At 67.0% G+C, this 458,179-nt stretch carries 417 protein-coding genes, 13 tRNA genes, 1 other RNA gene, 6 pseudogenes and 2 riboswitches (1 of these 439 cut by a window edge); of the genes and pseudogenes, 205 read left to right on the plus strand and 232 right to left on the minus strand.

Annotated elements, in window-relative coordinates:
* On the plus strand, positions 1–496 hold a 496-nt coding region (locus tag QZM15_RS05045), incomplete at its 5' end, for a hypothetical protein (RefSeq protein ID WP_302105998.1).
* A gap of 118 nt (positions 497–614) precedes the next feature.
* On the opposite strand, the gene QZM15_RS05050 is transcribed toward QZM15_RS05045, so the two are convergent.
* On the minus strand, positions 615–1,535 hold the full coding sequence (locus QZM15_RS05050) for a pyridoxal-phosphate dependent enzyme (RefSeq protein ID WP_302105999.1): 921 nt from the start codon (positions 1,533–1,535) through the stop codon (positions 615–617).
* A 166-nt stretch (positions 1,536–1,701) separates the two neighbouring features.
* Here QZM15_RS05050 and QZM15_RS05055 point away from each other — a divergent pair, with 166 nt between their 5' ends.
* The gene (locus QZM15_RS05055; protein ID WP_302106000.1) at positions 1,702–2,613 is read left to right on the plus strand and encodes a LysR family transcriptional regulator; all 912 of its coding nucleotides are present in this window, start codon (positions 1,702–1,704) and stop codon (positions 2,611–2,613) included.
* 555 nt (positions 2,614–3,168) lie between these two features.
* Complete coding sequence (locus tag QZM15_RS05060) at positions 3,169–4,374, plus strand: MFS transporter (RefSeq protein WP_104012326.1); 1,206 nt, start codon at positions 3,169–3,171, stop codon at positions 4,372–4,374.
* Positions 4,375–4,476: 102 nt separating this feature from the next.
* On the opposite strand, the gene QZM15_RS05065 is transcribed toward QZM15_RS05060, so the two are convergent.
* The 3 genes from QZM15_RS05065 to QZM15_RS05075 are packed head-to-tail and all read right to left on the minus strand — an operon-like array spanning position 4,477 to position 8,137.
* Positions 4,477–5,499, minus strand: coding sequence for a histone deacetylase family protein (locus QZM15_RS05065; protein WP_302106001.1), 1,023 nt, complete (start codon positions 5,497–5,499; stop codon positions 4,477–4,479).
* Positions 5,500–5,523: 24 nt separating this feature from the next.
* Complete coding sequence (locus tag QZM15_RS05070; protein ID WP_302106002.1) at positions 5,524–6,795, minus strand: Zn-dependent hydrolase; 1,272 nt, start codon at positions 6,793–6,795, stop codon at positions 5,524–5,526.
* A gap of 31 nt (positions 6,796–6,826) precedes the next feature.
* Entirely contained in the window at positions 6,827–8,137 is a 1,311-nt protein-coding gene (locus QZM15_RS05075) for an MFS transporter (protein ID WP_059573908.1), read from the minus strand.
* A gap of 190 nt (positions 8,138–8,327) precedes the next feature.
* Between QZM15_RS05075 and QZM15_RS05080 the strand changes: the two genes are divergently transcribed.
* Positions 8,328–9,284 (plus strand): LysR family transcriptional regulator, encoded by a 957-nt coding sequence (locus QZM15_RS05080; RefSeq protein WP_059644144.1) that lies wholly within the window; start codon positions 8,328–8,330, stop codon positions 9,282–9,284.
* Between the two features lie 70 nt (positions 9,285–9,354).
* On the opposite strand, the gene QZM15_RS05085 is transcribed toward QZM15_RS05080, so the two are convergent.
* From QZM15_RS05085 to QZM15_RS05115, 7 genes are all read right to left on the minus strand, one after another.
* A complete protein-coding gene (locus QZM15_RS05085) occupies positions 9,355–10,785 on the minus strand; it encodes a cytosine permease (protein WP_059573909.1) in 1,431 nt (476 codons plus the stop codon).
* Positions 10,786–11,178: 393 nt separating this feature from the next.
* Complete coding sequence (locus QZM15_RS05090; RefSeq protein WP_060313443.1) at positions 11,179–11,808, minus strand: NAD(P)H-binding protein; 630 nt, start codon at positions 11,806–11,808, stop codon at positions 11,179–11,181.
* Between the two features lie 328 nt (positions 11,809–12,136).
* Positions 12,137–13,528 carry a dihydrolipoyl dehydrogenase gene (lpdA, locus tag QZM15_RS05095; protein ID WP_302106003.1) on the minus strand — a complete coding sequence of 464 codons (1,392 nt, stop codon included), beginning with the start codon at positions 13,526–13,528 and terminating at the stop codon, positions 12,137–12,139.
* A gap of 4 nt (positions 13,529–13,532) precedes the next feature.
* The gene (locus QZM15_RS05100; protein WP_302106004.1) at positions 13,533–14,846 is read right to left on the minus strand and encodes a dihydrolipoamide acetyltransferase family protein; all 1,314 of its coding nucleotides are present in this window, start codon (positions 14,844–14,846) and stop codon (positions 13,533–13,535) included.
* Position 14,847: 1 nt separating this feature from the next.
* A complete protein-coding gene (locus tag QZM15_RS05105) occupies positions 14,848–15,888 on the minus strand; it encodes an alpha-ketoacid dehydrogenase subunit beta (RefSeq protein WP_089464644.1) in 1,041 nt (346 codons plus the stop codon).
* A gap of 2 nt (positions 15,889–15,890) precedes the next feature.
* Complete coding sequence (locus QZM15_RS05110) at positions 15,891–17,123, minus strand: 3-methyl-2-oxobutanoate dehydrogenase (2-methylpropanoyl-transferring) subunit alpha (RefSeq protein WP_059573914.1); 1,233 nt, start codon at positions 17,121–17,123, stop codon at positions 15,891–15,893.
* A gap of 417 nt (positions 17,124–17,540) precedes the next feature.
* On the minus strand, positions 17,541–18,167 hold the full coding sequence (locus QZM15_RS05115; protein WP_124657584.1) for a flavin reductase family protein: 627 nt from the start codon (positions 18,165–18,167) through the stop codon (positions 17,541–17,543).
* Positions 18,168–19,064: 897 nt separating this feature from the next.
* Here QZM15_RS05115 and QZM15_RS05120 point away from each other — a divergent pair.
* From QZM15_RS05120 to QZM15_RS05150, 7 genes are all read left to right on the plus strand, one after another.
* The gene (locus QZM15_RS05120) at positions 19,065–20,090 is read left to right on the plus strand and encodes a substrate-binding domain-containing protein (RefSeq protein WP_059573916.1); all 1,026 of its coding nucleotides are present in this window, start codon (positions 19,065–19,067) and stop codon (positions 20,088–20,090) included.
* A 58-nt stretch (positions 20,091–20,148) separates the two neighbouring features.
* Complete coding sequence (locus QZM15_RS05125) at positions 20,149–21,177, plus strand: ABC transporter substrate-binding protein (protein WP_059644129.1); 1,029 nt, start codon at positions 20,149–20,151, stop codon at positions 21,175–21,177.
* A 17-nt stretch (positions 21,178–21,194) separates the two neighbouring features.
* Positions 21,195–22,019, plus strand: coding sequence for an ABC transporter permease (locus tag QZM15_RS05130; RefSeq protein ID WP_302106005.1), 825 nt, complete (start codon positions 21,195–21,197; stop codon positions 22,017–22,019).
* A gap of 10 nt (positions 22,020–22,029) precedes the next feature.
* Complete coding sequence (locus QZM15_RS05135) at positions 22,030–22,926, plus strand: ABC transporter permease (protein ID WP_302106006.1); 897 nt, start codon at positions 22,030–22,032, stop codon at positions 22,924–22,926.
* Between the two features lie 24 nt (positions 22,927–22,950).
* Positions 22,951–23,982, plus strand: coding sequence for an ABC transporter ATP-binding protein (locus QZM15_RS05140; protein ID WP_302106007.1), 1,032 nt, complete (start codon positions 22,951–22,953; stop codon positions 23,980–23,982).
* Between the two features lie 84 nt (positions 23,983–24,066).
* On the plus strand, positions 24,067–24,891 hold the full coding sequence (locus QZM15_RS05145; protein ID WP_302106008.1) for a phosphodiesterase: 825 nt from the start codon (positions 24,067–24,069) through the stop codon (positions 24,889–24,891).
* 167 nt (positions 24,892–25,058) lie between these two features.
* Positions 25,059–26,258 carry an MFS transporter gene (locus QZM15_RS05150; RefSeq protein ID WP_104012331.1) on the plus strand — a complete coding sequence of 400 codons (1,200 nt, stop codon included), beginning with the start codon at positions 25,059–25,061 and terminating at the stop codon, positions 26,256–26,258.
* 36 nt (positions 26,259–26,294) lie between these two features.
* On the opposite strand, the gene QZM15_RS05155 is transcribed toward QZM15_RS05150, so the two are convergent.
* The 5 genes from QZM15_RS05155 to QZM15_RS05175 all read right to left on the minus strand — a co-directional run bounded on the left by QZM15_RS05155 (position 26,295) and on the right by QZM15_RS05175 (position 31,763).
* Positions 26,295–27,503 carry an EamA family transporter gene (locus QZM15_RS05155; RefSeq protein ID WP_302106009.1) on the minus strand — a complete coding sequence of 403 codons (1,209 nt, stop codon included), beginning with the start codon at positions 27,501–27,503 and terminating at the stop codon, positions 26,295–26,297.
* Positions 27,504–27,803: 300 nt separating this feature from the next.
* A complete protein-coding gene (locus QZM15_RS05160; protein ID WP_302106010.1) occupies positions 27,804–29,183 on the minus strand; it encodes an RICIN domain-containing protein in 1,380 nt (459 codons plus the stop codon).
* A 780-nt stretch (positions 29,184–29,963) separates the two neighbouring features.
* A complete protein-coding gene (locus QZM15_RS05165; protein ID WP_302106011.1) occupies positions 29,964–30,752 on the minus strand; it encodes a molybdopterin-dependent oxidoreductase in 789 nt (262 codons plus the stop codon).
* 29 nt (positions 30,753–30,781) lie between these two features.
* Positions 30,782–31,414, minus strand: a complete 633-nt coding sequence (locus QZM15_RS05170; RefSeq protein WP_059644109.1) for a cytochrome b/b6 domain-containing protein — start codon at positions 31,412–31,414, stop codon at positions 30,782–30,784.
* A 76-nt stretch (positions 31,415–31,490) separates the two neighbouring features.
* On the minus strand, positions 31,491–31,763 hold the full coding sequence (locus tag QZM15_RS05175) for a pentapeptide MXKDX repeat protein (RefSeq protein ID WP_059644106.1): 273 nt from the start codon (positions 31,761–31,763) through the stop codon (positions 31,491–31,493).
* A 268-nt stretch (positions 31,764–32,031) separates the two neighbouring features.
* Positions 32,032–32,148: riboswitch (TPP riboswitch) on the plus strand.
* Positions 32,149–32,272: 124 nt separating this feature from the next.
* Here QZM15_RS05175 and thiC point away from each other — a divergent pair.
* The 5 genes from thiC (at position 32,273) to QZM15_RS05200 (ending at position 37,963) form a co-directional block, all read left to right on the plus strand.
* On the plus strand, positions 32,273–34,204 hold the full coding sequence (gene thiC / locus QZM15_RS05180) for a phosphomethylpyrimidine synthase ThiC (RefSeq protein ID WP_059573925.1): 1,932 nt from the start codon (positions 32,273–32,275) through the stop codon (positions 34,202–34,204).
* 232 nt (positions 34,205–34,436) lie between these two features.
* Complete coding sequence (locus tag QZM15_RS05185) at positions 34,437–34,649, plus strand: glycine zipper 2TM domain-containing protein (protein WP_059573926.1); 213 nt, start codon at positions 34,437–34,439, stop codon at positions 34,647–34,649.
* A 211-nt stretch (positions 34,650–34,860) separates the two neighbouring features.
* On the plus strand, positions 34,861–35,115 hold the full coding sequence (locus tag QZM15_RS05190; protein WP_059573927.1) for a hypothetical protein: 255 nt from the start codon (positions 34,861–34,863) through the stop codon (positions 35,113–35,115).
* 140 nt (positions 35,116–35,255) lie between these two features.
* Positions 35,256–36,182 carry a DMT family transporter gene (locus QZM15_RS05195; RefSeq protein ID WP_059644097.1) on the plus strand — a complete coding sequence of 309 codons (927 nt, stop codon included), beginning with the start codon at positions 35,256–35,258 and terminating at the stop codon, positions 36,180–36,182.
* 500 nt (positions 36,183–36,682) lie between these two features.
* On the plus strand, positions 36,683–37,963 hold the full coding sequence (locus QZM15_RS05200) for an EAL domain-containing protein (RefSeq protein WP_059573929.1): 1,281 nt from the start codon (positions 36,683–36,685) through the stop codon (positions 37,961–37,963).
* A 52-nt stretch (positions 37,964–38,015) separates the two neighbouring features.
* On the opposite strand, the gene arfB is transcribed toward QZM15_RS05200, so the two are convergent.
* The 4 genes from arfB to recC are packed head-to-tail and all read right to left on the minus strand — an operon-like array spanning position 38,016 to position 47,762.
* Positions 38,016–38,420 carry an alternative ribosome rescue aminoacyl-tRNA hydrolase ArfB gene (gene arfB / locus QZM15_RS05205; RefSeq protein WP_059573930.1) on the minus strand — a complete coding sequence of 135 codons (405 nt, stop codon included), beginning with the start codon at positions 38,418–38,420 and terminating at the stop codon, positions 38,016–38,018.
* On the minus strand, positions 38,417–40,723 hold the full coding sequence (locus tag QZM15_RS05210) for an AAA family ATPase (protein WP_302106012.1): 2,307 nt from the start codon (positions 40,721–40,723) through the stop codon (positions 38,417–38,419). The genes arfB and QZM15_RS05210 overlap by 4 nt, the downstream gene beginning before the upstream one ends.
* Positions 40,720–44,427, minus strand: a complete 3,708-nt coding sequence (recB, locus tag QZM15_RS05215) for an exodeoxyribonuclease V subunit beta (protein WP_302106013.1) — start codon at positions 44,425–44,427, stop codon at positions 40,720–40,722. The genes QZM15_RS05210 and recB overlap by 4 nt, the downstream gene beginning before the upstream one ends.
* Complete coding sequence (gene recC / locus QZM15_RS05220) at positions 44,424–47,762, minus strand: exodeoxyribonuclease V subunit gamma (protein ID WP_302106014.1); 3,339 nt, start codon at positions 47,760–47,762, stop codon at positions 44,424–44,426. Before recC ends, recB begins: the two co-directional genes overlap by 4 nt.
* Before the next feature lie 182 nt (positions 47,763–47,944).
* On the opposite strand from recC, the gene QZM15_RS05225 reads away from it, so the two are divergent.
* Entirely contained in the window at positions 47,945–50,236 is a 2,292-nt protein-coding gene (locus tag QZM15_RS05225) for an FUSC family membrane protein (protein WP_060965792.1), read from the plus strand.
* A 219-nt stretch (positions 50,237–50,455) separates the two neighbouring features.
* On the opposite strand, the gene QZM15_RS05230 is transcribed toward QZM15_RS05225, so the two are convergent.
* Positions 50,456–50,617 (minus strand): hypothetical protein, encoded by a 162-nt coding sequence (locus QZM15_RS05230; protein WP_006476417.1) that lies wholly within the window; start codon positions 50,615–50,617, stop codon positions 50,456–50,458.
* Positions 50,618–50,860: 243 nt separating this feature from the next.
* Between QZM15_RS05230 and QZM15_RS05235 the strand changes: the two genes are divergently transcribed.
* From QZM15_RS05235 to QZM15_RS05245, 3 genes are read left to right on the plus strand one after another with little or no spacing between them, the layout of a single operon-like run.
* Positions 50,861–51,904, plus strand: a complete 1,044-nt coding sequence (locus QZM15_RS05235) for a Fe(3+) ABC transporter substrate-binding protein (RefSeq protein ID WP_060011463.1) — start codon at positions 50,861–50,863, stop codon at positions 51,902–51,904.
* A 49-nt stretch (positions 51,905–51,953) separates the two neighbouring features.
* Positions 51,954–53,588, plus strand: coding sequence for an iron ABC transporter permease (locus QZM15_RS05240; protein ID WP_302106176.1), 1,635 nt, complete (start codon positions 51,954–51,956; stop codon positions 53,586–53,588).
* A 4-nt stretch (positions 53,589–53,592) separates the two neighbouring features.
* Positions 53,593–54,366, plus strand: coding sequence for an ABC transporter ATP-binding protein (locus QZM15_RS05245; protein WP_104012334.1), 774 nt, complete (start codon positions 53,593–53,595; stop codon positions 54,364–54,366).
* Positions 54,367–54,396: 30 nt separating this feature from the next.
* On the opposite strand, the gene QZM15_RS05250 is transcribed toward QZM15_RS05245, so the two are convergent.
* From QZM15_RS05250 to QZM15_RS05265, 4 genes are all read right to left on the minus strand, one after another.
* Entirely contained in the window at positions 54,397–54,867 is a 471-nt protein-coding gene (locus tag QZM15_RS05250; RefSeq protein ID WP_059573939.1) for an Lrp/AsnC family transcriptional regulator, read from the minus strand.
* Between the two features lie 238 nt (positions 54,868–55,105).
* Complete coding sequence (locus tag QZM15_RS05255; RefSeq protein WP_059644071.1) at positions 55,106–55,747, minus strand: NAD(P)-dependent oxidoreductase; 642 nt, start codon at positions 55,745–55,747, stop codon at positions 55,106–55,108.
* A gap of 132 nt (positions 55,748–55,879) precedes the next feature.
* Positions 55,880–56,335, minus strand: coding sequence for an Rrf2 family transcriptional regulator (locus QZM15_RS05260; RefSeq protein ID WP_059644068.1), 456 nt, complete (start codon positions 56,333–56,335; stop codon positions 55,880–55,882).
* Between the two features lie 90 nt (positions 56,336–56,425).
* The gene (locus tag QZM15_RS05265) at positions 56,426–56,854 is read right to left on the minus strand and encodes a hypothetical protein (RefSeq protein ID WP_059573942.1); all 429 of its coding nucleotides are present in this window, start codon (positions 56,852–56,854) and stop codon (positions 56,426–56,428) included.
* A gap of 197 nt (positions 56,855–57,051) precedes the next feature.
* On the opposite strand from QZM15_RS05265, the gene QZM15_RS05270 reads away from it, so the two are divergent.
* The 8 genes from QZM15_RS05270 (at position 57,052) to QZM15_RS05305 (ending at position 71,075) form a co-directional block, all read left to right on the plus strand.
* Entirely contained in the window at positions 57,052–57,387 is a 336-nt protein-coding gene (locus QZM15_RS05270) for a hypothetical protein (protein WP_060313383.1), read from the plus strand.
* Between the two features lie 254 nt (positions 57,388–57,641).
* Positions 57,642–58,835, plus strand: coding sequence for an ammonium transporter (locus tag QZM15_RS05275; protein ID WP_060313379.1), 1,194 nt, complete (start codon positions 57,642–57,644; stop codon positions 58,833–58,835).
* Between the two features lie 190 nt (positions 58,836–59,025).
* Complete coding sequence (locus QZM15_RS05280) at positions 59,026–60,984, plus strand: PhoX family phosphatase (protein ID WP_060313376.1); 1,959 nt, start codon at positions 59,026–59,028, stop codon at positions 60,982–60,984.
* A 661-nt stretch (positions 60,985–61,645) separates the two neighbouring features.
* Positions 61,646–62,470, plus strand: a complete 825-nt coding sequence (locus QZM15_RS05285; RefSeq protein WP_059573946.1) for an IclR family transcriptional regulator — start codon at positions 61,646–61,648, stop codon at positions 62,468–62,470.
* A 254-nt stretch (positions 62,471–62,724) separates the two neighbouring features.
* Entirely contained in the window at positions 62,725–64,095 is a 1,371-nt protein-coding gene (locus QZM15_RS05290) for an MdtA/MuxA family multidrug efflux RND transporter periplasmic adaptor subunit (protein ID WP_302106015.1), read from the plus strand.
* Positions 64,096–64,110: 15 nt separating this feature from the next.
* A complete protein-coding gene (locus QZM15_RS05295) occupies positions 64,111–67,224 on the plus strand; it encodes an MdtB/MuxB family multidrug efflux RND transporter permease subunit (RefSeq protein WP_302106016.1) in 3,114 nt (1,037 codons plus the stop codon).
* Positions 67,225–67,227: 3 nt separating this feature from the next.
* On the plus strand, positions 67,228–70,536 hold the full coding sequence (locus tag QZM15_RS05300; RefSeq protein WP_059644051.1) for an efflux RND transporter permease subunit: 3,309 nt from the start codon (positions 67,228–67,230) through the stop codon (positions 70,534–70,536).
* A 155-nt stretch (positions 70,537–70,691) separates the two neighbouring features.
* Positions 70,692–71,075 (plus strand): VOC family protein, encoded by a 384-nt coding sequence (locus QZM15_RS05305; protein ID WP_124859438.1) that lies wholly within the window; start codon positions 70,692–70,694, stop codon positions 71,073–71,075.
* 145 nt (positions 71,076–71,220) lie between these two features.
* Here QZM15_RS05305 and QZM15_RS05310 read toward each other — a convergent pair whose 3' ends face one another.
* Positions 71,221–72,711 (minus strand): NYN domain-containing protein, encoded by a 1,491-nt coding sequence (locus tag QZM15_RS05310; RefSeq protein WP_302106017.1) that lies wholly within the window; start codon positions 72,709–72,711, stop codon positions 71,221–71,223.
* A gap of 299 nt (positions 72,712–73,010) precedes the next feature.
* On the opposite strand from QZM15_RS05310, the gene QZM15_RS05315 reads away from it, so the two are divergent.
* A complete protein-coding gene (locus QZM15_RS05315) occupies positions 73,011–73,640 on the plus strand; it encodes an SDR family oxidoreductase (protein ID WP_099316228.1) in 630 nt (209 codons plus the stop codon).
* A gap of 85 nt (positions 73,641–73,725) precedes the next feature.
* On the opposite strand, the gene QZM15_RS05320 is transcribed toward QZM15_RS05315, so the two are convergent.
* Positions 73,726–74,274, minus strand: a complete 549-nt coding sequence (locus QZM15_RS05320) for a peroxiredoxin (protein WP_059573953.1) — start codon at positions 74,272–74,274, stop codon at positions 73,726–73,728.
* Between the two features lie 278 nt (positions 74,275–74,552).
* Between QZM15_RS05320 and cdpA the strand changes: the two genes are divergently transcribed.
* Positions 74,553–76,295, plus strand: a complete 1,743-nt coding sequence (cdpA, locus tag QZM15_RS05325; RefSeq protein ID WP_196485201.1) for a cyclic di-GMP phosphodiesterase CdpA — start codon at positions 74,553–74,555, stop codon at positions 76,293–76,295.
* A gap of 27 nt (positions 76,296–76,322) precedes the next feature.
* A complete protein-coding gene (locus QZM15_RS05330) occupies positions 76,323–77,834 on the plus strand; it encodes an HDOD domain-containing protein (RefSeq protein ID WP_059573955.1) in 1,512 nt (503 codons plus the stop codon).
* An 89-nt stretch (positions 77,835–77,923) separates the two neighbouring features.
* On the opposite strand, the gene QZM15_RS05335 is transcribed toward QZM15_RS05330, so the two are convergent.
* The 16 genes from QZM15_RS05335 to hpnI form a co-directional block, all read right to left on the minus strand.
* On the minus strand, positions 77,924–78,718 hold the full coding sequence (locus QZM15_RS05335; protein WP_059644035.1) for an ABC transporter substrate-binding protein: 795 nt from the start codon (positions 78,716–78,718) through the stop codon (positions 77,924–77,926).
* Positions 78,719–79,073: 355 nt separating this feature from the next.
* On the minus strand, positions 79,074–80,117 hold the full coding sequence (gene astE / locus QZM15_RS05340) for a succinylglutamate desuccinylase (protein ID WP_302106177.1): 1,044 nt from the start codon (positions 80,115–80,117) through the stop codon (positions 79,074–79,076).
* 7 nt (positions 80,118–80,124) lie between these two features.
* A complete protein-coding gene (astB, locus tag QZM15_RS05345; RefSeq protein ID WP_060965782.1) occupies positions 80,125–81,465 on the minus strand; it encodes an N-succinylarginine dihydrolase in 1,341 nt (446 codons plus the stop codon).
* A 14-nt stretch (positions 81,466–81,479) separates the two neighbouring features.
* On the minus strand, positions 81,480–82,943 hold the full coding sequence (astD, locus tag QZM15_RS05350) for a succinylglutamate-semialdehyde dehydrogenase (protein WP_059573959.1): 1,464 nt from the start codon (positions 82,941–82,943) through the stop codon (positions 81,480–81,482).
* 7 nt (positions 82,944–82,950) lie between these two features.
* On the minus strand, positions 82,951–83,982 hold the full coding sequence (astA, locus tag QZM15_RS05355; RefSeq protein WP_059573960.1) for an arginine N-succinyltransferase: 1,032 nt from the start codon (positions 83,980–83,982) through the stop codon (positions 82,951–82,953).
* Positions 83,979–85,046, minus strand: a complete 1,068-nt coding sequence (aruF, locus tag QZM15_RS05360; protein WP_099316221.1) for an arginine/ornithine succinyltransferase subunit alpha — start codon at positions 85,044–85,046, stop codon at positions 83,979–83,981. The genes astA and aruF overlap by 4 nt, the downstream gene beginning before the upstream one ends.
* 30 nt (positions 85,047–85,076) lie before the next feature.
* Positions 85,077–86,309 carry an aspartate aminotransferase family protein gene (locus QZM15_RS05365; protein ID WP_059573962.1) on the minus strand — a complete coding sequence of 411 codons (1,233 nt, stop codon included), beginning with the start codon at positions 86,307–86,309 and terminating at the stop codon, positions 85,077–85,079.
* Positions 86,310–87,300: 991 nt separating this feature from the next.
* Positions 87,301–88,341 carry a GlxA family transcriptional regulator gene (locus QZM15_RS05370; protein WP_059573963.1) on the minus strand — a complete coding sequence of 347 codons (1,041 nt, stop codon included), beginning with the start codon at positions 88,339–88,341 and terminating at the stop codon, positions 87,301–87,303.
* A gap of 21 nt (positions 88,342–88,362) precedes the next feature.
* Complete coding sequence (locus tag QZM15_RS05375) at positions 88,363–89,163, minus strand: ABC transporter ATP-binding protein (protein ID WP_006488736.1); 801 nt, start codon at positions 89,161–89,163, stop codon at positions 88,363–88,365.
* Between the two features lie 20 nt (positions 89,164–89,183).
* Complete coding sequence (locus QZM15_RS05380) at positions 89,184–89,897, minus strand: ABC transporter permease (RefSeq protein WP_059573964.1); 714 nt, start codon at positions 89,895–89,897, stop codon at positions 89,184–89,186.
* Positions 89,894–90,583, minus strand: a complete 690-nt coding sequence (locus QZM15_RS05385) for an ABC transporter permease (protein WP_011544981.1) — start codon at positions 90,581–90,583, stop codon at positions 89,894–89,896. The genes QZM15_RS05380 and QZM15_RS05385 overlap by 4 nt, the downstream gene beginning before the upstream one ends.
* Before the next feature lie 363 nt (positions 90,584–90,946).
* Complete coding sequence (locus QZM15_RS05390) at positions 90,947–91,501, minus strand: hypothetical protein (RefSeq protein ID WP_006488732.1); 555 nt, start codon at positions 91,499–91,501, stop codon at positions 90,947–90,949.
* Positions 91,502–91,589: 88 nt separating this feature from the next.
* Positions 91,590–92,639 carry a lysylphosphatidylglycerol synthase domain-containing protein gene (locus tag QZM15_RS05395; RefSeq protein ID WP_104012342.1) on the minus strand — a complete coding sequence of 350 codons (1,050 nt, stop codon included), beginning with the start codon at positions 92,637–92,639 and terminating at the stop codon, positions 91,590–91,592.
* Positions 92,636–93,520, minus strand: a complete 885-nt coding sequence (gene hpnK / locus QZM15_RS05400) for a hopanoid biosynthesis-associated protein HpnK (RefSeq protein ID WP_060965776.1) — start codon at positions 93,518–93,520, stop codon at positions 92,636–92,638. Before hpnK ends, QZM15_RS05395 begins: the two co-directional genes overlap by 4 nt.
* Positions 93,521–93,523: 3 nt before the next feature.
* Entirely contained in the window at positions 93,524–94,966 is a 1,443-nt protein-coding gene (gene hpnJ / locus QZM15_RS05405; RefSeq protein ID WP_306532324.1) for a hopanoid biosynthesis associated radical SAM protein HpnJ, read from the minus strand.
* Positions 94,967–95,100: 134 nt separating this feature from the next.
* Positions 95,101–96,276 carry a bacteriohopanetetrol glucosamine biosynthesis glycosyltransferase HpnI gene (gene hpnI, locus QZM15_RS05410; protein ID WP_104012343.1) on the minus strand — a complete coding sequence of 392 codons (1,176 nt, stop codon included), beginning with the start codon at positions 96,274–96,276 and terminating at the stop codon, positions 95,101–95,103.
* Between the two features lie 638 nt (positions 96,277–96,914).
* On the opposite strand from hpnI, the gene QZM15_RS05415 reads away from it, so the two are divergent.
* Positions 96,915–97,913, plus strand: coding sequence for an LLM class flavin-dependent oxidoreductase (locus QZM15_RS05415; RefSeq protein ID WP_302106018.1), 999 nt, complete (start codon positions 96,915–96,917; stop codon positions 97,911–97,913).
* Between the two features lie 36 nt (positions 97,914–97,949).
* Here the strand turns inward: QZM15_RS05415 and QZM15_RS05420 are convergent, their stop codons facing one another.
* Complete coding sequence (locus QZM15_RS05420; protein WP_059638318.1) at positions 97,950–99,011, minus strand: alpha/beta fold hydrolase; 1,062 nt, start codon at positions 99,009–99,011, stop codon at positions 97,950–97,952.
* 184 nt (positions 99,012–99,195) lie between these two features.
* Between QZM15_RS05420 and pdxY the strand changes: the two genes are divergently transcribed.
* The 3 genes from pdxY to QZM15_RS05435 all read left to right on the plus strand — a co-directional run bounded on the left by pdxY (position 99,196) and on the right by QZM15_RS05435 (position 103,957).
* Positions 99,196–100,056 carry a pyridoxal kinase PdxY gene (pdxY, locus tag QZM15_RS05425; RefSeq protein WP_060313304.1) on the plus strand — a complete coding sequence of 287 codons (861 nt, stop codon included), beginning with the start codon at positions 99,196–99,198 and terminating at the stop codon, positions 100,054–100,056.
* A 253-nt stretch (positions 100,057–100,309) separates the two neighbouring features.
* Positions 100,310–102,454 carry a phosphocholine-specific phospholipase C gene (locus QZM15_RS05430; protein ID WP_099316215.1) on the plus strand — a complete coding sequence of 715 codons (2,145 nt, stop codon included), beginning with the start codon at positions 100,310–100,312 and terminating at the stop codon, positions 102,452–102,454.
* Between the two features lie 354 nt (positions 102,455–102,808).
* Complete coding sequence (locus tag QZM15_RS05435; RefSeq protein ID WP_302106019.1) at positions 102,809–103,957, plus strand: branched-chain amino acid ABC transporter substrate-binding protein; 1,149 nt, start codon at positions 102,809–102,811, stop codon at positions 103,955–103,957.
* Between the two features lie 142 nt (positions 103,958–104,099).
* Here the strand turns inward: QZM15_RS05435 and QZM15_RS05440 are convergent, their stop codons facing one another.
* The gene (locus QZM15_RS05440; RefSeq protein ID WP_011544971.1) at positions 104,100–104,849 is read right to left on the minus strand and encodes a FadR/GntR family transcriptional regulator; all 750 of its coding nucleotides are present in this window, start codon (positions 104,847–104,849) and stop codon (positions 104,100–104,102) included.
* Between the two features lie 359 nt (positions 104,850–105,208).
* Here QZM15_RS05440 and gudD point away from each other — a divergent pair, with 359 nt between their 5' ends.
* Positions 105,209–106,561, plus strand: coding sequence for a glucarate dehydratase (gudD, locus tag QZM15_RS05445; protein WP_099316213.1), 1,353 nt, complete (start codon positions 105,209–105,211; stop codon positions 106,559–106,561).
* A gap of 122 nt (positions 106,562–106,683) precedes the next feature.
* On the opposite strand, the gene QZM15_RS05450 is transcribed toward gudD, so the two are convergent.
* From QZM15_RS05450 to QZM15_RS05460, 3 genes are all read right to left on the minus strand, one after another.
* On the minus strand, positions 106,684–107,148 hold the full coding sequence (locus QZM15_RS05450; protein ID WP_059638311.1) for a DUF2214 family protein: 465 nt from the start codon (positions 107,146–107,148) through the stop codon (positions 106,684–106,686).
* A 38-nt stretch (positions 107,149–107,186) separates the two neighbouring features.
* A complete protein-coding gene (locus QZM15_RS05455) occupies positions 107,187–107,996 on the minus strand; it encodes a hypothetical protein (protein ID WP_060965771.1) in 810 nt (269 codons plus the stop codon).
* 235 nt (positions 107,997–108,231) lie between these two features.
* Complete coding sequence (locus tag QZM15_RS05460; RefSeq protein WP_034186533.1) at positions 108,232–109,296, minus strand: glycosyltransferase family 4 protein; 1,065 nt, start codon at positions 109,294–109,296, stop codon at positions 108,232–108,234.
* A 557-nt stretch (positions 109,297–109,853) separates the two neighbouring features.
* Between QZM15_RS05460 and QZM15_RS05465 the strand changes: the two genes are divergently transcribed.
* A complete protein-coding gene (locus tag QZM15_RS05465) occupies positions 109,854–111,689 on the plus strand; it encodes an ABC transporter ATP-binding protein (protein ID WP_302106020.1) in 1,836 nt (611 codons plus the stop codon).
* A 78-nt stretch (positions 111,690–111,767) separates the two neighbouring features.
* Here QZM15_RS05465 and otsA read toward each other — a convergent pair whose 3' ends face one another.
* On the minus strand, positions 111,768–113,153 hold the full coding sequence (gene otsA / locus QZM15_RS05470) for an alpha,alpha-trehalose-phosphate synthase (UDP-forming) (RefSeq protein ID WP_059573978.1): 1,386 nt from the start codon (positions 113,151–113,153) through the stop codon (positions 111,768–111,770).
* Complete coding sequence (gene otsB / locus QZM15_RS05475; protein WP_302106021.1) at positions 113,150–113,902, minus strand: trehalose-phosphatase; 753 nt, start codon at positions 113,900–113,902, stop codon at positions 113,150–113,152. Before otsB ends, otsA begins: the two co-directional genes overlap by 4 nt.
* Positions 113,903–114,183: 281 nt before the next feature.
* On the opposite strand from otsB, the gene QZM15_RS05480 reads away from it, so the two are divergent.
* From QZM15_RS05480 to QZM15_RS05490, 3 genes are read left to right on the plus strand one after another with little or no spacing between them, the layout of a single operon-like run.
* Positions 114,184–114,798 carry an SCO family protein gene (locus QZM15_RS05480; RefSeq protein ID WP_059573980.1) on the plus strand — a complete coding sequence of 205 codons (615 nt, stop codon included), beginning with the start codon at positions 114,184–114,186 and terminating at the stop codon, positions 114,796–114,798.
* 8 nt (positions 114,799–114,806) lie between these two features.
* Entirely contained in the window at positions 114,807–115,253 is a 447-nt protein-coding gene (locus QZM15_RS05485; RefSeq protein WP_104012347.1) for a copper chaperone PCu(A)C, read from the plus strand.
* A 10-nt stretch (positions 115,254–115,263) separates the two neighbouring features.
* Positions 115,264–116,133, plus strand: a complete 870-nt coding sequence (locus QZM15_RS05490; RefSeq protein ID WP_124657612.1) for a cytochrome c oxidase assembly protein — start codon at positions 115,264–115,266, stop codon at positions 116,131–116,133.
* A 15-nt stretch (positions 116,134–116,148) separates the two neighbouring features.
* Here the strand turns inward: QZM15_RS05490 and QZM15_RS05495 are convergent, their stop codons facing one another.
* Both QZM15_RS05495 and QZM15_RS05500 read right to left on the minus strand, forming a co-directional pair.
* Complete coding sequence (locus tag QZM15_RS05495; RefSeq protein ID WP_059638303.1) at positions 116,149–116,640, minus strand: GNAT family N-acetyltransferase; 492 nt, start codon at positions 116,638–116,640, stop codon at positions 116,149–116,151.
* 134 nt (positions 116,641–116,774) lie between these two features.
* Positions 116,775–117,641 carry a pirin family protein gene (locus QZM15_RS05500; protein ID WP_059638301.1) on the minus strand — a complete coding sequence of 289 codons (867 nt, stop codon included), beginning with the start codon at positions 117,639–117,641 and terminating at the stop codon, positions 116,775–116,777.
* 110 nt (positions 117,642–117,751) lie between these two features.
* Between QZM15_RS05500 and QZM15_RS05505 the strand changes: the two genes are divergently transcribed.
* On the plus strand, positions 117,752–118,669 hold the full coding sequence (locus QZM15_RS05505; protein ID WP_226232609.1) for a LysR family transcriptional regulator: 918 nt from the start codon (positions 117,752–117,754) through the stop codon (positions 118,667–118,669).
* Positions 118,670–118,783: 114 nt separating this feature from the next.
* A complete protein-coding gene (locus QZM15_RS05510; RefSeq protein ID WP_059573986.1) occupies positions 118,784–119,287 on the plus strand; it encodes a GAF domain-containing protein in 504 nt (167 codons plus the stop codon).
* Between the two features lie 113 nt (positions 119,288–119,400).
* On the opposite strand, the gene map is transcribed toward QZM15_RS05510, so the two are convergent.
* Together map and QZM15_RS05520 are read right to left on the minus strand one after the other, a co-directional pair.
* A complete protein-coding gene (map, locus tag QZM15_RS05515; protein WP_059573987.1) occupies positions 119,401–120,207 on the minus strand; it encodes a type I methionyl aminopeptidase in 807 nt (268 codons plus the stop codon).
* Complete coding sequence (locus tag QZM15_RS05520; RefSeq protein ID WP_059573988.1) at positions 120,207–120,443, minus strand: ParD-like family protein; 237 nt, start codon at positions 120,441–120,443, stop codon at positions 120,207–120,209. Before QZM15_RS05520 ends, map begins: the two co-directional genes overlap by 1 nt.
* A gap of 146 nt (positions 120,444–120,589) precedes the next feature.
* Between QZM15_RS05520 and QZM15_RS05525 the strand changes: the two genes are divergently transcribed.
* Together QZM15_RS05525 and QZM15_RS05530 are read left to right on the plus strand one after the other, a co-directional pair.
* Positions 120,590–121,207 (plus strand): helix-turn-helix domain-containing protein, encoded by a 618-nt coding sequence (locus QZM15_RS05525; RefSeq protein WP_099316209.1) that lies wholly within the window; start codon positions 120,590–120,592, stop codon positions 121,205–121,207.
* Between the two features lie 50 nt (positions 121,208–121,257).
* Positions 121,258–121,806 carry a GNAT family N-acetyltransferase gene (locus QZM15_RS05530; RefSeq protein ID WP_059638291.1) on the plus strand — a complete coding sequence of 183 codons (549 nt, stop codon included), beginning with the start codon at positions 121,258–121,260 and terminating at the stop codon, positions 121,804–121,806.
* Positions 121,807–121,959: 153 nt separating this feature from the next.
* Here the strand turns inward: QZM15_RS05530 and QZM15_RS05535 are convergent, their stop codons facing one another.
* Positions 121,960–123,438, minus strand: a complete 1,479-nt coding sequence (locus QZM15_RS05535; protein WP_059638290.1) for a sensor domain-containing diguanylate cyclase — start codon at positions 123,436–123,438, stop codon at positions 121,960–121,962.
* 194 nt (positions 123,439–123,632) lie between these two features.
* On the opposite strand from QZM15_RS05535, the gene QZM15_RS05540 reads away from it, so the two are divergent.
* Positions 123,633–123,887, plus strand: coding sequence for a hypothetical protein (locus QZM15_RS05540; RefSeq protein ID WP_302106022.1), 255 nt, complete (start codon positions 123,633–123,635; stop codon positions 123,885–123,887).
* A gap of 180 nt (positions 123,888–124,067) precedes the next feature.
* Here the strand turns inward: QZM15_RS05540 and QZM15_RS05545 are convergent, their stop codons facing one another.
* Positions 124,068–124,859, minus strand: coding sequence for a hypothetical protein (locus QZM15_RS05545; RefSeq protein ID WP_302106023.1), 792 nt, complete (start codon positions 124,857–124,859; stop codon positions 124,068–124,070).
* A 630-nt stretch (positions 124,860–125,489) separates the two neighbouring features.
* Here QZM15_RS05545 and QZM15_RS05550 point away from each other — a divergent pair.
* Genes QZM15_RS05550 through QZM15_RS05570 form a run of 5 tightly spaced genes read left to right on the plus strand, consistent with a single transcriptional unit; the run spans position 125,490 to position 128,092 of the window.
* A complete protein-coding gene (locus tag QZM15_RS05550; protein ID WP_099316207.1) occupies positions 125,490–125,903 on the plus strand; it encodes a PAAR domain-containing protein in 414 nt (137 codons plus the stop codon).
* Positions 125,904–125,906: 3 nt separating this feature from the next.
* Complete coding sequence (locus tag QZM15_RS05555; protein ID WP_099316206.1) at positions 125,907–126,410, plus strand: DUF4123 domain-containing protein; 504 nt, start codon at positions 125,907–125,909, stop codon at positions 126,408–126,410.
* On the plus strand, positions 126,403–126,882 hold the full coding sequence (locus QZM15_RS05560; RefSeq protein WP_302106024.1) for a hypothetical protein: 480 nt from the start codon (positions 126,403–126,405) through the stop codon (positions 126,880–126,882). The genes QZM15_RS05555 and QZM15_RS05560 overlap by 8 nt, the downstream gene beginning before the upstream one ends.
* Positions 126,797–127,360 carry a restriction endonuclease fold toxin 5 domain-containing protein gene (locus QZM15_RS05565; protein ID WP_302106178.1) on the plus strand — a complete coding sequence of 188 codons (564 nt, stop codon included), beginning with the start codon at positions 126,797–126,799 and terminating at the stop codon, positions 127,358–127,360. Before QZM15_RS05560 ends, QZM15_RS05565 begins: the two co-directional genes overlap by 86 nt.
* A gap of 6 nt (positions 127,361–127,366) precedes the next feature.
* Entirely contained in the window at positions 127,367–128,092 is a 726-nt protein-coding gene (locus tag QZM15_RS05570; protein ID WP_099316205.1) for an immunity 52 family protein, read from the plus strand.
* Between the two features lie 39 nt (positions 128,093–128,131).
* Here the strand turns inward: QZM15_RS05570 and QZM15_RS05575 are convergent.
* The 7 genes and pseudogenes from QZM15_RS05575 to uvrC form a co-directional block, all read right to left on the minus strand.
* A pseudogene (locus QZM15_RS05575) lies at positions 128,132–128,410 on the minus strand (DNA adenine methylase); the annotation flags it as partial.
* A 288-nt stretch (positions 128,411–128,698) separates the two neighbouring features.
* Positions 128,699–128,772, minus strand: a tRNA-Cys gene (locus QZM15_RS05580).
* A gap of 98 nt (positions 128,773–128,870) precedes the next feature.
* Positions 128,871–128,946, minus strand: a tRNA-Gly gene (locus QZM15_RS05585).
* A 51-nt stretch (positions 128,947–128,997) separates the two neighbouring features.
* Positions 128,998–129,073 (minus strand) — tRNA-Gly (locus QZM15_RS05590).
* A 53-nt stretch (positions 129,074–129,126) separates the two neighbouring features.
* Positions 129,127–129,202, minus strand: a tRNA-Gly gene (locus QZM15_RS05595).
* Positions 129,203–129,368: 166 nt separating this feature from the next.
* Entirely contained in the window at positions 129,369–129,956 is a 588-nt protein-coding gene (gene pgsA / locus QZM15_RS05600) for a CDP-diacylglycerol--glycerol-3-phosphate 3-phosphatidyltransferase (RefSeq protein ID WP_011544951.1), read from the minus strand.
* Positions 129,957–130,046: 90 nt separating this feature from the next.
* Positions 130,047–132,080 carry an excinuclease ABC subunit UvrC gene (gene uvrC / locus QZM15_RS05605; protein WP_059638288.1) on the minus strand — a complete coding sequence of 678 codons (2,034 nt, stop codon included), beginning with the start codon at positions 132,078–132,080 and terminating at the stop codon, positions 130,047–130,049.
* Positions 132,081–132,156: 76 nt separating this feature from the next.
* On the opposite strand from uvrC, the gene earP reads away from it, so the two are divergent.
* From earP to QZM15_RS05620, 3 genes are all read left to right on the plus strand, one after another.
* Positions 132,157–133,350 (plus strand): elongation factor P maturation arginine rhamnosyltransferase EarP, encoded by a 1,194-nt coding sequence (gene earP / locus QZM15_RS05610; protein WP_104012354.1) that lies wholly within the window; start codon positions 132,157–132,159, stop codon positions 133,348–133,350.
* A gap of 137 nt (positions 133,351–133,487) precedes the next feature.
* The gene (efp, locus tag QZM15_RS05615) at positions 133,488–134,045 is read left to right on the plus strand and encodes an elongation factor P (protein ID WP_059573996.1); all 558 of its coding nucleotides are present in this window, start codon (positions 133,488–133,490) and stop codon (positions 134,043–134,045) included.
* A 267-nt stretch (positions 134,046–134,312) separates the two neighbouring features.
* Entirely contained in the window at positions 134,313–135,698 is a 1,386-nt protein-coding gene (locus tag QZM15_RS05620) for a sigma-54 dependent transcriptional regulator (RefSeq protein ID WP_059573997.1), read from the plus strand.
* A 173-nt stretch (positions 135,699–135,871) separates the two neighbouring features.
* Here the strand turns inward: QZM15_RS05620 and nagZ are convergent, their stop codons facing one another.
* Positions 135,872–136,900: a beta-N-acetylhexosaminidase gene (gene nagZ, locus QZM15_RS05625; protein WP_059573998.1), complete on the minus strand. Its 1,029-nt coding sequence runs from the start codon at positions 136,898–136,900 to the stop codon at positions 135,872–135,874.
* Between the two features lie 137 nt (positions 136,901–137,037).
* Between nagZ and QZM15_RS05630 the strand changes: the two are divergent.
* A pseudogene (locus tag QZM15_RS05630) lies at positions 137,038–137,256 on the plus strand (zinc ribbon domain-containing protein); the annotation flags it as partial.
* 33 nt (positions 137,257–137,289) lie between these two features.
* Here QZM15_RS05630 and acpS read toward each other — a convergent pair.
* The 21 genes from acpS to QZM15_RS05735 all read right to left on the minus strand — a co-directional run bounded on the left by acpS (position 137,290) and on the right by QZM15_RS05735 (position 156,050).
* Complete coding sequence (gene acpS / locus QZM15_RS05635; RefSeq protein ID WP_302106025.1) at positions 137,290–137,736, minus strand: holo-ACP synthase; 447 nt, start codon at positions 137,734–137,736, stop codon at positions 137,290–137,292.
* Between the two features lie 81 nt (positions 137,737–137,817).
* On the minus strand, positions 137,818–138,594 hold the full coding sequence (gene pdxJ / locus QZM15_RS05640; RefSeq protein ID WP_302106026.1) for a pyridoxine 5'-phosphate synthase: 777 nt from the start codon (positions 138,592–138,594) through the stop codon (positions 137,818–137,820).
* On the minus strand, positions 138,591–139,427 hold the full coding sequence (recO, locus tag QZM15_RS05645) for a DNA repair protein RecO (RefSeq protein WP_059574001.1): 837 nt from the start codon (positions 139,425–139,427) through the stop codon (positions 138,591–138,593). Before recO ends, pdxJ begins: the two co-directional genes overlap by 4 nt.
* Positions 139,414–140,313, minus strand: coding sequence for a GTPase Era (era, locus tag QZM15_RS05650; RefSeq protein WP_006476493.1), 900 nt, complete (start codon positions 140,311–140,313; stop codon positions 139,414–139,416). The genes recO and era overlap by 14 nt, the downstream gene beginning before the upstream one ends.
* A 60-nt stretch (positions 140,314–140,373) precedes the next feature.
* Entirely contained in the window at positions 140,374–141,597 is a 1,224-nt protein-coding gene (gene rnc / locus QZM15_RS05655) for a ribonuclease III (protein ID WP_124859485.1), read from the minus strand.
* 152 nt (positions 141,598–141,749) lie between these two features.
* Positions 141,750–142,643 carry a signal peptidase I gene (gene lepB, locus QZM15_RS05660; protein ID WP_059574003.1) on the minus strand — a complete coding sequence of 298 codons (894 nt, stop codon included), beginning with the start codon at positions 142,641–142,643 and terminating at the stop codon, positions 141,750–141,752.
* A gap of 16 nt (positions 142,644–142,659) precedes the next feature.
* The gene (gene lepA / locus QZM15_RS05665) at positions 142,660–144,453 is read right to left on the minus strand and encodes a translation elongation factor 4 (protein WP_021159691.1); all 1,794 of its coding nucleotides are present in this window, start codon (positions 144,451–144,453) and stop codon (positions 142,660–142,662) included.
* Positions 144,454–144,609: 156 nt separating this feature from the next.
* Positions 144,610–144,888, minus strand: coding sequence for a glutaredoxin family protein (locus QZM15_RS05670; protein WP_104012357.1), 279 nt, complete (start codon positions 144,886–144,888; stop codon positions 144,610–144,612).
* A 7-nt stretch (positions 144,889–144,895) separates the two neighbouring features.
* Positions 144,896–146,380 carry a DegQ family serine endoprotease gene (locus QZM15_RS05675; protein ID WP_059574005.1) on the minus strand — a complete coding sequence of 495 codons (1,485 nt, stop codon included), beginning with the start codon at positions 146,378–146,380 and terminating at the stop codon, positions 144,896–144,898.
* Between the two features lie 16 nt (positions 146,381–146,396).
* A complete protein-coding gene (locus tag QZM15_RS05680) occupies positions 146,397–147,449 on the minus strand; it encodes a MucB/RseB C-terminal domain-containing protein (protein WP_059638278.1) in 1,053 nt (350 codons plus the stop codon).
* A gap of 5 nt (positions 147,450–147,454) precedes the next feature.
* On the minus strand, positions 147,455–148,072 hold the full coding sequence (locus tag QZM15_RS05685) for a sigma-E factor negative regulatory protein (protein WP_059574007.1): 618 nt from the start codon (positions 148,070–148,072) through the stop codon (positions 147,455–147,457).
* Between the two features lie 86 nt (positions 148,073–148,158).
* Positions 148,159–148,758 carry an RNA polymerase sigma factor RpoE gene (rpoE, locus tag QZM15_RS05690; RefSeq protein ID WP_006490873.1) on the minus strand — a complete coding sequence of 200 codons (600 nt, stop codon included), beginning with the start codon at positions 148,756–148,758 and terminating at the stop codon, positions 148,159–148,161.
* A 91-nt stretch (positions 148,759–148,849) separates the two neighbouring features.
* Entirely contained in the window at positions 148,850–149,314 is a 465-nt protein-coding gene (locus QZM15_RS05695; protein ID WP_059574008.1) for a hypothetical protein, read from the minus strand.
* A gap of 11 nt (positions 149,315–149,325) precedes the next feature.
* On the minus strand, positions 149,326–150,558 hold the full coding sequence (gene fabF, locus QZM15_RS05700; RefSeq protein ID WP_059574009.1) for a beta-ketoacyl-ACP synthase II: 1,233 nt from the start codon (positions 150,556–150,558) through the stop codon (positions 149,326–149,328).
* A gap of 164 nt (positions 150,559–150,722) precedes the next feature.
* Complete coding sequence (gene acpP, locus QZM15_RS05705; protein WP_004197638.1) at positions 150,723–150,962, minus strand: acyl carrier protein; 240 nt, start codon at positions 150,960–150,962, stop codon at positions 150,723–150,725.
* A gap of 144 nt (positions 150,963–151,106) precedes the next feature.
* The gene (gene fabG / locus QZM15_RS05710) at positions 151,107–151,856 is read right to left on the minus strand and encodes a 3-oxoacyl-ACP reductase FabG (protein ID WP_059574010.1); all 750 of its coding nucleotides are present in this window, start codon (positions 151,854–151,856) and stop codon (positions 151,107–151,109) included.
* A 36-nt stretch (positions 151,857–151,892) separates the two neighbouring features.
* Positions 151,893–152,825: an ACP S-malonyltransferase gene (gene fabD / locus QZM15_RS05715; RefSeq protein ID WP_059574321.1), complete on the minus strand. Its 933-nt coding sequence runs from the start codon at positions 152,823–152,825 to the stop codon at positions 151,893–151,895.
* A gap of 85 nt (positions 152,826–152,910) precedes the next feature.
* The gene (locus tag QZM15_RS05720) at positions 152,911–153,900 is read right to left on the minus strand and encodes a beta-ketoacyl-ACP synthase III (protein ID WP_006476506.1); all 990 of its coding nucleotides are present in this window, start codon (positions 153,898–153,900) and stop codon (positions 152,911–152,913) included.
* Positions 153,901–155,007: a phosphate acyltransferase PlsX gene (gene plsX / locus QZM15_RS05725; RefSeq protein ID WP_060313235.1), complete on the minus strand. Its 1,107-nt coding sequence runs from the start codon at positions 155,005–155,007 to the stop codon at positions 153,901–153,903. It lies immediately after the preceding gene.
* Positions 155,008–155,136: 129 nt separating this feature from the next.
* A complete protein-coding gene (rpmF, locus tag QZM15_RS05730; RefSeq protein WP_006051932.1) occupies positions 155,137–155,316 on the minus strand; it encodes a 50S ribosomal protein L32 in 180 nt (59 codons plus the stop codon).
* A 98-nt stretch (positions 155,317–155,414) separates the two neighbouring features.
* Positions 155,415–156,050, minus strand: a complete 636-nt coding sequence (locus QZM15_RS05735; RefSeq protein WP_059638276.1) for a DUF177 domain-containing protein — start codon at positions 156,048–156,050, stop codon at positions 155,415–155,417.
* Positions 156,051–156,271: 221 nt separating this feature from the next.
* Here QZM15_RS05735 and QZM15_RS05740 point away from each other — a divergent pair, with 221 nt between their 5' ends.
* Both QZM15_RS05740 and QZM15_RS05745 read left to right on the plus strand, forming a co-directional pair.
* Positions 156,272–156,904 carry a Maf-like protein gene (locus QZM15_RS05740; RefSeq protein WP_302106027.1) on the plus strand — a complete coding sequence of 211 codons (633 nt, stop codon included), beginning with the start codon at positions 156,272–156,274 and terminating at the stop codon, positions 156,902–156,904.
* Complete coding sequence (locus QZM15_RS05745; RefSeq protein WP_059574014.1) at positions 156,901–157,623, plus strand: SAM-dependent methyltransferase; 723 nt, start codon at positions 156,901–156,903, stop codon at positions 157,621–157,623. The genes QZM15_RS05740 and QZM15_RS05745 overlap by 4 nt, the downstream gene beginning before the upstream one ends.
* Positions 157,624–157,692: 69 nt before the next feature.
* Here QZM15_RS05745 and QZM15_RS05750 read toward each other — a convergent pair whose 3' ends face one another.
* From QZM15_RS05750 to QZM15_RS05765, 4 genes are read right to left on the minus strand one after another with little or no spacing between them, the layout of a single operon-like run.
* Positions 157,693–158,685, minus strand: coding sequence for a S49 family peptidase (locus tag QZM15_RS05750; RefSeq protein WP_059574015.1), 993 nt, complete (start codon positions 158,683–158,685; stop codon positions 157,693–157,695).
* A gap of 12 nt (positions 158,686–158,697) precedes the next feature.
* Positions 158,698–159,099: a Rieske 2Fe-2S domain-containing protein gene (locus QZM15_RS05755; protein ID WP_302106028.1), complete on the minus strand. Its 402-nt coding sequence runs from the start codon at positions 159,097–159,099 to the stop codon at positions 158,698–158,700.
* Complete coding sequence (locus tag QZM15_RS05760; RefSeq protein ID WP_059638269.1) at positions 159,096–159,755, minus strand: HAD-IA family hydrolase; 660 nt, start codon at positions 159,753–159,755, stop codon at positions 159,096–159,098. Before QZM15_RS05760 ends, QZM15_RS05755 begins: the two co-directional genes overlap by 4 nt.
* A gap of 5 nt (positions 159,756–159,760) precedes the next feature.
* The gene (locus QZM15_RS05765; protein WP_060313221.1) at positions 159,761–160,765 is read right to left on the minus strand and encodes an RluA family pseudouridine synthase; all 1,005 of its coding nucleotides are present in this window, start codon (positions 160,763–160,765) and stop codon (positions 159,761–159,763) included.
* A 721-nt stretch (positions 160,766–161,486) separates the two neighbouring features.
* On the opposite strand from QZM15_RS05765, the gene QZM15_RS05770 reads away from it, so the two are divergent.
* The 6 genes from QZM15_RS05770 to QZM15_RS05795 all read left to right on the plus strand — a co-directional run bounded on the left by QZM15_RS05770 (position 161,487) and on the right by QZM15_RS05795 (position 168,744).
* Entirely contained in the window at positions 161,487–164,645 is a 3,159-nt protein-coding gene (locus QZM15_RS05770; protein WP_302106029.1) for an Rne/Rng family ribonuclease, read from the plus strand.
* Positions 164,646–164,777: 132 nt separating this feature from the next.
* Positions 164,778–165,890: a GTP 3',8-cyclase MoaA gene (gene moaA, locus QZM15_RS05775; protein WP_302106030.1), complete on the plus strand. Its 1,113-nt coding sequence runs from the start codon at positions 164,778–164,780 to the stop codon at positions 165,888–165,890.
* A gap of 29 nt (positions 165,891–165,919) precedes the next feature.
* The gene (gene mobA, locus QZM15_RS05780; RefSeq protein WP_302106031.1) at positions 165,920–166,537 is read left to right on the plus strand and encodes a molybdenum cofactor guanylyltransferase MobA; all 618 of its coding nucleotides are present in this window, start codon (positions 165,920–165,922) and stop codon (positions 166,535–166,537) included.
* A gap of 111 nt (positions 166,538–166,648) precedes the next feature.
* Positions 166,649–167,947 (plus strand): gephyrin-like molybdotransferase Glp, encoded by a 1,299-nt coding sequence (gene glp, locus QZM15_RS05785; protein WP_099316196.1) that lies wholly within the window; start codon positions 166,649–166,651, stop codon positions 167,945–167,947.
* Between the two features lie 39 nt (positions 167,948–167,986).
* Entirely contained in the window at positions 167,987–168,262 is a 276-nt protein-coding gene (locus QZM15_RS05790; RefSeq protein WP_006476519.1) for a hypothetical protein, read from the plus strand.
* A complete protein-coding gene (locus QZM15_RS05795) occupies positions 168,259–168,744 on the plus strand; it encodes a GNAT family N-acetyltransferase (RefSeq protein WP_089464629.1) in 486 nt (161 codons plus the stop codon). Before QZM15_RS05790 ends, QZM15_RS05795 begins: the two co-directional genes overlap by 4 nt.
* A 90-nt stretch (positions 168,745–168,834) precedes the next feature.
* Here the strand turns inward: QZM15_RS05795 and rmuC are convergent, their stop codons facing one another.
* The 5 genes from rmuC to pncB all read right to left on the minus strand — a co-directional run bounded on the left by rmuC (position 168,835) and on the right by pncB (position 174,801).
* Positions 168,835–170,310: a DNA recombination protein RmuC gene (gene rmuC / locus QZM15_RS05800; protein ID WP_302106032.1), complete on the minus strand. Its 1,476-nt coding sequence runs from the start codon at positions 170,308–170,310 to the stop codon at positions 168,835–168,837.
* Positions 170,307–171,296: a D-glycerate dehydrogenase gene (locus QZM15_RS05805; protein ID WP_302106033.1), complete on the minus strand. Its 990-nt coding sequence runs from the start codon at positions 171,294–171,296 to the stop codon at positions 170,307–170,309. Before QZM15_RS05805 ends, rmuC begins: the two co-directional genes overlap by 4 nt.
* 81 nt (positions 171,297–171,377) lie before the next feature.
* Positions 171,378–172,808 carry a sodium:proton antiporter gene (locus QZM15_RS05810; RefSeq protein ID WP_124859499.1) on the minus strand — a complete coding sequence of 477 codons (1,431 nt, stop codon included), beginning with the start codon at positions 172,806–172,808 and terminating at the stop codon, positions 171,378–171,380.
* Between the two features lie 43 nt (positions 172,809–172,851).
* Entirely contained in the window at positions 172,852–173,514 is a 663-nt protein-coding gene (locus tag QZM15_RS05815; RefSeq protein WP_059574025.1) for a lactate utilization protein C, read from the minus strand.
* Between the two features lie 87 nt (positions 173,515–173,601).
* The gene (pncB, locus tag QZM15_RS05820; protein ID WP_050011492.1) at positions 173,602–174,801 is read right to left on the minus strand and encodes a nicotinate phosphoribosyltransferase; all 1,200 of its coding nucleotides are present in this window, start codon (positions 174,799–174,801) and stop codon (positions 173,602–173,604) included.
* A gap of 285 nt (positions 174,802–175,086) precedes the next feature.
* On the opposite strand from pncB, the gene fdxA reads away from it, so the two are divergent.
* The 8 genes from fdxA to QZM15_RS05860 all read left to right on the plus strand — a co-directional run bounded on the left by fdxA (position 175,087) and on the right by QZM15_RS05860 (position 179,486).
* Positions 175,087–175,410, plus strand: a complete 324-nt coding sequence (gene fdxA / locus QZM15_RS05825) for a ferredoxin FdxA (RefSeq protein ID WP_011544919.1) — start codon at positions 175,087–175,089, stop codon at positions 175,408–175,410.
* A 102-nt stretch (positions 175,411–175,512) separates the two neighbouring features.
* A tRNA-Asn gene (locus tag QZM15_RS05830) sits at positions 175,513–175,588 on the plus strand.
* A gap of 72 nt (positions 175,589–175,660) precedes the next feature.
* Positions 175,661–175,736: transfer RNA gene (locus QZM15_RS05835), tRNA-Asn, on the plus strand.
* A 130-nt stretch (positions 175,737–175,866) separates the two neighbouring features.
* Positions 175,867–176,352, plus strand: a complete 486-nt coding sequence (locus QZM15_RS05840) for a CreA family protein (protein WP_059574027.1) — start codon at positions 175,867–175,869, stop codon at positions 176,350–176,352.
* A 61-nt stretch (positions 176,353–176,413) separates the two neighbouring features.
* A complete protein-coding gene (locus QZM15_RS05845; protein ID WP_059574028.1) occupies positions 176,414–177,319 on the plus strand; it encodes an AraC family transcriptional regulator in 906 nt (301 codons plus the stop codon).
* 127 nt (positions 177,320–177,446) lie between these two features.
* Positions 177,447–178,214: an AzlC family ABC transporter permease gene (locus QZM15_RS05850; protein WP_059574029.1), complete on the plus strand. Its 768-nt coding sequence runs from the start codon at positions 177,447–177,449 to the stop codon at positions 178,212–178,214.
* On the plus strand, positions 178,211–178,549 hold the full coding sequence (locus tag QZM15_RS05855; protein WP_059574030.1) for an AzlD domain-containing protein: 339 nt from the start codon (positions 178,211–178,213) through the stop codon (positions 178,547–178,549). The genes QZM15_RS05850 and QZM15_RS05855 overlap by 4 nt, the downstream gene beginning before the upstream one ends.
* A gap of 160 nt (positions 178,550–178,709) precedes the next feature.
* Positions 178,710–179,486, plus strand: coding sequence for a DUF4088 family protein (locus tag QZM15_RS05860; protein WP_302106034.1), 777 nt, complete (start codon positions 178,710–178,712; stop codon positions 179,484–179,486).
* Positions 179,487–179,618: 132 nt separating this feature from the next.
* Here QZM15_RS05860 and QZM15_RS05865 read toward each other — a convergent pair whose 3' ends face one another.
* A complete protein-coding gene (locus QZM15_RS05865; protein WP_124657626.1) occupies positions 179,619–180,026 on the minus strand; it encodes a hypothetical protein in 408 nt (135 codons plus the stop codon).
* Between the two features lie 268 nt (positions 180,027–180,294).
* On the opposite strand from QZM15_RS05865, the gene QZM15_RS05870 reads away from it, so the two are divergent.
* From QZM15_RS05870 to fumC, 3 genes are all read left to right on the plus strand, one after another.
* Positions 180,295–180,513, plus strand: coding sequence for an RNA-binding S4 domain-containing protein (locus QZM15_RS05870; RefSeq protein ID WP_006486208.1), 219 nt, complete (start codon positions 180,295–180,297; stop codon positions 180,511–180,513).
* Positions 180,514–180,650: 137 nt separating this feature from the next.
* Complete coding sequence (gene norM / locus QZM15_RS05875; RefSeq protein ID WP_059574033.1) at positions 180,651–182,039, plus strand: multidrug efflux MATE transporter NorM; 1,389 nt, start codon at positions 180,651–180,653, stop codon at positions 182,037–182,039.
* 184 nt (positions 182,040–182,223) lie between these two features.
* Complete coding sequence (gene fumC / locus QZM15_RS05880; RefSeq protein WP_059574034.1) at positions 182,224–183,618, plus strand: class II fumarate hydratase; 1,395 nt, start codon at positions 182,224–182,226, stop codon at positions 183,616–183,618.
* A gap of 46 nt (positions 183,619–183,664) precedes the next feature.
* Here fumC and QZM15_RS05885 read toward each other — a convergent pair whose 3' ends face one another.
* Positions 183,665–184,177, minus strand: a complete 513-nt coding sequence (locus QZM15_RS05885) for an acyl-CoA thioesterase (protein WP_023475851.1) — start codon at positions 184,175–184,177, stop codon at positions 183,665–183,667.
* Between the two features lie 164 nt (positions 184,178–184,341).
* Positions 184,342–184,482 (minus strand): hypothetical protein, encoded by a 141-nt coding sequence (locus tag QZM15_RS05890; RefSeq protein ID WP_167351605.1) that lies wholly within the window; start codon positions 184,480–184,482, stop codon positions 184,342–184,344.
* A 187-nt stretch (positions 184,483–184,669) separates the two neighbouring features.
* Here QZM15_RS05890 and QZM15_RS05895 point away from each other — a divergent pair, with 187 nt between their 5' ends.
* Both QZM15_RS05895 and QZM15_RS05900 read left to right on the plus strand, forming a co-directional pair.
* A complete protein-coding gene (locus QZM15_RS05895; RefSeq protein WP_059638245.1) occupies positions 184,670–185,377 on the plus strand; it encodes a helix-turn-helix transcriptional regulator in 708 nt (235 codons plus the stop codon).
* A gap of 150 nt (positions 185,378–185,527) precedes the next feature.
* Positions 185,528–188,089 (plus strand): DUF6600 domain-containing protein, encoded by a 2,562-nt coding sequence (locus QZM15_RS05900; protein WP_302106035.1) that lies wholly within the window; start codon positions 185,528–185,530, stop codon positions 188,087–188,089.
* A gap of 97 nt (positions 188,090–188,186) precedes the next feature.
* On the opposite strand, the gene QZM15_RS05905 is transcribed toward QZM15_RS05900, so the two are convergent.
* Genes QZM15_RS05905 through QZM15_RS05915 form a run of 3 tightly spaced genes read right to left on the minus strand, consistent with a single transcriptional unit; the run spans position 188,187 to position 190,894 of the window.
* Complete coding sequence (locus QZM15_RS05905; protein WP_302106036.1) at positions 188,187–189,158, minus strand: thymidylate synthase; 972 nt, start codon at positions 189,156–189,158, stop codon at positions 188,187–188,189.
* A 42-nt stretch (positions 189,159–189,200) separates the two neighbouring features.
* Positions 189,201–190,598, minus strand: a complete 1,398-nt coding sequence (locus tag QZM15_RS05910; protein WP_060313194.1) for a sigma-54 dependent transcriptional regulator — start codon at positions 190,596–190,598, stop codon at positions 189,201–189,203.
* Entirely contained in the window at positions 190,574–190,894 is a 321-nt protein-coding gene (locus QZM15_RS05915) for a hypothetical protein (protein ID WP_155634601.1), read from the minus strand. The genes QZM15_RS05910 and QZM15_RS05915 overlap by 25 nt, the downstream gene beginning before the upstream one ends.
* 202 nt (positions 190,895–191,096) lie before the next feature.
* On the opposite strand from QZM15_RS05915, the gene QZM15_RS05920 reads away from it, so the two are divergent.
* Together QZM15_RS05920 and QZM15_RS05925 are read left to right on the plus strand one after the other, a co-directional pair.
* Positions 191,097–191,417, plus strand: coding sequence for a hypothetical protein (locus QZM15_RS05920; RefSeq protein WP_367033179.1), 321 nt, complete (start codon positions 191,097–191,099; stop codon positions 191,415–191,417).
* Positions 191,418–191,704: 287 nt separating this feature from the next.
* Positions 191,705–192,205, plus strand: a complete 501-nt coding sequence (locus QZM15_RS05925; RefSeq protein WP_302106038.1) for a dihydrofolate reductase — start codon at positions 191,705–191,707, stop codon at positions 192,203–192,205.
* An 84-nt stretch (positions 192,206–192,289) separates the two neighbouring features.
* Here QZM15_RS05925 and pmbA read toward each other — a convergent pair whose 3' ends face one another.
* Positions 192,290–193,660: a metalloprotease PmbA gene (pmbA, locus tag QZM15_RS05930; RefSeq protein ID WP_059574040.1), complete on the minus strand. Its 1,371-nt coding sequence runs from the start codon at positions 193,658–193,660 to the stop codon at positions 192,290–192,292.
* A gap of 127 nt (positions 193,661–193,787) precedes the next feature.
* Here pmbA and yjgA point away from each other — a divergent pair, with 127 nt between their 5' ends.
* Entirely contained in the window at positions 193,788–194,390 is a 603-nt protein-coding gene (yjgA, locus tag QZM15_RS05935) for a ribosome biogenesis factor YjgA (RefSeq protein WP_275906232.1), read from the plus strand.
* Positions 194,374–194,982 carry a molybdopterin adenylyltransferase gene (mog, locus tag QZM15_RS05940; RefSeq protein ID WP_226289770.1) on the plus strand — a complete coding sequence of 203 codons (609 nt, stop codon included), beginning with the start codon at positions 194,374–194,376 and terminating at the stop codon, positions 194,980–194,982. Before yjgA ends, mog begins: the two co-directional genes overlap by 17 nt.
* Before the next feature lie 34 nt (positions 194,983–195,016).
* Here mog and orn read toward each other — a convergent pair whose 3' ends face one another.
* Positions 195,017–195,637: an oligoribonuclease gene (gene orn / locus QZM15_RS05945; RefSeq protein WP_050011510.1), complete on the minus strand. Its 621-nt coding sequence runs from the start codon at positions 195,635–195,637 to the stop codon at positions 195,017–195,019.
* Between the two features lie 125 nt (positions 195,638–195,762).
* Between orn and QZM15_RS05950 the strand changes: the two genes are divergently transcribed.
* The 3 genes from QZM15_RS05950 to QZM15_RS05960 are packed head-to-tail and all read left to right on the plus strand — an operon-like array spanning position 195,763 to position 198,338.
* On the plus strand, positions 195,763–197,022 hold the full coding sequence (locus tag QZM15_RS05950) for a M48 family metallopeptidase (RefSeq protein ID WP_302106039.1): 1,260 nt from the start codon (positions 195,763–195,765) through the stop codon (positions 197,020–197,022).
* Positions 197,019–197,960: a ribosome small subunit-dependent GTPase A gene (rsgA, locus tag QZM15_RS05955; RefSeq protein WP_059574044.1), complete on the plus strand. Its 942-nt coding sequence runs from the start codon at positions 197,019–197,021 to the stop codon at positions 197,958–197,960. The genes QZM15_RS05950 and rsgA overlap by 4 nt, the downstream gene beginning before the upstream one ends.
* Positions 197,961–198,020: 60 nt before the next feature.
* The gene (locus tag QZM15_RS05960) at positions 198,021–198,338 is read left to right on the plus strand and encodes a hypothetical protein (RefSeq protein ID WP_011351362.1); all 318 of its coding nucleotides are present in this window, start codon (positions 198,021–198,023) and stop codon (positions 198,336–198,338) included.
* Between the two features lie 77 nt (positions 198,339–198,415).
* Here the strand turns inward: QZM15_RS05960 and QZM15_RS05965 are convergent, their stop codons facing one another.
* From QZM15_RS05965 to rpsP, 6 genes are all read right to left on the minus strand, one after another.
* Positions 198,416–199,354 (minus strand): CobD/CbiB family protein, encoded by a 939-nt coding sequence (locus QZM15_RS05965; RefSeq protein ID WP_059574045.1) that lies wholly within the window; start codon positions 199,352–199,354, stop codon positions 198,416–198,418.
* A 120-nt stretch (positions 199,355–199,474) separates the two neighbouring features.
* Positions 199,475–200,161 carry a CoA pyrophosphatase gene (locus QZM15_RS05970; protein ID WP_302106040.1) on the minus strand — a complete coding sequence of 229 codons (687 nt, stop codon included), beginning with the start codon at positions 200,159–200,161 and terminating at the stop codon, positions 199,475–199,477.
* Positions 200,162–200,248: 87 nt separating this feature from the next.
* A complete protein-coding gene (gene rplS, locus QZM15_RS05975) occupies positions 200,249–200,641 on the minus strand; it encodes a 50S ribosomal protein L19 (RefSeq protein ID WP_059574047.1) in 393 nt (130 codons plus the stop codon).
* A 133-nt stretch (positions 200,642–200,774) separates the two neighbouring features.
* Positions 200,775–201,569, minus strand: a complete 795-nt coding sequence (trmD, locus tag QZM15_RS05980) for a tRNA (guanosine(37)-N1)-methyltransferase TrmD (RefSeq protein ID WP_059638231.1) — start codon at positions 201,567–201,569, stop codon at positions 200,775–200,777.
* A gap of 1 nt (position 201,570) precedes the next feature.
* Complete coding sequence (rimM, locus tag QZM15_RS05985; RefSeq protein ID WP_060313183.1) at positions 201,571–202,248, minus strand: ribosome maturation factor RimM; 678 nt, start codon at positions 202,246–202,248, stop codon at positions 201,571–201,573.
* A 42-nt stretch (positions 202,249–202,290) separates the two neighbouring features.
* Complete coding sequence (gene rpsP / locus QZM15_RS05990; protein ID WP_006476550.1) at positions 202,291–202,545, minus strand: 30S ribosomal protein S16; 255 nt, start codon at positions 202,543–202,545, stop codon at positions 202,291–202,293.
* 152 nt (positions 202,546–202,697) lie between these two features.
* Between rpsP and QZM15_RS05995 the strand changes: the two genes are divergently transcribed.
* Together QZM15_RS05995 and QZM15_RS06000 are read left to right on the plus strand one after the other, a co-directional pair.
* On the plus strand, positions 202,698–203,837 hold the full coding sequence (locus tag QZM15_RS05995) for a sorbosone dehydrogenase family protein (RefSeq protein WP_302106179.1): 1,140 nt from the start codon (positions 202,698–202,700) through the stop codon (positions 203,835–203,837).
* A gap of 109 nt (positions 203,838–203,946) precedes the next feature.
* On the plus strand, positions 203,947–204,414 hold the full coding sequence (locus QZM15_RS06000; protein ID WP_059638331.1) for an NINE protein: 468 nt from the start codon (positions 203,947–203,949) through the stop codon (positions 204,412–204,414).
* 51 nt (positions 204,415–204,465) lie between these two features.
* Here the strand turns inward: QZM15_RS06000 and QZM15_RS06005 are convergent, their stop codons facing one another.
* Together QZM15_RS06005 and QZM15_RS06010 are read right to left on the minus strand one after the other, a co-directional pair.
* A complete protein-coding gene (locus QZM15_RS06005) occupies positions 204,466–205,644 on the minus strand; it encodes a PA0069 family radical SAM protein (protein ID WP_302106041.1) in 1,179 nt (392 codons plus the stop codon).
* Between the two features lie 90 nt (positions 205,645–205,734).
* Positions 205,735–206,223 (minus strand): Lrp/AsnC ligand binding domain-containing protein, encoded by a 489-nt coding sequence (locus tag QZM15_RS06010; protein ID WP_012492860.1) that lies wholly within the window; start codon positions 206,221–206,223, stop codon positions 205,735–205,737.
* A gap of 145 nt (positions 206,224–206,368) precedes the next feature.
* Here QZM15_RS06010 and QZM15_RS06015 point away from each other — a divergent pair, with 145 nt between their 5' ends.
* Positions 206,369–207,655, plus strand: a complete 1,287-nt coding sequence (locus tag QZM15_RS06015; RefSeq protein WP_302106042.1) for a D-amino acid dehydrogenase — start codon at positions 206,369–206,371, stop codon at positions 207,653–207,655.
* Positions 207,656–207,987: 332 nt separating this feature from the next.
* On the opposite strand, the gene QZM15_RS06020 is transcribed toward QZM15_RS06015, so the two are convergent.
* The 5 genes from QZM15_RS06020 to QZM15_RS06040 all read right to left on the minus strand — a co-directional run bounded on the left by QZM15_RS06020 (position 207,988) and on the right by QZM15_RS06040 (position 212,418).
* A complete protein-coding gene (locus tag QZM15_RS06020; RefSeq protein WP_059638223.1) occupies positions 207,988–208,923 on the minus strand; it encodes an electron transfer flavoprotein subunit alpha/FixB family protein in 936 nt (311 codons plus the stop codon).
* Between the two features lie 16 nt (positions 208,924–208,939).
* Positions 208,940–209,689, minus strand: coding sequence for an electron transfer flavoprotein subunit beta/FixA family protein (locus QZM15_RS06025; RefSeq protein WP_060965727.1), 750 nt, complete (start codon positions 209,687–209,689; stop codon positions 208,940–208,942).
* Between the two features lie 227 nt (positions 209,690–209,916).
* Positions 209,917–210,711 (minus strand): MetQ/NlpA family ABC transporter substrate-binding protein, encoded by a 795-nt coding sequence (locus tag QZM15_RS06030; RefSeq protein ID WP_124859515.1) that lies wholly within the window; start codon positions 210,709–210,711, stop codon positions 209,917–209,919.
* A 29-nt stretch (positions 210,712–210,740) separates the two neighbouring features.
* Positions 210,741–211,394 carry a methionine ABC transporter permease gene (locus tag QZM15_RS06035; RefSeq protein ID WP_059574055.1) on the minus strand — a complete coding sequence of 218 codons (654 nt, stop codon included), beginning with the start codon at positions 211,392–211,394 and terminating at the stop codon, positions 210,741–210,743.
* Positions 211,384–212,418 carry a methionine ABC transporter ATP-binding protein gene (locus QZM15_RS06040; protein ID WP_302106043.1) on the minus strand — a complete coding sequence of 345 codons (1,035 nt, stop codon included), beginning with the start codon at positions 212,416–212,418 and terminating at the stop codon, positions 211,384–211,386. The genes QZM15_RS06035 and QZM15_RS06040 overlap by 11 nt, the downstream gene beginning before the upstream one ends.
* A gap of 216 nt (positions 212,419–212,634) precedes the next feature.
* On the opposite strand from QZM15_RS06040, the gene QZM15_RS06045 reads away from it, so the two are divergent.
* Positions 212,635–213,543, plus strand: a complete 909-nt coding sequence (locus tag QZM15_RS06045) for an alpha/beta hydrolase (protein ID WP_302106044.1) — start codon at positions 212,635–212,637, stop codon at positions 213,541–213,543.
* Positions 213,544–213,574: 31 nt separating this feature from the next.
* On the opposite strand, the gene QZM15_RS06050 is transcribed toward QZM15_RS06045, so the two are convergent.
* Positions 213,575–214,498 (minus strand): histone deacetylase family protein, encoded by a 924-nt coding sequence (locus QZM15_RS06050; protein WP_059574058.1) that lies wholly within the window; start codon positions 214,496–214,498, stop codon positions 213,575–213,577.
* Positions 214,499–214,541: 43 nt separating this feature from the next.
* On the opposite strand from QZM15_RS06050, the gene mltB reads away from it, so the two are divergent.
* Positions 214,542–215,885: a lytic murein transglycosylase B gene (mltB, locus tag QZM15_RS06055; RefSeq protein ID WP_302106045.1), complete on the plus strand. Its 1,344-nt coding sequence runs from the start codon at positions 214,542–214,544 to the stop codon at positions 215,883–215,885.
* An 84-nt stretch (positions 215,886–215,969) separates the two neighbouring features.
* Here the strand turns inward: mltB and cysM are convergent, their stop codons facing one another.
* The 16 genes from cysM to gyrA all read right to left on the minus strand — a co-directional run bounded on the left by cysM (position 215,970) and on the right by gyrA (position 233,716).
* Complete coding sequence (cysM, locus tag QZM15_RS06060; RefSeq protein ID WP_059574060.1) at positions 215,970–216,872, minus strand: cysteine synthase CysM; 903 nt, start codon at positions 216,870–216,872, stop codon at positions 215,970–215,972.
* Between the two features lie 213 nt (positions 216,873–217,085).
* Positions 217,086–217,433: a helix-hairpin-helix domain-containing protein gene (locus QZM15_RS06065; protein WP_060965723.1), complete on the minus strand. Its 348-nt coding sequence runs from the start codon at positions 217,431–217,433 to the stop codon at positions 217,086–217,088.
* A 74-nt stretch (positions 217,434–217,507) separates the two neighbouring features.
* The gene (gene rfaD / locus QZM15_RS06070; RefSeq protein WP_006496538.1) at positions 217,508–218,500 is read right to left on the minus strand and encodes an ADP-glyceromanno-heptose 6-epimerase; all 993 of its coding nucleotides are present in this window, start codon (positions 218,498–218,500) and stop codon (positions 217,508–217,510) included.
* A gap of 63 nt (positions 218,501–218,563) precedes the next feature.
* Positions 218,564–219,514 (minus strand): D-glycero-beta-D-manno-heptose-7-phosphate kinase, encoded by a 951-nt coding sequence (gene rfaE1, locus QZM15_RS06075; protein WP_059574062.1) that lies wholly within the window; start codon positions 219,512–219,514, stop codon positions 218,564–218,566.
* A 7-nt stretch (positions 219,515–219,521) separates the two neighbouring features.
* Positions 219,522–220,922, minus strand: coding sequence for a UDP-glucose/GDP-mannose dehydrogenase family protein (locus QZM15_RS06080; protein ID WP_059574063.1), 1,401 nt, complete (start codon positions 220,920–220,922; stop codon positions 219,522–219,524).
* A gap of 90 nt (positions 220,923–221,012) precedes the next feature.
* Complete coding sequence (gene lapB, locus QZM15_RS06085; RefSeq protein ID WP_059574064.1) at positions 221,013–222,185, minus strand: lipopolysaccharide assembly protein LapB; 1,173 nt, start codon at positions 222,183–222,185, stop codon at positions 221,013–221,015.
* A gap of 54 nt (positions 222,186–222,239) precedes the next feature.
* The gene (locus tag QZM15_RS06090) at positions 222,240–222,533 is read right to left on the minus strand and encodes a lipopolysaccharide assembly protein LapA domain-containing protein (protein WP_034183038.1); all 294 of its coding nucleotides are present in this window, start codon (positions 222,531–222,533) and stop codon (positions 222,240–222,242) included.
* A gap of 210 nt (positions 222,534–222,743) precedes the next feature.
* Positions 222,744–223,067, minus strand: coding sequence for an integration host factor subunit beta (locus QZM15_RS06095; protein ID WP_006486894.1), 324 nt, complete (start codon positions 223,065–223,067; stop codon positions 222,744–222,746).
* Between the two features lie 22 nt (positions 223,068–223,089).
* Positions 223,090–224,820, minus strand: coding sequence for a 30S ribosomal protein S1 (gene rpsA / locus QZM15_RS06100; protein WP_306532322.1), 1,731 nt, complete (start codon positions 224,818–224,820; stop codon positions 223,090–223,092).
* A gap of 124 nt (positions 224,821–224,944) precedes the next feature.
* Positions 224,945–225,631 (minus strand): (d)CMP kinase, encoded by a 687-nt coding sequence (gene cmk / locus QZM15_RS06105; protein ID WP_059574065.1) that lies wholly within the window; start codon positions 225,629–225,631, stop codon positions 224,945–224,947.
* A gap of 13 nt (positions 225,632–225,644) precedes the next feature.
* Positions 225,645–226,949, minus strand: a complete 1,305-nt coding sequence (gene aroA, locus QZM15_RS06110; RefSeq protein ID WP_059638209.1) for a 3-phosphoshikimate 1-carboxyvinyltransferase — start codon at positions 226,947–226,949, stop codon at positions 225,645–225,647.
* A 13-nt stretch (positions 226,950–226,962) separates the two neighbouring features.
* Positions 226,963–227,889, minus strand: a complete 927-nt coding sequence (locus tag QZM15_RS06115; RefSeq protein ID WP_124657635.1) for a prephenate dehydrogenase/arogenate dehydrogenase family protein — start codon at positions 227,887–227,889, stop codon at positions 226,963–226,965.
* A 186-nt stretch (positions 227,890–228,075) separates the two neighbouring features.
* On the minus strand, positions 228,076–229,158 hold the full coding sequence (gene pheA / locus QZM15_RS06120) for a prephenate dehydratase (protein WP_034206715.1): 1,083 nt from the start codon (positions 229,156–229,158) through the stop codon (positions 228,076–228,078).
* Positions 229,159–229,191: 33 nt separating this feature from the next.
* Entirely contained in the window at positions 229,192–230,274 is a 1,083-nt protein-coding gene (gene serC / locus QZM15_RS06125) for a 3-phosphoserine/phosphohydroxythreonine transaminase (protein ID WP_059574068.1), read from the minus strand.
* Positions 230,275–230,429: 155 nt separating this feature from the next.
* Positions 230,430–231,029, minus strand: a complete 600-nt coding sequence (locus tag QZM15_RS06130) for a DUF2059 domain-containing protein (RefSeq protein ID WP_006486966.1) — start codon at positions 231,027–231,029, stop codon at positions 230,430–230,432.
* Positions 231,030–231,112: 83 nt separating this feature from the next.
* Positions 231,113–233,716: a DNA gyrase subunit A gene (gene gyrA / locus QZM15_RS06135; RefSeq protein WP_302106046.1), complete on the minus strand. Its 2,604-nt coding sequence runs from the start codon at positions 233,714–233,716 to the stop codon at positions 231,113–231,115.
* Between the two features lie 536 nt (positions 233,717–234,252).
* On the opposite strand from gyrA, the gene ompA reads away from it, so the two are divergent.
* The 4 genes from ompA to ssrA all read left to right on the plus strand — a co-directional run bounded on the left by ompA (position 234,253) and on the right by ssrA (position 236,886).
* Positions 234,253–234,921 carry an outer membrane protein OmpA gene (gene ompA / locus QZM15_RS06140; protein ID WP_059574070.1) on the plus strand — a complete coding sequence of 223 codons (669 nt, stop codon included), beginning with the start codon at positions 234,253–234,255 and terminating at the stop codon, positions 234,919–234,921.
* Between the two features lie 152 nt (positions 234,922–235,073).
* Entirely contained in the window at positions 235,074–235,772 is a 699-nt protein-coding gene (ubiG, locus tag QZM15_RS06145) for a bifunctional 2-polyprenyl-6-hydroxyphenol methylase/3-demethylubiquinol 3-O-methyltransferase UbiG (protein ID WP_023475819.1), read from the plus strand.
* Positions 235,773–235,785: 13 nt separating this feature from the next.
* Positions 235,786–236,499, plus strand: a complete 714-nt coding sequence (gene gph / locus QZM15_RS06150) for a phosphoglycolate phosphatase (RefSeq protein ID WP_060313148.1) — start codon at positions 235,786–235,788, stop codon at positions 236,497–236,499.
* 17 nt (positions 236,500–236,516) lie between these two features.
* Positions 236,517–236,886, plus strand: a transfer-messenger RNA (tmRNA) gene (gene ssrA / locus QZM15_RS06155).
* A 259-nt stretch (positions 236,887–237,145) separates the two neighbouring features.
* On the opposite strand, the gene QZM15_RS06160 is transcribed toward ssrA, so the two are convergent.
* The 3 genes from QZM15_RS06160 to QZM15_RS06170 form a co-directional block, all read right to left on the minus strand.
* The gene (locus QZM15_RS06160) at positions 237,146–237,499 is read right to left on the minus strand and encodes a DUF4148 domain-containing protein (protein WP_099316180.1); all 354 of its coding nucleotides are present in this window, start codon (positions 237,497–237,499) and stop codon (positions 237,146–237,148) included.
* A 354-nt stretch (positions 237,500–237,853) separates the two neighbouring features.
* Complete coding sequence (locus QZM15_RS06165) at positions 237,854–238,123, minus strand: hypothetical protein (RefSeq protein WP_059574073.1); 270 nt, start codon at positions 238,121–238,123, stop codon at positions 237,854–237,856.
* 101 nt (positions 238,124–238,224) lie between these two features.
* Complete coding sequence (locus QZM15_RS06170; RefSeq protein ID WP_302106047.1) at positions 238,225–239,331, minus strand: substrate-binding domain-containing protein; 1,107 nt, start codon at positions 239,329–239,331, stop codon at positions 238,225–238,227.
* A 131-nt stretch (positions 239,332–239,462) separates the two neighbouring features.
* Between QZM15_RS06170 and QZM15_RS06175 the strand changes: the two genes are divergently transcribed.
* Genes QZM15_RS06175 through QZM15_RS06190 form a run of 4 tightly spaced genes read left to right on the plus strand, consistent with a single transcriptional unit; the run spans position 239,463 to position 244,765 of the window.
* A complete protein-coding gene (locus QZM15_RS06175; RefSeq protein WP_059574075.1) occupies positions 239,463–239,963 on the plus strand; it encodes an NAD(P)H-dependent oxidoreductase subunit E in 501 nt (166 codons plus the stop codon).
* On the plus strand, positions 239,960–241,537 hold the full coding sequence (locus QZM15_RS06180) for an NADH-quinone oxidoreductase subunit NuoF (protein ID WP_059574076.1): 1,578 nt from the start codon (positions 239,960–239,962) through the stop codon (positions 241,535–241,537). The genes QZM15_RS06175 and QZM15_RS06180 overlap by 4 nt, the downstream gene beginning before the upstream one ends.
* Positions 241,538–241,554: 17 nt before the next feature.
* Entirely contained in the window at positions 241,555–244,506 is a 2,952-nt protein-coding gene (gene fdhF / locus QZM15_RS06185) for a formate dehydrogenase subunit alpha (RefSeq protein ID WP_060313134.1), read from the plus strand.
* A gap of 7 nt (positions 244,507–244,513) precedes the next feature.
* Positions 244,514–244,765, plus strand: coding sequence for a formate dehydrogenase subunit delta (locus QZM15_RS06190; RefSeq protein ID WP_059574078.1), 252 nt, complete (start codon positions 244,514–244,516; stop codon positions 244,763–244,765).
* Positions 244,766–244,773: 8 nt separating this feature from the next.
* On the opposite strand, the gene QZM15_RS06195 is transcribed toward QZM15_RS06190, so the two are convergent.
* Entirely contained in the window at positions 244,774–246,420 is a 1,647-nt protein-coding gene (locus QZM15_RS06195) for an FAD-dependent monooxygenase (RefSeq protein ID WP_124859535.1), read from the minus strand.
* A 58-nt stretch (positions 246,421–246,478) separates the two neighbouring features.
* On the opposite strand from QZM15_RS06195, the gene QZM15_RS06200 reads away from it, so the two are divergent.
* Positions 246,479–248,386: a tetratricopeptide repeat protein gene (locus QZM15_RS06200; RefSeq protein WP_302106048.1), complete on the plus strand. Its 1,908-nt coding sequence runs from the start codon at positions 246,479–246,481 to the stop codon at positions 248,384–248,386.
* Positions 248,387–248,474: 88 nt separating this feature from the next.
* Here the strand turns inward: QZM15_RS06200 and QZM15_RS06205 are convergent, their stop codons facing one another.
* Positions 248,475–249,770, minus strand: coding sequence for an MFS transporter (locus QZM15_RS06205; RefSeq protein WP_060965712.1), 1,296 nt, complete (start codon positions 249,768–249,770; stop codon positions 248,475–248,477).
* Between the two features lie 291 nt (positions 249,771–250,061).
* On the opposite strand from QZM15_RS06205, the gene QZM15_RS06210 reads away from it, so the two are divergent.
* Positions 250,062–251,078: a hypothetical protein gene (locus QZM15_RS06210; protein ID WP_367033161.1), complete on the plus strand. Its 1,017-nt coding sequence runs from the start codon at positions 250,062–250,064 to the stop codon at positions 251,076–251,078.
* 78 nt (positions 251,079–251,156) lie between these two features.
* On the opposite strand, the gene QZM15_RS06215 is transcribed toward QZM15_RS06210, so the two are convergent.
* Both QZM15_RS06215 and QZM15_RS06220 read right to left on the minus strand, forming a co-directional pair.
* Entirely contained in the window at positions 251,157–251,855 is a 699-nt protein-coding gene (locus QZM15_RS06215; RefSeq protein WP_302106049.1) for a DUF2968 domain-containing protein, read from the minus strand.
* 115 nt (positions 251,856–251,970) lie between these two features.
* Positions 251,971–253,152, minus strand: a complete 1,182-nt coding sequence (locus tag QZM15_RS06220) for a gamma-glutamyl-gamma-aminobutyrate hydrolase family protein (protein ID WP_302106050.1) — start codon at positions 253,150–253,152, stop codon at positions 251,971–251,973.
* A gap of 287 nt (positions 253,153–253,439) precedes the next feature.
* Here QZM15_RS06220 and QZM15_RS06225 point away from each other — a divergent pair, with 287 nt between their 5' ends.
* The 8 genes from QZM15_RS06225 to QZM15_RS06260 all read left to right on the plus strand — a co-directional run bounded on the left by QZM15_RS06225 (position 253,440) and on the right by QZM15_RS06260 (position 261,430).
* On the plus strand, positions 253,440–254,120 hold the full coding sequence (locus tag QZM15_RS06225) for a GntR family transcriptional regulator (RefSeq protein ID WP_059574086.1): 681 nt from the start codon (positions 253,440–253,442) through the stop codon (positions 254,118–254,120).
* Positions 254,121–254,126: 6 nt separating this feature from the next.
* Complete coding sequence (locus QZM15_RS06230) at positions 254,127–255,503, plus strand: amidase (RefSeq protein WP_302106051.1); 1,377 nt, start codon at positions 254,127–254,129, stop codon at positions 255,501–255,503.
* A 136-nt stretch (positions 255,504–255,639) separates the two neighbouring features.
* Complete coding sequence (locus QZM15_RS06235) at positions 255,640–256,152, plus strand: disulfide bond formation protein B (RefSeq protein ID WP_059574088.1); 513 nt, start codon at positions 255,640–255,642, stop codon at positions 256,150–256,152.
* Positions 256,153–256,770: 618 nt separating this feature from the next.
* The gene (gene xdhC / locus QZM15_RS06240; protein ID WP_059574089.1) at positions 256,771–257,775 is read left to right on the plus strand and encodes a xanthine dehydrogenase accessory protein XdhC; all 1,005 of its coding nucleotides are present in this window, start codon (positions 256,771–256,773) and stop codon (positions 257,773–257,775) included.
* A gap of 18 nt (positions 257,776–257,793) precedes the next feature.
* Entirely contained in the window at positions 257,794–258,819 is a 1,026-nt protein-coding gene (locus QZM15_RS06245; protein WP_059574090.1) for an adenosine deaminase, read from the plus strand.
* Between the two features lie 27 nt (positions 258,820–258,846).
* Positions 258,847–259,191, plus strand: coding sequence for a hypothetical protein (locus QZM15_RS06250; RefSeq protein ID WP_081066589.1), 345 nt, complete (start codon positions 258,847–258,849; stop codon positions 259,189–259,191).
* Positions 259,188–260,507 (plus strand): guanine deaminase, encoded by a 1,320-nt coding sequence (gene guaD / locus QZM15_RS06255; RefSeq protein WP_059574091.1) that lies wholly within the window; start codon positions 259,188–259,190, stop codon positions 260,505–260,507. Before QZM15_RS06250 ends, guaD begins: the two co-directional genes overlap by 4 nt.
* 134 nt (positions 260,508–260,641) lie before the next feature.
* Positions 260,642–260,779: riboswitch (yybP-ykoY riboswitch) on the plus strand.
* 78 nt (positions 260,780–260,857) lie between these two features.
* Positions 260,858–261,430: a TMEM165/GDT1 family protein gene (locus QZM15_RS06260; protein WP_059574092.1), complete on the plus strand. Its 573-nt coding sequence runs from the start codon at positions 260,858–260,860 to the stop codon at positions 261,428–261,430.
* A 50-nt stretch (positions 261,431–261,480) separates the two neighbouring features.
* Here the strand turns inward: QZM15_RS06260 and QZM15_RS06265 are convergent, their stop codons facing one another.
* On the minus strand, positions 261,481–262,191 hold the full coding sequence (locus QZM15_RS06265) for a DUF4136 domain-containing protein (protein ID WP_059574093.1): 711 nt from the start codon (positions 262,189–262,191) through the stop codon (positions 261,481–261,483).
* A gap of 187 nt (positions 262,192–262,378) precedes the next feature.
* On the opposite strand from QZM15_RS06265, the gene pepN reads away from it, so the two are divergent.
* From pepN to QZM15_RS06285, 4 genes are all read left to right on the plus strand, one after another.
* Positions 262,379–265,072, plus strand: a complete 2,694-nt coding sequence (gene pepN / locus QZM15_RS06270) for an aminopeptidase N (RefSeq protein ID WP_302106052.1) — start codon at positions 262,379–262,381, stop codon at positions 265,070–265,072.
* 285 nt (positions 265,073–265,357) lie between these two features.
* Positions 265,358–266,371 carry a class 1 fructose-bisphosphatase gene (locus QZM15_RS06275; RefSeq protein ID WP_059574095.1) on the plus strand — a complete coding sequence of 338 codons (1,014 nt, stop codon included), beginning with the start codon at positions 265,358–265,360 and terminating at the stop codon, positions 266,369–266,371.
* 206 nt (positions 266,372–266,577) lie between these two features.
* Positions 266,578–266,653 (plus strand) — tRNA-Thr (locus QZM15_RS06280).
* Between the two features lie 867 nt (positions 266,654–267,520).
* The gene (locus tag QZM15_RS06285; protein WP_006476609.1) at positions 267,521–267,775 is read left to right on the plus strand and encodes a GlsB/YeaQ/YmgE family stress response membrane protein; all 255 of its coding nucleotides are present in this window, start codon (positions 267,521–267,523) and stop codon (positions 267,773–267,775) included.
* A gap of 80 nt (positions 267,776–267,855) precedes the next feature.
* Here the strand turns inward: QZM15_RS06285 and QZM15_RS06290 are convergent.
* The 3 genes and pseudogenes from QZM15_RS06290 to QZM15_RS06300 form a co-directional block, all read right to left on the minus strand.
* Positions 267,856–268,029, minus strand: a pseudogene (locus tag QZM15_RS06290) (TlpA family protein disulfide reductase); the annotation flags it as partial.
* Positions 268,030–268,130: 101 nt separating this feature from the next.
* The gene (locus QZM15_RS06295; protein WP_302106053.1) at positions 268,131–270,494 is read right to left on the minus strand and encodes a TonB-dependent receptor; all 2,364 of its coding nucleotides are present in this window, start codon (positions 270,492–270,494) and stop codon (positions 268,131–268,133) included.
* A 128-nt stretch (positions 270,495–270,622) separates the two neighbouring features.
* A complete protein-coding gene (locus QZM15_RS06300) occupies positions 270,623–271,012 on the minus strand; it encodes a DUF2946 domain-containing protein (protein WP_226289795.1) in 390 nt (129 codons plus the stop codon).
* Between the two features lie 239 nt (positions 271,013–271,251).
* On the opposite strand from QZM15_RS06300, the gene QZM15_RS06305 reads away from it, so the two are divergent.
* Both QZM15_RS06305 and QZM15_RS06310 read left to right on the plus strand, forming a co-directional pair.
* Positions 271,252–271,356 (plus strand): chorismate mutase, encoded by a 105-nt coding sequence (locus QZM15_RS06305; RefSeq protein WP_162484450.1) that lies wholly within the window; start codon positions 271,252–271,254, stop codon positions 271,354–271,356.
* A 223-nt stretch (positions 271,357–271,579) separates the two neighbouring features.
* Entirely contained in the window at positions 271,580–272,170 is a 591-nt protein-coding gene (locus QZM15_RS06310; RefSeq protein ID WP_059574099.1) for a chorismate mutase, read from the plus strand.
* Between the two features lie 33 nt (positions 272,171–272,203).
* On the opposite strand, the gene QZM15_RS06315 is transcribed toward QZM15_RS06310, so the two are convergent.
* Positions 272,204–273,331, minus strand: coding sequence for an exonuclease domain-containing protein (locus QZM15_RS06315; RefSeq protein WP_302106054.1), 1,128 nt, complete (start codon positions 273,329–273,331; stop codon positions 272,204–272,206).
* 141 nt (positions 273,332–273,472) lie between these two features.
* Positions 273,473–273,676, minus strand: coding sequence for a cold-shock protein (locus QZM15_RS06320; protein ID WP_006476615.1), 204 nt, complete (start codon positions 273,674–273,676; stop codon positions 273,473–273,475).
* 394 nt (positions 273,677–274,070) lie between these two features.
* Between QZM15_RS06320 and QZM15_RS06325 the strand changes: the two genes are divergently transcribed.
* Positions 274,071–274,337: a hypothetical protein gene (locus tag QZM15_RS06325; protein WP_059638904.1), complete on the plus strand. Its 267-nt coding sequence runs from the start codon at positions 274,071–274,073 to the stop codon at positions 274,335–274,337.
* A 497-nt stretch (positions 274,338–274,834) separates the two neighbouring features.
* Complete coding sequence (locus QZM15_RS06330) at positions 274,835–275,980, plus strand: porin (RefSeq protein WP_059898421.1); 1,146 nt, start codon at positions 274,835–274,837, stop codon at positions 275,978–275,980.
* A gap of 83 nt (positions 275,981–276,063) precedes the next feature.
* On the opposite strand, the gene greB is transcribed toward QZM15_RS06330, so the two are convergent.
* Positions 276,064–276,627 carry a transcription elongation factor GreB gene (gene greB, locus QZM15_RS06335; RefSeq protein WP_006486618.1) on the minus strand — a complete coding sequence of 188 codons (564 nt, stop codon included), beginning with the start codon at positions 276,625–276,627 and terminating at the stop codon, positions 276,064–276,066.
* A 129-nt stretch (positions 276,628–276,756) separates the two neighbouring features.
* Here greB and QZM15_RS06340 point away from each other — a divergent pair.
* From QZM15_RS06340 to QZM15_RS06350, 3 genes are all read left to right on the plus strand, one after another.
* A tRNA-Arg gene (locus tag QZM15_RS06340) sits at positions 276,757–276,833 on the plus strand.
* A 66-nt stretch (positions 276,834–276,899) separates the two neighbouring features.
* A tRNA-Arg gene (locus QZM15_RS06345) sits at positions 276,900–276,976 on the plus strand.
* Positions 276,977–277,037: 61 nt separating this feature from the next.
* A tRNA-Arg gene (locus QZM15_RS06350) sits at positions 277,038–277,114 on the plus strand.
* 191 nt (positions 277,115–277,305) lie between these two features.
* Here QZM15_RS06350 and QZM15_RS06355 read toward each other — a convergent pair.
* The 4 genes from QZM15_RS06355 to QZM15_RS06370 all read right to left on the minus strand — a co-directional run bounded on the left by QZM15_RS06355 (position 277,306) and on the right by QZM15_RS06370 (position 281,675).
* Complete coding sequence (locus tag QZM15_RS06355; RefSeq protein WP_027783823.1) at positions 277,306–279,672, minus strand: bifunctional (p)ppGpp synthetase/guanosine-3',5'-bis(diphosphate) 3'-pyrophosphohydrolase; 2,367 nt, start codon at positions 279,670–279,672, stop codon at positions 277,306–277,308.
* Positions 279,673–279,735: 63 nt separating this feature from the next.
* A complete protein-coding gene (gene rpoZ, locus QZM15_RS06360; RefSeq protein WP_006025620.1) occupies positions 279,736–279,939 on the minus strand; it encodes a DNA-directed RNA polymerase subunit omega in 204 nt (67 codons plus the stop codon).
* Positions 279,940–279,997: 58 nt separating this feature from the next.
* On the minus strand, positions 279,998–280,681 hold the full coding sequence (gmk, locus tag QZM15_RS06365; RefSeq protein ID WP_059574102.1) for a guanylate kinase: 684 nt from the start codon (positions 280,679–280,681) through the stop codon (positions 279,998–280,000).
* Positions 280,682–280,751: 70 nt separating this feature from the next.
* Positions 280,752–281,675 carry a YicC/YloC family endoribonuclease gene (locus QZM15_RS06370; RefSeq protein WP_089464611.1) on the minus strand — a complete coding sequence of 308 codons (924 nt, stop codon included), beginning with the start codon at positions 281,673–281,675 and terminating at the stop codon, positions 280,752–280,754.
* Between the two features lie 174 nt (positions 281,676–281,849).
* On the opposite strand from QZM15_RS06370, the gene rph reads away from it, so the two are divergent.
* From rph to QZM15_RS06415, 9 genes are all read left to right on the plus strand, one after another.
* A complete protein-coding gene (gene rph, locus QZM15_RS06375; RefSeq protein ID WP_302106055.1) occupies positions 281,850–282,590 on the plus strand; it encodes a ribonuclease PH in 741 nt (246 codons plus the stop codon).
* Positions 282,583–283,212, plus strand: a complete 630-nt coding sequence (gene rdgB / locus QZM15_RS06380; protein ID WP_302106056.1) for an RdgB/HAM1 family non-canonical purine NTP pyrophosphatase — start codon at positions 282,583–282,585, stop codon at positions 283,210–283,212. Before rph ends, rdgB begins: the two co-directional genes overlap by 8 nt.
* 34 nt (positions 283,213–283,246) lie before the next feature.
* Positions 283,247–284,461, plus strand: coding sequence for a radical SAM family heme chaperone HemW (hemW, locus tag QZM15_RS06385; protein ID WP_060313069.1), 1,215 nt, complete (start codon positions 283,247–283,249; stop codon positions 284,459–284,461).
* 44 nt (positions 284,462–284,505) lie between these two features.
* Positions 284,506–284,593 (plus strand) — tRNA-Ser (locus tag QZM15_RS06390).
* A gap of 141 nt (positions 284,594–284,734) precedes the next feature.
* A complete protein-coding gene (locus QZM15_RS06395) occupies positions 284,735–285,124 on the plus strand; it encodes a hypothetical protein (protein ID WP_059638897.1) in 390 nt (129 codons plus the stop codon).
* Positions 285,125–285,418: 294 nt separating this feature from the next.
* Positions 285,419–285,712 (plus strand): hypothetical protein, encoded by a 294-nt coding sequence (locus QZM15_RS06400; protein ID WP_302106057.1) that lies wholly within the window; start codon positions 285,419–285,421, stop codon positions 285,710–285,712.
* Between the two features lie 310 nt (positions 285,713–286,022).
* Positions 286,023–286,514 carry an energy transducer TonB gene (locus QZM15_RS06405; RefSeq protein ID WP_059574109.1) on the plus strand — a complete coding sequence of 164 codons (492 nt, stop codon included), beginning with the start codon at positions 286,023–286,025 and terminating at the stop codon, positions 286,512–286,514.
* Between the two features lie 305 nt (positions 286,515–286,819).
* On the plus strand, positions 286,820–288,130 hold the full coding sequence (locus QZM15_RS06410; RefSeq protein WP_059574110.1) for an MFS transporter: 1,311 nt from the start codon (positions 286,820–286,822) through the stop codon (positions 288,128–288,130).
* Between the two features lie 104 nt (positions 288,131–288,234).
* Positions 288,235–288,414, plus strand: coding sequence for a hypothetical protein (locus tag QZM15_RS06415; RefSeq protein ID WP_059574111.1), 180 nt, complete (start codon positions 288,235–288,237; stop codon positions 288,412–288,414).
* A 19-nt stretch (positions 288,415–288,433) separates the two neighbouring features.
* Here QZM15_RS06415 and waaC (QZM15_RS06420) read toward each other — a convergent pair whose 3' ends face one another.
* Entirely contained in the window at positions 288,434–289,432 is a 999-nt protein-coding gene (gene waaC / locus QZM15_RS06420; RefSeq protein ID WP_060965696.1) for a lipopolysaccharide heptosyltransferase I, read from the minus strand.
* A gap of 192 nt (positions 289,433–289,624) precedes the next feature.
* Between waaC (QZM15_RS06420) and QZM15_RS06425 the strand changes: the two genes are divergently transcribed.
* A complete protein-coding gene (locus QZM15_RS06425) occupies positions 289,625–291,163 on the plus strand; it encodes a chloride channel protein (protein WP_302106058.1) in 1,539 nt (512 codons plus the stop codon).
* 116 nt (positions 291,164–291,279) lie between these two features.
* On the opposite strand, the gene QZM15_RS06430 is transcribed toward QZM15_RS06425, so the two are convergent.
* From QZM15_RS06430 to QZM15_RS06450, 5 genes are all read right to left on the minus strand, one after another.
* Positions 291,280–291,681, minus strand: a complete 402-nt coding sequence (locus tag QZM15_RS06430; RefSeq protein WP_059574114.1) for a YXWGXW repeat-containing protein — start codon at positions 291,679–291,681, stop codon at positions 291,280–291,282.
* A gap of 160 nt (positions 291,682–291,841) precedes the next feature.
* Positions 291,842–292,096: a cell division topological specificity factor MinE gene (minE, locus tag QZM15_RS06435; RefSeq protein WP_006476634.1), complete on the minus strand. Its 255-nt coding sequence runs from the start codon at positions 292,094–292,096 to the stop codon at positions 291,842–291,844.
* A gap of 12 nt (positions 292,097–292,108) precedes the next feature.
* Positions 292,109–292,924, minus strand: a complete 816-nt coding sequence (gene minD, locus QZM15_RS06440) for a septum site-determining protein MinD (protein WP_006476635.1) — start codon at positions 292,922–292,924, stop codon at positions 292,109–292,111.
* A gap of 59 nt (positions 292,925–292,983) precedes the next feature.
* A complete protein-coding gene (gene minC, locus QZM15_RS06445; protein WP_275934192.1) occupies positions 292,984–293,769 on the minus strand; it encodes a septum site-determining protein MinC in 786 nt (261 codons plus the stop codon).
* Between the two features lie 169 nt (positions 293,770–293,938).
* Positions 293,939–294,562, minus strand: a complete 624-nt coding sequence (locus tag QZM15_RS06450) for a GNAT family N-acetyltransferase (protein WP_226093718.1) — start codon at positions 294,560–294,562, stop codon at positions 293,939–293,941.
* A 554-nt stretch (positions 294,563–295,116) separates the two neighbouring features.
* Between QZM15_RS06450 and QZM15_RS06455 the strand changes: the two genes are divergently transcribed.
* Positions 295,117–296,277, plus strand: a complete 1,161-nt coding sequence (locus QZM15_RS06455; RefSeq protein ID WP_124859561.1) for an alkane 1-monooxygenase — start codon at positions 295,117–295,119, stop codon at positions 296,275–296,277.
* A gap of 159 nt (positions 296,278–296,436) precedes the next feature.
* On the opposite strand, the gene QZM15_RS06460 is transcribed toward QZM15_RS06455, so the two are convergent.
* Positions 296,437–296,527, minus strand: a tRNA-Ser gene (locus QZM15_RS06460).
* Between the two features lie 115 nt (positions 296,528–296,642).
* Positions 296,643–297,944 carry a serine--tRNA ligase gene (gene serS, locus QZM15_RS06465; protein WP_099316164.1) on the minus strand — a complete coding sequence of 434 codons (1,302 nt, stop codon included), beginning with the start codon at positions 297,942–297,944 and terminating at the stop codon, positions 296,643–296,645.
* Positions 297,945–298,192: 248 nt separating this feature from the next.
* On the opposite strand from serS, the gene QZM15_RS06470 reads away from it, so the two are divergent.
* Positions 298,193–298,462, plus strand: coding sequence for a DUF2164 domain-containing protein (locus QZM15_RS06470; RefSeq protein WP_059574118.1), 270 nt, complete (start codon positions 298,193–298,195; stop codon positions 298,460–298,462).
* Positions 298,463–298,514: 52 nt separating this feature from the next.
* Here QZM15_RS06470 and QZM15_RS06475 read toward each other — a convergent pair whose 3' ends face one another.
* The 3 genes and pseudogenes from QZM15_RS06475 to QZM15_RS06485 form a co-directional block, all read right to left on the minus strand.
* On the minus strand, positions 298,515–299,825 hold the full coding sequence (locus QZM15_RS06475) for a replication-associated recombination protein A (RefSeq protein WP_059574119.1): 1,311 nt from the start codon (positions 299,823–299,825) through the stop codon (positions 298,515–298,517).
* Between the two features lie 278 nt (positions 299,826–300,103).
* Positions 300,104–300,775 (minus strand): annotated as a pseudogene (gene lolA, locus QZM15_RS06480) (outer membrane lipoprotein chaperone LolA); the annotation flags it as partial.
* Positions 300,776–300,821: 46 nt separating this feature from the next.
* On the minus strand, positions 300,822–303,131 hold the full coding sequence (locus tag QZM15_RS06485; RefSeq protein WP_059574121.1) for a DNA translocase FtsK: 2,310 nt from the start codon (positions 303,129–303,131) through the stop codon (positions 300,822–300,824).
* A gap of 387 nt (positions 303,132–303,518) precedes the next feature.
* Between QZM15_RS06485 and trxB the strand changes: the two genes are divergently transcribed.
* From trxB to QZM15_RS06515, 6 genes and pseudogenes are all read left to right on the plus strand, one after another.
* Positions 303,519–304,481, plus strand: coding sequence for a thioredoxin-disulfide reductase (gene trxB / locus QZM15_RS06490; RefSeq protein ID WP_059574122.1), 963 nt, complete (start codon positions 303,519–303,521; stop codon positions 304,479–304,481).
* A 136-nt stretch (positions 304,482–304,617) separates the two neighbouring features.
* Entirely contained in the window at positions 304,618–305,397 is a 780-nt protein-coding gene (locus tag QZM15_RS06495) for a Smr/MutS family protein (protein WP_059574123.1), read from the plus strand.
* Complete coding sequence (locus QZM15_RS06500) at positions 305,357–306,007, plus strand: trimeric intracellular cation channel family protein (RefSeq protein ID WP_059574124.1); 651 nt, start codon at positions 305,357–305,359, stop codon at positions 306,005–306,007. Before QZM15_RS06495 ends, QZM15_RS06500 begins: the two co-directional genes overlap by 41 nt.
* A 300-nt stretch (positions 306,008–306,307) precedes the next feature.
* Positions 306,308–306,670 (plus strand): hypothetical protein, encoded by a 363-nt coding sequence (locus tag QZM15_RS06505; RefSeq protein ID WP_302106059.1) that lies wholly within the window; start codon positions 306,308–306,310, stop codon positions 306,668–306,670.
* Between the two features lie 13 nt (positions 306,671–306,683).
* On the plus strand, positions 306,684–306,884 hold the full coding sequence (locus QZM15_RS06510; RefSeq protein ID WP_059574127.1) for a hypothetical protein: 201 nt from the start codon (positions 306,684–306,686) through the stop codon (positions 306,882–306,884).
* A 9-nt stretch (positions 306,885–306,893) separates the two neighbouring features.
* Positions 306,894–306,974: pseudogene (locus QZM15_RS06515) on the plus strand (trimeric intracellular cation channel family protein); the annotation flags it as partial.
* Positions 306,975–307,047: 73 nt separating this feature from the next.
* Here the strand turns inward: QZM15_RS06515 and QZM15_RS06520 are convergent.
* From QZM15_RS06520 to QZM15_RS06535, 4 genes are all read right to left on the minus strand, one after another.
* Positions 307,048–308,166: an ABC transporter ATP-binding protein gene (locus tag QZM15_RS06520; protein ID WP_124859572.1), complete on the minus strand. Its 1,119-nt coding sequence runs from the start codon at positions 308,164–308,166 to the stop codon at positions 307,048–307,050.
* Positions 308,167–308,278: 112 nt separating this feature from the next.
* Positions 308,279–309,136, minus strand: a complete 858-nt coding sequence (locus QZM15_RS06525; RefSeq protein ID WP_011544828.1) for a carbohydrate ABC transporter permease — start codon at positions 309,134–309,136, stop codon at positions 308,279–308,281.
* Complete coding sequence (locus tag QZM15_RS06530; protein ID WP_059499909.1) at positions 309,126–310,064, minus strand: carbohydrate ABC transporter permease; 939 nt, start codon at positions 310,062–310,064, stop codon at positions 309,126–309,128. The genes QZM15_RS06525 and QZM15_RS06530 overlap by 11 nt, the downstream gene beginning before the upstream one ends.
* Before the next feature lie 138 nt (positions 310,065–310,202).
* Positions 310,203–311,450 (minus strand): ABC transporter substrate-binding protein, encoded by a 1,248-nt coding sequence (locus tag QZM15_RS06535; RefSeq protein ID WP_059574129.1) that lies wholly within the window; start codon positions 311,448–311,450, stop codon positions 310,203–310,205.
* 430 nt (positions 311,451–311,880) lie between these two features.
* Between QZM15_RS06535 and zwf the strand changes: the two genes are divergently transcribed.
* The 8 genes and pseudogenes from zwf to QZM15_RS06575 all read left to right on the plus strand — a co-directional run bounded on the left by zwf (position 311,881) and on the right by QZM15_RS06575 (position 319,239).
* A complete protein-coding gene (gene zwf / locus QZM15_RS06540; protein WP_059638885.1) occupies positions 311,881–313,350 on the plus strand; it encodes a glucose-6-phosphate dehydrogenase in 1,470 nt (489 codons plus the stop codon).
* An 88-nt stretch (positions 313,351–313,438) separates the two neighbouring features.
* A complete protein-coding gene (gene pgl, locus QZM15_RS06545) occupies positions 313,439–314,119 on the plus strand; it encodes a 6-phosphogluconolactonase (RefSeq protein WP_302106060.1) in 681 nt (226 codons plus the stop codon).
* Positions 314,097–316,025 carry a bifunctional transcriptional regulator/glucokinase gene (locus tag QZM15_RS06550; protein ID WP_302106061.1) on the plus strand — a complete coding sequence of 643 codons (1,929 nt, stop codon included), beginning with the start codon at positions 314,097–314,099 and terminating at the stop codon, positions 316,023–316,025. The genes pgl and QZM15_RS06550 overlap by 23 nt, the downstream gene beginning before the upstream one ends.
* Positions 316,026–316,362: 337 nt before the next feature.
* Entirely contained in the window at positions 316,363–317,010 is a 648-nt protein-coding gene (locus QZM15_RS06555; protein ID WP_302106062.1) for a hypothetical protein, read from the plus strand.
* Positions 317,007–317,699, plus strand: a complete 693-nt coding sequence (locus tag QZM15_RS06560) for a hypothetical protein (protein ID WP_124657646.1) — start codon at positions 317,007–317,009, stop codon at positions 317,697–317,699. Before QZM15_RS06555 ends, QZM15_RS06560 begins: the two co-directional genes overlap by 4 nt.
* Positions 317,700–317,754: 55 nt before the next feature.
* A pseudogene (locus QZM15_RS06565) lies at positions 317,755–318,012 on the plus strand (bifunctional transcriptional regulator/glucokinase); the annotation flags it as partial.
* A gap of 336 nt (positions 318,013–318,348) precedes the next feature.
* Positions 318,349–318,705, plus strand: a complete 357-nt coding sequence (locus QZM15_RS06570; protein WP_302106063.1) for a DUF1493 family protein — start codon at positions 318,349–318,351, stop codon at positions 318,703–318,705.
* Between the two features lie 102 nt (positions 318,706–318,807).
* Positions 318,808–319,239 carry a type VI secretion system amidase immunity protein Tai4 gene (locus QZM15_RS06575; protein ID WP_302106064.1) on the plus strand — a complete coding sequence of 144 codons (432 nt, stop codon included), beginning with the start codon at positions 318,808–318,810 and terminating at the stop codon, positions 319,237–319,239.
* A 133-nt stretch (positions 319,240–319,372) separates the two neighbouring features.
* Here QZM15_RS06575 and QZM15_RS06580 read toward each other — a convergent pair whose 3' ends face one another.
* Positions 319,373–320,590 (minus strand): Bcr/CflA family multidrug efflux MFS transporter, encoded by a 1,218-nt coding sequence (locus QZM15_RS06580; protein WP_059574136.1) that lies wholly within the window; start codon positions 320,588–320,590, stop codon positions 319,373–319,375.
* A 248-nt stretch (positions 320,591–320,838) separates the two neighbouring features.
* Between QZM15_RS06580 and QZM15_RS06585 the strand changes: the two genes are divergently transcribed.
* The 9 genes from QZM15_RS06585 to QZM15_RS06625 all read left to right on the plus strand — a co-directional run bounded on the left by QZM15_RS06585 (position 320,839) and on the right by QZM15_RS06625 (position 328,967).
* Positions 320,839–321,291 (plus strand): hypothetical protein, encoded by a 453-nt coding sequence (locus QZM15_RS06585; protein WP_302106065.1) that lies wholly within the window; start codon positions 320,839–320,841, stop codon positions 321,289–321,291.
* Between the two features lie 177 nt (positions 321,292–321,468).
* Complete coding sequence (hemL, locus tag QZM15_RS06590; protein WP_302106066.1) at positions 321,469–322,752, plus strand: glutamate-1-semialdehyde 2,1-aminomutase; 1,284 nt, start codon at positions 321,469–321,471, stop codon at positions 322,750–322,752.
* 15 nt (positions 322,753–322,767) lie between these two features.
* A complete protein-coding gene (gene ribD / locus QZM15_RS06595; RefSeq protein WP_302106067.1) occupies positions 322,768–323,889 on the plus strand; it encodes a bifunctional diaminohydroxyphosphoribosylaminopyrimidine deaminase/5-amino-6-(5-phosphoribosylamino)uracil reductase RibD in 1,122 nt (373 codons plus the stop codon).
* A gap of 14 nt (positions 323,890–323,903) precedes the next feature.
* Positions 323,904–324,533: a riboflavin synthase gene (locus tag QZM15_RS06600; RefSeq protein WP_059574139.1), complete on the plus strand. Its 630-nt coding sequence runs from the start codon at positions 323,904–323,906 to the stop codon at positions 324,531–324,533.
* 320 nt (positions 324,534–324,853) lie between these two features.
* Positions 324,854–325,372 (plus strand): DUF1993 family protein, encoded by a 519-nt coding sequence (locus QZM15_RS06605; RefSeq protein ID WP_059574140.1) that lies wholly within the window; start codon positions 324,854–324,856, stop codon positions 325,370–325,372.
* Positions 325,373–325,556: 184 nt separating this feature from the next.
* Entirely contained in the window at positions 325,557–326,699 is a 1,143-nt protein-coding gene (ribBA, locus tag QZM15_RS06610) for a bifunctional 3,4-dihydroxy-2-butanone-4-phosphate synthase/GTP cyclohydrolase II (RefSeq protein ID WP_059574141.1), read from the plus strand.
* A 53-nt stretch (positions 326,700–326,752) separates the two neighbouring features.
* Positions 326,753–327,268 (plus strand): 6,7-dimethyl-8-ribityllumazine synthase, encoded by a 516-nt coding sequence (gene ribH / locus QZM15_RS06615; RefSeq protein ID WP_034206641.1) that lies wholly within the window; start codon positions 326,753–326,755, stop codon positions 327,266–327,268.
* Complete coding sequence (gene nusB / locus QZM15_RS06620) at positions 327,265–327,702, plus strand: transcription antitermination factor NusB (protein ID WP_006476662.1); 438 nt, start codon at positions 327,265–327,267, stop codon at positions 327,700–327,702. The genes ribH and nusB overlap by 4 nt, the downstream gene beginning before the upstream one ends.
* Positions 327,703–327,770: 68 nt before the next feature.
* Positions 327,771–328,967 (plus strand): pyridoxal phosphate-dependent aminotransferase, encoded by a 1,197-nt coding sequence (locus QZM15_RS06625; RefSeq protein WP_060312980.1) that lies wholly within the window; start codon positions 327,771–327,773, stop codon positions 328,965–328,967.
* A 106-nt stretch (positions 328,968–329,073) separates the two neighbouring features.
* Here the strand turns inward: QZM15_RS06625 and QZM15_RS06630 are convergent, their stop codons facing one another.
* Complete coding sequence (locus tag QZM15_RS06630) at positions 329,074–330,201, minus strand: transglycosylase SLT domain-containing protein (protein WP_059574143.1); 1,128 nt, start codon at positions 330,199–330,201, stop codon at positions 329,074–329,076.
* 599 nt (positions 330,202–330,800) lie between these two features.
* On the opposite strand from QZM15_RS06630, the gene QZM15_RS06635 reads away from it, so the two are divergent.
* Both QZM15_RS06635 and QZM15_RS06640 read left to right on the plus strand, forming a co-directional pair.
* Entirely contained in the window at positions 330,801–332,357 is a 1,557-nt protein-coding gene (locus QZM15_RS06635) for a UbiD family decarboxylase (RefSeq protein WP_099316153.1), read from the plus strand.
* Positions 332,358–332,415: 58 nt separating this feature from the next.
* Positions 332,416–333,084, plus strand: a complete 669-nt coding sequence (locus tag QZM15_RS06640) for a LysE family translocator (RefSeq protein WP_059641723.1) — start codon at positions 332,416–332,418, stop codon at positions 333,082–333,084.
* Positions 333,085–333,201: 117 nt separating this feature from the next.
* Here the strand turns inward: QZM15_RS06640 and QZM15_RS06645 are convergent, their stop codons facing one another.
* Positions 333,202–333,498: a hypothetical protein gene (locus QZM15_RS06645; RefSeq protein ID WP_059574146.1), complete on the minus strand. Its 297-nt coding sequence runs from the start codon at positions 333,496–333,498 to the stop codon at positions 333,202–333,204.
* Between the two features lie 514 nt (positions 333,499–334,012).
* Between QZM15_RS06645 and QZM15_RS06650 the strand changes: the two genes are divergently transcribed.
* Positions 334,013–334,942, plus strand: coding sequence for a Rossmann-like and DUF2520 domain-containing protein (locus QZM15_RS06650; RefSeq protein ID WP_302106068.1), 930 nt, complete (start codon positions 334,013–334,015; stop codon positions 334,940–334,942).
* A 76-nt stretch (positions 334,943–335,018) separates the two neighbouring features.
* Positions 335,019–335,582 carry a YggT family protein gene (locus QZM15_RS06655; protein ID WP_006488584.1) on the plus strand — a complete coding sequence of 188 codons (564 nt, stop codon included), beginning with the start codon at positions 335,019–335,021 and terminating at the stop codon, positions 335,580–335,582.
* A gap of 13 nt (positions 335,583–335,595) precedes the next feature.
* On the opposite strand, the gene QZM15_RS06660 is transcribed toward QZM15_RS06655, so the two are convergent.
* Together QZM15_RS06660 and crcB are read right to left on the minus strand one after the other, a co-directional pair.
* On the minus strand, positions 335,596–335,946 hold the full coding sequence (locus QZM15_RS06660) for a DUF190 domain-containing protein (RefSeq protein ID WP_302106069.1): 351 nt from the start codon (positions 335,944–335,946) through the stop codon (positions 335,596–335,598).
* Between the two features lie 23 nt (positions 335,947–335,969).
* The gene (crcB, locus tag QZM15_RS06665; protein WP_059574149.1) at positions 335,970–336,356 is read right to left on the minus strand and encodes a fluoride efflux transporter CrcB; all 387 of its coding nucleotides are present in this window, start codon (positions 336,354–336,356) and stop codon (positions 335,970–335,972) included.
* Between the two features lie 415 nt (positions 336,357–336,771).
* Between crcB and QZM15_RS06670 the strand changes: the two genes are divergently transcribed.
* Positions 336,772–337,983 carry a S53 family peptidase gene (locus QZM15_RS06670; RefSeq protein WP_302106070.1) on the plus strand — a complete coding sequence of 404 codons (1,212 nt, stop codon included), beginning with the start codon at positions 336,772–336,774 and terminating at the stop codon, positions 337,981–337,983.
* A 53-nt stretch (positions 337,984–338,036) separates the two neighbouring features.
* On the opposite strand, the gene QZM15_RS06675 is transcribed toward QZM15_RS06670, so the two are convergent.
* Positions 338,037–338,903, minus strand: coding sequence for a Sir2 family NAD-dependent protein deacetylase (locus QZM15_RS06675; RefSeq protein ID WP_089464598.1), 867 nt, complete (start codon positions 338,901–338,903; stop codon positions 338,037–338,039).
* A gap of 248 nt (positions 338,904–339,151) precedes the next feature.
* Between QZM15_RS06675 and QZM15_RS06680 the strand changes: the two genes are divergently transcribed.
* Positions 339,152–339,745 (plus strand): chromate transporter, encoded by a 594-nt coding sequence (locus QZM15_RS06680; RefSeq protein ID WP_302106071.1) that lies wholly within the window; start codon positions 339,152–339,154, stop codon positions 339,743–339,745.
* Positions 339,742–340,284 carry a chromate transporter gene (locus tag QZM15_RS06685; protein WP_302106072.1) on the plus strand — a complete coding sequence of 181 codons (543 nt, stop codon included), beginning with the start codon at positions 339,742–339,744 and terminating at the stop codon, positions 340,282–340,284. The genes QZM15_RS06680 and QZM15_RS06685 overlap by 4 nt, the downstream gene beginning before the upstream one ends.
* Positions 340,285–340,428: 144 nt before the next feature.
* Here the strand turns inward: QZM15_RS06685 and QZM15_RS06690 are convergent, their stop codons facing one another.
* The 5 genes from QZM15_RS06690 to QZM15_RS06710 all read right to left on the minus strand — a co-directional run bounded on the left by QZM15_RS06690 (position 340,429) and on the right by QZM15_RS06710 (position 344,321).
* The gene (locus QZM15_RS06690) at positions 340,429–341,607 is read right to left on the minus strand and encodes a mandelate racemase/muconate lactonizing enzyme family protein (protein ID WP_302106073.1); all 1,179 of its coding nucleotides are present in this window, start codon (positions 341,605–341,607) and stop codon (positions 340,429–340,431) included.
* Positions 341,608–341,952: 345 nt separating this feature from the next.
* Entirely contained in the window at positions 341,953–342,297 is a 345-nt protein-coding gene (locus tag QZM15_RS06695; protein WP_059448122.1) for a cupin domain-containing protein, read from the minus strand.
* Positions 342,298–342,633: 336 nt separating this feature from the next.
* Positions 342,634–343,710 carry an Imm71 family immunity protein gene (locus QZM15_RS06700; protein ID WP_302106074.1) on the minus strand — a complete coding sequence of 359 codons (1,077 nt, stop codon included), beginning with the start codon at positions 343,708–343,710 and terminating at the stop codon, positions 342,634–342,636.
* Positions 343,707–343,871 (minus strand): hypothetical protein, encoded by a 165-nt coding sequence (locus QZM15_RS06705; protein ID WP_302106075.1) that lies wholly within the window; start codon positions 343,869–343,871, stop codon positions 343,707–343,709. The genes QZM15_RS06700 and QZM15_RS06705 overlap by 4 nt, the downstream gene beginning before the upstream one ends.
* Before the next feature lie 114 nt (positions 343,872–343,985).
* The gene (locus tag QZM15_RS06710) at positions 343,986–344,321 is read right to left on the minus strand and encodes a hypothetical protein (RefSeq protein ID WP_302106076.1); all 336 of its coding nucleotides are present in this window, start codon (positions 344,319–344,321) and stop codon (positions 343,986–343,988) included.
* Positions 344,322–344,540: 219 nt separating this feature from the next.
* Between QZM15_RS06710 and QZM15_RS06715 the strand changes: the two genes are divergently transcribed.
* The 9 genes from QZM15_RS06715 (at position 344,541) to trmB (ending at position 351,189) form a co-directional block, all read left to right on the plus strand.
* Positions 344,541–344,939 carry a helix-turn-helix domain-containing protein gene (locus QZM15_RS06715; protein WP_226290081.1) on the plus strand — a complete coding sequence of 133 codons (399 nt, stop codon included), beginning with the start codon at positions 344,541–344,543 and terminating at the stop codon, positions 344,937–344,939.
* Positions 344,940–344,992: 53 nt separating this feature from the next.
* Positions 344,993–346,072: an HNH endonuclease signature motif containing protein gene (locus QZM15_RS06720; RefSeq protein WP_302106077.1), complete on the plus strand. Its 1,080-nt coding sequence runs from the start codon at positions 344,993–344,995 to the stop codon at positions 346,070–346,072.
* Between the two features lie 350 nt (positions 346,073–346,422).
* Positions 346,423–346,737 (plus strand): hypothetical protein, encoded by a 315-nt coding sequence (locus tag QZM15_RS06725; RefSeq protein WP_038757523.1) that lies wholly within the window; start codon positions 346,423–346,425, stop codon positions 346,735–346,737.
* A gap of 74 nt (positions 346,738–346,811) precedes the next feature.
* Entirely contained in the window at positions 346,812–347,465 is a 654-nt protein-coding gene (locus tag QZM15_RS06730) for a hypothetical protein (RefSeq protein WP_080293888.1), read from the plus strand.
* Positions 347,466–347,687: 222 nt separating this feature from the next.
* Positions 347,688–348,530 carry a hypothetical protein gene (locus QZM15_RS06735; RefSeq protein WP_226290078.1) on the plus strand — a complete coding sequence of 281 codons (843 nt, stop codon included), beginning with the start codon at positions 347,688–347,690 and terminating at the stop codon, positions 348,528–348,530.
* Positions 348,523–349,092, plus strand: a complete 570-nt coding sequence (locus QZM15_RS06740) for a hypothetical protein (RefSeq protein WP_226290077.1) — start codon at positions 348,523–348,525, stop codon at positions 349,090–349,092. Before QZM15_RS06735 ends, QZM15_RS06740 begins: the two co-directional genes overlap by 8 nt.
* Before the next feature lie 120 nt (positions 349,093–349,212).
* On the plus strand, positions 349,213–350,040 hold the full coding sequence (locus QZM15_RS06745) for a DUF2971 domain-containing protein (RefSeq protein ID WP_302106078.1): 828 nt from the start codon (positions 349,213–349,215) through the stop codon (positions 350,038–350,040).
* A gap of 159 nt (positions 350,041–350,199) precedes the next feature.
* Positions 350,200–350,274, plus strand: a tRNA-Gly gene (locus QZM15_RS06750).
* A 138-nt stretch (positions 350,275–350,412) separates the two neighbouring features.
* Positions 350,413–351,189, plus strand: a complete 777-nt coding sequence (trmB, locus tag QZM15_RS06755) for a tRNA (guanosine(46)-N7)-methyltransferase TrmB (RefSeq protein ID WP_302106079.1) — start codon at positions 350,413–350,415, stop codon at positions 351,187–351,189.
* 93 nt (positions 351,190–351,282) lie between these two features.
* On the opposite strand, the gene QZM15_RS06760 is transcribed toward trmB, so the two are convergent.
* From QZM15_RS06760 to QZM15_RS06770, 3 genes are all read right to left on the minus strand, one after another.
* On the minus strand, positions 351,283–352,113 hold the full coding sequence (locus QZM15_RS06760) for an undecaprenyl-diphosphate phosphatase (protein WP_302106080.1): 831 nt from the start codon (positions 352,111–352,113) through the stop codon (positions 351,283–351,285).
* A 79-nt stretch (positions 352,114–352,192) separates the two neighbouring features.
* Positions 352,193–352,774, minus strand: a complete 582-nt coding sequence (locus tag QZM15_RS06765) for a DUF1439 domain-containing protein (protein WP_059574168.1) — start codon at positions 352,772–352,774, stop codon at positions 352,193–352,195.
* Complete coding sequence (locus QZM15_RS06770) at positions 352,771–353,088, minus strand: YkgJ family cysteine cluster protein (RefSeq protein ID WP_302106081.1); 318 nt, start codon at positions 353,086–353,088, stop codon at positions 352,771–352,773. Before QZM15_RS06770 ends, QZM15_RS06765 begins: the two co-directional genes overlap by 4 nt.
* Positions 353,089–353,260: 172 nt before the next feature.
* On the opposite strand from QZM15_RS06770, the gene hemN reads away from it, so the two are divergent.
* The 16 genes from hemN to ureG all read left to right on the plus strand — a co-directional run bounded on the left by hemN (position 353,261) and on the right by ureG (position 367,878).
* Complete coding sequence (gene hemN, locus QZM15_RS06775; RefSeq protein ID WP_302106082.1) at positions 353,261–354,652, plus strand: oxygen-independent coproporphyrinogen III oxidase; 1,392 nt, start codon at positions 353,261–353,263, stop codon at positions 354,650–354,652.
* A gap of 95 nt (positions 354,653–354,747) precedes the next feature.
* Entirely contained in the window at positions 354,748–355,005 is a 258-nt protein-coding gene (locus QZM15_RS06780; protein WP_059574169.1) for a hypothetical protein, read from the plus strand.
* Positions 355,006–355,109: 104 nt separating this feature from the next.
* Entirely contained in the window at positions 355,110–355,766 is a 657-nt protein-coding gene (locus tag QZM15_RS06785; protein ID WP_059574170.1) for a protein-L-isoaspartate O-methyltransferase, read from the plus strand.
* A 14-nt stretch (positions 355,767–355,780) separates the two neighbouring features.
* Positions 355,781–356,104 (plus strand): rhodanese-like domain-containing protein, encoded by a 324-nt coding sequence (locus QZM15_RS06790; RefSeq protein WP_006488544.1) that lies wholly within the window; start codon positions 355,781–355,783, stop codon positions 356,102–356,104.
* Between the two features lie 354 nt (positions 356,105–356,458).
* Entirely contained in the window at positions 356,459–357,766 is a 1,308-nt protein-coding gene (gene urtA / locus QZM15_RS06795) for an urea ABC transporter substrate-binding protein (RefSeq protein WP_226290072.1), read from the plus strand.
* Between the two features lie 139 nt (positions 357,767–357,905).
* Entirely contained in the window at positions 357,906–359,525 is a 1,620-nt protein-coding gene (gene urtB, locus QZM15_RS06800; RefSeq protein ID WP_124859606.1) for an urea ABC transporter permease subunit UrtB, read from the plus strand.
* Between the two features lies 1 nt (position 359,526).
* Complete coding sequence (gene urtC / locus QZM15_RS06805; RefSeq protein ID WP_059574173.1) at positions 359,527–360,711, plus strand: urea ABC transporter permease subunit UrtC; 1,185 nt, start codon at positions 359,527–359,529, stop codon at positions 360,709–360,711.
* Positions 360,708–361,565, plus strand: coding sequence for an urea ABC transporter ATP-binding protein UrtD (urtD, locus tag QZM15_RS06810; protein WP_060312934.1), 858 nt, complete (start codon positions 360,708–360,710; stop codon positions 361,563–361,565). The genes urtC and urtD overlap by 4 nt, the downstream gene beginning before the upstream one ends.
* A 4-nt stretch (positions 361,566–361,569) precedes the next feature.
* The gene (gene urtE, locus QZM15_RS06815; protein ID WP_302106083.1) at positions 361,570–362,262 is read left to right on the plus strand and encodes an urea ABC transporter ATP-binding subunit UrtE; all 693 of its coding nucleotides are present in this window, start codon (positions 361,570–361,572) and stop codon (positions 362,260–362,262) included.
* 178 nt (positions 362,263–362,440) lie between these two features.
* Positions 362,441–363,316 (plus strand): urease accessory protein UreD, encoded by an 876-nt coding sequence (locus tag QZM15_RS06820; protein ID WP_275906260.1) that lies wholly within the window; start codon positions 362,441–362,443, stop codon positions 363,314–363,316.
* Between the two features lie 236 nt (positions 363,317–363,552).
* Positions 363,553–363,855, plus strand: a complete 303-nt coding sequence (gene ureA / locus QZM15_RS06825; RefSeq protein ID WP_006406310.1) for an urease subunit gamma — start codon at positions 363,553–363,555, stop codon at positions 363,853–363,855.
* A gap of 17 nt (positions 363,856–363,872) precedes the next feature.
* Positions 363,873–364,178 carry an urease subunit beta gene (locus QZM15_RS06830; protein WP_059641908.1) on the plus strand — a complete coding sequence of 102 codons (306 nt, stop codon included), beginning with the start codon at positions 363,873–363,875 and terminating at the stop codon, positions 364,176–364,178.
* 29 nt (positions 364,179–364,207) lie between these two features.
* Positions 364,208–365,914: an urease subunit alpha gene (gene ureC, locus QZM15_RS06835; protein ID WP_302106084.1), complete on the plus strand. Its 1,707-nt coding sequence runs from the start codon at positions 364,208–364,210 to the stop codon at positions 365,912–365,914.
* Positions 365,915–365,932: 18 nt separating this feature from the next.
* On the plus strand, positions 365,933–366,547 hold the full coding sequence (gene ureE / locus QZM15_RS06840) for an urease accessory protein UreE (RefSeq protein ID WP_302106085.1): 615 nt from the start codon (positions 365,933–365,935) through the stop codon (positions 366,545–366,547).
* Entirely contained in the window at positions 366,534–367,214 is a 681-nt protein-coding gene (locus tag QZM15_RS06845) for an urease accessory protein UreF (RefSeq protein ID WP_302106086.1), read from the plus strand. The genes ureE and QZM15_RS06845 overlap by 14 nt, the downstream gene beginning before the upstream one ends.
* Before the next feature lie 16 nt (positions 367,215–367,230).
* The gene (ureG, locus tag QZM15_RS06850) at positions 367,231–367,878 is read left to right on the plus strand and encodes an urease accessory protein UreG (protein WP_059574181.1); all 648 of its coding nucleotides are present in this window, start codon (positions 367,231–367,233) and stop codon (positions 367,876–367,878) included.
* A gap of 63 nt (positions 367,879–367,941) precedes the next feature.
* Here ureG and waaA read toward each other — a convergent pair whose 3' ends face one another.
* The 4 genes from waaA to QZM15_RS06870 all read right to left on the minus strand — a co-directional run bounded on the left by waaA (position 367,942) and on the right by QZM15_RS06870 (position 372,798).
* Positions 367,942–369,294 (minus strand): lipid IV(A) 3-deoxy-D-manno-octulosonic acid transferase, encoded by a 1,353-nt coding sequence (gene waaA / locus QZM15_RS06855; RefSeq protein WP_302106087.1) that lies wholly within the window; start codon positions 369,292–369,294, stop codon positions 367,942–367,944.
* 37 nt (positions 369,295–369,331) lie between these two features.
* Entirely contained in the window at positions 369,332–370,216 is an 885-nt protein-coding gene (locus tag QZM15_RS06860) for a Kdo hydroxylase family protein (RefSeq protein WP_059642178.1), read from the minus strand.
* Between the two features lie 23 nt (positions 370,217–370,239).
* Positions 370,240–371,235 (minus strand): lipopolysaccharide heptosyltransferase I, encoded by a 996-nt coding sequence (waaC, locus tag QZM15_RS06865; protein ID WP_059574183.1) that lies wholly within the window; start codon positions 371,233–371,235, stop codon positions 370,240–370,242.
* A 168-nt stretch (positions 371,236–371,403) separates the two neighbouring features.
* Positions 371,404–372,798: a phosphomannomutase/phosphoglucomutase gene (locus QZM15_RS06870; protein ID WP_059574184.1), complete on the minus strand. Its 1,395-nt coding sequence runs from the start codon at positions 372,796–372,798 to the stop codon at positions 371,404–371,406.
* A gap of 246 nt (positions 372,799–373,044) precedes the next feature.
* Here QZM15_RS06870 and QZM15_RS06875 point away from each other — a divergent pair, with 246 nt between their 5' ends.
* The 6 genes from QZM15_RS06875 to QZM15_RS06900 all read left to right on the plus strand — a co-directional run bounded on the left by QZM15_RS06875 (position 373,045) and on the right by QZM15_RS06900 (position 380,072).
* Positions 373,045–374,301, plus strand: coding sequence for a lipopolysaccharide biosynthesis protein (locus tag QZM15_RS06875; RefSeq protein WP_059641920.1), 1,257 nt, complete (start codon positions 373,045–373,047; stop codon positions 374,299–374,301).
* Complete coding sequence (locus tag QZM15_RS06880) at positions 374,298–375,122, plus strand: glycosyltransferase (protein ID WP_302106088.1); 825 nt, start codon at positions 374,298–374,300, stop codon at positions 375,120–375,122. The genes QZM15_RS06875 and QZM15_RS06880 overlap by 4 nt, the downstream gene beginning before the upstream one ends.
* 51 nt (positions 375,123–375,173) lie before the next feature.
* The gene (locus tag QZM15_RS06885) at positions 375,174–376,310 is read left to right on the plus strand and encodes a glycosyltransferase family 4 protein (protein ID WP_059641926.1); all 1,137 of its coding nucleotides are present in this window, start codon (positions 375,174–375,176) and stop codon (positions 376,308–376,310) included.
* Between the two features lie 15 nt (positions 376,311–376,325).
* Complete coding sequence (gene galE, locus QZM15_RS06890) at positions 376,326–377,348, plus strand: UDP-glucose 4-epimerase GalE (RefSeq protein WP_302106089.1); 1,023 nt, start codon at positions 376,326–376,328, stop codon at positions 377,346–377,348.
* A gap of 27 nt (positions 377,349–377,375) precedes the next feature.
* A complete protein-coding gene (locus QZM15_RS06895) occupies positions 377,376–378,482 on the plus strand; it encodes a glycosyltransferase (protein WP_302106090.1) in 1,107 nt (368 codons plus the stop codon).
* 687 nt (positions 378,483–379,169) lie between these two features.
* Positions 379,170–380,072 (plus strand): sulfotransferase family 2 domain-containing protein, encoded by a 903-nt coding sequence (locus tag QZM15_RS06900; protein WP_146075207.1) that lies wholly within the window; start codon positions 379,170–379,172, stop codon positions 380,070–380,072.
* 103 nt (positions 380,073–380,175) lie between these two features.
* Here the strand turns inward: QZM15_RS06900 and QZM15_RS06905 are convergent, their stop codons facing one another.
* The 20 genes from QZM15_RS06905 to QZM15_RS07000 all read right to left on the minus strand — a co-directional run bounded on the left by QZM15_RS06905 (position 380,176) and on the right by QZM15_RS07000 (position 409,448).
* Positions 380,176–382,068 (minus strand): nucleoside-diphosphate sugar epimerase/dehydratase, encoded by a 1,893-nt coding sequence (locus tag QZM15_RS06905; RefSeq protein ID WP_059574191.1) that lies wholly within the window; start codon positions 382,066–382,068, stop codon positions 380,176–380,178.
* Between the two features lie 12 nt (positions 382,069–382,080).
* Positions 382,081–383,091, minus strand: a complete 1,011-nt coding sequence (locus QZM15_RS06910; protein WP_059574192.1) for a glycosyltransferase family 4 protein — start codon at positions 383,089–383,091, stop codon at positions 382,081–382,083.
* A 5-nt stretch (positions 383,092–383,096) separates the two neighbouring features.
* Entirely contained in the window at positions 383,097–384,062 is a 966-nt protein-coding gene (locus tag QZM15_RS06915; protein ID WP_302106091.1) for an SDR family oxidoreductase, read from the minus strand.
* 525 nt (positions 384,063–384,587) lie between these two features.
* Positions 384,588–385,892 (minus strand): glycosyltransferase, encoded by a 1,305-nt coding sequence (locus tag QZM15_RS06920; RefSeq protein WP_230951120.1) that lies wholly within the window; start codon positions 385,890–385,892, stop codon positions 384,588–384,590.
* Positions 385,775–386,839 (minus strand): glycosyltransferase family 1 protein, encoded by a 1,065-nt coding sequence (locus QZM15_RS06925; protein ID WP_226093714.1) that lies wholly within the window; start codon positions 386,837–386,839, stop codon positions 385,775–385,777. The genes QZM15_RS06920 and QZM15_RS06925 overlap by 118 nt, the downstream gene beginning before the upstream one ends.
* A 202-nt stretch (positions 386,840–387,041) precedes the next feature.
* Positions 387,042–387,959 (minus strand): NAD-dependent epimerase/dehydratase family protein, encoded by a 918-nt coding sequence (locus tag QZM15_RS06930; RefSeq protein ID WP_302106092.1) that lies wholly within the window; start codon positions 387,957–387,959, stop codon positions 387,042–387,044.
* A complete protein-coding gene (gene gmd / locus QZM15_RS06935) occupies positions 387,937–388,977 on the minus strand; it encodes a GDP-mannose 4,6-dehydratase (RefSeq protein WP_059574196.1) in 1,041 nt (346 codons plus the stop codon). The genes QZM15_RS06930 and gmd overlap by 23 nt, the downstream gene beginning before the upstream one ends.
* A 12-nt stretch (positions 388,978–388,989) precedes the next feature.
* On the minus strand, positions 388,990–392,709 hold the full coding sequence (locus QZM15_RS06940; protein ID WP_302106093.1) for a glycosyltransferase: 3,720 nt from the start codon (positions 392,707–392,709) through the stop codon (positions 388,990–388,992).
* Positions 392,709–394,217 carry a bifunctional 2-polyprenyl-6-hydroxyphenol methylase/3-demethylubiquinol 3-O-methyltransferase UbiG gene (locus QZM15_RS06945; protein ID WP_302106094.1) on the minus strand — a complete coding sequence of 503 codons (1,509 nt, stop codon included), beginning with the start codon at positions 394,215–394,217 and terminating at the stop codon, positions 392,709–392,711. The genes QZM15_RS06940 and QZM15_RS06945 overlap by 1 nt, the downstream gene beginning before the upstream one ends.
* A 209-nt stretch (positions 394,218–394,426) precedes the next feature.
* Positions 394,427–395,872, minus strand: coding sequence for a mannose-1-phosphate guanylyltransferase/mannose-6-phosphate isomerase (locus tag QZM15_RS06950; protein ID WP_059574198.1), 1,446 nt, complete (start codon positions 395,870–395,872; stop codon positions 394,427–394,429).
* Positions 395,873–396,113: 241 nt separating this feature from the next.
* A complete protein-coding gene (gene rfbD / locus QZM15_RS06955; RefSeq protein ID WP_302106095.1) occupies positions 396,114–396,998 on the minus strand; it encodes a dTDP-4-dehydrorhamnose reductase in 885 nt (294 codons plus the stop codon).
* An 8-nt stretch (positions 396,999–397,006) separates the two neighbouring features.
* A complete protein-coding gene (gene rfbC / locus QZM15_RS06960) occupies positions 397,007–397,558 on the minus strand; it encodes a dTDP-4-dehydrorhamnose 3,5-epimerase (protein ID WP_302106096.1) in 552 nt (183 codons plus the stop codon).
* Positions 397,543–398,436, minus strand: a complete 894-nt coding sequence (gene rfbA / locus QZM15_RS06965) for a glucose-1-phosphate thymidylyltransferase RfbA (RefSeq protein WP_059574201.1) — start codon at positions 398,434–398,436, stop codon at positions 397,543–397,545. The genes rfbC and rfbA overlap by 16 nt, the downstream gene beginning before the upstream one ends.
* An 11-nt stretch (positions 398,437–398,447) precedes the next feature.
* Complete coding sequence (gene rfbB / locus QZM15_RS06970) at positions 398,448–399,509, minus strand: dTDP-glucose 4,6-dehydratase (protein ID WP_089464593.1); 1,062 nt, start codon at positions 399,507–399,509, stop codon at positions 398,448–398,450.
* Between the two features lie 831 nt (positions 399,510–400,340).
* Complete coding sequence (locus QZM15_RS06975; protein ID WP_185723024.1) at positions 400,341–401,114, minus strand: sulfotransferase domain-containing protein; 774 nt, start codon at positions 401,112–401,114, stop codon at positions 400,341–400,343.
* 327 nt (positions 401,115–401,441) lie between these two features.
* A complete protein-coding gene (locus QZM15_RS06980; protein ID WP_302106097.1) occupies positions 401,442–403,697 on the minus strand; it encodes a glycosyltransferase in 2,256 nt (751 codons plus the stop codon).
* On the minus strand, positions 403,640–404,995 hold the full coding sequence (locus QZM15_RS06985) for an FkbM family methyltransferase (RefSeq protein ID WP_302106098.1): 1,356 nt from the start codon (positions 404,993–404,995) through the stop codon (positions 403,640–403,642). Before QZM15_RS06985 ends, QZM15_RS06980 begins: the two co-directional genes overlap by 58 nt.
* Before the next feature lie 86 nt (positions 404,996–405,081).
* A complete protein-coding gene (locus QZM15_RS06990) occupies positions 405,082–406,017 on the minus strand; it encodes a GDP-L-fucose synthase (protein WP_059574204.1) in 936 nt (311 codons plus the stop codon).
* A gap of 1,888 nt (positions 406,018–407,905) precedes the next feature.
* On the minus strand, positions 407,906–408,655 hold the full coding sequence (locus QZM15_RS06995; RefSeq protein WP_059574205.1) for an ABC transporter ATP-binding protein: 750 nt from the start codon (positions 408,653–408,655) through the stop codon (positions 407,906–407,908).
* Between the two features lie 10 nt (positions 408,656–408,665).
* Entirely contained in the window at positions 408,666–409,448 is a 783-nt protein-coding gene (locus QZM15_RS07000) for an ABC transporter permease (protein WP_059574206.1), read from the minus strand.
* Between the two features lie 484 nt (positions 409,449–409,932).
* On the opposite strand from QZM15_RS07000, the gene QZM15_RS07005 reads away from it, so the two are divergent.
* Positions 409,933–410,772 carry a symmetrical bis(5'-nucleosyl)-tetraphosphatase gene (locus tag QZM15_RS07005; protein WP_302106099.1) on the plus strand — a complete coding sequence of 280 codons (840 nt, stop codon included), beginning with the start codon at positions 409,933–409,935 and terminating at the stop codon, positions 410,770–410,772.
* 42 nt (positions 410,773–410,814) lie between these two features.
* Here the strand turns inward: QZM15_RS07005 and QZM15_RS07010 are convergent, their stop codons facing one another.
* The 8 genes from QZM15_RS07010 to QZM15_RS07045 form a co-directional block, all read right to left on the minus strand.
* The gene (locus QZM15_RS07010; protein ID WP_302106100.1) at positions 410,815–411,672 is read right to left on the minus strand and encodes a 1-acyl-sn-glycerol-3-phosphate acyltransferase; all 858 of its coding nucleotides are present in this window, start codon (positions 411,670–411,672) and stop codon (positions 410,815–410,817) included.
* 19 nt (positions 411,673–411,691) lie between these two features.
* Positions 411,692–412,969, minus strand: coding sequence for a dihydroorotase (locus QZM15_RS07015; protein ID WP_226290042.1), 1,278 nt, complete (start codon positions 412,967–412,969; stop codon positions 411,692–411,694).
* Positions 412,970–413,030: 61 nt separating this feature from the next.
* Positions 413,031–414,062 carry an aspartate carbamoyltransferase catalytic subunit gene (locus QZM15_RS07020; protein WP_006476735.1) on the minus strand — a complete coding sequence of 344 codons (1,032 nt, stop codon included), beginning with the start codon at positions 414,060–414,062 and terminating at the stop codon, positions 413,031–413,033.
* A 73-nt stretch (positions 414,063–414,135) separates the two neighbouring features.
* Positions 414,136–414,648, minus strand: a complete 513-nt coding sequence (gene pyrR, locus QZM15_RS07025) for a bifunctional pyr operon transcriptional regulator/uracil phosphoribosyltransferase PyrR (protein ID WP_060965647.1) — start codon at positions 414,646–414,648, stop codon at positions 414,136–414,138.
* Positions 414,635–415,084, minus strand: a complete 450-nt coding sequence (gene ruvX / locus QZM15_RS07030) for a Holliday junction resolvase RuvX (RefSeq protein WP_060011442.1) — start codon at positions 415,082–415,084, stop codon at positions 414,635–414,637. Before ruvX ends, pyrR begins: the two co-directional genes overlap by 14 nt.
* The gene (locus QZM15_RS07035; RefSeq protein ID WP_006491354.1) at positions 415,081–415,659 is read right to left on the minus strand and encodes a YqgE/AlgH family protein; all 579 of its coding nucleotides are present in this window, start codon (positions 415,657–415,659) and stop codon (positions 415,081–415,083) included. The genes ruvX and QZM15_RS07035 overlap by 4 nt, the downstream gene beginning before the upstream one ends.
* A gap of 182 nt (positions 415,660–415,841) precedes the next feature.
* A complete protein-coding gene (locus QZM15_RS07040) occupies positions 415,842–417,143 on the minus strand; it encodes a hypothetical protein (protein WP_302106101.1) in 1,302 nt (433 codons plus the stop codon).
* Positions 417,144–417,245: 102 nt separating this feature from the next.
* Positions 417,246–417,416 carry a rubredoxin gene (locus QZM15_RS07045; protein ID WP_004186709.1) on the minus strand — a complete coding sequence of 57 codons (171 nt, stop codon included), beginning with the start codon at positions 417,414–417,416 and terminating at the stop codon, positions 417,246–417,248.
* A 256-nt stretch (positions 417,417–417,672) separates the two neighbouring features.
* Here QZM15_RS07045 and QZM15_RS07050 point away from each other — a divergent pair, with 256 nt between their 5' ends.
* Positions 417,673–418,539 (plus strand): hydroxymethylpyrimidine/phosphomethylpyrimidine kinase, encoded by an 867-nt coding sequence (locus QZM15_RS07050; RefSeq protein WP_059574212.1) that lies wholly within the window; start codon positions 417,673–417,675, stop codon positions 418,537–418,539.
* 147 nt (positions 418,540–418,686) lie between these two features.
* Here the strand turns inward: QZM15_RS07050 and groL are convergent, their stop codons facing one another.
* From groL to QZM15_RS07105, 11 genes are all read right to left on the minus strand, one after another.
* Entirely contained in the window at positions 418,687–420,327 is a 1,641-nt protein-coding gene (groL, locus tag QZM15_RS07055) for a chaperonin GroEL (protein ID WP_006485462.1), read from the minus strand.
* A 46-nt stretch (positions 420,328–420,373) separates the two neighbouring features.
* Complete coding sequence (groES, locus tag QZM15_RS07060; RefSeq protein ID WP_011351136.1) at positions 420,374–420,667, minus strand: co-chaperone GroES; 294 nt, start codon at positions 420,665–420,667, stop codon at positions 420,374–420,376.
* A gap of 392 nt (positions 420,668–421,059) precedes the next feature.
* Positions 421,060–421,575 (minus strand): SRPBCC family protein, encoded by a 516-nt coding sequence (locus QZM15_RS07065; protein WP_226290037.1) that lies wholly within the window; start codon positions 421,573–421,575, stop codon positions 421,060–421,062.
* Positions 421,576–421,619: 44 nt separating this feature from the next.
* Positions 421,620–422,252, minus strand: a complete 633-nt coding sequence (locus QZM15_RS07070) for a DUF1571 domain-containing protein (protein WP_099316115.1) — start codon at positions 422,250–422,252, stop codon at positions 421,620–421,622.
* On the minus strand, positions 422,249–422,671 hold the full coding sequence (locus QZM15_RS07075) for a hypothetical protein (protein ID WP_059574335.1): 423 nt from the start codon (positions 422,669–422,671) through the stop codon (positions 422,249–422,251). The genes QZM15_RS07070 and QZM15_RS07075 overlap by 4 nt, the downstream gene beginning before the upstream one ends.
* 26 nt (positions 422,672–422,697) lie before the next feature.
* Positions 422,698–423,480 (minus strand): anti-sigma factor, encoded by a 783-nt coding sequence (locus tag QZM15_RS07080; RefSeq protein ID WP_302106102.1) that lies wholly within the window; start codon positions 423,478–423,480, stop codon positions 422,698–422,700.
* The gene (locus tag QZM15_RS07085; RefSeq protein WP_302106103.1) at positions 423,477–423,992 is read right to left on the minus strand and encodes a sigma-70 family RNA polymerase sigma factor; all 516 of its coding nucleotides are present in this window, start codon (positions 423,990–423,992) and stop codon (positions 423,477–423,479) included. Before QZM15_RS07085 ends, QZM15_RS07080 begins: the two co-directional genes overlap by 4 nt.
* Positions 423,993–424,019: 27 nt before the next feature.
* On the minus strand, positions 424,020–424,379 hold the full coding sequence (locus QZM15_RS07090) for a hypothetical protein (protein WP_059574217.1): 360 nt from the start codon (positions 424,377–424,379) through the stop codon (positions 424,020–424,022).
* Between the two features lie 328 nt (positions 424,380–424,707).
* Positions 424,708–426,861, minus strand: a complete 2,154-nt coding sequence (locus tag QZM15_RS07095) for a hypothetical protein (RefSeq protein WP_302106104.1) — start codon at positions 426,859–426,861, stop codon at positions 424,708–424,710.
* 509 nt (positions 426,862–427,370) lie between these two features.
* Complete coding sequence (locus QZM15_RS07100; protein ID WP_302106105.1) at positions 427,371–428,615, minus strand: FAD-binding oxidoreductase; 1,245 nt, start codon at positions 428,613–428,615, stop codon at positions 427,371–427,373.
* Between the two features lie 67 nt (positions 428,616–428,682).
* Positions 428,683–429,462: an ABC transporter substrate-binding protein gene (locus QZM15_RS07105; RefSeq protein WP_059642012.1), complete on the minus strand. Its 780-nt coding sequence runs from the start codon at positions 429,460–429,462 to the stop codon at positions 428,683–428,685.
* Between the two features lie 377 nt (positions 429,463–429,839).
* Between QZM15_RS07105 and QZM15_RS07110 the strand changes: the two genes are divergently transcribed.
* From QZM15_RS07110 to QZM15_RS07130, 5 genes are all read left to right on the plus strand, one after another.
* Positions 429,840–430,802, plus strand: a complete 963-nt coding sequence (locus tag QZM15_RS07110) for an ornithine cyclodeaminase family protein (protein ID WP_302106106.1) — start codon at positions 429,840–429,842, stop codon at positions 430,800–430,802.
* A complete protein-coding gene (locus QZM15_RS07115) occupies positions 430,799–431,593 on the plus strand; it encodes a transcriptional regulator (protein ID WP_089464577.1) in 795 nt (264 codons plus the stop codon). Before QZM15_RS07110 ends, QZM15_RS07115 begins: the two co-directional genes overlap by 4 nt.
* 284 nt (positions 431,594–431,877) lie before the next feature.
* The gene (locus QZM15_RS07120; RefSeq protein ID WP_059574223.1) at positions 431,878–432,609 is read left to right on the plus strand and encodes a DsbA family oxidoreductase; all 732 of its coding nucleotides are present in this window, start codon (positions 431,878–431,880) and stop codon (positions 432,607–432,609) included.
* A gap of 130 nt (positions 432,610–432,739) precedes the next feature.
* Positions 432,740–434,179, plus strand: a complete 1,440-nt coding sequence (locus QZM15_RS07125; protein ID WP_124658272.1) for a DHA2 family efflux MFS transporter permease subunit — start codon at positions 432,740–432,742, stop codon at positions 434,177–434,179.
* 303 nt (positions 434,180–434,482) lie between these two features.
* Positions 434,483–435,271, plus strand: a complete 789-nt coding sequence (locus QZM15_RS07130) for a sulfite exporter TauE/SafE family protein (protein WP_059574336.1) — start codon at positions 434,483–434,485, stop codon at positions 435,269–435,271.
* A 287-nt stretch (positions 435,272–435,558) separates the two neighbouring features.
* Here QZM15_RS07130 and QZM15_RS07135 read toward each other — a convergent pair whose 3' ends face one another.
* Both QZM15_RS07135 and QZM15_RS07140 read right to left on the minus strand, forming a co-directional pair.
* Complete coding sequence (locus tag QZM15_RS07135; protein ID WP_302106107.1) at positions 435,559–437,646, minus strand: D-(-)-3-hydroxybutyrate oligomer hydrolase; 2,088 nt, start codon at positions 437,644–437,646, stop codon at positions 435,559–435,561.
* A gap of 137 nt (positions 437,647–437,783) precedes the next feature.
* The gene (locus QZM15_RS07140; protein WP_059574226.1) at positions 437,784–438,149 is read right to left on the minus strand and encodes a BON domain-containing protein; all 366 of its coding nucleotides are present in this window, start codon (positions 438,147–438,149) and stop codon (positions 437,784–437,786) included.
* 432 nt (positions 438,150–438,581) lie between these two features.
* Here QZM15_RS07140 and QZM15_RS07145 point away from each other — a divergent pair, with 432 nt between their 5' ends.
* The 3 genes from QZM15_RS07145 (at position 438,582) to QZM15_RS07155 (ending at position 441,813) form a co-directional block, all read left to right on the plus strand.
* The gene (locus QZM15_RS07145) at positions 438,582–440,024 is read left to right on the plus strand and encodes a TAXI family TRAP transporter solute-binding subunit (protein ID WP_059574227.1); all 1,443 of its coding nucleotides are present in this window, start codon (positions 438,582–438,584) and stop codon (positions 440,022–440,024) included.
* 94 nt (positions 440,025–440,118) lie between these two features.
* A complete protein-coding gene (locus QZM15_RS07150; RefSeq protein WP_059574337.1) occupies positions 440,119–440,757 on the plus strand; it encodes a 2-hydroxychromene-2-carboxylate isomerase in 639 nt (212 codons plus the stop codon).
* A 108-nt stretch (positions 440,758–440,865) separates the two neighbouring features.
* Positions 440,866–441,813, plus strand: a complete 948-nt coding sequence (locus QZM15_RS07155) for a LysR family transcriptional regulator (protein ID WP_059574228.1) — start codon at positions 440,866–440,868, stop codon at positions 441,811–441,813.
* Between the two features lie 44 nt (positions 441,814–441,857).
* On the opposite strand, the gene QZM15_RS07160 is transcribed toward QZM15_RS07155, so the two are convergent.
* The 4 genes from QZM15_RS07160 to xdhA form a co-directional block, all read right to left on the minus strand.
* Positions 441,858–442,259, minus strand: coding sequence for a polyketide cyclase (locus QZM15_RS07160; RefSeq protein WP_226224161.1), 402 nt, complete (start codon positions 442,257–442,259; stop codon positions 441,858–441,860).
* Positions 442,260–442,382: 123 nt separating this feature from the next.
* Positions 442,383–443,051 carry a xanthine dehydrogenase accessory protein XdhC gene (gene xdhC, locus QZM15_RS07165; protein WP_302106108.1) on the minus strand — a complete coding sequence of 223 codons (669 nt, stop codon included), beginning with the start codon at positions 443,049–443,051 and terminating at the stop codon, positions 442,383–442,385.
* Between the two features lie 84 nt (positions 443,052–443,135).
* Entirely contained in the window at positions 443,136–445,499 is a 2,364-nt protein-coding gene (gene xdhB / locus QZM15_RS07170; protein ID WP_302106109.1) for a xanthine dehydrogenase molybdopterin binding subunit, read from the minus strand.
* Positions 445,500–445,517: 18 nt separating this feature from the next.
* Positions 445,518–447,104: a xanthine dehydrogenase small subunit gene (xdhA, locus tag QZM15_RS07175; RefSeq protein ID WP_302106110.1), complete on the minus strand. Its 1,587-nt coding sequence runs from the start codon at positions 447,102–447,104 to the stop codon at positions 445,518–445,520.
* A gap of 333 nt (positions 447,105–447,437) precedes the next feature.
* On the opposite strand from xdhA, the gene QZM15_RS07180 reads away from it, so the two are divergent.
* Positions 447,438–448,652 carry an MFS transporter gene (locus tag QZM15_RS07180; RefSeq protein ID WP_124859706.1) on the plus strand — a complete coding sequence of 405 codons (1,215 nt, stop codon included), beginning with the start codon at positions 447,438–447,440 and terminating at the stop codon, positions 448,650–448,652.
* 36 nt (positions 448,653–448,688) lie between these two features.
* Here the strand turns inward: QZM15_RS07180 and QZM15_RS07185 are convergent, their stop codons facing one another.
* From QZM15_RS07185 to QZM15_RS07195, 3 genes are all read right to left on the minus strand, one after another.
* The gene (locus QZM15_RS07185; RefSeq protein WP_302106111.1) at positions 448,689–449,282 is read right to left on the minus strand and encodes an RES family NAD+ phosphorylase; all 594 of its coding nucleotides are present in this window, start codon (positions 449,280–449,282) and stop codon (positions 448,689–448,691) included.
* Between the two features lie 9 nt (positions 449,283–449,291).
* A complete protein-coding gene (locus QZM15_RS07190) occupies positions 449,292–449,945 on the minus strand; it encodes a hypothetical protein (RefSeq protein WP_226093709.1) in 654 nt (217 codons plus the stop codon).
* Between the two features lie 121 nt (positions 449,946–450,066).
* Positions 450,067–450,957 (minus strand): DMT family transporter, encoded by an 891-nt coding sequence (locus QZM15_RS07195; protein ID WP_059642048.1) that lies wholly within the window; start codon positions 450,955–450,957, stop codon positions 450,067–450,069.
* Positions 450,958–451,091: 134 nt separating this feature from the next.
* On the opposite strand from QZM15_RS07195, the gene QZM15_RS07200 reads away from it, so the two are divergent.
* Positions 451,092–452,027 (plus strand): AraC family transcriptional regulator, encoded by a 936-nt coding sequence (locus QZM15_RS07200; RefSeq protein WP_060965628.1) that lies wholly within the window; start codon positions 451,092–451,094, stop codon positions 452,025–452,027.
* A gap of 27 nt (positions 452,028–452,054) precedes the next feature.
* On the opposite strand, the gene QZM15_RS07205 is transcribed toward QZM15_RS07200, so the two are convergent.
* Entirely contained in the window at positions 452,055–453,266 is a 1,212-nt protein-coding gene (locus QZM15_RS07205; protein WP_302106112.1) for an alanine--glyoxylate aminotransferase family protein, read from the minus strand.
* A gap of 773 nt (positions 453,267–454,039) precedes the next feature.
* Here QZM15_RS07205 and QZM15_RS07210 point away from each other — a divergent pair.
* The 4 genes from QZM15_RS07210 to QZM15_RS07225 form a co-directional block, all read left to right on the plus strand.
* Entirely contained in the window at positions 454,040–455,023 is a 984-nt protein-coding gene (locus QZM15_RS07210; RefSeq protein WP_104012405.1) for a LysR family transcriptional regulator, read from the plus strand.
* A gap of 30 nt (positions 455,024–455,053) precedes the next feature.
* Positions 455,054–456,052, plus strand: coding sequence for a 2-hydroxyacid dehydrogenase (locus tag QZM15_RS07215; RefSeq protein WP_060312764.1), 999 nt, complete (start codon positions 455,054–455,056; stop codon positions 456,050–456,052).
* 183 nt (positions 456,053–456,235) lie between these two features.
* On the plus strand, positions 456,236–456,973 hold the full coding sequence (bluB, locus tag QZM15_RS07220; RefSeq protein ID WP_302106113.1) for a 5,6-dimethylbenzimidazole synthase: 738 nt from the start codon (positions 456,236–456,238) through the stop codon (positions 456,971–456,973).
* 223 nt (positions 456,974–457,196) lie between these two features.
* A protein-coding gene (locus tag QZM15_RS07225; protein ID WP_302106114.1) for an MFS transporter crosses the window boundary here: on the plus strand, positions 457,197–458,179 show its 5' portion. Its footprint extends 187 nt past the window's final position; 983 of the gene's 1,170 nt are visible here — the first part of the coding sequence; the start codon lies at positions 457,197–457,199; its stop codon lies off the right edge, out of view.

The raw sequence follows: 458,179 nt of genomic DNA on the forward strand, positions 1-458,179 counted from the left end.
CGCCGGCGGCGTCCGGGCCGACGCCGGCCTCGGCTGCCGGCCCGGCGCCTGCATCGGCGCCTGCTCCCGCTTCGGCTGCCGCGCCGGCTTCGGCGCCGAAGCCGGGTTCCGGTCCGGCAACCGCGCCGGCACCTTCGCCGACCCCCGGTTCGACGGCCGCGCCGGTCTCCGCGCCCGCATCTGCCTCGGCTCCGGCGGCAGCGCCGGCCACCGCGACGCCGTCATCGGCCGCTCCCGCGTCTTCATCGGCAGCATCCGCGCCCGCATCGGCATCGGCGCCGTCGAGCGCATCGCCTGCAACGGCGACCGACAACCCCGTCGCATCGTCCGCGCCGTCCGGCGCGAGCGCCCCCACCGCGAACTGATCGCACTCCCGTATCGTCGCGCCCGGCCGCATGCGGCGCAGCGCGACGGCACGCCCGCCTTGCGCACCGTTCCTGAAGTCGTTTCTGCCTATCCGGCCGTACGCCGGCCGCACTTGGCCGTGCGGGGTTGACGGAAAGGCAACGTCGACGCGTCACGGTGAGCCACGTATGCCCCAGGCTCGCAGTCACCCCGCGAAAATCGCAAAACGATCCGTCGTCCCGCGACTGCGCGGCTCGCCGGCGCCCCGCCTACCGCAACGTCGCGCGCAGCGTCTGCAGATCCTCGACGGTGGCGGTCACGCCGCCGCAGACGATCACCGCGATGTCGGACGCCGACGCGAGCACCGGCACCGGCTGCTCGAGCACGGCCAGTGCAGCGCCGCACGCCGGCTCGACGACGATCCTGTGCTCATCGAGAAACCGCAGCGACGCGGCCACCGCGTCGGCATCGGACACGACGACCGGATGGATCGCGTGACGCGTCGCCCATTCGACCGCCGCGTCGCACGGCCGCTTCGCGCCGAGCGTCGTCGCGATGCTGGCGATGGCCGGCAATTCAACCGGGCGCCCCTGCGCGACCGAGCGTGCATAGCAGTCGGCGCCTGCCGTTTCGGCCGCGACGACCGGCACGTCTTGCCAGCCGTTGCGCGCCAGCCCTTCGAGCACGCCGCACAGCAGGCCGCCGCCGCCGACCGCGAGCACGACCGCGTCGGGCTTCGGGCCGACCGCCGCCATCTCGTCGATCATCGTCGCGTGGCCCTGCCACAGCACGCGGTCGTCGAACGGATGCACGAATGCATCGTGCCCGTCGAGCGTCGACTGCGCGAACGCGTTCGCCTCGGCCCAGCTCGCGCCGTGCACGACGAGTTCCGCGCCTTCGACGCGGATCAGTTCGCGCGCCCGGGCCGATGCGCTTTCCGGCACGACGACGCGCACCGGCACGCCGAGTTCACGGCCGCAATACGCGACAGCGATGCCCGCGTTGCCGCCCGACGACGACACGAACCGCCGCGCCCCGACCGCATGGCGCGCCTCGCAGACGGCGCCGATGCCACGCAGCTTGAACGAGCCCGACGGCTGCAACGCGTCGAGCTTCAGCCGGATGGTCCTGCCGAGCCGGCGGGACGCGATTTGCGAGCGGATGTAAGGCGTCGGGATATGAAGCGGCATGGGACGGAACGCAAGGGGAAACGGAGGAAACTCGCACGACTCGCGAGCCAGGAAGCGGATGCGGCAATGACGGTCATCGTACGGCAGGCGCGCCATGCTTTCCAATACCATCGAATGGCATTTGCTATGCTTGCCAGGCATATCAACGAACCCGACCGGACATCGCATGCGCCAGATCGAACTGCGTCACCTGCGCTACTTCGTCGCCGTCGCCGAGGCCGGCAGCGTGATGGCCGGCGCCCGCGCGGTGGGCATCGTGCAGCCCGCGCTGTCACGGCAGATCCGCGAGCTCGAGGATGCGATCGGCACGCCGCTGCTGGTCCGTCGCGCGACCGGCGTCACGCTCACGGCGGCCGGCACGAGCTTCCTGCACGATGCGACCGGCCTGCTCGCGATGCTGCAGGACAGCCGCGAGCGCGCGTTGCGCAGCGCGGACGGCCAGCTCGGCGAACTGCGGCTCGGCGCGCTGCCGAACTGCCTGCCGCTGCCGATCGTCGCGAACGTCCTCAAGGCGTTTCGCGATGCGTGCCCGGATGTGAAACTGTCGATCGCGCCGATGCTGTCGGCCGAACAGGCGAGCGCGCTGACGCGCGGCCAGCTCGACGCGGGGATCATGGCGTGGCGTCGCGAGGAAGCGCCTCACCTGACGGGCGTGCGGCTGCTGAGCGACCGCTTCGTGCTCGCGATGCCCGCGCCGCCGGGCGGCCGCTTCATCGCACCGCGCGCGCTGGCCGACGTCGCGAACGAACCGTTCGTCTGGTTCGATGCGCAGCGTTCCGCCGCGCACCACCGCTTCCTGATGACGCAGTGCCAGCAGGCCGGCTTCACGCCGCGCATCGCGCAGGTCGGCAGCGACATCCCGACGCTGATCGGCCTCGTCGCGGCCGGCATGGGTTGCGCGTTCGTGCCGGAAAGCGCGTCGCCGACCTGCCCGCGCACGGTCCGGCTCGTCGCGCTCGACGAACTCGCGAGCCGCTTCGACATCGAGTTCGTGTTCGACGGCGCGGCGGCGGCCCCGTCGCCCGTCGTCGCGCGGTTTCTCGCGGCGGTCCGCGACGCGGCCGGCGAATCGGCCTGAGCGCATGCCGGATGCGGCGCGCGCTCCGGCGACACGACTTGCGGCGCCGGCCGACGGGCCGACGGGACGGAATCCGACTTCCGTCATCACGTCGTTTTTGATGCTGTAGCCCGGTGAACGACACAGCCGCATCATCGAAAAATCTTTCAGAACGCCGACGGACGACGCAACGACACCGCAATTCTCAAATTGACACCAAAAACGGCCGTTTAACGCCGATTCGAATCGTCATGGCCCGAAATATACTGCGCGCGCATCCAACCCTCGTGCCAAAGAGAGGATGCGTTTCCGCCCCGGCCATGGACCCCCTGTGGTCGGGGCTTTTTTGCTGCCGACGCTGGCAGTTCGACGCTTTCCAGCCCTTGTGCGATGCCGGTCCCGTCGAAGCACCATCCGAGGGCCACGGCGCGCACACCTCCCCGCGCGCTGCATTGTTGACATCAAATCAAGATAATTTCATCCGAATGCGGCTTTTTCCGCAAAAGTAATGCAGGCACACTTCGGCTGTCCTCAATGGCTTCGTGCCGTTGTCCCACGATCACAGGAGTCCACCGCGTGAACCCCACGACTTCCTCTCCTTCCCGTCCCGGCGGCGGCGCCGCGCTGCCGCTGCTGGCGCTCGCCGCCGGCGCGTTCGGCATCGGCACGACCGAATTCTCGCCGATGGGCCTGCTGCCCGTGATCGCCGAAGGCGTGCACGTGTCGATTCCGCAAGCCGGCATGCTGATCAGCGCGTATGCGATCGGCGTGATGGTCGGCGCGCCGCTGATGACGCTGCTGCTCGCGCGCTGGTCGCGCCGTTCCGCACTGATCGCGCTGATGTCGATCTTCACGATCGGCAACCTGCTGTCGGCCGTCGCGCCGGACTACACGACGCTGCTGCTCGCACGTCTCGTGACGAGCCTCAACCACGGTGCGTTCTTCGGGCTCGGCTCGGTGGTCGCGGCAAGCCTCGTGCCGCGCGAAAAGCAGGCCAGCGCGGTCGCGACGATGTTCATGGGCCTGACGATCGCGAACGTCGGCGGCGTGCCGGCCGCGACCTGGCTCGGCCAGATCATCGGCTGGCGCATGTCGTTCGCCGCGACCGCGGGCCTCGGCCTGATCGCGATCGCCGGCCTGTTCGCCGCGCTGCCGAAAGGTGAAGCCGGCAAGATGCCCGACCTGCGTGCCGAACTCTCCGTGCTCACGCGCCCGGTCGTGCTCGGCGCGCTCGGGACGACCGTGCTCGGCGCCGGCGCGATGTTCACGCTCTATACGTACGTCGCGCCGACGCTCGAACACCTGACGGGCGCGACGCCCGGCTTCGTGACCGCGATGCTCGTGCTGATCGGCGTCGGTTTCTCGATCGGCAACATCGCGGGCGGACGCCTCGCCGACCGCTCGCTCGACGGCACGCTGATCGGCTTCCTGTTGCTGCTGATCGCGACGATGGCCGCGTTCCCGCTGCTTGCGGCCACGCATGCGGGCGCCGCCGTCACGCTGCTGGTCTGGGGGATCGCGACGTTCGCGGTCGTGCCGCCGCTGCAGATGCGCGTGATGCGCGCGGCCCATGAAGCGCCGGGCCTCGCATCGGCGGTGAACATCGGCGCGTTCAATCTCGGCAATGCGCTGGGCGCCGCCGCGGGCGGCGCGGCGATCTCGGCCGGATTCGGCTACGCGGCGGTGCCGCTCGTCGGCGCGCTGATCGCGGCCGCCGGCCTCGTGCTCGTCATGCTGCAGGTCACGCAGCGCCGCCGCTCGCCGGCCGCCGCGAATTCGTAAGCGCGGGCACGCCCGGGCCATCTGGAACCTTCCGCATGCATGCTCACGGCCGCGCCATGCGGCCGTTTTCATTTTCGGCGTGCGCTCGGTTCGACGGCCCGGTCAGCGCCGAGCGCCAAACCCGCCGAAAAACGCGCGTGCGTTCGCGTCGAGACTCTCGAGGTGATAGCCGCCCTCCTGCACGATCACCGTCGGCAACCCGAGCGCGCCGATCGCGCCGCCGAGCCGCCCGAACCCGTCGGTCGTGACCGCGACCTGCGATTGCGGATCGTCCTTGTAGATGTCGAAGCCGAGCGCGAGCACGAGCGCATCGGGCTGGAACCGCGCGAGCGCGCGCAGCGCGTCGTCGAGCCGCTCGAAGAACGCCGACTCCGGCGCGCCGTGCGGCATCGGCAGGTTGAGGTTGAAGCCGTCGCCGGCCCCCGTTCCCGTCTCGTCCTCGTAACCGGCGACGACCGGGTAGAAGTTGGTCGGGTCGCCGTGGATCGACACGTACAGCACATCGTCGCGGCCGTAGAAGATCTCCTGCACGCCCTGCCCGTGATGCATGTCGGTATCGAGGATCGCGACGCGCCGATGGCGGCCCAGCAGCGCCTGCGCGGCGATCGCCGCATTGTTCAGGTAGCAGAAGCCGCCGGCCGCGTCGCGCCGCGCATGATGGCCGGGCGGGCGGCACAGCGCGTACGCTTCGCGCGCGCCGTCGTTGACGTCGGCCGCGGCCGCCAGTGCGCCCTGCGCGGACCAGTACGCCGCGCGCCATGTGTTCGCGCCCACCGGGCAACTGCCGTCGGCCAGATAGCGCGCGGCTTTCGCGAGCACGCCGCGCAACGGATTCGGATCGCGCACGAACACGTTCGACATCACTTCGTCGCCCCAGTCGTCGGGCATCTGCTTCCAGTCGCGGTGCGCGTCCTCGAGAAAGCGCAGGTAGTTCATGTCGTGCACGGCCGCGATCGGTGCGGTGCCGCGGTCGGCCGGCTCGCACACGTCGAAGTCAAGCGATCGGACGGCCGCGACGAGCCGCGCCGCGCGTTCCGGCACTTCCTGCGGCTCGCGCATCCGGCCGCGCGACAGGTAGCTGCGCGGGTGGTGCAGCAGTTGTTCGGGATGGAAATAGGTTTTCATCGGAATCCTCATCGATTCGCCGTTTCAGGCATCGTGCGTGGCCGCCGCCGCGTCGACGCGCGCCGCGATTCCCGCGCGCGCCAGCACCGCATGGAGCAGCACGTTCGTGCCGCGCGTCACGTCGTCGGGCAATGCATCCTCGGCTTCGTTGTGCGACAGCCCGTCGACGCACGGGATGAACACCATCGCGGTCGGGAAGCGGCGCGCGAGCAGGATTGCATCGTGGCCGGCGCCGCTCACGATCCGCTCGTGCGTGTAACCGAACGCGGCAGCAGCCTGCGCGACCCGCCCGACACACTCGCGGTCGAACGGCGTCGCCGGGCTGCGCCAGCAGGTCTCGACCGACACCTGCACGCCACGCGCGGCGGCCACGCGAGCGCAGGCGTCGCGCAGGTCGCGCTCCATCGCATCGACTTCCGCATCGTCGTGATGACGCAGGTCGACCGTGAACGTCAGGTCGCCGGCAATCGTGTTGCGCGACGCGTGGCGGATGCCGACCTGCCCGATCGTCGCGAGCCCGCGCGGCGCGTAACCGGCGACGATCCGCTCGAGTTCGAGCGCGATTTGCGCGCTCGCGAAATACGCATCCTTGCGATACGGCATCGGCGTCGTGCCCGCGTGCGCGGCCACGCCCGTCACCGTCACGTCGAGCCAGCGGATCGCCTGTCCGCCGGTGACGATGCCGATCGTCGTACCGTTCGCCTCGAGCACGGGCCCCTGTTCGATATGCGCCTCGAAATACGCATCGACCGCGCCGCCCGCCGCACGCGTGCCGCGATAGCCGCACGCGTCGAGCGCCGCGCCGAGCGTGACGCCGTCGGCGTCCTGCTTCGCGAGTGCGTCGTCGAGCTGCAACGCGCCCGTGAATACGGCCGAGCCGAGCATCGCCGGCGCGAAGCGCACGCCTTCCTCGTTGGTCCAGGACACGATCTCGAGCGGCTTGCCGGTCGCGATGCCCGCATCGTTCAGTGTGCGCACGAGTTCGAGCGCGGCGAGCACGCCGTAGACGCCGTCGAAGCGGCCGCCTTCGGGCTGCGTGTCGAGATGGCTGCCGATCAGCACAGGCGCTGCCTGCGCATCGGCGCCGTCGCGCCGCGCGAACAGGTTGCCGACTGCATCGACGCTCACCGTCAGCCCCGCGTCGCGGCACCATTGCGCGAACAGGTCGCGCCCGCGGCGGTCGTCATCGGTGAGCGCGAGGCGCCGTACGCCGCCGCGCGGCGTCGCGCCGACGCGCGCCATGTCGGCGAGGCTCCGCCACAGGCGGGCGCCGTCGATTTCCAGCAGGTCATTCATAAGACTCCCGTATCGATTCGTGCGTTGAGGGTCAATGCGAGCCGAGCGCTTCGGCGGCGGCCGGCTGCGCGGCACGGCGCGCGTCGAGCGCGACGATGCAGAGCAGCGAAACGCCGGCGAGACACGTGTAGAACACCGCGAGCGGCCACCACTGGCCCGTGAAGCGATGCGCGAGCCAGGTGCCGACGAGCGGCGTCAGGCCGCCCGCGATCGCGCCGCAAATCTGGTAAGCGAGCGAGATCGCCGAATAGCGCACGTGCGCGGGAAACACGTCGCTGACGAAGCCCGCGATCACGGAATAGAACCCGGCCATGCAGACGACGGCCAGTGCGATGCCGGCGATCAGCGACGCGGACGTGCCGCCCTGCACGAGCATGAACATCGGATACGGCGACAGCATCGCGAGCAGCGCCGCGAGCTTCAGGAAGCGCGCGCCGCCGATGCGCTCGGCGATCCACGCGGCGAGCGGCTGCGCGAAGAACTGGATGATCGCGACCGCGAACAGGCTGTCGAGGATCAGCGAGCGCGAGACGCCGACATACTGCGTCGTGTACGCGATCATGAACGTGTTCGTGAAATAGACGCCCGCGATGCCGATCGTGTTCGCACCGATGCAGAGCAGCACGAGCCCCGACGCGGAGCGGAACACTTCCGCGACCGGCAGCTTCACCGTGCGGTTGGCTTCCTTCACCCGCGCGAATTCCGGCGACTCGTTCACGCCGAGCCGGATCAGGATGCCGACCACGAGCAGCACCGCGCTCGCGAGAAACGGCAGGCGCCAGCCCCACGCGAGGAAGTCGGCCTTGTCCATCGACGTGACCGCGCGGAACGCGACCAGCGACAGGATCAGCCCGGCCGGGCTGCCGAGCTGCGCGAACGACGCGAAAAACGTGCGGCGCCCCTGCGGCGCATGCTCGCCCGCCATCAGCACCGCACCGCCCCACTCGCCGCCGACCGCGATCCCCTGCACGACGCGCAGTGCGACGAGCAGCACCGGTGCAAGGATGCCGACCTTCGAATAGGCGGGCAGCAGCCCGACGCACACGGTTGCGACGCCCATCATCATCAGCGTCGTCATCAGCGCCTTCTTGCGGCCGATGCGGTCGCCGAGATGGCCGAAGATCACGCCGCCGAGCGGGCGCGCGAAGAAGCCGACCGCGAACGTCGCGAACGATGCCATCGTGCTGACGAACGGGTCGTGCGACGGGAAATAGAGTTCGCCGAACACGAGCGCGGCGGCGGTCGCGTAGATGTAGAAGTCGTACCACTCGATCATCGTGCCGATGAACGCGGCCGTCGCGGCGCGTGCCGGCTGGCGGGCGGAAGGAAGGGACTGGCTCATGCGGGCTCCTGACGCGCGCCGCGGCGGGGCGGCACGCAATATCGTGACGACGGCCGTCTGTCGCGGCCTCGCGCCGCACGCTGCGGCGCCCCTCCTTTATCGGTGGCCGCAAATCATTAGTCAAATTTCAAGTTATTATTCGCCGTATAAATTCAACTAATGACTAGCCGCCGCCCTGCCCGGAGACCCGATGCGCCCCGATCTCGCCCCGTTCCTGAACGACCGCCTCGACTGGAACCTGCTGCGCACCTATCTGGTGATCATGCAGGAGCGCAGCGTGAGCCGCGCGGCGGCCCGCCTGCACGTCACGCAGCCGGCCGTGAGCCAGGCGCTGCGGCGGCTCGAGGAGACGCTCGAGCGCCGGCTGATCGAGCGGCGCGGCGCGCACTTCGCGCCGACGCCGGCCGGCGAAGCCGTGTACCGGATCGCGAGCGACATCTACGGCGGCATCTCGCGCCTCGAAACCGAAATCGACGACAGCACGGCCGATCTGACCGGCTCGATCCGGCTGCTGACGGTGAGCCGCATCGAATCGCCCGTCTACGACGAATTCCTCGCGGATTTCCATCGTGCGTATCCGCGTATCGATCTGCAGATCGAAGTAATGCGCTCGTCGGACATCCTGTCGTCGCTGCTGCAGAAAACGGCCACGGCCGGGCTCGGCCTGTGCCGCACGCCGCACGACAAGCTGGAGATGCGCTGCTTCCTGCGCCAGCGCTATGCGATCTACTGTGGCCGCCATCACCGGCTGTTCGGGCAGACGCAGTTGCGGATGGACGATCTGCTCGCGGAGAATTTCGTGTCGTTCACGAGCGACCAGATCGGCGACAGCCTGTCGCCGCTCACCGTGTTCCGTGACCAGAAGGGTTTCACGGGGCGTATCGTCGCATCGTCGCCGAGCCTCGACGAAGTGCGTCGGCTGATCTTCGCGGGCTACGGGATCGGCTGCCTGCCCGAGCACATCGTGCGCGACGACATCGCGCAGCAGCGGCTGTGGCGGCTGCCGCCCGACGACGGGCTCGTCGACGTCGACGTGTTCCTGCTGTGGCATCGCGACCGCAAGATGAATGCGGCCGAGCACGCGTTTCTCGACGCGATGGAGCGCTGCATGCAGCGCTACTCGCTCGCGCAGCGGCTGGGGAAGTGACGGCGCGTGGGCGGCGCCCGGCCCGGCGCTCGAGCCGGCGGCGTGCCGGCCCGATGCGCGAGACGTGTCGTCAGTGGTGAACCTCGCCGCGTTCGAGCGGCAGAATCAGGCGTTCGGGAATGCTGCGTCGCGACGCGCGGGCGCCGACGTAATACAGCACGGCCGGCACGACCAGGCCGAGGATCCACGAGATGTCGGTGCCGCCGAGCGCGTCGACGAGCGGCCCCGTGTAGATGTGCGTCGACATGAACGGCAGTTGCACCAGGATGCCGACCACGTAGATCGCGATCGCCATCCCGTTCCAGCGGCCGTAGCGGCCGTCCGGATCGGACAGCGCCGGCACGTCGTAGCGTGAACGCGTGAAGCAGTAGTAATCGACGAGGTTGATCGCGCTCCACGGCGTGAAGAACGCGAGCAGGAACAGGATGAACGCGGTGAATTCCTTCAGGAACGAATGACGGCCCGCGAGCGCGATCAGCGTCGACACGCAGATCATCCCGAGGATGTACGCGAGGCGGCTCTTCGACGACACCGCGCCCTTGCCGCGAAAGCCGCTGACGATCGTCGCCATCGACATGAAGCTGCCGTACGCGTTGAGCGCCGTCACCGTCACCTTGCCGAACGCGATGCTGAAATACAGCAGCGCGGCCACGGCGCCCGTCGAGCCCAGGCCGACGATATACGACACTTCATGGTGCGCGAACTGGCTGCCGGCGAGCGCGGCCGCGAACACGCCGAACACCATCGCCGCCTGCGCGCCGATCACCGAGCCGAGGCCGACCGCGAGAAACGTCGCGACCGACGACGTCGCGCGCGGCAGGTAGCGCGAATAGTCGGCCACGTACGGGCCGAACGCGATCTGCCACGACGCGGACAGCGACATCGCGAGCAGGAAGCTCGCCAGCGAGAAATGCTTGTTCGCGAGCAGCGCGCCGACGTCGTGGTTCGCGAACAGTTGCACGAACATGTAGATGAACGCGACGATGCCGACCACGCTCGCGATCCGGCCGACGAAGTGGATCGCGCGATAGCCGAACACGGTCAGCACGACGATCACGGCCGCGAACAGCAGGATGCCGGCCGCGTCGTCGACGTGCAGCAGTTGCGCGACGGCCTGCCCGGCCAGCACCGAGCCGCTCGCGGAAAAACCGATGTACATCAGGCACACGAGCACGATCGGAATCATCGCGCCGTACACGCCGAACTGCACGCGGCTCGAGATCATCTGCGGCAGCCCGAGCTGCGGCCCCTGCGCGCCGTGCAGCGCCATCACCGCGCCGCCGACCAGTTGGCCAAGCAGCAGCGCGACCAGCGACCAGAACACGTCGCCGCCGAGCACGACCGCGAGCGCGCCCGTGACGATCGCGGTGATCTGCATGTTCGCCGACAGCCACAGCGTGAACTGGCTCAGCAGGCCGCCGTGGCGCTCGGCGTCGGGAATGAAGTCGATCGAGCGTACCTCGATCAGTCCGCCGGCTTTTCCACTGGAATTCGTTGACACGGGTCGATCTCCACAATACTCAGGATCACACATGGTTTGAACGGGACAGGAAGCTGCGCGCCACTCTTTCGGCTCCGCGAATGCACGCGCCGTGGATCGCCGGCATGCGCCACGCACGCATGGCCTGCACGCTGGCGCGCAAGCGGCACGACGGGTGCCGACATTGCCAGCGGATGATCTTGTATATACAACTTACGAGATATCGGTGATTACCCGGTATCAAGGGATTTTTGAAGTCGTCCGAGCAATTGCGGCCCCGCCCGCGCAGTTTCGGCGCGAGCCGGATGTCGGGAAAATGAAAGTTCGGCTGGCCGGGGGCGGTCGATCGGGCGCAGCCGTCACTGCGCCGCAAGCGCGGACGAATGGCCTGCCGAGCGCACCGCCCCGGCCGCGTCAGACGAGCCGGTCGGATGCGACGACCCGCACGCCCGGCCGTGCGTCGATCGCCGCGTCGAGCAAGGCGCGCGCAATCCGCGACGCGGGATTCACGCGCCACTTCACCGGCAGCACCGGTGCGGCGGCGCTCAGCGCGAACACCAGCAGCCGTTCGCCGAATCGAAACTCGTCGCGGCTGCCGCCGATCAGGCCCGGTCGCACGTACGTGAGCGAATCGAACCCGACGCCGGCGAGCGCCTGTTCGACCTCGCCCTTCACGCGGTTGTAGAAGATCCGCGACGCAGCATCCGCGCCGAGTGCGGAATTCAGCACGTAGGTTGGCGTGCCGTGCCGGTGCGCGAGCCGCGCGACCGCGAGCGGATAGTCGTGATCGACGCGCCGGAAGGCCGCCTGCGAACCGGCCGCCCGCATCGTGGTACCGAGCGTGCAGATCACGGCATCCGCGCGCCACCAGTCGGCCGCGTCGGGCAGATGGTCGAAATCGACTTCCAGCGCGCGCATCTTCGGATGCGGCGACAACGGCCGGCGCGCGAGGACGATCACCTGATCGACTCGCGCATCGGCCAGCGCGGCTTCGAGGACGTGGCGCCCGACGAGTCCGGTCGCACCGACGAGCAGCAGTTTCATGTCCGCTATTCCGTGTGGAGGGAGCCTGCGTTGGCGGACCCAGGCGGCCCGGTTTCCGGCTATCGACATGATCGTCGGCCGACGCGGCGGCGGCAACCCTCCCCTCGTCTCGAAAAATTACGGCGCTGTCGGGTGCGATCGAATGCGGCGCGGCCGGCGCTGCCGTTGCGCGCGTTCCCGACCCGGCGTGCGAGTACGGGCAACCCGATCGGATCGGCTTCGGGACCGGCGCGTGCCGATACCGATGAACAACATGAAGTGCATCAGACGCCGCGAGCGCCGCCGATACGTGCGTGACGCACCGGCGGCGCCCCGTCAGGCGATGACGTCAGACATGCAGCGCATGCCCGAGTGCGCGCAACGCCGCCTCCTGAAGCGCTTCGCCGAGCGTCGGATGCGCGTGGATCGTGCCGCCGATGTCTTCCAGCCGCGCGCCCATCTCCAGCGACTGCGAGAACGCCGCGGCCAGCTCCGACACCCCACGCCCGACCGCCTGCCAGCCGACGATCAGATGATTGTCTCGCCGCGCGACGACGCGTACGAATCCGTCGGTCGCCTGCAACGTCATCGCCCGCCCGTTCGCGGCGAACGGGAACGACGCGCTCAGGCAATCGACGCCGGCCGCATGCGCATCGTCCGGCGACCAGCCGGCCGTCACGATCTCGGGATCGGTGAAGCACACGGCCGGAATCGACGCGGGCGTGAACCGGCGGCGCCGGCCGGCGATCAGCTCGGCCACCATCTCGCCTTGCGCCATCGCGCGATGCGCGAGCATCGGCTCGCCCGCGACGTCGCCGATCGCCCACACGTTGCGCATCGAAGTCCGGCATGCGTCGTCGATCCGCAGCGCGCGGCCGTTGCGATCGAGCATCAGCGTCTCGAGTCCGAACCCTTCGACGCGCGGCCGGCGGCCCACCGCAACCAGCACGCGGTCGGCCGGCAACGTCTGCTCGGCGCCATCGGCCGCCTGCACGCGCACCGCGCCGTGCGCGTCGAGCCCGAGCACCTTGTGGCCGAGCCACAGCCGCACGCCGAGCCGCGCGAGCGAATCGGCAACCGGCCGCACGAGTTCGGCGTCGTACGCGGGCAGCACGCGCTCGGCCGCTTCGACGACGCTGACGTCGACGCCGAGCTTGCGATAGACGATCCCGAGTTCGAGCCCGATATAGCCGGCCCCGACGACGACCAGCCGCTTCGGCAGCGTCGCGGGCGACAGCGCTTCGGTGGACGACACGACGTGTCCGCCGAACGGCATCGACGGCAGCTCGACCGGCTCGGACCCGGTCGCGAGCAACAGATGTTCGCAGCCGAGCCGCACCGTATGGCTGCCGGCGACCACTTCCACGGTCTTGCCGTCGATCACGCGCGCTTCGCCGTGCAGCACGCGCACGCCGCTCTTCTTGAGCAGCGCGCCGACGCCGCGCGTCAGCCGCTCGACGATCCCGTCCTTCCAGGCGACGCTTTTCGCGATGTCGATCTCCGGCGTGCGCACACGGATGCCGAGCGCCCCTTCGCCCGCGTGGCCGCACGCCTGTTCGAACGCGTCGGCCACGTGGATCAGCGCCTTCGACGGAATGCAGCCGATGTTCAGGCAGGTGCCGCCGAGCCGGTCGCGTTCGACGAGCACGGTCGGGATGCCGAGCTGGCCGGCGCGGATCGCGGCCACGTAGCCGCCCGGGCCGCCGCCGATGACGAGCAGTGTGGTGTGTTCGTTCTTCATCGGCTCACTCCACGAACAGCAGTGCCGGGCGTTCGAGCACTGCGCGCACGGCCTGGATGAATTCGGCCGCATCCGCGCCGTCGACGACGCGATGATCGAACGACGACGACAGGTTCATCATCTTGCGCGCGACGACCGCGCCGTCGCGGATCATCGGCCGCTCGACGATCCGGTTCACGCCGACGATGCCCACTTCCGGATGATTGATCACCGGCGTCGACACGATGCCGCCGAGCGCGCCGAGGCTCGAGATCGTGATCGTCGAGCCGCTCAGCTCGTCGCGCTGCGAACGGTTCGCGCGCACCGCGTCGGCGAGTCGCGCGATTTCCGCCGAGATCGACCACACGTCGCGCGCTTCCGCATGGCGCAGCACGGGCACCGTGAGGCCGCCGTCGGTCTGCGTCGCGACGCCCATGTGCACCGCGCCGTAGCGCGTGACGACGCCCGCTTCGTCGTCGAAACGCGCGTTGATCTGCGGGAAGTCGCGCAGCGCGATCACGATCGCGCGAATCAGCAGCGGCAGCGGCGTGAGCTTGCCGCGCGTGTCGCCGTGGCGGCGATTCAGTTCCGTGCGCAACGATTCGAGCTCGGTGACGTCGATTTCCTCGACGTAGCTGAAATGCGGGATGCGGCGTTTCGCTTCCTGCATCTTGCGCGCGATCGCGCGCCGCAGGCCGATCAACGGCACGTCGGTTTCGTCATGGCGTTCGTCGTAGCCGCGCGGTTGCGCGCCGCTCGCGGTGCCACCGGTACGCGCATACGCATCGAGATCCGCATGCAGGATCCGCCCGGCTTCGCCGGTGCCGCGCACGTAGCGCAGCTCGATACCCATGTCCCACGCACGCTGACGCACGGCAGGCGACGCGAGCGGCCGTTCGCCCGGCGCGAGCGCCGCGCGCGGCTGCGCGGCCGGTTCACCGCGGCGCGGTTTCGCCGGTGCGCGAGGCGCCGCATGCGCGGGCGGCTCGGGCGGCTCGGACGGCGCGTCGGCCACCGGCCTCGACGTCGCCGACGCGACCGGTGCGGTTGCTACCTTTGTTTCTCGCACCGGTGCGGCGGCCTTCAGGTTGCCGTCGCCTTCGACTTCCAGCCGAATCAGCTCGCTGCCGACCGCCATCATCTGGCCGATCCGGCCGCCCAGTTCGATCACCTTGCCCGTCACCGGCGACGGAATCTCGACCGCCGCCTTGTCGGTCATCACGTCGGCGAGCGGCTGGTCTTCCTTGATCGTCTGCCCGACTTCCACATGCCAGGCCACCAGTTCGACCTCGGCGATCCCTTCGCCGATATCCGGCATCTTGATGACATGAATCCCCATCTCACGCCTCCATCACGCGTCGCAACGCTTCACCGACCCGCGTCGGCCCCGGAAAGTACGCCCATTCCTGCGCATGCGGATACGGCGTGTCCCAGCCCGTCGTGCGCTCGACCGGCGCTTCGAGGTGATAGAAGCAGTGTTCCTGGACCAGCGATACGAGCTCCGCGCCATAGCCGCAGGTGCGCGTCGCCTCGTGCACCACGACGCAGCGCCCGGTCTTGCGCACCGACGCGACGACGGTATCGAGATCGAGCGGCCACAGCGTGCGCAGGTCGATCACTTCCGCGTCGATGCCCGTCTCCTCGGCCGCGGCCAGCGACACGTGCACGGTCGTGCCGTACGTCAGCACCGTCACGCCGTTGCCGGGCCGCACGATGGCGGCCGTATCGAGCGGCACCGTGTAGTAGCCTTCGGGCACCGCGCTCGCCGGATGCTTGAGCCACGACGTGACCGGCCGTTCGTGATGGCCGTCGAACGGGCCGTTGTACAGCCGTTTCGGTTCGAGGAAGATCACCGGATCGTCGTTCTCGATCGATGCGATCAACAGCCCTTTCGCGTCGTACGGATTCGACGGCATCACCGTGCGCAGCCCGCACACCTGCGTAAACATCGCCTCCGGGCTCTGGCTGTGCGTCTGTCCGCCGTAGATCCCGCCGCCGCACGGCATCCGGATCGTCATCGGCGCGGTGAACTGGCCGGCCGAGCGGTAGCGCAGCCGCGCGCCTTCCGACACGATCTGGTCGGAAGCCGGATAGAAATAGTCGGCGAACTGGATCTCGCAGACGGGCCGCAATCCGTACGCGCCCATCCCGACCGCCGCGCCGACGATCCCGCCTTCCGAGATCGGCGCATCGAACACGCGCGACTTGCCGTATTTGTTCTGCAGTCCTTCGGTACAGCGGAACACGCCGCCGAAATAGCCGACGTCCTGCCCGAACACGACCACATCGCTGTCGCGCCCGAGCATCACGTCCATCGCGGAGCGCAGCGCCTGGATCATCGTCATCGGCTGCGTCGCCGTATCCGTTTCGTGTCGCGCCATGATCACGCTCCCAGTTCCTGGCGCTGACGGCGCAGGTGCGCCGGCAGCTCCTTGTATACGTCGTCGAACATCGAGGCCGGCGACGGAATCCGGTCGTCGGCCAGCGTCCCGTATTTCTCGGCTTCCTTCTGCGCGGCGATCACCTCGGCCTCGAGCTCGGCCGTCAGTGCGTCGTGCGCGCTGTCCGACCAGATGCCCTTCACGATCAGGTGGCGCTTGAAGCGCTCGATCGGGTCGCCAAGCGGGAAATGCGACCAGTCGTCGCTCGGCCGGTACTTGGTCGGATCGTCCGACGTCGAATGCGCGCCCGCGCGGTAGGTCACCCACTCGATCAGCGTCGGGCCGAGGTTGCGGCGCGCGCGTTCGGCCGCCCAGCTCGATGCCGCGTAGATCGCGAGGAAGTCGTTGCCATCGACGCGCAGCGACGCGATCCCGCAGCCGACGCCGCGCCCGGCGAAGGTCGTGCCCTCACCGCCCGCGATCGCCTGGAACGTCGAGATCGCCCACTGGTTGTTGACGACGTTCAGCACGACCGGCGCACGGTACACGTGCGCGAACGTGAGCGCGGTGTGGAAATCGGCTTCGGCCGTCGCGCCGTCGCCGATCCACGCGGACGCGATCTTCGTGTCGCCCTTGATCGCCGACGCCATCGCCCAGCCGACCGCCTGGATAAACTGCGTCGCGAGGTTGCCGGAAATGGAGAAGAAGCCGGCTTCGCGATCCGAGTACATCACCGGCAGTTGGCGACCCTTCAGCGGATCGCCTTCGTTCGACATCAGCTGGCAGATCATCCGCTCGAGCGGCACGTCGCGCGCGATCAGGATGCTCTGCTGCCGGTAGGTCGGAAAACACATGTCGCCGTCGCGCAGCGCCATCGCATGCGCGGTGCCGATCGCCTCTTCGCCGAGGCTCAACATGTAGAAGGAGATTTTCTTCTGGCGCTGCGCGATCATCATGCGCGCGTCGAAAATGCGGGTCTTGAGCATCGCGCGCAGCCCGGCGATCAGTCGCGCATCGTCGAGATCGGGCGCCCACGGGCCGACGGCCTTGCCGCTGTCGTCGAGCACGCGCACGAGGCTGCGGGCGAGATTGGCGGTGTCCGCCGCGGCTACGTCGATCGGCGGGCGGCGAACGGCGCCGGCCGGCGATAGATGCAGATAGGAAAAGTCCGTCTTGCAGCCCGGGCGCCCGGTGGGCTCCGGCACATGCAGACGCAATGGCTCTGACAGGCTCATCGTGTCGTCTCCACGCTCGATTGTGTCTCACGCTGGTTGGGAACGCGCGAGCCGGTTGCCGGCCCGCGCGCGAGCTGACGCGCGGATAAGCGCGTCAACCTTGGAAATTTATGCCTGGCAGCGGCGGGCGTCGATGCCCAAGCCGCTCGTTCGTGGTGAGCAGATTTGCCATGGCGCGGTCGGCGGCTCGTGAGTGCGGCGGGCGGAGGCGGCGAAGGACGGGTTTGCTGCAGCGCATCGTCGCCGCGGCTGAGACGACGAGCGGGCATCGAGGAACGGACGTATCGGCGCCGTCCCGATCATGTGAGGGTACGAAGCAAAAGACCTCGGGAGAAATCCTGGGATCTCCGCGGGGTCTTGCGTCTGGTTCGGGCGCTTGTACGCGCCGGTTGCCGGCTTACTGCGGCGCGCGAGCGATCACGCGTCGGGACGGAACAGGTCGAAGCGGCTGTCGGGTTTCACGTGCACGTAGGCTGACGGGCCGCCCGCACGAAGAATGATGCCCGCGCCGAACGTGTCGAAGATGCCGTCCTTCAGCAGGTCGTGGCGGATATGGACCGCGATGACCTCGCCCAGCACCAGCGTGGCTGGCGTCTCGACACCGTGATGATCGCGCAGCCGGATCACGTCGGTCACCTTGCATTCGAAGTTCACACCGCTTTCCGCGACACGCGGCACATTCACGAGACGCGACGGCACCGCGGTCAGGCCGCCGAGTTCGAATTCGTTCACGTCGTACGGCACGGCGGCGCAGGTCTGGTTCATCCGCTCCGCGAGATCGCGCGTCGCGAGATTCCACACGAACTCGCCAGTTTCCTGCACGTTGCGCACGCTGTCCTTCGCGGTGGTGCTCGAAAAGCCGATGATCGGCGGGCGGTAGTTGAACGCGTTGAAGAAGCTGTACGGCGCGAGGTTCAGCGTGCCGTCGCTGCCGCGCGATGAAATCCAGCCGATCGGGCGCGGGCCCACGATCGCGTTCAACGGATCGTGCGGCAGGCCGTGGCCTTGCGACGGTTCGTAATAGTGATGGGTCGAGTCGGTCATGACGGGTGGTCTGGCGAGAGGCAAACGATGGGGAAAAAGCGGTCGGGGGGCGCGTTCGCCAGGGTGACGCTGGCGTACGCCGCGACGAGCGTGCCAGTATCACATGGCGCCGTTTTCGGCGCAGCGAAGCTCATCGCGAGCCACGCCGGCGTGCCGCCGCACATGCGGGCGCGCAATAAAAAACCCGCGAGCGCTGCATTTCTCGCGGGTTTTTTACACCGTCATCGAATCGCGTCGACGCAATCGATGGTGCCGGGGACCGGACTCGAACCGGCAAGCCAGTTAAGGCGGCGGATTTTCGTCACACTGCTTCTTTCAAAGCCGGCCTCGCGTGCGAGAACCGTTCGTGCGCTGGACTATGCCTTCACCGTCGCGCGCGGGCGTGACCGCTGCCCGTGCGCCTTAGGCGCCCCCCGTCTAGTCTCTACACCTTCCTCGCGGGTACCGCGAGGCTTGGCTCGGCGTTGCCTCGATGCGCACATCAGGGGTTTCGCCGAATTTGAAGGGTTCTGCACCGACCGTTTCCGGCCGGGCACTCAATCGTTTAAGTCCGCTATGTTTACCAATTTCATCACCCCGGCAAGAGGGCGGACGCGATTCTACCATTGCTTGGCGCATGCGTTCCCTTATTCCGCCGCGCCGCATCGCCACGCCAGCCATCGTCGCATCGCCTCGGCCCGCGCATTCGACGCCGATACGACTCCGACACCGCACGCCCGACGATTTCATCCCGCGCCGCCGCCTCCGTCGATACAATCGGTCGCGCGTCGTCCGACGCCGTCAACCGTCTGACGTTTGTGTCGTGCCGTTCGCGAAACAAGCGTCGCATGCGTCATCGCGAAGTCACAAACGTTTTCGATAATTCCCCGGCCGAAAACGTTTACATCGCATGACTTCATGACCTCGACCATCAAGGACGTCGCTGCCCTCGCGGGCTTCTCGATCGCCACCGTTTCGCGTGCGATCAACGCGCCGCATACCGTCAGCCCCGCCACGCTGCAGACGATCCGCACCGCCATCGACACGCTGCAGTTCCGCCCGAGTCCGCTCGGCCGGCAACTGCGCGGCGAACGCACGCGGCTCGTCGGCGTCGTCGTGCCGACGCTGTCGAACCCGGTGTTCGCCGACTGCCTGCAAGGCATCGACGCGCTCGCGACCGCGGCCGGTTTCAAGTTGATCCTGATGACCACCGAATACGATGCGGCGCGCGAGCGTCATGCGATCGAGACGCTGCGCGAGCAGCGCGTCGAAGGGCTGATCCTCACCGTCGCCGATGCGGACACGCACCCGCTGCTCGACATGCTCGACCGCGACGGCCCGCACTACGTGCTGATGCACAACGACACGCGGCGCCGTCCGTCGGTGTCGGTCGACAACCGCCGCGCCGCCCATGACGGCGTGCAATTGCTGACCGCGCGCGGCCACCGCCGCGTGCTGATGCTGGCCGGTTCGCTCGCCGCATCGGATCGCGCGCGCCAGCGTCATCTCGGTTATGCGCAGGCGCTCGAGGAAAGCGGCGTGGCCCCGCTGCCGCCCGTCGAGGTCGACTTCAACGCACCCGAACTGCCCGATGCGGTGCTCGCGCATCTCACCGCGCACGCCACGCGCCCGACCGCCCTCTTTTGCAGCAACGACCTGCTCGCGATGGTCGTGATGCGCGGCCTGCGCCGCGCGGGTTTCTCGATTCCCGACGATCTGTCGGTGCTCGGCTTCGACGGCATCGCGATCGGCGAGTTGCTCGCGCCGCCGCTCGCGAGCGTCGCGACGCCGAACCACGACATCGGCTGCCACGCGTGGCAGCGTCTCGTCGAATGCATCGGCGGCGCGGCGATCGACCGCACGTCGACGATCCTGCCGCATGCGGTGCGCGACGGTGCGACGATTGCGCCGCCCGCCACCGACCTGCAACTGCGCAAGGCCTGATCGCAACACGCACGCGCCACGCACACCGACCACCCTCCCACTCGCCCGGAGACCCACCGTGTCCTTTCGCCTGACCTCGCTGCTGCGCGCGCTTGCCGCGCCGCTCGCCCTTGCCGCGCTCGTCGCCGGCGCCCCCGCGGCTCATGCCGACGAAACGGCGATCTGCTACAACTGCCCGCCCGAATGGGCGGACTGGGCCGCGCAGATCGCGGCGATCAAGCAGAAAACCGGCATTCGCGTGCCGTTCGACAACAAGAACTCGGGCCAGTCGATCGCGCAATTGATCGCCGAGCAGAAGAGTCCGGTCGCCGACGTCGTCTACCTCGGCGTGTCGTCGGCGTTCCAGGCAAAGGACAAGGGCGTGATCGCACCGTACAAGCCCGCGCACTGGAACGACATTCCCGCGAACCTGAAGGATCCGCAAGGCTACTGGTTCGCGATCCACTCGGGCACACTCGGCTTCTTCGTGAACAAGGACGCGCTCGACGGCAAGCCGGTGCCGCGCTCGTGGGCCGATCTGCTGAAGCCCGAATACAAGGGCATGGTCGGCTACCTCGATCCGTCGAGCGCGTTCGTCGGCTACGCGGGCGCCGTCGCCGTCAACCAGGCGCTCGGCGGCAGCCTCGACAACTTCAAGCCGGCGCTCGACTGGTTTCGCAAGCTGAAGGCGAATGCGCCGATCGTGCCGAAGCAGACCGCGTATGCGCGCGTGCTGTCCGGCGAGATTCCGATCCTGCTCGACTACGACTTCGACGCGTATCGCGCGAAATACAAGGACAACGCGAACGTCGAATTCGTGATTCCGAAGGAAGGCACGATCGCGGTACCGTACGTGATGAGCCTCGTGAAGGGCGCGCCGCACGACGCGAACGGCAGGAAGGTGCTCGATTTCGTGCTGTCCGACGAAGGCCAGAAGCTGTGGGCCAATGCGTACCTGCGCCCGGTGCGCGCGCAGGCGCTCGGCGCCGACGTCGCCGCGAAGTTCTTGCCGGCGAGCGAATACGCGCGCGCCAAGCCGGTCGACTTCGGCAAGATGGCGGCCGGCCAGCAGGCGTTCGGCCAGCAGTACCTGCAAGTGATGCAGTAAGCCGCGGGACGCAACCGATGCTCGACCTCACTTTTCCGCTGCGCTGGCGCCTCGCGCTCGTCGCGCCGGCGCTCGCGGTATTCGCCGCGTTCTGGCTGCTGCCGATGGCGTCGCTCGTGCAGGTGTCCGCCGACGGCGCGTTCTTCTCGCGCTACGCGGCGCTGCTCGGCAATGCGCGCTACATGAAGAGCCTCGGCGAGACGGTCGCGCTGTCCGCGGGCGTCACGCTCGCGACGCTCGCGCTATCGACGATCTCGGGCCTGCTGCTCGCGCGCCGCGAATTCGCCGGCAAGCGCGTGCTGCTCGCGCTGCTCACGTTTCCGCTCGCGTTCCCGGGCGCCGTCGTCGGCTTCATGGTGATCATGCTCGCCGGGCGCCAGGGGCTGATCGGCATGCTGTCGGCGAAGCTCACGGGCGACAAGTGGGTGTTCGCGTACTCGGTTGCCGGCCTGTTCATCGGCTACCTGTATTTCTCGATTCCGCGCGTGATCGTCACCGTGATCGCGGCCGCGTCGAAGCTCGACGCGTCGCTCGAGGAAGCCGCGCGTTCGCTCGGCGCGTCGCCGTGGCGCATCTTCGCCGACATCGTGCTGCCCGCGCTCGCGCCGGGCCTGATCGCGGCCGGCGCGATCTGCTTCGCGACCGCGATGGGCGCGTTCGGCACCGCGTTTACGCTCGCCACCGACCTGAACGTGCTGCCGATGACGATCTACACCGAGTTCACGCTGAACGCGAACATCGCGACGGCGGCGAGCCTCTCGATCGTGCTCGGCATCGTCACCTGGGCCGTGCTCGCGCTCGCGCGCCGCTTCACCGGCCACACCGCCGCCGCCGCGGCCTGAGGATTCCTTCATGCAATCGCTTCCCGGCCCTTCCACGCTGTCGTCGGCGCCCGCTCGGTCGCATGCGAACGGCGTCGCACGACGGGCACCGCGCGTCACGGGCGCGCGCGCGATCGCCGCGCTGCAATGGAGCGTCACGCTGCTGCTGTGCGCGTTCCTGATCGTGCCCGTCGTGATGTCGGTGCTCGCGGGCCTCACCGTCAATTATTTCCGCGGGCTGTCGAGCGGCCTCACGCTGCGCTGGCTCGAACAGGTGTGGCAGCAGTATCACGGCTCGGTCGCGCTGTCGCTCTACGTCGCGTTCGCGACGCTCGCGATCGTGCTCGCGATCGGCGTGCCGGCCGGCTATGCGCTCGCGCGCAGCAAGAGCCGCGTCGCGCGTGCGATCGAGGAAGCGCTCGTGCTGCCGGTCGCGCTGCCGGGCCTGGCCTCGGCGCTCGCGCTGCTGGTCGTGTACGGCGGCTTCACCGCATTCCGGATGAGCCTGTGGTTCATCGTCGTCGGCCACGTCGTGTTCACGCTGCCGTTCATGGTGCGCGCGGTCGCGGCGGTTGCGGCCGGCGCCGACCTGCGCACGCTCGAGGAAGGCGCGGCGAGCCTCGGCGCGTCGTTCGTCACGCGCTTCGTCACGATCGTGCTGCCGAACCTGCGGCCGGGCATCGTCGCCGGCGCGCTCGCGGTGCTCACGCTGTCGATCGGCGAGTTCAACCTCACGTGGATGCTGCATACGCCCGACACCAAGACGCTGCCGGTCGGGCTCGCCGATACCTATGCGTCGCTGCGGCTCGAAGTCGGCAGCGCGTACACGATCCTGTTCCTGTTGATGACGCTGCCGCTGCTCGTCGCGATGCAGTGGCTCGGCGTCGATCCGTCCGGTACGCGTGCGCTGAAGAAGCGCCCGCGCTGACCCTGTGCTGACTTTACCGATCCCATGAAACTCGATTCCACGCCCATCACCCTGACCGGCTGCGCGAAGACGTTCCGCGGCACACGCGTGCTCGAGCCGCTCGACCTGTCGATCGGCGCCGGGGAAACGCTCGTGCTGCTCGGGCCGTCCGGCTGCGGCAAGACGACCACGCTGCGCCTGATCGCGGGCCTCGACACGCCGGACGCCGGCGGCACGATCGCGTTCGGCGACGACGACGTGACCGCGCTGCCGATCGAGCGCCGGCAGGTCGGCATGGTGTTCCAGAACTACGCGCTGTTTCCGAACCTGACGGTGCGCGGCAACGTCGGCTACGGGCTGAAGATCCGCAAGACCGAGCCGCGCGCGTTGCGCGAACGCGTCGACGAACTGCTCGCGATGATGCGGCTCGACGCGCATGCGGACAAACCGGTCGATCAACTGTCGGGCGGCCAGCGTCAGCGCGTCGCGCTGGCGCGTGCGCTCGCGGTGCGGCCGCGCGTGCTGCTGCTCGACGAACCGCTGACCGCGCTCGACGCGAAGCTGCGCGACGTGCTGCGCCGCGACATGAACGCGCTGCTGCGCGCGCTCGGCGTGACGACCGTCTACGTGACGCACGATCAGGCCGAGGCGATGGAGCTCGGCGACCGGATCGTCGTGATGGGCGCGGGCCGCATCGAGCAGATCGGCACGCCGCGCGAGATCTACTACCACCCCGCGAACCGCACGGTCGCGCACTTCATCGGCACGCTGAACCGGCTGGCAGGCCAGTGGCGCGACGGGGCGCTCGCAACGACGGGCGGCGCGATCGTCACGCCGCATGCGGCCGACGAATGGTTCTTCCGCCCCGAGGACGCGCAACTCGCCGATCCCGCGCACGCGCCGCTGCGCGGGGCGGTCGGCGCATGCGCGTTCCTCGGCGAGCGCACGCGGCTCACGATCGAGGATGCGGCGCCCGACGCGCTCGTGATCGACGTACCGGGCCGCATCGCGCTCGCGCGCGGCACGGCGGTCGGTCTCACGATCGCGCCGGAAGGCCTGATCGCGCTCGGCGCGTAAGCCGCCGATCGGGCATCATGCATGCAGCCCCCCACGACGGCGCACGCCGCCGCGACAACAACCAGACGATTCCGAGGAACGACGATGCTGCTTGCTCAAATCAGCGATCTCCACATCAAGCGGCCGGGCCAGCTCGCGTACCGGCGCGTCGACACCGCGGCCGCGCTCGCGCGCTGCGTCGCGAAGCTGAACGCACTCGTGCCGCGCCCCGACGCCGTGCTCGTCACCGGCGACCTGACCGACTTCGGCCACGATGAAGAGTACGGCAACCTGCGCGGGCTGCTCGCGGCACTCGAGATGCCGTACTACCTGATGATCGGCAATCACGACGACCGTGCCGGTCTGCGCCGCGCGTTCGCCGATCGCGCCGAGTTGCAGGACGGCGAATTCGTGCAGTACGCGCTCGACGTCGGCGCGGTGCGCGTGCTCGCGCTCGATTCGCAGGTGCCGGGCGCGAGCCACGGCGACCTGTGCGACGCGCGGCTCGCGTGGCTCGCCGCGCAGCTCGACGCCGCGCGCGCGCAGCCGGTGATCGTCGCGCTGCATCACCCGCCGTTCGTGTCGGGCATCGGCCACATGGACAAGCTGCGTCTAGCGCCCACCGCCGCCGCGAAACTCGATGCGCTGCTGCGCGCGCATCCGAACGTCGAGCGCGTGCTGTGCGGCCACGTGCACCGCACGATGTTCACGCGCTTCGGCGGCACGCTCGCGTGCGCGGTGCCGTCGCCCGCGCACCAGGTCGCGTTCGACCTGCGGGCCGACGCGCCGTCCGCGTTCCGGCTCGAACCGCCGGCGTTCGCGGTCCACCGTCATGCGCCCGATACGGGGATGACGTCGCATCACGTGTATATCGACGAAGGCGCGGGGCCGTATCCGTTCTACGAGCCGACGGGCGAGCTGGTCGACTGACCGATGTGAAGCGCGGTGACGGGCGACGGCAGGCCCGTCGCGCCGGCTTGCCGCCGGCAGGATTCGCGTCGCTCCGGTATGATCGGCAGCCTCGACCGGCGCCCGGCCTGCCGACGCATCCGACGCGTGCGCCGCCTGCCGCGCCGCCCCACTCCGTTGCCGCCGCCATGTCCACCGCCTCCACCGACCGTCCGACCGACGCCGCCTCGCCCCACTACTCGCGCAGCCTGCTGTTGCTGCTCGCGACGATCGCGGGCGTGTCGGTCGCCAACATCTACTACAACCAGCCGCTGCTCGACAGCTTCCGCGCGACCTTTCCGGACGGCGCGTCATGGATCGGCGCGGTGCCGACCGCGACGCAGCTCGGCTATGCGGCCGGCATGTTCCTGCTCGCGCCGCTCGGCGACCGTTTCGATCGCCGCGGGCTGATCCTGCTGCAGATCGCCGGGCTGTCGATCGCGCTGATCGTGGCGGCCGCCGCGCCGTCGCTGGCCGTGCTCGCGATCGCGAGCCTCGCGATCGGCATCCTCGCGACCATCGCGCAGCAGGCCGTGCCGTTCGCCGCCGAAATCGCGCCGCCGGCCGAACGCGGCCACGCGGTCGGCACCGTGATGAGCGGCCTGCTGCTCGGCATCCTGCTCGCGCGTACCGCCGCCGGCTTCGTCGCCGAGTATTTCGGCTGGCGGGCGGTGTTCGCCGCCTCGGTCGCGGCGCTCGTCGCGCTCGCCGTCGTGATCGTGCTGCGGCTACCGCGCAGCTCGCCGACGTCGACGCTGTCGTACGGCAAGCTGCTCGGCTCGATGTGGCATCTGGCCGTCGAATTGCGCGGGCTGCGCGAGGCATCGCTGACGGGCGCCGCGCTGTTCGCGGCGTTCAGCGCATTCTGGCCCGTGCTCACGCTGCTGCTCGCCGGCGCGCCGTTCCATCTCGGCCCGCAGGCAGCCGGATTGTTCGGGATCGTCGGCGCCGCGGGCGCGCTCGCCGCGCCCTATGCGGGCCGCTTCGCGGACACGCGCGGCCCGCGCGCGATCATCTCGCTCGCGATCGCGCTGCTCGCGCTGTCGTTCGTGATCTTCGCGCTGTCGGGGTCGAGCCTCGTCGGGCTCGTGATCGGCGTGATCGTGCTCGACGTGGGCGTGCAGGCCGCGCAGATCTCGAACCAGTCGCGCATCTATGCGCTGAAGCCCGACGCGCGCAGCCGCGTGAACACGGTGTACATGGTGTGCTACTTCATCGGCGGCGCGCTCGGCTCGTCGGCCGGCGTCGCCGCATGGCGCGCGTTCGGCTGGACCGGCATGTGCGCGGCCGGCCTGCTGTTTGCGGCGCTCGCCGGCTGGTCCCACCACCGCGGCGGCCGGCGCGGCTGAGCGGGATCGGCTGCGGCTGCTACGGCTGCGGCGGCGTCACGCGTCGGTGCGCGCGGCGGCCGGCTCGGCGGCGGCGGGCGGCGGCGCGAACGCCGGGGCCGGGTCGATCACCGCGCCGGGATCCATGACCGCGGCAGGCGTCGGTACCGCCAACGGGACGGCCGAAGGCGCGAGAATCGGCGCCGGATCGGGTGTCGCCATCGGCTCGGACGGCGGCGAAGCATCGCTTGTGAGCGCCTGCTCCACCGCCGCGGCCGGTGCGGCCGGTGCGGCCGGTGAAGTGGCGGCCGAGGCGGTGGCCGTAGCAGCCGCGGGCCGACGCGCCGGATCGAACACGAACGACAACCCGACGCTGCCGAGAATCGCGACGGTCGCAACGACGGTCGCCATCGTCACCGGTTCGCCCAGCAGCAGCGCACCGAGCGCAACCGCGACGATCGGGTTCACATACATGCAGCTGCTCGCGATGATCGGGCTCGTATGGCGGATCAGATAACCGTACGCGACGTACGCGGCCATCGTGCAGAACACCATCAGGTACACGAACGCGAACACCGACCCGACGGCCAACTGTTCGACGCGTTCGCCCAACAGCCACGCGACGATCGTCGACATCAGCCCGCCGAGGCCGATCTGCAGCGACGTCGACAGGAACAGGTCGGACGGCAGCTTGAGCCGCGTCGCGAGATGCGCGCCGCCCGCCCAGAACAGTGCGCCGGCCAGCACGCAGATCGTGCCGAGCGCCGAGTTCGCGGCGGCCGCGCCGCCCGAATTCAGCACGACGATGCCGACCATCCCGAGCGCGACGGCCGCCCATTCGCCCTTCGCCACCGGCCGCCCGGCGACCGCCGCGATCACGGTCGCGAACAGCGGCACCGTGGCCACCATCACCGCGGCCGACCCGCTGCTGACCGTGCGCATGCCGAGCGCGATCGTGCCGGACGACAGCGCGACGAGCATCGTCCCCACGATCGCCGAGTTGCGGATTTCCAGCAGCGTCGGCCATTCGGGCTTGCGCCGCAGCGCGAAGATGAACAGGCCGATCCCGCCGAGCAGGTTGCGCAGCCCCGACAGCAGCAGCGGCGGAAACGACTGCAGCGCGAAATGCAGCCCGCTGTAGGTCGAGCCCCAGACGAAATAGATGAAGACGAGCGCCAGCGCCACGCGACCGCCGCGGCTTTGCGGCAGACGGATCCGGAACGAAAATCGGGCGAGGAAATCGAGAAGGCGGTCGAGCGGTGTCATTGCGCTGCCCGCCCGCACGTCGCGTCGCGTGCTCCGCGGAAAGACGCCGGCAATGCCGGCAAACGGTCCACGCGGAACCGGGAAGGCAGAGCAAACGTGCGGAACGACATGGCAGTGCGAACGGCGACGAAAAAGAACCGGCAAGCGGCGGCAGAGGGACAAAAAAAACGCGCGCAACCGTTTCGGTTGCGCACGCTCGGCATTATGGCATCAAGGATTCGAAAGCATCGTCAGACCTGTCCGAAAGGATCGGGAGTGACGTTTCGGCGCGACACCCAGCGTGCCGCGAGCCCTTCCTGTCTACCGCGTCAGTTCGACCTGCACGACCGCGCCGCTCTCGTCGGCCGACAGCACGGTGATCCGGCGTCCGGACAGCGTATCGACGATCGACTTGCCCGGCATCAGCGGCGCGTCCTTCATGCCGTCCGCGCTGCCGGGCGTCGCATCGACGAGGGTGTTCTTGATACTCACGGTGTTCGGGTGGCGCATGATCCGCACCGTCACGCCGTTGACGAACGGCGACGTGTCCGGCCAGTCCTCGAACGTGCCGCGCTTGCCCGCGTCGAGCTGCGGACGGCGGAATTCGAGCACCAGCGCCGAGCCGTCCCCACGCGGCAGCCGATAGCCCTGCTTGCCCGGCAGCGTGCTCCACAACGGCGCGAGGCGATACGTGCCGGGCTTGACGATGGCGGGCACGTCCTCCTCGGAAAGCCAGCCGGTAAACAACTGGTAATCGACCGGATACATCCGCCGGCCGCCACCGCCCACGGTATCGGTCGGATCGTCGATGCCGCCCGTCACGCAGCCGTTGCCGATCACGACGGCGCCATCCTTGACCGGGCAGTGTTGCAGCGAATCGGGGTGGTGTACGCCGAGCCCGTGCCCGAACTCGTGCGTCCACATCCAGTACCCATGCCCGGAGCCGTTCGACAGGATCCACGCGCCCGGGCTCCCGGCCAGACCTGAAAATCTGCATTCGCGGTTCGACGGGAAATCGACGAACAACAAGTTGAACTTGCCGGCATCGACGCCGCGCGCCTTCGCCGCGGCCTTCGCCTGCGCGCGAATGGCGACCGAATCGCACCCCTTGGGGAAATCGCCGAGATCCACGTCGGTCAGCATCGTGCCTTCGATCCCGAACTTGCCGCGCGATGCCAGCTTGAGGTAGTGCGCGAGCGACGAAAAATCGTCGCCGTCACCGAATACCGCCTTGCGGATCGGCTCGGCGGGATTCGCCGTCTGGCCCGTAAAGCGGCCCGTTATCAGCAACACGCGATCGGTGCCGCCGACCCTTCGCATGAGGGTCGGCACCTCGCCTTCATAGGTCCAGCGCGCGGCGGGCTGGCCGGTTTCGGGCAGCATCGCGGGTGCGCCCTCCGTCGCCTGCAGCGTGTTCGTCGCGGCCCAGTGCTTGTTCAGCATCGTGAACGTGCCGTTCGGATCGAGCATCGCCGCACGCCACAGCCGCGTCGCCGGGTAATCGGCGCCGCCGCACGACGACATGCTCACCGCGCCCGGCGCGGCAGGCGCCGCACGCAGGCAGACGTCGCGGCTCTGCGATGCGGCCAGCACGTTCTTCACCCTGAAGTTCTCGTTGTTGGCCCGCTCCATGCGCCAGCGCTGCGCGTCCGATCCCGAACAGGCCGCGAACCCGACGGACACGCCATCGACAGTCGACATCGTGAGGCAGCGCTCGCCGCCTTGGGCGAGGTTGCGGATGGCGAAGCTCGTGTCGATGGGTGCAGGCGGCGGTTCGACCGGGGGTGGTTCGACCGGGGGTGGTTCGACCGGGGGTGGTTCGACCGGGGGCGGCTCGACCGGCGGAGGCACAACCGGTGGAGGCACAACCGGCGGCGGCTCGACCGGGGGCGGCTCGACCGGCGGAGGCACAACCGGTGGAGGCACAACCGGCGGCGGCACGACCGGCGGCGGCACAACCGGCGGAGGCTCGCCGGGCACCGCCTCGGGCAGCGTGGGCGGCGGATCGACCACTTCAACATCGCCCGGCTCCGGACGCGGGCTCGCGTCCTCGATCTGCACGACCTCGGACGAATCGTCACCGCCGCAGGCCGACAACGTCAAACCCGCCAGCAGACAAAATGCTCCCAACGGCAAACCACGCCGAAAAAATACACGACCCATGCTAATCGACTCACCGCGAATAGGAAAAAGGAAGGCGCAGCCGCACACGCATCACACCGTGCGCGACCAGCGTTACTCGACCTGTCATTCGCGATTCGAATAGCGAATAGGTTAAATTCCGCTGCTGCCAGATACATACGTCAATTGACGCCGATCTCCAGCGAGGAGACCGGCGCGACGAGAAAATTATAAAATTCGACGTATTCGGCAAACAATCGTACAAGTACTAAATTACGATCCTCATTAACGCCATGAAATTCGACCTTTACCGATCTTTTTCGAGATAAGTCGCCAGTCCATCGCGCGATGCGGCCCACGTCACGATCCGCCGAACCAGTTGTAGCCCTGATCGACCCAGTAGCCGCCCGGGAACGTATCGGTCACGAAGATTTCCATGATGTGCTTCGGGTTCTTGTAGCCGAGCTTGGTCGGCATCCGAAGCTTCATCGGGAAACCGTACTCCGGCGGCAGCTGGCGGCCGTCGTATTCGAACGCGAGCAGCGTCTGTGGATGCAGCGCGGTCGGCATGTCGATGCTTTCGTAGTAGTCGTCCGCGCACTTGAAGCCCACGTATTTCGCGTGTGTGTCCGCGCCGGCGCGCGCGAGGAATGCGCCGAACGGCGTGCCGCCCCAGCGGCCGATCGCGCTCCACCCTTCCACGCAGATATGGCGCGTGATCTGTTCCGCGTGCGGCAGTGCGCGAAGCTCGTCGAGCGTCCATACGCGCTTGCCCGTCACGCGGCCCGACAGCACGAGCCGATACGTCGATTCGTCGACGTGCGGCACGTCGTCGATTCCGTAGTACGCGTTGAACGGAAACGGCCGCGTGATGTCGGCCTCGGTGTAGGTCGGCGCGAGCTGGTTCGGGTTGAACAGCCACGCCTGCACGCGGTCGTTCATGCGCGATACTTTCTCGAGGAACGTGTTGACCGACGCGTCGTCCTGCAGCGTGCAGCCGGTCAGCATCGTGAGGCCGCCGAGCGTCAGCACGCGCCGGTTGAAGAGCCGTCGCGACGGCATCTCGAGTTCGCGGCGCACGTCGAGCTCGAGCGATTTCCGGTCGAGCGCCCAGCGCGGCTCGCCGCGGTTGTTTTCAGATTCCGACATGATGATTTCCTTCGCCCGCGGTGTACGGGTCAGCGGCCGCGCAGCATCGCGAGCAGCGAGCGCGGCACCAGCAACGCCATCGCGACGTGGACGACCACGAACGCGACCAGCAGCGACATCGCCCAGAAGTGCACGATGCGCGCATTGTCGTAACCGCCGAACAGTTCGCGCAGCAGCGGGAACTGCACCGATTTCCAGATCGCGAGCCCCGACAGCACCAATACGACGAGATCGACGATCGCGGTCAGATACGCGGCACGTTGCACCGCGTTGTAGACGCTCAGGTCGTCGTGCGACAGCCGCCCGCCGAGCGCGGCGCGCACGTCGCGCCACACCGACGCAGGTGTCACGGGCAGCAGCTTGCGTGCGAAGCGCCCCGTCGCGATCGACATCGCGAGGTAGAACAGGCCGTTGCCGACCAGCAGCCACATCGCCGCGAAATGCCATTGCAGCGCACCGCCGAGCCAGCCGCCGAGCGTGATGCCGTGCGCGAACGTGAACGACGGATAGATCGGCGACGCATCGTAGATGCGCCAGCCGGACAGCGCCATCAGGATCGCCGCGAGCGCGTTGAGCCAGTGGCTCGCGCGCACCCACCGCGGATGGATCGTCGGCGCGGGCGGCGGCACACTCGCGCGATCCGTGACAGGGACCGTTTGCATGATGAAGACTCCCGGGATGATGTGGCGGGACGCGACGCGCGCCGGTGACCGGCCGGTCGCGCCCCGCACGCATTCGTTAGTTCGACGGGCTCATCGCGTCCTTCTTCATCGCGTCGTCCTTCTTCATCGAATCGTGACCCATCGCGTCCTTCTTCATCGCGTCCTTCTTCATCGCCTGCTTCTTCATGCCGTCCTTCGACATCGCACCGTCCTTCGCCATCGCGTCGTGGCCCATCGCGTCCTTCGACATCGACATGCCGTCCTTCGACATCGCATCGTTCTGCGCGTAGGCCCCCGTTGCGATCGTGGCAAGTGCGGCGATACAGGTGGCGACGAATACTTTTTTCATGACATCTCTCCGATACATGGGTTAAGGAGCCGAATAGACGGAGCACGCGGACGGAAATGACAGCGATGACGAAAATTTTTTTGCGCCCGAAAAAAGGGAACGGACTACTGCCCCGCTCGGCCGTTCTGTCCGGCCCTGCATCGCGGTTCGACCGCAGCGCTTGCTGCGGCGCAGCGTGCACGCACCAGCGGCCGCGATCCGGCCATCGCCCGGCGACATCCGCGCCGCATCCGGTTGAAACCGCCGCCAAGCCGGTGTATCGTGTGCGCTGCTAACGCGGGGGTCCTGCAATGCGTTCGGTCAAACAACCGGCATTGCGGGTGAGAAATACCCTTTGAACCTGATCTGGATAATGCCAGCGCAGGGAAGCGTACGGATTTCGCCGCCATCCCTCTGACGAAACCCGCCGCCTCACCAAGCCTTGTCTCCTGCTTAGCTCGAGCCCCACATTCGTCAAGGGCTCCGGGCAAGCGCCGAAGCGCCTGTCCGGCGCCCGCACAGGAGATTGCATGAACGCCAATCCGAAGTTTCTGTCTGCCGACGCCCACGTCGACGCCGCCGCCGTCGCCCCGCTGCCCAATTCGCGCAAGGTGTATGTCACCGGCTCGCAACCCGACATCCGCGTGCCGATGCGCGAGATCACGCAGGCCGACACGCCGACCGGCTTCGGCGGCGAGAAGAATCCGCCGATCTACGTGTACGACACGTCGGGCCCGTACACCGATCCGGACGCGAAGATCGACATCCGCGCGGGCCTGCCCGCACTGCGTCAGCGCTGGATCGAAGCGCGCGGCGACACCGAAGTGCTCCCCGGCCTGTCGAGCCGGTACGGCCTCGAGCGCGCGGCCGATCCGGCCACCGCCGACCTGCGTTTCCCCGGCCTGCACCGCAACCCGCGCCGCGCGCAGCCCGGCAAGAACGTCACGCAGATGCACTACGCGCGTCAGGGCATCATCACGCCGGAAATGGAATACATCGCGATCCGCGAGAACCAGCGCCGCGCCGAATACATCGAGAGCCTGAAGTCGAGCGGCCCGAACGGCGCGAAGCTCGCCGCGATGATGGGCCGCCAGCATCCGGGCCAGGCGTTCGGCGCCGCGGCCTTCGGCGCGAACGCGCTGGCCGAGATCACGCCGGAATTCGTGCGCGACGAAGTCGCGCGCGGCCGCGCGATCATCCCCGCGAACATCAACCACCCGGAATCCGAGCCGATGATCATCGGCCGCAACTTCCTCGTGAAGATCAACGCGAACATCGGCAACTCGGCCGTCACGTCGTCGATCGGCGAGGAAGTCGACAAGATGACGTGGGCGATCCGCTGGGGCGGCGACACGGTGATGGACCTGTCGACCGGCAAGCACATCCATGAAACGCGCGAGTGGATCATCCGCAACAGCCCGGTGCCGATCGGCACGGTGCCGATCTACCAGGCGCTCGAAAAGGTCAACGGCAAGGCCGAGGACCTGACCTGGGAAATCTTCCGCGACACGCTGATCGAGCAGGCCGAGCAAGGCGTCGACTACTTCACGATCCACGCGGGCGTGCGCCTGCAGTACGTGCCGCTCACCGCGAACCGGATGACGGGCATCGTGTCGCGCGGCGGCTCGATCATGGCGAAGTGGTGCCTCGCGCATCACAAGGAAAGCTTCCTGTACGAACACTTCGAAGAGATCTGCGAGATCATGAAGGCGTACGACGTGAGCTTCTCGCTCGGCGACGGCCTGCGCCCCGGCTCGATCTACGACGCCAACGACGAAGCGCAGCTCGGCGAACTGAAGACGCTCGGCGAGCTCACGCAGATCGCGTGGAAGCACGACGTGCAGGTGATGATCGAAGGCCCCGGCCACGTGCCGATGCAGTTGATCAAGGAGAACATGGATCTCCAGCTCGACTGGTGCAAGGAAGCGCCGTTCTACACGCTCGGGCCGCTGACCACCGACATCGCGCCGGGCTACGACCACATCACGTCGGGCATCGGCGCCGCGATGATCGGCTGGTTCGGCACCGCGATGCTGTGCTACGTGACGCCGAAGGAACACCTCGGCCTGCCGAACAAGGACGACGTGAAGGAAGGCATCATCACGTACAAGCTCGCCGCGCACGCGGCCGACCTCGCCAAGGGTCATCCGGGCGCGCAGGTGCGCGACAACGCGCTGTCGAAGGCGCGCTTCGAGTTCCGCTGGGAAGACCAGTTCAACATCGGTCTCGACCCGGACAAGGCGCGCGAATTCCACGACGAGACGCTGCCGAAGGATTCGGCGAAGGTCGCGCACTTCTGCTCGATGTGCGGCCCGCACTTCTGCTCGATGAAGATCACGCAGGACGTGCGCGAGTTCGCGGCGCAGCAGGGCGTGTCGGAAACCGAAGCGCTGAAGAAGGGGATGGAGGTCAAGGCGGTCGAGTTCGTGAAGACCGGCGCCGAGATCTACCACCGCCAGTAAGCACACGCCGCGAGCCGCACCGGCTCGCGTCGCGATGCACGACGCCCGCTTTCGAGCGGGCTTTTTTGCGCATGCCGCGTGCCTGCCGGCGCAGGGGAAACAATTGATTACGAAAGCGCGCGAGCCTTAACAAGTCCTTACAGCAGCGCCGCAGGACGGCGCGTAGATTGGGGTCATGCGCGGCCGCCGGCCGGTCGCGCGCCCTCCGTTCACTACCACAAGGACAACGATCATGAATTCGATTCGGCGTTTTGGGGTATGCGCGCTCCTCGTCGCGACAGTGGCCAGCCTGTCGGCCTGCGATTCGATGTCGCGGCGCCAGCGCGATACGGCAATCGGTGCGGGTGTCGGCGGCGTCGCCGGCGCGGCGATCGGCGGCAACGCGCTGTCGACGCTGGGCGGCGCGGCGGCCGGCGGCATCATCGGTAACCAGATCGGCAAGTAAGCAGCCCGACTCCGGCCGGCCGGGCGTCATCCGGCCACGGCCGATCGGCTCAACGGCGCTTCCGCACCGCGGACGCGCCGTTTTTGCATGTAGCGCCGCAGGGCGTGGCCGCTGACCGGAAATGATCGGTTACCGTTTCTCATACCGTGTCACCGGTCCTCGGCCTAAGCTTCGAGTATCTGCCGATAGCCGGCTGCGCCGGAGACACATCATGAACAGGACCTTCGTCGCCTCGGCGCTTGCCTGCGCGACGCTTGCCGGCTGCTATTACCCATACGCCTACTATCCCGGAGGCTATTACACGGCGGCGCCGGCGCCGGTACAGCCCGCGCCCGTGTATGTCGATCCGGCCCCCGCCTACTACTATCCGGCGCCTGCGTATGGGCCGGCGTGGGGCGGCTATTGGGGCCCGGCACTGTCGCTCAATTTCGGTTTCGGCGGACGCGGCGGCTGGCGTCATCGCTGATCGGCCGCACCGCGCGTGGCCGCCCGCCGCCGGGCACGACCGGCGACGTTCCCGTTTCTTGTCGTTTCATCCGATCGTGAAACGACGGTGTGGTAACGCGGTGTAAGATCCTCGCATCCCGTCCCCGCCCTCCCCGATCGATGTCGCCCAAAAACGCTTTCCTGCTGACCGTGCTCGCCGCCCTGTGGGGCGCATCCTTCCTGTTCATCCGGATCGGCGTGGTCGATTTCGGCGTCGCGCCGCTGATGGCGCTGCGCGTGGGCATCGGCGCGCTGTTTCTCGCGGGCTTCGCGCTGACGCGCTTCAAACCGGCCGATCTCGGCGCCCGGTTGCGCCGTCATGCGTGGCCGCTGTTCGTCGTCGGCGCGCTGAATTCCGGCATCCCGTTCTGCCTGTTCGCGTTCGCCGAATTGACGCTGTCGGCCGGCGTGACGTCGGTGATCAACGCGACGACGCCGCTGTGGGGCGCGCTCGTCGCTTATCTGTGGCTGAAGGACAAGCTGTCGCTGCCGCGCGCGCTCGGCCTCGTCATCGGGTTCGCCGGCGTACTCACGCTCGTGTGGAACCAGATCGCGACCGCGCACGGCGACACGGGCGCCGGCGCGACCGCGCTCGCCGCGGCGGCCGCACTGGGCGCGACGCTGCTGTACGGCGTCGCGGCCAACTATACGAAACGCAACCTCGGCGGCGTCGATCCGCTCGTCAACGCAGCGGGCAGCATGATCGGCTCGACCGTGCTGTTGCTGCCATTCGCGATCGCGACGTGGCCGGCCGCGCCGATCGGCGTGCACGCATGGGGCGCGGTGCTCGCGCTCGGCGTCGCGTGCACGGGCATCGCCTATTTCATCTTCTTCTACCTGATCGCGCACATCGGGCCCGCCCGCGCGATTACCGTGACGTTCGTGATCCCCGTGTTCGGCCTGCTGTGGGGCGCGCTGTTCCTCGGCGAACACGTGTCGGCCGTGATGATCGAAGGCTGCGCGATCGTGCTCGTCGGCACCGCGCTCGCGACCGGCGTGATCAAGCGGATTCCCGGCGTCCGGCCCCGCGGCGGCGAAGCGGCCTGACGATCGGCACGCCGGGCGCGCACGGACCGTCGCAGGCCGCAGCCCAGTGGCCGCCGCGCGGCAATGCCGATGACGGCGCGCCGCGGGTTGGCCGACATGCCGCCGATCGCACCGCGGCGCGCGGCATTCGTCTCATTCGTCTGACAGCGGCGGCCGGCCGCCGGGATTTCCCGTATCGGGCGGCAACGACGCACGATCACGCCCTGTCGCGGGATGCTCGCCCGCGGCCGCGGCGCGCTTCGTTTCGCGACGATCATGCACCGTACGCACGCATGCGGCGCCCGCGGCCGCGCCGCCGCCCGCGTGCCGGAATCGCGATGTAGCGTTTGCGTCTGGAGTTACCCTGATACGCGCGCCGCGGCAATCCCGTTACACTCGGGACACTTATCCGCAGAAGGCAGTCTCGATGCCCCACGTTCTTTCGCGTCCGCCTGCGCATGCGGCTGCATCGGCGTGGCGGAGTGTCGACACCCCGCCGCCCCCGCCTGGGCACCGTTGACATGAAGCCCACCCGCGACCTGTCGCTCGACGCCCTGCTCGAACGCCTCACGCCGACACCCCACGGCTGGCTCGCCACCTATCGCACCACGACCTTGCGCAGCGTGTTCCAGCCCGTGCTGTCGATCACGCACAAGCGCGTCGTCGGCTACGAGGCGCTGCTGCGCGTCGTCGACGGGAACGGCGCGCTGGCGTCGCCCACCGCCCTGCTCGACAAGACGCGCGGCGACGCCGACGCGCTGCTGCTCGACCGGCTCGCGCGCTGCCTGCACACGGCCAACTTCGTCGCGCAGGGCATCGGCGACGGCTGGCTGTTCCTGAACGTGACGCCGCGCGTGCTCGATACGGGCCTCGTGCAGCGCGAGTTCGTCGAGGCGCTATGCCGGCATTTCGCGCTGCCGCCGAACCGCATCGTGCTGGAAGTGGTCGAGCAGCCGGCGCGCGACGAAGCCGCGCTCGCCCGCACGATCGACATGATCCAGCATCGCGATTTCCTGATCGCGATCGACGATTTCGGCACCGGCTTCTCCAACTTCGACCGCGTGTGGCGGGCGCGACCCGACATCGTGAAGCTCGACCGCTCGCTCGTCGAGCGTTCGACCAGCTCGGCCGAGGATCGCCGCATCATGCATCACCTCGTGTCGATGCTGCACCAGGCCGGCGCGATGGTGCTGGCCGAAGGCGTGGAAAGCGACGACGCGTTGCAGGCGCTGATGGAAGCCGACATCGATTTCGTGCAGGGTTTCCGGTTCGGTCAGCCCGATGCATCGATCGCGCACGCGAGCGCGGCGGCGCCCGCGATGCTCGACGCCGCGTGGCGGCGCTTCATCGCCCGCCGGCACACGCCGGTGGCCGCCGGGCAGCCGGGCTTCGACGCGATCGAACGCCTCGTGCTCGGCGGCGCGGCCGCGTTTTCGGCGAGCGGCAACCTGCAGGACGCCGCACAGCGCGTATTCGCGGTGCCTGCCGCGCGTCGCGTGTTCGTCACGGACGAGACGGGCGAACAGTTCCTGCCGTCGATCGGCGCCCCGCTCGACGATAGTCAGGCGAGCGCGACCCGCCTCGCCCCGTTGTTCCCGGAGACCCACAGCAACTGGTCGCGACGCCCGTATTTCCAGCGCGCGATCGCCGCCCCCGGGCGCGTCGCGCTGATGGGCCCGCACTTTTCGCTGACGGAAGGCCGCGACTGCTATACGGCCGCCGTCGCGATCCGCGCGCAGAGCCGGCTCGTCGTGTTCTGCGTCGATTTCGTGCTCGACAGCGCCGGAACCGTGATGCGCTAACGGGCCGCGCACGGCGGACCTTCGCTCGCGACGAGCACCGGCCCGTCGTTCGTCAGTCGACCACCTTCCCTCGCCCCGACTTCACCACGCTGCGGCGCGACTTGTGTTCGAGCCGCCGTTCTTTCGACGCACGCGTCGGTCGCGTCGCGACCCGCGCACGCGGCGTGTACGCGACGCTGCCGATCAGCGTATCGAGCCGCGCGAGCGCCGCCTCGCGGTTCTTCTCCTGCGTCCGATATTCCTGCGACTTGATCACGACGATGCCGTCGCGCGTGATGCGCTGGTCGGACAGCGCGAGAAGCCGCTCCTTGAGCACCGGCGGCAGCGACGACGCGCGGATGTCGAAGCGCAGATGAATCGCGCTCGACACCTTGTTCACGTTCTGCCCGCCCGCGCCCTGCGCGCGCACGGCGGTCCATTCGACCTCGGCCGGATCGAGCGTGTAGCGGATCATCATCGCGAAACCTCCATGCGGCACCGGGCGAGCGCCTCGTCGATGCGGGCCGCGAGCCCCGAATCGCGCTGCGTGCGCGTCGCGACTGCCTGCGCCAGCACGCGCCGCGGCCCGATCACCTGCACGCGCGTGCGGGCGCGCGTGACGGCCGTATAAACGAGCTCGCGCGTAAGCACGCGGCCGAACGACGCGGGCAGCACGAGCGCCGCCTCGTCGAACTCCGAGCCCTGCGATTTGTGCACCGTCAGTGCGAACGCCGTCTCGTGCGGCGGCAGCGCGGCCGGCGACACCGCGCGCACGGTGCCGTCCGCGCGCCGGAACCACACGCGCAGCACGCCTTGCGCGTCGGGCAGCGCAATGCCGATGTCGCCGTTGAATAGCCCCAGCGCATAGTCGTTGCGCGTAACCATGATCGGCCGCCCGGTGAACCAGTGCGCGCCGACCGCGAGCGGCACGCGCGCCGCGTGCCGCACGTGCGCGGCCACCAGCGCATTGACGTGTTCCGCGCCGCGCGAGCCGCCGCGGGTCGCGCACAGAATCCGGAACCGGTTGAGCGCGTCGAACATCGGCAGCGGATCGGGCACCGGCGCGGCCAACGCGTCGCGCAATGCGTCGAGATAGGCGCCGAAGCGCCGCGCGAGCCGCTCGACCGTCGACGACGCCAGCGTGTCGCCCGCATCGTCATGAAACGACGCGGCGGCCGAGTCGTCGGCAGGCAGCGCATCGAGCGCCGCCTGCACGTCGCCGCGGCGGATCGCGAGCGACAGCCGCCCGATCGGCGAATCGAGACCGAACCGGTAATTGCGTTCGAGCCACACGACGCAATCCGCGAGCGGTGCCGGAGCGGACGTGCCGGCGGACGCGGCGGCGGCTTCGCCGGTCAATGGCGATGCGGCGGCCGTCACCGACGCGAGCGCCGCATCGGCCGTGTCGAACGGCGGCAGCTCGACGGTGTCGAGCCACGCGAGTTCGTCGGCCTCGATCCAGGCGGGCGCAGTGCCGCCCGGTACGCCGGCATCGGCCGGTGCCGACTCCGCGCGCGGTGGCGGCGCGATGCCGGGCGACGACGCTTCGTCGTCCTGCGGTTCGTCGTCGAAGAGCGACGCCTGTCGCGCATCGACTTTCGGCCGGGCCGCCGGCTTGCGTGAAACGGGTACGGACGCCGATGGCGACGCCGAAGCCCGTGCGGAAGCGGAAACCGGATGCGCGGCCGGAACCGCAGCCGGTGCGGCTTCGTCCGGCACCGGCAACGCCGCGACGAACGCCGCCTCGTCGATGCCCAGCGCCTGCGCGATGCGCGTGCGCGCCGCGGCCGTGAACGCCGGCCGCGCGCTCAGCTCCGCGAATACGGCGCCGGCCTCGACCGCGGCCAGTTGATCCTTGTCGCCCAGCAACACGAGCCGCGCGCCCGGCGCGAGCGCGTCGAGCAGATGCGCGGCGAGCGCGACGTCGATCATCGACGCCTCGTCGACGACGATCAGATCGTACGGCAACGGATTGTCGCGATGATGCCGGAAACCGCCTGCTCCACCGCCGCCCAGCAACCGATGCAGTGTGTACGACGTGTCGGGCAGGCGCGCGGCGAGTTCCGGCGGCAGATCGCCGGCGCGCGCGTGCAGCGCCTCCTGCATCCGCTGTGCGGCCTTGCCGGTCGGTGCGGCCAGCGCGATGCGCAGCCCCGGGTGCGCGTCGAGCAGACAGGCGAGCACGCCGACGACGGTCGTCGTCTTGCCCGTGCCCGGCCCGCCGCTGACGATCGTCACGCGGCCCGTCAGCGCGACGATCGCCGCGACGCGCTGCCAGTCGACTTCGCCGGTGGCCGGCCCGAAGTAACGGGCGAGACTGTCGCGCAACCGGTCGGGCGACAGGCGTTCGTCCGGCGCGGCGACGCCGGCCTGCGCGACGAGCGCATCGGCGAGCCGCCGTTCGTAATCGAAATAGCGCGACAGGTACAGGTGATCGAGCCGGTCGACGATCAGCGGCCGCTCGTCGCCGCGCGCGAGCGTGCCGAACGCGACCACGCCGCTTGCGGCCAGCGCCGCACGGACCTCGTCGAGCGGCGCTTCGTAGCGCTGCGCGAGCGCGCCAAGCGCGACGCACACGTGGCCGCCGGCGGTCGCGCGGCTCGTCGCGAACGCGGCGCGCGCCGCCCAGCGTGCCGATGCGGGCGGCGCACCGGCACGCCGCGCGAGGTCGCCGATGCGGCGCGCGAAGCCTTCCGCGAGCGCGATGCCGAAATCGGCCGGCTCGGGCAGCCGCGCGACGAGGCCGCCGGTGAATTCGAGCATGTCGTCGGACGCGGTCATGCGCGGCTCCCTTCCATCATCCGGTCGAGTGCGTCGACGAGCGCGCGCGCGGGCCGCCGCGCATGCACGCCGGCCGGCTCGCCGCCGCTGCGCCAGCCGGGCCGCACGCCGCGCACGAACAGGTACAGGTAACCGGCGATGTGCGTGTCGTAGTCGTAATCGGGCAGGCGGCCACGCAGGTAACGGTGCAGCGCGACCGTATAGAGCAGCGCCTGCAGGTGATACGCGTGATCGGCCATCGCGACGTCGAGCGCGCGCGGGCCGTAGGCATCCGGCGTCGTGCCGAGGTAATTCGACTTCCAGTCGACGATCCAGAAACGGCCGTCGTGTTCGACGATCATGTCGATGAAACCCTTGATGAAACCGGCGAGCGTGCCCGCCTCCAGTGCAACGTCCGGATAGCCGTGCGCGACCAGCAGCCGGCGTAGCGCCGTCAGATCGAGCGACGGCGCCGGAAACAGGAAGCCCATTTCGTCGAGCCGCTTCGCCGGATCGAGATCGGCAAGCCGCATGCCCGGCACGAGCTCGGTGTGCACGACGTCGTCGACGAGCCGCGCCATCATCGCCGGCAGGCGCGCCGCAAGCTCCGGCTCGGCCTCGACCGGCCGGTCGTGCAGCGCGCCGAGCGCGGCGGTGTGCCACGATTCGGGCTCGGTGAACCGGCTGAGCTCGAACAGGCGGTGCAGGCATTCGCCGGCCGCCGCGCCGCGCGGGAACATGAGGATGTCGTCGTCCGGCGGGCCGGCCGCGGCCGTATCGGCCAGTATCGGTTCGCCGTCGGGCGTCACCGCCGCAAGCGCATCGTGATCGGGCCGCAGTTCGTCGTCGGGCACGGCCGCGACGCCCGCCTCCTCCCGCGCCATCGACGCGGTCAGCGAGCTGAAGCTCGCCATCCGCCACGCATCGCGCAGCACGCGTGTCGCATGGCGCGCCGCGAGCGTCTGCGACGCGTCGTGCCCGGCTTCGAGACGCTCGCGGCGCGCAGGCACCGGCAGCGGCGCGACGCTCACGGGGCCGCCCGCGAGCGCGTGCCACGCCGCGTCGAGCGCGGCTTCGTCGGGCGGCTCGTCGAGCCACGCATCGAACGCATGACCGGCCCCCGCGACGAGCCAGTTGAGCACGCTGCGCCGCGCTTCGCGCGTCGAGCGCGACGACAGGTAGGGCCCGGCGACGACATAGCAGCGATAGACCGCGCGCGTGAGCGCCACGTAGACGAGCCGCGCGCGTTCCGCGGCCTGCTCGCGCAGCGCCTGCCGCGCCGCGTGCGCGGCCGCTTCGTCGTCGCATCCGTAATGCAGCACCGCATCGCCCGCCTCGTCGTGATACTCGCGCGCATCGGGCAACGCGGACGACGGCGGCTCGCGCAGCCCGCCGTCGTTCAGGAACGGACAGAACACGATCGCGTATTCGAGCCCCTTCGACTTGTGCACCGTGACGATCTGCACGAGATTGCGATCGGATTCGAGCCGCAGTTGCGCTTCCTCGTCGCCGCCGTCGAGCCGTTGCGCGGCGAGCCAGCGCAGCGTCGGCGCGATGCCCGGCTGCGCGGATGCACGGGCCTGCGTCAACTCGGCCAGATGGTTGATGTCGGTCACGCGGCGCTCGCCGTCCGCACCGGCCATCAGCCGCTCGGCGATCCGCAGCTCGCGCGTGAACGTGCGCCACATCACCGCGAAACCGCGTTCGCGCCACAGCAGCCGATACCGCGAGAAGCGCTCGACCCAGCTCATCGCGTCGGCACCGTCGGCCGCCGGCGCGCCGGGTGGCGCACCGCCGTCGCCCTGCTCCATACGCCACAGCGCGCCGGCATCGAGCCCGAACCAGTCGGACGCGAGCGCCGCGCGCAGGCGCCGCAGGTCGCCCGGCGCATCGATCGCCGCCAGCACGCGTTCGAGCTGCTCGGCGTCGCCGGTCGAGAACACCGACGCCTGCGCCAGCTCGACGCTGCCGATGCCCCACGTCGCGAGCACGCGCTTCACGAGGCTGCCCTGCCGGTGCGTCTGCACGAGCACCGCGATGTCGCCCGGCGACAACGGCGTGTCTCCCAACCGCACGCGCCCTTCACGCGCGCCGCGCATCAGCCGCGCGATCTCGGCCGCGCACGCCTGGGCGGCCTGCGCCTGCGCATCGCGCTTGAGCAGCGTGCGTTCGCCGCCCGGCAGCGCCCACACCCGGAAATCGCCGGCGGGGCCCGGATCGGTTTCGTCGACGAACGGTGCACGCACGCGCGTGCCGGCGCGCACCGCGTAATAGTCGAGCCCGTCGAGCACGAACGCGCGCGGATTCGACATGAACAAGCGGTTGCACGCGTCGACGATCGCGGGCGTCGAGCGCTGGTTGACCGCGAGCGTGTAGCACGCGCTCGCCCGTGCGCGCGCGGCGAGATAGGTATGCAGATCGGCCGCGCGGAAACTGTAGATCGCCTGCTTCGGATCGCCGACGAGGAACAGCGGGCCGCCCGGCGCGAAGATCCGGTCGAAGATCGCGAACTGCAGCGGATCGGTATCCTGAAACTCGTCGATCAGCGCGGCCGGATAGCGTGCGCGCAGCGCCTCGGCGAGCCACGGATGCGCGTGCAGCGCGTGATACAGGTTCGCGAGCAGATCGTCGAACGACACGACGCGCCGCGTGCGCTTGCGCTCGGCCAGCTCGCGCGGCGCCATGTCGAGCCATTCGGCGATCAGCGCGAGCCAGCGCGCGCGCTGCGTGGCCTCGGCTGCGGCCACGGCGGCCTCGAGCGTGTCGGCCACGTCGAAGAACGCGTGGGCGGGCGTCGCACCGCCTTTTTTCGTCGCCTTGGTCAGTGCGGTTTGCGTGAGCTTCAGCGCGGCTTTCGGCAGCGCGGCCGTCGCGTCGCCCTGCGCGAAATGCGCCGCCCACGCGGCGAGCGCATCGGCGAGCGCGTCGGGCTTGTGCGAGCGCTGATTGAGCGCGGGCTGCGCGGCGCGCAGCAGCGCATCGATCGCGTCGCGCTCGGCCGCCCACATCCGCGCGGCCTCCGCGAAGCATTCGGCCGCGGCCGCTTCGGCCGATTCGTCCGGCTCGGTCACGCCATCCCAGCGCAGCGCGGCAAGCGGCTTCTTCAGCCGGCGTGCGAGCTGCGCATCGAGCGCGGCCGGGCCGGCGCCCGATTCGACGAGCCACGTCGCGAAGCCCGGCCAGCGCGCGGCCGCCGGTTCGACACGCGTGCGCCAGAAATCCGCCGCGAGTTCGAAGCGCAGCGACGCATCGTCGGCCTCCATGTCGAACGCGAACGGCATCGCCGCCGCGAACGGCGCTTCCTGCAGCGCGCGCTGGCAGAACGCGTGGATCGTATGGATCGCCGCCTGGTCGAACGCGCGCAGCGCACGCCGGATCCGCTTCACGGCCGTCTCGGGATCGAGCGCGCCGTCGTCGCCGAGCGTGGTCTCCAGCAGGCGCGCGATGAACGGATCGCCGCCGTCGTCGCCCGTGTCGAGCGCATGCGCGAGCTGCGCGAGCCGGCCGCGAATCCGCTCGTGCAACTCGGCCGTCGCCGCTTTCGTGAACGTCACGACGAGGATCTCGTCCGCGCCGAGATCCTTTTCGAGCAGCAGGCGCACGTACAGCGCGCAGATATTCCAGGTCTTTCCGGTGCCGGCCGACGCCTCGATCTGGTTGACGCCGTCGAGCGGGCACGCGAATACGTCCAGTTCGAGCGCCTGCTGCTGCGCCCCGGCGCTCATGCGACCTCCTTCAGATGTTCGACGAGCGGCTCGAACACGAGCCGCGCGAGCGTGCCGAACGGCTCGTCGAGCGACGGATGCGCGCCGCGCCACGCGATCGCGATGGCCGGATCGTCGGCTTCGCTCACGACCCGCTCGTTGATCCACACGCTCGCGGCCTTGGCCTCGCCGTCGGACACCCGCGCCCATGCACTGCGCGGGAAAAACCGCAGCGGCATGCGCCGCCCCGCGCGGAACAGCGCGGCCAGCGGCGCGAGCCGTTCGAGCGGCGCCGCGACGGGCGTCAGCTCGAACGCGCCGCCGCTGCCGAACCACAGCGTGCGGCGCGGGCCGCCGGGCTCGATCGCACAGTAGACGAGATGCGCGAGCCACGCGGACAGGTAGTCGCGCGCGCTCGGCCGCGCATAGCGGTAGATGACCTGCCCGCCCGGCGTCAGCCGGTTCAGCGTGCCGTGCAACTCGAGCGGCGCGCTCACCGCGTCGGCCGCCAGCATCGCGTCGTCGGCGCCGAACAGCGCCTGCTCGGTGTCGGGCCATTTCGGCACGACGGCGAGCGAGAACGGCCGCCGCTCGATGCCGCCGGCCAGCGCACCGCGCACGTTCGACGCAAGCTGCGTCATCGAGCCGAGCGCCTGGTCGCGCCACACCGCGCCCGTCGCGCCGCCGGGCAGTTCGGGGCTCGCGTCCGCGATGCGCAGCGCGTGATCGTGCACGCCGCCCTCGCCCGCTTCGATCAGGAGCGGCAGCACGCGCTCGGCAAGCGCGTCGCTGCCGGCAAAGTCCAGCGCGAACGGCTCGGTATCGAGCAGTTCGGCCTGCGCGTCCGCCAGCACGATGCCGAGCCGGCCGCGCAGCAATGCGCGCGCCGGATGCCGCCAGAAACGTTCGAATTCGCTGAACGCGACGGGCTCGACCGGCTCGGCCGGCAGCGGCTGCGCGAAGAACGGCTGCTCGCGCGGCCCGCCGCGCGACGCTTCGGCGGCCAGCAGCGACGCAAGCGTCGCCCGCTCGGTGTCGTACGAAACGAGTTCGCTGCCGGGCTGGAAATACGCGGCCGCGAACGGCTGCAGCGGATGCTCGACGATGAACGCGCGCCGCGCGGCATCGACCGCATCCGGGGCGGCGCCGGGCCCCGCCGTGACGATCGCCAGATGATCGAGTAACTCGTCGACGAGCGCCGCGGGCGGCAACGGCGCATTGTCGCGGATGCTGCGGCCCGTATAGGCGATCAGCAACCGGTCGCGGGCAGCCAGCAGCAGGTCGAGAAACAGATTGCGCTCGTCGTCGCGGCGCTGCCGGTCGCCCAGCTTCGGCAGCACGGCCATCAGGTCGAATTCGTCCGCGCGCGCGAGGCTCGGCAGCACGCCGTCGTCCATCCCGAGCAGGCAGACGATGCGATACGGCAGCCCGCGCAAGCTCGTGAGCGACGAGAACGTGACGCCGCCCCACGGCACCCCGCCGCGGGCCGGATCGTCGAGCGCCGCGGTGAGCCCCGCGCGGACGACGGCCGCCGGCAGCGCCTCGTCGGGCGCGCCTTCCGTCATCGCGGCCAGCATCGCGTCGAGCGCGTCGCGCACGCCGGCTAGCGCGTCGGCATACGCGGCGCCCGAATCGAAGAAGCGCGCGAGCGTGTCGGCGAACAGCTCGCTCCAGCCGCGCGGCGTGTGCGACTGCGCGAGCCGCCGCGCGAAGCCGTCGAGATCGTCGGTGAAGCGTGCGAGCCGGCCGAGCAGTTCGGCCTCGCTGCCCGTGGCCGCCTCGATCGGCAGCCATGCACCGATCGGCGCCGCGCCTTCGGGCATCGCATAGCCGAGAAAGAGCCGCGCGAGCGCATCGGAGAACGTATGGCGCGGCGCGGGCACGGCCGCGTCGTCGCTCGCGCGCGGCGACAGCCCGCGCCGCGCGCCGGCGGCCGCGAGCCAGGTCTGCACCGTTTCGAGCGCGGCCGCGTCGATGTCGTAGCGCGCGGCCACCGCATCCACGCGCAGCCATTCGACCAGCTCCGGCGCGCCGACCTGCCGCTCGGGCAACGCGAGCCAGTCGAGCAGCACGCGCGCGACCGGGTTCGCCTGCGACGGCGGCAGGCCGGTGATCCGGTACGGCACCCGCGCGCCGCCGGCGCCTGCGGTGCCGAACACCGCGTCGATCAACGGCCCGGCGGCGGCAAGATCGGCCACCGCGACGAGCACGTCGGACGGCTGCAGGCTCGCATCGGCGTCGAACCACGCGAGCAGCCGGTCGTGCAGCACCTCGAGCTGGCGCGCGAGGCTGTGGCACACATGCACCTCGATCCCGCGCTCGAGCGGCGTGCCGCCGATGTCGGCCTCCGGCTGCAGTTCGAGGATCGCGTTCTGCACGCGCGCGAGCCACGTCGGAGCGGGATTCTCGACGAAACGCGACGCATCGCCCGACGCCGCGCTTTCAGTCAGCTCGTGCAGCATGTGCAGTTGCGCCTGCGTCTGCCTGCCCCATTCGGCGAGCAGCGGATGGCCGACTTCCTGGTAATCGCGCCGCCCGGCCGCATCGAGCGCCTCGGCGTGCGCGGCGGTCACGATGTCGAACCAGAATTCGCGGCACGGATTCAGCGCGTAGACGCGCACGTCGATCCAGCGCGACAGTTCGCGCAGCAGCGCGACGTGCAGCGGCGGCATCGTCGGCAGCGCGAACACGCTGACCGATTCGGGCCAGTCGGCGCGCGCGACCGTATCGGCATCGAGATGGCGCGCCTCGACGAGGAAACGGTGCGCCGGCGGCGTGCCGCTGTCGCTCAGCTCGGCGAGCAGCGCGCGCCACAGCGCGGCCTGCCAGCGCTCGTCGTCGCGCGCGGCGTCGCTGATCCCGCGCGGCGCGGCGTCGTCCGCGAGCACCGACTCGCCGGCCTGCCACGCGGCCAGCCATTCGGGGCGGTAGGTCAGGTAGTGATCGAGCACAGCCGCGACGCGATGGGCCAGCTCGTAGCGCATCGCATCGTCGGAGGCCGACAGATACGCGGCCAGCCGCGGCGACGCGAGCCACGGCGCGTCGCCTGCCGCCTGCGCGAACAGCCGGTAGCAGCGCCACACGAGCCGGTCGGGCGCGAACGGCGAACGCGCGGGCACCGCCAGCACGCGGCCGATCTGCGCCCACAGCCACTGCGCGAGATACGTGAACTCGACGTTCGCGCACACGCCGTTGCGCGCGGCGATGTCGAGCTCGAGGCGGCGGCGCAGCGCCGCGCTCGGCACGATGACCTGTTGCGGCGCCCACGGGCCGTTACGGGCCGGGAACGCGGCCAGATCCTCGAGCAGCGCGTCGGCCAGCGTTTCGTGACGGTTCGAATAGAAAAGATGGAGCATGAAGCGGGCGTCGGAACCTCGGACCGGCGGGGCCGGGCGAACAGGATCACCAAGGATAGCAAATGGGCCGCCGCAGCGAACCTCGGCCGGAAAGCCAGCTTTTGCGAACCGCGAAATACGATAGACTCGTCGCCAGTCAATACGCCGCCCCCGGGCGTCTTCGTCTGCCATTCAGCCCATCGATGCGCTATTCGGTCGAAATCAGAAAGTTTTTCTACAGCCAGTACTTTTTCGGCGGCCTGCGCATCGCGGTCGGCGTGTCGCTGCCGGCCGTGTTGTGCCTGATCGTGTTTCACAACCGCGAGCTCGGCTTCACGATCTCGACGGGCGCGCTCGGCGCGTGCGTCGTCGACATGCCGGGCCCGCTCAAGTACAAGCACAACGAAATGCTCGCGTGCAGCGTGATCGGTTTTCTGGCGGCGCTCGCCACCGGCCTCGCGACACCGAACATCTTCGCGCTGTGGCTGACGATCGTGCCGCTCACGTTCGTGCTGTCGCTGATCGTCGTCTACGGCAACCGCTGGCCGCAGATCAGCTTCGCGACGCTGTTCATGATGGTGATGACGCTCGAGGAGAAGTTCACGCCGCTGCAGGCGTTCGTCAACGCCGGCTGGATTCTCGCGGGCGGCCTCTGGTACACGTACTGGGCCACGCTCGTGTCGCAGTGGCAGGCGCGCCGGATCGAGCAGCAGGCGCTGGCCGAAAGCCTGTTCGCCTGCGCCGACTATCTGCTCGCGCGCGCGCAGTTCTACGATCTCGACGCCGATCTCGACGAGTGCTACCGCAATCTCGTCGCCCGGCAGATCACCGCGGTCGAAACGCAGGAAACCGCGCGCGACATCGTGCTGCGCAACCTGCCGAAGCTGCGGCGCGGCAAGCTCGATCCCGGCCGCACGACGATGTACAACCTGTTCATCAACAGCGTCGATCTGCACGAGCTGTTCGTCGGCGCGCACACCGACTACCCGCTCGTGCGCAACACGTTCGGCGGAACGGACCTGATCATCTTCTACCGCGACCTGATCCGCAAGGCCGCCGCCGATCTCGAGGAGGTCGGCCTCGCGGTGCTCGAAAACCGCGCGCCGCATTCGCACATCAGCGTGAAGGCCGAGCTGCGCGCGATCGAGTACGAGATCGAGCTGATGCGCAAGAAGAACTTCGCGGCCACCCACGCGGAAGCCTATGCGGCCGTGGTCGCGACGTTCCGGCGCATCTGGAGCGCGACGCGCCTGATCGACCGGATGCGCCGCAACCTGTCGGGCCGCGCCGATCCGCAGCAAACCGAACTGAAGATCGACAAGGCGCTCACGCGCTTCCTGCAGCGCCGCCGCCTGTCGCCGCTGCTGATCTTCTCGAACCTGAACATGCGTTCGCCGAGCTTTCGCCACGCACTGCGCGTGACGATCGCCGTGGCGGTCGGCTTCTGGATCGGGCGCCTGCTGCCGCTCACCAACGCATACTGGATCGTGATGACGACCATCATCATCCTGAAGCCCGGCTACTCGCTGACCAAGCAGCGCAACGCGGCGCGTATCGTCGGGACGCTGATCGGCTGCGCGGCGAGCGTCGCGCTGATCTACACGGTGAAGGACACGCACCTGCTGATCGCGATCATGTTCGGGTCGATGGTGATGAGCTACAGCCTGCTGCTGTTCAACTATGCGGCGAGTGTCGTGTTCACGTCGTCGTACGTGCTGCTGATGTTCCACCTGCTCGCGCCGGGCAGCATGCGGATCATCGGCGAGCGCGCGATCGACACGGTGGTGGGCTGCATGATCGCGATCGCCGCGAGCCGGCTGTTCCCGTACTGGGAATACCGGCTGATGGGCAAGCTCGTCACCGACATGCTGAGCGCCACCCGCAAGTACTTCGAGGCCGTGTGGCGCGCCGGGCGCGGCATGTCGCCGCCGCCGGTGCCGGCCGCCGACGGTGCCGCCGTCGTCGCGGGCGTCGCCGCGGCGATCGAGTCTCCGGCGGCCAGCCTCGACGACGACTACCGCTACCGGCTCGCCCGCAAGGACGTGCACATCGCGTTCGCGAACCTCGGGCAGGCGTTCCAGCGGATGATGATCGAGCCGAAGGCGCACCAGCGCTTCGTGCCCGAACTGAACGACCTGCTCGTGCAGACGCACGTGCTCGGCGCGCAGATCACGGCTGCGGCGCCGCTGATCCGCAGCGCGTGCGCGGCCGACGGCGGGCTCGTCCACGACGACGCGCTGCAGCGCGGCCTGGCCGCCGTGCTCGACAATCTCGAGAAGGCCGAAGCCGGCGAGCCGCCGCCGGCCGACCAGCTCGAAGCATCGAAGCAGATCACGCGCGATCTCGATGCGATGGTCGTGTCCGCGGAAAAATCCGATGCGGTCGGCGCCGAGCTCACGCACGACCTGAAGGTGCTCGCGCACCAGTGCAAGCAGATGCTCGCGTCGTCGCTGCTGATCCGCAAGGACGCGAGCGTGATCCGCCTGCCCGCCTGAGCGCGGATGTCCGTGTTCTACGCGCGGATCCGCCCGAAATTCGCGCCCGCGTCACGGCCCGCGTCACGTTGACGCACGGCTGACCTGTCGATACGGCGCGCCGGTTCCGGCGCGCCTTCCGCTGTCCCGGTTCCGCACGGCGCCCGTCGCGCCGGAAGCCGCGAATCGACGCCGTTCGCCTGCCGCGCGCGCGACCCGAGCGGGCCGCGCACCGGCACGTCAGTGCGACGCCGCGCTCGCGGCCTCGGCCGGATGGGCCTCGTCGTACGCGTGCTTCTGCGAAATCGCGTTGTACAGGATCGTCCCGATCACGAGCAGCACGGCCACGACGATCAGGATGCTCACGTTGCGGACAGGGTTCTTCTTGCGCTGATCGTTCATGGTCGGTGCCGCTCCGTCAAATTCCTCGAAGCGGGCATTCTACGCGCTTGCGCCCGCGCCGGGCCGCCCCCGTTCGCCGGTCTCCGCTCCCGGCTTCCCCCTGCTTTCCGCAAGCTTTCGTTTGTTAATCATTCCCATTTCGATTTAGAATCCAGAATCTTTCACTTTGTAATGTTCCGGGTCGCTCGGGCGGCAGGCGCGCCCCGGAACGCTCCCTCGTCCACCTGCCCCACCGGAGTCTCCATGTCGAATCCGCGCACCCGCCTGCTGCCGCTCGCCGGCGCCCTCGTCCTGGCTGCGGCCGCCTTCGCGCCGCTTGCCCAGGCAGCCGAGGAAGTGAGCCTGTACACCACCCGCGAGCCGAAGCTGATCCAGCCGCTCATCGACGCGTTCACGAAGCAGAGCGGCGTCAAGGTCAACACGGTGTTCGTGAAGGATGGCCTGCTCGAGCGCGTGAAGGCGGAAGGCGCGCAATCGCCGGCCGACGTGCTGATGACGGTCGACGTCGGCAACCTGCTCGACCTCGTCGACGGCGGCGTCACGCAGCCGGTGCGCTCGAAGGCGCTCGACGATGCGATTCCCGCGAACCTGCGCGGCGCGAACGGCGACTGGTACGCACTGTCGCTGCGCGACCGCGTGCTGTACGTCGAAAAGGACCTGAAGGTCGATGCGTTCCGCTACGAGGAGCTCGCCGATCCGAAATGGAAGGGCAAGGTCTGCATCCGGTCGGGCCAGCATCCTTACAACACGGCGCTCGTCGCGGCGATGATCGCGCATGACGGCGAAGCCGCGACCGAAAAGTGGCTGCGCGGCGTGAAGGCCAACCTCGCGCGCAAGGCGACGGGCGGCGACCGCGACGTCGCACGCGACATCCTCGGCGGCATCTGCGACGTCGGCCTCGCGAACGCCTACTACGTCGGCCACATGAAGAATGCGGAACCCGGCAGCGATGCGCGCAAGTGGGGCGACGCGATCAAGGTCGTGCGTCCGACGTTCGCGAATACGAAGAGCGGCGGCACGCACGTGAACATCAGCGGCGCGACGGTCGCGAAGCATGCGCCGCACAAGGCCAATGCGGTGAAGCTGCTGGAATACCTGGTGTCGCCGGAAGCGCAGGCGCTGTATGCGCAGGCGAACTACGAATACCCGGTGCGCGCGAACGTGAAGCTCGACCCGGTGATCGCGAGCTTCGGCACGCTGAAGGTCGACCCGCTGCCGCTCGCGGATATCGCGAAGCATCGCAAGCAGGCGAGCCAGCTCGTCGACAAGGTCGGCTTTGACAACTGACGCATCGCCTGCCCGCGCGTTGCGCGAGCCGCGCGGTCCGCGTGCGCGCCTGTGGCCGCGCGCGGGCCGCCTGTGGCTGATCGCGGCGCTGGCGATCGCCGCGGCGGTCGCGGCGCCGCTCGCGGTGCTCGTGGCCGCCGCGTTCGACGCCGATCTCGCGCACTGGCGGCATCTCGCCGAATTCGTACTGCCGCAGGCGCTCGTCAACACGCTGCTGCTGCTCGCCGGCGTCGGCACGATCGTGTCGATCGTCGGCACCGGCTGCGCGTGGCTCGTCACCGCGTACGATTTCCCCGGCCGCCGGATCCTGACCTGGGCGCTGCTGCTGCCGCTCGCGGTCCCCACCTACATCGTCGCGTTCGCGTATCTCGACCTGCTGCATCCGATCGGCCCCGTGCAAGGCGCGATCCGCTGGCTGCTCGGCTTCGACAGCCCGCGCCAGTTCCGCCTGCCCGACGTGCGCTCGCTGCCCGGCGCGATCTTCGTGCTCGGCTTCGTGCTGTATCCGTACGTCTATCTGAGCACGCGCGCGATGTTCGTCACGCAGTCCGCGAGCCTGCTCGAAGCCGCGCGCACGCTCGGCGCCGGCCGCGTCGCGACGTTCTGGCGCGTCGTCGTGCCGCTTGCACGGCCGGCGATCGCGGTCGGCGTGAGCCTCGCGCTGCTCGAAACGCTGAACGATATCGGCGCGTCGGAATTTCTCGGCGTGCAGACGCTGACCGTGTCCGTCTATACGACGTGGATCACGCGCTCCGATCTCGCCGGCGCCGCGCAGATCGCGCTGGCGATGCTCGCGATCGTCGTCGGCATGATCGCGCTGGAACGCTACGGACGCCGCCGCCAGCGCTACGCGCACGGCCGGCGCATGCGGCCGATCGCGCCGCGCCGCCTGACCGGCTCGGCCGCGCTCGCCGCCGCGGGGCTCGGCTGGCTGCCGGTCCTGCTCGGCTTCGGCGCGCCGGCCGCGTACCTCGCGGTCGAAACGGCCAAGCGGCTGCACCTCGTCGGCGGCGTATCTGCGCAATTGATGACCGGGCTCGCGAACACGCTGACGATCGCGACCGCCGCCACCGCCGCGACGCTCGCGTGCGGGCTCGTCGTCGCGTGGGCCGCCCGCGCGCAGCGCGACAGCGCCCGGGCAGGCCCTGCCCGCCTGTGCGCGCGGATCGCGAGCCTCGGCTACGCGGTGCCGGGCACCGTGCTCGCGATCGGCCTGCTGATGCCGTTCGCGGCGGCCGACCGCCTGTTCGGCGCGGCGCTCGGCCGCGACGCGCTGCTGCTGATGGGCTCGGCGACCGCGCTCGTGATCGCCTATACCGTGCGTTTCCTCGCGATCCCGGCCGGCGGCATCGAGGCCGGCCTCGCACGCATTCCGCCGTCCCTCGAACAGGCCGCGCGCTCGCTCGGCGAGACGGCGGGCGGCACGCTGCGCCGCGTCCACCTGCCGCTGCTGCGGCCCGCGCTCACGACGAGCGCGCTGCTGGTGTTCGTCGACGCGATGAAGGAATTGCCGGCCACGCTGCTGCTGCGCCCGCTGAACTTCGACACGCTCGCGACCTGGCTGTATGCGGAAGCCGTGCGCGGCACCTATGAAGAAGGCGCGGTCGCCGCGCTCGCGATCGTGCTGGCCGGGCTCGTGCCCGTGATCCTGCTCGCCCGCACCCGCCACAAGATCGGAGCCTGACACCGTGAATCTGCTCGAACTCGACGACCTCTGCGTCGCCTACGACACGCCGCAAGGCCGCCGCACCGTGGTCGACGGCCTGAGCCTCGCGCTGCCGCGCGGCGACATCGGCTGCCTGCTCGGCGCGTCCGGCTGCGGCAAGACCACCGTGCTGCGCGCGATCGCCGGCTTCGAGCCCGTGCGCATGGGACGCATCGTGCTGGACGGCACGCCCGTCGCGGCGCCGTCGCTCGACGTGCCGCCCGAGCGGCGACGCATCGGCATGATGTTCCAGGATTACGCGCTGTTCCCGCACCTGAGCGCGGCCGACAACGTCGCGTTCGGCCTGCGGCGCATGCCGAAGGCCGAACGGCGCCTGCGCGTCGCGGAGATGCTCGACCTCGTCGGCCTCGCCGATTCCGGCGACGCCTATCCGCACGAACTGTCGGGCGGCCAGCAGCAGCGCGTCGCCCTCGCGCGCGCGCTCGCGCCGTCGCCGGAACTGCTGCTGCTCGACGAGCCGTTCTCGAATCTCGACGTCGATACGCGCGAGCGGCTCGCGTTCGAGCTGCGCGACATCCTGAAGCACACGGGTCATACCGCGATCCTCGTCACGCACAACCAGGCGGAAGCGTTCGCGATCGCCGACCGGATCGGCGTGATGAAGGACGGCCACCTTGCGCAATGGGATACGCCGTATGCGCTGCACCATCATCCGGCCAGCCCGTTCGTCGCGGATTTCGTGCGCCGCGACGCGCTGGCCGACGAACGCGCACGCGCGCTGGCGCGCGGCCGATGAAGCGGCGCCGCCGGCGCGGCGGCGCGCCCGTCAGGCGGGCTCGGCCAGATCGCGCACGGGCAGCGCGGTCGAATACTTGATCTGCTCCATCGCGAACGACGAGCTAACGTCGAACAGCGGCACCGTGCGAATCAGTTGCTTGTAGACGCGGTCGTAGTCGTCGATGCCGGCCACCACGACGCGCAGCAGGTAATCGGTCTCGCCGCTCATCCGGTAGACCTCGACCACTTCCGGCATGTCGCGCACCGCCTGCGTGAAGCGCTGCGCCCATTCCTCGGTGTGCTGGTTCGTGCGGATCGCGACGAACACGGTCGTGCCCACGCCGAGCTTGCGCGCATCGCACAGCGCGACCTGCGCACGAATCGCGCCGGTTTCCTTCAGCCGCTGCACGCGCTTCCAGCACGGCGTCTGCGACAGGTTCACGCGCTGGGCCAGCTCCGCGATCGGCAGCGTGGCATCCGTCTGCAGCAGCTCCAGCAGCTTGCGATCGATGGCGTCCATTTCTCCATTCCCTCGTCGATAGAAATTTATTCTATTCATCCTGCCCAACGGGGAACAATATGAAAAGTGTCCGGGCGCGTCGACCGGTGTAAATACCGACCCGTCACGCACTCACCGCGCCAAACGAAACAGGCGACGCCACCCGCGAAGCGTGGCGTCGCCTGACATCGCCGCGCGTCGCGGCTTGCCTGCCGCGCGCGGGCCGGCGCTCACACGTCGCCGCCGGCCGTCGCGCCGCTCAATACGCGACCGTCGCGATCTCGCGCACGAAGCTGTCCTGCTCGAGCGCATCGACGAACGCGACCGCGTAGTCTTCCGCCGAGATCTTGCTGTTGCCTTGCGCGTCGACGATCAGCTTGCCGACGCCCGTGCGGAACGTGCCCGTGCGCTCGCCCGGCGCGATCAGCGCGGCCGGCGCGAAGAACGTCCAGTCGAGATCCGCGACCGTCTTCAGGTAGTCGAGCGCGTCGCGATGCGCGAGCGCGACCGCCTTGTACGCTTCGGGGAAACCTTCGGTATCGACGAGCTGCTTGCCCGGCGCGACTTCGAGCGAACCGGCGCCGCCCACCACGACGAGCCGCTTCAAACCGGCCTGACGCGTGCCGGCGACCAGCGCCTTCGCGACCGCGACGACCTGCGCCGCATCTTCCTGCTTCGGGCCGTACGCGCTTGCGACGACGTCATGCCCCGGCAGCGCGGCCGCGATGCTGGCCGCGTCGAACAGGTCGGCCGCCTTCGCGGTGATGCCGTCGCCGGATGCGCCCGGATGGCGCGACAGCGCGGTGACGCGGTGGCCGCGCCGCACGGCTTCCGCCGCGATGCGCGAGCCGATCATGCCGGTGGCGCCGAACAGCGCGATATTCAAAGAACGTTGCGTCATGTCGATTCTCCAGAAAAGAAAATATGTAACATAGTTAATTACATATAAGATCGAAAAAAACGGGGCGAAGCCCCCGTTGCGCCGACCGCCGCGCGTACGCGCCGTCCGGCTTCCTGCCCTGCCTGCCCGCGGTCACCCGCCGGCGTGCGCCGCCCGCTGCGTGCGCTGCTCCCGATCCAGCATGTCGGTCGTCACATCGACCAGCGTGCGCGTGGCGAGCGACGCTTCCATCGCGCGCTGCGCGTCGCCGATATAGCCGGTCAGCGCGCCCTGGATGTGCCGCCCGACGAGACACGCAGGATTCGGTGCCTCGCGGTGCAGCGCGAACAGTTGCGCATCGTCGACCGCGCGATACACGTCAAGCAGCGTGATCTCGCCGGGCTCGCGCGCCAGCAGCGCGCCGCCGCCCGCGCCGAGTTGCGACGTGGTCAGCCCTGCTGCCGCCAGCATCGACAGCAGCCGGCGAATCAGCGCCGGATTCGTATTCACGCTGCCCGCGATGACGTCGGACGACAACGGCACGCCTTCCTGCATCGACAGCAAGGCAAGCACGTGAACGGCAAACGCGAACCGGCTGCTGGTATTCATTCCTGACTCACTCGGCGACGCCGGCCCGACCCGCAACCGGCGACATGTGTAACCATGATAATTACATTTTGCGGATCGTGCAAGCCCGCGTCATTCGCCGCTCGCGGGTTTCGCCCCGGCGGCGCTCTGCTGGCTCCACTGCTGGAGTTTCTTGCCGGCTTCGGCGATCTTCGCGCCCGCTTCGGAAGCCGCATGCGCGACGACCGCGGACGCCGCCGCGTCGATCTGCGCCTGCGCAGCCGACGCGAGGCCGCTCGCGGACAACGGCGGCACGGCCGACGCCGCGGACGCGATGCCGGCCTTCGCCGCGTTGATCTGTTGATTGACGGTGCTCGCCACCTGGTCGAGCGCCTTGGCCGCGTTGTTGGCGGCATCGGCGGCCGCGCTCGCGGCCGTATCGGGTTGCGCGGTCGACGTACCGGACTTCTCGCAGCCCGCGAGCAACAGCAGCGCACCGGCGGCCACGGCCGCCAGCACGGACCCGGGCACGCGACGCGCCCGCGATGTCTTCATGTTCATCAGCAATCTCCGGCCGCACGTGGCGCGACCTCGTGGTTGGACCGGTGTCGATGATACCGCCTGTGGAACAGGCCCAATGACGACCCGTTGTTAAAAATGCCTTTCAATTTCGGATTCGTCTGATTCAATCGAACGCGCCACGCCTCTAAAGTGGGCACGCCTCAATTCACTTCGTACGTGCCCCCTTTTTCTTCGTCATGGCTTTCCTCATCGATTGGTTCATCGTCCTGGCCGCGCTGCTCGCCGCCACTCTGTTCCTCTGCCTGCGCGCGCCGTCGGCGCGCCGTCTCGCCGAATCGGGGCGTCCGCGCCGCATCGCGTCCGCGCGCCTGCTCACCCAGGCCGTGATCGGTTTCTGGACGGCCGCGCTGATCGTCGCGCGAGGCATTCTCGGCGCCGATGGCGACGGCCAGTCGCTCGCGGGCTTCGCGGCGCTCGCGGTCGCCGCGATCGGGCTGTCGGCCGTCGCCCTCTACTGGTCCGCGTGCGCGCTGCGGCTGCGCCGGCCGCCCGCGCTGTTCGCGCGCCACTGACGCGCCAGATCGGTGCGTGAGCGGCGCACGCCGCGCACCGCTTCATTCGGCATACGCACCAATTTCGTCACGATCGCACCATAAACGCGCATCCGGCGAAGCGATCGGCGACCGGCGGCCACGCCCCGATCCCGTGCACGATTCACCGGCATGCCGCATCGCACGGTACCCGGGCACCAATTTCACGCAGTCATTCACCAGCTTGGCTCGATACTTGCATTCCTCGCCCGTTTTTTGCGCAAGGAAGCCACGGCATGGATGGTCTGAAATCCGGCGTCGACACACTGTTCCTGTTGATCGGCGCCGTCATGGTGCTCGCGATGCACGCGGGCTTCGCCTTTCTCGAACTCGGCACGGTCCGCAAGAAGAACCAGGTCAACGCGCTCGTGAAGATCCTGGTCGACTTCTCGGTGTCGACGCTCGCGTATTTCCTCGTCGGCTACACGATCGCGTACGGCGTCGAATTCTTCGACGACATCGGTTCGCTGTCGCAGCACAACGGCTACGCGCTCGTGCGCTTCTTCTTCCTGCTGACGTTCGCCGCGGCGATCCCGGCGATCGTGTCCGGCGGCATCGCGGAGCGCGCGAAGTTCAATCCGCAGCTCGTCGCGACGCTGATCATCGTCGGCTTCATCTATCCGTTCTTCGAAGGGATCGCGTGGAACGAGCGCTTCGGCGTGCAGGCCTGGCTCGCGCACGCGTTCGGTGCGCCGTTCCACGACTTCGCGGGCTCGGTCGTCGTGCATGCGTTCGGCGGCTGGGTCGCGCTGCCGGCCGTGCTGCTGCTCGGCGCGCGCCACGGCCGCTATGCGAAGGACGGGCGGATCGCCGCGCACCCGCCGTCGAACATCCCGTTCCTCGCGCTCGGCGCATGGGTGCTCGCGGTCGGCTGGTTCGGCTTCAACGTGATGAGCGCGCAGACGCTCGACAAGATCAGCGGCCTCGTCGCGGTGAACTCGCTGATGGCGATGGTCGGCGGCACGCTCGCGGCGTGGGTGGCCGGCCGCAACGACCCGGGCTTCACGTACAACGGGCCGCTCGCGGGCCTTGTCGCGGTCTGCGCGGGCTCCGACGTGATGCACCCGATCGGCGCGCTGGTCACGGGCGCCGCGGCCGGTGCGCTGTTCGTCGCGATGTTCACCTGCGTGCAGAACCGCTGGCGCATCGACGACGTGCTCGGCGTCTGGCCGCTGCACGGGATGTGCGGCGCGCTCGGCGGCCTCGCGGCCGGCGTGTTCGGGCTGCCCGCGCTCGGCGGGCTCGGCGGCGTGTCGTTCCTGTCGCAGCTCGTCGGCACGCTCGGCGGCATCGCGATCGCGACCGCGGGCGGCACGCTCGTCTACGGCGCGCTGAAGGCGACCGTCGGCCTGCGTCTCGATCGCGAAGCGGAATTCGACGGCGCCGACCTGTCGATCCACCGCATCTCGGCCACGCCCGAGCGCGACTGAGCGCAAACGCTTGCGACCGGCGTCCGTCCGTTCACCTGACGGACGCCCGACACATCATTACGTTCTCGATTCAAAAAACTTTCATCTAGCGTCCCTACACTTCCGTCCAGTTTTCAATTTGCCTTCGCGTTGCTTGCCGTACGCCTGCATCGCGAAGGCCATGTTTCCAACAACCGAAACTGGACTCCACATGCCCGCGTTGCCCAATGCTTCCCGTCGTCAGGCCCTGAAGATCCTCGCCGGCGCGCCGATGCTTCCCCTTTCCGGCCTCGCGCTGCCGGCCCTGCTGACGGGTTGCGGCGGCGACGACGATCCCGCGTCAACGCCGGTCGCCGCCGCCTATACGTCGGCGGCCTTCTCGGCGATGGCCGCGCCGACGCTCGACAACGCGGCCGCGATGGCGACGACGACGGTCGGCTCGACGCTGTCGGTGTCGTTCTCGGACGGCTCGTCGCGCAACTTCAAGCTCGCGTACAAGCCGTTCTTCGTGACGGGCGACATGGTGCCGGACGGCAAGGGCGGCACGACGCTCGCGGGCGGCTACTACGACATCAACAACCAGCCGATCATCGACCGCTCGGTGGCCGGCAAGGAGCGCCAGTTCTATTCCGACTGCCCGGACGGCAGCTCGCTGCTGACGCTGAAGAACGCGAACGTGCCCGGCGTGAAGGGCAACACGGTGTTCGCAGTCGTGCAGTTCGAATACACGACGCGCGACCAGGCGAGCGCGTCGCAGTACGGCCAGCTGCCGTCGCCGATCGCCGTGCTCACGCTCGACCAGGACCCGGCCACCGGCGCGCTGAAGCTCGTGAAGTATCACAACGTCGACACGTCGAGCGCACACGGCCTGTGGATCACGTGCGGCGCGAGCCTGTCGCCGTGGGGCACGCACCTGTCGAGCGAGGAATACGAGCCGGACGCGACGAAGGCCGCGACCGACGCGCAGTTCAAGGCGTTCAGCAAGAACACGTTCGGCGACGAGACGAAGGCGAACCCCTATCACTACGGTCACCTGCCCGAGATCACCGTGAATCCGGACGGCACGGGCACCGTGAAGAAGCACTACTGCCTCGGCCGCATCTCGCACGAGCTGATCCAGGTGATGCCGGACCAGCGCACCGTGATGATGGGCGACGACGCGACCAACGGCGGCCTGTTCATGTTCGTCGCCGACAAGGCGGCCGACCTGTCGGCCGGCACGCTGTACGTCGCGAAGTGGACGCAGACGTCGTCGGCCGGCGCCGGCACCGCGACGCTCACGTGGATCAGGATCGGCCACGCGACCAGCAGCGAGATCGAAGCGCTCGCGAACACGCTGAAGGCGTCGGACATCATGGACCTGGTGACCGTCGACCCGAACGATGCGAGCTACACGAAGATCCACTTCGGCGGCAAGTTCAACTGGATGCGCGTGAAGCCGGGGATGGAAAAGGCGGCCGCGTTCCTCGAGACGCACCGCTACGCGGCGCTGCTCGGCGGCAGCATGGCGTTCACGAAGCTCGAAGGCACGACCGTGAACGCGAAGGACAAGATCGTCTACACGGCGATGTCGCGGATCGAGACGTCGATGGTCAAGGGCAACGCGGTGTCGCGCGACGTCGCGCTCGACAAGAAGATCGCCGCGGGCGCCGTCTACGCGCTGAACCTGAAGGCGGGCCAGCGCGACACGACGGGCGGCGCGATCGACAGCGAATGGGTGCCGGTCGACATGGGCGCGCCGGCCGCGCTCGTCGGCGAGGATCTCGCCGCGGCCGACGCGCTCGGCAACCTCGCGAACCCGGACAAGATCGCGAATCCGGACAACCTGAAGTTTTCCGAAAAGCTGCGCACGCTGTTCATCGGTGAAGACTCGGGCATGCACGTGAACAACTTCCTGTGGGCCTACAACGTCGACACGAAATCGCTCGCGCGCGTGCTGTCGTGCCCGGCCGGCGCCGAATCGACGGGCCTGCACGCGGTCGACGAGATCAACGGCTGGACCTACATCATGAGCAACTTCCAGCACGCCGGCGACTGGGAATCGCCGCTGCACGACAAGGTCAAGCCGACGCTCGACCCGCTCGTGCGCGCGAACTACAAGGACCGCTTCGGCGCCAGCGTCGGTTACCTGACGGCCGAGCAGACCAGCATCAAGCTCGCGAAGGGCTGACCGTCGCGCGCGGGGACGTTGCGCGTTGCAGGGCGCCCTGACCGGGCGTCCCTGACCGGGCGTCCCTAACCGGGCGTCCCTGACCCGGCCTCCCGGACCGGGCGTTCTTTCTTCGATCACCGTTCATTCGTCGGCGCTCCACGCCGTTTCATGCGCGATGCCCACTGCGGGCATCGCGCTTTTTTTTGCGTGAAGCGAGCGCGGCGCGCATCGCGCGTGCAGGCGGGCGCGATGCGGCCGTGGACAGGCGTTTGCGGCGATCGGAGGATAATACGGGCCTGACGCGTCCGGGCGGACGGTCGGAAAGACAGGCAAAAAAAAGCGCCACGGAGACCGTGGCGCTAAAAAAGTTCTAGCCATTCCGAGGGCCGTGCTAGAACCTGAGAGACTGCGCGAAACATCGTTGCCGGTTAAACTCTTGAAACGATGTTTCGAAAACGTGAGACATTCTTTCCGTTTCCGCCCGACAAGTCAAGCGGTATTTGCACCGGCTCATGCACTTTCCGGCAACGCTCATTTGAGCGTTTTCCTAATAAACCAAGGGTGAACCCGTAAAATCTCATCCAATGACCGGTTCTCCCGCGGAACATGCATCCTTTGACAATAGTCCTACAATACCAACAAAATTGAAATCGAGTTTCGGAATTAGAGAGAATCCCTCGTGTCGACACCTGTAACCTCTCCCGCGTCGCGGGACCGTGAATCGTCGCCCGACGAGATCACCGCCCTCGCCCGCGGCCTCGCCGTGCTGCGCCGCATCGCGGCTGCCGACGCGCCCGTCAGCAACCGCGAGCTGACCGAATTGACCGGCATCCCGAAGCCGACCGTCTCGCGCATCACCGCGACGCTCGTCAGCGCCGGCTTCCTGTTTCAGTTGCCCGACAGCGAGCGCTTCGTGCTCACCGCGTCGGTGCTCGAACTGAGCCACGGCTTCCTGCGCAACTTCGACATCCGCGCGCGTTCGCGGCCGTTCATGATCGAACTGGCCGAACGCACGTCGCTGTCCGTGCACCTCGCGGTGCGCGACCGGCTCGACATGGTCGCGATCGACGTGATCCGCCCGCGCTCGGCCGTGCTCGTCACGCGCCTCGAGATCGGCTCGCGGATGGACATCGCGCGCACGGCCGTGGGCCGCGCGTATCTGGCCGCGCTCGAGGACGACGAGCGCCGCCTGCTGCTCGAGTCGCTGCGCACCACCGCCGGCGACGACTGGCCACACGTGTCCGCCCGCCTGACGCCCGCGCTTGACGAAGCGATGCGCGACGGCCATGCGATCGCGATCGGCGAATGGCGCGAGGGGCTGAACGCGGTCGCGGCCGGTTTCGTCGGCCCGTCGGGTCAGCGCTATTCGGTGAATTGCGGCGGCGCGTCGCACCAGTGTCCTCCCGAATGGCTGCGGGAACACGTCGTGCCCGCGCTGCAGGAATGCATCGCGAAAATCACGCGCGAGATCGGCGGCGCGCCGGCCCGGCGCGTCGGCGTGTAATCGTTTCGTCATCGCCGTGTCGCGTTCTGTAACGACCGTAACCCGTTGAAAGATAGACCGCTGGACTGTAACGGGGACGGCACGTAGGATCATGCCCATCGTCGCGCCGCACTCGCGGTGCGCACCGCTCTTTCCCGTGCGGATCGGCGGGGCCCCGGACCGAGCCGGGCCGCCCCGTCGCGTCTTCCGCACGCCCACGCGCAGCCGAGCAGTCCGATTTCCGGCCCGCCGCGCCGTCTTCCTGACAGAACACGATGGATAACGAACAAAAGCCCACGCCCCCTTCGAAAGACCCCGCGCCCGCCGCCGCCCGGCGCCCGCGCCGCACGTTGCTGATCGGCACGGTCGCGGCCGTCGTCATCGGCGGCCTGCTGTGGTGGCACCCGTGGAACCGCACGCCGGCGGCAGGCAGCACGGCGAAAGGCATGGGCGCCAGCGCCGTGGGCGGCCATCGCGGCCGCGGCGGCCCCGCCGCGATGGCGAACGTTCCGCAGCCGGTGCAGGTCGCCACCGCGACGCAGGGCGAGATGCCGATCGTGCTGTCCGCGCTCGGCACCGTCACGCCGCTCGCGAACGTGACGGTCAAGACGCAACTGTCGGGCTACCTGCAATCGGTGTCGTTCCAGGAAGGCCAGATCGTCAAGAAAGGCGACGTGCTCGCGCAGATCGACCCGCGCCCGTATCAGGTCGCGCTCGAGAACGCCGAAGGCACGCATGCGCGCGACGCGGCGCTGCTCGCGACGGCCCGCCTCGACCTGAAGCGCTACCAGACGCTGCTGTCGCAGGATTCGATCGCGTCGCAAACCGTCGATACGCAGGCGTCGCTCGTCAAGCAGTACGAAGGCGCGGTGAAGACCGACCAGGCCGCGATCGATTCCGCGAAACTCAACCTGACGTATGCGCGCATCACGGCGCCGGTCTCGGGCCGCGTCGGCCTGCGCCAGGTCGACCCCGGCAACTACGTGACGCCGGGGGACACCAACGGCATCGTCGTGATCACGCAATTGCAGCCGATGAGCGTGATCTTCACGACGTCGGAAGACAACCTGCCGCAGATCCTCAAGCAGATGAACGCGGGCCGGAAGCTGTCGGTCACCGCCTACAACCGCAACAACACGGTGCCGCTCGAGACGGGCTCGCTCGCGACGCTCGACAACCAGATCGACACGAGCACCGGTACGGTCAAGCTGCGCGCGAATTTCGACAACAAGGAAGGCATGCTGTTCCCGAATCAGTTCGTGAACACGCGGCTGCTCGTCGACGTGCTGCGCAACGCGATCATCGTGCCGACCTCCGCCGTGCTGACGGGCTCGATCGGCCAGTTCGTCTACGTCGTGAAACCCGACAACACGGTGACGGTGCGCAAGGTCACGGTCGGCCCGGTCGACGGCGAACGCACGAGCATCGTCAGCGGCGTGGCGCTCGGCGAACGCGTGGTGACCGACGGCTCGGACCGCCTGCGCGAAGGCTCGAAGATCTCGATTCCGGCCGACAAGCCGAAAGGCGCGTCGGGCGCGCGCGGCGCCGGCGCGGCGTCGGGCGCATCGGCTGCGTCCGGTGCAGCCGGCCATCGCGGCGGACACAAGCACGGCGCGTCGCAGGCAGCGGCCCCCGCGGCCCAGTAACGCGCGGGCCGCTCGATGAATCCATCCCGCCTCTTCATTCTCCGGCCGGTCGGCACCGCCCTCCTGATGGCGGCGATCATGCTGGCCGGCCTCGTGGCGCTGCGCTTCCTGCCGCTCGCCGCGCTGCCCGAGGTCGACTACCCGACGATCCAGGTCCAGACCTTCTACCCGGGCGCGAGCCCGGAAGTGATGACGTCGTCGGTCACCGCGCCGCTCGAACGCCAGTTCGGGCAGATGCCGTCGCTGAACCAGATGTCGTCGCAAAGCTCGGCCGGCGCGTCGGTGATCACGCTGCAGTTCTCGCTCGACCTGCCGCTCGACATCGCCGAACAGGAAGTGCAGGCCGCGATCAACGCGGCCGGCAATCTGCTGCCGTCCGACCTCCCTGCCCCGCCGATCTACGCGAAGGTGAACCCGGCCGATGCGCCGGTGCTCACGCTCGCCGTCAAGTCGAAGACGCTGCCGCTCACGCAGGTGCAGGACCTCGCCGACACGCGCCTCGCGATGAAGATCTCGCAGATCGCCGGCGTCGGCCTCGTGAGCCTGTCGGGCGGCAACCGGCCGGCCGTGCGGATCCAGGCGAACCCGACCGCGCTCGCGCAGTACGGGATGAATCTCGACGACCTGCGCACGACGATCTCGAACCTGAACGTCAACACGCCGAAGGGCAACTTCGACGGCCCGACGCGCGCGTACACGATCAACGCGAACGACCAGCTGACGAGCGCCGACCAGTACAACAGCGCGGTCGTCGCGTACAAGAACGGCCGCCCGGTGATGCTGACCGACGTCGCGACGGTCGTCGCCGGCTCGGAAAACACCAAGCTCGGCGCGTGGGTGAATGCGGACCCGGCGATCATCCTGAACGTGCAGCGCCAGCCGGGCGCGAACGTGATCCAGACGGTCGACGCGATCAAGGCGCAGTTGCCGAAGCTGCAGGAAACGCTGCCGGCCGCGCTCGACGTCGAGATCGTCACCGATCGCACGACGATGATCCGCGCGGCCGTGCGCGACGTGCAGTTCGAGCTGCTGCTCGCGGTCGCGCTCGTCGTGCTGGTGATGTACCTGTTCCTCGCGAACGTCTACGCGACGATCATCCCGAGCCTGTCGGTGCCGCTGTCGCTGATCGGCACGCTCGCGGTGATGTACATGGCCGGCTTCTCGTTGAACAACCTGTCGCTGATGGCGCTCACGATCGCGACCGGCTTCGTCGTCGACGACGCGATCGTGATGATCGAGAACATCGCGCGCTACGTCGAGGAAGGCGAATCGGGGCTCGAGGCCGCGCTGAAGGGCTCGCGCCAGATCGGCTTCACGATCATCTCGCTGACGGTCTCGCTGATCGCGGTGCTGATCCCGCTGCTGTTCATGGGCGACGTGGTCGGGCGCCTCTTCCACGAATTCGCGATCACGCTCGCGGTGACGATCGTGATCTCGGCGATCGTGTCGCTCACGCTCGTGCCGATGCTGTGCGCGAAGCTGCTGCGCCATTCGCCGCCGCCCGAGAGCCATCGCTTCGAGGCACGCGTGCACCGCGCGATCGACTGGGTGATCGCGCGCTACGCGGTCGCGCTCGAATGGGTGCTGAACCGCCAGCGCTCGACGCTCGTCGTCGCGCTGCTGACGCTCGGGCTGACCGCGCTGCTCTATGTGTTCGTGCCGAAGGGCTTCTTCCCCGCGCAGGACACCGGCGTGATCCAGGCGATCACGCAGGCGCCGCAGTCGATCTCGTACGGCGCGATGGCCGAACGCCAGCAGGCGCTCGCGGCCGAGATCCTGAAGGACCCGAACGTCGCCAGCCTCACGTCGTTCATCGGCGTCGACGGCAGCAACATCACGCTGAACAGCGGGCGGATGCTGATCAACCTGAAGGCGCGCGACGAACGCGGCGAAACGGCCGCGCAGATCATTCGCGGCCTGCAGCGGCGCGTCGCGAACGTCACCGGCATTTCGCTGTTCATGCAGCCGGTGCAGGACCTGACGATCGACTCGACGGTCAGCCCGACGCAATACCAGTTCATGCTGACGAGCCCGAATTCGGAAGAATTCGCGACCTGGGTGCCGAAACTCGTCGCGCGGCTGCAGCAGGAGCCGTCGCTCGCCGACGTCGCGACCGACCTGCAGAGCAACGGCCAGTCGGTGTACATCGAGATCGACCGCGCGAGCGCCGCGCGCTTCGGCATCACGCCGGCGACCGTCGACAACGCGCTGTACGACGCGTTCGGCCAGCGCATCGTGTCGACGATCTTCACGCAGTCGAACCAGTACCGCGTGATTCTCGAGTCGGAGCCGAAAGAGCAGCACTACGCGCAATCGCTGAACGACATCTACCTGCCGTCGGCCGGCGGCGGCCAGGTGCCGCTGTCGTCGATCGCGTCGTTTCACGAGCGGCCGTCGCCGCTGCTGGTCGCGCACCTGTCGCAGTTCCCGTCGACGACGATCTCGTTCAACCTCGCGCCGGGCGCGTCGCTCGGCGAAGCGGTCAAGGCGATCGGGGCCGCCGAGAAGGACATCGACCTGCCCGGCTCGTTCCAGACGCGCTTCCAGGGCGCGGCGCTCGCGTTCCAGGCGTCGCTGTCGAACCAGCTGTTCCTGATCCTCGCGGCGGTCGTCACGATGTACATCGTGCTCGGCGTGCTGTACGAGAGCTACATCCACCCGATCACGATCCTGTCGACGCTGCCGTCGGCCGGCGTCGGCGCGCTGCTCGCGCTGATGATCACCGGGCACGACCTCGACATCATCGGGATCATCGGCATCGTGCTGCTGATCGGCATCGTCAAGAAGAACGCGATCATGATGATCGACTTCGCGCTCGAGGCCGAACGCGTCGAAGGCAAGCCGCCGCGCGAAGCGATCTACCAGGCGTGCCTGCTGCGCTTCCGGCCGATCCTGATGACGACGCTCGCCGCGCTGCTCGGCGCGGTGCCGCTGATCGTCGGCTCCGGCGCGGGCTCCGAGCTGCGCCAGCCGCTCGGGATCGCGATCGCCGGCGGCCTGATCGTGTCGCAGGTGCTGACGCTGTTCACGACGCCCGTGATCTACCTCGGCTTCGACTCGCTCGCGCGCCGCATGCGCGGCTGGTTCGAGCGGCACGGCCCCGACGCCGGCACGCGCACGGACGTGTAAGCGATGAACCTGTCGCGTCCCTTCATCACCCGCCCCGTCGCGACGACGCTGCTCGCGCTCGGCGTCGCGCTCGCGGGCCTGTTCGCGTTCATCAAGCTGCCGGTGTCGCCGCTACCGCAGGTCGACTTCCCGACGATCTCGGTGCAGGCGTCGCTGCCGGGCGCGAGCCCGGAAACGGTCGCGACCAGCGTGACGAGCCCGCTGGAGCGGCACCTCGGCTCGATCGCGGACGTCTCCGAAATGACGTCGACGAGCACGGTCGGCAATGCGCGGATCATCCTGCAGTTCGGCCTGAACCGCGACATCGACGGCGCCGCGCGCGACGTGCAGGCCGCGATCAACGCGGCGCGCGCCGACCTGCCGGCCGCGCTGAAGAGCAATCCGACCTACCGCAAGGTCAACCCGGCCGATTCGCCGATCATGGTCGTGTCGCTGACGTCGGAGACGGCGTCGCCGGCGAAGGTGTACGACGCCGCGTCGACGGTGCTGCAGCAGTCGCTGTCGCAGATCGACGGGATCGGCCAGGTCTCCGTGAGCGGCTCCGCGAACCCGGCCGTGCGCGTCGAGCTCGAACCGCAATCGCTGTTCCACTACGGGATCGGCCTCGAGGACGTGCGCGCGGCGCTGGCCTCCGCGAACGCCAACGCGCCGAAGGGCGCGATCGAGTTCGGCCCGCAGCGCTTCCAGCTCTACACGAACGACCAGGCGTCCCAGGCGTCGCAGTACCGCGATCTCGTGGTCGCCTACCGCAACGGCTCGGCCGTGCGGCTGTCCGACCTGTCCGACGTCGTCGATTCGGTCGAGGACCTGCGCAACCTCGGATTGTCGAACGGCAAGCGCGCGGTGCTCGTGATCCTCTACCGCTCGCCCGGTGCGAACATCATCGAGACGATCGACCGCGTGCGCGCGGCGCTGCCGCAGCTCACCGCGTCGCTGCCCGCCGACATCACGGTCACGCCGGTGCTCGACCGCTCGACCACCATCCGCGCGTCGCTGAGGGACACCGAGCACACGCTGCTGATCGCGATCAGCCTCGTCGTGATGGTCGTGTTCCTGTTCCTGCGCAACTGGCGCGCGACGCTGATCCCGAGCGTCGCCGTGCCGATCTCGATCGTCGGCACGTTCGGCGCGATGTACCTGCTCGGCTTCTCGATCGACAACCTGTCGCTGATGGCGCTGATCGTCGCGACCGGCTTCGTCGTCGACGATGCGATCGTCGTGCTCGAGAACATCTCGCGGCACATCGAGAACGGCAAGTCGCGGATGCAGGCGGCATTCGACGGCGCGCGCGAAGTCGGCTTCACGGTGCTGTCGATGAGCATCTCGCTCGTCGCGGTGTTCCTGCCGATCCTGCTGATGGGCGGGATCGTCGGGCGCCTGTTCCGCGAGTTCGCGCTGACGCTGTCGCTCGCGATCGCCGTGTCGCTCGCGGTGTCGCTCACGCTCACGCCGATGATGTGCGCGCGCCTGCTGCCCGACCGACACAACCCGCAACGCGAGGGCCGCTTCGGGCGCTTCCTCGAACGCGGTTTCACGCGCATGCAGCGCGGCTACGAGCGCTCGCTGTCGTGGGCGCTGCGCCGGCCGCTGTTGATTCTGCTGACGCTGTTCGCGACGATCGGGCTGAACGTCTACCTGTACGTCGTCGTGCCGAAGGGCTTCTTCCCGCAGCAGGACACCGGGCTGATGATCGGCGGCATCCAGGCCGACCAGTCGACGTCGTTCCAGGCGATGAAACTGAAGTTCTCCGAGATGATGCGGATCGTGCAGGGCAACCCGAACGTGAAGAGCGTCGCGGGCTTCACCGGCGGCACGCAGACCAACTCGGGCTTCATGTTCGTCACGCTCAAGGACCGCACCGAGCGCAAGCTGTCGGCCGACCAGGTGATCCAGCAGTTGCGCCCGCGGCTGGCGGACGTCGCGGGCGCGCGCACGTTCCTGCAGGCGGCGCAGGACATCCGCGTCGGCGGCCGGCAGAGCAACGCGCAGTACCAGTTCACGCTGCTCGGCGATTCGAGCGCCGACCTGTACAAGTGGGGGCCGATCCTGACCGAGGCGCTGCAGAAGCGCCCCGAGCTGACCGACGTGAACTCCGACCAGCAACAAGGCGGCCTCGAGGCGATGGTGACGATCGACCGCGCGACGGCCGCGCGGTTCGGCATCAAGCCCGCGCAGATCGACAACACGCTGTACGACGCGTTCGGCCAGCGCCAGGTCTCGACGATCTACAACCCGCTGAACCAGTACCACGTCGTGATGGAGGTCGCGCCGAAGTACTGGCAGAGCCCGGAGATGCTGAACCAGGTGTGGATCAGCACGTCGGGCGGCAGCGCGAACGGCTCGCAGACCACCAACGCGGCCGCCGGCACCTTCGTCGCGACCTCGGCCGGCACGTCGAGCGCCGGCACGGCCGCGCAGAGCGCCGCGGCGATCGCGTCCGATTCCGCGCGCAACCAGGCGCTCAACGCGATCGCGGCGAGCGGCAAGTCGAGCGCGTCGTCGGGCGCGTCGGTGTCGACGTCGAAATCGACGATGATCCCGCTGTCGGCGATCGCGACGTTCGGGCCGAGCACGACGCCGCTGTCGGTCAACCACCAGGGGCTGTTCGTCGCGACGACGATCTCGTTCAACCTGCCGCCCGGCGTGTCGCTGTCGCAGGCGACGCAGATCATCTATCAGACGATGGCGGAGGTCGGCGTGCCGCCGACGATCGTCGGCAGCTTCCAGGGCACCGCGCAGGCGTTCCAGCAGTCGATGAACGATCAGCCGATCCTGATCCTCGCCGCGCTGCTGGCCGTCTACATCGTGCTCGGGATCCTGTACGAGAGCTACATCCACCCGATCACGATCCTGTCGACGCTGCCGTCGGCCGGCGTCGGCGCGTTGCTCGCGCTGCTGCTGTTCAAGACCGAGTTCAGCATCATCGCGCTGATCGGCGTGATCCTGCTGATCGGCATCGTGAAGAAGAACGCGATCATGATGGTCGACTTCGCGATCGACCAGACGCGCAACAACGGGAAGTCGTCGTTCGACGCGATCCACGAGGCGTGCCTGCTGCGCTTCCGCCCGATCATGATGACGACGATGGCGGCGCTGCTCGGCGCGCTGCCGCTCGCGTTCGGCAGCGGCGACGGCGCCGAGCTGCGCGCGCCGCTCGGGATCGCGATCGCCGGCGGCCTGATCATGTCGCAAGTGCTGACGCTCTATACGACGCCGGTCGTCTACCTGTACATGGATCGGCTGCGCGTGTGGGCCGAAAAGCGGCGCAATCGCCGCGGCAACAGCGGCGGGCCGGCCGTCGCCGGCGAGTGACGAAAGCGGCCGCCCTCGGGCGGCCGTCTTTTGCGCTTGATTGCCGGGTTTGATTGCAGGACTTGGTGGCCGGACGTGGTGGCCGGACTTGTTTGCCGGCCGCGATCGGCTATCGTGTATCCATGCCCACCTCGTTCCCGTCCCGGAATCTCGCCATGAACGTCCAGCTCAACCATACGATCGTCTGGTGCCGCGACAAGCATGCGTCGAGCCGCTTCCTCACCGAGTTGCTGGAATTGCCGCCGCCGACGCCGTTCGGCGCGATGCTGGTCGTCGCGCTCGACAACGGCGTGTCGCTCGATTTTTACGAACAGGCGGGGGAGATCCGGTCGCAGCATTACGCGTTCCTGATCGACGAAGCCGGCTTCGATCGCGTGCTCGCGCGCATCCGCGAACGCGGGTTGCCGCACTGGGCCGATCCGGCGAAGCGGCAAGCCGACGACATCTACCGCCACAACGGCGGACGCGGCGTGTACTTCGACGATCCGGACGGCCACTTTCTCGAAGTGATGACGCGACCGTATGCGGTGAACGGTTAGTGGAAGAAGGCCGGCATCGCGCCGGCCACGGGGCGGCGGGCCTCGCAACCGCGCTGCTTCATGCAAAACGCGCGGCCTCTGCCTGCACCCCATCCGGCCCGCACTTCGCGGCGGCGCGACGGATGGCGCTTCATCAGGCAGGCCCTTACTCGGCAGCCTCGGCCGTCTTGCGCGGCCGCCGCGCGCGCGGCGCCGCCTTGCGGGCCGGCTTCTTCGGCTTGGCCGGGGCCGGCGCGTCGGCGACCGCCGCGACCGGTTCGGCGTGTACGGGAGCATCGTGCGCGGGCTCCCCGACAGCATCGCCGCCGGTTTCACCGCGTGCCGGCGCCGCGCCGGCGGCTCGCCCGTCGTCATGTTGCCCGTCGCGATGCATCGCTTCGGCATGCTTGCCGCCGCCGTGCTTCGCGTCGTCCCGCGGGGCGTCGCCTTCCTGCACCGCCGCCTGCCGGCCGGCGTTCTTGCCGTCGCCGCCCTTCTTCGTACCGGCCTTCTTCGCGGGGGTCTTGCGAGCACGCTTGCGTGCGGTCTTCGCATCATCGTGCCCGCCCGCCGGTTCGCCGTGCGCGGCCGCGGCTTCACCGACGGTCACATCGGCTTCGTCCGCTTCGGTGAATTCGACCGCCGTCTCGACCGACTCGTTCTCCTGCACGAACGGCGTGCCGAATGGCTCGCCGAACGGCTCGCCAACCGGCTCGCCGTGCCGCCCGCGTCCGCGGTGATGGCGCGGCTCGCGCTCGGCCTGCACCGGCTCCGCCGGGCGCCGGCCGTGCTGGGCCGCTGCGTGTTCGGCCGCCACGGCGTGCTCCACGGCCGACTGGCGGGCCCGCGACACGAACGCGCCCGACTTGTCGTCGCGCCCCACTTCGAGCAGGCCGCGCGCCTGCGCCTCGTCGAGCAGGTTGCCGAACGCACGGAACCCGTAGTACGACTCGTTGAAATCCGGCTTGCGGCGCTTGATCGCGCTCTTGAGCACCGACGCCCAGATCTTGCCGACGTCGTCGCGCTCCGACGCGAGCGCGTCGAACGTCTCGACCGCCAGCGCGATCGCCTCGGCCTTGCGCGCCTCCATGTCGTGCTTGCGCGACGGCTCGTCGGGCCGCTTCGCGCCGCCGTTGCCCGCGCGCTGCTGCTGTTCGCGCTTCGCGAGCGCACGCTGCTGCTCGCGCACCAGATCGTCGTAGAAGATGAATTCGTCGCAGTTCGCGACCAGCAGGTCCGACGTCGATTTCTTCACGCCGACGCCGATCACCTTCTTCGCGTTTTCGCGCAGCTTCGACACGAGCGGGGAAAAATCCGAATCGCCGCTGATGATCACGAACGTATCGACGTGCGACTTCGTGTAGCAGAGGTCGAGCGCGTCCACGACGAGCCGGATGTCGGCCGAATTCTTGCCCGACTGGCGCACGTGCGGAATCTCGATCAGCTCGAAGCTCGCCTCGTGCATCGACGCCTTGAAGCCCTTGTAGCGATCCCAGTCGCAATAGGCCTTCTTCACGACGATGCTGCCTTTCAGCAGCAGGCGCTCCAGCACGGGCTTGATGTCGAATTTCTCGTACTTCGCGTCGCGCACGCCGAGCGCGACGTTCTCGAAGTCGCAGAACACGGCCATGCTGACGTTGTCCAAGGGTAATGCCATGTGTACTCCAACCGGTGGGCCGACGCGTTATTCACGCGTAGCGGCGAAAAATGCATCGCGCACATGATAGCCGGTCGGCGCGTCATTCCCGCATCCGGGCGAATGAATGCACGCCGGCATGCGTCGTGCCGGTACGCCCGCAGCCGGTACGCCCGCAGCCGGTACGCCCGCAGCCAGTACGCCCGCGCCGGTACGCCCCTTATTACGCCCCCACCGCCGGGCCGATTCGACATTACACTTGAGTTATCGGTCGTCCGTCCCTATCTGCACGGATGACGCATCGAGCAAGGAGCGGTTTCATGACGACGAAGGTACTGCTGATTGGCGCGACCGGACGAACGGGCCAGGCCTGCGCGGATCTGCTGCTCAAGCAGCCGGAGTTCGAGGTCACGGCGCTCGTGCGCCGGCACGGCTATGCGCTGGCGGGCGCACGGGTCGTCGAGGCCGATCTGACGAACGATTTCTCGCACGCCTTCCAGGGCATCACGCACGTGATCTACGCGGCCGGCTCCGCCGAATCCGAGGGCGCGGCCGAAGAGGAGCAGATCGACCGCGACGCGGTCGCCCGCGCGGCCGACTACGCGCTCGCGTTCAACGTGCAGAAGCTCGTGGTCGTCAGTTCGTTGTCCGCATACCGGCCGGAGCACGGGCCCGACGCGCTGCGCCACTATTCGCAGATGAAGCGCGAAGGCGACGACCGCGTGATCGCGTCGGGCGTCGATTACGTGATCCTGCGCCCGGGCCCGCTCACGGACGATCCGGGCGTCGGCAAGATCGCGCTGACCGACACGTGGCTCGATCCCGCGCCGCCCGTGTCGCGCCAGGACGTTGCATGGGCCGCGATCGAGGCGATCAAGCTCGGCATCTCGCGCAAGATCGTCGGCTTCGTCGGCGGCGGCGTGCCGATCGAGCAGGCGCTGCGCGCGTAACGGCAACGGGCGGCCACGCACAGGCCGGGCGTTCCCGTGCCCGCGGCCCGCACGACGGGCCGTTTTCACGCGCGCGGGCAGCCGCCTACTGCTTCGGATGCGCGTCGGCCCACGCCTTCACGGCGGCGAGCGTGTTCTCGACGTGCTTGTCGGGCGACAGGCTCGTGTATTCGTAGAGAACCTTCCCTTCCGGCGAAATCACGTAGGACACGCGGTTCGCCCGGTCGAGCGCAGGCAGCTTCGCGTCGTACTCGCGGATGATCTTCGCGTCCGGGTCGGCCGCTACCGGGAACTTGCTGCGGCATTCGCTCACCGAGAACTTCGTCAGCGTGTCGATGTTGTCGGCCGACACGCCGATCACCGTCGCGCCGTAAGCCTTGTAACGGTCGACCGCGTCCGCGAACGCATGCGCCTCGATCGTGCAGCCCTTCGTGAACGCCGCCGGATAGAAATACAGCACGACCGGCCCCTGCTTCAGCGCGTCCGCGAGCGAGTACGTATACGTCTTGCCGCCCAGCGACGCCTGCGTCGTGAAATCGGGCGCCGCGGCGCCCGGCTTCAGTTGCGCCTGCGCCAGCAGCGCATGGCCGGCCACCAGCGCCGCCATGGCGCCCAGCAACAGTTTTCTCTTCATCTGCGTCCTCATTTCTTATAAAGTCAGCCTCGATGTAGGCCACGTGGGCGTTCGCCTGCCGAACACCGCATCGATGATCCGGACCCGCGGCTGCGCCGCGCGTGGCCGGCCCGTTAAAGATTTCTGACAGTCTGCCGTTATTCCTTCCGGACAACCGGTTCCAGCCCTTCACGTCAGCGAGAAACATGGAAGCCAACAGGAAACAGACGTCACGCAAGGGCTCCTGGCGCAGCGCCTTGCATACGCTGCGCCGCTTCGCTCGGTCGGGCGGCGCGCTGATGCCCGCGCGCGCCGTGGCGCCGCGCCGCGACGACTCCGTGCGCGACTGGCTGGAACAGACGGTCGGCACGGTGGATTTCCTCGCCCATGTCGACCGCGAGCTGCGCTTTCTGTACGTGTCCGACGCGAGCCTGCGCTTCATCGGCTACCACCGCGACTACCTGCATACGCTGACGCTGCGCGACCTGATCGCCGAACAGGATACCCCGGCGCTCGAAGGCTTGCTCGCCCGCGCCGCACGCTCCGGCCAGGTCGAGAAGGCGACGATGTGCATCGTCAAATCGCTCACCTACCCGCTGGACGTCGAGGTCCGCGCGTTCAAGAGCCGCCACCACGGCGTCGACGGCTTCGCGATCGCGGCGTTCGACGTGTCGTCGTGGCGCGCGCTCGAGGCACGCCTGACGTACGAAATGCACCATGACCCGATGACGGGGCTCGACAACCTGTCCGCGCTCGTGCCGGCGCTGATGCGCGCGCAGCAGACCGCCGACGAGGACGGCACCTGCGCCGCGCTGCTGCTGCTCGACCTCGACGACTACCAGCGGATCAACCGCGCGCTCGGCTACGACGCGGGCGACACGCTGCTGCGCGAAACCGCGCAGCGGCTGAAGGCGCTCGTCACGCCGAACGAGCAGCTCGCGCGCGTCGCGAGCGACAAGTTCGCGGTCGTGCTGGGCGCACCGGACCGCACGCAGGCGAGCCATGCAGCCGACGCGCTCGCGCGCCGGCTGCAGGCCGCGGTGCGCGAGCCGTACGTATTCCAGGGGCAGACCGTGCACCTGTCCGCGAGCATCGGCATCGCGCTCTACCCCGACGAACGTGCCGCGCCGCATCGGGCGCAGCATCACAGCCCGCTGCTGCGCCGCGCCGACCACGCGCTCGCGCAGGCGAAGGCCTCGGGCGGCAACGCGCTCGCGTTCCACGCGCCCGTCGACGATCCGGCCGACGCCGAACGGCTCAAGCTCGAAGCCGACCTGTACGACGGCGTGCGCAACGGCGAGTTTTCGCTCCATTTCCAGCCGATCACCCACAGCCAGTCGGGCGCGGTGGTCGGCGTCGAGGCGCTGATCCGCTGGCGCCATCCGGTGCACGGCCTCGTGCCGCCGGCCACCTTCATCCCGCTCGCCGAATCGATCGGCCTGATCAACTACCTCGGCAACTGGGTGCTCAAGGCCGCGTGCATGCAGCTCGTCGCCTGGGACGGCCAGGGGCTCGCGCTGCAATACGTGGCGGTCAACGTGTCGCCGCAGCAGTTCCGCGACCCGCGCTTCACGCAGAGCGTGCGCGAGGCGATCGCGCTGACCGGCATCGACCCGCGCCGTATCGTGCTCGAAATCACCGAAAGCCTGCTGATGCACGATCCCGCGCACGCGAAAATGCTGCTCGAGGAGCTGACCGATCTCGGCATCCGCTTCGCGATCGACGATTTCGGCACCGGCTATTCGAGCCTTGCCTATCTGCAGCGCTTCCCGCTCGCGAAGCTGAAGATCGACCGCAGTTTCGTCGAGAACCTGCTGACGTCGCGCAACGACCGCGCGATCGTGTCGGCGGTGGTCGGCCTCGCGCAGACACTGGATCTCGAGCTCGTCGCCGAGGGCGTCGAGACCGAGGCGCAGCGCGAGCTGCTGACGGAGATGGGCTGCAATCACATCCAGGGCTGGCTCGTCTGCCAGGCGCTGCCGTCCGAGGAGCTCGCGCGGCGCTTCGCGGCGCAGCAGCTGCACCTGCACGCCGCCGCCTGACGCGCGCGGCGAACCGGACGGATCCGTATGTCAATCACCGAACACCTGCCCCGCACCGCGCTGCTCGACAAGCTGTGGGCGCGGATGAACGAACGGGGCGATTTCCCGCTGCTGTCGGAATCGCTGCGCGCGACGATGGCCGCGATGAAGAACGACGATCTCGACTTCACCGCGCTCGTGCGCGTCGTGCTGTCGGATTTCGCACTCACGCAGAAAGTGCTGCGGCTCGCGAACTCCGCGATGTACATGGCGTTCGGCGGCAACATCACCACCGTGACCCGCGCGCTGATGGTGCTCGGCATGGATGCCGTCGGCCATCTCGTGGTCGGGCTCAAGCTCGTCGACCATTTCCATCAGAGCACGCCGCGGCGCATCGACGCGAAGCTGGAGCTGAACCGCGCGCTGCTGTCCGGCTGCGTCGCGCGCAAGCTCACCGAGCGCGCCGAACTGCGCGCGGGCGAGGAAGCCGTCGTCTGCACGCTGATGCGCCAGGTCGGCAAGCTGCTGGTGGTCTGCTATCTCGACAGCGAGTGGGACCGCATCCGCCGCCGCGCGGCCGAACTGAACGGCGACGAATCGGCCGCCTGCACCGACGTGCTCGGCGTCGGCTTCGACGAGATCGGTCTCGAGGCAGCCGCGCGCTGGCGGCTGCCCGACGTGATCCGCGCGGGGATGGCCGACGGCGACCACGCGGCGCACGCCGACGCATTCGACGACGAAGACGGCGACGCCCGCCACGCGGGCCCGGCCGCCGACGACGGCCCGGCAGAGCGCATCCGCTGGCTGCGCGCGGTGAGCCGCTGTTCGACCGACGTCGCCGGCGCGCTCGTCATGCCTGCCAGCGCGCAGCGCGACGCGCGCATCGCGGCGCTCGCGCAGCACTACGGCGCCGAGCTCGACATGGAATCCGAGGCGATCGTCGAAATCGCCGAGCGGCTCGCGCGCGAGGAAGCGAGCGACACGGTGATGCGCGAGATCGTCGAGCTGCGCGCGAACGCCGATGCGATCGCGCGCGCGCAGGCCGAACCCGAGGCATGCCTCGAAGCCGGTCTTGCCGACCTGCGTGCGCTGCCGTCCGAGCACGTGCTGACGCCGGTGCTCGCGCTCGCGTCGGAAAGCCTGCTGGCCGGCCTCGCGTTCACGCGCACCGTGATGTTCGTGCGTCACGACGACGGCACGTTCGCCGCGCGCCTGGGCTTCGGCCCCGGCGTCGATACGGCGCTCGACCGGCTGCGCTTCGACGAGCGCTTCGAGCCGGACGTGTTCCATCTCGCGATCACGAACTCGGTCGGCATCTTCATCGAGCAGGCGCGGGAGCCGAAGATGGTGAAGCGCCTGCCCGCGTGGTATCTCGACGCGTTCGACGACACGCGCGCATTCGTGCTGCTGCCCGTACGCGTCGGCGCGACGAGCGTCGCGCTGCTGTACGGCGACTGGGCCGGCGCGCAGCCCGCGCGCAAGATCTCGCAGCAGGAGATGGCCGTGCTCAACGAGCTCGCACGCGAGCTGGGGCGGTTCTTCGCCGCGCAGCCTGGCTGACGGCCGGCACGCCGCTGCCGTTTTCGCTGCCGAAAAGCAAACCGGCCGCATCGGCGGCCGGTTTTTTACATCGCGCGCGTACGAAACGCTTACTTGAGCGTGACGGGCACGCTGAAGTACTTCTTCGCGAGGTTGTCGATCGTACCGTCGGCCTTCAGTTCCTTCAGCGCCTGATCGAGCGCGGTCTTCAGCGCCGCGTCGTTCTTGCGCAGGCCGAAGCCGACGCCCGAGCCGAGGATCTCGGCGTCGCTGACCGTGCCGCCCGCGAACCCGAAGCCCTGGCCTTGCGGCTTCGTCAGGAAGCCCTTCGAGCCGGCTTCCGAATCCTGGAAGGTCGCGTCGAGACGGCCCGACTTCAGGTCGGCATAGGCCAGATCCTGCGTCTGGTACGGCACGACTTCAACGCCGGCCGGCGCCCACTTCTTCTTCGCGTACGCTTCCTGGATCGTGCCCTGCAGCACGCCGACGCGCTTGCCCTTCAGCGCTTGCGGGGTCGGCAGCAGGCCGCTGCCCTGCTTCGCGATCAGCTGGTTCGGAATCGTGTAGATCGGATCGGTGAACGCGATCGCGTGCTTGCGCTGGTCGGTGATCGTCATGTCCGAGTTGATCGCGTCGAACTTGCGCGCCTGCAGCGCCGGGATCAGGCCGTCGAAGTCGTTCTCGACCCACACGCACTTCGTCTTCAGCTTCGCGCACACCGCGTTGCCGATGTCGATGTCGAAGCCGGTCAGCTTGCCGTCGGGCGTCTTGTATTCGAACGGGGCGTACGAGGCCTCGACGCCGAACCGGATCTCCTTCAGATCCGCGGCAAGCGCGCTGCCTGCCGCCACCGCCGATGCCGCCACCACCGCATGCGCGGCCACTTTACGCCAATCCAACTTCATCAGGTGTTCTCCTCGATACTCGAATGTTCCGAAACGACGGGCGCATCCATCATTGCAGGGTCGGATGACACCGGCAATGCCGACGCCGCGCCGTGATGCGGCGCAACAGCCGCAAGGCCGCGATTGTACCAATCCGCACGGCCCGGCATGGCGGAGCGGGCGTCGGCGCGCGATGCTGCGCCGCGTGCCCGGCGGCCGCCACGCGACCCGCCGAACTTGCAAGACGGTGTCGCAAATCAGCAAGCGCGACGCACGCGCCTTCTGCGCGGCGGGCAGGCGTCATCGCAAAAATTGAAGGGGCCGCAGGACGATGCGCACGCCGAGCGCCGCCGCGGCCCGCACGGTCGCGCATCGATCAGACGAGTGCGGCCAGCGTCTCGCGCGTCGTGTCGATCACGAGCAGGCCCGCGCGCAGCCCGGGCTTCACGGTCGGGTTCGGAAACACGATCCGTTCCTCGTCGTGCGTCACCGTGTAGCGGTAGTCGCCGTCCCGTGCGAGCACGGTGCCGCGTGCGAATGCGGTGAAGTTCGCGACGTCGGCCGCGACGAACAGCTCGAGCGCGTCGCTCTGCTTCGTGATCTGGTCGATCACGGTGAACACGCGCGGCAGCGGCGGACGGCCGCCCTCGGCCGCGTCTTCACGCCGCTTGCCCGACACGAGCTTGCGCACCGCACGATCGGCCGGCGCGAAACGCGCGAGGTCGTTCTGGCCGAACGGTCGCACCTTGCCGAGCTCCAGCGTGCACGCGAGCGCACCGCACTGCGCGGCCGTGAAATGCGAATACGTGTTGCCCTTCGCGGTGTGCAGCAGCACGGCCGCGATGCGCGCATCGCCGAGCCATTCGACCATCGCGCGCGTGGGCGGCGTGCCCGTGTGCGGCAGCAGCGCGAACTGCTCGAATACCGACGCACGGATCGCCGTATGCATGTCGATGTGCCAGCGCGCGCTGCTCGCCGGCGCCGCCGCGAAAAAGGCGGATGCCGCCGCTTCGAGCCGCGCGGCGCGCGGCGCTTCGCGGCTCGCGGGCACCTGCGCGTGACGGCCGCCGAACAGGCGGTTCAGGTCGTCGTCGAGATAGCGTTCGCCCGCGCGCATCGCCGGCACGTTGCCGAGCACGACGAGCAGCCGGCACGCGAGCGGCAGCGCGCCCGACGCGAGATCGCGCACGAGCATCGACAGCAGTTCGATCGGCGCGGTCTCGTCGCCGTGCACGCCGGCCGACACGAGCACGCTCGCGCGCGCCGCGGCGTCAGCGGCGGCAGGCTCGAACGCGATCAGCCCGTCGCCGAGCCATTGCCAGCGCACCGCGGCGCCCGCGCAGGCGCCGTGCGTTTCAGCCGGCGCACCGCCCGCCAGCGTGAACGCGAGAAAATCGTCGAACAGCGCGGCGGCCGGCATCCGTGCCTCAGCGCTGGAAGTCATACAGCGAACCGACGCGCAGGATCTGCGTGAGCTCGTCGAGCGCCGTGCGCGATTCGTCGAGCAGCGCCGGATCGGCGAGGTCTTCCGGTGCGAGGCGATCGCGATAGTGCTTGTCGATCCACGCGTCGAGCGACGCGAACAGCGTGTCGTTGATCCACACGTTCGACGTGACGGCCGCGCGCTCCGCTTCGTTCAGCACGACGCGCAGGCGCAGGCAAGCGGGGCCGCCGCCGTTCTTCATGCTTTCGCGCAGGTCGAACACGAGCACGTCGCGGATCGGGCCGTTGCCGGCCGCGAGATGGTCGAGGTAGGCGGCGACCTTCGCGTTCTCACGGCATTCCTGCGGCACGACGAGCACCTGCGAGCCGTCCGCGCGCGACAGCAACTGGCTGTTGAACAGGTAGGACGTGACGGCATCGTTCACGCTCACGGCCGCGTCCGGCACCTCGATCACGTTCAGGCGCGCGCCGCGCGCGTCGAGCGCGGCGGTCAGCGTGTCGTAGATCGCCTGCTTGTTGACGAACGCGCGTTCGTGCGTGAACAGCGTGTCGCGGTTGCCGACCGAGATCACGTCGTTGTGGAACACGCCCGCGTCGATCACGTCCGGATCCTGCTGCGCGTAGACCGTCGCTTCCTCCGCGAGCCCGTGGCGATGCGCGACCGCGCGGCTCGCCTCGAACGTCTGGCGGGCCGGGAAACGCTTCGGCTCCGGCCCGCGACGGTATTCCGCGCGTCCGTACACGAAGAATTCGACGCCCGGCTTGCCGTATTCGGCGCAGAAGCGCGTATGGTTCGCCGCGCCTTCGTCGCCGAGCGCCGGCGTGCCCGTCAGCGCTTCGTGCACCGCGAAGTGCGCGGGGTCGGCGAACAGCGTCGACAGCGTGCGGCGCGTCGCTTCGTGCTCGATCGCGCGATGCAGCTTGCTGCACAGGTTCGCCGGCGTGAAGTGCACGCGGCCGTCGCTCGTGTCGGCCGACGGGCTGACGGTGGCCGCGTTCGCGGTCCACATCGCCGACGCCGAGCTCGCCGCGGCGAGCAGTTCGGGCGCCTGCTTCGCGGCCTTCGCGATCACGTCCGCGTCCTTGCCCGAGAAGCCGAGCTCGCGCAACAGGCGCAGCGACGGCCGCTCCTGCGGCGGCAGCACGCCTTGCGCGAAGCCGAGATCCGCGAGCTGCTTCATCTTGCGCAGCCCCTGCTTCGCGGCCGCCTTCGGGTTCGCGGCCGACTTCTCGTTGTTCAGCGACGCCACGTTGCCGAACGACAGCCCGGCGTAGTTGTGGGTCGGGCCGACGAGTCCGTCGAAATTGGCTTCTTGTGCGTTCATCGTCGCTCCCTCGATCAGAAATGCAGGCCCGGAGACAGGCTCGCGGGCAAGGTCAGTTGCGTGCTTTCCACCGACGCCATCGGGTACGCGCAATAGTCGGCCGCGTAGTACGCGCTCGGGCGATGGTTGCCCGAGCGGCCCGTGCCGCCGAACGGTGCGGCCGACGATGCGCCGTTGGTCGGGCGGTTCCAGTTGACGATGCCGGCGCGGATCGTGCGGCGGAAGTGCTCCCATGCCTTCGCGTCGTCGGCGAGCAGCCCGGCGGACAGGCCGAACGCCGTGTCGTTCGCGCGCTCGATCGCTTCGTCGAACGTCGCGTAGCGGACGATCTGCGCGAGCGGGCCGAAGTGCTCTTCGTCGGGCAGGTTCGCGACGCCCGTCACGTCGACGATCGCCGCATTCACGAAGCCGAGGCGCGGATCGCGCTGCGCCATCGCGATGATCGGCTTCGCGCCCTGCTCGACCAGGCGCGCCTGCGCGTCGACCAGCTTCGCGGCCGCGCGTGCCGAGATCACCGCGCCCATGAACGGCTGCGGATCGGCATCGAACACGTCGGCGGTGATCTTCGACGTGACGTCGGCGAAGCGTGCGAGGAAGCGGTCGCCGAACGCGCCCTGCGGCACGAAGATGCGGCGCGCGCACGTGCAGCGCTGGCCGGCCGACAGGAACGCCGACTGGATCGTGTGATGCACGGCCGCGTCGATGTCCTCGACCTCGCCGATCACGAGCGGGTTGTTGCCGCCCATCTCGAGCGCGAGCACGATTTCCGGCCGGCCGCCGAACTGCCTGTGCAGCAGCGTGCCGGTATCCGAGCTGCCGGTGAAGAACAGCCCGTCGATCTGCCGATGGTTCGCGAGCGCGATGCCGGTGTCCTTCTCGCCCTGCACGAGGTTCAGCACGCCGGCCGGCAGCCCGGCTTCGCGCCACACCTCGACCGTCGCGCGCGCGACGCCCGGTGCGAGTTCGGACGGCTTGAACACGACCGTGTTGCCGGCGATCAGCGCCGGCACGATATGACCGTTCGGCAAGTGGCCGGGGAAGTTGTACGGGCCGAACACGGCCACGACGCCGTGCGCGCGATGACGCAGCACCGCGACGCCGTCGGCCATGTCCTGGCGCTTCTCGCCGGTGCGTTCCTGGTAGGCCTGGATCGAGATGGCGACCTTCGCGGCCATCGACGCGACTTCGGTGCGCGCTTCCCACAGCGGCTTGCCGGTTTCGCGGCCGATCGCGGTCGCGATCGCTTCCTTGCGCTCGGTGAGCAGCGCGGCGAAACGCTTGACGATGTCGCAGCGCGCGTCGAAGTCGAGCGCCGACCAGCCGGCGAACGCGCGGCGCGCGCTCGCGACCGCACGGTCGACGTCGGCCGCCGACGCGCTTTCGCCCTGCCATGCGATCGCGTCGGTGCCCGGGTTGCGCGAAGCGAAGACGGGGCCCGAGCCTGCGACCCAGGCGCCGTCGATGAAGAGTTCCGTCATGATTCGTTTATCCCTGTTTGACTTTGAGCGGCAGCACGCGAACCGGATCGCCGGCCTTCACGTCGAGCGCGGCGGCATCGTCGGCCGACAGCACGAACGCGCCGTTCGCGACCACGCCCGGCGCGACGCCGACGCGGAAATCGTCGAGCGACGTGTTCGACACGAGCGACTTCGGTACGTTGTCGGTTGCGTCCGGCGCGCCGATCGCGACCGGCACGACGACGCTCTCGCGCACCGTGCGCAGGTCGTTGACGTGGCATTCGAGCACGGGGCCCGCGTCGAAGATGTCGACGTGATTCTGGTAACGCAGCCCTTCGGCCTCGAGCATCTTGCGGGCCGGCAGCGTGTCGCGGTGCGTGAGGCCGACCGCGTCCTGCGCGTCCTGCGGCAGCAGGTCGACGTACACCGGGTAGCGCGGCATCAGTTCCGCGAGGAACGACTTGCGGCCGTGCGAGCTGAGGTAATCGGCCGCGTTGAAATCGATCTGGTAGAAGTGCGAACCGACCGCACGCCAGAACGGCGACGTGCCGTCCTCGTCGAAGTGGCCGCGCAGTTCCGCGCAGATGCGCTCCGGAAAGCGGTCGCGGAACTGCGCGATGAACATGAAGCGCGAGCGCGACAGCAGGCCGCCGACGCCGCCCGTGCGGTAGCGCGGGCTCAGGAACAGCGAGCACACTTCCGCGTAGCCCGTCAGGTCGTGCGAGATGTTCAGCGCGGACATCCGCGTCCACACGCCGAGCTCCTGGCTCGCGTGCACGACCGTGCTCACGCGGTAGTTGTAGAACGGCTGCTCGAGGCCGACCTGCGTCTCGATCCCGCACACGCCCGCGATGTCGCCCGTCTTCGAATCTTCCATCACGAAGAAGTAGCCGGCTTCGCCCGGCGCCGCCTTGCCCTCCAGCGTGCGGCGCGAGCGTTCGATGCGCGCGGCGAGCGCGTCGCGGTCGGGCTTGAACGTGGTCAGGCCCGGCCCGGTTTCCTGCGCGAGCGACACGAGCGCGTCGACGTCGCCCGTTTGTACGACACGAACGACGATCATGTTGCGTCTCCCTTCGATTCTTCATCGTCGCGGCGATGCAGCGGCACGCAGCGCACGACATCGCCTTCCTTCACGTCGAGCGCCGCGCGCACGTCGCCGGCCAGCGGCGCCTCGGCGCCCCGCGCGTCGGCGGTCTCGCCCGGCAGGTCGGCCAGCACGCAGCGGAACGATTCGCCGCTGCCCGTCGACACCAGGTACGCGACGTCGCCCTGCTGATGCGCGGCCTCGCGCACGACGCGCTCCGCGCCGTGCTTCACGCACGCGGTGCGATCGACCTGCGCGGTCAATACCGGGCCCGCGTCGAAGATGTCGACGAAGCGGTCGGGCTCGAAGCCTTCCTCCAGATGGATGTCGTATGCGAGCAGCGCCGTTTCGTTCGGCTCGCCGAGCACGCGCTGTGCGGCTTCCGGCAGCAGCGGCACGTAGAGCGGATAGGCCGGCATCACTTCGGCGATGAACGTGCGGCTGCGGCCGCCCGATGCGATGTCGACGTCGGTGAAATCGCGGCCGAAGAACTTGCGGCCCACCGCTTCCCAGAACGGCGATGCGCCGTTGCCGTCGCTCACGCCGAGCAGCAGCGTGAATACTTCGGGCGTGAAGCGGCGGCGGTTCGCGGCGATGTACATCATCCGGGCGCGCGAGATCAGGTGCGCGGCCGCGTCGCCGCGCAGCGACGGATCGACGTAGAAGCCCGCGAGCCGGCTCTTGCCGGTCAGCTCGTGCGACATCGTGAGCGCATGGATCTTGCGGTTCACGTGCAGCTCGCGCGACGCGTGGATCAGCGCGTCGTTGCGGAACGCGTAGAACGGTTCCGAGTAGCCGGCCGCGGCCACGATGCTCGCCGTGCCGAGCAGCTTGCCGGTCGACGAATCCTCGAGTACGAAGAGGTAGAACTCCTCGCCGGCGAAGTCGACGTCCGCGCGAAACGAATCTTCCGAGAGCGCCACACGCGCTTCGAGCGCCGCGCGGTCGTGCGGCAGCGAGTGCAGGACCGGCTGCGCGGTGCGCGCCATGTGCGCGAGCGCATCGAGATCCGTGAGTTTGCCGGGGCGAACAAATAGCATCGTCGTTCCTGTCTGCGATGGGGGCGCCGATCAGCGCGCGGTGGCTTCCTGGGCCGCGACCACCTGCTCGACTGCCTTCTCGAAGCGCTTCACGCCTTCGTCGAGCAGGTCGAACGGGATCACGAGCGACGGCACGAAGCGCAGCACGTTCGGGCCGGCGATGAGCATGATCAGGCCTTGCTCGGCGGCGGCGGTGACGAAGTCCTTCGCGCGGCCGTCGAATGCGGCGGTGAGTTCGGCGCCGACCAGGAGGCCCTTGCCGCGGATGTCCTTGAAGATGCCGAAGCGCGCGTTGATGCGTTCGAGCGCGCCCTTCAGGCGCACGCTGCGTTCGCGCACGCCTTCGAGCAGGGCCGGGTCGCCGATCAGTTCGACGACCTTGTCGGCGATCGCCGATGCGAGCGGGTTGCCGCCGTACGTCGTGCCGTGCACGCCGACCTTGAAGTGCGCGGCCAGTTCGTTCGTCGTCAGCATCGCACCGATCGGGAAGCCGTTGCCGAGCGCTTTCGCGGTCGTCAGGATGTCGGGCGTGACGCCCGTGTCCATGTAGGCGTAGAACTGGCCCGTGCGGCCGACGCCCGTTTGCACTTCGTCGAAGATCAGCAGGGCGTCGTTCGCGTCGCACGCTTCGCGCAGTGCCTTGAGGAACGCCGGATCGGCGGGAATCACGCCGCCTTCGCCCTGCACCGGCTCGACGATCACCGCGCAGGTTTTCGGGCCGATCGCGGCCTTCGCGGCTTCGATGTCGTTGAACGGCAGGTGCTTGATGCCTTCCGGCACGGGGCCGAAGCCTTCCGAGTATTTCGGCTGGCCGCCGACGCTGACCGTGAAGAACGTGCGGCCGTGGAACGACTGCACGAACGACACGATTTCGACCTTGTCGGCGCCGTGGCGGTCGAAGGCGACGCGGCGCGCGAGCTTCAGTGCGGCTTCGTTCGCTTCCGCGCCCGAGTTCGCGAAGAATGCGCGGTCGGCGAAGGTCAGCGATTCGAGGCGCTTCGCGAGGCGCAGGACCGGTTCGTTCGTGTAGCCGTTGCCGATGTGCCAGAGCTTGCGGCCTTGTTCGTCCAGCACCTTCAGCAGTTCCGGGTGGCCGTGGCCGAGTGACGTGACCGCGATGCCGCAGGCGAAGTCGATGTATTCACGGCCAGCCGTGTCCCATACGCGCGAGCCCTCTGCACGGTCCGGCACGAACGGAGCGGGAGAGAATACCGGCACCATCACTTCGTCGAATGTCTGGCGGGTCACGGTCGAGGTCGTCATGGTCGTTCCTTTCGGTTTCGTAAGAGGGTTCAACAGGATCAAGTTTAGGTAAGGGTGACGCAAGCGTCTTGCGCAATTGCGACGGGTTCTATCGGAAGGTTTGGGTTTTGCCCTTCCGGGCAGGTCGGTTGGTAGCTGTGGGTCGGTATTTTGCGGCTTTTTTCTCGCTGTCTGGGGGCGCTTCCGGGGTCGTGAAATTCCTGTGATCGTGTCGGTCTATTAGCGTCGCCCCTCCGCGGGGCAGCGGTCACTTTTCTTTGTCTTGCCAAAGAAAAGTAACCAAAAGAAAGGCGCCCGAAAACGCATGACCTCCCGGTGCCATGGCACTCAGAGTGGATCGCACAAAAGTGTCCGCGCCAGTCAGGACCCCGGAGTGGTTCGAGCAATGGTTCTGACACCACTCGCTACCCCTCGGAGTGGTATACCGTCCGCTAGCTCCATCCTCGCTGCGCTCGGCTGCAAGGTACTTCAGGGCGGGCGGTTGCGTTCGTGCTTCCTCCATCGGGCGTCGACGGCCAGGCACTTTTTCTGCTCTTCGCATTTGCGTATCCGAATCGTTTGACCATCGGTGTCTTCGCGAGACGATGTATTTGCGCCCCCATTTTTCTCGCGAGCAGAACGGCGAATTCCCGTTTATCGAAAGCACGTTGGGGCGCGTTGTCGGAATTGGTTGGGATGGACCTGTCGGCCGAGCGAAGCGAGGACGGAGCCAGCGGGCGGCATACCGCTCCGTGGGGTAGCCAGTGGTGTCAGAACCATTGCTCGAACCACTCCGGGTTCGTGACTGGCGCGGACACTTTTGTGCGATCCACTCTGAGTGCCATGGCACCGGGAGGTCATGCGTTTTCGGGCGCCTTTCTTTTGGTTACTTTTCTTTGGCAAGACAAAGAAAAGTGACCGCTGCCCCGCGCAGGGGCGACGCTAATAGACCGACACGATCACAGGTACTTCACGAGAGAGCAAACCGCACGACCGCTCACCACCCCGAACATCACCCCTTCTCGCGCTCGACGAGCGCCCCTCCACGAGGTTCACTGCCGCCGCCAGTCTGCTTCTCGAGCCACGCTCGCCGATCTTCCCGAGGCGTGACCCCGAACCTTTCGCGGTAAGCGTTAGAGAAGTGCGCGGCAGAAGAGAACCCACAAGCGAGAGAAACCTGAACGACCGACTTGCTGGTCCGCTGCAACTGCGTCCGAGCCTTGAGCAGCCGAAGATTGAGGTAATACTTCGAGGGCATCGCCCCGAGATACTGCCGAAAGAGCCGCTCCAGTTGCCGGCGTGAAACGCCGACGAGCCCGGCGATCTCATCGGTCGTCAACGGATCTTCGATATTGGCTTCCATCAAAAGCAAAGCATCATTCAACCGAGGATGTCGCTCACCGGGCGCGGTAACAAAAGGAATCCGCTGCCGTTCCTCACCGCTGCGCAGCGTGCCGGCCCCAAGCGCATCGGCAATCCGCTCCGCGAGGTCCGCCCCATGTTCGCGGCCAATCATGGCCAGCATGAAATCGACGGTCGCCTGCCCACCGGCACAGGTCGCCCGATCGCGATCGATCTCGAAGATCTGCTGCGTGACGATCGACCGCTCGAACTGCTCGGCGAACTGCTGATACGTCTCCCAGTTCACGCTCACGCGATACCCGGAAAGCTGCCCCGCCATCGCCAGCCACCACACGCCGTGATGAATGCCGGTCACAACGGGCGTGCGCTGCCCGACCCGCGCGAGACTCGCGAGAAACAACCGATAATCGGCAAACTGCTGAAACCGCTCCGACACGACGATCAACCAGTCGCACGCGATCGCATCGTTGAACGCCGCATCGGCATGCCACTGCGCGCCGCCCGCGAGCGGCACCGGCCGCCCATCCCACGAACACACCTGCCAGCGGTACAAAAGCCGCCCGTCGATCTCGTTCGCGAGATTCAGCGCATCGACGATCGGCCCCACGCCCGACATCGACACGGGCGGCAATGCAACGATCGCCACCTGCGTCGTGCGGGTGGCGCCTGCGGGACGAGACACCGGTACCACGTTGAAACCCGCCCTGTCGCGTTACTTGAGGCTGCCCGACAGGAACTGCTTGAGCCGCTCGCTCTGCGGACGCACCAGCACCTCCTTCGGATCGCCCTCTTCCTCGGTACGCCCCTGATGCAGGAACATCACGTGGTTCGACACGTTGCGCGCGAATCCCATCTCGTGCGTGACGACGATCATCGTGCGGCCTTCCTCGGCCAGCTTCTGCATCACCTTCAGCACTTCGCCCACCAGCTCCGGATCGAGCGCGGAAGTCGGCTCGTCGAACAGCATCACGTCAGGATGCATCGCCAGCGCCCGCGCGATCGCCACGCGCTGCTGCTGGCCGCCCGACAAATGCGACGGATACTGCTTCTCGACGCGCGGCGGCAAACCGACCTTCTCCAGATACTCGCGCGCACGCTCCTCGGCTTCCTTCTTCGAAATGCCGAGCACGTGCACGGGCGCCTCCATCACGTTCTCGAGCACGTTCATGTGCGCCCACAGATTGAAGTGCTGGAACACCATCGCAAGCTTCGTGCGGATGCGCTGCAACTGCTTGTGATCGGCGACTTCGAGCGCGCCGGCGCGGTCGGTCTTCGTGCGCACGGCCTCGCCGTCGACGACGATCTGCCCCGCATTCGGCCGCTCGAGGAAATTGATGCAGCGCAGAAACGTGCTCTTGCCCGACCCGCTCGCGCCGATGATGCTGATGACGTCGCCGGCCTTCGCGTTCAGCGACACGCCCTTGAGCACCTCGTTGTCGCCGTAGCGCTTGTGGATATCGACCGCGGCAAGCTTGACGGAAGCGGACGCGCTCGTTTGAGTGATCTCGGCCAACTGGCTCTCCTCGAAGTAATTCAGTGACGGGCGGCCGCGAGATACGCGAGCCAGTGGCGCTCCGCGCGGCGAAACGCCGCGACGAGTGCGAACGATACCGCAAGATAGATCAGCGCGGCGATCCCGAATGACTGGAACGCCATGTAGGTCGCGGAATTGGCGTCGCGCGCGACCTTCAGGATGTCCGGCACGGTCGCCGTGAACGCGACGGTCGTCGCGTGCAGCATCAGGATCACCTCGTTGCTGTACAGCGGCAGCGCACGGCGCAGCGCCGACGGCAGAATCACGCGGCGGTACATCGTGAACGGCGACATCCCGTACGCGCGCGCCGCCTCGACCTCTCCATGCGGAATCGCACGGATCGCTCCGGCGAAGATCTCGGTGGTGTACGCGCAGGTGTTCAGCGCGAACGCGAGGATCGCGCAGTTGAAACCGCTGCGGAAAAACGCGTCGAGCAGCGAGTGCGAGCGCACGAACTCGAGGCTGTACATGCCCGTGTACATCAGCAGCAACTGCACGTAGAGCGGCGTGCCGCGAAACACGTACGTGTAGAACCGCACGGGCGTCGACACCCACTTGTTCCTCGACACGCGCGCGACCGCGAGCGGCACCGCGCACACGAAGCCGAGCGAAATCGATGCGACGAGCAGCCACAGCGTGACCGCGAGGCCGGACAGGCGCTGGCCGTCCCAGAAAAGGAACGCCTTGCCGAATTCCTGGAGGATCTCGATCATAGTTCTGCGTGCCGCACGCCCATGGAATAACGCTTCTCGAGCTGGATCAGCACGAGGTTGGAAACGGTCGTGATCGCAAGGTAGATCAGCGCCGCGACGAGGATGAAGAAGAACATGTTGAACGTGCTCTTGCCGGCGTCCTGCGCGGCCTTCACGACGTCCGCGAGACCGATGATCGACACCAGCGCGGTCGCCTTCACGAGCACCTGCCAGTTGTTGCCGATGCCCGGCAGCGCAAAGCGCATCATCTGCGGAAACATGATCCGCACGAACACGCGCGCGCCGCTCATCCCGTAAGCCGAACCGGCTTCGAGCTGGCCGCGCGGCACCGACAGGAATGCGCCGCGAAACGTCTCGGTGAAGTACGCGCCGTAGATGAAGCCGAGCGTCAGCACGCCGGCCACGAACGGATCGATGTCGATCTGGTTCCAGCCGACGAGGTCGGTGAACTGGTTCAGCCAGATCTGGATGCTGTAGAACAGCAGCAGCATCAGCACAAGATCGGGCACCGAGCGGATCAGCGTCGTATAACCGGTCGCGATCGCTCGCAGCACCCGGTTGTGCGACAGCTTCGCCACCGCGCCGATCAGCCCCAGCGCCACCGCGGTGGCGAGCGACAGCACCGACAGCTCGATGGTCTGCACGGTGCCGGCCCAGAGGACGGGACCAAAGCCGTAAAGGAACACGCGCGTCTCCAGAGTTGAATGAATGCCGACGCGCATGCCTGTCCCGCGCCGGAGTGACGCGGATAGTCGCAAGCGAAATTATTTGCCACAAATCACCATGCGCGCGATTGCTGCGTCGCAACAATTCGTCCCACCATTTCTGCACACGACCTACGCCGCTGTTTCAAAAGGAAAAAAACCGCTCCCTGACAGTCGGATGACATGCCGGGAAGCGGTTTTTTTGCAATTTTCCGGTCGCTTTTTCGATATAGCGCCGGACTGGCCATCGGGCCGAATGGGCAGGTCGGGACGTACACCACACAATCGCTTGCTCATGCCCGCGACGCGCTGCGCGACTGGCTGAAGAAGCGCCGCGCGTGAGCGTCACCGCCCTTTCAGGATGTCGGAGCGCGAAGTCGTGTAGACGAGCCCGTCCGGGCCGAAATGGACGTTGAAGAACGCGTCGGTGTTGACGCCGTCCTCGAGCCAGCGCCAACTCCAGACCGTCTCCGGCTTCAGCGGATACTGCGCGATGTCGCCCGGCTTGCCGAGCAGGCGTCGCACCTCGTCCTCGTCCATCCCCGGGCGCACTTTCGCGAAATTCTCGGCGGTCAGGACCTGCGTCGCGCCCGTGTAGCGCCCGTTCGCATCGAGATCGACGAACCAGGTCTGGTTGCCCATCGGGCCGCGCGGATATTCGAGACGCTTCGAGCCGTCGGTGAACGTGCGCTCGGTCTCGGGCTTGCCCATCGTGCCGCGCACGTCGGCCTCGGTCGATTCGCCGACCTTCAGCCCCTTCAGCAGCAGCGGCGCGGGCTTGATCGCGTTGAAGAAATCCCTGATACGTTGCACGTCGAGATGGCCCTGGTCGTCGCAACCGGTCAGCGCCAGCGCGGCGGCCAGCATCGTCACGGAAAGCAGCCGGAAACGGAAAATCATCGGAAGAATGGCGCGTGGAGAAAACACGCGGCAAGGATACCCGCGCGACGCCAAAAGCGCGAGACGGGCCGCGCGGGCCGTCCGCTGTTCAATGCGTCGTTTCGGTTTCGGTCCGGGTTTCGGGCGCCCGATTCGCCGGCGCCGTCGCGCGCGGCCCGGCCGGCGGCGCGCCCAGGCGGCGGCGCGTGCGCACCAGCTCGGCAAGCTGCCACGAGCCGAGCGCGAGGCAGCCGAACAGCACCTCGCGGCCGCGCTTGACCACCGCGAGCGACAGCGCGGTCTCGCGGTCGACGCCGAACATCTGCGCGAGCAGCACGACGGTCGCCTCCTGCACGCCGAGCCCGCCCGGCACCATGAACGCCGCATGCCGCACGGCCTGCGTCATCGCCTCGATCGCGATCGCGCCGCCGATCGACACCGGGTGGCCGAGCAGCGCGAGCGCCCAGTAGATCTCGAGCGCGCCGAGCACGTAGCCGGCCAGTTGCCAGAAGAACGCGCTGAACAGCAGGCCCGTGCGCGACATCAGCGAATCGATGTCGGCGTCGAGCCGGCGGCCGTCGACGCCCTGCAGCAGCCGGTGCGAATCGCCGAGCAGGCGGCCCGCGAAACGCTCGATCGCATGGAAGATGCCGCCGCGCCGCATCAGCACCACGCCGAGCACCGGCAACGGCAGCGTCAGCAGCAGCGCGAGGCCGATCGTGCCGCCGCCCATGTTGTCGGTCGTCGCGAGCAGCAGCACGAGGCCGAGCGCCGCGAACGCATACTGGACGACGATCGTCACGAGCACTTCGACGATCACCGACGCGGTCACACGGCTCGCGTCGGGCACCTGCCAGCGCGCGAGCCGGATGCCGACGATCTCGCCGCCGATGCCGACCACCGGCAGCAGCCGGTTCACCGCCTCGCGCACGGTCGCGATCCACCACAGGAACGGCAGCGAGCCGCGCCGGTCGAGCAGTTGGTGCCATGCGTACGCATCGAGCAACAGCGGCAGCGCGTGGAACGGCACGAGCCACAGCAGCGCGTAGCCGGCGCGCGCGAGCATCTGCGATACGTCATCGACGCCCTCGTGCAGCCCCAGCGCGAGCAGGATGCCGATGCCGATCGGCCAGCCGAGCCACTTGATCCACTTGCTCATGACGGCTGCGCTCCCGCTGCGCGCGACGCGTGCGCGCCACGTCGTGCCGCAGGCCCGCCGAACACGTCGGCGAAGCCGCCGGTCGCGACGCCCGCCGCCTTCAGCGCGGCCGCGACGCGCGGCGACAGCAGCGCATCGAGTTCGTCGACCGGGCGATAGCCGGCCATCGTCGGCGTGATCGGGCCATCGCCCGCTTCGGCCGGATGGCAGTAGATCTCGCCGACGCCCGGCGGCAGCTTCGCGAGCGCGTCGAGCAGCACGGCCTCGTCCATCGCGCCCGTATGCTCGATGCCGACCACGTAGTCGTTGTGCGCGAGCCCCGCGCGGTCGAGCCGCGCGCGCACCAGCGCGATCCACGGCTTCAGCAGCGCGGGCGCGCTCGTTTCGTACGGCAGCCGTACCGCACGCAGCCCGTAGTCGCGGCCGATCTCGACGATCATCGACAGCACGGTCGGATGCAGGTGGAAATGCTTGTGCGCGTTCACGTGGTCGAGCGGCAAGCCGCTCGCCGCGAACGCGTCGAACTGCGCACGGATTTCCCGGCGCAGTTGCGCGCGCACGTGCGGCAGGAAGAAGAAGCGACAACCGTCCTTCGCCATCGCGTCGCCGAAGCGCCCGTCGGGCCCGACGAGCGCGGGAATCTCATGCGCGGGCAGCGTGGCCGGGCCGTCCGCGAGCACCAGATGCAGCCCGACCGCGAGCGACGGCAGCCGCCGCGCGCGCTCGATCGCATCCTGCGCGGCGGGTGCGCCGACCATCAGGCTCGCGGCGTTCAGCACGCCGTCGCGGTGCGCGCGCTCGACCGCCGCGTTGACGCGCGGGTGCAGCCCGAAGTCGTCCGCGGTGAAGATCAGCGCCCGCGCCGCCCGCTGCGTCGCCACGGATCAGGCCTCGTGCGCGCGCAGGAAGCGGAAGAACTCGACGCCTTCGCGCAGGCGCCGCTTCATCATGTCCCAGCTCGTCAGCATCTCGCGCACGATTTCCCAGATCTTCGACGGACGGAAGTAGAACTCGCGATAGAACTGTTCGAGGTGGTGATAGATCTCGTCGCGCGACAGGTGCGCATAGCCGATCGCCGCGAGCTGCACGCCCTCCTTGCTGACGAGGTTGATCGTCTTGTTCTCTTCCATCCAGCCGTTTTCGACGGCCTGCTTGTACAGCGTCGTGCCCGGATACGGTGCGGCGAGCGACACCTGGATCGTGTGCGGGTTGATTTCCTTCGCGTACTCGATCGTCTTCTTGATGGTTTCCTTCGTCTCGCCCGGCAGCCCGAGGATGAAGGTGCCGTGGATCTTGATGCCGAGCTTCTTGCAGTCCGCGCTGAAGCGGCGCGCGAAATCGGTGCGCACACCCTTCTTGATGTTCACGAGGATCTGGTCGTCGCCCGATTCGAAGCCGACCAGCAGCAGGCGCAAGCCGTTTTCCTTCATGATCTTCAGCGACTTGTACGGCACGTTGGCCTTCGCGTTGCACGACCAGGTCATGCCGAGCTTGCCCAGGCCGATCGCGATGGCTTCGGCGCGCGGCAGATCGTCGGTGAAGGTGTCGTCATCGAACATCAGCTCCTTCACTTCCGGCATGTTGTCGCGGATCCACTTCGCTTCCGCGAGCACGTTCTCGACCGAGCGCGTGCGGTAGCGATGCCCGCTGACCGTCTGCGGCCACAGGCAGAACGTGCAGCGCGACTTGCAGCCGCGGCCCGTGTAGATCGACACGTACGGATAGTTCAGGTAGCCGATGAAGTAGTTGTCGATCTTCAGGTCGCGCTTGTAGACGGGCGCGACGAACGGCAGTTCGTCCATGTTCTCGAGGATCGGACGCGCTTCGTTGTGCTCGATCGAGCCGTCCTTCGCGCGCCAGCTCAAGCCCTTGATCTCGGCGAACGGCTTGCCTTCGGCGAGCTCCTTGCAGGTGTAGTCGAATTCCTCGCGGCACACGAAGTCGATGGCGTCGCTCGCCGTGAGCGAGTTGTGCGGATCGACCATCACCTTCGCGCCCACCATGCCGACCAGCATCGACGGCTTCATCTTCTTCAGATCCTGCGCGAACATCGCGTCGGTCGGGAACGACGGCGTGCTCGTGTGGATGATCACGAGGTCGTAGTCGTTGGCGATCTTCAGCGTTTCCTCGACCGACAGGCCGTCGGCCGGCGCGTCGACGACGCGGCTGCCCGGCACGAGCGCGGCCGGCTGCGCGAGCCAGGTCGGATACCAGAAGGAACGGATTTCGCGCTTCGCCTGATAGCGCGAGCCGGCTCCGCCGTCGAAGCCGTCATACGAAGGGGCCTGCAAGAACAGCGTTTTCATGAATGCTCCGGTAGCCTGCATAGTTCGTTTCGTTACAACGATTCAGTCAAAAAACCGCGGGCCGCCATGCCGGCGCCCGCCTCTTCGTCATGTCGCGCCGCGCGGCTACGCCGTGCGACGCGTGTCGGCCCGCGGGCCGGGTCCGATCGCCAGCCCTAGCGGCCGTCCACTGCTTCCACGGCCGCCGTCGCGCGTTCGCCGCCGACGACCGTCATCCTCGCGCCGCGCCACACGACATGGGTGCCGAACACGGCCGCCAGCCACTCGAGCGCGAGCAGCGTGTCGCGCACCGCGACGAGCGGCAGGTCGCGCCAGAACGCGCGCCAGCCGTCCTCACCGCGCGCGTGCAGCACGAGCCGCCCGAATGCGCCGAGCGCGGCCGCCCCGCCCGCCAGCGTGCCGGCGAAGGTGCCGTCGAGGCGCCACGCGAGCGCCGCGCCGATCGCGAGCCACGGCGCGGTAAACGTGATGAACAGGAACGCGAAGCCGGCCGGGTTCAGCGAACGGATCGTACGCAGCCAGCGCGTCTCGCGGCGCCACAGCGGCCCGAACGACGGTTCGATCACGTCGGTCGCGACCTCGACCTCGGACAGCACGGTGCGCCGCCCGAGCCGACGCGGCAGCTCGGCCAGCCAAAAATCGTCTGCCAGTTCGTCCTTCAGTGCGAAGAGGCCGCCGATCCGCTCGAGCGTGTCGCGCGTGAGCGCGAGCGTCGCGCCGAAGCCGAAGCGGCTCGAGCGGCCGAGGTGCGTGATGCGCACCGACGGCGCGAACCAGGCGTCGACGAACTGCGCGCCGATCCGCGTCCAGAAGCCGCCGACGCTGCGCGCATGATACAGGCACGTGACGACCCCGACCGACGTGTCGGCGAGCGGCGCCGTCACGCGCTCCAGATAGTCGGGCTGCACCGCGATGTCGCTGTCCGCGATCACGATGCGTCCGTATTTCGCGCGCTCGGCGAGATTGATCAGGTTGCTGACCTTCAGGTTCTTGCCGTGCACGCGCGCGTCGACCACGAGCGTGATGTCGCACGCCGGATGAGCGGCGCGCAGCCGCTCGACGACGGCGATGGCCGGATCGGCCGGCGATGCGACGCCGAACAGCACCTCGTAGCAAGGGTGGCGCTGCGTGCAGAAGGTCGCGAGGTTGTCGTACAGGTGCGGCTCCGCGCCGCACAACGGCTTCAGCACGCTGACCGGCTCGAAGCCGTCGCGCACCGCCGTGCGCGGCGTGCGCGGCCGCGGCGCGAAGGCCGCGACGAGCGCATAGCCGGCCGCGGCGAGCGTGAACGCGATCAGGAGCCAGTCGAGCAGCGTGACGATCGGCGTCATGCGCGACGCCTCCCGGCGACCTGGGCGCCATGGCAAACGCTCGAGCGTGATTGAACGTGATGCGGTATTCCGACTACGACGAACGCGGGCACGACCCGACTCCTTGTTCCTGCAGCGTCTGTAATGGGGGAGGCACGACCCGTCGTTCGGGTGCGGCCATGCCCGGCTTCGCGTGGCGTATCCCCCGTGCAGCGCCCGGGCGGCATGCGGGAAGACTCGAATGGCTCCATCGGCACAAGATGGGCAGGCGCCGGATTTTAACAGTCCGCGCCCCCCGGCGCTCGGCGTTCCGGGAAACGGACTAGTGCAATTCCAGCAAAGCTGAGCGGTCGACGAACCCGATCGGCCCGGCCACGTTCACGTTAGCGTAAGTACTTTGCAGGCGTATTGCAGTCTTTAAAATCAGACATTTCGTGCAAATTTGTATGTCGATGCGGTTTCATTTCCAATCGCCGTAAAGTTTGGTAATTAACCAGCGATTAGATTGATTTTTGCAACGATCATCGCAAGGAACCCTGCGTCCCTGTAAGGCGCATGGGTATGCGCGCGCCGCCAGCACGTTCCGGAACCCTTTGGCAAAATCGTTGGCGTTTGTTGCGTCAGCGCATCACCACGCCACCCGTTTCGAAGGTCTTCCGATGACACCGTTTTCCGTACTCGATCTCGCCCCCATCCCGGCCGGCGCCGACGCCTCGCAAGCGTTCCGCAACACCGTCGATCTCGCGCAGCACGCGGAACGCTGGGGCTACCGGCGCTACTGGCTGGCCGAGCATCACAACATGCCGGGCATCGCGAGCGCGGCCACCGCCGTCGTGATCGGCCACGTCGCGGGCGCCACGCGCACGATCCGGGTCGGCTCGGGCGGCATCATGCTGCCGAACCATGCGCCGCTCGTGATCGCCGAACAGTTCGGCACGCTCGCGTCGCTGTATCCGGGGCGCATCGACCTCGGCCTCGGCCGCGCGCCCGGCACCGACCAGACCACGTCGCGCGCGCTGCGCCGCGACCTGATCGGCAGCGCGGATTCGTTTCCGGACGACGTCGCGGAGCTGCAGCGCTACTTCGCGGAGCCGGTGCCCGGCCAGCGCGTGCGGGCGGTGCCCGGCGCGGGGCTCGACGTCCCGGTGTGGCTGCTCGGTTCGAGCCTGTTCAGCGCGCAGCTCGCGGCGATGCTCGGGCTGCCGTTCGCGTTCGCGTCGCACTTCGCGCCGGATTACCTGATGCGCGCGCTCGATATCTATCGCGCGCAGTACCGGCCGTCGGCCGCGTGGCCGAAGCCGCATGCGATGGTGGGCGTCAACGTGTTTGCGGCCGAGACCGACGACGACGCACGGCGCCTGTTCACGTCGCTGCAGCAGCAGTTCATCAACCTGCGGCGCGGCACGCCGGGCAAGCTGCCGCCGCCCGTCGACGTGCTCGAGGCGAACGAACTCGAACTCGCGACCGTCGCGCATTCGCTGTCGTTCGCGGCGGTCGGCTCGCGCGACACGGTGCGCGACAAGCTGCGCGAGCGCATCGCGCAGACGGGCGCCGACGAGCTGATCATCACCGCGCAGATCTACGATCACGCCGCGCGGCTGCGCTCGTTCGAACTGGCCGCGCAGATCCGCGACGAGCTCGCGAACGAGGCAGGCTGACAGCCCGACGGCGCGCGGCCGGCGGCCTGCTCCGCGTCACTGCGGGCGCACGGCCTCCAGCCCGTCGAGCAGCGCCTTGTGGAACGCGTCGGGGTCCTGGATCTGCGGCGCGTGCCCGAGCGCCGGGAATTCGACGAGCTGCGCGCCGGGAATCGCGGCCTGCGTGCGCTTCGCGAGCTCCGGATAGCGGCCGAGCTTCGCATGCACGTCGGGCGGCGCGGCGTCCTTGCCGATCGCGGTCGTGTCCTTGTCGCCGATCATCAACAGCGTCGGCACGCGGATCGCGCCGAATTCGTAGACCACCGGCTGCGTGAGGATCATGTCGTAGATCAGCGCGGAGTTCCACGCGACCGCGTCGCGGCCGGCGCCGCGATACATCCCGGCGAGCATCTGCACCCAGCGCTCGTACGACGGCGACCACTTGCCCGCATAGTAGGTCGCCTGCTCGTAGCGGCGGATGCCGTCGGCCGTGGTCTTCTGCTCGCGTGCATACCAGTAGTCGACCGACAGCGGCGGCACGCCGAGCGCCTTCCAGTCCTCGAGGCCGATCGGGTTCACGAGCACGAGCTGGTCGGTCGCCTTCGGATACATCAGCGCATAGCGGATGGCGAGCATCCCGCCCGTCGAATGGCCGATCATCGTCGCCGACTTCACGCCGAGCGATTCGAGCAGCGCGTGCGTGTTGCGCGCGAGTTGCTGGAAGCTGTACTGGTAGCGCTCGGGCTTCGACGACTTGCAGAAGCCGATCTGGTCCGGCGCGATCACGCGATAGCCGGCGCGGCTCAGCACGTCGATCGTGTCTTCCCAGGTCGCCGCGCAGAAGTTCTTGCCGTGCAGCAGCACGACGGTGCGGCCGTTCGGGTGCGCGGGCTGCACGTCGAGGTACGCCATCTCGAGGGTTTCCCGCTGCGACACGAACGCGTACGCGTGCACGGGCGCCGGATACGCAAACCCTTCCAGCCGCGGGCCGTACGCGGGCCCGTCGTTGGCGGCGGGCGTCGCGGCAACGCCCGCAACGGGCAGCGCGCACGCGGCGGCGGCGCTCGCGCCGAGCACCGCGGCGCGCGCGACGGACAACATCTTGCAAATCGAAAGCATGGCGATCACCGTGATGGGGGACGCGCGCGGGCCGCCGGAGTGCGGCGGGACGGGCTCGCGCCCCGCGATTCTACGCGCTCGCGTGACGACGGCGCGCAACACTCCGGAGCCGCGCGACTTCCGCGCGTATGACGAACTCGGGTATCGTGTGACGTGACCCTGAAACGCGTGCAGGCGAATTCCCATGAAAAACGTCCTCAGCATTCAGTCGCACGTCATCTACGGCCATGCCGGCAACAGTGCGGCCGTGTTCCCGATGCAGCGCCTCGGCGTCAACGTCTGGCCGCTCAACACCGTCCAGTTGTCGAATCACATGCAGTACGGCCACTGGGCCGGCAGCGCGATCGATGCCGCGAAGATGGAACAGCTCGTCGACGGCATCGCCGCCATCGGCGCGCTCAAGCGTTGCGACGCGGTGCTGTCCGGCTTCCTCGGCTCGCCGCCGCAGGCGCGCGCGGCGGTCGAGATCGTGCGCTCGGTGAAGGCGATGAATCCGAACGCGTGGTACTTCTGCGATCCGGCGATGGGCCAGACGGGCGGCATCCGGCCCGAGCCCGGCGTCGAGGAATTCATCGTCCAGGAAGTGCCCGCGCTCGCCGACGGCATGTCGCCGAACCATACCGAACTGCAGAAGCTCGCCGGGCGGCGCATCGAGACCGTCGCCGAAGCCGTCGACGCCTGCCGCGCGCTGATCCGCCGCGGCCCGCAGATCATCCTCGTCAAGCACCTGCACGACCGCAACAGCCCGGCCGACCGTTTCAACATGCTCGCCGTCACCGAAACCGAAGCGTGGATCGGCCAGCGGCCGCTGTATGCGTTTCCGCGCCACCCGGTCGGCGTCGGCGACCTCACCAGCGCGATCTTCGTCGCGTGCCGGCTGCGCGGCGACTCCGTGCGCGCCGCGTTCGAACACACGCTCGCGGCCGTGCATGCGGTCGTGAAGGCCACCTACGACGCACGCCGTTACGAACTCGAACTCGTCGCCGCGCAGGACGAGATCGCCCGCCCGAGCGAATGGTTCGGCGCGTGGGTGACCGACGCCTGACGCGCCGGCACCGCGTTGCGCTGCTCCGCCGCGCTGCTTTCCTGCTTTCCCCGTTACACCACGACCGCCTTCGATGCGCATCCCGATACCGGTTCGCCGTCCATGCAAACGTTTCCGGACTTCACATGAATGACACCGATTCCTCGCTATGCTCGCGGCGGCACGCACCGACGCAGCCGCATCCTGCGATTCGGTGCGCGCCTTTCCCGCAGGTCCCGCCAATCGGCTCCCCCTTTACCGCACGATAACGACCATGACCCGATCGAACCGTCGTGACTTCCTGCGCGTCGCCGCCGGCACTGCCGGCGCCGCCGCGCTGAACCTGTTTCCGCCCGTGATCCGGGATGCGCTCGCGATTCCCGCGAACCGCCGCACCGGCACGATCCGCGACATCGAGCACATCGTGATCCTGATGCAGGAGAACCGCTCGTTCGACCACTACTTCGGCACGATGCGCGGTGTCCGCGGCTTCGGCGACCCGCGCCCGTTGCGCCTCGCGAACGGCAAGTCGGTGTTTCACCAGCCGGTCGGCCCGGCCGAACTGCTGCCGTTCCACCCCGGCGCGGACAAGCTCGGCCTGCAGTTCCTGCAGGACCTGCCGCACGGCTGGCAGGACATGCACGCCGCGTGGAACAAGGGCCGCTACGACCAGTGGGTGCCGAACAAGGGCACCACGACGATGGCGTACCTCAAGCGCGACGACATCCCGTTCCATTACCAGCTCGCCGATGCGTTCACGATCTGCGACGCGTACCACTGCGCGATCCCGAGCTCGACCGACCCGAACCGCTACTACATGTGGACGGGCTACGTCGGCAACGACGGCACGGGCGGCGGCCCGGTGCTCGGCAACGAGGAAAAGGGCTACGGCTGGACGACCTATCCGGAAGTGCTCGAACAGGCCGGCGTGTCGTGGAAGATCTACCAGGACGTCGGCACGGGGCTCGACGCGAACGGCTCGTGGGGCTGGACGCAGAACCCGTACATCGGCAACTACGGCGACAACTCCCTGCTCTACTTCAACCAGTACCGCACCGCGCTGCCCGGCACGCCGCTGTACGACAAGGCGCGCACCGGTACTAACATCAGCGCCGGCGGCACGCTGTTCGACGTGCTCCAACAGGACGTGAAGAACGGCACGCTGCCGCAGGTGTCGTGGATCTGCGCGCCGGAAGCGTATTCCGAGCACCCGAACTGGCCCGCGAACTACGGCGCGTGGTACATCGAGCAGGTGTTGAAGGCGCTCGTGTCGAATCCCGACGTGTGGAGCAAGACCGCCCTCTTCATCACGTACGACGAGAACGACGGCTTCTTCGATCACGTGCCGCCGCCGTTCGCGCCGCAGTCGCGCGAGAACGGGCTGTCGACCGTCGCGACGACCAACGAGGTGTTCGCCGGCGACGCATCGCACATGGCCGGCCCGTACGGGCTCGGGCCGCGCGTGCCGATGCTGGTCGTGTCGCCGTGGACCAAGGGCGGCTGGGTCTGCTCGCAGACCTTCGATCACACGTCGCTGCTGCAATTCATCGAGGCGCGGTTCGGCGCGCAGTATCCGGTCACGGCCGCCAACGTGTCGCCGTGGCGTCGCGCGGTGTGCGGCGACCTGACCGCCGCGTTCGATTTCGCGACGGCCGACGCCGGCTGGCCGACGCTGCCCGATACGAGCGGCTACGCGCCGCCGGATCGCAATCGCCACCCCGATTACATCCCGGTGCCGCCGGTGCTGCAGAAGCTGCCGAAACAGGAAGCCGGGCTGCGCCCGGCGCGCGCGCTGCCGTACGAGCTGTTCGTGCACGGCCGCGTCGAAGCCGCGAACGGCCAGTTCCGGCTGACCTTCGCGAACACGGGCCGCGCGGGCGTCGCGTTCCAGGTCCAGTCGCGCAACCGCGTCGACGGCCCGTGGACGTACACGGTCGAAGCCGGCAAACGCATCGCCGATACGTGGAGCGCGGCCGCGTCGCTCGGCCTGTACGACCTCGACGTGTACGGCCCGAACGGCTTCTACTGCCATTTCCGCGGCCCGTTCGCGACCGGCGTCGGCAGCGCGAACGTGAACCCCGAAGTGATCTACGGCTACGACGTCGCGAACGGCAACATCACGCTGCGCCTGATGAACCGCGGCCACAAGGCCGTGCGGCTCAAGGTCACGAACGCGTACGGCCACGGTCACGCGCGTACGTTCGATCTCGCGCCGGGCGCGCACGTCGACGATTACTGGGACCTGCGCGGCAGCCACGGCTGGTACGACCTGACCGTCAGCGACGGCCGGCAGCTCGGCTTCCTGCGCCGCTTCGCCGGCCACGTCGAAACGGGCCGCCCGAGCACCAGCGACCCGCTGATCCGCACGACCGCGTCGCACGACGACGCCGAGGCCGCCTCGGACGCCCTGTCCGACTGACGTCGGCCCACGCGCGGCGCGGCCCCGGCAGGCCGCGCCGCGCCCTTGCCCCGCACCGCTCCCCCTTCTCCGCACCCGTTCCGTTCGCGACGGGAAACTCCCGATACCGGCCGTGGCCGGTCGCGCGGAAGCTATGCGCAAATCCGCATCGAATGCGCGGCAAATTTCCAAGACCCGCGCATATCGGCGACCTATATATCGAGGCAATCGGGGCTGGGAGATGTTTCCGAGGGTCACGATGCCGACCTCCCCGCCCGATTCCGAGAAGCGGTCGAACCGCCCGCCCGTCGCACGCGCCCGGCCCGTCCTGGTGCGCGCGGTATCCACTCGCCGGTGTCGAACAAGAGGAACAACATGAAATTCCGTCATTCCCTGCTGTCGGTGTCCATCGCCTCCGCGCTTGCCCTCCTCTCGCAACAGGCCGCGCAGGCGGCCGACACAACCGACGTGAAGGTCGGCTTCGCCGCGCCGCTCACCGGCGTGAACGCCGGCTACGGCAAGGATCTGCAAAACGGTGTCCAGCTCGCGCTCGACGATGCGGTCGCGCAGAAGGTGCAGATCGCCGGCAAGCCCGCCCGCTTCAATCTCGTCGTGCAGGACGACCAGGCCGATCCGCGCATCGGCGTGCAGGCCGCGCAGGCGCTGGTCGACCAGAACGTGTCGGTCGTGGTCGGCCACTTCAATTCGGGGACGACGATCCCGGCGTCGGTGGTCTACGACAAGGCCGGCATTCCGGTCATCGACCCGGCCGCGACCAACCCGACGCTCACATCGCGCGGGCTCGCGAACATGTTCATGGTGATCGCGACCGACGGCCAAAATGCCGGCAACGCGGGCAAGTACGCGGTCGACGTGACGAAGGCGAAGCGCATTGCGATCATCGACGACCGCACCGCGTTCGGCCAGGGCGAGGCCGACGAATTCGAGAAGGCCGTGAAGGCTGCGGGCGGCAACCTCATCGGCCGCGAGTTCACCAACAACCAGGCGGTCGATTTCCGCGCGCAGATCACGAGCCTGAAGGCCAAGAATCCCGACCTGATCTTCTTCGGCGGCCTCGATTCGCTCGCCGCGAACTTCATCAAGCAGATGCGCCAGCTCGGGCTGAATGCGCAGTTCGTCGGCGGCGGCGGCGTGAAGGACAACGAGTTCATCAAGATCGCGGGCCCGGCCGCCGAAGGCGCGATGGCATGGGAATACGGCCGTCCGCTCGACGAGCTGCCGCAGGGCAAGGATTTCGAGGCACGCTTCAAGAAGCGCTTCGGCGTCGACGTGCTGTCGTATGCGCAGTTCGGCTATGACGCGGCGTGGGCGGCGATCAAGGCGATGCAGGCGGCCAACTCGACCGACCCGAAGGCCTATCGCCCGGCGCTCAAGAAAATCGACTTCGAAGGCGTGACCGGCCGCATCTCGTTCGCGAACGACGGCTCGCTGAAGAGCGGGATGTCGACGCTGTACCAGGTGAAGAATGGCGCGTGGAAGACGATCGTGACGAAGGGAGGCTGATCGGCGACGGAGGCGGCCGGCGGCGGAAACGCCGCCTCGCCGCTGAGACCGGCGCCGCCCGCACCGATCTCGTATGACGACTGATGTTGAAGCGATTCGAGGCAGGCCCGCCGCCGCGCGGCCCCCACACCCCGGCCAGCGGTCAGCCGGCCTCGGCCTCCGCCGCCTCGTGCGCGCGGCGCAGCCGCTCGCGGCTGTTCGTGAGGTGCGTGCGCATCGCGGCGCGGGCCGCTTCCGGGTCGTGGCGGGCGATCGCCTCGTAGATGTCCTCGTGCTCGTGGTTCAGCCGGCCCACGTAACGCTCAAGGTCGTCGCCGGCAAAGCGCGCCGAGTTCACGCGCGTGCGCGGGATGATCGACGTGCCGAGCTGCGTCATGATGTCGACGAAATAGCGGTTGCCGGTGGATTGCGCGATCTGCAGGTGGAACTGGAAGTCGAGCTGCGCGGTGTCGCGGCCGCCGCCCGCGCCCGTCGCGATCGCGTCGAGCGCGCGTCGCAGCGCGGCGAGGTCGGCATCGTTCGCGCGCTGCGCGGCCAGGCTCGCGCACTCGCTTTCGAGGCTGATGCGCAGCTCCAGCACCGCGAGCACATCGCGCAGCGTCGTGATCGTCGCGGGATCGATGCCGAGCGTCTGGCGGCGCGACGGCTCCAGCACGAAGCTGCCGATGCCGTGGCGCGTCTCGACGAGGCCGCTCGCCTGCATCCGCGAGATCGCCTCGCGCACGACCGTGCGGCTCACGCCCTGCGCCGCCATGACTTCGGTTTCGGTCGGCAGCTTGTCGCCGGGACGCAGCGTGCCGTTTTCGATCTGCGCGGTCAGCGCGTCGACGACATCTTGTGCGAGGCTGCGTGCGCGACGGCGCGGCGCTGCGGGAAGCGTAGGCACGGACATGTGGCCGGTTCCTTTTTGAATGATCGTAATGTGAGCCGAGGGTTTACGCGGGGTTTGAGCGAAAGCCGATGATTCATTATACTGCGTCACAAGTCATCCGACGACTGATGATCGGCGCACGGATCTCCTGTCGACTCAGGTCGGCCGTTCAGCACCGCCCCGGTCCCGTGCGTGACAATCGGGCCGCGTTCGCGTTTCGCGCGCCGCCGGCCCGGTTGCCGCTTTCACCCCGTTTCGGGTTGCGTCGACATGCGGGCCTTGCGCGCCGCGCACATCGGTTGTCGAATGATCGCACCTCCCGCCGCGCGCGGCAAAGCTTTTGCCGCACGGCATCGCCCACTCTCTCGCCATCGCCGCCCATGAACGCCGTCACTGCCTCGCCCTCCCCCGACACGCCGCGCATCGTCGACCTGCAAGCGATTCCGGTCGCCGGCCACGACAGCATGCTGCTCAACCTGAGCGGCGCGCACGGCCCGTTCTTCACCCGCAACCTCGTGATCCTGAAGGACAGCGCGGGTCGCACGGGCGTCGGCGAAGTGCCGGGCGGCGAAAGCATCCGCCGCACGCTCGACGACGCGCGCGCGCTCGTCGTCGGCCAGCCGGTCGGCAACTATCACGCGGTGCTCAACGACGTGCGGCGCACCTTCGCCGACCGCGACGCGAGCGGCCGCGGGCTGCAGACCTTCGACCTGCGCACGACGATCCACGCGGTCACCGCGCTCGAGGCCGCGCTGCTCGACCTGCTCGGTCAGCATCTCGGCGTGCCGGTCGCCGCGCTGCTCGGCGAAGGCCAGCAGCGCGAGCGTGTCGAGATGCTCGGCTACCTGTTCTACATCGGCGATCGCACGAAGACGGCGCTGCCCTATCGCGACGGCCGCGGCGCGACCGACGACTGGACGCGCGTGCGCGACGAAGCCGCGCTGACGCCCGAAGCCGTCGTGCGGCTCGCCGAAGCCGCGCATGCGCGCTACGGCTTCAACGACTTCAAGCTGAAGGGCGGCGTATTCGAAGGGGCAAGCGAGATCGAGGCCGTGACGGCGCTCGCCGAGCGCTTCCCCGACGCGCGCGTGACGCTCGATCCGAACGGCGCGTGGTCGCTCGACGAGGCCGTGCGGCTGTGCCGCGACCAGCACCACGTGCTCGCGTACGCGGAAGATCCCTGCGGCGCGGAGAACGGTTACTCGGGCCGCGAGGTGATGGCCGAATTCCGCCGCGCGACGGGGCTGCCGACGGCGACCAACATGATCGCGACCGACTGGCGGCAGATGGGCCATGCGGTGCAGCTGCACGCCGTCGACATCCCGCTCGCCGATCCGCACTTCTGGACGATGCAGGGCTCGGTGCGGGTCGCGCAGATGTGCCGCGACTGGGGCCTCACGTGGGGTTCGCATTCGAACAACCACTTCGACGTGTCGCTCGCGATGTTCACGCACGTCGCGGCCGCGGCGCCGGGCCAGGTCACCGCGATCGATACGCACTGGATCTGGCAGGACGGCGAACGGCTGACGCGCGAGCCGCTGAAGATCGAGAACGGTCTGGTGGACGTGCCGAAGCGGCCGGGGCTCGGCATCGACATCGACATGGATGCGGTCGCGCTCGCGCACGAGCTGTACAAGCAGCACGGCCTCGGCGCCCGCGACGACGCGGCGGCGATGCAGTATCTGATTCCGGGCTGGACGTTCAACAACAAGCGCCCGTGCCTCGTGCGCTGAGCACGGACCGACCGGGCGGCAACGTCGCCCGGTCACGCCCGGGCGGCCGCCTCTAGCCGGGGATCACTGACCGGGCGTCCCTGACCGGGCGTCCCTGACCGGACGTCCCTAGCCGGCCGCACCTAGCCGGCCGCACCGATCCCCCGCGCCATCCCCGACGCGGCGAACACGATGACGATCACCAGCACCGCCTGCCAGTGGCCGATCCGCACATAGGTGCGCGCACGGTCGATATCGGGCATCTGCTGCCGCCGCGCGGCGACACGCCAGCGGATCAACCCCAGCATCGGCACGACCTCGAGCAGCAGGATCAGCACGAGCGCGGTCATCTTCAGGTGAAAGAGCGGTTCGTGCAGGTAGTACGCGGTCCCTTTTTCGAAACCGCCGAACGCACGCGCGAGGCCCGTCGCGATCAGGACGAGCGCGGACAGCCCCCAGAGCGCATCCGCCTTGAACACGCCGGGCAAATCGGCCGCCTGCGCCGACGCGACGAGCCGGCGCAACGCGCGGTTACGCGCCGCGATCGCGGCAAACGCGACGCCGAACGCACTCAGGTGGATGGCAGCCAGCAACCAACGGACGATCATCGCGCCTCCTTGTCGCCCGCGTCCGTGCGCGGGCCGTGTCAGACGATTTGCTTGAGCGCCGCGTCGAGCGCGAGCACCGCGACGCGGTCGCCTTCGGTCGCGAGCGGCGTGCGCATCACGATCTGCCGGTTGTGGCCGACAGCCGCCGGCGAATCCCACAGCAGCTCCACCTTCGGTCGATTGAACAGGCTGCCGCGACGCGGCGGCACGACCGCCGGCTGCGCGCCTTGCTCGCCCTGTTCGCCCGCGGCGGGCGCCGCGCGGCCGGGCCAGCGCACCGACAGTTCGCGCGCGTCGTACTGGCCGACCTTGCGGCTTTCCATCCAGACGATCGCGGTGCGCGTCAGCATGTCGAGCGAGATCGCATACCGGCCGACCGCGAAGCGGCGCGCGGCCACGTTGGTCCGCCACAGCGGCCGCGGCCGGCAGATCCACACGATCGCCGCGTACAGCGCCGGCGCGGCGACGAGCCAGCCGTTGGTGGCCGTCACCGCGTGCAGCGCGCGGCGCCAGCCGGCCGCCCACGTGAAGGCGCCGATCGACCACACCGCGAACAGGAAACCGATCAGCGCGAACACGCGCAGCGCCTGGCGCAGCCACTGCGGCAGCGGATGGAACGGCCGCTCGGCCCGTGCGGCGGCACCCGGCAGCGCGAGCAGCAGGAAGATCAGGATGAGGTAGATGAATGCCCACGGCGACGACACCATCGCCGACAGCGACGAGCGATAGCCCATCTGGGACATCGAGAACAGCCAGCGCGCGAGCAGCACGAGACCGATCGCGCGCAACGCGAAGATCACACCGGCGCCGGGGGCCGGCGCTGCGCGCGTGGTTTTCGTTCTCGCCAAGACTGCTCTCCTCTGGATATTCGTACCGGGCCGGATTTCACGGCACGGCCATTATAGGGACATTACCGTCTGGACAGATGGCCGGATGGCGTGCCGGGCCGCTTCGAAGCGGGTTCGCGGCGCCGGGCGCGGCGAGAATACAACACATCCGCGCCGCGGATGTGACGACGCCCCGCCGGAAGACCCGGACGGGGCGTCGTACGGTCGCGCGCCGCCATGCGGCGGCGGCCCGCAATCAGCTCGCGTTGACTTCGCGGAGCACCGTGCGGCGCTTCTGGCGCAGCAGTTCCTCGTAGCCCTTCACGTAGTTCTGCGCCATCACCTTCGACGAGAAACGGGCTTCGAACGCGGCGCGAACCTTCTCGCGCGGCAGCGTATCGAGGCGCTTGAGCGCGGCGACGGCCGACAGTTCGTCTTCGACGACGAAGCCCGACACGCCGTTGTCGATCACTTCCGGCACCGAGCCGCGCTTGAACGCGATCACCGGCGTGCCGCAGGCCATTGCCTCGATCATCACCAGGCCGAACGGCTCCGGCCAGTCGATCGGGAACAGCAGCGCGTGCGCGTTGCCGAGGAATTCGGTCTTTTCGGCTTCGCTGATTTCACCGATGTACTCGACGTGCGGCAGCGCGAACAGCGGCTTGATCTTCTCTTCGTAGTACGCGCGGTCGGCCTTGTCGAGCTTCGCGGCGATCTTGATCGGCAGGCCGGCCTGCTCGGCGATGCGGATCGCGGTGTCGACGCGCTTTTCCGGCGAGATGCGGCCGAGGAACGCGAGGTAGCTCGGCTTCACGTTCGGGATCGGCGTCAGCAGGTTTTCCGGCAGGCCGTGATACACGGTCGACAGCCAGTTCGCCTGCGGCAGCGGGATGCGCTGGTTGTCGGAGATCGACACGACCGGCACGTCGCTGAATGCGTTGAAGATCGGCTGCAGCTCCGGCAGGTCGAGACGGCCGTGCATCGTCGTCAGATGCGGGACCGGCTGGCGCGAGAACAGCGAGAACGGGTAGTAGTCGATGTGGCAGTGCAGGACATCGAACTCTTCCGCGCGGCGGCGCACCTGCTCGAGGAGCAGCATGTGCGGGGCCATCACGTCGCGGATGGTCGGGTCGAGGCGCAGCGCCTGCGGCCAGCACGCTTCGAGCTTCGCGGAGGTCTGCGAATCGCCGCTCGCGAAGAGCGTGACGTCATGCCCCATCTCGACGAGTGCTTCGGTGAGGTAGGACACCACTCGCTCGGTACCGCCGTACAGTTTCGGGGGCACCGCTTCATGCAACGGAGCGATTTGGGCGATTCGCATGCGTAACTCCTAAAAAATCGGCAAAAAACCAGGTATGGGTCGGCAACCTGCCGGGGGCCGGGATGCATGTCGTCCGAAAGTCGGACGAATCAGCCTGCCGGGGCGTCGAACCCGCGCTGCTCAAGGAGCGTCGTCGACGCGACAGGCATAGAACGTTTGAAACGAAGACCCGTTGACAGGGGTTCGTAAAAAACCTGGAATCGAACCCGGAGCCGATTATCTAGGGTTAATCCCGATACGGCGCACGACATTTCAAACTCTTTACTTTGTTACAAAGGCGCAACACTTTGCAACCCGCGGACTCGGGCGTCCGTTCTAGAGTGGAAGGCCGTTTTGGCGATCCTCGTTAACCCGCAGCTGCCGGCAGCGTGATTTCGGCACACGCGGCAGGACGGGATGCCGGATTTTATCTCAAAATCGAACGCGAGCCCCTGGCCAAGGCAAGATTCGCGCAGCGCGACGCGCGGCCTTGTTTACAATGCCGGATTATTCAGTCCGAGCGCGCCGGCCTGCGATCCAGCCGCCACGCTCAATCACCGAATCACCGCACGCATATTTTGGAATCTCTCACCCCTGCCCAGCGCAACGCCCACAACGCGAAGCTGTCGAGCTACGCGCATCGGCCGATCGCGTTCCTGTTCCGCTACATCCGCCTCCATCCGGTCGCCCACCTGGTGGTGCTCTGCAGCGTGCTGGCCGCCGTCGGCTGCGCGCTCGGCTCCCAATATGCGATCAAGCACCTGATCGACGTGCTGGCGACCGGGCGGCATCATCCCGGCCCGCTGTGGAGCGCGTTCGCGCTGCTCGTCGGCCTGATCGCGGCCGACAACCTGCTGTGGCGCGTCGGCGGCTGGGTCGCCGCGCACACGTTCGTCGCGGTCACCGGCGACCTGCGGCGCGACCTGTTCCAGTACCTGATCGGCCATTCGCCGACGTATTACTCGGAGAAGCAGCCGGGCACGCTCGCCAGCCGCATCACGGCCACGTCGAACGCGGTCTACACGTCGGAGAACACGATGGCGTGGAACGTGCTGCCGCCGTGCATCGCGGTGATGGGCGCGATCCTGATGATCATCGTCGTCAATCCGCTGATGGCGGCCGGCCTGCTCGGCTGTTCGGCCGTGCTGTCCGTCATCCTGTTCAAGCTGGCCGGCCGCGGCTCGGCACGCCATCACGCGTTCGCGGCGAAGGCAGCGGCGGTCGACGGCGAGCTCGTCGACGTGATCGGCAACATGGGCCTCGTGCGCGCGTTCGGGATGACGCTGCGCGAACAGAAGCGCTTCAGCGCGACGGTCAAGGCGGAGATGGATGCGCGCCAGCAAAGCCTGCTCTATCTCGAAAAGCTGCGCCTGCTGCACGCGGTGATCACCGCGATGCTGTCCGCCGGCCTGCTCGGCTGGGCGCTGTGGCTGTGGGACCAGGGCCGCGCGACGTCGGGCGACATCGTGCTCGTCAGCTCGCTCGGCTTCACGATCCTGCACGGCACGCGCGACCTCGCGGTCGCGCTCGTCGACGTCACGCAGCACGTCGCACGCCTGTCCGAAGCGGTGAAGACGCTGCTCGAACCGCACGGGATGCCGGACCGTTCCGACGCGCAACCGCTGTCGGCCACGGGCGGCCGCGTCGACTTCGAGCGCGTGACGTTCGCGTACCCGCACCGCCGCGCGATCCTCGACCATTTCGACCTCCATATCGAGCCGGGCCAGCGCGTCGGCCTGATCGGCAAGTCGGGCGCCGGCAAGTCGACCGTGCTGGCGCTCCTGCAGCGCTTCTACGACACGCAGGACGGTGTCGTGAAGATCGACGGCCAGGACGTGAAGGGCATCACGCAGGACAGCCTGCGCCATGCGATCGCGCTGGTGCCGCAGGACATCTCGCTGCTGCACCGGACGATCTACGACAACATCGCGTACGGCCGCCCCGACGCGACCCGCGAGGAAGTGCTCGCCGCGGCGCGCGACGCGCGCTGCGCGGAATTCATCGAGGCGATGCCGGAAGGCTATGACACGATCGTCGGCGACCGCGGCGTCAAGCTGTCGGGCGGCCAGCGCCAGCGCATCGCGATCGCGCGCGCGATCCTGAAGGATGCGCCGATCCTGCTGCTCGACGAAGCGACGTCGGCGCTCGACAGCGCGTCCGAGGAAGCGATCCAGAGCGCGCTCGACCGCCTGATGGTCGGCCGCACGGTGATCGCGATCGCGCACCGCCTGTCGACGCTGCGCAACTTCGACCGCATCATCGTGATGAGCAACGGCAAGGTGATCGACGACGGCCCGCCCGACGTGCTGCGCAACCGTCCCGGCCTGTACCGCGACCTGCTCGCGAAGCAGCACGGCCGCCATCACGCGGCGCCCGTCGACGGCAACACGCCCACCGGCGAACGCGTGGCCTGACGCGCCGGCATACCGCCGACGAAAAAGCCGCCTTGCTTGCGCACGGCGGCTTTTTCAATTGCAGCGGGGGCAATCCGGTCAGACCTGCTGCAGATCGCGCAGGAAATTGTCCCGCCACACCGACACGTTGTTCTCGCGAAGCTGCGCGATCATGTCCGCGTAGCGTGCGCGCCGCTCGGCGAGCGGCATCGTCAACGCCTGCGACAGCGCATCGGCCATCCCGTCGATATCGATCGGATTGACGATCAGCGCGCCGGTAAGCTCGCGTGCGGCGCCCGCGAAGCGCGACAGCACCAGCACGCCCGGATCGTCCGGATTCTGCGCGGACACGTACTCCTTCGCGACGAGGTTCATCCCGTCGCGCAGCGGCGTCACGAAGCCCACGCGCGCGAGCCGGTACAGCGCGGCCAGCAGCTGGCGGTCGTACTGGCGGTGAATGTAGAGGATCGGCGCCCAGTCGAGTTCCGCGTAGCGCCCGTTGATGCGCCCCGACTCCGCCTCGAGCTGCAGGCGGATGTCCTGGTATGCGCGCAGGTCCGCGCGCGTCGACGGCGCGATCTGCAGGAACGACACGCGGTTGCGGATCGACGCCTGGTGCTCGAGCAGCTTCTCGAAGGCCCGGAAGCGCTCGACGAGCCCCTTCGAATAATCGAGCCGGTCGACGCTCATGATCAGTTGCCGCCCGCGTAGCGACGTCGCGAGCGTACGCACCGCCTTGCCGTTCTCGCCCGCCTGCGCGAGCGACGCGATCTCGTCCGGATACACGCCGATCGGATAGGCGGCCGCGCGCAGCGTCTGGCCGAACGCATGCACGCTTACCGTATTCCCGTCGCGCTCGACGTCGCCGCCCGCCTCGAACTCGACGTAGTCGCAGAACGCGCGCAGGTCGGGCTCGGTCTGGAAGCCGAGCAGATCGAACGCGCACAGCGACTCGACGAGCTCGCGGTGCGGCGGCACGTTGACGAGCACCTGCGCGGCCGGAAACGGGATGTGCAGGAAGAAGCCGATGCGGTTCTTCACGCCGGCGTCGCGCAGCGCGCGCGCGAACGGAATCAGATGATAGTCGTGCACCCAGATCACGTCGTCGTCCTGCAGCAGCGGCACGAGCTGCTGCGCGAGCCACACGTTGACGCGGCGGTAGCCGTCGAATTCGTGGCGATCGTACTGGATCAGGTCCGCGCGGTAATGGAACGCGGGCCACAGCGTCGCGTTCGAGAAACCGCGGTAATACTGGTCGTAATCGCGGCGCGACAGCCCGACGGTCGCGAACGTCACGGGCCCGCGCTCCTCGATGCGGATCTGCGGCTGCGGCGCGCCGGACGCGACCACGTCGCCGCTCCAGCCGAACCACATGCCGCCGGTTTCCTTCAGCGCGTCGTAGACGCCGATCGCAAGGCCGCCCGCCGCCGGTTCGCCTTCCGAGATCGGCGCGACGCGGTTTGAAACGATGATGAGCCGGCTCATGCGTGAGGCTGCCCCGCGCCGAGCCAGCGTGCGATCTGCTCATGCAGGGCGTCGACCGAATCGAGCCGCATGCGCGCGGACGTCTCGCCCGCGCCGACCTTGATCGACAGGCCGCCGCGCGCATTGACCACCGCGAAGCCCTTCTCGTCGGTCAGGTCGTCGCCCGCGAACAGCGGCACGCGGCCCGCAAACGGCGGCTCGTCGAGGAACGCGGCCAGCGCGCGGCCCTTGTCGACGCCCTTCGGCTTGATCTCGAACACCATCTTGCCCGGTTGCAGCACGTACGCATCCGCATAGTCGGCGACGAGGCGCTCGGCCGCCTCGCGCGCCACCGCCTCGCGCTCGGGCGCATTGCGAAAGTGCAGCGCGACGGCCGCGCCCTTGATTTCGAGCAGCATGCCCGGATGGCGGTCGACCACGTCGGCAAGCTCGCGCTCGATGCGCAGCAGGCGTTCGTCGTTGAAGCCGATGCGCTGCGTGTCGCCGTTCGCATCGCGGCGCTCCGCGCCGTGCAGGCCGGCGATCGGCAGGCCGGGCATCTTCAGGAACGTGTCGAGGTTGTCGATGCCGCGCCCGGACACGATCGCGACCGCGCCGTGCGAGCGGCGCGACAATTCGTCGAGCAGCGTCAGCAGCGACGGCGGAACGCGAATGCTGTCGGGCGTCGGCGCCAGCTCGACGAGCGTGCCGTCGAAGTCGAAGAAGAACGCGGTATCGGTCAGGGACAGGGAAGCCGGAACGGATTGCATCGATTCGATAGTCTGAGGGCGGCCGGCACACGCCGGCCGCCGCTGCGCGAATGGAGTTGTGCGCATCTTACCGCGCCTGCGCCCCCAGATGGGCGAAACCGGGGCAGCGCGAACCTCGCGCCGCCCCACCGCGTCAACTGCGACATATTGCCCCGCTGGCCGGCACCGTACCGGTTTCAAAAGGACGCAGGCGCGCGAATTGCGCTACAGTCGCAACCGCCTGCCGCGCGACGCATGGCATCGCGCCGGCCGGTCACCCATTTCGCCCGATCGAGCCCAGGATGCCGTCTCGCCTCTCCCGCCTCATCCGCAGGTCCGCGGCCCTCGCCGCCGCCGTGGCGCTCGCCGCGTGCACGCGCGACGAGCCGCGCTGGAACCTGACCAACGTCACCGGCCACCTGCCCGACCTGTCGTTCAGGCTGACGGGCGGCGACGGCCGTCCCGTCGACGCCGATGCGTTCCGCGGCCGGGTCGCGCTCGTCTACTTCGGCTACACGCACTGCCCCGATGTCTGCCCCGAAACCTTGGCGCGGCTGATGGACGTGCTCGCGAAGCTCGGCCCCCGGGCGGACAACGTGCGCATCCTGTTCGTATCGGTCGATCCCGCGCGCGATACGCCGCAGGCGATGCAGTCCTATGTCGCCGCGTTCGACCCCGCGCATGCGCGCGGGCTGACCGGCACCGACGGCCAGATCGAGTCGCTCGCCAAGCGCTATCGCGTCGCGTACCAGATGGAAAAACGCGATCCGTCCGGCGGCTACGAAGTCACGCACAGCTCGGCCGTCTACATCTTCGACGCGACCGGCCGCGCACGCCTGCTCGCGACCGATCGCGATTCGCCCGACGCCATCGCCGCCGATGTGCGCCGGATCATCGACACCGCCTCCACGACCTGAACCGCGCCATGAACACGAAAACGACACTCAAGACGCTCGCCCTCCTCGCCGCGCTGTGCGCCGGCGCCCACGCATATGCCTCCGGCGCGATCAGCGCGCAGAACGCGTGGGTGCGCTGGCTGCCGAACAAGCTGCCCGCCGGCGGCTACGTGACGCTCGTGAACACCGGCGACAAGCCGATCGACCTCGTCGACGTCGACAGCCCCGACTACGGGATGGCGATGCTGCACCAGACGGTATCGAACGGCTCGACGCAGAAGATGGAAATGGTCGACAAGCTGACCATCCCCGCGCGCGGCAAGGTCGACATCGCGCCGGGCGGCTATCACTTCATGCTCGAGGAGCCAAAGCACGCGATCAAACCGGGCGACACCGTGCACCTGCGCCTGAAATTCTCCGACGGCGAAACGGTCGATGCGCCGTTCGCCGTGAAATCGCCGGCCAAGGCGAAGTGATGCGCGCGCGATGAACCTCCTGTACTGGCTCGATCCGTGGGAACCGTCGCCGACCGTGGTCATCGCGGTGCTCACGGCCGCCGTGCTGTTCGCGCGCGGCGTGAAGAAGGCGAAGGTGTCGCCGCTGCGGCAGTTCTCGTTCTGGTTCGGGCTGACGGCGCTCTACATCGCGCTGCATACGCGGCTCGACTATTTCTTCGAGCACGAATTCTTCCTGCACCGCGCGCAGCACCTCGTGCTGCATCACCTCGGGCCGTTCTTCATCGCGCTGTCCTATCCGGGCGCGGCGATCCGGGCGGGCATTCCGTTCCGCTGGCGGCAGCGCTTCGTGCGTCCCGCGCTTGCGTGGGCGCCGGTACGGGCGACGCTCGACGTGGTGTTCCATCCGGTCGTCGCGGTCGTGCTGTTCGTCGGGCTGATCTATTTCTGGCTGCTGTCGCCGATCCACTTCATCGCGATGCTCGACTGGCGCCTGTATCGCGTGATGAACTGGAGCATGGTGATCGACGGGCTGCTGTTCTGGTGGCTCGTCGTCGATCCGCGTCCCGCGCCGCCCGCGCGGCTGTCGCCGGGCCGCCGGATCCTGATCGTCGTCGCGGCGATCCCGCCTCAGATCGCGCTCGGCGCGCTGATCTTCTTCACGCCGCACGAGCTGTATCCGATCTACTCAATCTGCGGCCGCGCGTTCACGTGGCTGAGCCCGATGCGCGACCAGCAGATCGGCGGCCTGCTGCTGTGGATTCCCGGCTCGATGATGAGCGTGATCGGCGCGCTGATCGCGCTGCGGCACTGGCTGCGGCTGTCCGCGCGCGGGCGCCTGATCGGCGAACGGGCCGCGCTGCCTGCGGACGAGCCGCCGGTCGCACGCGCCGCGCACTGACCGCCGCGGCGCGCGTCACGCGCGCGCGCTGCGCATCCACACGTGCGGAATGCCGTCCTCGTCGTGCACGTCCGAACTCGGCGTGAAGCCGAATGCCCCGTAGAAGCGCTGCAAGTGGGCCTGCGCATGCAGGCTCACCGGCGTTTCCGGCCACTGCGCACGGATATGCTCGAGCGCGCGCGACAGCAGCCCGTTGCCGAGGCCCGCGCCGCGAAACGCGGCGGTCGTCAGCACGCGGCCGATGCGCACGTCGGTATGCTGCGCGTCGGGCAGCAGCACGCGCAGATAACCGGCCAGGCGGCCGGCCGGATCGAAGGCCGCCAGATGCCACGCGGCCTGATCCGCATCGTCGATGTCGCGATACACGCAGTTCTGTTCGACGACGAAGACGGCGCTGCGCGCTTCGAGGATCGAATAGATTTCGCGCGCCGTCAGCGCGTCGAAGGGTTTCCAGCGCCAGTCGAGATCGGCGGTGCTCGGAAGTGCGGCGGGTGCGGATGCGTTCATGTGGGGTCCTGATTCGGGCGCGCCGGCCGGCGCGCGGCAACCGTCGATTATGCCCCGAAGCACGTATCGCGCGCGACTGCCTGCCCGCACGCGAAAAAAAGCCCCGCATCGCGCGGGGCCTGCCCGTCATGCCGTCATGCCGGCATCCGACCGAAGCGGCCGTTGTTGAAGTCCTCGATCGCGGTGCGAATCTCCGCTTGTGAGTTCATCACGAACGGGCCGTAACCGACGACCGGCTCGTCGATCGGCTCGCCGCTCAGGATCAGCAGCTTCGCGTCGCCGTTCGCCTCGATCTCGACGTCTCGGCCGTCGCGGCCGAGTTGCACGAACTGCGCTTCGCGCGCCACCGTCTCGCCGTTCACCTGCACGGTGCCGCTCAGCACGACTACCGCGAGCGTCCGCCCTTCGGCGATCGGGAACCGCGCGTGGCCGCCCGCCACGAGCCGCACGTCCCACACGTCGATCGGCGTGTGCGTGCGGGCCGGGCCGCGCCGCCCGTCGAGTTCGCCGGCGATGATCCGCGCCCGCCCGGCGCCTTCCGGCAGCTCGACCACCGGGATATCGGCGTTCAGCAGCGTCTGGTAGCCCGGCGCGCCCATCTTGTCCGCGGCGGGCAGGTTCACCCACAGCTGCACCATCTCGAGCGGGCCGCCCCGCTTCGTGAACGCCTCCGAGTGGAATTCCTCGTGCAGGATCCCGCTCGCGGCCGTCATCCACTGCACGTCGCCCGGGCCGATCGTGCCGCCCGCGCCGGTCGAGTCGCGGTGCGCGACTTCGCCGTCGTAGACGATCGTCACCGTTTCGAAGCCGCGGTGCGGGTGCTGGCCGACCCCGCGCGGCGCCGAAGCCGGCTCGAAGTTCGCGGGGCCGGCGTAGTCGAGCAGCAGGAACGGGCTCAGATGCGCGCCGTGAGACTGGTAGCTGAACATCGAACGCACCGGGAAACCGTCGCCGACCCAATGGCCGCGCGGCGCACTGTAGACACCCTGGATCTTCTTCATTGCCCTTCTCCATATTGCGGCGAAACCCGTGTTTCGCATCTTGAATAACAATATAGAGATGGAACGATCCATCCGGTAGACTGCCGAAATCGCACTCAGCGTTCCATTTCATGAACGATAAAGCGCGGGATCTCAACGATCTCTACTACTTCGTGCAGGTCGTCGAACACGGCGGCTTCGCGCCGGCCGGACGCGCGCTGGACATGCCGAAATCGAAGCTGAGCCGCCGCATCGCGCTGCTCGAGGCGCGGCTCGGCATGCGGCTGATCCAGCGTTCGACGCGCCGCTTCACGGTCACCGACGTCGGCCAGACCTATTACGCGCATTGCCGCGCGATGCTCGTCGAGGCCGACGCCGCCGACGAGGCGATCGCGCTGCTGCACGAGGAGCCGCGCGGCATCGTGCGCGTCAGTTGCCCGATCGTGCTGCTCGATTCGCTGGTCGGCACGATGATCGCCGCGTTCATGGCCGCCTGCCCGCGCGTCGAGATCCATCTCGAAGCGACCAACCGGCGCGTCGACGTGGTCGGCGAAGGGATCGACGTCGCGATCCGCGTGCGTCCGCCGCCGCTCGAGGACAGCGATCTCGCGCTGCGCGTGCTCGCCGAGCGCGGCCAGTGTCTCGTCGCGAGCCCTGCGCTGCTGCGCGAGCACGGCGTGCCGGCCGTTCCCGCCGATCTCGCGCGCCTGCCGAGCCTCGATCACGGCGTGCCGCAGTCCACGCACGTGTGGCGGCTGCGCGGGCCCGACGGCGCGCAGGCGGAAATCCATCACCAGCCGCGCCTGGTGACGGGCGGCATGCTCGCGCTGCGCGCGGCGGCCGCCGCAGGCGTCGGCATCGTGCAGTTGCCGACGATGATGGTGCGCGACGAAGTCGCACGCGGCGAACTGACGACCGTCCTGCCCGACTGGGCGCCGCGCCGCGAGATCGTGCACGCGGTGTTCGCATCGCGTCGCGGGCTGCTGCCCGCGGTCCGAGCGCTGCTCGACTTTCTGGCGGAGCGGTTCGCCGAGCTCGAACCCGACTGAGCGCACCGCGTCCCACACCATCGTGCGCTGCAGACCGCCCGCGCGTGCCGTAGACTGCGGTACGCGCAGTGCGCCGTCAGTGCGCCTTTTGACAACCCCTATCGCTTTCCCGCCATGTTCACGCTGTCCAACGACCCCACCGCCTCCAAGGCCGATCAATACGCGACGCTCGTCGAGCAGGCCCGCGCGCTCGTCGAATCCGAACGCGACCTGACCGCCAATGCGGCGAATTTCTCCGCGCTTGTCTATCACTCGCTCGATCGCCTGAACTGGGCCGGCTTCTACTTCTTCGACGGCACCGAGCTCGTGGTCGGGCCGTTCCAGGGCAAGCCCGCGTGCGTGCGGATCGCCCTCGGCAAGGGCGTGTGCGGCACGGCCGCGCAAACCCGCGAGACGCAGGTCGTGCGCGACGTGCACGACTTCCCGGGCCATATCGCGTGCGATGCGGCGTCGGAATCGGAAATCGTCGTGCCGCTGGTGGCGGGCGACGGCACGCTGATCGGCGTATGGGATGTCGACAGCCCGGTCGCCGCGCGCTTCGACGACGAAGACCGCAAAGGAATGGAAGCGCTGTGCCGCGTGTTCGTCGAACACGCGTGGCGGAAGGCGCGCGGTTGACCGTCGCTGCGCGGCGGCGCCGGCCGCCGCGAACGACACGGGCCCCGTGAAGGGGCCCGTTTCATTGCAACGCCGCGCGGCCGGATGCGGCGCGCTGGCCGCATCCGGCCGCGTCAGGCTGCGTGCGCGCCGGAAGACGCGGCGAACGCCTGCGGCGTCGCATCCTCGGTCAGCACCTCGAAGCCCGTTTCCGTCACCACGACCATGTGCTCCCACTGCGCGGACAGCGAATGGTCCTTCGTGACGACCGTCCAGCCGTCGGCCAGCACGCGCGTATCGCGCTTGCCCGCGTTGAGCATCGGCTCGATCGTGAAGATCATCCCCGGCCGCAGCGGTACGCCGGTGCCCGGGCGGCCGTAGTGCAGCACCTGCGGCTCGTCGTGATAGACGTCGCCGATGCCGTGCCCGCAATACTCGCGCACCACGCTGAACCCTTCGCGATGTGCGACCTGCTGGATCGCGTAGCCGACGTCGCCAAGCGTCGCGCCCGGACGCACCGCGCGGATGCCGGCATGCATCGCCTCGTAGGTCGCCGCGACGAGCCGCCGCGCGAGTTCGTTCGGTTCGCCGACGAAATACATGCGGCTCGTGTCGCCGAACCAGCCGTCCTTGATCACCGCGATGTCGAGGTTCACGATGTCGCCGTCGCGCATCGGCCGCGACGTCGGAATGCCATGACAGACCACGTGGTTGACCGACGTGCACAGCGTCTTCGGATAGCCGTGGTAGCCGATGTTCGCGGGAATCGCACCCAGCTCGTCGACGATGTACTCGCGACAGCGCGCGTCCAGCTCGTCGGTGGTAACGCCAGGCTTCACATGCTCGGTGATCATCGTCAGCACCTGCGACGCCAGCTTCGCGGCTTCGCGCGATTTCGCGATTTCCGCGGCGCCGCGGATCGGGATTTCTCGCTTCGCCATTACGCCACCTGCTCGATGTGATGCGCGACCGGTTCCGCCGCCCTCGCGTCGCCGCCCCGCGCCTCGGCTTCGATCAACATCTTGCAGATGTCGCCGTAGGACAGCGCCGGGTTGAGTTCCGCCAGCATCCCGACGCGCAGCCAGTGTTCGGCCTGCGCGTTGATCGACCGGCTCAGCGCCGTGCTCGTCGAGCGCAGCCGTTCATGCATGTGCTCGGAAATCTTGATGATGCCCATATATCCCCAATTAAACGAAACGTAGCTGTTTCGTATATTACGCCGCACGCGACGCCCGGGCAAGCCATTCGACTCCCGCCTCGCTCGACGAGCCGCGGCGAATGCCGTTGACATCGAATTCCAGTTTGCTGGAAAATCAATCCATCATGCAAGAATCTGCGATCACCGCAGCCGACGATACCGGCATCAACGAACGCATTGCCCGGCGCGTGCGCGATCTGCGCACCGTTCGAGGCTACACGCTCGACGCGCTGGCCGCGCGCTCCGGCGTCAGCCGTTCGATGATCTCGCTCATCGAACGCGCATCGGCCAGCCCGACCGCCGTCGTGCTCGACAAGCTCGCGGCCGGCCTCGGCGTATCGCTGGCCGGGCTGTTCGGCGGCGACCGGAACGATGCGCCCGCCCAGCCGCTCGCACGGCGCGCGCAGCAGGTCGAATGGCGCGATCCGGCGTCCGGCTATGTGCGGCGCAACCTGTCGCCGGCCGGCTGGCCGTCGCCGATCCAGCTCGTCGAGGTCGATTTCCCGCCCGGCGCGCGCGTCGCGTACGACAGCGGCGGGCGCGAAAGCGCGCTGCATCAGCAGGTGTGGATCATCAGCGGCCGCGTCGACGTCACGTTCGGCGACACGCTTCACGAACTTCACGAAGGCGACTGTCTGGCCATGCGGCTCGACCAGCCGCTGATCTTCAGCAATCCGTCGTCGCATGCCGCGCGCTATGTCGTCGCGATCTGCGATGCATCCGCCGCCGTGCGGAGCGCATGATGCGTGCATCGCGTGCGCAAGCGGTTTAAAGCCAACAGGAAGGAACCCGCATGAATTCCCCGACACCGCGCGACGACGTGCGCCTGATCGATTGCAGCGAGGCCGACCACGCGGCGGCCATCCTCGAGATCCTGAACGACGCGATCCTGAACTCGACCGCGCTGTACGACTACCGGCCGCGCCCGCCGGAAGCGATGGTCGCGTGGTTCGCGACGAAGCGCGCGGGCGGCTTTCCGGTCATCGGCGCCGTCGACGCGGCGGGCACGCTGCTCGGCTTCGCGAGCTGGGGCACGTTCCGCGCATTTCCGGCGTTCAAGTACACGGTTGAACACAGCGTCTACGTGCGCCATGACCAGCGCGGTCGCGGGCTCGGCGAACTGCTGCTGCGCGAAGTGGTCCGGCGTGCACGCGAAGCGCAGGTGCACGTGCTGGTGGGCTGCATCGACGCGGCCAATGCCGGCAGCATCGCACTGCATACGAAGCTGGGGTTCGTGCACGCAGGCACGATCGCGGAAGCGGGATTCAAGTTCGGCCGCTGGCTCGATGCGGCGTTCTATCAGTTGAAGCTCGAGACACCGGCACAGCCGGTGGACGGGTGATCTCGCCTCGCGTGGCGGCCGTCGCACCCACCGCGACGCAGAAAAGGAAGTGCCCTGCGGGACTTTTCTCGTCCGTCAATGACGAGCCTTCGCAGAGTCACCGACGGCCCGAAACGAAAATAACTTCGACAATCCTCCGCGGGTGGGCCACCGTCAAACCGACGACTGAAAGGTGGAAACCTTGTTCCGACCGGTTGCCTTCGCGTAATACAACGCCTCGTCGGCCGCCTTGATGATCGCTCCAGGCTCGCCGTCCTGATCCGGCACCCAACTCGCCAACCCGATACTGGCGGTCACGCGCCCATATTCGCTTCCGGCGTGCTCGAGCGCCAGTTCGTTGATCGCCGCGCGTATTCGTTCAGCAGTCTGGGCTGCGCCCGTCTCTGGTGTGTCAGGCAGCAGCACGACGAATTCCTCTCCGCCATAGCGAGCCGCTGTATCGATCGGTCGGCGAATGTTGTCGCCGATGCAGCGCGCGACTGCAGCCAGCGCATCGTCGCCCGCCTGGTGGCCATAGGTATCGTTGTAGGCCTTGAAACGATCGACATCGACGAACAGCAACGAGAAAACGGAATGGGCTCGCCGCGCACGGCGCCACTCCCGGTCCAGAACCTCGCCAAAGGTGCGGCGATTGTTGAGGCCGGTGAGCCCGTCGGTGCGAGCCAGCAGTTCGAGCTCGGATTCCGCGCGCATCCGACGCCGCAGCTGCGCGCTGAGAAATACGGATAGCGCAATGAAGGCTGCGCCGAATGTCGCGACGAGTAGACCGATCGTCGTGGCGCGGCGGCGCCACGCGGCATAAATGTCCTGCTCCGCCTCTGCGACCATGATGATCAGTGGCAGACTCGGAAAATTCTTGAAGTAGTAGAGACGGCGCACGCCGTCGATCGACGACGTTTCCGAGAACGAGCCATCGGGTGCGCGCCGGAAGCGCTGAAACGTTGCGGCCTTGCCGAGATCGCGGCCGATGGTCCGGACGTCGTACGGCTGCCGCATGATCATGATGCCGTCCTTGCCGATCAGCGATATCGAGCCATGTTGTCCCAATGACAATCCGGCGAACAGCTTGTGGAAATATTCGAGGTTGATCGCGATCAGCGCGATACCGGCAAACGAGCCATCCGGATTCGATATGCGCCGCGACAGCGCAATGCTGAGCATGCCGGCGCGCAAGCGCGACGCGAATGGGTCGCTGACATAGAGCCCCACGTTCGGGTTGTCGCGATGGACGGTGAAGTACTTGCGATCGGCAAAATTGCCCTTGCGCGGCACGTCGTTGGCCGAATCCAGAATGATGTTTCCGTCGGCATCGAGCACCAGTTGGGATCCGATGAATTGCGCCGTCATTGCATGATCGAACAACACGCCCCGCCGCAGCGCGGGCGCCGCTGCCATCACGTCGGGACGTTGCAGACCATGGATCAGCGCCTGCAAGGACAGATCGTAGAGTTCGAAGTTGCGCTCGATGTCGCGCTCGGCCATCAGGCCGAGATTGCGCGAGGTTTCGCTGGCCCGCTCCAGTGCGTCATGGCGGCTTTGGAACAGTTGCAGCACGCACAGGCCCATCAGCGCGCATGCGATCACGACACCGACTGCCACAACGAAATAAGGGGCTGCCGTCCGGGGTTGCATGAATCTCCTCGCTGCTCATTGTGCACGCCCGCACCGGGCGTGAGTGCGCATACAGGATCGGCTCGACGCATTGACGGGTGCAGCGCCAAACTGACCGAAAACCGGAAACGGCTAGAGTCTATCGAACGTGAAGCGCCGACAAAACAGTACCGGTGGCCCGCTCTTCCGAGATTATTAAATAATATGAGGAAACCATGTTCCCGACAGAATATGTGAGGCCCGCCACGGTCAGCCAGCCCGTGCGGCGACACATGCCGATCAGCGCATCATTGCACCACGCTTCCACCCTCGTGCAGTTTCGCTTCGCTGTATTTGCGGTGATCAGTTATGTCGGGACTAGCACCCGCAGGCGGGCGCCCATGCTCGGCGCACAAAAAGAAAAAGCCCTGATTTCTCAGGGCTTTTTCTTTTCTTACTTGGAGGCGCGAGCCGGAGTCGAACCGGCCTAAACGGCTTTGCAGGCCGTGGCGAAACTTGCAAATTCAATGATCTACGTTGATTAGCCACTCAAATTAGCCACTTTGCGAATGATCGGCGCAGCCCCCTAGAATGGGACGTCTACTACCGGCGAGTACTCCAGATCAACCCAATGGACGATTTGGGAAGCGCACACCGCCAACAGATCTGTTTCAGCAAGGCACCCGGCCACCGCCCATCATGCACCATCGCTGCGTCTCCTGTTGCGGAGGCGCATACGGTAGTCCGGTCCTCGGGTCGATGTGGTCATACTGCCCCGTGGGGTGTCGAGCCCTCCACGCGGCTTGGTCGGCATACTGTTGCTCGATCGCGGCTTGCTCTCGTGCCAGATCGGCCTTCTGCGCATCGTCGAGTTTCTTCGTCATGGTCACGAGCCGCGCGAACTTTGGATCGCGAACATCCTGCAGGGGCGGTAACGGTGGCGCAGGCGGCATGATGAGCACAGGGCCGGTGTATTTCGGTATCGGCAACTTGGATGGTCGCCCGAACTTTGCCGCCATATTCATCTCCCACAAAGCAGCGTCCATTCCGAGCACATGTTCGTAGTCGCGATTGACAACCGCCAGCGTGACCGGCCCCGACGGCGTCGGCAATGGCTGCAGGGAAGGTGGAAGCGTCTGTCGAGCCTCGGGATAAATGGTGCGGGCATAAGCGATTGCTGCGGCGGAGTACTGCTGCAGCACTGCCTCGTACGCTTCCAGTATCTGCGCTCGACCATAGCCGCCAGGATTCTCAAACATCGGCTTATATGCCAACACTTTCTGGCTATACAACGCATTTGCATTCCGCTGCTCTGCGGCAGATCGTTGTTGAGGATCCGTCGGCGCAGACGCCGATAGGGGCGCACACCCTGAAAACACGCTGGCGACAAGCAATATCCCGACTGTCGCGCGCACAAGCAACGAGCGTTGACGCGACATATCCGCGATCATCTGGTTGACCAAGGCGAGCTGCGACGAGAGTCGTGGGTTTGACAATGTAATCTTGTGGGCCCCGGCCATGTGCGTCCCTCATTGTGAGATGTTAGTCCGCAGAGTTTAGCGGAAAGGTTGCTCGTGCCGATGTAGGGAAAGTCGCTCACTCGCCCCTGCAGCGGCCATTTACACGTTCAGCACGAATGCCCGCAAACGAAATAGTACGGCTGCTCAAATTCTATCTTTCAATGACGGTTCTTGGCTGAAATGCGAACTTCGCGAGAGAAGATCTGGGCTGACGCGAGCCCCCAAAGTAACTTTTCGCCTGCACCATGACGATCCTCTCGCCCGATGCGATTACCTCGCTCCGTCAAGCACTTCGCAGACAGACTGGCTCGCACGCGAGGCCCAAAAATCCACGGCAGGTCAGTGGTGCATGTCCGCCGAGCGCTGCGGCTCATGGAAAAAATGGTCTGCGCGGCCGAGCTGGAGCTGAAGAAGAACGGCTATCCCGATTCGTTCGCGCTTGACCAGCTCCGCCGCATGATCGACGGCGCTCGCTTCGATTGACAATAGTTGACTGAGCGCGAGGTGGCCAACGATCAGACGTTCCCCCGGAAATGGTAAATTCATACGAAAACCAAACCTACGAGAGAACATATGGCCAGAGCCATGATCTGCGTCGGCGATACGACGACGCATGGCGGCCGCGTGCTGGAGGGCAGCGCGACCTCGACCATTGATGGAAAGCCCGTTGCCGGCGTCGGACACAAGGTACTTTGCCCGCAGTGCAAGGGGGTCTTTCCGATCCTGCCGACGGGGCGGCAATACTCGCACACGTTCGACGGACGAGAAACCGCCGTCGAGGGCATGAAAACCGCGTGCGGAGCGACGTTGATCGCCTCGCAGTCGTCCGCGACATTCGACGACGTCGGATCAGGCGAAGCGACGTCGGGCGGCGCAGTCGCAGCTGTCGCAGCCGCGGCTGCAGCGCTTGCCCCCTCGCCGACGCTCTGTCTCGAATGCCTGAAAGCCGCGGCCGAGAATGCCGCGACGATGATCGCGCGCGGATAGCCCATGACCGGAAATTCGATCGAGGCTTACTTCATCAAGCGTCAACAGCAGTTGACCATGCAGGTGCATCTGTACGCCCTTGTCGATGGCCTTCTGTACGCTGATGCGGCCGGCGGTTCATCGCCCCAACGATCGCAGTCGGCCATAGCCGTATTCGACGGCACGCAGGACGCGTCACTCGCAGACGCTGGGCCATGGCTGTTTGCGTACGAGACGGCCGCTGGCAATATTCGGCGAACCCTCTCCACCATGGCCAGCAGCTCCACCGGTGTGTCGTGGCTGATCAGCGCATATCCGATCGAATCACTCGCTGACGAGCTGCGCGGCCGGCTCGACGTACGCTTGCCGGATGGAAGCACTGCCCTGCTCCGCTTCTACGATGCCCGAATCATGGCCGACGTGGCTTCGCTGATGGAATTCACGCAGCGCATGCAGTTCTTCGTGCCGACATTCGACTGGCTTGTCGAAGTAAATGGAATACTCAGGGGAGTACACCCGCATGCTTGAGCTGACCAGCGAACAGGTCGCCGGCCTTGCCGAGATCGATGCACGCGGATACGTCGAGCGCACCCGGCTAGATCTCGTCAAAGCGGACCCGAAGCTGGCCGACGACGAAACTCTGGTGACACGACTCTGGAGCGCATACGTCGCGGCTCGCCAGCTCGGCATCCAGTCCGACGAAAATGTCGCCGCGTTCCTTCGAATCGAGGCATACGCTCCGAAGTTTTACGAAAAGCCGGCCACGCGCGCGTGGCTGACTCGTCCCGGCCGCTCGGCCGACGAACGCTTTCACGATTACCTTCGCGTCATCAAATGGCGCATCGAACATCCGGAATACAACAGGGGATCTCGAAATGGTGGGATTCGTAGTACCGATAGTCGAAGCGGCGGCAGTGGAGCTTGGGCCGCTATTGGCACGCGCTGGCGTCGCATTATTGGGCGGGGCAGCGGTGGCGGGGACGGGCAGCCTGTCGGGTGACACGCCGAAAGACGAAAGCGAGGCGAAGCCGGATGTCCGGGCGATTCCACGTACTGGTGAGAGCTGCAAGAAGTGTCCGCCGGAAGCTGGCGCCGCGATGCGTCGCAATCACGGTGTGAATTGGAACGCCTATCGGTATCAGGCCCGCATCACCGGCTTCCCGTTCGATATTGAAGAGTGCCGCTGGAGCGAAGAATGGGAATGGCTTGGCACGTTCTTCGACGGCTTCCAACCCGGCGCATGTATGCTGCAGGAGGCAAAGGGGAATTACGATCAGTTTCTCGACGGATCGATTCCGAAGGCCGATAAATGGTTCGATGGCTTTCGCACTATGGAAGACCAGATCGTCGACCAAGGGTCGGTCGTACGCGCAAATCCGCCGGCACGCCTGACGTGGTACTTTCAGACTCCGCTCACCCACAGGAAAATGGCCCCCCTACTGGCTCGCATGGGTGTGCAATCCGTCTATCAACCGTGACGAATCATGGAAATCAACGCGATGTTTCGGGACGCTTCCCTGTCGTCCCAAGATTTTCGGGAAATGCTGGTTAGAGAATCGCGACTCGTCGCGGCCCTGTCGGCAAAAGAGCCATTGATGGCGCATGCAAACTGGCGACTGACCGGTGATTCGCTGGAAGAGGCGAGCCTCTATCCGGCGTTCGACGAAAGCGAAGCACCGTCGACGGCAGCGCTCGCTGTTTTGACGGAACGCGGAAGTACCAGGAAGCGAGGCGCATCGCACGCCGCAATCTGGAACGTCGCAGCAAGCGACAATGAAGGAGCTGCGATTTCGTGCCACGTATCAGACGCGAAGGTGCTGCCTGATCGGGTCACAATCGACATTGACGCACCGCGCTGCTATCAATCCGTGGATGATCTCGCTGACTCGATTCAGACGATCGTCGCTACCTTCCATCCGTTGGTCGTAGAGGCTTCGCCAAAGGGTTATTTCGAGAAGCAGGTGTTCGATGACAAGCCGGGTGTAGGCGCGATGCTATATCTGCCGAAGGTCATCACACAACAGCAGGTCCCCGAGGCACGCGCCCTGATCCCTGTTCCCGAAGCCGGCAAAAACCAGACCGGTACAATCATCGTCAGCGTGACAGATGCCCCATTCTCGATCGACAACCCCGAGCACATCGAGGTTGCCAATCGCATCGAAATCCGCCTCGTCGATCAGGATCTTCTCCCGACCTACTCGAGTATCTGAGTCAGGTGGGGCAATCGCCCCACCGGCTTCTCTTCCTCTTCAGAACAACCCGACCGGCTGCGCCGCGTCGTCCCAACTGAAAATGATCAATTCGTTTCGCTCGACGCCCCTCCCACCGCCGACCGTGTATTGAATCGGCACGGTCTCGATGTGAAAGCCGTCGAACACGCGCCGAATGTCGGGATGATCATTGAGGCTCACGATCGCGCGCCCCTTGATCGAGCGCAGGCGCTGCGCCATCTTCTCGTACTCGCCGAATGGAAACGCCACGCCGTACCCCTCCGTCTCGTAATGCGGTGGGTTCAAATAGAAAAGCGTACGCGTCGCCCTCTTCTTCAGATGGAAACGTCAGGGAAAGTGGCTTTGGGAGAAGCTTCGAACGTCGGATGATGTATTCCCACGTTCCAGAGGGTCTAGTCGCTTGGTTGCCATGCGCTGATGCGAACTCACCTATACGGCCAAAGACCCGACTTAGGCGTGGTTACGCGTGTTTCTTGAGTGGTTAGAGGCGACTTTGTACCACCCTAGACGACTTTCTTACAAGAATGAAAGTGGAGCCAGAAAAAGAAAAAGCCCTGATTTCTCAGGGCTTTTTCTTTTCTTACTTGGAGGCGCGAGCCGGAGTCGAACCGGCCTAAACGGCTTTGCAGGCCGCTGCATAACCGCTTTGCTATCGCGCCAAAAGCGGACTGTCCGGATGCCGCGAGGCAAGCGACAGATTTTTATTCGAGGACCGGAAATCCATCAAATAAAAAGGGAAGCGTGGCTTCCCATGACTTGGAGCGGGAGACGAGTCTCGAACTCGCGACCTCAACCTTGGCAAGGTTGCGCTCTACCAACTGAGCTACTCCCGCATTGTCCTGCATCTGCAGCGCTTCGCCGTACCACACGCTGCCAGAAAAATCTGGAGCGGGAGACGAGTCTCGAACTCGCGACCTCAACCTTGGCAAGGTTGCGCTCTACCAACTGAGCTACTCCCGCATGTGTCCTGCATCTGCAGCGCTTCGCCGTACCACGCGCTGCCAGAAAAAATCTGGAGCGGGAGACGAGTCTCGAACTCGCGACCTCAACCTTGGCAAGGTTGCGCTCTACCAACTGAGCTACTCCCGCGTATTGCTGCACTGCTGCTTCCCCGTCACACATTCACTTCGTCGTGCAGCGGAGAAGCGAGATTATGTCGAAGGCACATTCGTATGTCAAGGGCTTTTCCAGCCCTTTTTACAAAAACCGCTGCCACTGAAGCTCTGCGGAAGCAGACGCGCAGAGGCGACGCGGGTCACGCGCCGCCGCGCTCGCGAATCTGCGGCCACGCGAGCTTCATGTAGTACAGCATCGACCAGATCGTCAGCACCGCCGCGAGATACATCAGCCACTCGCCCCACACGCGCGTATCGATCGTCACGACGCCGAGCGGCAGCGGCCCGTAGAACAGCAGCATCGGAATCGCGACCATCTGGCACGCGGTCTTGAACTTGCCGAGCTGGTTCACCGCGACGCTCTTCGACGCGCCGATCTGCGCCATCCATTCGCGCAGCGCCGAAATCGCGATCTCGCGACCGACGATCACGAGCGCGATCGCCGCGTCGACCCGCGAAATCTGCACGAGGATCAGCAGCGCGGCCGTCACCATCAGCTTGTCCGCCACCGGGTCGAGAAATGCGCCGAACGACGACGTCTGGTTCCACTTGCGGGCGAGGAAGCCGTCGAACCAGTCGGTCAGCGCGGCGAGGATGAAGATCGCCGCCGCCGCGAGATTGCGGTGCGCGCCGCCCATCACCGTGTCCGGCAGATAGAACACGCCGACGACGAGCGGAATCAGCACGATCCGTACCCACGTCAGGAAAATCGGGAAATTGAACGGCATGGCATGCGGGACAGTAAAGGATTCGCAATTGTGCCGTGTCGACCGGCCTGCCACAAGAACGCTGGCAACGCCGCCGGCCGCACGGCCGCGTCAGTGAAGCTGCTTGTAGATCTGCTCGGCGAGCGCGTGCGAAATGCCTTCGACGCTCGCCAGTTCCTCGACACTCGCGGCCACCACGCCGCGCAACCCGCCGAAGCGCGCGAGCAACCGCTGCCGGCGCTTCGCGCCGACGCCCTCGAGCTCCTCCAGCCGCGACGTCTGGCGCGCCTTCGCCCGCTTCGCCCGCATGCCGGTGATCGCGAAGCGGTGCGCCTCGTCGCGGATCTGCGCGACGAGCATCAGCGCGGCGCTCTCCTTGCCGAGCTCGAGCGGCGCGCGGCCGTCCGCGAACACCAGCGTCTCGAGGCCGACCTTGCGCCCCTCGCCTTTCGCGACGCCGACCAGCATCGACGTATCGAGCCCAAGCTCGGTGAACACCTGACGCGCGATCTCGACCTGGCCCTTGCCGCCGTCGATCAGCACGATGTTCGGCAGCAGGCTCGACGCCTCTGCCTGGCGCGTCGACTCGCCGTCGATGCCGGCCGCTTCGTCGGCGGCGGCCGCCTGCGCGGCCTGCTCGACCATCTTCTCGTAGCGGCGCGTGAGCACCTGCCGCATCGCCGCGTAATCGTCGCCCGGCGTGATGCCCGTGATGTTGTAGCGGCGGTACTCGCTCGACTGCATCTTGTGATGGTGATAGACGACGCACGACGCCTGCGTCGCCTCGCCCATCGTGTGGCTGATGTCGAAGCATTCGATCCGCAGCGTCGCAAGATCGTCGCTGTCGTAGCCGAGCGTCTCCGCGAGCGCGCGTGTGCGCGCCTGCTGCGACCCTTGTTCGGACAGCAGCCGCATGAGCGCGATCCGCGCGTTCTGCTCCGCCATCGACAGCCACGCGCGCCGCTGCCCCTGCGGCTGCCGCACCAGCGACACCTTGTGGCCGGCCTGCTCGGACAGCAGCTCGAGCAGGTCGCGGCTCGCGGGCGCATGGCTGACGACGAGCACCGGCGGCACGCGGTTGCCAAGATAGTGCTGCGCGATGAACGCATCGAGCACCTCGGCCTCGACCGAGGCCGCCGCCGTGGCACGCGCGCCGCCGGCCTCTTGCGCGGGCTGGTCGGGCACTGCATCGGCCGGCGCGTCGATCGCCTCTGCCGGCTCGGCCTCTTCACCGAGCCCGCCTTCGGCGAGCGTCAGCGCGCTTTCGACGTGCGTCGGGAAATACGCCTTGTCGCCGAGATGCCGGCCGCCGCGCACCATCGCCAGGTTCACGCACACGCGTCCGCCCTGCGCGACGACCGCCAGGATGTCGACGTCGCTGTCGCTGCCGACCTCGATCGCCTGCTGGTGCAGCACGGTCGCGAGCGAGCTCATCTGGTTGCGCACGGCCGCCGCCTGCTCGAATTTCAGCTCGGCCGCGAACGCGTGCATTTTCTGCTCGAGTTCCTTCATCACTTCGGACTGCCGGCCGAGCAGAAACCGCGCGGCGTTCGACACGTCGACCGCGTAATCCTCGTCGGAGATCGCGCCGACGCACGGCGCCGTGCACCGCCCGATCTGATGCAGCAGGCACGGCCGCGTGCGGTTGTTGAAGACCGAATCCTCGCAGGTACGCAACTGGAACACGCGCTGCAGGATCTGGATGCTCTCGCGCACGGCCCACGCGCTCGGGAACGGCCCGAAATACTGGTTCTGCTTGTCGACCGAGCCGCGGTAGTAGGCCATCCGCGGAAAGCGGTGCGCGGTGAGCTTCAGGTACGGATACGACTTGTCGTCGCGAAACAGGATGTTGTAACGCGGCGCGAGCGCCTTGATGAGATTGTTCTCGAGCAGCAGCGCCTCGGCTTCCGAGCGCGTGACGGTCGTCTCGATGCGCGCGATGCGCGTGACCATCATCGCGATGCGCGGCGACAGCTGCGTCTTCGTGAAATAACTCGACACGCGCTTTTTCAGGTCGCGCGCCTTGCCGACGTAGAGGACGGCGCCCGCCGTGTCGTAATAGCGATAGACACCCGGCATGTGCGGCAACTGCGCAAGGATCTTCTTCGGTTCGAACGGAGTATCGGAGGCTTCTGGGGATGTCATGCGTGATCCGGGCGCCTTGTAACGCGGAACGGGTCTATTAGAATCGCCAGTTTAGAGCATTCACCGGCCCGCTTCGATGCCACGCCCCACCGCCATCCCCCTCCGCGCCGTCCCGCTCGCGCCGGGCGAACCGATCGCCTGCGACCTCTTCTGCACGGTGATCGACAACTTCGGCGACATCGGCGTGTGCTGGCGCGTCGCGCGCCAGCTCGCGCACGAGCACGGCTGGCAGGTTCGCCTGTTCGTCGACGACCTGCACACGTTCGCGCGCCTGCTGCCGCAGGTCGATCCCGACGCCGCGCGGCAGACGGTCGACGCGATCGTGATCGAGCACTGGCATGCGGACGTCGGCGACGCGCTGGACATCGCCGATGTCGTGATCGAGGCGTTCGCGTGCGAGCTGCCCGCTCCCTATCTCGCGGCGATGGCGCGGCGCGCGCGGCGCCCCGTGTGGATCAACCTCGAATACCTGAGCGCCGAGGACTGGGTCGCCGATTTCCATTTGCGGCCGTCGCCGCATCCGCGCTACCCGCTGCTGAAGACGTTCTTCTTCCCGGGCCTGTCGGCGGGCACCGGCGGCGTGCCGAAGGAGCGCGACCTCGACGCGCGCCGCACGGCCTTCGACGCCGATCCGGCAGCCCGCGCCGCGTGGTGGCGGCGCGCGACCGGCGGCGCGCCGCCGGCGCCCGGCACGACGGTCGTCAGCCTGTTCGCCTACGAGAATCCCGCCGTCGATGCACTGCTCGCGCAGTGGCGCGACGGCCCGTCGCCGGTGGTCGCGCTCGTGCCGGCCGGGCGCCTGTCGCCCGCCGTCGCGCGTTTTTTCGGGGCCGAATCGTTCGGCGCCGGCGCGCTCGCTCGTAGCGGCAACCTGACCGCCCATGGGCTCGCGTTCGTTCCGCAGGCCGACTACGATCCGCTGCTGTGGGTCGCCGATCTGAATTTCGTGCGCGGCGAGGATTCGTTCGTCCGCGCGCAATGGGCGCGCAAGCCGTTCGTGTGGCACATCTACCCGCAGGCCGACGACGTGCACCTGCCGAAGCTCGATGCCGCGCTCGCGCACCTGTCGGCCGGCCTCGCCGATGCGCCCCGCACGGCGCTCGAGCGGTTCTGGCACGCGTGGAACGGCGCGGGCACACCGGACTGGGCCGATTTCTGGCAACACCGCGCCGCACTGGACGCCAATGCGGCCCGCTGGGCCGACGCGCTCGCGGCCGTTGGCGATCTCGCCGGAAAGCTGGCGGAATACGCAAAATCTCAGTTAAAATAAGCGGTTATCCGACGGCTGGCCACGCAAGCGCTCGCGTTTGAGCTTTAGGCGCCCACCGGAACGCATCTGCTTGGCGCCTCACCCGTTGTGCACCGCTCAGGCACTTATTTATTTGATTTGATCAGGACAGTTTTTTTATGAAAACCGCACAGGAACTCCGCGTAGGCAACGTCGTGCAGATCGGCAACGATGCCTGGGTCATCGCAAAGACGGAATACAACAAGTCGGGCCGTAACGCCGCCGTCGTCAAGATGAAGATGAAGAACCTGCTGACGAACGCGGGCCAGGAATCGGTCTACAAGGCCGACGACAAGTTCGACGTCGTCGTGCTCGACCGCAAGGAAGTGACGTACTCGTACTTCGCCGACCCGATGTACGTGTTCATGGACGCCGACTACAACCAGTACGAAGTCGAAGCCGAAATGATGGGCGAAGCGCTGAACTACCTCGAAGACGGCATGGCTTGCGAAGTCGTGTTCTACAACGAGAAGGCGATCTCGGTCGAACTGCCGACGATCCTCGTTCGCGAAATCACCTACACGGAACCGGCCGTCAAGGGCGACACGTCGTCGGGCAAGGTGCTGAAGAACGCGAAGCTCGCGACCGGCTTCGAACTGCAAGTGCCGCTGTTCTGCAACACCGGCGACAAGATCGAAATCGATACGCGCACGAACGAATACCGCAGCCGCGCATAAGCGCCAGCGATATCCGCGTCGAACAAAGCGCCCTTCGGGGCGCTTTTTGTTTGTCTGGCGCCAACAGCTGCCGCAGGCAGCAACCATGCGCAGCACAAAAGCCACCGGTAAAGATATTCAATTTGTATCATCGGTAACTGTTTTATAGCGCCGGAGAAATAATGCGCGTGACGCGTTCGGCGGGGCATAAAATCAATCTTTAATCCGACATGCGGCTGCGGTCCGCTGGCCGACAGCCCGCCTCTCTTGACTCGACTCGCGTCCACCATGCCACACGCCCTGATTGTCGAAGACGATCCCAACAGCCTGTCAGGCCTCACCGCGCTGCTCGCCGCGGACGGCTTCTCGGTCGACACGGCCACGTCGCTCGCCGAAGCGCGCACGGCGCTCGGCCGCTCGATTCCCGACGTCGTGCTCGTCGACCTGAACCTGCCGGACGGCAGCGGGTTCGACCTGCTCCAGCACCTGCCGCAGCAACAGCCGAACGGCTCGCTGCCGGTGATCGTGCTGACGGGCAACGCGACGGTCGAGAGCGCCATCGAGGGCTTGCGCCACGGCATCTGGGACTACCTGCTCAAGCCGATCAACATTCCGCGCCTGCGCAGCCTGCTCGCACGGATTCCCCGCCCGTACGAGCTGATCGACGAAGTGCAATCGTTGCGTGCGTCGCTGCGCCATCTCGGCCGCTTCGGCGCGCTGGTCGGCCGCAGCGACGCGATGCAGCACGTGTACGACATGATCGAGCACAACGCCCACACCGAAACGGCCGTGCTGTTCTCCGGCGAGGCCGGTACCGGCAAGAAGCTGGCCGCGCGCACGCTGCACGAGCTGAGCCGGCGCCGTAAAGGGCCGTTCGTGTCGTTCGACTGCCGCATGCTCGCGCAGGCCGGCCGGCACGGCGCCTCGCTCGACAGCGTGCTGTTCGGCCACGAACGCGGCGCGTTCGACGGCGCCGAGCGCCGCGAATCCGGCCTGTTCGAACAGGCCGGCGGCGGCACGCTGTTCCTCGACGAAATCACCGCACTGCCGCTCGTGCTGCAGGAAGCGCTGCTGCACGCGCTCGATTCGCAGAACTTCATGCGAATCGGCGGCACGAGCTCGATCACCAGCGATTTCCGGCTGATCGCGGCCACGCGCCGCCCGGCGCGCGAAGCGGTGGCGAACGGCACGCTGCGCGAGGATCTGTGGCTGCGCCTCGACGCGGCGTCGATCACGATGCCGCCGCTGCGCGAACGCGACGGCGACGCACTCGCGATCGCGGATGCGCAGATCGACGAACTGAACCGCGAAGCGCGCGCGACCGGCCGCAGCACGACCGACAAGCGCGCGGCGCCGGGCTTCGTGCGCGAATGCCTGTCCTACGAATGGCCGGGCAACGTGCGCGAGTTGCGGGAACGCGTGCGCTTCGCGTACGACGCATCGGGCGACTTCATCGAGACGCTGCGCGCCGGCGAGGCCAGCTTCTCCGCTGGCGCCGCACTGAACGGCAGCAGCGTGCAGATCAAGGTCGGCACGCCGCTGTCCGACGTCGAGGATCTGCTGATCCGGGCGACGCTCGACGCGGTCGGCGGTACGCGCCACCGCGCGGCGACGCTGCTCGGCATCAGCCCGAAGACGCTGTACAACAAGCTGCAACGGATGAAGGTGAACTGAGCGGACGCGCCCCTGCATGCGGGCGCTGGTCGAGTTTGACCGTTAGTTGCATCAAAGTCCGCTCCGGCGACTGCCCGACTCAGGGCTGTCGCAACGCGTAAAAAAGCCGCGCGACTGCGCGGCCTTTCGTTCGGGGAGACCGGAACGGCGCGACTCGCGCCATCCCTGCCCGCTTACGCGAGCGCGCTGTTCAACAGCGCCCGCGCCTGCCGATACTCGGGTTGCGCGATCAGCTTGTCCCACTTGAGCGCCTTGCCGCGCGCGCGCATCCGCTTGAGGCGCCGCACCGATTCGGCCGAGGCCCGCGCCTTCAGTCCGTTCAGCACGACCTCGGCCGCGTCCGGCTGGTTGCAGACGAGCACCATGTCGCAACCGGCGGCGAGCGCGGCGTCGGCCGCTTGCGTGAGCGTGCCGCCTTCGCGGGCGGCCTCCATCGACAGGTCGTCGCTGAAGATCGCGCCCGTGAAGCCGAGCCTGCCGCGCAGGATGTCCTGCAGCCACACGCGCGAGAACCCGGCCGGCCGCTTGTCGACCTGCGTGTAGATCACGTGCGCCGGAATCACCGCGGCCAGCGACAGCCCGAGCCAGTCGTACGGCGCGACGTCCTGTTCGAGGATCGCGTCGAGCGTGCGGTCGTCGGTCGGCAGCGCGACGTGCGAATCGGCTTCCGCGAAGCCGTGCCCCGGGAAATGCTTGCCGCAGTTCGCCATGCCCGCGAGCGACAGCCCGTGATTCAGGCTCTTCGCGAGCAGCGTGACGACGCGCGGGTCGCGATGGAACGCCCGATCGCCGATCACCTTCGAGTGCCCGTAGTCGAGGTCGAGCACCGGCGTGAAGCTCATGTCGATCCCGCATGCGCGCAGTTCGGCGGCCAGGATGTAGCCGACGGCAGTCGCGACCTTCGTCGCGAGCAGTACGTCGCGATCCCACAGTTCGCCGAGGCGGCGCATGGCGGGCAGCACGGTAAAGCCGTCGGTGCGGAACCGCTGCACGCGCCCGCCTTCGTGATCGACGGCGATCAGGATGTCTTCGCGCACCGCGCGGATCGAGTCGGTCAGCGCGGTCAGCTGCGCACGATTCTGGAAGTGCCGCGCGAACAGGATCACGCCGCCGGTATTCGGATGCGCGAGGCGCCGCGCATCGTCGCGCGACAAGGCCGTGCCGACGACGTCGAGCATGACCGGGCCGGGAGTCGTTTTCATCAGAATTTGCTCCGAGAAACTCCGCCATTGATGGCGGGAAGGAAAGGGGGTGCTGTTGGCAGGCAGCTTCTTCCACGGGTTAGGATCACCTGCATGATCCTTGTCTCCAGCTACCGGGTGAAGTCGCTCAACGGACTGCTACGTTCGAGGAAATCAACGAAAGCGGTTCCACCCAGTCCTGTTCGGCGTGCGGGTCGCAAGACAGCACGGCGCGGCCGAAAGGTATCGCGGGACTGAGAATAAGAGAGTGGGCCTGCAGTGGCTGTGGTGTCGTGCATGATCGAGATACCAACGCTGCGCTGAACATTCTCCGATGCGGACGTGCATCGCCAGGTGTGGGAATCCACCGCCTTTAGGCGATGGATGACGTCAACGAATCGGGAATTCCGTCAGTAGGAGGTTCGGGAAACAGGTGCAGGGGCACGCGCGGCGGCCGTTTCAGCGTCCGTCTCGGCGATCACGAACGACACCGCGTAGTCGCGTTCGTCGCTGACCGTCACGCGCGCCGTGATGCCGCGCGCGGCCAGCCAGTCGGCCAGCTCGCCCGATGCGACCACGTACGGCTCGCCGCTCGGATGATTGAGCGTCTGCAGTGCGCGCCACGTCATCGGCCAGTGCATGCCGAGCCCGATCGCCTTCGAGAATGCTTCCTTCGCGGAGAAGCGCGTCGCGAGAAACGCGATGCCGCGCGCCTCGGAGCGCGCGCGCCGGGCGTGGAACACGCGTAGCTCGTCGGGGCCGAGCACCTTCTCGGCAAACCGGCCGCCCGTGCGCTCGAGCACGGCCGCGACGCGGCTCACTTGCGCGATGTCGGTACCGATACCGTAGATCGCCATGTCAGTCTCCGCGGGGGTGGCCCGGCGAGGCCGGGTCAAGAGCGTCGCGAACGGCGTGCGGGGCGCGGCGGCCTCGCATCGTCAGCGCGCGCCGCCGTGCAGCGCGGCGACGCGTGCGGCGACCATGATCGCCTTCATCTCGCGCACCGCGTTGTCCCAGCCCGCGAAGATCGCGTGCGCGACGATCGCGTGGCCGATGTTCAGCTCGACGATGCCGTCGATCGCGGCGATCTGCTGCACGTTCGTGTAGTGCAGCCCGTGGCCCGCATTGACCTTCAGGCCAAGCCGCGCGCCAGCCTGCACGCCCGCGACGATACGCTCGTATTCGCGCTGCTGCTGCGCTTCGTCGTGCGCTTCGGCGTAGCGGCCCGTATGCAGCTCGATCACCGGCGCACCTGCTTCGTGCGCGGCGCGAATCTGCGTGTCGTCCGGGTCGATGAACAGCGACACGCGCACACCCGCGTCGGCAAGCTGCCTGCACGCCGCACGCACGGCCTCGAAGTGGCCGGCCACGTCGAGACCGCCCTCGGTCGTCAGTTCCGCGCGCTTCTCCGGCACGAGGCACGCATCGTGCGGACGCACTTCGCAGGCGATGTCGAGCATCTCGGCCGTCACCGCGCATTCGAGGTTCATGCGCGTCTTCAGCAGCGGGCGCAGCTCGCGCACGTCGGCGTCGACGATGTGGCGGCGATCCTCGCGCAAGTGCAGCGTGATCGCGTCCGCGCCCGCCTCTTCGGCGGCAAGCGCCGCGCGGATCGGATCGGGATAGCGCGTGCCGCGTGCATTGCGCAGCGTCGCGACGTGGTCGATGTTCACGCCAAGGTCGATGGCGGTGGGCGTTGTCAGGAAGAAGCTCATAGGTTTTGCAGGTCGATCAGGATCTGACGCGTGGCGAGCGGCGTACCGCCGAGATAGGTGTTCAGCAGGAAGCGCATCAGCGTCTTGCTCTGCGCGACCGTCTGGGCTCGATGGTAATCGTCCTGCTCCATGTCGAGCAACGTCTGCCCGGTGATGACCGGCCAGTGCGACGGCACGTCGTCGTCCGCGTTGCGCACGCCACGCTCGGGGTCGAACACGTAGCGCCGATCGGGTTCGACCGCACGGCGGGCGACCGTGCGATTCAGCGCCATCGCATAGCCGGTCTCGCGCAGCAGCACGCGCTCGAACGAGCGCAGCACCTGCACGGCGGGCTCGCCGTGCGCGAGGCGCGTGAGCGTCAGCACGTAATGATTGAACAGCGGCGGCTGGGGATCCTCGCGCGCGCAGAATTTCACAAGCAGCTCGTTCGCGTAGAAACCGCACAACAGCCCGTCGCCGCCGAGCGGCAGCATCCCGCCGACCCATTCGGCGCCCGTCAGCGTGCGCACCTCGGATTTGCCCGACCACGACAGCAGCAGCGGCTGGAAGGTCTGCAATACGCCGCGCAACGCGGAGTGCGGGCGTTTCGCGCCCTTCGCGACGAGCGCGAGCCGGCCGTGGTCGCGCGTCAGCACGTCGACGATCAGGCTCGTTTCCCGATACGGATAGCTGTGCAGCACGAACGCCGGCTGCTCGGCGACGCGGAAATCGGACGTGCGAGACGTCGCGCGCCGCGCCTTGCGCGGCGGTTCGGGCGGTGCCGGCAGCGGCGCGTCGTTCGCGCCGGCCGTCACCGCGTCTTCGGTCGACGTCAGCGCGTCATTCGTACCCATAGGCACGCAGCCCCGCCTCGTTGTCGGCCCAGCCGCTCTTCACCTTCACGAAGGTCTCGAGGTACACGGGGCCGTCGAACAGCTTTTCCATGTCCATCCGCGCCTCGGTGCTGATCTGCTTGAGCTTCTCGCCCTTCTTGCCGATCACCATCGCCTTGTGCGAATCGCGCTCGACGAGGATCGTCGCGAAGATGCGCTTCAGGCGGCCCTCCTCCTCGAACTTGTCGATCAGCACGGTGCTCGTGTACGGCAGTTCGTCGCCGGTCCAGCGGAACACCTTCTCACGCAGGATTTCGGCCGCGAGGAAGCGCGAGCTGCGGTCGGTCAGTTCGTCCTCGCCGTAGATCGGCTCGCCTTCCGGCAGGTACGGCTTGATCGTGTCCAGCAGGCGCTTGATGTCTTCCGGCTTCTGCGCCGACAGCGGCACGAGCTCGGTGAATTCGCGCAGCTCGCTCACCTTCTGCATGAACGGGAACAGCGTGGCCTTGTCGTTCACGCGGTCGATCTTGTTCGCGATCAGCAGCGTCGGCATGCCGGGCGGGATCAGGTCGAGCACTTTCTGGTCGTCGGGCCCGAAGCGGCCGGCCTCGATCACGAACAGGATCACGTCGACCGACGTCAGCGTCGACGTGACCGCGCGGTTCAGCGAACGGTTCAGCGCGGTGCTGTGACGGGTCTGGAAGCCGGGCGTGTCGACGAACACGAATTGCGCGTCGTCGAACGTGTTGATGCCGGTGATGCGGTGGCGGGTCGTCTGCGCCTTGCGCGACGTAATGCTGATCTTCTGGCCGACGAGTGCGTTCATCAACGTCGACTTGCCGACGTTCGGGCGGCCCACGATCGCGATCATGCCGCAACGGAAACCGGTAGGAGCGGGAGTGTTCATATCGTTTGGGAGACAGGTTCGGAAACGGCCGCGCGGCGCGCGGCACGATCGATGGGCAATTCAGTGGTCGGCATCGGCCACGCGCGCCTGCGCGGCAGCAAGGCTCGCGCCGCCGGGTGGCGTCTCGGCGTCGGGCGCCGCGGCATCGCGTGCGCGCGCCGGCGTGCGCGCGGCGGAGTCGCCTCCCGCAGAAGGCTTGTCGGCCGGCGACGATGCCGGATCGGCTGCGTGGCCGGCCGGCTTGTCGGCTGCGCGAGGCGCGGCCTCGGCGGGCTTTTCCGCGGCCTTGTCGGGCCGCTCGGCCGGTTTGTCGGCAACTTTGTCAGCCGCCGGCTTCGCCGCCCGTTCGCCCTTGTCCGCCGCCGGCTCGACATGCGCCGCGCGAATCGCGGCCATCGGCGCGACGGCCGGTTCGGCGCCCGCCGTCGCAGCCGTTACGGCCGGCACCGCGCCGCCCGCCCTCGCCTCGCGCGCCGCCGCACGCTCCTTCCGCTCGGGCGAGCGCAGGTCGAGCGCTTCCTGCACGCCCTTCACGCCCGGCACGATCTCGGGTTCGACATGCTTCGACCCGCGCGCGTTTTTCGAGCGCTTCGGCTTCGCGGCCAGCATCGGCGCGGCCGCCATTACCTCGTCGAGCGCCTTCTTCGCGGCGGCCTGCTCGGCCGCGCGCCGGCTCGCGCCGGAGCCCGATACCTTCACGTCCAGCTTCGGCACCGTGCATTCGACCTCGAACTGCTGATTGTGCGCCGCACCATGCGTCGCGACGACCGTATAGGTCGGCAGCGCGATCTTGTGCCCCTGCAGGTATTCCTGCAGCAGCGTCTTCGCGTCCTTGCCGAGCGTGCGCGGATCGATATGGTCGAGAATCGGGATATAGAGGCGCTTGATGACCCCTTGGGCGGCTTCGAAGCCGCCATCGAGGAACACGGCCCCGATGATGGCTTCGAATGCGTCCGCGAGGATCGACGGGCGGCGGAAACCGCCGCTGCGCAGCTCGCCCTCGCCCAGCCGCAGGCCGTCCGAGATATTCAGGGCCTGAGCAATTTCATACAGCGACTGCTGTTTGACGAGGTTGGCGCGTACGCGCGACAGGTCGCCTTCGTCCAGCTTGCCGAAGCGCTGGAACAAAAGGGCGGCCACCGCGCAATTCAGAACGGAATCGCCGAGAAACTCGAGCCGTTCGTTGTGCGTGGCACTGTGACTGCGATGGGTCAAAGCCTGGCGCAACAATTCCGCATTGCGAAATTCGTAGCGCAGCCGGCTTTCCAACTGGGATAGGGGCATGTGCAGGAGTATAACGCGGGCGCCCGGTCGGGCCGAAACGGCACGGCCGGACACGAAAAGGCGTGACGAGGCGGTGTTACCGCCGGTTCTTAAAGTAGTTCGGCAATACGCGACGCGGCCCGTGCGTCGCGTAGTGCGTGTGAATCAATGCATCAGTTGAAGGAACCGATGCGCTTCAGGTCGCTGAAGTTCATCCAGATGAAGAACGCGCGGCCGACGATGTTCCGGTCGGGCACGAAACCCCAGTAGCGGCTGTCCGCGCTGTTGTCGCGGTTGTCGCCCATCATGAAGTAGTGACCGGGCGGCACCTTGCAGATCACGCCGCGGCTGTTGTACGTGCAGTTGTCGCGATACGGATAGTCGTATGCGCCCATCACGAACGGCGGCACGGCCGGGTTGTTGAGGATCGCGTTCTTCTTGTTGCCGATCGTTTCCTCGAACTGCTTCGCGTAATTCTGGCGCTCGTCGTCGAAGTAATCGGGCAGCGGCGCTTCGGGCACCGGCTGGCCGTTGATCGTCAACTGCTTGTCCTGATACGCGACCGTATCGCCCGGCAGGCCGATCACACGCTTGATGTAGTCGACCGATTCGTCCTTCGGATAGCGGAACACGACGACGTCGCCGCGCGACAGCGGGCTGCCCTGCGTGATCTTCGTGTTGGTGACCGGCAGGCGCAGCCCGTACTCGAACTTGTTGACGAGGATGAAATCGCCGACGAGCAGCGTCGGCACCATCGAGCCCGACGGAATCTTGAACGGCTCGACGACGAACGAGCGCACGACGAACACGGCCAGGATCACCGGAAAGAAACTCGCCGTGTACTCGAGCCACCACGGCTGACGCAGCTTTTCGTCACGCAGCTTCGAGCGCGTCTGCGCCGCGTTTTCGTCCGCGAAACGCTTGTCGATGCGCGACTGCTGGCGATCGAATTCCTCGATCGCCGAATCGGCCGCCTTGCGACGCCGCGGCAGGAACACCAGTTTGTCCAGCACCCACGCTACGCCCGTCACGACGACGAGCACAAAAAGAATCAGCGCAAAATTCATAAAAGGATCAGTCCTGTTATTTGTCTTCGACGCGCAAGATCGCGAGGAACGCCTCCTGCGGGATCTCGACCGAACCCACCTGCTTCATGCGTTTCTTACCTTCTTTCTGCTTCTCGAGCAGTTTCTTCTTCCGCGTGATGTCGCCGCCGTAGCACTTCGCGAGCACGTTCTTGCGCAGCGCCTTGATGTTCTCGCGCGCGACGATGTGCGCGCCGATCGCGGCCTGGATCGCCACGTCGTACATCTGGCGCGGAATGATCTCGCGCATCTTCGCGGCGACTTCGCGGCCGCGGTATTGCGACTGCGACCGGTGCACGATGATCGACAGCGCATCGACCTTGTCGCCGTTGATCAGCATGTCGACCTTCACGACGTCCGACGAACGGTATTCCTTGAACTCGTAGTCCATCGACGCATAGCCGCGCGACACCGACTTCAGGCGATCGAAGAAGTCGAGCACGATCTCGGCCATCGGGATCTCGTACGTGAGCTGCACCTGGCGGCCGTGATACTGCATGTTGATCTGCGAGCCGCGCTTCTGCTCGCACAGCGTGATCACCGAGCCGACGTAATCCTGCGGCATGTACAGGTTCACGGTGACGATCGGCTCGCGGACTTCGGCGATGCGGCCGGGCTCCGGCATCTTCGCCGGGTTCTCGACCATGATCGTCGAGCCGTCGCTCTGCACGACCTCGTAGACGACCGTCGGCGCGGTCGTGATGAGATCCATGTCGAACTCGCGCTCGAGCCGCTCCTGCACGATTTCCATGTGCAGCAGCCCGAGGAAGCCGCAGCGGAAACCGAAGCCGAGCGCCTGCGACACTTCAGGCTCGTACTGCAGCGATGCGTCGTTCAGCTTCAGCTTCTCGAGCGATTCGCGCAGCGCGTCGTACTGGTTCGCCTCGACCGGATACAGCCCCGCGAACACCTGCGGCTTCACTTCCTTGAAGCCCGGCAGCGGCTCGGCAGCGGCCTTGGTCGCGTGCGTGACGGTATCGCCGACCTTCGCGGCCGTCAGTTCCTTGATGCCGGCGATGATGAAGCCCACCTGCCCGGCCGACAGCGATTCGAGATTGCGCGACTTCGGCGTGAACACGCCGACGTGCTCGACCGGATACTGCGCGCCGGTCGCCATCATCTTGATCTTGTCCTTCGGGCGCAGCGTGCCGTTGACGATGCGCACGAGCATCACGACGCCGACGTAGTTGTCGAACCACGAATCGATGATCAGCGCCTGCAGCGGCGCGGCCGGATCGCCCTTCGGCGGCGGCACCTTCGCGATCAGCGCCTCGAGCACGTCCTCGACTCCGAGCCCCGTCTTCGCGCTGCAGCGCGTCGCGTCGGTCGCGTCGATGCCGATCACGTCCTCGATCTCCTCGATCGCGTTCTCGGGGTTCGCGGCCGGCAGGTCGATCTTGTTCAGCACGGGCACGACCTCGACGCCGAGCTCGATCGCCGTGTAGCAGTTCGCGACCGTCTGCGCCTCGACGCCCTGGCTCGCGTCGACCACGAGCAGCGCGCCTTCGCACGCGGACAGCGAACGGCTGACCTCGTACGAGAAGTCGACGTGCCCCGGCGTGTCGATCAGGTTCAGGTTGTAGACCTTGCCGTCGCGGGCGCGATACGACAGTGCAGCCGTCTGCGCCTTGATCGTGATGCCGCGCTCGCGCTCGATGTCCATCGAGTCGAGCACCTGCGCTTCCATTTCACGGTCGGCGAGGCCGCCGCATACCTGGATGATGCGATCCGCGAGCGTCGACTTGCCGTGGTCGATGTGCGCGATGATCGAGAAATTGCGAATATGATCCATTCAGTGCCGATCAAGCGAAAAAGGCGCGCTCGACGACTGCGGAGCACGCCTTGTGTAAGTCGGTGAAAAAACGGCTTATTTTAGCCGAAAAGGCTTACGCCGGGCGGGATTTCGGACGGCCCGCCACGCGGGGCGCCGGCGGGGCCGCCCGCCGGATCAAGCCCCATGCAATGCAGCGCCGGCCGGCGGCGTGCCAGCATCGCGCCGGGCTGCCAGCGCGTCGCGCACCCGCGCGTCGTCGAACCGATGGCGGCACACTTGCGCGCCGTCCAGCAGCAGCACGGGCACGTCCTCGTCGTAACGCGCGACGAGCGCCGCATCGGTATCGATGTCGACGTAGTCGATCGCGACGCCGAATTCGGCCGCCACCGGCGCCAGTGCGTCGCGCATGTCGTCGCACAGGTGGCACCAGCCGCGGCCGTAGAGCGTGAACATCGGCGGGTTACTTCTGGCGCGGCCGCACGGGCACGAACTGCGTGTTGTCGCCGCGCCGCACGAGCACCGCGACCGCCTTCTGCGGGTCGAGCTGCGCGGTCACGTCGGCGAACTGCTTCGCGCTCGTGATGTCGGTGTCGCCGACGCGCAGCACGATGTCGCCGCGCTGCAGGCCCGCCCGGGCGGCCGGGCCGTCGACGCCGTCGATCTGCACGCCGTTCTTCAGCTTCAGCGTCTTCATCTGCTCCGCCGTCAGGTCGCTGACCGTCAGGCCGAGCGAATTGCTCTGGCGCGGCTTCTGCGGCGCGTTCTTGCGCTGCTCGGCCTTCGCCGTCGACTCGGCCGGCGTCTCGGCGATCGTAATCGGCAGATCGCGTGCCTGACCCTTGCGCCACACGCTAACCGTCGCCTTCGTGCCGGGCTTCGTGTCGCCGACCATGCGCGGCAGATCGGACGCCGCATCGACCGGACGGCCGTTGAACTTCAGGATGATGTCGCCCGGCTGGATGCCCGCCTTGTCGGCCGGACCGCCCGGCTCGACGCTGCTGACGAGCGCGCCCTCGGCCTTCGGCAGCCCGATCGAGTCGGCCACGTCCTTCGTCACCTCGCCGATCGCCACCGCGATCCGGCCGCGCGTGACCTTGCCCGTCGCCTTCAGCTGGTCGGCCACGCGCATCGCCTCGTCGATCGGAATCGCGAACGAAATGCCCATGAAGCCGCCGGTGCGGCTGTAGATCTGCGAGTTGATGCCGATCACCTCGCCCTGCATGTTGATCAGCGGCCCGCCCGAGTTGCCGGGGTTCACCGCGACGTCGGTCTGGATGAACGGCAGGTAGTCGCCCGTGTTGCGGCTCTTCGAGCTGACGATGCCGGCCGTGACCGTGTTGTCGAGGCCGAACGGCGAACCGATCGCGACGACCCACTCGCCGACGCGCACCTTGTTCGAATCGCCGATCGCGACGACCGGCAGGTTCGACGCCTGGATCTTGACGACCGCGACGTCCGTGCGATCGTCGACGCCGATCAGCTTCGCCTTGAATTCGCGCTTGTCGGTCAGCGTCACGTAGATGGTGTCTGCATCGTCGACGACGTGCGCATTGGTCATCACGTACCCGTCGGCCGACACGATGAAGCCCGAGCCGACGCCGCGGTTCTGCTCGGTGTCGGGCGGATTGTCCGGCGTCGGCGCGTTCTTCGGGTTGCCGCCGTTGCCGGGCGCCTGCGGCAGCGGAATGCCGAAGAAGCGCCGGAAGAATTCCGACATGTCGCCGTTGTCGAAGCCAGGCGGGAGCACGCCGCGCGGGCCGGGTACCGGCACGTTCGCGGTAGTCCGGATGTTCACGACCGCGGGGCCCACCTTTTCGACGAGGTCGGCGAAATCGGGCAGGCTGGCAGCCGGAGGCGTGACAGCGACCGCGGTTTGCGGGACGAGCGGCAGGCAGGCACACAGCGCCGCCGCCGCGAGCACTTTGCGCAGCGTGAGTTTCGTCATGTCGGAAGCCGTAGCGTTACTTGGAAGCCTTGTATTCTATGGCAGACGCGAACTGCTGCAACGTTGCCGGCGGCACTTCGCCGAGCACGGTGACCCAGTAGTCGCCGCGACGCTTCACGAGAACGTGCGTCGCACCGGTGCTGCCCGCGCCTTCCTTGCGCGTATTTTTCTCGGCCGGCTCGATGAAGACCGAGACCGTCGCGAGGCCGTCGGTGAAAACGGCCTGATCGACCGGGATCGGCGGATCGCCCGCATCGCGCGCGGCCATCGGCCGGCGCACTTCACGAATCTTCTGGAAGCCGGCCACGCTCGGCGCGAGCTGCCAGCCCTGCGCTTCCATGTCGACCGTCGCGACCGGCGGGCGCACGACCGTCCAGCCGTTCAGGTTGCGCATGCCGGCGGCAATCGCGGCCTTGTCGCCGCTTGCACCGCCCGTCTGCAATTGCGAGAACGCGATCTGCTCGAGCACGTGATCGTTCGCGTCGAGCGTCTGCGAACGCAGCAGCAGCCCGGTGCGGGCGTCGGCCCACAGCTTGTACGTGAAACGGTACGCATCCTTCGGCACGAGCTCGACGACCTGCGCGTCGATCCCGGCCACGCGGTCCTTGCCGAGCGGCTTCGCATCGTAGACGGACATCACGTGCTCGCCGCTCGCGCCGAGCAGCGCCGGAAAGGAATCGCGCGTCTGGCGACGCTCGACCACGCACAGCTTGCGCTCGGGTACGAACGTGTACAGCTCGTCGTTATGCCGCAACAGCTTGCGCGGCTTGCCGTCGAGCGTCTCGATCCGCTCGAACTCGCCGTCGCGGGACGCGACGTGCGCAATGCGCGACGACTGTACATACCCGCCGCGCTGGTAGACGAACGTCCCTTCGTAGCTCTGCTGCTGCGCCGCCTGCTGGACGCGGTCGAGCCAGTCCGCGGCGCCCTTGCGGGTGGCGAGGGGATCGTCCGGTTGCTGGGCGCTGGCGGGAAGGGATTGAACGGACAACAGGGCGGCTGCGCAAAGCAGGAGGGCCGGCAGCCGCTTCCATCCGGAGATGGCGTGATTCAACTGCAATGTCCGCATCGGGTTTATTGGCCTGGCGTGGTGGTCACGGCAGCGCGGATCAGCGGCATCGAACCCGTGACGACGGGCTGCTGCGCGAATTGCTGGTGCGCTTCAAGGTATTGGTCGAGGCTGGCGTCGCGAATGATGTTGACGTCCTGCAGGCCCGGCTGGGCCGATGCCTGCGCAACCGTCACGCGCTGCAGGTTGCCGTTTTGCGGCGCGCCTGCCGACGCGACCTGGACGGCGCCCGGCGCACCGGCCGTCTGCATCTGCGGGACGACGATCCACGTCAGCGTGGCGGCCGCGGCGGCCACCGCGAACGCGGGCACGACACGGCGGCGCAGCGACAGCAGCTTGCGCGCGACCGGCGCGGCCGCCGGCGCCAGCAGGTGCGGCTCGCTTTCGAGCGCGGCCGACATGCGCGCGGTGAACGCGACGCTCAGCGCGGGCGGCAGCGCGAGCTCGTCCGAGCGCAGCGCATCGCCGATCAGGTGGTAATGGGCCCACGCAGCGCGATCCGCGCGGTCGAGCTCAGCCAGAAACTGCCCGTGATCCGGGCCATCGAACATTTCGCCGTCGACCAGCGCGGAAAGGCGCTCGCCGCGCGAGCACGCCTGCGATTGCGTATTGACCGACCCCATGATGCTCCCCATCTTGCACACCCCGTCGTGACTTCACGACTCTATCCGTAACTAGACCCCGACCCGCGTCGTTCCGCCCGTCGCGCTTACCAGCGCTTGCCTTCGGGCGTATCGAGCAGCGGACGCAATTTGGCAGCGATTGCTTCGCGCGCGCGGAAGATCCGCGAGCGGACCGTCCCGATCGGACAGCCCATCATTTCCGCGATCTCTTCGTAGCTCAGGCCCTCGATCTCGCGCAGCGTGATTGCCTGACGCAGTTCCTCGGGCAGCAGAGCCATCGCAGCGTTGACCGTCTCGGCAATCTGCTTGCTCATCAACATCGACTCAGGCGTGTTGATATCCCTTAGTTGGTCTGCGTCGGAGAAAGTTTCCGCTTCCTCCGCATCGGCCTCGGTGGAGGTCGGCGCCCGGCGGCCTTGCGTCGCAAGGTAGTTCTTCGCCGTGTTGACGGCAATTCGGTACAACCACGTATAGAACGCCGATTCGCCGCGGAATTGCGGCAGCGCACGATACGCCTTGATGAACGCGTCCTGGGCCACATCCTCGACCTCGGCGGGATCCCGCACGAGGCGCGAGATCAGCCGAATGATCTTGCGGTGGTATTTGGAGACCAGGAGTTCGAACGCCGCCTTGTCGCCCTTCTGTACGCGCTCGACCAGAGCCTGATCGATTTCTTTTTCACTCACCTGACAAATCCGTTAACTAGGGATGCAACGCGGAGCGTTATTGTAGCGTTCCGGCGCCGGCCGCTGGTTACGGTCGGTAACCATGCCGTCGTCATGCACGCCCCGCCGCCCCGGCCGTTCTCGCCAGCACCGACAGCGCGCTGAACGACGCGGCATCGAGCGCGTCGGCCGGAATCAGCAGCGGCCGGGCGCGCCGGGCGCCCTGCCCGACCGACAGCACCAGCAGCAGGCTGCTCCAGTGCGCGTGGCCCGTCACGCGGCCGCGGGCCAGCAAGCGCCCGGTGCGGCCAAACGCCGCGATCTCCCCGAACGCATCGATCCGCAACTCCGCCGGCAGCCGGCGGGCGCAAGCCCGCACCGCGCATACGGCCAGCAGTGCAGCCGTCACGGCCGACACGCCCGCGCCGGCGGCAGCGCCCGCGCGCGGCGCCCAGAACAGGTACGCCGAGGCGGCAGCCGACGCGACGAACGCGGCCAGCACGAAATACGACACGGCCGAGGCCCGCAACGCAAAGCGCTGCGGACGCCCGGCCGGAGCATCGAATGGACTCGTCAAGCGATTCAGCGTCAGACGCGCTTGAACACCAGCGTGCCGTTGGTACCGCCGAAGCCGAAGTTGTTCTTCACGGCCACGTCGATCTTCATGTCACGTGCGGTGTTCGCGCAGTAATCGAGATCGCATTCGGGGTCCTGGTTGAAGATGTTGATGGTCGGCGGCGACACGTTGTTGTGCAGCGCCAGCACCGTGAACACCGATTCGAGGCCGCCCGCGCCACCCAGCAGGTGGCCCGTCATCGACTTCGTCGAGTTCACCACCATCTTGTACGCATGCTCGCCGAAGGCCGCCTTCACCGCGTCGGACTCGTTCTTGTCGCCCAGCGGCGTCGACGTGCCGTGCGCGTTCAGGTACTGAACTTCATCCGGGTTCACGCCGGCGTCGCGCAGCGCCGCGACCATGCAGCGGCGCGGACCGTCCATGTTCGGCGCGGTCATGTGGTACGCATCGCCCGTCATGCCGAAGCCCGAGACTTCCGCGTAGATCTTCGCGCCGCGCGCCTTCGCCGCCTCGTACTCTTCGAGCACCATCACGCCGGAGCCCTCGCCCAGCACGAAGCCGTCGCGGTCCTTGTCCCACGGACGCGACGCGGTGGCCGGATCGTCGTTGCGGGTCGACAGCGCGCGCGCCGCCGCGAAGCCGCCGATGCCGAGCGGCGACACCGTCGATTCGGCGCCGCCCGCGACCATCACGTCGGCGTCGCCGGCCTGGATCAGGCGCGCGGCGAGGCCGATGCTGTGCAGGCCGGTCGTGCAGGCCGTCACGGCCGCGAGGTTCGGGCCCTTCAGGCCGAACATGATGCTCAGGTGACCCGAGATCATGTTGATGATCGAACCCGGCACGAAGAACGGCGAAATCCGGCGTGCGCCGCGATCGACGTAGGTCTGGTGCGTATCTTCGATCATCGGCAGGCCGCCGATGCCGGAACCCACCAGCACGCCGATGCGTTCCGCGTTGGCTTCGGTCACTTCCAGCCCGCTGTCCCGCATGGCCTGGACGCCGGCGGCGATGCCGTAATGGATGAACGTATCCATGTTCCGGGCTTCCTTCGCGGGGATGTACTCCTCGGCGCTGAAACCCTTCACTTCGCCCGCGAAATGGCAGGCGAGGTTCGACGCATCGAACTTCGTGACGGTGGCGATACCGGACTTGCCGGCGACGAGATTGGCCCAGCCGTCGGCAACATTATTGCCAACAGGCGAAATCAGCCCCAGGCCTGTAACGACAACACGACGGCGGCTCACGGTAACCTCTTTTCCATTATTGGATGACAAAAACAAAAGCCACAGTGGCCACAGGAACCAGCCCTGCGAGCCCTGTGGCTGTTAGTCCGTCCGGCGCGAAGCCGGCAGGATGGCGCGTCAATCGCGAAGATCGCGGCGACGTGGCGGACAAGCGCGAAAGGCGCTTACGCCTTGACGTTTGCGCGAGCGTAGTCGATCGCTTGCTGAACGGTCGTGATCTTCTCTGCTTCTTCGTCCGGGATTTCCATGCCGAACTCGTCTTCGAGCGCCATCACCAGTTCGACCGTGTCGAGCGAGTCCGCGCCCAGGTCGTTCACGAACGAAGCCTCGTTCTTGATCTCGGCTTCCGCGACGCCCAGTTGTTCAGCGACGATCTTCTTGACACGTTGTTCGATGTTGTCCATTACCCCTCCGAGGGAAAGTTCAGATTTACAAGTGCGCGCATTTTATCAGGTTTGCTGACGCCAAAACGCGCGTTGGCTTGATGGTCGATCAAGCGCCGGTCCGCCTGAAAAACGGGATACGGCGCGGATGGTAAACGAAAACCGTTACGACATGTACATGCCGCCGTTCACGTGCAGCGTCGTGCCGGTGATGTAACCGGCCTGCGGCGATGCGAGGAACGCAACGGCATGGGCGATGTCCTCCGGGCTGCCGAGTCGGCCGAGCGGAATCTGGGTCTTGAGCGCGGCCTGCTGTTCTTCCGGCAGCGTCTTCGTCATGTCGGTGTCGATGAAGCCCGGCGCCACGCAGTTCACCGTGATGCCGCGGCTGCCGATTTCGCGCGCGAGCGCGCGCGTCATGCCCGCGACGCCCGCCTTCGCGGCCGCGTAGTTGACCTGCCCCGGATTGCCGGCCGAGCCGACCACCGACGTGATGTTGATGATACGGCCGCCGCGCGCCTTCATCATCGGGCGCAGCACCGCGCGCGACAGGCGGAACACCGACTTCAGGTTGGTGTCGATCACCGCGTCCCAGTCCTCGTCCTTCATCCGCATCGCGAGCTGGTCCTGCGTGATGCCCGCGTTGTTGACGAGCACGTTCAGCGCGCCGAATTCCTTCACGGTCGCATCGATCAGCGCCTCGGCGGCGGCCGCGTCGTTGACGTTCAGCACCGCGCCGCGGCCCGTGACGCCCGCTTCCGCGAACGCCGCGGTGATCGCGGCGGCGCCCGATTCGCTCGTCGCCGTGCCGATCACCGTCGCGCCCAGGCGCGCGAGTTCGAGTGCGATCGCACGGCCGATGCCGCGCGACGCGCCGGTCACGATCGCAACCTGTTTATCGAGAGTCTTGTCCATGAATCGAATATCCGTTGCTTGGGAAAAGGCGCCGCGTCAGGCGGTCGCGAGCTTGAGCGCTTCATCGAGCGAAGCCGGATCGAACACCGACGCGCCCGTCAGGTTGCCGTCGATGCGCTTCGTCAGGCCGGCGAGCACCTTGCCCGGACCGCATTCGATCACGTGCGTGACGCCCGTTCCCGCGATGTGACGCACGCACTCGACCCAGCGCACCGGCCCCGCGGCCTGGCGCACCAGCGCATCCTTGATCGCGGCCGGATCGCTGAGCACGGCGACGTCGATGTTGTTGACGACCGGAATCTGCGGCGCCTTCACGTCGACGTTCGCAAGGTAGTCGCGCAGCTGGTCCGACGCCGGCTTGAGCAGCGACGAATGGAACGGCGCCGACACCGGCAGCGGCAGCGCGCGCTTCGCGCCCTTCGCCTTCGCGATCTCGCACGCCTTCTCGACCGCGGCCTTGCTGCCTGCGATCACGACTTGCGCGGGCGCATTGAAGTTCACCGCTTCGACGACGCCCGCTTCCGCGGCCTCGGCGCACACCGCACGCACCGTGTCGTCGTCGAGGCCCAGGATCGCGGCCATGCCGCCCTGGCCGACCGGCACGGCCGTCTGCATCGCCTGCGCACGGAAGCGCACGAGCGGCACCGCGTCCTTGAATGCAATCGCGCCGGCCGCGACGAGCGCCGTGTACTCACCGAGGCTGTGGCCGGCGACGATCGACGGCGCCGGGCCGCCTGCCTGCTGCCACGCGCGATAGCACGCGTATGCGGCGGTCAGCATCACGGGCTGCGTGTTGGTGGTCAGGTTCAGCTCTTCGGCCGGACCTTCGGCGATCAGCTTGCCGAGATCCTGGTTGAGCACATCGGACGCTTCCTGGAGCGTCTCGCGCACGACGGCCAGATCGGCGAATGCGTTGAGCATGCCGATCGCCTGCGAGCCCTGCCCCGGAAAAACGAATGCAAATTTCATATCGTCCCCAATTGAATCGATGCGGACGGCGCGCACGAGCGGCGCGCCGACGGGATCCGCGCGCGGCAAAAACGCGCGCCGCGGATCAGAAACGGAAGACCGACGCGCCCCACGTGAAGCCGCCGCCGACGCCTTCGATCAGCACGTGCTGGCCGCGCTGGATGCGGCCGTCGCGCACCGCGGCGTCGAGCGCCAGCGGAATCGACGCGGCCGACGTGTTGCCGTGCTGGTCGACCGTCACGACCATGCGCTCCTGCGGCAGGCCGAGCTTGCGGCAGGTGCTGGTCATGATGCGGATGTTGGCCTGGTGCGGAATCAGCCAGTCGATTTGCTCGGGCGCGAGATTCGCCTTCGCGAGCGCTTCGATCGCGACCTTTTCGAGCACGTTGACCGCGAGCTTGAACACGGCCTGCCCGTCCATGTGCAGGAACGCGCTGCCGTCGATCACGCCGCGATTGACGTTGCCCGGCGTGCACAGGATGTTCGAGTAACTGCCGTCCGCGTGCAGCGCGCTGCCGAGCACGCCCGGCTCTTCCGATGCGGACAGGATCACCGCGCCCGCGCCGTCGCCGAACAGCACGCAGGTCGTGCGGTCCTTGAAGTCGAGAATGCGCGAGAACGTCTCCGCGCCGACGATCAGCGCCGTACGGTGCTGGCCGCTGCGGATGAAGCTGTCGGCCGTCGCCATCGCGTACGCGAAGCCCGAACACACGGCCTGCACGTCGAACGCCGCGCCGCCGTTCTTGATGCCGAGCTTGTTCTGCAGCAGGCAGGCTGTGCTCGGGAACACGAAATCGGGGGTCGAAGTCGCGACGATGATCAGGTCGATCGACTGCGGATCGACACCGGCCGCTTCGATCGCACGACGCGACGCCTCGAGCGCGAGATCGCTCGTCGTGACGTCCGGTGCGGCGAAATGGCGCGCATGGATGCCCGTGCGCGCCACGATCCATTCATCGCTGGTCTCGATGCCTTCCTTCGCGAGACGATCGGTCAACTGCTGGTTCGTGACGCGGTCGGGCGGCAGGTAGCTGCCCGTGCCGAGCACGCGGGAATAGAGAGTCGATTGGGCCATTTATGCTTTAGAGGATTGCGCAGCGGAAGGTTCGGCGTGATGGCCTGGGGCCGGGCTTGCATGGCCCGAGCCGCCCGCGTCGTGTTCGCCCTCGCCGAGCGACACTGAATTATCCGCCATCGCGCGCGCGAGGCGCTCCAGCACCCCGTTTTTGACGGCATCATACCCGCGTTTGATCGCCCACTCAAACGCGTAGGCGTCGGCCGAACCGTGGCTCTTGATCACGAGGCTCTTCAGCCCCAGCAGCGCCGCGCCGTTGTACTGGCGGTGGTCGACGCGCTTCTTGAAACGCATCAGCACGGGCAGCGCGAGCAGCGCCATCAGCTTCGACATCAGCGAACGGCCGAACTCCTCGCGGATGATGTCCGACAGCATCTGCGCGAGCCCTTCGGACGTCTTCAGCGCGACGTTGCCGACGAAGCCGTCGCACACGATCACGTCGACGGTGCCCTTGTAGATGTCGTTGCCTTCCACGTTGCCGCGGAAGTTGAGCGTGCTGGCGCGCAGCAGCTCGCCTGCGCGCTTGATCGTCTCGTTGCCTTTGATGACCTCTTCGCCGATGTTCAAGAGGCCGATCGTCGGGCGCTCCTTGCCTTCGAGCGCGGCCACGAGCGCATGTCCCATCTCCGCGAATTGCAGCAGATGCTGCGGTTCGCAGTCGACGTTCGCGCCGAGGTCCAGCATCATCGTGTAGCCGGTCGGGTTCGGCAGCGCGAACGCGATCGCGGGCCGCTCGATGCCGGGCAGCGTCTTGAGTACGTAACGGGAAACGGCCATCAGCGCGCCGGTATTGCCGGCGGAGATGCAGGCCTGCGCCGCGCCTTCCTTGACCTGGTTGAGCGCGACGCGCATCGAAGAATCCTTCTTCTTGCGCAGCGCCACTTCGACAGGGTCGTCCATCGCCACGACTTCGGTGGCGGGCACGATGGTCAACGCGGGATCGTCGAGGGCTTTCAGCTTCTTGAGCTGAGCGCGAATCGCGCTTTCGATGCCGACGAGCATCAGGTGCGCATCGGGATGCGCGCGGACGAACTTGACTGCCGCGGGAACGGTCACGGACGGGCCGTGGTCGCCTCCCATGCAATCGATTGTGAGCTTTACGGTCATGGAATGCGACGAATTTCAGGCACAAAAAAGCGGCAGTTGAATGCCGCCTTTTCGTTGAGCCAGGAAAGTGTCAAGCGAACCAGTTGTCACGCGAACGGCGAGCGTAGCGCGCAACGCGTGACTTGACGCTTAGTCGTTCTTCGTCTTGACGACTTTCTTGCCGCGATAGTAGCCGTTCGGGCTGACGTGGTGACGCAGGTGCACTTCACCCGTGCTCGGCTCGACTGCCAGCGGCGCTGCCGTCAGGAAATCGTGCGAACGATGCATGCCGCGCTTCGACGGCGACTTCTTGTTTTGCTGGACTGCCATGACTAACTCCTAAATAATTTTCCGGATTCTAACACAGCCCGATCCGGCGCTTGACTACCCTGGCCCAAAGCCCTTACGCCTTCCCGCGCCACGACTGCTTAGTGTTTCTTGGTGCCGTCACCGTCCTTCTTCAACGCTTGCAGCGCTGCGAACGGATTCGGCCGTTTGCCTTCGTCCCCGGCTTCGTCGGACGCCTCGTCCGTCTCTTCCGCGGGACCGCTCGCACCCGACACGAGGCTTTCGTGAACTGCCGGGCAAACCTCGTGCTTGGGCACGAGCGGCAACGAAAGCAGCAACTCCTCTTCGATCAAGTCGACGAGATCGAACTGGCGTGAGCCCACGATCACATCGGCTTCATCGTCGTCGAGCGGAAATTCCTCGGCTTCTTCTTCGGTCGCGACGATCCGGTACGTCATGTCGACGTCGAACGTCTGGTCGTACGGCGTCATGCAGCGCTGGCACGTGAGCCACGCATGGCCGTGCACCGCGAGGCGCAGATACGGCTGCTGCCCGTCGGTGCCGTCGTCCTGCAACTCCTTCTGCGTGAACCCTTCCGCCTGCCACGTAAACACCGTGTCGCGATCTGGCGCGTCCGCCGGCACTTCGTTTAACATGCGCGGCAGTTGCGACAGGTGCACCGCGCCAGCCGCCTGCCGCCCGCTGCGGGCGAACTCGAACAGGTCGACCGCGTGCGGGTCGAGCGCCGCCGCAGGCTTGCCAGAAGAAGTGTTCATGCGCGCTCCTGCCTACAGGCTGACTTGCGGGATCCGGCCTGGCACCGGGCTCATCGAAGGATGACGTACCTTGCTTCCGAAGACCGGCAGGCGCCACCACAGCGAAAGCCTGCCGACGAAAAGCGGGAAAGCATACCTGTTTTACCTTTTGCGGTCAATCACTTAAGCTTGCGTCCGCGCAACGCCGCGCCACACCTGACGACTCACCGATCCAACCGACCATGCCGGATACCGTTTGCCGCCCGCCGCGGCTGATTCTTGCTTCCAGTTCCCGTTACCGCCGCGCGCTCCTCGAGCGCCTCGGCGTGCCGTTCGACGTCGTGTCGCCCGACCTCGACGAAACTCCGCTCGCCGGCGAAACGCCGGCCGCGACCGCGCTGCGCCTCGCCGGCGCGAAGGCACGCGCCGTGGCCGCCACGATCGATGCGCCGGACGGCGTGCTGGTGATCGGGTCGGATCAGGTCGCGACCTTCGACGGGTATCAGATCGGCAAGCCCGGCACGCACGAACGCGCGCTCGCGCAGCTCATGTCGATGCAGGGCCGCGAAGTCGAATTCCACAGCGCGCTCTGCCTGTACGACAGCCGCACCGACGACGCGCAGGTCGAGGACATCGTCACGCACGTGCGCTTCCGTTCGCTGCCTGAGGCCGAACTCGACGCCTACCTGCGCGCGGAAACGCCGTACGACGTGGCCGGCAGCGCGAAGTCCGAAGGGCTCGGCATCGCCCTGCTCGACGCGATCGACTCGGACGATCCGACCGCGCTCGTCGGCTTGCCGCTGATCGCCCTCACGCGGATGCTGCGCGCCGCCGGCTACCCGTTGTTCGCAACCACCCGAGGAGACCGCGCATGACCGCCGGCACGCTTTATCTCGTCCCGAACACGCTCGGCGAAGGCGACGAATCGATGCTCGCCGCCGTGCTGCCCGCCGCCGTGCAGGCGCGCGCCGGCACGCTCGGCTATTACATCGGCGAGAACGCGAAAACGACCCGCGCGTTTCTGAAGAAGATCGGTACGACGCGGCCGATCCAGGAAATCGAGATCAGCGAGCTGAACGTCAATACGCCGGCCGGCGCCATCGACCGGCTGCTCGCGCCCGTGCTGGCCGGCGCGGACGCCGGTCTCGTGTCGGAGGCCGGCTGCCCGGCCGTCGCCGACCCCGGCGCACTGCTGGTGCGCCGCGCGCACGAGCGCGGCGTGAAGGTCGTGCCGCTCGTCGGGCCGAGCTCGATCCTGCTGGCGCTGATGGCGTCGGGCCTGAACGGCCAGAGCTTCGCGTTCAACGGCTACCTGCCGGTCGATGCGGCCGCGCGCGCGAAACGCCTGCGCGAACTCGAGCAACTGTCGCGCAAGGCGCGCCAGACGCAGATCTTCATCGAAACGCCGTACCGGAATCACGCGATGCTGGACACGCTGGTTGCGACCTGCGCGCCGTCGACGCAGATCTGCGTCGCGGCCGATCTGACCCTCGCGACCGAGACGATCGCGAGCCGCACCGTCATGGACTGGAAAAAGGCGCCCGCGCCGAATCTGCACAAGCGCCCCGCGATCTTCCTGCTGCTCGCGAACTGATGCCGCGACCGGCGATCGGCTGACTGAATGAAAGGCGGGCCATCGCGGCCCGCCGGGTACCGTCGATCGTCAGCGCAGGCTGACCGCCGCGCCGCCGGCCGTCAGCGCCTTCATCGCGGCGCCCCCGACGGCCGCGCCGAACTTGCGCGCGACCCGATTCGTCAGGCTTTCCTTCACCGTATAGTCGACCAGATCCGGCGCCTTCAGCACGTCGCGCGCGACCGTATCGGTCGTGCCGTAGCCGTCGGCGAGCCCGAGCTCGACGCTCTTCTCGCCGGTCCAGAACAGGCCCGAGAACATGTCGGGCGTCTCGTGCAGGCGCTTGCCGCGGCCATCCTTCACGGCCTTGATGAACTGCGCGTGCACCTGGTCGAGCAGTGCCTGCGCGTGTGCGTCCATCTTCGGCGTTTCCGGCGAGAACGGATCGTAGAAGCCCTTGTTTTCGCCCGACGTATGCAGGCGCCGCTCGACGCCGAGCTTGCCCATCAGCCCGGTGAAGCCGAACCCGTCCATCAGCACGCCGATCGACCCGACGATGCTCGCCTTGTCGACGAAGATCTTGTCGGCCGCGGACGCGATGTAATAACCGCCCGACGCGCACATGTCGGTCACGACGACGTACAGCGGCTTGTCCGGATACTTGCCGCGCAACCGCCGGATCTCGTCGTAGACCATGCCCGCCTGCACCGGGCTGCCGCCCGGGCTGTTGATCCGCAGCACGACGCCGACCGTGCCGTCGTCGTCGAACGCGGCGTCGAGCGCCGTGTTGATGTCGTCGGCGTTCGCGTTGACGCCGGCCGCGATCTCGCCGTCGATCGTCACGAGCGCCGTATGCCGCCCGCTCGACGAGAGCTTCGAATCGCCCGAGAAATCGATCAGCGCGAACGCGAACAGCACGAACACGCCGAGAAACGCGAAGCGGAAGAAGATCTTCCAGCGCCGTGCCGCGCGCTGTTCCTTGACGGCCGCGAGCGCGATCCGTTCGAGCGCCGCGCGCTCCCAGCTCGGTTCACGGCTGTCGGGACGGGCGGAGGAATCCGGGGAATTCGGTTGATCGGTCATGCAGTGGTGTCGTCAGTCGGTCGTGGCCGGAGTGGCGGGATGCAGATCGGTATCGGGCACCCAGAATACCGCACGGCCGTCGGGCGTGTCGCGCTCGTCGACCTCGACCGGCCGCAGGCGGCCGCCGCGGCACGGGCCGCCGACGCACTTGCCGGTATCCGGCGCGTAGATCGCACCGTGCGTCGCGCACATCAGATAGAGGCCCGACGACTCGAAGAACTGCCCTTCGGCCCAGTCGAGCTCCATCGGCACGTGCGCGCAGCGGTTCAGGTAGCCGTACGCGCGACCGTCGTAGCGCACGAAGAACACGACGGCCTGCTCGCCGCGCAGCGTCGCGTCGACGCGCACGCCGGCGCCGCCGTCGGTCAGCGCGCTCGATGCGCACACGCGCACGGCGTCCGGCGCCGCGCTCATGCGTGCTCCCGCAGCCATGCGGCCAGCGCGCCGACGTCCGGCGCGACGAAGCGCGGGGTGAGCGCCGCCAGCGCATCGGCCGTATGCGCGCCGTACGCCACGCCGACGCCGGCCGCGCCGGCGCTGGCGGCCATCTGCAGGTCGTGCGTGGTGTCGCCGATCATCACGGTGCGCGACAGGTCCTGCCCCAATTCCCGCGACAACTCGTGCAGCATCGCCGGATGCGGCTTCGAGAACGTCTCGTCCGCGCAGCGCGTCGCGTCGAACCAGCTCGTCAGCTTCGACTGGTCGAGCACACGATTCAGCCCGACCCGACCCTTGCCCGTCGCGACGGCGAGCAGATAACCCATGTCGCGCAGCTCGGCGAGCAGCTCGCGGACGCCGGCGAACAGCTCGATGCGCTGGTCGTCGAGCAGATAGTGATAGCGGTAGCGCTCGGCCAGCCGCGCGTAGTCGGACGGATCGAGGGTCGGCGCGGCGATCTGCAGCGCGTCGCGCAGGCCGAGGCCGATCACGTAGCGGGACGCCTCGTCGGACGGCGCGGGCAAGCCGAGATCGCGGCACGCGGCCTGGATGCTGTGCGCGATGTGCGCGGTCGAATCCATCAGCGTGCCGTCCCAGTCGAAGACGATCAGGTCAAATTGCTGTCGGGCCATGCGGTTCAGGCGGTATCGCGCAATGCGGTGAGTTGATCGAGGAAGCGCCGGCATTCGGCCGGCAGCGGCGCATCGAACTGCAGCGCCTCGCCGGTCAGCGGATGCGCGAGCTTGAGACGGTGCGCATGCAGGAACATCCGTTTCAGCGACGGCTGCGCGTTCGCGCGCGCCAGCGCCTTGTTCAGTGCGAAATCGCCGTACTTGGCGTCGCCGGCGATCGGCAGGCCGAGATGCGCGAGGTGCACCCGGATCTGATGGGTCCGCCCCGTTTTGAGTTCCGCTTCGACGAGCACATAGTCGGACCAGCGGTCGACGAGGTTGAACACCGTATGCGACGGCAGCCCGTCGTCCTGCACGCGCACGCGGCGCTCCCCTTCCGGGGTCGAATACTTGAACAACGGCGCCTTCACCGCGCGGCGGCGCCCCCAGTCGGGCTGCCATTCGCCGTGCGCGCACGCGAAGTAGCGCTTGTCCATCCGGTTCTCGCGGATCTGCTCGTGCAGCCCGACGAGCGCCGTACGCTTCTTCGCGAGCATCAGGATCCCGGACGTCTCGCGGTCGAGCCGGTGCACGAGTTCGAGGAATTTCGCGCGCGGGCGCGCCTGACGCATCTGCTCGATCACGCCGAACGCGACGCCGCTGCCGCCGTGGACCGCGACGCCGGCCGGCTTGTCGATCACGAGCATCGCGTCGTCCTCGTACAGCACGTCGAAATTCGCGGGCGGCACGACGGGCGTGTCGGCGCGCGCGAGGTCGGCCGCCGCCACGCGCACCGGCGGCACGCGGACGAGGTCGCCCAGCTCGAGGCGGTACTGCGCGTCGATCCGGCCCTTGTTGACGCGCACTTCGCCGCTGCGGAGGATCCGGTAAATATGGCTTTTCGGCACGCCTTTACAGACGCGCAACAGGAAGTTGTCGATGCGCTGACCGGCCGAGTTTTCGTCGATCTCGATCATCGATACCTGGCCGCTTGCGACCGAATTCTGGGATATTTTGCCTAACTCATTCATACTGAATATAATTTTGCCCAGCCTGACGTTGTGGGTGGCCTGACCGGCCGGCCCCGGCTGAATCGGGCAAGGCGCAAGCGCAAACCGCTATTTTACTTGCGCCGGGGGTCCGCTGCTCGCCCCTGATCAAAGAGATGCAGCAAGTTGCACGCACGGCGCCGCCCGTCGGCAAGGATCTCGCCCACAGGCGGATTCGGTCGGCAAGGCGCCGCGGTAACGGAAAGTTGGTTGAAAAGAATTCGATCGGCAGCCTGACGGCGCGAAGTGCGTCCGCAGGCTGCCGGTTGCGAAAATTACGGCGTTGCGCCCGATTTGGCCCCGCGAAGCGTGCGGGGCTTGGCGACGTCAAACCAGGGAAGTACACCCCAAGCGGGAAAGTCGGGCTGGATTCGATACTCCCCGCTGCGGCCCAAGCCGCAGCATCTGCCGCCCGTCGGCGCGCGCGACGCATTGCGCGCGCCCGTGGCGATGCCCGGATCAGGCTTAGCGCGCTTTTGCAGCGTGCGGTGTGTGAACGCCGTGCTTTGAAGCCGTATTCGCAGGTGCCCTATGGCCGCCGGCCCCGTCTTTCGGGCCCAAGCGCCTCTTCAGGCAATTCTCCCCGCCAGCGTTCCCGCTCCAGCGTGCTCGTGACAACACAACAAGGTGCGGCCTGCCGTCGTTCCCGCCCTCGCGCCTGACAACCGCGAGGCGTCGGCAGCGGAGCCGCCTGGAGCCGTTCATGAAACGCATGCTGTTCAATGCGACGCAGCAGGAGGAGCTGCGCGTCGCCATCGTCGATGGGCAAAAGCTCATCGACATCGACATCGAAACCGCCGGGCGCGAACAGCGCAAAGGCAATATCTACAAAGGGGTCATTACCCGTATCGAGCCGTCGCTCGAAGCGTGCTTCGTCAACTACGGCGAAGACCGCCACGGCTTCCTGCCGTTCAAGGAAGTCGCGCGCCAGTACTTCAAGGACGGCGTCGACATGCGCTCCGCGCGCATTCAGGACGCGCTGCGCGAAGGCCAGGAACTGATCGTCCAGGTCGAGAAGGAAGAGCGTGGCAACAAGGGCGCCGCCCTCACCACCTTCATCTCGCTCGCCGGCCGTTACCTCGTGCTGATGCCGAACAATCCGCGCGGCGGCGGCGTGTCGCGCCGGATCGAAGGCGACGAGCGCCAGGAACTGCGCGAAACGATGGCGCAACTGCAGATTCCGGACGGCATGAGCATGATCGCCCGTACCGCGGGCATCGGCCGCAGCGCCGAGGAACTGCAGTGGGACCTGAACTACCTGCTGCAACTGTGGCGCGCGATCGAGGCCGCCTCGCAAAGCGGCAACGCCGGCCAGCCGATGCTGATCTATCTGGAATCGAGCCTCGTGATCCGCGCGATCCGGGACTATTTCCAGCCCGATATCGGCGAAATCCTGATCGACACGAACGAAATCCACGATCAGGCCCGTGCGTTCATGGACATCGTGATGCCGGACAACGTCGCGAAGGTGAAGCGCTATCACGACGACGTGCCGCTGTTCTCGCGCTTCCAGATCGAGCACCAGATCGAAACCGCGTACTCCCGCACGGTGCCGCTGCCGTCCGGCGGCGCGATCGTGATCGACCACACCGAAGCGCTCGTCGCGATCGACGTGAACTCGGCCCGCGCGACCAAGGGCGCGGACATCGAGGAAACGGCCACCCGCACGAACCTCGAGGCGGCCGACGAAGTCGCCCGCCAGTTGCGCCTGCGCGACCTCGGCGGTCTGATCGTGATCGATTTCATCGACATGGAATCGGCGAAGAGCCAGCGCGAAGTCGAGCAACGCCTGAAGGACGCGCTCAAGCACGACCGTGCGCGCGTGCAGATGGGCAAGATCTCCCGCTTCGGCCTGATGGAGCTGTCGCGCCAGCGCCTGCGTCCGGCGCTGTCGGAAGGCAGCCACGTGACGTGCCCGCGCTGCAACGGCACCGGCCACATCCGCGATACCGAATCGTCCGCGCTGCAAGTCCTGCGGATCATTCAGGAAGAAGCGATGAAGGAAAACACCGCGGCGATCCATTGCCAGGTGCCGGTCGAGGTGACCGCCTTCCTGCTGAACGAAAAGCGTCAGGAAATCAACAAGATCGAGTCGCGCTTCAAGGTCGGCATCGTGCTGATCCCGAACAAGCACCTCGATACGCCGCACTACAAGCTCGAGCGCCTGCGTCACGACGACGCGCGCCTCGACGATCCGCGCGCATCCTGGAAGATGGCCGAGGAAGCGGCACGCGAGCTCGAGTCGGAAACCGGCTACAGCAAGCGCGCGGCCGAAGTGAAGCCGAAGCAGGAAGCCGCGGTCAAGGGCATCACACCCGAGCGTCCGGCGCCGAGCCCGGCCCCGCAGCGCGCGGTCGAGCCGGTTCCAGCGCCCGCGCCCGCGCCTGTCGCGGCGACAAGCGGCGGCTTCATCGGCTGGCTGAAGGGCTTGTTCGGCGTGTCGCCGGCACCGGCGCCCGCACCGGTTGCCACGCCGGCACCGGCGAAGGAGCAGGCAGCCCGTCCGGCTCGCGAACGCACCGAAAAGACCGAGCAGCGCGGCGGCGATCGCAATCGCAACCGTCGCGGCGGCGCCCAGCAGGCGCAAGGCGGCCGCGACCAGGCGGCTGCCGGCCGTGGCCAGCCGCAACGCCAGGAGCGCGAAGGCAAGGAAGTGCGCGAACCGCGTGAAGGCCGCGAGCCGCGCGAGGGCCGTGAGCTGCGTGAAGGTCGAGAGGGTCGCGACGGCCGCGAAGGTCGTGAAAACCGCGAAGGTCGCGAGGGCCGTGGCCCGCGCGAAGGCCGCGAGCCGCGTGAAGGCCGTGAGCCGCGCGAACCGCGTGAGAACCGCGAGCCGCGCGAGCGTGCCGAACAGCCGGAAGGCGTCGAAGCAGGCGGTCGTGGCGAGCGCCAGGAACGCGGCGAGCGTCGCGAGCGCGGCGAACGCCGCAAGCCGACCCAGCATGCGGCCACGCTCGAAACCGTCACCCGTGGCGAAAACCATCCGGAACCGGAAACCGACAAGGCCGCGGCAGAAGCCCTGCCCGGCGCGGACCTCACAGCCGATGCGGAAGCCGGTGCGCGTGACGGCGAAGAACGCCGCCGTCGCCGTCGCGGCCGCCGCGGCGGTCGTCGCGAGCGCGAGGAAGACGGCGCGGTCGTCGACCAGGCCGAGCAAGGCGCAGATGGCGAAGTCGCAGCGCAAACCGTGACGCCGGCCGCCCCGGTCGCAGCCGAACCGGCTTACACGGCCGCACCGGCTGTCGTCGCGGCCGTGGCCAGCGCGGTCGCCGTCGAAGCCGTCGCCGAGCAGCAGGCCGCACCGGCCGTTGTCGAAGCGCAGCCGGCTCCGGCACACGCCGAAGCGGCGCCGGTCGCACCGGTCGAGCCCGTCGTCGCCGTCGAGGCAGCAGAACCGGCACCGGTCGCAGCACCGGTGGCCGCGGAAGCGGGCCCGACGCCGGTCGCGGTGTCCCCGACCGATGCGTTCGAAGTGCCGGCTGCCGCTGCGGCCGCTGTCGAGGCACCGCAAGCCGCGGCCGTCGAGCCAGCCGCACCGGCCGCCGTGGCGATCGAAGCCGCGTCGGTGGCGGTCGAGGCGCCGGTCGAAACTGCGCCTGCGCCGGCCGAGGCCGTCGCCGCACCGGCACCGGCACCGGCTCCCGCCCCCGCACAACCGGCAGCCGCGCCCGCGTCGGCAAGCCTGGATGTCGTGCTGGAGCAGGCCGGTCTCGTCTGGGTGAACACGGACGCCGACAAGTTCGCGGCCGCGCAGGAAGCCGCGTCGCGGCTCCCGCGTCCGGCCCGCGTGCCGCGCGAACGCAAGGTGCTGCCGCCGGTCGATACGGCCCCGATGCAGCAGGTCGAAACGACGCACCGTTGAACGGCGCATCGCCCGACCAGGAAAAGCCCGCCTTCCGGCGGGCTTTTTTACGTCCGCGCTGCGGGTTTCCGCTCACCGGCCCCGTCAGCCGGTTGCAGCTAAAATAGCGGTCTGGCTCGTACTTCTTTCAACATGTCCCGACGCATCATTCCTCTCGCCGACGTCAGCGGGATGCCGGACGTCTCCGGCGTCGCGCATGCCCCCGACGGCACGCTGGCCGACACGTTCGCCAGGCCGCTGCGCGATCTGCGCATTTCGGTGACGGACCGTTGCAATTTCCGCTGCGTGTACTGCATGCCGCGCGCGGTCTTCGACAAGGATTACCCGTTCCTGCCGCACAGCGCGCTGCTCACGCACGAGGAAATCGAGCGCGTGGCGCGGCTCTTCGTCGCGCACGGCGTCGAGAAGATCCGCATCACGGGCGGCGAGCCGTTGCTGCGCAAGAACCTCGAATTCCTGATCGAGCGCCTCGCGCGCCTGACGACGCACGCCGGCCGCCCACTCGACCTGACGCTGACGACCAACGGCTCGCTGCTCGCCCGCAAGGCGCGCGCACTGAAGAACGCCGGGCTCACGCGCGTCACGGTCAGCCTCGATGCGCTCGACGATACGCTGTTCAAGCGCATGAACGATGCCGAGTTCGCGAGCGCCGACGTGCTCGACGGCATCTTCGCCGCGCAGGCCGCCGGCCTCGCGCCGGTCAAGGTCAACATGGTCGTGAAGCGCGGCACCAACGACAGCGAGATCCTGCCGATGGCCGAGCGTTTCCGCGGCACCGGCGTGATCCTGCGTTTCATCGAATACATGGACGTCGGGACGTCGAACGGCTGGAACATGACCGAGGTGCTGCCGTCGGCGGACGTCGTCGCGCGCATCGCCGAACATTTCCCGCTCGTGCCGCTCGAGCCGCACACGGCGGCCGAAACCGCGCAGCGCTGGGGCTATGCGGACGGCCGCGGCGAGATCGGCGTGATCTCGAGCGTCACGCAGGCCTTCTGCGGCGACTGCACGCGCGCGCGGCTGTCGACCGAAGGCAAGCTGTACCTCTGCCTGTTCGCGTCGGCCGGCCACGACCTGCGCGCGCTCGTGCGCGGCGGCGCGAGCGATGCCGAGATCGCGACCGCGATCGCCCGCATCTGGCAGGCGCGCACCGACCGCTATTCGCAACTGCGCGGCAGCGCATCGGCCGCCGCCGCGCCCGACGGCGCGGGCAAGCGCGTCGAAATGTCGTATATCGGCGGCTGACGCACGCCGCCCCTTTCCGCCTTCGCACGATGCCCGCTCCCGCCTCCACGTCGATCGCCGGCCTGCTGCTTGCGGGCGGACGCGCCACGCGCATGGGCGGCGTCGACAAGGGCCTGCAACTGCTCGACGGTACGCCGCTCGCGCTGCACGTGTTGCGCCGGCTGTCGCCGCAGGTCGACGAGACGCTGATCAGCGCGAATCGTCATGCCGATCGCTATGCCGAACTCGGTGCGCCGTTCGACGCGCGGATCGTCGCGGATGAAACCCCTGACTTCCCCGGGCCGCTCGCAGGCCTGCTCGCCGGCATGCGCGCGGCGCGCGCGCCGCTGGTCGCGTGCTCGCCGTGCGACACGCCCTATCTGCCCGCCGACCTCGTCGCACGGCTGCATGCGGCGCTCGACGCTCAGCAGGCCGACATCGCGATGGCGGTCACCGTCGACGCGCAGCGGATGCCCTCGCCGCAGCCGACGTTCGCGCTGCTGCGCACGTCGCTGGCCGACGATCTGGCCACCCGGCTCGCGGCCGGCGACCGCAAGGTGCGTGCGTGGTACGCACGCCACAAGACGGTCGAAGTCGAGTTTCGCGACGAGCGTGCGTTTTACAATGCCAACTCCTGGCAGGAACTCGCCGCGCTGGCCCGCCGCTGACGGCCCCGTGCCGTTCCCGCCCGGCGCCCGCCACACGCGACACCCGCGCCCAGGCACCCTCCTCGCGCCACCGGCCACGAACCCGATACGCCTCGCGGCGCAGTCCGACTGATGATCACGCAATCCTCGCCCGCCTCCCGAACCGCACCCGACCCCGACGCCCCGCTGTCGCTCGCCGACGCGCAGGCGCTCGCGTGCCGCTTCGCGACGCCCGTCGACGCGTGCGACACGGTGGCACTGCGCGATGCGCTCGACCGCGTGCTCGCGGCCGACGTGCGCGCGCCGTTCGACATTCCCGCGTACGACAACTCGGCCATGGACGGCTATGCGTTCGACGGGAGCGCCACGGCGCTCGCCTCGGCGCAGGGCGAGATTGTGATGGCGGTCGCCGGCACCGCGTTCGCCGGCCATCCGTTCGACGGCGCCGTGGCGGCCGGTGCATGCGTGCGCATCATGACGGGCGCGCCGATGCCGGCCGGATGCGACACGGTGATTCCGCAGGAACGCGTGCGCGTCGACGGCGACACGATCCGCTTCGCCACGCACGACGTCACGCGCGGCGCGAACTGCCGCAAAGCCGGCGAGGATCTCGCGCGCGGCGCCTGTGCGCTCGCCGCGGGCCGCATCCTGCGGCCGTCCGATCTCGGCCTGCTCGCGTCGTTCGGCATCGCCGACGTCACGGTGCGCCGGCGCGTGCGCGTCGCCGTGTTCTCGACCGGCGACGAGTTGCGCGAGCCCGGCGAACCACTCGGCCGCGGCGCGCTGTACGACAGCAATCGCGGGATGCTGATCGCGATGCTCGAACGGCTGCACGTGGACGCGATCGACCTCGGGATCGTCCGGGACGACCCGGCCGCGCTTGAAGCCGCGTTGCGCGACGCCGTCGCCGCGCAGGCCGATGCGGTCATCACGTCGGGCGGCGTGTCGGTCGGCGAAGCCGACTTCACGCGCGACGTGATGGCGCGGCTCGGCGACGTGATGTTCGCGAGCCTCGCGCTCCGGCCCGGCCGGCCGCTCGCATGCGGCACGCTCGCACGCGCGGCCGACGGCGCCGGACACGCGCTGTTCTTCGGGTTGCCCGGCAATCCTGTCGCATCCGCCGTGACGTTCCACGCAATCGTGCGCCCCGCGCTGCTGACGCTGGCCGGCGCACGGACGCCACCGCCGGCCATGTACACGGCACGCAGCACGCAGCCGTTGAAGACGCGTCCCGGCCGCACCGAATACCTGCGCGGCATCGCGACGCGCGCCGCCGACGGCCAATGGCACGTCGCACCGGCCGGATCGCAAAGCTCCGCGTCGCTGAGCGGTCTTGCCGCCGCCAACTGTTTCATCGTCCTGGGCCACGATACCGCGGCAGTCGACGCGGGCGCCCCGGTCGACATCCTGCCGCTCGACGGCCTGATCTGAATTCCACTATCGGTATATTTCTACGGGGGCAATTCGCACATGAAGAAACAAATCTCGTCGATCGCCGCGGGGCAGACCGCGAAGGCGCTGATTCTCGTCTACCTGACGTTCAGCGTACCGATCGTGCTGCTCGGCATTCTCGTCGCGTACATCCGCTACGGGATGGTCGAACTGAGCACGATCCTGAGCGCGCTGCTGCTGAACGCGATCCTCGGCTTCGTGCTGCTGTGGATCGCGTGCCACGCGTACAACTGGGTCGCGTCGCGCTTCGGCGGCATCGAGATCGTGCTGTCCGATCCGCCGGAGGAAGCGTGAGCGGCACGCCGCTGATCCGCGCGGCCGACCCGCGCGACGTCGGCGCGATCCTTGCGCTGATGCGCGAGCTGGCCGAGTTCGAGCAGCTCACGGCGCTGTTCGTCGCGACCGAAGCCGATCTGGCCGACGCGCTGTTCGGCGAGCGCCCGGCCGCCGAAGCGCTGGTTGCCGAGCGCGACGGCGCGATCGTCGCGTACGCGCTGTTCTTCCACAACTATTCGACGTTCCTCGGCCGCCGCGGGCTCTATCTCGAGGATCTGTACGTGCAGCCGTCGCAGCGCGGCACGGGCCTGGGCACCGCGATGCTGCGTCATCTCGCGGCGCTCGCCGTCGAGCGCCGCTGCGGGCGCTTCGAATGGTCGGTCCTCGACTGGAACCAGCCGGCGATCGATTTCTACGAGAAGATGGGCGCGACCGTGCTGCCGGAATGGCGCATCGTTCGCGTGACGGGCGACGCGCTCGACACGCTCGCCGCGCATTGAGCGCGCACCGGCCGCGCCGGCGATCGCCGCAAAGGAAAACGGGCGCCGCAGCGCCCGTTTTCTCTATCCGACGGCTATCGACGACGTGCGTCACGCGTCGTCCGCATCCGCGCCGTCAGCCCCTTCCGCGCCGAGCAGCCCGGCCGCCGTCTCTCCCGGCAGCGCCTCGACCTGCTTCAGCTTGCGGCTCATCACGCGCGTGCGCTGCTCGGCGGACTCGATCGAGCGCGTGACCGTTTCGAGCTGCGCCTTCGTGCGCGCGAGCACGTCTCCGAACTTGCCGAACTCGGTCTTGACCGCGCCGAGCACCTGCCATACCTCGCTCGAGCGCCGCTCGATCGCGAGCGTGCGGAACCCCATCTGCAGGCTGTTCAGCAGTGCGGTCAGCGTGGTCGGCCCGGCGACCGTCACGCGATAGTCGCGCTGCAGCAGGTCGGTCAGCCCCGGGCGGCGCAGGATCTCCGCATAGAGCCCCTCGGTCGGCAGGAACAGCAGCGCGAAATCGGTCGTGTGCGGCGGCGCGACATACTTCTCGGCGATCGTGCGCGCCTCCATCCGCACCCGCGCCTCGAGCGCACGCGCCGCTTCCTCGACGGCCACCGCGTCGGCACGCTCCTGCGCGTCGATCAGCCGCTCGTAGTCTTCGCGCGGGAATTTCGCGTCGATCGGCAGCCACACCGGCGGCGCGTCGCGCGTGCCGGCTTCGCGCCCCGGCAGCCGGATCGCGAATTCGACGCGCTCGGTGCTCTTCGGCACCGTCGCGACGTTCTTCGCGTACTGGTCGGGCGTGAGCATCTGTTCGAGCAGCGCCTCGAGCTGCACTTCGCCCCAGGTGCCGCGCGTCTTCACGTTGGTCAGCACCTTTTTCAGGTCGCCGACGCCGGCCGCGAGCGTCTGCATCTCGCCGAGCCCGCGATGGACCTGTTCGAGCCGGTCCGACACGAGCTTGAACGATTCGCCCAGCCGCTGCTCGAGCGTCGCGTGCAGCTTCTCGTCGACGGTGCGGCGCATCTCCTCGAGCTTCGCCGCGTTGTTCGTCTCGATTTCCTTCAGCCGCTGTTCGAGCGTCGCGCGCACCTCGCCGATGCGGCGATCGTTCGCCTCGGTCAGTTGCGTGAGCTGCCGGTGCAGCGTGTCGCCGAACAGCCGCAGCGCGCCCGTCTGTTCCTCGCGCGCCTGCTGCGCCTGCCGCTGCAGGCTCTCGCGCATCGCGTCGAACTGCTGCGCATTGCCGGCGACGAGCTTGCCGAGCTGCTGCGCGAAGCCCTCGATCTGGTTGTTCTGCACGGTCGCCACGCTCGTCAGTTGCGCGGCGAGCGTCTGCTGCAACTGGGCGAAGCTGCCGGCCAGCTCGGTACGCGAGCCGCGCGCGCTTTCGACGATCTCGCCGCGCAATTCGCGTTCGAGCCGCTCGACGGCACGCGCCTGCGCATGCGCGGCATCCTCGATCTGATCGCCGAGCACGGCCGCATCGTCGTGGCGGCCGCCGCGCACGAGCGCGACGATCGCCACCGCGAGCGCGACGGCCAGCACGACGACCGCCGCAAGCAACAACGTCATCGTCATGCGCGCGGCTTCCCGATCACGTCAGGGTTGATCGGATTCGGCGGCTGCCCCGCACGCGGCCCCTCGCCCAGCGCGGCGATCAGGTTGTCGGCGGCGAGATTGGCCATCGCGCGGCGGGTCTTTTCGGTCGCGCTCGCGATATGCGGCGTCAGCACGACGTTCGGCACCTGGAGCAGCGCCGGATGCACGGTCGGCTCGCCTTCGTACACGTCGAGGCCGGCCGCGGCGATCGTCCCGTCGCGCAGCGCGGCGGCCAGCGCCGCATCGTCGACGATCCCGCCGCGTGCGATGTTGGTCAGCGTCGCCGTCGGTTTCATCTTCGCGAGCTCGGCCGCGCCGATCGTGTGATGGTTCTCCTTCGTGTACGGCAGCACGAGCACGACATGGTCGGCGCGCGCGAGCAGCGCCTCCTTCGACACGTATTCGGCATTCAGCTCGGCCTCGATCTCGGCCGCGACCCGCGACCGGTTGTGATAGATCACCTGCATCCCGAAGCCGCGCGCACGGCGCGCGAGCGCCTGGCCGATGCGGCCCATGCCGATGACGCCGAGCGTCGAGCCGTAAATGTCGGCGCCGAGGAAACCGTCGTACGCCCACTTCTGCCAGTGACCGGCGCGCAGCCAGTGCTCGGATTCGGCGATCCGGCGCGCGGCGGCCATCATCAGCGCCCAGCCGAAATCGGCGGTCGACTCGTTCAGCACGTCAGGCGTGTTGGTGCCGAGCACGTTCGCCGCGTTGAACGCGGCCATGTCGAAGTTGTTGTAGCCGACCGCCATGTTCGCCACGACGCGCAGGCGCGGCGCCGCCGCGAGCGTCGCCGCGCCGACCGGGTCGCCGGCCGTCAGCGCGCCGTCCTTGTCGGCCAGGCGCGCGGCGAGCGCTTCGGGCGCGAGCGCGTCGCCATCGTTCCAGTCAACGTCGAAATACTGCTTGAGCCGTTCGATCACGTCCGGAAAGATCGGACGCGCGACCAGGATCTTCTGCATCGCCATCTCCGCATGCCGCGGGCCGATCGCGGCGCGCATCGCGCCGCCGGGACTGCCCGCGCTTGGTTGAAAGTCGTCAGGTTACGCCGGGAAGAAAATCAGCGACGTCAGCAGGAACACGGGCACCAGGATAACGAGCGCCCAGCCGAGGTACGCGAAGAAGCTCGGCATCTTCACGCCGCGCGATTCGGCGATCGCCTTCACCATGAAGTTCGGCGCGTTGCCGATGTAACTGTTCGCGCCCATGAACACCGCACCGGCGGAAATCGCGGCGAGCGTCGACGCACCGGCCGTCATCAGCGTCTGCGCGTCGCCGCCCGCGAGGTTGAAGAACACGAGATAGGTCGGCGCGTTGTCGAGGAACGACGACAGGATGCCTGTCGCCCAGAAGTACATCGCGTCGATCGGCTTGCCGTCGGCCCCCGTGACGAGATGGACGATCTGCGCGAACGCGCCGTCCGCGCCCGCGCGCAGGATCACGATCACCGGCGCGATCGTCACGAAGATGCCCGCGAACAGCTTCGCGACCTCCTCGATCGGCGCCCAGTTGAACGCGTTGCCTTCACGTGCGGAACGCGGCGTCAGCGCGAGCGACGCGAGCGTCACCACCACGAGCGCGACGTCGCGCACGAGATTCTGCAGCGCGACGTGCGTACCCCACACGTCGAACGCGATGTCCGGCTTCCATACGCCGCTCATCAGCACGAGTGCGATCACGGCCGCCAGCAGCACGAAGTTGATCTTGCCGTCGATCGACAGCGCCGCGCCGTCGGGCGTCGGATCGAGCACGGCCGGCCGCTCCTCGCCGCCCTTCCGGTAGAAGTACGTATCGAGCGCGAAGAACAGCGTCAGCAGCACCACGCAGATGAACAGCATCGGCAGCGCGAGATGCGTGGTCGTCCAGAAAAAGCTCACGCCGTTCAGGAAGCCGAGGAACAGCGGCGGATCGCCGAGCGGCGACAGCGAGCCGCCCGCGTTCGCGACGAGGAAGATGAAGAAGATCACCACGTGCACGACGTGCTTGCGGTTGTCGTTGGCGCGCAGCAGCGGCCGGATCAGCAGCATCGCGGCGCCCGTCGTGCCCATCACGCTCGCGAGCAGCGTGCCGAGCGCGAGGATCGCCGTATTCAGCTTCGGCGAGCCATGCAGGTTGCCGTTCACGCAGATGCCGCCCGCGACCGTGTAGAGCGCGGTGAGCAGCACGATGAACGGAATGTATTCCTCCAGCAACGCATGCACGAGCGTGCCGAACGCGGCGCCGGCGCCGAACGCGACGGCGAACGGCGCGAGGAACACGATCGCCCAGCCGGCTGCGATCTTGCCGAAGTGGTGATGCCAGAACACGGGGGCGACGAGCGGGAACAGCGCGATGGACAGCAGGATCCCGGCGAACGGGATGCCCCAGAGCGCGGACAACGTGGCTCCGTCGAGCGTGGCGGCCGATGCGAGCGCGGGCGCGGCGCCAAGCGCGATTCCCGACGCCATGCCCGCCCAGGCGGCATGTCGTTTCATGCAGAACTTCCTTGTTCGAGTAGCGGTGGATGCGGCGGGTGCGTCATGCGCCCCGTACGACGATCGCGTGCACGCGGTACGGGCCGTGCGCGCCCAGAATGATCGTTTGCTCGATGTCGCCCGTGCGCGACGGGCCCGACACGAAATTGACCGCACGCGGCAGCTCGCCGCGCTCCGCGCGAATCAGCGCGAACGCGTCTTCATGACCGGCGACGATGCGCGACGCCGGCACGATCGCGATGTGGGTTTCCGGGAGCAGGCCGGCCGATGCATAAGTGTCGGGGCCGGACAGCAACACCAGCGACCCCGTTTCGGCGGTCGCGCAAAAGCAGCCTGTCAAGCCGACGAGATCGCCGTCGCGCGGCTTGCGGCACTCGACCGACAGGCCGGCGCCGGCCCAGTCGAAATCGGCCAGCGTGCGCCATGCGACGGCCTGCGTCGGCAGACCATGAGCGGCAAGATAACGGGCGGCGGCGGCAGGCACGTCGGCCAGCGTCGCGACTTCGTCGACCGTGGTCGACAGGCGTGCCGCCTCGTCGACGAAAGCGGCGACGAGATCGGCCGGCGCCGGCGGGCGCGGGCCCTGCGGATGACGGGCGAGATAGTCGGCGACGCCGTCGCGCTCCGCTGCATCGGGTTCGGCCGCGCGCCCCTGCGCCGCGCGAATGCGCGCGAGGATCTGGCGACGGGCAGCGGAAGTGTCCATGAACGGTCCTCGTGACGTTGGCGTGCAATACGTCGGATTATACCGGCCGCCCCTGCCGCGACGCACCTTCGGCCGAACGGCCAAAGCCTACTTCGACGCGTCTTCCTCGACCGGCTGCGCGATGCCGAAGACCTGCCGCAGGTACGCGAGATACGCCTTGTCGTCGCACATGCTCTTGCCAGGCGAATCGGACAGCTTCGCGACCGGCTGGCCGTTGCAGCGGACCATCTTGATGACGATCTGCAGCGGCACGTAGCCGAGATCGTTGGTGAGGTTGGTGCCGACGCCGAACGCGAGCTTGCAGCGGCCGCGGAACCGTTCGTACAGCTGCATGACCTTCGGAATGTCGAGCGCGTCGGAGAACACGAGCACCTTGGTGCGCGGATCGCACCGGTTCGCCTCGTAATGGCGCAGCATCCGCTCGCCCCAGTCGAACGGATCGCCCGAATCGTGGCGCGCGCCGTCGAACAGCTTGCAGAAGTACATGTCGAAGTCGTTCAGGAACGCGTCCATGCCGTAGACGTCCGACAGCGCGATACCGAGATCGCCGCGATATTCCTTCGCCCACATCTCGAAGCCGTAGATCTGCGAATCGCGCAGCCGCGGGCCCAGCGCCTGGCACGCCTGCAGGTATTCGTGCGCCATCGTGCCGAGCGGCGTGATGTCGTGCTTCATCGCGTACAGCACGTTGCTCGTGCCCGCGAACTGCGGGCCGAGCCCGTCGCGCAGCGTGAGCGCGACTTCCTCGTGCCAGACCTTCGAGAAGCGCCGGCGCGTGCCGTAGTCGGCGATCTTGCAGTCGGCGAATTCGGGCTTCGCGCCGAGCAGCTTGATCTTCTCGCGCAGCCGCTCGCGGCCTTCGCGATAGTCGGGCTCGCGCTGCGTGTTGCGGAAATAGACTTCGTTGACGATCGCGAGCACCGGAATCTCGAACAGGATCGTATGCAGCCACGGCCCCTCGATCACGACGTCGATCTCGCCGTTGCCCTTCGGCGACGGCGTGATCGAGATGTACTTCTCGTTCAGGTGGAACAGCGCGAGGAAATCGACGAAGTCGCTCTTGATGAAGCGCATGCGCCGCAGGTAGTCGAGTTCGACGTCGGAAAAGCGCAGCGAGCACAGGCCGCGCACCTCGTCGCGAATCTCGTCGATGTACGGGACGAGATCGACGCCGGGCGTGCGGCACCGGAAACGGTATTCGACGTTTGCGGCGGGGAAGTGATGCAGGACGACCTGCATCATCGTGAACTTGTAGAGATCCGTGTCGAGCAGCGAAGTGATGATCATGATGACGGCAGCGCCAATATCGTGACCGGCCCCGGCGCACCGCGCGCCGCCCGGTCTGTCGGTCATGTTACCCGAATGCGTGCCGGACCATCGCGAAACCGCCCCGCCGGCTCGCGCTTCGCGCCGCCGGTGCGTGTGCGGGTATCCGCGTTGCGCACCCCATAAACTAATCACGAAACGATATAAGCCGGATAGCCGACCACGACATGCGGGTTTTGCGCTTCAGTTACAATGCCGCTTTTGGCGCAAACGCCACCCCATATACCGCCAAGCAGGAGCGTTTTAATGACTCACGTTGTGACCGAAGGCTGCATCAAGTGCAAATACACGGATTGCGTGGATGTGTGCCCGGTGGATTGCTTCCGTGAAGGTCCCAACTTTCTCGCCATCGATCCGGACGAGTGCATCGACTGCGCCGTGTGCGTCGCCGAATGCCCGACCAATGCGATCTATGCCGAAGAAGACGTTCCGGGCGACCAGCAGCAGTTCACCGAGCTGAACGCCGAGCTGGCGAAGAACTGGCCGTCGATCACGAAGACCAAGCCGGCGCCCGCCGACGCGGACGAATGGAAGGACGTGCAGGACAAGCTGCACCTGCTCGAGCGCTGATCGCGCGGCGGCCGCAAAAAATTTTTATGTGTCGCGGCTCCAAAGTATTGACAGGTTAGCGAACACTCCATACAATCTCGTTTCTCTGCTGTTGTTGTTTGTTCCCCGATAGCTCAGTCGGTAGAGCGCCGGACTGTTAATCCGTAGGTCCCTGGTTCGAGCCCAGGTCGGGGAGCCAAAAACGCAAAGGCCCGTTGAAAGTGGACGGGTTTTTTGTTGGAAAGCACAACACGCAGATGTACCGATTTATTCCCCGATAGCTCAGTCGGTAGAGCGCCGGACTGTTAATCCGTAGGTCCCTGGTTCGAGCCCAGGTCGGGGAGCCAAATAGCGAAAGGCCCGTCATTCGACGGGCCTTTTGTTTTTCCGGCCACCGTTCCGTCTTTCTGCTTTTCGTGGCCCGGCCATGCGCATGCTAGAGTCTCTGTCCCGCATTCGCATCCTCCGGTTCCGTCGATGAAGCATCGCCTCCTCCGTTTCGCCCCCGTCGCCCTCCTGCTCTCCGCCTTCGCCGCCGCACCGCTCGCGCACGCGGAGGAAGTCGGCAGCGTCAACACCCATTTCCGCGTCACGGGTTCCGACCGCGTGGTCGTCGAGGCCTATGACGATCCGGTCGTGAACGGCGTGACCTGCTACGTGTCGCGCGCCCGCACCGGCGGCATCAAGGGTACGCTCGGCGTCGCCGAGGATCCGAGCGAAGCGTCAATCGCGTGCCGGCAGGTCGGCCCGATCAGCTTCAAGGAGCCGCTCAAGCAGCAGGCCGACGTGTTCAGCGAACGCATGTCGTTCATCTTCAAGACGCTGCACGTCGTGCGCGTGGTCGACAAGAAACGCAACACGATCGTCTACCTGACCTACAGCGACCGTATCGTCAGCGGCAGCCCGAAGAACGCCGTCACCGCGGTGCCGATGCCGGCCGGCACGACGATTCCGCTCAAGTAAGCCCGCACCCGCCGGGCGCGCGAGCGATACACTGTCGGTTCGACCGCTCCCGCGCCCGATCATGCCCGCCACCCGCCTTCCCGATTCCGCACGCTACTGGCGCACGCCGCTCGTGCCGGACGCGGATCTGCTCACGGCCACCTACCGCGATCACGCGTTCGCGCCCCACTGGCACGACGCGTACACGATCCCGGTGATTCTCGAAGGCGCGGAACGCTTCACCTACCGCGGCACCGGTTATGTCGCCGAGACAGGCACCGTGCCCGTGATCAATCCCGGCGAAGTGCATACGGGCTCGCGTGCCGCCGACGAAGGCTGGTGCTATCGCGTCAGCTACATGCCGGTCGAATTCATCCGCGAACTCGCGAGCGCGATCGCGGGCCGCCCGCAGGATGCACCGTGGTTCGCCCCCGGCGTGATTCGCGACGCCGATCTCGCGGCGCGGCTCACGCGGGCGCACCGGATGCTGGAAGCCGGCAGCGAGCGCGCGCTGTCGTCGCATGCGCGTGCGCCCGGGCAGCCGGTAGACGATCCGGCGGCCGGCGATCCGCGCCCGTACGATCCGCTCGCCGCCGAAACGGCAATGCTCGACGCGCTGTCGACGCTGATCGCGCGCCACGCCGACGCGCGGCCGCGACCGGCGCCGCTCGCGGCCGACGAACCGCGCGTCGACGCGATGCGCGAGCGGCTCGCCGCCGATCTGACGAGCACGGTGACGCTCCACGACGTCGCACAGGCGGCCGGCCTGTCACCGTTTCACGCGGCGCGCCTGTTCACGCGCACGACCGGCATGCCGCCGCATGCGTGGCGCAACCAGTTGCGGCTGCAGCGTGCGCTGGCGCCGCTGCGCGCGGGCGTGCCGGTCGCCGATGTCGCGGCGGCCAGCGGCTTCGTCGACCAGAGCCACTTCACGCGGCATTTCAAACGGATGTTCGGCGTGCCACCCGGGCGCTGGCAGGCAAGCTGACGCGCGGCTTCCCGCAGCCGGCCACCACGCTGCAACTCGCTCCGGCCCTCACTCGGGCACCGGCCCCGCTTCGGCGAGCGCAAGAACATACAAGCCGGCCCGCCAGCGGCCCGCTATCCTCCCGCTCATGGAGGAGCGCTTCTTGAACAACACACCCGCATCGCCCCCGCGCCGCCCGCTCAACGAATGGCTCGACGGCGCGCGCGACACGATTCCGATGATGATCGGCGCCGCACCGTTCGGCGTGATTTTCGGCACGCTCGTCGGCGGCGGCCCGCTCGCCGCATGGCACGGCGCACTGATGTCGCTCGCCGTGTTCGCGGGCTCCGCGCAGTTCATCGCACTCGGCCTGATCGCCGGCAGCGCGAGCTTCGTCGTGGTGCTTGCCACGACGCTGATCGTGAACCTGCGCCACCTGTTGTACAGCGCGACGCTCGCGCCCTATGTCGCGCACCTGCCGCTGCGCTGGCGCGCGACGCTCGGCGCGCTGATGACCGACGAAGTGTTCGCGGTCGCCTACGGGCACTACCGGCACCACCCGCCCGGCACGATCGGCCCCCACTACTTCTTCGGCTCCGGGCTCGCGATGTACCTGAACTGGCAGGTCTGGACGCTCGCGGGCATCGGCTTCGGCACGGCGTTCCCCGGCCTGCAGTCGCTCGGCCTCGATTTCGCGATGGCGGCGACGTTCATCGCGATCGTCGTCCCGCAGCTCGGCACGCTGCGCTATTTCGCGGCGGCCGCCACGGCCGGCACGCTCGCGTACTTCTGGCAGAGTTGGCCGTACAAGCTCGGGCTGCTCGGCGCGGTCGCCGCCGGCGTCGCGATCGGCGTCGTGCTCACGCTGCGGCACGATCGCACGCGCGCCCGCTCTCGCCCGGAGGCCGCATCGTGAGCTACGCGCTGTTGATCCTCGGCATGGCCGTCATCACGTACGCGATCCGCTCGACGCTGTTCCTGTTCGGCGAGCGGCTGACGTTCCCGCCGCTCGTGCGCACCGCGCTCGGCTTCGTGCCGGTCACCGTGCTGACCGCGATCATCGTGCCGATGACCGTCTCGCCGCATGGCGGCACGGCCGAACTGACGTGGCGGAATCCGCAGCTCGTCGGCGCGCTCGCGGCCGTACTCGTGTCGGCCGCGACCCGCCGCCCGCTCGTGACGATCGCCGTCGGGCTCGGCGTGTTCTTCCTGTGGCAAGGGGTCGTCCTCCCGCACTGGCCGCCGGCCTGAGCGCACGCTCCACCGCGCGCGCTCAAGTTTCCGCCCGGCGCGCCGATATAGGAGAGGAAGACCCGCCACCGGCCCCGGCGCGCACCGGTCAGTCGACGCTGCGCCCGCTCCGGTGCGCCGTGCCGGCGCCGGCTTGCGCGGGCCGCCATCGAGACGATTCATGGGCCAGATCACCCTTTCCCTCAAGGACGACACGCTCGAGTCCCTGCGCAAGGACTACGACGCGTTCGTGCGCGTGTCGCTGAAACTCGACCCGCAATTCGCGACGCCGTCGTTCGAGGATTTCCTGCGCGCGAAGCTGCTCGACAACATGGTGCCGCTGACCGAGCACGCCGTGCAGCGAATGCTGCAGGGCGGCCAGTACGCGTGGGCCAAGCGCGCGCTCGACAAGGAATTCCCGGACGTCGTCGCGATCCTGATGCGGCAGGCCGGCGAATTCGGCTTCGGCTTCGCGTCGCGCTCCGAATGGACGCCCGACGAACTCGCGAAGGCGTGCCGCGACTGGGCGAAGGCGATCGTCGCCGAAGCGCAGGGCGACGCGTCGCTGATCGACCCGCTCGCGTCGCAGATCAAGGGCGCGGCGCAGGACATCCAGACGCTCGAGGAACTGATGCAGACGCCTGCGTGGCGGCTCGCGGAATCGCTGCGGCAGCGGATCTACGAGGCCAAGCTCGCGTGCGAGATGAGCGTCGGCAGCACCGCGCGCGACAAGCTCGGCGAACTGCGCGGGCTGCTGCGGCTCGGGCTCGCGCACGGCTCGTTCCAGAAGCAGGAAGCGCAGCAGATCATGGAATACCTGCGGCTGCTGAAGCCGGAGATCTTCGTCGAGGAACCGTACGACGTCTTCGCGCGGCTCGCCGCGTGGCTGCGCAGCGTGTTCACGCCTGCCGCGGTGCGGCCGGCCCAGGGGCAGGGGCAAGGCCAGCGCCGGCCGTAAGCGCGTCCCGCCGACCGTCTTAGTTACCCCACGAAAACGGCCCGGCTCGCGCGAAGCGAACCGGGCCGCCGGACGATCGCCCGTCGCGACGCGTCGTCCGAAGGCGAGCATCGCGACGGCGCCGGGCACCGCTTACTGCGTGGCGCCCTGGGCCGATGCACCGCCCTGCGTGCCGACCGATGCGCCGCCCTCGGTCGCGTCGTCGGCCTTCGCCTTCGCCTTGGCCGAACCCGCATGGCTCTTGGCCGACTTCGCCGCATGCTTCGCGTGCTTCTTGGTCGAATGGACGGCCGACGACGTCGTGTCCTTCGCGCCATCGGCTGCCGCGCCGACCGCATCGGTCGCACCGGTCGTCGCATTGCCCGACGCGTTCGCGCCGGCACCGCCCTGCACGCCTGCACCGGCAGCTGCCGCCGGCGTCTGCGCCTGCACGCCGGCACCGGCCGCGCCTTGCGTGGTCGTGCCCGTCTGGGCGAATGCGGCCGAAGTGGCGAACGCCGTCAGCGCGGCACCGATCAGCATCGTACGAATCTTGGACATGGCAATTCTCCTCAAGAAGTTGTGCGCCCGGACCACGGCGATGCGGTCCGTTGCATGCCCCACCGCAACACGCGGCAGGTACGACAGAAGACCGGCGGCCCGCGCGACCGGTTCGCGAATCTCTCAGACTGTTACCCACCGTTTAATTTGCTGACGAATCGCTCACAGTCCTTTACATCCGCTGGCGACGACCCCGCGCTCGCGTGCCGACGCGCGGTGCCGTATGATGCGGAGCGTTTCCTTCCGCGCGTTGCGCACCTTCCTCGTCATGCCCAATCTGGATTTCACGCTGACCGGCGAATACGTCGAGTTGCACAACCTGCTCAAGATCACCGGCCTCGCGGACAGCGGCGGCACCGCGAAGCTGATCGTCGCGTCCGGCGCCGTGAAGGTCGACGGCGCGGTCGAGCTTCGCAAGACCTGCAAGATCCGCGCGGGCCAGGTCGTGCTGCTCGGCGACACGCGCATCGCGGTACGCGAAGCGTAGCGACCGCGGGGGTTCCCCTGCCCGTGACATGGCCATCGGCGCACGCGTTCGACACGGTACGCATAAAGCCGTAAGCTAGCCGTCTCTCAAAATAAATACACAGAGCGCGGGCCCGCACCCGCGCGAGCGCCCATTCCATGTCGCATTCCGGTCTCACGCGGACGGCCGCCGCGCCGCCGTCCTTGTCCAGTCATGCCGCCGATACCGCGCGCCTCGCCGCGCCGCTCGCGATCGCGCAACTTTCCCAGATGGCGATGAGCGTCACCGACACGGTGCTGCTCGGTTCGCTCGGCCCCGATTCGCTCGCGGCGGGCGGGCTCGGCGCGAACTTCTTCTTCGTGATCGTGACAATCCTGCAAGGCGTGCTGTCGTCGGTCAGCGTGAGCGTCGCGCATGCGCGCGGCGCGCAAGCCGAGGACCGCGTGCCGCACATCTACTGGACCGGCTTCGCGCTGTCCGTGCTGCTCGCGATTCCGGCCATCGTCGCGCTGTCGCTCGCCGAACCGATCCTGCTGATGTTCCACGAGCCGCCGCTGCTCGCGCATCACGTCGGCGAATACACGGGCATCCTGCGCTTCGCGGCGCTCGGCAGCCTGATCGGCGTCGGGCTGATGCGCGCGTTCCTGCCGGCGATCGGCGCCGCGCGGCGGCTGCTGTGGGTGTCGATCGGCGGCGTCGGCGTCAACGGCGTGCTGAACTACGGGCTGATCCACGGCGCATTCGGGCTGCCGCGCCTGGGCTTTCTCGGCTCGGCCGTCGCGACGACGATCACGATCTGGCTCACCGCGCTCGCGCTGATCTGGCTGCTGCACGGCCGGCAGCGCTTTCGCCATTTCGTGACCGCCGCGCGCCCGAAGCTGCCCGTGATGGGCGAGCTGATCGGCATCGGCTGGCCGGTCGCGATCACGTATGGCGTCGAATCGACGCTCTTTCTCGCCACCGGCCTCACGGTCGGCGTGCTGGGCGCGACGTCGCTCGCCGCGCACCAGATCGCGCTGAACGTCGCGTCGGTGTCGTTCATGGTGCCGCTCGCGATCGGCCAGGCGGCGAACGTGCGCGTCGGCTACTGGGTCGGCGCGGGCTCGCCCGTCGCCGCGCGGCACGCGGGCTTCGTCGCGCTCGCGCTCGGCGTCGGCTTCATGTCGCTGTCGGGCCTCGTGATGATCGTCGCGCCGCATACGATCGTCGGCCTGTACCTGCACCTCGACGATCCGGCCAACGCGGCGACGGTATCGCTCGCCGCGTCGCTGCTCGGCATCGCCGCGGTGTTCCAGATCGTCGACGGGATGCAGACCGTCGCGTCGGGTGCGCTGCGCGGCCTGAAGGACACGCGCATCCCGATGCTCGCCGCGACCTTCGGTTACTGGGGCATCGGCTTCCCGACCGGCTACTGGTTCGCGTTCCACGCCGGCCTGGGCGCGCGCGGCCTGTGGTGGGGGCTCGCGGCCGGCCTCGCGAGCGTCGCCGCGCTGATGGCCTGGCGCTTTCACCGCAAGACCACGTCGCTCATCGCGGCGGCGCGCTAGCGCCTGTTTGCGCGCGCAACGCGCCCTGGGCGCGACACGACACGAAATCGCGGCCGGCGCTATCCTTGTCGGCTGAGCACCTCGAGACGCCGCGCAAGCGGCGCGACTGCCTCACGATACGTCTGATTACGTCTGACGCCGCGCGACGACGCGCGGCCTTTCCCCTTTCCAGGAGGAGTGCATCATGAACGAAGCAGTTCGGATGGAACGCGACACGTTCGGCGAGATCGCCGTGCCGGCCGACCGGCTCTGGGGCGCGCAGACCGAGCGCTCGCTGCAGAATTTCCGGATCTCGACGGAGAAGCAGTCGCCCGAGCTGATCCACGCGCTCGCGATCGTCAAGCGCGCCGCGGCGGCCGTCAACCAGTCGCTCGGCGTGCTCGCCGACGACAAGGCACACGCGATCATCGCGGCCGCCGACGAGATCATCGCCGGCAAGCATCCGCGCGAATTCCCGCTCGCGGTGTGGCAGACGGGCTCCGGCACGCAGACCAACATGAACCTCAACGAGGTGATCGCGAACCGCGCGAGCGAGCTGATGGGCGGCGAGCGCGGCGAGGCGCGCAAGGTTCATCCGAACGACGACGTGAACCGCGGCCAGTCGTCGAACGACGTGTTCCCGACCGCGATGCACATCGCGGCCGCGTATGCGATCGTCAACCACCTGCTGCCGGCGCTGCGCACGCTGCGCGCGACGCTCGACGCGAAGTCGAAGGCATTCGCCGACATCGTGAAGATCGGCCGCACGCACCTGCAGGACGCGACGCCGCTCACGCTCGGCCAGGAGTTCTCCGGGTATGTCGCGCAGCTCGACCAGGGCATCCGTCACGTCGAATCGGCGCTGCCGCACCTGTACGAGCTCGCGCTCGGCGGCACTGCGGTCGGCACGGGGCTGAACGCGCATCCGGCGTTCGCGGTGCGCGTGGCCGACGAGATCGGCCGTCTGACGAAGCTGCCGTTCGTGACCGCGCCGAGCAAGTTCGAGGTGATGGCGGCCGCCGACGCGCTGGTGTTCGCGCACGGCGCGCTGAAGACCGTCGCGGCGAGCCTGATGAAGATCGCGAACGACGTGCGCTGGCTCGCGAGCGGCCCGCGCTGCGGGCTGGGCGAGCTGTCGATTCCGGAAAACGAGCCGGGCAGCTCGATCATGCCGGGCAAGGTGAATCCGACGCAGTCGGAAGCCGTGACGATGCTGTGCTGCCAGGTGTTCGGCAACGACGTCGCGGTCAACGTCGGCGGCGCGAGCGGCAATTTCGAGCTGAACGTGTTCCGGCCGATGATCGCGCACAACGTGCTGCAGTCAGTGCGGCTGCTCGCCGACGGCGCGCAGAGCTTCAACGATCACTGCGCGGTCGGCATCGAACCGAACCGTTCGCGGATCGACCTGCTGCTGAACGAATCGCTGATGCTCGTGACGGCGCTCAATCCGCACATCGGCTACGACAAGTCCGCGCAGATCGCGAAGAAGGCGCACAAGGAAGGCACGACGCTGAAGGCGGCCGCGCTCGCGCTCGGCTACCTGACGGAAGCGGAATTCGATGCGTGGGTACGCCCCGAGCAGATGATCGGGACGCGGTAACGGCGGAACGACGGGCGCGGCGCGACGAGCGCGGCGCCCGCGGCACTCAGACGGTGCCCTTCGCGACTTCTTCCGGCTTCATCTCGACGATCTTGTCGAGCGCGGCCCGCACGTCGGCCGCATATTTCGCCAGTACCCGCTGCTCGTCGGTTTCCGGCACGAACGGCGGTACCGGCACCGGGTTGCCGTTCTCGTCGACCGCGACGAACACGACGAGGCAATCGGTCGTCTGACGCAACACGCCGCCCTTCGGATCGCCGGCGTGCACCGACACATGGATGTGCATGCTGGTACGGCCCGTCGCGACGACGCGCGCCTTCAGCTCGACCAGATTGCCGACCAGGATCGGACGCTGGAAGCGGATGTTGCCGACGCTGACCGTCACGCAATAGCGGCTCGACCAGACCGCCGCGCACGCATACGCGACTTCGTCGATCCACTTCATCAGCGCGCCGCCATGCACCTTGCCGCCGAAGTTCACGGACGAAGGCTCGGCAAGGAAGCGGAATACGGTTTCGGTGCGGTCGAGGGCGGCCGGCACGGGGGACGGTTGGGGCATTGTTCTGGCTCCAGGCGGCAGGGGCGCTGTAATCGGGCCATTATACGTTGCACCGCGGCAATGCGTCGCGGCGAGCCCCGTGTGGCGGGGCTGCGGCGGCCATGCCGACGAGAGCTGTTCACGCCAATAACGGGCTTGCGCTGACCCGAGCCGAACGGCACCGGTCACCGGCGCACGGTGATGCCCTGGTCGATCGTCCCGTACATCTCGATACTGCCGCCGCGCGCTCCGGTCGCGCCCGCGCCACCGGGCGCACAGGCCGCGCAGAGGAGCGCGGCCGCCAACACACAGAAAATCGTCTTCATCTTCGCATCGCGTCACATGCGGCGGCCCGCTGCCGCCGCGTCCGGCCATTCTACGCGTGCCCTGCAACCGCCCGCGGCCGGTCCGCGCAGCGGCGCCGCCGCTGCGTTCGACATTTCATCCGAAAGCGAAACATCGAATGCGGGCACCGACTACACTGCCCCTCATCCCGCTCGACGAGACACGACGATGACCGATCAAGACGACCACCATTTTCCAGGCCTGAGCCGCATCGGCGCGCTGCTCGCCGATCCCGGCCGCGCCGCGATGCTGTGGGTGCTGATGGACGGCAGCGCGCGCCCGGCCGGCGAACTGACGATGATCGCGGGGCTGTCGCCGTCCGCGGCCAGCGCGCACCTCGCGCGCCTGACCGAAGGCGGCCTGCTGGCCCTCGACGTGCGCGGCCGGCATCGCTACTACCGCATTGCATCGGCCGACATCGCGGCCTCGCTCGAAGCGATGGCCAACGTCGCCCGCGCGGCCGCGCCGCATCGGCCGGTTCCGCCGCCGTCGCGCGCGGTCCCGGCCGAACTGCGCTATGCACGCACCTGCTATGACCACATGGCCGGCGAGCTCGCGGTGCGCATCTTCGACGGCCTCACCGCGCGCGGCTGGCTGCTCGCAAACGGCGACGCGATCGAGACCACGGAGCTCGGCACGCAGGCGCTCGCGCAATGGGGCATCGACGTCGCGCAGCAGCGCACGCGCCGGCGCCGCTTCGCGTGCGGCTGTCTCGACTGGAGCGAGCGGCGCTCGCACCTCGGCGGCGCGCTCGGCGCGGCGCTGCTCGATAGCTTCTGTTCACACGGCTGGATCGAGCGTGCTGCCCGGCCGCGCGTGCTGCGCGTCACGGTGCGCGGGCAGCAGGTTTTCGACGCGTGGCTTACGTCCGCTTGACGCCGGCATTGCAACTGCACGACAACGGCGCGCGATGGAGAGGTTTTGTTACATCGCGTGCCACTCGACTTACAAAACACCGTGCCTTGAAACAGGCCAAGCGGATATTGTGAACTCGACGGCACGAATCGACGCGCCGCGATCACGACAATGACGCTCACCATGGCCACCCTGTTCACGCTCAAGCGCACCGCCCGCTGCACGCTGCTCGCGTTCGTCGCGCTTGCGGCGCTACCGCCCGCCGTCGCGCAATCGGTCGACGCGCCGCCGAATATGGCCGCGGCGCGGCAATCGGGCGGCGATCCGCCGGGCCGCGTCGCGCGGCTCAATTACCTGTCGGGCGCCGTGACGACCGAACCGGCCGGCACCGATACGTGGTCGTATGCGGCGGTCAACCGGCCGCTGACGACCGGCGACCAGCTCTGGAACGATGCCGGCGCGCGCTCGGAACTGCACGTCGGCTCGACCGCGGTGCGGCTCGGCGAATCGACGAGCCTGTCGGTGCTGAACCTCGACGACACGACGACGCAGTTGAAAGTGGGACTCGGCACCGTGTCGACGCACGTGCGCGGTCTGCCGGCCGGCGGATCGTACGAAATCGACACGCCGAATCTCGCGCTCGGCATCACGGGCCCGGGCGACTACCGCGTCGATGTCGCGCCGAATGGCGCGAGCACGACGGTGACGATGCGCAGCGGCAGCGCGACCGTCTACGGCAGCAACGGACAGTATCCGCTGTCGCCCGGCCAGCAGGTCGTGTTCACGGGCACCGACCTGCAGGTCGCGCAGCAATCGGCCGCACCGGCCCCCGACGCGCTCGACCAGTGGGCCGCCAGCCGCGACGCGGCCGAAGCGCGCTCGGTGTCGGCCCGGTACGTGTCCCGCGACATTCCGGGCTACCAGGATCTCGACGCAAACGGCACGTGGCGCGAAACCCCGAATTACGGCGCGGTATGGGTGCCGAACAACACGCCGGCCGACTGGGCGCCGTATCACGACGGTCACTGGATCTGGCAGGCGCCGTGGGGCTGGACCTGGGTCGACGACGCGCCGTGGGGCTTCGCGCCCTATCACTACGGCCGCTGGGCGTACGTCGACGACAGTTGGGCATGGGTGCCCGGCCCGATGGTCGTCAGCCAGCCGCCCGTCTACGCACCGGCGCTCGTCGCGTTCGTGGGCAGCGGTGGCGGCGGCGGTTCCGACTGGAGCGTCGCGCTCACGGTCGGCGGCGTGGCCGCGGCCGGCTGCGCATGGTTCGCGCTCGGCCCGGGCGAGGCGTGGCATCCGGGCTGGGGCGGCTGGAGCCCGCACTACTACGACCGCGTCAACCGCAACATCGTGGTGAACAACGTCAACGTGAACAAGACCGTGAACGTGACGAACATCACGAACATCACCAACATCAACAAGACGTACGTGAACTTGCGCGCGCCGCACGCGATCACGGCCGTGCCGGCCGCCGCGTTCGTGCACGGCCAGCCGGTCGCGCACTTCGCGCAGCCCGTCGATCCGCGGCAATGGCGCAACGCGCACGTGATGCCGGGCACGCCCGGCATCGCGCCGGTGCGCCAGAGTTTCACCGGCGGGCTGCGCAATGCCGGCTACCGCCCGCCGGCGGCGATCGCGCAGCACCCGTTCGTGGCGACGCGCAATCCGGCCGTGCCGGCCGCGTATCGCGACCAGGCCGCCGCCCACCTCGCGCAGCAGGGCGGGCGCGTACCGGGGGCCGGCGCGCCCGTCGTGAAGACGAACGTACCGGCCGACTATACGGCTCGCCCGGTCCGCGTGCCGGGCAAGCCGGGCGGCGGCGCATGGGCGATGCACAACGTGCAGCTCGTGAATCCGCACGGCCCGGTCGTGCAGCCGGCCCGCGCGCCGCGCGAAGGCCAGCCGGCCGACGTGCGGGCTGGACAGCCGGGCGCACCGGCGCCGGGCATGCCGAATGTCGCGCGGCCGGCGAACGGCGAAACGCCCAACGCACCGCGTTTCGCCAACGGCGGCACGCCGCAGGCGCCCGGCAATCCGATGCCGCATCAGGCGTTCGCGCCCGGCAATGGCGTCCCGCATCCGCCGGGCGCGAACGACGTTCCGGCGCGGACGGGCGATCCGCACGCAGCGAACGCGCCGTCGCCCGTGTGGATGCAGCCGCACACGCCGATGGCGCATCAGCGCCCTGCTCCGGCTGCCGCACTGCACGCGGCGGGACAGAACGCGCTGTCGCCCGTGCGCAGCGCGGCGCTCCCGCATCCGGACGGCGTGCCGGCTCCGCAGGGTGGGCAATCCGGCGGGCGCAACGAAGCGCCTCGCGCACTGCCGCAACCGCAGTCCGACCATACCGCGCAGATTCCGCAACCGCATCCGCGCCCCGATTTCCCGACGCCGGCCCGGCATGCGCAGCCGCAACCAGAGCGGGCCGCCCCCGCGCCGCAACCACGCCCGGACTTCGCTCAACCGGCGCCCCGTCGCGAAGTCGCGCCGCCGCGCGTGAACGAGTACCGCCCGCCGGCGCCCGCGGTGCACGACATGCCGCGTCCGCAGCCGCAGGCGCCGCGCATGGAGCCGCGGCCGCAACCGGCGCCCCGCATGGAACCGCGCCCGTCGATGCCCGCCCCCCGGATGGAAGCACGCCCGCAGCCGGCGCCGCACGTCGAGGCGCCGCGCCCGAGCAGCCCGCCGCCGCAAGGCGGCCACGAAGAGCGGCATCGCCAGTAAGTGCCGCGGACATGAAACAAAAGGCTCGACCGTCTGATACCGGTCGAGCCTTTTTGCGGCGTGCGGATCGATGAAACCGCGCGGCCCCGCCGCGCGATCAGACCGCCATCGGCGCGGTCAGCGGCTCATGGTGGCGATAGCCGACGAGCGAGAAATCGGACGGCTCGATCTGCTCCAGCCATTCCGGCGCATAGACGCCCGTCTTCGCATACTCGGGCACGCGCTCGGCAATCTCGAGCCGCGGGCTTTCGTACGGGTCGCGCGTGAGCTGCCGTTGCAGCATGTCGAGCTGGTTCTCGTAGATGTGGGCGTCGCCGATGAAATACGTGAACCAGCGCGGCGTGTAGCCCGTCAGCCGGCCGACGAGCGACAGCAGCGCGGCGCCTTCGGTCAGGTTGAACGGCGTGCCGAGGCCGACGTCGTTACTGCGGATGTACAGGCACAGCGAGATTTCGCGCTTCGTCGCGTTCGGCAGGAACTGGTACAGCAGATGGCATGCGGGCAGCGCGATCTGGTCGAGCACGGCCGGATTCCACGCGTGAAACAGGATACGGCGATCGGACGGGTTCTCCATGATCGTGTCCAGGCACTGGCGCAACTGGTCGATCGCCTTGTACAGCAGCACCTTCGACGTGCCGTCCTCATCGAAACGCGTGACGATCCGGAAGCCGCGGCGCGTCGCATCGGCGATCTGCGCGTCGGCGCTCGCGTCGAGCACCTTGTAGCCCGGCCACTGGCGCCATTGCACGCCGTAGACGTCGCCGAGATCGTCCACGCCCTGGCGATACGGGTTCGCGAGCCACTGCGCGTTCTCGTTCGCGTTCGCATCCCACACCTTGCAGCCGAGCGCGCGGAAATCGGCCGCGCTGCGCGATGCGCGCAGGAAGCCGACGAGCTCGCCGATCGCGGACTTGAACGCGAGCTTCTTGGTCGTCACGGCCGGGAAGCCTTGCTGCAGGTCGAAACGCAGCATCGCGCCCGGCATGCTGATGGTGCGGATGCCCGTGCGGTTCTCCTGCCAGGTGCCGGTATCGAGAATGGTACGAACGAGATCGAGATACTGTTTCATGCGGGTTCCTTCGGCCGCGAGGGGCGGCCGCACCCGCCAATTTTAGCAAGCGTGGCGCGGAAGCTCCGGCAACGGCGCCGAAAACCCTGCCAGCGTGTCGCCGCGCTCGCGCATGCCGTGCGCGCACATCAGCCGGTAGAGCGTGACGCGCGACACGCCGAGCTCCCGCGCGGCATCCGCGAAACGGCCGCGATGGCGCAGCAGCGCCTGCTCGATCGCCTGCCGTTCGGCCGCCTCGCGCGCCTCCAGCAGCGACACCGGCGCGAGCGTCGCATAGTCGCTCAGTTCGAGGTCGGTCGCGGTGATCATCCGGCCTTCCGACATCACGATCGCGCGGCGCACGCGATTGATCAGCTCGCGCACGTTGCCGGGCCACGAATAGCCGTACAGCGACGCGACCGCGTCAGGGGAAAAACCGCGCAGGCGGCGATGCGCATCGCCCTTGAAGCGCTCGAGCATGTGGCGCGCGAGCACCTCGATGTCCTTGCCGCGCGCACGCAGCGGCGGCTCCTCGATCTTCAGCACGCACAGCCGATGAAACAGGTCCTCGCGGAAGCGCCCTTCGCGCAGCGCCGCTTCCATGTCCACGTGCGTCGCGCAGATCACGCGTACGTCGACCGGCACCGACACGTGCGCGCCGAGCCGCTCGATCTTGCCCTCCTGCAGGAAACGCAGCAGGCTCGCCTGGCTTTCGAGCGGCAGATCGCCGATCTCGTCGAGAAACAGCGTGCCGCCGTTGGCCGCCTCGACGCGGCCGATCTTGCGCTGGTTCGCCCCGGTGAATGCGCCGCGCTCATAGCCGAACAGTTCGGCCTGCAGCAGCGTCGACGGTATCGCCCCGCAATTGATCGCGATGAACGGCGCCTGCGCGCGCGACGACCGCTCGTGAATCGCGACCGCCGTCAGCTCCTTGCCCGTGCCCGACTCGCCGGAGATGAACACCGGTGCGTCCGTCGCCGCGACACGGCGGATCGTCCTGAAGAGCCCGAGCATCGCATCGCAGGTGCCGACCATCTCGCCTTCGGTACGCCCGGCGCCGACGGGCGGCGCAACGGCATCGGTCAGTGCGACCATGCCGTGCGCATGGCCGACGGTCTCGACGATGCGCGCCGTTTCGTACGGCATCGTCACGTAGTCGAAGCAATAGTCGCGGATGAGATGGCGCAGCGTCGCGTCCTGCAACTGGCCGCGCCGCGTCGCCGCGATCCAGCCGATGTGCTGAATGCTCAGGCAGGATTCGAGTTCGCGCAGATCCGACGGCTTGAAGCCCGGCGAAAAATCGAGCAGGCCGGCGGTTGCCACGCCCTGCTGCACGACGCGCCGCACGTCGCGCACGGTCTCGGCAAGATCGACGCGCCAGCCGCATTCGTCGAAATGGCCGCGCAACGCATCGTTCGGTTCGCGCGAATAGTAGATCACGTGCCGCTGATCGGCTCCCATATCCTCACCCCGTTCATCAACCGTCTAACGATTGCCGCACACGTCAGGTCGCGTGCAAAAGGATCGAATCGGGTCAGCCCAAGGTGGCTCGATTCGCCATGCCGATGCGCGGCAACGACAATGCCTCGCATGATGGCGCTTATCTTGCGTCCAGTTATTTTGATCAAACAGCTTGTTACAGGCGCAGAATACGACAAGCCCGTTTCAGCGCCGATGGCGATCCGGCCCAATCGCTCAGGAGGTCGATGCAGATCAATCATCTGCACATAGCGCATGCGCAGGAAGGGTTTCGTCATCAACACACGCGCCGATTTTCATCCTTGAAGCGGGTTGGTTGAATCAGCAATATTCCCGAGCCCCCTCGTTTCAGGCCTGAAACATTTTCAGGCGTTTTCGGCCACAATTCGCAACGCTCGCGCGCGAATCGCAATGGCGGCAATGGTCCCGGTATCGTGGCATGTATTTCGCTGAATACGGAAACGACCGGAGACAGTCACCATGCGAAAAATCCTTTTACTTTCTTTCGTGCCGACGACGCTCCTGCTTTCGGCCGCCGGCCCGCCTGCCCCCGCATGCGCGGACGAAGGCATGCGGCCGGATCGCGCGATGCTGCTTGTCGAAAATGTGCCGGTCAGGCAGCACGGCAACGGGTTCGGTATCGTGTCCGTGTCGGCGCCGCAACCGCTGCCGGCGCGCCAGGCCTCCGTGACGCTGTGGGACGAGATTCCACCGCCGCCCCAGTTGCCGATGCCGGCACCGCAACCGGGCAACATGCAGCATGCGATGGGAGGCAACGCGCGAAGCAATACGCATCCCTGATCATTTTCCGTGTCGATTCAATCAGGATTGCGTATTGAACCGACGATCCGGTCGGACGGAATGCCATCGACCGGAACCGGTATCGCCGATCTCGCGACGCAAAATGTTTTGGTGCTCCGTCCCCCGGCGGGCACTCTTTTTATTCGGACGGCCGCCGTGATGCGGGCATCCCGCGTCGCGGCGCACCGCGCAACACACGCCGATGCCCACGTGGGCAGGCGGAATCCGGCGCGCGCCGCCGTTCCGGTAAAATCGGCCCATTGCATGTCCCCTCTTCCCTGACCTTCATGACGACGTTGACCCTGATCGTCGCGCGTGCCCGCAACGGCATCATCGGCCGCGACAACCAGTTGCCCTGGAAACTTCCCGAGGATCTCGCGTTCTTCAAGCGCACGACGATAGGCGCGCCGATCGTGATGGGCCGCAAGACCCACGAGTCGATCGGCCGGCCGCTGCCCGGCCGCCGCAACATCGTCGTCACGCGCGACGCCACGCGCCGTTTCGAAGGCTGCGACACGGTCACGTCGCTCGCCGACGCGCTGGCGCTCGCCGCGCGCGACGGGGTGGCCGAGGCATTCCTGATCGGCGGCGCGCAACTCTACGCGGAAGGTCTCGCGCTCGCCGACAAGCTGGTCATCACCGAGATCGATGCCGATTTCGACGGCGACGCGTCGTTCCCGGCGCCCGACGCCGCGCACTGGCAGGAAGTCTCGCGCGACGCGCATCAGGCTGCCGCGCCGAACACGTTCGGCTATGCGTTCGTCGTCTACACACGCAAGCACGGCTGACACATTCTGCCGCACGATGAAAAAACCCGACCGGCTCACGCCGGTCGGGTTTTTCGTTGACTGTCGGCCTGCGCCGCGTGCGGCTTACTGCCCGGCGATCGTCATCTGCTCGATCAGCACCGAGCCGGTTTCCTTCGTGCCGCGCACGATCGAATCCGCACCGATCGCGACGATATGGCGGAACATCTCCTGCAGCGTGCTGGCGACGGTGATTTCCTCGACCGGATACTGGATCACGCCGTTCTCCACCCAGAAACCCGCCGCGCCGCGCGAATAGTCGCCGGTCACGTAGTTCACGCCCTGCCCCATCAGCTCGGTCAGCAGCAGGCCCGTACCGAGCTTCTTCAGCATCGCGTCGAAGTCGTCGCCCGCCTGCGTGTTCGAGCTGCGCAGCGCGAGGTTGTGCGAGCCGCCCGCGTTGCCGGTCGTTTGCGTGCCGAGCTTGCGCGCCGAATAGGTCGACAGGAAGTAGCCCTCCACGACGCCGTCCTTCACGACGCTGCGCGCACGCGTGCGCACGCCTTCCTCGTCGAACGGCGCGCTGCCCATCGCGCGCGGCACGTGCGGATCCTCGACGACCTGGATGTGCGGCGCGAACACCGGCTTGCCGAGGCTGTCGACGAGGAACGACGTCTTGCGGTACAGCGCGCCGCCGCTCACCGCCTGCACGAATGCGCCGAGCAGGCCGGCCGCGAGCGGCGCCTCGAACAGCACGGGCACCTTGCGCGTGTCGAGACGGCGCGCGCCCATCCGCGCGAGCGCGCGCTCGGCCGCGTAGCGGCCCACCGCTTCGGGCGCGGCGAGATCGATTGCGCTGCGCTTCGACGAATACCAGTCGTCGCGCTGCATGTGACGGCCGCTGCCCGCGATCGGTGCGCAGGCAATGTAGTGGCGCGAGTACGGGTAGCCGGCGAGGAAGCCGCGCGACGTCGCGAGCACGAACTGCGAGTGCTGCGCCGACACGCTCGCGCCTTCCGAATTGCGAATCTGCGGGCTGACCGCGAACGCGGCGTCTTCCGCGCGGCGCGCGAGCTCGACGGCCTCGTCGGCGCTCAGGGCCCACGGGTGGTACAGATCGAGGTCGCGCGGGTCGGTTTCGAGCAGCTCGGCTTCGGCAAGGCCGGCCGCTTCGTCCTCGGCCGTGAAGCGCGCGATGTTGTAGGCGGCGGCGACGGTATCCTTGATCGCGGCCGGCGAGAAGTCCGACGTGCTCGCGTTGCCGCGCTTCTTGCCGATGAACACGGTGACGCCGACCATCTTGTCGCGGTTGTGCTCGATCGTTTCGACTTCGCCGCGGCGCACCGACACCGACAGGCCGTCGCCCTCGGAGATTTCGGTCGCGGCGTCCGTCGCGCCGAGCGCCTTCGCATGGCGAAGGATGTCCGATGCGATTTCCTTGAGCTGGTCCTGCGTGTGCGGGAAATAGCGCGCTTGTACGTCGAGATTGGCTGCCATCGTCTTGGTATCCGGTGGCGGGCGGGCGCCCGCATGGTCAAAATGTTGCGTATCCCGCGATCATAGCAAGGTCCGGGGCCGCGCACAGACAAGCTTGGGGTGTCCGCGCCGCGATACAATGCGGCCCATGACACGCAAAACCCGAATCCAGCCGATCGAACCTGCCGTCGAGGACGACGACCATGGCTACGATCGCCCCAGCAAATCCCAGTTGAAGCGCGAAATGCACGCGCTGCAGGAACTCGGCCAGGCGCTCGTCGACCTGCCGAAGGATGCGCTCAAGCGCATGCCGATGCCCGAGGACCTCGCGGACGCCGTGCGCGAGGCGCGCCGGATCACCGATCACGAAGGCAAGCGCCGCCAGCTTCAGTACGTCGGCCGCGTGATGCGCTCGCTGACCGACGACGAAACGGCCGCGCTGCGCACCGCGCTCGACGCGCAACGCGGCGTGAACAAGGCCGCCACCGCCCGCCTGCACTGGATCGAGCGCACGCGCGAGCAACTGCTCGCGAGCGACGACGCGCTGACCGAATTCCTGCGCCAGCACCCCGACGCCGACATCCAGGAAGGCCGCACGCTGATCCGCAACGCGCGCAAGGAAGCGCAGCAAGGCAAGCCGCCGCGCTATTTCCGCGAGCTGTTCCAGTGGATCAAGGCCGCGGGCGGCGCATCCGACAGCGACGACGAAGCGGCCGACGACGCCGGAGACGACCATGACGACGAAGCGTAACCATCCGGACGAGCTCGTGGTCGGCCTCGTGTCGATCAGCGACCGCGCGAGCACGGGGATTTACGAAGACAAGGGCATTCCGGCGCTGCAGGAATGGCTCGCCGGCGCGCTGGTTTCGCCGTGGCGCGCCGAGACGCGCCTGATCCAGGACGACGCACCGACGATCTCGGCCACGCTCGCCGAACTGGTCGACGTCGCCGGCTGCGACCTCGTGCTGACGACGGGCGGCACGGGCCCCGCGCGCCGCGACGTGACGCCGGAAGCCACGCTGGCCGTGGCGACGAAGGAAATGCCGGGATTCGGCGAACAGATGCGGCAGATCAGCCTGAATTTCGTGCCGACCGCGATCCTGTCGCGGCAGGTCGCCGTGATCCGCGAAACGGCCGACCATGCGGCGCTGATCATCAACCTGCCCGGCCAGCCGAAGTCGATCCGGGAAACGCTGGAAGGGCTGCGCGACGCCGACGGCAACTCGACCGTGCCCGGCATCTTCGCCGCGGTGCCCTACTGCATCGACCTGATTGGCGGCCCGTATATCGAGACCGACGCCGCGGTGGTCGCGGCGTTCCGGCCGAAAAGCGCGCGGCGCTGAGCGTTTGCCGCGCGCCGCACGCGTGCCGGCCCGCTCAGGCGGCCGGCACGGAATCGCCTGCCGGCGCCGAGGCGGCCGGAATCAGGAAATGCTCGCGGTAGTACTTCAGTTCGTCGATCGACTCGTGGATATCGGCAAGCGCCGTGTGCATCGCCCGCTTCTGAAAACCCTTGTAGATGGCCGGCTGCCAGCGGCGGCACAGCTCCTTGAGCGTACTGACGTCGAGATTGCGGTAGTGGAAGAACCGCTCGAATTCGGGCATCCAGCGCGCCATGAAGCGGCGGTCCTGGCAAATCGAGTTGCCGCACATCGGCGACTTGCCCGGCGACACGTACTGCGCGAGGAACGCCTGCAGTTGCGCGGCGGCTTCCGCCTCGGTCACGGTCGATGCGCGCACGCGGTCGATCAGCCCCGAACGGCCGTGCGTCGACTTGTTCCAGTCGTCCATCTTCGCGAGCGTCTCGTCGCTCTGGTGGATCGCGAACACCGGGCCCTCGACCGCGACGTCGAGCGTGGAATTGGTCACGACGACCGCGATCTCGATGATGCGGTCGTTATCCGGGTCGAGGCCCGTCATTTCCATGTCGAGCCAGACGAGGTTCAACTCGTTGCGCACGAGCGCGGGCTGGCTGGCGGAAGCGGCGGTATCGGTCATGATTCATCCTGGAAAATGGCGGACCGGGCGCGCCGATGCGGCGCCGCCCGGGCGGCCGGCATCGCGTGAGCGGGGCCGGTCCGCAAGAACATATAATTCTCGCATAGAACCCTTTGGCGCCTTCGATGTCACCCTTTTCGTTCACCCTGCTGTTCGCGATCGCCGTGATCGCGATGGTCGTCACCAAGCTGTGGCTCGCGTCGCGGCAGATCCGCTTCGTCGCCGCGCACCGCAACGGCGTGCCCGCGCAGTTCAGCGCCACCATCCCGCTGACCGCCCACCAGCGCGCGGCCGACTACACGGTCGAGCGCACCCGGCTGACGATGTTCGAGATCGTCGTCAGCGCGGCCGTGCTGGTCGGCCTCACGCTGCTCGGCGGCGTGGGCGCGCTCGACACGCTGCTGACCGGCTGGCTCGGCCGCGGCTACGGGCAGCAGGTCGCCCTCGTCGCCGCGGTGCTCGTCATCACGGGCGTGATCGACGTCCCGTTCGAGTACTACCGCCAGTTCGGCATCGAGCAGCGTTTCGGCTTCAACCGGATGACGAAGCGGCTGTTCTTCACCGACATGCTGAAAAACACGTTGCTCGGCGCCGTGCTCGGCCTGCCGCTGCTGTTCGTCGTGCTGTGGCTGATGAACCAGGCCGGCCACCTGTGGTGGCTGTGGACCTGGATCGTGTGGGTCGCGTTCCAGATGCTCGTGCTGCTGATCTACCCGACCTTCATCGCGCCGCTCTTCAACAAGTTCGAGCCGCTGAAGGACGATGCGCTGCGCGCGCGTATCGAGTCGCTGATGAAGCGCTGCGGCTTCGCGGCCAAGGGCCTGTTCGTGATGGATGGCAGCCGCCGCTCCGCGCACGGCAACGCGTACTTCACGGGTTTCGGCGCATCGAAGCGGATCGTGTTCTTCGACACGCTGCTCGCGCGCCTGTCCGGCCAGGAGATCGAAGCCGTGCTTGCGCACGAACTCGGCCACTTCAAGCGCCGCCACGTGATGAAGCGGATGCTCGTGTCGTTCGTGCTGAGCCTCGTGCTGCTCGCGCTGCTCGGCTGGCTCGCGCAACGCACGTGGTTCTATACGGGGCTCGGCGTCACGCCGTCGCTCGACACCAGCAACGCGGGCGCCGCGCTCGTCCTGTTCTTCCTCGCGATTCCCGTGTTCCTGTTCTTCGCGACGCCGTTCAGCAGCCTCACGTCGCGCAAGCACGAATTCGAGGCCGACGCGTTCGCGGCCAGCCAGACCGACGCGCAGGATCTCGTCAGCGCGCTCGTGAAACTCTACGAAGACAACGCGTCGACGCTCACGCCCGACCCCGTCTACACCGCTTTCTATTACTCGCATCCGCCCGCGTCGCAGCGGATCGACCGCCTGCTGCAGCACGCATGAGCCGGCCGACCTCCCGCAAGCCGGCCGCGCGCGCGTCGGGCGCGCAACGGGCCGAAGGCCGCGTGATCGCGGCGCACGGCCGCCACTACATCGTCGCCCCCGACGACGGCGGCCCGATGCTGCAATGCTTCCCGCGCGGCAAGAAGAGCGACATCGCGGTCGGCGACCGCGTCGCGTACGAACTCGCGTCGGCCGACCAGGGCGTGATCGTCGAGATCGGCGAACGGCGCAACCTGCTGTACCGCTCCGACCAGTTCAAGTCGAAGCTGTTCGCGGCGAACCTCGACCAGTTGCTGATCGTGCTCGCGACCGAGCCCTATTTCAGCGAGGATCTGCTCGGCCGCGCGCTGATCGCGGCCGAAGCGAACGAACTGAAGCCGCTCGTCGTGCTGAACAAGATCGACGTCGAGGCCGCGCTGCCGGTCGCGCGCGAGCGCCTCGCGCCGTACCGCGCGCTCGGCTACGACGTGCTCGAGCTGTCGGTGAAGGGCGCGCCGGACGACGCACGTGCACAACTGATGCCGCACCTCGCCGGGCATTCGACGATCCTGCTCGGCCAGTCCGGGATGGGCAAATCGACGCTCGTGAACCTGCTCGTGCCCGACGCCGAAGCCGCGACCCGCGAGATTTCGGCCGCGCTCAACAGCGGCCGTCACACGACGACGTTCACGCGCCTGTACCCGCTGGAAGGCGGCGGTGCGCTGATCGATTCGCCGGGCTTCCAGGAATTCGGCCTCTACCACCTGACCGAAGGCCGTCTCGAGCGCGCGTTTCCGGAATTCCGGCCGTTGCTCGCGGACTGCCGTTTCTATAATTGTCATCATCTGCACGAGCCCGGCTGCGCGATCCTCGAAGCCGTCGCCGACGGCCGTATCGCGCCGTCGCGGCACGCGCTGTACGCGCAACTCGTGCACGAGGCGAGCCAGATCGTCCGCTGATCGCGCGACGTGCACGACGGCCGGCCGGCGCCACGCCGGCCTTCATCGACAGGAGCCGCGATGCGTTTCAAGGCACCCGACCTCGCGACCGCGCAGCATTGGGCCAACGTGCTCCAGGTGGCCGGCATCGGTTGCGAGCTGCACAACTGCTACGCGACCGGCGCGCTCGGCGGCCTGCCCGCCGACGCGTGCACGCCCGAGCTGTGGCTCGACGACGAACGCGACGATGCACTGGCCCGCCGGCTGCTCGATGCCGCGTCGCACGGCCCGTCGGCCGGCGCGGCACCGTGGCGCTGCCGGCAGTGCGGCGAAGCGCTCGAAGCGCAATTCACCGCGTGCTGGCAATGCGGCGCCGTGCGCGACCCGCTCGACGACTGAACGCACTGCGCCGACCCACAGCAAAAAGGCAGGCATCCAGCCGGCCTTTGTCTTTCATCGGGTACTGCGCTGCGCCGTCACGACACCCAGACGGCGAGCGTCAGCATCAGCAGCAGGATCATCCACAGGATCACCGCGCGCCACACGAGGCCGACTGCCGACTGCAGCGTGCGCGGCGTGCAATCGTCACCAACCGTCAACGGACCGCTGTCGCCGACCGCCAGCGCATCGAGGCTCGACGGTTCCGCGAGCGGCCCGGCGAGACGCGCACCGAGCGCCCCGCTGCCGGCCGCCAGCAGCACGCCGTCGTTCGGGTCGGGCCACTGGCGCGTATGGTTGCGCCACGCATAGATCGCATCCTCGAAATTGCCGACGATCGCGAAGCCGAGCGCCGTCAGTCGGGACGGAATCCAGTCGATCACGAAGAACGCGCGCTGCGCGAACGTCGAGAACGCGGCCGTGCGATCGTCGCCCGGCGTCGACCAGCTGCGCGCGAGGTATTCGGAAATCCGGTACAACACGGCGCCGGCCGGACCGATCGGCAGCACGTACCAGAAGAACACGCCGAAGACGTGCCGATGCGACGCGACGACCGCATGGATCAGCGTATGGCGGACGATTTCGCCGACCGGCATGTCGACCGTGTCGATACCCGTCCACTCATGCAGGATTTCGCGCGCGCGCGGCACGTCGTCGTTGTTGAGCGCGAGATGGATATCGGTGAAGTAGTGGCTGAACTGACGGAAGCCGAGCGTGAAATACACGACGACGACGTTCCATATGAACGCGAGCACGAAGCTCACCTTGTACAACAGGAAATAGACCAGCGCGACGATCAGCACCCACGGCAGCACGACCGCGAGCCATGCGAGGAGCCCGTGCTTCTGCTTGCCGGCGTCGAGGCCATGCGCGACGGTTTCCGCATGAAACTGGAACAGCGCGAACACCGGATTGCTCGGCGACAACGCGCGGACCTGTTCGATGATGAGGGCGAGGAGAACCGAAAAGAAAGTCATGCGTGGCGCCGTCTTCGGAGTTATGTCATTTTTTGCATAACGATAGCACAGCGTCAGCCGCGCATGGCTGCCGGCGCGGTCGCCGGGCAGCCGCTCGCGCGCGCCGGCCGGCGCGCCCGCCTAGCCGGCGGCCAAGAAGCGATACAGATTGCGAAACATGGCGGCAGTTGCGCCCCAGATGAAGTATTGCCCGCCCGCTTCGCCGTTCGGGTAAGGCATGGCAAAAAAACGACGCTCGCCGCCTTCCCACCGAAACACGCGGACCTGATGGTTCACGGGATTCATCAAGAACGCGAGCGGCACTTCGAAAATCTCGGCGACTTCGAACGTGTCGGCCTGCACGGTGAACGGCGGATGCACGAGGCTGACGACCGGTGTCACGCAGAAGCCCGTGCCGGTCAGGTAGTCGGGCAGCACGCCGAGAATCTCGACGCGTTCGGCGGCCAGCCCGATCTCCTCTTTCGCCTCGCGCAACGCGGTGGCGGTCGCGTCTCGATCGAACGGCTCGCGACGGCCGCCCGGAAAGCTGATCTGTCCGGCATGGTCGTTCAGGTGATCGGCGCGCTGCGTCAGCAGTACGGTGAGGCCCGTCTCGCGTGCGACGAGCGGCATGAGAACGGCCGCGCTGCGCGGATCGACACCTTCCTGCAGCCTCGCCTCGCCGGGCTCGACGCTCCATTCGAGCGTGCGTGAGAAACGTTCGCGCAGGCCGGACGGCGTCATCAGCCGGGAATCGATGACAGGCAGGCCGGCGCCGGTGCCTTCGACCGGCAATACTTCGGGATCGATGATGGGGCGGCGATTCAATGGAGCTCTCGGGTTCGTGTCGTATCGAGCATATTGTCGCGCCAGAATGAAAAAAGCACCCGGTTGGGTGCTTTTTCCTTACAGCTCTTACTCTTGGGAAGCTGCTGCGGCGCGATCCTTCGACACCAGCTTTTCCTTGATACGAGCCGACTTGCCCGAACGCTCGCGCAGGTAGTACAGCTTCGCACGACGCACGTCACCGCGACGCTTCACGACGATGCTTGCCAGCAGCGGCGAGTACGTCTGGAACGTACGCTCGACGCCTTCACCCGACGAGATCTTGCGAACGATGAAGTTCGAGTTCAGGCCACGGTTGCGCTTCGCGATGACGACGCCTTCGTAAGCCTGAACGCGCTTGCGGTTACCTTCAACCACGTTCACGTTCACGATCACCGTGTCGCCCGGGGCGAAATCGGGGATCGTCTTGCCGGCGAGCGCGCGCTCGATCTCTTCCTGCTCAAGTTTTGCGATCAGATTCATTACTGACTCCTTATGCCATCGTGTCGGCGTTCGTACCCGCCTGCTTCCAGGCTCGGCCCCGATAGAGGATGGATTCACATCAGGCGCCGCACACGCATGTACGGCACCGCCAATTCCCGCCCGCGCAGCCGCCTCAGGAGGCGTCCTTCGCTTCGCGTGCGAGGTTCGCAAGCCACGCCTCGTCGGCCCGGCTCAACAACTTCTCGCGGCGCGCCCGGGCGATCAGGTCCGGGCGCTTCCGCAACGTATTCCTCAATGCTTCCTGACGCCGCCACTTCTCGATCTCGGCATGATGCCCGCCGAGCAGCACGTCCGGCACGCGCACACCCTCGTATTCCTCGGGCCGCGTGTAGTGCGGACAATCGAGCAGACCGTCGGCGAAGCTGTCCTGCACGGCCGACAGCGAATCGTTCAGCACGCCGGGCAGCAGCCGCACGACTGCATCCATCAGCGCCATCGCCGGCAGTTCGCCGCCCGACAGCACGAAATCGCCGAGGCTGATTTCCTCGTCGACGCAACGATCCAGCAAGCGCTGGTCGATCGCTTCGTAGCGGCCGCACAGCACGACGACGCCGGGTTCCTGCGCCATCCGCACCGCACGATCATGCGTGAGCGGCGCGCCTTGCGGCGACATCATCACGACGCGCGTGCTCGCTATGCCCTGCTCCGCCTGCGCCGCTTTCGCGGCGTCGATCGCGGCTTCGAGCGGCCTGGCCAGCATCACCATGCCCGGACCGCCGCCGTACGGACGATCGTCGACCGTGCGGTAGTTGTCCGTCGTGAAATCACGCGGGTTCCAGGTGCGCAACCCGAAGCGCCCCTGCTTCACGGCCCGGCTGGTGATTCCCCAGTCGGTCAGCGCGCGGAACATCTCGGGAAAGAGCGTGACGACGTCGAACTGCACCGCGCGCTCGGTAACCTGGTTCATTTCAGTAATCGGCTTCCCAGTCGACGACGATGCGACGCGCCGCCTGATCCACCGTTTTGACGTAGACGCCGACGAACGGAATCAACCGCTCGTCGGTGGTCGGCTGACCGTCTTTGCCGGTCGCCGGATACTCGACACGCATGATCGAATGCACGCCGTTGTCGATCATCCCGCTCACCTTCCCGAGCGCCACCGATTGCTCGTTGACGACGTCGAGACCGATCAGGTCGACCCAATAGAATTCGTCCGCGGCCAGTGCCGGGAAATCTTCCCGGCGCACGAACACGCGAAAGCCGCGCATGGACAGCGCGGCATCGCGGTCGCTGACGCCCGCGGGTTGCGCAACGACAGTGTCGCTGTGCGTCTTCGACTGCATGATGCGGGCGGAAAGCCGCTCCGCACCGCGTTCCAGCCACCAGCGACGCGCGTTGAGCAGCGCGTCGCCACCGCGACCGGCATCGGCATGCGTCGCCACCTTGATCCAGCCTTTCAGGCCGTAGGCGTCGACCACCGCCCCGACCTCGACGGCATCGTCAGGCCAGGCTTGCGTCGCTTCGGGACTGCCTTGTTCGGCAGCCTGACCGGCGTTCGCGACCGTGTCGCGCTCGACCGGCTTGCGGACGAATGCGCCAAATGACGCACGCCCGCGCCTTGCATTACCGGAATCGTGACCCGCCATCAATGCACCTCACAGCCGGCACGACCGGCACACCGTGCCATGTCAGGCAGCCGGTTGCGCCTTTTGCGCTTCCTTCACGAGACGCTGGACGGTCGGCGACAGTTGCGCGCCAACGCCTTGCCAGTACGTCAGGCGATCCTGAGCGATACGCAGCGATTCGCCCTTCGTGGCGACCGGGTTGTAGAAGCCGACGCGCTCGATGAAGCGGCCGTCACGACGGTTGCGCGAATCGGTAGCAACGATGTTGTAGAACGGGCGCTTCTTCGAGCCGCCACGAGCCAGACGGATGATAACCATATGATGTCCTTCGGGAAAACCGGGTTCGAAACTACTGAAACACGCGATTATAGCCGGAAAGCAGAGGTACAACAAACACTTACGCGTAAAAATCCGCGGACGGCCTGTCCAGCAGGCATACAATCGGCGTGTCCACGACGCTCCCGACCGTCATGCCGCCCTTTCGCGCCGCCCTCGCGCGCCGCGCGCAGCACCGATTCGCGGTGCTGCTTGCCGGCCTTGCCTGCCTCGTCTCCCTGCCGGCGTTTGCCGCGCCGTTGCCGGTGAACGAACTCGTCGTGCCGCCCGGCTTCCACGTGGAAGTGCTGACGGACACGGTGCCGGCCGCGCGCGAAATGGCGTGGTCGCCACGCGGCATTCTGTATGTCGGCACGCGGGAAGGCCGAGTCCATGCATTCGTGATGCGCGAGGGTCGGATCACCGCGCGCTACGTGATCGCGTCCGGACTCGATATGCCAGTTGGCGTCGCCTATCGCGATGGCGCTCTCTATATATCCGCCGTGTCGCGTATCCTGCGCGTCGACCGTATCGACGACCGGCTCGCCAGACCGCCCGCCCCCGTCGTCGTGACCGACGCGCTGCCGACCGACCACCATCACGGCTGGAAATTCATCGCGTTCGGCCCCGATGGCAAGCTCTACGTACCGACCGGCGCGCCGTGCAATGCCTGCCTCGCCGATCGCAGCCGCTACGCGATCATTGCGCGAATGAACGCCGACGGCAGTGGGCGCGAAGTGTTCGCCCGCGGCATACGCAATACGGTCGGCTTTGCATGGCACCCCGATTCGGGGGAGCTGTGGTTCACCGACAACGGGCGCGACATGATGGGCGACGACGTACCCGACGACGAGCTGAACCGTGCGCCGCGCGCCGGCCTCGACTTCGGCTTTCCATACTGCCACGGCGGCGATACGCCCGACCCCGAATTCGGCAGCGCCGACGTCTGCCGCCGTTATGTACCACCCGTCCTGAAACTCGGCGCACACGTGGCGGCGCTCGGCATGCGCTTCTACACCGGATCGATGTTTCCGGCGTCGTATCGAAATAATGTCTTCATCGCCGAACACGGCTCGTGGAACCGCAGCACGAAGGTCGGCTACCGCGTGATGCGCGTGGTCGCCCCCGTGGACGGCAGCCACGCACGTCAGACGCCGTTCATCGCCGGCTGGCTGCGGCCCGACGGCACGGTATGGGGACGCCCGGCCGACGTACTGCCGCTGCCGGACGGTTCGTTGCTCGTCAGCGACGATTACGCGGGCGCGATCTATCGCGTGACTTATGCGGCACCTTGACGCAGCCGAGGGGTGACCGGGCCCGACCGGGCATCGTAGAATGCGTGCCGGGCCGTGCGCCCGCGCCGGCTTGCCGGCCGCCCAAGCCAACGACAATACGCCGCCATCCATGTCCAGCAGCACCGCATCGCCCCGCCGCTTCCGCTCCAAGACGCTCACCGCCGCCCTCGCGTTCCTGCTCGGATCGCTCGGTGCGCACCGCTTCTATCTGTACGGCGTTCGCGACGTGTACGGCTGGGCCCACCTGCTCGCGACGATCGTCGGCATCCCGGGCTTCCTGCTGCTCGCGGCAACCCAGCGCAGCGCCGGCCTCGGCTGGTGGCTCGCGGTGCCCGGCGCAATCTCGCTGCTGGCGGCGTTCCTCGCCGCCCTCGTCTACGGGCTGCGCCCCGACGAAAAATGGGATGCGCAATTCAATGCGGACACTGGCAAGCACAGCCAGTCGGGCTGGACCGTGATCTTCGTCGTGATTTTCTCGCTGCTGATCGGCGCGTTCCTGCTGATGACCGCACTCGCGCTGTCGTTCCAGACGTACTTCGAATCGCAGGTCCAAGCGGCCAAGCAGATTTCGCAGTAAGCCCGGCCAGCACGATCGATACGGGACACCGGCGACTACGTTGCTCGTCGGTCAGAACAGGCTCAACTGCATGTCGTCGCGCGACTTCGCGCCGGCTGCTCGAACCGCAACTGGCGGCGCCGATACTCCAGCGACCGGCGCGCCGCGGAATCGCGACAGATCCAGAATGCCGTTCGTGCGCTCGTTCAGCCCGAGCCGCTTGACGGCCTGACGGAAGCGTTGCCGCAACAGGTCGGCCCAGATCCCCTCGCCCTTCATCCGTTTCGAGAAGTCCGAATCGTAATCCTTGCCGCCGCGCATGTCGCGCACGCGGTTCATCACGCGCTCCGCACGATCGGGAAAATGCGCGGCCAGCCACTGCTTGAACAGCGGCGCGACCTCCCACGGCAATCTCAGGATGATGTAGCTCGCATGCGTCGCACCGGCTTCCGCGCAGGCTTCGAGCACGCGCTCCATGTCGGGCTCGGTGACGAACGGAATCACCGGTGCAATGCTCACGCCGACCGGCACGCCCGCATCGCGTAGCGCCCGGATCGTGCGCAATCGCCGCGCCGGGGTGGCCGCGCGCGGCTCGAGCGTGCGCGCGAGCTCGGCATCGAGCGTCGTGATCGTGACCGCCGCCATCACCTGCCCGCGTTCGGCCATCGGCGCGAGCAGGTCGAGATCGCGCTCGATCAGCGACGATTTCGTGATCGCCGCGAACGGCAGCCCGCGATCGTGCATCACCTGGATCACGCTGCGCGTGATGCGCAGGTCGCGTTCGACCGGCTGGTACGCATCGGTGTTGACGCCGAGCGCGATCGGCTCCGGCACGTAGCGCTTGCGCGAAATCTCGCGCTCGAGCAGTTCGGCCGCGTTCACCTTCGCGTAGATGCGGCTTTCGAAATCGAGCCCCGGCGACAGCCCGAGATAGCTGTGCGTCGGCCGCGCGAAGCAGTAGATGCAACCGTGCTCGCAGCCACGATACGGATTGAGCGACACGCTGAACGGAATGTCGGGCGACTGGTTGTGCGTGAGGATGCTCTTCGCCCGCTCCTCGAATACCTGCGTGCGCAGCGGCACGGGGAAATCGGCATCGTCGGACTCGTGCGTCCAGCCGTCGTCGACCGCTTCGCGCTGCGCGATTTCATACCGCCCCTGCAGGTTGTCGACCGCACCGCGCCCCTTGCGGGGCACGGGCGGCGCTACCGGAAATTCGTTGTCGGACCGATCGTCCATGTACCCACCCATTCGCCTGCGCCCAATACTGTACATTTATACAGTATTGGGCGCAGCATGCCAAGAGCGGGATAAAGGGCCCGACGGCCGGCCGCCGGTGCGTCACTCGCCGACGGCGATCGTCAGCGTTTCCTTGATTTCCTCCATTACGACATAGCTCTTCGACTGCACGGCGCCCGGCAACTGCAGCAGGATGTCGCCGAGCAGCTTGCGGTAGTCGGCCATCTCGCCGATTCGCGCCTTGATCAGGTAGTCGAAATCGCCGGAGACGAGATGACATTCGAGCACCTCGTCGATCTTCATCACTTCCCGGCGGAATTGCTCGAACATGTTGCCGCCCTTGTGGCCGAGCGTGATCTCGACGAACACCAGCAGCGCGGCGCCCAATTGCCCCGGGTCGACCCGCGCGTGATAGCCGGTGATCACGCCGTCGCGCTCCATGCGCCGCACGCGCTCGATGCACGGCGTGACGGTCAGTCCGACCTGTTCCGCGAGGTCTTTCATCGCCATCCGGCCGTCGTCCTGGAGCAGTTTCAGGATGCGCCGGTCGAGCTTGTCGAGCGAGCGTACGGGCTGACGTTGCGTTCTCATTTGTTTATGCTGAAAACCAGAAAAATACAATAACAAAAACTGCAGATTCGACAATACCATAGCGCAAAAAACTAGATCAGCTAGAGGTAACACGGAGCCGCGGGTGCGCCCGGCCTCGACCTGATTCCTTCCATCTGGAGCAGCTATGCGAGTCGTCATTCTGGGCAGCGGTGTGGTGGGCGTGGCAAGCGCGTATTACCTCGCGCGCGCCGGCCACGAAGTCACGGTGATCGACCGGGAAGCCGGCCCGGCGCTGGAGACGAGCTTCGCGAATGCAGGCCAGATCTCGCCCGGCTATGCGGCGCCGTGGGCCGCGCCCGGCGTGCCGCTGAAGGCCGTCAAGTGGATGTTCGAAAAGCACGCGCCGCTCGCGATCCGCCTCGACGGCACGCGCTTCCAGCTCCAGTGGATGGTCCAGATGCTGCGCAACTGCACGGCCGAGCGCTATGCGGTGAACAAGAGCCGCATGGTCCGTCTCGCCGAATACAGCCGCGATTGCCTGCAGGCGCTGCGCGCCGATACCGGCATCCAGTACGAAGGCCGCACGGGCGGCACACTGCAACTGTTCCGCACGCAGCAGCAGCTCGACGGCGCGGCGAAGGACATCGCCGTGCTGCAGGAAGCGAACGTGCCGTTCGAACTGCTGTCGCCGGCCGAGCTGAAAAAAGCCGAGCCGGCGCTCGCCGCCGTCTCGCACAAGCTGACGGGCGGCCTGCGCCTGCCGGGCGACGAAACCGGCGATTGCCAGTTGTTCACGACGCGCCTCGCCGCGCTCGCCGAATCGCTCGGCGTGAAGTTCCGCTACAACACGCCGATCGATGCGCTCGCGATCGCGGGCGGCAAGATCGCCTGCGTGCAATGCGGCAGCGAGACGGTGCGTGCCGACGCGTACGTCGTCGCGCTGGGCTCGTACTCGACGCGCTTCATCTCGAACCTGATGAAGATTCCCGTCTATCCGCTCAAGGGCTATTCGATCACCGCGCCGATCGTCGACGAAGCCGCCGCGCCGGTGTCGACCGTGCTCGACGAAACCTACAAGATCGCGATCACGCGCTTCGACCAGCGCATCCGCGTCGGCGGGATGGCGGAAATCGTGGGCTTCGACAAGACGCTGCGCGCCGCACGCCGCGAAACGCTCGAGATGTGCGTGAACGACCTGTTCCCGGGCGGCGGCGACACGTCGAAGGCCACGTTCTGGACGGGCCTGCGCCCGATGACGCCGGACGGCACGCCGATCGTGGGCCGCACGCCGGTGTCGAACCTGTTCCTGAACACCGGCCATGGCACGCTCGGCTGGACGATGTCGTGCGGCTCGGGCCAACTGCTCGCGGACCTGATCTCGGGCAAGATGCCCGCGATCCAGGCCGACGACCTGTCGGTGCATCGTTACCTGAAGGACGCGCCCGGCCAAGCGCGCCCGGCCTACGCGTAAATCGGAACGGCCCGCGGCGAGGCGGGCCCGTTGCATCGACGAGAAAGGCGCCCTTGGGCGCTTTTCTCGTTTCCGTGACTGCGAGTGCGAGTGCGAGTGCGAGTACCGACTCGGCGCGACGCTTCAGTCAACGTGCGCATGCTCCCGTCGCACGGCGAGCGAACCGACGCTGCCCGTCGGGTGTACGCGACGATATGTTCGGCACGGCACAGCACGATCGCGGATCTTCCAGGCGAACGACGCTCGCGCCGCTTCAGCCGACGACACAGCGAAAAAGGGGCGCTTATCGCGCCCCTTTTCTCGTGTGCTTACCGCTGAAGCGTCACGCCGCGTCAGCCGAGCTCGTTCACGAGCTCCGGCACGAGCGAGAACAGATCGCCGACGAGGCCGTAGTCGGCCACGCTGAAGATCGGTGCTTCGGGATCCTTGTTGATCGCGACGATCACCTTCGAATCCTTCATGCCGGCCAGATGCTGGATCGCACCCGAGATGCCGACCGCGATGTACAACTGCGGTGCGACGATCTTGCCGGTCTGGCCGACCTGGTAGTCGTTCGGCACGTAGCCGGCATCGACTGCCGCGCGCGATGCGCCGAGCGCTGCCGACAGCTTGTCGGCCAGCGGCTCCAGCACCTTCGTGTAGTTCTCGCCGCTGCCCAGACCGCGGCCGCCCGACACGATGATGCTCGCCGACGTCAGCTCCGGACGGTCCAGCTTCGTCACTTCACGGCTCACGAACTGCGACTTGCCGGCGTCGGCCGCCGCTTCGATCTTCTCGACCGCTGCGCTGCCGCCTTCCGCCGCCACCGGATCGAAACCCGTCGCACGCACCGTGATGACCTTGATCGGATCGCTCGACTGCACGGTCGCGATCGCGTTGCCCGCGTAGATCGGACGCTCGAACGTATCGGCCGAATCGACCGCCGTGATGTCCGAGATCTGCGCGACGTCCAGCTTCGCGGCGATGCGCGGCGCGACGTTCTTGCCGTAGGCCGTCGCCGGCGCGAGGATGTGCGAGTAGTCCTTCGCGATGTTCAGCGCGGTCGCCTCGACGTTTTCCGCCAGGCCTTCGGCCAGTTGCGGCGCGTCGGCCAGCAGCACCTTCGACACGCCCGCGATCTTCGCTGCCGCGTCGGCCGCCGCTTGCGCGTTGTGGCCCGCGACCAGCACGTGGATGTCGCCACCGATCTTCGCTGCCGCCGCCACCGTGTTCAACGTCGCGGCCTTGATCGACGCGTTGTCGTGTTCTGCAATCACCAGAATCGTCATTTCCTTGCGCTCCCTCTTACAGCACCTTGGCTTCGGTCTTCAGCTTCTCGACCAGCGTCTTCACGTCCGGCACCTTCACGCCGGCCGCGCGCTTCGGCGGCTCGGCCACCTTCAGCGTCTTCAGACGCGGCGCGACGTCCACGCCCAGGTCTTCCGGCTTCAAGGTTTCCAGCGGCTTCTTCTTCGCCTTCATGATGTTCGGCAGCGTCACGTAGCGCGGCTCGTTCAGGCGCAGGTCGGTCGTCACGACCGCCGGCAGCGTCAGCGACAGCGTTTCCGCGCCGCCGTCGACTTCGCGCGCAACGGTTGCCTTGCCGTCGGCGATCGTCACCTTCGACGCGAACGTCGCCTGCGGCAGACCTGCGAGCGCGGCCAGCATCTGGCCCGTCTGGTTCGAATCGTCGTCGATCGCCTGCTTGCCGAGAATCACCAGTTGCGGCTGTTCCTTGTCGACCAGTGCCTTCAGGATCTTCGCGACGGCCAGCGGCTCGACGCTGTCGTTCGACTCGACGAGGATCGCGCGATCCGCGCCGATCGCCAGCGCCGTGCGCAGCGTTTCCTGCGCTTGCGTGACACCCACCGACACCGCGATCACTTCGGTCGCGACGCCCGCTTCCTTCAGGCGCACGGCTTCTTCCACGGCGATTTCGTCGAACGGGTTCATCGACATCTTCACGTTCGCGATGTCGACACCCGTGTTGTCCGACTTCACGCGGACCTTCACGTTGTAATCGACCACTCTTTTCACTGGCACCAGGATTTTCATGCACACGCTCCAAAGTTACGAATACGACCAGAGGCCATTTTAAGCGAGGCCTCATGACTGCGCGGCCAGGCGGACCCAACCATGATGGTTGTCGAGGATACCGCTTCTTGGCGACGCGCCAATGATAGCGAACGGTCGTTCTATTTTAAAAGAGAAAAAACCCGGACGCAAAGCCCGGGTTTTCGATCATCGACTCTAATCGCGCCGGGCGTCCCGTGCTGCGGCCGTTACCAGGCGGCAATGACCGCGCCGCCGAACTTGCCTTCGATGAACTGTTTCACGTCGGCCGAGTGATAGGCCGCAATCAGCCTGGCGACCCACGGCTTGTTCCGGTCCGCCTCGCGAATCGCGAGGATGTTCGCGTACGGGCCGTTCGGGCCCTCGATCGCGATCGCGTCCTGCTTCGGTTTCAACCCCGCTTCCATCGCGTAGTTGGTATTGATCGCCGCCGCGTCGACGTCGCCGAGCGAGCGCGGAATCTGCGCCGCATCGAGCTCGACGATCTTCAGCTTGCGCGGATTGTCGACGATATCGAGCGGCGTCGCCTTCAACCCCGCATCCGCGCGCAGCTTCAGCAGCCCCTGCTTCTGCAGCAACAGCAGCGCGCGGCCGCCGTTGGTCGGATCGTTCGGCACCGCGACGCGCGCGCCCGGCTTCAGCTCGGCCAGCGACTTCACGCGCTTCGAGTAGATGCCCATCGGAAACGTGACGGTATCCGCGACCTTGATCAGCTTGTAGCCGCGATCCTTCACCTGCGCCTGCAGATACGGATCGTGCTGGTAGCTGTTCGCGTCGAGGTCGCCCGACGCGAGCGCGGCGTTCGGCTGCACGTAGTCGGAAAATTCGACGATGCGGATCTCGAGCCCCTCCTTCGCCGCGACCTTCTTCACCACTTCCATGATCTGCGCGTGCGGACCGCCCGTCACGCCGACCTTGATGGTTTCGGCCCGGGCTTGCGCGCCCGCGAACAGTGCGGCCGCGCCCAGCGCCGCCGCGAATTTCAGCATGAAGCGTCGTTGCATCGTCTCTCCCCTATCGAATCGGTCTGGTCTTATTTGTGGCTCAGCCGGCGCACCAGCCAGTCGCCGAGCGATTGCACGATCTGCACGAACACGATCAGGATCGCGACGACCGTCCACATCACTTCCGGCAGATAGCGCTGGTAACCGTAACGGATCCCGAGATCGCCGAGCCCGCCGCCGCCGATCGCGCCCGCCATCGCCGAATAGCCGACCAGCGACACGAACGTGATCGTCAGGCCCGCGACGACGCCCGGCAGCGATTCGGGCAACAGCACCTTGAATACGATCTGCGACGTGGTCGCGCCCATCGATTGCGCGGCCTCGATCAGCCCGCGATCGACTTCACGCAGCGCGGTTTCGACGAGACGCGCGATGAACGGCGCGGCCGCGAGCGTCAGCGGCACGACCGCCGCCGCCGTGCCGATCGACGAACCGGTAACGAGCCGCGTGAACGGAATCACCGCGACCAGCAGGATGATGAACGGCGTCGAGCGGACCGCATTCACGATGCCGCCGAGCACGCGATTGACCGCGAGATTCTGCAGCACGCCCTGGCGATCGGTCAGGTAGAGCAGCACGCCGAGTGGCAGGCCGACGAGCGCACCGACCGCCCCGGAGATGCCGACCATGATCAGCGTCTCCCAGAACGACTGCACGAACATATCGAACATCTCACTCAACATACGAAAGCTCCTCTACCACCACACCTTGCTCGCGCAGGAACGCGAGCGCCTGCCCGACCTTGCCCGGCTCGCCGCCCGCGAGCACCGCGAGCGAACCGAATGCCTGCCCCTGGATCTCGTCGATCTGGCCATGCAGGATGTTGAAATCGAGTTCGTACCGGCGGATCGTCTCCGACAGGATCGGCTGGTCGACGCCCGAGCCCGTGAACGCGAGCCGCAGCAGATGCCCGCTGCCCGTCTTCAGCCGCTCGGCCACGCGCGCCTTCAGCGCGGGCGGCAACTCCTGCGCGATCACGTCGCCGATCAGCGCGCGCGTCACTTCGTGATGCGGCTGCAGGAACACGTCGATCACGCGGCCTTCCTCGACCACGCGCCCCGCATCGAGCACCGCCACGCGATCGCAGACCTGCTTGATCACTTCCATCTGGTGCGTGATCAGCACGATGGTCAGGCCGAGCTCGCGGTTGATGCGCTTCAGCAGGTCGAGGATCGAACGCGTGGTTTCGGGGTCGAGCGCCGACGTCGCCTCGTCCGACAGCAGCACCTTCGGCTGGCTCGCCAGCGCGCGGGCGATGCCGACGCGCTGCTTCTGCCCGCCGCTGATCTGCGCCGGATAGCGATCCTTCTGCCCGGACAGCCCGACCAGGTCGAGCAGCGGCAGCACCGCGGCTTCGATGTCGGCACGGCTCGCGCCGGCCAGCTCGAGCGGCAGCGCGACGTTGTCGAACACCGTGCGCGACGACAGCAGGTTGAAGTGCTGGAAGATCATGCCGATTTCGCGGCGCGCTTCGCGCAGCGCGCCGGCCGACAGCAGCGTGAGATCGCGCCCGCCGACGACGACATTGCCTTCGGTCGGCCGCGTGAGCAGGTTGATGGTGCGCACGAGCGTGCTCTTGCCGGCGCCGCTTCGGCCGATGATGCCGAACACTTCGCCCTGCGGGATCGTCAGGTTGACGTTGTGCAACGCTTCTACCCAGCCGCCCGGGCCGGGGAAACGCTGCGAAAGATTGCGCAATTCGATCATGTAAACAAAACGGCGGCCGGCCGGCGAGTTGGCCCGCCAGTCGGCCGCCGATGCATCTGGAATAACCGGCGATTTTACCGCAAACCCCTCATTCCCCTTAATAATCGATTTCGATCTTTTCATAACCAAATGAAATTAGAGGGGCGCCGCTGGGAGCTCGCGAGAATCCCGCGACTATGATCCGGAACACCGACCAACGAACAGGGGACACGCCCGATGAGCACGACCACCACGCCGGCCGCCGCACCCGCCACCGCCGGATCGGCGCCCGCGCCGCGGATGGGCCGGCTGCGTACCGCCGACGGGCTCGAACTGGCGTCGTACCGCTGGCCGGCCGGCGACGGCGCCGCGCCGCCGCGCGCGACGATCGCGCTGGTGCACGGCCTCGCCGAACACGCGGGCCGCCATGCCGCGCTCGCCGGCCGGCTGAACGCGGCCGGCATCGACGTGCTGGCGATCGATCTGCGCGGGCATGGCCAGTCGCCCGGCAAGCGAGCCTGGGTCGAACGTTTCGACGACTACCTCGACGATGCGGACGCGCTGGTGGCCGAAGCCGCGCGCGGCGACGCGCCGCTGTTCCTGATGGGACACAGCATGGGCGGCGCGATCGCGGCGCTCTACGCGATCGAACGTGCACCGGTACGCGGCCACGCGCTGACGGGCCTCGTGCTGTCGAGTCCGGCGCTTGCGCCCGGGCGCGACGTGCCGCGCTGGATGCTCGCGGTCAGCCGCGTCATCAGCCGCGTGTGGCCCACTTTCCCCGCGATCAGGATCGATGCGGCGCTGCTGTCGCGCGATCCGGCCATCGTCGCGGCCAATCGCGCCGACCCGCTCGTGCATCACGGCGCCGTGCCCGCACGCACCGGTGCGGAGATTCTCGACGCGATGGCGCGCATCGAAAACGGCCGCGACACGCTGCGCGTGCCGGTGCTCGTCTATCACGGCACCGACGACAAGCTGACCGAACCCGACGGCAGCCGCGCGTTCGGCGCACGCGTCGGCTCGCCCGACCGTACGCTGACGCTGTACGAAGGCGGCTTCCACGAAACGATGAACGATCTCGAACGCGATCGCGTGATCGACGCGTTGATCGCATGGATTCACGCGCGCGTGCCGGCACGCTGAGCGCGCCTCGGCCCGACCGGTCGAGCGAGGATCAGATCCCGGCCAGCACGCGCAGGTGCGCGACGACGCTGCGCCCCAGCGCGGACAGGTTGTAGCCGCCTTCGAGGCAGCTGACGATGCGGCCCTGCGCATGCCGGCGCGCCACCTCGACGATCTGCGCGGTCAGCCATTCGAAGTCGGCCTCGACGAGACCGAGATTGCCGATGTCGTCCTCGCGATGCGCGTCGAAGCCAGCCGACACGAACAGCATTTGCGGCTTGAACGCGTCGAGGCGCGGCAGCCAGAACATGTCGACGGCTTCGCGGATCGCCATCCCGTTGCTGCGCGCGGGCATCGGCAGGTTGACCATGTTCGGCGCCTGATGATCGACGCCCGAGAACGGATACAGCGGATGCTGGAAGAAGCTGCACATCAGCACGCGCTCGTCGTTCGCGAACGCCGCCTCGGTGCCGTTGCCGTGGTGCACGTCGAAATCGATGATCGCGACCCGTTCGATGCCGTGTACGTCCAGTGCGTGCCGCGCGGCGATCGCGACGTTGTTGAAGAAGCAGAAGCCCATCGCTCGGGCAGGCTCCGCATGATGGCCGGGCGGGCGGACGCCGCAGAACGCATTCGCATAGCGGCCCTCGATCACCGCGTCGGTCGCCGCGATCGCGGCGCCGGCCGCGCGCAGCGCCGCGCGCCATGTGTCGGGATTCATCAGCGTATCGGGATCGATCTCGACGTAACCGTCGACCGGCGTCATGCTGCGGATGTAGTCGATGTGCGCCTGCGTATGCACGCGGCCCAGCGCGACCTCGCTCGCGAACGGCGCGGTTTCGTGCACGATCAGGTCGTCGATGCGGCTCGCAATCAGTTGATCCTGGATCGCCGACAGGCGGGCCGGGCATTCCGGATGCCACTCCCCCATCTCGTGCAGCATGCAGTCGGGGTGCGTATAGAAAGCGGTTGCCATAAGCTGTCATCCGCGGCGCAGGGTGCGCCGCAGGTCTCCCTCAATGATGTCCATCGTCTGCCGCGAATTCGCCGCTAACTTACCACAACGGGGGCCCGCTTCGGCCCGGCGCGCCGGATGCGTCGGGTATACTGCGCCGAACACCATCGCCCTGTCCGCCCGCTTCGACATGAATTCCAGCAAGCCTGCCGCCCTTCTCTCCGCGCTGTTCCGCGTTCGCGCTCCGCTCGTCGCCGCTGCCATCGCCACGGCCCTCGGCACCGCGCCTGCCGTCGCGCAGACGCAGCCGGCGAAGCCCGCCGGCACGCTCGTCGCCCAGGCCCAGCCGCAGCAGCCGACGCCGCAAGGCCAGACTTTCGAAGAGGAAATCGTTCCGCAGCGGTACGCGAACAACGCGAAGGTCGACGCGTTCATCGACGAGATGGTGAGCCGCAACGGCTTCGATTCGGCGAGCCTGCATGCGCTGTTCTCGCGCATCAGCTACTCGGCGACGGCCGTCAAGCTCGTGCGGCCGGCGCCCACGCCTTCGGTCAAGAACTGGCGCGTCTATCGCTCGCGCTTCATCGAACCGATCCGCATCAACGCGGGCGTGAAGTTCTGGAAGGCGAACCAGGCGACGCTGCAGCGCGCGTCCGAGCAGTTCGGCGTGCCGCCCGAGGTGATCGTCGGCATCATCGGCGTCGAGACCATCTATGGCCGCTACATGGGCAATTTCCGCGTGCTCGACGCGCTGACCACACTGACGTTCGACTACCCGGACACGCCGAATCGCGACAGCCGCCAGGCCACGTTCCGCAAGAACCTCGAAGACTTCCTGGTCTGGACCCGCGACAACCAGCTCGACCCGACCACCGTGCTCGGCTCGTACACCGGCGCGATCGGGATTCCTCAGTTCCTGCCGAGCAGCATCCGCGACTACGCGGTCGACTTCGACGGTACGGGCCACGTCGATCTGCGCAGCAGTCCTGTCGATGCGATCGGCAGCGTCGCGAACTACCTGAAGCAGCACGGCTGGGAAACCGACCGCCCGGTGGTCTGGCAGATCACGCCCGACACGGGCAGCCTGGGCATCGCGCAAGCCGCCGCCGACGGCCAGCCCGAACCGCACTGGGCACTGTCGCAACTGCTGCGCGCGGGCATGACGCTGAACGAGCCGACGGTCAACATCACGGCCGAAGCCGGCACGCCGGTGACCGTGGTCGACCTGCCGACGCCGGGGCGCGCGACCGAATACATGCTCGGCCTGAAGAACTTCTACGTGCTGACGCGCTACAACCGCAGCTTCTTCTACGCGCTCACCGTGTACCAGCTCGGCGAGGCCGTGAAGGCGCAGATGGAAGCCAATGGCGCGCTGCAACCGGCCGCCGACGACGCTCAGCCGCAGTAAGCGCTGGCCGCCCAAAGAAAAAGCGCCGCGGTTCACGGAACGCGGCGCTTTTTTATCGATGCGCGAATCGCGCCCCGCTCTCGCTCAGGCGGGAAACACGCCCGTGGACAGGTAGCGGTCGCCGCGATCGCAGACGATGAACACGATCGTCGCGTTCTCGACCTGCCGGGCGATGCGCATCGCGACTTCGCATGCGCCGCCCGACGAAATGCCCGCGAAGATGCCTTCGACCGCCGCAAGCCGGCGCGTCATCGTTTCCGACGCCGCCTGGCTCACGCTTTCGACGCGATCGACACGGCTGCGATCGAAGATGGTCGGCATGTACGCTTCCGGCCACTTGCGGATGCCGGGAATACGCGAGCCGTCTTCCGGCTGCGCACCGATAATTTCGATCGCCGGATTCTGTTCCTTCAGGTAGCGCGACGTGCCCATGATCGTGCCCGTCGTGCCCATCGCGGACACGAAGTGCGTGATGCGCCCTTCGGTATCGCGCCAGATCTCCGGCCCCGTTCCTTCGTAGTGCGCGACGGGATTGTCGGGATTGCCGAACTGGTCGAGGATCACGCCCTTGCCTTCGCGCTGCATCTGCTCCGCGAGATCGCGCGCCAGCTCCATCCCGCCCTTCACCGGCGTCAGGATGATTTCGGCGCCATAAGCGGCCATGCTCTGGCGGCGCTCGACCGACAGATCCTCCGGCATGATCAGCACCATCTTGTAGCCGCGGATCGCCGCGGCCATCGCGAGCGCGATGCCCGTGTTGCCGCTCGTCGCCTCGATCAGCGTATCGCCCGGCTTGATGCGCCCGCGCGCCTCGGCCTTGCTGATCATCGACAGCGCCGGGCGATCCTTCACGGAACCGGCCGGATTGTTACCCTCGAGCTTCGCGAGCAGCACGTTGTTGCGCGCGCGAATCTCGTCGTCCGGCAGGCGGACCAGTTGCACGAGCGGCGTATTGCCGATCGTGTCTTCGATAGTTTTGTAAGCCATGGATATACCGTGAGTGCGAGGCCGATCAATCGATCGATTGTAAACCAGCACCGGCACGCGCGCCGGCAACCCCATTGCGACGATGGAATACGCGTGCCGCGCGGTGCGCGATCGTCGCGCAGCCCGCCGCACGCAAAAAACCCGCGGCATGCCGCGGGAAGCCGTCGCAACGACGGCGGCTGAAGGAGCCCTGTGTCGGGTATGTGCGACCCGTTATTTCTGCGCCGTGCGGGCCGGTGCGGCGGCGGGCCTTGCCGCCGCCGGCTTGCCCGCGGCCGGCGGCGTCGTACCCGTACCGGCCGCCGCACCGATCGTCAGCCCTTCCTGCTGAAGCCGCTCGACGGTATGCCCGCCCATGCCCTTCACGCGCGTGGCGAGATCGTCCGCATTCCTGAACGGACCGTGTGCGCCGCGCTCGTCGAGAATCGCCTTCGCCCGCGCCGGGCCAATGCCCTTGATGCCGACGAGCGCATCCTCGTTCGCGGTGTTGACGTCGACGGCCGCCCAGGCCGACGCCACCGCGCCGAGCATGACCGCTGCGGCAAACCATTTCCTGATCATGTGCTGGATCTCCGAAGAAAAACGGCCGGCGGCTGCCGACCGTGAGACCCAGTCTATCGATGTGACGCGCCGGTTTAAACCTGGCCGGATAGCCAACGGACGTAGCGATCGACGCCTTCCTGCACGGTCAGGAACGGTGCGTCGTAGCCGGCCGCGCGCAGTTTCGTCTGGTCGGCCTGCGTGAAGCACTGATACTTGCCGCGCAGCGCATCGGGGAACGGCACGTATTCGATCAAGCCCTGCTCGACCTGCTGCGCGAGCGTCAGCGGCGGCTGGTTGTCGAGCGCGCGCAGCGTGTTGACGACCGTCGACGCGATATCGTTGAACGGCTGCGCGCGGCCCGTGCCGAGATTGAAGATGCCCGACTTCTCCGGATGATCGAAGAAGAACAGGTTCACCTTGGTCACGTCCTCGACCGACACGAAATCGCGCGTCTGCTCGCCCGGCGCATAACCGTTGTACTCGCCGAACAGCTTCACCTTGCCTTCCGCGCGGAACTGGTTGAAGTTGTGGAACGCGACCGACGCCATGCGGCCCTTGTGGGTCTCGCGCGGGCCGTACACGTTGAAATAGCGGAAGCCCGCGATCTGGCTCTTCGCGCTCGGCAGCACGCGACGGATCACCTGATCGAACAGGAACTTCGAATAGCCGTACACGTTCAGCGGCGCCTCGACGTCGCGCTCCTCGACGAAACGCGTCGAGCCGCCGTAGATCGCGGCCGACGATGCATACAGGAACTGCGTGCCCTGCGCGAGGCAGGTATCGAGCACCGCACGGCTGTAGCGGAAGTTGTTGTCCATCATGTAGCGGCCGTCGGTTTCCATCGTGTCCGAACAGGCGCCTTCGTGAAATACCGCGCGTACCTTGCCGAAATCGCCGCGCGCGAAGCGTTCGACGAATTCGGTCTTGTCGAGATAGTCGTCGATCTCGCAGTCGACGAGATTGCGGAACTTGTCCGCGCGCGTCAGGTTGTCGACCGCGATGATGCGCGTCTCGCCGCGCTCGTTGAGCGCCTTGACGATGTTCGCGCCGATAAAACCGGCTGCGCCGGTGACGATGAGGGTCATGATCGTCCTGCCTGAAAAGTGCGAGCCATGCGTGCGGCGCGCTCGTCGCGCCGCCGAATGCGCTCAGTGAAACAGTTCGTCGTAATCCACGGTGGCCGTGCCGAGCTTGCCGACCACGATGCCTGCCGCGCGATTCGCGAGCACCACGGCGTCGACGAGCGGCACACCGGCGCCGAGCATCGTCGCGACCGTCGCGATCACGGTGTCGCCCGCGCCCGACACGTCGAACACCTCGCGCGCGAGCGCCGGCGCATGCAGTTCGCCGCCCGCGGAAAAGAGCGTCATGCCCTCCTCCGAACGCGTGAGCAGCAGCGCGTCGATGCCGAGCTCCGCGCGCAGATTCGCGACGCGCGCACGCAGGTCGTCTTCCGATTTCCACTGCCCGACCACCTCGCGCAGTTCCGCACGATTCGGCGTGATCAGCGATGCGCCGCGATAGCGTGCCCAGTCGTCGCCCTTCGGGTCGACCAGGACCGCCTTGCCGGCCGCACGCGCCTTCTCGATCATCGTCGTCACGTGCGTGAGGCCGCCTTTAGCGTAATCCGACATCAGCACGACGTCGTGCTGCGGCAGCAGCACGTCGAAGCGTGCGAGCCCCGCGAGCAGCACCTCGTGCGTCGGCATCGCCTCGAAATCGACGCGCAGCAGTTGCTGCTGGCGCGCGAGCACGCGCAGCTTGATCGTGGTCGGGAGTGCGGGATCGCGCTCGAGATGCGGCGTCACGCCGCTGCTGCCGAGCAGCTCGACGATCCGCTCGCCGGGTTCGTCGCAACCGACGACGCACAGCAGGCCGGCCTGACCGCCGAGCGTCACGGCATTGCGTGCAACGTTGGCCGCGCCGCCGAGCCGCTCCTCCTGGCGCTGCACGTGCACGACCGGCACCGGCGCTTCAGGTGAAATGCGATCGACGTTGCCGAACCAGTAACGGTCGAGCATCACGTCGCCGACGACGAGCACACGCGAGCGCGCGAGTTGCTCGCGCGGCACCGGAACGATTTCGCGAAGAGTATTCATCGTACGTTCAGCCACGGGAGGACGACTGGGGATCGACGTACGGCCGGCCGATCGCGTAATAGTCGATGCCCAGCTCGGCCATCGCGTCCGGCTCGTACAGGTTGCGCCCGTCGAAGATCACGGGTGCCTTCAGTTCGGCCTTCAGGCGCGTGAAATCGGGGCTGCGGAATTCCTTCCACTCGGTCACGATCACGAGCGCATCCGCGCCGGTGACCGCGAGATCCTGCGTGTCGACGAGATGCAGCCGCGCCAGTGCGTGCGCATCGTCGCCGAAATCCAGCGCGAACACGCGCCGCGCTTCGTCGACCGCGACCGGATCGTACGCGCGCACGGTTGCTCCGCGCTCGAGCAGCGCGGCGATCAGGCGGCGGCTCGGCGCCTCGCGCATGTCGTCGGTGTTCGGCTTGAACGCCAGGCCCCAGACCGCGAACTCGCGGCCCGTCAGGTCGGCGCCGAAGCGCTGCTCGATCTTGCCGATCAGCACGTCCTTCTGCGCATGGTTGGCGGCCTCGACGGCCTCCAGGATGCGCAGCGGCTGGCCGTTCTCGCCCGCGGTGCGGATCAGTGCCTGCACGTCCTTCGGGAAGCACGAGCCGCCGTAGCCAACGCCCGCGTACAGGAAGTGATAGCCGATGCGCGGATCGGAGCCGATCCCGCGTCGCACGGCCTCGATGTCCGCGCCGACCTTGTCGGCGAGATTCGACATCTCGTTCATGAACGAGATGCGCGTCGCGAGCATCGCGTTCGCCGCATACTTCGCGAACTCGGCCGAGCGCACGTCCATGTAGATCGTGCGCTCGTGATTGCGGTTGAACGGCGCGTAGAGCTTCTTCATCTTCTCGCGCGCGGTCGTGCCGGTTTCGTCGTCGTCGACGCCGATGATGATCCGGTCCGGACGCATGAAGTCCTCGACCGCGGCGCCTTCCTTCAGGAATTCCGGATTCGATACGACCGAGAAGCGATGCGCGACGCTGCCCGCGAGCCCGCGTGCGGCAAGCGCCTCGTCGACCACGCCGCGCACGCGCTGCGCGGTGCCGACCGGCACCGTCGACTTGTCGACGATCACCTTGAAGCCCGTCATGTGGCGGCCGATGTTGCGCGCGGCCTCGAGCACGTATTGCAGGTCGGCCGAGCCGTCCTCGTCGGGCGGCGTGCCGACCGCGATGAACTGGATCTCGCCATGCGCGACGCTCGCCTCGATGTCGGTCGAAAAGCGCAGGCGCCCCGCCGTGCGGTTGCGCGCGATGATGTCCAGCAGCCCCGGTTCGTGAATCGGCATCCCGCCGTTGTTCAGGATGTCGATCTTGCGCGGATCGACGTCGAGACAGAAGACGTCGTGACCGATCTCCGCGAGGCAGGCGCCCGTGACGAGACCGACATAGCCGGTGCCGATGATGGTGATTTTCATAGATGTTCCGGTACTTCCCGGTAATTGACTAACTTGGCCGCCGGGACGGGCCCGGCGGCAACCGCTGCGCGTTGGCTCCGCGCGCCGGGATCAGCCCGGCATCGCAGGTTCGACGCGGCGCGGCGCATAGGTTTCCCAGCCGCTGCAGCCGGGGCACTGCCAGTAGAAGAGCCGTGCCCGGAAACCGCAATTCTGGCACGTATACCGTGGCAGATTTTTCGTGCGCTGCTTGATCAGCGCACGCATCATTTCAAGTTCCTTACGACGCGGTTCGTCGGCCGCCGCGATCTGCGCATCGAGCAGGTGCAGCATCCCCGACAGGTTCGGCGACTTTTCCATCTGCGTGCGCGCGAGCGTGTGCGCGGCATCCTGGCCGCGCAACCCGGCGATATGCTGATAGGCGATGTCGAGCAGGTCGTTCGACGGATAACGATCGACGTACCCCATCAGCAGCTCCGCGCCTTCGACGTTTTTGCCGAGTGCGACGTACGCCTTCATCAGTTTGTCGGCGACGAGCGGCAGATACGCCGGATTCTGCGCTTCGACGCGCTTCCAGTACTCGATCGCGGCCGCGTGGTCGCCTGCCGCTTCCGCCGCATCGCCGGACAGAACCGTCGCACGGACGTTCTGCGGATTCACGGTCAGCGCAAGGCGCAGTTGCTCGGCCGCCGCTGCGGCATTCTTGCGCTGCAGCGCGTCCTGCGCGAGTTCGCAGTGAAACTGCGCAATTTCGATGCCGAGCGGCTTGTCGCTCATCGATTCGATGCGTTTGGCCGTGTCGATCGACTTGTTCCAGTCCTTCTCGATCTCGTAGATCGTCAGCAACGCCCGCTGTGCGCCGAGCGCGTAGTCGCCGTCCGCGAGCTTGTGGAACGCCTCTTCGGCGCGATCCAGCAGGCCGGCCTTCAGGAAGTCCTGGCCCAGTTCGTACAGCGCGTGGTCGCGCTCGTTGACCGGCAGATCGGTGCGGCTCAGCAGGTTCTGGTGCACGCGGATCGCGCGGTCGGTCTCGCCGCGACGGCGAAACAGGTTGCCGAGCGCGAAGTGCAGCTCGACCGTCTCGGGATCGAGCTTGGCCACCTCGATGAACGCATCGATCGCCTTGTCCGGTTGTTCGTTCAACAGAAAATTCAGGCCGCGAAAATACGAGCGCGGCAGGTTGGCACTCTCCGACAGGAGATTCTTCAGGTCATAGCGTGACGCCGCCCAACCGAGCGCGAATGCGACCGGAATCGCGAGCAACCACCAGAAATCCAGATCCATGCGAAATATCGAAGCAGAGACGAAAACCGCGCGAGGAATCGCGCGGCGTCCGTGTTAAATGACGGGCGGCATCGGCGGCTGGTCGATGACGGCGGGCGTTTCGCGCGCCGCACGCAGATCGCGCTTCAAACGCCCGTTCTCGAGACGCAGGCGGAAGATCGAAGGCAGCGCGGACAGCAGGCCGGCCAGCAGCCCCACGACGAAGAATGCCAGGCCGATCAGGATCAGCGGCGCTTGCCATGCGTAGCCGGCAACGAAATTCAGCGTCGCGGTTTGTGTATTGGCCAGCGCGAGCACCAGCAGCAGGACGAACACCAATACCCGGATCAGCCAGACGATAAACTTCATGAAGCCCTCTCTTTGTTGAGGTTTGCCGCGGCGCGCGACTCCCCTTCGTCGCACCGAATCGACCCGTATTGTAAAGGAAGCGTTTCCGCGGCTGCGCACATCCTGTGCGCCCGCGTTGCACACCCGTGGCCCGAAATGAAAAAAGCGCCCGCAAGGGGCGCTTTTCTTTTCAGCCTTCGCCGGACAGGTTCCGGGCACACCGAACGACGCTCAACGCTCGTCGTCCGGATCGTCAGCCTTCAGCGGTTCACCGGCGCGGCCGTCGACGCGTTCACGCAACTCCTTGCCAGGTTTGAAGTGCGGCACGAACTTCTCGGGCACCTGCACTTTCTCCCCCGACTTCGGGTTGCGTCCGACGCGCGCCGGGCGACGGTTGAGGCCAAAGCTGCCGAAACCCCGAATTTCAATGCGATGCCCTTTCGCCAGGGCGTCGGACATCGCATCGAGCATCGTTTTCACCGCGAAATCCGCATCCTTGAGGACAAGTTGCGGAAATCGCGATGCCAGCTGCGCGACCAACTCGGATTTGGTCATACTTCAGCAGACCTCGTAAGGCTTACTGGTTCTGGCCGTCGAGCTTCGCCTTCAGCAGCGCGCCGAGGTTGGTCGTACCGGTCGCGGCAGCGCTCGTGTCCGACTGCAGGCCGCGGATCGCTTCCTGTTGCTCGGCCGAATCCTTCGCCTTGATCGACAGGTTGATGCCGCGCGACTTGCGATCGATGTTGATCACCATCGCGTTGACCTTGTCGCCTTCCTTCAGCACGTTGCGTGCGTCTTCGACGCGATCCTGCGAGATTTCCGACGCACGCAGGTAGCCTTCGACGTCGCCCGTCAGCGTGACGACCGCACCCTTCGCATCGACCGTCTTCACGACGCCGTCGACGATCGAGCCCTTGTCGTTCATGGCAACGTAGTTGCTGAACGGGTCGCCTTCGAGCTGCTTGATGCCGAGCGAAATGCGCTCCTTCTCGACGTCGATACCGAGCACGATTGCTTCGACTTCGTCGCCCTTCTTGTACTTGCGAACGGCTTCTTCGCCGGCTTCGCTCCACGACAGGTCCGACAGGTGGACCAGGCCGTCGATGCCGCCCGGCAGACCGATGAACACGCCGAAGTCGGTGATCGACTTGATCGCGCCCGTGATCTTGTCGCCCTTCTTGAAGTTGCGGCTGAAGTCATCCCACGGATTCGGCTTGCACTGCTTCATGCCGAGGCTGATACGACGGCGGTCTTCGTCGATCTCGAGGACCATGACTTCGACTTCGTCGCCCAGCTGGACAACCTTCGACGGCGCAACGTTCTTGTTGGTCCAGTCCATTTCCGACACGTGGACGAGGCCTTCGATGCCCGATTCCACTTCGACGAATGCGCCGTAGTCGGTGATGTTCGTGACCTTGCCGAACAGGCGCGTGCCCGACGGGTAACGGCGCGAGATGCCTTCCCACGGATCGTCGCCCAGTTGCTTGATGCCCAGCGAGACGCGGTTCTTCTCCTGGTCGAACTTGAGGATCTTCGCGGTGACTTCCTGGCCAACCGACAGGACTTCGCTCGGGTGACGCACGCGACGCCATGCGATGTCGGTGATGTGCAGCAGGCCGTCGATGCCGCCGAGGTCGACGAACGCGCCGTAGTCGGTGATGTTCTTGACCACGCCGTTGACGATCGCGCCTTCCTTCAGCGTCTCGAGCAGCTTCGCGCGCTCTTCGCCTTGCGTGGCTTCGATCACTGCACGACGCGACAGCACGACGTTGTTACGCTTGCGATCGAGCTTGATCACGCGGAACTCGAGCGTCTTGCCTTCGTACGGGGTCGTGTCCTTGACCGGACGCGTGTCGACCAGCGAACCCGGCAGGAACGCGCGGATGCCGTTGACCATCACGGTCATGCCGCCCTTCACCTTGCCGGTGATGGTGCCGGTGACGAGCTCGTTGTTGTCGAGCGCCTTTTCCAGCGACAGCCACGATGCAAGGCGCTTCGCCTTGTCGCGCGACAGGATCGTGTCGCCGTAGCCGTTTTCGAGTGCGTCGATCGCGACGGACACGAAATCGCCCGACTGCACCTCAACCTCGCCCTGATCGTTCAGGAATTCCTCGATCGGAATGTAAGCCTCGGACTTCAGGCCTGCATTGACGACCACGAAGTTGTGGTCGACGCGCACGACTTCGGCGGAGATCACTTCGCCGGCGCGCATGTCTTGGCGGGTCAGCGACTCTTCGAACAGAGCCGCAAAGGATTCGGTATTCGGGTTGGAGGTTTGCAGGTCGGACATAAAAATCTGATTGTGCATGGCTCGCTGTGCCACGCCGGCCGGAATGGCAGGCTGAAAGGGCCAGATCGAGGACCACACGGGGTTAAGGGTTCGAAACACGCTCCGCGCTTGCGACGCGAAGCACCTACCGCTGCCTGCCTTCTCAGGCCGGCTGGCCGAGTGCCCGGTACCACTGCAGCACCTGGTCGACGGCTTCATCGACCGAAAGTGCCGACGTATCGAGCAGCTTGGCATCTGCCGCAGGCTTCAGCGGCGCGGCCGCGCGATTGCTGTCGCGCGCGTCACGTTCACGAAGATCCCGGAGCAAGTCATCTATATTAGCAGAAAAACCTTTTTGCATCAATTGCTTATGCCGCCTGGTCGCGCGTGCCTCGGCGCTGGCCGTCAGGAACACCTTCAGCACGGCGTCCGGGAAGATCACGGTGCCCATGTCACGCCCGTCCGCCACGAGGCCCGGCGTCTTGCGGAACGCGCGCTGGCGCGCGACGAGCGCGGTGCGCACGGGCCCGTGCACGGCGATGGCCGACGCGCGGTTGCCGACCGCTTCGGCGCGGATGTCGTTCGACACGTCGACGCCGTCGAGCTGCGCGCAACCTTCACGGAACGTGATGTGCAGGTCGTCGATCAGCTTCACCAGCGCGTCGACGTCTTCCGCGGCGATGCCGTAGCGCACGCTCGCGAGCGCCGCGAGCCGGTACAGCGCGCCGCTGTCGAGCAGGTGGAAGCCGAGGTGCGCGGCGACGAGCGCCGCGACGGTGCCCTTGCCGGAAGCGGTCGGGCCGTCGATCGTGATGACGGGAGTCGGGTGAAAGGGTCGGGTGGATTTCATCGGAACAGTCGGGTCAGGCCTTGGCGAGCGCGGCGAAGCGGTCGAAATAGTCGGGGAACGTCTTGCCGACGCACTTCGGATCGTTGATCCGCACGGGCACGCCGCCCAGGCTGACGAGCGAGAAGCACATCGCCATCCGGTGATCGTCGTACGTATCGATCGCCGCATTCGGCGTGAGCTTTTCCGGCGGCGTGACGACGAGATAGTCGGGGCCTTCCTCGACGATCGCGCCGACCTTGCGCAGCTCGGTCGCCATCGCGGCGATGCGGTCCGTCTCCTTCACGCGCCAGCTCGCGATGTTGCGCAACGTGCTCGTGCCGTTCGCGAACAGCGCCGCGACCGCGATGGTCATCGCCGCGTCGGGAATCAGGTTGAAGTCCATGTCGATCGGCTCGAGCTTGCCGTGATCGTGGCCGATGCCGCGCACGTCGATCCAGTCGTCGCCCATCGTCACGTTCGCGCCCATCTGCATCAGCGCGTTCGCGAAACCGACGTCGCCCTGGATACTCGCGCGCCCCACGCCCTCGACCCGCAACGGGCCGCCGCCCAACGCGCCGGCCGCGAGAAAGTACGACGCGGACGACGCGTCGCCCTCGACCATGATCCGCCCCGGCGAGCGGTAGCGGACGCCGGCCGGCACGACGAAGCGCTGCCAGCCGTCGCGCTCGACGGTCACGCCGAAGCGCGCCATGAGCCGGATCGTGATGTCGATGTACGGCTTCGAGATCAGCTCGCCGTCGACTTCGACGACGGTCCTGCCCTCCTTCGCCTTCACGAGCGGCAGCGTCATCAGCAGCGCAGTGAGGAACTGGCTCGACACGTCGCCGCGCACGCGGATCGGCGCGTCGACCGAGATCGTCGCCGGCTTGATCCGCAGCGGCGGGTAGCCGTCGTTGAGCTCGTAGTCGATCTGCGCGCCGATCTGGCGCAAGCCGTCGACGAGATCGCCGATCGGCCGCTCGTGCATGCGCGGCACGCCGTGCACGCGGTAGTCGCCGCCGTTCACCGCGAGCGCGGCGGTCAGCGGCCGAACGGCCGTGCCCGCGTTGCCGAGGAACAGGTCGGCCGTCTTCGCGGTGAACGCGCCGCGCGTGCCGGTGACGACACAGGTGTCGCCGTCGCGCGCGAGCTTCACGCCGAGCTTGCCGAGCGCGTCGAGCATCACGCGCGTGTCGTCGGAGTCGAGCAGGTTGGTGATCGTCGTTTCGCCTTCGGCGAGCGCCGCGAGCAGCAGCACGCGGTTCGAAATGCTCTTCGAGCCGGGCAGGCGCACGGTGCCCGATGCGCTGGAGTATGGGCCGAGATCGAGATAGTCCATGGGAATCGTCCTGTTATTTCTTGACCGGTTCGGCAGCCGGCGTGCCGCCGCGTTCCTGCCATGCCTTGCGTGCGGCGCGCGAGCGCGTGAATACGGCTTCGAGCGCCGCGCCGTCGCCGGCGTCGATCGCCGCGCGCAACCGCGTGAGCACGCGCGTATAGCCGTCGAGCTCGTCGAGCAGCGCCGCGCGATTCGCGACGCACACGTCGCGCCACATTTCCGGGTTCGACGCCGCGATGCGCGTGAAATCGCGGAAACCGCCGGCCGCGTACGAGAATTTCAGTTCCGCGTCGGCTTCGCCGAGAATCTGCTCGACGAGCGCGAACGACAGCACGTGCGGCAGATGGCTGATCGACGCAAATACGCGATCATGCTGCTCGGTGCTCATCGTGCGCACGTCGGCGCCGGTCGCGCGCCACATCGCATCGATCCGCGCCACGGCTTCGGGCGCGTTCTCCGGCAACGGGCAAAGCACGACGTTGCGGCCGACGTAGAGATCCGGCAACGCGGCCTCGACACCGCTCGATTCGCGCCCCGCGATCGGATGACCCGGCACGAACTGCGCGATGCGCGCGCCGAGCGCTTCGCGCGCCGCCGCGACGACATCGGACTTGGTGCTGCCCGCATCGGTGACGATCGTCGCGCGGTCGAGCCACGGCGCGATGCGCGCGAGCAACGGGCCCGTCTGCGCGACGGGCGCGGCCAGCAGGACGAGATCGGCGCCGGCCAGCGCGTCGCGCAATTGCGCGTCGTCGTCGAGCGCCGCCGCACGGTCGATCACGCCGAGCGACAGCGCGCGCTCGACCGACGCGTGCGAACGGCCCACGCCGACGATCTCGCCCGCGCTGCCCGGCGCGCGCTCGCGCAACGCGCGCGCGAGCGACCCGCCGATCAGGCCGACGCCGAAGATGACCAGTTTGTTGAATGCAAAGCCTGACACGACAAGAGCCAAGTTACGCGCGCGAAACGACGCCCCGCACGCGGAATTCCAGATTCCGGGCAACGGGCCCGCACCCGGCGCAATCTGCACCGGATACTGCCCGAGCCCGCCTTCGGCAGCGCCGACCGGCCTGCCCTGCCCGCCCGGCCACCACGCCTGCGCAAGCAGGCGCCGGGCCGCAGCGCGTCACCGTGCGCGCGGATACGAGCCGAGTATCTTCAGGAACGCGGCCTTCTGACCGAGTTCCGCGAGCGCGGCCGCCACCGCCGCATCGTCGCGGTGCCCTTCGATGTCGATGTAGAAGTAGTACTCCCACGTGCCGACGCGGGCCGGACGCGATTCGAAGCGCGTCATCGACACGCCGTGCCGCGCGAGCGGCTCGAGCAGCTTGAACACGGCGCCCGGCTCGTTCTTCACCGACACGATCAGCGACGTCTGGTCGTGACCGCTTTGGCCGGCCGGCTGCTTGCCGACGATCACGAAGCGCGTGCGGTTGTGCGGGTCGTCCTGGATCAGCGAGAACGCGATCTGCAAACCGTAGTGCGCGGCCGCGCGGTCGCCCGCGATCGCGGCGACGGTCGGATCGGCAGCTGCGAGGCGCGCGGCCTCCGCGTTGCTCGCCACGGCTTGCCGCTCGAGCTGCGGCGCATTCGCCGCGAGCCACTGCTGGCATTGCGCGAGCGCCTGCGCATGTGCGCAGACACGTTTCACGCCGTCGAGCGTGCCGCTCTGCGTGAGCAGGTTGTGATGGATGGGCAGCGCGAGCTCGCCGCTGATCACCAGCTGGGTCTGCAGCAGCAGGTCGAGCGTGCGCGAGACGGCGCCTTCGGTCGAATTCTCGACCGGCGCGATGCCGAACGCGGACGCACCGGCCTCGACCGAGCGGAACACCTCGTCGATCGACGGGCACGGCAGCCCTTCGATCGACTGGCCGAAATACTCGAGCATCGCCTGCTCGCTATACGTGCCGACCGGCCCGAGGAACGCGACGTGGATCGTCTGCTCGAGCGCGCGGCTCGCCGCCATGATCTCGCGCCAGATGGCGCTGATGTGCTCGCTCGCGAGCGGCCCGGCGCTCATGTCCTGCAGCCGCGCGATCACCTGCAGCTCACGCTCCGGCCGGAACACCGGCGCGTTGAAATGCTTCTTGACCTCGCCCACCTCGAGCGCCACCGCGGCGCGCTGGTTCAGGAGCGCGATCAGCTGCGCGTCGATCGCGTCGATGCGGTCGCGCAGCGGTTTCAGGCGGGAATTCAGTTCGTCGTCCATGCGTTTTGCCGTGCTGTTTGAACAGCGCCGCCGTCAGGCGCCGCGCCGCTCGAAGTCCTTCATGTACTCGACGAGCGCCTTCACGCCCTCGAGCGGCACCGCGTTGTAGATCGACGCCCGCATGCCGCCGACGGACTTGTGGCCCTTCAGCTGCAGCAGCCCGCGCGCCTTCGCGCCGGCAAGGAAGTCTTCGTTGCGCGATTCGTCGGCCAGGAAAAACGGCACGTTCATGCGCGAACGTGCTGCCGGCTCGACCTTGTTCAGATAGAAACTGCTCGCGTCGATCGTGTCGTAGAGCAGCTTCGCCTTTTCGGTGTTGCGGGCCTCGATCGCTTCGAGGCCGCCCTGCCGCTTCAGCCACTGGAACACGAGGCCCGCGATGTAGATCGCGTAGGTGGGCGGCGTGTTGTACAGCGAGTTGTTCGCGGCGATGGTCTTCCATTCGAACGCGGACGGACAGATCGACAGCGCGCGATCGAGCAGATCCTCGCGCACGATCACGACCGTCACGCCGGCCATCCCGATGTTCTTCTGCGCGCCGCCGAACAGCACGCCGTATTTCGCGACGTCCATCGGGCGCGACAGGATGTGCGACGAGACATCCGCGACCAGCGGCACGTCGCCGAGATCGGGGATCTCGAACGTCTCGACGCCGTCGATCGTCTCGTTGGTGCACAGATGCACGTAGGCCGGATCGTCCGACAACTGCCATTCGGCGCGCGCGGGCGCACGCGTGAAGCCGTCCTCCGTCTTGCCGGTCGCGGCCAGATGCGGCGTGCAGAACTTCTTCGCCTCGCCGAACGATTTCTGCGACCACGAACCCGTCACGACGAAGTCGGCCGTCTTGCGCGAGCCGAGCAGGTTCATCGGCACGATCGCGTTTTCCGCGATGCCGCCGCCCTGCAGGAACAGGATCCGGTGGCTCGCCGGCACGCCGAGCAGGTCGCGCAGATCGGTCAGCGCGGCCTCGTGGATCGACATGAATTCCTTGCCGCGATGGCTCATCTCCATCACGCTCATGCCGCTGCCGTGCCAGTCGAGCATTTCGTCGGCGGCTTGCCGCAGCACTTCCTCGGGCATCGCCGCCGGGCCGGCGGAGAAATTAAAGACGCGCATCGTGAAAACCTCGGGAAGGACGCGACCGGCTTGCCGCCGGCAAAACGCGCCAGAAAAGAAATGGCCGCTTGCGCTCGCGCGCAAACGGCCATTATCGCACTGTCGTCAGGCTCCCGCCAAACCCGGCCGAACGGCCGGGGGCGCGCCCGGACGGCTTACTTGCCCGGCTTGACTGCTGCGACTTCCTTGTCAGCCTGCGTACGCGTTGCCTGAATCGCTTGCGGCATGTACTTCTGCATCAGGCCGTTGACCACGTCGCGACCGACCTGATCCTGAACCTGGATGAACTTGCGGCCCGTCGGGCTCTTGTAGAACGTCGTCAGATCCTTGATCTCCGACGTGCTGTAGTACTTCGCGTACGCGTCGTACTGCGCCGACATCGCATCGCTCTGGAACTGCTGCGTGCCGAACACCTTGCCTGCGCCGTCGACCAGCTTCGGCACCGCGTTCTTCTGCAGCGTCGGAACGGCAGCCTGCTTCTGCTTGTCGTTCAGCGTCTTGTTTTCCGACAGCGCGTCCGACAGGATGGCCGGTACGAGCTGCTTCGCCTGCATTTCGGCGCTGTTGCCGATTGCCGACACGAGCTTCGGCGCGTCGATCGCGTCGAGCAGATCCTTGATCGCAGCCTTCTTGTCGGCGTCGATCGGCGCAGCTGCCGCCGGAGCAGCCGGTGCGGAATTCGACAGCGCCTGCGCCATCGCGAACGTCGGCACCAGTGCAGCCAGCAGAACCAGTTGCTTGAATTGCTTTTGCATCATCACTCCCTTTTGGAAATATGAATGGTTGCTCGCCGGCCGCGGCGCTTTTCGCCCGCGGCGGCCAGAGTCTCATCCGTTCTTCAGACTTCGCCGTCCGACGCCTCGTCGGCTTCGCCCTCTCCCTCTTCGGCCTCCGCGATCTGCTGCAGGCCAGAGAGCTTGGTACCCTCATCGAGACTGATGAGTGTAACACCTTGCGTGGCGCGCCCCATCTCGCGTATCTCGGAAACACGGGTGCGAATCAACACGCCGGCCGTCGTGATCAGCATGATCTGATCCTCGGCGTCGACGAGCGTCGCGGCCACGACCTTGCCGTTGCGCTCGGACGTCTGGATCGCGATCATACCCTTCGTGCCGCGGCCATGGCGCGTGTACTCGGTGATCGGCGTGCGCTTGCCGTAGCCGTTTTCGGTCGCGGTGAGCACGGTCTGCTCCTCGCTGCCGGCAACCAGCATCGCGATGACCTGCTGCCCGTCCTCGAGCTGCATGCCGCGCACGCCGCGCGCCTCGCGCCCCATCGGACGCACGTCGTTCTCGTCGAAACGCACGGCCTTGCCGGCGTCGGAGAACAGCATCACGTCGTGCGCGCCGTCGGTGATCGACGCACCGATCAGGTAGTCGCCGTCGTCGAGGCCGACCGCGATGATGCCCTTCTTCATCGGGCGGCTGAATGCCTCGAGCGGCGTCTTCTTCACGGTGCCGAGCGACGTCGCCATGAAGATGAACTTGTCGGCCGAGAATTCCTTGACCGGCAGCACGACGTTGATCTTCTCGCCTTCCTGCAGCGGGAACATGTTGACGATCGGACGGCCGCGCGAGTTGCGCGAGCCCTGCGGCACTTCATAGACCTTGACCCAGTACACGCGGCCGCGGTTCGAGAAGCACAGGATGTAATCGTGCGTGTTCGCGATGAACAGCGTCTCGATCCAGTCGTCTTCCTTCATCTGCGTCGCCTGCTTGCCGCGACCGCCGCGCTTCTGCGCGCGGTACTCGGACAGCGGCTGCGACTTCACGTAGCCCGCGTGCGACATCGTGACGACCATGTCCTGCGGCGTGATCAGATCCTCGGTGTTCAGCTCGGTCGCGTTCAGCTCGATCCTCGAGCGGCGCGCGTCGCCGAATTCGGCCTTCACCGAGGTCAGCTCGTCGCCGATCATCGTCGTGATCCGCTCGGGGCGCGCGAGGATGTCCAGCAGGTCGGCGATCTGCGCCATCACGTCGCGGTACTCGCCGATGATCTTGTCCTGCTCGAGGCCGGTCAGGCGCTGCAGACGCATCTGCAGGATTTCCTGCGCCTGCGTGTCGGACAGGCGGTACAGCCCGTCGCCCTGCATCCCGAACGCCGGGTTCAGGCCTTCCGGACGGTACGCGGAACGGCCGCCGGCCGCCGCGTTCTCGCTCTCGGCGCGCGTCAGCATCTCGCGCACGAGCGACGAATCCCACGGCTTCGCCATCAGCTCCTGCTTCGCGATCGGCGGCGTCGGCGCGGCCTTGATGATCGCGATGAATTCGTCGATGTTCGCAAGCGCGACCGCGAGACCTTCGAGCACGTGGCCGCGTTCGCGGGCCTTGCGCAGTTCGTAGATCGTGCGGCGCGTCAGCACTTCGCGCCGGTGCGACAGGAAGCACTGCAGGATTTCCTTCAGGTTCAGCAGCTTCGGCTGGCCGTCGACGAGCGCGACCATGTTCATGCCGAACGTGTCCTGCAGCTGCGTCGCCTTGTACAGGTTGTTCAGCACCACTTCCGGCACTTCGCCGCGCTTGAGCTCGATCACGACGCGCATGCCACTCTTGTCGGACTCGTCGCGGATGTCGGAGATGCCCTCGAGCTTCTTCTCGTTGACGAGCTCGGCGATCCGCTCGAGCAGCGAGCGCTTGTTCACCTGGTACGGCAGCTCGTCGACGATGATCGCCATCCGCTGGCCGCGGTCGATCTCCTCGAAGTGCGTGGCCGCGCGCATCACGACGCGGCCGCGCCCGGTGCGGTAGCCGTCGCGCACGCCGGCGACGCCGTAGATGATGCCGGCCGTCGGGAAGTCCGGCGCCGGGATGATCTCGATCAGCTCGTCGATCGTCGCGTCCGGGTTGCCCAGCAGGTGCTGGCACGCGTCGACGACTTCGTTCAGGTTGTGCGGCGGGATGTTGGTCGCCATGCCGACCGCGATGCCTGACGAGCCGTTGATCAGCAGGTTCGGGATGCGCGACGGCAGGACCGACGGCTGCATTTCGTTGCCGTCGTAGTTCGGCTCGAAATCGACCGTTTCCTTGTCGATGTCGGCGAGCAGTTCGTGACCGATCTTCGCCATGCGAATTTCGGTGTAGCGCATCGCCGCGGCATTGTCGCCGTCGATCGAGCCGAAGTTGCCCTGCCCGTCGATCAGCATGTAGCGCAGCGAGAAATCCTGCGCCATCCGCACGATCGTGTCGTAGACCGCGGTATCGCCGTGAGGGTGGTATTTACCGATCACGTCACCGACGATACGCGCCGACTTCTTGTACGCGCGGTTCCAGTCGTTGTTCAGTTCGTGCATCGCGAACAGCACGCGCCGATGCACGGGCTTCAGGCCATCGCGGACATCCGGGAGGGCACGTCCGACGATCACGCTCATCGCGTAATCGAGATACGAACGGCGCATTTCCTCCTCTAGGGAGGTGGGCAGGGTCTCTTTGGCGAATTGATCCATGTATCCGTATCGTTTCGGAGCGAAGACGGCGAACGCCTTTCGCGTGGGCGCTGCATGCGCAACGCAACGCGAGATTCTAACATGCGCCCATCAGCCGCCAATTCGCCTCCCCCTCTATATATAGATAGCGAAAATCGCGGCGGCGGCAAGCCGGACGCAACCGCGCGTCCGGCTCGGACCCGACATCGCGGACGACTGCGCGGCGCGCGTTTCATGCGCACACGGAAACAACCGCACGCCGGCGCGCGACCCCACGCGCGCTCTTGACAATTTCTAAAAGTTGCGGCAGGCCGGTGTTGCGCATGCACCACAAAGTTGAAGCGATCTTGGGGTGGGGAGGATTTTTTTTCGTAGGAAGGGAACGATATGGCAAAATGCCAACGCACTGAAAGTTAGACGCTGCTCGAAGTCTACCTACAAGGAGCGGCGCCGCATTTTTGTGCCGCACCAATGTTATACTTCGAGCAATGTATGACTTGTCACCGTCAACAGGCTCGCAGTAAACCTGCGGTAATCTCAATTTCGAGAGGAGAAATATGAATAAACTTTCAAAGCTCGCGTTCATTGCAGCTACCGCAGTTATGGCTGCATCCGCTTCGGCACAATCGGTGCCGGCGTCGCGTCAGGCCGTCAATGACAACTGGGTGAACGGCACGGGCGAATGGGTGTGGATGAACGGCACGAACGAGCTCTGCTGGCGCGATGCGTTCTGGACGCCGGCCACCGCCAACGCCAAGTGCGATGGCGCACTGGTCGCCCAGGCACCGCAGCCGCCGGTCGCTCCGGTCGCTCCGGTCATCTCGAGCCAGAAGATCACGTATCAAGCCGACGCACTGTTCGACTTCGACAAGGCAACGCTGAAGCCGCTGGGCAAGCAGAAGCTGGACGAACTGGCTTCGAAGATCCAAGGCATGAACACGGAAGTGGTCGTTGCAACGGGCTACACGGACCGCATCGGTTCGGACAAGTACAACGACCGCCTGTCGCTGCGCCGTGCTCAAGCCGTGAAGTCGTACCTGGTCAGCAAGGGTGTGCCGGCCAACAAGATCTACACGGAAGGCAAGGGCAAGCGCAACCCGGTTACGACTGGCTGCAACCAGAAGAACCGCAAGCAACTCATCGCCTGCCTCGCACCGGACCGCCGCGTGGAAGTCGAAGTGGTTGGTACGCAGCAAGTGGAAAAGACGACCGTTCCGGCAAACTAAGCCGCGGCTCTCGACTGCTTCAAAGCCCCGCTCCGGCGGGGCTTTTTCATTGACGCCCGTCCAGGCGCTCGCTGGCCTCGTCGTTCGCCCGCTTATATACTCGGGGCTGACGCACCGAAGCACCGCCCTCCTCTCGTAGCCCGTTTGCCGACATGACCAACGCCGATCCGCACGAACTCCAGAAATTCAGCGACCTCGCCCATCGGTGGTGGGATCCGAATGCCGAATTCAAACCGCTGCACGACCTGAACCCGGTCCGGCTCGGCTGGATCGATGCCCATGCGCATCTGGCCGGCAAGCGCGCGCTCGACATCGGCTGCGGCGGCGGCATCCTGTCCGAATCGATGGCCGGGCTCGGCGCCCAGGTGAAAGGCATCGATCTGTCGACCGAAGCGCTGGGCGTGGCCGACCTGCACAGCCTCGAAAGCGGCATTTCGGTCGAATACGAGGCGATCGCCGCCGAAGCGATCGCCGCGCGCGAACCCGGCACCTACGACGTCGTCACGTGCATGGAGATGCTCGAGCACGTGCCGTCGCCCGGCGACATCGTGGCCGCGTGCGCGACGCTCGTGAAGCCGGGCGGCTGGGTGTTCTTCTCGACGCTCAACCGCAACCTGAAGTCCTACCTGTTCGCCGTGATCGGCGCGGAGTACATCGCGCAAATGCTGCCGAAGGGCACGCACGACTATGCGCGCTTCATCCGCCCGTCGGAACTGGCCGGCTTCGTGCGCGCGACGGATCTGCACATCGTCGAGATCAAGGGCATCACCTATCACCCGATCGGCAAGCGCTTCGCGCTGTCGAACGACACCGACATCAACTACCTCGTCGCGTGCCGCCGCGGCGCGTGACCCTCCGAACGGCATGACGACTCCCCTTTCGACCGCGCGGATCGCAGACGAACCGCGCCTGCTGCACTGCGATGCGGTCCTGTTCGACCTGGACGGCACGCTCGCCGACACGGCGCCCGATCTCGCGGCAGCCGTCAACAAGATGCAGCGCGCGCGCGGCCTGCCCGAAACGCCGCTCGACGTGTTGCGGCCGCTGGCGTCCGCCGGCGCGCGGGGCCTGTTGGGCGGCGCGTTCGGCATCGATCCGCACACGCCCGGCTACGAAGCGATGCGCGACGAGTTCCTGATCAATTACGCAACGGATATCTGCGTACATACCACGCTGTTTCCCGGCATCGGCGACGTGCTCGACGAACTCGATGCGCGCGGCGTGCGCTGGGGCATCGTCACGAACAAGGCGATGCGCCTCACGGCGCCGCTCGCCGACCTGCTCGGCCTGTCGTCGCGCGCGGCCTGCATCGTCGGGGGCGACACAACGCCGCACTCGAAGCCGCACCCGGCCCCGCTGCTGCATGCGGCAGCGCAGATGGCGCTCGCGCCCGAGCGCATCGTCTATGTCGGCGACGATCTTCGCGACATTCAGGCCGGAAGCGCCGCCGGCATGGCGACGGTCGCCGCCGCGTACGGCTACTGCGGCGACGGCGCGGCGCCGGCTGACTGGCAAGCGCAGCATCTCGTCGGTTCGACGCAGGAACTGCGGCACCTGCTGCGCGATGTTGGGCTATAATGATCGATCTTATCCGCGGGGGCGACCTGGTTTCGACAGGGGTTGTGAAGCGGCTAGGGCATGTCGAGGACCCGTCACCTCGTTAATCAATGGGAAAATCGTAACTGCAAACGACGATACGTTCGCACTGGCAGCCTAAGGGCCGCCGTCCTCTGCCTAGTTCACTGACGGGCTAGTGTCGCAAGACCGGTAGCAATACCGCCAGAGGTCATTTACGTCAGTTAAGCCCTGTCGGCGTCGCGACGCCAGGGTCGAAAATCCAGCGAATCGCCGTAGTGCAGCGTGTTCGTCCGCGTCGCTGCGGTTAAATCAAAAGACCGAACTAAACATGTAGAACTAGTCGTGGAGCGCTTCTGGACGCGGGTTCGATTCCCGCCGCCTCCACCAAATTCCGCGCTCGTCGCACGAACCCCGCATGACGCCAGTCTGCGGGGTTTTTTGTTGCCGGCGACACGCACGCCGACTCCTTCCGAAAAAGCACCCAGCCCCGGACGGGCCGGGCGGAATGCCACCGGTGCTCCGGCGGCAGGAGGTGACGGATGTTCTGGCGCGGTCGCCCCATCAGCGGTTGCGCCGCGCAGCGGCCGGCCCGCTGGTCAGGGTTTGGGCACGACTTGGGCCCCGACCGTGACCGGCGACGCGGGGCTCAACTGCCGCGATACAGCGACTTCATTTCGTCCGCGCTGGCCGGGCGCACGCCCATTGCGCGCGAACCCGACGCCGATGCGCCCTGTGCCTGCGCACCGTAGCCGCTGGCGTCGGCGCCTTGAGCTTGAGCCAGTGCGCTGCGCTGCTGCTCCGCGACACGCGCGGTCGCGGCCTGGATCGCTTCCGGATAATGCGGATCTTCGCCGCGGGCGGAGTTGTAACCGGCCTGCTGCAGTTGAACCAGTTCGGCACGAACCTGCGCACGGGTGATCGTCGAGCCCGACTGGGCGAACGACGCAACCGGGGCAACGAGAGCGGCAGCAACGACAACGGCTTGAACGAGCGACTTCATGATGACCTACCTCCAGATATGTCTGATTCGGCGGTGAACACCCTTGATCAGCGCCGACAAACCGAAGTTTATGTAGGTGGATGCTTAAGAATAAGGCAGGTTTCAGGAAGACATCCTTCCTGATTTACGGGTTAACCCTAGAATCCTTGCCCGCACGATGATGCGGGCGAATCGCCGTTTCGTCTCCCGCATTGCATGAACGGCCCGCCGCAAAGCACGAGCCCCGCAAAGCGCAGGCTTCGCGGGGCTCGAACAAAGCAGGATCGGGTGGAGCGCGGGTTAGGAGGTTCGTCGATTGATCGAACCGCTACGTGGAACACAGCACCCCACTCGCACAGGCCAGTTGCCTCCGCGCTACCGGGCATCCATCGGGCACTTCAGGTTGCAGCCGTTCGGGTCGCCCAGGTCGCCCTTGCGGCGCAACGCCGACTTCTTGCCGGTCTGGTATTTGTCCGACGGCGCCGATGCCGCGAACGGCATCTGCGGATGTTCGTTCAGTCGGAACTGTTCGCTCAGGATGCCGCCGGGCACGCCCGGGGAATTCTGCGCGAACGCAAACGGCGAAGCGACGACCAGCAACCCCGCGGTCAACGCTGCCGCGGCAAGGGGAACGGGAAATTTCATGGCGGGATGACGCCTGAACGGCGTGCTTGTTGGAACGTTGATCAAGCGGCAAGCGTAGCGCAAATCCCCCGCTGCTGCAGCGCGGTTCGATCGCGTCCTCGTTACCGGGAATTGCCGTCCGGCACGCTCGAGCCGCCGCCGCCGGCCAGCCCGGTCGCGATGCGCTCCAGCGCGCCGCACGCAGCCGGATCGTAGCCGTCGAGATGCGCGACGCGTTCGACGAAGCGTGCGTCGCGCAGCAGCGCCAGCACATCGGCGAGCGGCCGCACATCGAGCCGCGCGCGTTCGCATGCGAAGTAATAGTCTTCGTCGACGATCGGGATGAAGTCGAGCCCGAAGTGACGGGCGGCCGGCTCGACGCCGAAGCCGAGATCGGCCATGCCGCTCGCGACGAACGCCGCGATCGCCGAATGCGTAAGTTCGGCCGACGCATAGCCGTCGATGCGCTCCGGATCGATGCCGATCGCGCGCAGCGCGAGATCCAGCAGCATGCGCGTGCCCGACCCCGGCTGGCGGTTGACGAAGCGGATGTCGTCACGCGCGAGATCCGCCAGCCCGCGCACCTGCTTCGGGTTGCCGCGCGGCACGAACAGCCCTTGCTGGCGGCGTGTCAGGTGGATCAGCACGTGGCGCGTGTCGTCGAGCCACGGCCGGTAGATCTGCGCGCACTGCGCGCGAAACGCGCCGCGCGGCAAATGGAAACCGGCGAGGTCGCATTCGCCGCGGGCGAGCGCCTGCACGGCCTCGACGCTCTCGCGATACTTGATGTCGACGGCCGCCTGCGCATCGACGAGTGCGGAAACGAGCGTCGCGACCGCATAACCGTGCGACGCATGGATGCGCACGGCGCCGTCGCGCTGCGCGAGCCGCCGGTTCAGGTCGCTGGCCACCTCGGCCGCCAGCGTGCGCAGGTTCCCGTCGAGGCGACTATGCGCCAGACGCTGCGCATCGACGACCGCCCGGCCGAGCGCCGACAACGTCGAACCCTTGCCGCGCGCGGTTTCGATCAATTCCCCGCCGATGCACGATTCCAGCGCACGCAGCATGCCCCACGCGTGCCGGTACGACAGTCCCCTGGCTTGCGCGGCCTGCGCGATGCTGCCCGTATCGGCCACGAGTTCCAGCAGCGGAGCGACGTCCGACAGACTGGCTGACCGGCCTTCCGTGTCGCGTACGGTCAGATACGCGTCGCATTCGACCCGAATCAATTATGCACTCCGATTTCCTATTGCGACCGCGAAATCTTCCGCTTATCGTGGGTGAAAATCAATCAGAACGAAGTCGCGATGCGCACTATATGAATTTCGAGCGCATATGAGGCTTTGGAGGAGCAAAACCGATGTCCCCGAATTCCCCTGCGCCCGACGTGCTCGTCGAGCGCCATGCGCGCGCCGGCCGCTCGCTCGTCGCGATCCTGCATGCGATCCAGGACGACGCGGGCTACGTGCCGGCGGGCTGCGTCGCGCCGCTGGCCAAGGTGCTGAACCTGTCGCGCGCGGAAGTACATGGCGTCCTGACCTACTACCACCATTTCCGCACCGCGCCGCCCGCCCGCGTGACGATCCAGATGTGCCGCGCCGAAGCGTGCCGCAGCATGGGCTGCGAGGCGCTCGCCGCCCACGCGCAAGCCCGCACGGGCTGCCGGTTCGACGCCAAGCACGGCGATGCCGCCGCGGCCCGTACGCCGGACGACGTCGCGCTCGAGTCGGTCTACTGCCTCGGACTGTGCGCGCAATCGCCGTCGATGACGGTCAACGGGGTGCTCCACGCGAAGGTCACGCCGGAGAAGTTCGACGCGCTGCTGGCCGACGCGGTGGCCCACGCGCAGGAGGCGGCATGACGACCCGCATCTACGTTCCGCGCGATTCGTCCGCGCTGGCGCTCGGCGCCGACGCGCTCGCCGCCGCGATCTCGGCCGAGGCCGAACGGCGCGGGGTCGCGATCGAGGTGGTCCGCAACGGGTCACGCGGGCTGCTGTGGCTCGAACCGCTCGTCGAGGTCGGGACGGCCGCAGGTCGCGTCGGCTATGCCAACCTGTCGGCCGCCGACGTGCCCGCCCTGTTCGACGCCGGCTGGCTCGACGGCGGCGCGCACCCGAGCGGCGTCGGCCTCGTCGACGCGCTGCCCTACCTCGCCCGCCAGCAGCGGCTCACGTTCGCACGGATCGGCCTGACCGATCCGCTGTCGATCGACGACTATCTGCAACACGAGGGGCTTGCCGGCCTGAAGAACGCGCTGGCGCTCGACGGCGACACCGCATGCGAAACGCTGATCGAGTCGGGGCTGCGCGGCCGCGGCGGCGCGGCGTTCCCGGCCGGCATCAAGTGGCGTACCGTGCGGCAGGCGCGCGCCGCGCAGAAATACATCGTCTGCAACGCGGACGAAGGCGATTCGGGCACGTTCTCCGACCGCCTGCTGATGGAATGCGACCCGTACTGCCTGATCGAAGGGATGATCATCGCGGGCGTCGCCACCGGCGCGACGGTCGGCTACATCTACGTGCGCAGCGAATACCCGCATGCGATCGCCACGCTCGAAGCGGCAATCGTCCGCGCGCGTGAAGCCGGCTGGCTCGGCGAGCACGTGCTCGGCTCCGCGCACGCGTTCGAGCTGCACGTCGCGAAAGGCGCGGGCTCGTACGTATGCGGCGAGGAAACGGCGCTGCTCGAATCGCTCGAGGGCAAGCGCGGCGTCGTGCGCGCGAAGCCGCCGCTGCCCGCGCTCGCCGGCCTGTTCGGCCAGCCGACGGTCATCAACAACGTGATCACGCTCGCGACGGCGCCCGTGATTTTCGCGCGCGGCGCCGCGTTCTATCGCGACTACGGGATGGGCCGCTCGCGCGGCACGCTGCCGTTCCAGCTCGCAGGCAACATCCGTCACGGCGGTCTCGTCGAGCTCGCGTTCGGCGTCACGCTGCGCGAACTGCTGTTCGACTTCGGCGGCGGCACGGCCAGCGGCCGGCCGGCACGCGCCGCGCAGGTCGGCGGCCCGCTCGGCACCTACCTGCCCGACCACCAGTGGGACGTGCCGCTCGACTACGAGGCGTACGCGGCGATCGGCGCGGTCGTCGGCCACGGCGGCATCGTGCTGCACGACGACACGTCGAATCTCGCCGAGCTGGCCGAGTATGCGATGAAGTTCTGCGCGATCGAATCGTGCGGCAAGTGCACGCCGTGCCGGATCGGCTCGACGCGCGGTGTCGAGACGATCGCGCGGATCCGCCACGGCGATACGTCGGAGCGGCAGGTCACGCTGTTGCGCGACCTGTGCGACACGATGCTGGCCGGTTCGCTATGCGCGATGGGCGGCATGACGCCGTACCCGGTGCTGTCCGCACTCGACCATTTCCCCGAAGATTTCGGGCTCGCTGCCGGCAAGGATGCCGCGTCGGGCCCGGTCAAGGCCGCGGCCTGACCCAGAAGGAGCCCTGCATGTCACTCGACACGAACAACGTCCGCCAAGGCGGCTGCGGCTCGGGCCAATGCGCGTGCAAGAGCGCGGCACAGGCGCGCGCCCGCGACCCGTTCGACGATACCGATTACGGCACGCCGCAACGGCATGCCGACACCGACGTCACGCTCGAAATCGACGGCCAGCCGGTCACGGTGCCGGCCGGCACGTCGGTAATGCGCGCGGCGATCGAAGCCGGCGTCAACGTCCCGAAGCTCTGCGCGACCGATTCGCTCGAACCGTTCGGCTCGTGCCGGCTGTGCCTCGTCGAGATCGAGGGCCGGCGCGGCTATCCGGCGTCGTGCACGACGCCCGCCGAAGCCGGCATGAAGGTGCGCACGCAGTCGGACCGGCTGCAGTCGCTACGCCGCAACGTGATGGAGCTGTACATCTCCGACCACCCGCTCGACTGCCTCACGTGCCCGGCCAACGGCGACTGCGAGCTGCAGGACATGGCGGGCGTGGTCGGGCTGCGCGAGGTGCGTTATGGGTTCGACGGCGCGAATCACCTGAAGGACACGAAGGACGAGTCGAATCCGTACTTCACGTACGACCCGTCGAAGTGCATCGTCTGCAACCGCTGCGTGCGCGCGTGCGAGGAAACGCAGGGCACGTTCGCGCTGACGATCGCCGCGCGCGGCTTCGAATCGCGCGTCGCCGCGGGCGAAAGCGAATCGTTCATGGCGTCGGAATGCGTGTCGTGCGGCGCGTGCGTCGCCGCCTGCCCGACGGCCACGCTGCAGGAAAAATCCGTCGTGCAGTTGGGGCAGGCCGAACACTCGGTCGTCACGACCTGCGCGTATTGCGGCGTCGGCTGCTCGTTCAAGGCCGAGATGAAGGGCACGCAAGTCGTGCGCATGACGCCGCACAAGAACGGTCTCGCGAACGAAGGCCACGCGTGCGTGAAGGGACGCTTCGCGTGGGGCTATGCGACGCACAAGGACCGCATCACGAAGCCGATGATCCGCGAGAAGATCACCGACCCGTGGCGCGAAGTGAGTTGGGAAGAGGCGCTCACGTACGCGGCGACGCAATTCCGCAAGCTGCAGCAGAAGTACGGCCGCGATTCGATCGGCGGCATCACGTCGTCGCGCTGCACGAACGAGGAAACCTATCTCGTGCAGAAACTCGTGCGCGCCGCGTTCGGCAACAACAACGTCGATACCTGCGCACGCGTGTGCCACTCGCCGACCGGCTATGGCCTCAAGACGACGCTCGGCGAATCGGCCGGCACGCAGACGTTCGCCTCGGTCGGCCAGGCCGACGTGATCGTCGTGATGGGCGCGAACCCGACCGACGGCCATCCGGTGTTCGGCTCGCGGCTGAAGCGGCGCGTGCGCGAAGGCGCGAAGCTGATCGTGATCGATCCGCGCCGCATCGACGTCGTCGACGGCCCGCACGTGAAGGCCACGCACCACCTGCAGTTGCGCCCCGGCACCAACGTCGCGATCGTCAATGCGCTGGCGCACGTGATCGTCACCGAAGGGCTGGTGGCCGAGGCCTTCGTCGCCGAGCGCTGCGACACGCGCGCGTTCGAGCAATGGCGCGACTTCGTCGCGCAGCCCGACAATTCGCCCGAGGCGACCGCGGACGTCACCGGCGTGCCGGCCGAGCGGGTGCGCGAGGCCGCGCGCCTCTACGCGACGGGCGGCAACGCCGCGATCTATTACGGCCTGGGCGTGACGGAGCACGCGCAGGGCTCGACGACGGTGATGGGCATCGCGAACCTCGCGATGGCGACCGGCAACGTCGGCCGCGAAGGCGTCGGCGTCAATCCGCTGCGCGGCCAGAACAACGTGCAGGGTTCATGCGACATGGGCTCGTTCCCGCACGAGCTGCCCGGCTACCGGCACATCGGCGACGCGGTCGTGCGCACGCAGTTCGAGCAGGCGTGGTCGGCCACGCTGCAGCCGGAGCCGGGGCTGCGCATCCCGAACATGTTCGACGCGGCGCTCGACGGCAGCTTCAAGGGGCTCTACTGCCAGGGCGAGGACATCGTCCAGTCGGATCCGAACACGCAGCACGTGGCGGCCGCGCTGTCGGCGATGGAATGCATCGTCGTGCAGGACATCTTCCTGAACGAAACCGCGAAATACGCGCACGTGCTGCTGCCGGGCTCGACGTTCCTCGAGAAGGACGGCACGTTCACGAACGCGGAGCGCCGGATCTCGCGCGTGCGCAAGGTGATGCCGCCGCTCGCGGGCTATGCGGACTGGGAAGTCACGCTGCTGCTGTCGCAGGCGCTCGGCTACGACATGCACTACGCGCATCCGTCGGAAATCATGGACGAGATCGCGCGGCTCACGCCGACTTTCGCGGGGGTGTCGTACGAGAAACTCGACGCACTCGGCAGCATCCAGTGGCCGTGCAACGAACACGCGCCGGAAGGCACGCCGACGATGCACATCGACACGTTCGTGCGCGGCAAGGGCCGGTTCGTGATCACCAAGTTCATTCCGACGCCGGAGAAGGTCACGCAGCGCTATCCACTGATCCTGACGACGGGCCGCATCCTGTCGCAATACAACGTGGGCGCGCAGACGCGCCGCACCGAAAACGTCCGGTGGCATGAAGAGGATCGCCTCGAGATCCATCCGCACGACGCGCAGGATCGCGGGATCCGCACCGGCGACTGGGTCGGCATCGAGTCGCGCGCGGGGCAGACGGTGCTGCGCGCGCTCGTGACGGAGCGCATGCAGCCGGGCGTCGTGTACACCACGTTCCACTTCCCCGAATCGGGCGCGAACGTGATCACGACGGACAGCTCCGACTGGGCGACGAACTGCCCCGAATACAAGGTGACGGCCGTGCAGGTGTTGCCGGTTGCGCAACCGTCCGACTGGCAGCGTGCCTATGCGCGCTTCAACTCGGAGCAGCTCGACCTGCTCGAGCGCCGCGCGGCCGCGCCGGCCGCCGTGACGACAGGCAAGTGAGGCAGCAATGGACAACGACCACCTGATCGACATGGCCAACCAGATCGGCGCATTCTTCGAATCGATGCCCGATCGCGACGAAGCGCTGGCCGGCATCGCCGAGCATATCCGGCGCTTCTGGGAGCCGCGCATGCGCCGAGCGCTGCTCGCCGCGCTCGACGATCCGTCGAACGCGGCCGGGCAACGCGCGACGCCGATCGTGCGCGACGCGATCGCCGCGCACCGCGCGTCGCTCGTCCCTGCCGCGGCGCCCGCCTGACCGCGCGGCTACGCGGACACCGACATGCCCGCGAACCAGTTTTCGCAATGGCGCAGCAGCGCATTGGCGTCGGTCGCCGTGCGCCCGCGCGCGGCAACATAGCCGTCCGGCCGCAGCAGATAGAACGACGGCCGCGAGCGGCCGTATTCCTGCGCGAGCCCCGCCGCCCCGTCGCCTTCGGCATCGGCGACACGCCACACGCGGACCGCTTCCGGCATGATGCGCTCGAGCCCCTGCACGAGCCCCCGCGCATCGGCCGGGATCGGCGGCACCTCGCCGGCGTCGGTGTCCACCGGCTCCTCCAGCAGCAACAGCGTGAAGCTCGCCGGATCGTGAAGATCGTATAGCCGCGCCGTGCCGGGCGCACGACCGAGCGGCCCGTCGAGCACGTGCACGAGCGCATCGGGCGCGCGCTCGCCCGCGCGCGGGCCGCCGTCGAGCACGCGCTCGAGCGTGAGCGGACTCTTCCGGTACTGCACGCCGAGCTCGCTCACCGTGCGCCGCAGCGCGTCGCGCATCGGCCCGAACGACGCCAGCAGCGGCACGACGTGATCGCGCAGCAGCTTCATCGCGCCGCGCTCGGCTTCGACGACCTGCGTGACGAAACCGGTCTGCCGCAGCACGTCGCGCTCGATCGGATGGCGCTCCGCGTGATACGTGTCGAGCAACCGCTCGGGTGCGCCTGCGCCGAGGACGCGCGCGAGCTTCCAGCCCAGGTTGAACGCCTCCTGGATGCCGGTGTTCATGCCCTGCGCGCCGGCCGGGCTGTGGACGTGCGCGGCGTCGCCCGCGAAGAACACGCGGCCATGACGCAGCCGGTCGACCATCCGGCTGTGCAGGTGGAAATAGGACGACCACGCGAGATCGCTCGGCGAGATCGAGGCGCCGACGCGCGCGCGGATGATCGCGTCGCATTCCTCGAGCGACGGCGCCGGCGCGCCAGGCGACGCGTCGCTGCCGGGCGGCCGGTCCGCCACGAGCCGATAACGGCCGCTCCCCATCGGAAACAGCCCCGCGATACCTTCGGGCGTCGTGAACAGGCGGATCTCTTCGTCCGGCCACTCGGGTATCGCCGCGAAATCGGCCAGCAGGAAAGTCTGTTCGAATGCATGCCCGGCGAAGCCCAGGCCGAGCAGATGCCTGACCGTGCTGTGCGCGCCGTCGGCCGCGATCAGGTACGACGGCGCGAACGACTCGTCGCGACCATCTGCGCGGCGCAGCGTCACGTCGAGCGACGTGCCGCCCGCGTCGCACGCGGTCAGCGCGGTACCGCGCTCGACGGTCACGCCCATCCCGGCGAGATGCTCGGCGAGCAGCCGCTCGGTGATGCTCTGGTCGAGAAACATCAGATACGGATAGCGCGTTTGCAGCGGATCGAAATCGAGCCGCGCGATCACGCGGCCGTCGGCATGCAGCTCGGCCGCATGCGCGCGATGGCCGAGCGCGAGAAACGGTTCGACCGCGCGATGCTGCTCCAGCAGCTCGAGCGTGCGCGCCTGAATGCCGATCGCGCGCGAAAACGGCGCGGGCGCCGCCAGGCGATCGATGATGCGCACCGGCACGCGGGCCCGCGCCAGGCTCATCGCCGCGGCAAGGCCGGTCGGCCCCGCGCCGACGATCAGCACGGGTGGGATATCGGACAGTGTGTCAGCCATGGAAACCTCGATGACACGCGACTCTGCAAGTCTACGCCGCTCCGCGTGACGGGGCCATATGCCGACCGGCCGATACGCGGCCCTACCCCGCGGTGTGGGAAAATACGCGCTTTCCGCCAGTTTTCGCGTCATGGATTCCGCATTCGACCGGGCGTACGCCGCACACCGCGCGGGCCGCCTCGCCGAGGCCGAGCACGGCTATCGCCACGCGCTCGCCTCCAACCCCGCCGACGCCGACGCGCTGCACCTGTTCGGCGTGCTGCGGCACCAGCAGGGCCAGCACGCCGAGGCCGCCGATCTCGTCGGCCGGGCCGTCGCGCTGCGCCCCAACGATGCCGCACTGCAGCTCAATCTCGGCAACGCGCTGAAAGCGCTCGGCCGGCTCGACGAAGCGATCGACCGCTTTCGCAATGCGCTGACGCTCGCGCCCGAATTTCCGCTCGCACACTACAACCTCGGCAACGCGTATGCGGCGCTGCAGCGTCACGACGATGCGATCGACGCCTTCGGCCGCGCGCTGCGGCTCACGCCGGACGACGCGTCGATCCACAACAATCTCGGCAACGCGCTGAACGCGCTCGGCCGCCACGACGACGCGCTCGCCGCGTTCGGTCGTGCGCTCGAGCTCCGGCCCGGGCATGCGGGCGCGCACAACAATCTCGGGATGGCGCTGAACGCGATGGGGCGCGCCGACGATGCGATCGCGCACTTCCAGGCCGCGATCGCCGTGCAGCCGCGTTTCGTCGCCGCGCATTTCAATCTCGGCAACACGTTCGATGCGCTCGGCCGGCATGCCGAGGCGGCGGCCGCGTTCGAAGCCGCGCTCGCACTGCACCCGCCGTTTCCGCTCGCGCTGTTCGGGCTCGCGAACGCGCTCTGCGCGCAGGCGCGCCACCGCGACGCACTGCCCTACTACGAGCGCGCCGTCGGGCTCGATCCGTCGTTCGGGCTCGCGTGGCTGAATCTCGGCAACGCGCATCACGCGCTCGGCGCGCACGAGATGGCGCTGCGCGCATTCGACCAGGCGCTGCGTGTCGCGTCCGATCTCACGCTCGCGCGGCTGCATCGCGCGGTCACGCTGCTGACGCTGCGCGACTTCACGCGCGGCCTGCCCGCCTACGAAGCGCGCCACGAGACGCCCGGCGCGACGCCGCTCGGCGCGCTGCCGCGCTGGCAGGGGGAGCCGATTGCGTCGCGCACGCTGCTGATCCGCGCGGAACAGGGGTTCGGCGACACGCTGCAGTTCGTCCGCTTCGTGCCGCTCGCCCGCGCACGCTGCGCGCGCGTCGTACTCGAAGTCCAGCCGGAACTCGTCGCGCTGCTGACGCCGGCCGCGTCGCGCTGGCGCGTGACGCTCGTCGCCCAGGGCGCCGCGAAGCCGCCTGCCGCGGATGTCGCGTGCACGCTGATGAGCCTGCCGTTCGTGCTCGGGCTTCAGCCGGAGGACATCGTCGGCGCGCGCTACCTCCACGCGCCCGACGGCGCCCGCCGGCGCTTTCGCGGCTCGCTCGGCGGGCAGTCGAAGCGCAAGTTCGGCCTGGCATGGTCGGGGCGCCGACAGGCACAGGAAAACCGCTCGATGCCGTTCGACGCGCTCGCGCCACTGCTCGCACTGCCGGACATCGACTGGATCGTGCTGCAGCCCGCGCTCGACGACGACGAACGGGCGCGCATCGACGCGCATCCGCGCATGCATCGTCTCGACGGCCGGCTGAACGACTTCGGCGATACGGCCGCGCTGATCGAGCGCCTCGACGGCGTCGTCACGATCGACACGGCGGTCGCGCACCTCGCGGGCGCGCTCGGCAAGCCGCTCTGGGTCATGCTGCCGTTCGCGGCCGACTGGCGCTGGTTCACCGGCGACGATTGCCCGTGGTATCCGCAGGCCAGGATCGCCCGCCAGCCTGAGCCGGGCGCATGGCTCGACGTGTCGGCCACGGTGGCCGACATGCTGCGCGTGGCATGACCGCAAACGAAACAGGGAGCGCATCGCGCTCCCTGTTTCGATGAAATATGAGATGCGCGGCCGACGCCGCGCGACATGCGGGCCGCCGTTAGGCCGACTTGTACTGATTGCGCGCTTCGCCCGTGCGGTACAGCACGAGCGTCGCGATCAAGCCGCAGATCGCGGCCACGCTCAACCACAGCCCCGGCGCCGCCTTGTTGCCCGTCTCGTGGATCAGCAGCGTCGAGATCGCCGGCGTGAAGCCGCCGATCGTCGTGGCCAGGCTGTACGCGAGCGAGAAGCCGGCCGTGCGCACGTCGGCCGGCATCACTTCGGTCAGCGCGACGACCATCGCCCCGTTGTACGACGCATACAGGAACGACAGCCACAGCTCGACCGCGAGCAGCCGCAGGAACGACGGATCGCCGACGAGCCACAGCACCGCCGGATAAGCCGTCAGCAGCGTCAGCACGGTGAACGCGATCAATACCGGACGGCGGCCGACGCGGTCGGACAGCGCGCCGGACAATGGCAGCCACACGAGGTTCGAGATACCGATGCAAACTGTCACGACGAGCGCATCGAGCGACGACAGGTGCAGCACTTCCTTGCCGAAGGTCGGCGTGTAGGCGGTGATCATGTAGAACGACACCGTCGTCATGATCACCATCCCCATGCCGGCTACCACGATACCCCAGTTGTCGAGCATCGAGCGCATGATCTCGCCCATCGTCGGGCGGTGACGCTTCGCCAGGAATTCGTCGGTTTCCTTCAGCGAGCGGCGGATCAGGAACAGGAACGGCACGATCAGGCAGCCGATCAGGAACGGAATGCGCCAGCCCCACGCGGTCATTTCCTCGACCGGCAGCGCGCGGTTCAGCACGACGCCAACGAACGCGGCGAACACGACGGCCACCTGCTGGCTACCCGACTGCCACGACGTATAGAACCCCTTGTGGCCCTTCGTCGCGATCTCCGACAGATACACCGACACGCCGCCCAGCTCGACGCCCGCCGAGAAGCCCTGCAACAGCCGGCCGAGCAGCACGAGCACCGGCGCGAGCACGCCGATCGTCGCATAGCCGGGTATCGCGGCCACCGTGAGCGTGCCGATCGCCATCAGCCCGAGCGTCAGGATCAACCCCTTGCGGCGGCCGTGATGGTCGATGTATGCGCCGAGCACGATCGCGCCGACCGGCCGCATCAGGAAGCCCGCGCCGAATACCGACAGCGACAGCATCAGCGACGCGAACGCGTTGCCGCTCGGAAAGTACGTTTTCGCGATGGCCGACGCGTAATACCCGTAGACCATGAAGTCGTACATTTCGAGGAAGTTGCCGCTGACGACGCGGAAGACGGTGCGGACTTTCGATTCCTGCGCGATGGCAGGCGATGCTGTGGACATGTTTTCTCGCTAAGCTCGGATGGCGCGAATTCCGCGCCGCACGAAACCGACGATGCGCGGCGCGCAGCGTTGGCACGCGCACACGGGCATCGCTGCCCGCCGGCGGCGCGGCGCGTAACGGCGCGCCGCCAGCAAGATTCGCGCATCATGCCACGTCAAGCCGACATTTGCCTTGTGGTGCCCCATCACGGCCGCCACGGCGTCCGCCTCGTACAAGTCGCCCCGAAACGGGCACAAGAATCAGATCGATCTGATCGACCGGCCCGCGCCGGCTGACCACAATGGCAAGATTTGCGACGACGTTTCCGCGCCGCGTCGGCACGGGCCTGTGTCGCACGGCGTACCGCTCTCATGACCCCATCGCCCCTCGTCCCGGTCGAAGGCGCGCTCGCCCGCCCTCGCGCCACTCCGCTCGATCACGTCCCGCCGTTCGGCCGCGAATGGCGGTTCCTCGGTGCGTCCGGCGCACGGCCCGGCAGCCACTGCCTCGCGACACTGACGACATCCTGCATCGATATCGACCGGCCGCACAGCGCGTGCCGATGGCAACCGCTGCCGGTGACGGCGGCACTGCCCGCTTCGGCCGGATTGCCCGTCACGCCGGCGGCTGGCGCCGGTCGGTACTTGCGCCGTTCCGTGCGCCCGCCTCGCGATCGGCGCGCGCGATACGCCGTCTGCTGGAGCATCGGCGCGCTCGGCATCATCGCCTGGCTGATCGGCGCGCACGAGCCACCTGCGGATTCCGTTCCCGCATACGCGATTCAAGCCGCCGGCGGCGCACCCGCTCACATCGCGACATCGACCGACACCACACATGTCGCCGCGGCTGCACCGGTCACGTCGACGAACGCCATGCCGCAACCCAAGGTAGCGACGGCTGGCGCGCATACGATGGTCTCGCCGCCAGCCACGCACCGCGTCGCGCGCGGCCCCGCATCGCTTCACCCGCAAGCAACGCCCGACGTGCGGCATGCCGCTCCTGCCTCGCCACGTCCGGCAGCCGGCCAGCGCACGACGGAAGCGCCGCCCCGCACACCGGCCGTGCCACGGCTGGCTGCGCATCCGCCGATTCAGCACGACGCCACCAACACCGGCACGCGCGTTCGGCGCGCCCCACCGCCGCACGAGGCAGACACGCGTGTCACGCGCGACGCGCTCGACGATCCTGCCACGTTGATCGCCATGGCGAACGCGCTGCGCGCCACGCAGCCGGCCGGCCCCACGCACCCGCGCGCGGCCGGTTTCGACTGGACGTCGCAACTGTCGCACCGCCGCGTGACCGACGTGCCGGACGCGTTCGCGCATTGATGCCCGCGCAATAAAAAACCCGGCGAAGATCGCTTCGCCGGGTTTTCGCTCGTCTCGCTCCGTCCGCTCGACGGATCGTTATTTGTGCACGGGCAACCCCATCTCGGTCTGCTTCTCCAGTTGCCGCACCTGCTCCTGCAGATCGCGCAACTGCAACTGCGCCGCCCGCTTCTCGACCTGCAGCGCCTGCGCCTGCTCCTGCGCCGACTTCTGCCGTTGCGCGACTTCGGCCTGCTGGCTGCGCGCGACGCTCAGGTCGGCCTGCAGTTGCTGCGCACGATTCGCCTGCAGCGCGATCACGCGTTCGAGAAATGCCTTCTGCGCCTGCAGCTCGGTCCGGCGGATCTCGATATCGGCGAGTTGCGCCGTCTGCTGGACGAAGTTCGCATACACCATCTCCGCGCGATTCTTGTCCTGCGAACGGATCACGCGCCACAGATTCTTGTCCTGGAACAGCGCGACGTAATACGTCATCTCGCGCGGATCGAACATCAGGCTCGCGCCGTAGCTGCCGTTGTACGTCGTACGCATCTCGACGATCCGGCCGTCGTGCAGCATCTGCGTCAGCTCGGCAACGTTGCCTTGCGCGGCGACGTCCGTCGCGGCCGTGGCCGATGCCGCGGGCGACGCGCCGCCGCTCAGGCTCGTGACCGCCGGACGCGTACCGGCAGCGGGGGCGGTCGCGTCGGCGGACCAGGCCGCGCCCGCTTGCGCGCAGGCAGCCAGTGCAACGATCCACGTTGCGCATCGTGCAGGGGAAAAGTTTCGGAAAGCCAACGTCAGACTCCGGCGAACGAATCGGAACTCGCGATTATCGTTCAAAACGAAACGGCCGCATCTCGAATTTATCGGGATGCGGCCGGCCGGCGTTCAACACGAAAAATACGGCGGGCTACAGGCGCGTTTCGCGCGCCGCGCGCAGAAATGCATCGAGCAGCGGCGTGCAGTCGAGCAGTTCCGAGCCGCCCGCGCGATGGAACTCCGGATGCCACTGCACGCCGACGACGAACGGCGAACGCCGATGGCGAATGCCTTCGATGATCCCGTCGCCGGCCGACACGGCCTCGATGTTCAGATCGCGGCCGAGATCGCGGATCGCCTGATGGTGAATCGAGTTGACGATCGCTTCGCTACGCCCCGGGAACATGCTCGCGAGCGTCGACGTGTCGGGAAAACGGATCGCGTGACGATGCTGGTCGTAATGCTCGCTCACGTGCGCATGGGCGGTCGGCACGTCGGTGGCGATGTCCTGGTACAGCGAACCGCCGAACGCGACGTTGATCAACTGGCAGCCGCGACACACGCCGAGCACGGGTTTGCCGGACTCGACGAATTCGTGCAGCAGCTCGAGCTCGTACATGTCGCGCACGCGATCGCCCGGCCATTCGGGTCGCGCATCCGACGCCGCGTAGGTCTGCGGCGACACGTCGGCGCCGCCTTGCAGCAGCAGGCCGTCGAGATGCTTCGCGTAGTCGCGCAGGCGAATGTTGCTCGGATGGATCATGCCTTGATGGCCGACGGTCGGAATCATGAACACGAGCACGTCGCGCGACATCACCCAGTGGGCGATCGATTCCTCGAGATACTGCAGCGTCTTGCCGCGCAGCCCCTTCGCGCCCGGCTCCGGATGGAAGATCCGCGCCGACACGCCGATGCGCAGCGTGCGCTGCGTGATGCGCTGGCCGGCGCGGTCGAACAGCCGCCGCGCGCGCGCCGCGACGATCCGGCCGAATACCGACCACGGCGTGTCGCTCTGCTTCAGGTAGGCCGGCGGCGCATTCTGCGCGTTCGCGGGCGGCGGCCGCGGCGTGTCGAAATCGGGCTGCGCGCCAAATCCGGGCGGCGGCGCACCCGGCTTCGGCGGCGCGGCCGTGGCGGCGCCGTCCCCGATCGCGCCCGCGGCACCGGGTGCACCGGGCTCGGATGCGGCCGTCACGGGCGACGCGCCGTCGTCGGCGGCGTTCTGCACGGCGGCCTGCGCATCGTGCGTTTTCGCCGGATCGGGACGCGGGGAATTGGAAGAAGCGGAAAAGGTGCCGGGCAGACCGGCCGGGGAAGGCGTGTTTTCGCTCATGACGATGGTCTGGTACGTCGCTCACGCGTATGAATAGACGAGGATTCATTATGCTTCAGTGCACGATCACGCGGCAAACCTGCAACATCCTGTCGATATTGTTGCAAGTCGGTGGCAGGGCCGCCGCGGCGGCATGCGGCCCCGTTCGCGCACCCGGCCCCCGCTGCCCGTGCCGCTCTTCGGCTGGACACCCGTGATATATCACAATAATATCCAGAGATCGCCCACGCTTCCCGAGCCCGCCGCGTCATGATCGCGCGCCTTCCGGCCCCGGTGCCGAACCCCATATGAGCACCCTGACCGACGTCACCCGCGACCGCCCCGCCGCGTCGCCGGCGAGTCTCGCCGACCGCGCGTACGCGCTGATCCAGCGCGACATCGTCACGATGCGCCTGAAACCGGGCGCCGCGCTCAACGAAGCCGAACTCGTCGCGCGGACGGGAATCGGCCGCACACCGGTGCACCAGGCCGTGCATCGGCTCGTGCTCGAGGGGCTGCTGTCGGTGATGCCGCGCAAGGGCCTGATGGTGCAGCCGCTGTCGCTCGACGACATCGTCGCGGTGATCGACGTGCGGCGCATCAACGAAGCGCACTGCGTCGAACTCGCCGCGCGCCATGCGACGCCCGACGATCTCGCGCGCCTGGCCGCGCTGCTCGACGACGGGCAGGCCTGCGTCGACGCACACGACGTCGAGGGCATGATGGAGCTCGACCGCGCGTTTCATCAGACGATCGCCGCGGCCGCGCGCAACGCGGTGCTGGCCGACATCCTGCGCGCGCTGCATGAGCGCTCGCTGCGCTTCTGGTTCGTCACGCTGTCCGAACCGCACCATCTCGCCGACGTCCAGCACGAGCACCGCGCGCTGTTCGACCGGCTGTCCGCACGCGACGCCGCCGGCGCGCGCGCAGCCGTCGAAAGCCATATCGATTCGTTCCGCTCCACGCTTGTTCAACATCTTCGCCCCTGAGCCGCCATGACCACTTTCACGCCGTTCCCCCCACTCGCCCAGCTCGCCGCCGACCTCGCCGCCGGCCGGACCACGAGCCGCGCGCTCGTCGACACCGCGCTCGACCGGATCGCCGATCCGTCGGGCCAGGGCGCCGTCGTCTTCACCGAAGTCGATGCTGACAACGCACGCGCGGCCGCCGACGCGCACGACCGGCTGCGCGCCGCGGGCACCGTGCTGTCGCCGCTCGCGGGCATCCCCGTGTCGGTCAAGGACCTGTTCGACGTCGCGGGCCAGGTCACGCGCGCGGGGTCCCGCGTGCTCGACGGCGCGCCGGCCGCGCGCACCGATGCGGTCGCCGTCGCGCGGCTCAGGCGCGCGGGCGCGGTGCTGGTCGGCCGCACCAACATGAGCGAGTTCGCGTTCTCGGGGCTCGGGCTGAATCCGCACTTCGGCAACCCGCGCTCGCCGTACCGCCGCGACGTGCCGGGCGATGCGCGAATTTCGGGCGGCTCGTCGTCGGGCGCGGCCGCGTCGGTCGCCGACGGGATGGCCGCCGTCGCGCTCGGCACCGACACCGGCGGCTCGATCCGCATTCCGGCCGCGCTGTGCGGGCTGACGGGCTTCAAGCCGACCGCGAGCCGGATCCCGACGCAAGGCGGCGTGCCGCTGTCGACGACGCTCGATTCGTTCGGGCCGATCGGGCTGACGGTCGCGTGCTGCGCGCTCGTCGACCGGATGCTCGCGGGGCTCGAGCCGCACGTGCCGGCCGCCCGGCCCCTCGAAGGCGTACGGCTCGGCGTGCTGACGAACTACGTGACGGACGGCGTCGATGCCGACGTCGCGGCCGCGCTCGACACCGCGCTCAAGCATCTCGAAGCGGCCGGCGCGATCGTCACCGAAGTGCGCTTCCCCGCGCTCGACCGGCTGCCGGAGATCAACCGTTTCGGCTTCTCGCCGATCGAGGCGTACGCATGGCATCGACCGCTGCTCGCCAAGCATCGCGACCAGTACGACCCGCGCGTGCTGACGCGGATCCTGAAGGGCGAGCCCGCGAGCGCGGCCGACTATCTCGACCTGCTCGCCGCGCGCGCCGCGATGCTCGACGAAGCCGCGCACACGGTCTGGGCGCGCTTCGATGCGCTCGTCGCGCCGACGGTGCCCGTCGTGCCACCGCGCATCGCCGACCTCGAAACGGACGACGACGCGTTCACGCGCACCAACGCGCTGCTCCTGCGCAACCCGAGCGCGTTCAACTTCCTCGATGCGTGCGGGCTGTCGCTGCCGTGCCACGCGCGCGACGCGGCGCCGGTCGGCCTGATGCTCGCGGCGGCGCCGCATCGCGACGACGCGCTGCTGGCGATCGGCCAATCGGTCGAGGCCGTGCTGAACACGATTCGCTGACCGCCGGTCAGCCGCCGGCGGGCAACGCGCGCGGTGCGGCAGGTTGCCGCACGCGCGCTGTCAGTTTCGTGCCAGACCGTTCGCGCTAAAATCGCGCGATTGTTTTCCGGACCGACCGACGAGGAACCCCGCCGACATGAACGACTACACGCTTGCACTACGCCGCGAACGCCACCTGCTGATGCTGCTCGGATGGGTGTGCATCGCGCTGCTGGCCGGTGCGCTGTACCTGCAGTACGTGAAGAACGAAGACCCGTGCCCGCTGTGCATCATCCAGCGCTACTTCTTCTGCGCGATCGGGATCTTCGCGTTCCTGGCCGCCGGGATCCGCAACTGGCGCGGCGTCTGGGTGCTCGAGCTGCTGATCGCGATCGCCGCGGCCGGCGGTGTCGGCACGGCCGCGCGGCACCTGTCGATCCAGATGAATCCGGGCTTCAGTTGCGGCTTCGACACGCTGCAGCCGATCGTCGACAGCCTGCCGCCCGCGCAGTGGTTCCCCGGCATGTTCAAGGTCGCCGGGCTGTGCGAGACCGTCTACCCGCCGATCTTGGGCATCCTGCTGCCCGGCTGGGCGCTGATCGGCTTCGCCGCGATCCTGATCGCGGTCGTCGCGAGCCTCTGGCGCCATCGCCGCAAGCTCGCGGGCTGACCGAGCCCGCGTTGCCGGCCGACAGCATGCGCGGCCGGACCGAATGGGGCGCGCGCCGCCGGCGAGTCGCCACCGGGCGCCGGCCGATGCGTGCGCCGGCCCCGCCCCGTCGTCGCGCGTAAACACCTACCCCGCCGCCGCCCGGATGTCCGGGCCGGCGGCGCGTCGCGCGATCGCCGCGCCTCGCCCCGTCACACGTGCGTTTCGGCCCGATGCGCATGCATCGGCACCCCGATCCGGCGCGGCGGGCCTATGATCGACATGATCGCCGCCTGATACCCCGGATCACCGCCCGGCCATGTTCCCGCCGCGTGGCGATGCTATCTTCGGGACTGGATGGCGATCTACGTGCGCGAGGCCAGGCGGTCTCACCGCTGCCTGCGTAACGCGCGCCCGATCCGCAATGTCGACTGGATTCATCATGACAACGCAAACCATCCGCATCCGTCACCCTCATGGCGTCCGCGCGTCCGGCGGCGCCGTTCGCGCACGCCGGTCCGCGGCCCCCGCATGGCATCAGCCGTGCCGCCGGCCTGCCCCGCTCCCGTCCGTCCTCGCCACCGCGCCCGCCAGCCGGCGCCGCGCATCGTGCCGCGTCGTCCCGAACGGAGCGTGCTGATGGAAGCCTGGCTCGGCGATCTGCAGCAACTGCTCGCGCACGGCGAAGCGGCCGTGCTCGTGACGGTCGCGCACACCGACGGCTCCGCGCCGCGCGAAGCCGGCACCAAGATGCTCGTCACGCGCGACACGGCCCGCCATACGATCGGCGGCGGTCATCTGGAATGGAAGGCGATCGAGATCGCGCGGCACCTGCTGAAGGACGGCGCGCACGTGCCGCACGCACGCCGGCTCGAGCGGCTCGCGCTCGGCCCGAGCCTCGGCCAGTGCTGCGGCGGCGCCGTGGTGCTCGCGTTCGAACGGCTCGACGTCGGCGACCTCGGCTGGATCATGTCGCTCGCCAAGCGCGTCGCGGCCGGCGCCGCGACCGTGCGTAGCGTATCATTCGGCCCCTCGCCGGGCGCGCCGCTGCTGAGCGAGCCCGAATCGGAAGCCGCGCGGGCCGACTGCCTGCTGTGGGAAACCGGCGGCGTGTCGCTGATGACCGAAACGATCGCGCCGTATGCGTTCCCCGTCGTGCTGTTCGGCGCGGGGCACATCGGCACCGCGCTCGTGAAGGTGCTGGCGACGCTGCCGTGCCACGTACGCTGGATCGACGGGGCCGACGCCGCGTTCCCGCCGGCCGACGCGCTCGCCGGCATCGGCAACGTCACGATCGACGCGACCGCTTCCCCGGCGGACGCGGTCGACGCGGCGCCGCCGCGGTCCTACTTCGTCGTGATGACGCACGACCACGCACTCGATTTCGTGCTGGCCGAGCGCATCCTGCGACGCGGCGACTATGCGTACTTCGGGATGACCGGCTCGCGCACGAAACGCATGCAGTTCGATCACCGGCTCGCGGCGATCGGCATCGACCCGGCCCAGGTCGCGCGGATGCGCTGCCCGATCGGTGTCGAAGGCATCGTCGACAAGGCGCCCGAAGTGATCGCGATCTCGGTGGCCGCGCAGTTGCTGCAGGCCGTCGAGGCGAATGCGGCCGCGCAAGCTTCCCCTACCTACTGACCGACCAAGAACGACGCCATGACCCCGACATTCAAGGACAAGATTGCCCGCGCGCCGAAAGCGGAGCTGCATATCCATATCGAAGGCTCGCTCGAGCCCGAACTGATCTTCGCGCTCGCGCAGCGCAACGGCGTGAAGCTCGCGTACGATTCGATCGATGCGCTGCGCGCCGCGTACGCGTTCACCGACCTGCAGTCGTTCCTCGACATCTACTACGCCGGCGCGAGCGTGCTGCTCACCGAGCAGGATTTCCACGACATGACGGCCGCGTACTGCGAGCGTGCGCTCGCCGACAACGTCGTCCATACCGAGCTGTTCTTCGACCCGCAGACACACACCGAGCGGGGCGTGCCGATCGAGACGGTCGTGGCGGGCATCGAGCGCGCACTCGCCGATGCCGAGCGACGCGGGCTGTCGAGCAAGCTGATCCTGTGCTTCCTGCGCCACCTGTCCGAAGCGGACGCGCTCGCGACGTTCGAATCCGCGTTGCCGCTGTTCGAGCGCTATCGCCATCGGCTGATCGGCGTCGGCCTCGATTCGTCCGAGCTCGGCCATCCGCCGGCGAAGTTCGCTCGCGTGTTCGACAAGGCGCGCGCGCTCGGGCTGAAGCTCGTCGCGCATGCGGGCGAGGAAGGTCCGCCCGCGTACATCTACGAAGCGCTCGACGTGCTGAAGGTCGACCGGATCGACCACGGCGTGCGCAGCATCGAGGACGCAGCACTCGTCGAGCGCCTCGCGAAAACGCGCACGGCACTCACCGTCTGCCCGCTGTCGAACCTGAAGCTGTGCGTGTTCGACGACATGACGAAGCACACGCTGAAGGCACTGCTCGACCGCGGCGTGGCGGTGACGATCAACTCCGACGATCCGGCCTATTTCGGCGGCTACGTCAACGAAAACTACTTCGCGACGGCCGAAGGGCTGCAACTGACGGATGCCGAAGTCCATGCGGTGATCCGCAACGGCTTCGAGGCGTCGTTCATCGAACCGGCGCAGCGCGACGCACTGTACGCGCGCCTCGACGCGTACTGGCAGGCCGCGTGACGGCCCGCATCGAGGCCCGCTAGACAGATGAAACACGGCAACGGCATCCGCTTCGCGTTTCCCCGTTCGGCCTCGCGCCGGGCCGGCCGCCTGCGTGCTCGCGAAGCGACGGCGCGGCGCGTCGTCGCCCGCATGCGCGCTCCGTCGTGGCTTGCCGTACCGTTCGCCGCCGCACCGGTTGCGCGCGCAACGGCCGCGAGGTGCGCGGGCAACCACGCGCTGGCGGCTTCGGCCGCCACGTTCGCCCGCGCCATCGCCGCCGGTCGTGGCGCACGCAGCATGCTGCCGCTCGCGCAGCACCGCGCCGCCCCCGTGCGGTGTCGACCGTTTTCTTCTGTTCGCCTTACCTTGATGCAGGACCCTTCGTCATGACGCAAACCGCTTTCCGTTCCCAACTGCTGACCTTCAACGGCGACCCGGCGCAATCGAGCCAGGCCGCGAACTACGAGACCGACGGGCTCCTGATCGTCGACGACGGCAAGGTCGTCGCGGCCGGCCCGTATGCGCCGCTCGCGGCGACGCTCGCGCGCGATGCGGCGGTCCACGACCTGCGCGACAAGCTGATCGTGCCCGGCTTCATCGACACGCACATCCACTATCCGCAGACGGACATGATCGCGTCGCCGGCGCCGGGCCTGTTGCCGTGGCTCGACAAGTACACGTTTCCGACCGAGCGCCGGTTCGGCGACCCCGAGCATGCGCGCGAAGTCGCCGACTTCTTCGTCGACGAACTGCTCGCGTGCGGCACCACGAGCGCGCTCGTCTACTGCACGGTGCACAAGCAGTCGGCCGATGCACTGTTCGCGGCGAGCGACGCGCGCGACCTGCGGATGATCGCGGGGAAGGTGCTGATGGATCGCAACTGCCCCGAATTCCTGCGCGACACCGCGCAGTCGGGCTACGACGACAGCGCCGAGCTGATCGGCCGCTGGCACGGCAAGGGCCGCCAGATGTACGCGCTCACGCCGCGCTTCGCGCCGACGTCGACCGAGGCGCAGCTCGAGGCGTGCGGCGAACTCGCGCGCCGCCATCCGGACGTGTTCGTGCAAAGCCACGTCGCGGAAAACGTCGACGAGGTGAAATGGGCGGCCGAGCTGTTCCCCGGCCACCGCAGCTATCTCGACATCTACGACCGCTACGGGCTGCTGCGTCCGCGCGCGGTGTACGGCCATTGCATCCACCTCGACGACGAGGATCGCCGCCGGATGGCCGAGACGCGCACCGTCGTCGCGCACTGCCCGACGTCGAACTTCTTCCTCGGCAGCGGCCTGTTCGATTTCGACAAGGCCGGCGAATACGACGTGCCCGTCACGCTCGCGACTGACGTCGGCGGCGGTACGTCGTTCTCGATGCTGCAGACGATGAACGAGGCGCACAAGGTCGCGCGGCTGTCGGGCCACCACCTGAGCGCCACGCGGATGTTCTGGCTCGCGACGGCCGGCGCCGCGCAGGCGCTCGACCTCGCCGACACGGTCGGCACGCTCGCGCCGCGCACCGAGGCCGACTTCGTCGTGCTCGATCCGCAGGCGACGCCGCTGCTCGCGCGCCGCACGAAGCGCGCGGATTCGCTCGAGGAACTGCTGTTCGCGTTCGCGCTGCTCGGCGACGACCGCGCGGTGTACCGTACCTATGCGGCCGGCAAACTCGTGCACGAGCGCGGCGCCGCGCGCGGCCCGGCCGCCGCGTAGCGACCCGCGCCGCGCTCCGGCAGGCACGGCCGCTTCGCCGCTTCGCCGTGTCGTCATGCCGGCAGTCGAATGCGGTGCGGCGCGGCGCACCGCGGCCCGGCCGCTTTCCGACGCGCGATGCGCCGTGCTAGAATTCGCCGCTCATTGGGGAGTAGCCGCTCCGCTCGATGTCCCGCGCCCCCGGCGCGCATCGTGACGGAGGCGTCCGTCAACAGACTTGGCCGTTCGGCCATGGCGGGCGCAGCCACGTTGGCCTGGCGAGACCGATGGTTCACTGCGCGCCGCATCAGGGCCCGGCGCGCGGTGGATCGTCGCTCGCTTGCACAACATCGGCCCGTGGAACCCCATACGTGTCTCAAGCCTTCCTGATCTCCACCGGCGCCGTCGCCCTCGCTGAAATCGGCGACAAGACCCAACTGCTTTCCCTCGTTCTGGCCGCGCGCTATCGCAAGCCGGTGCCGATCATTCTCGGCGTACTCGTCGCGACGCTCGTCAACCACGGTTTCGCCGGTGCGTTCGGCGAATGGCTGGGCGTGCTCGTCACGCCGTCGATCATGCGCTGGGCGCTCGCGTTCTCGTTCATCGCGATGGGCTTGTGGATCCTGGTGCCGGACAAGCTCGACGAGGACGAAGCCCATGCGACCCGCTCGCGGCTCGGCGTGTTCGGCGCGACGCTGGTGGCGTTCTTTCTCGCGGAAATGGGCGACAAGACGCAGATCGCGACCGTCGCGCTGGCCGCGCGCTTCCAGGATTACATCGGCGTCGTGGCCGGCACGACGTTCGGGATGATGCTCGCCAATGTGCCGGCGATCCTGCTCGGCGACCGCTTCGCGCACAGCCTGCCGACGAAGCTCGTGCACGGGATCGCGGCCGTGCTGTTCGTCGTGCTCGGCGCGCTGGCGCTGTTCGGCATCGGAATCTGAAAGGAATCGGGCCGGCGCGGCCGGGCAGCCGCGCCGACGCGGATGCCGCGCTACTTTGCGACGGCCGCGCCCGAGGCCGGCGCCGCCGGCACCGCGCGCTCGTTGGCGGCCGGCGCCGCCGGCCCGCCACGCTTGTCGACCGGCAGCCGGACCGTACGGACCGCACCGTTCGACAACGGGAAATCGGCGAGCGCGCTGCGCGCGAGGAACGGCATCGCGTACAGCAGCGTGCCGTTGTCGCCGGTCGTGCGCGCGGTCACGTTGTAGACCTCCTTGCCCGTCGCGCGCTCGGTGATACGGATGCCGAGCACGTAGTCGAAGACCTGGTACGTTTGCGCGACGTAGCCGGCCGGCATCGGCCCCCAGGGCCCCCACGGGCCCCAGGGGCTCCACGGACCGCCTCGCCAGTACGGCCCCGGCCCCATGAACCACGGGTCATAGTAGACCGGCTGCGGCACCGTCACGAGATCGCTGCCGACCGAATAGGTCAGCCCGACGAGATAGCGTGCCTGCGACTGCGGGACCTGCCGGAACGCATACGCGGACAATTCGTTCGCGACGATCGGCTCGTAGGTCGACTGCTCGATGCTGTTCTTCTGCGCGTCCGTGCGCGTGAACGCATAGGTGCGGGTCGCGTCGCTGCCGCTCCAGTCGGAGAAGGCCGTGACCCGGGTGGTCACGTAGCTGGTGCAGCCGGTCAGCAGCGCGACGCACAGCACCGCCGCCCAGCCCGCACCGCGAAAAATCCATTCGCGTTTCATGTTGATCCTCGTCGATCCGTCACCCGTTCGTCGCACCGCGCGAACGACAACGGGATGTCGATAATACGCGGACTGCCGGAAGCGGTAAAAAGTTCGCCCGACACGCCGCCGCAAGCCTTTGTACAATGACCCGGTTCGCCTGGCCCGCGCGACGGGCCCGTCCCCCACTCCACCGATCTCGACGACCATGTCCGACAACGCCTCCTCCACCGTGATCCGCCGCGCCGACTACACGCCGCCGGCCTTCCTCATCGATTCCGTCGCACTCGAATTCGATCTCGCCCCGGCCCGCACGATCGTCAGGAATACGATGCGCGTGCGCCGCAATCCGGACGCCGCGCCCGCGCCGCACCTGGAGCTGATGGGCGAGGCGCTCGAATTCCTCGGCGCGCGGCTGGATGGCGCGCCGCACGGCGCGGTGCGCGCGCACGAACACGGGCTGACGGTCGAGAACGTGCCCGACGCCTTCGAGCTGACGCTCGAAAGCGCGTGCGCGCCCGACCAGAATACGACGCTGTCCGGCCTCTACGTGTCGAGCGGCAACTTCTTCACGCAGTGCGAAGCCGAGGGCTTTCGCCGCATCACCTACTTCCTCGACCGCCCCGACGTGATGGCGTCGTACACCGTCACGCTGCGCGCCGACAAGGCCGCATACCCGGTGCTGCTGTCGAACGGCAACCTCGTCGATTCGGGCGACCTGCCCGACGGCCGCCACTTCGCGAAGTGGGAAGACCCGTTCCGCAAGCCGAGCTACCTGTTCGCGCTCGTCGCCGGCAAGCTCGTCGCGATCGAGGAGAAGATCACGACCGGCTCCGGCAAGGAAAAGCTGCTGCAGGTGTGGGTCGAGCCGGCCGACCTCGACAAGACGCGTCACGCGATGGATTCGCTGATCCACTCGATCCGCTGGGACGAGAAGCGCTTCGGCCTCGAGCTCGATCTCGACCGCTTCATGATCGTCGCGGTCGGCGACTTCAACATGGGCGCGATGGAGAACAAAGGGCTCAACATCTTCAACACGAAGTACGTGCTCGCGAACCCCGAGACCGCCACCGACACCGATTTCGCGAACATCGAGTCGGTGGTCGGCCACGAGTACTTCCACAACTGGACCGGCAACCGCGTGACCTGCCGCGACTGGTTCCAGTTGAGCCTGAAGGAAGGGCTGACGGTGTTCCGCGACCAGGAATTCTCGGCCGACATGGCCGCGGGCGACGACGTCGAATCGGCGGCTCGCGCGGTCAAGCGCATCGAGGACGTGCGCGTGCTGCGCCAGTTGCAGTTTGCCGAGGACGCGGGCCCGATGGCGCACCCGGTACGCCCGGAGAGCTACGTCGAGATCAACAACTTCTACACGATGACGGTCTACGAGAAGGGCTCGGAAGTCGTGCGGATGTACCAGACGCTGTTCGGCCGCGACGGCTTCCGCAAGGGGATGGATCTCTACTTCAAGCGCCACGACGGCCACGCGGTGACCTGCGACGACTTCCGCCACGCGATGGCCGACGCAAACGGGCGCGACCTCGCGCAGTTCGAGCGCTGGTACAGCCAGGCCGGCACGCCGCGCGTGTCGGTGCGCACCGCGTACGACGCGGCCGCGCGCCGCTATACGGTTACCCTCGCGCAAGGCTACGGCGACGCGTCGCCGGCCGCGCGCGAAACGCAGCAGGGCCCGCTGCTGATCCCGTTCGCGATCGGCCTGATCGGCCGCGACGGGCGCGACGTGCCGCTGCGTCTGGACGGCGAGGCTGCCGCATCGGGCACGACGCGCGTGCTCGAGTTCACCGACACCGAGCAGACCTTCACGTTCGTCGACGTGCCGGAAGCGCCGCTGCCGTCGCTGCTGCGCAACTTCTCCGCGCCGGTGATCGTCGAGTACGACTACAGCGACGACGATCTCGCGTTCCTGCTCGCGCACGACAGCGATCCGTTCAACCGCTGGGAAGCCGGCCAGCGCCTCGCGACACGCGCGCTGCTCACGCTCGCCGCGCGTGCCGCGGCCGACGCGCCGCTCGCGCTCGGCGAGAACTTCGTCGCCGCGTTCCGCCGCGTGCTGACCGACGAAAGCCTGTCGCCGGCGTTCCGCGAACTCGCGCTCACGCTGCCGTCGGAAACCTACCTCGCCGACCAGATGGCCGAGGCCGACCCGGCCGCCGTGCATCGCGCGCGCCAGTTCGTGCGCCGCCAGCTCGCAACCGCGCTGCGCGCCGACTGGCTCGCCGCATACGAGCAGCACCAGACGCCGGGCGCCTATGAGCCGACGCCGGAAGCGTCGGGCCGCCGCGCGCTGAAGAACCTCGCGCTCGCGTATCTCGCCGAACTCGACGATCCGGCCGATGCCGTACGCCTCGCCACGGCCCAGTACGACGCGGCGAACAACATGACCGATCGCGCGGCCGCGCTCGGCGCGCTGCTGTCGGCGTCCGCTGCGGGGGCGAACGGGCCGGCCGAGCATGCGCTCGACGACTTCTACCGTCGCTTCGAAAAGGAAGCGCTCGTGATCGACAAGTGGTTCGCGATGCAGGCGGCCCAACGCGGTACGCCCGCGCAGCCGACGCTCGCGAAGGTGCGCAAGCTGCTCGCGCACCCCGCGTTCAACCTGAAGAACCCGAACCGCGCGCGCTCGCTGATCTTCAGCTTCTGCGCGGCGAACCCCGCGCAATTCCACGCGGCCGACGGGTCGGGCTACGCGTTCTGGGCGGAACAGGTGCTCGCGCTCGACGCGATCAACCCGCAGGTCGCGGCGCGCCTCGCGCGCTCGCTCGAACTGTGGCGCCGCTTCACGCCGGCGTTGCGCGACCGGATGCGCGAAGCGCTCGAGCAGGTCGCCGCCGGCGCGAAATCGCGCGACGTGCGCGAGATCGTCGAGAAGGCGCTCGCGTAAGTCACGCGATCGCCCGCTGTCGCGTCCGCGCGATCGAGCCGGTGCCGCCTCACGCGGCGCCGGCTTTTTCATTGCGCGGGCGCGGCTGAAACCGCTCGCGATCACGGGGTCGGACCGCCCGGCCGGCCGCCGCTGCGATGAACGCCCCCGCCCGCCGGCGTCGCCCGATACCGCGCCGATTCGGCGGCCCGCCCATGTAACCGGACGAAAAAAGCCGGCGGCACCGCAGGCGCGACGGGTAAAATTGCGGCCATTCAAGGATTCTTTCGCCTTTCGGAGTCTGTCATGTCCATTGCCCGCCGCACCACGCTGTCGAAGTTCCTGATCGAACAGCAACGTGAGACCAACAACCTCCCCGCCGACCTGCGCCTGTTGATCGAAGTCGTCGCCCGCGCGTGCAAGGCGATCAGCTACAACGTGTCGAAGGGCGCGCTCGGCGAAGCACTCGGCACCGCCGGCAGCGAGAACGTCCAGGGCGAGGTGCAGAAAAAGCTCGACATCCTGTCGAACGAAATCCTGCTCGACGCGAACGAATGGGGCGGCAACCTCGCCGCAATGGCGTCGGAGGAAATGGAAACGTTCTTCCCGATCCCGGCGAACTACCCGCGCGGCGAATACCTGCTCGTGTTCGACCCGCTCGACGGTTCGTCGAACATCGACGTGAACGTGTCGATCGGCACGATCTTCTCGGTGCTGCGCTGCCCGGACGGCAAGCAGGCGACCGAGGAATCGTTCCTGCAGCCCGGCACGCAGCAGGTCGCGGCCGGCTATGCCGTGTACGGCCCGCAGACGGTGTTCGTGCTGACGACCGGCAACGGCGTGAACTGCTTCACGCTCGACCGCGAAGTCGGCTCGTGGGTGCTCACGCAGAGCAACATGCAGATCCCGGCCGACACGCGCGAATACGCGATCAACGCATCGAATGCCCGCCACTGGTACGACCCGGTCAAGCGTTACGTCGACGAGCTGAACGCCGGCAAGGACGGCCCGCGCGGCGACAACTTCAACATGCGCTGGATCGCGTCGATGGTCGCGGACGTGCACCGGATCCTGAACCGCGGCGGCATCTTCATGTACCCGGCCGACAAGCGCACGCCCGATCGTCCGGGCAAGCTGCGCCTGATGTACGAAGCGAACCCGATGGCGTTCATCGTCGAACAGGCGGGCGGCGCGGCGACGACCGGCACGCAGCGGATCATGGAAGTACAGCCGACCGGCCTGCACCAGCGCGTGCCCGTATTCCTCGGCTCGAAGAACGAAGTCGAGCGCGTGACCGGCTATCACGACGAAGCAAAATAATTGCACTGCAGCACTGGACGGAGGCGCGAGACATCAGTACAATCGCGCCTTCGCGATGTGGCCCTAACGGGTCGCATCGCGGTGAAGTGAAAGCGGAAAGTCCGCCGGATCGAGGGTTTCGCGAAGCAGCCGCAGCAAGCTGAAAAAATTTCGCAAAACCTATTGCCAAGATCGCGAATTTGACCATATAATTTCATTTCTCTGCTGCCGGTGTAGCTCAGTTGGTAGAGCAGCGCATTCGTAATGCGAAGGTCGTAGGTTCGACTCCTATCTCCGGCACCAAGACATAAAGGTCTGACAAGCGTCGCTTGTCAGACCTTTTCTCTTTTCCGGCGCCGAAATCGTGAAGCCGGTCGACGACGCCCTGCCGATCGCGCCGCGCACGATCCTCGCGGCGGCCGTTATCTGCGCAACCTCGCGGACACCTCCCGCACGACTTCTCCACACTCGGCCGCAGCCAGCCGATCGTATCGATCACCCATCGCGGTGCGCAGCGGCTCGGCCCGCGGCGGCCATGGCCCCGGCGGCCGGCTGTCCGACCTGTACGGCGCAAGCAATAGCATCGTCCATCACGTGCCCGGCCGCCGGCACGCCTCGCACATTGACGCCATGGCCGCCGCGCTCGATCGCACTCCATCCACCTAGTTCGACCAATGCCGATCAGTCAGGATACCGAATGACGACGGACGCCGAATGCGACGCCCTCTACACCGCCGCGCGGGCCACACGATGCCCCGGATCGGTGAAGCCGATACGTCGCTCTTGCTCGCCCTTGCCTACCCGTTTCGCACTGCTGGCGATCGGCGATGCCGCGACCGTTGCGCGGCTGACAGCCGACGCTGCCGACGGACTGCCCGAGGCGCCCATGCACGCCACGATGCGCCCGATCGATGAATTTTCGGCACCGCCTCATTCCTGCAGACCGGCTTGGCCGTGCGCCATGCGCGGTGCGCGTACGAATCGAGCCGTACGCAGACAAATCGCCCTGGAAAATCTCCTTAAGGGTGCATAACATTACTTAACGATTCCGACCCGCCTATCGCGTTACATTGCGTGGGCGGTGCGGCGGCCGCAGCCGCTTTCAACCAGCTTGCGGCGCGCGACCGCCCGTGCCCGGTCATTTCGACTCAACCCAAGGAGAGCACCACCATGACTCATGGCTTGATTATGTGGCTCATCATCGGCGCGATCGCCGGCTGGCTGGCCGGCTTGCTCGTGAAGGGCGGCGGCTTCGGGCTGATCGTCGACATCATCGTCGGGATCGTCGGCGCGGTGATTGGCGGCTGGCTTGCCGGACTGCTCGGCATCAGCATCGGCAGCGGCTTCATCGGCTCGGTGATCGTCGCGGTCATCGGCGCGGTGATCCTGCTGTTCGTGATCCGCCTATTCAGGCGAGCGGCCTGACGTTTTCTCTCCACGCGCCTTCGGGCGCGTTTTCGCATCGGGCCGGCGCGCGGCGCGTTCGCCGCGCGCCACCGGCTCCGCCGACGCTTCGCGTGCCGCAAGCCGCCGTCGAGCACGTCGGCCGTCAGCGATCCGCTGCAAGCTTCACGCACACCATCGCGCCCGATCCACAGGGTGCGCGGCATCTCCCCTCTCCATTGCGCATCGAGCGCCACCCGCAGCCGCTGGGGTATCGTCTCCGCGTTCGCATACTGCACGCCCTGCGAATCGGCGGCTTTCGGCCCGCCGAGCGCCTCGTGCGCGCCGGCGGACGACGGCGTCGCGAGCCGCGGCGCGCAGCCTGCCGCGAACGGTTTCACAGCGACCACTTCAGTTCCCCATAGAACGTGCGACCCGGATACGGGTGGAACACGTAGTAGCGGCGGTCCGTCAGGTTGTCGATGCCCGCCGACGCGCTCCAGTGACGATCGAATCGATAGCGCGCCTTCAGATCGACGACCGTAAACGAGCTCGTGCCGCCGTAGACGTCCGGATTCACGTCGCTGTTGTCGAGCGTGTTGAACTGACGGCCCGAGTAGCGCACGCCGACGCTCGCCAGCCAGTGCTCGTCGAAGCGATACGACGCGAGCAGGTTCGCGCGCATGCGCGGAATCCGCGGAAAGCGCGAACCGACGTAGGCCGGGTTCGCGGCATCGGCGAGAATCTGCGCGTTGCTCGCCGATACGTTCGCGTCGATGTTCAGCCGGCGCAGCCCGACGTTCTCGCCGCTGAACGCGAGTTCGACGCCGCGTACGCGCACGCGGTCGACGTTCGACACGTTGGTGACGGTGGTCGCACCCGCCACCGTCGTCTGGCTGTAGATCGAATCGCGCAGGTCGCTCTGGAACACGCTGGCGCGCACGACGCCGACACCCACGTCGCGTTCGGCCGTGAAATCCCAGTCGATCGCCTTTTCCGGCCGCAGGTTCGGGTTGTTGTTGACGATCGCGTTATTCGAAATCGTGCCCTGGAACAGCTCGCCGACCGTCGGAAACCGCGTGCCGGTCGCGAACGACAGCCGGAAGCGCCAGACATCCGTCGCGTCCCATTGCAGCGCGACTTTCGGCGACAGCGCGTTCGCGCTCCGGTCCGCATAGCCGAGCGTGCCGTTCGCATTGCCGAGCGCGCCGCCATACGCGTCCCAGCGCTCGTAGCGCAGCCCGAGCGTCGCGAGCCAGCCCGGCGCGAAGCGCCACGCGTCCTGCCCGAACAGCGCCTGCGTGCGCGTATCGCCGCGATAGACGCTCGCGAGCGACGTGGTCGGCCCGGCCAGCCAGTCGGCCGTGTTGTACGTGGCGTTGCGCAGGAAGTAGTTGTCGTAGTGATAGCCGAACGTGAACGTATGGCCTTTCACTTCCGGCGCCTCGGCCTTCAGGTCGAGCGTGCGCCAGCCGGTGCCGTCGCCCTCGAACAGCGTACCCGCCCCGCCCTGCACGGTCGAGGCCGCGCGCAGCACGTCGCGCGAGACGTCGTACGCGGACACGACGCCCGACAGCCGCCAGCCGGAATCGAGCCGGCCGTTCAACCCGAGCGCGTACAGCCAGTTCTCCTGGTCGCCGCGCTGCGGCGCGAACGCGTTCGGCGCGACAGTCATGTTCTGGCCGCCGATCGACACGTTGCCGCCGTAGACCGGCTTGCCCGTCGCGTCGCGCAGGAAGGTCTCGCCGTGCTGCCGGTAATGGTTCTCCCAATGCCCGAGCGTCAACGTCGCATCGACGTGATCGGAAAACGCATAGCCCATCCGCACCGTCTCGTTGAGCTGCTCGGTTCGCTCGATCGTCTGCGCGCCGACGAGGGTCCGCCGCTTGCCGTTGGGTCCGATGTCGGTCGCCGCGCCCGCCACCGGGACGGCGGCGCCCAGCTTCGGGTTGTAGGCGGAATTGGGGCTCGCATACTGCATCGGCTGGCCGTCGTTTTCCAGCCGGTCGAGCGACAGCGCGAACCAGAACCGGCCGACGCGGTTCGCGATCCGCGCGGTCTGGTGATTGCCGCCGAAGCTGTCCGCGAATCCGTAGCCGTCGTGGTAACGCTGCGTGAAGAACTGCGTCGACAGCGACGCCTCGAGCTGTTCCGGGCGGCGCGTGGTGAGCAGCACGGTCGAGCCGATCGAGTTGCCCGGATACAGCGCGGAAAACGGGCCATAGAGCACGTCGACGCGCGCGATGTCGTCGGGCGGAATCAGCGACCAGCGCGGCGGGTACGCATAGCTCGAACCGAGCAGGTTCGACAGCAGCACGCCGTCGGCATAGACGAGCCCGCGCGCGCTCTGCAGTTCATTGAAGTCGCGGCCCGCGAATACGCTATTGCGGTCGCCGATGTAGCGCTTGCGAATCATCAGGTTCGGCGCGTACTTCAGCGCGTCCTCGGTCGTGACGTTGATGTGCGCATCGATCTGCTCGCGGGTGATCGACGTGACGACGGCCGGCGTATCCGGGTCGACGGGTTGCCGCTGCGCGGTCACGCTGACGGCGGACAGCGTCTCGCCGGCCGGCGCGGCCGATGCGGCGACACCGGCGGAGGCCGGCGCGGTGGCGGCAGGACGATCGACGTGACCGCCGCGGGCGGCCTCGGCACGTGCATCGTCGGCTGAAGCCGCGTAAGCGGCCGGCCATGCGAAAGCGGCCGCGCATGCGAGCGCGAGCTGGCCGCGCGACGGCCGCGCGGCAAAGGGAGACGACATGAGTGAGTTCCTGAAAACGTGATCGGACGCCGCCGGACACCGGGGCGCGAATCGCGCACGAACGACGCGACGCGCGGGCCGGAGCCGCGGGCGGCTCGCACGCCACCAGGGCGCGCGGACGACATCAATCAGACCGGAACGTTTTCAGGCGGGGCGCGCGGCTGCGCGAGACGGATGCCCTTGCAGCGCACGTCGGGGACGAGCGGCGCGGCCACCCGGTACGCGAACGTGCGCACGAAGCTCGGCATCGCGGGCGGGCTCGCGCCCAGCGCGACGTTCGCCGCGAAGCCGGGGCAGTACACGCAATGCGGGACGCCGGCATGGTCGAACGACGACGTATCGCGGTCGTCGCCCGTTTGCGCGAGCACGACCTGACGCGCGCCCGCTGCACTGCACAACTCGAGCGTGAGCGTGCCGGAGCCGTTCGACGCCAGACGCGCGTAGCCGACGACGGGCGACAGTACGTTCAGTACCAGCGCCAGCCATACGAGGCCGATCCATCGCGTCGTTCGTCTCATCGCGGTCCAGGAAAAAGTGCGCGCAAGTATAGCAAGCGGCCCTACCGTTGCCGATCGCGCGGTTGCCATACCGGGCATCGCACCGCGCGTCGGAGCGCATGTGCCGTTAATACAACAGAGACAAAATCTAACGATTCGACGCTGGCATAAATCCGAGCGCGAGGTTGATAATCATTGAACCTGCTGGAGAAACGATCATGGACGAAAGACCAACTCGCATGCCACCGCCCGAGCAAGTGATGAGCCCGGATCCGGAACCCGTCGGCGTGGAATTCCTCGCCGAGTTGCCCGAGCACGTTCGGGCATTCTTCGACGAGCAGCACAAGCTGTACTCGCCGAAGTGAACGTCAGTTCGGTTCTGTAACCGCCACGTGTCGATCATCGCTATCGTGCGGTTCATCCGTGCGCCTCGCGCGCCATTCGCCTCGCACCCGGGCCGCAACAGCCTGACGGTGCCGGATCGGCTCGCCTGCTGATTCTGCTGTCGCGACGCTACGCCGCGCGACTGTCTTCGTCTATCCTTCTGGTTTTCCACGTCCGGCCCGCCCGGCTCTCCCGATCGTTCCGATGAAGCAAGCCATTCGTGCCAGCCTCGCTGTCGCCGCGCTCGGCGTCGCCCTCTTCTCCCCGCATACCGCCCGTGCAGACGGCGACGACACCGCCCTCACCAACATCGTCGCGCTCGCGTCGCAGCGGCTCGCGCTCGCCGAACCGGTCGCGCGATGGAAATGGGCGAATCACAAGGCCATCGAGGACCAGCCGCGCGAAGCGGCGCTGCTCACCGCGGTCGAAAAACGCGCCGTCCAGGCCGGCGTCGATCCCGCGTTTGCCCGAACCTTCTTCGAGGATCAGATCACGGCGAGCAAGGACGTGCAGAACGCACTGTTCGCGACCTGGCGCACGACGCGGCCGCCGGAAGGCACGCCGCCCGACCTCGCGACCAGCACGCGGCCGGCACTCGACCGGCTGACGCAGAAAATGCTCGCCGGTCTCGCGCAGGTCGCCCCGCTGCGCGAGGCGCCCGATTGCCAGGCGCGGCTCGCGCGCAGCATCGCGAACTGGAAGACGCTCACGCGTTACGATTCGAGGCAGACGCAGGCCCTCGATACCGCGCTGTCACACGTGTGCGCCGCCGGCGGGGCCAGCGCGATCGGCTGACGCAGGCGAGGCGACGGACGCGGGCCGCCGCGCTCAATCGGCCGGCGTGAGCGCCACGAGCGGAATCATCTGCAGGCCGCGCGCGAGATGCGGCTGCAGCAGGCGATGGGTGAAGGGTTCGAACGCCCCGCCCGCCGCGTCGGCCACGAGCCGCGCGGCCGCATCGAGCGATTCCGCCGAACCGAGATAGCACCAGCCGTCGATCACGTGAAACAGGCGGCGCTCGCCGTTCGCCTCGAACGCGACCGCGCCGTCGAACGGCCAGGGCGCACCGCCCGCGCGGGCGGCATCGGCTGCGGGGCGCCGGTTGTACGACGGACGCAACCGCGCGATCCATTGCGCTTCGGCAAGCATCGCCCCGAGCTCGTTGCCGGTCTCGCGCCACTCGACGCGCCGCACCTGCTGCGCCAGCCGCATTTCCTTCGACGACCGGCGCTCGCCGGTCAGCAGCGCGCGCAGCCGCTGCCGCACGCGCACGCTGCGGCCGACATACAGCGCTTCGTCGCGCTCGCCGAACAGCGCATACGCGCCGCACCCTGCCGGCGCGGTATCCAGCCACGCCTCGGTCAGGTCGCCGCCCAGACGGAAGTGGCGCGTCGTCCGCGCAATCTGGTCGCGCAGCCGCTCGAGCGGCACGATGTCGTGCAGTTGGCGCCAGAACTGCCAGAGGAGGTCGGCATCGGCCAGCGCCCTGTGGCGCGCGGCCGGCACGAGCCCATGCCGCTCGATCAACGCATCGAGCCCGTGCCGCGATTCGCGCGGAAACAGCGCGCGCGACAGCCGTACGGTACAGAGCACATCGGGATTGAAGGCGAGCCCGGCTCGCTCGAATTCGGCGCGCAGGAAGCCGCGATCGAAGCTCGCGTTGTGCGCGACGAACAGCTTGCCGTCGAGCCGCTCGAACAGCGCCGGCGCGAGCGACGCGAACGTCGGCGCATCGCGCACCATCGCGTCCGAGATGCCCGTCAGTTGCTGGATGAACGGCGGAATCGCCTGCCCCGGATTGACGAGGCTCGACCACGTCGACACGCCGAGCGGCCCGATTTCGACCACGCCGATTTCGGTGATGCGATGGTCGGCGGACGAGCCGCCGGTGGTTTCAAGGTCGACGAAGACTAGCGGCTGTTCGCTGGCGGGATCGGGCGGACGGGAATCGGACATGAAAAGACTGGGAAACGGTGCTTTCGTGAGTATGCACCGGCATGCGTACTCGCGGCCAGCCCGAGCCGGCATGCTCCGTCCCCGGAAAACAAAAAGCCCCCGCGATGCGGGGGCCGGACGTGATCGGCAATGCGAGGCGCGTCAGACCGCCTGGATATTCGCTGCCTGCTTGCCTTTCGGCCCGACTTTGACGTCGAACGAAACACGCTGGTTTTCCTTCAGCGTCTTGAAGCCGTCCATCCGGATTTCGGAAAAGTGCGCAAACAAATCTTCACCGCCATTGTCCGACGTAATAAACCCAAAACCTTTAGCATCGTTAAACCATTTCACGATACCGGTATCCATGTCTGCGTTCCCCACTCGATAAGATCAAAAAAGCTATTTTTATAGCCGTTACCCGAAATCCCGAAACATTGCGCCGGCATCCGCACCGGCGCGCCGCCCGAGGACGGAGTGCTGACTTTATAAATTGGACAATCCGGGTGCGTCAAGAAAATTTTTGACGTGTGCTTTATCGAAAAGATGCTAATACCGCTGGAATCGGTACACCATCATCCTTGATTAATTGATTCGCATCAAAAACCTGTCAACATTACCGGGATCGGATCCTCGATAATCATCGGGCGCGAAATTTCTACCGGGGACAAATCGACCCGGTAAAATCCTCGGGTTTTTTCCGGGTTGCGGAAATGCGGAGACATTGCGATCCTGAAGCAACGCCGAAAGGAAGGAGAGGGTCATGTGGCTGGACGGAATCAAGCGCTTCGCGAGCCGGCTCGGGCGCGTACGTCGCAAGTCCCGCGCCCTGGCCGAGTCCGCGCGCGAAGCGCCGTGCGACGCCGAATTCGATATGACGTGGCACGGCGATCACTGGCAGAACCTGCTCGCATCGCCTCTGGATGCCCGTCACTACGTGATGGAAGACTGGACCTACACGCCGCTGCCGGTCGAAGCAGAAGATGCCGCGCCTGCGGGCAAGCGCAAGCGCCGCTCGTACACGCGGTAGCGCGGCGGGCAACGGGGCAAAAAAAAGCGCGACTGGGAAGTCGCGCCGACAAAGGTTTGGAGATCTTTTCCGTCAACGAAAAAGTCTGCTTCGGAAAGCAGAGATCGCAGTATAGCGAGAGAACTACCTTTCATTATCCATGCTCCACACAAACCTCTATTGCCGATGTGTCAATAATCACGCTATAGAAGCCCCCGCTCGCTGCTGACTGTCTGTCGCGGCCGCGCAACGCCCGTTACGTCGTTCCCATTGCTGCTTCCTTTCGCTGCACCGCCGCAAGTCCTTGCGTGACAAGCGTTCGCGCGCACCCGTCGATTTTTGCGGATTCCAAAATACATTATTTCTTAAAGCGCCAGCCGCCCTCGCTCGGCGCCCTTCATACACTGAAGGTGGCTTTCTGACGATCGCACGGCCGCGCCGCCGGAGCGACTACGGCGTCAGGCGAACACGGCCAGTCCGCCGCAGGTTCGATCGACATCCTGTTTGGAGACAGATCCATGAAAAAGACCTTGATCGTCGCCGCGTTGTCGGGTGTATTCGTCACCGCAGCCCATGCGCAAAGCAGCGTGACGCTGTACGGCCTGATCGACGCAGGCATCACCTACACGAACAATCAGCATGGCCACAGCGCCTGGCAGGAAACGAGCGGTTCGATCAACGGCAGCCGATGGGGCTTGCGCGGCACCGAGGATCTCGGCGGCGGCCTGAGAGCCATCTTCACGCTGGAAAACGGTTTCGGCATCAACAACGGCACGCTCAAGCAGAACGGCCGCGAATTCGGCCGGCAGGCGTTCGTGGGCCTCGCGCACACCACCTACGGCTCGCTGACGCTGGGCCGTCAATACGACAGCGTGGTCGACTATCTCGGGCCGCTGTCGCTGACCGGTACCCAGTATGGCGGCACCCAGTTCGCTCACCCGTTCGACAACGACAACCTGAACAACTCGTTCCGGATCAACAACTCGGTCAAGTACCAGAGCGCGAACTACGGCGGCCTCAAGTTCGGCGCGTTGTACGGGTTCTCGAATTCGTCGGCGTTCGCGAACAACCGTGCGTATAGCGGCGGCGTGTCGTACAGCTACCTCGGCTTCAATTTCGCCGCGGCCTACCTGCAGTTGAACAGCGACGTCAACGCGCTCGCGCAGGCCGCCTCCGATCCGGGTGCGGTCACCGGCGACTGGACCTTCGCGTCGCGCGTGCAGCGTACCTGGGGCGCCGGCCTGAATTACGGGTTCGGCCCCGCGACGGTCGGCTTCGTGTTCACGCAGACGCGCCTTAGCGGCCTGCGCGCGATCAGCGCCGGCCAATCGGGCGTGACGGGCGGCATCACGGGCCTTGGCGACAGCGGCCGCTTCAGCAACTACGAAGTCAACGGCCGCTACGCGCTGACGCCGGCCCTGTCGCTCGCCGGCTCCTACACGTATACGCAGGGCCGCCTGTCCGGCGACAAGCCGACCTGGCACCAGTTCAACCTGCAAGCCGACTACGCGCTGTCGAAGCGCACCGACGTGTACCTGCAGGGCGAGTTCCAGAAGGTCAACAGCGACGGGCTCGACCTCGGCGCCAACATCAACGGGCTGGGCGCCGCATCGTCGACCAACAAGCAGATCGCGGTCACGGCCGGCTTGCGCCATCGCTTCTGAGCGACCGGCACATTCGCCGTACGCGGAAAGACGAAGCGCCCCGACGGGGCGCTTTTGCTTTGCCGCGTCGCGCCGGCCGACGCTCAGGCGTCGCCGCGCGCCGGATACCGGACGTCGAGTATGTCGATCGGCTGAGGGCCGGCCGGCGTCATCAGCGTGACGGTATCGCCGATCTTCGCCTTGATCAGCGCACGCGCGACCGGCGAAATCCAGCTGACGCAGCCGCGGTCGAGATCGACCTCGTCGATGCCGACGATCGTCACCGTGTGGTCCTCGCCGTCCGGCGTCTCGTAATCGACCGTCGCGCCGAAAAAAACCTGGTCGACGTTCTCCTGCCGGCTCGCGTCGACGACCTCGGCGAGGTCGAGCCGCTTCGTCAGGAAGCGGATGCGGCGATCGATCTCGCGAAGCCGCCGCTTGCCGTAGATGTAGTCGCCGTTCTCCGACCGGTCGCCGTTCGAGGCCGCCCACGACACCAGCCGCACGACCTCGGGACGTTCGACGTCGATCAGGTTCAGCAGCTCGTCCCTCAGCCGCTTGTGGCCGGCCGGCGTGATGTAGTTCTTCGCGCCCGCCGGAATCGCGGGTTGAGCCGGGTCGAGATCGTCGTCGTCACCGTCCGACTCTTTGACAAACGCCTTGTTCATGATGCGGATTCAACGTGAATGACTGATCCTCCAAGGGTACACGAAGGGCGCCCGGCCAAGGCCATCGCACCAAATTCGCGAATAAGGCTTCCCTTTTTATACGACTCTGCTATACTTCCGCTTCTGCGTGCGGCTGTAGCTCAGTTGGATAGAGTACTTGGCTACGAACCAAGGGGTCGTGGGTTCGAATCCTGCCAGCCGCGCCACCTTTTCGAGGGCCTTCCGAACCGAAGGCCCTTTCAGTTCGAAGCAGTAGAAGTGTGTTGTTGCGTGCGGCTGTAGCTCAGTTGGATAGAGTACTTGGCTACGAACCAAGGGGTCGTGGGTTCGAATCCTGCCAGCCGCGCCACTTATTTGGGGGCCTTCCCATCGCAGAAGGTTCCGACAGTTGAAGCAGTACCGTTTTGCGTGCGGCTGTAGCTCAGTTGGATAGAGTACTTGGCTACGAACCAAGGGGTCGTGGGTTCGAATCCTGCCAGCCGCGCCACTTTAAAAGGGCTTTCCTCCGGGAAAGCCCTTTTTCTTTTTGCGCCCGCTTGGCACCCCCCCTCGTCCGCACCATCGCCCCGCACGCCCTCGGCAAACGTCGCGTGCAGTTTCGCCCGCCCCGACGAAAACGGCGGCCATTGGCCGCCGTCCGTGGATCACCGCCTTCCCCCGCGAAGGGGCGCGTGAATGTCAGTAATCCTGCCGCTCGCGCTCGATGCGCATGCCACCGTCGTGGCGCGCATGCGCCCCGTCGTCGGTCGAGCGCTCTCGCATGATCCGCATCACGTCCGGATTGGTTCTCACGCGCCGCATCACGTTCGCGAGATGCACGCGGTCGCTGACCTGGATCACGAAGCGCAGCACCGTCGATTCGTGGGTCAGATCCTCGTCCATCGCGATATGGACGATGTTCGCGTCGGCCGACGTGATGTCCGCCGCGACGCGCGCGAAGATGCCCTTCGTGTTCTTCACGAGCGCCTTCACCGCGACATCGAACAGGCGGCCCGGCTGCGGCGCCCATTCGACGTCGATCCAGCGGCCCGGATCGCGGCGATGGATGCGCTGCGCGACACGGCAATCCGTCGTATGAATCGCCATGCCCAGACCGATGCCGATGTAACCCATGATCGCGTCGCCCGGGATCGGCCGGCAGCATGCGGACAACTGCACGGACATCCCTTCGGTGCCAGTAATCACGACCGGCGGCGCATGATGCGCGGGATGCCGCTCGGACTTCGGCAGATCGTCGTCCGCGTCGCGGCCGCTCATCAGCACCTCGATGCGCTTGGCCATCACCGCGGCGACGCGGCGGCCGAGGCCGATGTCCGCGAAGATTTCCTGCCGGCTCTTGTTGCCCGTCCACTGCACGAGCTTCTCCCACACTTCCGGCTCGACATCGGCCAGCGCGAGGCCATAGCCCTTCAGGCTCTGGTCGACGAGCCGCTCGCCCAGCTGCACGGACTCGTTCAGGCGCATCGTCTTCAGGTAGTGGCGGATCGCCGAGCGCGCCTTGCCGGTACGCACGAAGCCGAGCCACGCGGGATTCGGCTTCGAATACGGCGCGGTGATCACTTCGACGATGTCGCCGCTCTTCAGCTCGGTGCGCAGCGGCAGCAGCTCGTTGTTGATCTTCACGGCCACGCACTGGTTGCCGAGATCGCTGTGGATCGAATACGCGAAATCGAGCGCCGTCGCACCGCGCGGCAGCGCCATGATCTTCGACTTCGGCGTGAACACGTAGACCGCGTCGGGGAACAGGTCGATCTTCACGTGCTCGAGGAATTCGCTCGAATCGCCCGCTTCGCTCTGGATGTCGAGCAGCGACTTCAGCCACTGGTGCGCGCGCTTCTGCACGTCGCTGAGATCGGCGCTGCCGTTCTTGTACAGCCAGTGCGCGGCGACGCCCGCCTCGGCGATCTCGTGCATCTTGCGCGTGCGCACCTGGAACTCGATCGGCGCGCCGAACGGGCCGACGAGCGTCGTGTGCAGCGACTGATAGCCGTTGATCTTAGGGATCGCGATGTAATCCTTGAACTTGCCGGGCACGGGCTTGTACAGCGCGTGCAGCGCGCCGATGCACGTGTAGCAGTCGAGCGGGCTGTCGACGACGACGCGAAAGCCGTACACGTCGAGCACCTGCGAGAACGACAGCTGCTTGTCGCGCATCTTGCGATAAACGCTGTAGATGGTCTTCTCGCGGCCGGTGATCTCGGCGTCGATCTTCGCGTCGGCCATCGCGCGCTGCGCGGCCTCGAGGATCTTGCTGATCACTTCGCGGCGATTGCCGCGCGCGGCCTTCACCGCCTTCTCGAGCGTCGCGTAGCGATGCGGGTTGAAGTTCGCGAAGCTCATGTCCTGCAGCTCGCGATACGTGTTGTTCAACCCGAGGCGGTGCGCGATCGGCGCGTAGATGTCGAGCGTTTCGCGCGCGACGCGGCGGCGCTTTTCCATCGGCACCGCGCCGAGCGTGCGCATGTTGTGCAGGCGATCGGCGAGCTTCACGAGAATGACGCGCACGTCGCGCGCCATCGCGAGCAGCATCTTGCGGAAGTTTTCCGCCTGCGCTTCCTCGCGGCTGCGGAATTCCATCTTGTCGAGCTTCGACAGGCCGTCGACCAGTTCGGCGACCTTCGGGCCGAACCGCTCGGCCAGCTCGTTCTTGGTCACGCCCTGGTCTTCCATCACGTCGTGCAGCAACGCGGCCATCACGGCCTGCGCGTCGAGCTTCCAGCCGGCGCAGATTTCCGCGACGGCGACGGGATGGGTGATGTAGGGTTCGCCGCTCTGGCGATATTGACCGAGGTGGGCTTCGTCGCTGAAGTGGAACGCCGCCTTGACCTCTTTGATTTCGTCCGGAGCGAGATACTCGGCAAGCGCGGCCGTCAGTTTCGCGATCGAAACGACGCCGTGCTTGCGCGGCTGCTCCGGGGTGGCGGTCGGCCCGAACAGATGCCGGAAGGATTGTTCGAGAACCGCGTCGATGTACTGGCGCGCAGGCGACTGGGCCGTGGCTTCGGTGGTCGGATCCGCGGAGGCGGACGATGGGGTGGTGCTCATATTCGCCTCCAGGTCGAGTCGTTGCGCGCGTGGACTACATGGCTGGAACGGGCCGGATGCGCGTTACACCGGCACCTTCTTCAGCATCTCGACGCCGACCTGGCCGGCAGCGATTTCGCGCAGCGCGACGACGGTCGGCTTGTCGCGGCTTTCGATTTTCGGCGTATGGCCTTGCGCGAGCTGCCGCGCGCGATAGGTGGCGGCGAGCGCCAGTTCGAAGCGATTCGGGATTTGCTTCAGGCAGTCTTCGACGGTAATGCGAGCCATGTTGGTGATTCCTTCTGAATATAGTCCTTATTCTACCTTATGTCCCTCGTGCCCCGCGTCATTCCGCGTGGGGCAGATGGATGCCGAGCTCGATGAACAGCTCCGTGTGTCTCGCGTACTGCGAAGCAAAACGCAGGCGTGTCGCCGCGACGATGCATTCGAGTTCCGCGAGCGCACGCTCGAAATTCTCGTTGATCACCACGTATTCCGCTTCCGACGCGTGCGCGATCTCGCTGCCGGCCGCCAGCAGGCGTCGCGTGATCACGTTCGGCTCGTCCTGGCCGCGCTTCTTCAGGCGCTCCTCGAGCGCGTCGAGCGACGGCGGCAGGATGAAGATGCCGACCGCGTTGCGGAACTGCTTCTTCACCTGCAACGCGCCTTGCCAGTCGATTTCGAGCAGCACGTCGTGGCCGTTCTGCATCTGCTCCTCGATCCAGACGCGCGACGTGCCGTAGTAGTTGCCGTGCACTTCCGCGCTCTCGAGGAATTCGTGCGCCGCGTGACGCGCGCGAAAATCCTCGACGGTCGTGAAGTGGTAGTGCTGGCCATCCTGCTCGCCGGGGCGCGGCTTGCGCGTCGTGTACGAGATCGACAGGCAGATGTCGCTGTCCTTCGACAGCAGCGCATTCACGAGCGTCGACTTGCCGGCGCCCGACGGCGCGACGACCATGAACAGGTTACCGGGATAGACGCCGCCGTGCAGCGAATGCGACGCGTGGCCGTCGCGATGGGAATCGGTCATGACAGCCTCCGCCAGGCCGCCCCCTCGGAGGGCAGCAAACATAGTGAGCGTGGGGGTCGTTTCATCTCTCTTACTCCAGGTTTTGCACTTGCTCGCGCATCTGCTCGATCAGCAGCTTCAGCGCCATCGACGCGTCGGCGAGCTCCTTCGCCGCCGCCTTCGAGCCGAGCGTGTTCGCTTCGCGATTCAGTTCCTGCATCATGAAGTCGAGACGCTTGCCGACGCGGCCGCCCTTCTCGATCACGTGACGCGTTTCGTTCAGGTGCGCGGTGAGCCGCGACAGCTCTTCCGCGATATCGATCCGGATCCCGTACATCGTCACTTCCTGACGGATGCGCTCCGCGGCTTCCTCGCGCGTGACGACCGTCGAGCCGCCTTCGGGCGCCGCGAGGCCGAGCGCTTCCTGCAGCCGCTCGACGATCTTCTGCTGATGCTTCGCGATCAGCTCCGGCACGAGCGGCGTGATGCGCGCGACGATCGCCTCCATCTCGGTGACGTTCGACAGCAGCATCGCCGCCAGTTGCGCGCCTTCGCGCGAACGCACGACGACGAGCTCGCCGATCGCTTCCTTCCCGCAGGCGAGCACCGCATCGCGGATCGCCTCGGCCGACACGCCGCTCTCGGCGAGCACGCCGGGCCAGCGCAGGATCTCGCCCGCACGCAGGCGGCCGACGCCCGGGAACGAATCGAGCACCGCGCGTTCGAGTTCGGCAAGCTGGCCGAGCGCCGACTGGTTCAGCGCGCCCGCGCCGATGCTCTGCTCGCCGCGCTGCAGGTTGATACGCACGTCGACCTTGCCGCGCGACAGCTTGTTCATCAGCATTTCGCGCAGCGCGGATTCGCACGCGCGCACGTCGTCCGGCATCCGGAAATTGAGATCGAGGAAGCGCGAGTTCACGGTGCGCAGTTCGACCGACACGCTGGTGCCGCCGTTGCCGGTGGCCGTCGCGAGTTCGCGCGTCGCGCTCGCGTAGCCCGTCATGCTGTAGATCATGGTTCGTCTCGCCGTCTGATGCCCTCGCGGGCGGGGGGATATGTCGAGGCGCCCGGCGCATCGCAAAGCGCGGGGCGGCAAGCGCGCATTATCCCATTTTTGCGGGACACCCCGCCGGGCGCGCGCGGCGTTCGGCGCTAAAATCGGGGTTTCCTCTCCTTCCGCGATTTCCCCATGACGTCTTCCGTTTCCCGCCCGAGCGGCCGCCGCGCCGACGAACTGCGCAAGGTCGCCCTCACGCGCCACTACACGAAACACGCCGAAGGCTCCGTGCTGGTCGAATTCGGCGACACCAAGGTGCTCTGCACCGCCAGCGTCGCCGAGCGCGTGCCCGAATTCCTGCGCGAGCGCGGGCAAGGCTGGCTGACCGCCGAATACGGGATGCTGCCGCGCGCGACGCACACGCGCAGCGACCGTGAAGCCGCGCGCGGCAAGCAGACGGGCCGCACGCAGGAAATTCAGCGCCTGATCGGCCGCGCGCTGCGCGCGGTGTTCGATCTCGAGGCGCTCGGCCCGCGCACGATCCACATCGACTGCGACGTGATCCAGGCCGACGGCGGCACGCGCACGGCCAGCATCACCGGCGCGTTCGTCGCCGCGCACGACGCCGTGTCGACGCTGATCGCGGCCGGCAAGCTCGCGCACTCGCCGATCACCGACCACGTCGCCGCGATCTCGGTCGGCGTGTACGAAGGCGCGCCGGTGCTCGACCTCGACTACGCGGAAGATTCGCGCTGCGACACCGACATGAACGTCGTGATGACGGGCGCGGGCGGCTTCGTCGAAGTCCAGGGCACGGCCGAAGGCGTGCCGTTCTCGCGCGCCGAGATGAATGCGCTGCTCGACCTCGCGCAAGGCGGGATCGCCGAGCTCGTGCAGTTGCAGAAAGCTGTCCTGGGCACGAACCATGCGTGACGACCGCACCCTCGCGCCGCTGTCGCGCATCGTGCTCGCGTCGAACAACGCCGGCAAGCTGCGCGAATTCACCGCGCTGTTTTCCACGGTCGGCATCGAGATCATGCCGCAGGGCGACCTGGCCGTGCCCGAGGCGGAAGAGCCGTTTGGCACGTTCATCGAGAATGCGCTGACGAAGGCGCGCCACGCGTCGCGGCTCACCGGGCTGCCGGCGATCGCCGACGATTCCGGCCTGTGCGTGCGCGCGCTGCGCGGCGCACCAGGCGTCTATTCGGCGCGCTACGCGCAGCGCGCGGGCCGCGACAAGGGCGACGCGGCGAACAATGCGTACCTGGTCGAGCAACTGCGCGGCGTCGGCGACCGGCGCGCATACTATTGCTGCGTGCTCGCGCTCGTGCGTCACGCGGACGATCCCGAGCCGCTGTTCGCCGAAGGCCGCTGGGCCGGCGAGATCGTCGATACGCCGCGCGGCGGGCACGGATTCGGCTACGACCCGTATTTCTACCTGCCGTCGCTCGGCGCGACGGCAGCCGAACTCGAGCCGGCCGTCAAGAACACGCACAGCCATCGCGCGCTCGCGCTGAAGGCGCTGCTCGCGCGGCTCGCAGAGGAACCCGCATGATCGTCTTCATCACGCATCCGCAGCGGGAGGCCGCATGAGCCAGGCCGCGGAAACCGGCGCACGCGTCGTCGCGACCTTCACGTCGCCCGGCCAGGTACGCCTCACGTCGCTGCCGCCGCTCGCGCTGTATGTGCATTTCCCGTGGTGCGTGCGCAAGTGCCCGTACTGCGACTTCAACTCGCACGAATGGAAAGGCGAACGGTTTCCGGAAGCCGAGTATCTCGACGCGTTGCGCGCCGACCTCGAGCAGGCGCTGCCGCTCGTGTGGGGCCGGCAGGTGCATACCGTGTTCATCGGCGGCGGCACGCCGAGCCTGCTGTCGGCGGCCGGCCTCGACCGGATGCTGTCCGACGTGCGCGCGCTGCTGCCGCTCGACGCCGATGCCGAGATCACGCTGGAAGCGAATCCGGGCACGTTCGAAGCCGCGAAGTTCGCGCAGTTCCGCGCAAGCGGCGTGAACCGCCTGTCGGTCGGCATCCAGAGCTTCAACGAGGCGCACCTGAAGGCGCTCGGCCGGATTCACGACACCGCGCAGGCACGCGCGGCCGTCGAGATCGCCGCGAAGAACTTCGACAACTTCAACCTCGACCTGATGTTCGCGCTGCCGAACCAGACGCTCGACGAATGCCGCGCCGACATCGAGACGGCGCTGTCGTTCGCGCCGCCGCACCTGTCGCTGTATCACCTGACGCTCGAGCCGAATACGCTGTTCGCGAAATTCCCGCCCGTCGTGCCCGATGACGACGCGTCGGCCGACATGCAGGAATGGATCCATGCGCGCACGGCCGAAGCCGGCTACGGGCGCTACGAAGTATCCGCGTACGCGAAGCCGAATCATCAGTGCAAGCACAACCTGAACTACTGGCGCTTCGGCGACTATCTCGGGATCGGCGCGGGTGCCCACACGAAACTGTCGTTCCCGAACCGGATCCTGCGGCAGGCGCGCTACAAGCATCCGGCGACCTTCATCGAACAGGCGAAGGCCGGCACGGCCGTGCAGGAAGAGCGTGAGGTCGGCGCGCGCGACCTGCCGTTCGAGTTCATGCTGAACACGCTGCGGCTCGTCGAGGGTTTCCCCGTGCACAGCTTCGCGGAACGCACGGGCCTGCCGATGAGCACGATCGAGCCGGCATTGAAGGAAGCGGAACGGCGCGGACTGATCACGCGCGATTTCACGCAAATCGCGCCGACGCCGCTCGGCCAGCGTTTCCTCAACGACCTGCAGGAATTGTTCCTGCGCGACGACTGAACGAATGAACGAGGCGGCATTTCGGTTACAATGCCGCCTCGTGTGGAAGCGTGGCCGAGCGGTTTAAGGCACTGGTCTTGAAAACCAGCGACGGGAAACTGTCCGTGAGTTCGAATCTCACCGCTTCCGCCAGGAAATTCGCCGAACCCCGTCCATTCGCAGAATGACGGGGTTTTTTGTTTGTCGCACGCGTGCGCCCCGCACGAGCCGACACGTCGCGCCGGATGCCGTTACAATCCCGCGCTCCGATTCGCGAAACGGGAACTCCACGTCATGAAGCCCTTCCTCGTCTCGTCGCTCGCCGCGCTGCTGGTTGCCGTCAGCACGCATGCGGCGGCCGACACCGCCTCCGGCGACGCGCAAGCATCGTGTGCGATCGCGTACGTGACCGGCGTCGGCGGTTCGCCGCGCGGCCTGAGCGAATACCTCGCGAGCCCGTCGCCATACAACTACCTGAAGGACAACGAGCTTCAATGCAAGGTGGGTGACGACGGACGCACGTCGAACTGCACCGGCGTGACCTATCTGCGCAACGAACAGGTCAGCGTATACGACGATTCCGATCCGGCGACGCTGACCGTCGTCGCGCGCGTGGAACTCGATCACGGCCAGAAGTATCCGGTGATCGTCGTCGTGCAGCGCAAGGACGCGCGCTGCAAGTAATGAAGTCGCGACGCGACACGTTCATCAGTCGAGACGGACGCGCATGCGCGCCGGGCAGCGGCAGGCGGAGCAGCAGGACGACCGACACCACGGCGCCCAACGCAAACGCAATCGCGCTCAGGAATCGGCACCGGATCGGCATGGTACGCGCGCCCGGGCGCATGCCGCCGCGCATCGCCGCACGCCTCCCCACCCCGCTCGCCATCACCTAGAATTCGTTCAACACGGCGACAAACGCCGCCGCGTATTCGATGCCGCACGCGCCACCCGTGCGCGCGGCACACGGAGATCGCCATGACCGACCTGTCGAGCGCGACGGAACACGTCGATTACGAAGGCTTCGAGATCCATGTCGTGCCGGCCGCGATGCCCGGCAGCGACACGCGCTATACCTACACCGGCTACGTGTGCCATCCGGGCGTGAATCCCGCGTTGCCCGGCCATGCGGTGCCGTTCCACGCGGACGGCGAGGAGAGCTTCGCGAGCATCGACGAGGCGACCCGTGAAGCCGTGCACATCGGCAAGAGCATCATCGACGGCACGCACCCCGACCTGTCGGTACTGTCGCTCGTGACGCACGGCTTCTGACGCGGCCGCAAAGCATCGCCGGCGATGGCGCGGAAGGCCGGTCGAGGTCGCCGCATCGGCTGGCCGCGCGGCCGGATGATCGCAGCGTGCCGCGGCTTTCAACCTTGCAACATGCGCGTCCATCGCTGACGCTGTCACATGTCGCGTCACCTCGCGACGCACCGCGCGCGATGCACGTCGCTCGACGCAGCGCCCGGCCGTCATCATCAGCGATCGCAGCAACCGATCCCGCGCGCTATGCGTTTCCCCCCATATCGTCTCGCGTCGGTACGCCTATCATTTTTCTATCGTCCCTCCCGGCCATCCCGTCATGCGCCCCCTTCTCCGTCCGCGCGTCGTCCGGCTGCGTGTCGCTGCGCTAGCCGTCGTCGCCCTGCTCGCCGCGTGCACGATCACGCCGCCTTCGTCGCTACGCTCGGTCCTGACGATTCCGTCGGTCATACGCAGCGGCACGCTCGACCAGTATCGCGTCGAGGTCGCGCATCGCGTCGCCGAGCGCAATCCGTCCGGCATGCTGCACGGCACACCGCAGGCCATGCTGCGTTCGCTGGTCGTCGTGGCCTTCACCGTCGATGGCAGCGGCCGCGTGATCAACGCGTCCGTCTATCGCAGCAACGGCGACAGCGAGGCGGAAGCGCTCGCGCTCGCGTCGCTGCGCCGCTCGGCGCCGCTGCCGGCGCCGCCGTCACGGCTGCTCGACGGCAACGGCCGGCTCGAATTGATGGAAGGCTGGCTCTTCAACGACGACGGCCACTTCCAGCTGCAAAGCACCGCGTCCGCGCAGGCGCAGTCGATCGACTGACGCGCCGCCGCGGCCCGATTGCCGGTGCACGGCGCTGCTGGCTATAATTTTCCGCACTCGCGCGGCCATCACGCCGCGCGTGCGTTCGCGCGCCGCACCCGGCAAGCGAGCCGACCACGCCGGCACCGGGCGGCGGCGACGTACCCGTCTCCATCGTCGACCGGCGGGTGACGTCCGCGCCACGGCGCGCGTCCACGCCGCCATCGCGTCATCCGCATCGATCATTTGCCCGGCAGCGCCCGGCAGGCCGTCGCCCGCCGAACGCACGCTCAGCCGGCTGCCCCAACGACAAAACGGAGACATCCATGTCCGCATCCCCCCCGGCCGTTGCACACGCAACCGGTTCGGCCGGCGCCGTCAGCCACCGGCGCATCGTGTTCGCGAGCTTCATCGGCACCGCGATCGAGTTCTACGATTTCTACGTGTACGCAACGGCCGCCGCGCTCGTCATCGGCCCCGTGTTCTTTCCGCACGGCTCCGCAACGGCGCAGGCACTGTCCGCATTCGTCACGTTCGGCATCGCGTTCATCGCGCGCCCGATCGGCTCGTTCCTGTTCGGACACTTCGGCGACCGTATCGGCCGCAAGTCGACGCTCGTCGCCTCGCTGCTCGTGATGGGCGTATCCACCACCGCAATCGGCTTCGTGCCCGGCTACGACGCGATCGGCACGCTCGCGCCGGTGCTGCTGTGCGTGCTGCGTTTCGGCCAGGGGATCGGTCTCGGCGGCGAATGGGGCGGCGCGGCGCTGCTCGCGACCGAGCATGCGCCGCAGGGCAAGCGCGGCTGGTTCGGGATGTTCCCGCAACTGGGGCCGTCGGTCGGGTTCCTGATGTCGAACGGGCTGTTCTTCGCGCTCGCGCTGTCGCTATCCGACGAGCAGTTCCGCAGTTGGGGCTGGCGCATCCCGTTCCTCGTCAGCGCAGTGCTCGTCGCGCTCGGCCTGTACGTGCGGCTCAAGATCACCGAAACGCCCGCGTTCCAGGCGGCGCTCGACCGCAACGAGCGCGTGCGCGTGCCGGTCGCGACGCTCGTCACGCAGCACTGGCAGCCGACGCTGCTCGGCGCGCTCGCGATGGTCGTCTGCTACACGCTGTTCTATATCTCGACGGTGTTCTCGCTGTCGTACGGCGTGTCGGCGCTGCATATTCCGCGCCAGAGCTTCCTCGGCCTGCTGTGTTTCGCGGTCGTCTTCATGGGGCTCGCGACGCCGCTGTCCGCATGGGCGTCGGACCGCTTCGGCCGCAAGCCGGTGCTGGTCGCCGGCGCGCTCGCCGCGCTGCTGTCGGGGTTCGCGATGGCGCCGCTGCTCGGCAGCGGCTCGATGCCGCTCGTCGCGCTGTTCCTGACGATCGAACTGTTCCTGATGGGCGTGACCTTCGCGCCGATGGGCGCGCTGCTGCCGGAGTTGTTCCCGACCAACGTCCGCTATACGGGCGCGGGCGTCGCGTACAACCTCGGCGGGATCCTCGGCGCGTCGATCGCACCGTATATCGCGCAACTGCTGGCTGCGCGCGGCGGGCTGTCGTGGGTCGGCGGCTACGTGTCGGTCGCGGCGGCGATCAGCCTGATCGGCGTATTGCTGATGCGCGAAACGCGCGACGCATCGCTCGTCTGACCCTCCGGGGCGACCCGGGTTGTACGGCGGCAGGCGCGCTCTATACTCGATCCTGGGCGCGTCGTCGCGCGCCCGGATATCCCGCCCCGACAGGAGCCGCCGCCATGAATATCCGCCTCGCCAATGCCGATCTCGTCGTGATCCTCGCGCTCGCGCTGGGTGGCGCGCTGCTGCTCGCGCTACGGTTCCGGCCGAAGACCTGGCGCGGCCTCGTGTTCGAGGCGCTGCTGGCGAATCTGGCGGCCATCGCCGCCGTCGTCACGGTCGAGATGTTGCTGGCCTGACCACGGCCGCCGCGCCGCGTCAGGCGGACAGCCGCGCGCGCAACGTGCCGTAGGCCGGGCAGACCGTATCGATCGCGTCCAGCGCCTCGTCGACGGTCGGCATCGCGCCCGGCTCGCCGATCGACAGCGCATGCGGCGCGCCGCCGATCCCGCAATGGTGGCGCGACGTCGCGACGAAAATCATCACGGTCGGCCGCTGCAACGCGTGCGCCATGTGCACGAACCCCGTATCGACCCCCACCACGAGCGCGGCCCGGCCCAGCGCCGCGCCCAGCTCGCGCACCGTCATCGCCGGCAACACGATCGCGCCCGGCGCACGAGCGGCGATATCCCGCGCATCGTCGTGCTCGGCCGCCGATCCCCACGGCAGCAACACGCGCACGCCGCGCGCCATCATCTCCGTGGCAAGGGCGGCCCAGTGTTCGGCCGGCCACTTCTTGTCAGGGTTGGACGTCGCATGGAACAGCAGCATGAACGGCCCGCCGTCGGTCACGGCCGCGGGCAGGCTCGCGTCCTGCGGTGCGACGATGCCGTACGCGGCAGCCCCTTCGGGCACGTAGCCGAGCGCTTCGCCGGCACTCACGCGCATCCCGTGCCATGCGTCGCAGTCCGGCCGCGGGCCGAAACGGTGCGAATACGCGAAGCGCGCGCCCGTTTCGCCAAGATCCTGCGTCTGGTAGCCGACACGGCGCGCGGCGCGCGCCAGCGACGAAATGATCGCGCTCTTGTAGACGCCGTGCAGATCGATGACCGCATCGTAACGATGCGCACGCAACGCACCGATCGATGCCGAGATCGCCTTCAGGTCGCCGACATTGCGCATTTTCTTGAAGCGGCGCAGCGGCGCGCACAGGACGGCGCTCACGCCCGGATGCCAGCGTACGACCTCCGCGCACGATTCGTCGACGGCCCAGTCGACCGTCACGCCGGGGAAGGCGCGATGCAGGTCGGCGACGACAGGCAGCGTCTGGACGACGTCGCCGAGCGACGTCACTTTCACGATGAGGATGCGTTTCACGATTGGCGGGGTTCTCGACGGGTTATCTTGGCATGCTAACGACGGTTGCTATGTACAGACATTACGCGAGCATTACATTTGCAACAAATTGCATCTCTTTTGTGGATTTTTGTCATTCCCTATCGGCTTCCGCGGTCCCCGCTGGCATCCGGTTCTTTTTATAATTCCCTCTTTGCCCTCCGGCCCGAGCCAATGCCGCGCCCCGCCCTTCCCGCGCTGTTTCCCGCCCTCACCCGCCGCTCGCTGCGAATCTGGCGCCAATATGGTGTTTTCTGGCTCGGGGCGATCGTCGTCGGGCTCGCGGCCGTCCTGTACGCCCGGTTGATCGACTGGGGCTACGAGTCTTTCCGCGCGATGCGCGATCACGCCGTGTGGCTGCCGCTGCTGCTGACGCCGGCGATCGCCGCGCTGTCGGCATGGATCACGCGCCGCTTCTTCCGCGGCGCCGAGGGCAGCGGCATCCCGCAGGTGATCGCAACACTGCATGCGCGGCCGAGCGCGTTCGGCGCCCGCTTGCTGACGCTGCGCATCCTGTTCGGCAAGGTACTGATCTCGTTCCTCGGCATCCTCGGCGGCTTCACGATCGGCCGCGAAGGGCCGACCGTGCAGGTCGGCGCGGCGCTGATGTTCAACCTGCGGCGCTTCTACCCGCGCTCGAACGCGCAGATCGAACGCCAGCTCGTATTGGCCGGCGCGGCGGCCGGGCTGTCGGCCGCGTTCAATACGCCGCTCGCCGGCATCGTGTTCGCGATCGAGGAACTGACCCGCAGCTTCTCCGCGCGCGCCAGCGGCGTACTGATCACCGCGATCATCCTCGCCGGCGTCGTCGCGCTCGGGCTGAACGGCAACTACACGTATTTCGGCACGATCAACGCCGGCCTCCATTTCCCGAAACTGCTGGCGGTGGCGGTGCTGGTCACCGCGATCGTGACGGGCATCGCGGGCGGCCTGTTCTGCTGGCTGCTGCTCAACACGGGGCGCTGGCTGCCCGCGCAACTGCTGGGCCTGTATCGCGAGCGGCCGATCAGGTTCGCCGCGCTCTGCGGCTTCGTGATCGCCGTCGTGGGGCTCGTATCCGGCGGCACGACGTTCGGTAGCGGCTACGCCGAGGCGCGCGGCCTCCTCGACGGCAGTCAGCATCTGTCGGTGTTCTATCCGTTCCTGAAGATGGTGTCGATGGTCGCGTCGTACCTGCCGGGCATCCCGGGCGGGATCTTCGCGCCGTCGCTGTCGATCGGTGCCGGCTTCGGCAACCTGCTGCACGCCGTGTTCAGCAACATGAGCCTGCCGATGCTGATCGCACTCGCGATGGTCGGCTATCTGGCGGCCGTCACGCAGTCGCCGATCACGTCGTTCGTGATCGTGATGGAAATGATCAACGGGCATGCGCTCGTGATTTCGCTGATGGCGACCGCGCTGGTATCGAGCCGGGTCTCGCGCTTTTTCGCGCCGCCGCTCTACGAAACGCTTGCGCAGCGCTATCTCGCGCCTCCCGTCGCGGCCGCTGCGGCGACGGCAGCCACCGCGAGCAACGTTGCCGAACCCCAGGATGAAAACGCGGCCCCCGCCGACCCGCTCGATACGCTGCGCGACGAAGGCGGCGACGAGCCTGCCGCCGCCGCGGCGGCGACCGACCGCGCCGCGCCGACACCGGCGTCGGACGATACCGGGCCGCCGGCTGCGACCGGCGCACACGGCCCGGCCCAGCCCGGCCCGCGCGACACTCAATAGATCACGACGGGCGCCGGCCGGTAGTAGGCCGGCCGCGCCGGCACGACGATGCACCCGGCCAGCGTGATCGCGACGAGCGCGATGGCGATTGCGGTTCTTTTCATCGCACGCCTGCCTCAAGCCCAGTGGCCACGCGTCCAGAACCAGTTCGGCCCGCGCTGATCCCAGTGGCCCGGCACCCAGTGCATGCCGACGCGTTCGGTTTCCCAGTGACCGCCGATCCACACGTAGCGGCCATGGTCCCAGCGCCAGTGCCCGCGCTCCCACACGTAGCCCACGCGCGTGGCCGGTACGACCTCGTAGCGCACGGGCGGCGGCGCATTCGGCGCGACGACGACGACTTCCTCGGTACGCACGGCGACCGGCTCGGCGATGACCATGCGCCCCTGCGGCGCGATCACGGGCGTGCCGACGAGAATTTCGTCCGCATGCGCGGCAAACGGCGCGACGACGGCTGACAGGCCCGCGGCGAACAGCGCGAGCGAAACGAGACGACGTGAAACGGTAGAGACAGCCATCACAACCTCCTGGTTGAACAAGTTACGCGAGCGTATTCGTTCAATGCGCGACGGGGGATGACGGCCGACAGGCGCCGTGTTACGGCGTACCCGAAAGTGCAACAGGGCGTAAGACGCGCACGGCGGCGGGCGCCGCCGTGCGGAGGGACACGCGCAAGCGTCAGGCTTGCGGAATCTCGATCTTCACTTCGAGGACTTCGAGATCGTCCTGGCGCTCGAGGCTCACGCGAATGTCATCGTCCGAAATATGGACGTACTTCGAGATGACCGCGACGAGTTCCTTCTGCAGCGCCGGCAGGTAATCGGCCGGCGGCCGGCCGCCGACCCGCTCGTGCGCGATGATGAGCTGCAGGCGCTCCTTCGCGACCGATGCGGACTTCTTCTTCTCGCCGAGGAGAAACGAAAGGATGGACATGGGCGGCCTCCGTTACTTGCTGCCGAAGAGGCGCTGCAGCAGGCCCGGCTTCTGGTAATCGGTGAAGCGCAGCGGCTTGTCCTCGCCGAGAAAGCGGGCGACGACGTCCTTGTACGCTTCGGCGACGTCGGTACCGTCGATATGCACGGCCGGCAGACCCTGGTTCGATGCGTGCAGCACGGCTTCCGACTCGGGCACCACGCCGATCAGCTTGATGCGCAGGATCTCGCTGATGTCCTCGAGCGACAGCATCTCGCCTTCGCTCACGCGCTTCGGGCTGTAACGCGTGATCAACAGGTGTTCCTTGATCGGCTCCTTGCCTTCAGTCGCGCGCTTCGTCTTCGACGACAGGATGCCGAGAATGCGATCCGAATCGCGCACCGACGACACTTCCGGGTTCGTGACGATCAGCGCTTCGTCCGCGAAGTACATCGCGTGCAGCGCGCCGGCTTCGATACCGGCCGGCGAATCGCAGACGATGTATTCGAAGTCCATCGCGACGAGGTCGTTCAGCACCTTCTCGACGCCGTCGCGCGTCAGCGCATCCTTGTCGCGCGTCTGCGACGCCGGCAGGATGAACAGGTTCTCGCACTTCTTGTCCTTGATCAGCGCCTGGTTCAGGTTCGCTTCGCCCTGGATCACGTTCACGAGGTCATACACGACGCGACGCTCGCAGCCCATGATGAGATCGAGGTTGCGCAGGCCGACGTCGAAGTCGATCACGGCCGTCTTGTGGCCGCGCAGCGCGAGACCCGACGCGAAGCTCGCGCTCGTCGTCGTCTTGCCCACGCCGCCCTTGCCCGAGGTCACCACGATGATTTTTGCCATTTACCCAATACCCTGTGTTCGTCAATGAGAGCCGATCGACCCGGAGCGCACCGCGTGAATTACGTCAGGCGCAGCGGTTCGATCATCAGTTTTTCCTCTTCGAGCCGGATCTGCACCGATTTGCCCAGTACGTCGGCGGGCAGCGGGTTCTCGGTGGTTCGATAGATACCCGCGATCGAAATCAGTTCCGGTTCGAGACACGTGCAGAAAATGCGCGCGTCGTGATTGCCGTGCACGCCGGCGAGTGCACGGCCGCGCAACGGCGCGTAGATATGAATATTGCCTTCCGCGATGATCTCCGCGCCGTGACTGACCGGCGCGAGCACCACGAGGTCCCCTTTCGCGTAAATCTGCTGCCCCGAACGCAACGGCCGGTCGATCACCAGCGTCTGCGCACCGGCTTGCCCGAGCGCCGGCGCGGGTTCCGGCGACTGTTCGGGCGCCGTTTCGGCTTCCCCAGCGGCGGCGGTGTCGACGGCTGGCACGGCCGCCGGTTCCGCTTCGTCGGCAGGTTTCGCGGCCGGCGCGCGGCGATCGCGCGCCTCCAGCAACGGCAGGCCGGCTTCCCCCGCCCAGCCCTGCGTGGCCAGCGCGACGACGCCCACCGGACGCATCCGCACGTCGTTCAGCATCTGGCGGATGTCCGCGAGCGCGACGCGTTCGCCGTCAGCCAGGCGGCGGACGTCGATCGCGACGACATCGTCGGCAAAAAACTCGGGAGTCGCTTCGAAGCGCTTGACCAGTTCGGCACGCAACGCATCGAGATCGGTCGTCTTCACGGTGAACAGCAACGTATCGACCGATCCGCTGCGCAGCTCGAAGAATGGCGATTTTTTAAGCGACATGGACACTCTGCAAAAATTTTTTGCGTATTTTACAGGCGTCCACGCGTGCGGCCATTATTTTTGGGACTCGGGGTTGCGGCGGCCCGGGCGGACGCGCAACCGGCAGGCGGGCAGGCCAGCGGCCGATCGCGCTGTCATCGCGCCGCCCGGCTGGCGTGTCGGGACAGCGTCAGTGCTTCACCTGCGACACGAACAGCGATTTCATCGCGCCGGGCATCCGCGCGATCGGCGCATGTTCGCCGGTGTTGCCGAAACCCGCACGCTCGTAGAAACGGATCGCGTTGCGGTTCGCATCGGCGATCCACGCGTAGACGTCGGTGGCGCCGCGCTCGGCGAGCCATGCAGTGGCCGTCTCCAGCAGCAGCACGCCACCGCGCAGGTGACGCACCGCATGCGCGACCCACAGTTCGCTGACGAACGCGCGCCGATCGGGCGTGTTGTCGAAATACGCGCCGATCATGCCGGCCGGATGGCCTTCGGTGTACAGCAGGAAAGTCGTCGACTCGTCGGACACGGCGCGCTGCGCGGCGATCGCCGACGCTGCGTCCGTTTCGACGGTCAGCAATTCGGCCTCCGGCGCTTCGCCGGGCGCGTAGGGCTCACGCAGCGATGCAGCGCGGAGTTCGCGATACACGCCGCCCTGGTCGGCAGCGATACGACGAACGGTCAAGGTCGAACTCATGCAGGCACAGCCCCCTTCGGACAGCAAGCTAGTAGCTTCAACCGAAAGCGGGGCATGAGTCAAATCGTAATTTTCAAACGGCGGCGCGGATCGAAAGGCGGCGGAGGTCATCGGCGACGACCCGCACCGATCGGTGTGCACGTGCAGCATCGATGCATCGGCGCAGATTGTTGGACGGTAAATGTGCTGTCGTGATCCAGCGCTTCGCCTCGTTCTCCTTGCGATGCACGGCCCTCCGGTTTCGAGCCGCGTTGCATTGCCTTGCCGCGGCCGTAATGCGACGTAATACAAGCAAACGAAACACGCGCTGCAGCAATACTTCGCCGGCCTTCTTATTGCGATGCACCATTTGTTGCCGCGGCATCACATCGGCATGCGCGCATCACGCGCCGGGCCATTCATCTGACGAACGCGCCAACCCACGGACAGATTCGCCCCTACCTGCATGTTTCAATCGGCGCGCCTGGGCGCTTCGATACGCGCGTGGTGCATGCTCCGGCGTTTGGAGCGTCACGCCTAGCGCGGGGGTTTGGCAAGCGCGCACGCCGGTCGTATAACAGGCAGATCCGGGCGACGATCCGGGGGCCGCCGCGCGCGTCGCGGACCACGAGGATTCGAAGATCTTGCATGCGGCCGCCTGCGGGCCGGCCGACTGGAGGGAGACAATGGCAACGACCGACGGATCGGCTTCGAGCTGGTCGGATGGCAAGCGTTACCTGTGGCTGCTCGGCGCGCTGACGATCACGCTGCCGATCCTCGCCGCGCAGCTCGCGCTGTCGACGGGCTTCCATGTGTTCTGGTGGTTCGGTCCGCTGTTCGCGTTCGGCGTGATCCCGATCCTCGACACGCTCATCGGCGACGATCGCGACAATCCGCCCGAAGCCGTCGTGCCGCACCTCGAGCGCGAACGCTATTACCGGTACATCGTCTATCTCGCGACTTTCGTCGAATACGTCGCGTTCTTCATGTGCGTGTGGATCGTCGGCACGCACGCGCTCGCGTGGTACGACTACGTCGGCTTCGCGCTGTCGCTCGGCGCCGCGACGGGCATCTCGATCAATACCGCGCACGAGCTCGGGCACAAGACCGACCGCTTCGAACGCTGGCTCGCGAAGATCACGCTCGCACCGGTCGCGTACGGCCACTTCTACGTCGAGCACAACCGCGGCCATCACGTGCGCGTCGCGACCGCCGAGGACCCGGCGAGCGCGCGCTATGGCGAATCGTTCTGGGCGTTCCTGCCGCGCACGGTGACGGGCAGCATCCGCTCGGCATGGCGACTCGAAAAAACCCGCCTCGAGCGCCTCGGGCGTTCGCCTTGGACGTGGCGCAACGAAGTACTGCACGCATGGGCGATGACCGCGGTCGTATGGGGCATCGCGATCGCGATGGCCGGCAAGATCGTGATCCCGTTCCTCGTGATCCAGGCCGTCTACGGCGCTTCGCTGCTCGAAGTGGTGAACTACGTCGAGCACTACGGGCTCGGCCGCCGCAAGCTGCCGAGCGGCCGCTACGAACGCTGCACGCCGCAGCATTCGTGGAACAGCAATCACGTCGTCACGAACCTGTTCCTGTACCAGTTGCAGCGACACGCCGACCATCACGCGAATCCGACGCGCTCGTACCAGGCGCTGCGCCACTTCGACGATGCGCCGCAATTGCCGGCCGGCTACGCGACGATGATCCTGCTCGCATACGTGCCGCCGCTCTGGTATCGCGTGATGAACCCGCGCGTTCGCGCGCACTATCGCGGCGACATGGCGCAATCGAACATCAAGCCGTCGATCCGAGACAAGGTGCTGGCGCAGTATCCGGCTGGGGCGTGACGGTTCGGCGAGGACGGTGTGGAAACCGGCGGGCACCGCTTGAAACGGTCGGTGCGCCGGTAGCCCGCCCGCTGTCACTGCATCGGCAATCGGCACATTGCACCGGCGACCCAAAACGAAAAACCCCTTGATCCTTCCGGATCAAGGGGCTTCGTATTTTGGCGGAGAGGGTGGGATTCGAACCCACGGTACGGGGAAACCGTACGCCTGATTTCGAGTCAGGTACATTCGACCACTCTGCCACCTCTCCTTCCTTACTGCATTTCGCGGCTGGTCGTTTCCGCGAGAAAAAGATTATAAGACGATCTCTTCGTGGCCGACAAGCCCTTTTTGCAAATTTTTTGCGAAGGCGCCGAACGGCCGCGTTACGACGCCTGCGCCGGCGCGTCGATACGCTCCATGCCGCCCATGTACGGACGCAGCACTTCCGGCACCGTGACCGAGCCGTCCGCGTTCTGGTAGTTCTCCAGCACCGCGACGAGCGTCCGGCCGACCGCCAGACCCGAACCGTTCAGCGTGTGCACGAGTTCGGGCTTGCCCTGTGCGTTGCGGAACCGCGCCTGCATCCGGCGCGCCTGGAACGCCTCGGTGTTCGAGCAGCTCGAGATTTCGCGATAGGTGTTCTGCGCGGGCAGCCACACCTCGAGGTCGAACGTCTTCGCGGCCGAGAAGCCCATGTCGCCCGTGCACAGCGTGATCACGCGGTACGGCAGGCCGAGCTTCTGCAGGATCGCTTCCGCGTGGCCGACCATCTCGTCGAGCGCCGCATACGACGTTTCGGGCGCGACGACCTGCACCATCTCGACCTTGTCGAACTGGTGCTGACGGATCATCCCGCGCGTGTCGCGGCCGTACGACCCGGCTTCCGAGCGGAAGCACGGGGAATGCGCGGTGAGCTTGATCGGCAGCGCGGATGCGTCGACGATCGATTCGCGCACGGTGTTCGTCAGCGAAATCTCGGACGTGGAGATCAGGTATTGCGTGACCTTGTTCTCCTCGCCGCCCTTCTCGACGCGGAACATGTCGTCCGCGAACTTCGGCAGTTGGCCCGTGCCGTACAGGATCTCCGGGTTCACGATGTACGGCGTGTACGTTTCGGTATAGCCGTGCTGCTGCGTGTGCGTGTCGATCATGAACTGCGCGAGTGCGCGATGCAGGCGCGCGATCGGGCCGCGCAGCATCGTGAAGCGCGCGCCGGCGAGCTTCGCGCCCGTCTCGAAATCGAGGCCGAGCGGCGTGCCGACGTCGACGTGATCCTTCACCGCGAAGTCGAACTGGCGCGGCGTGCCCCAGCGGCGCACCTCGACGTTGTCGGCTTCGTCCTTGCCGACCGGCACGCTTTCGTGCGCGACGTTCGGCATGCCGAGCATCAGCTCGGACAGGCGCGCCTGGATGTCGCCGAGCCTGGCTTCCGACGCCTTCATTTCGTCGCCGATCCCGCCGACCTCGGCCATCACGGCCGACGTGTCCTCGCCCTTCCCCTTCATCGCGCCGATCTGCTTCGACAAGCTGTTGCGGCGCGCCTGGAGCTCTTCGGTGTGGGTCTGGATCGCACGGCGTTCCGCTTCGAGTGCGGAGAACGCGGCGACGTCGAGGGTGTAGCCGCGATCGGCGAGGCGCTTGGCGACGCCGTCGAGGTCTTTGCGCAGCAACTGGATGTCGAGCATGGGAGGACTTGGAAAATCGTTGTGTAAGACGGGAATTCTAACGCACCCCGCGGCCGCCACGGCGTTGGCCGGACGGACAATGCCGCAAACGGCCGGCCATGGCAGTATCGCATTGCCGGGCCGCCGCATCGGCGGACGGCGAATTGCCGCGCGCGTCGTCATGACGGATCGCAACATGTCCGCCCCGGCGGGCGGCAACCGTATCAGGCGGAGCGCCGGCTCCGCGTCACAGCACGCGAAGGAATCCGATGACCATCGAACTCGACAAGGACGTGCGCGACCGCGCGATCACGTCGCTGCAACGTTATTTCACGGAAAACATGGACGAGCCGATCGGCAACATCCAGGCCGGCGCGCTGCTCCATTTCTTCATTCAGGAGATCGCACCGGCGATCTACAACCTCGCGATCGCCGACGCGCAGGAACGCCTGCATGCGCGGGTCGCCGAACTCGATATCGAATGCCACGAAGAGCCGTTCGAATACTGGAAGAAACAGCAGCCGGGCCGCAAGCGCTGATGCGTCCACGGCTGCGCGGATCGAACCGGCCCGCGCGGCGCCATCAGTCCGATCAGTCCTTCTTGCCCGCCTCGCGATCGAGCTCGCGCAGCCACGCGAGCTTCTCGGCGATCTTCGATTCGAGCCCGCGCGGCACCGGCTGGTACCAGCGCGGCTCGCGCATTCCGTCCGGCAGATACGTCTCGCCGGCCGCGTACGCGTTCGGCTCGTCGTGCGCGTAACGATAGGCGTGGCCGTAGCCGAGTTCCTTCATCAGCTTGGTCGGCGCGTTGCGCAGATGCACGGGCACCTCGCGCGACTTGTCCTGCTTCACGAACGCCATCGCCTGGTTGAACGCGTTGTAGCCGGCGTTGCTCTTCGCCGCGCACGCGAGATAGATGACGGCCTGCCCGAGCGCGAGTTCACCTTCCGGCGAGCCGAGCCGCTCGTAGGTTTCGGCCGCGTCGTTCGCCACCTGCAGCGCGCGCGGGTCGGCCAGGCCGATGTCTTCCCACGCCATCCGGACGATGCGCCGCGCGAGATACTTCGGATCCGCGCCGCCGTCGATCATCCGGCAGAACCAGTACAGCGCGCCGTCCGGGCTCGAGCCGCGCACCGACTTGTGCAGCGCCGAAATCTGGTCGTAGAAGTTGTCGCCGCCCTTGTCGAAGCGGCGCGCATTCAGCGTCATCGCGCTGCCGACGAAATCGGCATCGATCGTCGCGACGCCGGCCGACGTCGCCGCCGTCTGCGCCTGTTCGAGCAGGTTCAGGAAGCGGCGCGCGTCGCCGTCCGCATAGCCGATCAGCGTATCGACCGCCTTGTCGTCGAACGCGAGGCCGTCGAGCGCGATTTCCTGCGCACGCTTGAGCAACTGGCGCATCTCGTCGTCGTTCAGCGACTTCAGCACGTACACCTGCGCCCGCGACAGCAACGCCGAATTGACCTCGAAACTCGGGTTTTCGGTCGTCGCGCCGATGAAGGTCACGAGGCCCGATTCGACGAACGGCAGCAGCGCATCCTGCTGCCCCTTGTTGAAACGGTGGATCTCGTCGACGAACAGGATCGTGTGGCGGCCGGTGCGGTTCAGCGTGTCCTTCGCCTGCTCCATCGACTCGCGGATGTCCTTCACGCCGCCGAGCACCGCGGACAGCGCGATGAATTCGCAGTCGAACGCGAGCGCGGTGAGCCGCGCGAGCGTCGTCTTGCCGACGCCGGGCGGCCCCCACAGGATCATCGAATGCGGCTTGCCGGATTCGAACGCGAGCCGCAGCGGCTTGCCTTCGCCCAGCAAATGCGTCTGGCCGATCACCTCGGCGAGCGTTTTCGGCCGCAGCGCCTCGGCGAGCGGGCGGCGCGGCTCGACTTGAAACAGGTCGGACATGAACCCTCGCTCCACATCAAACGGTAGCGGCCGAACCGGCCGCCGGACCCGACATTATGACAGCCGAGCGAGCGCGCCGCCGGGGCTGGTACACGTGGTGCCCGCGCCGGTACTCGCGTCTGTAGCACGCGCCCGTTGCACGCGTCCGTTACACGCGTCTGTTGCACGCGCCCGTTACACGCGTCTGTTGCACGCGCCCCCAAACAACACGGGCCTGCCGTTGACGGCAGGCCCGTGTCGGGAAAACGGCGCAACGAACGTCAGCCGTTGATCACGTCCGCACCCTTCGGCACCACGAACTTGAACGTATCGCCCTTCAGCGACGGGTTCGTCTGGATGTTCGTGAAGGTCAAGAGCGTGACGTTGCCGAACACGTCGTGCAACTCCATCGCGGCGAGCGTGCCGTTGCGGAAACCGATGCCGATCCGCTGGAACTGCGTGTCCTGCGCCTTCGGCAGCATCTCGAGCCACTCGATGCCGCCCTTCTCGCCCGCATCGCGCAGCGTGTAGCTCTTGTCGAGATCGTTGCTGCCGAACAGGATCGCGGCCGGGCTCGCGCCCAGCGCGCCGTTCAGCTTGCGCTCGGTGACCTGGTTCAGGTCGCGGTCGTACACGTAGAGCTTGTCGCCGTCGGCCTGCAGCACCTGCTGGTACGGCTTCTGATACGTCCAGATGAACTTGCCCGGCCGCGCGAACACGAACGTGCCGCTCGAATTGTCGGTGGGCTTCGGCGCGGCCTGCGCGGCGCTCGCGCCCTTGGCGGGCGCCTTGACGATCTGCTGCGTGAAATCGCCCTTCGCCGAACGCACCTGCGACACGAAGGCCTTCAGTTGCTCGGTGCCGCCCGCGAACGCGTGCGTCGCCGCGAGCATCAGCGATGCGCCGGCGAGCGCCGCGCCGAGCCAGCGCCGCGTCGAACGAAGGGAAGGGACGAACGAAAGTTGCTGCATATTGCGGTTTTCTCCCTGGGTGGCCGGCGCTGCGGGCGCCGCGGACTCATTCCGCGTCGCGCGCCGGCACAAGAATTTCGCGGTTGCCGCTCGACGACATCGCCGACACGAGCCCCGATTGCTCCATCTGCTCGAGCAGCCGCGCCGCGCGGTTGTAGCCGATCCGCAGATGACGCTGCACGAGCGAGATCGACGCGCGGCGGTTCTTGATGACGATCTCGACCGCCTGGTCGTACAGCGGATCAGACTCGCCGCCGCCTTCGCCGGTTCCCGCACCGGCCGAGCCCTCGTCGCCGTCGGCGGTGCCGCCCTCGAGCAGGCCCTCGACGTAATTCGGCTCGCCCTGCTCCTTGAGCTTCTCGACGACGCGATGCACTTCGTCGTCGGCGACGAACGCGCCGTGCACGCGCACCGGCAACCCGCTGCCCGGCGGCAGATAGAGCATGTCGCCCATGCCGAGCAACGATTCGGCGCCCATCTGGTCGAGGATCGTGCGCGAGTCGATCTTCGACGACACCTGGAACGCGATCCGCGTCGGCACGTTCGCCTTGATCAGGCCCGTGATCACGTCGACCGACGGGCGCTGCGTCGCGAGGATCAGGTGGATGCCGGCCGCACGCGCCTTCTGCGCGATCCGCGCGATCAGTTCCTCGACCTTCTTGCCGACGACCATCATCAGGTCGGCCAGCTCGTCGATCACGACGACGATGTTCGGCAGGCGGCCGAGCGGCTCGGGATCGTCCGGCGTCAGGCTGAACGGGTTCGGAATCTTCTCCTCGCGCTTGGCCGCATCGTCGATCTTGTTGTTGTAGCCCGCGAGGTTGCGCACGCCGAGCTTGCTCATCAGCTTGTAGCGGCGCTCCATCTCCGCGACCGTCCAGTTCAGCGCATGGCCGGCCTGGCGCATGTCGGTGACGACCGGGCACAGCAGGTGCGGAATGCCTTCGTAGACGCTCATTTCGAGCATCTTCGGATCGATCAGGATCAGGCGCACCTGCTCGGCGGTGGCCTTGTACAGCAGCGACAGGATCATCGCGTTGATCCCGACCGACTTGCCCGAGCCGGTCGTGCCGGCCACGAGCAAGTGCGGCATCTTCGCGAGATCCGCGCACACCGGCTTGCCGCCGATGTCCTTGCCGAGGCTCAGCGTCAGCGCCGACGGCGCGGCCGCATACACCTCGGAGCCGATGATCTCGGACAGATGCACCGTCTGGCGGCGCTGGTTCGGCAGCTCGAGCGCCATGTAGTTCTTGCCGGGAATCGTCTCGACCACGCGGATCGACACGAGCGACAGCGAACGCGCGAGATCCTTCGCGAGGTTGACGATCTGGCTGCCCTTCACGCCGGTGGCCGGCTCGATCTCGTAGCGCGTGACGACCGGGCCCGGATACGCGGCGACGACGCTCGCCTCGACGCCGAAGTCCTTCAGCTTCTTCTCGATCAGGCGCGACGTGAATTCGAGCGTATCGGCGGAAATCGCTTCCTGCGTCTTCGGCGCCGGGTCGAGCAGCGACACCGGCGGCAGCGTCGAATCGCCGGGCAGGTCGGTAAAGAGCGGCACCTGGCGCTCGCGCTCGACGCGCTCGGACTTCGCCGGCGTGACGACCGGCGGCACGATCGTCACCGGCTCGTGATCCTCGATGCGCACGCGCTCCTCTTCGACCTTGCCTTCGCGGCGCACCGCCGCGGCCTCGCCGAGCTTGCGGTCGCGCTCGGCCTCGCGGCGCAGCTTCGCGACGTTGACGGCGGACAGGATCGCGCCGCCGACGCGCTCGGCGACCGACAGCCATGAGAAGCGAAAATACAGCGACAGGCCGATCGCGAGCGCGATCAGCAGCAGCAGCGTGCCGCCCGTGAAGCCGAACGCATGCGACATCGCGCCCGCGACGGCCTCGCCGACCACGCCGCCCGGCGCGCGCGGCAACTGCACCTTCAGCGACCACATGCGCAACGCCTCGATGCCGTCGCAGGCGAGCACGACCAGCACGAACGCAAAGATTTCGGTGAGCCAGCCGATCGGCCGCTCCGGTTCGTCGGGAATCGCCTCGTGACGCGTGATGCGGCGGTAGTTGACGGCGATGCGCCGCCCGAGCGGCACGATCAGCCAGTAGGCCGACAGGCCGAACAGCAGCAGGATGATGTCGGCGGTCCACGCGCCGACGCGGCCGGCCCAGTTCGAGATGTGATCGACCTGGGCGGCGTGCGTCCAGCTCGGATCGCGCCGGCTGTAGCTCAGCAGGGCCATCACCAGAAAGGCGCAGAGCGCGACCTGGAGAATCCAGCGGATCTCCGTGAGGAGCTTCGACATCCGGTGCGGCAACGCCTGTGCCTGGGCGGAATAAGGAGCTTTTGCCATGAATCCGTATAAAGAGGACGGGCCGTGCGCCCGCCTGTCGTTCGATCGCGCTTATTGTAAACGCTGCATCGCGCCGCCAAGTGTAAATGACGGTTACATGGCGGGAACGGGGCGCCCAACCGGCGCCGCCGGCGGCTGCCAGCCGGCCGGATGCCCGCGCCTGCGACAACGCGCCGCCACATGGCAAACCGCCGCCCGCCCCGCCGCCCCGGTACGGACGGCAGGCCGCCAAACGCTATCGCCACGATTGAAACTCTCGTTCGGCAGCGCAGCAACGGGGCCTTTATAATGCGCGTCTGATACCCATCTATGACGGCATCCCGGTCAATCCGGATCGTACGGCGAGCCCTACCCCGCCCGCCGCGGCCGCCTTTTACGGATTCGCATATGTCCACGCCCAAACACGCCAAAGTCCTGATTCTCGGTTCCGGCCCCGCCGGCTACACGGCCGCCGTCTACGCGGCACGCGCCAATCTGTCCCCGGTGCTGATCACCGGCATCGCGCAGGGCGGCCAGCTGATGACCACGACCGATGTCGAAAACTGGCCGGCGGACGCGAAGGGCGTGCAAGGCCCGGAACTGATGGCGCGCTTCCAGGAGCACGCGGAGCGCTTCAACACCGAAATCGTCTTCGACCACATCCACACCGCGAAGCTGCACGAAAAGCCGATCCGCCTGATCGGCGACTCGGGCGAATACACGTGCGACTCGCTGATCATCGCGACCGGCGCATCCGCGCAGTATCTCGGCCTGCCGTCCGAGGAAGCGTTCATGGGCAAGGGCGTGTCCGCCTGCGCGACCTGCGACGGCTTCTTCTATCGCAACCAGGAAGTCGCGGTGATCGGCGGCGGCAACACGGCCGTCGAGGAAGCGCTGTACCTGACCGGCATCGCGAAGAAGGTCACCGTGATCCACCGCCGCGACAAGTTCCGCGCGGAGCCGATCCTGATCGACCGCCTGCTGGAGAAGCAGAAGGAAGGCGTCGTCGACATCAAGTGGGATCACGTGCTCGACGAAGTGACCGGCGAGGAGTCGGGCGTCACGGGCCTGCGCATCAAGAACGTGAAGACCGGCGCGACGGAAGACCTGCACGTGCAGGGCGTGTTCGTCGCGATCGGCCACAAGCCGAACACCGACCTGTTCCAGGGCCAGCTCGAAATGAAGGACGGCTACATCCTGACGAAGAGCGGCCTGCAAGGCAACGCGACGTCGACGAGCGTGCCGGGCGTGTTCGCGGCAGGCGACGTGCAGGACAACGTGTATCGCCAGGCGATCACCAGCGCGGGCACGGGCTGCATGGCCGCGCTCGACGCGCAGCGCTACCTCGAGAGCCTGCACGACAAGAAGTGAGCCGGGAGCCTCGCCGCGGCGGGCGCTACAATGGCGTCCGCTGCCGCGAAGCGGGCTCGACCGGAAAGCCGCTGCCGCCGCGCAGCGGCTTTTTTTCTGCCCGCGCGCCCGAACGCGCCTGCCCCGTTACCGAATCATGGCGAAGAACCAGCCCCACCCGAGCGATCCCGCGAAGCGGAAGATCGCTGCCCGCCCCGTGACCCCGGCGCCCGAGGCGCCGCCGCCCGCCCTCGACGCGGCCGCGTTGCGCGGTCAGGGCCTCGCGGGCCTCGGCGCGTTGCGCAAGTCGCTGCAAGGCGAAGCCGATCGCCGCGAACGCGCGCGCATCGAAACCGAGAAGGCCGAGCGCAAGGCGGAAGCCGACGCGAATCTGTTCCGCAACGAGATCGGCGCGATCCGGCCGCTGAACGCGCCGCCGCGCGCGTCGTCGGGCCGCACGCCGCCCGACCCGGTGCCGAAGCAGACGCAGCGCGACGAGCAAGCCGTGCTGAACGCGACGCTGTCCGACGAGTTCGATCCCGAGACGCTGCTCGACAGCGACGACTCGCTGTATTACCACCGCCCCGGCATCAGCCGCGACGTCGTGCGCAGGCTGAGGAGCGGTGCGTGGATCGTGCAGGCGCAGATCGATCTGCACGGCATGCGGCGCGACGAAGCGCGCGACGCGCTCGCCGAATTCATCCGCGAAGCCGGCAAGAAAGGGCTGCGCTGCCTGCGCGTGATCCACGGCAAGGGGCTCGGCTCGATCGGCAAGGAACCCGTGCTGAAGGGCAAGGTGCGCGCATGGCTGGTGCAGAAGGAGGAAGTGATCGCATTCTGCGAGGCGCGCGGCCACGACGGCGGCGCAGGCGCGGTGCTCGTGCTGCTGCAGCCGCATGCGACGCCGGCCGACCGGGGGCCGCGTGCCGCATCCTAGGCTGACGCTCGCGATCGCGGTACTGGAGGCGATCGCCACGCTCGCATTCGCGATTTCGGGGTTCATCGAGGCACGCAAGAACCGCCTCGACTCGGTCGGCACGTTCGTCGTCGCGCTCGCGACCGCCTTCGGCGGCGGCACGCTGCGCGACATCCTGCTCGAGCGCCGGCCGTTCTACTGGGTCGTGCACGACGACTACGTGATCGCGATCTTCGTGCTCGCGCTGTTCGCGCCGTTCGTACTGCGGATGCTGTCGCGGCTGTCGGCCGAACGGCTGCTGCTGATCGCCGACGCGATCGGGCTCGGCATCTTCAGCATCTCGGGCACGTCGATCGCGCTCGACGCCGAAATGCCGCGCTTCATCGCGGTGATGATGGGCGTGATTACCGGCGTGGTCGGCGGGATCGTCCGCGACGTGCTGTGCAACGACATCCCGCTGATCCTGCGCGATTCGCGGCCGTACGCGACCTGCGCGTTCGTCGGCTGCTGGTTCTACCTGCTGCTCGTGTGGCTGCAGTTCGACTCGGTGTACAGCGTGCTGCTCGCGACTGGCTTCATCCTCGCCGCGCGGCTCGCGACGTTCAAGTTCGACGTGCGGTTGCCGCATTGAATCCGGGCATTGTTTGAGGCACGAGGGGCCGTCGAAACCGGCTTCTCGTCGCCGCACGCCGGTGATCCGAAAACGCCCGATCGATCGGACACAGTTTTTTACAATTCCCTTTCGCAATCGACAACCCCGTGCTACGTTTCGCCCGACAAACGCGAACGGGTGCGGCATGACTATTTTTTACGCGGTAGTTGAAGGCGATCCGCTGGATAGCGGCGGCTACGTACTCGATGGCGGTAAGTGCGGAACGATCGTCGATGACGACGGCAAACGCCGGAAAATCACGTTCGTCGGACAACGCGCGTGGTGCAGCACATGCGAGAGCGTCGGGACAATCGAAGCGGCCCCCGGCGCGCCGAGCAAAAAGCGACTGCGCGACTTCACTTCCGCGCGGTCACAAACACCTCGCCCTCGTCCGTTTCGATCATGCAGGGCAATTCGAGCGGTGTGATCGTCCGTCCATTCACGACGATCATGAGGATATTCGGCCACAATCGTGCAGATCCGCAAAGCGCCAGTTATGCAGGTATGAGCGTCGAAACCGGGTACTACACCCCCGGCGAGGAAGGGTGGGACTACAGAAACGAGACCACAGGCGCCGAAGTGAAGGACTTTCTAAAGCAATTCCAGCTGTATCGCTGGAATTTCGCTGCATTCAATCAGTAATGCCGAGGCAAGGATGCGTGCGTTCTTTTCGGTAATCGCAGATAGCGACCTGTTCGGTACACTCGCGACCGTTTGTCTGGTCGTCGCCGTGGCCGGCCTGTTCTCCACCGTCCGCCGCTCGAGATTTTATTTTCCGGCCGTCTTCGCGTGCCTTCTGTTCATGCCGCTCATGCATGCGATCGGTTCGTATCTCTTGTCATTGCCGAGTCCGTGATTGCCTCCATACAGCGTGCTGCTCGCGACCGGCTTCATCCTCGCCGCGCGGCTCGCGACGTTCAAGTTCGACGTGCGGTTGCCGCATTGACGCGGCACCGGCATGCACAGACGAAAGGGGCCGTTTCGAAACGGCCCCTTCTTCATTCAGCGCATCCAGTGCCTCACGCGATCCGTTCTTCCGACGCCGGATCGAACAGCACGGCCTTCGACACGTCGAACAGCAGCGACTGCGTCTGCCCCGGCTGCGGGTTCGCGGCCGGATGCACGCGGCTCACGATCCGCTTGCCGTTCACCTGCGCGAACACGTGCGTGTCCGGCCCGGTCGGCTCGGTCACGTCGACGCGCACGTCGATCGGCTGCAGCTTCGACGCCTCGCCGTGATGTGCGTTGCGCGCGTCGGTGATGCGCTCCGGGCGCAACCCGAGAATCACCTCGCGGCCCACGTGCGACTTCAGCTTCGCCGCGTCGAACGGCAGGTTCAGCGCGCTGCGCGCGAGGCCCGTGTCGATCTCGAGCGCGATGCCGCTGCCCTGCTCGGCCAGCTTGCCATTGATGAAGTTCATCGGCGGCGCGCCGATGAAGCCCGCGACGAACAGGTTCGACGGCGAATCGTAGATCTCCTGCGGCGCGCCGAACTGCTGGACAACGCCGTCCTTCATCACCGCGATCCGGTCGCCGAGCGTCATCGCCTCGATCTGGTCGTGCGTCACGTAGACGATCGTCGTGCCGAGGCGCTGGTGCAGCAGCTTGATTTCCGCGCGCATCTCGATACGCAGCTTCGCGTCGAGGTTCGACAGCGGTTCGTCGAACAGGAACAGCGACGGATCGCGTGCAAGCGCGCGGCCCATCGCGACGCGCTGGCGCTGGCCGCCCGACAGCTGGCCCGGCTTGCGGTCGAGCAGGTGCTGGATCTGCAGCATCGCCGACACGCGATCGACGATCTGCTGCTGCTCGCTCTTCGGCACCTTGCGGATGTTCAGCCCGAACGAGATGTTCTCGCGCACCGTCATCGACGGATACAGCGCGTACGACTGGAACACCATCGCGATGTCGCGATCCTTCGGCGACAGGTCGTTGACGACCTTGCCGTCGATGCAGATCTCGCCGCTCGTGACCGTCTCGAGCCCGGCGATCATGTTGAGCAGCGTCGATTTCCCGCAGCCCGAGCCGCCGACCAGGATCAGGAACTGTCCGTCCTCGATCTCGATGTCGACACCCTTCAGGACCGGCACCCCGTTCGGGTAGGTCTTGTACACGTCACGGATGGAAAGGCTTGCCATGCTGTGAATCCTCTGTCTCGTCTCGCGCGGCGCACGCCGGCGCCGCGTCGGGTTCGTTTCGATGCGCCGCGCGGGGTGCGCGGCCGGTTCGTCGTATCGGATAAAGCCGCGCTTACCCCTTCACCGCGCCTGCCGTCAGCCCGCGCACGAAGTAGCGGCCGGCGACGATGTAGACGAGCAGCGTCGGCAGCGCGGCGATGATCGCGCCGGCCATGTCGACGTTGTATTCCTTCACGCCCGTCGACGTGTTGACGAGGTTGTTCAGCGCGACCGTGATCGGCATCGAATCGACGCCGGAGAACACGATCCCGAACAGGAAGTCGTTCCAGATCTGCGTGAATTGCCAGATCAGGCACACCATGAAGATCGGCAGCGACACCGGCAGCAGGATCTTCGTGAAGATCGTGAAGAAGCCCGCGCCGTCGATGCGCGCGGCCTTCACGAGTTCGGCCGGCACGCTCACGTAGAAGTTGCGGAAAAACATCGTCGTGAACGCGATCCCGTACACGACGTGCACGAACACGAGGCCCGGAATCGTGTTCGCGAGGCCGAGCATTCCCTGCAGGCGCGCCATCGGCAGCAGGATCACCTGGAACGGAATGAAGCAGCCGACCAGCATCATCGTGAACAGCGCGTCCGCACCGCGAAAGCGCCAGTGGGTGAGCACGTAGCCGTTGAACGCGCCGATCAGCGACGAGATCAGCACGGCCGGGATCACCATCTGCAGCGAGTTCAGGAAGAACGGCTTCATCCCGTCGCAGCGCACGCCGGTGCAGGCGCCGCTCCATGCCTTGACCCACGGGTCGACGGTCCACGTGGTGGGCGGCGTCAGCAGGTTGCCGGTACGAAGCTGGTCGAGGTCCTTGAACGACGTCGACAGCATCACGTAGATCGGAAACAGGAAATACAGCGCGAACAGGATCAGTGCCGCATAGATCACTGCCCGGCTGATCGTCATCTTAGGCTGCATTGCGGGTGCTCCTCGATTCCATATACATCAGCGGCACCAGCACCGCGACCACGGTCGCGAGCATCATCACCGAGGACGCCGCGCCGAGCCCGAGCTGGCCGCGGTTGAACGAAAACGTGTACATGAACATGGCCGGCAGCGACGACGACGTGCCCGGGCCGCCCGCCGTCAGCGCGACGACGAGGTCGAAGGTCTTGATCGTGATGTGGCAGAGGATCAGCAGCACCGAGAAGAACACCGGGCGCATGCTCGGGATCACGATCTTGCGGTAGATGGTCGGCAGCGTCGCGCCGTCGACCTGCGCGGCCTTGAAGATCTCGCCGTCGACGCCGCGCAGCCCCGCGAGGAACAGCGCCATCACGAAGCCGGTCGACTGCCACACGGCCGCGATCACCACGCAGAAGATCGCCTTGTCCGGATCGTCGAGCCAGCCGAACGAGAAGCTCGTCCAGCCCCAGTCGTGCATCACCTTCTCGAGGCCGAGGCCGGGGTTCAGGATCCACTGCCACGCGGTGCCCGTGACGATGAACGACAGCGCCATCGGGTACAGGAAGATCGCGCGCAGCGCGCCTTCGTTGCGGATCCGCTGGTCGAGCAGGATCGCGAGGAACAGCCCGAGCGCGACGCAGATCGCGATGAACGGAATCCCGAACCAGCCGAGGTTCGCGGCGGAGGTCCACCACACGTCGTTCTGGAACAGGTCCGTGTAACGGCCGAAGCCGTCGAATTCGTAGTTGGGCAACAGCCGCGAGTTGGTCAGCGACAGATAGCCGGTAATCAGAATGAAGCCGTAGATGAACACGACGGCGATCGCGACGCTCGGCGCGAGCACGAGCTTCGGGATCCAGCGATCGGCGAAGGCCGACATCGGCGACGTACGCCGTGCGGCGGCAGCGCCGGATCCGTTTCCGCTAAGAGGGGCAGCCACTTGATTCGACTCCTGGAACGAGGGCGACGCAGGCCTGGCCGGCGCCGGGTACGGCACGGGCTCGCGGGCGAGCCCGTTTGCTGCACATGCAAAAACGCCCGGCCGATGAAGCGTGTCCGGCCGGGCGCCTGGCGCGCGTTACTTGACCTTCGCGGCCTTCGCGAGCGCGGCGACCGCGCTCTTCGAATCCTGCTGCGAGTTCATGAACTTCGTCACGACGTCCGTGATCGCGCCGGCGGTCGCGTCGCCTTGCGCCATGCCGTGCGCGAGCGACGGCACGAAACCGCCCGACTTGATCGCGGTCTGCTCGTCGGCATACGACTTCTTCGCGCAGTCGTCGAACTTGTCCATCTTCACGCCGAGACGCACCGGCACCGAGCCCTTCAGCAGGCTGAACTGCTCCTGGAAGTCCGGCGTCATGATCGTCTTCGCGAGCGCGAGCTGGCCCGGCGTCGCGTTCTTCTCGCCCTTCTGCTGGAAGAACACGAACGAATCGACGTTGAACGTGTACGCGTTCGCCGTGCCCGGCACCGGTGCGCAGATGTAGTCCTTGCCCGACTTCTTGCCCGCGTTCTCGAACTCGCCCTTCGCCCAGTCGCCCATGAACTGCATGCCGGCCTTGCCGTTGATGACCATCGCGGTCGCGAGGTTCCAGTCGCGGCCGTTACGGCCGGTATCGAAGTAGCCCTGGATCTTGCGCACCGTGTCGAATACCGACACCATCTGCGGCGACGTCAGCGTCGCCTGGTCGAGGTCGACCAGCGCCTTCTTGTAGAACGCCGGGCCCTGCGACAGCACGACGTCCTCCCACAGCGTCAGGTCCTGCCACGGCTGGCCGCCCATCGCGATCGGCTGGATGCCCGCGGCCTTCAGCTTGTCGGCCACCGCGAAGAATTCAGGCCAGGTGGTCGGCACCTTCGCGCCGACCTTGTCGAGCGCGGCCTTGTTGATGTACAGCCAGTTGACGCGGTGCACCGAGAACGGCGCGGCGACGGTATGGCCCTTGTACTTGATGATCTTGTCGATTTCCGGCGGCAGGTTCTGCTTCCAGTCGCCGGCAGCCGAATCGATGTTGACGAGCACGCCTTGATCGGCCCAGTCCTGGATCAGCGGGCCCTTGATCTGCGCGGCCGACGGAGAATCGCCGCTGATCACCTTGGTCTTCAGCGCGGTCATCGCCGCGGCGCCGGCGCCGCCGGCGACCGCGAAGTCCTTCCACACGTAGCCCTGCTTCTGCAGGTCGTCCTTCAGCACGCCGACGGCCTTCGACTCGCCGCCCGAGGTCCACCAGTGCAGCACGGTTACGTTCTCGGCTGCCTGCGCCGCCACGGCGCCAGCCATCAGGCCTGCGGCGCAGAGCGCGCCCATGATCGAGCGAACTTTCATTACTTATCTCCTCCAGACTGAATCAACTCGTGAGGTTCCCTGACCGGGAACCGGCTTCTTGATAACGACGGGGAAATCGAGCCGCGGGACGCATGCAGCGTACGGGGCCGATGACCGGCCGGGCTCTTACAGAAAGCGTGAATCGAGATTCAACGGCGTGTCTCCTCTTTGTGTTTCTGGCCCGCCGCGATGATGCGACGCGAGCCCGGGGCCGACGGCGCGCCGACGATGCGCACCGCCAATGTCCGATAACATTCGGCACAAGGCGCTCCCGAAGGCGAAGCTCGCGCAGTTCATCGACCGCACTTCTTTTTTTCTTCGCCCAGGTGCTACCCCTTGCGGCGGATTGTAGTTAAACTACAATTCAGTGTCAAAAATATTTTTATCGCACTACGGATCGCTTCCGGGCACCCCAACACGGCGGAGACACATGCATACCGATTCCAGCTTTACCTTCGTACTTTTCGGCGGCACCGGCGATTTGTCGATGCGCAAGATCCTGCCCGCGCTGTTCGAAGCGCACCGCGCGAACATGCTGGCGGCGAGCGGCCGGATCGTCGCCGTGGCGCGACACGAATCGGATCGGGCAGCCTATCTCGAATGGGTCGACACGCACGTGAAGCCGCATGCGGCGAAGGCGGCCGGCAATGCGTTCGACGACGCCGCGTGGAAGTCCTTCCTCGATCGCATCGACTACGTGCACCTCGATCTCGGCCGCGCGGAAGACTACGGCGTGCTGCGCGACGCGGTGGCGTCGCTGCCAGGCATCCGCGTGTTCTATCTCGCGACGGGCCCGTCGCTGTTCGTGCCGATCTGCAAGGCGCTCGCGTCGGTCGGCCTGAACGAAGACTCGCGCATCGTGCTCGAGAAGCCGCTCGGCTACGACCTGAAATCGTCGAACGCGATCAACGACGCGGTCGGCGAGATCTTCGCGGAAGGCCAGATCTACCGGATCGACCACTACCTCGGCAAGGAGCCGGTACAGAACCTGCTCGCGCTGCGCTTCGGCAATGCGCTGTTCGAGCCGCTGTGGCGCCGCGAATGGGTCGAGAGCATCCAGATCACGATCGCCGAGGAGCTCGGCGTCGAGGCGCGCGGCGACTTCTACGACAATACGGGCGCGCTGCGCGACATGGTGCAGAACCACTTGCTGCAGTTGCTGTCGATCGTCGCGATGGAGCCGCCGCACTCGATGGATTCCGACTCGGTGCGCGACGAGAAGCTGCGCGTGCTGCGCGCGCTGAAGCCGATCGATCCGCGCGACATCGGCAAGGTTGCCGTGCGCGGCCAGTATCATGCGGGCGTGATCAAGGGCGCGCAGGTGCCGGCCTACGCGACCGAGCCGGGCGTGAAGCCCGACAGCCAGACCGAGACCTTCGTCGCGCTGAAGGTCGAGATCGAGAACTGGCGCTGGGCCGGCGTGCCGTTCTTCCTGCGCACCGGCAAGCGGCTGGCCGACCGCGTCGCGGAGATCGTCGTCAACTTCCGCCCGGTGCCGCATTCGGCGCTCGGGCCGACCGCGCTGCGCCCCGGTTCGAACCGCCTCGTGATCCGGCTGCAGCCGAACGAGACGATCCGCCTGTACTGTCTCGCGAAGCAGCCGGGCGAAGGGATGAACCTCGCGAGCGTGCACCTCGACCTCGCGTTCGACCAGTTCTTCAAGGAAGGGCAGATGGAGGCGTACCAGCGCCTGCTGCTCGACGTGATCAACGGCCGGCTCGCGCTGTTCGTGCGTCGCGACGAACAGGAAGCGGCATGGCAGTGGGTCGAGCCGATCCTGAACGAATGGGCGCGCACGCTGAAGCCGCCGAAGCCGTACGCGGCGGGCACGTGGGGGCCGGCCGCGTCGAGCGCGATGCTCGCGCAGCACGACACCTGCTGGCTCGAAGAAGAAAACTGATGCAAACCGTTGCCGCGTACGCCACCGTACGCGGCAACGTGCCCCACGATTCGTACGATTTGAACAGACAAAGCAGTCCGGAGGAGATGTGATCGAGATCCACGCTTTCGACACCCAGGAAGCGCAAAGCGAAGCGCTCGCGCGCGCCGTCGGCGATGCGCTGCGCGCGGCGCTCGCCGGCCCCGCGCGCCCGTTGCTCGCGGTGTCCGGCGGCACCAGCCCGCGCCCGTTCCTGCACACGCTGTCGCATGCGGCGCTCGACTGGGCCGGCGTCGACGTCACGCTGGTCGACGACCGCTGGGTGCCGGACGACGACGCGGCCAGCAACGCGCAACTCGTGCGCGACACGCTGCTGCAGCACGCGGCGGCCCCTGCCCGCTTCCTGCCGCTCGTCGACACGCGCAGCACGCTCGACGCGCACGTCGCCGCGCTGAACGCAAACGCCGACTACCGCGTGCCGAGCGTCGCGGTGCTCGGCATGGGCGAGGACGGCCACACCGCGTCGATCTTCGCCGACGCACCCGAATGGGACGACGCGATCACGACGCCGGAACGCTTCGTCGCCGTGCATCCGGGCGCGGCGCCGCATGCACGCGTGAGCTATTCGCTCGATGCGCTCAAGCGCGTCGACCGGCTGTTCCTGCTGATCGCGGGCGAGCGCAAACGCGACGTGCTCGACGCCGCGGCCGCGTCGCTGCAGAAGAACGCGATTTCCCAACTGGCCAACGACAAGGGGACCCAGCTCGATGTCTACTGGTGTGCAAAGTAAGGCGGTCGTCGCGGGTCAGCATGCCGACGGCCCGCGCCTGCTCGCAGACGTCGGCGGCACCAACGCGCGCTTCGCGCTGGAAACCGGCCCCGGCGAGATCACGCAGATCCGCGTGTATCCCGGCGCCGACTATCCGACGATCACCGATGCGATCCGCAAATACCTGAAGGACGTGAAGATCAGCCGCGTGAACCACGCGGCGATCGCGATCGCGAACCCGGTCGACGGCGACCAGGTCACGATGACGAACCACGACTGGAGCTTCTCGATCGAGGCGACGCGCCGCGCGCTCGGCTTCGACACGCTGCTGGTCGTCAACGATTTCACCGCGCTCGCGATGGCGCTGCCGGGCCTGACCGATGCGCAACGCGTGCAGGTGGGCGGCGGCACGCGGCGCCAGAACAGCGTGATCGGCCTGCTCGGGCCCGGCACCGGGCTCGGCGTGTCGGGGCTGATCCCGGCGGACGACCGCTGGATCGCGCTCGGCAGCGAGGGCGGCCACGCGTCGTTCGCGCCGCAGGACGAGCGCGAGGATCTGGTGCTGCAGTACGCGCGCAAGAAGTTTCCGCACGTGTCGTTCGAGCGCGTGTGCGCGGGCCCCGGCATGGAGATCATCTATCGCGCGCTCGCCGCGCGCGACAAGAAGCGCGTCGCGGCATCCGTCGACACGGTCGAGATCGTCGAGCGCGCGCATGCGGGCGATGCGCTCGCGCTCGAGACGGTCGAATGCTTCTGCGGGATTCTCGGCGCGTTCGCGGGCAGCGTCGCGCTCACGCTCGGCGCGCTCGGCGGCGTGTACATCGGCGGCGGCGTCGCGCTGAAGCTGGGCGAACTGTTCACGCGCTCGTCGTTCCGCGCGCGCTTCGAGGCGAAGGGCCGCTTCACGCACTACCTCGAGAACATCCCGACGTACCTGATCACCGCCGAATATCCGGCGTTCCTCGGTGTGTCGGCGATTCTCGCGGAACAGTTGTCGAACCGTTCCGGCGGCGCGTCGTCGGCGGTGTTCGAGCGAATCCGCCAGATGCGCGACGCGCTGACGCCGGCCGAGCGCCGCGTGGCCGATCTCGCGCTGAACCATCCGCGCTCGATCATCAACGACCCGATCGTCGACATCGCGCGCAAGGCCGACGTGAGCCAGCCGACCGTGATCCGCTTCTGCCGCTCGCTCGGCTGCCAGGGGCTGTCGGATTTCAAGCTGAAGCTCGCGACCGGCCTCACCGGCACGATCCCGATGAGCCACAGCCAGGTGCACCTCGGCGATACGGCCACCGACTTCGGCGCGAAGGTGCTCGACAACACGGTGTCCGCGATCCTGCAACTGCGCGAGCACCTGAATTTCGAGCACGTCGAGAACGCGATCGAGATCCTGAACGGCGCGCGGCGCATCGAGTTCTACGGGCTCGGCAACTCGAACATCGTCGCGCAGGACGCGCACTACAAATTCTTCCGCTTCGGGATTCCGACGATCGCGTACGGCGACCTGTACATGCAGGCCGCGTCGGCCGCGCTGCTCGGCAAGGGCGACGTGATCGTCGCGGTGTCGAAGTCGGGACGCGCGCCCGAGCTGCTGCGCGTGCTCGACGTCGCGATGCAGGCCGGCGCGAAGGTGATCGCGATCACGTCGAGCAACACGCCGCTCGCGAAGCGCGCGACCGTCGCGCTCGAGACCGACCACATCGAGATGCGCGAGTCGCAACTGTCGATGATCTCGCGAATCCTGCATCTGCTGATGATCGACATCCTCGCGGTGGGCGTCGCGATCCGTCGCGCATCGACCAACGGCGAGCTGCCGGACGCGGTCGCGCAGGCGCGGGCACGCGCCACCGACGACGAAACGGCCGACGTGCTCGACTGGTTGAGTCATGGGGCTTCGCCGGCGGCGAAGGACGTCGCGCGGGATTGACGCAGCGGTAAAAAAACGCCTCGGTGAACGACACTCCGAACGCTGGATTCAGGCCCGGTGTTCGGGGTGTTTTGCATTTGGGGGCCGCTTGGCGTTGGTGTGCCGCAGTGGACGAGTTGACGAATTAACACTGTGCAACAAGGCCACGTCTTTGCAATTCGAGCTGCATCGCCAATGGTGACAAGGCTGCCGTGCCCGTAACGTCGGTACGCGAATTACTGAAGGAGAGCGCTTTGATCGAAAATCGAAGTATGGTCGGAAGCATCTTTTGCACCGTGCACGATTCTCAACGCAAGTCACGGGTCCGAACGTATCTCGATTAACCATCAACACCGCCATGTCCGACCCCAACGCCCCCGCATCCGGCAGCATCCCTTATTCGATAGGCATGGCGAGCGCCATCCGCATCCCAATACCCGGCACGCAAGGCCTGTGCATAGAATTGCGGCCGCGAGGCGCCATGCCCAAGCGAGGCTCGACCTCCACGCTTTTTTTCCAGGACGTATCGGGGCGCAAGCATCTCCGTCTGGATTACGGATACAACGTCCAGACGAAGACGGTCGATTATCATTGGAATCAACGAGGCACGTACGAAACGTTCGGTATCAGCGACCATACGCCAATCAAGCAATTAGGAGCGGGCGCGTATCGTTCGGCCAAATATTTTCGCCATGCTGGACGTGTGCTTGCGATTTTCGGCGTTGCGCTTGACATCGCATCCGTTGTCGTAGCCAGTCGCCCCATTCGTCGTGCATCCGAGGTCACTGCTGGATGGGCGCTCGCGTGGATCGGCTGCAAGACTGTAGGACCTGTGGGCGCGTCGATCGGCTCCCTGGGAACACCGCTTGGCACGGCAATCGGCGGTTTGGCTGGCTGCGTGATTGGCGGATACGCCGGATATCAGGCGGGCGCCACACTAGGCGGCACCATTTATGACTGGGGTGATGCTATCTTCACGCCATTACCTCACGCAAAAACGCAATGAGCGCCCCCACGATTCTCGTCTGCGAGACGCCAACCCTTTCGCAGTGGCAACTCGGTCCATTGCCGCCGCCAGCCGCCGACGTCATCCTGATTGGCTGGCACGTCGAACCGCGCGCCGTCGACGCCGGTGTACCGCCCGGCGTCGCTGACGTACTCGCCCGCGCACTCACCTCCGTCGCGACCCTGACCTTTCCTGTCGTACCGCCCGCTAAACAAGCGATCGCACTGTCATCGAGCGACGATACGTCGCAGCCGTTGCATATTGCCGGCCTCGCGGCCCATGCACGCGCCGCGGTACATCGCGGGACTGCACGCACCGTGCTCGTTTCGACACATGCCGTCGACACAGCGAAGCTCCTGTTCGACGCACCCGGCTATGCGTGGGACAGTCAGGCACAAGTCGTGCTGATCTCGGAGCATCACGCGCCCGCCCCGATCGTTTCACGAGACACCCTGCAGGCGCTTGCCGGCGACAACTGGATACGGCACGCAGCAACCGAACAAAAAACACCGCGCGCGCATCACCTGGTCGGTGTCATGCGCCCCGGGGTCGATGGTGATATCGCCGGTATTCTGTCGCTCACTTCCGCGTTCACGCGCTCGCTGACCCGCGCTTTGCAAACCACCGCGCATCGCGCGGGCTTCGCATGGCAGTCGCTATCTGAACAAGCATTCACGAATGCGCTGTAGTCGCTCTTCGCTGCTTTCGCACATTCGGACCAGGACATCGCAAGAATCGCGTTCGCGCGCGACCGTCACGCTCGAAACCGATCACATCGGGATGCGCGAGTCGCAGTTGTCGATGATCTCGCGGGTCCTGCATCTGCTGATGATCGACATCCTCGCGGTCGGCGCCGCGATCCGTCGCGCGTCGACCAACGGCGAGCTGCCGGAGGCCGTCGCGCAGGCGCGGGCACGCGCCACCGACGACGAAACGGCCGACGTGCTCGACTGGTTGAGTCATGGGGCTTCGCCGGCGGCGAAGGACGTCGCGCGGGATTGACGCTTCGGCGAAACGCCGTCGATCCACCACACCCCGAACGCTGGATTCAAGCCCGGCGTTCGGGGTGTTTCGCATGAGCGGCACCGGCGCGAACAACACGGGCTCGGCAGGTATCGACGATGCCTTCTGCCTATGGCTGCGCGTGACGTCATACGTTCGTACACGCTCCCATTTTCGAACAAGTCCAATTGTCAGCAGTTGCCCAGGCTCGGTAACTTCCTTCACTCTGCGTGATGCCGCCATCCCGGTCCGACGCGAGAAATGACACGTTTCTCACAGAACCCCGATTGGCATCGACAGCATCACGTTCATCCAGTTTGCGGAGAGAGGTATGCCTTGAGCCAGTTTACATGGAACGAGTTCGAGGATTTTGTGAGAAGGGAGGCCGGTGTTAGTCCCCAAAAAATTCTCACAAAAGATCATGCCGTCGAGGGCGATTTGGATATCACTGGCGACGATGCGGTCGAGTTTATGGAGCGCTTCTTCGATAAATTTCCAGTGCAAGTTGGAGATTTTGAGTTCAATCGCTACTTCTCAGGAGAGGGCTTTAGCTTGATTGAAGTGGCGCGGATGGCTTTCTCCAGAAAACGCCGAGAAAAATATGACAAAGTACCACTGACTCTAGGCATGCTCTATCAGGCTATTTTGGATGGAGAGTGGAGCAATCAGCGCTTGGAAAGCCTACCGCGCTGATTGCTCCTAGCCACATAGCCGGTTCATCTTTTAGGCGATGTGTTGGATCTGTGCATACCTCTGGAGTCTGCCATCAGACAAAATTCACTGCTCCGGTGTGTGATGTTCTGGGCCCTGATGTTCGCGGCACAACCCAGCCACGCCACGGATACGTCGTCGTCGCCACAAGCCGGCGCCCGAACCTACGCGCAGAACTACAAGGACATGGTGCTCGCCGAATGCGTCGCGACCGCTTATCGGAATGAACCGTCCGCTGCGATGGACGCGGGAAGCAGCGCCAGTGCACTAATGGATTGGACCGACTTCGATCTGGAACGGAATCCCGACACGGGCAAATCGCTGGTCAATCGTTTTCTTGCACGCGACTATCGCAACCCGGGCGTCGAGTCCGAAATCAAGGGCGTGAGGTTTGATTTTTTGAAATGCCTGGATCTGTATCACAGCCAGGAACTCGAGACCGAAGTCAGGCGATTCGTGATCAACCCGAAGCGCAGCTATCGACTCGACAATCGCTCGTCAGACCGGTCCAAGTGATGCGGACGCGGAAATAACCCAATGCTTGCCCCGCATCGCTGGCCGGGTTACATCGGCATGGTGTTCGCTCAGGTTGTCGCTTGGGCGAACATCGTCGACATACTCGCGCCCTCCGTCAGTTCCGTCACGCCGCTCAGGCACCCGCCTTCACCGGCCGCCCATGCCAGCGCAGCACGAGATAACGCCCGACGAAACACAACACGCCGGTAACGCCGATCGTCACGCCCATCGCGAACGGCGTGCCGTCCGCGAGCGCGCCGATCGCGACGCTCGCGAGCGCACCGAGCGCCAGCTGCATCGCGCCGAACACTGCCGCCGACGCGCCCGCGTTGTGCGGATAGCGGTGCATCAGGTCGGTCGTGCAGTTCGCGGACAGGATCCCGACCACGCCGACGACGAAGAACAGGCACACGACGATCGACCACAGCCCCCCCAACCCCGTCAGCGCGACGAACGCGACCGCGAGCGACGCGATGCAGCTCACGAGCGACGCGGCCGAGATGATGCGCAGCGAGCCGATGCGGCCGACGAGCCGCGTGTTCGCGAAGTTGCCGATCATGATCCCGACGACGTTCAGGCCGAACAGCAGCCCGTAGTGCTGCGGCGACACGTGGAAATACTCGATGTACACGAACGGCGTCGCGGTGATGTACGAGAACATCGACGCGAACGCCATCCCGCCGCACAGCATGTGCCCCCATGCGACGGGATCGGACAGGATGCGCCCGTACGACGCGAACGACGCGAGCACGGCCGCGCTCTTGCGCCGCTCCTTCGGCCAGGTTTCGGGCACGCGCAGATACGCGGTCGTCGCGCAGATCGCGCCGAACACGGCCAGCACGACGAACACGCCGCGCCAACCGGAGAAACGCAGGATCTGGCCGCCGATCAGCGGCGCGAGCAGCGGCCCGACCGCGGTGACGATCGCGACCATCGACAGCACCTTCGCCGCATCGCTCGGCTCGTGCGCGTCGCGCGCGATCGCACGCGCGAGCACCGACGCGGCGCCGGCGCCGAGCGCCTGCAGGAAACGCACGACGATCAGCATGTCGATCGAACCCGACACGAAGCAGCCGATGCTCGCGAGCGTGAACAGCGCAATGCCGCCGAGCAACACGGGGCGGCGGCCCCACGTATCGGACAGCGGGCCGTACAGCAGCATGCCGATCGAGAAGCCGGCCATGAAGCTCGTCAGCGTGCGCTGCGCGGCGCCGGCGCTGACGGAGAAGCTGTCGGCGATCGACGGCAGGCTCGGCAGGTACATGTCGGTGGCGATCGGCCCGCAGGCCGCGAGCGCGCCGAGCAACAGGATCAGCCGGGCATCGGGCCGGCGCCGGACGACGTGAGACATGGGTATCCGGAATGGGAGCCCGCGCGCATCGGGGCGCGCGTGGCGGTGAAGACGGGAAGCCGCGCCGCAAGCGACGCGTTCAGGCCCATGATTGTACGCGCAACTTTTTTGCGTGCCTTGGGCAGCGTGCGGCGGCACCCCGCGAAACACCCACGTTCGTCATGCGCCGAACGAACGCGCGGGCGGATTCGATTAAGCTTGCTGCTGCTTGCCTCTCTCGTCTGACCATTCGACGTACGACCCACCCGATGACCGCTTTCCTGCTGATCTGGAGCCCCAAGAAATGGCCGTGGCCCGAGCTGCCCGACGTCGCCGCGCGCGTGAAGGCCGGCGAGGCCGTGCATGACGTGTGGGGCTGCGGCTTCGCGCGCGGCATCCTGCCGGGCGACCGCGTGTTCCTGCACCGCGTCGCGAAGGAACCGAAGGGCGTGTTCGGCTCCGGCTACGTGACGCGCGCGCCGTACGAGGTGCCCGATCCGTCGACGAAGCGCGGCTACCGGCTGTGCATCGACTTCGTGTACGACTGGCTGGTCGATGCGCATCAGGACGTCGTGATCGCGCGCGACGCGCTGCGCGTCGATCCGTATTCGGTCCAGACCTGGGATGCGCAGAGCTCCGGCACGTCGATCAAGCCGATGGTCGAAGGCCCGCTCGAAAAGCGCTGGGCCGAGCTGACCGGCAAGCGCAAGCCGCCGCGATAAGCGGAAACCGGGTCGCATCACGCGCGCCTTTCCGGCCGGCCGATGCCGCGCGCCGAAAGGCCGCAGACCGGCCGGCGGGCTTGCCGCGCGTGTCTCCGGTACAATCGGACGATCGTTCCGCCCAGGCGCCGCGGCCCGTGCACCGGCCCCCGCGCCCTTCTCTCGCAGGTTTCGCTCATGTCCAACAATCAGCTTCTCTTCGAACGCGCCCAGAAGACCATTCCGGGCGGCGTCAACTCGCCGGTGCGCGCGTTCCGGTCGGTCGGCGGCACGCCGCGCTTCGTCGCGCGCGCACAAGGCCCGTATTTCTGGGATGCCGACGGCAAGCAGTACATCGACTACATCGGCTCGTGGGGCCCGATGATCGTCGGCCACGTCCATCCGGAAGTGCTGTCGGCCGTGCAGAACGTGCTCGCCGACGGCTTCTCGTTCGGCGCGCCGACCGAAGCGGAAATCGAGATCGCCGAGGAAATCTGCAAGCTCGTGCCGTCGATCGAGCAGGTGCGGATGGTGTCGAGCGGCACCGAGGCCACGATGAGCGCGCTGCGTCTCGCGCGCGGCTTCACGGGCCGCAGCCGCATCGTCAAGTTCGAGGGCTGCTACCACGGCCACGCGGACAGCCTGCTGGTCAAGGCCGGCTCGGGCCTGCTGACGTTCGGCAACCCGACCTCGGCCGGCGTGCCCGCCGACATCGCGAAGCATACGACCGTCCTCGAATACAACAACGTCGCCGCGCTCGAGGAAGCGTTCGGCGCATTCGGCGACGAGATCGCCGCGGTGATCGTCGAGCCGGTCGCCGGCAACATGAATCTCGTACGCGGCACGCCCGAATTCCTGGGCGCGCTGCGCGCGCTGTGCACGAAGCACGGCGCCGTGCTGATCTTCGACGAGGTGATGTGCGGGTTCCGCGTCGCGCTCGGCGGCGCGCAGGCGTACTACGGCATCGCGGCCGACCTCACCTGCCTCGGCAAGGTAATCGGCGGCGGGATGCCGGCCGCCGCGTTCGGCGGCCGCCGCGACATCATGGCCCACCTCGCGCCGCTCGGCGGCGTCTACCAGGCCGGCACGCTGTCGGGCAACCCGATCGCGGTCGCCGCGGGCCTGAAGACGCTGCAACTGATTCAGGCGCCGGGTTTCTACGACGCGCTCACCGCGCAAACGAAGCGGCTCGCCGACGGCCTCGCGGCCGAAGCGCGCGCGGCCGGCGTACCGTTCGCGGCCGATTCGATCGGCGCGATGTTCGGCCTGTACTTCGCCGAGCGCGTGCCGGGCAGCTTCGCGGAAGTCACGCAGAGCGACATCGCGCGCTTCAACCGCTTCTTCCACCTGATGCTCGACGAGGGCGTGTATTTCGCGCCGTCCGCGTACGAAGCCGGCTTCGTGTCGAGCACGCACGACGATGCGGTGATCGACGCGACGCTCGCGGCCGCGCGCCGCGCGTTCGCGGCACTCGCCGCCTGACCCGGGGCCGCGCGCATGTTCTCGGATACCGATTTCGCCCACATGCAGCGCGCGCTCGCGCTCGCCGCGCACGGCATGTACACGACCGCGCCGAATCCGCGCGTCGGCTGCGTGATCGTCAAGGACGACGACGTGATCGGCGAAGGCTTCACGCAGCCGGCCGGCCAGGACCACGCGGAAGTGCAGGCGCTGAAAGACGCGCGCTCGCGCGGCTACGACGTCGCGGGCTCGACCGTCTACGTGACGCTCGAACCGTGCAGCCATTTCGGCCGCACGCCGCCGTGCGCGAACGCGCTGATCGACGCGCGCGTCGCGAAGGTCGTCGCGGCGATGGAAGACCCGAACCCGCAGGTGTCGGGGCGCGGCCTCGGGATGCTGCGCGACGCGGGCATCGACGTGCGCTGCGGGCTGCTCGCGCACGAGGCCGGCGAGCTGAACATCGGCTTCGTGTCGCGGATGACGCGCGGCCGCCCGTGGGTGCGGATAAAGACCGCCGCGTCGCTCGACGGCCGCACCGCGCTGCCGTCCGGCGAAAGCCAGTGGATCACCGGCGAGGCCGCGCGCCTCGACGGGCACGCGTGGCGCGCACGCGCGTGCGCGATCCTCACCGGCATCGGCACGGTGCGCGAGGACAATCCGTTGCTGACCGTGCGCGGCATCGACACGCCGCGTCAGCCGCAACGCATCCTGGTGGACAGCCGCCTCGACCTGCCGCTCGACGCGCGGCTGCTCGAAGGCGCGCCGCTGCTGATTTTCTGCGGCCGGCTCGACGCCGCCGGCGAAGTCCGCGCGAACGTGCTGAGGTCGCGCGGCGCGGAAATCGTGCCGCTCGCGAATGCGCACGGCAAGGTCGACCTGCCCGCGATGCTGGCCGCGCTCGGCGCGCGCGGCGTGAACGAACTGCACGTGGAGGCCGGCCACAAGCTGAACGGTTCGCTGCTGCGCGAGCGGTGCGTCGACGAATTGCTGGTCTATCTGGCGCCGAGCCTGCTGGGCGCCGACGCGGCCGGCATGTTCGATCTCGCCGCGCCGGCCAGCCTCGATGCGCGCACCCGGCTGTCGTTCCACGGGCTCGAGCGGATCGGCGACGACCTGCGGATCCTCGCGCGGCTCACGCCGCCCGACGCCTCTCACTGAACGGGATCGTCACGATGTTTACCGGAATTGTCGCGGCCGTCGGCCGCATCGAATCGATCGCCGCGCTCGGCACGTCGGCCGAAGCCGGCGTGCGCCTGACCGTGCAGGCCGGCGGGCTCGACCTGGCGGATGTCGCGCTCGGCGACAGCATCGCGATCCAGGGTGCGTGCATGACGGTGATCGAGAAGACCGACACCACGTTCGACGTCGACGTGTCGCGCGAAAGCCTGAACCGGACGGTCGGTCTCGCGCAGCCCGGCGAAGTGAACCTGGAGAAGGCGCTGCGCGCGCACGACCGCCTCGGCGGGCATATCGTGTCGGGCCATGTAGACGGCCTCGGCGCCGTCACGCGCTTCGCGCCGGTCGGCGAGTCGCACGAACTGCGAATCGTCGCGCCGCGCGAGCTCGGCCGCTATCTCGCGTACAAGGGCTCGATCACGGTGAACGGCGTGAGCCTGACCGTCAATACGGTCGACGATCGCGCGGACGGCTGCGAATTCTCGATCAACCTGATTCCGCATACGGTCGAAGTCACGACGCTGCGTCACGTGAAGGCCGGCGACAAGGTCAACCTCGAAGTCGACATGATCGCGCGGTATGTGGAGCGGATGCTGTCGGCGTCGCAGGGCGTCCAGCAGGACTGATCGGGCAGTTCGGTCCCATATATGATGTAACGACGGCTGACGGTTCGGGCCGGCATTGTCGGGGCGTCGCCGCAGCCCCGTCGCTCCACCGAGCGTTGCTCCGGCCCTACTTCATGCTGGGCCGCCCCGTCGGCCATCCCAAGCGACAGCATCGCGATCGCGTTCGCTCGTTGGCCGTCCGGCCAGCCGACACCTGGCCGAACGGCCAACGACGCGCACGGGTCATGCCGCCGCGCTAAGATGCGTCGACAGCGGTTCCCATGCCGCCACGTACGACGCGCCGCGTAGCGGCCGCCATTCTTCCCATTGGAGTCGTCCCCATGTCCATCTCGATGTACCAGGCTTCGCTGCCCGTCCTGATCCGCGGTCTCACCAACCTGCAGCACATCCTCGGCAAGGCGCAGGCGCATGCGGCCGAGAAGCAGATCGATCCGTCTGTGTTCATCGGTGCACGCCTTTATCCGGACATGCTGCCGCTCGTCCGCCAGGTCTACATCGCGACCGACACGGCCAAGGGCTGCGCCGCGCGGCTCGCCGGCGCCGAGATCCCGAGCTACCCGGATGTCGAGCAAACCTTCGACGAACTGCATGCGCGCATCCAGAAGACGATCGACTACCTGAAAAGCTTCGACGCCGCGCAGATCGACGGCAGCGAGGCGCGCCAGATCGTACTGAAGATGCGCGTCGGCCCGATCGAGTTCACCGGCCAGTCGTACCTGCTGAATTTCGTGCTGCCCAATTTCTTCTTCCACGTGACGACGGCGTACGACATCCTGCGCCACAGCGGCGTCGAACTCGGCAAGCTGGACTACCTCGGCGGCCGCAACGACCACGCGTGACGCGCGGCCGGGCCCGGAGCGCCCCATGGCCGCCCGCCAGCGCGGCAGGGGCAGTCCGGGCAGGCCTGCTTCACGGGCCGGCCGCACCGCTTTCCGGCAGGCTCGCCGGCCCCGCGCGGCCCGCGCCAGCCGAAACGCCGTCCGGCTGGCGTAAAATACGCACTTTCCTCTTTCTCGCCCCCTTATGACGCTCGCCTCCACGCTCGACATCATCGCCGAGCTGAAAGCCGGCCGGATGGTGATCCTGGTCGACGAAGAAGACCGCGAAAACGAGGGCGACCTCGTGATCGCCGCCGAATTCGTCACGCCGGAAGCGATCAACTTCATGGCCAAGTACGGCCGCGGCCTGATTTGTCTGACGTTGACGCAGGAACGCTGCAAGCAGTTGCACCTGCCGCTGATGACCTACCGCAACGGCACGCAGTACGGCACCGCGTTCACGGTCAGCATCGAAGCGGCCGAAGGCGTGACGACCGGCATCTCGGCCGCCGACCGCGCGCACACGATCGCCACGGCGGTCGCGCACGACGTGCGCCCCGAGCACATCGTGCAGCCGGGCCACGTGTTCCCGATCATGGCGCAACCGGGCGGCGTGCTCGTGCGCGCGGGCCACACCGAAGCCGGCTGCGACTTCACGGCGCTCGCGGGCCTCACGCCGGCCGCGGTGATCTGCGAGGTGATCAAGGACGACGGCACGATGGCGCGCCTGCCCGACCTGATCGAATTCGCGAAGGAACACAACCTGAAGATCGGCACGATCGCCGACCTGATCCAGTACCGCAGCCGCACCGAGTCGATCATCGAGCGGATCGCCGAGCGCACGATGCAGACCGCGCACGGCACGTTCCGCGCGGTGCTGTACCGCGACCAGCCGAGCGGCTCGCCGCACATCGCGCTGGTGCGCGGCACACCGTCGCCGGACGTCGACACGCCGGCGCGCGTGCACGAGCCGCTGTCGGTGCTCGATCTGCTCGAGACGGGCGTGTCGACCCACTCGTGGACGCTCGACGCGGCGATGCGCGAGATCGCCGCACGCGACCTCGGCGTGATCGTGCTGCTCAACTGCGGCGACACGAAGGAACACCTGATCGACGTCTTCAAGGCGTTCGACGAGGAAGAAAAGGCCGCTGCGCTCAAGCGCCGGCCGGTCGATTTCAAGACGTTCGGCATCGGCGCGCAGATCCTGCGCGATGTCGGCGTCGGCAAGATGCAGGTGCTGTCGAATCCGCGCAAGCTGGGCAGCATGTCCGGCTACGGCCTCGAAGTCACGGGCTTCATTCCGATGCCCGGCGGCGAAGCCACGTCCTGCCCGGCGTCCCACGCGTAACCCGCCACGGCGCTTTCGCCCTACAACCGTTCATCCACACCACGGACCAGATCATGGAAATCGGACAATACCAACCGAATCTCGAAGGCGACGGCCTGCGTATCGGCATCGTGCAATCGCGCTTCAACGAACCCGTGTGCAACGGCCTCGCCGACGCGTGCGTCGAAGAACTGGAGCGCCTCGGCGTCACCGGTGAAGACGTGCTGCTCGTGTCGGTGCCCGGCGCGCTGGAAATCCCGCTCGCGCTGCAGAAGCTCGCCGAAAGTGGCCAGTTCGACGCGCTGATCGCGCTCGGCGCGGTGATCCGCGGCGAGACCTACCACTTCGAACTCGTGTCGAACGAGAGCGGCGCGGGCATCACCCGCATCGGTCTCGATTTCAACCTGCCGATCGCGAACGCGGTCCTGACGACCGAAACCGACGAGCAGGCCGTTGCGCGCATGACCGAAAAGGGTCGTGACGCCGCACGCGTCGCCGTCGAGATGGCCAACCTGACGATGGCCCTCGACCAGCTCGGCGACGACGAGGACGAAGAGGAAGACGAAGACGACGAAGAGGAGCGCGCATGAAGAAGAGCGCCCGCCGACAATCGCGCGAGCTGGCGACGCAGGGGCTGTACCAGTGGCTGCTGTCGAACGCGCCCTCCGGCGAGATCGACGCGCAACTGCGCGGCGCGCTCGGTTACGACAAGGCTGACAAGGAACTGCTCGAAGCGATCCTGCACGGCGTGATCCGCGAGCATGCGACGCTCGTCGAAGCGCTGGCGCCGTCGCTGGACCGTCCGATCGATCAGCTGTCGCCGGTCGAACGCGCGGTGCTGCTGATCGCGACGTTCGAGCTCACGCACCACGTCGAAACGCCATACCGCGTGATCATCAACGAAGCCGTCGAACTCGCGAAGACGTTCGGCGGTTCCGACGGCTACAAGTACGTGAACGGCGTGCTCGACAAGCTGGCCGCGAAGCTGCGCCCCGCCGAAACGCAGGCGCGTCGCAACGGCTGATACCGTTGGTTGGTCCACGGGCGCGCAAGCGCCCGTTTTTCATTCTTTTCTCCCCGCCCTGCCCGCCGATGAATACCACCGCCGATTCGCTCGTCACGCTCGCCGCACGCGTCGACGCGATCCAGCCCTTCTACGTGATGGAACTGATGAAGGAGGCACAGCGGCTCGAGTCCTTGGGGCGCGATGTTATCCACATGGGCATCGGCGAGCCGGATTTCACCGCGCCGGAGCCGGTTGTCGAGGCCGCCGCGGCTGCGCTGCGCCGTGGCGTCACGCAGTACACGAGCGCGCTCGGCATTACGCCGCTGCGCGAGGCGATCGCCGCGCACTATGCACGTGCATACGGCCTCACGATTGGCCCGGAGCGGATCGTCGTGACGGCCGGCGCATCGGCCGCGCTGCTGCTCGCGTGCCTCGCGCTGGTCGGTCGCGACGACGAAGTGCTGATGCCCGACCCGTCATACCCGTGCAACCGGCACTTCGTCGCGGCGGCCGAAGGTCGCCCGGTGCTCGTGCCGAGCGGCCCGGACGCGCGCTTCCAGCTCACCGAAAACGACGTCCGCACGCACTGGAACGCGCGCACGCGCGGCGTGCTGCTCGCGTCGCCGTCGAACCCGACCGGCACGTCGCTCGAGCCGGACGAACTCAAGCGAATCGTCGAAGCGGTGCGCGCACGCGGCGGCTTCACGATCGTCGACGAGATCTACCAGGGGCTCAGCTACGACGCCGCGCCCGTGTCGGCGCTGTCGTTCGGCGACGACGTGATCACCGTGAACAGCTTCTCGAAGTATTTCAGCATGACGGGCTGGCGGCTCGGCTGGCTCGTCGTGCCGCCCGCGCTCGTCGGCACGTTCGAGAAGCTGTCGCAGAACCTGTTCATCTGCCCGTCCGCACTCGCGCAGCATGCGGCGCTCGCCTGCTTCGAACCCGCGACGCTCGACATCTACGAAACACGCCGGCTCGAATTCAAGCGCCGCCGCGATTTCATCGCACCGGCGCTCGAGCGGCTCGGCTTCACGGTGCCGGTGATGCCGGACGGCGCGTTCTACGTGTATGCGCATTGCGGCGGCGTCGCGCACCCGGCGGCCGGCGACAGCGCCGCGCTCACGCAGGCGATGCTGCACGACGCGGGCGTGGTGCTGGTGCCGGGCATGGACTTCGGTGTCCATGCGCCGCGCGACTATATCCGCCTGTCCTATGCGACTGCCTACTCGCGGCTCGAAGAGGCCGTCGACCGGCTCGCGACGCTGTTCGGTCGACACTGACGCCGCGGCCGGCGCAGCGGCCGCTTCACCGTACCGCAAAACGAAAAGGCACCCGGGTGCCTTTTTCATGTCCTGCCGGCCGCAGCCGCACGGCGGGCGTGACGCGTTACGCGCCCAGCTCCGAATGATCGCCGCGCGACTGCTTCGCGGTATCGACGCTCGCGTCGTCCTGCGAAGCCGCTTCCTTCGGCGCCGCCTTGACCGACGTCGTGCCGTCAAGCGTCGCATGTACGCGCTTCGCGCCGCCTGCCGCGGCCGTCACGGCAGCGGCGGTAACGATCGGCTTCGCGGGCTGCGCAGGCGCCTGCGGCGCATTGATCGGCACGTTGCGGCCACGCGCGACGTCGCGCAGCCGGGCGCGCTCGGCCATCACCTTCGAGCCGTAGCCATTGTCGTCGGGGTTCGTCGAGCCGTTATACAGACGCAGGCCGTTCGCGAGCGAGCCGCCGCGCGCGATGCAGTCCTTCAGCACCAGCGCGCCGACCTGCAGGTTCGCGAGCGGCTGCAGCGCGGTGTCGGTACCGCCGAAGTACTCGAATTTGTCGGAGTGGACCTTCGACATGACCTGCATCAGGCCCTTCGCGCCGACGCCGCTTTCGGCGTACGGGTTGAAGCCGGATTCGATCGCCATCACGGACAGCAGCAGCAGCGGATCGAGGCCGACGTCGCGGCCGGTCTGGAACGCCGCCTTGACGAGCTGACCGAGCGGCTCCTGCGCGACGCGGTAACGGCGCGACAGGTAGGTGGCGACGAGCGCCTGTTCGCGGTTCGACGCGAGCGCGCGATCGTCGCGCGCATCGGCCGCCACCCGCTGAATCGGAATCAGCTTGGCCAGCGCGACCGGCGACGGGCCGGTGCGGGCCGGATCGGACGCATCGCCCTGGGCGCCCTGCGCGGCAGCTTCCGGTGCGACATCGAGGCCGACCGCAAGCGTATCCGTTTCGGGATTGTCTTCCTGCTGCGGCTGCGCACCGGCTGGCGCGAAGTTCGGCAGCGGATGGCCGGACAGCAGACGGGCCGGGCCGGCCTGCACGGCCGCGGATACGACCGGCATCAGCTTCGCGGCGAGCGTGCCGCGGACGGTTGGCAGCAGCCACAGTGCAAGCGCAACCGCGACGGCGAAACAGCCGACAACGCTGAATAGATGGTGACTGACACGCGTCCCGCGACGCAGCAAGTTGCGCACGATCTGCGCATGCTGCTCAGTGGGACGCCACGATAACCAAGCGTTCATTCAGATCATCTCCCATGAACATGACTCGTGCGGCTCGCTCGGCTCGAAGGCGAGACAGAAAACGCGCCGCGGAATCACGACGCCGCACGCCTTGGTTGGGACGCGCAAGCATCGGGGAAACGGTATAAGTACCGTTCGAGGCCACGGTGTAAGAAGGCCGGCGCCTTCGCACACACTGGGCGAGACGGGCATACGCGGTGGCACCCACGCAAAAAACCAGCGTCTGGTGGCGCTGGCTGGGACTACGACAAAGGCCGTCGAAGACGCCGTGCAGGATTCGGCGGACGGTGACGCGCTGCGTCAAAGATCGGTGATTGGCGGCTCGAAGCCTTTTACCCTGCAACCAATGTGAGCGGATTCTAGCAGGGTTTTATAGATCGTCAACACTATAAAAACTCAAAATGATAACAAAAAGTAATTTAAAACCACTCTTCAGAACGCAAGCCCCGTGCCGTAGGGGGTTTGCGCGCGGTCGACTTTTTTCCGCGCCGGGCGTCCGGGCGGCTGCCCGGGTAAAATCGTCGGTCGATTCGGGGTCGCAGCCGGCCGCCGCGCCCTCTCATCGCTGCCCGTCCCCGCGGGTGGCCCGGACCTTCTTCATGAAATACAAAGACTTACGCGATTTCATTCAGCGCCTCGAGGCGCTCGGCGAACTGCGGCGCGTCACGCAGCCCGTGTCGCCCGTGCTCGAAATGACCGAGCTGTGCGACCGCGTGCTGCGCGCCGGCGGCCCGGCGCTGCTGTTCAACGCGCCGCCCGGCAATGCATTCCCGGTGCTCGGCAACCTGTTCGGCACGCCGCGCCGCGTCGCGCTCGGGATGGGCGTCGATGCGGGCGACGATGCCGCGCTCGGTTCGTTGCGCGATCTCGGGCGCCTGCTGTCCGCGCTGAAGGAACCCGATCCGCCGAAGAGCCTGAAGGACGCCGGCAAGCTGCTGTCGCTCGCGAAGGCGGTGTGGGACATGGCGCCGAAGTCGGTGTCGTCGCCGCCGTGCCAGGAGATCGTCTGGGAAGGCGCCGACGTCGACCTGAACAAGCTGCCGATCCAGACCTGCTGGCCCGGCGATGCGGGGCCGCTCGTCACGTGGGGCCTGACGGTGACGCGCGGGCCGAACAAGGCGCGCCAGAACCTCGGCATCTACCGGCAGCAGCTGATCGGCCGCAACAAGCTGATCATGCGCTGGCTCGCGCATCGCGGCGGCGCGCTCGACTTCCGCGAGTTCGCGCTGCGCAATCCCGGCAAGCCGTATCCGGTCGCGGTCGTGCTCGGCGCCGATCCGGCCACGACGCTCGGCGCGGTGACGCCCGTGCCCGATTCGCTGTCCGAGTATCAGTTCGCCGGCCTGCTGCGCGGCAGCCGCACGGAGCTCGCGAAGTGCCTGACGCCGGGCGTCGACACGCTGCAGGTGCCGGCGCGCGCGGAGATCGTGCTCGAAGGCTTCATTCATCCGCAGGAAGGCGCCCCTGCCCCCGCTCCGGCCGGCGCACCGCCGCGGCCGGCCGGCAATGCGGCGACCGCGTACGAGCACGCGCTCGAAGGGCCGTACGGCGACCATACCGGCTATTACAACGAGCAGGAGTGGTTTCCGGTGTTCACCGTCGAGCGCATCACGATGCGTCGCGACGCGATCTACCACTCGACCTACACGGGCAAGCCGCCCGACGAGCCCGCGGTGCTCGGCGTCGCGCTCAACGAGGTGTTCGTGCCGCTGCTGCAGAAGCAGTTCACGGAAATCACCGACTTCTACCTGCCCCCCGAAGGCTGCAGCTACCGGATGGCCATCGTCCAGATGAAGAAGAGCTACGCGGGCCACGCGAAACGCGTGATGTTCGGCGTGTGGAGCTTCCTGCGGCAGTTCATGTATACGAAGTTCATCGTGGTCGTCGACGAGGACGTGAACATCCGCGACTGGAAGGAAGTGATCTGGGCGATCACGACGCGCGTCGACCCCGTACGCGACACGGTGATGGTGGACAGCACGCCGATCGACTATCTGGACTTCGCGTCGCCGGTGGCCGGACTCGGCTCGAAGATGGGGCTCGACGCGACCAATAAGTGGCCGGGCGAAACCAGCCGCGAATGGGGCCGCCCGATCGAGATGGATGCGGCCGTGAAGGCCCGCGTCGACCGGCTGTGGCAGGAGATCGGCCTCTGACGCCACGCGGCCGGCGCCCGCCGGCCCGCGCATCGCAATCGTCGCACGCACCCAGAAGATGAGCTTTCCACCCGCCTCCATGCTGTCCGACGGATTCTTTCTGTCGCTGTCGCTGTGTCTCGACATCGGCCTCGTCAACGTCGCGATGCTGTCGCTGACGCTGTCGCACGGCTTCCGGCCGGGCTTCTGGCTCGGCGTCGGATCGTGCGTCGGCGATCTCGTCTACGCAGCGCTCGCGCTCGCGGGAATGGCCGTGCTGCTGCAGTTCGAACCCGTGCGCTGGATCGTATGGATCGGCGGCGGCGCGGTGCTGCTGTTCCTCACGTGGAAGATGGCGCGCGAAGCGCTCGCGCCCGCCAAGGCGGCCGACGACGATGCGGACGCCCCGCTTCCGCCGCGGGCAAGCGCGCGGCGCAGTTTCATGCGCGGGATGCTGCTCGCGATGTCGTCGCCGAGCGCGATCCTGTGGTTCGCGGCGGTCGGCGGCGCGCTGATCGCGAAAGCCGGTGCGACCACTCCCGCCACCGCGTCGGTGTTCCTGACGGGCTTTTTCCTCGGTGGCCTCGCGTGGACGCTCTTCATGTGCACGCTCGCGAGCCAGGGCCGCAAGCGCGCGGGCGCCGGGCTGATGCGGGCCTGCCATGTCGCGTCGGCGCTACTGTTCGCGTACTTTTCGTACAGCGTGATCGTCGGCGGCTACCGCGACCTGATCGTGCACGCGGCGTAATCGCGGCCGCCCCGCGCGCAGCCACGCAGTAACGGCGGCCCCAATGAAAAACGGCGCAGCGCCCCTCGCGGGACGTTGCGCCGTTTTGCCATGCGCGGTCAGGCCGCGCGGGGCGAATCAGCGACGCCAGTAGCCGTGATGACCCCAGCCGCCATAACCGTGGCGCCAGTACGGGCGACCGTAGTAGCCGCCGACGACCACGGCGGGCGGCGGCGCATAGTAGGCCGGCGCCGGCGCGTAGTAGACGGGCGGAGGCGGCGGCGCGTAATACACGGGCGGCGGCGGTGCATAGACGGGATAAGCGGGCGCGACCGGGACACCGATGCCGACCCCGATCGACACGTGAGCCTGCGCGGCGCTTGCGGCACCCAGGCCCAGCGCGGCGGCGGCGATGAACGGAATGAGCTTTTTCACTTCGATTCTCCTGCTGGAGCGGTATTTTAGGCGCTCCCTGTCGGCAACGGCGGGCATGCACGTCGCATGGAAGCAATGTAGCGAAAACCCGCCCCGCGCGTATCGGGCATTTGTTGCAAATTGCAATCGCACGCGGCCGGAGCCGCCGTGCGGCGCGATACCCGGCGCGGGCGGCGCCCCTTGCGGGTCGCGCGATTCCGTCCGAGGAGACGGGTCGCCACACAACGACCGGTCAGTCTTACCGGATCCGTCGCGGGCACGGGGCGCGCGTACGTAATGAACGATTACAAATTAAAGACGAGATGCCGACATTTCAAGCGGGATACGGGCACGCGGTGTTTCGGGGTCGGATTCCACGATCCTGATGCGGTCGTCATGCCGAGCGTCGGCCGGCCCGAATCGCGCCGCCTGTCGGTCATTCATACGTGCGGCGGCTCCGCAACCGGCCTTCCACGGCACCGGCATCATTCCTGCGATACTGGCGGCTGCCTCGTTTTTGCTTACCGCCGCTGCCATGCCGCTTCCCGACACACCCCGCCTCGGCTTCATCGGCGCCGGCCGCCTCGCGCGCTGTATCGCGCAGCGCTTCGCGCAGGCTGGCTTCCCGGTCGTCGCGATCGCGAGCCGCACGCCTGCGTCGGCCGCCGGCCTCGCCGCGCGCATCGACGGCTGCCGCGCGGTCGACACGCCGCAGCAGGTGGCCGACGCCGCCGACCTGATCTTCGTGACGACGCCCGACGATCATCTCGCGTCGAGCGCCGCGGCGCTGCGCTTCGACGCATCGCGCGCCGCCGGCCAGGCGGTCGTCCATTGCAGCGGCGCGTCGGCGGTCGCGCTGCTCGATCCGGCGAAGCTGCAAGGCGCCGCCGCCGGCGGCTTTCATCCGCTCTATCTGTTCGGCGGCACCGACGCCGACCTCGCGCGCATCGACGGCTGCTCGGTCACGATCGAAGCGGACGGTGCGCTGCACGCGACGCTGCTGCGACTTGCCGCCGCACTCGGCTGCCATCCGCTGTCGATTCCGGCCGGCGGCCGGATGCTGTATCACGCGGCCGCCCACTACGCGGCGAGCTTCGCGCTGTGCGGGCTGTCGGAAGCGGTCGAGCTGTGGCGCGGCCTCGGTTTCGACGAGGACGCCGCGCTGCGCGCGCTGTTGCCGATGCTCGCCGGCACGATCGAGACCGCGCGCGACAAGGGGCTCGCGAATGCGCTGGCCGGCCCGGTATCGCGCGGCGACACGGGCATCGTCGAGCGCCAGCTCGCGCTGCTCGAAGCGCGCGGCGGCGATCACGCGGCGCTGTATGCGCTGCTCACGCGCCGCGCGGTCGCACTCGCGGCGAAGCGCGCGACGCCGCCGGCGTCGCTGCCGGCGCTGGCCGAAGCCGTCGAAACGTCGCTCGCGCGCGTGGCCGCGCACCCCTCCCCGCCGCGAGACGAGGCGTGATAAGGTGTCGGCCGATGCGCCGCCAACCGGCGTTGGCGGCCGCACGCTACTGACTGTAATAAAAAGGATGCCAACGATGTTCGGCGAGATCGCCCGTTTTCTGCTCAATACCGTCTTCACGCTATTCGGCGCCGCGCTGATTCTGCGCGTCTGGATGCAGGCCGTCCGCGTGCCGCCGTACAACCCCGTCACGCAAGCCGTGCTGCAGGCGACCAACTGGCTCGTGCTGCCGCTGCGCCGCGTGATCGCGGGCGTACGCGGCATCGACTGGGCCAGCGTCGTCGCCGCGCTGCTCACCGCGCTCGTCTACGTCGTGCTGATGGTCGTCATGGCCGGCTTCGATCCGGCCGCCGTGATCGCGACGCTCGTCGTGGTCGCGCTGCTCACCGTCGTGAAGTGGGCGCTCAACCTCGTGATCTGGATGACGATCCTGATGGCGCTGCTGTCGTGGCTCAACCCGCGCTCGCCGGCGATGCCGATCCTCTACCAGCTCACGGCGCCGTTCCTGAACCCGCTGCGCCGCGTGATCCCGAACCTCGGCGGCATCGACCTGTCGCCGATCCTGCTGTTCGTGATCGTGCAGGTGCTGCTGATGATCGTCACGCGCGCCGCCGTGTCGCTGACGATGTTCGGCATCTGATCAGGCGCGACACCTACGCCGCCGGCCCCCGCGCCGGCGGTACGCCGAGCGTGTCGATCACGCCGAACCGCGCGGGCATCATCGCGTAGCACACGCGCACTTTCTCGCGCGACAGCCGCTCGAGCAGCCGCTGCGCTTCCTCCTCGGTGACGACGAATTCGACCTCGATCGCAAGCGAACCCTGCAGTTCGAAGAAGCGATCCTCGTGCAGCACGCGATGCTGGCCGAAACCGGCCATCGCGCGAAACGCGGACCCGCCCGCGACACCCATCCGGTTCGCCTCTTCCAATAGCCACTCCCACAGCGGCTTCCAGTGCAGCCGATGCTGCTCGTGCACGTAGAAGCGCAACAAGACCCTGTCCATCGCTCCCTCCGATGGCGGCCCGCTCAGGCCGCCGCGAGCCACGCGCGCGCGGTCCACATGCCGAGCGCCGTCAGCGCGAACGATCCAGTCAAGTGTAGGGCAGCCACCGCCAATGCCCATCCGAATTCGCCCTCGAGCGCGTGCGTCATCACTTCGACCGAATAGGTCGAGAACGTCGTGAGGCCGCCGAGAAAACCGGTGATCACGAACAGCCGCCACTCGGGCGGCAACCCGACGCGGACCGTGAACACGACGGCGGCCACGCCGATCACGTAGCCGCCGATCAGGTTCGACGCGAGCGTGCCGAGCGGCACCGCGGGAAAGCAGGCGTTGAGCGCGAGGCTCAGGAACCAGCGCAGCAACGCGCCGAGGCCGGCGCCGACGAAGATCGCGACGATCGAATAGAACAAGGGCACCCCTCAGTGACGGCGCCGCGCGGCGCACGCGGCCTACGCTGAACTGTATGCGCAATCGCGCCGCACCGGCAATGCCGACGAACCGGGCCGGCAGGCATCGGATCGCGTCGCGAGCGCATGATGCCTTTCACGATTTCCACCCGCGCGCCGCGGCGAACATTTACCAGGCAATTTCATCCGACATGACAAATCGATTCTGAATCGACCGATTATTTATCAGATTTTTAAAAACCGATAAAACCGTTCGATCCGGCTCGGACCAACCCCGTGAAATGCCCGTCCTACGTGGGCTCCACGTACTTTCCCTTATCAGACATTCCCGTATCCGGCCGATATTCGATGCAATTACCGCCGTCGATTTCGTAAAATCGTTTCGCCACCCCACTCCATCGACATGGAGACTCGAAAAATGAACGATATCCGCCTGTCGTCCATGTTGATTCCGGTGCTGTGCGCGTCGCTGCTCGCGTCCGGCGGTGCGCTCGCCGACGGCAACGGGCCGCCATCCTACGTCGAAGGCCACCGCGCACCGAACGGATTTGCCCGCCCGCCGTTCCACACGAAGTCGCGCGCGAGCACGGCCGCGATCGCCGGCCTCACGCCGGCACTCACGCGGCATGCATACGGATTCGACACGATCGCGAACCACGGCGACGGGATGGTCGTCGCGATCGTCGACGCGTACGACCACCCGAAGATCGAATCCGATCTCGGCGTGTTCAGCAATGCGTTCTCGCTGCCGGCCTGCACGTCGTCGAACGGCTGTTTCACCAAGGTGTACGCACGCGGTGGGCGGCCCAGGACCGATTCAGGCTGGGCGCTCGAGATCTCGCTCGACGTCGAATGGGTCCACGCGATCGCGCCGAAGGCGAAGATCCTGCTCGTCGAAGCCGCGTCGGCCAGCTTCAACGACCTGCTGGCCGCGGTCGACGTCGCGGTCAAGCGCGGCGCGTCGGTCGTGTCGATGAGTTTCGGCGGCAACGAATTCAGCAGCGAGACCGGCTTCGACGCTCACTTCAACGTACCGGGCGTCACGTTCGTCGCGTCGTCCGGCGACAGCGGCACCGGCACCGAATACCCGGCCGCGTCGCCTTATGTGGTGTCCGTCGGCGGCACGACGCTGTCGTCCGATACGGCCGGCAACTACATCGGCGAGGCGGCATGGAGCGGCAGCGGCGGCGGCGTGAGCGGCATCGAAGCCGAGCCGGCCGGCCAGACCGCATGGCCGGTTCCGGTGGCCGGCAAGCGCGGCGTGCCCGACGTCAGCTACGACGCGAATCCGTCCAGCGGTTTCGCGGTGTACGACTCGGTCGCCTATCAGGGGCAGGCCGGCTGGTTCCAGGTCGGCGGCACGAGCGCCGGTGCGCCGCAATGGGCGGCGCTCGTCGCGATCGCGAATTCGCTGCGCGCGGCGGCCGGCAAGAAAGCGTTGAGCGGCACCTACGACACGCTCTATACGGTCGGCAAAACCGCGTACGGCAGCGACTTTCACGACGTGACGACCGGGTCCAACGGCAATTGCGGCAGCATCTGCAACGCGGCGGGCGGCTACGACTACGTGACGGGCCTCGGTTCACCGATCGCGCCGGCGCTCGTGCAGGCGCTCGTCGCGCGGCCGTAGTCGCGCGGCCGCCATCACGCGGCTTCGGCGCCGGTCGGCGCGAAGCGCGGGGCTCAGCCGCCGCGCCATGCGCGGTCGAGCACGTTCAGCGTCGCCAGCGCACCGCCCTTCAGCCCGATCACGTCCGCCCGGCGCGCATGCGCCTCGCGCGCGTTGATGCGGATCACGTCGGCGCCGAGCCGTTCGCTCAGCAGACGCACGGTCGGGATCGCGGTGCCCGCGCCGATCTCGACTACCACCACGCGCCCGGCCTGCGCGATCCAGTCTTCCAGTGCGCGCTCCTGCGCGTCGTAGCGCGCGCCGAGCCAGCCGGTGTCGCCGAACATCAGGATGTTCGGCCGCGCGAGACCGCCGCAGTGCGGGCAGCGCGGCATGTCGCCGACCAGGCGGCACGTCGCTTCGTCGACTTCCGGCACGAACGGGGCCGCGTCCCACGTCGCGTCCGTGCACGGGCGCAGGCATTGCATCGCATGAATCGAGCCGTGGATCTCGACGATGCGTGCCGGCTCGAAGCCGGCTTTCTGGAACTGGCCGTCGACGTTGCTCGTCAGCACGAAGCCGCCGTTCGGCATCGCGTCGATCCAGCGGCGCAGGATCGCGAAGCCCGCGTGCGGCGTCGTCGCGCGATAGAGCGCGAGACGATGCCCGTAGAATCCCCATGCGAGCGGCGCACGCGCACGAAATGCGTGCGGCGACGCGATCTCGTGGAATTCGAAACGCTCGTGGCGCAGCGCCGGATACGCGCGCCAGAAGCCGTCCGTGCCGCGAAAATCGGGCAGCCCGGAATCGACGCCGATGCCGGCGCCGGCCGTGACGAGCAAGGCGTCGGCACGCGCGAGCGCGTCGACGGCGGACGCGACGAGATCGGCGGGAAGCGGCGCGATGGAATCGGCGGGATCAGCGGGATCGGAAGGCGGCATGATGGAGAAGCGGTGGCGTCGAACGTTGCGCGAGTGGCGTCGCGATCATACGCCGGTTCGGGCGTCGCGCCGCATCGGCAACACAACTGCGTGGCGTATTGCGCGGCGCGTTCGTACGCGTCAAATCGGGCGCGGGTTGCACCGCCCTGCGCCGAACCCCGTGTCAGCGTGCTGACAGGCAGCGCTTGATAACATGGGCGATCGCCTGATCGCCACGCGCCACCCGCCCGATGCCCTCGCCCTCCGCCATGACTCCCACTGCACCGCCCGCGGGCGACACACCGCCGCCGGGCGCCCTCGCGCTGTTCATCGCATTCGCGCAGATCGGCCTGACCAGCTTCGGCGGCGGGCTCAGCGGGCGGATGATGCGCGATTTCGTGCACGAGCGGCGCTGGCTCGACGAAGAGGCGTTCCTCAATGGTCTCGCGCTGTCGCAAGCGTTGCCGGGCGTCAACGTGAAGAACCTCGCGATCTGGATCGGCTACCGGCTCGCCGGATGGCGCGGCGCGGTGGCCGGCTTCACCGGCATCATCGCGCCGCCGGCCGTGCTGATCGTGCTGTTCGGCGTCGCGTTCTCGACCCTCACGCGCTTCCCGCTCACGCATGTCGCGCTCGCCGGCGCGGCGGCCGCGGCGATCGGGCTGTCGATCTCGATGGCGATCACCGCGGTGCGCCGGCTGCCGCGCCGCGTGCTGCCGTTCGCGGTGACGACGCTCACGTTCGTGTCGGTCGCCGTGCTGCACTGGCCGCTCGTGTGGACCGTGCTGATCGGCGGCACGCTGAGCGTCGCGCTCGAATACCGTCGCGCGGCCGCTGCGCCGGTCGGAAGTGACGCACGATGAACGCGTCCGCACGTTACGCAGCACTGTTCGGCGTGTTCGCGCCGCTGTCGATCGCGACGATCGGCGGTGGGCAGGCGGTCATCGCCGATATCCAGCGGCAAGTCGTCGATGTGCATCACTGGATGAGCGCCGCGCAATTCGTGAACGACTTCGCGATCGCACGGATGGCGCCGGGCCCCGGCTCGCTGCTGGCGACGCTGATCGGCTGGCAGGTGGCCGGCTTCTGGGGCGCGGTGATCGCGACGCTCGCGCTGTTCGGCCCGACCGCATTCCTGATCTACGGCGTCGCGCATCTATGGCGGCGACATCGGGGCGCGCGCTGGCAAATCGCGCTCGAAACCGGCCTGCGCCCGGTCGCGGCCGGCATGATCCTCGCGTCGGTATGGGTGCTGCTGCGTGCGCTCGACGGCGGCTGGGCCGCCCGCGCGATCACGGTGGCGTCGACGCTGTGCGTGATCTACACGCGTGTTCATGCGCTGCTGCTGATCGCGATCGGCGCGCTGCTGCTCGTCGGCGTGCATGCGCTCGGGGGCGTGTGACGCGGCGCTATCGCCTTTACATCGCGACATCACCCGGGCGCCAATCCGTCCTGACGCCTGAACGGCGCGAAGCACCGGCCCGCTCGGACAGCAGCCGCAGTGGACGGGGGATGCCCGCGGTGCGCGATCGGCGCACTGTACGCGTCAGCGGCCCGCTATCGGCACCGATTCCGCTACCGCGCGCAGTACGTCGTGCGCGTGGGCATGCAACTCGAACCCGATACCCGGCGCCTGCGGCACGCGTGCGTATCCCGCATCGACGATTTCGCCATCGGCGAGTCCGCTGAACGGATGGAACGCGAACAGGCTGACTTCCGCGCCACCGAGCCCGAGCGCCGCGACGACGTGCAGCGAGAACAGATGGCCGCCGTGCGGCCAGAACGCATCGCGCCGCCAGCCGCGCGACACGAAGTGATCGACGATCTGCAGATAGCCCGGCAGCCCGTAGCTGTGCACGGGATCGAACACCAGCACGTCGCGGTCGTTGCGCAAGCCGCCGTAGCGGTCGAGCAGCTTCGCTTCCGCGAGCGAGAACAGCGCTTCGCCGGCCGCAATCGGCGGTGCGTATCGCGTGGCAACGTCTGCTTGAAGCGGCAGATCGAGCGGGTCGCAGATATCCTCGAACCACCAAAGGTCGAACGGCGCGAGCATCTCGGCCGCGTCGTGGGCGGTCGTCGCGTCGTACGTGTTCATCGCGTCGACCGCGAGATGCGAAGGGCCGGCAAGCTGCGCGGCAGCGGCGTCGATGCGGCGCCGGTCCTGATCGAAATCCACCCCGCCGATCTTGATCTTCGCGTGCGTGTAGCCGAGATCGACGATCCGGCGCATCTCGTCCGACAGGCGCGCGAGGTCGTCGTGCGGATAACGATAGCCGCCGCCCGCGTACACGCGCACGCGTGGTGCTGCCGTGCGTTGGAGACGATCGGCGAGAAATCGATGCAGCGGCAGATCGGCGATCTTCGCGGCGGCGTCCCAGATCGCCATGTCGAGCGTGCCGACCGCGACGCAGCGTTCACCGTGCCCGCCCGGCTTCTCGCCGGCCATCATCGCGCGCCATGCGCGGAACGGGTCGAGGTTCGTGCCAGCTTCGTCGGCGAGCGTATCGGCGGCGGCCAGCAGACGCGGCGCGAACCGTTCGCGGATCAGGCCGCTCTGCGCAAAACGGCCGATCGACGCGTAGCCGTAGCCCGTCACCGGCCGGCCGTCGCGCACGACGTCGGTGACGACCGCGACGATGCTCGTGGTCAGGCCGCCCGAAGGAATCGCCGGATCGGCATAGCGGGATACGGGAATCGCGCGTTCGTGGACCGCGGTGATGCGCATGGTCGGGGCTCCGGAGGGACGTCCGGCGCGGGCGCAAGCTTCGCGCGCAGCAGCGGAAATGATGGACGGATCGCTGCATCTTAGGGGTTTGCGTGGCAGCGTGCAGGACTGGCGGCGAGCGTCATCGCGCCGTCATCAGACAACCGCGCGTCGCCTTCATCACGTGTTACAGCCGGAAAGCAGAACGCCGAGCGTATAACCACGCTCGGCGCACTGTTTCCGAACCTGGGCGACTTTGATCGAGGCGGAATTCCCGTTCGCCACTCCTGCCTTCGTGCACCGGGACAAGATAAGGCGACGAGAATAGCCCGCGCCGGGAGAATCGACCGGCCCGCTCAGACAAACTCAGGCGAATACGAAGTACTTGCGCACCGTCTCGACCACTTCCCACGTCCCCTTCATGCCGGGTTCGATCACGAACACGTCGCCGGCTTTCAGGTGCACCGGCTCCTCGCCTTCCGGCGTGATGATGCAGTAGCCATCGAGGAAGTGGCAGTACTCCCATTTTTCGTAATTCACCTCGAACTTGCCCGGCGTGCAGATCCAGGTACCCATGATCTTGCTGCCGTCCTTCGAGACGTACGCGTTGAGGTTCACGGTGTGCGGATCGCCGCCAATGCGCTTCCACTTGGTCGCGTCAACGACAGGCGTCGGGCAGGTTTTGCGCAGAACGGTGATGAAATCGGACATGTCGGCTCCAGACTGACGATCGTATGAAAGACCTGTCACGTTAGTTCGAAAGCTTTACCCGGGCTTGTATGCTTCCGACGCCGACTCGTCTATTTTCGACATTGGCTGGCGGGCCGCCTCACGTTGCAGTCGACGTGCTCGCATAGCGCCATTCGTTCACTGTCGAGATGCTGGGCTCGTACCCTCTACGCGTATGAACAGAAGCACGGCACATCGAAAACCACACAAACCATCTGCCCTGCTGCGTGGCTTGACGCCCGAGTTAGAGTTGCTGCGGCCAACGACGCAACACCCCTTCGTCGGGGCCGATCGACGTGCTCTTGGTCCAATCGCGATTCAATTGTTCGGCTGAGGGTCCGAGTAATGCCAAATGACCATTCCCCATGCCGTGCGTTGAGGTCCTGGCATAGGCGTTCCGGCCTCGACATAAACCGAATCTTTCACGGCAGGACTTTGCCAATAACCGGCGCGCGGACAAGGCTCCCCGGGCAGGACACGTAGCCTTGGTTGCGCAGCAGGCTTGGGGAGGTAGGCCTCCTCCTCTGCCGGGATGCTGCCGTCCCGATAACGCTTGTCTTCCCACAATAGCCGCCAGCGCACCACATGTTCGTCGTTGGTACCTTCCAACAGGTACTTGTGGGCGATACTGCCCTTGAGGAAGTAACTCGGACATCCAACCTTGCCAGCCGGAAACCATGGTTCCCAGATACCCTCGACAGGAATCTCCTGATCGCTGCAAACCTCGCCGCTTGCGGATTCGTTCTTGGGCGGACAGGGAGGAAGCGATGCGGGATAGGTACGACCGGGTGGCCAATATCGCCAAGCAGGAAATAACGGATCCTGGAACAACGATTCATACGTCCAATGCTTGAACACACGAGTACCGCCGTCGGCACGCTTGCCATAGGTAAGGTATTCGGAAAAATCGAGCCCGACAGTACACTTGAGCGCCTGACAGCTCAACTCTTCAATCCACGCCCCTTCCGCATACCCCGTTGCATATTCGAAATCCGAAAACCTCGTATCCCTCACGCCAAGCGCGTGGAAAAACGGATCATATGTTCGACCGACCTCGTGCGCACTCCGCCCGAACAAAAGCTCCCCGCCCTTCTCGCTACCCGTTATGAGCGCATCGTAAGCCGAGCGCTTGTCGGCACCTTGCCGCAATGTCTCAATGCCTTGATCCATCCTCACCAACGCATTCAGGAAATCGCTGACATACGCTGCCTCCAATTCCTCCTGATTTGGGCTCGGCGTGTCCAATTGCTTGGCGTACGCGTGAAGAAAGTCCCTGTACAGACTAACTGCATGGTCCAGGAACGTAACGCTTGTCCATTTCTTGAGCAGGTAAAATGCTTTGGCGCGCGCATCCAGTTCCTGCTCAGGCGTCATGGTCAAAGTATTCAGCATCATTGGTTCTGTTCTTCCGTCGATTGTTTTCCGCCATTGGCGATGGCTCGCCACGCATAGCCTTCCTGTCTGATCTTGTCCGATCGCTCACGCTCTGCCAGAAAGAGTGCCCGAGCTTCTGCTTGATCCGGCAGTTTCCCTTCGAACAATCTCTCGAATTCCATGTTCGAAATCTCAGCACGCGATTACGCGACCCGCGCCGGTATCCGCCGTTGCGCCTGATATTGGACGCTCTGCGCATCACCCTGCAACTCTTCCAAAGCTTTCATCAAAACGTCCTAATACAGCGGTAGCAACGCCTCCAAGCGTTCGGCGATTCCTGCGTCGCTCGCAAGTTTATTCACGAGCCGCAGGTACCCATCGAAGCCGAACATCCGATCCCGGATCGGTCGAAGTACACACCGCCGATTGTCATTCTGCTCCTCGGTGATGTCGATGTAGCCGAAGTGCTTTAGGTCGAATGCCGCGCCGATTACTTGCCCTTGGCTGCCGCCGAGAACACAACTCAGTTCGTGCAGGGTCAGCCCAGAAATGCATTGATCAGTCCGAGTGCTCTGGCGGCCATCGGCGTCATCTGCAACGCGCTCGCGAGAACCGACGCTGACATCCCTCATAGGCGGTAATGAAGGCGTGAAACCGGGAAAGAGGATCGTTCGTTGTCATAGCTCGTTGATTTTTCTGGATTGGCCCTTGCCCGAGAGCGTTCGTTGTTATCCGACCGCTCAGGCATCTCCGCACGATACGTCAGCCCTCGACAAATTCAACCATTATGGAATATAACATTCCAATATGGTTGTTCATCGCAACCGGAATGAAGACGACCATATCGTCCTATGACTACCCGCCCCGCCTCCCCGACCGAAGACGCTCAAAACGCATTGCTTGCCGCTCGTGTCGGAACTGCCATTGCCGAACAACGACGCGCACGCGGTCTGACACAGGCGAAGCTCGCGGAGATGATCGACCTGGAACAGGAAGCGGTCAGCCGATGGGAGCGTGGCACTCGTGTGCCGACTTTGTATCGGCTCCAGCAGCTTAGTGACGCACTCAACTGCTCGGTAGACCAGTTGTTGCAGCGCGGATCGAAGCGACCGGATGACCAACTGGCGATAATTGCGGACGCGCTCGATGGACTGGATAGCGACGAGCGGGAACTCGTCGTGAATTTCGTTCAGCAGTTCGCCGACATGCTAAGGGCCAAGCATCCGCCCAAGAGCAAGCGGCGCAAGTAACAATCAAGTCTTGCAGCGACAAACGTTGCATTCACTCGGACCATATTGTTCCCATGCCTGATCTGTCAAACTATACGGGCAACCCGCCGAATGCGTTCGCACTGAGCGTCATCCATGCGCTGGAAGCTGCCGGCTTTACTATCGCTCCCACGACGCAGGGTCCGAATGACCAGAGAAAGACTCTACGTATCACTTGGCGCGGCGTGCACGTCGGGAATATGCACGAGGATCTCTGGGGGCATAATCCCCCTTATGCTTGCTTGTACCGGTTCGAGAAGAATCGCGCCAAGGCTCCCCCGAACTTCGATAAGGCCGAGTTCGCCCTGCAACATGGGTGTGACCCGAATCTATTGGGGGTCAATAGTGACTACAGCGGTTCGTATCTTTGGGTACAGGACGAAGCGACATGCCTGCTTCTGATGCAAGACTGGGCGAGAAGGATCGACGAAGAAAATCGACTTGAGTCGGACTGGTCCGAACCAGAATTGAGAGCCTCCGTCGTCGCGTATCTCGACATGGCACGTCGGCTCCGGAACGGGCAATCCGTTGTAAAGAAGCAGGTCTATCGAGACCTCTCCGCGAGAATTGGCCGATCCGAGAAGTCGTGCGAATACCGGATGCAGAACATCTCCCATGTCTTAGCTCTCATGGGACGGGGCTGGATACCCGGCCTCCCACCGGCAAAGAACGTTGGGGTGAGGGTCACTGCGCAGATAGAAACGCTCATCTGCGAACTGGAAGGCCGCCATGAACCGCCGGTGGCTACCGAAGCAGCTACGGTCGCCAAGCTCCGCAAGACGCTGCAGCAACGCCCCGCAGGAAGCAAAACGCCCCAAAAAACTACATCAACCACGACCAGTATCGTACGGGATCCGCAGGTCAAAGCATGGGTGCTGGAGCGAGCAAATGGGACGTGCGAAGCTTGCGACCAACCGGCTCCGTTTATCGGCGCAGACGGCTTCCCATTTCTGGAGGTTCATCATCTCCGCAGACTTGCGGACGACGGATCGGATACGCCAACGAATGCGATCGCCGTTTGCCCGAACTGCCATCGACGGCTCCACTTCTCGGAAAATGCTCGTGCATACCGAGAAACGCTCTATGAAAAGGTCGCTGAGCTGGTGCGCGAGTAGAATCTCAGGAATTGGTCGGCGACCGCTGTATGTCGTCCACGCCAATTCAATGAACCTCTCGTCCACCTTGCCTACCTCGAATCCTGGAACGTCTTGGAGGAGGAGTAGCAGTTTCTCCGTGAAAGCTGCTCGCGGGAGGTCGCCGCCGAAATCGTCACACACCGCCGCCGCCAGCTCGCAAATCTGCTCGATGGTCAGCGGTGGGAAATCGTTGGGGTGTTTGATGTCGTCCATGCGACGACTATCCCGGCTATACCGTGATCCTGGCAACGAAGCACGCCCGTCTCCGCACTGCCTTCGCTATACTTCCCTGACGGCGGGCCCATCGTTTCGCCGCTCGGGGACAAACGATGAGCACCTATGGTATTTCGATGATTAAGCTGGACACAGCGACCGGCGAAATAGTCGAAGCGAAGATTCACGGGTTCAGCAAGAACGACGATGGGAGCATCGGTTTAGATACAGGCCGAGCTCTGGATTATCACGAGATTGCAAATTTGATCGTAGGCGGTGACGCCGTGTTCGTCATCGTGCCTGACGGTCCCGGCTCCTATCGCCACACCGATAAGGTCCGAGTGAAGCCGGGACAGCACGAGTACCTGGAGAGCTTTGGGGACAACGGAGCTGCGACAGATGCCCTGATGGCGCTTCCCACCTACCAATAGACGACTATCCCGACGCCTACTGATCGGAACAACAGCACGTTGTTCGACTCGTCCGGCAAGAGCAAGGAAAATCCGTGCGTCTCGATCCAAGCATCATGACCGGCTTTGGAATATCCGACGACGACATCCAGGCGTTCACCTCATCGAACGCGGGACTCTACGGCATCGACACATCACGACTGAGTCGGTTTTTGCTTGCTCAGTTGACCAGCGCGTGGAAGCATAAAGCACTCAATACATTTGCCGTCACGGACGTCATACAGCGCCTTGAAGGTCGCAGTCCGTTTCCTTCTATGACCGCGAAACCTCGGCAGTTCAAAGGTGACGCCTTGCACGGGCTGTGGAAGGTCCATTTTTTTGATGCACGATTCCTGATTCGGAACATCTACAACGAATGGAGCATGTTCAGTTCCAAGAGCGACAAGTTCGAAAAATTGTGTGCTCGGGTTGTGGCTGAGGAAGAGGAGGCTCCTTCGCGCGTTGGCTGGCAAGGTCGGCTGGCTCACGAGTTCGTGATGGAGGGCTACAGGCAACGCGCAGCAAAGCAAAAACTTACCGGGGAGTGGCTAATCTTCGGCGTACACAAACAGAAAAACATCTACCTTTCGATCTGCACCCATTCCAACAGCCCGGAGCAAGATCGTGAAATTTATGGCACACTTTTTGCGCTATGTGGAGATGAATTCCCGGACGTCTTTACGAGGCATAGCGGGGAAAAATCGTCGTAGTGTCTAATGTCGTCCATGCGACGACTATCTCTAAGCTTCATAAAAGAAATAGCGGTCAGATCATTCGCTCTCGATCCGAACACAAAATCATCTGTGTCGGCTCGCACCTTTGGGCCGACACACAACCAGTAATAATTCTCATTTCCACATCACGCCTCGGTCACTTACGCGGCTTGTACTTCTGTGGTAACGTGCAAAAAACGGGGATTAAAATAGCAATGTATGAATCAGCCTAGCGAAGAAAAAGAAGTAAGCGCCCTCATCCGTGTTGAAGGCGGCACCGCAGACGAAGGCATCTTAGATTTGCACGACGGAGCTAGGACTATGCTCGGGATCGCTCGAGCAGTTAACATTGCTAGCCACGCGTTTGCCAACAACGATCAGATTCGCACCCGCGCCGACAGAGCTCATGGCGTTCAAGCGTTCGTCCACTCGTCCCTCAAAGGTTGCTTTGAAGAGCGCATCGATATTAGATTCAATGCGACAACAATCAAGCGAATTGGCCCCAGCAAGTTAGTCAATAGCTTTTGGGACTATCTGACATGCTGTTGGTCTGCTGCACTGGGATTACCGTACACGCCGGAAACGGCATATGTCCAGTCCACTCTTAACAGGGACCCTGATTTTATATATGAAATCGCTGATGCACTAGAGTCAGCCATGAGAGAGTTGCAACGCCCTATTGAATCAGACGATAGCGTAAGCATCACATTGGCTCGCCTCCGCAAAGGTGACCTACTCACAATGGACCGGCACACACGCGACTTCGTAACCGTTCGCGAAATAAAAACCGACAAACGAATCATTCAAGGAAATATCACAAGATATAACGTCCTGAGTGATTTTGGTCGCCTCTATTCCGACGAAGACGGAAAAGTAATTTCATTTGAAATCGCAGGAAGCTCGGGAAATAGAGTCAAGAAGCTTGTAGTTGACTCCATGGCGAAGCGCATAGACGGCAGAACTGGGAAGCTGCAACTTAAAGTGTCATCGATTGAAAGCGCACAAGGATTTGTAAAGCGATACGTAATTCACGACGCGACCCCAATCCAAACCGATGATTAACAATCCAAGCTTGTTTTGTGCACTGCATACGTCTGCCTGCATGCTAATGTCCGAGTGGGGGGTCTATTGGCAGGCTCTCGGAACATTGGCCGCCGTGATCTTCGGGGTATTCGGTCTCTATAAGGTTCGTGCAGAGCTCAAACGCCTGAACGAACAGCGTGAAAAGGAAATTATTGACAGAGATGCTGCCGCAAAATTAAAACGAACGGAGTTTTTCTTAAACCAGCATCGTCGGCTTTTTGACAACCCGGAACTTTACGCCGTCCTGTGCCTGGTTGACTCTGATAATGAAGCCCTAGCCAATCCTGACATGTGGGATCGAAAGAGAAAGTTTATTACCTTCTTCGAAGAAATTCAAATTCTCATTGACAGCGGCCAACTGGACAAGCAAGTCGCCCTCTACATGTTCGGTCATTACGCTAGATGCGCAATGTACGGAGCAAATTTTCAAACAGGCATAGCAATGACCGAGGCGTATTGGCGCTTGTTTTTTCGTTTTGTGCGAGACGCCGATGTTTTTTTTGAGGAACATCCGAATGGCCCGGAGTCAGTCTCCCTTTAACGTGCGCGCAAAGAGTCTCCGACAGCATCACCATTACAAGCGCGCGCGCAGCAACGTGCCACTAAACCGCAGCGCAGTCGCTTCATCATCTGATGTGTTAGTCCTTTTGATCTGAAGCATATGACCAACCTCGTCTATCGTTACGCGAACGCCTCCACCTTTTTGTCAATGCTGCACAGTCAAGAACTGTGGTTTACCGACTTGCGCCAAATGAACGACTGGAACGAATACGAGGCTGGCTTTCGAATCGCCAGCGAAATCATCGCCTGTGATTTTCCTGAACTGACGGCCGCTATTGAGGCTATTTCACCGGATAAAATGGATCCGTATTTCATGATCCTAATATGCTCGTTTGGAAGTCTTGGTGATTGCTTGAGCATGTGGCGTGGGTACGGAGACAATTGCTACGGTGCAGCTATTGGATACGATCCCAAAAAAATACAAGATCACTGCATGTTTGGCCGATACCTTACAAAGAGAAATCCGATATCAGGGAAAGTTTTATTTCTTCCGGTGATTTACGATGACCAAGCTTACAGGTCAATGCTACGTCAATATATTCAAAGCGCGTCGAATCAATTGAAAAATCTATCAGGGGAGGACGCCAATGTACATGCCGCAGTCCATACTAGAACGCTAAAAATTGCATTGATGCGACTTTGTACTTTATACAAAGATCACTTTTTCGCAGACGAACGTGAAATCCGCGGCTTCATTGAGATCAATGCTGAAGTCGATCCATACAAACTGCAAGTCCGCCAATCCGAGTTCGGTGAAGCGACGTACCACCGCCTCAACACCAACTTCCAAAATGTGCGGGCGATTGAGGAGGTGGTTCTGGGCCCGCTGTGCACACTGACAGAGATGGAGGTTCGGAATAAGCTCGTTGAAAACGGATTAGACGGCGTGGTTATCAGGCGTTCACGGGGTGCCGGTGCTTATCGCTGATGGATTCCCCAATCCTAAATGCGAAACGACTGCCTTACGTCGATCTTGAGCGGCCAGCGATGCCAGCGCCCCAGCATCGAGCCATGCCAGTTTCGCTGCCACCGCCCGAAACCTCCCGCTTGCCATCCCCGCCGAAACCCCTGTAGAATCGCTAGTTCTGCGGGCGTCGTATAATGGCCATTACCTCAGCTTCCCAAGCTGATGACGTGGGTTCGATTCCCATCGCCCGCTCCACTTTCCGGCTGCCCTGCAGCCTGCGCATGAGCCGCCTCTTCCCTCGTCGAAGGCGGCTTTTTTGTACCATGCGCTGAATCGCCCGGCAGCACTGCTGCGCAACGGGCCCTCGCCCGAACCGAGCCTTTCTCTGTACCGATGATGCACGACGATCCGAACGAAGCCGGCCTGCCGCCGCACGACGACGCCATTCCCGACGAGGCCGACCAAGCCACCGAAGGCGCCGACGAAGCCAACCCGCTGCATCGCCGCCGCATCCGCAGCTTCGTCACGCGCGCCGGCCGCGTATCGACCGGCCAGCGCCGCGCGATCGACGAGTTCGGCCCGCGCTTCGTCGTCCCGTATGCGCCGGCGCTGCCCGACTGGAACGCGATCTTCGGCCGCACTGCACCGCGCATCCTCGAGATCGGTTTCGGGATGGGCGCATCGACCGCGGAAATCGCCGCGCATCGCCCGGGCGACGATTTCCTCGGCGTCGAGGTGCACGAGCCGGGCGTCGGTGCGCTGCTGAAGCTGATCGGCGAGCAGGATCTGACGAACATCCGCATCATCCAGCACGACGCGGTCGAGGTGCTCGAGCACATGATCGCGCCGGAAAGCCTCGACGGCGTGCACATCTTCTTCCCCGATCCGTGGCACAAGGCGCGTCACCACAAGCGCCGGCTGATCCAGCCGCCGCTCGTCGCGCATCTCGCGTCGCGCCTGAAGCCCGGCGCGTACCTGCACTGCGCGACTGACTGGCAGAACTACGCGGAGCAGATGCTGGAAGTGCTCGGCGCGGAACCGACGCTCGAGAACACGGCCGCCGACTACGCGCCGCGCCCTGACTACCGCCCGGTGACGAAGTTCGAACGGCGCGGGCTGCGGCTCGGCCACGGCGTGTGGGACCTGGTGTTCCGCAAGCGCGCAGGCTGAGCGCCCCGCCCCGCGCAAAATAGAAAAAGCCCGACCGGCGTCTCGCGCCGGTCGGGCTTTTTTATCGAAGGCGCACCGGCCTTCGCATTCGCCTCACGACCAGTTCAGCCAGCCGCTGTAACCGACCAGCAGCACGAACAGCCCGAATGCGATCCGGTACCACGCGAACACCGTGAAATCGTGCGTCGCGACGTAGCGCAGCAGCCAGCGCACGCACACGAACGCACTGACGAATGCCGACACGAGCCCGAGCGCGAACAGCCCGAGCGAATCGACGGTGAACGCCTGCCAGTCCTTCACGGTTTCATAGAGCGTCGCGCCGAAGATGATCGGAATCGCGAGGAAAAACGAGAATTCGGTGGCCACGCGGCGGTCGAGGCCGAACAGCATCCCGCCGATGATCGTCGAGCCCGAGCGTGACATGCCGGGCACCAGCGCGAAGCACTGCGCGAGTCCGACCTTGAATGCGTCGAGCGGCGTCAGCGCATCGACCGACATCACGCGCGGCGGCTGGCCGCGTTCGCGCTGCCGCGCCTCGGCCCACAGGATGATCGCGCCGCCGACGACGAGCGCGAACGCGACGGGCACCGGCGCGAACAGCACGGCCTTGATCTTCTTCTCGAGCAGGAGGCCGAGCGCGATCGCGGGAATCGTCGCGATCACGACGTTCAGCGTGAAGCGCCGCGCGTCGGGCCGGCTCGGCAGTCCGGACACGACGGACACGATCCGCTGCCGGTATTCCCAGCAGACCGCGAGGATCGCGCCGAACTGGATCACGACGTCGAATGTCTTCGCGTGCGAATCGTTGAAATTCAGGAAGCTGCCCGCGACGATCAGGTGACCGGTGCTCGACACCGGCAGGAATTCCGTCAGCCCCTCGACGACGCCGAGGATCAATGCCTTGCAGATCAGGATCCAGTCCATCCGTGGCCCAACTCCGAAATGGTCGAAAGAAAAGGCCACTCTTGCGCGCGCGGCCCGCCCGGCCGTGCGCGCCCCGTCGTCACTTTTCGACGATCGCCACGCGTATGCCGTTTGTAAGGATCGTAATTGTACCGGGTTCGTAGTTCACCCCGGCAAATTGCAGTTGTTCCGGCTTGAACGTGTAGATCGGGTAGTTGGTCAGCAACTGCGTCGCGAGCAGCCCGGCGGCCGCGCCCACCTGCTGCGCGTACATCTGCGCGTCGCCGTCGAGCACGAGGCTGTCGACGGCCGGCGCCCTCAGCACCACCGAGCGGCTCGGCGCGTCGTACGCGAGCTGGCCCGACACGGTGAACTTGCCGCTGACGGGCGCGCGCAGGAACGGGCTCGCGAAATTCGCGTCGAGCTGCACGGCGACGCGGTTCTGGTCGGGCAGCAGGTTGACGGCCGGGTTCGCGAGCGACACGTCGACGACCTGCGCGACCGTCTTCTGGTAAGGAAACTTGCGCGCGACGGCCTTCTGCACGTCGCCGCGCGAAAACGTGTAGTGATCGGGGATGAACGGGAACGTCGACGCGCACGCGGCAAGCGATACGCACACGCCGACGGCGCCGATGGCGGCAGCGAGAAAACGGCGCCGGCCGGGCGCGCGAGGGACGGTCATGCTGAACTCTCTCCTGGATGCGCCGGCCGCGTCGCGGCCTCGAGGCGCGTAAGCCACGCGAGCGCGTCGACGCGCGACGCGCCGCACATGTCGGCGGACGGCTGCAGCCCGGAGCAGCACGCGGGGCGCTCGGGCCGGCCGAAGATCATGCAGCGCAGGTCGTCGCCGAGCTGCACGCAGCGCACGCCGGCCGGCTTGCCGTCGGGCATGCCCGGAATCGGGCTGGAAATCGACGGCGCGATGCAGCACGCGCCGCAGCCCTCGCGGCACGCGTGCGGCGGCGGGACTTCGGCGGGCGCCGGGCGGACAGGCATTTCGACGGACACTCGGTTCTCTCGACGAACAACGAAAAACGGTGCGGCAACCGGACGCGGTATCCGGCAGCCCTACCCCGCATTGTGCCATCGCCGGCTGCGACGTTATTACACAATGCAGGCCGCGCGCGCGTTCATATACTCGAAAGCATCTAAAAAGCGCGAGACCGTCATGCATTCTGGTTCTGACGACACGATGTTCCGTCCCCATTTGCTCACGAAATACGGCGCGAACGGGCCGCGCTATACGTCGTACCCCACCGCGCTGCAATTCCGCGACGACTTCGATCCGGCCGACTACGTGCGCGCGGCCGGCGACCCCGGCGCGTCGTCGAGCGACCTGTCGCTGTACTTCCACATCCCGTTCTGCAACACCGCGTGCTTCTACTGCGGCTGCAACAAGATCGCGACCAACAACCGCCGCCGCGCGCGCCCGTATCTCGACCAGCTCAAGCGCGAAATGGCGCTGCAGGCCGCGCTGTTCGATCCGTCCCGTCCCGTCACGCAGCTGCATTGGGGCGGCGGTACGCCGACCTTTCTGTCCGACGACGAAACGGCCGAGCTGATGGCGGCCACGCGCGAGCATTTCGCGCTCGCGGCGGACGCCGATGCCGAGTTCTCGATCGAGATCGATCCGCGCACGGTCACGCCGGCGACGCTCGTCCACCTGCGCACGATCGGCTTCAATCGGCTGAGCCTCGGCGTGCAGGATTTCGACCCGGCCGTGCAGCAGGCGATCAACCGCGTCCAGCCGCGCGCGATGACGGCCGACCTGCTCGCCGCCGCGCGGGCGACGGGCTTCCATTCGGTGAGCGTGGACCTGATCTACGGGCTGCCGCACCAGACGGTCGCCGTGTTCGCACGCACGCTGGAGACGATCATCGAGCTCGCGCCCGATCGCCTGTCGGTGTTCGGCTACGCGCACATGCCGCACCTGTTCAAGATGCAGCGGCAGATCGACGATGCGACGCTGCCGCCGCCGGAAACGCGCATCGCGCTGCTCGGCCTCGCGATCGACATGCTGACGTCGGCCGGCTACGTGTACATCGGGATGGACCACTTCGCGCGGCCGTCCGACGAACTGGTGCGCGCGCAGCGCAACGGCACGCTGCAGCGCAATTTCCAGGGCTACAGCACGCGCGCGGATACCGACCTGATCGGCTTCGGCGTGTCGTCGATCGGCAAGGTCGGCGACGTCTACGCGCAGAACGCGAAGGACTTGCCCGCGTACGGCGCCGCGCTCGACGCGGGCCGGCTGCCGATCGCGCGCGGCGTACGGCTCACGCCCGACGACCGGCTGCGCCGGGACGTGATCACGCAGCTGATGTGCAATCTCGAACTGCCGTTCTGGCATGTCGAGGCCGCGCACGGCATCCGCTTCGCCGATCATTTCGCGCGCGAGCTCGACGCGCTGCGCCCGTTCGAGCGCGACGGGCTGCTGACGATCGCGCGCGACCGGCTGACGATCCATCCGGCCGGCCGGATGGTCGTGCGCAACATCGCGATGGCGTTCGACGCGTATCTCGGCCAGACGCCGCGGCAGCGCTACTCGCGCACGGTCTAGGGCCGTTCGCGCGGGCCATGGGGCGGGCGCCGGCCGCACGCGGGCGGCCGGTTTGATAGAGTGTGAGGCTTACACCCGCTTCGCCAGCCCCCAAGATGCGCACCACCAAAGCAACCCACGCGGTCGAACGCCTGAAAACCCGCTCCGGCAACCCGCAATTCGCGGCCGTCGCGATGGCGGGCGGCCTGTTCTATCTCGTCGACCGCTCGGGCGGCACCGCCGAAAAGCGCTGCGAGCCGCTGCCGCTCGACGAATTCGTCAAGTTCGTCGACGCATTTGGCCCCCAAAAGCCGCGCAAGGCGAGCAAGCTCGACCTCGCGTTCGAGGCGCAGATCAAGAAGAGCAAGGGGTAAAGGTCTGTTGCAGGCAGCCTGAAGGCTTCGCGGCCGCGCCGTTTGGTACAATCACGAAGTTTCTCTATCCCCGCTGATGGCCGACCAGGCTGCGTGACCACACCATGAATATCGAAAACGCGCGTTTCAACATGATCGAACAGCAGATCCGTCCGTGGGACGTGCTGGATCTGGATGTCCTGGGCCTGCTGTCGATCGTCAAGCGTGAGAACTACGTTCCGGCCCAATACCGCGATCTCGCGTTCGCCGATCTCGAACTGCCGCTGCCGGGCGGCGCCAGCAAGATGCTGTTCCCGCGCGTCGAAGCGCGCGTGCTGCAGGAGCTGGCGGTCAAGAAGCACGAGAACGTGCTCGTGATCGGCGCGGGCTCGGGTTACCTGGCCGCGCTGTTCGCGCATCGCGCGCAGCACGTGACGGCCGTCGAGATCGATCCGGCGATCGCGAAGTTCGCGGCGGACAACCTGCGCAACGACGGCGTGACCAACGCCGAAGTCGTGCTCGGCGACGGTTCGCGCGGCTGGGCCGCGAAGGCGCCGTACGACGTGATCTGCGTCGCGGGCGGCCTGCCGGTCGTGCCGCAGGACATGCTCGAACAGCTGAAGATCGGCGGCCGCCTGTCGGCGTTCGTCGGCGGCCGTCCGGTGATGAAGGCGCAGATCATCACGCGCATCGACGACAAGCAGTACCGCGTCGCCGACGTGTTCGAAACCTACATCGACCACCTCGTCAACGCGATCGAGCCGTCGCGCTTCAAGTTCTGAGCGGCGGAGCCTCCATGCAGATCCTGACGCCCGCGATGCTCGCGGAATGGCTCGGCGACACGGCGCGCCCCGCGCCGGTCGTGCTCGACGTGCGCGAGCCGTGGGAAATCGCGACCGCGCAGATCGCCGGCAGCGTGTCGATTCCGATGCAGCAGATTCCCGCGCGCAGCGAGGAGCTCGACGACGAAGCGGAAATCGTCTGCGTGTGCCATCACGGGATGCGCAGCGCGCAGGTCGCGATGTTCCTCGAATCGCGCGGCTTCACGAAGCTGTACAACCTGCAAGGCGGAATCGACGCGTGGTCGCGCGACGTCGACCCGTCCGTGCCGCGCTACTGACCGATCCTTCCGGCCGCGCATCGCGCGCCGCCGCGCCGCCCGGCACCCTGCCGCCGGCCGCACCGATCCGCCGAACGGGCGCGCACCGCGCGCCCGTTTCTCATTCCCCTTCCGTTCCGACATTTCCCCGCGCCGCGACGCCGCGACACCTTCGTGCACCATTTGCGCCCGCGCGCCTGCACCGCAACGGACCGCGCATGCTGCACGACGCGTCATCCGCACCGCGTCGATGCCCGCCGATGGCCCGCACAGGCACGCCGGGCGTGCATCGGCGCGACTGGCACATGCCTTGCGTTACACGATGGCCGGCGCCGCCACGGCGCACGCGCATCCAACACGACAAAGGGGATCTCGATGAAACGTCGCAGTCTGTTGAAGTTCGGTTCGATGGCCGGCGCGCTCGCGCTGGCGGGCAAGAGCCCGTTCGCGCACGCAGCCGACGCGGGCACCGGCCCGATCAAGGTCGGCATCCTGCATTCGCTGTCGGGCACGATGGCGATCTCGGAGACGTCGCTGAAGGACACCGCGCTGATGACGATCGCCGACATCAACAAGAGCGGCGGCGTGCTGGGCCGCAAGCTCGAACCGGTGGTGGTCGATCCCGCGTCGAACTGGCCGCTGTTCGCGGAGAAGGCGCGCCAGCTGCTGACGCAGGACAAGGTCGCGTGCGTGTTCGGCTGCTGGACGTCGGTGTCCCGCAAATCCGTGCTGCCGGTATTCGAAGAGTTGAACGGGCTGCTCTACTACCCGGTGCAGTATGAAGGCGAGGAAATGTCGCGCAACGTGTTCTACACGGGCGCCGCGCCGAACCAGCAGGCCATTCCGGCCGTCGAGTACCTGATGAGCGCAGAAGGCGGCGGCGCGAAGCGCTTCTTCCTGCTCGGCACCGACTACGTGTATCCGCGCACGACCAACAAGATCCTGCGCGCGTTCCTGAAATCGAAGGGCGTGAAGGACGCCGACATTCAGGAGGTCTACACGCCGTTCGGCCACAGCGATTACCAGACCATCGTCGCGAACATCAAGACCTTCGCGCAGGGCGGCAAGACGACCGTGGTCTCGACGATCAACGGCGATTCCAACGTGCCGTTCTACAAGGAACTGGGCAACCAGGGGATCAAGGCGACCGACGTGCCGGTCGTCGCGTTCTCGGTCGGCGAGGAGGAGCTGCGCGGGATCGACACGAAGCCGCTCGTCGGCCACCTCGCCGCGTGGAACTACTTCATGTCGGTGAAGAACCCGACCAACACGAAGTTCAAGGACCAGTTCGCCGCGTGGGTGAAGGCGAACAACCTGCCGGGCGGCGCGAAGCGCGTGACCAACGATCCGATGGAAGCGACCTACGTCGGCATCCACATGTGGAAGCAGGCCGTCGAGAAGGCGAAGAGCACCGACGTCGACAAGGTGCGCGTCGCGATGATCGGCCAGACGGTCGCCGCGCCGTCGGGCTTCACGCTCGCGATGGACGGCAACCACCACCTGCACAAGCCGGTGATGATCGGCGAGATCCGCGGCGACGGGCAGTTCAACGTCGTGTGGAAGACGAAGACGGCCGTGCGCGCGCAGCCGTGGAGCCCGTTCATCGCGGGTAACCAGAACAAGCCGGACGTCGTCAGCTCGATTCCGGCGTTCCTGCGCCGGCAGCGCGCGGCGCTGGCGTGACGCCGGGCGGCGCGTCGGGCCTTGCGCGCGACGTGCCGCTCGCCCGCCCGCCGTCGATGCGCCGGCCGCGCTTGCCGTGACGAACCGCGCGCGCCGGCGCAGCGCCGCTCCGATTCCCCTCGCCCGACAGGACTTCCCGATGCCTACACGCTTTCGCCGAGCCGCCCGCGCGATCGCGGCATGCGCCGCCCTCGCGAGCCTGCTGCCGCACGCCGCGTTCGCGCTGACGGCGGCCGACACCGCCGCGCTCGCCGGCGACGACTTCGACGCGAAGACGGCCGCGATCGAGCGGCTCGCCACCGATACCGATCCGCGCGCGGTGGCGATCCTCAACGCGCTGTCGAGCGGCGATGCGCTCGCGACCGGCGACGGCCGGCTGCTGATCCAGTCCGGCGACACCGCGCACGACGCGCTCACGCAGGCCGCGACGCCGGCCGGCGACGCGCAGCCGGTGATGCTGAACAACCTGCTGCGCACGAAGATCGCCGGCGCGCTGTCGGGCCTCGCGCTCGCGTCGCCCGACGTCGCCGCGCGGCGTGATGCGATCGACGCGCTGCTGAAGTCGCCCGACCCGGCGCTCAAGCCGATGATCGACCGCGCCCGCGCAAAGGAAACCGATCCGGCATTGAAACGTCGCCTCGATGCACTGTGGGCGATCGCCGCGCTGCACGACGCCGATCCGGCGAAGCGCCTCGAAGCCGTGCAGGTGGTGGCCGCGCGCCAGGATCTCGACATGATCGAACAACTGCGCCCGCTCGTCGCGAAGAACGCGGACGGCAGCTACGCGGAACCCGACGCGCGCGTGCGCGAGGCCGCGCAGCAAGGGCTCGATACGTTGCACGCGCTGCAGCGCCGCGGCGAAATTGTCGGCACGCTGTTCGCCGGCCTGTCGCTCGGCAGCGTGCTGCTGCTCGCCGCGCTCGGCCTCGCGATCACGTACGGGCTGATTGGCGTGATCAACATGGCGCACGGCGAATTCCTGATGATCGGTGCGTACGCAACCTATGTCGTGCAGACGCTGATCCAGCGCTACGCGCCCGGCGCATTCGACTGGTATCCGCTCGTCGCGGTGCCGGTATCGTTCGCGGCGGCCGCGCTCGTCGGCATCGTGCTCGAACGGCTGGTGCTGCGGCACCTGTACGGCCGCCCGCTCGAGACGCTGCTCGCGACGTTCGGCGTGAGCCTGATCCTGATCCAGGCGACACGCATGCTGTTCGGCGCGCAGAACGTCCAGGTCGTGAACCCGTCGTGGATGAGCGGCGGCGTGACCGTGATGCAGAACCTGATCCTGCCGTTCAACCGGCTCGCGATCCTCGCGTTCGCGCTCGCGGTGGTGTTCGTCGCGTGGGCCGTGCTGACGAAGACGCGGCTCGGCCTGTTCGTGCGCGCGGTCACGCAGAACCGGCGGATGGCCGCCTGCGTCGGCGTGAAGACCGCGCGTGTCGACGCGTATGCGTTCGCGTTCGGCGCGGGCATCGCGGGCCTCGGCGGCTGCGCGCTGTCGCAGATCGGCAACGTGGGCCCCGATCTCGGCCAGAACTACATCATCGATTCGTTCATGGCGGTCGTGCTCGGCGGCGTCGGCCAGATCGCCGGCACCGTGCTCGGCGGCTTCGGGCTCGGCCTCGTCAGCAAGGCCATCGAGCCGTTCTGGGGCGCCGTGCTCGCGAAGATCGCGGTGCTCGTGATGATCGTGCTGTTCATCCAGAAACGCCCGCAGGGCATGTTCGCCCCGAAGGGCCGCAGCGCGGAGGCTTGACGTGACTTCATTCACCGATTCGATATCGAACCCGGTCGCCGATACGCCGAAGCCCGCCGCCGGCACGCGCGCGGACGGCTTCGCGCTCGGCCTGCCGCCCCGCCCCGCGCTGCTGTCGCGCCGCGCATGGCTCGCGCTCGTCGCGCTGTGCGTGGCGATCGGCATCGGCGTGCCGCTCGCCGCGCTCGTCGCGCCGGAAGCCAGCGCGTTCCATCTGTCCGCGTACGCGATGACGCTCGCCGGCAAGCTGATGTGCTACGCGATCGCCGCGCTCGCGCTCGATCTCGTATGGGGCTACTGCGGGATCCTGAGCCTCGGCCATGGATTGTTCTTCGCGCTGGGCGGCTATGCGATCGGCATGTACCTGATGCGCGAGATCGGCCGCGACGGCAAGTACGGCAGCGACCTGCCCGACTTCATGGTGTTTCTCGACTGGCATCAGTTGCCGTGGTACTGGAGCGGCACGCAGCATCTGGCGTGGGCGCTCGCGCTGGTCGTGCTCGTGCCGGCCGTGCTCGCATGGGTGTTCGGCTTCTTCACGTTCCGCTCGCGCGTGAAAGGCGTGTACCTGTCGATCATCACGCAGGCGCTGACGTTCGCCGCGATGCTGCTGTTCTTTCGCAACGAGACGGGCTTCGGCGGCAACAACGGCTTCACCGACTTCAAGCGCATCGCCGGCTTCGCGATCACGTCGCCGGGCACGCGCACCGTGCTGTTGCTGCTGACCTTCGCGACGCTCGTGCTCGCGTTCATCGTCGCGCGTGCGGTCGTCACGAGCAAGCTCGGGCGCGTGGTGACCGCGGTGCGCGACGGCGAGACGCGGCTGATGTTCCTCGGCTACAGCCCGCTCGCGTACAAGCTGTTCGTGTGGACGCTGTCGGCCGTGCTGTGCGGCATCGCAGGCGCCTTGTACGTGCCGCAGGTCGGCATCATCAATCCCGGCGAGATGTCGCCCGGCAACTCGATCGAAATGGCGATCTGGGTCGCGGTGGGCGGGCGCGGCACGCTGATCGGGCCGATCGTCGGCGCGTTCGCGGTGAACGGCGCGAAGAGTTTCTTCACCGCGTACTTCGCCGAATACTGGCTGTTCTTTCTCGGCCTGATCTTCGTGCTCGTGCCGCTCTTGCTGCCGCGCGGGATCATGGGCCTCGTCGACACGCTGCTCGCGAAGGGGAAACGCGCATGAACGGCACGGCTCTCTATCAGTTCACGCCGCCGCCCGAAGACGAGCTGCTCGCCGTCAGCGGCAGCGCGTCGATGGGGCGCGTCGTGCCGCCCGGCATCGACACGTCGCACGGCACGATCCTCTATCTCGAGGATATCGAGGTGAGCTTCGACGGTTTTCGCGCGCTGAAGAAGCTGTCGCTCGCGATCGACGCGGGCGAGCTGCGCTGCGTGATCGGCCCGAATGGCGCGGGCAAGACGACGATGATGGACGTGATCACCGGCAAGACGCGGCCCGACGCCGGCAAGGTGTTTCTCGGCCAGACGATCGACCTCGCGCGGATGAACGAACCCGAGATCGCGCGCGCGGGGATCGGCCGCAAGTTCCAGAAGCCGACCGTGTTCGAACAGCACCCGGTGTGGGAAAACCTCGAACTCGCGATGCAGACCGACAAGGGCTGGCTCGCGTCGCTGCGCGCGCGGCTCGACCGCACCGCGCAGGCGAAGATCGAGGAGACGCTCGCGCTGATCGGCCTCGAAAGCGATGCGTATCGCGCGGCCGGCGAACTGTCGCACGGGCAGAAGCAGCGGCTCGAAATTGGCATGCTGCTGATGCAGCGTCCCGCGCTGCTGCTGCTCGACGAGCCGGCGGCCGGGATGACCGACCACGAGACGATGGAGCTCGCCGAGCTGCTGAACACGCTGCGCGGCACCTGCTCGATGATGGTCGTCGAGCACGACATGGAATTCGTCGCGGCGCTCGCGGGCGACACGGGGCGCGTGACGGTGATGGCCGAAGGCGCGGTGCTCGCGCACGGCACGCTCGACCAGGTCAAGCGCGACGAAGCGGTGATCGAGTCTTACCTCGGACGATGATGCGATGCTGAAAATCGAAGCGCTGAACCAGTACTACGGCGGCAGCCATATCCTGCGCAACGTGAACCTCGTCGCCGACGACGGCAAGCTCACCGTGCTGCTCGGCCGCAACGGCGTCGGCAAGAGCACGCTGCTGCGCTGCCTGATGGGCGTCGTCGCCGCGAAAAGCGGCAGCGTGTCGTGGCGCGGCACCGCGCTCGGCGCGTTGCCGCCGTATGCGCGTGTGGCGGCCGGGCTCGCTTACGTGCCGCAGGGCCGCGACATCTTTCCGCGGCTCACCGTCGAGGAAAACCTGCTCGTCGGCGCGGCGAGCCGCAAGGCGCCGTCGAAAGTGCCCGATCGTATCTACGAACTGTTTCCGGTGCTGAAGGACATGCGCGCACGGCGCGGCGGCGACCTGTCGGGCGGCCAGCAGCAGCAGCTCGCGATCGGCCGCGCGCTGATGAGCGAGCCGCAGTTGCTGATCCTCGACGAGCCCACCGAAGGCATCCAGCCGTCGATCATCCAGGACATCGGGCGCACGCTGCGCCAGCTCGTCGACGAATCGAAGATGACCGTGCTGCTCGTCGAACAGTATTACGATTTCGCGCGCTCGATCGCGGACCATTATTGGGTGATGAGCCGCGGCGAGGTCATAGCGGGCGGCGATGCGCGGGACATGGAGACGAACGGCGTGCGCGAACTGATCGCGGTGTGACAGGCGGCACTGCGGTAGGCACGGCAGTAGGTAACGCGGTAGGCGTGGCAACGAACACAGGCGGCCGGCTCGCGGAACGCGCACACGCGGCGCTTCCACCGAACGCGGCATCTGCATTATTGTTCCGGTAGCATCCACGCTCTTCGCGCCCGTTTTCTTCGTTTCCCGTTCGCCGCCGATGTCCGCCCCCGACTCCCACGCCCCGCTGTCCCGCCCCGCCGTCGCCAAGTCGTGGCGCGGCCGTCTCGAACTCGGCTTCGAGCGGCACGGTGCGCGCACGACGCTCGCGCACCGGCTGCACGACGGCCCGCTGCGCGTGCAGCGGCCGCTGTACCCGGAAGGCGACGCGATCTGCCATGCGGTGATCGTGCACCCACCGGGCGGCGTCGCGGGCGGCGACCGGCTCGACATCGACATCGCGCTCGGCGACGGCACGCACGCGGTGCTGACGACGCCCGGCGCGACCAAGTGGTACAAGTCCAACGGCCTCGATGCGACGCAGCGCATCGGCATCGCGGTCGGCGCGCACGCGAAGCTCGACTGGCTACCGCAGAACAACCTGTTCTTTGACGCGGCGCACGCCGCGCTCGACTTCACGGTGACGCTCGGCGCAGGCGCGAGCGCGATCGGCTGGGACGCGACGCAGCTCGGCCGGCAGGCGGCCGGCGAAACCTGGTCGGCAGGACGCATCGCGTCGACCTCGGCGCTCGTCGATGCCGACGGCCGGCCGCTGTGGACCGAGCGCGCGCTGCTCGATGCACGCGACCCGCTGCGCGGCGCGCCGCAGGGCCTCGCCGGCTTTCCCGCCTACGGCACGCTGTGGGCGGCCGGCGCCGCGTGCGACGCCGCGCTCGCCGAAACGCTCGCCGCCAGGATGCCGTTCGACGATACGCTGCGCGCGGGCGCCACTTGCGTAACGCCCGGCGTCGTGCTGGTGCGCGCGCTGGCGACGTCGATGGAAGCGCTGCAGCGCCACTTCACCGACTGCTGGCTGCAGTTGCGGCCGATCGTGCACGGCATCGACGCGCGGCCGCTGCGTCTCTGGCAAACCTGAACGCGCGCGCATCGCGCACCGTTTCGGCGCAATGCCGCGACACACGGCGCACACTCTTCACGCATCGCGCACCACGAAAGAGCATGACGGCGCGCCGGATGCACATGGCACGCCCCTTGCTGCTTACATAAGCGATACACGACGCACGCCAAACAGCGCGGTGCTACGATGATCCGCGCGCCTGCCCGGTCGCGTGCGCACCGATAAAAATTACGTTTTCCTGAACGCCTGCCTTCATGAAACTGACTCCCCGCGAAAAGGACAAGCTGCTGATCTTCACGGCGGCGTTGCTCGCCGAACGCCGCCGTGCGCGCGGCCTGAAGCTCAACTATCCGGAGGCGGTGGCCTTCATCACCGCGGCGCTGATGGAAGCCGCGCGCGACGGCAAGACGGTCGCCGAAGTCATGCATTACGGCACGACGCTGCTCACGCGCGACGACGTGATGGACGGCGTGCCGGAAATGATTCCCGACATCCAGGTCGAAGCGACCTTCCCCGACGGCACGAAGCTCGTGACCGTCCATCATCCGATTCCGTGACCAAGGTGGTACCGCGCATGATCCCCGGCGAAATCCTCACCGACGACGGCGAACACGAACTGAACGCGGGCCGTGCGACGCTGACGCTCGCTGTCGCGAACACCGGCGACCGCCCGGTGCAGGTCGGCTCGCACTACCACTTCTTCGAAGTCAACGATGCACTGTCGTTCGACCGCGCGGCCGCGCGCGGCTTCCGGCTCAACATCGCGGCCGGCACGGCCGTGCGCTTCGAGCCGGGCCAGACGCGCACCGTCGAGCTCGTCGCCCTCGCGGGCGAGCGCGCCGTCTACGGTTTTCAGGGCAAGGTGATGGGGCCGCTGTAAGCCGCGCCCCGCTCTTCAGGAACAGCAACATGACACTACGCTTGAGCCGCCGCGCGTACGCGGAAATGTTCGGGCCGACGACGGGCGACCGCGTCCGGCTCGCCGATACCGAACTGCTGATCGAGATCGAACGCGACTTCACGACCTACGGCGAGGAAGTGAAATTCGGCGGCGGGAAGGTGATCCGCGACGGGATGGGCCAGTCGCAGCGCGTGGCCGCCGACGTGCCCGATACCGTCATCACGAACGCCGTGATACTCGATCACTGGGGCATCGTGAAGGCCGACATCGCGATCAAGCACGGCCGCATCGCCGCGATCGGCAAGGCCGGCAACCCCGACATCCAGCCGGGCGTGACGATCGCGATCGGCGCGGCCACCGAAGTGATCGCCGGCGAAGGGCTGATCGTGACGGCAGGCGGCATCGACACGCACATCCACTTCATCAGCCCGCAGCAGATCGACGAAGCGCTCGCGTCGGGCGTCACGACGATGCTCGGCGGCGGCACGGGGCCGGCCACCGGCACCAACGCGACGACCTGCACGCCGGGCCCGTGGCACATGGAGCGGATGCTGCAGGCGGCCGACGGCTGGCCGATCAACCTCGGCTTTCTCGGCAAGGGCAACGCAAGCCTGCCGCAGCCGCTCGTCGAGCAGATCGCGGCCGGCGCGATCGGCCTGAAGCTGCACGAGGACTGGGGCACGACGCCCGCCGCGATCGACAACTGCCTGTCGGTGGCCGACGACACCGACACGCAGGTCGCGATCCACACCGACACGCTGAACGAAGCCGGCTTCGTCGAATCGACGGTCGCCGCGTTCAAGGGCCGCACGATCCACACGTACCACACCGAAGGCGCGGGCGGCGGCCATGCGCCCGACATCCTGAAGGTGTGCGGCGAGATGAACGTGCTGCCGTCGTCGACCAATCCGACGCGCCCGTACACGATCAACACGCTCGACGAGCATCTCGACATGCTGATGGTGTGCCATCACCTCGATCCGTCGATCGCCGAGGATCTCGCGTTCGCCGAATCGCGCATTCGCCGCGAGACGATCGCGGCCGAGGACATCCTGCACGATCTCGGCGCGCTGTCGATGCTATCGTCCGATTCGCAGGCGATGGGCCGCGTCGGCGAAGTGATCATCCGCACCTGGCAGACCGCGCACAAGATGAAGGTGCAGCGCGGCGCGCTGCCGGAGGACACCGCGCGCAACGACAACTTCCGCGCGAAGCGCTACGTCGCGAAGTACACGATCAACCCCGCGCTCACGCACGGGATCGCGCATGAAGTCGGCTCGATCGAGCCCGGCAAGTGGGCCGACCTCGTGCTGTGGGAACCGGCGTTCTTCGGGATCAAGCCATCGATGATCCTGAAGGGCGGGATGATCGCGCTCGCGCAGATGGGCGACCCGAACGCGTCGATCCCGACGCCGCAGCCGGTCCACTATCGCGAGATGTTCGCGACGCGCGGCGGCGCGCTCGCGCGCACGTCGCTGACCTTCGCGTCGCAGATGGCGGCCGACGCCGGCATCGCGGAACGCTACGGCCTCGCGAAGCGGATCGTGCCGGTGCGCAACTGCCGCAACGTGACGAAGGCCGACATGATCCACAACGCATGGCGCCCGTCGATCAGCGTCGATCCGGAAACCTACGACGTGATCGCCGACGGCCAGTTGCTCACCTGCGAACCGGCGACGGTGCTGCCGATGGCGCAGCGCTATTTCCTGTTCTGATTCGGAATCCCCAGTTTCATGCGCACCCTCGACAAACGCATTGCCCCGAACGTGAAACTCGCCGCGTCGCTCGTCGCGCGCGCGCCGACGCTCACGCTCGCCTATGACGCCCGCTGCAAGAGCCGCCTCGCGGCGACGCTCGACACCGGCGAGGACGTCGCGGTCCTGCTGCCGCGCGGCACCGTGCTGCGCGACAGCGACGTGCTCGTCGCCGACGACGGCGCGCTCGTGCGCATCGCCGCTGCCGCCGAAACCGTGCTGCTCGTACGCGCGGCCGACCCGCTCACGCTGATGCGCGCCGCCTACCATCTCGGCAACCGTCACACACCGGTCGAGATCGGCGACGGCTACCTGAAGCTCGAGGCCGATCCGGTGCTCGCGGACATGCTGCGCCGGCTCGGCACGCAGGTCGAGGAAACGCACGCACCATTCCAGCCGGAAGCCGGCGCGTACGGCGGCGGCCACAAGCACGGACACGACGCGACGTTCGCCGAGGATTACGCGCTCGCGCAGCAGGTGTTCGGCGAACACCACGGGCATTCGCATTCGCACGATCACGATCACGATCACGATCACGGCCATCAGCATGGTCCCGGCTGCACGCACGGCCACCACGGTCATGACCACCACTGAACTCGTCGCGCTGCTGCACCTCGCGTCGCCCGCACTACCGATCGGCGCGTACAGCTATTCGCAGGGCCTCGAAGCCGCGCTCGACGCGAACCTGATCCGCGACGCCGATTCCGCGCGCGACTGGATCGCGAGCGGCCTGACCGACGTGCTCGCGCACGGCGAATTGCCGTTCCTCGCGCACCAGCTCGCCCGCTGGCAGGCGCACGACACGCACGCGCTCGCCGCCGAAAACGCATGGTTCGTCGCGAGCCGGGAATCGGCCGAACTGCGCCGCGAAACCGAACAGATGGGCTGGTCGCTCGCGCAGCTGTGCGCATCGCTCGAATGGGGCGACGCCGCACGCCGCGCGGCGCTCGCATCGATCGCGCCGATCGCGCTGCCGACCGCGTTCGCGTACGCGGCCGCCGCACACGACGCGAGCGCCGACGCGACGCTCGCCGCGTATGCATTCGGCTGGGTCGAGAACCAGACGTCCGCCGCGCTGAAGGCCGTGCCGCTCGGCCAGCTCGCCGGGCAACGCATCATCGTCGCGCTGCGCGGCGCGATCGACGCGGCCGTGCGCCGCGCGCTCGCGACGCCGCCCGACGCCGTCAACACGTTCGCGCCGCAGCTCGGCATCCTGTCCGCGCGGCACGAAACCCAGTACTCGCGGTTGTTCCGCTCCTGAACCTCTTCGCCCGACCATGAACGCACCTGCTCCCTCCTCCGCCCGCCGCACGAAGAAACTGCCGCCGCTGCGCGTCGGCATAGGCGGCCCCGTCGGCTCCGGCAAGACCACGCTGCTCGAAATGCTGTGCAAGGCGATGCGCGACAAGTACGACCTCGTCGCGATCACGAACGACATCTATACGAAGGAAGACCAGCGGCTGCTGACGGTCGCCGGCGCGCTGCCCGAGGAACGCATCATGGGTGTCGAGACGGGCGGCTGCCCGCACACGGCGATCCGCGAGGATGCGTCGATCAACCTCGAGGCGGTCGACCGGATGCTCGCGCGCTTTCCCGATGCCGACATCGTGTTCATCGAGTCCGGCGGCGACAATCTCGCGGCGACCTTCAGCCCCGAGCTGTCGGACCTGACGATCTACGTGATCGACGTGGCCGGCGGCGAGAAGATTCCGCGCAAGGGTGGCCCCGGCATCACGAAGTCCGACCTGCTCGTGATCAACAAGACCGACCTCGCGCCGCTGGTCGGCGCGAACCTCGACGTGATGGCGTCCGACACGAAGAAAATGCGCGGCGAGCGGCCTTACGTGATGACGAACCTGAAGGCGCTCGACGGTGTCGCGGACGTGATCGCGTTCATCGAGAAGAAGGGCTTGCTGACGGTGTGAGCGGCATGGCGGCGGCTCGCGTCGCCGCCATGCGTGCGCGGGCGGCCTTGCGCCGCCCTTCGTCTATTCGTCTTCGGAAGCGGCGCCCGGCAGCGCACGCGTCTCGGCTTCGACGGGCGGCAGCAGCGCGGCGAGCACGTCGACCGTGCGCGCGGTCGCACCGCGGTGACGCGCCGCGAACGCCGCGCCGGCCGCGCCCATCGCGATGCGCCGTGCCTTGTCGGCGAACAGCGCGTCGAGCACGTGCGCGAGATCGAGCGGATCCGCGACCTGCATCGCCGCACCGGCCGCGACCGCATCGGCGGTCGCCTGCGTGAAGTTGAACACGTGCGGCCCGATCAGCACCGGCACGCCGACCGCGCACGCCTCGATCAGGTTCTGCCCGCCGAGCGGCAGCAGGCTGCCGCCGATGAACGCGATGTCGGCCGCCGCGTAGTACGCGCCGAGCTCGCCCATCGAATCGCCGAGCAGCACCGTCACGTCGCCGGCCAACGGTTCGGCGGCCGGCCGGCCGGCCGCGAGCGCGGCCGCATCGGCCGCCCAGGCGGAGCGCCGCACGCACTTGAGCCCGCTGCGCACGACGAGCGCCTCGACTTCGGCGAAGCGCTGCGGATGACGCGGCACGAGCACCAGCAACGCGCCGGGCGTGCGCATTTCCACGAACGCCTGCAGCACCAGCGCTTCCTCGTTCTCGCGCGTGCTGGCCGCGACCCACACCGGCCGCGCGCCGATCGCGTCGCGCCACGCATGGCCGCGTGCCGCGAGCTCCGGCGGCGTCGTCATGTCGAACTTCAGGTTGCCGAGCACGGTCACGTTGCGGGCGCCGAGCGACGTGAGCCGCTCCGCATCGGCCGGGCTCTGCGCGAGCACGCGCGAGAAGCCGCCGAACACGTCGCGCGTCGCCGCGCCGAACTTCGCCGCGCGCCGGAACGAACGCGCGGACATCCGCGCATTGGTCAGCACGAGCGGCACGTCCGCGCGGCGGCACTCGTCGATCAGCGTCGGCCACACCTCGGTTTCCATCACGAGGCCGAGCGTCGGCCGCCATGCGCGCAGGAAGCGCCGCACCGCGCCCGGCATGTCGTACGGCAGGTAGCAGCGCAGCACGCGATCGCCGAAGATCTGTTCGCCCGTCGCGCGGCCGCTCGGCGTCATGTGCGTGAGCAGGATGCGCGCATCGGGGCGCGCGCGCATCAGCGCATCGATCAGCGGCTGCGCGGCGCGCGTCTCGCCGACGGAGACCGCATGCACCCAGATCAGCGGCGCGCGGTCGTCCGGCGAGCGGCCCGCGACCTGGCCGAAGCGCTCGCCGATATGCTCGCGATAACCGCGCTCCTTGCGCGAACGCACATAAAGCCGGATGACCGCGGCCGGCGCGACGAGCCACCACAGCGCACGATAGATCGCCCTCAGCATGCGGCCGCCCGGGCGTTGCGTCGAAACAGGGGCGCGCTCAAACCAGCGCCCTGCCCGTCAGGCGTTCGAGAATGCCGAGCGGCGCGCACTCGCGGCGCACCATCGCATCGACCGGGAGGAAGAAGGTCTGCTCGAGCATGAACTGGCCGGACATCACAGCGTGCGAAGTCTGATCGGAGAAACATATCCACACGCTGCCCGGCGGAAACGGCATCGTCTGTTGTGGACACGTCTTCTGGTAGTCGAGATCGGCCTTCATCCCGTCGTGCAGGTTCAGCATCAGGTGGTCGTATGCGCTGCGCGGCGATTTCGTCACGTGCAGCAGGTTCAGCAGCCACGCCGAGCCCGGCAACTGCGGCCGGATCTTCGGCAGGAAACGCTTCGCGACGTCCTCGAACGGCTCGCCGACGCGCCACACGCGCGGCGCGCCGGCCGGGTTCACGTTCGTGAACACGCGCAGGATGCGCTCGCCGTAGTTCGGCCGCGACGGAAACGCGTCGACGTGCAGCCGGCTGTCGTCCTTGCGCCACGACGTCTGGCGCGTTTCGACCTGCATCAGCCGCAGGCTCGTCGGCGCGACGCGCAGCTTGCCGCGATATTCGGGGAAAAGGCCGTCGACGAGCGTGCCGGCCTGCTGCTGGAAGCGCGCGACGAGCGCGCGCACGGCCGACTGCGTGACGCTGTCGCCCAGCACGCCGGCAAGCGCGCCGCCGTTCGGCGCGAGGCTGATGTTCTTGCGTTTCGGATCGGCGAGCGCCGGATCGAGCAACGCTTCCTCGCCGCCTTCGATCGCGAAGCGCAGGTGCGGGAAATACAGCACCTTGCCTTCCTCGACCGCCGCCAGCAACTGCTCGCGCGGCGTCGACAGGTTGTGTCCGCTCCAGTCGGCGGACGGGACTTCGATGATCTGGGATTCGCTCATGATCGGTTCGCGTGTGGACAGCATTACAGGAGACCGAAGCCCGCGAGCGCCGACTTCACCTGCGCGATCGACGGGGGCTGCCCCGCCGTGCCGAGATTGACGACGTTCGGCGACCAGTAGCCGCCGGTCCGCCAGGCCGTCGCGAAATTGTACAGTTCGACCGTCGGACGCTTCAGCGCGGCCGCGATGTGAACCAGACCTGTATCAACCCCGACCGTCGCGGCCGCGCCGTCGATCAGCCCGACCACGGCCGGCAGCGACAGCTTCGGCGGCACGATCGCCGCCGCGCCGAATTCCTTCGCGAGCCGCTCGCTGGTCGCGCGTTCCGCGTCGTTGCCCCACGGTAGCACGAGCGACGCGCCGCGCCGCACGAGCGCCTGGCCGAGCTCGATCCACGCGGCGTCCGGCCACTGCTTGTCGGCGCGCGACGTCGCGTGAACGAACACGACGTACGGCACCGGCAGGTTCAGGCCGAGCGCGGCCACCGCGAGCGCCGCCGCGCGCGTGTCGAGGCCGAATTCGACCGGATCGGCCGGCGTCGGCGCCGGATCGTCCAGCGCGGCCGCGACGAGCTGCCGCGAGCGCTCGACCACGTGCGTGCGCGGCGCGATCGGCACGCGCTTGCGGTAAAAGAAGCGCACCGGCCATTCGTAGCCGGCGCCGTCGGTGCGGTTGCCGAGCCCGACGAGCGGGCCGCGCGCCCAGCTCGCGACCCATGCCGTCTTGATGAGGCCCTGGCAGTCGATCACGAGGTCGTACTGCTCGGCCGCGAGGCGCCGGCGGAACGCACGGATCTCGCGCCACGTCGCGCCCGAAAACGGCCTCTTGCGCCAGCGGCGCAGCGAGAACGGCAGCACGTTGCGCACGCCGTCGACGAGCCGCACGAGGTCGACGAAGCTTTCCTCGACGAGCCAGTCGATCTGCGCATCGGGGTGGCGGCGCCGGATATCGGCGATCACCGGCATGTTGTGCACGACGTCGCCCAGCGACGACACGCGCACGATCAGGATCTTTTGCACGCTGAAAAAACGCCGGCTGGCAGCCGGCGACGGACATAAAGGGGGGATTTTATCGCGGCCGGACGACCGGACAGACAAAAAGCGGCCGCGCGCCCGGGGCGCGCGCCGCTTTTCGGGATGAACACGGCCGATGAACGGCCGTCGTACGGGCGGCCCGCCGGCCGGCGCTCAGAACGGCAGCTTGACGTCCGGCTTCGCGGCCGTCAGCACGCGGCGGAAGTCTTCCTGGATACGCTTGAGCCCTTCCTGCGTCTCGGCTTCGAAACGCATCACGACGACCGGCGTCGTGTTCGACGAACGCGCGAGGCCGAAGCCGTCCGGGTACTCGACACGCAGGCCGTCGATCGTCACGACTTCCTCGGCGCCCTCGAACTTCGCCTCTTTCTGCAGCTTGTCGATCAGGCGGAAATTCTCGCCTTCGTCGAGCCAGAGCTGCAGTTCGGGCGTGCTCATCGCGTCCGGCAGGCTGTTGAGCAGCGCGCTCGGATCGGCCGTCTTCGCGAGGATCTCGAGCAGGCGCGCGCCGGTGTACAGGCCGTCGTCGAAGCCGTACCAGCGATCCTTGAAGAACACGTGGCCGCTCATTTCGCCGGCGAGCGGCGCACCCGTCTCGCGCAGCTTCGCCTTGACCAGCGAGTGGCCCGTCTTCCACATCAGCGGCTCGCCGCCCTTCGACTTCACCCACTGCGCGAGGTGGCGCGTGCACTTCACGTCGTAGATGATCTGGGCGCCCGGGTTGCGCGACAGCACTTCTTCCGCGAACAGCATCAGCTGGCGGTCCGGATAGATGATCTGGCCGTCCTTCGTGACGACGCCCAGGCGGTCGCCGTCGCCGTCGAACGCGAAGCCGAGCTCGGCGTCGGTGTCCTTCAGCGCCTGGATCACGTCCTGCAGGTTTTCCGGATGGGCGGGATCGGGATGGTGGTTCGGGAACGTGCCGTCGATGTCGGTAAAGCGCTCGACGAGTTCGCAGCCGAGCGCCTTGAACAGGCGCGTCGCGAGCGGGCCCGCGACGCCGTTGCCGGCGTCGACGACCAGCTTCAGCGGCCGCGCGAGCTTCACGTCGCCGACGATACGCGCGATGTATTGATCGGCGACGTCGATTTCCTCATACGTGCCGCTGCCCGTCTCGAACCGCTCGTCGACGATGCGGCGGTACAGCGCCTGGATCTGCTCGCCATAGATCGCGGCGCCGCGCAGCACCATCTTGAAGCCGTTATAGTCGGGCGGGTTGTGGCTGCCCGTGACGACGATGCACGAATCGACGCGGCGCTCGCCGCCCTTCAGCGCGAGCGGCACGTTCGCCGCGAAATAGCCGACCGGCGTCGGCACCATGCCGACGTCGACGACGTCGACACCCGCAGCACGCAGGCCGTCGGCCAGCGCGCCGACGAGTTCCGGCCCGGACAGGCGGCCGTCGCGCGCGACGACGACCGCATCGCCGCCCTGCGCACGCACTTCGCTGCCGAATGCGCGGCCGATCCCGCGCGCCGTGTCGACGTCGAGCGTCTTGCCGACCACGCCACGGATGTCATATGCCTTGAAGATGGATTGGGAGATCATCGATTCTCTTCTCTCTCAGTTGCGTGCATGGAAAATTGTCTGGCTTGGCTGGCCGCCTCTCGCCGGTGCCGCGCATGATACATGCGGCCCCGCAAAACAAGGAATGGAACGGCTGGCGCGGTCGCGATCCCACTTATAATCGCGGGTTTCGATGACGCGCATATCGCCCATTTTAATGCCTGGCCGTCCCGCCGCCGCCCACCCGCCGCTTCCGGCCGCCCTGCCCGCGCGCCGCCGCTGCCGCGCATGCTGAAGCGCTTCGGCAACCCGGACGTCGCGAAAGCCGTCGCGAACCTCGTCTGGCTGGGGCTCGAACGGCTCACGCAGATCGGCGTCGCGATCGCGATCAGCGGCCTGCTGGCCCGTTATTTCGGGCCAGATGTGTTCGGCAAATGGCAGTATGCGAATACGCTGCTCCTGGTACTGGCGCCGCTCACCTGGGTGTGCGGCGCGGAAATCCTCGTCCCGACCATCGTCCAGCGCCCGCCCGCCCAGCTCGGCGCGGTGCTCGGCAGCGCGTTCGTGCTGCGCATCGCCGTGTCGGTCGCCGCGCTCGCCGCGACCTGGATCGCGATCGCCGCGGGCGCCTTCGACCCGCTGGTCGGCGCGATGCTCGCGGGCCTCGCGGTCACGATGGTGTTCCGCGAGCCGTTCGTCGGCGTGATCAACGCGTGGCTGCAGAGCATGACCTACAGCAAGCCGCAGCTCGTCGCCAGCATGGTCACCGCGCTCGCCAAGGCGCTGCTCGTATGGCTGCTGGTGCGCGCGGCCGCCGGCCCTGCCCGCTTCGCGTGGCTGTGGGCGCTGGAAGCCGCCGCGATCGGCTTCGCGCTGCTGCTGTACTACCGGCATCGTAACGGCGGCGCGCTCGGCTGGACGTTCGACAGGCCGCTGTTCCGGCACTTTGCGACGGCCGGCACCGTGTTCTGGCTCGGCCTCATCTGCATGTATCTGTTCCTGAAGCTCGACCGCCTGATGCTCGAGCGCCACGTGTCGTTCGCCGATCTCGGCCGCTACTCGGCCGCGCAGCAGCTCAACGAGAACTGGATCACGCTCGCGCTGATGCTCGCGCAGACCATCGCGCCCGCCTTCGTCTACCGCGTGCAGGACGTCGCGCGGCTGCGCCGCAACATCGTCCGGCTGATCGCGATGACGGCCGGCCTGATGACGGCCGGCGCGCTCGTGCTCGACGCCGCCGCCCCGCTGATCGTCGGCAAGGTGTTCGGCCGCGGCTACGAGGCGTCGGTCGACATCTTCCGCTGGGCCGTGTGGCTGTCCGTGCCGGCCGGCATCGAGGCGATAGGCAATCTTATCGTTCTCAAATATCAAGCAAAATTCGTGTTGCTCACGAAATGGCTGCTCGCGCTGGCGATCGCCGCGCTCGTGAACCTGTTCGCGATCCCGCGGCTCGGCCTGTACGGCGCGCTCGTCGGGCTGGCGGCCGGCTACCTGGCTGCTGCCGCCGTCAACTTTTATTACATCCGTTTCAAGCTGCGAACATGACGCCCTCCGATAGCCCGCCCCCGCTCGACGACGTGGCCGTGCTGATGCCGGCCTACAACGGGCACGACGACGTCGTCCGGACCCTCGCGTCGTTTCGCGAGGATGCGCGCGTGCACGTGCTGATCGTCGACGACGGCAGCACGCCGCCGATCGTCGCGCCCGACCTGCCGGGCCTGGCGATCGACGTGCTGCGCATGCCGCAAAACGGCGGCATCGAACGCGCGCTGGCGGCCGGCATCGACGCGCTCGCCGCGCGCGGCTTCCGCTACGCGGCCCGCATCGACGCGGGCGATCTCGCCGCGCCGCGGCGCCTCGCGAAAGAGCGCGCGTATCTCGGCGCCCACCCGCGCGTCGCCTGCGTCGGCATGTGGACGCAGGTCGTGTCGCGCGCCGGCGAGCCGCGCTTCATGCTCACGCCGCCCGCCGATCCGCGCACGCTGCGCCGCACGCGCTTCCTGCGCTCGCCGCTCGTGCATCCGTCGGTCATGTTGCGCATCGACGCCGTGCGCGAAGTGGGCAACTATCGGGCCAAGTACCGCGCGGCCGAGGATCTCGATCTTTTTTTACGGTTAATGCAACGCTACGATTGCGCGAACCTGCCGGAACTCGGCCTGTATTACGAGCTTAACGAGGGCGGGATCAGTGCGACCAAGCGCCGGCGCCAACTGGTGTCGACGCTCACGCTGCTGCTGCGCCACTTCAACGTGCTGAACCCGTACGACTGGGCCGGCCTCGCCAAGAACCTGCTGCACTTCGTGACGCCGTACCGTACGCTGCAGCGCATCAAGCAGACGCTGTTCGCCGCGCGGCCGTCCGCCTGACGCGCATCCGGCCCGTTCGGCAATTTCGACGCTTTATTTTTTCTTTTTTTCATGTCCGCCACCTCTCCGCTGCGCATCGCGCTCGTCTGCAACACGGCCTGGGCGATCCATACGTATCGCCACGGGCTGATCCGTGCGCTCGTCGCGCGCGGCGCCGAGGTCATCGTGATCGCGCCGCACGACCGCACGGTGCCGTTGCTCGAACAGATGGGCTGCCGCTACGTCGCGCTCGCGGTCGCGTCGAAAGGCACGAGCCCGCGCGAGGATCTCGGCACGCTCGCCGCGCTCGCGCGCCACTACCGCGCGCTGCGGCCCGACCTCGTGTTCCATTACACGATCAAGCCGAACATCTACGGCTCGGTGGCCGCATGGCTCGCGCGCGTGCCGTCGATCGCGGTGACGACGGGCCTCGGCTACGTGTTCATCCAGAAGAGCCGCGCGGCGAGCATCGCGAAGCGCCTGTACCGGTTCGCGTTCCGCTTCCCGCGCGAGGTGTGGTTCCTGAACCGCGACGATCTCGCGACCTTCACCGACGAGCGCTTGCTCGCGCATCCCGAGCGCGCGCGGCTGCTGCACGGCGAAGGCGTCGATCTCGACCAGTTCTCGCCCGTGCCGCTGCCGGGCGGCGACGCGCCCGTCTTCATCCTGATCGGCCGGCTGCTGTGGGACAAGGGCGTGCGTGAATACGTGGAAGCCGCGCGTGTCGTGCGCGAGCGCTTTCCGAACGCGCGTTTCCAGTTGCTCGGGCCGCTCGGCGTCGACAATCCAAGCGCGATCGGTCGCGCGGACGTCGACGCGTGGGTCGGCGAAGGCATCGTCGAGTATCTCGGCGAAGCGCACGACGTGCGCCCGCACATCGCGGCGGCCGACTGCGTCGTGCTGCCGTCGTACCGCGAAGGCGTGCCGCGCACCTTGATGGAAGCATCGGCGATGGGCCGCCCGATCGTCGCGACCGACGTGCCGGGCTGCCGCGACGTCGTCGCCGACGGCGAAACGGGGTTCCTGTGCCGCGTGCGCGACAGCGGAAGCCTCGCGGAACAATTGATTCGCATGATCGCGCTCGGGCCGCAAGGCCGCGCGGCGATGGGCGCACGCGGCCGACACAAGGTCGCGGCGGAATTCGACGAACAGCAGGTCGTCGAACGCTACAGGGAGACCATCCATTCGTTGACGGGATTCACACTCTGAAGGAGCGCATCAGCAATGACCGCTAAAGGCACCATCCTCGTTACCGGCGGCGCGGGCTATATCGGCTCGCATACGGCCGTCGAGCTGCTCGACAACGGCTACGACGTCGTGATCGTCGACAACCTCGTGAACAGCAAGGCTGAATCGGTGCGGCGCATCGAGCAGATCACGGGCAAGACGCCCGCGTTCCACCAGGTCGACGTGTGCGACGAAGCCGCGCTCGCGAAGGTGTTCGACGCGCACCCGATCACCGGCACGATTCATTTCGCGGCGCTCAAGGCCGTCGGCGAATCGGTCGCGAAGCCGCTCGAGTACTACCAGAACAACATCGGCGGCCTGCTCGCCGTGCTCAAGGTCATGCGCGAGCGCAACGTCCGGCAGTTCGTGTTCAGCTCGTCGGCGACCGTGTACGGCGTGCCCGAGCGCTCGCCGATCGACGAATCGTTCCCGCTGTCCGCGACGAACCCGTACGGCCAGTCGAAGCTGATCGCCGAGCAGATCCTGCGCGATCTCGAAGTCTCGGACCCGTCGTGGCGGATCGCCACGCTGCGCTACTTCAACCCGGTCGGCGCGCACGCGAGCGGGCTGATCGGTGAGGATCCGGCCGGCATCCCGAACAACCTGATGCCGTACGTCGCGCAGGTCGCGGTCGGCAAGCTGGAAAAGCTGCGCGTGTTCGGCTCCGACTACCCGACGCCGGACGGCACCGGTGTGCGCGACTACATCCACGTCGTCGATCTCGCGAAGGGGCACATCGCCGCGCTCGATGCGCTGGCCACCCGCGACGCGAGCTTCGTCGTGAACCTCGGCACCGGCCAGGGCTACAGCGTGCTGGAAGTCGTACGTGCGTTCGAGAAGGCGTCGGGCCGCCCGGTGCCGTACGAACTCGTCGCGCGCCGCCCGGGCGACATCGCCGAGTGCTATGCGAACCCGCAGGCCGCGGCCGACATCATCGGCTGGCGTGCGACGCTCGGCATCGAGGAAATGTGTGCCGACCACTGGCGATGGCAGGAGGGGAACCCGCGCGGTTTTGTATAATCCGCTGTCCATTTTTCGAGCGATCCCATGCTCAGCTTCGCGTCCGGCTTCATCGTCTCCTTGCTCGTCACGCTGTTCATCGTGCGCTACGCGCACCTTCACGAGAAATTCTCGATCGACAGCGACCTGGCCGGCGTGCAGAAATTCCACGTGCGGCCCGTGCCGCGCGTCGGGGGCATCGGGATCCTCGCCGGGGTCGTCGTGGCCGCGCTGCTCGTGTCGCGACGCTACCCGACGATCGCCGGCAGCATTCTCGGGATCGTCGCCTGCGGGCTGCCGGCGTTCCTGTCCGGCCTCGTCGAGGACCTGACCAAGCGCGTGTCGCCCCGCGCGCGGCTGCTGTGCACGATGGGCGCGGCCGCGCTGGCGTTCTGGCTGCTCGGTATCGCGGTCAAGCGCATCAGCGTGCCGCCGCTCGATTTTCTGCTCGGCTACGTGGCCATCTCGGCGTTCATCACCGTGCTGGCGGTCGCGGCGCTCGCGAACGCGATCAACATCATCGACGGCTTCAACGGGCTCGCGTCGATGGTCAGCTTCATGATGTTCGCGTCGCTCGCGTATGTCGCGTTCCACGTCAACGACCCGGTCGTGATGTCCGCGTCGATCATCATGATGGGCGCCGTGCTCGGCTTCTTCCTGTGGAATTTCCCGGCCGGGCTGATCTTTCTCGGCGACGGCGGCGCGTATTTCATCGGCTTCATGCTCGCGGAGCTCGCGATCATGCTGGTGATGCGCAACCGCGAGGTGTCCGCGTGGTATCCGGTGCTGCTGTTCATGTATCCGATCTTCGAGACCTGCTTCTCGATCTACCGGAAGAAGTTCATCCGCGGGATGTCGCCAGGGATTCCGGACGGCGTGCATCTGCATATGCTCGTGTACAAGCGGCTGATGCGGTGGGCCGTGGGGACGAAGCATGCGCACGATCTGACGCGGCGGAATTCGCTTACCTCACCTTATCTGTGGCTGCTGTGCCTCGTTGCGGTGATTCCGGCGACGCTGTTCTGGCGGCATACCGTGCATCTGTTCGTTTTTGTCGTGGTGTTCGCGCTGACTTATGTGTGGCTTTATCTCAGCATCGTCAGGTTCAGGGCGCCGCGGTGGATGGTGGTGAGGAAGGGGAAGGGGGGGTATTGAGGGGTGCGGGTAGCCGGCGCGTTGTCGGCTCGCATGGCGCGTCGATGCCGACGGACCGTATCACTAGTGGCTTTAGCGTCGTCCCTTCGTTGATTCCTGCGCTATAGACGGCACGGGCCGAATTGCATACCGACGAATACAGCATGCTGACGTTCGGTGTGCCCCAGCCGGTCACGAAGTCCCATCCCGAATCTGCCCTGTACGCGCCGTTCGCCCCGTACGTGATATCGCGAAAGACCGATGGCGTCGTGACCTGAGCGTGGGCGCCGCAAAATCGAGATTCGTCGCGCAGGCACTGGACAACACGCGCGCCCAGGTCGCAGCAAATAGCGGTGCGGACAGACTCGTCCCGCCCACTATCTCGAGTTGTCCGCCCACGGCGACTGCTTCGCCGCTGTTCGGATCGGAGTCGAACGCGACGTCCGGCATGCCCCGAAAAGCCCGTCCCTTGAGCGGCGGAACAGGCAAACGACCGTGCAACGTAGAAATTGAGCTGCTTGAGGCCGCCGGACATCCCGACGATGGGCCGCCTTCGACGCCGGTATTGTGGCAGCCGCCTTTTTTTACCGATAAACTGACATCCCGACATAGCCGCACGCATTCCCCGCCGGCCTTCTACTTGTCGCAAGTCATCGTGAAGAAATCGTCTGCCCAAGGCGATTTTGATAGATCATCTCCAATTAGATCGTGTTCGACTATTTCACTACTCCCAGATTTAAAAACGAACCGCGTAACCACGAAAAGCCGCTTGCGATCATGCACGTCCCGAAAACGGCGGGCACATCAGTCATCACCGGCATATCGCAATCCTTGAAAATCAACGACGAAGTTCGAGGAATCGATCGACTACTGCTCGGCACATTTGATCGACTCTCGGAGTTCGATTATGAGGTTGCGCAGACAATCCATCTTGACGAAAGCAAGATGCCCGAATCGAAGCTGATCATGGGCCATTTCTCTTACAGCACTTTGACGCATCGATACCCGCACGCCCAACTACTGACTTTCCTTCGCGAGCCGTTATCCCGCCTCTTGTCTCATTGGGTGTACTGGCGATGTATGTCGGACGAATATCTTGTGCGTTGGGGAAGTTGGCAAGATTGCATCAAACTCTCGCGCGGCACCCTGAAAGAATTCCTGACGGATCCACGCATTGCGTGTCAAACGGATAATCTGGCCACTCGCATGCTATTGTGGCCGGACGAACGTATCGGGAATGATTCGTTCATCTCCCCGGATCAGGACTCCAGATTACTGAGAGACGCACTGAGTCGACTCGATTCAATTGCTTACAGCGATATTATCGAGAACCCACATTTTCATCAAAATTTGAATCGTTGGTTCAGGACCGATCTGCCAATGATGCATCTTAATTCGACTGCACGTGTGCCGGAAAATCTGCGCATCCGGCTCGACAAGGAACTCGATCAGGAGACGTTGTCATTGCTGGATGACCGATGCAGGCTCGATGTGAAGCTCTGGTCCCTGCTGGCGATACGGCGATTTCCCAAGGGCGCGAAGATACCGTCGCTCCAGCGACAAATCACCATGAGGGCAATTGCCCGTTACGGGGCACTACTCGCACCGTAACGGCGGATTGCATCGTATGTTCGATGCATTGCGCCCTTTTATCCAAGAATAGTTTCAAAAATGGCTACGGTCGGCGGGGCACGCTTGGTAATACCCGCGTCCGCTATCCTCGCGTCGCGGACTTCGGCGGGAACAACGCCGATACGGCTTGAAGGGCAGGACTTGCGGCGGTCTGATATTCCGGCACCCAGCGCCGCAGATCGCGCCGCACCTCGTCGTCGCTCAGCACGCGGTTCTGCATCAGCCACGGCAGCAATTCATCGAGCAGATGATCCGGCACTTCCCGTGCGCGCGCTATCCGCAGCTTCGGATGCGGCGTGCGCGTCGTCGTTTCGTCATCCGCGAGCAGCTCCTCGTAAAGCTTCTCGCCCGGCCGCAGACCCGTGAATTCGATCCGGATCTGGCCTTCCGAAAACCCGTACAGGCGGATCAGATCACGTGCGAGATCGACGATCTTGACCGGCTCGCCCATGTCGAGAATGAAGATTTCGCCGCCGTGTCCCATACTCGATGCCTGCAGCACGAGTTGCGATGCTTCCGGGATCGTCATGAAAAATCGCGTGATCTCGGGATGCGTGACCGTCACCGGCCCCCCCTTCGCGATCTGTTGCTGGAACTTCGGAATCACGCTGCCTGCGCTGCCGAGCACGTTGCCGAAGCGCACGGTCTCGAACTGCGTGCCGCCGCTCGTTTGCTGCAGCGCTTGACAGGCCATCTCGGCAAGACGTTTGCTCGCGCCCATCACATTGGTCGGATTGACTGCCTTGTCGGTCGAGATCAGCACGAAATGACGCACCCCGTGACGAATCGCCGCGCGCCCGACGCGATACGTACCGAGCACGTTATTGCGCAGCGCCTGCCACGCGTTGTGCTCCTCCATCAGCGGCACATGCTTGTACGCTGCCGCATGGAACACGATGTGCGGAGCATGGCGCGACATCACCTGGTCGAGCAACAGCGAATCCTTCGCGTCGCCGATGATCGGCACCACCGGCTGGTCGGGGAAACGCTCGCGCAACTCTTCAGCAAGCCTGTACATCGCGTATTCGGACAGGTCGAACGCGACGAGTTGCGCCGGCGCAAAACGAAGAATCTGCCGGCATAGTTCCGATCCGATCGAGCCGCCCGCGCCCGTCACCATCACGACGCGACCGCGCAGCAGCGCCTCGACGTGCGGCGTATCGATTGTCACTGCGTCACGACCGAGCAGATCCTCGAGGTCGATATTGCGGACCTGCGACAGGAACCCCTGCCCCGGCATCAATGCGGTCAGCGACGGCAGCACCATCGCTTTCACACCGGCGCGCACGCACAGCGTCGCCACCCTGCGCTGCGTTTCGACCGATGCCGACGGAATCGCGATGATCGCGTATTCGACCTTCAGCGCGTCTGTCCAGTGCTTCAGGTCGTTGAACGAGCCGAGCACCTTGTAGCCGTAGATCTCGCGCCCCTGCTTGGTGACGTCGTCGTCGAGCAAGCCGACCAGACGCCATTCGCCCGAACGCGACAGCTCGCGCGCGAGGCTCGCGCCGGCCGTGCCGGCGCCGAGCACCAACACGGGCTTGCCCTGCCCGACCAGCCCGCCGTACAGGTAGAACTCCTTCGTCGCGCGATACAGCGCGCGCGCCCCGCCCATCGCAAGAAACAGCATCAGCGGCGACACGAGCAGCACCGAGCGCGGGATGATCGGCGATGGCTGGAACATCACGGCGCCGATCATCACGATCACGCCACCGCCGACGACTGCCTTCGAAATGCGCATCAGGTCGGGCAGGCTCGCAAATACCCACAGCCCGCGGTACAGGCCGAACAGGTGGAACATCAGCGCGTAGACCGGCAGCACCCAGACGAGGGCCATCAGCGCGCCGCTCAGGAAATCAGACGGAACGCTGCCGTTGAAACGGATGAGATAAGCGAACAACCACGACGCGACAACGGCCGTCAGGTCGAACAGGAAAGCACTCAGTGACAGCCACGATGCTTTGGATCGCAACATCGGCGGGAAACCTCACGAATTGTTTTCGGCGGCCGCCTGAAACCGGCGCCAGCGCATGTCGATCGACCATCCCATGCATGCCAGGATGGCGTACCACGCGAAGAATGACAGCCATTGCTGCCATTCCGGGCGGCCCTTTGCCCACACGGCGACGATTATGCCTGCGAGCATGATGAGGTACCAATAAAGAGCGGTCCGTCCGTGACCTACGCCCGATCGGACCATCCTTTGATAATAGTGCTCCCGGTGCGCTTGCCAGAACTTTTCGCCGCGTAACAGACGTCTCAAAAGTGTTACAGACGCGTCCGCAATAAAGGGCGCGAACACCAGGGCCGGAAACCAGATCGGCCAGACGTCCGTACGCCAGCCCCAATAGCCGAGCGCCCCGGCCAGGAAACCGAGCGGAATTGAACCTGCATCGCCGAGAAACAGCCTGGCCGGATGGAAGTTGAGTAGCAGGAAGCCGAACGCCGCGCCGGCCACCGCCGCCCCGGTCAAGGCGAGATCGGGGGACGGATGCGCGCCCGTCAACGCCGCGACCGCGTACGCGCCAAAGCCGAACAGCGCCATCCCTCCCGCGAGGCCATCTGCGCCGTCCATGAAGTTGTACAGGTTCGTGAGCCAAACCATCACGAAGCCGACGCCGACGAGCAGCCACCACGGCGCATCGGCCGGGTAGACAGCGATCAGCGCGACGACGGACGCCAGGTGCACCGAGAACCGCACGCGGGCCGGTAGCCCGCGCCGATCGTCGATCTGCGACATCGCGGCAAGCGCGGCGGCGGCGACCGCGATCAGCCACAGGTGCGGCGCCAGCGCCAGCAGCGCGACGATGCAAACCGGCACGATGCCCCACCCGCCGACGCGCGGAGTCGGCAGCGTATGGAGTGAACGATCGTTCGGGATGTCGGTGGCAAGACGCCACGCGAGGCCGGTCGCGAGCAGCACGCGCAAGATGGCCGTCGATGCGATGGCGGCGGCCAGCGCCACCGCAACGGGCCACGTGAATATCGGGAAAGGCATGTCGACTATCGTTGTGTATCGCGCGAACGATACCATGCGGCGGTCGCTTCGAGGCCCTGCCGGGTCGTATAAGGCGGTTGCCAACCGAGCACGCGCTTGATCCGGCCCGTATCGAGTTGCAGGCTGCCGGTCAGGCGGTCGATCGCCGCGCTACGGCCGGTCACCTTGCCGAGCGCACGGAGCAACGCGGCCGGAACCGGCAGAAGCCGCGCCGGCTTGCCTAGGGCGTCGCCGACCAGACGCAGCAGGCCCGTGACGGACGGTACGTCGTCATCGGCAACGTGGAAGCATTCACCGGCCGCGTGCGGGTTCGTCGCGCATTGCAGCATTGCATCGGCGAGATTGTCGACGTAGACGATGCTGCGGCGCGAGGAGACGGAACCGAGCGGCAGCGGCATCCCGCGCGCCACCGCATCCATCATTCGCAGAAAATTGGCACGGACGGACGGGCCGTAGACGAGCGGCGGCCGCACGACGACGACATCGAGCCCGGCCGATGCGCCGAACCGCGCGAGTTGCTGTTCCGCACGCAGCTTCGAGCGGCCGTATGCGTCCTGTGGGTTGGGGCGCACGCTTTCAGACAGCGGTGCGCCGCCGTCGCTTTCGCCCACCGCCTTGATGCTGCTCGCGTACACGATCCGACGCACGCCATGCTTGCGCGCGGCCTCGGCGAGACGCAGCGTGCCCGTGACGTTGGTCGCGTCGAATGCGGCGTCGGGATCGGGCGACTCGTCGCGCATGACGTGCACGCGCGCGGCGAGGTGGATCACGCAATCGGCGGTCAGGTCGGCCGGCCATTCTTCGGCGAGGCCATCGAAATCGGCGCCGCCATGCACCCACTCGCGTACGCCGTCGACGCATCCGCCCGGCCGCCGCACGAGTGCCGTGACAGCGTGCCCGGCGTCCAGCGCGAGACGGCAAACTGCGCGGCCGACGAAGCCGTTCGCGCCGGTGACAACGAGATGCGTCATGATCGCCTCCGACTCAGCCGGCGGACATCGCTACATAACCGCCTGATGCCACTGCCGATGACCACGCACGAAATCGGAGCGTCAAGCGCGCGCGTCACTACGCCACGCGCTACATCGCAGGTGGGGCCGCTTGTGCCCAGCGGGCGCACGCATACGGGAAGGGGGCCAAAGAAGAACACGGATGGCTCTCGAAAACGAGGAGGATATCGATCGTGGACACCGTCATCGATTCGCACCACCGCGCACCCGCCCGCGGTAGGGCCGATACGAATCGATGCGCGGCCTCTGAATCGGACATAAATGCTGCACCGCTGATGTGACCGGGGTCGCCCCGCCCCGGACACGGCCTCATGAAAGAAGACCGCCGTCGCCGGCATCGGGGGTTCAAACGGACGCGTGCCAAATTGTAACCGTGCCGGCTCGCGGCCTCCAAGCCGGGCGCCTCGAATAGCCGGGCCGACGGCGCTCGAACCGCTACTTGCAACCGAGCCGTACGCGTATGGGCCGCGACGGGCACGACAGCGATCAAGCCAGCAACGCATTCACCTTTTCGACGAGCGGCGCAATCATTCGCTCCCACCCATGCTCACGTTCGACGAAGGTGCGCGCTCGCGCCGCCATCTCTACCGACGCGGCCTCGTCGGCGACGAGTTGTTCGATGCAATCGACAAATTCCTCCGGCGTATCGGCGATCAACAGTTCCCGCCCCCCTTCAGCACCCAAGCCCTCATGGCCCAGCGACGTGGTAACGACGGGTAGCCCGAGCGCCATGTACTCGAGAATCTTGTTCTGCACTCCCGCGCCGATGCGCATCGGACATACGCCGATTGCGCCGTCTGACGCAGCTTGCGCAACCGACTCGACCCGGCCGGTCACTTCGACGCCGTCGTACGCGCGAAATCGTTCGGCGAGTGCAGGTACGATCGACCCCACGATCCGGAAACGATAGTCGGCACGCTTGCGCAGCAACGGCAATACGGCCCCGGCGAAAAAGTGACACATATCCTGGTTCTGGACCGTGCGCATGTCGCCGATGAAAATCACGACGCGGCTCGCCATGCTGCGCGGCGTGTACGGCAGGCCCGACAGGTCAACACCGTTCGAGCACACCATCACGTTCTTGCCCGACGCGCCGGGAAACAGGTAGTCGCGATCCGTTCTGGAAACCAGCACCGAGAGATCGAAGTCGTCGACGATCGTTCGCTCGTAGTCGAGCAGGCGCTTTGCCTCGATACCGAACACGCGCGACTTCAGTCCTCGTGCGTTCTTCAACTGCTTCACACGACTGTAGTTGAGCGAGATCGCGTCGGTCATTTCGAGGATGCGCGGCTTGTCCGACTTGCGTACATATTCGGCACAGCGCACGAGATGCACGAATACGCCATCATGCGACGGCAGCAATCTCGCCACCGCCGCCGCAAATGCGCGGCTCCGGTAGTACGCGACCTGCAACGGCGTGCGGGTCGGCAACGCGAGCAGCGTATTGAGGTACGACAGCCGGCGAGGCAGGAAGACCCGTTCGACGCGGTCGAACACGCCGTCGTCCGGCAACACGGCATGCATTTCTTCGTCGGTCTCGCACATGCTCAGCAGCGTCAGCGAGTAATGGCGGGACAGCACGCGACAGAGATGGTAGATCCGCAGCTTGTCGCCGCCGATCACCGGATACGGAAACCGCGGCGTCAGCACCAGCAGTTTCTTCTTGTTCTGGCTCATGACAGGCGGGCCCAGAAATCCTGAATCGATGGACGAACGGCAGACGCCGAATAGGTGCGCGCGCGGTCCATGCCGGCACCGACCGCCACGTCGAATCGCGTACTGTCGCCCCATACGTGGCGGATCTGTTCGGCCATGTCCTCGACCGAATAAGGATCGAACTGCAGGCCGCACTCGCCGACGATCTCGGGCATCGACGTCGTGTTGCTGCATGCGACCGGTGTACCGGACGCCATCGCTTCCAGCAATGGAATCCCGAACCCTTCGAACAACGACGCAAAGACGAACGCGCGGGCGTGGCGGTACTGCTGCCGCAGATCCTCTCGCGACACGTAGCCCAGCAGTTCGACGACGCCCCCCAGCCCAAGCGCATTCGCTCGCCCGAGAAAGTGCGCGTGATGGTCGGATTTGATTCCCGCGATCCTGAGCCGTGCGTCATCGCCCAGTGCGGGCCTCGCCATCGCGAAAGCCTGCAGCAGACGGTCAACGTTCTTGCTGGGCACTTCTCCCGCTACCGTGAACAGATACGGCTGGCGGGCAGGCCGACTGACCGGCGGCGCGAACCAGTCGTCCGAAATCGTGCACGGAATGACAGGGACGTCCGCCTCGCGCAACCCGAACCGCTCCATCAACTCTCGCTGTGTGAAGCGTGAGATGGTGAGCACGGCGTCGGCCCGGCGAACGAGCCGAGGCACCACTTGACGACGGTAAACCCGCCCAACGGTCTGATACAACGATCGCGCCGGCGGCAGCACATGCCACGGCTTCATGTAGATCAGGTCATGGACGACCGCGATCACCCGCGTGCTGCCCGTGGACCGCAGCGGCCCCGTGTTATACGGGCATAGCAGATAGTCGAGCTTCTGCTCACGGCACAAGCGCGGCAACTCGACCTGCTCCCACCACGGGAAGAAACCGTGACCGTCACTGACGAACGGCCACTCGTCGGCACTCACGCCGCTCGGCGCCAGACCCAGCACCGACGCGCTGACCGGTTCCACCAGTTGCCGGGCGAATCGCCCCATGCCGCGGTAGTTGCCCACCATCCAGGTGATATCCACCCCCAACTTCACGTGCTGCTCCTCATCCGGGCCGACTCGCAAGCGACGCGAACGCGGCCGCCGAACGCGGGGAATCGTACAATCCGGCCGACCGACATCGATACCTCGTTGCACCCCGCCCGTTCGACAAACTGCCGACGTGCACCTGCCGAGACGGCGTACGCACCACGCGAAACCGACGCGACCGTACCGAAACCGACGCTCACCCACGCCCCGCTTCGAACATCCAGCGCAACGTACTCTCCAGCGGAATGTCGTCGAGCTGCCCGATAGCGGCCTGCAACCGCGCACCATTGCCCTGCAATCGGCGCACTTCGTTCGCACGTACGAACGCGGGGTTGACCTGGACGTCGATCGTGTAGCCGGCGATCTGCTCCATCATCGCGATCACCGCCTTCAGCGACACCGCCCGGCCCGAACAAACGTTGAACACGCCGCCAGCCGGCGCTTGTTCCAGAAGACGCCGATAGGCATCCACCACGCGCCGCACGTCGGAAAAATCTCGCTCGACATCGATATTGCCGAGTTCGATCACACGCTCGCCGCGCTGGAAATGGCCGACTACCTTCGGCAGCAGAAACTGCGGCGACTGCCCGACGCCCGTGTAGTTGAACGGACGCGCAACGACGATCGGCAGCTTGTCCTGCCACAGGCGCGCCAGGTATTCCATCGCCAGTTTGCTGACCGCGTAATCGTTCGCGGGATTCGGCTCGACGGATTCGTCAATGACCTCGACCGCCGCGTTGCCATAGATATTGGCGCTGCTCGCCAGCAGAATTGCTCGCGGACGATTTGCCAGACTCGCGAGCGCCTCCAGCAAATTCCGCGAGCCGACCACATTGGTGCGATAGATCGCGTCCGCATCACCGTGCGCGACGAATGACACCGCGGCGAGATGCGCGACCACGTCCGGCTGCACGTCCGCGACGACCTTTGCCAGCGCCGCCCGGTCGCACAGATCGACCCGGTACATGCCGGCTCCGGTCGCCTCGGAGCCGTGCGTCGTGCCGAACACGCGATAGCCGGCCGCCTGCAACGACTTCGCGAGATAGTCGCCGGTGAAGCCGCCGAGCCCCGTCACCAGGGCGCGCGGCGTATCAGAACGAGAAGCCGCGTTCATTTCGGCGCAAATCTGCTTGAACCATCATCGCACACAGCTCCTCGAGCGTCGTCTTCGGCTCCCAGCCCAAGTTCTGCTTCGCCTTCTCGGGATTCCCGATCAACAGATCGACTTCGGCCGGCCGATGGAACTTCGGATTCACGCGAACCAGCGTCTTGCCGGTGGCGACATCAATACCGACTTCCTGCTCGTCACTGCCCTTGAATTCGAGGTCGACACCCGTCGCCTTGAACGCCATGCTCACGAAATCGCGCACGGTCTCGGTACGGTTCGTGGCCAGCACGTACGTGTCCGGTTCGTCGGCCTGCAGCATGCGCCACATACCCTCGACATACTCCTTCGCGAAGCCCCAGTCGCGCTTCGCATCCATGTTGCCCAGTTCGAGTACGTCGAGCTGGCCGAGCTTGATCTTCGCGACGGAGTCGGTGATCTTGCGCGTGACGAATTCGCGGCCGCGCAGCGGCGACTCGTGGTTGAACAGGATCCCGCTGCAACCGAAGATGTCGTAGCTCTCGCGATAGTTCACCGTGATCCAGTGCGCGTACAGCTTCGCCACGCCATACGGGCTGCGCGGATAGAACGGCGTCGATTCGATCTGCGGAATCGCCTGCACCTTGCCGAACATCTCGGACGTGCTCGCTTGGTAGAAGCGGATCTTCGGATTGACGATGCGAATCGCCTCGAGCAGGTTCAGCGGCCCGATGCCGGTAATCTCGGCAGTCGTGACCGGCTGGTCGAAGGACACGCCGACGAAGCTCTGCGCGGCGAGGTTGTACACCTCCGTTGCCCCGGTCGTCTGAAGCAGGCGAATGCTCGCCGACAGATCGGTCAGGTCGTATTCGACCAGATGCAGGTTCGGATGCTTGGCAATGCCGAGCTCCTCGATGCGCCAGAAGTTCACCGAGCTGGTGCGGCGGTAGGTGCCGTAGACCGTGTAGCCCTTATCAAGCAGCAACTCGGCCAGATAAGCACCGTCTTGTCCCGTGATGCCAGTGATGATGGAAGTTTTCTTAGACATAATGATCCTACTTTAAGAATACGCTTCATCGCGCATGAGAATTTTTGCCAATTGGCGGGCACTCTGCGCCCAGGTCAGGAACGGCATACCGCGAGATGAAGGCTCCTGCTGCTGCGCTCGGAGCACCAGCCATGCCTCGATCTCGGTCGCCAGCTCGCGCCCATCTTGCGCGGAAAAATAGAATGCATGCTCGCCAGCCACTTCGCGAAACACCGGCAGATCGCGCGCGATGATCGCCAATCCATGTTGCGCGGCTTCGATCAGCGGCAAACCAAAGCCTTCACCATAGGACGCCGCAATCAGACACGAACTTGCCCCATAGATTTTCTCCAAATAGACGTCCGAGGCATTTTCCAGCCAGAACAAGTGGCGCCCCTGCTCCGTGTGCGCCCGCAGGCGGGCGACCAGGTCCTCCACCATCCAGCCCTGTCGCCCCACGACGACCAGATTGACGTTCTGATTGTCGCGCCACAGCTGCTCGAACGCATCAAGTACCTGAGCATGCCCCTTGCGGGGTTCCAGCGTCCCCACCATCAGGAACGTCGGGGCATTACGCAGGTGTTGAAGCATCTTGCTTCCGTCCCGCGGGATTTCCGAAGACGTCGCGAAATTTTCGATATCCGCCCCGAGATGGAACCAGTCGATCTCGAACGAGCGTGCGCGGTCCGGAGCGTGCGTTGCGAGCCATGACGACAAATCCGCCGCCACAGCCTGCGAAATGCACAACGCGCCATCGTTCTCCGCCACGACATCGAGCCATCCCGTAAACCCATCGGCCGCGCCAGGAACGAAGTACTGAGGGAGCAGCACGCAGAGCAGATCGTAGACGACAAACTTGACCTGCACACCCTGCAATCGCATGGTTTGATAAAACGCCCGCTGCGCTGGCACGACCCGCGGTTGCAGATCCAGACCGACGAATACGTCTCCTGCCGCATAGTCGATCGGCTCGTCCTGCAGCCAGCCGTCGTCGAACCCCATCAACCTCATCGTGAACTCACGCGCATAGCGATAGGAGTCCTTGGTCGTGGCGTACACCGGTTCCACCCGGAAGCCGTCGGGCGGAGAATCCAGCCATTCCTTCAGCAGATTGCGCACCACACGCTGGATCCCGCTTCTGGCGTCCACCTGCACGAGCTCGGAGATGTCGACCAACAATTGCCGCTTGTTGTTGCGCGGAACAAAGCTCCTCGCCGCGCTCAGCGCCCACGTGCGCAACTGGTCATCGCTGGCTTGACCGGCGCGAAGCGCGATTGCGCGTGACAATACGACCGGATTCGCATTCGCTTGGAGATAGAACCGCTCGATAGCATAGCGATACTGTTGTGCACAAACGTCGGGCGCATGGGCGTTGACGATGATGTCCCGCGCGCGCGCGCCTATCCGTTGCCGGCGTGCCGGATCCGAGCGCAGCGTTTCCAGCGCCTCGACCAGTTGCTCGTCGGAAAACTCGTCCGGCAACATCCATACCGCCTCGCGATCCAGGTCTGCCATGCTTCCGTTGGCATTGACGATCGTCGCCTTGCCGTAATTCATGCAGTCCAGCACCGTCCCGGACGTCTCGCCGCGAGACAGCGTACGCAACTGCACGCCGACATCGACTGCCGCCAGATACCGCCGGAACATCTGCGCATCGGCCCAACCGGTGACGCGGACCCGATCGCCCATTTGCCGAATGGTGCGCGCGAGTTTCTCGCCATACTCGGTCGGCTGATTTTCCCCGACGAATATCAGATGACACGCCCGATCGCGCGCGAGGGTCGATCGGCCCCACGCATCAAGCAGCCGGTGATTCAACTTGGACGGCCCGAGGCCACCGAACGCGCACACCACGAAATCGTCCTTGCCGATCCCCAGCGCGTCGCGGGCATCCTCGCCATGCGACGCGATACGCGCATCGCGCATGTGAGGAATGACGGTCCAGTCTGCCACGTCCCCGCCGTACCAGCGACGGGCGAGCCGGAGTGAATTGGGAGAATGGACGATCACGCCGAGGCTCTTCTGGACCACGCCCAGGCTGCACGGGTACTCCCAGACAGCGTCCGCAATATCCGCGCTCAGATGTCGTGCCCGCAGGCCGACGTACCCGTGCGCGTCATACAGTGCCTTGGACCAAGCGTCGGAACGGTTCCCGTGAATGGCCATGTGCGCAAGCACGCCCGAGAGAAAGAAATCGTGCAGAACAACGACTCCCGGCACGGCTTCCAGCAGCGAAAACATGTACTCGTGGAATGACGAGTTGCCGAAATGATAGAGCACCCGATCGTACGAAGCCGCATGTTTGCGCAGCCACGCCGGCGTTTTGACCGAGACGGGCGCGAACTGGTCGAGCCGTATTTCCCGCGCTGCCTGCGCATCGACGATGACGTCGATATCGTAAAAGCGCGCCAGTTCCGGCAGCAATTCGGCGCTGTAGTCGGCGATCCCGGTGCGGGCCGGCGGCATCGGCGACACGTAGGCCAGTTTGGGCCGTTTCGACTGGACTTCGGGCTCGCGCGTTTCGACGAGCCAAGCCCGCCGCCGCCGCTCGATTGCATCGAGCGCGCACCGCCCGCTGCGATCCCACGAGAACTTGCCCGCCTGACGCATCCCGTGTTCGATCAGTGCCTGACGATAACCCTCGTCCGTCAGGCCACGCTGCATGTGCTGCGCAATCGCGTCGTCGGATTTGGGATCGAACAGCGCCTCCTCCCAGCCAATCACCTCGGGAACGCTCGACGTATTCGCGCCGATGACGGGCGCGCCGCAACGCATCGCCTCCAGCACCGGCAAACCGAAACCTTCATGCCACGAAGGAAAGACGAACAAGCGGCACAGATTGTAGAGCGACAGCAAATCCTCGTCCGGCACAAAGCCCGTGCATACGACATCAGCCGCGTCCAGGCCGACTTGCCGGGCCAGGCGCGTCAATGCATCACGGCTAGCCGGTTGAATCGAACAAACGATCGCCAACTGGTGCGACTTCCTCAACTCGGACGGCAGCAATGCGAACGCGCGGATCATGCCTTCGACGTTCTTGCGGTGATCGATACCCCCCGTATAGAGCACGAACGGCTTCGTCAGCCCGTATTTGCTTCGCAACGCAGTTTCGCGCTCGGCAGAAATCTGCTCGGGACGGAACCATGCGTCGACATCGGCGGACATGTTGACCGACCACTCGGGCGAGAAATTCAGATGTTCGATCCCTTCCGAGCGAGACGATTCGGAAATGGCCAACCACAGATCCGCGCGTCGAAGATGTTCGATTTTCTCGAGGTACCAATCCTTGAAAAGAGGATTCTCCAGATAAGGCTTGGCATAGAGGTATGGAATCAGGTCGTACAGCGTGACGGCGACCGGGACGTTCGTCTGAAGCGCGTGAATGCTGGTGATCGAATCATCGCCGAAGCCTTCGAAAAAGCTGGCGATATAAATGAAGTCGGGCTTCAGGCTCGTCAGAAAGGCTTCATAGGTCAATTCGCTGGCGTGGCGACGCCAGCCATTGGCTTTATCCGCATGCGCGACGGGCGCTGCTGCATACCAGACATGAATGTTCTCCGCCGGGAGCAATGCCTCGAACTGCTCGCGCAGGACCCGCGCGGACTCCTCGAACGCGCCATTCAGTGCAAGTACGATTTCGTGGTCGCCGCGATTCCGGATCATCGCCTTGACGATGGACTCGGTGTAACGACCCACGCCGCGATTGCGCGAATTGAGGCTTTGCGCCCCTTGCATGTCAACAACGATACGCATTATTCAGTATCCCCATGGTCCGGCGCGAACGCTGACTTGATCGCCATGTACGCTTCGCGCGCGCGGGGTGTCAAACCGTCATCATCGATCGGCTTTCTCTGCATCGATTGCGCAGGCGCCCCCACGATGATCCGAACGAGCCTCTGCTTCACACCAGGCATCGCGCCCAGTGCTCGCACCGCCAATCGTCGCAGACGAGGGTTGCGATTGACGTACGCGACGCTTCGGAACAGCACACGCCTCACGCCGGATTTGCACGTCGCTTTCGCTCCGCGAGCGAACGTGACGGCGCTTCGCATGGGCGCAGTAACACGCCAAGACGTGCTGCCATAGACCGCCTGCAATCGCTCCGCGGCGTGCTGCGCGTCGTCCTGGACCCGCCTCAATTCGCCGGTCACTTGCGCCAGGTCGCCCCGGACACGGCCCAGGTCGCTGCGGATCTGCGCAAGCTCATCAACGGCCCGCATCAGTTCACGGCGGGTGCCGTCCACTTCTTCGCGAGTCAAGCCCAGTTCGCCATGAAGGCGCTCGATTTCGCTCTGGGTCTGTTGATGAAGGCGCCCGATTTCGCTCCGCGTCTGCTCGATCTGTTCAGCGGCATGCTCATGCGCCCTGGTGGCCCCTGCCTCGAAACGCGCAGCAAGCTCGGCCAGCGACAGCCCGTAATCGGCATCGAACGCTGCGTCGAAAAATGCCGCGTCGGCTTCACCGCAGGATTTCTGGGCAACAATGGCGTAATCCGGACTGACACCGCCGAGCACATCCATAAGATGGGCCCGCGCCCCCTCTTCCTGCAACGCTGGGGACTCCTGCAGCCGAATTCGCTTGACCCTGGCAAATCCGGCATACTCGCCCACGAAACTCAGGAGTTCCGAAGGAATCGGACGAACGTGACTCGGATCCAGATAGAAATTGCAGCCCGCGACGACGATATTTTCGGGGTTCGGCGTCTCGAGGATCAAGAGACCGCCCGGCTTCAGTACGCGCAACGCTTCGCTGACGATTCGTCGAACTTGCTCAAACGACACATGCTCGACAACGTGAAACGCTGAAACGAGCGCGTGACTATTGGCGTCGAGCGCAGCAAGATACTCGATGGCATCGCCCTGAAATACCGACAGACCGCGCTCCCGACATGCTTCCAGCATGTCGCCATCGAGGTCCACGCCGATCGCGGCGAACCCCGACTCGCCCATCAACTCCAGCCATTCACCGCGACCGCAACCCAGATCGAACGCTTTTCCGCCCGGATAGAGCCTCGCAAGGGGCGCAATAAACGGCCGGTATTTCGCCAGCCGACTTTTGATCAGTTCCCTTGAGCCTCGATGCTGATCTTCAAACGCGCGATAAAAGCTATCCACTAAGACAAACTCCTCACCATCGTCCAGCAGCCAGGCCACATCGACGAAATTATCCACCACCGGCAAGTAGCACCGCGAGAAGCGCGGCTCCTGGATCAGGTTGACGTCACGGGTGAACGCGTTCCGGGCGCAGCCCAGCGCTTTCACGCATGTGCTCCACGGCAACTTGCCCGCACAACAGTGCGGCGATATGTCGACATCAGACCCGCGGCACGCCTGCGCCGCGAGCAGGCCATCGCTGGTCAAGAACGGCACAGCCGCGCCAAGCCGGAATTCCGAACCCGGACTGGAATTCCCGCTTGGCGCTTCACGCCATGAGCCCCGCTAGATCCGAAGGACTGGCGTCATTCCCGGCATCAAGCCCGGCCGTATACGTCTTCGAAGCGAACGATGTCGTCTTCGCCGAGATACTCGCCGCTCTGCACTTCGATCATCACGAGGTCCAGCACACCGGGATTCTCGAGGCGGTGCTTGTGACCGGCGGGAATGTAGGTGGATTCGTTGGTCCGAACGAAAATTTCCTGATCGCCGTTGACGACCTTGGCCATCCCGCACACGACGATCCAGTGCTCGCTGCGATGATGATGCATCTGCAAACTGAGGCTCGCGCCCGGCTTGACTTCAATGCGCTTGATCTTGAAGCGCGGGCCTTCCTCCAGCACCGTGTACGTGCCCCACGGGCGACTCACCGTGCGATGCAGTTTGTAGGCATCGTGATTCTGCTTCTTCAGGCGGGCTACCACCTGCTTCACGTCCTGCGCGCGATCCGGACTCGCGACCAGCAATGCGTCCGGCGTATCGATGATCATCAGATCGGTGACGCCAACCGCCGCGACGACACGATCCTGGCTCTGCACATAGGTGTTCCGGCTATCGACGAAGATCGCTTCGCCGACGGCCCGGTTGCTGTCCTGGTCCGGCACGGTCAGGTCGCGCACAGCGCCCCACGAGCCGATATCGCTCCAGCCGAAACTGGACGGCACGACCACAACCTTCGACGAACGCTCCATCACCGCATAATCGATCGAGATGTCGGGCATTTTCTGGAACGATTCGGCGGGAATCTCGAGCATCTGCGCCGAACCCTTGTCCGACTGCAGCGACGCCCAACATTCATCGGCGGCCGTCGCGACGTCCGGGGCGTGACGAGCCATCTCGTCGAGAATCACACCGGCCTTGAAACAGAACATGCCCGAGTTCCACAGGTAGTTGCCGGCTGCGACATATTCGGCAGCCTTCACTGCGTCGGGTTTCTCGACGAAGCGCAGCGCCACGCGGCCGTCCCCGACACGATCCCCCGCCTCGATATAGCCAAAGCCCGTGTCCGGCCCCGTCGGCACGATGCCGAACGTGACCAGTTTGTCCTGCTTCGCAAGTTCGATCGCGCTCGCGACCGCAGCCGAGAAACCCTGCTGATCCTGCACCAGATGATCGGCTGCGAGCACCAACATCAGCGCGTCGCGCCCGTACTTGTCCGCAACATGATGCGCCGCCATCGCCACCGCAGGCGCAGTGTTGCGACCGGTCGGCTCGAGCATGAATACACCGGACTGCTGATTGCCGAGCGCGGCATAGCCGAACTCGTCCTTGCTCATGAAGTAGTAGTCGCGGTTCGTGACCGTCAACAGTTCTCCACGCTCGGATTCCCCATCATTGCCGATCGCCGCTGCCGCCCGGCGGTAGGTTTTCAGGAGCAAGCTTTCACCATCCGCAAGCTTCATGAACGGTTTGGGATGCCCTTCGCGGGAAACTGGCCACAGTCGGGTGCCAGCACCACCGGACAGGATGACGGGGATTAACATCGCATTCACTCCAGAAATTTAGTATCCGTTGGCAAGGTCGAGGCCTTCGCCATTTGCATCAGTACACCGCCGGCATCGGTGTCAGCCGGGTCGCATCGGACCGGGCCGAAAGGAGAATTATAGCCGGCGAACCACCTTCCCCGGAAACGGCCGGGGCGCCCGGAACAACCGCCGGGGAGGGCCGGGGCATTCCCGGGCGCCCGCAACCCGTCTCGCCCGGCGCGAACGGCGCCGCGGCGCGTCATTCGCTCAAGCACAGTTGCAATGCATCGCGCCAATCCGGCATCTGCAAGCCGAATGCCGCCGTCAGCTTCCCCAGTGCCATTCGCGAATTGGCCGGCCGCGTTGCGGCCGTCGGATAGTCATCCGAGGAAATCGGCACCACCCTCGGCGCGCGCGAAGCCATCGCGATAGCGAATATCGCTTCGGCAAAGCCGCACCAGGAGGTCGCGCCGGCAGACGTAAAGTGGTAGATACCCGACTGGCGTGCCCACCAGTCGGCGTCAACCGATGCAACGCCCTGGGCGACGATGTGCGACGTCGCGGCAGCGATTGTCCTGGCCCAGGTCGGCGCGCCGACTTGATCCGCCACGACCCGCAACTCAGAGCGCTCGGCGCCCAGCCTCAGCATCGTCAGCAGGAAGTTGCTGCCACGCCGGCCATATACCCAGCTCGTGCGCAAGATCAAATGCGCACATCCGGTCGCCGCGATCGCGTGTTCGCCCTCGAGCTTCGTCGCTCCGTATGCATTCAGGGGATTCGTCGCGTCGGTTTCCACATACGCGCCCGCTTTCGCACCGTCGAACACATAATCGGTCGAGTAGTGAATCAGCGCGCCGCCGCTACGCGCCGCCTCCTCGGCAAATACGCGCGGCACGTCGACATTCAGGCGTCGCGCAAGCTCGATGTCGTTCTCTGCCTTGTCCACCGCCGTATAAGCGGCCGGATTCACGATCAGGGACGGCTTCAGATCCCTGACGAAAGCGCGCACACGATCGAGATCGGAAAGATCGAGCGTCGACCGGTCACACGGCACCACTCGGCCGAGCCCCTGGAGCGATCGCAACAATTCGAAACCAACCTGGCCGTTTACCCCGGTCACGAGAATCGTCGACTGCTGCCTCATATCAGGCCTCAAACGTACACCTCGGCTTCGCTGAGTCGTGCGCCCGCGGCATCCTTGGGCGCCAGCAATGGCGCCACATCGAGTGGCCATTCGATCCCGATCTCAGGATCGTTCCACACGATACAGCGCTCGTGCTCCGGGTACCAGTAATCGGTCGTCTTGTACAGGAACTGCGCAACGTCGGACAGCACGACGAAGCCGTGCGCAAAACCGGGCGGAATCCATACCTGCCGATGGTTCTCGGCCGACAGCACGACGCCGACCCACTTGCCGAAATTCGGCGAGTGCTTGCGGATATCGACCGCGACGTCGAATACCTCGCCTTCCACGACGCGCACAAGTTTTCCCTGCGCGTGCCGAATCTGGTAGTGGAGGCCGCGCAGCACCCCCTTTGTCGAGCGCGAATGATTGTCCTGAAGGAATTCGACGCCCGCCGCCACGTGTTCCGCGAAGTCGCGCGCGTTGAAGCTTTCATAGAAATGGCCACGCGCATCGCCGAAGACCTTCGGTTCGATGATCTTGACTTCCGGCAGCGCCGTTGCCGTTACTTGAATTGCCATGCGACCTGATCCAAAAGAACGTGTTCGAGATAGCGCCCGTAGCCGTTCTTCGCCAGCGGCACGGCAAGCTTGCGCAACTGATCCGCGTCGATCCACTGTCTGCGATAGGCGATCTCTTCGGGACAGGCAACAACGAGCCCCTGACGCTTCTGCAACGTCGCGATGAACGTTGCCGCATCGATCAACGAATCGTGCGTGCCGGTATCGAGCCAGGCATAGCCGCGCCCCATGATCTCGACGTCGAGCTTGCCATCGGCGAGATAGCGTGAATTCACGTCGGTGATCTCGAGTTCGCCACGCGCGGATGGCTTGATATCGGCGGCGATGTCGCACACCTGATTGTCGTAGAAGTACAAGCCTGTCACCGCATAATTCGAGCGCGGCACGGCTGGCTTTTCCTCGATGGACAGCGCGCGAAATTGCGTGTCGAATTCGACGACGCCGTAACGCTCCGGATCCTGCACGTGATATGCGAACACAGTCGCACCCGACTCCTTCGCGTCCGCCCGCTCCAGTTTTTTCGCCAGATCGTGCCCGTAGAAAATGTTGTCACCGAGAATCAGCGCCGACGGATCGTTGCCGATGAATTCCCTGCCAATGATGAATGCCTGGGCGAGCCCGTCCGGTGACGGCTGCACCGCGTAGCGGATATTCATCCCCCATTGACTGCCATCGCCAAGCATCGCCTCGAAGCGCGGCGTATCCTGCGGCGTCGAAATGATGAGTACGTCGCGGATCCCGGCCACCATCAGCGTGGACAGCGGATAGTAGATCATCGGTTTGTCGTAGACCGGCAGGAGCTGCTTCGATACGACATGCGTGATCGGATACAGTCGCGTGCCGGAACCGCCCGCGAGAATGATGCCTTTACGTGCCATCGGCCATGCCCTCAAGTGCGTTGCGCGTAATTCGTCTCGACCCACTTGCGATATTCGCCCGATACGACATCGTCAACCCAAGCCTGATTGTCGAGATACCAGCGTACCGTCTTCGCCAGCCCCGTCTCGAACGTCTCCACCGGCTTCCACCCCAGTTCGCGTTCGAGCTTGTGCGCGTCGATCGCATAGCGGCGATCGTGGCCTGGACGATCCGTCACGTAGGTGATCTGGTCACGATAGGAACCCGTCGCCTTCGGACGCGCGCTGTCGAGCAGGTCGCACAGCGTATGCACGACGTCGAGATTCTTCTTCTCGTTCCAGCCCCCGACGTTGTACGTCTCGCCCGGGACGCCACGCGCAAGTATCTCGCGGATGGCACTGCAATGATCGCCGACGTACAGCCAGTCGCGCACGTTCTGGCCGTCGCCGTAGATCGGCAGCGGCTTGCCCGCAAGCGCGTTCGCAATCATCAGCGGAATCAGCTTCTCGGGAAACTGATATGGGCCATAGTTGTTCGAGCAGTTCGTCGTCAGCGTCGGGAGGCCGTACGTATGGTGATAGGCACGCACCAGATGATCGGAGCCGGCCTTTGTCGCCGAGTACGGGCTGTTCGGCGCGTATGGTGTCGTTTCGGAGAATTGCGGATCGGTCGGGGATAGCGAGCCGAATACCTCGTCGGTCGACACGTGCAGGAAGCGAAATCCGGCCTTGTCGGCATCACTCAGCCCGCTCCAGTGCGCGCGCGCCGCATCGAGCAACGTAAACGTGCCGACGACATTGGTCTGCACGAAATCGGCGGGGCCATGGATCGAACGATCGACGTGGCTTTCGGCGGCGAAGTGCACGACTGCACGCGGCTTGTGTTCGGCAAACAGTGCGTCGAGCGCGGCGCGATCGCAAATATCGACACGCGCAAATACGTGCTTCGGATTATCAATCAGCGACTGCAGCGTGCGCAGATTGCCCGCATAGGTCAGCTTGTCGACATTGAGCACGGGTTCGTCGTGGTGGTGTAGCCAGTCGAGAACGAAGTTGGCACCGATAAAACCCGCACCGCCCGTCACCAGAATCATGGGACTCCCTCTAGAAATGTGCGGCACGCCCGGTCGGGGCGCTCGTCGCATGACATATCACGGGTGGCAACGCCCGAGCCTCGTCAGGCCCGGATTTTAACCGGTCACCATGAGCGTCAATGTCACGAAGTGCTAATTTTTGCGAGAAAATGCAATTATAGGAAATCGCATCAAGCAAAATTCATGCCTGCAACAAATTGATACAACAATTGTAAAAAAATCAACCGGCTGAAGCGACGCCAAGATCGCGCCCGATGGAGCGTTGTCTGTTCTACCGAGCCACCAACGTGTCTCTTACCCACTCACTCGGAACGAACTGCGATGCAGGAAAATCTGGCGACTCAGAGCATTCCGGCACGGGGCGAACAAGCCGCGATCGTGTCCGGCCCGCACTCCCCCTATCATTGTCGCGCCCCATATCGGCCGCAGCACTCGCCGCTGTGAGTAGGAAATGGGCCCAGGTCGCTGTCGAACGACTGTTGCTTGCTCACTGTCTTTGGCCGGCTCTGATCAGTATGCGAGGGGGGGGCGGCGTCAGGACTGCTGCCACGCTCCTGACCTCGGTTGCCCACAAAGTCTTCAGCCGCCCATCGACCTAAGCCGACCCGTGCTCCCCGTTGCCCGACACTTAGGCCCGTCGAGCCGCGGCGAGCATCCTCCGGGCGCGGCAACAAGGTGCTCAAGCGCACCTTGCCCCAGCCGCCTTCTCGGCATTGCGAGACGGCGCCTCGCGGGCTGACCACGCCCACAAGATCCAACAGGGCAACCATCACAATCAAGCGCTCATCGCACTCTCGTTATGGAACACGACTGTCCGGCAAGTGCCACCTGCTAAAGTCGCTCCATCCAGTTTCGATAGGCCGATGCACGCGTCAGAAAGTATGGCCGAATCGCATAGCCCAAGGTATCGAAAACTCTTCGATGCCTTCGGTAGATACGAATGGCATCTTGCGGGACAATCAAACGCCGCCAGAGCCCTGGGCTTCCCTGCCATCCGTGCCGGTTCGGCGTCGCACGCATCTTCTCGAGACTGAGGTGCGCCAGCCAGGGAACGACGTCCTGTGCACTACCCCCTAATGCAGCGATCTGATTGCCAAGCACCACTTCAGGGTTCGCAACGGCATCTTCGTATCGAAGACGAAGCACATCGGGATCGTTCCACCATTGATAGGTGATCGAAAGCAGATCTTCGGCACCCATGCTGAGAGCGTACTCGAGAAACTCGGCCGAGGACGGGCTGGCGCTCGCCAGCTCCGCAGGCAATTTCACATTCCCTTCAAGCCATCGGCTCGTTCCCGGTTCGTATCGAATGTAGTGCAGCGCCGATACAAGAACGTCGAGTGGATGTCTTGCTACGGTCAATATCCGAAATTGATTCGCGCGAAGCCAAGCTTGAAAGTTCGGCTCGCGATACCAATGGATCTGAAGGAAGCACCTCGGCGGTAAAACAGCCGGAGCATCCAGATAATTGTGAACTGCGATCTCCTGCATGGACAGTGCGCCTGCGAGCGTTGATCTGATCCATGAATTACCGCTTCGCGGGGAACTCACCACCGCGATACGCAAAATTTCGCTAGACGGGCAATCCTGAGCGTTGGTGGACAAACTATCTCCTGTAACTCGCATATACAATCCAGATAACGAAAGGTCTCACGCAGCCGCCTCAATCGGCGATGTCCCTTCCTCACCCACTCTGCCGCACGGCGGAGCAATGACAGCGGAAGTCATGGCTCCAGCCCCGAAAGTTGCGTCGCGCCGATCCCAACGCTTGTATCGCTGGCCCGTGCTGGAATCACACGTCTGACAACATCCGACAATCCGCCGATCGGCCGTACCGATTCGACCGACCGGCGACACATCTTACGGTTTTCCGTCAGCTCCAGCGCGCTTCACGCCCCGTATGCCTTGCGGTTCAAAACGTGAAGCAGGCATTCAGTGACGTGCGGCCTCTGCCTCTTCGGCGGAACAAAAAACGAGTTCAATGTCCGGATTCATATACGACACTGCTGTCGAAACGTTGCTCACAATGTGGAGAAGCACATTGCAATGTGCCATGGTCATCGCGTCGCGAATAACCTCCCAAGCCATCCTGATGTTCCAGTTATCGGGATTTGCAGCGACCAAGTGCTGTACCTGAAAACCTTCTGCGCGACGCTCCTCTGCCCCCAACTGGTCGTAGCGTGCGTCTTCAGCCTCGGTCGTTCGACGGACATCCTCATAGCAAAAGACCTTGTCGCCAAATTCTCTCTTGAAGACATTAATTACTCGGTCCTGATCCGTCGCGAGGAATACCGCCCAGTCTGGAGAATCCTCTTCGAATCCGCGAGCATCGAGCTGGCGCCTGATCCCATCTATATATGATTGAATGTGTGCAATTTTTCCGCCCGGCTGCTCGATCACGTGACTCGGATGCTTGACGTGCGCCGCGATCATAAATTTCCCGGCAAAGTTCGCCCGGAATTCGTCCAATTCACGCTGGTATGGAGCGCGCAAATGCACATGATCCTTGAACGCCTTGTTGTATTGTGAGCGGATACGAGAAAATTGGCCGCTCTTATACAATTTATACGCATGGACATAGGTAAGCTGCGGCTCACGTTCGTGATTGAACACCGCAACAGGCGGACGCCCCTTGGTGTACAAAAAGCTCTCGTCGTCCATATCTGCGTCGCTGAGGCCGTAGAGCGGCTCAAACAGCTTGGACCACACATTTCCCTCGCTCGGGCGCCCATAGCAAAAGCTCATGAATTGAGCCGTACCCAAGCGCTTGATCATGCGATCCACGTTCCAGTCCGGCAAGACCATATGACACCGCTTGTCACGCTGGTCCCACACCAAGTGGCTCATGAATGCATTGAAGACCGAGAAGAAGCCGCCGTCATGAGACTGCACAACGGTACGATCAATACCAGGAAGTGATGCAGAACGATGCCCCAGAAGGCGCTCCACGGTCGCTGGCAATTCGGCCGGCAATCGGGCGAAGCGTGAACCGCATTGCCGGGGCCGAAATGACCGAAGCTTGGTATCGATCAACTCGCCGTAATTCAGCTCCAGATTGGTAAAACTGAACTCGGCAGCGAGTTGGCGTCGCGCGCGTACCGTCGTCGCGCTTATACCAGACGAAACGTATTCAAAAGCGTCTGTGAGCGCCGTGCTGATATCGTCGATGTCCGCGGCAAATTGCCGGCCGACGACAAGATTGTCGATTTCCGGATAGCGCGCCGGCATCGCGATAGTAGCCGGTATAGCAAAGACGCCAGGCGTCGAAACTAGATCGTTATGCCCCCCGACAGCCGTTATTGCGAGTACTTTCCCCAATGCCAGAGCTTCTCGCGGCCCAATGGAATATCCTTCGCCGCGAGAGCAATTCACGAAGACATCACAATCCTCGATCAGTGCATTTTTCTCTTGATCAGTCAGGGGAGCACAACTGATGACAATATTCGTGGCTTTTCTAGAGTCGACCAGATTCTTGACGCGCTCAAAGCTTGAGCCGATAGCTAGATTCGAATGTATCGTGAGCTCCACGTCCTGTCGATCACCGAAAGCACGAATGAACCCCTCAACAAGAGCCTCCACACCTTTACGCGCGTGAAATGCGGCAATCGAACAGAATTTGATCTTGCCATTCGACGATGCTCGATAAGGGCGACTCAACAGCCCTTCAATGTCCAAGGCGAGCGGCAGTGTACCCACCCCTATCTCGACGCCCGATCTCCGAGCCACGCCCTCCAAGTGATGGCTCATGAAGAGCGCAAAATCGAAGTGCTCGTTAAGCACTTTGACCCATTGAGACGGTAGTTCATCGGAGTCGTAGGCGATATGAGCAAATCGCAATGCATCCGGCGGAACCAGCGTGTAATTCAAATCATATGCACCGTTCCATAGCACGTCCGCATAGAAGACAACCTTCGCCTGCGAAAGATCGGTGCAAACAGGAATCACCGTCCCGTTCGGCAGTACGATTTCGCGCTCTGTACGGAAATGCGGCTCGGTCGGAAAAATGGAAACATCATAAAATCGGCTCAACATCTCACACGCCGCATAAGTCACAGCGCCAATTCCAGTGCCGAAAGTACAGCGACCAATGATGCAAATCGAATTCGATACCAAAATTTGCTCCATTAATACTAGGATCGGCGTTGCATCATGCGCTTTATACATCGCAGCGGACCGGTCAATTTCCACGATGTACTCTGAAGCACCGCGTGCAGTGCGGCCGACACGCGCTCCTCTTGCAAGCGGAGCGTACCGACCATGTGCTCAAGCTCGTCGACCTTCCCCTGCAAGCGTCCGCTTTCCTGGTTCACCCACGCAACATGTCTGGCTGACTCGTCAACCCTTTCCTGCAAGCGCACTCTTTCCTGGCTCAGCCAAGCAGCATGTCTGGATGATTCGAATAGTTCCTGGTAGGCGGCGTCGCGCTCGGCGCTGAGCGCTTGTCCAGACTTTTCATTCTCGGTCAATCGGACGCGCAACTCGGCCAATTGGATCCGATGGTTCTCAAGATCTCCCTCGCTTGCCGCAAGCCGCGCCTTGAGTTGATCGATCCCGTCGTGCGAGATTTCGGGATTCTTCATGACGCAATCTTGGCTCGCGTCTTCCAAAACAACTTGCGACGCTCGCTCGCCGTGCGCCTGACTAGTCATGTTGTGATATGCGCCGTTCAACCGTACCTCTAACTCTTCTCGTGCGCTCTTTTCCAAAAGCCATCCCTTATGAGCCTCCTGCAACTGCCGCTGCAATTCAGCGAGTTGCCGCTCCAAATCCGCCGCACGCCGAATCATGTCGGACTCCGATGCCCGAATAAATCCGTCAAACCAGTTTGGCGGAACCATAAAGGCGTGCTTCAATTCGTCCATTTTTTCTGCCGACACATAGAAGCGATTCAGACCATCGAAATAGACGAAGTGATATTTTGCTTCCAGCAAAAGAACTTCCCAACCTTCATGGGACGGAATTTGGGAATTCGGCTCCGTAGCCTCGACCAGGATGATCCAGGGACGAAAGGTATTGAAATCGGCACTGGCCAGCACCTCTCTTTCGCTACCCTCCACATCGATTTTGAGAAAATGGACTGGCTTCTCGCCGACATATGTCTCGCATATATCGCGCAATGTCGTGACCGCCACCGTTACCTGGCTGATGTCCCAGTTCGCGTCCCTATACTCTTCCGCGAGTTTTGGAATACCCGTCGAAATCCCGTTACCGCCATCCACTGCGAAATACCGGGCGACCGTCTGCCGGTTCTCCACGGCGACTTGTAGATTGACGTCTTGAGGTCGCGCCCGAGCCAGCCTCTCGAACGGCCCCGGCATTGGCTCGATGTTGATGCCACGCCAGCCACGTTCGTAGAATGCTGCCGTTACCGAATCTGCATACGGTTCGGCAGCGCCGACATCTATGTAGAATCCGCGATCGACTTTAGCGAGCGCGCGCCGGAGCATCACATCTTCATAGTTCTGCGCGTACGATACAAATTTCATCGATCAAACAACTCGAATGACCACACGTTAGAGAGATGGTGTGCCGCCTCTTTACGCGCAAGCACACCAGGGGCAATACCATGCAATTACTTTCTGGCTGACTCAACGTTCTTGCAATACCAGTCGTAAGTAATCGCCAACGCTTCGTCGAACGAGAATCGTGGCTTGAATCCCAACGCCGTCAGACGCGAGATATCGTATGCTCGCAGCTTTTGGCCATCTGGCTTTGTCGCATCCCATTCCACGTTGCCGCTGAAGCCGGAAATCTGGCAAAGCGTGTCGACCGTATGCCGAATCGTATACGATTGACCGGTCGCCAAATTGATTGCGCCGGTGTGTTTTTCGGCGATAAGGCGAAGCGCGTATGCGGCGTCGCCACTGAAGAGAAAGTCCCGTTCCGCCTTCCCGGACCCCCAGACGGAAATGGGCTGCCCTAGAACAGACGCACGATAGAACTTCGACACAAGAGATGGAATGACATGCCCGAATTTCTCGTCGAATTTGTCGTGCGGACCAAAGAGATTGGTGGATACGCAAAATGCGTAGTCCATTCCATATTGATCTTTGTAGGCCTCCAGTTGCGCAAGCATACCGCGCTTGCTGTGTGCGTACGGAGCCTCGGAATGATGCGGCGCCCCAACCCAGATTTCTTCCTCCGACATCGGGAGACGCACCTGATCAGAGTAAATGGCTGTCGAGCCCATGGCGACAAACTTCTTGCAGCCTGTCTGACGCGCAGCCTCGACTACGTTGGTGTTGATCCGAACGTTGTCCAGATACGCGATACCCCGATTGGACATATTCCCCATGATGCCGTACACCCGGGCCGCCATATGGAAAACTATAGTCGGGCGCAATTCATTGAACATTGCTTCAGTCGCGTTTTGATCTCTAAGATCAACGTCGCTGCTCGTGATTGCGACGACGTTCGAGTACCCCGAATCCGCCAATTCCTGCTTTAATGCGTGACCGATCACTCCACCGGCGCCCGTGATCAAGACTCGCTCTTCAGATTCCGCCATTCCTAAACTCTCCAAATTTTTACCGGTTGCTTTCCTGTCAAACACTTTGCGACCGCAATCGAGTTCAACATTGGAAGAGCACACGGTGTCGCAAACGTCACAATCCGCAACAATTATACAGACACTACCCTATCTGCTACCCTGAACCTACGAAGGCGGCGACTGCAAGTGTGATGGGACGCGGAGTCCTCAACGCAACTGTTCGCGCGCGGCGCCTGGGCCAAGAAGACGAAGTCGTCACGCTCCAAAGACGGGGGTAAGCTGCGGGAGTGGATCGCCGGCCACGAGCATGACTCAGCACTTGTGCATGTAGACAATTTCGGGTATGCCGCGCGCGCCTTTTCCCGGTCGTCCTCGCGAGCCTGCCGTGGACGCGTAATGATAAAGCTCCATAAATTACGCCCATAAGTTTCAACAGCCTCTGTCGCGCACGAAAAGGCACAATTCAACGTCGTTGAAAGCGGCTGTCGCATTCAGATCGCCGAGCCCGCACACATCCCTCGTCAGTCGCTTTCCGGATCTGCCGAAAGACCGCGGTTACGCCCCTCCAAAGCACCCATTCGCGGCGATACAGCGGGAGTGCCCATAACGCGGCGGCAGCGGGATCCCAGGTCGCGCGCCATCGACGGCCACATTGTCAGCGCTGAACAATTGAACGGTCGCTCGTCGCGAGGCACACGGATCCGAGCCTGGCTCACAAGCGGTTTGACGTGCGCAATCTTGACCGAATCGTCCGCTCCGTTACCGACGGTAACGATTTCATGACCGGGGAAATGCGTCCTCGCTACAACGCTGTCGATGCCAGCACCGGTCGGCCGCAAACCGCGTCAGGATGGTCTGACTCATGAGAGGTGGCACGGGCTGCTTCGGCAAGCGGACACGGCAGTTTCACTCCGTCTATTCGACGGCGCCAAGATGCCACGCCATACGAAATGCGGCTTAACACGCGCCGCCCTCCTTGACGCCTGGCCTCGCATCGGCCAGCGAAACACTCGCGGCCGGCACGCGTCGCCAATACAGTACGCCGGGGAATATTGACGGATGCCGGCGCCGCCGAACTGCTCGATGAATCACAACTCAATGCACCAATCCTGCGGAACTTGAAGCCGACATGGAATCCGCCCCTTCTCCACGAGTCTCTTGTGAAGCGTGCCCGAACGGCAAAATATGCTTTCCGAATAGAAGAGATGCGAGTCCCAAGCACATTCGAAATACCAGTCGTGACGAACACCAAACGCGTCGATCCCGTCTTCGTCGGAGTAGACGATGCAAACGTGCGGCTTAGCCACAATTGCGGAGGACGTACGTCGAATGGATGAACGGCACCGAATTAATCGGCCCACGCGTGCCGTCGGGCGAACTATGGCGGCACCACTCTGCGATTCGGCTGCGCACGTATCGGTCGCATGCTCTCGGCAGGATCGACAGCTGTCCGGGAAACGCGAGCCGTGCGCCGCCGACATCAGGTTGCCCTGTGACGCAGACGTCGTTATCAGCAACTCAGGGAAATGAGGCAGAAAAAGCTGAACGAGGTAACCTGGCACCGCACTCCATCAACGATCACGCGTTGAAAACACGCTGCGCGCGCAATGAATACGCCGTCGCCCTCGGCATATCACGCGTCGGTGACGGCTCCGGAACCGCCGCGCGGGTGGTTTGCGCAGGCGGCGCGCCGTCGAAACCTATGATCTTGTGCGTACCCCGGAAGTGAATCGCTCAGATATCGGGTAATTCGCTGCTCTAAGCGCAGACGCCGGACAGCGTCACCGACCTTACATGATAAGACGCAGGCAGATCGACTCGGCACAGGGCCGGCTTGTCACCGGACATCTTTTCGCCGTGCTGCAAATCCTGCAAGCAATCACGCAGCCCCGGCCGGCGGACGCGTTCAGCCTGTCGTCGCCTCATACTCCGACACGACTTCTTCCGTCGGCCCGAAAGCGCGTACACGACCACGCTCCATCCAAAGCACCTTGTTGCATACCTTGCGGATTTCGGAGTTCGAGTGCATCGCCAGCACGACGATTTCGGCCCGGCTATGAAGATCGGCCAATCGCGCTTCCGCCTTGTGCATGAACGACGCATCACCGACGCCCATCACTTCGTCGAGCAACAGGATTTCGGCATCGACTGCAGTGGACACTGCAAACGCGAGCCGCACCTTCATCCCGCTGGAATACGTACGAATCGGCAGGTCCAGATAATCGCCGAGTTCGCAGAACTCAGCGATTTCGCGCTGCTTCTCCCGAATCTCCGCATCTGACATGCCGAGCAACAGCCCTCTGAGCCGAATGTTCTGCATGCCGGTCGAGTTCTCGTCCATGCCGAGGCCGATATCGAGGAGCGGCACCACGCTTCCTTCACGCAACAACTGGCCAGACGATGGCGGATAGATGCCCGCCATCGCACGAAGCAATGTCGATTTCCCCGCCCCGTTGTGTCCGATCAGCCCAACGCGGTCGCCACGCTCAAAACGGAAACTCACTTCGTCCAGCGCACGCACGACGATCACACCGTCGTTGCCCTCGGCGATCCTGTTGCGGCGCCCCATGTTGAGCACCTGCTTCTTGAGCGAACGCCCTTGCACGTCGAAGATCGGCAAATCGAGCGTTACGCTCTGTAATTCGATAAACGCCATATCGTTTCTCTCAGACCCAGTACGGAATACGCTTCAGATAACGTCCGGTCATCAACAGGGCGACAGGCCATCCAATCGCTGCCATTCCGACCGTGATCGCCCAGGTCAATTCACTGGGCATCTGTCCGATAAGCGGGCCACGCACGAGGTCGATCAGATACGCGAGCGGATTCCACTCGACAATGAAAGAGAAGCGATTAAGCGCATCGGGGCGGAAAATGATCGGCGTCACATAGAACGCGACCTGAAGCAATGCGCTCACGATCTGCGGCAGATCGCGAAAGCGCGCCGACAGCAGGCCCACCACCATCGCGATCCATGTTGCGTTCAGCACGTACACCAGCAGCGCCGGAATGAATACTGGCAACGTCTCCCAACTTTTCACGCCGTAGATCGCCAGCAGCGCGATGACGATCACGAAGTTGTGGGTAAGGACGATCAAGTTTCGCCACACGACCTGCAGGATATAGATCAGTTTCGGCGTGGCCATTTGCCGGATATAGGGCGCGCTGTTGATGTACGCGACGCTGCCTTCCACGATCGTCGTCGAGAATAAACCCCACAGCACGATGCTGGCAGCAAGAAACGGCAGGTATTCGTTGATTTTCTGGCCGAACAACGTGCCGTAAACGACACCTAACGACGAAATCATCACACCCATACTGATCGTGAGCCAGAACGGCCCCAGGCGCGAACGCGCATAGCGTTGCCGAATTTCGAGCCAGCCGAGCAAGGTCCACAACCGCCACGCCGTGATGCTTTTCTTTAGGTCCGCAAGTGAAAGGGTCAGCATGCAAGCTTTCAAAAATGAAGGAATAGGGGCGTCAGACAGAATTGTCGACTATGTCAGCGCGCCCTGGCACGTTATCGAGTCGATGCCTGGCCCACTACGACAGCAGTCAAATGGGGCAGGCATGACCACGAATCGGATCATTTGGCGTCCCTGCGAGTACAAAACAAGCACGCCGCGAACGTTGCCATGCCGCAGATCGCAAGGGGGAACAACCATCCGAGCCGCCTCAGGCCCGGCATTTTACCCGGTCGCCATGCCCGCCAGAGTCATCTGATGGTAATTTTCGCGCGGGAACGGCAAATTATATGAAGCCGCCGGATGCAAAAGCCACGTTGCTAACAACTTGAAACAGCGACACCGAACCGTGCTTGGTGGCCAAAGCGCGGGCATGGTGAAGTTATTAGTGTCGGATGAAATTTTTCGCGTAGCCTCCGGGAACGAACTTTTGCTACCGTATGCTCGACTCCCGAACACCCACGAACCCATGCCCCATCCCCCCATCGCCATCGGCGACATCCAAGGCTGCCATTCCGCTTTCCAGTCGCTGCTCGCCAAGCTCTCAGCCCCCGGCGACACCCCGCTCTGGATCGCCGGCGACGTCGTCAACCGCGGCCCGGGCTCCCTCGCCGCGCTGCGCGCGGTCGTCGACCTCGGCCCGCGCGCGACCGTGGTACTCGGCAACCACGACCTCCACCTGCTCGCAGTCTCCGCCGGCCTGCGCACCGAACGCCCCGGCGACACGATCGGCGAGATCCTCGACGCCCCCGACGCCGAAGCCCTGCTCGATTGGGTCCGCCACCGCCCGTTCGTGCATGTCGAAGACGGAAAGCTGCTCGTCCATGCGGGTGTGCTGCCGCAATGGGACGCCACGCTCGCACTCGAACTCGCCGACGAGCTCCAGCGCGCACTCCGCGCCCCCGACTGGCGCGACACGCTGCAAGGCCTGTACGGCAACGAACCCAACCAATGGAACCCGAACCTGAAAAAACGTGACCGCATGCGCGTCGCATTCAACGCGTTCACGCGCCTGCGCTTCTGCACGCCCGATGGCGCGATGGAATTCAAGGCGAACGGCGGCCCCGACAGCGCACCGCCCGGCTACCTGCCGTGGTTCGACGTGCCGGGGCGCCGCACTGCGGACGTGACGGTCGTGTTCGGCCACTGGGCCGCGCTCGGCCTGATGCTGCGCGACAACGTCGTCGCGCTCGATTCGGGCTGCGTATGGGGAAACCAGTTGTCGGCCGTACGGCTGACGGCCGATCCAGCGCAGCGCACGGTCACGCAGGTGCAGTGCGAAGCGTGCCGCTCGCCGGGCGGCGAGTGACCACACGCTGATTCGCCCAACCCGGCCGGGCCGGGCAGCGCGTCAGCCCTCGCGCCCCGGCACGGGCGCGTCCGCCGCCCCCTCGCCCGCCGCACCGGCGCCGAGCTCGGTCGCCGGATACGCATGCTTCTGCAGCTCGGCGAGCGACTCGGCCGTCGGCTTGCCGACCTTCTCCTGCATCGCCGCCAGCGCGGCCGCGATCGCATCGCGCGCCGCCGCGGACGTCGCGCGGCGATCGCCGCCCGGCGCGATCGGTTCGCACACGTACAAATGCGCGACGAGCGGGCCGCCGCGCAGCACCATGTCGAGCGACTTGCCGAGCGACAAATCGCCCGTGTAGGCCGGCGCGACCGACTGCCGCCCGTGCGCATCCTCGTACATCAGGCAGATCGGCTGCACCGCGCAGCCGGCCGATACCGCGGCCTGGAACAGGTTCGCATGGAACGGCAGCAGATCCTGGCCGTCGGACGTCGTCCCCTCCGGAAACACACACATCACGCCGCCGTTGCGCAGGCGTTCGGCCATCTCGTGCATGATCCGCATCGCCTCGGTGCGCTTCTCGCGCTGCAGGAACACGGTGTCGAGCTTCTCGGCGAGCCAGCCGACGACCGGCCACTGCCGCACCTCGGCCTTCGACACGAACGGCGTCGGCCGCCACGCGTTGACCGCGTAGATGTCGAGCCACGACACGTGGTTGCCCACGACGAGCGCGCTCGCGTCGAGCCGCGCGCCGTCGTTGTGGACGACGAGGCGCATCCCGCAGATGCGCAGCATCTTGACCGACCAGCGGCGCGTCAACTCGGCGCGGCGCGCGGGCGTGACGTGCGAAAAACGCAGCGCGACGATCACCATGCCGCGCAACAGGTGAAAGACGAGACGCAGCTTGCGAAAGGCGATCATGGCGAAGGTCCGGCGTGGTTCAGTGGCGCTCGAACGCGACCTGCCCGCCCACGAGCGTCGCGCGCACGGTGGCCGGCAGTTCGTAGCCGAGGAACGGCGAGTTGTGGCCCTGGCTCTTCAGCGCACGCGGCTCGACGCGCCAGTGCGCGCGCGGGTCGAACACGCACAGGTCCGCCGCGCCGCCTTCGGCGAGGCGCCCCGCCGGCAGTTGCAGCACGTCGGCCGGCGCGGCCGTGATGCGGCGCAGCGCCTGCGCGAGCGGCGTGCGCGTCTCGTCCGCCCATTTCAGCGTGAGCGACAGCAGCAGCTCGAGCCCCGTCGCGCCCGGCGTCGCTTCGGCGAACGGCAGCAGCTTCTCGTCGTCGTCGACCGGCGTGTGATCGGAGCAGATCGCGTCGATCGTGCCGTCGGCAAGCGCCGCGCGGATCGCTTCGCGGTCGCGCTCGCCGCGCAGCGGCGGATCGAGCCGGAACTGCGAATCGAAGTAGCCGATGTCGACGTCGATCAGGTGGACGTGGTTCACGCTGACGTCGCAGGTCACGGGCAGCCCTTCCGCCTTCGCCGCGCGCACGAGCGCGAGGCCGGCCGCCGACGACAGCCGCGCGAGGTGCACGCGCGCACCCGTCACGCGCATCAGTTCGAAAATGGTGTGCAGCGCGATCGTCTCGGCCGCGACCGGCACGCCGGACAGCCCGAGCCGCGACGCGAGCGCGCCGCTCGCGGCCACGCCGCCGCGGCCGATGAACGCGTCGAGCGGACGCAGCCACGTCGTGTAGCCATAGGTGCTCGCGTATTGCAGCGCGCGCAGCAGCACCTGCGTGTCGCGCACCGGCACGTTCGCATGCGTGAAGCCGACGCAGCCGGATTCGGTCAGCGCGACCATCTCGGTGATCACTTCGCCCTTGAGGCCGACGGTCAGCGCGCCGAGCGGATGCACGTTCGCCTGCCGCAGATTGCGCGCGCGGAACTTGAGCATCTCGACGAGGCCCGGCTCGTCGAGCACCGGGTCGGTGTCCGGCGGGCACACGAGCGTCGTGACGCCGCCCGCGACGGCCGCGGCCATCTCGGACGCGAGCGTCGCCTTGTGTTCGTAGCCGGGCTCGCGCAGTCGCGCGCACAGGTCGACGAGGCCGGGCGCGACGATCAGGCCCGATGCGTCGATCGTCTTGTCCGCGTTGAAACCGGCCGGCGCGCCGCCAAGCGCGGCGATCTTGCCGTCCGCGACGAATACGTCGGCCTGCCGTTCGGTGCCGGCGACCGGGTCGATCAGCGTGCCGCCTTTGATATGAATCTTCATGCGCTGTCTGTGAATGCGTTGATTGCGTTGAATGCCTGAACGAGGATGCGCGAAAGCGGGCTCAGTCGCTGTTGCCGGCGACGATGCCCATCACCGCCATCCGCACGGCGATACCGAACGTGACCTGGTTGAGGATCACCGACTGCGGGCCGTCGGCGACCTGCGAATCGATCTCGACGCCGCGGTTCATCGGCCCCGGGTGCATCACGATCGCGTCGGGCGCGGCGAGCGCGAGGCGCTCGGGCGTCAGGCCCCACGTCTTGAAGTACTCCTGCGCGGACGGCAGCAGCGCGCCGCTCATCCGTTCGTTCTGCAGGCGCAGCATGATGATCACGTCGACGCCCTTCAGCCCTTCGTCGAGGTTGTGGAACACCTTCACGCCCATCTGTTCGAGGCCGCCCGGCAGCAGCGTGCGCGGGCCAATCGCGCGCACTTCGGGCACGCCGAGCGTGGTGAGTGCGTGGATGTCGGAGCGCGCGACGCGCGAATGCAGGATGTCGCCGACGATCGCCACGCGCAGCTTCGTGAAGTCGCGCTTGTAGTGGCGGATCGTGTACATGTCGAGCAGGCCTTGCGTCGGATGCGCGTGGCGGCCGTCGCCGGCGTTGATCACGTGCACGTGCGGCGCGCAGTGCTCGGCGATCAGGTACGGCGCGCCGCTCGACGCGTGGCGTACGACGAACAGGTCGGCATGCATCGCCGACAGGTTGTTGATCGTGTCGAGCAGCGATTCGCCCTTGCTCGTGGACGACGCATTGATGTTCAGGTTCAGCACGTCGGCCGACAGGCGCGTCGCGGCGATCTCGAAGGTCGTGCGGGTGCGCGTCGAGTTCTCGAAGAACAGGTTGAACACGGACTTGCCGCGCAAGAGCGGCACCTTCTTCACTTCACGATCCGTCACGCTGACGAACTGCTCGGCCGTATCGAGGATGTGATTGACGATCGAGCGCGGCAGGCCCTCGATCGACAGCAGATGCTTCAGCTCGCCGTTTTTCGTGAGCTGCGGGTTGCCCTTCAGGAAACCGTAGCGAAACCGGTCGGGGCTCGCGGCCGCCGCGGGATTGCCGGTGCGGCCAGTGGTGTCGGTGGTCATGGTGTGCGTGATTCCAACTATGCAAACGGGCCGCGGTGCAAACCAGCGGCCCGGGATACGGTTCGCGTGTGGTTCAGGCGCCGTGCGACTCGACGCGCAGCGTGAACCGCGCATCGTCGCGCGCGAGCACGAGCGTCGCGCCGGCCGCCACGTCGAGCGTGCCGCCCGCGAAGCGTGCGGCAACCGGCAGCTCGCGGCCGCCGCGATCGGCGAGCACCGCGAGCTCGACCGCGGCCGGACGGCCGTAGTCGAACAGCTCGTTGAGCGCCGCGCGCACGGTGCGCCCGGTGTACAGCACGTCGTCGACGAGCACGATGCGCGCGCCGTCGATCTCGAACGGCAGCGACGTCGGGCTGGCCTGGCTGTGCAGCCCCTTCTTCGCGTAGTCGTCGCGGTGCAGCGCGACGTTGACGACGCCGAACGCCGGTGCGCCGAGATCGCGCGCGAGGCGCTCGGCGAGCCACGCGCCGCCGCTGTGAATGCCGGCGAGCCGCGGGCCGCCCGGTTCGGCGAACGCCGTGCCGTACGCGGCGCGGATCTGGTCGAGCAGGACGCGGTAAAGCGCCTCGGCGTCAATGATGCTCATGGTCGGACAATTGATCGAGATACTGTTGAAGAATGACGCGCGCGGCCTCGGCATCGAGCATGTCGGTGCGGGCGCGGCCGCGCACGTTGCGCTCGCGCAGCCCGGCCTCGGCCTCGACCGACGAATAGCGCTCGTCGACCCACGTGACGGGCAGCCCGAAGCGGCCGTTCAACTGGTTGCCGAAGCGCTTCGCCTGCTGCGTCATGTCGTGCGGCGTGCCGTCCGGATGCATCGGCAGGCCCACGACGAGCGCGTCCGGCCGCCATTCGGCCAGCAGGTCGCCGACCGCCTTGAAGCGGTGTTCGCGGTTCAGGTTCTGGATCACGACGAGCGCACGCGCCGAGCGCGTCAGCGCGTTGCCGATCGCGACGCCGATCCGTTTTTCGCCGTAGTCGAACGCCAAGAGCGTCGCATCGCGCGCGCCCGCGCCACTCATGCGTGCCCTGCTTCGCCGGACAGCATCGACGAGCTCACGCCGAGCAGGCCGAGCGCGGCTTCGAAGCGCTCCTCGGCCGGCGTGTCGAACACGATGCGCGGATCGGCGGCGACGGTCAGCCAGCCGTTGCGGGAAATTTCTTCCTCGAGCTGGCCGGCGCCCCAGCCTGCATGGCCGAGCGTCAGCAGGAAGCGTTTCGGGCCGGTGCCCGTTGCGACCGCCTCGAGCACGTCCTTCGACGTCGTCATCTCGAGCCCGCCGTCGACGGACATCGACGAGTTGTAGCTCGCGCCCTCGACCGGCTCATGCAGCACGAAGCCGCGCTCGGTCTGGACCGGGCCGCCGAAGTACACGGGAATGTGCAGCAACGGCTCGATGTCGAGCTTCAGGTCGATGCGGTTGAACAGCGACTCGAGGTCGATGTCGGTGGGACGATTGATGACGAGGCCGAGCGCACCGCGCTCGCTGTGATCGCAAAGATAGACCACCGTCCCCGAGAACGTCGGATCGGCCATGTTCGGCATGGCGATCAGGAACTGGTTGGTGAGATTGATGCGATCGGAAGGCTTTGACATGGTTTGAATTTTAGCAAAGACGCCGCGACCTGACCGGGCCGCGATCAACAAGCAACGCCGCGCCGCGCTGGCAACGGCGCGCGCGGATCACACGGCACTCTAACACGCGCGCGGGCGCTGTCGGCAGCGTGTTGCAGGCCCGCCCGGCGAGGCCCGCCGTCGCGTGTCCGTCCCCTTGTTCGTCAGCTCCGGCCGAGCGCCGCGCCGAGCGCTTCGGACGCCGCCGTGAGATCCGGCGGCGCGACGCCGGCCGCGATCTTCAGGAGCGCCGCGCGCAGCATGTCGGACGCATGGCGGTGCGCATCGAGGCCGCCGTCGCCGAGCGGCACGCCGTGCGCCGCACGGCGCCACGCCAGGCCGAGCGTATCGGCCAGCAGCGCCGCGTGGCCGAGCCCGAGCGCGCACGCGGCCGTGCCGACCCGGTAGGCGGCGCCGGACGCGTGCCATGCGGCGCCGGCGTCGGCCGTGGCCGGATTGGCCGCCAGATCGGCCATCGACGCATCGGCGGTCTGCAGGAAATCCTCGTAGGCATGCGCGTTGACGGTCACGACGCCGAGCGCACGAGTGGGGGCGGCGGCGACCGCATCGTGCTCGGCCCGCGCGGCATCGGCCTCCCACAGCGCCTCCGATGCGGGCGTGCCGGCGACGTGCCAGTCGACCGTCAACCCGTAGTCGTGCAGCACGTCGACGAGCGCGACATCCTCGGCCGCGGCGCCGAACAGCGCGAAATCGCGCCACAGCAGCGCCACCGTCTCGCGCACCAGGTCGGGCGGCGCGCTGCGCCGGCCCTGCGCGTGTTCGCCGAGCAGCAGGTTGGTCCGCGCGAGAAAGCGCTTGAGCTCGGGCGCGCCGCTTGCCCGCAGCGCACGCATGCACGCGGCCGCGAGCCGCCAGAAATCGTACGGTGCGTCGTCGGTGAGCGCGGCGAGCAGCGCGTCGAGTTCATCGAGCGCCGCGCCCGGCGCGCCGTGTTCGGCACGCAGCACGCCGAGCAGCGCCTGCTCGTAGCGGGCGCGAATCCGGGGTGCGACGGTATCGGGCAGCGCGCGCAGCGTGGCGGGCGGCACCGCGCGGCCGACCAGCGCCAGCGCATCGAGCGGCACGCTTGCGCGCAGGTCGGCGGCGCTTTGCGCGCGCAACGCCCGGAAATGCTCGAAGAGAGCGGGCGAGCACGCAAGCTCGCGCAGATTGTGGCGCCCGACGGCCGCACGAAAATCGCGCAGCGCCGCACGCCAGCCGGCCGACGTCGGCTCGGTGGCAACGAGCGGCACCGCGGCCGACAGTTGCCCGGCGAAGCGCGCAGCCGGCAGCCAGCCGGCTTCCGCCAGTACGGCCGCGGCAGCGGCAAGCGGCGCCGCGGCGTCGTCGCGCCGCTCGAACGCGTCGGCGGCCGCCGCCAGCCACGCGTCGGCCGCGCGCACGGCGCCGCCGCGCGGGTTGGGCAATGCGTCAGGGTGGGGAACGTTCGCCGGATCGGACGTCATGGACACGCGCGCCTGTCATCGTCAAGTCGCTCGCGCGTGCCGCGGCGCGAGCGCCGGGCCGGTGCGAGGCCTGAGCGGAGTGCTCGTGGGCCAGCGGTCCGGTCAGATCTGGACCATCTCGAAGTCTTCCTTGCGGGCGCCGCATTCAGGGCACGTCCAGTTGATCGGGACGTCTTCCCAGCGCGTGCCCGGGGCAATGCCCTCTTCCGGCAGCCCGGCTTCTTCGTCGTAAATCCAGCCACAAATCAGGCACATCCAGCTCTTGTATTCCATCTTAAGCCGCGTCGGGGAAAAGTCGGTAAATTCGGGAGCCATGATGGTACCGTGTCGGGGCCGGACTGCCTAGCAATCGCGCTGGAGGACGGCAACTACGTTGCGCCGCGCTAAAAAATCCGTCGTACCGGCCGGATTCCACCGCATAATGGTTGAAAAGTGCGGCCTGCCGGGCAACACGGGGCCGAACAAAGCCCATTCGCCTCGCCGTCCGCATGTCCGTCGCTTGTCCGTTTTTCTCTTGCCCCATTTTTACATGTCCAGCAACGCCCCTCCGATCGTCCTCACCTTCGGCCTGTCCGATCCCACCGGCGGCTCCGGCCTCCAAGCCGATCTGATGACCCTGGCGAGCATGGGCTGTCACGGCGTGTCCGTCCTGACCGGCTATACCGTGCGCGACTCGGCCGCCTGCGACGAGGTGACCGGCCTCGACCCCGACGTCGTCGCGGCGCAGGCGCGCATGCTGCTCGAAGACATGCCGGTTGCCGCGTTCAAGATCGGCGCGGCCACGCGCGCGGAAGTCGTCAGTGCGATCGCCGAAGTCGTCGCCGACTACGACGGCGTGCCGCTCGTGCTCGCGCCCGATTTCACGCTCGACGACGAACACGTGCTCGCGGCGGACGATCTGCGCGAATCGATCGCCGATCTGCTGGCGCCGCAAACCACGCTGCTGGTCGCCGACCACGCGACGCTGATCGCGCTCGCGCAGCCGGACGGCGATGCGGAGGCGCCGAATCTCGACGCGGCCGTGTCGCACCTGCTGTCGCAGGGCTGCGAATACATCCTGTCGTCGGAAACGGGTTCGCACCGGCTCGTCAACACGCTGTACGGCGAGGAAGGCCAGCTTCGTGAAGACATGTGGGATCGCTCGCCGCACCGGCTGATGGGCATCACAGATACGCTCGGCGCGGCCATCGCGGCGTTGCTCGCGAACGGCCAGGAGCCGCCCGAAGCGGTGCGCGAGGCGCAGGAATATCTGTACCAGGCCGTGCGCGACGCGTTCCGGCCCGGCATGGGCGCGTACCTGCCCGACCGGTTCTTCTGGGCGCGCAGCAACGACGAGTCGGACACGCCGCCGGCCGTGAAGGCCGATTCGGCGCCGAGGACGTCGCATCGGCATTGAGCGGCGACGCGGGCGGCCGATCCCGCCGCCGCGAACGGCGCGCCGAATTCCACGTGCAAATAAAAAAAGACCCGCATCGCTGCGGGTCTTTTCTTTTGGCTGGAACGCGCATCGCTGCGCGCTCCGGACACCGTCGACCGAAGTCGATTACATGTCCATGCCCATGCCGCCCATGCCGCCCGGCATGCCGCCCGGCATCGGTGCGTCTTCCTTCGGCAGTTCCGCGACAGCAGCGTCCGTCGTCAGCAGCAGGCCTGCGACCGAAGCTGCGTTCTGCAGCGCGGTGCGCGTGACCTTGGTCGGGTCGACGACGCCGGCTTCAACCATGTCGACGTACTCGCCCGTTGCTGCGTTGTAGCCGTAGTTGCCCTTGCCTGCAGCAACCGCCGCCACCACGACGCTGGCTTCTTCGCCGCCGTTCGTGACGATCTGGCGCAGCGGCTCTTCCATCGCGCGCAGCACGATCTTGATGCCGGCGTTCTGGTCGGCGTTCGCGCCGGTCAGGCCTGCGATCGCGGTGCGTGCGCGGATCAGCGCAACGCCGCCACCTGCCACGATGCCTTCTTCCACAGCTGCGCGGGTAGCGTGCAGTGCGTCTTCGACACGTGCCTTCTTTTCCTTCATTTCGACTTCGGTCGCAGCACCGACCTTGATCACTGCCACGCCGCCTGCCAGCTTGGCCACGCGCTCTTGCAGCTTTTCACGGTCGTAGTCCGACGTCGCTTCTTCGATCTGCGCGCGCACTTGCTTCACGCGTGCTTCGATGCTTGCAGCTTCGCCTGCGCCGTCGATGATCGTCGTGTTTTCCTTGCCCACTTCGATGCGCTTCGCCTGGCCGAGTTCTGCCAGCGTTGCCTTCTCGAGCGTCAGGCCGGTTTCTTCCGCGATGACTTGACCGCCGGTCAGGATCGCGATGTCTTCCAGCATCGCCTTGCGACGATCGCCGAAGCCCGGCGCCTTGACCGCAACGGTCTTCAGGATGCCGCGGATGTTGTTGACGACCAGCGTGGCCAGTGCCTCGCCTTCGACGTCTTCTGCGATGATCAGCAGCGGACGGCCAGCCTTCGCGACTTGCTCGAGCACCGGCAGCAGATCACGGATGTTCGACACCTTCTTGTCGTGCAGCAGCACGAACGGGTTGTCGAGGACGGCGACTTGCTTGTCCGGGTTGTTGATGAAGTACGGCGACAGGTAGCCGCGGTCGAACTGCATGCCTTCGACGACGTCCAGCTCGTCGGCGAGCGACTTGCCGTCTTCGACGGTGATGACGCCTTCCTTGCCGACCTTGTCCATCGCTTCAGCGATGCGATCGCCGATCGACGAATCGCTGTTCGCCGAAATCGAGCCGACCTGGGCGATTTCCTTGTTGGTCGTGCACGGCTTGCTGATCTTCTTCAGCTCTTCGACAGCCGCTGCGACTGCCTTGTCGATGCCGCGCTTCAGGTCCATCGGGTTCATGCCCGATGCGACGTACTTCATGCCTTCGCGGACGATCGATTGCGCGAGGACGGTTGCCGTCGTCGTGCCGTCGCCTGCGTTGTCGCTGGTCTTGGAAGCGACTTCCTTGACCATCTGCGCGCCCATGTTCTGGAGCTTGTCCTTCAGCTCGATTTCCTTCGCGACCGACACACCGTCCTTGGTGACCGTCGGGCCGCCGAAGCTGCGCTCGAGCACGACGTTGCGGCCCTTCGGACCCAGCGTGACCTTGACTGCGTTGGCGAGAATGTTCACGCCTTCGACCATCTTCGAACGGGCGGAATCGCCGAATACGACGTCTTTAGCTGCCATCTTCTAACTCCTTGAATTCTTGGGAATATGTACCGTCGGAGGACGCTTACTTGGCGTTGACCACGGCCATGATGTCTTCTTCGCGCATGACCAGCAGTTCGTTGCCGTCGACCTTCACGGTCTGGCCTGCGTACTTGCCGAACAGAACACGATCGCCGACCTTCACGTCGAGCGCGATCGGGGCGCCCTTGTCGTCGCGCTTGCCCGGGCCGACGGCCAGGACTTCGCCCTGATCCGGCTTTTCAGCAGCGGCGTCGGGGATCACGATGCCCGAGGCGGTCTTGGTTTCCTGATCCAGGCGCTTGACGATCACGCGATCGTGCAAAGGACGAAGGTTCATATTCACTCCTCTCTTGACTGAGATTGAAGAACGCTTAGGGAACTGCCCGGCTCATCGCCCGGCAGAGAATTGTTAGCACTCTCGTGCAGCGAGTGCTAATTATATGGACGGGTTTTGACAAATTCAAGAAGGGAAACCGGAGGAATTTTCGAGGCGGCGACGCGGCGGGAAAACGGCTGAGAACAACGAAAAACCCTTTCAAAACAAAGCCATGACGATCGAAACCGACCCGACGGGCGGGCTCGCGAGGCCCGCGAATCCCATCCAGCCCCGTTTGGACACCGGGTAAGCCCGGAGTTCCCGAGGCCGCCGACATCGCATCGAAAAAAACGTGCGGGCGCCCATTTCATCCGCCGCGGCACGTTCGTTCGCCGGCGTCGCCGGGCCGATCCTCACGCGTCGGCGCAATCCGCGCCCGACAGCGGCCGGAAGGTCCGGCCGTCCGTCTCGACGGTCGCGCCCAGCCGCCGCGCGAGCCCCTTCGCCCCTTCGCGCATCACGACGTCGTGATTCCATCGGAACAGCGGCCGCGCGAGCGGCTCGAGCCAGTTCATCCAGCGCAGGTGCGTACGGATGTGCCAGTCGTAGCGCACGACGGTGCGCGCGCCGTCGGCGGTGAACGACCAGCGGCCGTCGCCCTCGATCGCGCCGCTCGCATGGCCTTCCAGTGCATGCGGCCGCTCGACGCGACGCACGCGCATGTCGAAGGTCAGCCGGTACGGCAGCGCGCCCTTCCACGTATACCGGTGCAGCGCGCCGACGCCGCGCGCGTCGCCCGGTTCGAGCTCGACGGTGCGCACGGCACCCTTCCACCAGTCGGGCCAGCGGTCGACCTGGTAGATCGCGTCCCAGACCGCCGCGAGCGGCGCGTCTACCCGCCAGGTCGTTGAGAACCGGTACTCCGCCATGCAGCCTCCGGCATTGCGCGTCAGGAACGCGGATCGGCGCGCCGTCAGGGCGCGAAAAAACGCTCGGGAAACGCGACGTCGATCTCCACATCGTCGAGCGTCACGGTTTCGAGCGGCACATCGTCGTCGCCGGCGTAGCTGACTACCTTCAGCGGAAAACCGTCGTCGGTGTCGAGCCATAACCGGTAGCGATGCACGCCGTCGATCGCATGCGCGGGCGCGCCCGTGACCAGCACGCGCAGCGCGCGCCGGCCGCCGGTGGTTTCCTCGCCTTCGGTCACCGTCGCGCCGCCCTGCTGCAGCGCATGCACGTTGCGCAGCAGTTCGCCGACGTCCGAACGGTCGACCCGGTGGCCGCTGCGGTCGCGCACGAGCGGATTGGACGGCGACAGCGTCAGCGCGGGCGGCGCATGCGTGCCGAACGGGCGCAGCCGCACCTTGCCGTCGCCGGGATCGTACGCAAGCACCGCGCCGCGATGCGGCGACACGAAATCCATCCGGACGAAGCCCGGTTTCAGGTACGCGTAACGGATTTCGGTGTGCTCGCCGTCGCGCGCCGACGAGCGGATCGTCGCGCGGTACGAGCGGACGTGGTCGAAATGCGCCTGCGCGACGGTCACGGGATCGGCGGTCATGCTCGCTCCTATCAGGCTCGCGGCCAGCAACGCGGCGATCACGGCGCCGCCTCGACGTCGAGCACGCCTTCCATCCCGCGCTCGCGATGGCTGCTGAAAAACAGCAACCGGTGCGTGCAATAGTAGGCGAATCGACCCGGCTGCTGCGGCGTGAAACGGAACGTCCTCGGCGTCGTGCCGAGTTCGGTATGCACTGCGATGCCCGCCTGCGGCGGCGCGTCGATCTCGAAGCTGTGCGGTACCACGCCGGGCTCGGCCGACACGGTCAGCTCCACCGGCAGGTTCGCGCGGACGATCACGTGATTCGGCCGGAAAAAATAGCTGCCGCCGACGATCGTCACACGCTGTACGCCGTCGGCATCGACCGGCACGCGCACGGGCGCATTTCCCTGCGCTCGCGCAAGCATCGTGCCCGCGAGGCACGCCGCCAGCACGAGCTCCTTCATCATCGTCGTCTTCATCGCCTGCTCCCCGCGGGCGCCGCGCGTCATCCCTTCCACGCATCGGCCGGCCCGCCCAGCGCTGCGCATGCGTCGATCGCCAGCTCGCGCAGACGCCGTTCGTCGCCACGGCCGGTCAGCGCATAACCCATGCCGCGATCCGACCAGAAATACGTGTAGCGGCCGTCCGCCGACAGCGCCTGCGGCGCGAGGCGCCGCGCATCGTATGCGGTCATGTACAGCGTCACGCGCGCGCCGTCCGCGCGCTGGTACATCAGCTGTGCGGCCGGCCCCGCGTCGCCGGGCAGCAACCGGCCGCCCAGCAGCGCGTAACCGTATTCGTCGAGCGACGGTGCGCGCACCGGCCGGCCGATGCGCGCCGACAGCCATGCGGCGAGACGCGTGGGATCGGCCGCACCGACTTCCACCGGATGCTCGCGATCGGCCGCGTACACCGCGTACGCGGCATCGGCGCGCGCGGCGAACGCCGGTTCGCGGCCGAATGCGGACCAGCCCGCATGCAGCGCGACACCGATCAGCAGCCCGGCCGCCAGCCCCGCGAACGCGTGCGCGGCGGCGCGCCAGCGCGACGCGCGGCGCTGCACGAACAATGCGGGCGCGGCGCCCGGCAACGGAAACAACGCCTTCAGCGCATCGCGCTGCGCACGGTAATGCGCGAATCGTTCGGCTTCCCGCGGATCGGACTGCAGGCGCTCGAGCATCTCGCGCCGCTCGTGCCCGGACAGTTCGCCATCCAGCAACGCGGACAGCAGTTGCGCCGACGCGTCGTCGTCCTGCCGGTTCGAAGGCTTGCGCGGATCGTCCATCATGGCTTCCCGATCACCCGTAACGTGGCCGTGCCGTGCGCCGGCGGCGCGTCGGTCAGCAACGCGCGCATCTGTGCGCGTGCCCGCGCGAGCCGCGACATCACCGTACCCACCGGCACGCCGAGCACCTGCGCGGCATCGCGATAGCTCAGCTCCTCGAGCGCGACCAGCAGCAGCACCTCGCGCTGCTCGACCGGCAGCCGATACAGCGCGCGCTGCACGTCGCGCAATTCCAGCCCGCCGACTTCGCCAGCGGGCGCCGCCATCGTCTGCCACGGCGCCGTCGCGTCGTCCACGGCGATCTCGTGCCGCGCGCGCAACTGGTCGATGAAGCGGTGCCGCAGCAGCGTCAGCAGCCACGCGCGCAGGTTGCCGCCGTCGCGCGGCGGCCGGTTCAGCGCACGCTCGAGCGTGTCCTGTACGAGATCGTCGGCCCACGCGCGCTCGCCCGTCAGCGCACGCGCATAGCGCGTGAGGTGCGGCAGCCATACCAGCAGGTCCGATTCATAGCTCATCCGGGCGCCTCGCGCGTCGCCGCGCGGTCACGGCCGCGCGACGTGCCACATGCCGCCGATCCCGTCGCCGCCGGCGTCGCCAGCCTTGCGGTCCATCTTCCAGCGATACAGCGGACGGCCGCGGTACGCCCATTGCTTAGTGCCGTCGTCGCGGGCGACGACGCTCAGCGCACCCGACGGCTTGTCGTATGCGTCGGCGAGCGCGGGCGGCCAGTTGGCCGCGCACGCGCCGTCGCACATGCTCTTGCCCGGCGCATCGCGATCGAACACGTACAGCGTCATGTGCGCTTCGTCGGTCAGTTTCCCGTCGCCGGCCTGGGGCGGTTCCGCGGCCGCCGGCCGCACGATCGCCGCCGTCAGCGCGGCAGCGAAGAGCATCCGTTTCATTCCCGTTCTCCTTGGCGTCGTGTCGCGACACGATGCGGCCAGACGGGACGATCGGCTTCGTCGCGATCATTATCCCGCCGGCCGGCGGTGCCGGAACTCGGTATGTAAACGGACGGCGACGGCCTGTTATTCCATGCGGCGCCGCGACCGGCAGCCGCGATCGTTCATGTGACGAAAGAACGCGGGAAGCCCGAAATGACAACGCGGCATGACATCGCTGTCATGCCGCGTTGGGCGGCCGGTACTGCATCGCCGGTATTGCACGGCCCGTATTGCGCGACCGTCTCGCCCGACGGCCGATGCGGCGCCGTCGGGCGGTTTCGGCCGGTTACCTCGGCAATGCGCCGGTCAGCGACTGGAGCAGCGTCGTCACCGGTGCGAGCGGGTTGTTCGGCGAGCTGTTGCCCGAATGCGGCGTCACCGACAGACTCGGCGCGGAACCGAGCGCCGTACCCACCGACGTGCCGACCGCATTGACGACCGTCGCGGTCGAATTGGCCCCCACCGTCAGCAGCGAACCGACCGCGCCGGCTGTGCCGCCGGCCGCGTTCGCGCCCGAGCCGAGCAGGCTGCCGCCTGCCGCTGCCGTCGAACCGGCCGCGCCCGACAGCGCGCCGGCCGCCTGGCCGAGCGCCGCCGGACCGGACGCGAGTGCGCCCGTCACCGAACCGAGCGCACCGGTCAGGGCGCCCGCCGGGTTGCCGCCGCCCGTCAGGCCGCTCACGAGGCTCGTGATCGGCGCGATCGGGTTGTTGCCGGCAGCGCCGGACAGTGTGCCGACCACCTGGTTCACGACGCCTTGCACCGGCGCGAGCGGGTTGGAGCCGCCGAGGTTGCCGAGGGCGCCCGTCACCGAGTTCAGCGCGCCCGTCAGTGCGCCGGCCGGATTGCCGCTGCCGAGCGCGCCCACGACCTGGTTCACGACACCCTGCACCGGCGCCAGCGGGTTCGTACCGCCCAGCGCGCCGAGCGCGCCCGCTGCCGAGCCGACCGCGTTGCCGAGTGCGCCGGTGGCCGTCCCGACCGCGTTGCTCAGCGTGCCGGCCGGATTGCTGCCGCCAAGCGTGCCGACGACCTGGTTCACGACGCCTTGCACCGGCGCCAGCGGGTTCGCGCCGCCGAGGCTGCCGAGCGCGCCCGTCACCGAGCCGAGGGCGCCGGTCAGCGCGCCGGCCGGATTGCCACCCGGCAATGCGTTCTGCAGACCGTTGACGAGGTTCGTGATCGGCGTGATCGGGCTGCCGCCGCCTGCACCCGACAGCGTGCCGACGACCTGGTTCACGACGCCCTGCACCGGCGCCAGCGGGTTCGCACCGCCGAGCGCGCCCGTCACGGAGTTCAGCGCGTTCGTCAGCGCACCGGCAGGATCACCACTGCCGAGCGTGCCGGCGAGTTGCGTGACGGCGCCTTGCACCGGCGCGAGCGGGCTCCCTGCGCCGCCGACGTTGCCGAGCGTGCCGGTGATCGTGTTGACCGCGTTGCTCAATGCGCCGGCCGGGTTGCCGCTGCCTAGCGTGCCGGTGACCTGGTTCACGACGTTCTGGATCGGGGTAATCGGGTTCGCGCCGCCGCCGAGGTTGCCCAGTGTGCCGGTTACGGTGCCGAGGGCGCCGGTCAATGCGCCGGCGGGGTTGCCGCCGCCAACGCCGCCCAGTGCACCGGTTACCGTGCCCAGGGCGCCCGTCAATGCGCTGGCCGGATTGCCGCCGCCAACGCCACCCAGTGCGCCCGTCACCGTGCCCAGGGCGCCGGTCAGCGCGCCGGCCGGATTGCCGCCGCCAACGCCGCCCAGTGCGCCCGTCACCGTGCCCAGGGCGCCGGTCAATGCGCCGGCAGGGTTGCCGCCGCCAACGCCGCCCAGTGCGCCCGTCACCGTACCTAGCGCACCGGTCAATGCGCCGGCCGGGTTGCCGCCGCCGAGGTTGCCCAGTGTGCCGGTTACGGTGCCGAGGGCGCCGGTCAATGCGCCGGCGGGATTGCCGCCGCCGAGGCCACCCAAGGCGCCCGTCACCGTGCCCAGGGCGCCGGTCAATGCGCTGGCCGGGTTGCCGCCGCCAACGCCACCCAGTGCGCCCGTCACCGTGCCCACAGCACCGCTCAGCGCACCTGCCGGGTTACCGCCACCGAGCGCGCCCGTCACCTGATTCACCACACCCTGCACCGGCGCCAGCGGATTCGTGCCGCCGCCGACATTACCCAGTGCCCCCGTCACCGCCCCCACGGCGCCCGACAGCACTTGCCCCGGCTCGCCGAGCGACGTCTGGATCGTGCCCGACCCACCCGCCGTCACGGTGACCGAACCCAGCGGCGACGTCCCCGTCGCGCCCAACCCGACCGACACGCTGTTCGTCGGCGGATTGACGATCACTTGCGGGATCGGCAGCGAATCGAGCGCCGCGGCCATCGCGGACCCCGAAGCCAGCACCCCGAACACCGTCGCGACCGACAGCGCCACACCCGTCAATTTAAAATTCTGTCCCATCGTTATTTTCCCCATCTCGGTTGGCACTACGTTGACAAAGCATGGGGACGGATTGCACGAAGCGTGCCAATACAAAAACCGGATAGATTTGTCTGCTTATTTGTCGGCAATAACGCTTTTTTAATTGATTTCCGACGAATTCACGCGTCGCGACGCCACAATAGTCTGACGAAAAGCGCCATCGGAGCGAGGATGTAACGTAACGTTTGCGAGCCTCGTGGTGACGTGTTCCGGTACATTCCGCCAATGCCGGAACACGCGCCGGCAATGCAGCCCAATACCGTTACGACGGGCCGCCCATTACGCATTTCGACAATATGAAAATGCATTGATCAATCGCGAATTTGCTGATTTTCTTTTGTCGCGAAATTTTCTTTCTTGTCGATTACGCAGATCATTTCCAATTGTGCGGATTTCGACGAACCGGACAGCAGAACGAAAAACTGTGAAGCAAGCGCATGGCCGCCGGCGCGTGCCGGCGACCGAAACCGCATCCGCGCGCCGCAGGTTCAGCCGAAGCGGGCGGGCCGATACGGATGAGGATCGATATAGGTCTGCGCGCCCGTCATCATCTCGGCGAGCAGGCGGCCGGTCGCGGGCCCGAGCGTGAGCCCGTGATGGCAATGGCCGAACGCGAACCACAAATGACGGTGGCGCGGCGCCGGCCCGATCACCGGACGCATGTCGGGCGTGCAAGGCCGCATCCCGAGCCACGGTTGCGGATCGAGCCGCTCGCCGATGCCGAACGCGTCGCGCGCCAGCGGTTCGGCGCGCGCGAGTTGCACGCCGGTCGGCGGCGCATCGCGCGGCGCGATCTCGACGCCTGTGGTGAGCCGCAGGCGGCCACCCTCCATCGGCGCGACGACGAAACCGGCCTCGGTATCGCACACGGGCACGTTCAGCGGCGTGCGCGTCGGCCGGTAATGCATGTGATAGCCGCGCTTCGCGCGCAGCGGAATCCGGTAGCCGAGCGGCGCGAACACATGATCGGACCACGGCCCGAGCGCGACCACGGCCGAGCGTGCCGAGATCGGCCCGTGTTCGGACCGGACCTGCCAGCCGCCATCCATCTGCACGAGCGTCGTCGCGTCGCCGCGCACGAACGTGCCGCCGTCGCGCTCGAACAGCCGCGCATACGCCTTGGTCAGCCCGCCCGGGCTCGATACGGTCTTCGGGTCCTGCCAGTGGAACGCGCCGCAGAATGCATCGCCGATGCCGGGCTCGCGCGCCCGCAGCGCATGCGCATCGAGCACGGTCATCCGCAGCCCGTGCTCGGCCGCCACGCGCTGCTGCGCGTGCGCTTGCTCGTCGAACAGCGCGGGCGAACGGAACGCCTCGATCCACCCGCCGTCGTGCACGAGCGGCTGCGCGTCGGTGCGCGCGAGGAGCGCCTCGTGCTCGACGACGCTCGCCGCGACAAGCGGCAGCAGGTCGCACGCGGCGGCCGCGAGCCGCCGCGGCGACGATTCACGCCAGAAGCGGGCGAGCCAGCCCGCGTACGCGGGCAGTGCGCGGTAGTCCCAATAGAGATCGACCGAGCGGTTGCGCGCATAGCGCAGCAGCGTGCCGAGCTGGCGCGGAAACGCATACGGCACGACCGACGAGCGCTCGATCAGCCCCGCATTGCCGTGGCTGGTTTCCTCGCCGGGCGCGCGCCGGTCGACGAGCGCGACGCGCAGCCCGCGATCCTGCAGATGCAGCGCCGACGACACGCCGACGATGCCGGCCCCCAGAACGATGACGTCGAAATCCATGGTTCCCCGTACTGCGTCGAGATGGGATGCGCGGTGCGCCGGCCCCGCGGCCGGCGCGCGGCGGCGCTTACTTCGCGATGATGTCGCGCTTGAAGTACTTCTGCGACAGCGCGCTCAGCGTGCCGTCCTTCTTCAGCGCATCGAGCGCGCCGACGATCTTCGCCTGCAGCGCCTTGTCGTTCTTGCGCATCCCGAAGCCCGTGCCTTCGCCGAGCGTCGCCGGATCCTTCAGCGGCTCGCCGACGATCTGGTAGTCGCGGCCGGCCGGCTTGTCGAGGAACCCGTCCTGCGCGGTCTGCGCTTCCTGCACGGCCGCGTCGAGACGCCCCGCGACGAGATCGGCGTAGATCTGGTCCTGCTCCTGGTAGGACACGACGGCCACGCCCGCATTGGCCCAGTGCGCCTTCAGAAAATCCTCCTGCGACGAGCCCTGCAGCACGCCGACGTGCTTGCCGCGCAGGCTCGCGACGTCGGGCTTCAACGGCGCACCGCGCTTCGCGACCATCACGATCGGCACCACGTAGATCGCCGGCGTGAAATCGATGCTTTGCTTGCGCTTCGCGGTGATGTTCATCGCCGAGTTGATCGCGTCGAACTTGCGCGCCTGCAGCGCCGGGATCAGCCCGTCGAACGCATTCTCGACCCACACGCACTTCATGTTCAGCTTCGCGCACACCGCGTTGCCGACGTCGACGTCGAAGCCCTGCAACTGACCGGCCGGCGTCTTGCTCTCAAACGGCGGATAGGCGGCTTCGATCCCGAAGCGCAACGTGGTTTGTTCCGCATGGGCCGTGACGGCCGCGCACGCGAGCGCCGCAGCGGCGCAGAGGGAAAGCTTCCAGTTCATGACGGTCTTCCGTTCCGGATTGAGGCGATGAAGATCGGTCGCCCGACGCCCTCGGTGGGCGCCGGTCGGCATTCGAGTGCAGGCCGCCGCCGCATGGCGACGTGGCGGGTCCTGCATGCGAAATATAGACTCAAAGTCTACTATGGACTATAGGGGATACGAGGATGCGGCTTCGGTCCTCCATATCGAAATTTCTTTCTGCCGCCAGAAACACCGTTGATTTCATGGCATTTTTCGTGACACCGACTCCGACACAGCATCTCGAAAATAAAAACTCTCACTATTTTGTTTGTCTATATTAGACTTTTCGTCCATCACAAATCCCGCAGAACACCGTCTTTCGAGACTTTCTGTCCAGCCCGAACCGGAGATGCCCCATGACGCAAACCGTCCCCACCCTGCCGCTGACCGTCGACGAAGCCGCGGTGCGCGCGGCGCTGCCGTCGCTCGACGTGCTCGGCACGCTGCGCCGGATGTTCGCGTCGCTGGCCGCGGCGCGCGCGGTGCAGCCGCCGCAGACGCTCACGCTGTTTCCCGACCGGGCCGGCGACTTCATCACGTATCTCGGCGCGCTCGCCGACGAGCAGGTGTTCGGCGCGAAGCTGTCGCCGTATGTCGTGACAGGCGGCAAACCTGTCGTCACCGCATGGACCGCGCTGATGTCGATGCAAACCGGCCAGCCGCTGATGTGGTGCGACGCGGGGCTGCTGACCGTCGAACGCACGGCCGGTACGACGGCGCTTGCGGTCGACTGTCTCGCGCCGCGCGACGCGCGTCATCTGGCGATCGTCGGCGCGGGCGCGGTCGGCCTCGCGCACCTGCGGCACACGGCGGCGCTGCGCGACTGGGACACGATCCGCGTGTACTCGCCCGCGCTGGCCGGCGACGCGGCGCTGCAGGCGAGCCTGACCGCGCTCGACGCACGCGCACGCGCGGCGGCGAGCGTCGAGGCCTGCGTGCGCGACGCGGACGTGGTGGTGCTGTGCACGTCGTCGGGCACGCCCGTGCTCGGCGACGGCATGCTCACGCGCCCCGCGCTCGTCACGTCGATCAGCACGAACGTCGCGCGCGCGCACGAAATCCCGCCCGCGTGGCTGCCTGACATGGACGTCTACTGCGACTACCGGCACACGACGCCCGCGAGCGCGGGCGAGATGCAGATCGCCGCGGCCGAGCACGGCTGGGATGCCGGCCGGATCGTCGGCGACCTGCCCGCGCTCGTCGCCGGCACCTGCGCGGCGCCGTCGCGCACGCGTCACGCGCTGTTCCGCTCGATCGGCCTGGGCCTCGAGGACATCGCGATCGCGCACGCGCTGTACACGCATCTGACGCACGCATGAGCGGCGCGCGCACACGGGGCCGATACAATGGCGCAACCGCCGCGGCGGCCGCGCGCGGGCGCACGGGCATGCCGGCCGACGGTGGCCCGGCCCGCCGGCCCGACACGCTGCCCCGCTCCCGCCCACCCGAGATCGCGACACCGATGCGCAAGAAGAAATCTCCCGTCAAAGACCTGCTGCTCACCCGCTATGCGCCGATCGCCGACGGTATCGCCGCGCTGTTCTTCCCGTACGCGGAAGTCGTGATCCACGACCTGCACGACCAGACCGTGCTGTATCTCGCGAACAACCTGTCGAAGCGCGAGGTCGGCGACGATTCCGCGCTCGAGGAAATCGATCATTCGGCGCGCGAGCGCGTGATCGGCCCGTACGAGAAGCTGAACTGGGACGGCCGGCGGATGCGCTGCGTGAGCAACGTGCTGTTCGACGACGAAGGCCGGCCGGCCGGGATGATGTGCATCAACTTCAACATCGCGGTGTTCGACGAGGTGCGCGCGACGCTCGACCTGTTCATCAAGGGCGCGGGCGTCGTCGCGCAGCCCGACGAACTGTTCCGCGACGACTGGCAGGAGCGCATCAACACGTTCCTGCACGGCTGGCTGCGCGAGCGGCAGGTCGGGCTGAACGGGCTCACGCGCGAGCACCGGCGCGAGCTCGTCGAGGCGCTGTACGCGGAAGGCGCGTTCCGCGGCAAGAGCGCGGCGAACTACGTCGCGAACGTGCTCGGGATGGGGCGCGCGACGGTCTACAAGCATCTGAAGCACCTGAAGGAAACGCAGGGCGACGCCTGAGCGGGATGCGGCGGGCGCGATGACGCGCAGGCCCCGGTCATCGGTACCGGGCCGCCGATTCCGGCGCCCAGGCTTCGCGATGCGCGGGTGCGGTCTCGGTTCCGCACGGGCCCGCCGCGGAAGCGCGGAAGCGCGGAAGCGCGGAAGCGCGGAAGCGCGGAAGCGCGGAAGCGCGGAAGCGCGGAAGCGCGGAAGCGCGGAAGCGCGGAAGCGCGGAAGCGCGGAAGCGCGGAAGCATAAAATGATATAGTCGCAGTTACATTTTTTGCCGCCCCGAACCGCCCATGACGACCGCTCCCGCTCCGACTGCCCGCCCGACCCTGACCGTCGAAATCTGGTCCGATCTGATCTGCCCGTGGTGCTGGATCGGCAAGCGCCGCTTCGACGAGGCGCTGGCCGCCTTCGCGCACGCCGAGCGCGTCGACGTCGTGCCGCGCGCGTACCGGCTGATGCCCGGCCAGCCCGTCGAGCCGGTCGAGGCGATGCTGGCAGGCAAATACCGGATGGCGCCCGCGCAGGTCGACCAGATGCTGCGCCAGGTGACCGATGCGGCCGCGAGCGTCGGGCTGCGCTACGACCTGCCGGGCACGCTGGTCGGCGACACGCTCGACGGCCACCGGCTCGTGAAGCTCGCGCAGGCGTCGGGCCGCGCGCACGCGCTGACCGAGCGGCTCTATCGCGCGTATTTCTGCGAGCACGGTTCGCTGTTCGATCATGCCGCGCTGACCGAATTCGCGGTCGAAGCCGGGCTCGAGCGCCCGGCCGTCGAAGCGGTGCTGCGCAGCGACGCCTACCGCGACGAAGTCGAAGCCGACATCGCGCGCGCCGAACAGATCGGCGGGCGCGGCGTGCCGCTGTTCGTGTTCGGCGGCCGTTACGCGGTGTCCGGCGCGCAGCCGGCCGACGCGTTCGCGCAGGCGCTCGACCAGGCATGGCGCGACGGCGTCGTCGAACTCGGCGGCAGCGACGCGGCCGCCTGCGGCCCCGACGGCTGCGAACTGCCGGCCCGGTCGTAACGCGCAACCCGCGACACGCGCGCCGCGCGCCACTACGCTTCGCTGCTGCCACAAACCGGCAGGAAGCCCGCGCCGATGACGTCTACAATGCCTCCTTTCAAATAACTATCAGAGAGAAGGCTGAGCGCCCATGACCCACGGTATCCACGGCGAGAAGCGCTGGTATGCGCTGATCGTGCTCTGCCTCGGCGTGCTGATGATCGTGCTCGACAGCACGATCGTGAACGTTGCGCTGCCGTCGATCAGCACCGACCTCCACTTCACCGAAACGGCCCTCGTGTGGGTCGTCAACGCGTACCTGCTGACGTTCGGCGGCTGCCTGCTGCTCGGCGGCCGGCTCGGCGACCTGTACGGCCAGCGGCGCATGTTCCTCGCGGGCCTCGTCGTGTTCACGCTCGCGTCGCTCGCCTGCGGCCTCGCGCAATCGCAGGCGATGCTGATCGCCGCGCGCGCGGTGCAGGGGCTCGGCGGCGCGGTCGTGTCGGCCGTCTCGCTGTCGCTGATCATGAATCTCTTCACCGAGCCCGGCGAGCGCGCACGTGCGATGGGCGTCTACGGCTTCGTGTGCGCGGGCGGCGGCAGCATCGGCGTGCTGCTCGGCGGGCTGCTGACGAGCTCGCTGTCGTGGCACTGGATCTTCCTCGTCAACCTGCCGATCGGCGCCGCGGTCTATGCGATGTGCGTCGCGCTGCTGCCGCGCACGCGTGCGCCGGCCGGCACGGCCCGGCTCGACGTCGCCGGCGCGATCACGGTGACCGCGTCGCTGATGCTGGCCGTCTACGGGATCGTCGGCGGCAACGAGGCCGGCTGGCTGTCGACGCAGACCGTCGCGCTGATCGGCGCGGCCGTCGTGCTGCTCGCGCTGTTCATCGCGATCGAGTCGCGCGCCGCGCATCCGCTGATGCCGCTCACGCTGTTCGCCGCGCGCAACGTCGCGCTCGCGAACGCGATCGCCGTGCTGTGGGCGGCCGCGATGTTCGCGTGGTTCTTCCTGTCCGCGCTGTACATGCAGCGCGTGCTCGGCTACGGGCCGCTGCAGGTCGGCCTCGCGTTCCTGCCGGCGAACCTGATCATGGCCGCGTTCTCGCTCGGGCTGTCGGCGCGGATCGTGATGCGCTTCGGGATCCGCGGCCCGATCGCCGCCGGCCTGCTGATCGCGGCATGCGGCCTCGCGCTGTTCTCGCGCGCGCCGGTCGACGGCGGATTCGTGTGGCACGTGCTGCCCGGGATGGCGCTGCTCGGCATCGGCGCCGGCGTCGCGTTCAATCCGGTGCTGCTCGCCGCGATGAACGACGTCGATCCGGCCGATTCCGGGCTCGCGTCGGGCATCGTCAACACCGCGTTCATGATGGGCGGCGCGCTCGGGCTCGCGGTCCTCGCGAGTCTCGCGGAGGCCCGCACCGGCGCACTGGCGGCGGCGCAAGCGGCGCCGCTCGACGCGCTGAACGGCGGCTACCATGCGGCCTTCGCGTTCGGCGCGGCGTTTGCGGCCGTGGCCGCGCTGACCGGCTTCGCGCTGCGCATCCGGCCGCCGCGCGCGGTCGAAGGCGCCGGGCCCGCGATGCACTGACCGTCGACGGACGGGCCGGGAACCGGCATCGGATCGGGGCGCGCATCGTCGCGCCTTTTTTGTGCACGCGGGCCACGCGGCGTACGCGCCCGGTTCGCCGCCGCTTTCGGGCCAGATCGTCGTCGGCCGCGCCCGCCCGAACGCGCGTTTCACGTCCCGCCGGCCGCCTGCCGGGCGGGCCTTCGCGGCCGATTTTTAACGCAGTCGTCCATTGACGCGTCACTTTTGCGACAATGGCGGACTTTGACGCGCGCGCCACGGGCCGCGCGCCGCCGCCGAACGCCGCATAACCGCCTGCTTCCGATGTCGCTTCCCCATATCGATCTGCTGTACTCGCTGTCCGGCCTGTTCGTCGGCATTCTCGTCGGCCTGACGGGTGTCGGCGGCGGTTCGTTGATGACGCCGATTCTCGTGCTGCTGTTCGGCGTCCACCCTGCGACGGCGGTCGGCACCGACCTGCTGTACGCGGCCGCGACCAAGGCCACCGGCACGCTCGTCCACGGCCTGAAGGGCTCGGTCGACTGGCGCATCACGGGCCGGCTCGCGGCGGGCAGCGTGCCGGCCGCGGCGCTCACGCTGTGGTGGCTGCACACGCACGGGATGAACACGCCGGGCACCGCGCGGATGATCCAGCTCGTGCTCGGCGTGGCGCTGCTGCTGACGTCGCTCGCGCTGATCTTCCGCCCTCAGCTCACTGCATTCGCCGCGCGCAACCCGCTCGCGCCGAGCCCCGCGCGCACGCTGTGGTCGACCGTGCTGACGGGCGCCGTGCTCGGCGTGCTCGTGTCGATGACGTCGGTCGGCGCCGGCGCGATCGGCGTGACCGTGCTCCTGCTGCTGTATCCGCTGCTCGCGACGACCCGCATCGTCGGTTCCGACATCGCGCACGCGGTGCCGCTCACGCTGGTCGCGGGGATGGGCCACTGGCTGCTCGGCTCGGTCGACTGGTCGATGCTGCTGTCGCTGCTGCTCGGTTCGCTGCCCGGCATCGTGATCGGCAGCCTGCTGTCGGCACGCGCGCCCGAGCGGCTGCTGCGCAACCTGCTCGCGTCGACCCTGGTCGCGGTCGGCGTGCGGCTCGTGCTCGCGTAAGCGGGCACCGCGCCTGACGAACAACGCCGTCCCGGTGCTGCGTGCGCGCCCGCAGCTTCAGCACGCGTTGCAGCGCAGTACGGTTCGCGAGGATGCCGTCGTAGAAGTTGGCGAGATCGCCCTTCAGCGCGGTCCGCGACGCGTCGTTCAGGCAGATCATGTGGCCCGACGGGTCGTTCTTGATCGTCAGGTTCTGCGCGTTGAACGCGGTGCGACCGATTCCAGAAGACGCGCAGAAAAAAGCCGGACGGCTGTCCGGCTTGCAGGAGGCGGCGCGTCGGCCGCGGTCAGAGCGGCACGTCGATCGTGCCCGCGCCGGTCGTGATCGCGTTCGCGCCCGGCGCGGCCGAGATCGGCGGCAGGTTCGCGCTCGACAGCGCGGGCGCGGCGCCCGGCGTGCCGCCGCGCGGTACCGTGCGCACCACCTGCGACGGCGGCAGCGGCGCGCCGTTCTTCAGATGCTTCCACATCAGGTTCAGCGCCTGCACGTTGTAGTAGTGAACCGGCACGAAACGCGTATCGAAGCCCGGAACCGACAGGAATGCGTCGAAGTGCTGGCCGTTCGTCACTTCGTAGAACACCAGCCGGCTGCGCCCGGCTTCGCTGATCCCGTTCTGCGCGACGTACGCGCGCGACGCGTGGTTCACCGGCACGAGCGCGTCACCGCGGCCCTGCACGATGATCGCCGGCTTGCCGTGCAGGTTCGCGTTCACGCGCACCGCGTCGACGTTCGCGGGCATCCCGAGCATTCCGTTCGTCCATAGCTGGCGCAGGCACAGCGCGCCGGCGAAGCTCGCATCGGGCGTCGCGAGCCGGTGGTCGACGCCCGCGCCGTCGTTGAACACGAGATTGATGCCGGCAGTCGGCGGCACGCCGTTGCCGGCGCCGAACACGGCCGGCATCGGCGATGCGGCGGGCGCCGCGACCGCGCCCGTCGCGTTCGTCGTCGCGAAGCTGAAGTTGCACAGGTTGTCGGTGACGCGCGAGCGCGTGTATGCGTTCGCATAGGTGACCGCGATCGCGGGAATCGCCTGCGAATCCCACATCGACGCCTGCAGCAGGTCGGAATCGGCCAGATAGCCGGCCGCGTGGAGCTGCGCGAGCGCGTCGGCCGCCTGGCTCTGCGTGTCGGCGCCCGACACCAGCCCGGCCGCGGCGAGCGTCGCGCAGCGCTGCGTGCGGATCGACTGCGTGGTCGCGGCCGGCAGCGCGCTCAGGTACGGCGCGCCGGCGAGCGACGCCGATGCGGCCGCGCACGGCTCCAGCAGGTTCGCGAGCGTCGCGTAATCGGCCAGCGGCCGGCCGAACGACGGCACCGGCTGGCCGCCCGCGCGGACCACCGCGTTCGGCGCCATCCGCACGTTGATCTGCGGCTCGCCGACCACGACCGCGGTGATCCAGCCGCGGTTGTCCTGCTCGGCCGCCGCGAGCGACGCGCCGCCGCCGTTGCTGACCGACGCGGCGATCGTCGTGATGTCGCCCGCGCGATAGCGCACGCCGCGACGCGAGCCGTCGATCAGCGGCCCGAACTGCTCATTGAGCGCCCAGTACGCGAATTCGACCGACTGCAGCGTCACGCGCCCCCAGTCCTGCTCGGGATTCTGTTGCGAATGCGCGTGCTTGAACGCATAGCGGTTCGGGAAGCGGTTGTTGAACGCGGCGAGATCGCCGCTCGTCACGTTCGCGGTGAACAGGCTCGCGGTGCCGGCCAGCACCGCGTTGGCGAGCGTGCCGTCGATCAGCGTGACGGTGTCGGAGCCGAGCTCGTGCGCGCCGTTGCCGCCGCCCTTGTCGTTGTAGGCCACCGCGCAGCCGCGCTTGAGCGCCCACTCGCCGGCCGCGGAAATCGCGCCGTACACGCCGCGCGAGCCGGACGACGTCGCGGTGACGATGCACGGCTGCGCGGGATCGAAGCGGGCGGGCACTTGCACGAGCAGCGTGACGTTTTTGGTGCCGCTGCCGTCGTCGGCATACGCAAGGTATTCAGTGCCGGGAATCTTGCCTTCGCCGAGCGTATCGTTGCCGTCGAGGTCGACGTTCGGCCCCCAGAAGCGGCCGTAGCCGCCGTTCGCGCTCATGTCGACGAGCGCGCGGTAGTTCGACCAGATGGCGAGGCGCCGCAATTCGGCGCTCGTCGGCCGCGCCGGATTCGCGAAGCCGGGCGCGCTCGCCGCGGCGAGCCCCGTCTTGCCGAGGCCGGCCGTCAGCAGGTCGTCGCTCGCGCCGTCGTAGGCCGTCGTGCGCACGCTGCCGGACACGAAGCCGGGCAACCGGTTGCGCTCGGCCGACTCGTCGCCGTTGCAGGCGCCGAGCATCGCGACCGCGGCCAGCGCCGCTCCCCACACCACCCGCCTGCCCCACCCGAGCTTCGTCATCGCCGCCCCCTCGATATCGTTATCGGTCCGCCGCCGCGCCGCGCGCGGCTTTCGGCCTCTGAAGCGCAAACGGGCCCCGGCATGCCGGGGCCCGCTGGAAACGGGCGCACGCGGCGCTCGCGCGCCGCCGCCCGGCGTTACTGCTGCTGAACCGTCAGCTTGTTCGAGACCGACGTCACACCCTTCACGCTCTTGGCTGCCTCTTCCGCCTTGTCGATCTGTGCCTGGTCGGGCACCGTGCCCTCCAGCGAGATCGCGCCGCCCTTCGAACGCACGACGATGTTCGCCACGTCGATGCCGCCCGCCTTCGTAATGGCCTTGCGCACCGCGTAGCCGAGCTTGCGGTTCGCCTTCTTCGCGGTTTTCGCGGCGGCCTTCGGCGCGCTCGCTGCGGCCGCCGGCGCTTCCGTCGCCGCTGCGTCGCTCGACTGCGCATACACGCTGCCCGACAGACAGGCCGCCACGGCGGCGACACCCAACGCTCTCAACACGATCGACTTCATGCTATCTCCTTATCACTTCGGAACGGCCGTGCACAGTACGGCCGGATACCCCCAAAAACAGCCGGCCCGCGCGCGAACGGGCGGGACAGCCGGTGTTTTCCACGGCGATACGAGAGAGGCGGCACGGGCCGGCGGCCGGCGCACGCGAGAAGCGGGCCAGCCGGGCCGGACAGCCGCCGGCCGGACGCGCCCGGTCTCATGACGTGCCGGGTCGCGCGCGATTCGGGCGCGGCTGCGTCGCACAATGTAATCCAGCGCCCGCCGAAGCGCAAAGCTTTTGACGCGACGGCCGCCGCCGCTGTCGCCGGACAGCCGCGCGAGCCCACCCGACTCGCGCATGCGCGGCGAAACCGGGTACCATCGCCGCGAGCATCCGTGTCGTCCGGTGACGACCGTCACCGATGCGTCACGCCAGCGTCATCCACCCACCCCATGAAGCCTGCCAGCCCTCGCCCGCCGCGCCGCATCCTCGCCCGCTTCGTCGCCGTCTCGTGGCGCGACCTCGCGCTGTCGATCGGCCCGACCGTGCTGCTCGCCGGCGCGGCCGTCTGGCTCGCGGTCAAGCTGATCCAGCCGGCGCCGCCGTCCACGCTCGTGATCTCGGCCGGGCCGCCCGGCAGCACGTACTGGAACGCCGCGCAGAAATACAAGACGATCCTCGCGAAAAACGGCGTCACGCTCGACGTCCAATCGTCCGAAGGTTCCGCGCAGAACCTCGCGCGGCTGTCGAACCCGAACGCGCCGGTCGACGTCGGTTTCGTGCAGAGCGGCATCGGCCCGAAGGAGCGCGACGAGCATCTCGTGTCGCTCGGCAGCATCGGCTACGTGCCGCTCGCGATCATGTACCGCGGCCCGGTCGTCGCGCGGCTGTCCGACTTCAAGGGCAAGCGGCTCGCGCTCGGCGCGGAAGGCAGCGGCGCGCGAGAGTTGAGCCTCGCGCTGCTGAAGATGAACGGCATCGTGCCGGGCGGCTCGACCGAGCTGCTGCCGACCGCCGGCGAGGACGCCGCGACCGCGCTGCTCGACGGCAAGATCGACGCGGCCTTCCTGTCGGGCGACTCGACGCAGATCCCGGTGATGGCGAAGCTGTTCCGCGCGCCGGGCGTGCACGTGTATTCGTTCACGCAGGCCGAGGCGTATGCGCGGCGGTTTCCGTACCTGACGGCGATCACGCTGCCGATGGGCGTCTACGATCTCGGCCGCAACCTGCCGCCCGCCGACATCCACACCGTCGCGCCGACGATCGAACTCGTCGCGCGCGACTCGCTGCACCCCGCGCTGTCCGACCTGCTGATCGAGGCCGCGCGCGAAGTGCACGGGCACGCGACGATCCTGCAGCACGCAGGCGAATTCCCGTCGTCCGTCACGCGCGGCTTCCCGCTGTCCGACGACGCCGCCCGCTACTACAAGTCGGGCAAGAGCTTCCTGTACCGGCGGCTGCCGTTCTGGGTCGCGAGCCTCGTCGACCGGCTGCTGGTGGTGGTCGTGCCGCTGATCGTCGTGCTGATTCCCGGGCTGCGGCTCGTACCGTCGCTGTACGGCTGGCGCGTGCGCTCGCGCATCTACCGCTGGTACGGCGCGCTGATCGCGCTCGAGCGCCGCGCGCTCGGCGAACACACGGCCGAGGAGCGCGTCCAGCTGCTCGACGAGCTCGACGACATCGAGGAAGCCGTGAACCGGATGAAGATGCCGCTCGCGTACGCCGGGCAGTTCTACGTGCTGCGCGAGCACATCGGCTTCGTGCGCGAACGGCTCACCGCGCAGGAGCCGGACACGCCGGCGGGCCCGCCCGCCGCCGGCAGCCCGCCGGCACGCACGGCAAGCGCGCCGCAGCCGGCCGGCGACGCCCCCCGGGCGACTCCCGGTTCCGCATGAGCGGACGATCCGCGATCATTGCTGCATGCGCGCGCCGCCGCGTAACATGGAGGCCGCCGTCAGGCGCCGCACGCCCCACCTTCTGGAGAACGACATGACAACCGGCCTCGATACCGCCCAACCCGCCTGGTTCTTCGACTTCGTGTCGCCGTTCTCGTATCTGCTGCTCGAGCAGCACGACAAATGGCCGGACGTGCCGTTCGACCCCGTGGCCGTGTCGCTCGCCGACCTGCAGCGCCACTGGGGCCAGCGTCCGAGCGCCGACGTGCCGGCCAAGCGCGTGTTCACGTACCGTCACGCGCTGTTTCGCGCGGAACAGCTCGGCATCCGCTTCAAGATGCCGCCCGCGCACCCGTTCGATTCGGACAAGGTGCTGCGCCTCGCGATCGCGCTGCGCGCCGATATCGCGACGGTGCTGGAAATGTTCCGCTTCATCTGGCGCGAAGGCAACGATCCGTCGACGCCGGAAGGCTTCGCGGCGCTGTGCGAACGCGTCGGCGTCGGCCACGGCGACGAGCTGATCGAATTCGAGGAAACCGCCGCGCAACTGACCCGCAACACGGCCGACGCGATCGCGCTCGGCGTGTTCGGCGTGCCGACCTTCTGGATGAACCAGCAACTGTTCTGGGGCGAGGACGCGCTGCCGATGGTGCTGTACTGCGCGCGCACGCCGAACTGGCTCGAATCGGGCGAGGTCAAGCGGATCAGCACGCTGCCGAAGGGCCGCGCGTGATGGCGTGCGTGATGGCCGGTATCACGCACGGCAACGCGCGGCTGCGGTAAGGTAACGGGCTGTTTTCATATGAAAACGGCCCCTTGGCGTCCCCCGCATCCCCCACCAATGGAAGACGACGACCGTACCGCCTCGCTCGACATCTGGCTCGTGCGCGTGTTGCGCACGCTGCTGCTCGAGCGCAGCGTCACGCAGGCCGCGCTGCGGCTGAACCAGACCCAGCCCGCGATCAGCACCGCGCTGCGCAAGCTGCGCGAAACGCTCAACGATCCGATCCTCGTACGCGGCAAATCCGGCATGGTGCCGACCGAATACGGCGCGTCGCTGCTCGAAGCCGCGTCGCGCGCGCTGCGCGAGGTCGATTTCATCGCGACGCCGCACGGCGAGTTCGATCCGTCGTCCGCGCGGCGCACGTTCCGCGTCGCCGCGCCCGACTACCTGAACGATTTCTTCATGCCGACGCTGATCGAGCGCTTTCGCGACGCGGCGCCGCATGCCCGTCTGGAAATCGATTCGCTGAACCCCGCGCTCGACCACGCGGCCGCGCTCGAGTCGGGCGCGCTCGATCTCGTGATCGGCAACTGGCCGAAGCCCGACCCGCAGTTCGCGCGCCAGGACCTGTTCTCCGACACGATCGTGTGCCTGATGCGCGACGCGCATCCGCTCGCCCGCGAGCCGCTCACGCGCGAAGCGTATGCGTCGGCCGCGCACGTCGCGCCTACCCCGTACACCGGCGACAAGCGCAATGCGATCGAGATCGGCCTGGCACGCGCGCGCCTCGCGCGGCGCGTCGTGACGACGCTGCCGTACTTCGGGATCGTGCCGCAGGTGCTGCTGCAGTCGGACCTGATCTTCACGACGACGCGCCGCTTCGCGACGCACTATGCGCAACTGCTGCCGCTCGTCGTCGTCGCGCCGCCCGTGCCGTTCCCGCGCATCAAGAGCTACCTGCTCACGCACCCGCAGCCCGACCGGCCGACCGACATCGCGTGGCTGTGCGCGCTGATGCAGAGCGTGTCCGACGAGCTGACGGTCGCCCGCACGCGCAAGCGCTGACGCGCGGCCGAAGCGCAGCGCGACGGGTCAGGCAGCGCGGCCGCTCAAACGGTGCAGAAGGTTTCCTGCAGATGGGTCCAGCGTACGACGCCCGCCGCGTCGCGCGCGAACACGGCGGTCGCGCGGCGCGCGGGCAACTCGCCCGCCGCCGCGTGCTGCGCTTCGCGATAGGTGAGCACCGCGTGCGACGCGTCCGCCGCGAGCACGCGGATCTCCGACAGCGCGATGCGCAGCCCCGGCTTCGCGCCGGCCAGCTTCGCGAACAGCGCGCGCATGCCGACGTGGTCGACCATGCGGCCGTCGGTCAGGACCATCGTGAAGTCGGCGGAAAACGCCGCGAGCAGCGCATCGAGCGCCGCCGGCGCGGTATCGACGCCGGACAGCCAGCGCTCGATGGCGACGAGGCTCGCATCGAGCGCGTCGAGATAGACGGAGTGATCGGACATGGGCGCGTGCACGGTAAAGTGAGCGCGGCCCGCTGCCGCGCGTTGCCGTGCAGTGTAGGCAAAATCGCGCGGCCGTGCGCCGGCCGCGCGGCATGACCGTTTTACCGCTGTTTTACCGCTGTCTTACCGCGCGCAGGACACCTCGTCGCGTGCGCGCCCGGCCGCGGCTGCCTTCGCATCGGCCACCGGCATCCCCGAACGCACCTGCAGCAACTCCGCGCAGACGGCCACCGCGATCGCGCCCGGCGCCTTGTCGACGATGCCGGCGACGCCGATCGGGCACACCATCTCGGCGAACCGCGCCGGATCGACGCCGCGCGCGGCGAGCCGGCGCTCGAACTTCACGCGCTTGGTGCGCGAGCCGATCATCCCGAAGTATGCGTAGTCGCGCCGCCGCATGATCCGCGCGGCGAGCGAGAAGTCGAGCGCGTGGTTGTGCGTCATCACGAGGAAATACGCGCCGGGCGGCGCCGCGTCGACGACGGCCTCCGGCGTGTCGGTCGGCTCCGGCTGCACGTTCGGCGGGCACTCGTCCGGGAACAGCTCGTCGCGCGTGTCGACCCACTGCACGACGCACGGCAATGCGCCGAGCAGCGTGACGAGCGCATGGCCGACGTGGCCCGCGCCGAACAGCACGACGTGCATCGGCGGCGGCGCACCGGTCGCGCGGTTGCGCTGGCCGGTGCCCGGCGCGAACGGCTGCAACGGCGAAGGCGCGCTGCCGCACGCGCCTTCGCACCCCGCGTCGGGCGCGTCGGACGCGGCACGCGGCGAACGAGCGGGGCCGTTCATGCCGGCCTCCGACGGGTCGCCCGAACGAAGCCGATCGCCCCGTCGGAGCCGACGCACGAAGCGAGCGGGCAGACGCCGTTCACGTCAGCCTGCCCGCGCGGCGTTCGCCGCCCGCACCGCCTGCACCGCGCGCAGGATCGACTCGCCGGTGGCCGGCGCGTCGAGCGGCGGGTTCACGCGATAGTCGCCGACCGCGGCGATCGCATCGCGCACCGCGAAGAACACCGAGAACGGCAGCAGCAGCGGCGGCTCGCCGACGGCCTTCGAGCGGTGGATGCTGTCCTCGACGTTGCGGTTCTGGAACAGCCGCACGTTGAACTCGGGCGGCGTGTCGTTCACGGTCGGGATCTTGTAGGTGGACGGCGCGTGCGTCATCAGCTTGCCGCCCTTGTTCCACCACAGCTCCTCGGTCGTCAGCCAGCCCATCCCCTGGATGAACGCGCCTTCGACCTGGCCGATGTCGAGCGCCGGGTTCAGCGACGCGCCCACGTCGTGCAGCGCATCGACGCGCAGCGTGCGCATCTCGCCCGTCAGCGTGTCGATCACGACTTCCGACACCGCCGCGCCGTACGCGTAGTAGTAGAACGGCCGGCCCTGCAGCTTCGATTGATCCCAGTGCAGCTTCGGCGTCGCGTAGAAGCCGTCGGACCACAGCTGCACGCGCGCGAGGTATGCCTTCGCGACCACTTCGCCGAACGGCACGCCATGGCCGCCGACCCACACGACGTCGTTGCCGAACGTCACGTCGGCCGCCTCGACCTTGCCGTCGCCGAACTGCTTCGCCGCGAATGCCGCGAGCCGCTCGCGCAACTGGCGCGCCGCGTCCTGCGCGGCCTTGCCGTTCAGGTCCGAGCCCGTCGACGCGGCCGTCGCGGACGTGTTCGCGACCTTGCTCGTGTCGGTCGCCGTCACGCGGACCCGGCCGAAGCGGATGCCGAGCTCGTGCGCGACCACCTGCGCGACCTTCGTGTTGAGCCCCTGCCCCATCTCCGTGCCGCCGTGGTTCACGAGCACCGAGCCGTCGGTGTAGATGTGCACCAGCGCGCCGGCCTGGTTGAAGTGCGTGACGTTGAACGCGATGCCGAACTTCACCGGCGTGAGTGCGATACCCTTCTTCAGCACCGTGTTGCGTGCGTTGAATGCGCGCACGCCCGCGCGCCGCGCGCGGTAGTCGCTCGTCGCCTCGAGTTCGCCGAGCAGCTCCTGCAGCACGTTGTCCTCGATCGTCTGCCCGTACGGCGTCACGTTGCGTTCGGTCTTGCCGTACAGGTTCGCGTAGCGCACGTCGAGCGGATCGCGGCCGAGCGAACGCGCGATGTCGTCGAGGATGTATTCGATCGCGAACGCGCCCTGCGGGCCGCCGAAGCCGCGGAACGCGGTGTTCGACTGCGTGTTGGTCCTGCCGCAGTAGCCGGCGATGTCGACGTCGCCGAGCCAGTACGCGTTGTCGAAATGGCACACCGCGCGCGTCATCACCGGGCCGGACAGGTCGGCCGAGAAGCCGCAGCGCGACGTCATGTCGAGCGCGACGCCGTCGATGCGGCCGTCGTCGTCGTAGCCGACGTCGAAGCGGTAATGGAAGTCGTGCCGCTTGCCGGTGATCATCATGTCGTCGTCGCGGTCCGGACGCAGTTTCACCGGGCACAGCAGCTTCCATGCGGCGAGCGCCGCGCAGCATGCGAACAGGCCCGACTGCGATTCCTTGCCGCCGAACCCGCCGCCCATCCGGCGGCATTCGACCAGCACGTTGTGCGACGCCACGCCGAGCACGTGCGCGACGAGGTGCTGCATCTCGCTCGGGTGCTGCGTCGAGCAGTACACGTGCATGCCGTCGTCGTCCTTCGGCACCGCGTATGCGATCTGTCCTTCGAGGTAGAACTGCTCCTGCCCGCCGAGCAGCATCTCGCCCGACTCGCGGTGCGGCGCGGCGGCGAGCCGCGCGGCCGCGTCGCCGCGCGCGAGCTTCAGCGGCGGGATCACGTAGGATTCGGCCGCGCGCGCTTCCTGCGCGGTCAGGATCGCGGGCAGCTCCTCGTACTCGACCTGCGCGCGGCGCGCGGCAAGCCGCGCGGTTTCATGCGACGTCGCGACGACGATGAACATCGGCTGGCCGACGAACTGCACGACGCCGTTCGCGAGCACCGGATCGTCGTGGATGATCGGGCCGCAATCGTTGACGCCCGGAATGTCGTCGGCCGTGAATACCGCGACCACGCCCGGCGTCGCACGCACCGCGTCGAAGTTCATCGACACGATCTTCGCGTGCGGCTTCGCCGACAACCCGAGCGCCGCGTGCAGCGTGCCCGCGACGACCGGAATGTCGTCGGTGTAGGTGGCGCGCCCGCTCACGTGCAGGTGGGCCGATTCGTGGGCGCGCGAGACGTGCACCTGCGCGGCGTCGGCCTGCGGGTCGAGGGTGCTCAGGAACGGTTCTGCTTGCTGGTTCATGTTCGGTGTTCTCCGTCGTCAGACGCGCGCCGCGTCGTCGGCCACTTCGGCGCCTGCTTCGGCGGCCACTTCGCGCACGTTCAGCGCCTGCGGCGGCAGCGGGTCGTGCGCACGCGTCTCCAGCCAGAAGCGATAGATCAGGTTCTTCGCGGTATCGAGGCGATACGCGCTCGTCGCGCGCATGTCGGACAGCGGCTGGTAGTCGCGCTCGAGCGCCTGCATCGCCGCCTGCGCGGTGGCTTCGTGCCACTGCGCGCCGTCGAGCACGGCTTCCGTGTGGGTCGCGCGCTTCGGCGTCGCGGCCATCCCGCCGAACGCGATGCGCGGCTCGCGGATCGTGTCGCCGTCCGCGATGAACGCGAACGCCGCGCACACGGCCGAGATGTCCGAGTCGAAGCGCTTCGACAGCTTGTACGTGCGGAACCGCAGCTTGTCGCGCGCGCCGGTGCGGGTCGGCACTTTCAGGCCGACGACGAATTCGTGCGGCGCCATGTCCTTCTGCTGGTAGCCCGTGTAGAGCGCCTCGAGCGGCAGCTCGCGCACCGTGTCGCCGCCGCGCAGCACGACGCGCGCGCCGAGCGCGATCAGGCCCGGCATCGAATCGCCGATCGGCGAGCCGTTCGCGACGTTGCCGCCCATCGTGCCCGCGTTGCGGATCGGCAGCGACGCGAAGCGCTTCCACATCTCGGTCAGCTCCGGATACGTGCCGGCCAGCGCCGCATAGGCCTTCTCGACCGTCACGCCCGCGCCGATCCCGATCCAGTCGTCGCCGTGAACGATCTGCTGCAGCTCGGCGATCTGGCCGACGTAGATCAGGTCGTCGAGGCGGCGCATCTGCTTGGTCACCCACAGGCCGATGTCGGTGCTGCCGGCGAGAATGCGCGCATCGGGACGCTCGGCCTTCAGCGCGGCCAGCGCGTCGAGCGTGCGCGGCGCCGCGAAGCGCGCGCCGTCGATCGTCGTGTAGTCGAACGTGTCGTCGCGCTTCAGCGACGCAAGCGTGCGGGCAAGCGCGGCGGTGTCGACGGGCGCGGCGGGCGCCGGTGCACCTTCGCCGGCCACGCCTACGCCGGCCCGATCGAACATCCGCACCGCCGCATCGACGATCGGGCGATACCCGGTACAGCGGCACAGGTTGCCGGTCAGCGCATCGGCGATCTCGGTGCGCGTCGGCACGTCCTTCGCCTTCGCGCATGCACTGCCGCAACCTTCGTGGCCATGCTTCTCGTACAGCGCCCACATCGACATCACGAAGCCCGGCGTGCAGAACCCGCATTGCGAACCGTGGCAATCGACCATCGCCTGCTGCACCGGATGCAGCGTGCCGTCCGGCCGACGCAGGTCCTCGACCGTGAGCAGCGCCTTGCCGTCGAGCGTCGGCAGGAACTGGATGCATGCGTTGACGGCCTTGAACTCGACCGCGCCGGCGTCGGTCAGCTCGCCGACGACGACCGTGCACGCGCCGCAGTCGCCTTCCGCGCAGCCTTCCTTGGTGCCGGTGCAATGCGCGTCCTCGCGCAGGTATTGCAGCACGGTGCGGGTCACGTCCGCGCCGCTGACTTCGCGGATCGCGTGACGATGGTAGAAGCGAATCGGCTCACTCATGTCTCGGCGTTTCTTCAAATTGGGGGCAAGGCGGCCTGCGCGGAGCGCTCGACCGACGTTTTTCCGACAGTTTGCACGCTATCACCGTCAAATTCCGCAACCCATAGCCCATCACGCATGCGGCTCATATAACTGCCGCGATATGCGCGCACGGCGGGGCCCGGGCCCTTGCCGCGCGGGGCGCTTCGCCCGCTCCCGGGCGCAGACCATCGCCCTCTTCCTGAATAGGGGCGCGGTTAACTAAACGGTACCTGCGGGAAAACCGGTTCCATGGGAAAATCCCGATTCCCTTTCCTGCCGTTTTCCGTTCGTTTCGCCATTCGTTCCGACCCCATGTCATCCGATTCCGCCACACCGCCGCGCAGCGGGTTCGCGCTCACGCTGCAAATCGTGTCCGTCGTCTGCTTCACGTTCATCTGCTACCTGACCATCGGCCTGCCGCTCGCGGTGCTGCCGGGCTTCGTCCACGACGAGCTCGGCTTTTCCGCGATCGTCGCGGGCGGCGCGATCAGCGTCCAGTACTTCGCGACGCTCGCGTCGCGGCCGCTCGCCGGGCGCCTCGCCGATACGCTCGGGCCGAAGCAGACGGTGCTGCGCGGGCTGATCGGCTGCGGCGTGTCGGGCGTGCTGCTGCTCGTCGCGCTGCTGCTCGCGCACTGGCCGGTCGCGAGCCTGGTGCTGCTGGTCGTGAGCCGGCTCGTGCTCGGCGTCGGCGAAAGCCTGTGCGGCACCGGCGCGATCCTGTGGGGCATCGGCCGGGTCGGCGTCGCGCACAACGCGAAGGTGATCTCGTGGAACGGCATCGCGACCTATGGCGCGCTCGCGCTCGGCGCGCCGGTGGGCGTCGCGATCGCGCATACGCTGAATCCGGCGCTGATCGGCGTGATCGTGATCGCGCTCGCCGCGCTCGGCTTCTACCTCGCCCGCCTGATCGCGCCCGTGCCGCTCGTGCACGGCGAACGGATGTCGTATGCGAGCGTGTTCACGCGCGTGCTGCCGCACGGCCTCGGCCTCGCGCTCGGCTCGGCCGGCTTCGGCTCGATCGCGACCTTCGTCACGCTGTACTACGCGGCGCGCCACTGGCCGAACGCCGCACTGTCGCTCACCGTATTCGGCACGCTGTTCATCGGCGCGCGCCTGCTGTTCGCGAACACGATCAAGACGTACGGCGGCTTCCGCGTCGCGATCGTGTCGTTTGCGTTCGAATGCGCGGGCCTCGTGCTGCTGTGGCTCGCGCCGGTGCCGCACGTCGCGCTGGTCGGCGCGGCGCTGACGGGCTTCGGCTTCGCGCTGATCTTCCCGGCGCTCGGCGTCGAGGCCGTCGCGCTCGTGCCGGCCGCGAGCCGCGGCGCGGCGCTGTCCGCGTATTCGGTGTTCCTCGACCTGTCGCTCGGCATCACCGGCCCGCTCGCCGGCTATGTCGCGGGCGCGTTCGGCTATCCGCAGGTGTTCCTGTTCGCGGCGGTGGCCGCCGCGGCAGGCGTCGCGCTGTCGATGATGCTGTACCAGCGGCAGGCGCGGGTGGCGGGGAGCGGTGCGGCGGCGTGAGAAGCGGGAGGCGCGTTGCCGCGCCCGCGACGCACATCAACGCAGTAGTACGTTGAAGTCCCGCAATACGCGGGCCGCATCGGGATGACGCCTGAACGGGATGGCGCGCCCGAGCGAGAGCTTCGGTTCGGCACGATCGAAGAGCACGAGCGCTTCCGACGTGTTGAGATGGCGCGACATGTACAAAAACCCGTCGACGCGGCGGGGATGCCGGTGGAGGGCAAGCGACCACCGTTGCGGAACGTCGTACGGTGCGAGGGTCGACAACGCACCGTCACCCCCGAGATTTTTCAGCGGCAAGCCGTGCAGGACGGCGACGGTCAACGGCGCGCCGTCAAATGAAAGGACGTAGCGATCAAGCTCGGTCGTCACGAGTGGAAAGCCACCCAGCACCAGATCGGCGACTTCGTCGTGCAGCACCGTCTCGGCGAATGCGCAATGCAGATCGAAACCGAAATAGCTGGTGCCGTACCGCCGCCGCTTGCGCGGATCGTCGAAGCGATTGCCGCCCGATTTCCCGAAGTGGGGCTCGCCGGTCGCATATCGCGAGATACGCACCAGCGCCGTCGGCGCCACCTCGCGCGTCACCAGTGTCGCGCTCGCGAAATGTTCCCCCGGCGCCGTCAGCAAACGGGCCGCCTAGCGCTCGGCGAACGCCGTGGCGGCGCGCTCGACTTCGTCCACCTTCCCGCGCGACAGCGCGACGAGCGGCGTAACGTTGCCCAGCGACGCCTTCGGCGTCGTGAAGAACTGCCATTTGCTCCATCCCGGCAAATCGCCCAGACATTGGGTCACCCTGCCCAACGTCTTCCGATCGATATCTCCCGTCAGGTAGAAGGCCGGATAGTACTGTGCGGCGCCGACATCGACCGTGAAGATCCGGCCGGACGCCACGGCCTTGCTGAGCGCCTGCCGCGTCATGCCGAGGCCGGCCCATGTCTGCGCGGCGGGCAGCAGCTTGCCGTCGGCGACCAGCATGCGCCGTTCCGCCTGCACCTGCCGCTCCAGATCGGCGGCGACGCCCGCCGCCCGCTTCTTCCCGCCGGTCGGCTTCCTGTCGCGCGTCGCGGCAGCGGCGATGCCGAACGTGATCGTGCCGGCCAGATCGATGACCTGCGCGATGCCGGCCTTGAACAGATGCCCCAATTGCTCGTCGGACAGGCTGAGCAGCGCCCGCGCGCGATCGGGGCCGAGCATGGTCGCGGCGCCGACAGCGCTGCGCAGCGCTTCCTCCGCCTCGACATCAAGAACGACGGCCGTCCCTTCCAGCGTATGCGCTCGCGCAATCATCATCACCTCCCGTCACGTCCGGAATGATCGAGCGTAGCCCTGAATCGAAACCAAGTCAACCGTGTCAACCAAATGGGCCGTTCGCCGGTTGCGTCGATCATGTGTTCGCGCAACCGCGAACTTCTCATGCCGTCCGCAGAAACAACCTCCGCGCGAGGTCGAATGCGACGAGATTGCCGGCCACCACGAGCAGCAGCCCGACCACCGCCAGCGGCGACCACTGGTAACCCTCGAACACCGTCGACACGGCCAGCGCGACGATCGGGAACAGCACCGTGCAGTACGCGGCGCGCTCCGGCCCGATCCGGCCGACGAGCGTGAGGTATGCGGTGAAGCCGATCACCGAGCCCGGCACGGCCAGGTACACGAGCGCGCCGAGATAGCGCGGGCTCATGTCGAGCGTGAACGGCATTCCGGCCGCCGCGCTGCCGACGGTCAGGATCGCCGCGCCGATCAGCATCGCCCAGCCGTTGGTCGCGAGCGGGTGCAGCCCCATCGACTGCATCCGGCTCGACAGCAGGTTGCCCGCCGAGAAGCACATCGTGCCGGCGAACGCGATCGCGAGCCCCGCCCAGGTCGCGTGGTCGTCGAGATGGCCGGCCATCTGCTGCCAGAACAGGCACGCGATGCCGGTCAGCCCGAGCAGCGCGCCGGCGATCGCCGACGGCCGCAGCGGGCGGCCCATGAACAGCCGGCCGTTGATCGAGTTCAGCAGCGGCGCGGTCGAGAAGATCACCGCGACGAGCCCGCTCGGCACGACCTGCTCCGCGTAGTAGAAGCACAGGAAATTCAGGCAGAACAGCGCGAAGCCTTGCGCGACGAGAAAGCGCCACGCTTCGCGCGGCGGCCGCACCGGGCGGCGCATCACGCGCAGCAGCGCGAACAGCACGGCGGCCGCGAGCCAGAAGCGCCACGCGATCGACACGGGCGGCGGCACCGAGCCGAGCTGCCATTTGATCGCGATCCAGGTGGTGCCCCAGATCAGCACGGTGACGAAATAAAGCGACAGGTTCATGGCGGCAATCCGGACAATCGGGTGAATCGGGATCCCGACTATGCCGCCGCACGACGCGTGCCGATTGTCCGGAATTGCGGTCTTTTTCGGCGGGCCGCACGCGGCGCCGCGCGCCCGCTTATACTCGGCGCATCATGAGTCTCTCCCTCTGCGCCCCGCCCATCGACCGCGCCGCCGCCCTGGCCGGCGGCGATCTGCCGTTCGGCCTGCAGTCGGTGTGCCGCACGCTCGCCGACGCGAACGCGACGCTCGAGCGCTTCGCGTGGCTCGGCGACCATCTCGCGATCGCCGAATGGACGCGAATCACCGACGAAAGCGAGACGGTCTACGAGCAGCCCGGCCACCACACGCTGTCGTGCTACCTCGACGGCGGCTACCGGACCGAGCGCCAGCGCGTGCCGCGCTACGGCGCGCCGAGCCTGCTGTGTGCGTTGCCGGGCGATCACGAATCACGCTGGTGGGTGCGCGGCGAAATGCATTTCATCCATTTGTATTTCCTGCCCGAGCACTTCACGCAGCGCGCGATCCGCGAGCTCGATCGCGAGCCGCGCGAGCTGAAGCTCGCCGATCGCACCTATTTCGAGGATGCGCGCGTCGCCGCGCTGCTGCGCTCGCTCGCGCTGGACGGCTGGGACGATGCCGACGAGCGGCTGCGCGTGAACGAGACCGCGCACGAAGTACTGAGCCTGCTGCTGCGCGGGCAGAGCACGATGCGCACCGACACGTCGTTCCGCGGCGGGCTCGCGCCGGCCGTGCGCCGCCGCGTGCGCGACTACATCGACACGTACCTGACGCAGCCGCTGACGCTCGGCGAACTCGCGGAGGTCGCCGCGCTGTCCGAATATCACTTCTCGCGGATGTTCCGGCTGTCGTTCGGCCGCGCGCCGCACGCGTGGGTGGCCGAGCAACGGCTCGCCCGGGCCCGCGAGCTGCTGCGCACGACCGCGCTGCCGCTCGCGCAGATCGCGGCCGACTGCGGCTACGCGAACGCCGGCCACTTCAGCCATCGCTTTCGCGACGCGCACGGCACGACGCCGAATACGTACCGGCGCGCGATGCAGCGCCGCTGAGCGCGGCCCCGTGCCGCGCCTCCCGGCTTACGCGCCGCGCCGCGACAGTTCCTGTTCGAGCGCCGCGACGCCGGCCGGCAGGTCGACCGGCACCTTCAGGTCGACCATCGTGCGGCCGAATGCATGCAGCGTGCGGAACAGGTTGTGTTCGCGGCACTGCTCGCCCATCTGGCCGATCCGCACGATCGGCAACCCGAACGAACCGGAGATCTCGACCTGGTACTGCTTCGAGATATGGCCGCACACCATCCCGGGCGTGAGCCGTTCCGGCGTCTCGATCCCGACCACCGAATTGAGCCGGCAGTCCTTCGGCGCATACAGCTTGAGCCCCATCGATTCGACGCCCGCCTGCAGCGCCAGCGAGCAGCGCAGGTGGCGCGCGAAGCGGCTCTCGAGCGTCTCCGCGCACACGAGCCGCAGCGCCTCGTGCAGCGCGAGCACGCCCGACACGGGCGCCGTGTAGTGATAGCCGGCGTTGTGCCAGAAGTTCTCCGCGAGCGCCATGTCGAGGCACCAGTGCGCATTCGGCTCGGGACGGTGCTTCATGCGTTCCCACGCGGCATCGGAGAACGCGATCAGCGACACGCCCGGGATCGACGACAGCCCCTTCTGGCCGCCGGTGATCACCGCGTCGATGCCCCACGCGTCCATCTCGAGCGGCATCGTCGACAGCGTGCATACCGCATCGACGACGACCAGCGCGCCGGCCGCCTTCGCGAGCGCGGCGATGTCGCGCAGGTCGCGATTCCACACGGTGTTCGACGTCTCGCCCTGCACGATCGTGACGATCTCGGGCCGCTCGCGCGCGATCGCGTCGGCGATCTCGTCGAGGCTCGCGACCGCGCGGTCGGCCACTTCGAGCGTCGCGACGTCGGCGCCGACCCGCATGGCCATCTCGGCCATCCGCGCGCTGAAGAACCCGTTGCGGATCGACAGCACGCGCGTGCCGCGCCACGCGAGGTTCGAGATCGCCATTTCCATCGCGGCCGAGCCGGGGCCCGCGACGCCGAGCACCCATTTCGTGCGGGTCTGGAACACGTAGCGCGCCATCTCCTTGACCTGCTCGATGATCTTCGCCATCGTCGCGCCGAGGTGATTGATCACGATCGTGTTCGCCTTGGCGACGGCGGCCGGGATCGGGACCGGGCCGGCCCCCATCATCAGCAGCGGTTCTTCGGGCAGGATCGCGTCGAGCGGCACGACGACGGGACAGGGAATCGGCGAATGATCGATGGACATGGCTGGAAAAGTGAGGAAAGGAAGTGCGCGAACGCCCGCGGGACGGCGCCCGTTGCACGCGCCCGTTGCACGCGCAGCGAACTGAACGATCATTCCGTGTTCCGCCGCCTTGCGCAAGAGGCACCCCCGTTCGGACAGCACGACGGTGGCCCGGTCGCCGGACCGGGCCAGCCGGCCGCGCACCACGCGCGCGACGGCCGTCCGGATTGAAAAAGGGCGTGCGAGCCGGTCGTGAAACGGTTCCATTCGCGTTCCGCGGGCGCGATTTTCTCCGCCAATATCGAGACTATTCGTCGAAACTGACAGTTCAGCCGCCCCATTGGCGGACCGTACGAATACACCGGTTACCTGATACAAATCGCGGAGCGAATTCGATACACAAAATCCGAACGTGGAAAAAACATCCATTACGGTTGCATGTATTGGGGAACGACTCCGAAAGGCGCTGCTACGGCGTGCTCACATTTCACACAACCCGTTGATTGAATGGGAAATATTCTCCAAACCGACGAATCCACCAATACCGCACTGGTTTTACCCCGTACGCCCTTGCTGCACCGCAGCGTTAAACCATTACTCGCGATTTCGATTTTACGCAACCCGCCCGTTTTCGCAGGTTGACGGATATCGGTTCTTTATTGAACAATCGTCTGCGGAATCGAAATTCCATTTTCGATACGAGGGAGCGCTAGGGGCCGCGCGATGCGCTTTCGGCGTTGCGCGGCGATAAATCACAACCAAAATCAATCAACCGGGCCAGAAATACGCAAGCCATGAACCAGATTCAGACCATGCGTGTATTCGTCTGCGTCGCCGAGCAGCAAAGCTTCCGGCGCGCGGCGCACCATCTCGGCGTGTCCAATGCGCTCGTCACGCGTTCCATCGCGATGCTCGAGGGCCACCTGAACACCCGGCTGATCCATCGCACCACGCGCAACCTGTCGCTCACCGAGGCCGGCGTGCGCTACCTCGACGGTTGCCGCGCGCTGCTCGAGGAATTCGACCACCTCGAATCGTCCGTCGCGCATGCCGTGCGCGAACCGGCCGGCACGCTGCGCGTCGTCGCGTCGGGGCTGCTGTCGCCGCTCGCGCTGACGCCGCTCGTCAGCAGCTTCCGGCACCGCTATCCCGAGCTGCGGGTGCAGCTGACCGTCGCCGAAGGGCCGCTCGACGTGCTCGATTCGGGCTACGACGTCGGCATCGTCACGGGCACCCGGCTCGACGGCAACCCGGCGCTGATCGGCCACACCCTTGCGCCGAACCCGTTCGTCGCGTGCGCGGCGCCCGCCTATCTCGACCGCCGCGGCGAGCCGCGCGTGCCCGACGACCTGCCGGGCCACGACTGGGTCACGCTCGCGCCGCACCAGCACGCGCCGACGTGGCAACTGGTCGGCCACGACGGCGTCGTCCATTCGGTCACGGTACGCCCGGCCTGCACGGTCAACCAGCTCGCGCTCGTCCAGGCGGCGGCGGTGGCCGGCGCCGGCATCGCGGTGCTGCCCGAACCGTGCGTCGCCGACGCGCTCAACCACGGCACGCTCGTGCGGCTGATGGCCGGCTACCGGATCGACGATCCCGACGCGCAGTTGTCGCTCGTCTATCCGAACCGCCAGTACGTGCCGGCCCGCACGCGCAGCTTCGTCGAGCACGCGCTCGAGCACTTCGGCGCGCCGTCCGGCCGCGAGCGGACGGACTACGGCTTCCTGCGGCCGGTGCGCGGCCCCGACCGCTCCGACATCGTCACCGGCCTGCAGTAAACTGCGCGCGTCAGCCCTCGGAGGTGCAGCGTGCGCGTGATCCTGTTCAGCAGCCGGCAGTACGACGACGATTCGTTTACCGCCGCCAACCGGCAGTTCGGCTATCGGCTGCACTTCCAGCCGTCGCACCTCGACGCGGAAACCGCGATCCTCGCGCACGGCTATGACGTCGTCTGCCCGTTCGTCAACGACACCGTCGACGCGGCCGTGCTCGAACGGCTCGCCGACGGCGGCACGCGGCTGATCGCGCTGCGCTCGGCGGGCTTCAACCATGTCGACCTGGCCGCCGCCGAACGGCTCGGCGTCACGGTCGTGCGCGTGCCCGCGTATTCGCCGCACGCGGTCGCCGAGCACGCGGTCGCGCTGATCCTCGCGCTCAACCGCCGCCTGCCGCGCGCCGTCGCCCGCACCCGCGAAGGCGACTTCTCGCTGAACGGGCTGCTCGGCTTCGACCTGCACGGCAAGACCGTCGGCGTGATCGGCACCGGCATCATCGGCAGCGTGTTCGCGAAGATCATGATGGGCTTCGGGATGCACGTGCTCGCGCACTCGGTGCCGCCGTACAACGACGAACTGATCGCGTTCGGCGCGCGCTACGTCGAGCTCGACGAGCTGCTGCATCGCGCCGACATCGTCAGCCTGCATTGCCCGCTGCTGCCGTCGACCCACCACCTGATCAACGAACGGACGCTCGCGCGGATGAAGCATGGCGCGATGCTGATCAACACCGGGCGCGGGGGGCTCGTCGACGCGCAGGCGCTGGTCGACGCGCTCAAGAGCGGCCAGCTCGGTCATCTCGGGCTCGACGTGTACGAGGAGGAAAGCGGGCTCTTCTTCGAGGATCACTCCGACCTGCCGCTGCAGGACGACGTGCTCGCGCGCCTGCTGACGTTCCCGAACGTGATCGTCACGTCGCACCAGGCGTTCTTCACGCGCGAGGCGCTGGCCGAGATCGCGCACACGACGCTGCTGAACATCGAGGCGTGGCATGCGGGCGCGCCGCGGAACGTCGTGACGGCAAACCGCTGAGAAACCACGAAAAACGGCACGTTTGACGGCCGGCAGCGCATTCGCAATCGTTTGCTTGCGCCGGTTGCCGCACACTGCACTCGCCATCATCCACAATTCCGCGCATTGTTTCAGGTGACGTAACGATTCCCGCGCGCGCCGTCTGCTATCGTTGCGTCGACGTCATCCCTGCCTTTGCCGCTCATGCGTTTCGACGATTCCGACATCGCCGCCGTCTACCGTGCCATCTTCGAACGGCGCGACATGCGCCATTTCACGCCGGCGCCCGTCGATCCGGCCGTGCTCGCGCGCCTGCTGCGCGCGGCGCACCACGCACCGAGCGTCGGCTTCATGCAGCCGTGGCGCTTCATCCGCATCACCGATCCCGCATTGCGCACGTCGGTCCACGCACTGGTCGAGGCCGAGCGCCGCGCGACCGCCGACGCGCTCGGCGAACGCCAGGACGAATTCATGCGGCTGAAGGTCGAAGGCGTGCGCGAATGCGGCGAGTTGCTGATCGTCGCGCTCGCCGACGGCCGCGAGCGCCACGTGTTCGGCCGCCGCACGCTGCCGGAGATGGACCTGGCGTCCGCCGCGTGCGCGATCCAGAACATGTGGCTCGCGGCGCGCGCGGAAGGGCTCGGGATGGGCTGGGTGTCGTTGTTCGACGTCGATGCGCTGCGCACGCTGCTGCGGATGCCCGACGGCGCGAAGCCGATCGCCGTGCTGTGCGTCGGGCACGTCGATGCGTTCTATGCGAAGCCGATGCTGGAACAAGAACGCTGGGCCGCACGGATGCCGATCGAAGCCTGCCTGTTCGAGAACGGCTGGGACGATCCGGCGGCGACCGACGGGGCCGGATCGGCTGCGTCGTCAATAGAGACCGAAATGAAAGAAACGTCGACCACGATGCCCGGTGGATTGTCCGAACCCATCGCCTGATCCACGGTCCGGCAACCGCCATCGCCTCGCGACCGAATCGCCGAAAATCCCACAGTATGAACTTCTCGCTTGCCGCCCCGTCGCACGCCGGCAACACCCGTTTTGGCCCCAAACATAAGGGTTTTCACTGAAGTAGAATCGCGGCTGACGTTCGCCTCACCGACCGCCCGCCCCGCGTCTCCCGCGCTTGGGCTCGAGCGGCCTCTTTCCCGAGCCTACCGCGATGCCCCTGCCTCTTTTCGCCCTTGCCGTCGCCGCATTTGGAATCGGTACCACCGAATTCGTGATCATGGGGCTGCTGCCCAATGTCGCGCGCGATCTCGGCGTGTCGATCCCGGCCGCCGGGATGCTCGTGTCCGGCTACGCGCTCGGCGTGACGATCGGCGCGCCGATCCTCGCGATCGTCACCGCGAAGATGCCGCGCAAGCGCGCGCTGATGGGCCTGATCGGCCTGTTCATCGCCGGCAACCTGTTTTGCGCGATCGCGCCCGGCTATGCGGTGCTGATGGCCGCGCGCGTCGTCACCGCGTTCTGCCACGGTGCATTCTTCGGCATCGGCTCGGTGGTCGCGAGCAACCTCGTCGCGCCGAACCGCCGCGCGCAGGCGATCGCGCTGATGTTCACCGGCCTCACGCTCGCGAACGTGCTCGGCGTGCCGCTCGGCACCGCGCTCGGCCAGGCGTTCGGCTGGCGCGCGACGTTCTGGGCCGTCACCGGCATCGGCATCGCCGCGGCCGCCGCGCTCGCGGTGTGCCTGCCGAAGCACCTCGCGATGCCCGACACCAGCATCACGCGCGAATTCAGCGTGCTGAAGCACCCGCAGGTGCTGATGGTGCTCGGCATCAGCGTGCTCGCGTCCGCGAGCCTGTTCAGCGTGTTCACGTACATCACGCCGATCCTCGAGGACGTGACGGGCTTCTCGCCGCATCAGGTCACCTACGTGCTGCTGCTGTTCGGCCTCGGCCTGACGGTCGGCGGCACGCTCGGCGGCAAGCTCGCCGACTGGCGCCGGATGCCGTCGCTGATCGCGACGCTCGCGCTGATCGGCATCGTCCTCGCGCTGTTCGCAGGCACGATGCATCTGCCGTTCGCCGCGCTCGCGACGATTTTCGTGTGGGGCATCCTCGCGTTCGCGATCGTGCCGCCGCTGCAGATCATGATCGTCGATCGCGCGAGCGACGCGCCGAACCTCGCGTCGACGCTGAA

Source organism: Burkholderia sp. AU44665, from assembly GCF_030504405.1.
GTDB classification, from domain to species: Bacteria; Pseudomonadota; Gammaproteobacteria; order Burkholderiales; family Burkholderiaceae; genus Burkholderia; species Burkholderia semiarida.

Bases quoted from the DNA above. Each gene is read 5' to 3' on its own strand.
- QZM15_RS05050 (WP_302105999.1), bottom strand. From the start codon at position 1,535: ATGCCGCTTCATATCCCGACGCCTTACATCCGCTCGCAAATCGCGTCC.
- QZM15_RS05055 (WP_302106000.1), top strand. From the start codon at position 1,702: ATGCGCCAGATCGAACTGCGTCACCTGCGCTACTTCGTCGCCGTCGCC.
- QZM15_RS05065 (WP_302106001.1), bottom strand. From the start codon at position 5,499: ATGAAAACCTATTTCCATCCCGAACAACTGCTGCACCACCCGCGCAGC.
- QZM15_RS05070 (WP_302106002.1), bottom strand. From the start codon at position 6,795: ATGAATGACCTGCTGGAAATCGACGGCGCCCGCCTGTGGCGGAGCCTC.
- QZM15_RS05075 (WP_059573908.1), bottom strand. From the start codon at position 8,137: ATGAGCCAGTCCCTTCCTTCCGCCCGCCAGCCGGCACGCGCCGCGACG.
- QZM15_RS05080 (WP_059644144.1), top strand. From the start codon at position 8,328: ATGCGCCCCGATCTCGCCCCGTTCCTGAACGACCGCCTCGACTGGAAC.
- QZM15_RS05090 (WP_060313443.1), bottom strand. From the start codon at position 11,808: ATGAAACTGCTGCTCGTCGGTGCGACCGGACTCGTCGGGCGCCACGTC.
- lpdA (WP_302106003.1), bottom strand. From the start codon at position 13,528: ATGAAGAACGAACACACCACACTGCTCGTCATCGGCGGCGGCCCGGGC.
- QZM15_RS05100 (WP_302106004.1), bottom strand. From the start codon at position 14,846: ATGGGGATTCATGTCATCAAGATGCCGGATATCGGCGAAGGGATCGCC.
- QZM15_RS05105 (WP_089464644.1), bottom strand. From the start codon at position 15,888: ATGGCGCGACACGAAACGGATACGGCGACGCAGCCGATGACGATGATC.
- QZM15_RS05110 (WP_059573914.1), bottom strand. From the start codon at position 17,123: ATGAGCCTGTCAGAGCCATTGCGTCTGCATGTGCCGGAGCCCACCGGG.
- QZM15_RS05115 (WP_124657584.1), bottom strand. From the start codon at position 18,167: ATGACCGACTCGACCCATCACTATTACGAACCGTCGCAAGGCCACGGC.
- QZM15_RS05120 (WP_059573916.1), top strand. From the start codon at position 19,065: ATGACCTCGACCATCAAGGACGTCGCTGCCCTCGCGGGCTTCTCGATC.
- QZM15_RS05130 (WP_302106005.1), top strand. From the start codon at position 21,195: ATGCTCGACCTCACTTTTCCGCTGCGCTGGCGCCTCGCGCTCGTCGCG.
- QZM15_RS05135 (WP_302106006.1), top strand. From the start codon at position 22,030: ATGCAATCGCTTCCCGGCCCTTCCACGCTGTCGTCGGCGCCCGCTCGG.
- QZM15_RS05140 (WP_302106007.1), top strand. From the start codon at position 22,951: ATGAAACTCGATTCCACGCCCATCACCCTGACCGGCTGCGCGAAGACG.
- QZM15_RS05145 (WP_302106008.1), top strand. From the start codon at position 24,067: ATGCTGCTTGCTCAAATCAGCGATCTCCACATCAAGCGGCCGGGCCAG.
- QZM15_RS05150 (WP_104012331.1), top strand. From the start codon at position 25,059: ATGTCCACCGCCTCCACCGACCGTCCGACCGACGCCGCCTCGCCCCAC.
- QZM15_RS05155 (WP_302106009.1), bottom strand. From the start codon at position 27,503: ATGACACCGCTCGACCGCCTTCTCGATTTCCTCGCCCGATTTTCGTTC.
- QZM15_RS05160 (WP_302106010.1), bottom strand. From the start codon at position 29,183: ATGTCGACTGTCGATGGCGTGTCCGTCGGGTTCGCGGCCTGTTCGGGA.
- QZM15_RS05165 (WP_302106011.1), bottom strand. From the start codon at position 30,752: ATGTCGGAATCTGAAAACAACCGCGGCGAGCCGCGCTGGGCGCTCGAC.
- QZM15_RS05170 (WP_059644109.1), bottom strand. From the start codon at position 31,414: ATGCAAACGGTCCCTGTCACGGATCGCGCGAGTGTGCCGCCGCCCGCG.
- QZM15_RS05175 (WP_059644106.1), bottom strand. From the start codon at position 31,763: ATGAAAAAAGTATTCGTCGCCACCTGTATCGCCGCACTTGCCACGATC.
- thiC (WP_059573925.1), top strand. From the start codon at position 32,273: ATGAACGCCAATCCGAAGTTTCTGTCTGCCGACGCCCACGTCGACGCC.
- QZM15_RS05185 (WP_059573926.1), top strand. From the start codon at position 34,437: ATGAATTCGATTCGGCGTTTTGGGGTATGCGCGCTCCTCGTCGCGACA.
- QZM15_RS05190 (WP_059573927.1), top strand. From the start codon at position 34,861: ATGAACAGGACCTTCGTCGCCTCGGCGCTTGCCTGCGCGACGCTTGCC.
- QZM15_RS05195 (WP_059644097.1), top strand. From the start codon at position 35,256: ATGTCGCCCAAAAACGCTTTCCTGCTGACCGTGCTCGCCGCCCTGTGG.
- QZM15_RS05200 (WP_059573929.1), top strand. From the start codon at position 36,683: ATGAAGCCCACCCGCGACCTGTCGCTCGACGCCCTGCTCGAACGCCTC.
- arfB (WP_059573930.1), bottom strand. From the start codon at position 38,420: ATGATGATCCGCTACACGCTCGATCCGGCCGAGGTCGAATGGACCGCC.
- QZM15_RS05210 (WP_302106012.1), bottom strand. From the start codon at position 40,723: ATGACCGCGTCCGACGACATGCTCGAATTCACCGGCGGCCTCGTCGCG.
- recB (WP_302106013.1), bottom strand. From the start codon at position 44,427: ATGAGCGCCGGGGCGCAGCAGCAGGCGCTCGAACTGGACGTATTCGCG.
- recC (WP_302106014.1), bottom strand. From the start codon at position 47,762: ATGCTCCATCTTTTCTATTCGAACCGTCACGAAACGCTGGCCGACGCG.
- QZM15_RS05225 (WP_060965792.1), top strand. From the start codon at position 47,945: ATGCGCTATTCGGTCGAAATCAGAAAGTTTTTCTACAGCCAGTACTTT.
- QZM15_RS05230 (WP_006476417.1), bottom strand. From the start codon at position 50,617: ATGAACGATCAGCGCAAGAAGAACCCTGTCCGCAACGTGAGCATCCTG.
- QZM15_RS05235 (WP_060011463.1), top strand. From the start codon at position 50,861: ATGTCGAATCCGCGCACCCGCCTGCTGCCGCTCGCCGGCGCCCTCGTC.
- QZM15_RS05250 (WP_059573939.1), bottom strand. From the start codon at position 54,867: ATGGACGCCATCGATCGCAAGCTGCTGGAGCTGCTGCAGACGGATGCC.
- QZM15_RS05255 (WP_059644071.1), bottom strand. From the start codon at position 55,747: ATGACGCAACGTTCTTTGAATATCGCGCTGTTCGGCGCCACCGGCATG.
- QZM15_RS05260 (WP_059644068.1), bottom strand. From the start codon at position 56,335: ATGAATACCAGCAGCCGGTTCGCGTTTGCCGTTCACGTGCTTGCCTTG.
- QZM15_RS05265 (WP_059573942.1), bottom strand. From the start codon at position 56,854: ATGAACATGAAGACATCGCGGGCGCGTCGCGTGCCCGGGTCCGTGCTG.
- QZM15_RS05270 (WP_060313383.1), top strand. From the start codon at position 57,052: ATGGCTTTCCTCATCGATTGGTTCATCGTCCTGGCCGCGCTGCTCGCC.
- QZM15_RS05275 (WP_060313379.1), top strand. From the start codon at position 57,642: ATGGATGGTCTGAAATCCGGCGTCGACACACTGTTCCTGTTGATCGGC.
- QZM15_RS05280 (WP_060313376.1), top strand. From the start codon at position 59,026: ATGCCCGCGTTGCCCAATGCTTCCCGTCGTCAGGCCCTGAAGATCCTC.
- QZM15_RS05290 (WP_302106015.1), top strand. From the start codon at position 62,725: ATGGATAACGAACAAAAGCCCACGCCCCCTTCGAAAGACCCCGCGCCC.
- QZM15_RS05295 (WP_302106016.1), top strand. From the start codon at position 64,111: ATGAATCCATCCCGCCTCTTCATTCTCCGGCCGGTCGGCACCGCCCTC.
- QZM15_RS05300 (WP_059644051.1), top strand. From the start codon at position 67,228: ATGAACCTGTCGCGTCCCTTCATCACCCGCCCCGTCGCGACGACGCTG.
- QZM15_RS05305 (WP_124859438.1), top strand. From the start codon at position 70,692: ATGAACGTCCAGCTCAACCATACGATCGTCTGGTGCCGCGACAAGCAT.
- QZM15_RS05310 (WP_302106017.1), bottom strand. From the start codon at position 72,711: ATGGCATTACCCTTGGACAACGTCAGCATGGCCGTGTTCTGCGACTTC.
- QZM15_RS05315 (WP_099316228.1), top strand. From the start codon at position 73,011: ATGACGACGAAGGTACTGCTGATTGGCGCGACCGGACGAACGGGCCAG.
- QZM15_RS05320 (WP_059573953.1), bottom strand. From the start codon at position 74,274: ATGAAGAGAAAACTGTTGCTGGGCGCCATGGCGGCGCTGGTGGCCGGC.
- cdpA (WP_196485201.1), top strand. From the start codon at position 74,553: ATGCCCGCGCGCGCCGTGGCGCCGCGCCGCGACGACTCCGTGCGCGAC.
- QZM15_RS05330 (WP_059573955.1), top strand. From the start codon at position 76,323: ATGTCAATCACCGAACACCTGCCCCGCACCGCGCTGCTCGACAAGCTG.
- QZM15_RS05335 (WP_059644035.1), bottom strand. From the start codon at position 78,718: ATGAAGTTGGATTGGCGTAAAGTGGCCGCGCATGCGGTGGTGGCGGCA.
- astE (WP_302106177.1), bottom strand. From the start codon at position 80,117: ATGCCGGCCGCCGCGCTGTTCGACGATTTTCTCGCGTTCACGCTGGCG.
- astB (WP_060965782.1), bottom strand. From the start codon at position 81,465: ATGAACGCACAAGAAGCCAATTTCGACGGACTCGTCGGCCCGACCCAC.
- astD (WP_059573959.1), bottom strand. From the start codon at position 82,943: ATGACGGAACTCTTCATCGACGGCGCCTGGGTCGCAGGCTCGGGCCCC.
- astA (WP_059573960.1), bottom strand. From the start codon at position 83,982: ATGATCGTCGTTCGTGTCGTACAAACGGGCGACGTCGACGCGCTCGTG.
- aruF (WP_099316221.1), bottom strand. From the start codon at position 85,046: ATGCTATTTGTTCGCCCCGGCAAACTCACGGATCTCGATGCGCTCGCG.
- QZM15_RS05365 (WP_059573962.1), bottom strand. From the start codon at position 86,309: ATGACGACCTCGACCGTGACCCGCCAGACATTCGACGAAGTGATGGTG.
- QZM15_RS05380 (WP_059573964.1), bottom strand. From the start codon at position 89,897: ATGATCGAGATCCTCCAGGAATTCGGCAAGGCGTTCCTTTTCTGGGAC.
- QZM15_RS05390 (WP_006488732.1), bottom strand. From the start codon at position 91,501: ATGATTTTCCGTTTCCGGCTGCTTTCCGTGACGATGCTGGCCGCCGCG.
- QZM15_RS05395 (WP_104012342.1), bottom strand. From the start codon at position 92,639: ATGAGCAAGTGGATCAAGTGGCTCGGCTGGCCGATCGGCATCGGCATC.
- hpnJ (WP_306532324.1), bottom strand. From the start codon at position 94,966: ATGCAGGCTACCGGAGCATTCATGAAAACGCTGTTCTTGCAGGCCCCT.
- hpnI (WP_104012343.1), bottom strand. From the start codon at position 96,276: ATGACGCCGATCGTCACGCTGCTCGACTGGCTCCTGATCGCGTTCACG.
- QZM15_RS05415 (WP_302106018.1), top strand. From the start codon at position 96,915: ATGACACCGTTTTCCGTACTCGATCTCGCCCCCATCCCGGCCGGCGCC.
- QZM15_RS05420 (WP_059638318.1), bottom strand. From the start codon at position 99,011: ATGCTTTCGATTTGCAAGATGTTGTCCGTCGCGCGCGCCGCGGTGCTC.
- pdxY (WP_060313304.1), top strand. From the start codon at position 99,196: ATGAAAAACGTCCTCAGCATTCAGTCGCACGTCATCTACGGCCATGCC.
- QZM15_RS05430 (WP_099316215.1), top strand. From the start codon at position 100,310: ATGACCCGATCGAACCGTCGTGACTTCCTGCGCGTCGCCGCCGGCACT.
- QZM15_RS05435 (WP_302106019.1), top strand. From the start codon at position 102,809: ATGAAATTCCGTCATTCCCTGCTGTCGGTGTCCATCGCCTCCGCGCTT.
- QZM15_RS05440 (WP_011544971.1), bottom strand. From the start codon at position 104,849: ATGTCCGTGCCTACGCTTCCCGCAGCGCCGCGCCGTCGCGCACGCAGC.
- gudD (WP_099316213.1), top strand. From the start codon at position 105,209: ATGAACGCCGTCACTGCCTCGCCCTCCCCCGACACGCCGCGCATCGTC.
- QZM15_RS05450 (WP_059638311.1), bottom strand. From the start codon at position 107,148: ATGATCGTCCGTTGGTTGCTGGCTGCCATCCACCTGAGTGCGTTCGGC.
- QZM15_RS05460 (WP_034186533.1), bottom strand. From the start codon at position 109,296: ATGCGAATCGCCCAAATCGCTCCGTTGCATGAAGCGGTGCCCCCGAAA.
- otsA (WP_059573978.1), bottom strand. From the start codon at position 113,153: ATGAGCCGGCTCATCATCGTTTCAAACCGCGTCGCGCCGATCTCGGAA.
- otsB (WP_302106021.1), bottom strand. From the start codon at position 113,902: ATGCAATCCGTTCCGGCTTCCCTGTCCCTGACCGATACCGCGTTCTTC.
- QZM15_RS05480 (WP_059573980.1), top strand. From the start codon at position 114,184: ATGCCGTCTCGCCTCTCCCGCCTCATCCGCAGGTCCGCGGCCCTCGCC.
- QZM15_RS05485 (WP_104012347.1), top strand. From the start codon at position 114,807: ATGAACACGAAAACGACACTCAAGACGCTCGCCCTCCTCGCCGCGCTG.
- QZM15_RS05490 (WP_124657612.1), top strand. From the start codon at position 115,264: ATGAACCTCCTGTACTGGCTCGATCCGTGGGAACCGTCGCCGACCGTG.
- QZM15_RS05495 (WP_059638303.1), bottom strand. From the start codon at position 116,640: ATGAACGCATCCGCACCCGCCGCACTTCCGAGCACCGCCGATCTCGAC.
- QZM15_RS05500 (WP_059638301.1), bottom strand. From the start codon at position 117,641: ATGAAGAAGATCCAGGGTGTCTACAGTGCGCCGCGCGGCCATTGGGTC.
- QZM15_RS05505 (WP_226232609.1), top strand. From the start codon at position 117,752: ATGAACGATAAAGCGCGGGATCTCAACGATCTCTACTACTTCGTGCAG.
- QZM15_RS05510 (WP_059573986.1), top strand. From the start codon at position 118,784: ATGTTCACGCTGTCCAACGACCCCACCGCCTCCAAGGCCGATCAATAC.
- map (WP_059573987.1), bottom strand. From the start codon at position 120,207: ATGGCGAAGCGAGAAATCCCGATCCGCGGCGCCGCGGAAATCGCGAAA.
- QZM15_RS05520 (WP_059573988.1), bottom strand. From the start codon at position 120,443: ATGGGCATCATCAAGATTTCCGAGCACATGCATGAACGGCTGCGCTCG.
- QZM15_RS05525 (WP_099316209.1), top strand. From the start codon at position 120,590: ATGCAAGAATCTGCGATCACCGCAGCCGACGATACCGGCATCAACGAA.
- QZM15_RS05530 (WP_059638291.1), top strand. From the start codon at position 121,258: ATGAATTCCCCGACACCGCGCGACGACGTGCGCCTGATCGATTGCAGC.
- QZM15_RS05535 (WP_059638290.1), bottom strand. From the start codon at position 123,438: ATGCAACCCCGGACGGCAGCCCCTTATTTCGTTGTGGCAGTCGGTGTC.
- QZM15_RS05540 (WP_302106022.1), top strand. From the start codon at position 123,633: ATGTTCCCGACAGAATATGTGAGGCCCGCCACGGTCAGCCAGCCCGTG.
- QZM15_RS05550 (WP_099316207.1), top strand. From the start codon at position 125,490: ATGGCCAGAGCCATGATCTGCGTCGGCGATACGACGACGCATGGCGGC.
- QZM15_RS05555 (WP_099316206.1), top strand. From the start codon at position 125,907: ATGACCGGAAATTCGATCGAGGCTTACTTCATCAAGCGTCAACAGCAG.
- QZM15_RS05560 (WP_302106024.1), top strand. From the start codon at position 126,403: ATGCTTGAGCTGACCAGCGAACAGGTCGCCGGCCTTGCCGAGATCGAT.
- QZM15_RS05570 (WP_099316205.1), top strand. From the start codon at position 127,367: ATGGAAATCAACGCGATGTTTCGGGACGCTTCCCTGTCGTCCCAAGAT.
- pgsA (WP_011544951.1), bottom strand. From the start codon at position 129,956: ATGCCGTTCAATTTCCCGATTTTCCTGACGTGGGTACGGATCGTGCTG.
- uvrC (WP_059638288.1), bottom strand. From the start codon at position 132,080: ATGACATCCCCAGAAGCCTCCGATACTCCGTTCGAACCGAAGAAGATC.
- earP (WP_104012354.1), top strand. From the start codon at position 132,157: ATGCCACGCCCCACCGCCATCCCCCTCCGCGCCGTCCCGCTCGCGCCG.
- efp (WP_059573996.1), top strand. From the start codon at position 133,488: ATGAAAACCGCACAGGAACTCCGCGTAGGCAACGTCGTGCAGATCGGC.
- QZM15_RS05620 (WP_059573997.1), top strand. From the start codon at position 134,313: ATGCCACACGCCCTGATTGTCGAAGACGATCCCAACAGCCTGTCAGGC.
- nagZ (WP_059573998.1), bottom strand. From the start codon at position 136,900: ATGAAAACGACTCCCGGCCCGGTCATGCTCGACGTCGTCGGCACGGCC.
- acpS (WP_302106025.1), bottom strand. From the start codon at position 137,736: ATGGCGATCTACGGTATCGGTACCGACATCGCGCAAGTGAGCCGCGTC.
- pdxJ (WP_302106026.1), bottom strand. From the start codon at position 138,594: ATGAGCTTCTTCCTGACAACGCCCACCGCCATCGACCTTGGCGTGAAC.
- recO (WP_059574001.1), bottom strand. From the start codon at position 139,427: ATGGGTACGAATGACGCGCTGACGTCGACCGAAGACGCGGTGACGGCC.
- era (WP_006476493.1), bottom strand. From the start codon at position 140,313: ATGAACACTCCCGCTCCTACCGGTTTCCGTTGCGGCATGATCGCGATC.
- rnc (WP_124859485.1), bottom strand. From the start codon at position 141,597: ATGCCCCTATCCCAGTTGGAAAGCCGGCTGCGCTACGAATTTCGCAAT.
- lepB (WP_059574003.1), bottom strand. From the start codon at position 142,643: ATGAATTTTGCGCTGATTCTTTTTGTGCTCGTCGTCGTGACGGGCGTA.
- lepA (WP_021159691.1), bottom strand. From the start codon at position 144,453: ATGGATCATATTCGCAATTTCTCGATCATCGCGCACATCGACCACGGC.
- QZM15_RS05670 (WP_104012357.1), bottom strand. From the start codon at position 144,888: ATGTTCACGCTCTACGGCCGCGGCTGGTGCCACCTGTGCGACGACATG.
- QZM15_RS05675 (WP_059574005.1), bottom strand. From the start codon at position 146,380: ATGACGAAACTCACGCTGCGCAAAGTGCTCGCGGCGGCGGCGCTGTGT.
- QZM15_RS05680 (WP_059638278.1), bottom strand. From the start codon at position 147,449: ATGCGGACATTGCAGTTGAATCACGCCATCTCCGGATGGAAGCGGCTG.
- QZM15_RS05685 (WP_059574007.1), bottom strand. From the start codon at position 148,072: ATGGGGTCGGTCAATACGCAATCGCAGGCGTGCTCGCGCGGCGAGCGC.
- acpP (WP_004197638.1), bottom strand. From the start codon at position 150,962: ATGGACAACATCGAACAACGTGTCAAGAAGATCGTCGCTGAACAACTG.
- fabG (WP_059574010.1), bottom strand. From the start codon at position 151,856: ATGGACAAGACTCTCGATAAACAGGTTGCGATCGTGACCGGCGCGTCG.
- fabD (WP_059574321.1), bottom strand. From the start codon at position 152,825: ATGAAATTTGCATTCGTTTTTCCGGGGCAGGGCTCGCAGGCGATCGGC.
- QZM15_RS05720 (WP_006476506.1), bottom strand. From the start codon at position 153,900: ATGGCCCAATCGACTCTCTATTCCCGCGTGCTCGGCACGGGCAGCTAC.
- plsX (WP_060313235.1), bottom strand. From the start codon at position 155,007: ATGACCGTAAAGCTCACAATCGATTGCATGGGAGGCGACCACGGCCCG.
- rpmF (WP_006051932.1), bottom strand. From the start codon at position 155,316: ATGGCAGTCCAGCAAAACAAGAAGTCGCCGTCGAAGCGCGGCATGCAT.
- QZM15_RS05735 (WP_059638276.1), bottom strand. From the start codon at position 156,050: ATGAACACTTCTTCTGGCAAGCCTGCGGCGGCGCTCGACCCGCACGCG.
- QZM15_RS05740 (WP_302106027.1), top strand. From the start codon at position 156,272: ATGCCGGATACCGTTTGCCGCCCGCCGCGGCTGATTCTTGCTTCCAGT.
- QZM15_RS05745 (WP_059574014.1), top strand. From the start codon at position 156,901: ATGACCGCCGGCACGCTTTATCTCGTCCCGAACACGCTCGGCGAAGGC.
- QZM15_RS05750 (WP_059574015.1), bottom strand. From the start codon at position 158,685: ATGACCGATCAACCGAATTCCCCGGATTCCTCCGCCCGTCCCGACAGC.
- QZM15_RS05755 (WP_302106028.1), bottom strand. From the start codon at position 159,099: ATGAGCGCGGCGCCGGACGCCGTGCGCGTGTGCGCATCGAGCGCGCTG.
- QZM15_RS05760 (WP_059638269.1), bottom strand. From the start codon at position 159,755: ATGGCCCGACAGCAATTTGACCTGATCGTCTTCGACTGGGACGGCACG.
- QZM15_RS05765 (WP_060313221.1), bottom strand. From the start codon at position 160,765: ATGAATGAGTTAGGCAAAATATCCCAGAATTCGGTCGCAAGCGGCCAG.
- QZM15_RS05770 (WP_302106029.1), top strand. From the start codon at position 161,487: ATGAAACGCATGCTGTTCAATGCGACGCAGCAGGAGGAGCTGCGCGTC.
- moaA (WP_302106030.1), top strand. From the start codon at position 164,778: ATGTCCCGACGCATCATTCCTCTCGCCGACGTCAGCGGGATGCCGGAC.
- mobA (WP_302106031.1), top strand. From the start codon at position 165,920: ATGCCCGCTCCCGCCTCCACGTCGATCGCCGGCCTGCTGCTTGCGGGC.
- glp (WP_099316196.1), top strand. From the start codon at position 166,649: ATGATCACGCAATCCTCGCCCGCCTCCCGAACCGCACCCGACCCCGAC.
- QZM15_RS05790 (WP_006476519.1), top strand. From the start codon at position 167,987: ATGAAGAAACAAATCTCGTCGATCGCCGCGGGGCAGACCGCGAAGGCG.
- rmuC (WP_302106032.1), bottom strand. From the start codon at position 170,310: ATGACGATGACGTTGTTGCTTGCGGCGGTCGTCGTGCTGGCCGTCGCG.
- QZM15_RS05805 (WP_302106033.1), bottom strand. From the start codon at position 171,296: ATGCAGAAGATCCTGGTCGCGCGTCCGATCTTTCCGGACGTGATCGAA.
- QZM15_RS05810 (WP_124859499.1), bottom strand. From the start codon at position 172,808: ATGAAACGACATGCCGCCTGGGCGGGCATGGCGTCGGGAATCGCGCTT.
- QZM15_RS05815 (WP_059574025.1), bottom strand. From the start codon at position 173,514: ATGGACACTTCCGCTGCCCGTCGCCAGATCCTCGCGCGCATTCGCGCG.
- pncB (WP_050011492.1), bottom strand. From the start codon at position 174,801: ATGATCATCACTTCGCTGCTCGACACGGATCTCTACAAGTTCACGATG.
- fdxA (WP_011544919.1), top strand. From the start codon at position 175,087: ATGACTCACGTTGTGACCGAAGGCTGCATCAAGTGCAAATACACGGAT.
- QZM15_RS05840 (WP_059574027.1), top strand. From the start codon at position 175,867: ATGAAGCATCGCCTCCTCCGTTTCGCCCCCGTCGCCCTCCTGCTCTCC.
- QZM15_RS05845 (WP_059574028.1), top strand. From the start codon at position 176,414: ATGCCCGCCACCCGCCTTCCCGATTCCGCACGCTACTGGCGCACGCCG.
- QZM15_RS05850 (WP_059574029.1), top strand. From the start codon at position 177,447: ATGGAGGAGCGCTTCTTGAACAACACACCCGCATCGCCCCCGCGCCGC.
- QZM15_RS05860 (WP_302106034.1), top strand. From the start codon at position 178,710: ATGGGCCAGATCACCCTTTCCCTCAAGGACGACACGCTCGAGTCCCTG.
- QZM15_RS05865 (WP_124657626.1), bottom strand. From the start codon at position 180,026: ATGTCCAAGATTCGTACGATGCTGATCGGTGCCGCGCTGACGGCGTTC.
- QZM15_RS05870 (WP_006486208.1), top strand. From the start codon at position 180,295: ATGCCCAATCTGGATTTCACGCTGACCGGCGAATACGTCGAGTTGCAC.
- norM (WP_059574033.1), top strand. From the start codon at position 180,651: ATGTCGCATTCCGGTCTCACGCGGACGGCCGCCGCGCCGCCGTCCTTG.
- fumC (WP_059574034.1), top strand. From the start codon at position 182,224: ATGAACGAAGCAGTTCGGATGGAACGCGACACGTTCGGCGAGATCGCC.
- QZM15_RS05885 (WP_023475851.1), bottom strand. From the start codon at position 184,177: ATGCCCCAACCGTCCCCCGTGCCGGCCGCCCTCGACCGCACCGAAACC.
- QZM15_RS05890 (WP_167351605.1), bottom strand. From the start codon at position 184,482: ATGAAGACGATTTTCTGTGTGTTGGCGGCCGCGCTCCTCTGCGCGGCC.
- QZM15_RS05895 (WP_059638245.1), top strand. From the start codon at position 184,670: ATGACCGATCAAGACGACCACCATTTTCCAGGCCTGAGCCGCATCGGC.
- QZM15_RS05900 (WP_302106035.1), top strand. From the start codon at position 185,528: ATGACGCTCACCATGGCCACCCTGTTCACGCTCAAGCGCACCGCCCGC.
- QZM15_RS05905 (WP_302106036.1), bottom strand. From the start codon at position 189,158: ATGAAACAGTATCTCGATCTCGTTCGTACCATTCTCGATACCGGCACC.
- QZM15_RS05910 (WP_060313194.1), bottom strand. From the start codon at position 190,598: ATGGGAGCCGATCAGCGGCACGTGATCTACTATTCGCGCGAACCGAAC.
- QZM15_RS05915 (WP_155634601.1), bottom strand. From the start codon at position 190,894: ATGACGAAACCCTTCCTGCGCATGCGCTATGTGCAGATGATTGATCTG.
- QZM15_RS05920 (WP_367033179.1), top strand. From the start codon at position 191,097: ATGCGAAAAATCCTTTTACTTTCTTTCGTGCCGACGACGCTCCTGCTT.
- QZM15_RS05925 (WP_302106038.1), top strand. From the start codon at position 191,705: ATGACGACGTTGACCCTGATCGTCGCGCGTGCCCGCAACGGCATCATC.
- pmbA (WP_059574040.1), bottom strand. From the start codon at position 193,660: ATGGCAGCCAATCTCGACGTACAAGCGCGCTATTTCCCGCACACGCAG.
- yjgA (WP_275906232.1), top strand. From the start codon at position 193,788: ATGACACGCAAAACCCGAATCCAGCCGATCGAACCTGCCGTCGAGGAC.
- mog (WP_226289770.1), top strand. From the start codon at position 194,374: ATGACGACGAAGCGTAACCATCCGGACGAGCTCGTGGTCGGCCTCGTG.
- orn (WP_050011510.1), bottom strand. From the start codon at position 195,637: ATGACCGATACCGCCGCTTCCGCCAGCCAGCCCGCGCTCGTGCGCAAC.
- QZM15_RS05950 (WP_302106039.1), top strand. From the start codon at position 195,763: ATGTCACCCTTTTCGTTCACCCTGCTGTTCGCGATCGCCGTGATCGCG.
- rsgA (WP_059574044.1), top strand. From the start codon at position 197,019: ATGAGCCGGCCGACCTCCCGCAAGCCGGCCGCGCGCGCGTCGGGCGCG.
- QZM15_RS05960 (WP_011351362.1), top strand. From the start codon at position 198,021: ATGCGTTTCAAGGCACCCGACCTCGCGACCGCGCAGCATTGGGCCAAC.
- QZM15_RS05965 (WP_059574045.1), bottom strand. From the start codon at position 199,354: ATGACTTTCTTTTCGGTTCTCCTCGCCCTCATCATCGAACAGGTCCGC.
- rplS (WP_059574047.1), bottom strand. From the start codon at position 200,641: ATGAATCTGATCGCAAAACTTGAGCAGGAAGAGATCGAGCGCGCGCTC.
- trmD (WP_059638231.1), bottom strand. From the start codon at position 201,569: ATGAACCAGGTTACCGAGCGCGCGGTGCAGTTCGACGTCGTCACGCTC.
- rimM (WP_060313183.1), bottom strand. From the start codon at position 202,248: ATGGCGGGTCACGATTCCGGTAATGCAAGGCGCGGGCGTGCGTCATTT.
- rpsP (WP_006476550.1), bottom strand. From the start codon at position 202,545: ATGGTTATCATCCGTCTGGCTCGTGGCGGCTCGAAGAAGCGCCCGTTC.
- QZM15_RS05995 (WP_302106179.1), top strand. From the start codon at position 202,698: ATGCCGCCCTTTCGCGCCGCCCTCGCGCGCCGCGCGCAGCACCGATTC.
- QZM15_RS06000 (WP_059638331.1), top strand. From the start codon at position 203,947: ATGTCCAGCAGCACCGCATCGCCCCGCCGCTTCCGCTCCAAGACGCTC.
- QZM15_RS06005 (WP_302106041.1), bottom strand. From the start codon at position 205,644: ATGGGTGGGTACATGGACGATCGGTCCGACAACGAATTTCCGGTAGCG.
- QZM15_RS06010 (WP_012492860.1), bottom strand. From the start codon at position 206,223: ATGAGAACGCAACGTCAGCCCGTACGCTCGCTCGACAAGCTCGACCGG.
- QZM15_RS06015 (WP_302106042.1), top strand. From the start codon at position 206,369: ATGCGAGTCGTCATTCTGGGCAGCGGTGTGGTGGGCGTGGCAAGCGCG.
- QZM15_RS06020 (WP_059638223.1), bottom strand. From the start codon at position 208,923: ATGACGATTCTGGTGATTGCAGAACACGACAACGCGTCGATCAAGGCC.
- QZM15_RS06025 (WP_060965727.1), bottom strand. From the start codon at position 209,689: ATGAAAATCCTGGTGCCAGTGAAAAGAGTGGTCGATTACAACGTGAAG.
- QZM15_RS06030 (WP_124859515.1), bottom strand. From the start codon at position 210,711: ATGCAACGACGCTTCATGCTGAAATTCGCGGCGGCGCTGGGCGCGGCC.
- QZM15_RS06035 (WP_059574055.1), bottom strand. From the start codon at position 211,394: ATGTTGAGTGAGATGTTCGATATGTTCGTGCAGTCGTTCTGGGAGACG.
- QZM15_RS06040 (WP_302106043.1), bottom strand. From the start codon at position 212,418: ATGATCGAATTGCGCAATCTTTCGCAGCGTTTCCCCGGCCCGGGCGGC.
- QZM15_RS06045 (WP_302106044.1), top strand. From the start codon at position 212,635: ATGAGCACGACCACCACGCCGGCCGCCGCACCCGCCACCGCCGGATCG.
- QZM15_RS06050 (WP_059574058.1), bottom strand. From the start codon at position 214,498: ATGGCAACCGCTTTCTATACGCACCCCGACTGCATGCTGCACGAGATG.
- mltB (WP_302106045.1), top strand. From the start codon at position 214,542: ATGATGTCCATCGTCTGCCGCGAATTCGCCGCTAACTTACCACAACGG.
- cysM (WP_059574060.1), bottom strand. From the start codon at position 216,872: ATGGCTTACAAAACTATCGAAGACACGATCGGCAATACGCCGCTCGTG.
- QZM15_RS06065 (WP_060965723.1), bottom strand. From the start codon at position 217,433: ATGATCAGGAAATGGTTTGCCGCAGCGGTCATGCTCGGCGCGGTGGCG.
- rfaD (WP_006496538.1), bottom strand. From the start codon at position 218,500: ATGACCCTCATCGTCACCGGCGCAGCCGGTTTTATCGGCGCGAACATC.
- rfaE1 (WP_059574062.1), bottom strand. From the start codon at position 219,514: ATGAATACTCTTCGCGAAATCGTTCCGGTGCCGCGCGAGCAACTCGCG.
- QZM15_RS06080 (WP_059574063.1), bottom strand. From the start codon at position 220,922: ATGAAAATCACCATCATCGGCACCGGCTATGTCGGTCTCGTCACGGGC.
- lapB (WP_059574064.1), bottom strand. From the start codon at position 222,185: ATGGATCTGGATTTCTGGTGGTTGCTCGCGATTCCGGTCGCATTCGCG.
- QZM15_RS06090 (WP_034183038.1), bottom strand. From the start codon at position 222,533: ATGAAGTTTATCGTCTGGCTGATCCGGGTATTGGTGTTCGTCCTGCTG.
- QZM15_RS06095 (WP_006486894.1), bottom strand. From the start codon at position 223,067: ATGACCAAATCCGAGTTGGTCGCGCAGCTGGCATCGCGATTTCCGCAA.
- rpsA (WP_306532322.1), bottom strand. From the start codon at position 224,820: ATGCACAATCAGATTTTTATGTCCGACCTGCAAACCTCCAACCCGAAT.
- cmk (WP_059574065.1), bottom strand. From the start codon at position 225,631: ATGAAATCCACCCGACCCTTTCACCCGACTCCCGTCATCACGATCGAC.
- aroA (WP_059638209.1), bottom strand. From the start codon at position 226,949: ATGGACTATCTCGATCTCGGCCCATACTCCAGCGCATCGGGCACCGTG.
- pheA (WP_034206715.1), bottom strand. From the start codon at position 229,158: ATGGACGACGAACTGAATTCCCGCCTGAAACCGCTGCGCGACCGCATC.
- serC (WP_059574068.1), bottom strand. From the start codon at position 230,274: ATGCGCGTCTTTAATTTCTCCGCCGGCCCGGCGGCGATGCCCGAGGAA.
- QZM15_RS06130 (WP_006486966.1), bottom strand. From the start codon at position 231,029: ATGCAAAAGCAATTCAAGCAACTGGTTCTGCTGGCTGCACTGGTGCCG.
- gyrA (WP_302106046.1), bottom strand. From the start codon at position 233,716: ATGGATCAATTCGCCAAAGAGACCCTGCCCACCTCCCTAGAGGAGGAA.
- ompA (WP_059574070.1), top strand. From the start codon at position 234,253: ATGAATAAACTTTCAAAGCTCGCGTTCATTGCAGCTACCGCAGTTATG.
- ubiG (WP_023475819.1), top strand. From the start codon at position 235,074: ATGACCAACGCCGATCCGCACGAACTCCAGAAATTCAGCGACCTCGCC.
- gph (WP_060313148.1), top strand. From the start codon at position 235,786: ATGACGACTCCCCTTTCGACCGCGCGGATCGCAGACGAACCGCGCCTG.
- QZM15_RS06160 (WP_099316180.1), bottom strand. From the start codon at position 237,499: ATGAAGTCGCTCGTTCAAGCCGTTGTCGTTGCTGCCGCTCTCGTTGCC.
- QZM15_RS06165 (WP_059574073.1), bottom strand. From the start codon at position 238,123: ATGAAATTTCCCGTTCCCCTTGCCGCGGCAGCGTTGACCGCGGGGTTG.
- QZM15_RS06175 (WP_059574075.1), top strand. From the start codon at position 239,463: ATGTCCCCGAATTCCCCTGCGCCCGACGTGCTCGTCGAGCGCCATGCG.
- QZM15_RS06180 (WP_059574076.1), top strand. From the start codon at position 239,960: ATGACGACCCGCATCTACGTTCCGCGCGATTCGTCCGCGCTGGCGCTC.
- fdhF (WP_060313134.1), top strand. From the start codon at position 241,555: ATGTCACTCGACACGAACAACGTCCGCCAAGGCGGCTGCGGCTCGGGC.
- QZM15_RS06190 (WP_059574078.1), top strand. From the start codon at position 244,514: ATGGACAACGACCACCTGATCGACATGGCCAACCAGATCGGCGCATTC.
- QZM15_RS06195 (WP_124859535.1), bottom strand. From the start codon at position 246,420: ATGGCTGACACACTGTCCGATATCCCACCCGTGCTGATCGTCGGCGCG.
- QZM15_RS06200 (WP_302106048.1), top strand. From the start codon at position 246,479: ATGCCGACCGGCCGATACGCGGCCCTACCCCGCGGTGTGGGAAAATAC.
- QZM15_RS06205 (WP_060965712.1), bottom strand. From the start codon at position 249,770: ATGTCCACAGCATCGCCTGCCATCGCGCAGGAATCGAAAGTCCGCACC.
- QZM15_RS06220 (WP_302106050.1), bottom strand. From the start codon at position 253,152: ATGAGCGAAAACACGCCTTCCCCGGCCGGTCTGCCCGGCACCTTTTCC.
- QZM15_RS06225 (WP_059574086.1), top strand. From the start codon at position 253,440: ATGAGCACCCTGACCGACGTCACCCGCGACCGCCCCGCCGCGTCGCCG.
- QZM15_RS06230 (WP_302106051.1), top strand. From the start codon at position 254,127: ATGACCACTTTCACGCCGTTCCCCCCACTCGCCCAGCTCGCCGCCGAC.
- QZM15_RS06235 (WP_059574088.1), top strand. From the start codon at position 255,640: ATGAACGACTACACGCTTGCACTACGCCGCGAACGCCACCTGCTGATG.
- xdhC (WP_059574089.1), top strand. From the start codon at position 256,771: ATGGAAGCCTGGCTCGGCGATCTGCAGCAACTGCTCGCGCACGGCGAA.
- QZM15_RS06245 (WP_059574090.1), top strand. From the start codon at position 257,794: ATGACCCCGACATTCAAGGACAAGATTGCCCGCGCGCCGAAAGCGGAG.
- QZM15_RS06250 (WP_081066589.1), top strand. From the start codon at position 258,847: ATGAAACACGGCAACGGCATCCGCTTCGCGTTTCCCCGTTCGGCCTCG.
- guaD (WP_059574091.1), top strand. From the start codon at position 259,188: ATGACGCAAACCGCTTTCCGTTCCCAACTGCTGACCTTCAACGGCGAC.
- QZM15_RS06265 (WP_059574093.1), bottom strand. From the start codon at position 262,191: ATGAAACGCGAATGGATTTTTCGCGGTGCGGGCTGGGCGGCGGTGCTG.
- pepN (WP_302106052.1), top strand. From the start codon at position 262,379: ATGTCCGACAACGCCTCCTCCACCGTGATCCGCCGCGCCGACTACACG.
- QZM15_RS06275 (WP_059574095.1), top strand. From the start codon at position 265,358: ATGTCCATTGCCCGCCGCACCACGCTGTCGAAGTTCCTGATCGAACAG.
- QZM15_RS06285 (WP_006476609.1), top strand. From the start codon at position 267,521: ATGACTCATGGCTTGATTATGTGGCTCATCATCGGCGCGATCGCCGGC.
- QZM15_RS06295 (WP_302106053.1), bottom strand. From the start codon at position 270,494: ATGTCGTCTCCCTTTGCCGCGCGGCCGTCGCGCGGCCAGCTCGCGCTC.
- QZM15_RS06300 (WP_226289795.1), bottom strand. From the start codon at position 271,012: ATGAGACGAACGACGCGATGGATCGGCCTCGTATGGCTGGCGCTGGTA.
- QZM15_RS06305 (WP_162484450.1), top strand. From the start codon at position 271,252: ATGAGCCCGGATCCGGAACCCGTCGGCGTGGAATTCCTCGCCGAGTTG.
- QZM15_RS06310 (WP_059574099.1), top strand. From the start codon at position 271,580: ATGAAGCAAGCCATTCGTGCCAGCCTCGCTGTCGCCGCGCTCGGCGTC.
- QZM15_RS06315 (WP_302106054.1), bottom strand. From the start codon at position 273,331: ATGTCCGATTCCCGTCCGCCCGATCCCGCCAGCGAACAGCCGCTAGTC.
- QZM15_RS06320 (WP_006476615.1), bottom strand. From the start codon at position 273,676: ATGGATACCGGTATCGTGAAATGGTTTAACGATGCTAAAGGTTTTGGG.
- QZM15_RS06325 (WP_059638904.1), top strand. From the start codon at position 274,071: ATGTGGCTGGACGGAATCAAGCGCTTCGCGAGCCGGCTCGGGCGCGTA.
- QZM15_RS06330 (WP_059898421.1), top strand. From the start codon at position 274,835: ATGAAAAAGACCTTGATCGTCGCCGCGTTGTCGGGTGTATTCGTCACC.
- greB (WP_006486618.1), bottom strand. From the start codon at position 276,627: ATGAACAAGGCGTTTGTCAAAGAGTCGGACGGTGACGACGACGATCTC.
- QZM15_RS06355 (WP_027783823.1), bottom strand. From the start codon at position 279,672: ATGAGCACCACCCCATCGTCCGCCTCCGCGGATCCGACCACCGAAGCC.
- rpoZ (WP_006025620.1), bottom strand. From the start codon at position 279,939: ATGGCTCGCATTACCGTCGAAGACTGCCTGAAGCAAATCCCGAATCGC.
- gmk (WP_059574102.1), bottom strand. From the start codon at position 280,681: ATGACCGATTCCCATCGCGACGGCCACGCGTCGCATTCGCTGCACGGC.
- QZM15_RS06370 (WP_089464611.1), bottom strand. From the start codon at position 281,675: ATGATCTACAGCATGACGGGCTACGCGAGCGCGACGCGCGAACTCGCG.
- rph (WP_302106055.1), top strand. From the start codon at position 281,850: ATGACGTCTTCCGTTTCCCGCCCGAGCGGCCGCCGCGCCGACGAACTG.
- rdgB (WP_302106056.1), top strand. From the start codon at position 282,583: ATGCGTGACGACCGCACCCTCGCGCCGCTGTCGCGCATCGTGCTCGCG.
- hemW (WP_060313069.1), top strand. From the start codon at position 283,247: ATGAGCCAGGCCGCGGAAACCGGCGCACGCGTCGTCGCGACCTTCACG.
- QZM15_RS06395 (WP_059638897.1), top strand. From the start codon at position 284,735: ATGAAGCCCTTCCTCGTCTCGTCGCTCGCCGCGCTGCTGGTTGCCGTC.
- QZM15_RS06400 (WP_302106057.1), top strand. From the start codon at position 285,419: ATGACCGACCTGTCGAGCGCGACGGAACACGTCGATTACGAAGGCTTC.
- QZM15_RS06405 (WP_059574109.1), top strand. From the start codon at position 286,023: ATGCGCCCCCTTCTCCGTCCGCGCGTCGTCCGGCTGCGTGTCGCTGCG.
- QZM15_RS06410 (WP_059574110.1), top strand. From the start codon at position 286,820: ATGTCCGCATCCCCCCCGGCCGTTGCACACGCAACCGGTTCGGCCGGC.
- QZM15_RS06415 (WP_059574111.1), top strand. From the start codon at position 288,235: ATGAATATCCGCCTCGCCAATGCCGATCTCGTCGTGATCCTCGCGCTC.
- QZM15_RS06425 (WP_302106058.1), top strand. From the start codon at position 289,625: ATGCCGCGCCCCGCCCTTCCCGCGCTGTTTCCCGCCCTCACCCGCCGC.
- QZM15_RS06430 (WP_059574114.1), bottom strand. From the start codon at position 291,681: ATGGCTGTCTCTACCGTTTCACGTCGTCTCGTTTCGCTCGCGCTGTTC.
- minE (WP_006476634.1), bottom strand. From the start codon at position 292,096: ATGTCCATCCTTTCGTTTCTCCTCGGCGAGAAGAAGAAGTCCGCATCG.
- minD (WP_006476635.1), bottom strand. From the start codon at position 292,924: ATGGCAAAAATCATCGTGGTGACCTCGGGCAAGGGCGGCGTGGGCAAG.
- minC (WP_275934192.1), bottom strand. From the start codon at position 293,769: ATGTCGCTTAAAAAATCGCCATTCTTCGAGCTGCGCAGCGGATCGGTC.
- QZM15_RS06450 (WP_226093718.1), bottom strand. From the start codon at position 294,562: ATGACCTCCGCCGCCTTTCGATCCGCGCCGCCGTTTGAAAATTACGAT.
- QZM15_RS06455 (WP_124859561.1), top strand. From the start codon at position 295,117: ATGGCAACGACCGACGGATCGGCTTCGAGCTGGTCGGATGGCAAGCGT.
- serS (WP_099316164.1), bottom strand. From the start codon at position 297,944: ATGCTCGACATCCAGTTGCTGCGCAAAGACCTCGACGGCGTCGCCAAG.
- QZM15_RS06470 (WP_059574118.1), top strand. From the start codon at position 298,193: ATGACCATCGAACTCGACAAGGACGTGCGCGACCGCGCGATCACGTCG.
- QZM15_RS06475 (WP_059574119.1), bottom strand. From the start codon at position 299,825: ATGTCCGACCTGTTTCAAGTCGAGCCGCGCCGCCCGCTCGCCGAGGCG.
- QZM15_RS06485 (WP_059574121.1), bottom strand. From the start codon at position 303,131: ATGGCAAAAGCTCCTTATTCCGCCCAGGCACAGGCGTTGCCGCACCGG.
- trxB (WP_059574122.1), top strand. From the start codon at position 303,519: ATGTCCACGCCCAAACACGCCAAAGTCCTGATTCTCGGTTCCGGCCCC.
- QZM15_RS06495 (WP_059574123.1), top strand. From the start codon at position 304,618: ATGGCGAAGAACCAGCCCCACCCGAGCGATCCCGCGAAGCGGAAGATC.
- QZM15_RS06500 (WP_059574124.1), top strand. From the start codon at position 305,357: ATGCGACGCCGGCCGACCGGGGGCCGCGTGCCGCATCCTAGGCTGACG.
- QZM15_RS06510 (WP_059574127.1), top strand. From the start codon at position 306,684: ATGCGTGCGTTCTTTTCGGTAATCGCAGATAGCGACCTGTTCGGTACA.
- QZM15_RS06520 (WP_124859572.1), bottom strand. From the start codon at position 308,166: ATGGCAAGCCTTTCCATCCGTGACGTGTACAAGACCTACCCGAACGGG.
- QZM15_RS06525 (WP_011544828.1), bottom strand. From the start codon at position 309,136: ATGCAGCCTAAGATGACGATCAGCCGGGCAGTGATCTATGCGGCACTG.
- QZM15_RS06535 (WP_059574129.1), bottom strand. From the start codon at position 311,450: ATGAAAGTTCGCTCGATCATGGGCGCGCTCTGCGCCGCAGGCCTGATG.
- zwf (WP_059638885.1), top strand. From the start codon at position 311,881: ATGCATACCGATTCCAGCTTTACCTTCGTACTTTTCGGCGGCACCGGC.
- QZM15_RS06550 (WP_302106061.1), top strand. From the start codon at position 314,097: ATGTCTACTGGTGTGCAAAGTAAGGCGGTCGTCGCGGGTCAGCATGCC.
- QZM15_RS06555 (WP_302106062.1), top strand. From the start codon at position 316,363: ATGTCCGACCCCAACGCCCCCGCATCCGGCAGCATCCCTTATTCGATA.
- QZM15_RS06560 (WP_124657646.1), top strand. From the start codon at position 317,007: ATGAGCGCCCCCACGATTCTCGTCTGCGAGACGCCAACCCTTTCGCAG.
- QZM15_RS06575 (WP_302106064.1), top strand. From the start codon at position 318,808: ATGTTCTGGGCCCTGATGTTCGCGGCACAACCCAGCCACGCCACGGAT.
- QZM15_RS06580 (WP_059574136.1), bottom strand. From the start codon at position 320,590: ATGTCTCACGTCGTCCGGCGCCGGCCCGATGCCCGGCTGATCCTGTTG.
- QZM15_RS06585 (WP_302106065.1), top strand. From the start codon at position 320,839: ATGACCGCTTTCCTGCTGATCTGGAGCCCCAAGAAATGGCCGTGGCCC.
- hemL (WP_302106066.1), top strand. From the start codon at position 321,469: ATGTCCAACAATCAGCTTCTCTTCGAACGCGCCCAGAAGACCATTCCG.
- ribD (WP_302106067.1), top strand. From the start codon at position 322,768: ATGTTCTCGGATACCGATTTCGCCCACATGCAGCGCGCGCTCGCGCTC.
- QZM15_RS06600 (WP_059574139.1), top strand. From the start codon at position 323,904: ATGTTTACCGGAATTGTCGCGGCCGTCGGCCGCATCGAATCGATCGCC.
- QZM15_RS06605 (WP_059574140.1), top strand. From the start codon at position 324,854: ATGTCCATCTCGATGTACCAGGCTTCGCTGCCCGTCCTGATCCGCGGT.
- ribBA (WP_059574141.1), top strand. From the start codon at position 325,557: ATGACGCTCGCCTCCACGCTCGACATCATCGCCGAGCTGAAAGCCGGC.
- ribH (WP_034206641.1), top strand. From the start codon at position 326,753: ATGGAAATCGGACAATACCAACCGAATCTCGAAGGCGACGGCCTGCGT.
- nusB (WP_006476662.1), top strand. From the start codon at position 327,265: ATGAAGAAGAGCGCCCGCCGACAATCGCGCGAGCTGGCGACGCAGGGG.
- QZM15_RS06625 (WP_060312980.1), top strand. From the start codon at position 327,771: ATGAATACCACCGCCGATTCGCTCGTCACGCTCGCCGCACGCGTCGAC.
- QZM15_RS06630 (WP_059574143.1), bottom strand. From the start codon at position 330,201: ATGAACGCTTGGTTATCGTGGCGTCCCACTGAGCAGCATGCGCAGATC.
- QZM15_RS06635 (WP_099316153.1), top strand. From the start codon at position 330,801: ATGAAATACAAAGACTTACGCGATTTCATTCAGCGCCTCGAGGCGCTC.
- QZM15_RS06640 (WP_059641723.1), top strand. From the start codon at position 332,416: ATGAGCTTTCCACCCGCCTCCATGCTGTCCGACGGATTCTTTCTGTCG.
- QZM15_RS06650 (WP_302106068.1), top strand. From the start codon at position 334,013: ATGCCGCTTCCCGACACACCCCGCCTCGGCTTCATCGGCGCCGGCCGC.
- QZM15_RS06655 (WP_006488584.1), top strand. From the start codon at position 335,019: ATGTTCGGCGAGATCGCCCGTTTTCTGCTCAATACCGTCTTCACGCTA.
- QZM15_RS06660 (WP_302106069.1), bottom strand. From the start codon at position 335,946: ATGGACAGGGTCTTGTTGCGCTTCTACGTGCACGAGCAGCATCGGCTG.
- QZM15_RS06670 (WP_302106070.1), top strand. From the start codon at position 336,772: ATGAACGATATCCGCCTGTCGTCCATGTTGATTCCGGTGCTGTGCGCG.
- QZM15_RS06675 (WP_089464598.1), bottom strand. From the start codon at position 338,903: ATGCCGCCTTCCGATCCCGCTGATCCCGCCGATTCCATCGCGCCGCTT.
- QZM15_RS06680 (WP_302106071.1), top strand. From the start codon at position 339,152: ATGACTCCCACTGCACCGCCCGCGGGCGACACACCGCCGCCGGGCGCC.
- QZM15_RS06685 (WP_302106072.1), top strand. From the start codon at position 339,742: ATGAACGCGTCCGCACGTTACGCAGCACTGTTCGGCGTGTTCGCGCCG.
- QZM15_RS06690 (WP_302106073.1), bottom strand. From the start codon at position 341,607: ATGCGCATCACCGCGGTCCACGAACGCGCGATTCCCGTATCCCGCTAT.
- QZM15_RS06695 (WP_059448122.1), bottom strand. From the start codon at position 342,297: ATGTCCGATTTCATCACCGTTCTGCGCAAAACCTGCCCGACGCCTGTC.
- QZM15_RS06700 (WP_302106074.1), bottom strand. From the start codon at position 343,710: ATGATGCTGAATACTTTGACCATGACGCCTGAGCAGGAACTGGATGCG.
- QZM15_RS06705 (WP_302106075.1), bottom strand. From the start codon at position 343,871: ATGGAATTCGAGAGATTGTTCGAAGGGAAACTGCCGGATCAAGCAGAA.
- QZM15_RS06710 (WP_302106076.1), bottom strand. From the start codon at position 344,321: ATGAGGGATGTCAGCGTCGGTTCTCGCGAGCGCGTTGCAGATGACGCC.
- QZM15_RS06715 (WP_226290081.1), top strand. From the start codon at position 344,541: ATGACTACCCGCCCCGCCTCCCCGACCGAAGACGCTCAAAACGCATTG.
- QZM15_RS06720 (WP_302106077.1), top strand. From the start codon at position 344,993: ATGCCTGATCTGTCAAACTATACGGGCAACCCGCCGAATGCGTTCGCA.
- QZM15_RS06725 (WP_038757523.1), top strand. From the start codon at position 346,423: ATGAGCACCTATGGTATTTCGATGATTAAGCTGGACACAGCGACCGGC.
- QZM15_RS06735 (WP_226290078.1), top strand. From the start codon at position 347,688: ATGAATCAGCCTAGCGAAGAAAAAGAAGTAAGCGCCCTCATCCGTGTT.
- QZM15_RS06740 (WP_226290077.1), top strand. From the start codon at position 348,523: ATGATTAACAATCCAAGCTTGTTTTGTGCACTGCATACGTCTGCCTGC.
- QZM15_RS06745 (WP_302106078.1), top strand. From the start codon at position 349,213: ATGACCAACCTCGTCTATCGTTACGCGAACGCCTCCACCTTTTTGTCA.
- trmB (WP_302106079.1), top strand. From the start codon at position 350,413: ATGATGCACGACGATCCGAACGAAGCCGGCCTGCCGCCGCACGACGAC.
- QZM15_RS06760 (WP_302106080.1), bottom strand. From the start codon at position 352,113: ATGGACTGGATCCTGATCTGCAAGGCATTGATCCTCGGCGTCGTCGAG.
- QZM15_RS06765 (WP_059574168.1), bottom strand. From the start codon at position 352,774: ATGACCGTCCCTCGCGCGCCCGGCCGGCGCCGTTTTCTCGCTGCCGCC.
- QZM15_RS06770 (WP_302106081.1), bottom strand. From the start codon at position 353,088: ATGCCTGTCCGCCCGGCGCCCGCCGAAGTCCCGCCGCCGCACGCGTGC.
- hemN (WP_302106082.1), top strand. From the start codon at position 353,261: ATGCATTCTGGTTCTGACGACACGATGTTCCGTCCCCATTTGCTCACG.
- QZM15_RS06780 (WP_059574169.1), top strand. From the start codon at position 354,748: ATGCGCACCACCAAAGCAACCCACGCGGTCGAACGCCTGAAAACCCGC.
- QZM15_RS06785 (WP_059574170.1), top strand. From the start codon at position 355,110: ATGAATATCGAAAACGCGCGTTTCAACATGATCGAACAGCAGATCCGT.
- QZM15_RS06790 (WP_006488544.1), top strand. From the start codon at position 355,781: ATGCAGATCCTGACGCCCGCGATGCTCGCGGAATGGCTCGGCGACACG.
- urtA (WP_226290072.1), top strand. From the start codon at position 356,459: ATGAAACGTCGCAGTCTGTTGAAGTTCGGTTCGATGGCCGGCGCGCTC.
- urtB (WP_124859606.1), top strand. From the start codon at position 357,906: ATGCCTACACGCTTTCGCCGAGCCGCCCGCGCGATCGCGGCATGCGCC.
- urtD (WP_060312934.1), top strand. From the start codon at position 360,708: ATGAACGGCACGGCTCTCTATCAGTTCACGCCGCCGCCCGAAGACGAG.
- urtE (WP_302106083.1), top strand. From the start codon at position 361,570: ATGCTGAAAATCGAAGCGCTGAACCAGTACTACGGCGGCAGCCATATC.
- QZM15_RS06820 (WP_275906260.1), top strand. From the start codon at position 362,441: ATGTCCGCCCCCGACTCCCACGCCCCGCTGTCCCGCCCCGCCGTCGCC.
- ureA (WP_006406310.1), top strand. From the start codon at position 363,553: ATGAAACTGACTCCCCGCGAAAAGGACAAGCTGCTGATCTTCACGGCG.
- QZM15_RS06830 (WP_059641908.1), top strand. From the start codon at position 363,873: ATGATCCCCGGCGAAATCCTCACCGACGACGGCGAACACGAACTGAAC.
- ureC (WP_302106084.1), top strand. From the start codon at position 364,208: ATGACACTACGCTTGAGCCGCCGCGCGTACGCGGAAATGTTCGGGCCG.
- ureE (WP_302106085.1), top strand. From the start codon at position 365,933: ATGCGCACCCTCGACAAACGCATTGCCCCGAACGTGAAACTCGCCGCG.
- QZM15_RS06845 (WP_302106086.1), top strand. From the start codon at position 366,534: ATGACCACCACTGAACTCGTCGCGCTGCTGCACCTCGCGTCGCCCGCA.
- ureG (WP_059574181.1), top strand. From the start codon at position 367,231: ATGAACGCACCTGCTCCCTCCTCCGCCCGCCGCACGAAGAAACTGCCG.
- waaA (WP_302106087.1), bottom strand. From the start codon at position 369,294: ATGCTGAGGGCGATCTATCGTGCGCTGTGGTGGCTCGTCGCGCCGGCC.
- QZM15_RS06860 (WP_059642178.1), bottom strand. From the start codon at position 370,216: ATGAGCGAATCCCAGATCATCGAAGTCCCGTCCGCCGACTGGAGCGGA.
- QZM15_RS06870 (WP_059574184.1), bottom strand. From the start codon at position 372,798: ATGATCTCCCAATCCATCTTCAAGGCATATGACATCCGTGGCGTGGTC.
- QZM15_RS06875 (WP_059641920.1), top strand. From the start codon at position 373,045: ATGCTGAAGCGCTTCGGCAACCCGGACGTCGCGAAAGCCGTCGCGAAC.
- QZM15_RS06880 (WP_302106088.1), top strand. From the start codon at position 374,298: ATGACGCCCTCCGATAGCCCGCCCCCGCTCGACGACGTGGCCGTGCTG.
- QZM15_RS06885 (WP_059641926.1), top strand. From the start codon at position 375,174: ATGTCCGCCACCTCTCCGCTGCGCATCGCGCTCGTCTGCAACACGGCC.
- galE (WP_302106089.1), top strand. From the start codon at position 376,326: ATGACCGCTAAAGGCACCATCCTCGTTACCGGCGGCGCGGGCTATATC.
- QZM15_RS06895 (WP_302106090.1), top strand. From the start codon at position 377,376: ATGCTCAGCTTCGCGTCCGGCTTCATCGTCTCCTTGCTCGTCACGCTG.
- QZM15_RS06905 (WP_059574191.1), bottom strand. From the start codon at position 382,068: ATGTTGCGATCCAAAGCATCGTGGCTGTCACTGAGTGCTTTCCTGTTC.
- QZM15_RS06910 (WP_059574192.1), bottom strand. From the start codon at position 383,091: ATGCCTTTCCCGATATTCACGTGGCCCGTTGCGGTGGCGCTGGCCGCC.
- QZM15_RS06915 (WP_302106091.1), bottom strand. From the start codon at position 384,062: ATGACGCATCTCGTTGTCACCGGCGCGAACGGCTTCGTCGGCCGCGCA.
- QZM15_RS06920 (WP_230951120.1), bottom strand. From the start codon at position 385,892: ATGGGGCGACAGTACGCGATTCGACGTGGCGGTCGGTGCCGGCATGGA.
- QZM15_RS06930 (WP_302106092.1), bottom strand. From the start codon at position 387,959: ATGAACGCGGCTTCTCGTTCTGATACGCCGCGCGCCCTGGTGACGGGG.
- gmd (WP_059574196.1), bottom strand. From the start codon at position 388,977: ATGTCTAAGAAAACTTCCATCATCACTGGCATCACGGGACAAGACGGT.
- QZM15_RS06940 (WP_302106093.1), bottom strand. From the start codon at position 392,709: ATGCGTATCGTTGTTGACATGCAAGGGGCGCAAAGCCTCAATTCGCGC.
- QZM15_RS06950 (WP_059574198.1), bottom strand. From the start codon at position 395,872: ATGTTAATCCCCGTCATCCTGTCCGGTGGTGCTGGCACCCGACTGTGG.
- rfbD (WP_302106095.1), bottom strand. From the start codon at position 396,998: ATGAGGCAGCAGTCGACGATTCTCGTGACCGGGGTAAACGGCCAGGTT.
- rfbC (WP_302106096.1), bottom strand. From the start codon at position 397,558: ATGGCAATTCAAGTAACGGCAACGGCGCTGCCGGAAGTCAAGATCATC.
- rfbA (WP_059574201.1), bottom strand. From the start codon at position 398,436: ATGGCACGTAAAGGCATCATTCTCGCGGGCGGTTCCGGCACGCGACTG.
- rfbB (WP_089464593.1), bottom strand. From the start codon at position 399,509: ATGATTCTGGTGACGGGCGGTGCGGGTTTTATCGGTGCCAACTTCGTT.
- QZM15_RS06985 (WP_302106098.1), bottom strand. From the start codon at position 404,995: ATGAAATTTGTATCGTACGCGCAGAACTATGAAGATGTGATGCTCCGG.
- QZM15_RS06990 (WP_059574204.1), bottom strand. From the start codon at position 406,017: ATGGCGGAATCTGAAGAGCGAGTCTTGATCACGGGCGCCGGTGGAGTG.
- QZM15_RS06995 (WP_059574205.1), bottom strand. From the start codon at position 408,655: ATGGCGTTTATCGAATTACAGAGCGTAACGCTCGATTTGCCGATCTTC.
- QZM15_RS07000 (WP_059574206.1), bottom strand. From the start codon at position 409,448: ATGCTGACCCTTTCACTTGCGGACCTAAAGAAAAGCATCACGGCGTGG.
- QZM15_RS07005 (WP_302106099.1), top strand. From the start codon at position 409,933: ATGCCCCATCCCCCCATCGCCATCGGCGACATCCAAGGCTGCCATTCC.
- QZM15_RS07010 (WP_302106100.1), bottom strand. From the start codon at position 411,672: ATGATCGCCTTTCGCAAGCTGCGTCTCGTCTTTCACCTGTTGCGCGGC.
- QZM15_RS07015 (WP_226290042.1), bottom strand. From the start codon at position 412,969: ATGAAGATTCATATCAAAGGCGGCACGCTGATCGACCCGGTCGCCGGC.
- QZM15_RS07020 (WP_006476735.1), bottom strand. From the start codon at position 414,062: ATGACCACCGACACCACTGGCCGCACCGGCAATCCCGCGGCGGCCGCG.
- pyrR (WP_060965647.1), bottom strand. From the start codon at position 414,648: ATGAGCATCATTGACGCCGAGGCGCTTTACCGCGTCCTGCTCGACCAG.
- ruvX (WP_060011442.1), bottom strand. From the start codon at position 415,084: ATGAGTGGCGCGGGCGCGCGCGATGCGACGCTCTTGGCGTTCGACTAC.
- QZM15_RS07035 (WP_006491354.1), bottom strand. From the start codon at position 415,659: ATGTCAAAGCCTTCCGATCGCATCAATCTCACCAACCAGTTCCTGATC.
- QZM15_RS07040 (WP_302106101.1), bottom strand. From the start codon at position 417,143: ATGACGTCCGATCCGGCGAACGTTCCCCACCCTGACGCATTGCCCAAC.
- QZM15_RS07045 (WP_004186709.1), bottom strand. From the start codon at position 417,416: ATGGAATACAAGAGCTGGATGTGCCTGATTTGTGGCTGGATTTACGAC.
- QZM15_RS07050 (WP_059574212.1), top strand. From the start codon at position 417,673: ATGTCCAGCAACGCCCCTCCGATCGTCCTCACCTTCGGCCTGTCCGAT.
- groL (WP_006485462.1), bottom strand. From the start codon at position 420,327: ATGGCAGCTAAAGACGTCGTATTCGGCGATTCCGCCCGTTCGAAGATG.
- groES (WP_011351136.1), bottom strand. From the start codon at position 420,667: ATGAACCTTCGTCCTTTGCACGATCGCGTGATCGTCAAGCGCCTGGAT.
- QZM15_RS07065 (WP_226290037.1), bottom strand. From the start codon at position 421,575: ATGGCGGAGTACCGGTTCTCAACGACCTGGCGGGTAGACGCGCCGCTC.
- QZM15_RS07075 (WP_059574335.1), bottom strand. From the start codon at position 422,671: ATGAAGACGACGATGATGAAGGAGCTCGTGCTGGCGGCGTGCCTCGCG.
- QZM15_RS07080 (WP_302106102.1), bottom strand. From the start codon at position 423,480: ATGATGGACGATCCGCGCAAGCCTTCGAACCGGCAGGACGACGACGCG.
- QZM15_RS07085 (WP_302106103.1), bottom strand. From the start codon at position 423,992: ATGAGCTATGAATCGGACCTGCTGGTATGGCTGCCGCACCTCACGCGC.
- QZM15_RS07090 (WP_059574217.1), bottom strand. From the start codon at position 424,379: ATGAAACGGATGCTCTTCGCTGCCGCGCTGACGGCGGCGATCGTGCGG.
- QZM15_RS07095 (WP_302106104.1), bottom strand. From the start codon at position 426,861: ATGGGACAGAATTTTAAATTGACGGGTGTGGCGCTGTCGGTCGCGACG.
- QZM15_RS07100 (WP_302106105.1), bottom strand. From the start codon at position 428,615: ATGGATTTCGACGTCATCGTTCTGGGGGCCGGCATCGTCGGCGTGTCG.
- QZM15_RS07105 (WP_059642012.1), bottom strand. From the start codon at position 429,462: ATGAACTGGAAGCTTTCCCTCTGCGCCGCTGCGGCGCTCGCGTGCGCG.
- QZM15_RS07110 (WP_302106106.1), top strand. From the start codon at position 429,840: ATGACGCAAACCGTCCCCACCCTGCCGCTGACCGTCGACGAAGCCGCG.
- QZM15_RS07115 (WP_089464577.1), top strand. From the start codon at position 430,799: ATGAGCGGCGCGCGCACACGGGGCCGATACAATGGCGCAACCGCCGCG.
- QZM15_RS07120 (WP_059574223.1), top strand. From the start codon at position 431,878: ATGACGACCGCTCCCGCTCCGACTGCCCGCCCGACCCTGACCGTCGAA.
- QZM15_RS07125 (WP_124658272.1), top strand. From the start codon at position 432,740: ATGACCCACGGTATCCACGGCGAGAAGCGCTGGTATGCGCTGATCGTG.
- QZM15_RS07130 (WP_059574336.1), top strand. From the start codon at position 434,483: ATGTCGCTTCCCCATATCGATCTGCTGTACTCGCTGTCCGGCCTGTTC.
- QZM15_RS07135 (WP_302106107.1), bottom strand. From the start codon at position 437,646: ATGACGAAGCTCGGGTGGGGCAGGCGGGTGGTGTGGGGAGCGGCGCTG.
- QZM15_RS07140 (WP_059574226.1), bottom strand. From the start codon at position 438,149: ATGAAGTCGATCGTGTTGAGAGCGTTGGGTGTCGCCGCCGTGGCGGCC.
- QZM15_RS07145 (WP_059574227.1), top strand. From the start codon at position 438,582: ATGAAGCCTGCCAGCCCTCGCCCGCCGCGCCGCATCCTCGCCCGCTTC.
- QZM15_RS07150 (WP_059574337.1), top strand. From the start codon at position 440,119: ATGACAACCGGCCTCGATACCGCCCAACCCGCCTGGTTCTTCGACTTC.
- QZM15_RS07155 (WP_059574228.1), top strand. From the start codon at position 440,866: ATGGAAGACGACGACCGTACCGCCTCGCTCGACATCTGGCTCGTGCGC.
- QZM15_RS07160 (WP_226224161.1), bottom strand. From the start codon at position 442,259: ATGTCCGATCACTCCGTCTATCTCGACGCGCTCGATGCGAGCCTCGTC.
- xdhC (WP_302106108.1), bottom strand. From the start codon at position 443,051: ATGAACGGCCCCGCTCGTTCGCCGCGTGCCGCGTCCGACGCGCCCGAC.
- xdhB (WP_302106109.1), bottom strand. From the start codon at position 445,499: ATGAACCAGCAAGCAGAACCGTTCCTGAGCACCCTCGACCCGCAGGCC.
- xdhA (WP_302106110.1), bottom strand. From the start codon at position 447,104: ATGAGTGAGCCGATTCGCTTCTACCATCGTCACGCGATCCGCGAAGTC.
- QZM15_RS07180 (WP_124859706.1), top strand. From the start codon at position 447,438: ATGTCATCCGATTCCGCCACACCGCCGCGCAGCGGGTTCGCGCTCACG.
- QZM15_RS07190 (WP_226093709.1), bottom strand. From the start codon at position 449,945: ATGATGATTGCGCGAGCGCATACGCTGGAAGGGACGGCCGTCGTTCTT.
- QZM15_RS07195 (WP_059642048.1), bottom strand. From the start codon at position 450,957: ATGAACCTGTCGCTTTATTTCGTCACCGTGCTGATCTGGGGCACCACC.
- QZM15_RS07200 (WP_060965628.1), top strand. From the start codon at position 451,092: ATGAGTCTCTCCCTCTGCGCCCCGCCCATCGACCGCGCCGCCGCCCTG.
- QZM15_RS07205 (WP_302106112.1), bottom strand. From the start codon at position 453,266: ATGTCCATCGATCATTCGCCGATTCCCTGTCCCGTCGTCGTGCCGCTC.
- QZM15_RS07210 (WP_104012405.1), top strand. From the start codon at position 454,040: ATGAACCAGATTCAGACCATGCGTGTATTCGTCTGCGTCGCCGAGCAG.
- bluB (WP_302106113.1), top strand. From the start codon at position 456,236: ATGCGTTTCGACGATTCCGACATCGCCGCCGTCTACCGTGCCATCTTC.